Raw genomic sequence first — 447,853 nt, 5'->3', positions numbered from 1 at the left:
GCAAGCAGGGCGAGGCCCGCGACCAGCATGCCCGTGACGGCGCCCGCGCGAAAGGCGAGGGTGAGGCCCTCCTGCAAGCCGGTGCTCGCCGCCTGCGCCGTGCGGACATTCGCGCGCACCGAGATGTTCATGCCGATATAGCCGGCGACGCCCGACAGGACCGCGCCGATGAGAAATCCGATCGCGGGCACTATCCCCAGAAACGCCCCCACCAGCACCGCGACCACCACGCCGACGATGCCGATCGTCGTGTATTGCCGGTTGAGATAGGCCTGCGCGCCCTCCTGGATCGCCCCGGCGATTTCCTGCATTTTCGCATTGCCCGCGCTCGCGCTGAGCACCTGGCGGCTGGTGACGAAGCCGTAGACCACGGCGAGCAATCCCAGCCCTATCGATATGTAGACAAGCTCCACGATCAATCCCCTCTCCTGACGTAGGAAACGCCCCGGTTCTTGCCGGAGTCCATGAGGGAATGGCTGCCCCCGTCCTTCCCTGGTCCTACCACGCGCAGCGGGGGCTGCGAGGGGTCAGTCTATGGCACGCACGAATCGTGGCAAGCCCTTAACCGTCGCCAGCCCCGGCAAGGCGGGGGATTTCATGACGTGGGAACGCGCGCGCCGTCGCCGCAGACGCGTCAGCCGTGCTGGTAACCGAGCGCGTCCGGATCGGTGAAGCTCGACGCGCCGAGCATCAGCGGCGCCTCGCCCGCTTCCTCTATGCAGCCGATGCGAACCGCGTCGACCGGCAGTTCCGCGTCCCAGCTGGCGGTGAAGAGCAATTCGTAATCGTCGCCCCAGCGCATGCAGTCGTCGAGCCTGTCGGATGCGGCTACGGGCACGAGCTGCGGATCGATCACGACGGTGACATCGCTCGCCTCTGCCATGCGATAGGCATCGAGCAGCAGGCCGTCCGAAATGTCCATCATCGCCCCGGCGACGGGCGCGAGCGCAATACCCTCGGCAAGGCGCGGGCGGGGGCGATTGAACGCGTCGAGATGGTTCTTGTCGCCCTCGAAACCAAGCATGGCGCGTCCCAGCGAACCGGTGACGAACAGCGCCTCACCCGCGGTCGCATTGGTGCGCGAAGGGACCGGGCGGCAGGTCGCGCGCCCGATCGCGGTGATGGAAAAGGTGCTCGCCCCCGTGGTCGCGATCGTGTCCCCGCCAAGCAGCGGCACGTCGAATTCGGTCAGCGCATCGGCGAGGCCGGCAAGGAAACGATTGTCCTCGTCGCCGCCCAGCGCATAGCCCAGCAGCACGCCGACCGGTTCGGCTCCCTTGCTCGCAATGTCCGACAGGTTGAGCGCGACGAGCTTCCACGCGACATCCGCAAGGTCGGCGCTGGGCCGCCAATGGGTGTCCTCGGCCATCGAATCCATGTTGATGACCAGCACCTCGTCGCCGATCTCGATCAGGGCGCAATCATCGCGCAGCCCCTGCGCCCCGGGATGCAGCGGAAGGCTGCGAAGCGCGGTGACAAAATCCAGCTCGTTCATGATTGCGACCCCATCCCAATACAATCCTATCGTGACAGGATCATAAACCGTATGGAAAAGGAGGGGAAGGCGTAAGCGTGCAAGTGCCGGATCGTCGCACGCAAGTGCAGGGAAACTAACCGCGCACCTCGCGGGCGAGGGCGTCGAGGATTCCGTTCACGAATTTCGCCTCCCGGTCGTCGAAAAACGCTTTTGCTACATCGACATATTCGTTGATCGCCGCCCCTGCCGGCACGTCCGTGCGGGCGATCAGTTCATAGGCGCCCGCGCGCAGGACCTGGAGCATGGTCTTGTCGAGCCGGGCGAGCGTCCACCCGCTCGCCAGGCGGGCGCTCAGCGCCTCGTCGATCTCGGCCCGGCGCGCATCGACGCCGCGCACGATGTCGTCGAAAAAGGCGACCTCCGCCTCGGCATAGACCGCATCGCCATGCTCGTCGTCGTCGACCGTCCGGCCGAGCCGGTGCTGGTGGAATTCGTCGAGCAGGCGGGGGAGAGGGGTCTTTTCCATCTGCTGCTGGTAAAGCGCCTGCACGGCGGCAAGGCGGGCGCTGGAGCGCGCCTGCGAACGGGGGTTCCGGGTGGTCATTTGCGCCTCAATTCGACCGAGCGGGCATGGGCGGGCAGCCCTTCGGCATGGGCAAGGGTCGCGGCCGCCGGGCCGATTCGAGCGAAGGCGGCTTCGTTCACCTCGAGAAAGCTGGTGCGCTTCATGAAGTCGAGCACCGAAAGCCCGCTCGAGAAACGCGCGCGGCGTCCGGTGGGAAGGACGTGGTTCGGCCCGCCGACATAATCGCCTATCGCCTCGGGCGTCATCCGGCCGAGAAAGACGCTGCCCGCATGGCGGATTTCGCGCAGCATGCTTTCGGGTTCGGCAATGGCGAGTTCGACATGTTCGGCCGCCAGCCGGTCGGCGAGCGGCGGGGCTTCGCGTGCGAGATCCTCGACCACGATGATGACGCCGTTCGTCTCCCAGCTTTCGCGCGCGACCGCCTCGGTTGAAAGCTGGCTGGTCTGCACGGTGACGCAGTCGTCCACCAGCGCGGCGAAACCGGCATCGTCGGTGATCAGGATGGATTGCGAGGTCGGATCGTGTTCGGCCTGTGACAGCAGGTCGGCGGCGATCCAGTCGGGATCGTTGTCCTTGTCGGCGATGACGAGGATTTCGGAAGGCCCCGCGACCATGTCGATCCCGACCACGCCGTAAAGCTGGCGCTTGGCCTCCGCGACATAGGCATTGCCGGGGCCGGTGATGACATCGACCGCGCCGATCCGGTCCGTGCCATAGGCGAACGCGCCGACCGCCTGCGCGCCGCCGACGCGCCAGATTTCGTCTACGCCCGCGACATGGGCGGCGGCAAGGACGAGGTCGTTGGTCTTTCCGCGCGGTGTCGGGGTGCAGATCGCGAGCCGTTCGACCCCTGCGACCTTGGCCGGTATCGCGTTCATCAGCAACGAGGAGGGATAGGCCGCTCGCCCGCCCGGCACATACAGCCCGGCCGCATCAACCGCCCGCCAGATCGCGCCCAGCCGCACGCCCGCATCGTCGGTGTAGTCGCGGTCCTCGGGCAGCTGCGCCGCATGATAGGCCCGGATGCGCGCCGCGGCGAGGTCGAGCGCCTCGCGCAGCTCCGCATCGAGCGCCTTGTAAGCCGCCTCGCAGGCTTCGGGCGCGATCGTCCAGTCGCTGTCCGTCGCGATGTCGTAATGGTCGAAACGCGCGGTGTATTCGATCAGCGCCTCGTCGCCGCGGCTCTTCACGGCGGAAAGGATCGAGGCAACGCTTGCCGCGACGTCATCGGTGGATTCGCGCCGATCTGCGACTATCCGGGCAAAGCGCGCCTCGAAATCGGGGTCGAGTGTCGAAAGCATCTGCATCAGGCTGCGACCTCCGCGTTTCTGCGCGCTTCGGCTTCCTTGCGGAAGGCGGCGACCAGTTCGGCGACGCGCGGGTCGGTCTTCAAAGCGGCGCGATTGACGATGAGACGCGCGGAAATGTCGAGGATCCGGCTCGTTTCGACCAGCCCGTTCTGCTTGAGCGTGCGCCCGGTCGAGACGAGATCGACGATCCGCCGCGCAAGGCCCAGTGACGGCGCAAGCTCCATCGCGCCATTGAGCTTGACGCATTCGGCCTGCACGCCCGCGGCCTCGAAATGGCGGCGGGTGAGGTTCGGGTACTTGGTCGCGACGCGCAGGTGGCTCGCGCCATTATCGACGCCTTCGTCCTCGGCCAGCCTCGCGACCGACAGGCGGCAATGGCCGATATCGAGATCGACGGGCGCGTACAGGTCGTCATAATCGAATTCCTCGACCACGTCCGAGCCGACGATCCCCGCCTGCGCCGCGCCATGGGCGACGAAAGTCGCGACATCGAAGGCGCGCACGCGGATAAGGCCGATATCGGCGCGCTGCGTGGCAAAGGAGAGCGCGCGGTTCGCAGGATCGTGAAAGCCATCCTCGGGCACGATCCCGGCGCGCGCCATCACGGGCAGCGCCTCGTCGAGGATGCGCCCCTTGGGCACGGCGAAAGTCAGTCGGCTTGTCATGGAGCCGCGCATCTAGGCACTCGGCCGGGAAAGGGCAATAACGCTTGGCCGGGTGCGCGGGACCGCGGGCGCGCCCGGCTAGCCGCCGAGGAATTCCTCCATCGCCCGGTTAACCGCGTCCGGCGCTTCCCACGGCACGAAATGCCCGCAATCGGGAACCCGCACGATCGTCAGCGGATCGACGATCTCCTCCAGCCCATCGAGATTCTCCGGGGGCAGGGCAAGGTCATCGAGCGCCCAGATGACGAGCGTCGGGATGGTCAGTTTGGGCAGGTCGGGCGCCGTGTAGCCTTCGGGCAGTTCGTAGGGCGCGTCCATTTCCGGCACGTCGATGGGCGAGGCGCGGTAATAATTGAGCATCCCGAACGCCGCGTCGCGGTTCTGCCAGTCGCGCAGCAGCGCGTCCCGTTCCTCCGCCTCCATCGCGTCGGGGCGGTCCCACTTGACCTCCTTCAGCAGCAGGCCGGTCAGCCCGTGCTCCTTGACCAGCGGATCGTTGGCGGAATCGCGAAAGCCGCGGATATACTGGCTCGCCTCGCGCTGCTGCGGGTTGGTGTAGAGCAGGCGCTGGAAGATCTGCGGGTGCGGGGCGTTGGCGATCACCGCGCGTTCGACCCGCATGTGCTGCCCTCCCAACGCCACGCCCCACGCGATCGCGCCGCCCCAGTCGTGGCCGACGATTGTGAATTTCGCGATGCCGAGCGCGTCCGCGAGCAGGAAGACGTCGCCGATCAGCTTGTCGGGCGTGTAGGCCTCGACCTCCTGCGGCTTGGACGAACCGCGATAGCCGCGCTGGTCGGGCGCGATGCAGCGGAAGCTTTTCGAGAAATGCCGGATCTGGTGGCGCCACGTCCTGTGGCTTTCGGGAAAGCCGTGGAGGAAGATCAGCACGGGCGCATCGGTCGGTCCCTCGTCGACGATGTCGAGGTGAATCCCGTTCGCCAGTTCTACCCGCTTCTGCTCCATTTCAGCCCTCCGCCTCGAGTTTTTCCATGTAGCCGTTCGCCACCATCGCCGCGACCTGGTCGAAGAGTTGATCGGGCGTGCGGCGCATTTCGCCCATGCCCGCTTCCATGCCCTGCGCGACGATGATCTCGCGCGTGCCGGCGGCGATTTCATCGAGCATGGTCTTCGCCGCGTCGGGCGCGGGAATACCCTCGTCGATCGCCCGGTCGCTGCGCCCGCGCTTCGATCCGTCGGCGACGAGCGCGTTCTTCGCGACATCGGTCGCGACCGATCCGGGATAGATCACGTGAACGCTGACGCCGGTCTGCGACAATTCGGCGCGCAGCGCGTCGGCATAGCCCGCGAGGCCGAACTTGACCGCGCAATAAGCGGTGCGCATCGGCACGCCGACTTTGCCTGCGATGGAGGAAACGAAGGCGAGCGCGCCGCTCCCGCGCTCGGTCATGTGGCCGATCAGCCCCTGCGAAAAGGCGATCTGGGCGGTCAAATCGATGTCGATGATGTCGCGATAGACCTGCATCGAGGTCTTGAGCGCACGGCTCCGCTGCGAAACGCCCGCATTGGCAAAGGCGAGGTCGACGCCGCCCTTCCACGCGATGGCCTTCGCGGTCGCATCGGCCAGAGCCGCCTCGTCGCGCACGTCGAAGGGGAGGACGAGCGCTTCGCCGCAATCCTTGGCCACCGCCTCCAGCCGCGCCTCGTCCCGGCCCGACAGCACGACATTCGCGCCGCGTCCCGCAATGTCGTGTGCCAGAGCCGCGCCGATCCCCGAAGACGCGCCCGTGATCCAGGCGGTCCTGCCCGCATAGTCCATGAAATCCCTCCCGAAAGCTCTCGTTTTACGGATAGCTGACGGTCTTGGGCCTGTCAGGCAAGGGGATAAATTCCGCCTCATCGCCCGGAACCTTGGGGAAGCAGCCTTCGCGCCAGTCCTGTTTCGCCTGTTCGATCCGCTCGCGGCTGGAAGAGACGAAATTCCAGAACACGTGGCGCTGGCTCGCGAAAGCCTCGCCGCCCAGCAGCATCGCCCGCGCGCCGGTGTCGCTGGCGAGCCGCATAGCCTTGCCCGGAGCAAGCACGGCGAGTTCATAGGGCGTGAGCGCGATGCCGTCGATGGTGGCCGCGCCCTCGACCAGCATGACCGCGCGCTCGTCCGCCTCTGCGTCGATCGGCAGAGCGCCGCCCGCGCCCAGCACGATCTCGGCGTAGATCGTCGCCGCGTGGGTCGTCGTCGGCGCGCGCGCGCCCCACAATTCGCCCATGATGACGCAGGCACGCGCATTGCCGTCCTCGATCCATGGGAGGTCCGTCTGCGCCTCGAAGGCGGGGTCGATCTCCTCGCGCCCGTCGGGGAGGGCAAGCCATGTCTGCATCCCGAACAATTTCGGATTGGTCGCCAGTTCCGCCTCGGGGCTGCGTTCCGAATGGACGATGCCGCGCCCGGCGGTCATCAGGTTGACCTGTCCTGGGCGGATCGTGGCGAATGTGCCGAGGCTGTCGCGGTGGTCGATCGCGCCCTCGAAGAGCCATGTGACCGTCGCGAGATTGATGTGCGGGTGCGGGCGCACCGCCATGCCTTCGCCGCCGGTGAGGTCGGCGGGGCCGAATTCGTCGACGAAGATGAAGGGGCCGACCATGGTCCGCTCGCGGGCGGGGAGCGCGCGGCGCACCTCGAACTGGCCGAGATCGTGGGTCACGGGGGTGATGGTCTGGGTGATCACGGCAAGTTCTCCTTGATCAGGCTGCGCAGGGTTTCGGGGTAGAGCGCCTCGGGCCAGTCGCCCAGTTCCTCGAGCGCGAACCAGCGATGCTCGTTCATCCATGCCTGTTCGAGCGCGGTGTGACGCGACGTGTCGATTGCGGGTTCGGTCACGTGGACGATGAAATAGCGCTCGTCCGCACGGACCGGTTCGCCCTCGGGGGTGACGAATTCGGGCGTGGTGCGCGCGATCTGTTCGCCGGGGTCCGCCACGATGCCGGTTTCCTCGAACAATTCGCGCCGAGCCGCGTCCTCGAAGCTTTCGCCCGGCTCGCATTCGCCGCCCGCCGTGACCCAGAAGGGTGCGCGGCCCGGGATGTCATAGCGGAACATGAGCACCCTGGGTCCGGGCGCCAGCACAATTAGCCGCGCCGAGCGGCGCAGGCGCTTTTCGGACGCGGCTTCGCTCACGCCGCTGGTCATGCGGTCGGCGCGCTGGCCTGGATCGCGACCGCGTGGACCCGCTCGCCGACGATGTCGCCCAAAGCCGCGATTACCGCGCGCTGGCGGGCGAGGCGGTTCATCTCGGCGAAGGCGGGGGCTTCGATGACAATGGTGAAATGCGATTCGCCCGAGCCATCGTCGCCCGAATGGCCCGAATGCTTGGCGCTGTCATTGACGATTTCGAGCCGGGTGGGCGCGAATTCCCCGCGCAGCTTTGCTTCCATCTCTTCTGCAACCGATCCGGCCATGTGTTTCCCTCTTTGCATCTCTGGTTGGCTTGGAATCTGGCGCGTCCGTCGCCATTCTCAACCCTTATGTCCAGCACAAGAAGCACGCGATTCCATGGCCGCCACGAGGACACGCAGCGCCTGTGCGAAGCCCCCGGCTGCGAGGAGGCGGGCGAATTCCGCGCGCCGGGCCACCGCCCGAGCGGCTTTGACGGGCCGGGCGAATGGCGCTGGTTCTGCCTCGAACACGTGCGCGAATTCAATGCCGGATATGACTGGTTCGAAGGAATGAGCGCGGAGGAAATTTACGCCGCGCAGGCCCCTGCGGCCGGCTGGCGCACCGAAAGCCCCACCTTCGGCCCGCGAGCAGGCGTCGACGGAATGCCGCGCTGGGCCGATTTCGACGATCCGCTCGACGCGATCTCGGCCCGCGCCGGGGGAATCCGCAGCCGCGCCGAACGCAGCGCGCGCATGGCGATGGACGGGCGCTTTTCGAAGGAGGAGGCCGAGGCGCTGGAGACGATGGGCCTCGGTTCGGATACGGACAAGCGGCGGCTGCGGCGGCGCTATTCCGAACTGGTGCGGCGCTATCACCCCGACCGCAATGGCGGGGATCGGACCCATGAAAAGCGGCTGGGGCGCGTGGTGGAGGCGTACCAAGTGCTGCGGAAAAGCTCCGCGATCGGCTAGCGCGTCGCCTCGATCAGCCTTGCATCAATGGCGTTGGCCTGGGCATAGGCGGGCCGCTGGATGACCCGTTCGACATAGGCCCTGAATGAAGGTCTTTCAGGGATCGAGCCAAAGCGCAGGCCCCAGACGAACTGGCTGCCGACATAGGTGTCGGCCATGGTGAAGCGCGAGCCTGCGGCGAAATCATGCGCCGAAAGCCAGCCGTCCAGCGCATCGAGCGTGCGTTCGAGCGTGCCGAAACCCGCCGTCGTGTCCTTCCCCTCGGGCACTTCCCAGCCCATCATCCGCGCCATGATCGCCTGTTCGAGCGGGCCTGACGCGAAGAACAGCCAGCGATAATAGGCCGCGCGTTCATGCGTGTCGGGAAGCAGGCCCGCACCCGGATGCGTTTCGGCGAGGTAATGGTTGATCGCCGCGCACTCCGTCACCGTGTGGTCGTGACCCCCGCTGTCGTCGGCGTGATGGTGGACAAGCGCCGGGACCTTTCCCATCGGGTTGATGTCGGCGTAGTTCGCGGGCTTGCTGTCCCAGTTGAACACGACGTCATCGTAGTCCGCCCCCGCCTCGTGCAGCGCCCAGCGGGATATCTGTCCCCGGCTCATCGCCACGGTGTAGAAGGTGAATTCGGCCATCTGTCTCTCTCCCCGGGGACGGCTTTCAGGTCTGGCGAAAGGCCCAGCGCAGCGTCCGCCCAACGCCCCACGTCGCCGCGCGTGCGGGCAGCGCGGTAAGGACTGGGCGCTGGATCCGCAGCATCGAACGCGCCCAGTCTGGCACCATCGCCACCGCCTCGGCCGCGACCACGGCCTGGAGCGCCTGCGGCGTGCCTTCGGGCCTGGATGTGAGAACGAGCTGGGCGACTTCGCGCGCTTCGGGCGACGTTTTCAAATCGGCCCGCAATTCGCGAAAGATCGCCTCGGCCTCGCGCCGGCTTTCGGGCACGGGATCGGCGCCCAGGGCGCGTGCGATGATCGCGAACTGGCGATAATATTCGTCCTGTTCGGCATAGGGCATTTCGGGCCGGACATGGCGCAGGTACCCGGCAAGAAAGCTCTGCGCCTCGACCACGTGGACCCAGGCGAGCGTGCGCGGATCGGCGGCGGTATAGGGTTCGCCCCCCGGCAGCGTCCCGCCGACCTTCGCGTGGATGCGGTTGACGCGGTCGATCGCCTTCATGGCCTCGTCGCGGTGGCCGAAGGTCGTCACGGCGATGAAGCGCGCGGTGCGGCGCAGGCGGCCGTGCATGTCGGCGCGGAAATTGGAATGGTCGAGCACGCCCTGCAGCGCCGCCGGGTGCAGCATCTGCAACAAAAGCCCCCGGATCCCGCCGGTCATCATGCCCACGATATCGGCATGCACCATGCGGATCGGCGTATCGCGCGCGAACAGCGCCTCGTCGGAGGGCGGAACGGGCTGCTGGCCGGTCTCGTTGAAGAGATCGCGCACCTGCCCGACAAGGCGCAGGCGCAGGGTTTCGAGCGGGTCCGCCATGCGTGTCAAAGTAATGCGTGTCGGCGCGATTTGCGAGCATCTTCGCCGTCGTCCGCGCGCACTTGCAAATTTAGCAGGGCCGAGCGGCTTGCAGCTTTAGCCGAGGCCCTTTAACCGGGCCTTGCGATGAACAGCCATTCCTCAGAAGAATTCGCCGGCAAGGAAGCCATGCCCTCCCAGCCCGACACGACCATCGACGTGAAGGACACGTTCGGCATCGATGTCGACTGGCAGGTCCCTGCCTTCTCCGCCAATGACGAACACGTGCCCGAGCTCGACAGGGATTACGTGTTCGACCCGGACACGACGCTCGCGATCCTCGCAGGCTTCGCGCACAATCGGCGGGTGATGGTGCAGGGCTATCACGGGACGGGCAAATCGACCCATATCGAACAGGTCGCAGCGCGCCTTAACTGGCCGAGCGTGCGCGTGAACCTCGACGCGCATATCAGCCGCATCGACCTTGTCGGGCGCGACGCGATCGTATTGAAGGACGGGCTGCAGGTCACCGAGTTCAAGGAAGGCATTCTTCCGTGGGCGCTGCAGCACCCGGTCGCGCTGACCTTCGACGAATACGACGCGGGGCGTCCGGACGTGATGTTCGTGATCCAGCGCGTGCTCGAATTCGACGGCCGTCTCACCCTGCTCGACCAGAACCGCGTCATCACGCCGAACAAGTGGTTCCGCCTGTTCGCGACGACCAACACGGTCGGCCTCGGCGACACCAGCGGGCTCTATCACGGCACGCAGGCGATCAACCAGGCGCAGATGGACCGCTGGAACATCGTGGTGGCGCTCAATTACCTCCCGGCCGAAACCGAACAGGCAATCGTCAAGTCGAAGACGCCGGACACCGAGGACAAGGCCATCGCCGACATGATCAAGGTCGCCGAACTGACCCGGCAGGGCTTCATGAACGGCGACATCTCGACCGTGATGAGCCCGCGCACCGTCATCACCTGGGCGCAGAACGCGGCGATCTTCAAATCGGTCGGCTTCGCATTCCGCCTCAGCTTCCTCAACAAGTGCGACGAGGCCGAACGGATGCTGGTGAGCGAATATTACCAGCGCGTCTTCAACGAGGACCTGCCCGAAGGCGCGGCGCATGGGACGGTGACAGTAGGCCAGTGATTGGAGGCCAGTGATTGGAGGCCAGTGATTGGAGGCCAGTGATTGGAGGCCAGTGATTGGAGGCCAGTGATTGGAGGCCAGTGATTGGAGGCCAGTGATTGGAGGCCAGTGATTGGAGGCCAGTGATTGGAGGCCAGTGATTGGAGGCCAGTGATTGGAGGCCAGTGATTGGAGGCCAGTGATTGGAGGCCAGTGATTGGAGGCCAGTGATTGGAGGCCAGTGATTGGAGGCCAGTGATTGGAGGCCAGTGATTGGAGGCCAGTGATTGGAGGCCAGTGATTGGAGGCCAGTGATTGGAGGCCAGTGATTGGAGGCCAGTGATTGGAGGCCAGTGATTGGAGGCCGGTGATTGGCGCACACCGATCGGCGGGCGCTGATCGGTTCCTGCGATCCTTCTTGCCGGGCGCCGTATTAGCCTGTTAATACAGTTCGCATGGGCCTCTTCGAGCGATTCCGCAGGAGCGCGCGCGCGCATTCGCGCGGTAGCGCTGATTCCGACGCTCCCGGCTATTTCCCGCTCTACGAATCGCAGCGCCCGGTAGACGACGAGGATGCGCCCTCGCGCGCCGCTCCCGCCCCCGATTACGCCAAGTGGGACGAAAGTCTCGCCCGGCTCGACGATGCGGTCGAAATCGAGGAACGCCGCCGCCTCAGGTGGTGGCAGCGCGAATACTGGCGCTCTCGCGGCAAGCTGTGGTGGACGGTGCGGGGCATTGCCGCCGCGCTGCTCGCCTTCTTCGCGCTGATCGGCTGGCTCGCCGTCACGGCGCCGCTTTCGAAAAGCCTCGAGCCCATCGCCGCCCCGCAGGTTACGCTGCTCGCCAGCGACGGGACGCCGATCGCGCGTTCCGGGGCGATGGTGGCGGAGCCGGTCGAGATCGCCAAGCTTCCGCCGCACGTTCCGCAGGCCTTCATGGCGATCGAGGACCGGCGGTTCTATTCGCATTGGGGGATCGACCCGCGCGGTATCGCGCGCGCCGCATGGACCGGGCGGGGCGGTGGTTCGACCATCACCCAGCAGCTGGCCAAGTTCACCTTCCTCACGCCCGAACAGACCCTGACCCGCAAGGCCCGCGAGGCGATGATCGCGCTGTGGCTGGAGGCGTGGCTGACCAAGGACGAGATCCTCGAACGCTACCTGTCGAACGCCTATTTCGGCGACAACCAGTACGGGCTTCGCGCGGCTTCCTTGCACTATTTCTACCGCCAGCCCGAAAACCTGAAGCCCGAACAGGCCGCGATGCTGGCCGGGTTGCTCCAGGCGCCATCCGCCTATGCGCCGACCCGGCATTACGACCGGGCGAAGGCGCGCATGGATCTCGTCGTCGCGGCGATGGTGGAGGAGGGGTATCTCACGCCCGGAGAGGCCGCGGCGCTGCCCGCGCCCCGGCTCGACGTGCGCACGCGCAACGATCTTCCGACGGGGACCTATTTCGCCGACTGGGCGCTTCCCATCGCGCGCGAGGGGATGGAGGCGAGCTATTCGAGGCAGGTGCTCACGACCACGCTCGATTCGCGCCTGCAGGCGCTGGCGAGCCGGGTGGTGGCGCGCGCGCCGCTGGGAACTGCGCAGGTCGCGCTGGTCGCGATGCGGCCCACCGGAGAGGTGGTCGCGATGGTCGGCGGCAGGGATTACGCGACCTCGCCCTTCAACCGGGCGACGCAGGCCCGCCGCCAGCCGGGATCGACCTTCAAGCTGTTCGTCTATCTCGCCGCGCTCGACGCCGGGTGGGAGCCGGAGGACACGATAGCCAACACGCCGTTCGAAAGCGGGTCCTATCAGCCGAAAAATGCGCGCGAGAACTATTCGGACACGATCACGCTTGAACAGGCGCTCGCTTCGTCGAGCAATGTCGCCGCCGTGCGGCTGATGAACGAGGTCGGTTCAAAGCGGGTGATCCGCATGGCGCGCGATCTGGGCGTCGCCTCCGCAATGCCGGAAGGCGATCCGAGCCTCGCGCTCGGCACCTCGACCATGACGCTGATCGAGCTCACCGCCTCCTATGCGGGCGTCGCGGGCAATGCCTTTCCGGTCACTCCGCGCGCGTTCGAGCGCGAGGAGAAGGGCTGGTTCGACTGGCTGACCACGCGCGAGGACAGCCTTTCGAGCCGCCACCACGAGGCGATCGAGCGGATGCTGCGCGCGGCCGTCAATCGCGGCACGGGGCGCGCGGCGATGCTGCCGGTCGCCAATTACGGCAAGACCGGGACGACGCAGGATTACCGCGACGCGCTGTTCGTGGGCTATGCCGGGGAGGGCGAGAACCGGCTGGTGGTGGGCGTGTGGATCGGTAATGACGACAATTCGCCGCTTGCCGGTGTCACGGGCGGGAGCCTGCCGGCGCGCATCTGGAAGGATTTCATGCGCGGCGCGCTGCGCCTTGGCGGGCCGGCCCCGGCGCCCGTGCCCACCGCCTCGCCCGATCCCGAAGGCCCGGTCCAGCCCTTCGACGTGCCCGAGGGCGCCGAAATCCCGCTCGACGAGAACGGCTCGACGCTCAGGATCGAGGAAGGCGCGGTCACGGTCACGACCGAGATCGACGGCGCCCCGGTCGAATTTCGCCTGCGCGAGGACGGGCTGGAGGTCGTCCCCGCAGGCGCGGACCCGCCGAACTAGGCCATCAGGATGTTCATGACCGCGCTTGCGATCGGGCGGGTGCGGTCGTCCTGCCACGCCTCGACCGTCAGGTTGGCATTGCGCCGGCCGAGCCGCGTGATCCGGGCGAGCGCAAAGGTGCGTTTCTGCCGTCCGGCGGAGAGGTATTGCACGGTGATGTTGATCGGTTTCAATTGCGGCTCGCGCCCTTCGGCCAACAGCCGGGTGCGCAGCGCGGCATAGCCCGCCGTCTCGAGCAGGCCCGCCGTCGCCCCGCCATGGAAATGGCCCGGCCGCCCCTCGACATTGCGGCCGAAATCCACCGCGAGCACCGGGAGGCCGTCCTCCTCGCGCTCGACCTCGATGCCGAGCGAGCGGGCATAGGCGGTGAGTTCGAGCGAAGAGCCCTCAGTCATCGTCGCGGCCTTCCGTTTTCGCGCTCTCGGCCTGCGCTTCGAGGCGTTTCTTCGGATCGTAGGAAACCTGCATGAAGACCCCCGCGACATGCGCCACCGGGTCGGCTTCGTCCCCGTCATGGGCGATGCCGCGCACGAAGGCGGCCGAACGGGTGGTGCGGTAGCATTCGACCCGGCCCCACACCGCGCTCTTCTCGCGCGCGGGGCGCTGGTAATCGACCCTGAGGTCGAGCGTCGCGACCGGGGTGAACACGCCGGTCGTCTGCCAGATCGACATCCCGCTCGCCATGTCCATGAGGCTGACGATCGGGCCGGAGGCGAGGACGTGGCGGTCGGGTTCGCCGATCAGGTCCTCGCGCCAGGGCAGCTTCAATTCGACCCAGTTCTGCCCGTGGGCCACGTATTCGAGGCCGAGCCATCCGGTATGGCCGGCGCGAAAGAAGAATTTCCCCGCCTCGCCGGCGTCGAATTTCGGCTGATTGCTCATCGCCATGTCCCTAGGGCCGACGGCGAGCGCATCCAATCCCCCATGTCACAGCACCCCGCCGGCGAGCCGGTCGATCGCGCCTTGCAGGATGATTGCGGCGGCGTGGCTGTCGATGCTCTGGGCGCGTTTTTTCCGGCTTGTGCCCTGGCCGATCAGTGCCGCCTCGGCGCTTTTGGTGGACCAGCGTTCGTCCCACAGCAGGACGGGCAGCGCGAAGGCTTCGGCGCAATTTTTCGCATAGGCGCGGCTCGCCTGCGCGCGCGGGCCTTCGGAGCCGTCCATGTTGCGCGGCAGGCCGATCACCACGCCCCGGACCTGCCGTTCGGCGATCAGCGCGGCAAGCGTCTCGCGGTCGCGCCCCCATTTGCCGCGCGCGATCGTCCTGCCATTGGTGGCGAAGCGCCAGCCCGCATCGCAGGTCGCGGTGCCGACGGTCTTGGTGCCGAGATCGAGCCCGAGCAGCGCGCCGCCATCGGGCAGGGCCTCGGCGAAATCGAGGGCGTGTTCGGTAATCAGTTCGCCGTGTCCCCGCCCGCGCTTTCACCCGCAAAGGCCTGCACCCGGCGCGCCGCGTCGACCTTGGTGTTCGCCCAGAACAGCGGGATGTCATAGACGTGGTAATTGTTCCCCGGGAGCACCAGCGCGCCCATTTCCGGCGGCGGGCCGATCATCAGCAGGCCGCGATCCTCGCAGGTCGCAGGCACGGCGCCCGGCACCAGTTCGCCGTCGGCAAGGCTTTCGTCGGGCTTGAGCGTGCCGAGATTGCGGTTCGCCGGGGCCGAGCCGCCGATCCGGCCGGTGATGGGATTGGTGCACAGGATCTCGCTCGTCCCGCGCACCTCTCCGTCGAGCCCGGTCGAGGCGGCATAGGTTTCGAGCACGGCGGAAGGATCGGCCGGCGCGGCAAAGCTCGACCATGACAGCACGCAGCCCGTCTGGTTCGCGGTCGCGCAGGCGGGAACTCCCATCGCCGGAAGGTCATGTTCGAGCGAGATCGGCCAGCCGATGACATAGGCCGCGACCAGCCGTCCGGCGGCGGGCGATCCCTGCACCTCTTCCGCCAGAAGGCGCATCAGGTGGAGCGCGCCCTGGCTGTGCCCGGCGAGCACGATCGGCGTTTCCTCTCCCACCGAATCGAGGAAATAGCGGAACGCCTCGCGCACATCGGCATAGGCCGCATCGAGCGCCTGTCCGCCTTCCGGGCCATTGGTCAGAAAGGCGCCCATCGTCGCCTGGCGATAGCGCGGCGCCCAGATTTCGGACGCGGCGTTGAACGGGCTCGCCATGCCGCGCAGGAAGATGCGGGCGAATTTGTCGGCCTCGGCCGCGTCGGGATCGTCGGTCTCGCCCAGCGGTGCATTCCAGTTGGCGGTGCTGCGATAGCTGGTGGGATGGACGAAGAAGACCGCGAAATCGGGCTGGTCCGTGGTCGACACGACGCGCGCCTTCGCGTCCTCGCTCACCCCGCTCGGGACGGCGGTTTCGGGCGCGTAGGCGGGTTGCCAGCGGGCCGGGTCCGAAGTGCCGATGCCCGGGCGCGAATACCACAGCGAGGGGTCTTCATAGGCGTTGCGTTCGAGCGGTTCCTGGGGCGTGAATTCGCTGTCGGGCACCATCACGAAGCGCGTGATCTCGGCCGAGAACAGGGTGAGAGCGAGCGCGCCCGCAAGGATCAGGACGATGATCGTCGCGACGAGATAGAGGAATTTCTTGGCCATGGCCTATCCGCGTCCCTTCATTCGTTCGCCCCGGCACGGGGCGCGGTTCCCTCGGCCAGAGCGGGGCGCAGCGTGGTCCATGCCCGGTCGCCGCGCAGGCTGGAAAACCAGCTCGCCGGGTTCCAGGTGGTCGACCCGTCGAGCGAGAAGGTGATGAATTCCGCGCGCCCGCCGATATTTTCCAGCGGAACCGGGCCGCCAAGGCCGCTTTCGGCGATGCTGGCGCGGCTGTCGGCCGAATGGTCGCGGTTGTCGCCCATCACGAAGACGTGGCCTTCGGGAACGGTGACGGGGCCGTGATCGTCGAAGCGCACGCGTTCGTGATCGATAATGAGATAGGTCGCGCCATTGGGCAGCGTCTCGCGGAAGGTCGGCGGCTCGAAAAAGGTGCCCTCGGGCGTGGTGACGCGGTAATCCTCGAACGCGTCGAGGCAGGGCGTCGCCAGCCCGTCGATGCGGTTGCAGTAGAGTTCGGGTTCGAACGGCAGGCGCACCGATGCGACCTGTTCGCGCGCGACCGGGGTGCCGTTCAGGATCAGGCGCCCGCCCTCGACCTCGACGATGTCGCCGGGCAGGCCGACGACGCGCTTGATGTAATCCTCGTTCCTGATCGGGTGCACGGGGATGACGATGTCGCCATATTCGGGCGTGTCGGGCCAGATGCGCCAGTCGCCTCGCGGGAGCAGGTGGAAGCTCGCCGAGGCCCAGGACCAGCCATAGGGATATTTGCTGACGATCAGCCGGTCGCCCACCCACAGGGTCGGCATCATCGAGGCCGAGGGGATGTAGAACGGCTTGGCGACGAGGCTGTGGAAGGCCAGCACCGCGAGCAGCATCAGCGCAAGGCCGCGCAGTTCGGCCAGCCAGTTGACCTTCTCGCTCTCCTGCCCGCCGTCCTGCGGAAGAGGTGCGGGGCCGGCCGCGCCCGCATTGCCCCCGGCATCGCCGGAAACGGGCGCCGCATTGTTCGGGTTGTCGCTCGCGGAGGGCTTGGATTCGTGATCGGTCACTGGGATTGTTCTCGTAAGGGGTCAGGACGGGTCCGGGGTGGGCGCGGGCAGCGGAAGGGCCTCGATCAGCACGAGCGCATAGGCCCATGGGTGATCGTCGGTGAGGGTCAGATGAATGCGCGCCTCATGCCCGTGGGGCGTCATTTCTTCAAGCCGCTTTGCCGCGCCGCCGGCAAGCGCGAGCGTCGGCGCGCCCGAAGGTGCGTTGACGACGCCGATATCCTTCATGAAGACGCCGCGCCTGAATCCTGTGCCGATCGCCTTGGAAAAGGCTTCCTTGGCGGCGAAACGCTTGGCGTAGGTGCCGGCGATGGTGAAGGGGCGGCGGCGGGCCTTGGCGCGTTCGGTGGGGGTGAAGACGCGGTTCTCGAAGCGCTCGCCGAAGCGTTCGAGCGAGTTTTCGATGCGTTCGATATTGCACAGGTCCGAACCAAGGCCGATGATCATGAAGGAAATGCCTTTCGTGAATCCTACGGGAATTTTCCGGAAAATCTGCCCCGCATGGCTGACGCGAACTAAGCCGGTGGGCCTTTCAGGATAAGGGCGACCAACAGGCCGAGGACCACGAAATGGATCATCACCTGGCTCTTGAACAGGGGGTGGGCGAAATCGCCCTTCGCGCGGGAGAGCGAGCCGACATAGCCGAACGCCTGGAGGATGACCCAGCCGATCGCGAAGGCGAGCATGACGCCTTTCGCCACCGCATAGCCCAGAAAGCCAACGGCGGTCAGGAACAGGGTTGAGCCGAAGAAGGCCCAGCGTTTCTGTTCGGCGGTGAGATCCGGGGCTTGTGCGGCCACTAAAGGTGCTCTCTCATCTGGCCTCATCCATCAATTCGCGCATCCGCCGGATCGCCTCCTCGAGCCCGATGAAGACCGCCTCGCCGATCAGGTAGTGGCCGATATTGAGCTCGGCGATCTGGGGAATGGCCGCGATCGGCGTCACGTTGTCGAAGGTGAGGCCGTGCCCGGCATGCGGCTCGATCCCGTTCTTCGCGGCGAGCGCGGCCATGTCGGAAATGCGCCTCAGTTCCGCCGCCGTCCGCTCGGAATCGCCGTCCTGGACCGCGTGGGCATATTCGCCGGTGTGGAATTCGACCACCGGCGCGCCCAGCCGCAACGCTGCGTCCAATTGCCGCTCGTTCGCCTCGATGAAAAGCGAGACGCGGATGCCCGCCCCCTTCAGTTCCTCGACGATCGGGGCGAGCTGGTTGTGCAGCCCGGCCGCGTCCAATCCGCCTTCGGTGGTGCGCTCCTCGCGCTTTTCGGGGACGATGCAGGCGGCATGCGGTTTGTGACGCAGCGCGATTTCCAGCATTTCGCGGGTCGCCGCCATTTCGAGGTTCAACGGCAGGTCGGTCGCATGCTGGATGCGGCGCAGGTCCTCGTCACGGATATGGCGGCGATCCTCGCGCAGGTGAGCGGTGATGCCGTCCCCGCCGACCTTGGCAACGATTTCCGCCGCGCGAACAGGGTCCGGGTGATCGCCGCCGCGTGCATTGCGGATCGTCGCGACGTGATCGATGTTCACGCCGAGCCGCAGCGGGTTGGGATGGAGTGTCCTCGACATTGCGCTCACGCCTCCTAGGGGAAAGGCCTATTTCCGGCTACCCGGCTTGGTCACAGCTACGGCGGCAAGATCGGGCGGGATGTCGCCGGGCGCATAGGTCGGGAAATCGAACGCGGCGAGCGGGTAGAAGGGAACGCCGAGATCGACCGAACCCATCGACCGATCGATCAGCGCGCATTCGGCGATCACCTCGCCGCCCTCGCGCGCGACCGCTGCAATCGCCTCGCGGCTGGAAAGCCCGGTGGTCACCACATCTTCGACCATCAGCACCTTCGCCCCTTTTTCGAGCGCAAAGCCGCGGCGCAGGTGAAAGGTGCCTTCGGGTCGTTCCAGGAACAGCGCGTCCCTGCCCAGCGCCCGGCCGACCTCATGGCCGATGATGATGCCGCCCATTGCGGGCGAGACGACGGTGTCGACCGCGTCGACCACTTCGGCAGGGATGCCCGCCACCACCGCTTCGGCGAGGCGGGCGGCGCGCGCCGGATTCATCAGAACGCGCGCGCATTGCAGGTAATGGCCGCTATGCTTGCCCGACGACAGCTTGAAATGACCTTCGAGCAGCGCGCCGCAGCTGCGGAATTCGGCGAGCACTTCGTCTTCGGTCATGGCTTTGGGGGAGGGTCGATTCATCTAGGGAAGCCTGTCGAAAATGGCGGGCGGGCGCTCCCAAACCCAAGGATTTGCGCGGGCTTGCGCGCGCGGCATGGAAGCTTGCATAAAAATCTCCCTAGTAGCGCTTGAGGGTGCGGGCAAGCGCGGCTAAGGGACCACCAACGCTGGCAAAGCTGTCGGTTATTGCGTTGCCCCACCTGCCCTTCACACGGGCTTCGGGCGGGGCGACATGGGATCAGATCTGGACAACGATTTAGGCACACTATGATGGGTCATATGAACGCCCGTATCAAAATCGCTACCCTGTCGCTGCTCGCGGCGCTTTCCGTCGTGTTCGCGCCGCAGGTCGCCCTCGCGCAGGATGACGCGCTCACTGCAGCGCCCGGCAGCGGCGAAGTCTTCGGCGAAGCGCCCGCGAGCGCGGCGTCGGGTGAAATCGTGGCGAGCGAGACGACCCCTCCGCAGGCCGTGGGCGCCTACAGCCCGATGGCCCCGACCAAGAACAAGGGCATGCCGACCGACCCGAACAGCGGGGAACCGGGCGCGATGGCCAAGTCGCTGACCTTCCAGGACCAGTATTCCAAGGACGGCGAATACGCGCTGTGGATGCACAACTGGTTCCTGCTGCCGGTGATCACCGCGATCTCGCTGTTCGTGCTGGGCCTGCTGCTCTATGTTGTCGTGCGCTACAGCCGCCGCGCCAATCCCGAGCCTTCGCGCACGACGCACAACACCTGGATCGAGGTGGTCTGGACGATCGTTCCCGCCGCGATCCTCGTCGTGATCGCCGTGCCGTCCCTGACCCTGCTTGCGCGCCAGTATGAAACGCCGCCCGAGGACGCGGTCACGATCAAGGCGACCGGCTATCAGTGGTACTGGGGTTATTCCTATCCCGACCATGGCGAGATCGAGGTGATCTCGAACATGCTGTCCGATGCCGACGCCATCAAGAACGGCGAGCCGCCGCAGCTCGCGGTCGACAACCGCATGGTCGTGCCCGCCGGCGTGCCGCTGCGCATCCAGACGATCGGCGCGGACGTGATCCACTCCTTCGCGATCCCCTCGCTCTGGTTCAAGCAGGATGCGGTCCCGGGCCGCCTCAATGAAAAGCTGCTCACCATCGAGGAGCCGGGCGTCTATTATGGCCAGTGCAGCGAATTGTGCGGCACGCGCCACGCCTACATGCCGATCGCGATCGAAGCGCTTCCACCCGAGCAATTCGCCGCATGGGTCCGCTCGCAGGGCGGCACCATGCCCGGAGGAGGCACCGGCGAAGAAGCCGCTGCCGAGGAAGAGGCGCCGGTCGGGGAAGTGGCCGAAGTGGCGCTCGCCGACTGAGCTCCTTGCGAACCGATTGATTAGTTACGAAACCTGAGAGACCGAAACGATGGCCACCACTGCTGAAGGCTTCGACATCCACCAGGAAGATCACGCGGACCACGCGGATCACAAGCCGGGCTTCTTTTCCCGCTGGTTCATGTCGACCAACCACAAGGATATCGGGACGCTCTACCTGATCTTCGCGATCATCGCCGGGGTCATCGGCGGCGCGATTTCGGGGATCATGCGGCTCGAACTGGCCGAACCGGGCATCCAGTACCTGACCTGGTGGGCCGGTTTCATGGGCGGCAGCTCGGATCTCAACACCGCGCTCCACATGTGGAACGTGTTCATCACCGCGCACGGCCTCATCATGGTCTTCTTCATGGTGATGCCCGCGATGATCGGCGGCTTCGGCAACTGGTTCGTGCCGCTGATGATCGGCGCGCCGGACATGGCGTTCCCGCGCATGAACAACGTCTCTTTCTGGCTGACCGTGGCGGGCTTCTTTTCGCTCCTGTTCTCGATGTTCGTGCCGGGCGGCGCGGGCAATGGCGCAGGCGTGGGCTGGACGGTCTATGCCCCGCTTTCGACCACCGGTTCGCCCGGTCCCGCGGTCGATTTCGCGATCTTCTCGCTCCACCTTGCGGGCGCGGGTTCGATCCTGGGCGCGACGAACTTCATCACCACCATCTTCAATATGCGCGCGCCGGGCATGACCCTGCACAAGATGCCCCTGTTCGTGTGGTCGGTGCTGGTCACCGCCTTCCTGCTGCTGCTTGCGCTGCCGGTCCTGGCCGCTGCGATCACCATGCTGCTGACGGACCGCAATTTCGGCACGACCTTCTTCGATCCGGCGGGCGGCGGCGATCCGGTGCTCTACCAGCACCTGTTCTGGTTCTTCGGCCACCCCGAAGTCTACATCATGATCCTGCCGGGCTTCGGCATGATCTCGCAGATCGTCGCGACCTTCAGCCGCAAGCCCGTGTTCGGCTATCTCGGCATGGCCTATGCCATGGTCGCGATCGGCGTCGTCGGCTTCATCGTGTGGGCGCACCACATGTATACCGTGGGCCTCGACGTGAACACGAAGATGTATTTCACCGCGGCCACCATGGTGATCGCGGTCCCGACCGGCGTGAAGATCTTCAGCTGGGTGGCGACGATGTGGGGCGGGAGCCTCGAATTCAAGTCTCCGCTCGTCTGGGCGCTGGGCTTCATCTTCCTGTTCACCGTGGGCGGAGTGACCGGCGTCGTGCTCGCCAATGGCGGCATCGACGACAACCTTCACGACACCTATTACGTCGTAGCGCACTTCCACTACGTGCTGTCGATGGGTGCGGTGTTCTCGATGTTCGCGGGCTTCTACTACTGGTTCCCGAAGATGAGCGGGCGGATGCACTCCGAACTGCTCAGCCACATTCACTTCTGGCTGTTCTTCATCGGCGTGAACGTGATCTTCTTCCCGCAGCACTTCCTGGGCATGCAGGGGATGCCGCGGCGCTATCCGGACTACACCGAAGCGTTCACGCTGTGGCACCAGGTGAGTACCTACGGCTACTACATCATGGCGATTTCGATGCTCTTCTTCTTCGCCAACCTCGTCTATGCCTTCGTCGCGGGCCGCCGGGCCGAGGCCAATCCGTGGGGCGAAGGTGCGACGACGCTCGAATGGACGCTGTCTTCCCCGCCGCCGTTCCACCAGTTCGAAACGCTGCCGGTGATCGAGGATCATCACAATTACCACGATCACCGTCCGCTCGGCGAAAAGCCGGCCGGCGCCTGACGGGAGGGGCCTTTCGGGGCCCGCCGAAAACAGGGACAACAGGGGGAGGGCGCGCCGGGGCGGTGCGCTCTCCTTCGAATAGAAGATCATGACGATGCAGAACGCAGCCACACCCACCACCACGATGCCGGCCGAATGGCGTGATTTCTTCACGCTGACCAAGCCGCGCGTGATGACGCTGGTGATCTTCACCGGGATCTGCGGCCTGCTCGCCGCGCCTGGCAGCATCCATCCCGTGCTCGGCTTCACCGCGATCCTCGCGATCTCGATGGGTGCGGGCGGTTCGGCGGCGCTCAATCACTGGTGGGAGGCCGATCTCGACAAGGGGATGAAGCGCACCGCCAAGCGTCCGCTGCCCTCGGGCCGGATGCGGCGCGAGGATGCGCGCGATTTCGGCGTGTTCCTGTCCGCGGTATCGGTGGTGCTGATGGGGGTTGCGATCGGCTGGCTCGCCGCCGCAACGCTCGCCATCGCGATCGTCTATTACGCGGTCGTCTACACGATGTGGCTGAAGCCGCGCACGCCGCAGAACATCGTCATCGGCGGCGGCTCGGGCGCGTTTCCGCCGCTGATCGGCTGGGTCGCGGTGACGGGCGAGATCACCGCCATGCCGGTTCTGCTGTTCGCGATCATCTTCTTCTGGACCCCGCCGCATTTCTGGGCGCTAGCGCTGTTCGTGAAGTCGGACTACGCCAAGGTCGGTATCCCGATGCTGCCCGTGGTCGCGGGCGAAAAGACCACGCGCCAGCACATACTCGTCTACACCTTCGTCCTTGCCCCCATCGCGATCGCTCCTTGGGCGATCGGCGGGACCAGCTGGGTCTACGGTTCGGTCGCGGTCGTCCTGTCGGCGCTGTTCGTCCTCCTTGCCATCCCGGTCGGCCTGCGCGAGCGTGCCGAGGAGGATTCGATGCGTGAGGAGAAGGTGCTCTTCAAGTTCTCGATCTACTATCTCTTCGCCCTGTTCGCGGCGCTGGTCGCCGACCGGGTGCTTGCCGCCAACGGCCTGATCGGGCCCGGAATGCTCGAAGGCGTGCTGGCATGACCCCCGAAGAGGAAGAGGAATTCAAGCGCCGCCGCAAAAGCCGCAACCTGGTGCTCGGCGGGACGCTCCTGTTTTTCGTGGTGCTGTTCTACGCGATCACCGTGGTGAGGATGGGGGACTGACATGAGCGCCTCCACGATCGACGCCGACACCTCGCGCAGGAACCTGCGCACCGGGCTTTACGCGATGCTGTTCGCGTTGTTCATGCTCGGGCTCGGCTATGCGGCGGTTCCGCTCTACGACCTGTTCTGCCGCGTTACCGGCTTTGCCGGGACGACGCAGGTCGCCAGCGAGGACGATGCCGCGCGCGCCGCGGCCGCCGGCGTCAACCGCACCATCTCGGTCCGGTTCGACGCCTCCACCGCGAGCGGGATGCCCTGGACGTTCAAGCCCGATCAGGTGACCGAGACGGTCCGCATCGGAGAGCGCGACATCGCGACCTATACCGCGATCAACAATTCGGATGCGCCGATCACCGGCACCGCCACCTTCAATGTCGAACCCGCTCAGGCCGGGCTTTATTTCCAGAAGGTGCAGTGCTTCTGCTTTACCGAGCAGACGCTCCAGCCGGGCGAGGAAGTGCGCATGCCGGTCCTGTTCTACGTCGATCCCGCGATCGAGGAGGACGAGTTCATGGCCGATGTCGAACAGATCACGCTGAGCTACACTTTCCACCGCGCGAAACAGCCCGTATCGAACGGGCGCGCGCGCTAACACCAAACCATCGCAGGATTCCTAAGGGACGGGAACGAGAAACATGGCAGGCAATGTAAACCACGACTATCACATCCTCGAACCGGACATCTGGCCGCTGGTTGGCTCGATGTCGGCGTTGACCTTCACCACGGGGATGGTGCTGAGCTGGTATCCCGACCTGTTCGGCACCATGGCCGCTATCGTCATGTGGGCGGGCCTTGCCGGCCTGATCGCGACCTTCTTCATGTGGTTCAAGAACATCGTCGTCGAAGCGCAGCGCGGCGATCACACCCCGGTTGTGCAGCTGCACATGCGCTACGGCATGATCCTGTTCATCGCGTCCGAAGTCATGTTCTTCGTCGGCTGGTTCTGGGCGTGGTTCGATTTCTCGCTGTTCCCCTCGACCCTGACCGAAGTGGTCGGCGGCGTCTGGCCGCCCAAGGCGATCGAGGAAGTGCTCGACCCGTTCAGCCTGCCGCTGCTCAACACGCTGATCCTGCTGTGTTCGGGCACCACGGTCACCTGGGCGCACCATTCGCTGATCCACGGCGACCGGCAGGGGCTCAAGCAGGGCCTGTGGGCGACCATCGCGCTCGGCGTGCTGTTCAGTTTCATCCAGGCCTATGAATATGCGGTCGCGCCGTTCTCCTTCGGCGGCAACACCTATTCGAGCGCCTTCTACATGGCGACGGGATTTCACGGCTTTCACGTGATCGTCGGCACGATCTTCCTCGCCGTGTGCCTCTACCGCGCCTATCTCGGCCATTTCACCCCTCGCCAGCATTTCGGTTTCGAAGCGGCGGCGTGGTACTGGCACTTCGTTGACGTGGTGTGGCTGTTTCTGTTCATCGCCGTCTATGTCTGGGGCGGTTGGGGCGCCGAATACCACTGATGGGGCAGGGCTTAGGCCCTGATGCGCAGAAGGGGCAGCCGGGCCTTGGCCGGGCTGCCCTTTTCGGTTTGTGTCCCCGCTGCGGCGCGCGCACACTGTTCGAGGCCCCGGCGCGCATCGCGCTTTCCTGCGATGCTTGCGGGCTCGACCTCGGCGCGCTGGAGCGGGGCGGGCGGCTTGCCGGGGTGCTGACGATGGTGCTGGCGGTGTTCCTGATCGGCGCGGCGCTGGGTGTCGATGCGGTGCTGAGGCCGCCGCTGTGGCTGTCGGCGCTGGTCTGGGCGCCGCTGACCGTGGGCGCAGTGGTGTTCGCCCTGCGGTTCTACCGCACGACGCTGCTCTATCGCCAATACGAAGCCGCCCGCGCGAAGGAACCCGCCCAGCCATGAAACGCCTCTCCGTCCTTCCGACGATCCTCGTCCTCGCAGCGGTCGCCACCATGATCGGCCTCGGCATCTGGCAACTGGGCCGGATGGACGAGAAGGCGGCGCTGATCGCGCAATACGAAGCCGCGCTCGCCGAGACAGAGACGGTGCGCTGGCCTTCGCCCGCGCAGTACGAGGAAAGCCTTTTCCGGCTGACACGGATCGACTGCGAAACGGTTCGCGGCATCGATTCGATCGGCGGGAAATCGGCCAATGGTCGGTCGGGCTGGGTCCATGTCGCGCGTTGCGAACATTCCGGGCAGGGTGTGGCCGATGTCACGATCGGCTGGTCGCGCGCGCCGGAGGTGCCGGACTGGCAGGGCGGTCTCGTCACCGGAAGGCTGGCGCCCTATGGCGACAATGTGCGCCTCATCGCGAGCGAACCGCAGGCGGGACTCGAACCGCTCGCCGCGCCCGACCCTGCGGACCTGCCCAACAATCACCTCGCCTATGCCGGGCAGTGGTTCTTCTTCGCGCTGACGGCGCTCGTCATCTATGGTTTTGCCCTGCGCTCCCGCCTGCGCGAACGGAAATGACACGCGCTGCCTCCCGCGCCATTGCCGCACGGCGCATGGGGCGCTAACCGCCATTCCCCATGGAATACGTCTCCACAAGGGGTAGCGCGCCCGCGCTCGATTTCGAAGGGGTGGCCCTGGCCGGCCTTGCCAGCGACGGTGGGCTTTACCTGCCGCGCCAATGGCCGCGCTTTTCGGAGGCGCAGATCCGCGGGCTTCGCGGGCTTGCCTATTGGGAATTCGCGGTAGAGGTGATCCGGCCTTTCGTGGGCGACAGCCTGACGGAGCGGGAACTCGGCGCAATCTGCCACGAGGTCTATGGCAATGCCTTCGCCCATGAGGCGGTGACGCCGCTGGTGCAGCTCGACCCGCGCAACTGGCTGCTCGAGCTGTTCCACGGCCCCACGCTCGCTTTCAAGGACGTGGCGCTGCAATTGCTCGGGCGCTTGTTCGAGACCTTCCTCGAACGCCGCGGCGAACGGCTCACCATCGTCGGCGCGACCAGCGGGGACACGGGTTCGGCCGCGATCAACGCGGTCGCCGGGCTCGACCGGGTCGAGATATTCATGCTCCACCCCCGGGGCCGGGTGAGCGAGGTCCAGCGCCGCCAGATGACGACCGTGCGTGCGCCCAATGTGCACAATCTCGCGATCGAAGGCAGCTTCGACGACGCGCAGGCCCATGTGAAACGGATGTTCGGCGATCCGGCGATCAACGGGCCGCTTTCGCTTGGCGCGGTCAACTCGATCAACTGGGCACGGCTGATGGCGCAGGTCGTCTATTATTTCTATTCCGCCGTCCAGCTCGGCGCGCCCGACCGCAAGGTCGCCTACAGCGTGCCGACCGGAAATTTCGGCGATGTCTTCGCCGGCTATGTCGCAGAGCGCATGGGGCTGCCGATCGAACGGCTGATCGTCGCCACCAATGTCAACGATATCCTCGTGCGGGCGCTCGCCCGGGGCGATTATTCCGCCAGCGGCGTGACGCCGACGATCACGCCTTCGATGGACATCCAGGTCAGTTCCAATTTCGAGCGGCTGCTGTTCGATTGCGGCGGGCGCGACGGTGCGGCGATGGCGGCGCAGATGGCGGGTTTCGCCGAAACGAAGGCGATGCAGCTCACCAATGCGCAGCGCGAGGGGGCAAGCGCGCTGTTCCGCGGTTTCAGCGCCGACCAGGACGCCACCGCACGCGCCATGCAATGGGCGCACCAGGCAGCCGGGCAGGTCATCGATCCGCACACGGCCGTCGGGCTCAGCGCGGCGCGCACCGCCCTGCAGGAGGAAGCGGTCGATCCGTCGGTTCCGCTGGTCACGCTCGCCACCGCGCATCCGGCCAAGTTCCGCGAGGCGGTGGAACGCGCGATCGGCGTGCGCCCGAACCTGCCCGCGCGCGTCGGCGACCTGTTCGCCCGCGAGGAACGCTTCACCGAGCTTCCCGGCGATTACGAGGCGAGCCGCGATTTCGTGCTCACCCACGCGCTTGCCGGGACACGCGGATCTTCGGCGGAGGCCTGATGGCGCAGATCGCGTCCGCCCCGTTGGTGATGGAATGCCAGGGCTGGGATGGCTATCGCCTGATCGACAGCGGGGCGGGGCGCAAGCTCGAGGCATTCGGCCCGCATGCCTTCATCCGGCCGGAGCCGCAGGCGCTGTGGCAGCCGCGACTGGCCGATTGGCACGCAGCGGGCGAATTCGTCCCCGGCTCGGACGAGGATGGCGGCGGGCGCTGGGATTTCGCCGAGGCCCTGCAGGAGGAAGGCTGGGAGCTTGGCTGGAACGAAGTCCGCTTCACCGCCCAACCGACCCCCTTTCGCCACCTGCAATTCTTCCCGGACATGGCGCCGGTGTGGGAATGGATGCGCGCGCAGCTTTCGGGGATGGACGAAGCCGAAACGCTGAACCTGTTCGGCTATACCGGGCTCGGCACGCTCGCCCTGTCGCGCCATGGCCGCGTGACGCACGTCGATGCGAGCAAAAAATCGGTCGCGCAGGCGCGCGACAACGCCGCGCTGTCGGGCATGGAGGACCGCCCGATCCGCTGGCTGGTCGACGATGCCGCGAAATTCGCCGCTCGCGAGGTGCGCCGCGAAAGGCGCTATGACGGGATCATCCTCGATCCGCCGAAATTCGGGCGCGGGCCGAAGAACGAGACATGGCGACTGGAAGAGGGCCTCGCGCCCCTCGTCCACGACTGCGCCAAGCTGCTCGATGCCGACAGCCGGTTCCTCTTTCTCACCGTCTATGCCGTGCGCATGAGCAGCATCGCGATTGCCGGGCTGATGGAGGAAGCGCTCGCGCATCTTCCCGGCACCATCGAGCACGGCGACCTCGCGGTGCTGGAGGAGCCCGCAGGGGACGCGCCGCGCCGCCGCCTTCCGACCGCGATCTTCGCGCGCTGGAGCAATCCGGGCTAAGGGCGCTCATGAACAGAATGACCGATTCGCTCACTCTCGAAGTCGCCGATCTCGAAGTCGATGTCCTCACCGGCATCTATTCCGAGGAAACGGGCAAGCCGCAGCCGCTCAGGATCACCGTGCAGGCGCGCTATGCCGTGGCCGATCGCTACGATCCCGATACGCCGCTCGATGCATCCAAGAATTACATGGATCTGAAGTTCGCTGCGTCCGAGGGGCTGCCCGAGGGCGTCCATTTCAAGCTGATCGAAGCGGTTGCCGACCATATCTGCGAGACGCTGTTCGTCGGCGATGCCCGGGTCGAGGCGGTGACGGTCAAGATCGTCAAGCTCGCCATCGCCGAAGCGGACGAGAAAATCGGCATCACCCTTCACCGCGAACGCCCCCGGGGCGAGGGATAAGGCCTTGCAGGTCGTCCTGACGGTTGAAACGCTTCCCGCAGAGCCGATCGCCGCAAGCGCGGCCTTCCATGCCGATCACCTCGCCGCGGCGGAGCGGATGCTCGCCGGCGATGGGGTCGAAGCGATCGCGATCTGCCTGCCTGCAGCGGACACGGACCACGATGACTGGCGCCTCGCTCTCGCCCGCGACCTTGCCCGCAGGTGGACGCCGCGCCGCGTCAACGTGGTCGGCGGGGCGGTCGGCGACGCGCGCGAGGATGCGCTCGCATATTTGGCAGATGCGCCGGGGATCACGGGCCAGTATATCCCGCTCTCATGAGTGAGGAGCCATCCGCCACCGCCATCGAAAGCCTGACGCGGCGGCGCGACGTGATCGCGGTCAACGACGAACCGCGCCCGCTGGTCGACGGCTTCCGGCGCGCGATCACCTATCTGCGCCTGTCGGTCACCGATCGCTGCGATCTGCGCTGCACCTATTGCATGCCCGAACGCATGACCTTTTTGCCCCGGCGCGAGGTGTTGAGCCTCGAGGAACTCTACGAGCTCGCCTGCGGCTTCATCGAGCGCGGCGTGACCAAGATCCGCATCACCGGGGGCGAGCCGCTGGTGCGGCGCGACATCGTGCACCTGTTCGAGATGCTCGGGCGCAGGCTCGGGCATGGGTTGGAGGAGCTGACGCTGACCACCAACGGGACGCAGCTCGCCCAGCATGCAGAGGCGCTGGCGAAGGCCGGGGTGCGGCGGGTCAATGTCTCGCTCGACACGCTGGAGCGCGCCCGGTTCGAGGCGCTGACCCGGCGCGATGCGCTGCCACAGGTGCTCGAGGGGATTGCAGCGGCGCGCGAAGCGGGGCTGAAGGTCAAGCTCAACGCGGTGGCGCTGAAAGGCGTGAACGAGGACGAACTGCCCGACCTTATCGAATGGGCGCATGGGCAAGGCCATGACGTGACGCTGATCGAGGTCATGCCGCTGGGCGATGTCGAGGAGGAGCGGCTCGACCAGTATCTCCCGCTGTCGGACGTTCGCGCGCGGCTGGAGCAGCGCTGGACGCTTGCCGAAAGCGACCATGCGACCGGCGGCCCGGCGCGCTATGTCGACGTGGCCGAGACGGGCGGCAGGCTCGGTCTCATCACGCCGCATACCGGCAATTTCTGCGCCGGCTGCAACCGCCTGCGGGTGACCGCGACGGGCCAGCTCTACCCCTGCCTCGGCGGGGCGGAGCGGGTCGACCTGCGCGCCGCGCTGCGTTCCGAACGGCCCGAGGAAGAGCTTGCCGCCGCTCTCGAACGGGCCATGGCGATCAAGCCCGAAAAGCACCATTTCCGCATGGACGAACGCGGTGCGAAACCGCACCTTCCCCGTCACATGTCGCTGACGGGCGGCTGAGATGCCACCGCCCGAGACCGACAGCGACGCCGGCAGCGTCACGCTCGTCTTTCTCGGCCCGCTTGCCGAGCTGGCCGGGACGGAGCGGAGGCTCGTCTGCGCTCCGCTCGACTGGTCGGGGCTCCTGTCCGCGCTCGAACCGGCCCTGGCCCAGCAGGTCGCGGGGGCGCGGGTGCATGTGGCGTGTGCAGGCCGGGTGCTCGCCGACAAGACCGCGCTCGATGCGCGGGCCGGGGACGAGGTGGCGCTGCTACCGCCGGTATCGGGGGGCTGACAATGCGCGACATCCGCCTGCTTGCCGAACCGTTCGCGCCTTACGCTCTCGTCGATGATTTCACGCAGGCCCATCCGGGCCTCGGGGGCGCGTGCACGTTCGTCGGAAAGGTGCGCGGCGAAGAGGGCGTCGAGGCTCTCGAACTGACCCATTACGAACCGCTCACCCTGCCGGGCATGGAGAACCTCGCCGACCGGGCCTTTGCGCGCTTCGACCTGATGGGCCTCATCATGGTCCACCGCGTCGGCCTGATGCGCCCGGGCGAGCCGATCGTCTGCGTCAGTGCCGCCGCGCGCCATCGCCGCGCCGCCTTCGAGGCGACCGATTTCTGCATGGATCACCTGAAAAGCGCGGCGTGGTTCTGGAAGCGCGAGAAACGGGCCACGGTCAACGGGGGCGAATGGCGCTGGATCGAACCACGCGACGAGGATCACGCGGATCTCGCCCGATGGAGCGATGAAGGCACGGTCGCGCGAAAAAATTCGCCTGTTTGATCCCGGTCAACGAAGCCCAGCCCGGGCGGGCTAATTTCTCCTCATCGAAGGAGAGACATGATGAGCAAACAGGTCTAGGACATCATTGCACGGGGCGAGGCGCGAATCGTCGATGCACCCGCAATCGCACCCGCGGCAACCCCTGCCGTAAACCCTGCACGCGACCGCAGCTTCGGCCTGCCGGCCGCGCTCTATGGCGGAACGGTGGCGTGCTATCTCGGCTTTATCGGCATCACCGCGATGGCGTTCGGCAATCCCGGCCTTGCGATCCCGATGACGATCTTCGCGCTGTTCATCGTCGCCGGATTCGGTGTTCCTGCGATGTTCACGCGGCTCAAGGGCAATGACAGCAAGCCCCTGACGCTGGGCCAGTTCGAAAGCTTCGGCATCGTCACCCATACCGGCAAGCTCGCGCCCCGCGATGCGGCGGTGCAGGTGCTGCTGCTGCCGGTGCTGGTGCTGTTCTGGGGGCTGACGGCGGCGATCATCGCCGCGCTGGTGTCCTGAGTTTCGGCAGGAGCGACACGCTTTTGCCGGGGGCGCCAGACCTCTCCCCCTAGCGCCCCGAAATGTCGTGCAGCAGCGCGGGGTCGAGCACTTCGATCCCGCGCTTGCCCTTGCGTGCGATCGCGCCGCTATCCTCGAGGTCGCCGAGCTTGCGGCTGACCGTCTCGATCGTGAGGCCGAGCATGTTGGCGATCTCCCCGCGCGTCAGCGGCAGGTCGAATTCGGCGGCGAGATGGCACGAGGACTGGCTCGCCGCGGCGGCGAAATCGTGCAGCAGCGCCGCGAGCCGCGCCTCGGCGCTGGCATGGCCGGTGAGTTCGAGCAGGGCGCGGGTGGCGAGCAGGTCTTCCTGGCTGCGGCGCAGAAGCGCCCGGGTGAGCGCGGGATGGTCGTCGATCGCGCGCTCGAAATCGCCGCGTGCGAAAGTGCAAAGCTTGCTTTCCGTGAGCGCCACCACGTCGTGATGGGCAAAGGGGGCGAACAGTTCGCCAATGAAGCCCGAAGGGTGGACAAGGGCCAGGATCTGCTCGTTCCCATCGGCATCGATCGCAGAGACCTTGAGCGCGCCCGAAACCAGCGTCGCGCAGGCCGCGTCCTCGTCTCCGGCGGCGAACAGCATTTCCCCGCGCCGCAGCGTCCGCGTGCGCCCGGCGGCGGCCATCGCGTCGCGTTCCTCGGGCGTCAGAACGGCGCAGGCCGCACTGTCCCGCACGGGGCAGGTTTCGCATTGCAGGTTCATCGATCCATCTCCGCCCAAAGCTCTGCCAGCACCGCGTCCTGGCGTTCGGCCAGCGCCAGCACGAGCGCGCGCGCGGTGTCGATATCGTCGGTCGGTGCGAAGGTGGTGGCGGCCTCCGCCGCAAGCAAGTCCAGATCGCCCAGCGGGATGGCCGTCGCACTGCGCAGGGCGGACAGGTCCGACAGGGCGGTCAGCGCGGCGGCGCGCGCATCGCTGTCGCTCGCGCTGCCGCGCGCTGCGCCGACTCTCGCGGCGACGCCGTCCTCACGCGTCTCGAACCTTGCGAAAGAGCCCTGCGCTTCGGCGACGAGCGCCGCGATTGTGTCCTGCGTGGCGACCGCCGCAACCGGCTCGGTGGTGGGCGCAGCTTCCGGCGTGTTTCCCTCGGTCGGCAGGAAACGGCCATATTGCCGCTCGACATCGCGGATCGCGAGCGAGGGGTAGTCGCCGCCTGCCCCCGCGCAACCGGCAAGGGAGGCGACAAGACAGGCACCCGCGAAGAGGGCCGGATAGAGACGCGGGGGGGGTGTCATCATGCGCGTGTCGTGTTATCATGACACATTGGCGCCGCAAAGCCACAAGACATGCTTGCGCGCTCGCATTTTATGCAGGCAGCGGCGTTGACTTGGAGAGCCCATTCGCCTAACGGCACGCTTCTTTCCGGCGCTGCATCGTCGCAGCGCCCACTGCCGCTTGGTCGGCGCGAGGCTTTCGTTTGCGGAAACTTCGCCATGGCCAGCACAGCAAGAGATTGAGAGTATAAAGCCATGTTCGCGATAGTGCGCACGGGCGGCAAGCAATATCGGGTTGCCGCCGGAGACAAGATTGCCGTTGAAAAGCTCGCGGGCGAGGCCGGCGACACGATCACGCTGGGCGATGTCCTGCTGGCCGGTGAAGGCGATTCGCTCACCGATGCCTCCAAGGTCACCGTCTCGGCCGAAATCATCGCCCAGGCGAAGAGCGAGAAGGTCGTCGTCTTCAAGAAGCGTCGCCGCCACAATTACCGCCGCAAGAACGGTCATCGCCAGCAGATGACGCTGCTGCGAATCACCGATGTCGGTGCCGGCGGTGCGAAGAAGGCCGCGCCGAAGAAGGAAGCCGCTCCCAAGAAGGAAGCGGCTCCGAAGGCCGAGACCAAGGCCAAGGCGGCCGAATCCAAGAGCGATCTCGACACCGGCAACCTCTCGCTGATTTCGGGCATCGGCCCGACCATCGAGAAGAAGCTGCGCAAGGCGGGCATCAACAGCTGGGAAGACATCGCCGGCTGGGACGAGGAAACCGCGAACAAGTGGAACGACGAGCTCAAGCTCGGCAATCGCCCGATCAAGGACGAATGGGCCGTTCAGGCGCAGGAACTCCTCGACGGCAAGCCGCCGCGCGCCAAGGTCGACCAGGCCGAGGCCGCCTCGGGCAAAGACAAGTAAGGTAAGGGTACAGGCTCATGGCACACAAGAAAGCAGGCGGCTCTTCGCGCAATGGTCGCGATTCGGAAGGCCGGCGCCTTGGCGTGAAGAAGTTCGGCGGTCAGGACGTGATCGGCGGCAACATCATCGTGCGCCAGCGCGGCACCAAGTTCTATCCCGGCTCGAACGTGGGCATGGGTAAGGATCACACGCTCTTCGCGCTCGGCGCGGGCGTGGTGCGATTCCACAAGGGCAAGCTCGGCCGCAAATACGTGTCGGTCGACGTCATGGCCGAAGCTGCCGAATAATCGGACGATTCGCTGAAGGGATCGTCCAGCGGGACGGTCCCAGCCGGTCAGCATCCGGCGACCAGGAGGGAGATGGGGCCGACCCGTCTCCCCCTTGTCGTTCGGGCGTCCTCGTTTTCACGCCCGCACTTCTCCCTCTGCCGCAAAGCCGTTGGAATCATGGAATTTCACGGCCATCAAATTGTCACGCACCCCGCCTAGAGGCGACGGCGCGCGACGAGGAAGGGAGAACTCGTGTTTCATCGCAGCGAAAGACTGCTCCTGCGGCCGATCTGGCCCGAGGACTGGCAAGGCGTTCTGGGCGGCATCGCGGACGAAGGCGTGGTGCGAAACCTAGCATCCGCGCCGTGGCCCTATGACGAGACTGACGCGCGCGAATTCGCCGCGCGGCCATTCGATCCGTTCCAGCCGACATTCCTTGCCACTCGCGCCGCGGACGCGGCCGTGATCGGCTGCGCCGGGCTGGGGCCGGTCGAAGGAAGCGATGTCGCGGCGAAGGGCGCGGCCGAGCTCGGCTATTGGATCGCGCGGCCCTATTGGGGGCAGGGCTACGCCACGGAAGCGGGCCGCGCCGTGCTGGAGATTGCGCGCGTCTTGGGCCGCCGAGAGATCCATTCCGCGCATTTCCTCGACAATCCCGCCTCGGGCCGCGTCCTGCGCAAGCTCGGCTTCGAGCCGACCGGGCAGGTCGCGAAGCACCTCTCCTGCGCGCGCGGTCACGAGGTCGAGGCGGCACAATACCGGCTGTTGCTGGACGGGGTGCAAAGCGAGCGGCAGCGCGCCGCCTGACGGCCGGCGGTCGCCGCCCTTGCAGATCATTCGGCCGGCATCACCGCATCTGCATAGGGGCTCTGCCACTTGGCGATGAGCGCGCGGTCATCGTGCTGCCAGGGGTGAAAGCCGGGCTTCAGGATCGCCGCCCATTCGACAAACATGCGCCGCATCATGCCGGGGCGTCCCCACAGGAACCAGGCGAGCTTGAGCCGGCCCTTCCAGCGCGGGATCCCATCCTGCTCCATCAGGCCGAGCGCGTCGCGCACGCGGTTCTTGAAGTACTTGCGCGTGATGAGGATCGCGAGCAGCGTCTTCACCCGCCAGCGTTTCCAGTCGGACCAGTCCTTCGTCGCGTGCAGCCACACGTCGTAGGTCAGGCCCTTGTGCTCGACCTCCTCGGTCGCGTGCCAGCGCCAGATCTCGGCCGCGACCGGGTCGGCGCCCTCGAGATATTCGGGATGAGTGAGAAGGTGGCGCGAAATGATCGCGGCGAAATGTTCCAGCGCGATGGTGATGGCGAGGTTGAATTCGATCGGCCGCCCCTCGGTCAGGGCGAGCATGACCTGGATGCCCTGGTCGATCGATTCGACGTTGTAGCCATGGTCCGATACGAGCCGGTTGAAGGCCACGTGTTCGCGGGTGTGGTTGATCTCCTGCGCGCAGAATGCCTTGATCTCGGCGGCGAGTTTCGGCGGCACTTGGTCCCTGAATTCGCGCAGCGTGTCGATGAAGAAAGCCTCTCCGCGAGGCAGGCTGGCCGAAACCGAATTGTACCACGCGGTCGCGACCGGATCGCCCGAATGCCAGTGCCGCGGGACGAGCGCCTTTCGGTCGAAACGTTCGTTGCGGACGGTGAGTTCGTGATCCTCCGGCGTTCCGCCCGCTTCGCCCTCAAGGCGGCCGGGCGCATCGAAAGCGTCGCCGTGTGCAAGTGCCGTGTGCTTGTTCATGTGCGCAAACCCCGTTAATCCCCACAGGTCATGGCAACACATACCCCAAACACATGACCGGTCGCAAACGGTTAACGCCCGAAGAATCACGCAGTTCCGCACTGCAGGCGGCGCGTGCCCTGCTGATCGAGGCCGGGCCGCAGGCGGTCACTCTCAAGGCGGTGGCGGGGCGGATCGGGCGGACCCATGCCAATCTGCTGCACCATTTTGGTTCGGCTGCGGGCCTGCAGAAGGCGCTCGCCGAACATCTGGCGCGGACCGTGTGCGAAACGATCATCGAGGCAGTCCGTGCCAGCCGGGCGGGCCTCGGCGATCCGCGCGAGGTGGTGGATCTGGCCTTCGATGCCTTCGATCGCGAAGGGGCGGGCGCGCTGGCAAGCTGGATGCTGCTGACCGGAAACGAGGACGCACTGGACCCGATCATCGGCACGATCCACGAATTGGTCGACGAGATCGCGCCGGAGGAAGCGGGGCATGGCGGTGATCCCATGCAGGTCCATCGCGAAACGCTGAGCCTGGTCCTGCTCGCCATGGGCGATGCGCTGATCGGGGCGGCACTGGCGAAGTCGCTTGGCCTGCCGCGCGATGCTGCGCGGGTCCGGGCGGCCGAACAGCTCGAGGCTTCGCTGGCGCGCTACCAGCGCGGCTAGGTGGAAACGCCCGCCGCCTGCCAGTCGGGCAGGCCTGCCGGATCGAGATCGTCGACGCGAAGGTGATCGACCGCCTTGCCGAGCGCGGGATAGGCCGCCTTGCGCCGCTTTTCCTGCGAATCCGCCAGATCGACGACGACCAGCCGCCGATTGACCTTTTGCCGCCAGTTCATCCGCGCGGTGTTCTCCTGCCCGACATAGCAACCCTTCTCGAAGCTGACGCCGTGCAGTTCGACCGCATTGGTCTCGAGCCAGAGGATGTCGCCAAGCTCGTCACGGCCTTCGGGCACGCCGTGGGCGAGACGGTGGGCTAGCCATGCCTCGTCCGCGCCCGCCTCGCCCTCGACAGCAGGGGCCAGCCAGCGATAACCGAGCGCGGGAAGGCGCGGATCGGCGGCGGCGCCTTCGCGCGGGCCCACGCTCCAATGGACGGCGATCGCATCGTCGCGCGCGATGTCGATCGCGCGGCGCAGGCGGTAAAGGCCGAGGCGTTTGGCAAGTTCGTCGGCCACCGCCGCCTCGCAATCCATCAGCACGTCGCCTTCGCCGGGGGCGCCGTCGCCCCAGACGAGGAAATCGAACATCGCCTTGCCCTGCGCGGTCAGCAGTGCGGCATAGACAGGGCCTTCGGCAAGCCGTGCGGCGCGTACGTCATTGGTGAGGAGGCCCTGGAGAAAGGCGGGAACATCTTCGGTCCCGTCGCGCGGGGAAAGGCGGACGATGGCACGGTCGGCAAGACGGGTGGCAGTCATCTGGGGCTCCCTTAGGCAAGGTGCAGGCGGGCGATGGCGCGGGCGAGATGTTCGCCCACGCGTTCGCCCTGTTCGGGGTAGAGATAGGGTTCGATCAGTTCCGCTTCCATCAGCAGCAGGCCATCGTCCCCTCCTTCGCCCCCGCGCAGCATGTCGATCCGGGCATAGAGCGGCGTGTCGAAGGGCAGGGCCGAAAGCACGGCGCGGGCGGCCTCGATCTCGTCGTCGGCGGGCTCGTGGCGGCTTTCGACGCCGCCATAGAGCGACTGGATGCGATAATCGCCCTTAGCCGCGCGCTTGCGCAGGGCATGGGAAAGCTCGCCCGCGATGAAGACGAAGCCGAGTTCGCCTTCGCGTTCGATCGCGGGCAGGAAGGGCTGGACCATGGCCGCGTGGCCGAAGCGCCAGTCGGGGCCGGGCATTTCGTGCGCGCGCAGCAGGACCTGTCCCAGCGCGCCCGCGCCGATCTGCCGTTTCACGACCAGCCTGTCGCAGCCGAAATGTCCGAACGCCTCGCGCGCATCCTCGGCGGTGACATCGTCCAGCCAGAGCGTGGGGATCGTCGTCGCGCCCGCCGCCCCGAGTTCGCGCAGATAGGTCTTGGTGAGGTTCCAGCGCACCATTGCGGGCGGATTGTGGACGGCGATACCGCTGCGCTCCAGCGCCTCGAGCTTCGCAAGAAAGGCGTTGGGCTTGTCCTGGTAGTTCCAGGCGGTCCCCAGCAGCACCGCATCGAGCCGGTCGAAGTCGGCGAGCGGGGCTTCCCAGTCCAGCACCTTGAGGCCCAGCCCCTCGGCGGCGAAGGCGGGTTCGAGCGCCGCGAGGGTGAGGTCGTGCTCATAGGCATCGCCGCGGCGACGGTCGCCAGCGCCGGGCAGGGTGGTCTCGCAGGCGAGGAAACCGATCAAGGGCGTGGACGTCGTCATGCAACGGGCGCTCTAGGACCGCTTCAAGCCTCTGGAAAGACCCCGCGCACGGGCGTAGAGCGCTCGTCATGACCGACAGCCTCACGATCCGCCGGCCCGACGACTGGCACCTCCATTTCCGCGACGGCGACGTGATGCGAGCCGTCGTGCCCTATACCGCGCGCCAATTCGCCCGGGCGATCGTCATGCCGAACCTCACCCCGCCGATCACCACGACCGCAATGGCCGCCGCCTACAGGGAGCGCATCCTCGCCGCCGTGCCGCAGGGCGTGACCTTCACCCCGCTGATGACCTGCTATCTCACCGACACGACCGACGCCGACGATCTCGCGCGGGGTGCAGCCGAGGGCGTGTTCACGGCGGCGAAGCTCTATCCCGCCAACGCCACCACCAATTCGGCCGCCGGCGTCACCGATGTGAGACGGATCTATCCGGTGCTCGAACGGATGGAGGCCGAGGATATCGTGCTGTGCATTCACGGCGAGGTGACCGATCACGATGTCGACGTGTTCGACCGCGAGGCGGAATTCATCGAGCGGCATCTGAAGGATATCGTCGCGAATTTCCCGCGCCTGCGTGTCGTGTTCGAACATATCACCACCGCCGATGCGGTCGCCTTCGTCACCGGGTGCGGTCCGAATGTCGCCGCGACGATCACCCCTCAGCATCTCCACATCAACAGGAACGCCATGCTGGTGGGCGGCATCCAGCCGCACAATTACTGCCTGCCCGTGGCCAAGCGCGAGGCGCACCGCGTGGCCCTGCGCGCGGCGGCGATTTCGGGCAGTCCGAAATTCTTTCTCGGCACCGACAGCGCCCCGCATTTCCGCCACGACAAGGAGAGCGCCTGCGGCTGCGCGGGGATTTTCGGCGCTCCGCATGCGATCGAGAGCTATCTCAAGGTCTTCGAGGAAGAAAACGCGCTGGGCCGGTTCGAAGGCTTCGCCTCGCTTCACGGCCCCGCCTTTTACAGGCTGCCGGTGAACGAGGAGACGATCACGCTCGAACGCGCGGCCATCGAGGTGCCGGAGGAACTCGCTCTTGCAGGTGCGCAGATCGTCCCGTTCCATGCCGGGCAGACGCTCGGTTGGCGGATCGCGGCCTGACGCCCTTTCCTATCTGGCCGCGACGCTGCGTGCGGCTTTCGTCCGGCGGCTCTTCGTCCAGATGTCCGCGACGAAGATCGCGACCGCGGTCCAGATCAGCAGGAAGCTGAACAGCTGGACCGGCCGCAATTCCTGCCCGAACACGGTAAGGCCCAGAAGAAAGACGATGGTCGGCGCGAGATACTGGATGAAGCCGAGAGTCGAATAATCCATCCGCTTGGCCGCGATCGCGAAAAGCAGCAGGGGCACGGCCGTCACCACGCCCGAAAACGCGATGAGCAGGCTCTGGCCGAGATCGGTCCCGAAGGAGGGGCCTGCCGGCGTTTGCGCGTAATACCATGCGATCCCCGCAGCCGGCAGCAGCAGCAACGCGCTCTCGACCGTGAGGCCGGGAAGCGAGGTGACCGGAACCTGTTTCCTGACAAGGCCATAAAGGCAGAAGCTCAGGGCGAGCGTCACGCTGATCCACAAGGTGGTAAGCGCGCCCGCAGCGAGGATGGCGACCGCGATCGCGGCAACAGCGACCGCGAGCCATTGCAGGCGGGACAATCGTTCGCCCAGCACCAGCGTTCCGAGCAGGACGTTGAGCAGGGGGTTGAGATAATAGCCCAGGCTCGCCGCATAGACCTCGTTCTCGGTGATCGCCCAGATATAGACGAACCAGTTGATCCCGATCAGGGTCGCGCTTGCCAGGAGGGCGAGGAGGATGCGCGGGTTGGTGACCGCCTGCCGCAGGGCCGGGAACTGGTGCCGCGCGGCGACGATGGCAAGGCACAGCGGCAGCGTCCAGATGATCCGCCAGCCGACGAATTCGAAGGGCGGGATATGCCGCACCAGCAGCAGGTAGAGCGGCAGGAAGCCCCAGATCGTATAGGCGCCAAGCGCCGCGGGAAGGCCGGAGGGCTGGCTGCTGGCGGGATCGGAGGAGGGTGCGGTCATGGAGCGGCAGCAGGTAGGCCGGAAGATGCGCGCACGCAAGGCGCAAGGCTTGCCGCCAAACTGAACCTTGCCTGTCGCGCCGGATGCAGTTTCGTTCAGCCAAGTGGCCTTACAGATGAACGAAATGAGGTTGCGGGCGTCTCGAAGCAGGCGCCGCCTCCCTCTTGGGCCATCCCACCAGTGGTCCGGGCGCGGTTCCCACCAACCGCGGAAGGCGCTCTCGTTTCCCCCTGGGAGACGGGGGCGTCTTTGCATTAGCGTGTTCGAACGGGGCGCCTTCACGCGGGCGGCGGCTTGGGACGATCTTAACCGGGGCCGTGCGATGCGCGCCTGCAATGGTCCGCCGCGCTGCCCTTCTTCTTCTAGCTGCCGCTCTTGGCGCCTGCGCCGAGGAGCGCGGCGATGGCCTGCGCGACGATCCTTTCGCTGCCGATCCGCTGCTCGCACGGGCGCTCAACGATCCGCTGATGGCCGATCCCGACCTTGCCTATCGCAACGAGGCCAATGCCGCCGTCACCATCCCCGCAGCCCATGCCCTGCCGCCGTTCGCGCGCACCGACGAGGCCGCGCTCGCTGCGCGCGAGGCGGCGCGGCTCGAATTGCTCGAAGGGGGCCGCGTGCCGGACCTTCCGGATGCCGCGCCGGATGCCGCACCGGAACGCGCATTGGGCGCAGGCCCGGCCGGGCTCGGAGAAGCGCGCACCGCCGCGGACATGCTCGCGGCGGCAGGTGCGCCGGAACGCTGCGCCGAGGGACTGGAAGAAGGCTTTGCCTTTGCCGCCGACCTGCCGGCCGCCGCGCGGCTGATGCCGCATGCGATGGTGCAGCAGGCAGCGGGCGGCGAAAGGGCGGGCAGCGAAGGTGCGGAGGGGCGCGCATCGCCGTGCGCCGCGCGCATCGTGCGCTACCTCACCCCTGCGGCGGGCGAGGACGTGCTGCACTATCATTTCGTTCGCGCAGGTCGCGCGGGATTGTCGCCGCGCCTGCGCGACGCGCCCGAACGCCTGCTGGTCGGGCAAGGCGATCGCGAACGGCTCGTCCTTGCGGTGCGCAAGGGGCCGGGCGGGATGACCGCCGTCGATCTCGTCTGGTGGCGGCCCTGACGCCTTAGGGTTTGAGCCCGATCCCGATATTCGCGCGCGGCTGGTCCATCTCGGTGCTGGCGACCGGATAGGCGCAGTAATCGGCGGCGTAATAGGCCGCCGGGCGGTGATTGCCCGACAGGCCGATCCCGCCGAAGGGCGCTTTCGACGAAGCGCCGTTGGTCGGGCGGTTCCAGTTGATGATGCCGGCCCTGACATTGGCCCAGAATCGCCCGTAATCCTCCGGGGCGCCGCCGATCAGCGATGCGGACAGGCCGAAACGGGTGTTGTTCGCCTCCGCGATCCCCGCATCGAGATCGGGCACGCGGATGACCTGCAGGACGGGGCCGAACAATTCGACGTCGGGCCTCTCGGGAATGTCGGTCGTGTCGATGATCGCGGGCGACAGGAACGGCCGGTCGGGATGGAGCCGCTTCAGGTGGACCAGCGGCCTGCCCCCCGCGGTCATCAGTTCGACGAAGCTTTCCTCCAGCCGATAGGCGGCATCGTTGTCGATCACCGGCCCCATGAAGGGCTGGGGATCGCCCATCGGATCGCCCACGACGAGCCGTTTGGCGAGCGGCACGAGTTCGGCCATGAGATCGTCATAGACGCTGTCCTTGACCACCAGCCGCCGCGCGGCCGTGCAGCGCTGGCCGGCGGTGGTGAAGGCGCTCTGCACGATCAGGGCCGCCGCATCGGCGAGCTTGGGTGTGTCGATCACCACGATCGGGTTGTTGCCGCCCATCTCCAGCGCGACGATCTTGGCCGGATTGGCGGCGAGCCTGCGATTGATCGCGATCCCGGCCTGCGCCGATCCGGTGAAAAGCACGCCGTCGATTCCCGGATGGGCGACCAGCGCCTTGCCTTCATCGGGCCCGCCGACAACCAGTTGCACGACGGTTTCGGGCACGCCGGCCGCGTGAAAGCAGCGCACCAGCATCTCGCCCACCGCGGGCGTTTTTTCCGACGGCTTGAACAGGACCGCATTACCCGCGATCAGGGCGGGAACGATGTGGCCGTTCGGCAGGTGCGCGGGGAAATTGTAGGGGCCCAGCACCGCCATCACGCCATGCGGCTTGTGCCGCAGCGCGGCCGTGCCCTGGATGCCGCTGTCGAATTTCTTCTTGCCGGTGCGCTCGGCATAGGCCTGGACCGAGATGTCGACCTTGCCCATGACCGCGTCGATTTCGGTGCGCGCTTCCCACAGCGGCTTGCCCGCCTCGCGCGCGATCAGTTCGGCGAATTCGTCGGCACGATCGCGCACGGCATGGGCAAAGCGCCGCGCCGCCTCGATCCGGTCGCCGAGCGGGCGCGCGGCCCATTCGGGCCATGCGCGCCGCGCGCGGCTAACCGCGGCGTCCACATCGCCGTGTTCGCCGCGCCATAATTCCTCGCCCGTCGCCGGCGCGGTCGAGATGAGTGTCGCCGGTTCGCTCACTGTATCCTGCCCTCTTTGCGAGTGGTCTTGCCCCCATGCATCGGGTCCGGGCGTACTGCGTGCAGGCCGGGAAAGCTAGGGGTCAGCGGGTTCGTGCATAAGCGCGTGCCCGGCCGGGACAGGGGCCGGCCCGTGCGCCTCGCCCATGCGGCGAAGGGCGGCGACCTTGCCTTCGAGCGGCTGCCAGTCGTCGCGCTCGTCGATCGCGGACCAGATCGCCTCGACCTCTTCGATCAGCATGCTCTGGGGCGCTTCGTCCGACCAGTAGGCGTGGCTGCTGTCCGCCGGTTCGTAGTCCGCCAGCGCATCGGCAAGGTCGGACGCAATGTCGGCGGGCAGGTCGCCGCGCGCAATGCCCCCGCGCATGCGGAAGAAGAACGCATCGGGCCCCTCGCCGCTTTCGCGCATCGCCTTTTCGCACGCCGCGACGAGCGCGCCGTCGGCTTCGGCCCCACGGCTGCTGACCCCCAGCCTCCAGCACCAGCGCCGGGCGACCGCGGCCATGTAGAGATCGGGAAACCGGTTCAGCGCGGCGACCAGCGGGTCGCTTTCGGCAAGCAGGCGCAGCGCGACCGCCAACTGGCCGCAATTCCAGTGGATCGCCTCGGGCTGGCGACCGAAGGCGTAAAGCCCGGCATGGTCGAAATAGGCCGCGGTGAAACCGGGGTCCCAGCTCGGCAGCCAGCGCCACGGGCCATAGTCGAAGCTTTCCCCGGTGACGTTCATGTTGTCGGTATTGAGCACGCCGTGGACGAATCCGGCCACCATGTAGCTCGCGGCGAGGTCGGCCATGCGCTCTGTCACCTGGTGCATCAGCCTGATCGCGGGTTCATCGCGCGCGGGCGCGTCTTCGGGCGGCGGCGGTCCGGGGAAGTGCCTGAGGCAATAGTCGACCAGCTGCTCCATCTCGTCCGCCTGTTCATGCGCGAGCAGGCGCTGGAAGCTGCCGATGCGGATATGCGAATGGGACAGGCGCACCATCACCGCCGAACGGGTTGGCGAAGGCTCGTCATTGCGCCAGAGCTGCTCACCCGTCTCGATCACCGAGAAAGTGCGCGAGGTGTTGACGCCCAGCGCTTCGAGCATTTCGGTGGCGAGTATTTCGCGCACCGCGCCCTTCAGCGTCAGTCGCCCGTCGCCGGCGCGCGAATAGGGCGTGGTCCCCGAACCCTTTGTCCCCAGATCGAGCAGTCGTCCATCGCGGCTGCGCAACTGGGCGAAGAGAAAGCCGCGCCCGTCGCCGATTTCGGGATTGTACACGCGGAACTGGTGGCCGTGATATCTGAGCGCGAGCGGCTGCGGGAGGTTTCCCTCGAGCGGTTCGAAGCGGCCGAAATGCGCCGCCCATCGTTCGTCCGAAAGGCCGGCAAGACCGACCTCGCGCGCCGCGCGGTCGTTGCGGAACCGGATTTGGGCTTTCGGAAAGTCCCCCGGTGCGACCGGATCGGCGATCCAGTCGGCGATTTCGAGGATCGCCGGGTCGCTGCGCGCAGCCGCCTGTTGCCTGTCGTCGTTCATCCGCGCGATAGTGGCGATGCGGCCAGGCTCTTGCAAGCACGGCTGGGCGGCCTATTCGCGACAGCACGCATGCGCGACGCGACGAGAATCGAAGGACAATCCGCCCCCATGGCCGCATCTTACGACGATTGCAGCTGGACCAGCCCGGACGGGTTGACCCTGCATTACCGCGATTACCCGGGACCCGATGGCGGCACGAAGACGCCGGTATTGTGCCTCCACGGCCTGACCCGCAATGCGCGCGACTTTTCCGATCTTGCCGATCACATCGCGGCGGAAAGGCGCGTCATCGTGCCCGACATGCGCGGGCGGGGGATGAGCGATTACGCGCCCGATTCGCAGACCTACAACCCGCTCACCTATGTCGCCGATGTCGACAAGCTGCTGGGCGAGCAGGGGATCGACCGGTTCGTGTCGATCGGCACCTCGATGGGCGGGCTGATGACCATGCTGCTCGCGCAGAAGGATGCGCAGGCGGGAGCGCAGCGGATCGCGGGCGTCGTGCTCAACGATATCGGGCCAGAGATCGAGGCGGCCGGGCTCGAGCGGATTTCGGGCTATGTCGGGCAGGGACGCAGCTATCCCACCTGGATCCATGCCGCGCGCTCGCTGGGCGAGGTGCATGGCGAGGCCTTTCCCGACTACGATCTCGAGGACTGGCTCGACATGGCAAAGCGGATCATGGTGGTGAGCCAGAACGGGCGGATCAGCTACGATTACGACATGGCGATCGCCGAACCCTTCGCAAAGCCCGGCAATGCGGCGCCCGCGGATCTGTGGGGCGCGTTCGAAGCGCTCGGGCGCATGCCGGTGCTGCTGGTGATCGGCGAATTGTCGGACCTCATCTCGCCCGCGACGATCGCGCGGATGAAAGAGAGCAATCCGCAGATGGAAACCGTCACCGTCCCGCGGGTCGGCCATGCCCCGACGCTCGACGAGCCCGAGGCGCGCGCCGCGATCGATGCGCTTCTGGCCGAGATAGAGTGAGCAGGCAGCCCGGCCCCGCGCGCGTCCTCCATTGCCACTCGACCTTCGCGGCGGGGGGCAAGGAATTGCGCAGCGTCAAACTGATGAACGCTCTGGGCGGTGCGCTCGACCATGCGGTGGTGTCGGGCGATCCGGGCGAAACCGGGGCGAGGGCGCATCTGGGGCGCGATGTGAAGGTCCGTTTCCCGCAGGATTTCCCGGCGCTCAGGGGCTTTCCCTCGCCCGGGCGGCTGGTCGCCATCGCCGAGGCGATGAAGGGCTACGACCTCGTTCTCACCTACAATTGGGGGGCGATGGACGCGGTCATGGCGCACACCGTCTTCGCCGCGCATTTCGGCCTGCCGCCGCTGATCCACCACGAAGACGGCTTCAACGAGGACGAGGTCGACGAACTGAAAACGCGGCGCAACTGGTATCGCCGGGTCGCGCTTGGCCGCACCCACCGGCTGGTGGTGCCGAGCGAGCGGCTGGAGCGGATCGCGCGCGAGGTGTGGAAGATGCCGCCTGCCCGCCTCGCCCGCATTCCCAACGGGATCGATACCGCCCGCTTCGCCAAGCCGCCCGAACCGGGCCCGTTCCGCGTCGTCAAGCGCGAAGGCGAGCGCTGGGTCGGCACGCTTGCCGGCCTGCGCCCGGTCAAGCAGCTCGGCCAACTCGTCCGCGCCATGTCCGCGCTGGGCGAACAATGGCATCTCGTCATCATCGGCGAGGGTCCGGAGCGCGACCGCATCCGCGCGGTCGCGGACGAACTCGACATGAGCCACCGCGTCCACCTGCCGGGCCCGCATCCCGATCCGGCGAAGATCATCAGCCTGTTCGACATCTTCGCCCTGTCGAGCCGGTCGGAGCAATTCCCCCTCTCGGTGGTCGAGGCGATGGCCGCCGGGCTTCCCGTCGCGGCGCCCGACGTGGGCGATATCTGCGCCATGGTGGCCGAAGCCAACCGGCCTTTCATCTGCGTGGCCGATGACTGGCAGGCGCTCGCCCAGATGCTGCGCGATCTTGCCGCAGAGCCGGATCTTTGCGCTGAGATCGGGGCGGCCAACCGGGCCCGCGCGCGCGCGCAATATGACGAGGCGGCGATGGTGGCGCGCTACCGCGAACTCTATGGCGAGGCGCTGGGGCGCGAACTCTAGCGCAGATCCGGCTTAATCGCCGGTTCAACCGCGCGGGTTCAGGCGTTTGGGGTCCCCTGCGGCCCCGGCATTGCGGAAGGCGGCGCACCTGCCTAAAGAGCCGCCATTACGCGAAACAAGTGTCGGTGCCGCCTGCCCATCGCGGCAGGGTCGGCGCGAGATGACAAGGAACAGGCAAGCCGTGGCGCTAATTCCGAACAGGACCGACAAATCGAAGACTTCGGGCGATCCCGGCGGGCCTGCCCCCTCGGCCGAGGACGAGGTCCTGATCCGCGAGATCGACGAAGCGGTGCGGCAGGACGATGCGGCCGCCTTCATGAAGAGATACGGCCCCACGCTGGCGGGGGTCATCGTCCTCTTCCTCGCCGCTTTCGGCGGCTGGCTCTATTGGCAGAACCTTGAGGAATCCAAGCTCGAGGCGCAGTCCGAAACGCTCATCACCGCGCTCGACGCGGTCGAGGCGGGCGATTACGAAAGCGCGAGCGAGCAGGTCCAGCCGCTGATCGCACAGGGCATGCCGGGCGCGCGCGCGGCGGCGCTGTTCCTGCAGGCCGGCGCGGCGCTCGAACAGGGCGAAACCGCGCGCGCGGTTGATCTCTACGCGATGATCGCCGCCGACGAGGAAATCCCGGCTGCCCTGCGCGATCTCGCGCGCCTGCGCGAAGTGGCGAGCAATTTCGACGAGCGCGAACCCGCCGATGCGATCGCGAAGCTCGAACCGCTCGCCCAGCCCGGCAGCACTTTTTACGGCAGCGCTGCGGAACTGACCGCGATCGCGCATCTCGAAATGGGCAATCGCGACGAAGCGGGCGCGATCTTCGCGGCCATCGCCAAGGACGATACGCTCCCCGAAACGCTCACTCGCCGCGCCCAGCAGCTTGCGGGCGTGCTCGGGGTCGATGCGATCGAGGATGTCGAGGCGCTGCTGCGCGAAGAGGGCGTGCTCCCGCAGGAGGGCGAAGAGGCAGCGGGCGCGCCGCGATGAGTTGAACGAATCGCCGGAAGCTGCGCGGCAGGGGGATCGACCGCGACACGACCGGCAGGAACGGCGACAGGGCGACAGGCCCTCTTGCCCAGGGAATGAACGGACGGACAATGATAACCAAGACGGCATGGAAAGGCGCGCTCGTCGCCGGGACGCTGGCAGCGGCCCTGGTGGGCTGCAGCGGCGGCCTGTTCGGCGGCGGCGACAAGAAGACCACCCCCACGATCGGCGAACGCACGCCGATCCTTTCGCGCATCGAACGCGGGACGAATGTCGATCCCGACCTCGCCGGGGTCAGTGTCGTTCTGCCGCCCGCGCGCAGCAATGACAGCTGGCCGCAGGTCGGCGGATCGGCAAGCAAGAGCTACGGCCATCTCGCGATTGCGAACAACCCGACCAAGCGGTGGAGTGCCCGGATCGCGGGCGCGAACGAACGCCGCCGGCTCGCCGCCGCGCCCGTGGTGGGCGGCGGGCTTCTCTATGTCGAGGATACCGACGGCGTGATCCATGCCTTCGATCATGCGACCGGCGCGACCGCCTGGACCCGCGAAGAGGAGGAGATGGCCGAAAACCTGCGCAATTCGGCCTTTGGCGGCGGGGTGAGCTACGATAACGGCATCCTCTACGCCACCAACGGCATCGGCGAGGTCAAGGCCAAGGACGCGGAGACCGGCAAGCTCCTTTGGAAGGTCAAGCCGGCCGGGCCGCTGCGCGGATCGCCGACCATCGCCTTCGGGCAGGTCTACGTGATGACGCAGGACAACCAGATCCTCGCCCTCGATGCGACCAACGGTGAATTGCTGTGGGACGAATCCGGTTCGGCGACGCAATCGGGCGTGTTCGGCGTCGCCGCTCCGGCAGCGGGTCAGGGCACGGTCATCGCGGGATATTCGTCCGGCGAACTGTCGGCCTATCGTTACGAGAACGGGCGGCCGCTGTGGGCCGACGCGCTGGCGCGCACCAACATCTCGACGCAGGTGTCCTCGCTCACCGATATCGACGCCGATCCGATCATCGATTCGGGGCGCGTCTACGCGCTGGGCCAGGGCGGGCGCATGGCGGCCTATGAACTCGTCACCGGGCAGCGCATCTGGGAACTGACGCTTGCGGGCATTTCCACCCCGGCGATCGCGGGCGAGTGGATCTTCACCCTCACCGACGATGCGCGCCTGCTCGCCATCGCCCGGTCGAGCGGGCGGGTGCGCTGGATCACGCAGCTCCGGCAATTCCGCGACGAGAAGGACAAGAAGGGCCCGATCTTCTGGACCGGCCCGGTGCCTGCCGGCAACAATCTGTGGGTGGCAAGCTCGCGCGGGGAAATCTGGAAGATTTCGGTCGGCGAGGGTTCGGCCGCGATGTTCGCGGACATCGACCAGCCCGTGAGCCTACCGCCGATCGTGGCCGACGGGTTCCTCTACGTGCTCGACGACAGCGGGACGATCCACGCCTGGAAATAGGCCTGTTTGCAAGGCGCAAGGTCTGAGCGGGTCGTTAACCACTTCGCGCTAAGGCTCAGCGCCTGATGAGCGCCGAATCCCTCCCGAGCGCGCCCGCGCGCCTGCCAGAAGGTCGAAGGCCCGAAAGCGACGTGTCGGCAGGCGTGGGCCTTGCGGGCCTGCTCGGCCTGCTCGTGTGGATTCTCGTCTGCCGCACCTATCCCCTGATCGCCGACACGCTGGGTCTTTCGGGCGCATTGTCGGGCGCGCGCGGGGTCCTTTCGGGGCCGTATGCCGCGCTTGCCGCGATGGTTTTCACCGCAGGGCCGATGGTGGCGTGGTCGGTGCTGGTGGACCGGGTGCATCTGCGTCCCTCGACCGGGATCGACTGGACGCTTCGGCGGCCGTTCGCCGAGACATGGCCCATCAGCCTCGTCAAGCTCGTTGGGCTGTGGGCGACCTTCGCCGGGCTCGCGGCGCTTTACGGCCTTGGCCGGTGGTACTGGGACGGATCGTATGTGTTCGCCATGGAGGTTCTCGCCGCCGCGCTCATCCCGCTCATGGCGCTGTCGGTGCCCTATGTCCTGTGGCTCGACCGGTTCATGGTGGAGCCCAGGGATTCGACCTGGCACTTCGGCGCGATGATCGCGGGCCGCGAAGGCTGGGAGAAGTCGCAGCTCGCAAAGCACTGGCGCGCCTGGCTGATAAAGGGGTTTTTCAGCGCCTTCATGATCTCCATCCTGCCCGGCGGTTTCGCGCAGGTGGTCGAAGCGAGCCCCGCGCAGATGCTGGGCAACCCGGTCGAGCTTGCCATGTTCCTCGTTGCGCTGCTGTTCGTGATCGACGTGCAGATCGGGACCGTTGGATATCTGCTCACCCTGCGCCCGCTCGATGCGCATATCCGTTCGGGCAATCCCTTCCTCGGCGGGTGGATTGCGGCGCTGCTGTGTTACCCGCCATTCGTGTGGGGGATCATCGGCAACGGCAACCAGATCCTGTCCTATGAACGCAATGTCGCGGGCTGGGGCTACTGGCTCGAAGGCCAGCCCGCGCTCTTGTGGCTGTGGGCGGGGATGATCGTGTTCCTGACGCTTGTCTATGCCTGGGCGACGATTGCCTTCGGCATCCGCTTTTCAAACCTCACCTATCGCGGCGTGCTGACGAACGGGCCGTATCGCTTCACCCGCCACCCGGCCTATCTGTCGAAGAACCTGTTCTGGTGGCTTACGGTCATGCCCTTTCTCGTCACCAGCAATTCCGCCGCCGACGCGGTGCGCAACTGTTTCTTCCTGCTGCTCGTCAACGCGATCTATTACTGGCGCGCCAGGACCGAGGAGGCGCATCTCCTTGCCGAGGATGCGAAGTACCGCGAATACCATGCGTGGATGGATCAGCACGGGCTCATCACCGCGCCGCTTGCCCGGCTGGTGCGTGCGATCGGGCGCGGCCCGGGAAGCGCGCGCGGCGCGGTTGCGGAGCCAGCCGAATAGCGGCCGTGCTGGCCGCCCGCCGCATCAGAACGAATATTTGTAGACCCGCGAAATGTCGCCGTTCCATTCGCCGTGATAGGCGTCGAGCAGGCGCTGGGCAGGGACCTTGCCGGTCGCGACGATTTCGTCGAGCGTTTCGAGATAGCCGGTTTCGTTGTCGCCGCTGGAATTGAGCCGGGAGCGCGCGGCAAGGCCGCCATGCGCGATCCCCAGCACTTCGCGCCCCAGGTCCTTCATCGTCCCGGTCCCGCCGGGAAGCCGCGTGTCGAGCGCGAGCCTCGGCACTTCATTGCGCAGCCGCTCGCGCTCTTCCATCGACCAGTCCTTGACCAGTTCCCACGCCGCATCGAGGGCGCCCTGATCGTAGAGCAGGCCGACCCAGAAAGCGGGCAGGGCGCAGATCCGGCTCCACGGCCCGCCATCGGCACCGCGCATTTCGAGAAAGCTCTTGAGCCGCACTTCGGGAAAGGCCGTGGAAAGGTGGTCCCACCAATCGCTCGCCGTGGGCCGCTCGCCCGGGAGGACCGAAAGCCTGCCCTCGAGGAAATCGCGAAATGACAGGCCCGCCGCATCGATGTATTTCCCGTCGCGAAACACGAAATACATCGGCACGTCGAGCATGTACTGCGCCCAGCGTTCATAGCCGAAGCCGTCCTCGAACACGAAGGGCAGCATGCCGGTGCGGTGCGGATCGGTGTCGGACCAGATGTGGCTGCGATAGGAAAGATAGCCGTTGGGCCTGCCTTCGGTGAAGGGCGAATTGGCGAACAGCGCGGTCGCCAGCGGTTGCAGCGCGAGGCCGACGCGGAATTTCTTCACCATGTCGGCTTCGGATGAATAGTCGAGATTGACCTGGATGGTGCAGGTCCGCAGCATCATGTCGAGCCCGAGATTGCCGACCCGGGGCATGTGCCGCATCATGATCTCATAGCGGCCCTTGGGCATGACGGGCAGTTCATCGCGGGTCTTGTCCGGCCACATGCCGAGGCCGAGATAGGACACGCCGCAGGCCTCGCCGACCTTCTTGACCTGTTCAAGATGCCGCCCCGTCTCCGCGCAGGTCTGGTGCAGGTTTTCGAGCGGCGCGCCCGACAGTTCGAGCTGGCCCGCCGGTTCGAGGCTGACCGTGCCGTCTTCGCCGCGCATCGCGATGACCTTTCCGCCTTCCTCGACCGGCTCCCAGCCGAATTCGCGAAGGTTCATGAGCAGGTCGTGGATGCCGCAGGGTTCGTCATAGGACGGCGCGCGGAAGTCCTTGCGCTTGTAGACGAGCTTTTCGTGCTCGGTCCCGATGCGCCAGTCGGATGCGGGTTTTTCGCCGCGCAGCATCGGTGCGACGAGATCCTCCATCCCCTCGATGGCAGGTTCGTCGATGCTGGAGGTCTCGCGTGTGCTCATGGATGTCTCCCGGTGCGTTGCCCTAGAAAACCGACCGCGGCGTGGGAAGCGCAAAGTTGCGGCGGCCGTGCAGGCTCATTCGTCGTCCAGCCAGTCGCCCGCTTCGGCCATCCACACCGCGAGCGCGGCGATCGCCGCCGTCTCGCCGCGCAGGATGCGCGGGCCGAGGCTTACCGGGCGGGCGGCAGGATGGGCGCGGATCGCGGCGCGTTCCGCATCGTCGAAACCGCCTTCGGGGCCGATCAGGATCGCGGCCGGGCCGTCATGGTAGCAGAAGGCGTCGGCGACAGGCTCACCGCCATCCTCGTCGGCGAAGAACAGGGCGCGGGTTTCGGGCCAGTCGCCCAGCAGCGCGTCGAGCTTCACCGGATCGCCGATTTCCGGCAGCGCGGTGCGGGCGCATTGCTCAGCCGCCTCGGTGATGATCGTGCTGGCGCGCCCGACATTGAGCTTGTCGGCGACGCAGCGGCGGGTGAGGACGGGCTGGATGCGCGCGGCGCCCAGTTCGGTCGCCTTTTCGAGCACGAGGTCGAAGCGGTCCTTCTTGAGCAGCGCCGGGCACAGCCAGAGGTCGGGCACCTCTTCGCGTTCGCGCAGGCGTTCCGCCACTTCGAGAGTGACGCTGCGCTTGTCCGCCTCCACCACGCGCGCGGCCCATTCGCCGGTCGCATCGTCGCACAGGATGACGGCATCGCCCGGCGCGACGCGCATGACGCGGGCCAGGTAATGGGCGGGATTGCCCTCGATCACGCGCTGCTGCCCGGCGGCGAGTTCGGGTTCGACGAACAGGCGCGGGGCGCTTTTCGGAGGCCAGTTGGGGGTCGCGGGCATGGCTTCCCACTAGGCGCGGCAAACGGTATCGAGCAAGGCATGATTGCCCGATTCTGCCAGTTCCTCATCGCCGCAATATTCCTGGTCCTGGGGGGCTGGGCGCTGGTCGCGCCTGCCAGCGTGATCGAACTTGCCGTGACCGAGGCCTACCGCGACGATGCCTTCATCACCCGTTTCGCGCTCGCCTGTTTCGGGGCGCAGGCGGTGCTGTTCGGACTGGTCGCGCTGGCGTCGAAATGGACTTCGCGGACTTTCGCGCTCTACGCCGTGCTGCTGATCCCGTTCTTCGTCTTCAACTGGTATTTCCATTACGAGGTGCCTGTGCTCACCTCCATCGGGATGCTCGATTTCGCGGGCAATGTCGTGATGTTCATCGCCGCGATCGTCGGCTGGCGCGCGGCGCTCGCCGAAGAGCGCGCGAAAACCCGGACTTTCGCCTGAACGGATGTGTCGCACCCCGCCGGCCGCGCGGGACCCGATCCTACAGGAAGGGCGCAAAGGCGGCTTGGCAAGGGAGCGCAGGCAGATCCAGCACGCCAAAGCAGGCGCGGAGGATTCGCCGAGGCCGTATCCAACGGGCGAACCTTCCCAGTCTGTCACCCCCGTCTGCATTACGCGAACCAGCGAGGGCACCGCGGCCCATTCCCGCCTTCGCCTCTGCCTCGCGGATGTGTAGGGAGGGGGCATGAGCGAGCACGTCGTTCCCGATTCCGAACATCGCGGGCTGGTCGAGCGCCTGCCGCAGCTTCCGCGCGATCTTGCCCAGCTTGCCCGGTTCGACCGGCCGATCGGGTGGTGGCTGCTGTTCTGGCCCTGCGCCTTCGGCACGCTGCTGGGCGGATACGGCGTGCCGTGGGAGGCGCTCGGGGCTTTGCTCGGCCTCTATCTTGCAGGGGCCATCGCGATGCGCGGGGCGGGCTGCGTCTACAACGATATCGTCGATGCAAAGCTCGATGCCAGCGTCGCGCGCACCGCCGCGAGGCCGGTTGCGAGCGGGCGCGTGTCAAAGCGCACGGCGTGGATCTGGCTCGTCTGTCTCAGCATGGTGGGTCTTGGAGTGCTGCTGCAATTGCGCATCGAGGCGCAAGCCGTCGCGCTCGCCAGCCTTGCTCTTGTTGCCGCCTATCCCTTCATGAAACGGATTACCTGGTGGCCGCAGGCATGGCTTGGAATGGTGTTCAACTGGGGCCTGCTGGTGAGCTGGACGCAATTGAGGCTCGATCACTGGGACGCGATCGGCGCGCTCTATGCCGGGTGCATCTGCTGGGTGATCGGATACGACACGATCTACGCCCTGCAGGACCGCGAGGACGATGCGCTGGTCGGCATCCGCTCTTCCGCGCTTGCCATGGGCGCCCGGGTCCATGCGGGGATAGCGGGATTCTATGCCGCGACGATCGGGCTGTGGGCGCTCGGCTTCTGGCTTTTCAGGCCCGATCCGCTGGCGCTCGCCGCCCTGCTCCCGGTCGCGGGTCACCTCGCATGGCAGGTCGCAACACTCGATGCGGAGGACCCCGCCAATCCGCTCGAGCGCTTCCGTTCGAACCGCTGGGCGGGCGCGCTGATGGCGGCGGCGTGTTTCGTGGTGGGGTTCGCCTGATGTGCAACCTCTACCGCATGACCAAGAACGCGGACGAGGTCGCCGCCTGGTTCGACGCGGTGAACGCGGCTGGCGGGGCGAACCATGGCGAAGAGGTCTATCCCGGCTATCCCGGCCTCGTCGCTGCCGGAGGACAGGTGCGCGCGATGGTATGGGGCTTTCCGCTCGTGATGAAGGGCAGGAGCGGCCAGCCCTTGAAGCCCAAGCCGGTCAACAATTGCCGCACCGACAAGCTGGACAGCTTCTTCTGGCGATATTCCTTCGAGGAGCGGCGCTGCCTCATCCCGCTTACCGGCTGGGCCGAGGCGGAAGGGCCGAAAGGCGCCAAGACCCGGACATGGCTTTCCCTGCCCGATGCACCGATCTTCGCCGCGGCGGGCGTGTGGCGGGAAAGCGAGGAATGGGGCGCATGCTATTCGATGGTGATGACCGAAAGCGCCAGCTCTGCCGCCGAGGACGTGCATACCCGCATGCCCGTCCTCCTCGCGCCGGATGACTATGCGGGCTGGGTGCAGGGCTCGCCCGAGGAGGCGAAGGCGCTCTGCCGGCCGTGGGGCGGCGACATCGCGCTCGATCGCACCGATGAAAGCTGGGTCAAGGGCCGGGGGACGCAGCAGAGCCTGCTGTAACGGGCGAAAGGGCAGGGCGATGACGGACGGGGCGAAGGATTTGCGCGACCTCTTCGCGCCGGGGATCGAGCCGATCGAGGCAAGGCCGGGGATCTGGTCCGCGCTTTCCCGCCCTGTCGAAGGACAGTCCTATGACGGGCGCGCGCGGCTTTACGACGCGCTGATCGGAAATGCGCTCTACAACCGGCTCGCCTGGGGCACCTCACCTGCGTCTTACGAGGAATTCGCGCACGCCGCGTCGGAAAGCGGGACCGGAGCGCTCCTCGATGCGGGCTGCGGGACGCTCGTCTCGACCGCCGGGGTTCATGCGCGTTCCGGGCGGCCGACCATGCTGGTGGACCTGTCGCTCGACATGCTGGCGGCGGCGCGTGAGCGGATCGGACGCGTGGCCGGGGGCGTGCCGGACCATGTGCTGTTCCTCCAGGCCGACCTGTTCGACCTGCCGTTCATCGACGGCGCGTTCGGCGCGGTCCTCGCTCAGGGCGTGCTGCATCTGTTCGAGGACATCGCCGCGCGCGCGCGCGAACTGGCGCGGGTCACCGTCCCCGGCGGGCAGGTTTTCGCGAGCAGTCTCGTCGCGGATCGCGGCCCCGGGCGGCTCTATCTCGGCGCGCTGCACCGCGCTGGCGAGGTCGCCGCACCCCGGCGGCTGGCGGAACTGGTAGCGCGGCTGGAGGATTCGGCATCCAGGCTGGCAAGGCCGATCGCGGCGCGGCGCGAGGGCAACATGGCATTCCTGACCGCGCGCCCGTCCTAGCGCTGCGGACCCAGCTCGGGGTCGAGATCGCGGGGCCGCGCGAAATGGGCGAGCTTCGCCGTGCGCGGGCGCAGGTCCGCCCACGAATCGACAGGGCATTCGAGGATGGCGTAGGCGGCGGTCGGGAACTTGATCGCGGCCTCGCGGAACAGGTCGCTTTCATGGCTCGGTGAAACGAGTTCGAGGATCAGCTCCTGCAGGCCCGGATTGTGTCCCGAGACGAGCATCGCGCCCGGTTCCTTGGGGGTGTCGGCGGCATGATTCTGCACCGCCTCGAGGATGGTTTCGTAACCGGCGAGATAGAGCCGCGTGTCGAAAACCGGCTCGATTTCGGGCAGCGCGACGGCGAGCGTCTCCTTGACCCGCACCGCCGGGCTGGCGAGCAGGATATCCCATTTCGTCCCGTGATCGCGGATATGCGCGCCGATCGCTTTTGCCCCGCGCCGTCCGCGCTCGTTCAGGCCGCGGTCGAAATCGCGTGAGGAGGCATCGCCCCAGTCGGACTTGGCGTGGCGCAGCAATCCGAGCAGCTTCATGAACCCTCTCGCGCTCCCTCGCGAACATTCCGGCGACACGCTCCTCCAACACGAGCATGCCGGTGCTGTAAAGGGAAAGCGCGCAGCCTCAGTCGAGCAGGGCGCGCTCGGGAACGAACAGGGCGAGCGCGAGCAGGATCGCGAGCGTCAGCGTGAGCGCGGCATGGGCCAGTGAGATCGGAGCGGGAAACGCGCCCGGGCCGAGGATGATACCGGCAAGAGGCGCAAGCCCGGCCTGCAGCGCGGCGAGCGGGGCGAGCCAGCTGCGCAGCGCGCGGCGGGCGGGGACCGTGTCGCGTGCGCGGCCCGCCATTGCCGCCCTGACGATGTCGGCGGCGAAGAGAAAGGACAGGACCCGCAGCGCATAGAAGGCGGGTTCGCCCGCAGGTCCGGCATAGCGCACCGCGGCCCAGCTAGCCCCCACCGCCAGCGCCGCGACAAGAGCGGTGCGCGGCTCCGGTCCCTGCCCGATCAGTCGCAGGACGGAAAGCCAGACAGCGAACGGCGCGAGCGCGGCGAGCATCAGGATGACGGACTCGGCCGGGCTCGACGCCAGCAGCAGGCCCCCGCCCGCCAGCATCGCGGCGATGTTCGCGAGCACGATGAGCGCGAGCGGCAGGCGCAGTTCGCCCCGCATCGCAACGCCCGCATATTGCGCGAGCAGGAGCAGCCAGGCGCCGATCGCGACTGCCCTCAGCGCGCTGTCGAGATCGCCTATCATGTCCGCGCCTCCTCGTTTTCGATGCCCGCTTCCGCAGGCTCGTCGGGGCCGATCAGGCCCGCCGAAATGCGCGCCAGCGCCTGGTCGAGAGTCACTCGCCGGATCGCCGTGCCTTCGGGAAAGGCCGAGAGCAGGCGCGAAGGGAAGGCCGGCGAAAGGACGATGAAATGGCCCGCATCCTCCTTGCCCCGGATCAGCCTTCCGAACCCTTGCGCGAGTTTCGCGCGGATGATGCGATCGTCGTACTGGCTGCCCGATCCCCCGGCCTCGGCAGCGGCGGCGCGGCGGGCCTTGTGGAGGATGTCCGGGCGCGGCCAGGGCACCGATTCAAGGGCGACGCAGCGCAGCGACCGTCCCGGCACGTCGACCCCGTCGCGCAGCGCATCGGTGCCGAGCAGGCTCGCGCGGGGATCGTCGCGGAAGATGTCGACCAGCGTGCCGGTGTCGATCGGGTCGACATGCTGGGCGTAGAGCGGGAGCCCTGCGCGGGCGAGCCGGTCGGCGATGCGCCCATGGACCGCGCGCATCCGCCGGATCGCGGTGAACAGGCCGAGCACGCCGCCTTCGGACGCCTCGATGATCCGCGCATAGGCCCCGGCGAGGGCGGGCAGGTCGCCCTTGCGGATATCGGTGACGATCAGGACCTCGGCGCGGCTGGCATAGTCGAACGGGCTGCTCGCACTGGTCAGCATCGGCGCGCAGTCGACATGCGCCGCGCCCGAGCGCGCGATCGCGCTGTCCCATTCCGCGCCCCGGGAATCGCCCGTTGCGCTGCCTATCCGGTCGGTGAGAGTGGCGCTTGTCAGCATCACTCCGTGCGCGGGTTCCAGCACGACGCGGGCAAAGGGCTTCATCGGGTCGAGCCAGCGGCGATGGATCGCCACGTCGAATTCGCGCGCGTCGTTGCGGTCTACCGCGAGCCAGTCGACGAATTCGGGATCGGCCGGCCCGCCGAGCCGATCGAGCAGGGCCTCCCATGCGGCGAGCAGTTCGACCCGCCACGAGAGCGAATGGCGCGCCCCCTCGATCCGGGCGCGGCCCTGACCATCCAGCCAGTCCGGCGGATCGGCGATGATCGCCTCCAGCCTGCCGCCGAGCCGGATCAGCGGCACGCGGATCGCGGCGAGCGCCTCCGCTGCAGCGCCTGCCGCCTCGATCACCTCGCCCGGCAGGACCGAAGCCTCGGTCTCAATGCCGTAGCCCGCTTCCTGCCCGCCGCTTTCATCGCGGGCATAGGTGATGATGCGGACCGCGAAGAGCAGTTTCTCCAGCGGTCCCCAAGGTTCGCCCTCGACCAGTCTTTGCAGCCATCCGTCGGAGGGGAGCAGCTTGCCCGCTTCGCTCGCCGCATCGATCGCCTCGCCGCCGGCCTCGTCATAGCTGGCGACGTCCGCCAGCCGCGCGGAGAGACCGCGCCTGCGCCCGCGTGCCTTCTTTTCCGGCCCGATGATCCAGCGGCGCAGTTCGATCGCCTCCTGCCCCGAAAGCGTCGCGGCGAAGGTGGAATCGGCGGCTTCGAAGACGTGGTGACCTTCGTCGAAGACGATGCGGGTCGGGCGCTGGGCGTGGTCCCTGCCCCGGGCGGCGTTGATCATCACGAGCGCGTGATTGGCAATGACGAGGTCGGCATTCGCGCTTTCGCGCCCGACGCGTTCGATGAAGCATTTGCGGTAATGCGGGCAGCCCGCATAGACGCATTCGCCGCGCTGGTCGGTGAGGGCGGCGATCCCGCGCCTGCGAAACAGCGTGCCCAGCCAGCCGGGCAGATCGCCGCCGATCATGTCGCCGTCGCGGGTGAAGGCGGCCCAGCGCGCGACCAGTTGCGCGAGGATTGCCGGCCGGCCGGCAAAACCGCCTTGCAGCGCGTCCTCTAGATTGAGCAGGCACAGATAGTTCTCACGCCCCTTGCGCACGACAACGGGCGGCGATCCGTCGGGGCGTTTGAGCGGCCATGCGCGGCGGCTTTCGCTGCGCAGCTGGCGTTGCAGGTTCTTGGTATAGGTCGATACCCACACGGTCCCGCCGGATGCCTCCGCCCAGGCCGAGGCGGGGGCAAGATAGCCCAGCGTCTTGCCGATCCCGGTCCCCGCCTGGGCGAGCGCGACATGCGGCACTTCGCGCTTCGTCCTGGGGGCGAAGATGCGCGCCGCGTCCTGCGCATAGGCGCGCTGGCCCTCGCGCCTTTCCGCGCCTTCGCCGGTCAGATGGTCGAGCCGGGCAAGGACCGCTTCGGCGGGAAGGTCGACCTGGCGGGGCGGGGCGCGCTCGGCCGCTTCCTCCCATTCGGGGAGCGCGGAAAAGAGCCATTTTTCCGCCCGTTCCGGCCGCGCGATATGTGGCCGCAGCACCTGTGCCCACGGCCAGCGCAGCCGTTCCAGTGATTGCAGCGCGCTCCACGCCCCGGCGCGTTCGAACCATTCGGGCTCCTCGCATGCCGCGCACAGCGCACCTGCCGCCCGCTGCAGGAATTCCGGCACGTCCGAATCGCCTTCCGGCGGTTCCATGCCGAGCGCCTCGGCGAGGCCGCGCGCGGTGGGTACGCAAAAGCGCGCAGGATGGACGAAGGCGAAGGCTTCGAGCAGGTCGAGACCGGAAAGGTCCGGATAGCCGAGCCGGTTGGCGACCAGCGGCGCGTTGAGAATGAGGACAGGCGTATCGGCGGCGGCCATGATCGCATCGCCCTTGGACACCGCCTCGGTTCCGCCATTCGCTGCGCGCAGCCAATTGCCCCCATGGCTGGCATGGAGCGCGGGCAGAGGCAGCGGGGCGGGGGCGGTGGAGGGAACCGTCACGATCGCCAAGATGGGGCAGCGCCGCGCGAAAGTAAACGCGCGCCCGCGCCGCTTTGCACGAAGCCCTGCGGCCGCTTCGCGCTTGCACAATCGCAGGCGAGGTGCATATGCGGCTCGCCATGAGTGACAGCACCTTCATAGCCGCAGCGCAAAGTTCCAAGGCCTGGCCGTTCCAGGAGGCACAGCGCCTCGCGAAACGGTTGAGGGACGGCAAGCCCGGAGGCGAGCCGGTGCTGTTCGAGACCGGATACGGCCCGTCGGGCCTGCCGCATATCGGCACCTTCCAGGAAGTGCTGAGGACGACGCTGGTGCGCCGCGCCTACGAGGCGCTGACCGGCGGCGCGCCGACGCGGCTGGTGGCGTTCAGCGACGATCTCGACGGGCTGCGCAAGGTGCCCGACAACGTGCCGAACCGCGAGATGCTGGCCGAACATCTCGGCAAGCCCCTGTCGCGCATCCCCGATCCCTTCGGCACGCATGAAAGCTTTGCCCACCACAACAATGCCCGCCTGCGCGAATTTCTCGACCGGTTCGGTTTCGACTACGAATTCGTCAGTTCCTCCGACCGCTACAATGCAGGCGGCTTTGACGAGGGCATCCGCAAGGTGCTGCGCGGCTTCGACGCGATCATGGACATCATGCTGCCGACATTGGGCGAGGAACGGCGCAGGACCTATTCCCCGCTCATGCCGATCAGCCCGACCTCCGGCGCGGTCCTGCAGGTGCCGATCGAGGTGGTCGATGCCGATGCGGGCCTGATCCGCTTCACCGACGAAGACGGCACGCAAGTCGAACAGAGCGCATTGGGCGGCAAGGCCAAGTGCCAGTGGAAGGTCGACTGGGCGATGCGCTGGGTCGAACTCGGCGTCGATTACGAGATGTACGGCAAGGACCTGACCGACAGCGGCGTGCAGTCGGGCAAGATCGCCCGCGTGCTCGGCGGGAACAAGCCGGAAGGGCTGATCTACGAGCTGTTCCTCGATGCGAAGGGCGAGAAGATCTCGAAGTCGAAGGGCAATGGCCTGTCGATCGAGGAATGGCTGCAATATGGCAGCGAGGAGAGCCTCGGCTATTACATCTTCGCCAATCCCAAGAGCGCGAAACAGCTCCACGCGGGCGTTATCCCCAAGGCGATCGACGATTACTGGCAATTCCGCGAGAAGCTGCCCGAACAGGAACTCGACAAGCAGCTTGGCAACCCCGTCTGGCACCTCCTGCGCGCGAACGCGGCGGTGGACGGGCCCGATGCGCCCGGCGCGGGCGACAAGCTGCCTGTGCCATTCAGCCTGCTGCTCAATCTCGTCGGCGTGCTGGGGGCCGAAGGCAGCCGCGAGGCGGTGTGGTCCTATCTTGCGAACTACATCGAGGACGCGGACCCGGCCGCGCACCCGGCGCTCGATCTCCTCGTCGACAAGGCACTTGCCTACAACCGCGATTTCGTCGCGCCCACGCTGGTCAAGCGCGCGCCGACGCCTGCCGAGGCCGAGGCGCTGCGCGCTCTCGATGCGGAACTTGGCGCGGTGCCGGCCGACATGGCGGCGGAGGATCTCCAGACCATCGTCTACGAAATCGGCAAGCGCGAGGAATTCGGCTTCGGCTCGCTGCGCGACTGGTTCCAGGCGCTCTACCAGACGCTGCTGGGCTCCGCGCAGGGGCCGCGGATGGGCAGCTTCATCGCGCTTTACGGGATCGAGCCGACGAGGAAACTGATCGCCGAGGCGCTGTCACGTTAGGTTGGCTAAGCGCAAGCGACAAAACGCCCCGACCTAGCGCCAGCGCCGGGTGCGATACCACTTGGTTATGATGTATTTCACGCCCTTGCCCACCGGGGTGCCGGCATGCTTTGTCAGTTCGTTGGGTGCGCCGTCCCTGTCGGCATTGTTCCAGATCAGGAGCACGCCCGGCTTGGGCTCGATCGAGACGCCGATCTCGGTGAAATGGGTGTGTCCCCCTTCCTCGACCTCGTTGAGGAAGGCCATCGCGGTCCAGCTTCGCTGCCCGCCGCGCTTGCGTTCGAGCGGCCAGTAGCCCTCGGAGGTGTAGAACCAGTCATTGTGCGGCTTGAATTCCTGCCCCGGCAGATAACGCTGGCCCTGGATCGCTTCGCCGGTGGCGGGATTCAGTCCGAGCAAATCGTCGATCCGGCGCGAAATGCCCATCACGAAGCTGTTATGCGGGTCGAGGTCGCCCGAATAGGAAGTGCGAAAGCCGCTTTCATAGCCCTGTTCGTGAAGGCTGGAGGGACGCGCGACCTCGTCGATCATGAGGCACAGCCGTTGGCATTCGGCAGGGGTGAGGAAGTCTCCGACCGCGAACAGGTCGGCCTTGTCGGTGTCGATCCGGTACACGCCGGGATCGTCATCGAGGCGCTTCGTCACCTGACCGCCTATGCGGCGCAGCGCGTCCTGATCGGGAATGGCTGGGGCCTTGGGCATGGGGGCGCCTCTCTAACAGGCGCACGCTCGGGCGCAAGAAGGGATGGGCCGATGCAGGCGATGACGGGGGCAACGGGCGAGGGCGAGAAAAAAGGGCCCCCGGCCGCAGGCGCGGACGGGGGCGGTTCGCCTTGTGAAAGGACCTACCAGAAGAAATCGTAGATCACGTCGACGACCTCACCGGTGTAGACATCGACCAGCAGCACGTCGTCGTAATAGCGAACCCAGCGATAGGGTTCGTAGGCCGGCGGCAGGCGGAAGGCCCAGGGATCGTTGATGAAGAAGCGCGGCTGGAAGAACAGGCTGTCGAGATGCCAGCCGATCCCGATCCGGCTGTAACGGTGCGCGCGGAAAGGGGCGAAATAGCGACCGAGCCGGAAGTGTTGGCGGTGCGCGCGCCGATAGTCGCGCCAGCCAAAGCGGCCATTGTCGCGCCAGCGCCGGTCCCAGCGGCGGAAATTCGCACGCCGCTCGGCCCGGACCCCGTCGCGGAAGCCGTCGCGCCTTTCGCGACGGATTTCACGCCTGAAGTCGCGCCGCCGGTCGCGGCGGATTTCCCGACGACGCTCGGCCCTGCGTTCGGCTCTACGGTCGGCCCGGCGATCGACGGCACGGTCCGCACGGCCGACGCCGCGCGCGATCCGGTCGTCGAAGCCCCGATCCCTGCGCCGATCGGCCCTGCGATCCGCGCGGCGATCTTCCCTGCGATCGGCCCTGCGATCCGCACGGCGATCTTCCCTGCGATCCGCGCGGCGATCGAACCGGTCGGCCCTGCGTTCACCACGCCGGTCAACGCGGTCCGCGCGGCGATCCGCGCGGCTTTCGAGGCGTTCCGCGCGCCGCTCGAGCCGGCGTTCGGCCTGCCGAGCGCTGCGCTCTGCGCGCTGTTCGAGCCGGTCGGGCCGCTCGCGAGCAGTCCTGACCGATCGTTCGCGCGCGGGTCGGGCGGAGCGTTCGAGGCGGGGTTGCGCGCGCTCGCGCCGCTCCACGGCGCGTCCTGAACGGACCACTGCCGGGCGTTCGCGGCGAACCTGCTGGCGAGCTTCGCGGCGCTGGCTGCGTGCTTGCTGACGGGCTGCGCGGCGCTGCGAGCGGGCTTCGCTGCGGGTCGCACGGCGCTCTCCGCGCGGTTGGATTTCGGCCGAGGCTGATGCGTCCGCAACAGCGTTTGCCGCTACGGCCGGATCGGGTGCGGCGATCGCGGCGAGGGCAAGAGCGAGTGCCGAGAGCGCGCTGCCTCGCATCAATCGGGTAATGTCCATGTGTGCCTCCAATGTCGCCGCCCCACCACACACGGCTTGAGTGATGATGCCCGTCTAGCGGCCGCGCCCTGTCCCCGGCCTGAACCGGGGCGGCAGGTCGACGTTCATGTTGCCGGGGTCAAGAATGAACAAACAGAGCGCGCCTTGATCCCGTCCGGTCGAGCGCGCAAGGGAGCGGGCATGTTCGACCAACTCGACGATGTCCTTCAGGACCTCACCAACCGTCTCGTCCGTGCCGCGCGCGATCGCAAGTCGCCAATGCACACCCCCGCTGTCGTCTCCGGCGATGTCGATGCCCGCATCATGGTGCTTCGCGCCTTCGACAGCACGGCCTTCACGCTGCGCTTCCACACCGATACCCGGGCGCCCAAGACCGATGCTTTCGCTGCCGATCCGCGCGCGGCGGTGCTGTTCTATGACAAGGGTTCGAAGATCCAGATCCGCGCCCGCGGCAAGGCGAGCGTCCACACCGATGCCTCGATCGCCGACGAGGCATGGGCGAAAGGAACCAATTTCGCACGGCGCTGCTATCTCGGCGATGGCCCCGGCACGCCCAGCGAGGCGCCGACTTCCGGCCTTCCGAGCGCTTTCGAAGGGGTCGAGCCGACCGACGATCAACTGGTCGCGGGTCGTCCCAATTTCGCGGTCCTGATGGTCGAGCTCGCAAGCCTCGACTGGCTCTACCTCGCCCATACCGGCCATGTTCGCGCCGGATTCGAACGCGATGGGCGCGGAGAGTGGAGGGGACGGTGGCTCTCGCCGTAGAATGCCGGGTCAGGCCCCCTTCGCCGCGATGCCATCCTGCGACGGGGCGGGCGGCGGAAGGCACAGGATTTCCTCGCTCTCGCTGGCCATGACGACGCAGTCCTCACCGCAGTGCATGGCCGCATCGAGCGCGTCTTGCGCCTTTGTCTGCGCCGTGTCGAAACTCTCACCCGCGCGCCTCTCCGCTACGCCGAAACTCGCCGTTACGCGCATCGCATCGACGTGGCCGGAATGGGTCGTGCGGGCGAGCACACGTCGCAGCCGCCCGGCAATGCCGGCGGCTTCGGCCTCTCGCGCGCCCTCGATGACGATCACGAAACCATCGCCGGGTATCGTGTGAAACTTATCGGTCCGGCGCAGTCCGGCTCGCATGATCCGTGCCACCCGCGCGGCAGCCTCGCGCCGCATATCCTCGCCCCGGATGCGTTCGACGCAGTGCAGGTGGTCGATCCGCGCCATGACCACGCTTTCCCCGGAATAGGGACGCTGAGGCCTGCGTGCGGCGCGGCGCAGTTCGCGTTCGAAGCGATCGGTCCCGAACAGGCCCTCCAGCGCTCCTTGCCCGGCTCGCGCTCGCGTCACCGATGCCTTGGTGGGCGGGCGGCGGGTCAGCGCGAAGGCAGTCACGACCATCGCCAGCGCCATTGCGGCGATGAGCCCCGTTGCCGGGTCGAGCGCGAGCGCCACCGCGTCGCCGCCGAAATGGCCCCCTGCCATGTCACTGCCCCTGTATTGCTCCCTGCTGGGGCAGGATGCCGTTTGTTTGGTTAAAGACGCGTAAAGCTTCGGAAGGGGGCGGGAGCGGGTGCGTGCCCGGTTTGCTCAGAACGCATCGCCTGGGGTTACCGCGGCCAGCACGCGGCGCAGCGTGAGGTAGATCATCACCACGGTCGCCGCCATCAGGCCGACCATCGCCACGGCCCCGGCGAATAGCGCATCGTAGAGGATCTCGAACCATTGATCGGGCATGTCCTCGAACTCGCCGACGGGCAGAGTGAAGGCGAGCAGCACGATCAGCGCCAGCAGCAGCGATCCGGTTGCCAGTTTCGCCACCATGTTGACGTTCTCGTAGGCCTCGCGGTTGAATTCGGTTTCGAGCCGGTCGATCATTCCGACCATGGTCAGCATCAGGGCAAGGGTGGTGGCGGACCCGGTGACGATGGCCGATCCGAGATAGAGGCCCGCGCGGCTCAGCGCCTCGAGCAGGTCGCGTGCTTCGGCCCCGGAATAGACCCCGCCGATCGCCGCATGCGCGCCCCAGCCCAGCGCCGCGACTACGAGAAAGGCGGCGAGCGGCCAGAGCCGGTTCTTGCGCAATTGCCGGGGCAGGTCGGGCATGGGCCGCGAACTAGGACTTGCATTTCTCGCATACCAGCTTGCGCGGGGCAGGACGGGGCGTCAGCGGGACGAGGAGCGGGGCAGCGGCGGGAAGGGGGCGCGCCTAGGTCGGCGTGCGCGCGGCGGCGGCCTTTTCGGCGATCCGGCGGAACAGGGTCCGCAGGGCTTCGGGACTGGCGCGGTCGATCGAACCGTCCTCGACCTCGTCCTTGGAAAAGGTCATCGACGGATTGGTGTCGTCGAGCATCGCCCATCCGGGGAACATGCGCTCCTCGATCGCGGTCGACATTTCGAGCTTCACATCGGTGTGGCGGTCATCGGCGAGAATGCGTTCATAGAGCGCGTCGATCGCGTCGTCCGGACCCTCGACCAGCTGAATATACATGTCCTGCCGGCAGATCAGCGCGCCGGTGATGTCGTTTTCGCGGTTGTTGCGCCGCGCGGCCATGAGGATGCCGTCGAGCATGGCGTGGTCGAAGCCGAAAGGCTGCGAGCGATAGATAAGCTGCTTCATGGCGGCGCTCCTGCTGCGTGCCTCGGGCGTGTAGCACCTGCGGGGCGGGGAGCGCCAGCGGCATCGGCGGCGCGAGCCGGGGTCAGCGCCGTCCGAAGGCGGAAAGGTCTTGCGGTTCGGCGGGGCTTTGGTCGATCCGCGTGACTTCAGCCCGCGGCGGGCCGTCACGCATTCTTGCGATCATCGTGCGGGTTGCACCGGCATCACCTTCGAGATGCGCCTCGACCGTGCCGTCGGCGAGATTGCGCACCCAGCCTGCAAGGCCGAGCGCCCGGGCGGTCCGCACCGTCCAGTCGCGGTAGAAGACGCCCTGGACACGCCCGTGGACGATGAGGTTGATTGCCATGTGTGAGGCCTAGCATTGGGCGCCCCCGCTGCGAAGCGAGAACGGCGCGCGCTGGCCGCGCTCGCACCGACCGGAAACGCCGGAGCGCTATCGATTACGGAACAATACGAGAGTGCGCTGATGGCTGCGTGTTCAGCGCTTCAGATGCAGAAGGAAGATCGCGATATCTTCAGGAGAGGCCCCTTGTCCAAGCTCGACCAAGCCAGATCCATCCTCGATGCAGGCCGTCTGGTCGCAGACATCCACTTCACCGACACGATCGACGATGCGCAGAAAGCCGCCATTCGCGACCATCTGCTGGATCAGGCCGAACGCATGAAAAGCGGGCTCGACGACATCAAGGACGATGACGACGCGAGCTATTTCCTTGCGGTGAAGTATGTCGAATGCAAGGCTGGCTGGATCCAGATGAACCTGCAGCTCAATTAGCAGACGGTACTGCGCGGCGAGAAGGATGAATTCCTTTTCAACAAGGCCGCTGCCGTCGCCGGCTTTCTCGGGAGGATCGAGCCGGTGGTCTGCGAAGACGACCTCGATACGATCAACACCATGCTGCTGCGCAAGATGCGCGGCTGACAGGCATGAAAGCCGACGCCCGGTCAGGGCGCCAGCCCATGTCTCACCGCGTCAGCTTCTTGTACGCGAGCCGCGTCGGCCGATCCGCCGCATCGCCCAGACGACGTCGCTTGTCCTCTTCATAGGCCTCGAAATTCCCTTCGAACCATTCGACGTGGCTGTTGCCCTCAAAGGCGAGAATGTGGGTCGCGAGGCGGTCGAGGAAGAAGCGGTCGTGGCTGATCACCACGGCGCAGCCCGCGAAGTTCTCGATAGCCTCTTCGAGCGCGCCCAACGTCTCGACGTCGAGATCGTTGGTCGGCTCGTCCAGCAGCAGCACGTTGCCACCCTGTTTCAGCATCTTGGCCATGTGGACGCGGTTGCGCTCGCCCCCGGACAGCTTGCCGACGTTCTTCTGCTGGTCCTGCCCCTTGAAATTGAACGCGCCCACGTAAGCCCGCGTGGAGACGTCGTGGCCGTTCACCTTCATGTAGTCGAGCCCATCGGAGATCTCCTCCCAGACGTTGTTCTTGGGATTGAGGTCGTCGCGGCTCTGGTCGACATAGCCGAGGCGCACCGTGTCGCCGATCTCGATCGTGCCGCTGTCGGGCTTTTCCTGTCCCGTGATGATGCGGAACAGGGTCGATTTGCCCGCCCCATTGGGCCCGATCACGCCGACGATGCCGCCCGGCGGCAGCATGAAGGACAGGTTTTCGAAGAGCAGCTTGTCGCCATAGGCCTTGGAGATGTTGTGCGCCTCGATCACCTTGCCGCCGAGCCGTTCGGGGACCTGGATGACGATCTGCGCCTTGCCCGGCTTGCGCCCGTCCTGCGAGTTCTGGAGCTCCTCGAACTTGCGGATGCGGGCCTTGGACTTGGTCTGGCGCGCGCTCGGCGTCTGGCGGATCCATTCGAGCTCGCGGCTGAGCTGCTTCTGGCGGCCCGATTCCTCGCGGCTTTCCTGTTCGAGGCGCTTCGCCTTCTTTTCGAGATAGGTCGAATAATTGCCTTCGTAGGGGTAGTAGGACCCGCGGTCGAGTTCGAGGATCCAGCCCACCACATTGTCGAGGAAGTAGCGGTCGTGGGTGATCATCAGCACCGCGCCGGCATATTCTTTCAGATGGTTTTCGAGCCATTCGACGCTTTCGGCATCGAGGTGGTTGGTCGGCTCGTCCAGCAGCAGGATCGAGGGCTTCTGGATCAGCAGGCGGGTGAGCGCAACGCGGCGCTTCTCGCCGCCCGACAGGTTTTCGACGCTGGCATCGGAGGGCGGGCAGCGCAGCGCCTCCATCGCGATCTCGAGCTGGTTGTCAAGCGTCCACCCGTCGACCGCGTCGATCTTCGCCTGAAGCTCGGCCATCTTGTCGCCGAGCACGTCGAAATCGGCGTCGGGTTCGGCCATCTGCGCGGAAACGGCGTTGAATTCCTCGACCAGTTCGGCGGTCTCGCGCGCGCCGTCGCGGACATTTTCGAGCACGGTCTTGGTCGGATCGAGTTCGGGTTCCTGCGGGAGATAGCCGACCGTGATGTTCTCACCCGGCCACGCTTCGCCGCTGAAATCGGTGTCGATCCCGGCCATGATCTTCATAAGGGTCGACTTGCCCGCGCCATTGGGGCCGACAATGCCGATCTTCGCTCCCTGATAGAACTGCAGATTGATGTTCGAGAGCACCGGCTTGGGGGCGCCGGGGAAGGTCTTGGTCATGTTCTTCATGACGAAGGCATATTGCGCGGCCATCGGGTTAGGTCCTTCGGATCTGGTCGGATTGGGAAAGTTGCTCGTGAGATAGGCGGAGCGGCCGGATCGGGCAAGTGGCGCTGGACAGGTCGCGCACCTCCCCGTAGCAGCCTTGCGCCATGAACAAGACATTGCTTCCGCTCTTCGCCGCCCCTTGCATTGCCATTGTTGCAGCAGGCAGTCTCGCCGCACTTCCGCCGCCCCAGCCTAGCGTGGAGGAACAGGCCGACCGCGTGCTCGAAGGCGATCGCTTTGCGTGGGAATTCGTAGAGGGTCTAACGACAGAGGTCGGCCCGCGACAGGCCGGGACCGAAGCCGAGGCGCGAGGGCGCGAGTGGGCCATGAACTGGTTGCGCCAGCACGGCTTCGAGAATGTGCGCACCGAGCCTTTTGCGATGGACACATGGGTGCCCGGCGACATCGCCCGCGCCCGCATCACAGAACCGTTCGCACAGGATCTCGTCGTTCTGCCGCTCGGCAACAGCGCGGCGACGCCCGAAGGCGGTATCGAAGGCGAACTGGTGTTCTTCCGCAATGTCCATGAACTGCGCGCAGCGCCTGTCGGCAGCCTCACCGGCAAGATCGCCTATATCAGCCATGCGATGAAGCCTGCGCAGGACGGCTCTCATTACGGTTTCGCCGGGCCGGCGCGATGGGTCGGGGCGGGGATCGCCGCCCAGAAGGGCGCAATCGCCACCGTGATCAAGTCGGTCGGCACGGATTATCACCGCAACCCCCACACCGGCGGGACGACCTTCCCCGAAGGCGTGGAGCCTATCCCGGCGGCGGCCATGTCGATTCCCGATGCCGAGAATGTCGAGCGGATGTTCGCCCGCGCAGATGGCCGGCAGATCCGCCTCGGGCTGGAACTCAATCCGAAAGCGCTCGGCGAGACGATGAGCGGCAATGTCGTGGCCGAGATCACCGGGCGCAATCCCGAGCTCCCGCCGGTCCTGCTGGCCTGCCATATCGATAGCTGGTGGAATTCGCCTGGCGCATTCGACGATGCAGCGGGCTGCGGGATCATCGCGGCGGCCGCGTTCCATGTCCAGCGCACCGGCACACCCCTGCGCACCATTCGCGTGCTGATGGCAGGGGCCGAGGAGACGGGCCTGTGGGGCTCGAAGGCCTATAGCGACGCGCATATCGACGAACCCATTGCGGTCGGGCTTGAAAGCGATTTCGGCGCCGACCGGATCTGGCGGCTCGAAAGCAATTTTCGTGACAGCAACCCTGAACTGCACGCCCGGTTGGCGAAAGCCGTTGCGCGGTTCGGCGTAGCGGATTCGACCGTGGTCGCGACCGGCGGCGCCGATCTCAACATCGTGCGCGACCAGCAAGGTGCGCTCATCGACCTGCAGCAGGACGGGATGCGCTATTTCGATCTTCACCACACGCCCGATGATACGCTCGACAAGATCGATCCGGTGCAATTGCGTCAGAATGTCGCGGTCTGGACCAGCGTGGTCGGACTTCTCGCCAACGAGCCGCGCGCGATCCTGACCGGCGGCACCGTCCCGTCCGCGCCGCCTATCATGGATCAGTAAACCGGAAACAGAGCCGCCTTCCACCGTTGCGTGGAGGAGGAGACGGCGGATGTTTGTTGACGAACCGGTATTCGACACGGTCCTGCGGGGGATGGTCCTCGCGGCGGCGGCGCTGCTGTGGGTGACGATGCTGATCCGCATGAACGGCCTGCGCTCGCTTTCGAAGATGTCGAATTTCGATTTCGTGATGACGATCGCGCTCGGCAGCCTCGTGGCAAGTGCAGCCGTCTCGACCGAATGGAAGGCTTTCGTGCAGGCGCTCGCCGCGATGGCAAGCCTGTTCGCGGTCCAGTGGACCATGAACCAGCTCAGAATGAAGTGGCCCCGTTTCCGGACTCTCGTCCAGAACCGCCCGGTCGTGCTGGTTCGCGACGGGGTATTCCAGGAGGACGCGATGCACGACACCCGCGTGACCCGGGCGGACCTGTTCGAGAAGCTGCGTGCCTCCAACGTCTCGGACATCTCCAATGTGCGGGCAGTCATCCTCGAGACGACTGGCGATGTGTCGGTGGTCCAGGGCGAAAAGCTCGACCGGGACCTGCTCGAAGGCGTCGACCGACCGGCTCAGGAAAAGCACGAAAGAAGCGACTGACGCTCGCCGTCGACCGGCCTCAGCCGCGCACGATCCCCGCGAGCGGCGCGGCGATGCGGCCCGGGAAGAGGCGCGCCATGGCCGTTTTCGGATCGAGCGCGAAATGCTCCGCCGCAGCGCCGGCCAGCATGCTCTCGAGAGCGGTGGTGGCGGCAAGGTCGCGGCCTTCGTGCAGCGCCCTCTCGCCAAGGCCCGGCCAGTCTGCGATCACCCGCCTGCCCGCCACCGCGCCGCCCATCGCGATGGCCGCGCCAGCCGTGCCATGATCGGTTCCGTTCGTCCCGTTGAACCGAGCCGTCCGCCCGAATTCGGTCGCGACCAGCACCAGCGTGCGATCCCACGCGCTCCCCATCGCCGCCCGGTATGCGCCGAGAAGCGCGTCGAGCTGGCGCGCTGAGCGGGCGAACTGGACAGGCTGGTTCGCATGGCTGTCCCACCCGCCAAGTTCGATCATCGCGATCCGCGCGCCCTCTTCCTCGCGCATCAGCGAAGCGGCAAGTTCGCCCGCGGTCTTTGCGTCGCGCAGGTTCCCGGCGTCGCTTCCCTCCGCCATCGCGCGCGTTTCCATCGCCTGCGCCCACAGCGCGCACAATTGCCCGTCGCCCGCATAGAGCCGGGCGACCCGGTCCATGAAGTCGCCGCTCGCTTGTGGAAGGGCCGAAGGCGCATAGCTCGAAGCGGGCGCGCTCCCGCGCAGGGCAAGCGGCATGGTCGGCGCAATGGCGAGCGCGCGCGGAGGGGCGCCATGCGCCTCTCCCGCTAGCGTGACCAGCCGGTTGAGCCAGCCGTCCTTGAGACCATAGGGTTGCGTCCCTCCCGTCTCGAGCAGGTTCTGACCGTCGAAATGCGAGCGCTCGCGATAGGCGGTCGCGGCGGCATGGACGAACACCGCTTCGCCCCTCTCATAGGCTGCGCCCACCTGGTCGAGCGCCGGGTGGATCGCGAAGAAGCCCTGCGCCCGGCGCGCGGCGGTGTAATCGGGCAGGGTCCGCTCGCGCAGTGCGGCAAAGCCGGGATCGCCGACCGGAGCGAGCATGGCGAGCCCGTCCGCCGCGCCGCGCAGCAGCATGAAGAGGAGGTTGCGCGATCCCGCCGTCCGGGCAAAGACCATGCGCGGCAGCGCAAGGGTCGCACTGCCCAGCACGAGCGATCCGGCGAGCATCGAACGGCGATTGATCGGATTGGCGATCGTGTCTCCCATGCCTGTCATCTCCGCATCATTTCCGGCGCAACCAGCAGCAGGCCGAGCGCCTGCGTCCCACTTTCCGCGCGCGACAGCCAGACCCGTGTGTTCGCGCTGAGAGCGCCGGGAAAGGCAGAATGAGCGCGCGCCAACACGCCGCCTGCAGGCACGCTGCGCGCGACGCGCTCCGCCAATTCGACCCTCCGCACCAGCGCATCCGGCCCGGCCCAGCTGCCGGCAAGATCGTCATAGCCCGCCGGTGAAGGCGCGCGCCACGGCAGCTGCCCCAATTCGCGCAGCGCGCCGGCGATCCGCTTGTCGTCGAGGCCCTCGAGCCCGGTAAGACGCAGGACCGAGATCAGCCATTCGAAGGGGGCGCGGTATTTGACCCGTTCCGTTACCCAGACCTCCGGCGAAGCGATCAGCGTCCGCGCAAGGCTGGCAAGATCGCCCCCCGTGCCGAGAAAATCCCGCTCGAGCCGGGCGACGAGGCTTTCCGGCGGATCGTCGCCCGCGAAATGCCGCGCGAGCTTTGTCGCTACGTGACGCGCAGTCGCCGGGTGAGCCGCAAGATCGTCGAGCACGGCAAGCGCCTGGTCCGGCCCGGCCTGCGCATAGCTTTGCCCCATGATCCGGAGCGTACCCGGCTCGTGGGCGAAGCGCACGAAGGACGCGCCGCCCGCCCGCCTTTCGGCAAAGCGTTCGATCCGTCCGAGCCCGGAAATCGTCCAGCCCGTAAGCGCGCGGGCGAATTCGGTCACGTCGGCCTGGCCGTAGCCGCCACCGACCCCCAGCGTGTGCAATTCCAGAACCTCGCGCGCGAGATTCTCGTTGAGCCCGCGTTCAGGCCCAGTGCGCTCAACACGCCGCTGGAACCGTGAATTGGGCCCGGCCGACTGGAATTGATCGAGGTAGAGCAGCATAGCGGGATGGAGCACGGCAGCTTTCAGGAGATCCGAGAAACGCCCGAGCACGCGGGGGCGGATCGCGCTGAATTCATGATTGCCGACCTGATGCTGGGTTCCCGGCTTGCCGGCCGAAACGCTGAAATGGTTGGACCAGAAATGCACGAGCCGCTCGATGAAGGGTGTGTCGCTCCGCGCTGCGAGATTGACCTTCAGCGCGATATCCCGGCGCAGGATGCGGCCCCCGTCTAGATAGGCCCGGCGGATGTCCGGCGGAAGTTCGGCGAGCGGGCCGCCCATGGCATCCCCCGCCATCGCCGCGGTCCTGCCCTGCGGCCCCATCGTCGCCGGTGCGGACCGTTCGGCGCGCCCGCGCATGTTCCGGTTGCGCCGTATCAATTCGAGGATCTCGCCCGCGCGCGCCGACGTATCCTCGCGTGCGGCGATCGCGGGCGGGCGGGGATCGAAGCGGTCCATTTCGGCGACCAGCGCGGCCTCGGCCGAGCGCACCGGAGCGCCGCTCATCGTTTCGCGCCACCGCAGACCGTAGCCGAAACGGTTGAGAGCGATGCTGTCCCTGCTCATGCCTGTCTTGCCTCCTGCATTGCGAAAGCAAAGCGAGACTGCCGGGCCATGGGCGCCCTGTCACGTCTCGCTCCGTCGCAAAATGTCACAACGCGGCAGAGAGATAACGGCGGGGCGCGCCGAACCCTTCGCGCGGCCTTGCGTGAGTTTCACGAAAGGCCATGCGAAGGGCGACGGGTTCCGGTTCCTAGACCGGGTGGCAGGCCGCGCCGCGCCCCCGCATGGAGGAACGCGCCGCGACAAGGTGATCAGGCGGCGGCGCGCAGGTCGGCGCCGATCTCGCCGGAACCTCGCGCCGGACCGCCGTAATCAAAGCTTGCGATGTGGCTTTTCAAATCGCCCGCGCTCTGCATCAGCTGGGCCGAGGCGGCGCTGGTCTGTTCGGCCATGGCCGCGTTCTGCTGCATCGCGCGTTCGAGCAGTGCCATCGCCTCGTTGATGTGTTCGATCCCCGTGAGCGACTTGTCCGACTTGCCCGCGATCTCGTCGATCCGCTCCATCGCCTCGGCCGCGCCCTTGATCGCTTCGCTGCCCCTGTCGGCATCGGCTTTCGCCTCGAGCGCGGTTGCACGCGTTTCGCCCCAGGCTTCGGAGTTCTCCTTGAATTCGCGCAGCAGTTCGGCGGTGGTGCGCGCGACATTCTTGATCGAGGCGGATTGTTCCTCGGTCTTGGCGGCGAGGTCGTTCGACGCCTCGCGCATCTCACGCGATCCGGTGGCGACCATGTCGGCAGTCCCCGCCCCAGCGCGCGACGAAGATGTCGTCCCCGGCCTCTGCCTGCAAGCGCTGGCCGAGCGCGGCGAGCACGATGTCGCCGACGAGATGGCCGAGCGTGTCGTTGATGTCCTTAAACCCGTCCAGATCGAGCAGCATCACCGTCACCGGCGTGCCGGCGGAATGGCGCACCGCCTCTGCCAGCCTGCGGTCGAAGACGCACCGGTTGAACAGCCCGGTCAGCCGGTCGCGCTCGGCCGCGCGCTTGAGAGCGGCGTTGCGCAGGTGCTCCTCGGTCACGTCAAGGAAGTCCCGGCGATGCTTTCGGGCCTGTCATCGACATCGATCCGCTCGCCGAACGTGCGCCGCGGCGCGTCTCGCCGTCGCCGCGGCGCACGTTCGCCTCGAACTGGAACGGCTCGCCCCGGTCGAGCGCGTCGAGCAGCGCCTGCTGGACGATCCCGCGGTCTTCGGGAGTGTAGAAACCGATCGCGTCCTCGACAGTGACCGGCTGGGCGGGATCGAGGCCGTGAATGGCATAGACCTGATCCGACCAGCGCAGCGTGTCATGGACGAGGTCGACCCGCCACGAGCCGATATTGGCGGCGGTTTCGGCCTGCTTGAACAACCGGTTGAGTTCGCGCAGCGACGCGTTCGCGCGGCTGAGATCGAGCGTGCGGGCATGGGTGGTGATGCATTGTTCGGCTAGTTCGGCGAGCACCCGCAGCGCCGGGATCTGGTCGCGGGAAAAGGCGCGCGGCTGGCGGTCGATCACGCATAACGTGCCGAGCAGCGCCCCGCTCTCGCTTGCGATGGGGATGCCGAGATAGGAACGGATATTTGGCTCGCCGATGACGAGCGGGTTCTGGCTGAACAGGTCGTGCTGGCGCGCATCCTCGACCAGCATCGCCCCGCCGCGCGCGATGCACACCGAACAGAACGACCAGTTGCGCGGGGTTTCCTCGACGTCGAACCCGGTTCTCTCGATGAACCATTGCCGCTCCGCCTCGACGAGGCTCCGCCTCGACGATCGAGACGAGATTGATGGGGCAGTCGAGCATGGTCGCGGCGAGCCGGGCGATCTTGCTGAAGATGGCGACATCGCTGACGCTGCCAAGCGCGAGCTTGCCGAGATTATCGAGGCGAGTCTGTTCGTTCACTCTGCCCCAATGCCGGGATTTTCTTAAGACTTTCTGGTGGGTTGTCCCGATTACCCCGCATCGGCGGTTAGACTTGCGTTAATTCCCCGCGAGCGGCGTTGCCGGCGCGCGCTTCGTGCGGCGTTTGCGGCCTGCGCTCAGGGTGAAGAACACGATCAGCGAGACCCCGATCACGCTCGGCCCGGCCCAGATCATCGGGTTGAACACCTGTTCGGGAAAGCTGCGCACCAGACCGACCGACAGGAACGCGGTATAGGCCGAAATTCCCATCCCGATGAGCGCGCGGAAATGTTCGCCCACATGGGCGCCGCGCGGAACGTCGCGGCGCCAGATGAAGACTTCCTGCAGGATCATGGCGATGATCCCGACCGCCGCGACGAGCACCATCAGCGGCTGGCCGATGGCAAACCCGAAAACGCCGCACCACAGGCCCGAGGCGACCACCGCCGCCATCACCGCCTGGTAGCGCAGGGCGCGCAGCCGCGTCCGGTCGCGCGCGTGCTTCACCACCGCGAGGCCGTAATCGACGAAGCCGATAGTGAGAAAGCCGAGATAGAGCATCATCCATCCGAACAGGCCAGCGAACAGGGTGCGGTCGGTGACGGAGGGGATGCGTTCCTCTGGCCCGAACAGCGACAGCAGCGCCATGAGGATCGCAAGGGCGCCTGCGCCGAGGAAGCCGTAGCACGCTATCCGGCCCCAGCGGCGATGCGGCTGCGCGCCTTTCCTGGTGAGGATCGGGACCCAGAACGCGGCAAGGCCCACCGTGCCGGTGGCGATGTGGAACAAGACGAGCGTGTGGAACAGGTCCATGGCCTCGACCTAACCAAATGTTGGCGGCCTTGCAAAGCGCAGCGCGCGACCTCGCGCCTGTCCCGCGCCATCCCCGCGCATTATCCGACATGCGGACAGGGCGCGCGCATGCTGGTCATAGCGCGGGGCTCCGGCATAGTGTCGCGCTCCGCAAGCAGACGAAAGGCACACCTGCATGGATTTCTCGAACGCCGCCGCCCCCGGACCCGCCGCGCAGGCTTTCCTCGACCGCGCCAGCCATCGCCATTTCATCGGCGGCAAGTGGGTCGAAAGCCGCGGCGGCGAGCGTTTCGAAACGCTCGATCCGGCGACCGGAAAGCCGATCGGGCATCTCGCGCGCGGGACGGCGCAGGATGTCGATGCGGCGGTGGCGGCAGCCCGCGCGGCGTTCGACGACGGGCGCTGGTCGGGCCTCGTCCCGATGGAACGCGCAAAGGTGCTGTGGGCGATCGCGGACGCGATCGAGGCCAATATCGACGAACTCGCCGAGCTGGAAACATTGGACCAGGGCAAGGCGCTTTACGTCGGGCGTTGGGCGGAGATCCCGGGCGCGGTGAACCAGTTCCGCTATTTCAGCGGCTTGGCGACCAAGATCGAGGGCGCGACGATACCGACCTCAATCAACTACCAGCCCGAGGGCAAGGAGGTCTTCGCCTATACCCAGCACCTGCCCGTGGGCGTGGTCGGCGCGATCGTGCCGTGGAATTCGCCGCTGGTGCTGACCGCGATGAAGCTTGCCCCCGCGCTCGCGGCGGGGTGCACATTGGTGCTGAAACCGGCCGAGGACACCTCGCTCACCGCGGTGCGGCTGGTCGAACTGATGATGGAAGCGGGGCTGCCCGAAGGGGTCGTCAACCTCGTCACCGGATACGGCCACGAAGCGGGCGCGGCGCTCGCGGCGCATCGCGGCGTCGACAAGATCGCGTTTACCGGATCGACCGCGACGGGGCGCGCGATCCTCGACGCGGCAAAGGGCAACCTGAAACGCGTGACGCTGGAACTGGGCGGCAAATCGCCGGTGATCGTGATGGGCGATGCCGACCTTGCCGCAGCGATCCCGGGGGCGGCGAACGCGATCTATTTCAACGGCGGGCAGGTCTGCATCGCGGGTTCGCGGCTTTATGCCCATCGCTCGGTGTTCGACCGGGTGGTCGAGGGCGTGAGCGAGGCGGCACGGGGCATCGCGCTCGGCCACGGGCTCGATCCTGCGACGCAGATGGGTCCGCTCGTCTCGTCGAGGCACGCCGCCAAGGTCGCCGAATTCGTCGCCGAGGGGCGCAGGGCGGGCGCAAGCGTGCTGGTGGGCGGAGAGACGACGGGGCCGAATGACAGTTTCGTCACGCCCACGATCCTGACCGACGTATCGCCCGACATGGCGATCATGCGCGAGGAAGTGTTCGGACCCGTCGTGGTCGCGACCCCCTTCGACGATTTCGACGAAGTGGTCGCCGCCGCGAACGACAGCGATTACGGCCTCGCCGCGGGCGTGTGGACCGAAAGCCTTTCGACCGCGACCCGGATCACCCGCAGGCTTCAGGCGGGGACGGTGTGGATCAATTCCCACGCCATGTACGATCCCTCGCTCCCGATCGGCGGGATCAAGCAATCGGGCTGGGGCCGCGACAGCGGGCAGGTGGCGATCGAGAACTATCTCAACCTGCAGACGGTCTGCGCGGTTGTATGAGCAGGGGCGTCTGAGCCTCGTGGCGGATTTCGACTATGTGATCGTGGGCGGCGGTTCGGCGGGGTGCGTCCTTGCCAATCGGCTGACCGAGGACGGCAGGAACCGCGTCCTGCTGCTCGAAGCGGGCGGGAGCGATGCCTCGCTGCTGGTGCGCGTCCCCGCCGCGATCGTGAAGCTGATCGGGAATCCGCGCTACGACTGGGGCTTTTCGGTCGAACCCGATCCGACGCGCAAGGGCCGCAGCGATTACTGGCCGGCGGGCCGGGTGCTTGGGGGGTCATCCTCGATCAACGGGATGCTCTATGTCCGCGGCGCACGCGGCGATTTCGACCAGTGGGCGGCGGCGGGCAATGCGGGCTGGGCCTTTGCCGATATCGAACATTGTTTTCGCAAGCTCGAAGCCTGCGCCTTTACCGCAGGGAAGGAGCGCGGGCGCGATGGTCCGCAGGTGATCGATTCGCTGCGCACCGTCCACCCGCTCGCCGCGACTTTCACCGCCGCCGCGCGGGCTGCGGGCCTGCCCGACAATCCCGATTACAATGGCGAAAGTCAGGAGGGCATCGGCCCGCCGCAGCTGACCCAAAAACGCGGGCGGCGCTGGAGCGCGGCGGACGGCTATCTGCGCCCGGCGAAAAGCCGCGCGAACCTGACCGTGCTGACGCGCGCGCAGGCGACCGGGATCGTGTTCGAGGGGCGGCGCGCGGTCGGCGTGCGCTATGTCCGCAAGGGCCGCGAGGAGGTGGCGCGGGCAGGGCGCGAAGTGGTGCTGTCGGCGGGCGCGCTGCAATCGCCCAAGCTGCTCATGCTGTCCGGCATCGGTCCCGCAGAACACCTCGCCGAGCACGGGATCGCCCCTCTGATCGACCAGGGCCATGTCGGCGCGAACCTGATGGAGCATCCCAGCAGCCAGCTCTCCTTCGCGGTCGACACGAGGACCTTTAACCAGGAGATCAACAGCGCGAGGGTCGCCTTTCACGGCCTCAACTGGCTGGTGCGGCGGCGCGGTCCGGCGACGAGCCCCTATCCGCACGCGGTCGGCTTCTTCCGCTCGGGCGAAGGGGTAAACCGCCCCGACATCCAGCTGATGTTCGGACCTTTCGGCTTCGAGTTGACCAGCCAGGGCGTGACCCCGTCGAAAAAGCCGACCGTGACCATCGTCATCGGGCTGTCCTATGCGCGCAGTTCGGGCAGGCTCTCGCTTCGCAGCGGCGACTGGCGCGAGCCGCCCCGTATCGCGCTCGACATGCTGTCCGACCCGCGCGACGTCGCCGATCTCACCGCCGCATCCCGCTTTGCCCGGGACATCATGCGCCAGGGGGCGATTGCCCCCCATGTGCGGGGAGAGATCGCGCCCGGCAGCGAGGTGAGGAGCGACGACGAATGGGAGGATTACCTGCGTCGCACGACCGACCCGACCTACCACCCGGTCGCCACCTGCCGCATGGCCCCCGGTGCGGATGAAGGCGTGGTCGATCCGCGCCTGCGCGTCCATGGCGCGATGGGGCTCAGGGTGGTCGATGCCAGCGTCTTTCCGGCCCATGTCAGCGGCAACACCAATGGCGCTGTCATGATGGTGGCCGAACGGGCGGCCGAATTCATCCTTGCCGACCGGGGCTGATCCTCCGGCCGACACCTCCCGCACGCACCAAAAGCCAAACGGCCCGGCGCATGGACTGCGCCGGGCCGCTCGCGCCTGACCCGGGGGACACCCGGGTCAGGGAAGGATCAGAATTCGTAGCCGACCGTGATCCGGGCCGTCCGGTCGAGGCCGAAGATCGGGACATAGCTGGTCGAGCCGAGCCCGCCCGTACCGATCAGGAACAGCGAGTTCGACACGTAGCGTTCATCGAGCAGGTTCTGCACCACGGCGCGGACATTGATGTTGCCGAGCGTGACGCCCGCCTGCAGGTTCATCAGGAAGCGGTCAGGCACCCAGGCAAGATTCGCTTCATCGACATATTGCTTGGTCTGGTAGGACCCGTCGACGCGCAGGTAGAAGCTGTTGTCCTCGCCGAATTCGCCCCGATAGCCGAGCCCGGCATAGGCATCGAAAGCGGGCGTGCGCTCGACCTGGTTGCCGCCGATCGGCACCTCGCCGGTCGGACAGACCGTGCCGTCGCAGGTCCCCGCAAGGCCGAAGCGCTGCGAGATCACCCCGTCGTCATAGGTCGCATCGTTGTACGACGCGCCGAAATCGAGAGTGATGTTGTCGTTGACTTCCCAGATGCCCTCGACTTCCGCGCCCTTCACGGTGACGCTGCCGACATTGCCGGTGACGGTCGAAAGGACGAAGAAGGTGGTCGGGATCGACCCGTCGGCAAGGCGCCGCACCTCGGTCGTCTGGAGGTCGTTCCAGTCGGTGTAGAACAGCGCCGCGTTCAGCGTGAGGCCGATTTCGGGGAAGTAGTTCTTCGAACCGATTTCATAGGTCCAGTTGGTTTCGCGCTGATATTGCTGCTGCGGTTCGAACGGCACGCCCAGCCCATTTGAGCCGCCCGCCTTCACCCCGCGCGCGGCCGAGGCGTAGAGCAGGTTGTCGGGCGTCATCTCGTAGGAGGCGGTGAAGCGCGGCGTAAAGAACTTCTCCGTGATGTCGTCACGCGGCGGGTTCAGCGCCTGGATCGTGGGATCGCCCGGTTCGCGGGTGAAGCGGTCGATCGTCGCGCGATCCTCGATCGTATAGCGCCCTTCGAAGGTCAGGTTGAGCCGGTCGGTCGCCTGCACTTCGAGGAAGCCGTAGAACGAGAGGATATCCTCGTCGCGTTCAAGGAAGGTGCGCCGCCCGAGGAAGAAGTTGGGGAAGGGCAGGCCCGCCCCGATCGGGAAGAAGATGTTCTCCTCTCCCGGCGTGTCGAGCGTTCCGATGGGGTAGTTTTCGGTGACGTTCGATTCGATGTCACTCGTGGTCGAATAATTCACCCCGACAAAGCCGTAGATGCCGTCGCTCTCATAAGTCACGCGCATGTCGTGGCTGAAGCTTTCGAATTCGCTCCCGGTGCCCGAACTGTCGAACAGCGCGCCAAGATTGACCGGCCCGAAGACGACCGGCTGAAGCGGATCGCGCGAGGTCGAACCGCGCCCGTCGACGTTACCGAAAGTGTAGCCGAACTGGTAGGTCAGCGTGAGCGGATCGGCGGGCGAGAAATCGACCCGGGCCGAGATCACGTCGGTCGGGCCGCGCAGGCCGAAGGCGCGCGGATCGATCAGGAATCCCTCGGGCCGAGGATCGGGAACGGCGCCGAGGATCGGGCTCGACTGCGCGCCGGTCGCAAAGTTGGGCGTGCTGGGCAGTTCGCCGCAATAGAGCCGGTTCTGTCCGCCCACGGGGCTGCAATTGTTGTAATTGTAGGGATCGAGCCCAGCCGTCCCGAACGACACGTTGGCGACGTGTTCCTGGAATCGTTCGGTGTGGAAATAGCTCGCCTGGAAGCTGAACGCCTCGCTCAGGTCGGCGAGCAGGGTGACCTGGTAGGTCTCGCGCTCGAACCCGCCGAGATTGCCGCAGGTGATGCAGCCTTCGGCATCGGCGAGCGGGTGGCTGTTGGGGATCGTCCCGTCGAATTCCTGGTAGGCCGCATGGGCAAGGACGGCGACCTTGCCGGGGACGATCGGGATGTTGATGGTCCCGCTCGCCTCGTAATATTCGTCCGTCCCGATGCCGGCCCGGACATAGCCGGTGATCTCGTCGAGATCGGGGGTCCGGCTGACGAGGTTGATGACGCCCGCGAACGAATTGCGCCCGTAGAGCGCGGATTGCGGGCCCTTGATGACTTCGACCCGTTCAAGATCGAGCAGGCCCTGGTCGATCAGGTAGTTTCGCTGGATGTAGATGCCGTCGAGATAGGTCGCGACATTGCTGACCGGCGACGTCACGCGCAGGTTCGTCTGGCCGCGGATCGTGGGCTGGGCAAGCAGGCCGGTGAATTCCTCGAACGCGAAGCCGACGATGTTGTCCGCGATATCGCCGAGATCGTCCGCGGCGCGCTGGGTCAGGGCATCGCCGGTCAGCGCGCTGACCGCGATCGGCACGTCCTGCAGGTCTTCCTCGAAGGTACGGGCGGTGACGATGATCTGGTTGCCGCGCGGCAGGTTGGTGGCGGGTTCGCCCCGCTCCTGCGCATCATCCGCCATTTCGGCGTCTTGGGCGTGCGCCGCGACGCCCGACAGTGCGATCATGGAAACCGTGGCCATGCCGAATGCGCGCAGGCCGACCGTCTTGAAGCCATTCCTTAGTGTCATCGCCTATTTCCCCGTTGTGGATGCGTTCCCCGATTTCAGTTTTGTGACGAAGCTCCTTGCGATTCCTGCATGATCGTTTGCTTTAATCACTCTGCGATAAGATGGAGGACGGGGCGGGCGCGGACATGCGAGAACCCGGCCCGTCCCCGAATTCAGCCGCCCTGCTGCTGGCGGGCGGCCTTCATGCGCTGCCACCAATCGGGCAGCTCGGCGCGCGGGGCGGTCGGGATCTCGTCGCCCTCTATCGGGGCGGGCGTCTGTTCGCGCGAATACCATTCGAGCGAGGAGAGCGAGGGCTCCTCCCACTTCTCGGGCGCCTCGAGATATTTGGGGTTGTTCGCGCGGATATATTCGACCGTAGCCGGGTTCGGCAGCTTGTCGATCGAATCCACCGCGCCCATGAAGGTCTGGTAGACGCAGTGCCCCTCGCTCGGCCCCATCAGCATCCACGGCAGCCACGGCGTCACGCGCGACCAGGTGCCGTTGTATTCGACGCTGGTGATCGACGGGTCCTGCATCGCGTTCCAGTCGATGAAATAGAGGAACGTCTCGGTCACCCGGTTGAATTCGCCGCTCGATTCCCGCGGCCACTGGGCCGGCTGGAGCGCGCTGGGATAGAACAGGTTGATGTGGCTGAAGAGGTTCAGCATGTCCCCGCGCCGCCGGAAATCGAGCATCAGCGGAATCTTCGGCGGCTTCTGCGTATTCAGCCCGCCATAGCTGGGCGGGTCGGGGTAGAAATTGGTGATCGTGTGGTTGAAGGGATCGTTCGCGATCGGCACGACCTTGACCGTCTCGCCCATGTAGGGGTTTTCCCATTCCGTCAGGATCTCGCCCGTCTTGATATCGGTGTAGAAACCGATTTCGCGCAGGACCTTGCGGTAGCCGATCCCGTCCTCGTGCGGGAGCAGGCGCGCGGCCGAGACCATGGTGAAGCCGACGAGATCGCGCAGCGCCTCGTTCGGGCGCACGCCCTGGATGATCCCTTCGGCGAACCCGTACTTGGTCGACTGCATGTCGGTATTGCCGAGCAGGCGCGCCCAGGCCTCGCGATTGCCCTCGGGCTTGGTCAGATCGAGGAAATCGCCGGTCAGCGAACGGTCCATCGATCCCCCCATGCCTCCCATCCTGTCCATGGCCTGCGCCATGCCGGGGGTGAGGGTGAGCCCGGCTGCGGTCGCGGCCGCGCCGCCTGCGAGGAAGTCTCTGCGATGCATCTGTGATCTCCTTTCCGCAAGGGAAGGTAACGGCAGCGCGACAGGCGACGCGATTTGTCCGGACTTATGCTCGCCAGTCGGACAGAAGGGGCGGCAAGGCGGGTGAATCGTGCCCGCGCGGGCATCCTCGCACGGAAAACCAGGCTAGGGCCCGGAGGTAGGAAACGCCATGAGGATCGCGGTTTTCGGCAGCACCGGACGGACCGGCCGCCTGCTGTGCGAGCACGCGCTGGAACGCGGACACGAAGTGACGGCGCATCTGCGCAATCCCGAAAAGCTCGCCGATCTGGGCCCAGCGATCGTGCGCGTCGAAGGCGAGCTTTCCGACATGGCGAGCATCGCCCGCGCGATTGATGGCGCCGATGTCGTCGTCAGCGCGCTCGGCACGGTGGATCGCAAGGCGAACACCGTGCTTTCGGATGCGACGACGGCGATCCTTTCGGCGATGGAGCAGGCCGGGGTGCGCCATTTCGCTGCCGTGACCTCGCTCGGCTGCGGGGATTCCTACGGCCGGGTCAACAGCCGCCTGATGAAGCTCGTCATCCGGACGGTCGCGAAGCAGATCTGGGCCGACAAGGACCGGCAGGAACAGGCGATCATGCAGGCCGGCAGCCGGGGCGAGATCGATTTCCTGATCGTGCGCCCGGGCGGCCTTACCGAAGCGGAGCCGCGCGGCAGCTGGACCGAGCTGCGCGGCGGGCAGCGTTCCAAGGGCAGGCAGATGATCGCGCGCGCCGACGTCGCCGACTATATTCTCGGCCGGATCGGGAACCTGCCGTTCGGCAACGACACGGTGATGCTGGTCTGAACCCTATTCGGGGCGCTCTGCCTCGGTGAACATCGTGTCGCGCCTCAAAGAGGCTATCACAGCGTCCTGCAGGGCAGGATCGATCACCGGCCCGCTCGAAATCATCATGCTGGTGCCGGGCACCATTTCATCGGGGCCGGAGATATATTGCCCGATCGTGTCCTCGTTCCACACGAGCCCGTTCTTTCCCGCCTCGGCGAGCGCGGGCGAATAGGGGAAATTGGGCACGGTCCCGGCCCGCTGGCCGAAGATGTTGGCAAGGTTGGGGCCGACCAGATGCGCTTCGCCCGGCTCCATCGTGTGGCAGAACTTGCACCACTTGTATGTTTCGCGGCCGGTGGTGAGCTGAAATTCGGTGGGCGGCGTCCAGTCGACCTGGGCCAGCCGCTCGCGGTGCCAGGTGATCGAGGGGTCGGCCTCGACCACGACGCCGCTCGAAAGCGGCGTCACGCGGAACAGGAGGTAGGGCATGGTGAGGCCGAAGCCGGCCACTGCCGCGATCCCGGCAAGCGCGCCCGTGTTCCAGGCGACGCCGCCGCTCTTGCCTGCGGTGCTGCCGAACCGGCCCCGCCGCACGGCGCGCACCGCCAGCCAGAACGCCGCGACCAGCCCCAGGAAGATGGCGGCCGCGATGTAACCGGCGGTGCGGTCGGCGAAGCTGTTGATCGCGTAGATGAAAAGCGCCGAACGGACGAGGAAGAGGAGGCCGAACCCGGCCGGGAAAGCGGTGATGAAGCCCCGGCCGTAGCGCGCATAGGTATAGCCTGCGCTGATGAGCGCCGCGAGCGCGAGCAGCACGGTCGCATTGGCGCTGGCCGAGTGGAAATAGCCGGTGAATTTCCAGACCGAATGGTCCTTGCCGATGGGGGCGGGGATGGTGAACAGGCCCGCCGGATTGATCGCGCGCCCCTCGGTCCAGCCATAGAGGAAGCCCAATGGCCCGCCGAGCACGACCAGAAGCAGGATAGAAACGCACAGCGCATGGTGCCAGAACCGCGCCGCCGGGGGCAGCGTGCCGGGCGAGAGCGCGCCGCGCTCGCGGATCCACAGCCACAGCCGCCAGATGCCGAAGACGAGCAGCGCGATGCCGATGGCGTAGTGCCAGCTTCTCGCCACGTCGCGGATGGCGGATTCCTTGTCGAGCCGGGGCAGGACGACGATGAGGAACGAATGCGCGATCAGCGACCCGCAGAACAGCCAGCCGATCAGCCGGGCGCGCGCGCTCTCGCCCCCATGGCCTGCTGCCTCAATCATGCGCCCAGCTGGCCGGGGAAATGGGCTTCGTGGGTTTCGGCGTACCAGTCGGCGATTTCCTCGCGGGTCGCCCACCAGATGCCGTCCAGTGATTGGGCGTATTCGATGAATTCGCGCAGCGCCCGGATCGTGTAGGCCCGGCCCGATACGTGCGGGTGAAGGCCGACATTCATGATCCGACCGGTTTTCGCGCCTTCCTGGTGGAGCACTTTGAGCTCCTCTATCAGGATGTCGCGGTATTCGTCCGTCGTGCGGGCATTGCGGGTGAGGATGGTAAAGTCGTTGATGACGTTGGAATAGGGCGTAGCAACGATCGGCCCGGCATCGGTGCGGATCATGTAGGGCTGATCATCGTTCATGATGTCGCAATATGCCTTGAACCCTTCCTCGACGAGGATGGTCGGCGTGTTGAGCGTGCCGCGCAGCGAGCTTGACAGCCACACCTTCGGCTTCTTTCCGGCGTGCTTTTCGTACATCGCGACCGAGCGGCGGATGATGTCGCGTTCGGTGTCGATGTCGTCGTGGAAATCGGTCAGCAGTTCGCCCTGTTCGTAATTGTGGGCGATCAGTTCCCAGCCGCGTTCCAGACAGGCATCGGCCATTGCGCGGCGGCGTTCGAACGTCACGGCGTTGACTGTGCAGCCCGCCTTCGCGCCCATTTCGTCAAACATGTCGAACATGCGCCATACGCCGACGCGCTGGCCGTATTCGCGCCAGGAATAGTTCGGATAGTCCGGGATGCGCCCCGCGAGCGCATTGGGCAGCAGCGCCGGGCCGCCCGCATAATAGGGCTGGTCGGTGTCCTTGACGAGGTCCCAGGTTTCAAGGTTGAAGGTGAACATCAGCGCCACCTTCGCCCCGTTCGGCCATTTTAGCGGCGCGCGCTCGGGCAGCGGGACATAGTCGTATTCGAACATCGCGTTTGGGGCCCCTTCAGAATTCTTCCATCAGCCGGCCGAAGCCCTGCTTTCTATCCATGATGCCGTTCTGGCGCAGCGCGTTCCAGTAGGTCGCGGTGTTGATCGCGATCACCGGCTTGCCGAGCCAGAGTTCCGCTGCGGCGGCGAATTTCACCATCGAGAGGTTCGTGCCGACCTGTACCAGAGCATCGACATCATCCCCGTCGAGTTTCTTCAATTCCTCGCGCAGGGTCGAGGTCGGCACCTGGGCGATCGCGGTCCAGCTGGGGCACTGCAGGCAGGTGTCGCGCACGACCTCGATCCCGTGATCGGCCATGAAATGCGCAACCTGCGCATTGGCGCTGGGGTAATAGGGAGAGATGACGGCGATCCGCTTGATCCCGCCATAGGCATTGAACGCCTCGATCAGCGATTGCGAACCGGTGCAAAGGCTGACCCCCGCTTCCTTCTCGATGTTCTCGCGCCACTTGGCCGCGCCTTCCGCGCCGCCGTAGAAGGTCACCGCGCTCATCCCCATGACGAGGTAGTCGGGATTGCAGGTCAGCACCCCGCGCACCGCCTCCACCGTGTTGCGGCTGATCTCGAGCGTGCCGGCCATGAAGGTCTCGTCCGAGATCGCCTGCGCGTCATCGACCACGATGCGGCTGTAATGGTTGGTGACGCCGGGCACGCGCAGATCGTCGAAATCGGGCTGGACCACGGTGTTGGTCGACGGGCCGAGCACGCCGAACAGCCGCCGGTGGCCAAGCACGTCCGGGTTCGGGCGCGGTTTCAGCGGCATTACGCGGCCATCCTTTCGCGCTCCACGCATTCGATCATCGATTGCCGCAGCAGGAACGCACGGCGCTTGTCCGGATCGGCGCGAATCGCCTCCATCTCGGCCTTGCGGCGGGCGTGGAGCTGGCCTTCGCCTTCCTTCAGGTATTCCATGTTGCGGATCGTCTGGGCCTGGATGAATTCATGCGTCGTCGTGCGGCGCTGGCGTTCGAACGCAGCGAGTTCGGCGTCGGCATCCGCACCTGTCTTGAACACGCGCACCAGCCGCCCTGCAAGGTTGAAGGCGTCGTGGATCCCGCTGTTCATGCCGAACCCGCCGATCGGGTTGTTGAGATGCGCCGCATCCCCGATCAGCGCGACCCGGCCTTCGAGAAAGCTTTTCGCCACCCGCTGATGCACCCGGTAGATCGTGCGGTGGTGCGTCTCGACATCTTCCCCGCGCCCGATCAGCCGTTCGAACACGTCGTTCTTCTTGGCATCCGCGAGCAGCGCCTCGTCCGGCGTATCCATGTCGGCAGGAACCAGCACCCGCCACAGCGACGGCACGCGCAGCAGCACCATCCATTCCTCTGGATCGGAGACATAGTTCACGTGACACAGATTGGAAATGTGCTCTTCCAGCGGCTCTTCGGTGGTGAAGCAGAGGAATTTTTCGGGGTAGGTGAACCCGTGGAATTCGGTGCCGAGCCACTTGCGAACCGTACTGTTGGCGCCGTCCGCGCCGATCAGGTAATCGGCCGTGATCTTCATGATGGAAAGCGGGGTTTCGGCGTGGATGACGACCTCGCCCGGCCCCTGCTCGATTGCGGCGACGCGGTGTCCGAACAGGACTTCGGCGCCCGACTGTTCGCGCACCAGCTCGCTCAGCATGCGCGAGAGGTGGTATTGTTCGCACTGGATGCGGTAGGGATGGCGGGTGACGTCGGCGAGTTCGCTCATGTCGAAATCGATCACGTCCCCCGTGCGCCGTTCGCGGAAGTGATAGACCGGCGCTTTCAGCCCCTTCTCGATCAGGCGCTCGGTGATACCGAAGGCTTCGAGCATTTCGAGCGTCGGCGGGTGGAAGGTCGAGGCGCGCAGGTCGAGCGCGCAATCCGCGCCTTCCTCGAGCAGGACGACATCGACGCCCTGGCTCGCAAGGCAATAGGCCGCGACCGTGCCGACCGGCCCGGCCCCTGCAATCGCGACCTGCGTGCGAATTTCCTTCATCCCCTGCGGCTCCGTAATGTTCCTGCGTGTCGTTTCCGGGCACGGTTCGCCGTGCGCTTTCATCAACCTGTCGACGCTCGGGCGCGCGGTGTGAAACGTCGCCGCCCCCGTTTATCGCCCTGCGGACAACTGGCGCGCCCTCTGGCTTTTGCATGTCGCAGCTATCCGATCAGCGGATAGGGGTGGGCGCGGGCCGGAGCCCTGCGGGCCGAGGCTGGTAATGAGAGGCAACAGGAATTCCCGAAGAGGACGAGGACACATGGCGTTCAACACCAGCCCGCTGCGCGACATCACCGACGAGGACATCGAGACCTACCGCCGCGACGGCGCGGTGTGCCTGCGCAAGGTCCTGTCGCAGGACTGGGTCAAGGCGCTTGAACCGATCGCGCGCGACGTCATAGTGGACAAAAAGGACGTGGGCCTGCTCCCCACCATTCCGGGCCGCTACATGGCGCGCTGCATTCCCGAATATCGCCGGCTGGTGTTCGAAGGCCCGGTGGCCGAGGCCGCAGGCCGCGTCATGCAGTCGAAGGAAATCCGCTTCTTCTTCGACGAATTCTTCGCCAAGCCCCCGCAATCGGACGCGGCGACGCTGTGGCACTGCGACCGCATGGCCTTTCCGGTCGAAGGTTTCATGGTCCCTTCGCTGTGGATTCCGCTGACCCCGATCGTCGAGGAGAACTGCCTCGAAGTGCTTGCCGGCACGCAACATGACGACGTGCCCTACTGGCTGTTCAGCCCCAATGCGCGCAAGATGATAAAGCCCGACGACCGCGTGCCGCATCCCGATATCGAAAGCCGCCGGGGCGAGGAGGGGCTGCGCTTTCTCAAGTGGGAGATGGACCCGGGCGACATGCTGATCGTCCATCCCTGGGCGCTGCATTATTCGGCCGGCAACCCGACCGACGACTGGCGGGTCGCGGTTTCGATCCGGGTGTTCGGCGACGACATCCGCTGGGCCCCGCGGCCCGATTGCCTCAATATCGCAGGCGTCAGCTTCGATGAAATGCTCGACGGGGAAAAGCCCGAAGGCCCGCTCTTCCCGTTGCTGTGGTCCGAAGACGGACGCAGCGAGGATGACAGCGAATATCCGCGCGGCTTCGCGACGCGCTGGTCGGGCCGGGCAATGGGCGATGTCAACGAATACGAGACCTTCAAGCGGATGAAGGAAAAGGAGGACGCGAACCTCCTGTCCGACCGCCGCACCGCGCCTGCGGACTGAGGACGCGGACTAATCGGCGGCGCGCGCCAATAGGTTGGGAATGCGCGCATCGTCATAGGTGAGGTCGACCTCGCCGATCCTCACCACGGTCAGTTCGTGGCTGGGCAGGACATAGACCCGCTGGCCGCCGAACCCGTCGAAATAGACGATGTCCTGCGCCGCGAAGGGTTCGGAATGGGGGACCTTCACCGGATTGCCCGCGCTATAGGCGCGCTCGGGCGTGTATTCGCGCCCCAGCCAGACATGGAGGCCATATTGCGCGTTCGCCTGCGAAGGGGTCGCCATCGCCTCGATCCAGCTTGCGGGCACGACCTGTTCGCCATTCGCGCGGCCCCGATTGCGGATCAGTTCGCCGATCCGCGCCCAGTCGCGCAGGGTCGCCTGCATCCCGGCATAGCCGCGCGCCTTGCCGCCAGGATCGACCCACACCCGCGCCGGGCCATTGCCGATCGGGCACCATAACTCGCTTTCGAGATAGGACAGCACGCCGCCCTTGCCCTTGGCCGCGAGCGCGCGGTCGAGCGCGAAGGTCAGCAGGTTCGTGACCGCGTTGTTGTAGGAAAACTCGCTCCCCGGCTCGCTCACCATTTCAAGCTTCACCGCCTCGGCGCCGATATCGGGAGCGAAGATGATTTTCATGAAATCGGACGGGGCAAGGCCCGATGACATGGTCAGCATCTGGCGCAGCGTGATGGCCCCGCGCGGATCGTCCGCCCATTCAGCGATATAGCCGCCGACAGGATCGTCGAGAGAACCGATCACGCCGTCGTGGATCGCGATGCCGTAAAGCAGGGCGATCACCGATTTCATCATGGAGGCGGACGCGCTGGTGCTGGCCGTGCTCGCGCCTTCGCCATAGCTTTCGTGGACCGGCACGCCGCCGTGCAGGACGAGCAGGCCCAGGCCCTTGTGCTCGTCCGAGAAAGCCTGCGCTTTCGCCAGGGCTTCGGCAAGTTCCGCATTCGGGTCGGCAGGATCGGGAAAGTCCGCAGCGCATCCCTTGATCGCGTAGGTCGGACGGTAGCGTTCGACATCGAGCACGCTCGCGCCCTGCATGTCGGCGGGCGTCATCGGGTTGTCGAGATCGGAATAGCGTTCGTCCGCGGATTGCGCTGCGGCCCCTTCTGCCAGACACAGCGCCAGCGCGGCGGGGGCAAGCCAGCGGGTCATCTTGTGCTTCGTCACGCAGCGTCCTCCTCGTAGCTTTCGCCGGGGATCGCTTCGCCCACCCGGCACGCCGGTGCGTCCTGCACGCCCCCGTCCCTCAAATGGGCCTGCATGAATGAAAGCGTGCGTTCAAGCGCGCGTGCGAACAACTGGGCATCTTCCGGGCCGACCTCGCCGGGCCGCCCGAAGCTGCCGCCGAAATAATGGTCGATCCCCTCGCCCACCCACAGCGCACGCGCGCCCACGGGCGCGCCCTCGTGCGCAGCGACATGCGCGCGCCAGTCGTCGATGAAACCGGGCAGCACGTCCGCCGTCCCGGTGATGGTGAGCGCAGGCGCGGAAAGGCTCGCCCAGCCATCCTTCGCCATCAGCCCCGGCATCGGGCCGGGCGGGGAAAAGGCGACGACCGCATCGACCTCGGCCATGCGTCGGTCCACGCTGGTGCCATCGGGCTCGACCGCCTGCGCCCCGCCGTAAAGCTGCGCGATCAGCGCGCCATAGGAATGGCCGAGCGCGATCACCTTGCCCTTTTCGAGCGCGAGGCCCCTGTCCGCCAGCGCCGCGCGGAGCGCCGGATCGGGTGCGAGCGCGAGTTCCATGTCGGCGGTCCGCCCAGCCCATGTCACCGGGTGGGGGGCGCGCGCTGGTTCGCCTTCGCCGCGCGGATATTCTTCGGAATCGACGTGCATCGGTGCGATCACAACGAAGCCCGCCGCCGCGAGCGGTTCGAGCATGGCGGCATAGCGCGCAGGGCTTGCAAAGGCCCCGTGCGAGAAGGCGAGGAGCGGGTATTCCCCCGGCTTTGCAGGAGCAAAGACGGTGAGCGGGACCAGCCGCCCGTCCTCGGCCCGGTGTTCGAGCGCGAAGTTTCTCGCTTCGCGTTCGAGCAGGTCGGTGCAGGAGGGCGGCGCGCCATCCTCCGCCTGAAGGGCAATCGGCGCGCACGCGGCGAGAAGCAGCGCGCAGGTTCCGGCGATCATGCGTTTCGACATGGGCGCAAGACTGGCATCGGCACACGCCCCCGGTACGGCGCGCGCGCCATGTGTCCGCCAGTCGAACAGTGCGAACCACCGCGCGGGAAGGGGCCTGCGATCTGGTAGCTCTTCGCTTCATGGCGAAACGCTCGGTCTTCATCAGCGGCGGCGGCCCTGCGGGGCTGGCGGCGGCGCTGCTGTTCGACCGGCTGGGCTGGGACGAGATCGTGCTTGCCGAACGCCGCTCGGGCCCTTCCGATTTCGAGAAGAACAAGAGCTTCAACTATCTCGTGGACAAGCGTTCGCAGCGCCTGTTCGACCGGCTCGGCATCCTCGACCGCCTGCCCAAGGTCGGCGTCGCGACCCGCGATTTCGTGGCGACCACGATTCTCCCCGACGGCAAGTCCGAAACCAGGGGCGTGCCGATCATCGATCCCAATCGGCCGGTCTGTTACTGGACCACGCGCCGCGCGCTGCTGACCATGCTTTACGAGGCGATTGGTGAGATCGCGAGCGAGAGCGTGCGGCTGCTCTACGGGCACAGGGTGTCGGCGCTGAGCCGCAGCGAGAAAGGCGGGCTGGCGGTCGAGGTCGAAAGCGGGGAGGGGCGCCGCGAGCGTTTCGAGCCTACACTGGTGCTCGCCTGCGACGGGCTCAATTCCGCGATCCGGTCCGGGCTGTCGGCGATGCCGGACATCGACCCCGCGCGTTTCGAGATGATCGCAACGCCCTCGCTTTCGACGGGCCTGCGCTACAAGGTGCTGAACCTGCCTTCGCGTTTCGCGACCAGAGGGGGGGCACCGGTCGACGATCCGGAGATGAGCTACATCCTGCCGTCGCGCCACAAGGATCGCACGAAGGCCTGCGCCCTGTTCGCCTTTCCGGTGGCCGATCCGGATCACCCGCGCAGCGTCAACATGATCCGCGAGGCGGACCACGAACTCTGGACGCTGAGCACCGCCGACGACCTCCTCGCCTTCCTCGAGGACTCCTTCCCCCAGCTCGCCGTGCGCGATCTCGTGGCGCGCGAGGAGGCGGAGGATTTCGTGTCACTGGAAGCGGGCGCCTTTCCCGCGCCGCAATATGCGAGGGAACTGCTGGCGTCGTTCGGCGAGGGCGGGGCGCGCAGCCATGCATTGCTGGTGGGCGATGCGGCGCACGCCTTTCCGCCCGACCTCGGGCTGGGCGTGAACTCCGCATTGCAGGACGTTGATAAGCTTGCCGATCATCTGGAGGCAGGGGATGATCTGGAAACCGCTCTGTGCGCCTATGCCGCCGAACGCCTGCCCGAAGCGCGCGATCTGTGCTGGCTGGTGACGCACGTCTTTCCCGAACAGTACAACCACCGCCCCTGGGCGATGCGGCGCTGGATAGCGGGGTTCCTGCTACGGCGCGGACTCAATGCGCTCGCCCCGCAGATGTTCGAGCGGCCCGGCTTCTACCTCACGCAGGACCCCGACCTCACCTATGGCGAAATGCGCGCCGCGATCGAGCGGACCGATGGCCGGCTGAAAATGGCGGGGATCGGCTCGCTCGCAATGGGCGCAGCGGCGGCGGCGCTGGCGCTTCGCGGCTAGTCCCGGTCGGCGCCCTGGAGCGCGGTGATCACCCCGGCGGTGATCGTCGCCATCGCCGCGTCGATCCGCTTCTGAAAGGCTGCGTCGGGCTCGAACGTGTCGATCGCCTCGATCGTGACGACGCCCTCGCGTTCGAGCAGGGTTTCGATCACCATCACCCGGTCGGTCAGCACCGCGACCTCGCGCGTCAGCGAAAGCACCGCCCGCGCAAGATTGTCGACATGTTCAGGCCCGAGGATCTGCGTGTCGGGCGTGTTGAAGTCGCGCGGGTCCTTCATGCCTCGGGTTTCCGCCCCTGGATCACGTAAGGGTAGGGGCCCTTGGTCGTCACGTCGACGAAGCCCGCCTCGCGCGCGACCTGTTCGAGATCGAGGCTCGCGCTTTCGCGCCAGTGCGGCTCGCCCCCGAACATCGCGCCACGGTCGGCCTTCCACACGGCGAGCCGGTCCATGTCGGCATAGCGGGTGACATCGCTCATGATCATGTCGCCGCCGGGCTCGAGCAGGCGGAACGCCTCGGCAAAGACCGCGCAGATCGCGTGGGCGGGCATTTCGTGGAGGATGATGTAGCTCGCGACGAGGTCGAAGCTTTCATTCTCGAAATCGGTGGCCTCTGCCGCCTGCTGCGAAAGCTGCCAGTTCCACCCGTTCGCATTCGCGGTGCGCCACGCGTGTTCGAGCATCCGTGCCGACAGGTCCACGCCGACGATCTGCGCGTTCGGGTAGGTCTCGGCGAGCGCGGTGGTGAAATGGCCCGAGGAGCAGCCCATGTCGAGAATGCGGCGGTAGCTTTCCCGCGGGGCCATCGCGGCGACGTCGCGGCGCTGCTGGAAGATGCCGCCGGGGAAGAACCGCCCGACGAGCTTCTTGTGGATGATCTCGCCATGGATGTAGCCCATGTGCGTGTGCCCTTCCCAGCCGCCGGTGGTGCGGTGGAAATGGACGCCGTCCCAGTAATCGGGCGCCTTCAGGTCCGGGTCGAGCCGCAGGGTCGCGGGGCCCTGTTCGGCGGCCTCGAACAGCGGGGCGAGGTCGCCCTCGACTTCCTCGAAGGCTTCCGCGGAGATGCGGCCGTGCATCCGCCCGTGCCAGTCGCCGAGAAGCTGCTGGACCGGGTAGGCCGGGCTGTCGGCAAGCAGCGCGTCCATGTGGGCGAGCCGTTCGTCGAGGTCTTCGGGAAGCGCATCGGGCGAGGCCACCTTTTCGGCGATCGCCGCATCGACGCGTGCGCGGACCGGCCCTGAGGCCGCCGCCATGCCGGCGAGGAAATCGACCGAGGCGCGCCCGCGCTGGCGCAGTTTCGGGTCCTGGAAAGGTGTCGTCATGTCAGTCCCTTATCCTTGTTTCCTGCGAAATCGTCCTCGCTCAGCCGGTATCCCGACAACAGCAGCATCGCGATCACCCCGAACACCGCGGGCAGCCACGATACCGAAACGAGCAGCGCCGTGTCGACATCGCCGCCCTGCGGCACGTCGAAAGGCAGCTTGTTGTCGAACCCTGCAAAGGACAGCGCGAAGCCGACGATCAGCGGGCCGAGCGCGCCGGTCAGCTTTTCGACGAAGCTGTAGAGCGCGGTGAACGCCCCTTCGCGCCGCACGCCGGTGCGCTCCGCATCGGCGTTGATGATGTCGGTCAGCATGCTCATCGCCATCACGACATTGCCGCTGAAGGCGAGGCCGACCAGCGCGCCGCGCAGCACGATCGCCCAGATCGGTTCACCTTCCGATGCGAGCGACCAGCTCAGCGCGTAGAGCACGTTGGTCCCGGCGGCGAGATAGTAGGCGTTCTTCTTGCCGATATGGCGCGACAGCATGACGAGCAGCGGCGCGCAAAGGATCGTCGAGGCAGTCACGGTCACACCGAAGATCGCGAGCGTGTTGAAATCGCGCCCCAGGCTCTGGACGAAGAAATAGGCGAAGGCCGCAGCGGTCGTCTGCACGCCCATCAGCTGCGCGAACTTGACCGAGATCAGCCGCAGGAAATGGCGGTTCTGCTTCACCGCGCCGAATTCCTCGACCAATTGGGTCATGTTGCTCTTGTCGGACTTGCCTTCCCCATGGGTGAAACGCGCGCGCGCGGTCGCGTAATAGGCTGTCATCAGGCTCGCGAAGATCAATGCGGCGCAGATCAGCCCGACGATCGCCCAGCTCTGCGCCTCGGTCTTGCCGAGCCATTCGAGCACGACCTTGACCCCCGCGCCTGCGATCAGCGATCCCAATGACACGAACACCATGCGAAAGGCGTGGATAGAGGAACGCTCGTGGTAATCCTCGGTCATCTCGGCCGGCATCGCCATGTAGGGGATGTTGTAGATCGTGTAGCCGATCGCGTAGAAACTGAGCACGATGAAAAGCCAGGCGGCGGTGAGGTACTGGCTCCCCAGCATCGGCGTGGTGAAAATGAGCGCGAAGCTCGCCGCGGCCATGATCGCGCCCCAGAACAGGAACGGCCGCCGCCGCCCGCGCGGGGATTCGAACCGGTCGGACCAGACGCCGACCATCGGGTCGGTGACGACATCGATGAGCTTGGCAAGGAAGATGACGGTCCCGGCCAGAGCGGGCTCGATCTGCAGGATGCTCGCGGCGAACAGCAGGATGAGGCCCGAAATCCCGTTCATCAGCAGCGAGATGCCGAACGCGCCCGAACCCCAGCCGAGCTTGAGCGAGAAGGGCAGTTTCGCCGAAGCGGCGGGGGCGTCTGCGGCCGGGATCGGGGCGGCGGTGGATGCCATCAGCGGGTCCTTGCGCTCATTGTTGCGACTGCGGTTCAGGTTGTGGGTGCGGCTGCGGTTCGGGCAGCGTCTCGCCCGCCTGCGCCGCGGCGTCGCGGATCAGGAGGTTGGGGATCACGGTGTTGTCCCACGGCGCGTCCCTGGGCGGCGCATCGCCGGTTCGCAGCACGATCATGTCCTGCGAGGGGATCATGTAGACCACCTGGTTGGCATTGCCGTCGAACAGGACGAGGTCCTTGTCGAGATAGGGCTCGCGGTGCGCGACCTTTCCATAGGGAACGCTGGGATGGGCGAAGCCGCGCTCTGCCACATAGGGACCGGCGACCCACACGCCCATGCCGTAATGCGGGTTTTCGGCGGTGGCGGTGCGCATGGCCTGCGCGTAACCTTCGGGAAGCAGGCGCTCGCCCTCCCACACGCCGTCCGCCATCACCAGCATTGCCATGCGCACCCAGCTTTGCGCCGGGAGCAGCAGGCAGCAGCCCGAATGCGCGGTGCCGCCTTCGCGGTTGACCCAGATATCGCCGCCCATCGCCCCGATCGGCTCGAGCAGCGCTTCGGTCAGGTATTTGCCGTAGCGCATGCCGGTCGCGCGTTCGATGACGGGGGCGACGAGTTCGGAATTGGCGTTGGAATATTCGTAGCGCGTGCCCGCCTCGTGGGTGACGGGGTAATCGTTGATGATCACCTCGTCATGGCGCGGGTGGAGATAGGCGCGGTTGAGAATGTCCTCCGGCTCGCGCGAGAAACCCTGCGGCAGTAGGCCGGTACGCATGTCGAGCAGGTGCCGCACGAGGATCTTCTCGCGCGCGGGATCGCCCTGCCATTCGGTCAGGAAATCGGCGACCGGCTGGTCGAGCGATTCGATGTGCCCCTGCCGTATCGCCCGCCCGACAAGCAGCGCGGTCACCGGCTTGGCGAGCGAGCGCGAGACGACCGGCGTCTCGAGGGTCGTTTCGCCGAAATAGCTTTCATGCCGGATCGTGCCGTCCTTGACGATGATGAAGGCATTGGAATTGCGCGCTGCCGCATAGGCTTGCGCTTCGGCGAGCGCTTCCGCCGAAAGACCGGGCGCGTCGGCCACCGGCAGGGGCGCCGCATGATCCGCACCCGCGACGGGCTCGAGCGGGTCATAGGAAGCAAGCCCGGCGCCCGTGCGCGCGGCTTCGAGCAGCTGGTTGAAGCGTGCGAGGTAAACCGCCTCGTCCTCGGCAGGATAGGCCGTGCGGCTGTCCGCGGCTGCGATGGCGGCAGGAGCGGGGGCGGGCGCGGCGAGATCCTGCGCCCCGCTTTCCCCGCCGTCGGTGTCCTGCGCGGCCACACCTGCGGCGGCGGCGAGCGCGATGCCGGCAGCGGTCGCCATCATGCAGATGAGGCGGGATCGTTGGATGGTGCGAAGCGACGCGTGGTTCATGGCGTGGTGCTAATACCCTCGTGCAATCCGCGAAACCTAGACGAGCCTTGGCGTCCTTCAGGTCCATGACCCTCATTTGACCGCCAGTCGGAGAGTTTCAACGCATCGCCGCGACATATTGTTGCGGCAAACCCCATCTCCGGATCCGGTGTCGCTCCAAACTCTACAAGACGGGGGAAATATCCTATGGGCCGCTTCACACAAGGGACAAGCATCGGTGCAATCGCGGCGAGCCTTGCGCTCGCGGCGCCGCCGGCTGTCTTCGCGCAGGACAACGAGGAGGCCGAAGCCGAAACCGCCCGTGCCTCGAACACGATCATCGTCACCGCCCGCAGCCGGGCCGAGGACATCCAGGACGTGCCGATCGCGATCACCGCTTTCGGCGAAGAGGACATCGACCGGCGCGGCCTGCAGGAACTCGACGATGTGGCGCGCTTCACGCCCGGTTTCAGTTTCGAGGATTTCTCCGGCGGTTTCGCCCAGCCGGTCATCCGCGGGCAGGCGACGACCCGCGTGACCGCGCTTGAATCGAACGTCTCGACCTTCTTCGACGGGATCTACATGCCCCGGTCCTGGGCGGTCGATATCGGCACTGTCAATCTGAGCCGGATCGAGATCGTCAAGGGTCCGCAAAGCGCGCGCTACGGGCGAAACGCCTTTTCGGGCGCGATCAACTACATCCCGAAAAAGGCCGAACTGACGGGCGAGATCGAGGGCGAACTGACCGCCACGATCGGTTCGGACGAACGCTATGACGGCGGCATCTTCCTCAATTTCTCGCCGGTCGACAATTTTGCGCTCGCGGCGAGCTACAATTATTCGAGCTTCGACGGGACGTGGAACAACGCCCATCCCTTCGCCGACACCCTCAACGCCGACGGGCCCAGCACCACCGGCAATGTCGGCGGGTGGGAGAACGAGGCGCTTTCGATCAGCGCGGCGGCGGAAATCGCTCCGGGCATCAGGCTCAATGCCTCCTACAATTATTTCGACGTCAGCCAGGAAGCGCGCGCCTCGCGCTATTTCGCGGACTCGACGGGCGGCATTCTCGATCCCGAACAGAGCCTCGACCTGACGCCGATCACCAATGCCGGCGCGCTGCGGTTCGGGAATTTCCCGCTCCTGCGCGGCGAATTTCCCGGACCGGCCGATTCCGTCCTGGTCGACCCGCGCAGCTTCGCCAACCAGTCGCAGACCGGCATTTTCCGGGCCGAGGTGGATGCCGAGATCACGGACAGCCTGACGTTCAACTACATCTTCGGCAACGTGAACGGCGATGTGAACATCGGCACCAGCGGGGAACCCGATCCGATCAATTGCGGCACGGTGGTCAACATCGTCGGCCCGCTCTGCAATTTCCAGCAGACCCCGGTCGGCGGCATCGACTATGACACGCACGAGGCGCGGCTGACTTTCGACAACAGCCAGATCAGGGCCTCGGTCGGCGGGTTCATCTCGGACGGGACGGACACGAACCGCTTTGCGAGCATCAACCTCCAGCCGATCACCGATGCGAACAATTTCCAGCCGCTCAACGGCACGCCCGTGCCAAACCTCAACCCGGCCGGCCCGTTCAACATCCTGCTGGCGGACGAGAACACCCGCACCGAAGTCGTCTCGGTTTTCGGCGAACTCTACTGGACCTCGGCCGACGGACGGCTGACGCTGGGCGCGGAGACGCGTTATTCGGAAACCGAGATCACCGCGATCGACAATCGCCGCGAGGCGACGCTGAACGAGACATTCGACGAGTTCACCCCGCGCTTTACCGTCGAATATGAATTCAATCCCGACGTCATGCTGTTCGCTACCGCCGCGCGCGGTGCCAAGGCGGGCGGCTTCAACGTGACCGCGCGCAACATCGAGGACCGCACCTTCGGCCCGGAAACCAACTGGACCTACGAAGCGGGCATCAAGAGCGCGTTCCTCAATGGCGACCTGATCTTCAACGCCTCGCTCTTCTACACCGACTGGCAGGACATACAGATCAACGCCGCGGACGAGGATCCGGCCGATCCTACCAATCCCAACGTGCCAAACATCACGGTCAATCTGGGCGATGCGGAAGTCTACGGGATCGAGCTCGCGACGCGCTGGCAGGCGAGCGACAATTTCAGCCTCGATGCGACCTTCAGCCACACCGAGGCGACCTATGGCGACGGTACGGTCGACAGCCGTTTCAGCCGCGGCACGCCGGGCGTGAACGTTCCCTGCGACAACGTGGTTTGCAATGCCAACGGCGACATCGGCGGGAACGAAGTCGAACGCACGCCGCCGACCCAGGCCTCTTTCGGGGCGCAGTGGGACGGCGAACTGGGCGGCGGGAACAGCTATTTCCTGCGCGGCGATGCGAGCTGGCAGAGCGAGTTCTTCGGCGACAGCGCGAATGTCTCGATCATCCCCGATCGCTTCCTCGTCAATGCGAGCGCGGGCCTGACCTTCGACGATCGTTATTCGATCCGCGTATGGGCGCGCAACCTGCTCGACGAGACCTACACCTCGAACGCCTTCATCGTGGTACTGCCCTTCGGCAACACGTTCGGCCAGTTCTTCGGCGAACGCCGGACCTTCGGGGCGACGGTGACGGCGGACTTCTGACGCCCGTAAGGGCCCGACGCGAGAAGGGGCGGCATCAGGGGATCGATGCCGCCCCTTTCTTTTGCTGCGCTCTCAAGCGAGCAGGTCGACGATGGTCCCGGCCCCTTCGGCTTCGGCCATGCGCCACACCTCATGGGCGGCGGCGAGATCCTGCGCGGCGACGCCGAGGGATTTGTAGCAGGTGATATCGGCAGGCGATGTCCGGCCGAGTGCGGGGTCCTCGGCCACTTCGCCGATCTCGGCCAGGATGTGGGCCTCGCTGACGGCCCCCGCGCGAATCGCGCCGAGCAATTCGCCCGCCGCCGCCATCGCCGCATCGCGGTAATCGACATAGAAGCGCGTCCGCTTGACCGCGTCCGTGTCGATTTCGGCGGTGGTGGGAATGGCCGAGCCGACGAGGTTGATATGCTGGCCCGGTTCGAGATCGGTTCCGGCAAGAACCGGCTCCTTCGCCGAGGTCGTGGTGCATACGATGTCCGCGCCCGCGACGGCCTGCGCGACGCTGGGCGCGGTTTCGACCGGCAGGGCGAAGCGCTGGCCTGCTTCCTTCGCGAACGCCGCCGCGCGGCCCGCATCGCGCCCCCAGACGCGCACGCTCTCGATTGCGCGCACCGCCTGCATCGCGGCGATGTGGCGCATCGCCTGTTCGCCATTGCCGATGATCGCAAGCACCTTCGCCTCCTTGCGCGCGAGGAGGTCGGTCGCCAGCGCGCTTGCTGCCGAGGTGCGGATCGCGGTGAGCGATGACCCTTCGACCATGGCGAGTGGCACGCCCTTCGCGCTGTCGAACAGCATCACCATGCCGACATGCGTGCCGAGCGGATCGCCGTGAGGGCGTTCGTATTTGCACACGAGCTTGATCCCGAAGCTCGCATCCTCAGCCTCGCCAGCGGTGCCGAGCGAACCGGGCATCAGCGCGAGCTTTCCGGCGACGCCTGGCACGGGCATGAACTGGCGGATGGGGAGCGATACGTCGCGGCGCGAGACGCGGATCATCGCCTCGCGCATCACTTCGACACAGGGGCCGACCGGCAGCAGCCTCTCGACCTCGGATTGCGGGATGATGCGCATGGCCTATCCCTGCGAACGCGGTGGAAGGAAGCGCATCTTCGCCATCACTTCCTCGACGTTGTCGGGCCGGTCGAACGGTTCGGGCATGTCCTCGCCAGGAGTGCGCTCGCGGCCGATGGCATAGAACCAGTCCTCCAGCCCCGGCGGGAAGAACACCCAGAACATCTTCATGTCGGTATCGCCCGTATTCTTGATCCAGTGGGTGCAGTTGCGTGCAAACAGGATCGTCGTGCCGGGGCCGAACTCGGTCACCTCGCCGTCGATATCGACCTCGCCCGTGCCTTCGTAGACGAAGACGAGTTCGTGGTTCTGCCTGTGCCCGTGTTCGCGCACCATGCCGCCCGGAGGCATGACCTGGATGCCCGACGAAAACGTGTCGTAGGGCATGTTGTCAGGGGTGAGATTGACATCGACATAGCCCCGGCTCGGCATCGGCTGCCACAGCGAACGGCCTTCGTCGGGGCCGACGATGACCGAGCGGCCTTTCGTGATGTGGCCGATGGGCGGGTGCGGATCGGGTTCGGTGGCCATGGGGTCCTCCTCCTCAACCTTGCAGGAATGAAAGCACGGCCTCGTTATACACCTCGGTGACGACGCGCGGGCAGAAATGGCCGCCGTGATCCAGCAGGTGTTCCTTTGCGTGCGGGATCAGCCGGGCGAGTTCGCTGGTGAAGCCGGGCGGGGTTATCTGGTCGTCCATCGCCCCGATGCAGAAAGTCGGCACGGCGATGTCGTGCACGCGGCTTCTGAGGTCGTGCGTATAGACCGCGTTGATGCGCGACAGTTCGACCTCCAGCCCGGGGAAAGCGGCGAGGCGTTCCTCCATGAAGGCGCGCGCGCTTTTCATCTGCGGCTGGAGATAGCGGCTCGGCATGGCGAGGTATGTGCCCGTCGTCAGGTAGGCGAGCGGGCCGCAGGAGATGAGGATTTCTCGCCGGGTGCGGAACAGTTCGGTCAGATAGGTGTCCGGCCCCGCCCAGCTGCACGACAGCACCAATTGCTCGAGCCGCTCGGGATGCGAGAGTGCGATATGCTGCCCGATCGCCCCGCCGGTCGAATGGCCGACCAGCCGCACCTTTTCGAGGTCCATCGCGTCCATCAGCGCGAGCACGTCGTTCGCCATGTGCTCGGCGCCGTAGACGACCTTGTCCGGCGTCGATGCGCCGCAGCCGCGATGGTCGAAGGTGATCACCGTGAAGTGATCGGCAAAGGCAGCGACCTGCTCGGACCAGAACGCGCCGCGACCGCCCAGCCCGGCGACAAGCAGGACCGGCGGGCCGCTGCCGGTGATCTCCACGTGGATTTCCGCGTCGCCGATATCGACGCGGCGCGTTTCGGTCGAAGCGGTCACCATGCCGATTTGAGCTGGGCGAAGACCGATTTCGTGTTGAGGTAGAGTTCGAGCCCGTCGCGGCTGTTCTCGCGCCCGATGCCCGATTGCTTGTACCCGCCCAGCGGCACGTCCCAGTCGGCGCCCATCGCGGTGTTCAGCCCGATGATCCCGGCCTTGACCTTCTTCGCCATGGTGTGCGCGGTGGTGATGTCGCGCGTCCACACGCAGCCGGCAAGGCCATAGGCGTTGTCATTGGCGAGCGCGATCGCCTCCTCCTCGCTCTTGAACGTCTGCGTGACCAGGACGGGTCCGAAGATCTCCTCGCGCACCACGGTCATGTCGTTGGTGGTCTTCGCGATCACCGTGGGCTCCAGAAAATAGCCCGTATTGCCATGCCGCCTGCCGCCGCTGACGATCTCGGCGCCCTCGGCCTCGCCCTGCTGGACATAGCTGGTCACCCGGTCGAACTGCTTCTGGCTGACAAGCGGCCCGATCATGCTTTCTTCATCCATGCCGGGTGCGATCTTCATGGTCTTTCCGAATTCGGCGATGCCCTTGATCACGTCGTCCGCGACGTCCTCGTGGACATAGAGGCGCGAAGGCGCGGTGCAGGTCTGCCCGCTGTTGTAGAAGATGCCGAGCGCGCTTGCCGGAATCGCGGCTTCGAGATCGGCGTCGGGCATGATGATATTGGGCGACTTGCCGCCGAGTTCGAGGCTGACCTTCTTCAGCCCCTCGGCCGCGGCGTGGGCGATCACCTTGCCTGTCGCGGTCGATCCGGTGAAGGCGATCTTGTCCACGCCGGGATGGTGGATCAGCGCATTGCCGACCGTGTGGCCATATCCGGTGACGATGTTGAGCACGCCTTCGGGAAGCCCGGCCTCCAGCATGATCTCGCCAAGGCGCAGCGCGGTGAGCGAGGTGTCCTCCGCGGGCTTGAGCACGGCGGTGCAGCCGGCGGCAAGGCAGGGGCCGAGTTTCATCGCGGCCATGACGAGCGGATAGTTCCACGGCACGATCAGCGCGGCGACGCCGACCGGTTCCTTGATCGTGTAGACGTGATGCTCGCCCGGCATGCCGATCGAATGCGTGCTGCCGTGGATCTTGTCCGCCCAGCCCGCGTAATAGCGGATCGCCCCGATCGCCGCCGCCACGTCCATGCGCGCGAAATTGATAGGCTTGCCGTTGTCGAGCGTTTCGAGCTGGGCGAGCTGTTCGGCATGGGCTTCGAGAGCGCTGGCGATGCGGTTCATGAGCAGCGCCCGCTCGCCCGGCTTCATGTCCGGCCATGGTCCCTCGTCGAAGGCGCGGCGGGCGGCTTTCACCGCGCGGTCCACGTCGGCCTCGGCGGCGTCCCCGATCCGCGCGAGGCTTTCGCCGTCGGCCGGGTTGATGACGGGGATCGCGGAATCCTGCGACGGATCGACCCAGTCGCCGCCGATCAGCATTTTCTTGTCGCCGCCGATGAAGGAGCGGGTTTCGGGGGCAAGGTCGATCACGGCCATGAATCAGTTCTCCGGGTTTTCAGCGGCTTCGAGCATGAGGCGATAGGGGCCGAGCGCGGCGGCGATCAGGACGAGACCTGCCGCCATGACGGCGGGCGCGGCGATGGCGAGGCTGAGATTGATCGCGGCAGGGTCCGCGAACACGGCATCGGTCAGCCACGCGACGAGGATCGGCCCGGCCGAATAGCCGAGCAGGTTGGCGACCAGCAGGTAGACCGCGATCACCTGCGCGCGCATGCGGTTGGGGGTGATGAGCGGGAAGGTCGCGACACCCGCGCCGAACGGGACGGTTCCGAAAGCGAGCACCGCGGCGAGCAGAGCGAGCGCAAGCCCGCCGCCCTCGACCAGCGGAAAGGCGGCGGCAAAAGGCAGGGCGACCACGATCGCCGCCATCGACAGTTTTAGCGTCGCATCGCGCACTCCGCGCAGCAACAGCCGTTCGGCCAGGAACCCGCCCGCGATGACCCCGAGCGGCCCGGTCGCCATGACGACGGGGCCGAGCGCCTGGCCGACTTCGAGCTGGGTCCAGCCGTGGCTGCGTATGAAGAAACTCGGCGCCCACGCCCCAACGCCGAACTGCGCCGCGGCAAAGCAGGAAAAACCGAAGAAGAGCGGGAAATAGACCCGGGCGTGGGCGGTGAGAAAGCCGAGGATCTCGAACGGCGAAGGCTCCTCGCCTGCGGCGGGCGCGAGCGCGTCGGGCTGGCGCGCGGGCTCGCGTACGAACAGCACGATGAGGACGAAGAGCGGCACGCTCAGCATGGCGATGCCGAAGAAGGTCATCTGCCACGGCTGGAACGTGCCCAGCGCCGTCGTGACCGGCCCCGCCGCCTCGAGCGCGGCATAGAGCGCCCCGCCGATGACCAGCGCAAGGCCGGAACCGATGAAGCCCGACCCGGTGAATACGCTGAGCGCGGCTGGCAGGCGGGCCTTGCGGAAATAGTCGGTGATCATCGAAAATCCGGCCGGGCTCAAGGTCGCCTCGCCGATGCCGATGAGCATGCGGGCGACGAACAGGATGGCAAAGCCGGAGGCGAACCCGCTCATGAAAGTCGCGCCCGACCAGCACACGAGGCCGCCCAGGATCACCCATTTGCGATTCGACCGATCGGCCACCCATGCGAGTGGGATCGCCAGCACTGCATAGAGCAGCGCAAAGGAGAAGCCCTGCAGCACGCTGATCTCGACATCGCTGAGGCCGAGATCGGCCTTGATCGGCTCCACCAGCAGGTTGAGCACCTGGCGGTCGATATAACTGACGATCGCGGCGAGCGAGAGGATCGCGACGACGCTCCACGCGCGTTGGAGCGAGGGCAGGGGCGGCGTCTTGCCGCCCTGATCGAGCGCATCGGGCGCGCTGGCGCTCGTGGGGAGGGCAGAGGGGCGTGCGGCCGCGTCGGACATGGCGCCGGGCGTAGCGCAGCGCGGGCAGTGCGCACAAAGATGCGCCGACTTATCCGATGGGCGGACAGTGCCCGGCGGCCTGTCGCGGGGCGGCGCGCCTCGGCTAACCATGGTGGGCGATGAACATTTCGGCTCCGGCTCCCCATTCCGAAGACGCGCCCGGCGCGCGCGCCCTCGTCGCAGGCCTCGAAGCGCTTCTCGGCACCAAGGCCGTCGAGACGGGCGAGGAGGAGCGCCGCTTCGCGGTGCAGGACCTGTTCTTCGAAGGCGCGATGCCGATCGCGGTGGTCTCACCCGGCTCGGCGGAGCAGGTGAGCGAACTGGTGCGCTGGTGCGCGAAGGAGGGCGTCGCGATTGCCCCGCGTGGTGGCGGCATGTCCTACACCGATGCCTTCCAGCCGCGCGTGGCGCGTTCGGTGGTGCTCGATTTCTCGCACCTCGCCCGGATCCGCAGCATCGATCCCGAGGACGGCAACGTGACCGTGGAGGCGGGCTGCACCTGGGCGGCGCTCGACGAAGCGCTTGCGAAAGTCGGCATGCGTGCGCGGTTCTGGGGGCCGATGTCGGGCGGCACGGCGACGATAGGCGGTTCGCTCAGCCAGGGATCGGTCACTTTCGGATCGGGCGAGGCGGGCGCTTCAGCCAATGCGGTCAAGAGTTTCGAGATCGTCACCGGCACGGGCGAAGTCCTGCGCACCGGGTCCGACGGCAGCGCGGGAACCGGGCCGTTCAATCGCAATTTCGGCCCCGACCTTACCGGCATCTTCGCCAATGATGCGGGGGCACTGGGCATCAAGACCGCCGCCACGCTCGAGATCGAGCCGCGTCCTGAGCGCGTCGACGGGGTTTCCTTCGCGGTCGACAGCTTCGAAGTCATGGCCGACCTGCTGCGCGAAGTGCGGCTGCGCCGCCTGGCGAGCGAGATCATCGCGATGGATGCCGAGGTTGCACGCCAGAACGCGGGCCCGCCGGACCTCAGGGAGGACCTGAAGGCGCTGCTGCGCATCGGACGTTCGGCAGGAAGCGTGCCGGCGGCGCTGTCGCGGATGGCCCGGATCGCGGCGGCGGGTCGGCGTTTTCTCGATCGCGCGCTCTACACCGTGCATTTCGTGGTCGAGGGGCGGGACGGACCTGAAATACGCAGCCGCCTCGCCGCGATCCGCGCGCTGGCGGGCAAGGCGCGCGAAATCGTCAACACCGTGCCTCTAGCGACCCGCGCCGCGCCCTTTCCCGAACTTCCGGTGACCCATCCTGACGGGCGGCGTCTGCTGCCGATCCACGGCGTCATCGCCGACAGCCGGATTGGTGCGTTCCACCGCGATTATGTCGCGCTGAAACACGAACATGCGGGCCGCATGGAGGCAGCTGGCGTGACGCTGGCCGAATTCTTCGCCGGCGTCGCGGGGGCGGGGACGCTTTACGAGCCGGTGTTCTACTGGCCCGACAGCGCAATGCTCTATCACCGCCGCCGCACGCCTGCTTATCTGGACGGCGTCGCCAGGGATTACCCGGAGAACCCGGTGGGCCGCGCGCTGGTGCGCGAAATGGTCGGCCAGATCGTCCTCCTGATGCGCGCGCATGGCGCGACCCATTTCCAGATCGGCCGGCTTTACCCCTATGCCGAGACGCGCGAGGGCGAGGCAGGGCGGCTGCTGCGCGACCTCAAGCAGCGTCTCGACCCGCACGGCATCCTCAATCCCGGGGCGCTGGGCCTGTGAGAGTGGCGATCATCGGCGGCGGGGTGGGCGGGCTGACCGCGGGAATCGCGCTGCGCGGGGCGGGATACGATCCCGTCATCTACGAACGTGCAGCCGAATTCGGCGAGGTCGGGGCGGGTATCTCGCTCAGCCCCAACGCGGTGAAGGGGCTCGAATCGCTGGGGTTCACGGACTTTCTTGCCCGCAATGCCAACGAACCGATGGACCAGTTCCTGTTCCACTGGGAAAGCGGCGAGGAATTGCTCCGCTACGACCGGCGGGACACGCGCGCGACATATGGCGCGGCCTATTACCAGATGCATCGCGCAGATCTTCTCGCGGGGCTGGTGGACGCCTTCGGGACCGAGCGCTGCGTCATGGGCGCCGCGCTGACGGGGCTGGAGCAGGGCGGTGCGACGGCGCGCATCGCCTTTGCCGACGGGAACGAGGTCGAGGCCGACATCGTGATCGCCGCCGACGGTCTTCGCTCGGCCGTGCGCGAAATGCTTTTCGACCCCGGCCAGCCGCGCTTCAGCGGCCATGTCGCGTGGCGCGCGCTCGTTCCGGGCGACCGGCTCTCGCCCCGCGCGAGCGAAGCTTCGAGCATCAACCATATCGGGCCGGGACAGAACCTCGTCACCTATCCGGTGCGCGGCCGCAGCCTTGTCAACGTCGTCGCCCTGACGCGGGCCGAGGGCTGGACCGAGGAAAGCTGGAACGCGCGCGCTGCGCCTGCCGAACTCGCCGCTCTGTTCGGCGGCTGGGCCGATTACGTCGGCGAGGTGATCGCCGCCATCCCCGGGGATGCGCTCTATCGCTGGGGCCTGTTCGTGCGTGAGCCGCTGGTATCGTGGGTGAAGGGCCGCATCGCGCTGCTTGGCGATGCGGCGCATCCGATGCTGCCCTATATGGGGCAGGGGGCAAGCTCGACGATCGAGGATGCGGTGGTGCTGGGACGATGTTTCGCTGCGGCGGCGGACCCGCTCGAGGCGCTGCGTCTCTACGAAACCGCGCGGATCGAGCGAGCATGCTTCCTCCAGGCCGAAAGCAATGTCGGCGGGGACCGGCTGCAGGCGCTCGATCCCTATGCCCTGCGCGACAACCCGCCCAAGAACGAGGACGCGCTCGGAATCTTCAGCTACGATCCCGCGCGCGTCGAGCTTGCCTAGGCAGGCTTGGTCGCAACCAGCGATTGCAGGAAGGTGTTGCTGAGCGCAGGCCCGTCGGCGACCTCGAAGCCCGCTTCCTCGATGATCCCGCGGAAATCGGCGGCGACGAAATCGGGCGAATAGGGCTCGCAATTGTTGCGGCTGTCATAGTCGACGAGGAAGCGGGTCGAGGCGCTGACCTGGCCCTTGTCGTTGCTCGGGAATTCGTAGATCGTGAACGTCCCGCCCGGGCGCAGCACGCGGTAGGTCTCGGCGATGATTTCGCGCATCTTCTGAACCGGCACCTCGTGAAAGAGGATGTAGCTCAGCACCATGTCGAAGGACGCATCGGCAAAGCCGTTATCCTCGGCCAGCGCCTGTTTGAAATGCACCTCCTTGCCGTGATCGACCGCGCGCGCATGGGCATAGCGCACCAACGGTTCGCCGACATCGAGGCCCCAGATTTCGGCATCGGGATACAGGTCCTTTAGCAGCGTCGTCGCCTGCCCGATCGAACAGCCGATATCGAGCGCGCGCGCGACCTTTCCGTCAGCAGGCGGCGTTGCGCGCTCGGCCAGTTCGCGGTGGAGTTCGTCCTGGTCGTTGAAGCCTTCGTAGAAGACCTTGGTCCCGTAGTGATAGACCACGCCGCCCAGCGGGTCGTCGGTATAGCCGCCCGGCTGGCAGTGGATCTCGCGGCGGGTGTATTCCGGCGGCACGAATTCGGGATCGATATGGAGCCGTTCGGGATGCTCGGCCGCGGCCCGGTCCATCCACGCCATCAGACCGCCCGCATCGCGAAAGAAGCTTTCGCGCGTGCGGCGCCACATCATTTCCTGCTGGGTGCGCACGAAGCGCTGGAAGGTCGGCGTGACCGGGTTCTCCGCGAAGATGCGCTGGATTTCGGTCAGCGGCACATTGCCCCCCTCGGCCTTGACCGCGCCGTTTTCCATGGCCTGCGCGAGCCGGGTCTCGCCGTGTTCGGCGACCTTGGGGAACATCTGCTGGATCGCCAGCCGGCGGAAGGAGGTGATGAATTCGAGATAGCTCTCATCTGCGAGCGTGGTGGGGCGGGGGGTGACCCCGATCGATCCGCGATTCATGTGTCGTCTCCTGTCTGGGGCTGCGCAGCGAGCCCGGCGGGACCGCGCGGGGTGGGGCGGCGCAGGAAGGCGCCGAACACCCGGTTGACGAGCGCCATGCGCTCCTTTTCGCGCCGGGCGATCTCTTCCGGCTCTGGCACATGCGCCTCGATCGCACCGCTCACCTCGATGCCCTTTTCGGCAAGGACCGTTTCCAGCACGGTGACCCGGTCGTGATAGGTCCACACGGCGGCCGACAATTCGAGCAGCGCATCGAGGATGTTGTCGATCACGACATCGTCGAAATAGGCCTTGCCCTGCCCGCCGATTTCCTCGCCGAGAGTTTCGGGAACCTCGATTGCGGGCTTTTCATCCATGGGCGCGGCGGTCTCCTGTTCGTGAGAGCTTTGAAGCTACCAAGAAGCCCGCCTGTCGCGGCAGGCTGCTGCGCATACTATTCGCTCAACGGATAATGGCAGGCGCGCCGCCCTTGTGCAAAGGGGCGCATCCTAAGGAGAGAGCAATGACCCGGACCGAGGCCTATTTGCAGTATCACGACCGTTCGCTGGCCGAACCGGAGGCGTTCTGGGCCGAGCAGGCTGGGCGGCTCGAATGGCATCGGCGCTGGGACAGCGTGCTCGATCGCGAAGCGCGCCCGATCCCGCGCTGGTTCGCCGGTGGCCAGATCAATGCCTGTCACAATTGCGTCGATCGGCATGTCGAGGCGGGGCATGGGGGCGAAGCGGCGCTGCTTTATGAAAGCCCTGTCACCGGCGTTTCTTCGGTCGTCACCTACGCCGAATTGCAGGACCGGGTCGCCCGGCTCGGCGGAGCGATGCGGGCGATGGGGGTCGAAAAGGGCGACCGGGTGCTCGTCTACATGCCCAATTCGCCGCAGGCGGTGATCGCGATGCTCGCCTGCGCACGGATCGGCGCGGTCCATTCGGTCGTCTTCGGCGGCTTCGCGGCGCGCGAACTGGCAAGCCGGATCGACGATGCCGCGCCCAGGGTGGTGCTCGCGGCGAGCTGCGGGATCGAGGGTACGAAGGTGCTGCCCTACCAGCCGATCCTGCGCGAGGCGCTGGACATCGCCGCGCATCGCCCCGACGCCTGCGTGTTCTGGCAGCGCGATCAGCACCGCGCGGATCTCGGGCCGGGGGAGCACGACTGGGACGAAGTGATAGCGGCGGCCGAGCCGGCTGAATGCGTCCCTGTCGCTGCGACCGATCCGCTCTATATCCTCTACACCTCGGGCACGACCGGCGCGCCCAAGGGCATCGTGCGCGACACCGGCGGGCATCTCGTCACCCTGCTGTGGAGCATGGCCGGCATCTACGACTGTCCGCCGGGCGAGGCGTTCTGGGCGGCGAGCGATGTCGGCTGGGTCGTGGGACACAGCTACATCTGTTACGCGCCGCTCCTCAATCGCAACCCCAGCGTCGTGTTCGAGGGCAAGCCTGTCGGCACGCCCGATGCAGGGACATTCTGGCGCATCATCGTAAAGCACCGCGTGCGCAGCTTCTTCACCGCGCCGACCGCGATGCGCGCGATTAAGCAGGTCGACCCGCAGGGCGAATTCGCTCGGGATGCGGACATTTCCAGCCTCCGGCACGTCTATCTAGCGGGCGAGCGGACCGATCCGGCGACGCTCGAATGGACGAGCGATCTGCTCGGCGTGCCGGTGATCGACCATTGGTGGCAGACCGAGACGGGGAGCGCGATCACCGCCAATCCGGCGGGTATCGAGCTCATGCCGATCAAGCCCGGCTCATCGACGCTTCCGATGCCCGGCTGGGACCTTGCCTGTCTCGACGAGGCGGGCGATCCGGTCCCGGCGGGGGAGACCGGCGCGATCGTCGCGCGCCTGCCGCTGCCGCCCGGCTTCACCCCCGGCCTGTGGGGTGCGCCCGAACGTTTTCGCGAGGCCTATTTCGAGCGTTTCCCCGGCTGTTACCTGACCGGCGACAGCGGCTTCGTGGACGAGGACGGATACCTCCACGTCATGGCCCGGATCGACGACGTCATCAACGTCGCGGGCCACCGCCTGTCCTCCTCGGCGATGGAGGAAGTGCTGGTCGCCCACCCGGCGGTCGCCGAATGCGCGGTGATCGGCATGGCGGATGAATTGAAGGGGCAGGTCCCGGTCGGCTTCGTCGTGCTCAAGTCGGGCTCGGACATGCCCGAGGACGCGCTCGCCGCCGAGCTGATCGCCGCCGTGCGCGCTGCCATCGGCCCGGTCGCGGCGTTCAAGCGCGTCCACGTCCTCTCGCGCTTGCCCAAGACGCGTTCGGGCAAGATACTGCGCAAGACCATCCGCGAAATCGCCGATGGCGAGGAACCCAAGGTGCCGCCGACGATCGAGGATGCGGCCGTGCTTGGCGAGATCGAGGAAATCTTCGCATGATCGCCCCTCCCGTCCGGAGCCTCGCCTGATGCCGCGCCCGATCCGCGCCGCGATCAGCCCCGGCGGCGGCGCGCCCCCGGTAATCGAGGATCTGCTGCTCGCAGACCCGCTGCCGGACGAAGTCGTGCTGAGGATCGAGGCGGCGGGCATCTGCCACACCGATCTCGGCGTCGGCGCGTGGAGCGAGGAGCCGCGCGTGCTCGGCCATGAGGGCGCAGGCACCGTCGTCGAGACGGGGAGCGCGGTGACGCGGCTGCGCAAGGGCGACCGGGTGCTCGCGACCTTCGGGTTCTGCGGGACCTGCCCCAATTGCGCGGGCGGTAGGCCGGCCTATTGTTTCGACGGGATCGCGCTCAATCTCGAAGGCGCGCGCGCCGAGCCGCCGCTCACCCGGATGGACGGCAGCGCGGTCAAGGGGGCCTTCTTCCAGCAGAGCTGCTTTGCCACCCATGCGCTTGCGACGGAGCGCAATTGCGTGAAGCTGCCCGGCTGGCTCGACGCTTACGTGGCCGCGCCGTTCGGCTGCGGCATTCAGACCGGGGCGGGGGCGGTGTTCAACCAGCTTGGCGCGCTTACGCACCGTCCGCTGCTGGTGATCGGCGCGGGCGCGGTCGGCTGCGCTGCGATCATGGCGGGGCGGATCATGGGCTGCGATCCCCTGATCGTGGTCGAGCCGGTCGCCGCGCGGCGCGAACTCGCAATTTCGCTCGGTGCCAGCCACGCCTTCGCCGGATCGGAGGCGGACTGGGCCGCCCAGGTGGTCGAACTTACCGCCGGAGGGGTGACTGCCGCGCTCGACACGGCAGGCAGACAGGCGACTTTCGAGGCCGCGCTCGCCGCGCTCCATTCGGGCGGCACGCTGGGCGTGCTGACGCTGCCAGGAGACTTCGCGCAGCCCGTGCCGCATCCGGGCGGGATCGATTTCCTGACCAAGCGGATCGTCGGCGTGATCGAGGGGGATTCGGTGCCCGAAACCTTCCTGCCGCGCCTGTTCGCCTATCACGGCGGCGGCGACCTGCCGGTCGACCGCCTCATCCGGACCTATCCCTTCGCCGACATCGCCAGCGCCTTTGCCGATGCGGCATCGGGCGCGGTGATCAAGCCGGTCCTGACCTTCGAGGAGGAACATTCATGAACGAATGCCGCGTGATCCGTGCCGAGAGCGTCGAGACCATCGCCGAGATCCCGGTCGTGGTGATCGGGGGCGGCGGAACCGGGCTTACCGCCGCGCTCGCCGTGCGCGATGCGGGGGCCGACGTGCTGGTGGTCGAACGCGACGGCCAGCCGATGGGAACGACCGCGATGTCGACCGGCCTCATCCCGGCGGCGGGCAGCCGCATCCAGCGCGACAAGGGCGTGGAGGATTCCCCCGAACGCTTCGCCGCCGACATCGTCGCCAAGACCAAGGGTGCGGTCGATACCGCGCTGGTCGGGCACCTGACGCGCGAATCCGCGCGCACGGTCGACTGGCTGGTGGAAAGCCACAAGATCGGCCTCAGCCTCGTCGAAGGTTTCACCTATCCCGGCCATTCCGCCCTGCGCATGCATGGAATGCCGTCCCGGTCGGGCTCCGAATTGATGGGCGCACTGGCGAGCGCCTGCGAGGATGCGGGGGTGGATATCCTCACCGACAGCCTCGTCGACACGCTTTACGTGAACGGCGAGGACCGGGTCATCGCAATCGCCGCTACCCGCCCGGACGGGGCGCGCGACGTGATCGGCTGCGGCGCGGTGATCCTTGCCTGCTGCGGTTTTGCCGGAAACCAGCAGATGGTGGCGGAACTCATCCCCGAACTCGAGCACGCGACCTTCCACGGCCATCCCGGCAACAAGGGCGACGCCATTGCCTGGGGCCGCGAAATGGGCGCAAGCATGGCCGATCTCAGCGCCTACCAGGGCCATGCGGGCCTCGCCGCGGGATACGGCATCCCGATCCTCTGGCCGCTCATCGCCGAGGGCGGGATCCAGGTGAACCGTTCGGGCGAGCGCTTCGCGAACGAGGCTTCGGGCTATTCCGAACAGGCTGTCGAGGTGCTGCGGCAGGAGGGCCATGTCGCCTGGAGCATCTATGACGAGCGGCGGCACGAGATCATGTGCCAGTTCGACGACTACCAGCAGGCGCGCTCCGCCGGGTGCCTTATCCGCGCCGACAGCCTTGCCGAACTCGCCGAGAAGGCCGGGATCGACGCCGCCGGGCTCGAGCGAAGCGTCGCCGAGACGCACCGCCTCGTCCAAAGCGGGGAGCGCGACCGCTTCGGCCGGAGTTTTGCGGGCAAAGCTCCGCTCGAGCCGCCCTTTTACGCCGTGAGGGTAACGGGCGCCCTGTTTCACACGCAGGGCGGGCTCGAGGTTGACGAACATGCGCGCGTGCTGCGCGCCTCGGGCGAGCCGTTTCCCAACCTTTATGCCGGAGGCGGCGCGGCGCGCGGAATTTCAGGGCCGGGGGCGGACGGTTATCTTGCGGGCAACGGCCTTCTCACCGCGACGACGCTCGGGCGGCTCGCGGGCGAGCACGCTGCGGCGTCCCTGGTGCGCGAACCCGCCTGAGCGAGCCTATTCGGCGGCCTCCGCATCGCCGAGCGGGCTGCGGGCAAGGTCGATCAGGCTCCCCCGGATCGCGCGCGCGGTGTCCTGAAGCGGCGCGAGATATTTCTCCGCCGCCTCGTTCGCGCTCATCGCGCTCACGAAATAGATGAGGCCGAGCGCGCCGATCAGCCGATCGTCGCCATCGAACAGCGGCACCGCGATGCTCGAGGTCTTGCCCGGGTCGGCGTTGTAGACATTGCGCACCTGCAGGGCGAAGCCTTCGCGCCGGATCTTCTGCAGCATGTAATCATCGCTCAGCAGCAGCAGGCCCATGTTCGAGGCCTCTGTCTCGATCGCCTTCCAGCCCTCGACGATGGCGTTCCTCTCCTCCTCGTCGCAGAAGGCGAGATAGACCTTGCCGGTGGCGCATTCGGCGATCGGCAGGGTGTAGCCGGGATAATAATGCGAGAAGGTGAGCGAGGTCATCTTGTGGGTCGAATCGCGCACCATCATGCGCGTGCCCACCCGCGTGACGAGCGAGATCGGCCAGCCCACGTCCTTGCACAGGGTCTCGATATGGTCGCGGCCCGCGGCGACGAGCTGGTCCTCGTTCTGGAAACCGGTCGAGAGCGTCTTGACCAGCGACGTCACGCGGTAGCGTTTCCTTGCCGGTTCCTTTTCGATCAGGCCTTCGTGCTGGAGCGTCTGCACGATCCGGCAGGCGGTGGGGTAGGGGACTTCGGCCGCGCGCGCGATACCCATCATCGATATCGGCCCGTCGCGATTGATTGCGGCCAGCACCGCCAGCCCGCGGCTGATAGCCCTGATCGGTACGCCTCTTTCCATGTCTCGCGCGTTCCCCTGTGAGGGGTCTTCGCCCCCGCACCTGACCTGCGACCCCAACCACTTGGGACCTGTGTAGAACAATTGCTCCGCCGGGGGAAGGACCCCGCACGGTGCCGCGTGTCAGACCCGGTGCGCGGCGATTTCGGCCAGGGCGCGGGCCTGTTCGTTGCCGACGATGGCAAGCCCCTCGTTGACGCCCATTCCGGGCTTGGCCAGCATCATGCTGGCCCTCGCGGCAAGGGCGATGTGGACGCAGGCGCGCGCGGACTGGTCCGTCTCCGCGCTTGTCCCGCCGCAATAGGCCCCGATCCCTGCCGCGCGTGCGGAACGGATCGCGCGGGCGGTGTCCATCAGGTCCCCGACATCGGGCGTCTTGACCTGGATCACGTGGGCCGCGCGCGCGGCGATGAAGGCCTCGATATCCGCGAGCGTGTTGCAGTGTTCGTCCGCGACCACGCGGGCCCTGTCGGTAAGGCTGTCCAGCGCCTCGACGATGGCGGCGTAATTCTCGATCGTCTTCTCGCGCGAGCCGTAATCGACCGGGCATTCGATATGGAGCGTGTAACCGGGCACCTCTTCGGCGAGGCTGGCGATGAAGCGGGCGACTTCGCCCGGATCGGTCGAAAAGCCGAGACCGATCCAGCCATAGACGTCGAAATGGAGAATGGGGCGAAAGCCCGGCTCGCCCAGCGTCTCGATACGGGCGGCCACCCAGCGCACGTAATCGATGAAGGTTGCCCCGTCCGGCCCGAACTTCCCGGCCGAATTGATGAGGCCGTGGGGGAGGACGTCGACCTTCTTCAGGATCATCGTGTCGACCGCGTTGTGCCGGTCGTCCCCGCTCTGGGCGAAGATCGGCACGGGCGCATCCGGCGCGGGCAGGCCGAGCGCTTCGGCAACGACCTCGGCCATGGTCACGCGCCGGGCATGGGCGGCGGCGCGCAGCAGGGCCTGGCTGACCCCGTATTCGATCGCGAGCGGAAGGCGGCCTTCATCGTCATGCCTAAAGGCGAAGGCGCAGTTCTCCGGCCCGGGCGCCGCTTCCATCCCGATCAGTAGGGGCACGACGCGCGCACGGCAGGCGGCTTCAATCGCCGCGGGATCGAACACCGGGTCGCGCCCCGCCGCTCCCGAATACTGGACGCTCACCATGTCGCCCCAGGCAATTGCTCCATCGTCGAGCACCAGCCCGATCCCGAGCGCGCGCGACGGCTCGCGCACCTGTCGGAAGCCCGGCGTCAGCGGCTCGCCGAGATAGGCCACGCCGTCCATCTCCCGACCGGCGCGGATCGCGGCCTGATCGTCGTAGAAGAATGCCCCGCGTGCGGGCGCGAAGATGACCCTGTCGATGCGCATGGCGCCTGTTTCCCCGAAACACGTCTGAAACTTTCGCTTCGCCCCGGACCCGGCCAAAGCCAGCGCGCCTTCGTCGGCTATCCGACTGGCGAGAGCAAATCCGCGCGTCGCTCGCCCGGGAGGCCGGGGCGCGCCATCGCTTTCAGGCATCCGAAAAGGGAGAGAAGCCAGCCATGACCGTCCCGCCCCCCAGTCCCCCGCCAGCGTTCCGCGCCGCGCTCGAGGCGCGCGAATTCTTCGTCGCGCCAGGAATGCACGACATGATGGCGGCAAAGCTTGCGCGTATGGCCGGTTTCGAGATCGGCTTTGCCAGCGGGTTCTGGCTCACCGCCTCGGCGCACGGCCTGCCGGACGTGGGAATTGCGACCTACACCCAGATGCTCGAGCGGGTGACGACGCTGGTGCGCGCCAGCGACGGCATGGCGATCATCGCCGACGCGGATACGGGCTATGGCGGGCTTCTGAACGTGCGCCACACCGTGCGCGGATACGAGGAGGCGGGGGTCGCCGCGATCCAGCTGGAGGACCAGGAATTTCCCAAACGCTGCGGACATTCGCTGGGCAAGAAGGTCGTGCCGGCAGAGGAAATGGTCGCGCGCATCACCGTCGCCTGCGAGGCGCGGCGAGGCGAGACGCCGCCGCTCATCATCGCACGCTCGGATGCAAAGGCGCCCGAGGGGCTGGATCCCATGCTCCGCCGGCTCGATGCCTATGCGAAAGCGGGCGCCGACCTGCTGTTTCCCGAGGCATTGGGGGACGAGGAGGAAATGCGCTTCGTCGCCGAGCGCCTGCCCGCGCCCGCGATCGTCAACATGGCCGATGGCGGCAACACCCGCATCCTGCCCGCCGGAACGCTTGCCGAGATGGGCTTTGCCGGTGCGCTGTTCCCGGCGACGACCGCGCTCGCTTCGGCGGCGGCGAGCATTCACGCGCTCAGGCGGCTGAAGGAGACGGGGACCAGCATCCACGATGACGTGGACCTGTTCTCGTTCGCCGAGATGTGCAGCCTGATCGGCTTCGACGAGGTCTATGAACTCGACCGCAAGTGGGAAGGGCTGGCCGGCTGATCAGCTTGGCCTGGCGAGGCTTTCCATGATCGGGGCAAGGATCGCAGCGACCAGCTTCTCGCGCTCCGCCGCGCGCTTGCCCGCGTCTTCGCCCGCCGGTTCATAGGCATCCGCCGCGCCCTGATCGAGCACGCCGTTCTCGACCAGCAGCGCTTCGAGCGTCGCGACCCGCTCGCGCGTGACCGACAGTTCCATCGCCACCGTGACGAGGCCGCGCAGCAGGTGTTCCTTGACCGGATCGTCGGTGAAGGTGGTGTGCCGGTCGCCCGCACGCGGGCCTTCGGGAAGGGCGGTCTCGCTCATGCCGGCTTGCGCCCGCCGAAGAAGTGATAGGCGGCGGGCCCGACCGCTTCGTAGGTGGCAAAGGCGTGTTCCGGATCGAAGCCCGCCGCGATCGCTTCGGCTTTCATGTCGAGCTCGGCAAAACCGCTCCAGAACGGCTCGCCATTGTGGCGCACCTGCCAGTGGTTCGTGACCTGCTTGATCAGCGGGACGCGATCCGGCTGATACGGCACGTCTAGATGGCAGACGAGCCCGCCCGGCCGCAGCAGCCGCCAGCTTTCGCGCATGATGTCCCTGACCTGCGCCTTGCTGGTTTCATGGAACATGATGATCGAGACGATGAGGTCGAAGCTTTCATCCGGGTAATGCGTCGCGCCTGCATCCATCTCGGCGAAGTGGACCGGCACGCCCGCATTTTCGGCATAGGCATGGGCGAAGCGGATGAAGGGCCGGGCGACGTCGATCCCGTGGACTTCGGCCCCCGGCCATTCGCGCTTGTAGGCCAGCGTCTGCTCGCCCGTGCCGCAGCCCATGTCGAGCACGGCCTTGGGTTCGAGATCGGGGGCGTATTTGCGCGCGACCGCTGCGACGAAGCGGCCGAAACTGTCGGGGGCGGGGCGTTCGCCCGCGGCCATGCCCTTGGCGATGCGATAAAGTTCGACCGTGCCCGAATAATTGAGCGCCGCCTCGAGATCGTCCGCGCGCTTCTCGCGCCAGTAGCCGCCGGGCTGGCGGTGGATTTCGGTCGTGGCGACGGGGGCCTTGACCAGCAGTTCGTCCGACAGCGCGATGCTCCCAAGGCTCTCGCTCTCGATCACCGCGCGATATTGCGCGACGGCACCGTCGATCGTGCGGTCGGTCGTGACCTGCACCGCGTCCCACAAAAGGTTCTGGCTGTGAAAGGTGAGCGTGCCCCACAGTTGATAAAGTGGGTGGTCCTCGACGAGGGCGGCCGCCTCGGCGCGGGTTTCGGGCGGCGTCCCGGCGGCGGGGACGAGATCATTGTCGAACAGCGCGGCGAGCCGGTTTTCGAGGTCGAAATTGACGAATTTCTTGAGCGCGCCGACAAATCCCAGCCGCGCCGCCTCATCATGGTTCGGTGCGAATCCGAAAGGCGCCTCGTCCGCCTCGGGCGTCATGACGTCATGCTTGCCCATCGACCTATCCTTCCCCGGCGCCCATCTTCGGCAGGTCCAGCGGTTCCTGCGGGATCAGCGTCGTCTTTTCCTCTGTGAACAATTCGATCGAGCCGGGAAGGCCGTCGCGCCCGATGCCCGATTGCTTGTACCCGCCAAAGGGTGAGCGCAGGTCGCGCGCCATCGGCGTGTTGACCCACACTGTCCCGGCACGCAGCACCCGCCGTGCGCGCATCACCGAAGGCAGGTCGTCCGACCAGATATAGGAGGCAAGCCCGAATTCGCTTTCATTCGCGATCGCGAGCGCTTCGTCGAGACCCTGCACGCGCTGGATCGTGACGAACGGCCCGAACAATTCGGTCTGGCACAGCGTGGTGGAATTGTCGCAGGCCTCGACCACGGTGGGGGCGAAGAAATAGCCCTTTTCCATGCCCTCGACCCGCTTGCCGCCCGCCAGCACGGTGTAGGCCGGGTCCGAATGGGCGGTCTCGCCGAATGCGAGCAGTTTCTCGAAATGCGCGGCGAAGGCCATGGGGCCGATTTCCGAGGCCGGATCGAACGGGTCCCCGACCTTGAGCGCCTTCGTGCGCGCCGTGAAGCGCGCGGTGAATTCATCCGCCACGCTTTCCTCGACGAGGATGCGCGATCCAGCGAGGCACTGTTCACCGTTCCCGGCGAAAATGCCCATGAGCGATCCGTCGACCGCGCGTTCGAGGTCGGCCGAGGCGAGGATGATGTTCGCCGATTTCCCGCCGAGTTCGAGGCCGACCTTCTTGAGACTGCCTGCGGCCGAAGCCATGATCCGCTTGCCCGTCTCGGTCCCGCCGATGAAGCCGACCACGTCGACGCCCGGATGGCTCACCAGCGCATTGCCGATCCCCGGCCCGGTCCCGCAGGCGACCTGCACGACGCCATCGGGCACGCCTGCCTCGCGCACCAGTTCGGCCAGCCTAAGCACCGCGAGCGGGGCGTATTCGGAAGGCTTCAGGATCACCGAATTGCCGAGCGAAAGCGCCGCGGCAAGCTTCATCGAGGCGAGCACGAGCGGCGCGTTCCACGGCGCGATCAGCACCGCGACGCCAACGGGCTCGCGCGTGACGATCGAAAGATAGCGCCCCGACTGTTCGTAGCTTTCCCCCGAATGGCCGGCGAGAAGGTCCGCGAAGAAGGTGAAGTTTTCCGCCGTGCGCGCGACATGCATACCGCGCGATTGCGAGATGACGATCGAGGTTTCTAGCGTCTGCAGCCGGGCGAGTTCATCGGCATGATCGCGCACCAGCGCGCTGACCCGCCGCAGCGTCGCGGCACGCTCGGTCACGGGCATCGAGCGCCACGGTCCGGTTTCGAAAGCATCGCGCGCGGCGGCGACAAGCGCATCGGCCTCGCCAGGAGCGGTATGCGGCACGAAGGCGAATGGCTCTTCTCTGGCTGCGTAAACCAGCGTCTGACCTTCGCCTGTGCCGGGCGCGTCAAGGGCCGGGGCGGGCAGGGCGAGGTCAGCGGCTTCGGGCGGGCGGGCGAAAGCTGCGCCTCGCGACAGATCCGGCTTGGTCATTTCGTTCATGGTCGTCGCTTCCTGACCGCTCGCATCAGGCGGGGCAGCCATCTACGCGCCGCCTGTTCGCGCAGCGGATAGCACGGCCAAGGCGATTTGGGAAAAGGCGCGGCTCTGCCTCTCTTGCCATGGGCCTTTCGCGCTTTGGCGCGCGGGGGCATAGTCGCACGGCAAAGGGGATGCGCCATGAGTGATGTCGACGGGCTGAAGCAGGATCTGCGCGCGGCGATCGATGCCTGCCAGAGCGACGGGACCTATGACGACGCGACCTTCGATCGGATCCATGCGCTGATCGGGGAGCTTGTCCCGCTGACGCCGGTCCCGCGCCCGCTCGACCGGCAGGATTTCGTCGCTTCGCCCTGGGCTTCGCATTTCGCCCAGTTCGGTCCGCGCCACACGGCGGGCAAGCCCATCCGGCATGTCTCGTCCCTGAAATTGCAGAGCTTCAACACGTTCGGCGACGTGCCCGTCAAGGTCCACGAGATCGACCAGGAAATCCGCGTCGAAGGCCGCCATTACAACAACGTGACCGAGATCACGACGCCAGACGAGGCGCATTCGGCGCGGCTGATCGTGTGGGGCCGCTATGACATCGCGCAGGACCAGCCGCAGCGCTATTCGGTCGAATTCTACGCGGTCGAAATCGTCCCGCCCGAAGGCGTGAGCTCCGAGGACCTTCGCGAACAGTTCGGGCTGGAGCCGGGCAGCGACCTGCGCCGCGAACTGAAGCCGCCGAAACTCCATTCCGACGTCGTCTATTGCGACGAGGACATGCGGATCAATTTCGGCAGCATGGGCGGGGTCTACGTGATGAATCGCAGGGCAGGTCCGGGCAAGTCGGTCAGCTTTTCGTGACCGAGGCGGCCGCCCCGCTCGCGCCCCAAGCTTCCGCTCCGGGGCAAAGGGGCGCCGTTCCGGTCGGCACTCTGGCGCAGATCACCTGGGCTTCCGGCTCCTTTGCAACTGGCGCGCTGTTCAACGCCATGGCGCTGTTCGCGCTGTTCGTGATGACGAGCTTTCTCGGCATCTCGCCGGCGCTTGCGGGAACTATCATTCTCGTCGCGCGGCTTTATGACGGGATCATCGACCCATTGATCGGCGCGCTTTCCGACCGCACGCGCCACCGCTGGGGCCCACGGCGGATCTACCTTCTGGTCGGAGCGCTTGCATTGGGGGCGAGCTTCACGCTGTTCTTCAATCTTTCGGCGCTCGGGCTGGAGGGCACGGCAGCCGCGTTCGCCGCGACGGCGCTGCTGCTGCTCTATTCGACCGCCTATTCGATCTTCACCATCCCCTATCTCGCCATGCCGCCCGACATCGCGCCCGATTACGACGCGCGCACGCGGCTGATGAGTTTCCGGGTGTTCTTCCTGCTGGCGGGCGTTACCGCCGGATCGGCCGGAGCGCCGCTTCTGGTGGGCGCGATGGGTACGCCCGAAGCCGGCTACCGGGTGATGGGCACGGTGCTGGGGATCGCGGCGGCGGGATTGTGCCTCATCGTCTTTTTCGGCGCGGCGCGTCTGCCCGGTCCCGAGCGGCCCGGCCCGCCCGCCCGGCTCGATGCGCGCGAGCTTCTCCTAAGCCCCTTCATCGACACCGCGCGGGTCTTTGCCAATGCGCCCTTCCGCCTGCTGACTCTGGTCAAGCTGTGCCAGCTTGCAGTGCTTTCGACCGTGCTTGCCTGCACCCCCTATTTCTTCGATCTCGTGCTCGGTTTCGGGCCGGGCGAGATCGGGGCCTATTTCGGCCTTTTCAGCGTGGCGGGTATCGTAAGCGTGCCCGCCTGGCGCTGGGTCATCGCAAGGGCAGGCAAGCGCGAGACCTATCTCGTCCTGCTTGTCCTCTACGGTGCGGGCCTTGCGTCCTGGTTCGCATGGGTGCCGGGCGAGGCGGCATGGCTGTTCCACGCGCGTGCCGCGCTGATCGGAGCATTCTCGACCGGCACGCTGCTGTGCGCGCTCGCCATGCTGCCCGACACGATGGAATATGATCGCCTGCAATCGGGCGAGGGGCGCGAAGGCGTGATGAGCGGGGTCTTCACCTTCGTCGAGAATGTCGCGGGCGCACTGGGCCCGTTCATCGTCGGCCTGCTGCTCGAGGCGGGCGGGCTGATCACGGCGCGCGGACCGGACGTGGTCCAGCCGCAGGCCGTGCTCGACTTCGTGCAATGGGGCGTATCGATCGTGCCCGCGCTGTTCTGCCTTGCCGCGCTCCCGCTGCTCTATGCCTACCGGCTCGACGCGGCGATGCTGGAGGAGATGCGCGAAACGCGCGACGCGGCGCCGTAACGGCCGGAATGGCGGGCGAGAGATGTGGTCGGGGAGACTGGATTCGAACCAGCGACCCTCTGCTCCCAAAGCAAAAGACCTAGCTTTTCTCCCCATTTCTTTTTCTTTCAAAGGCAATAAAATACAACAGGTTGTGGTCGCACAGCGTTTCAGGTGTTTGCAGGCCACTTCCCTAAAGTGTAACCCCGGGTTACACCCTTCGGGTCCTCTGCAATCCGCCGGCGAATTTATGGGGCTGGGTTACACCTATGGCAAAAGCGATCCTGACTGACAGCAAGGTAAGGGGGCTGAAAGCCCCGAAAGGCAAGCGGTTAGAGGTTGCCGATACGCTTGTGCCTGGGCTTCGAATCCGGGTTACACCTTCGAGCAAGACTTGGGTTTTGCGCCAGCGAGCGGGCGGCAAGGTCCGCACCATGACAATCGGCCCTTTCGGCAATGACGCTGGCGAATTTACGCTGGCGGCGGCGCGGGCAAAAGCGGTCGATATGCAAGCCACGATTGCGGCGGGCGCTGTCATCGCACCTGCCAATGTTCGGCGAGCAAATGAGGGCGGCGAGCGGATGGCGGATGTGATCGACACCTATATGACGCGCGGCACCGGGCGGGTGAAAAACCCCGACAGCTATCGCTGGATGTTCGACAAGTATGTGATCCCGCACTTTGGCGATTGGCAGCTTGAGGCGATCAAGCGGCGCGATCTGGCGGACTATCTCGACACCATTGCGGACAGGCACGGCATGACGACCTCGCGGCGGGTTGGCGGGCTGCTCAAGCGGCTTTTCAAGTTTGCAGTCTCGCGCGACATAATCGAGGCCGATCCGGCGGCGGCGCTTATCCTGCCGGGGGCCGAGGTGCAGCGCGAGCGGACTTTGACCGAGGCCGAATTGCGGGCGCTTTGGGTTGCGACCGATCCGGCGAGCCGAGGCAATGAGCGCAACAAGGCGGGCAGGTTGGCGGCGCATCCGTCAATGTTCCCTTGGGGTGCATACTTCCGGTTGCTACTGCTCACGGGGCAGCGCCGTGGGGAGGTCGCTGGGATGCGTTGGGCTGACATTGATCTGAAGGCCCGCACTTGGTCGCTCGCATCGACTGCGACTAAATCGGCAAGGGCACACCTAGTCCCCCTTCCCCCCGCTGCTGTGGCGCTGCTGGAGGCCTTGCCGCGCCTGTCCGCTACCGTGGACGGGAAAGACGTTCCTTCGCCTTATGTGCTCACGACAAACGGCGCTGCGCCGATCTCGATGTTCAGCAAGCCGAAGGGCTGGCTAGACGCCGCGATGCGCAAGGCGCTGGGCGACGATCTGGACCACTGGCGGATTCACGATCTACGGCGCACTGTTAGCACTGGGCTGGCGCGGCTAGGCGTTGAGCCGTTTGTGCGGCGGCGCGTCTTGAACCATGCCTTGCAGGGCGTGGACGCGATTTATGACCAATTCGACTATCTCGAACCCAAGCGGGCCGCGCTCGACCTTTGGGCGGCGGAGGTTGACCGGATCGTGAACGGCGAACCAAAGGCCGCGAATGTCATAAAGCTGGAGCGCGAAGCATGATTAGGTCAGGCTTTTCCCTCGTCGATCTAGACGAGAAAACCGTTGCCGCGCTGCGAGTACGCGCTCCACAGATGCCTACTGAGGGCTTTCACTATGCTGTCTCTCGTTTCATTGCGCCTGCCGAAAACGTCACGCCAAAACAGGTAAGGGACGAACTCGGCGGCAAGGACTCGACCTCGAAGCTGGAGGGAATTCCTGAACTAGCAGCGCAATTGCAGTCGGCGCTTAATAAGCGAGGTTTGGCCGCAAGCGAATTGCTGACCATGAACGAGCATAAGCATGGCGTGGCGGGGCTGACTAAGCGCCTAGAGCGCGACCTGCGCGAATTCTTGGATCTTTGCGAGATGGCGAGGAGAGAGGCCGCTGCGGCAGTCCGCCCGGGCCGGAAAGTTGATGCCAATACCGAGCTTGTGCGCGATCTGGCGCGCGCATTGCGGCTTGAGGGCGCGGAGCCTGATGCGTCACAGGCTGGACCGTTAGTGCAGGCCTTCGACCTTGCCCATCGCGTCGCGCGTCAAAAGGGCTTGGATTGTGTAGCGCCAGCTGATTGCGCCGACACCGTCGCGAAGGCTTTGAGGGTGCTGGGGAAGGAATAGGCCAGAAAATAGAGCTATTCATTCCGGCGCATCTTGATGCGCGCCGCCTGAATGTGTGTATTTCAGTTGCCACCTGAAATTTCACGAGGTGGCAAATGATCCTTCCCCCTAAACAAGTTGAGGCCGAAACCGGGCTTTCCAACACCACGATCTGGCGGATGCAGCGCCGGGGCGACTTTCCCGCATATGTTCGCCTGTCCCCGCGCCGCGTGGGTCTCCCCGTCGAACGCTTGGCCGAATGGCTGGCGGAGCGGGAGAACGCGTGATGCAGAAACGCCGCCCCGTGAACGGGAGCGGCGCTGTTCTGCTGGCAGGCTTTGAACACGTCTCTCCTACCAAAACCCGCGAAAAACTCAAGGCCAATCAGGCCATGCGCGACCGTCTCGAAGCCTTGACTTGGGGCTGGAAACTGGGGGTGCGCTGATGGCTGACGTTTTACCTTTTCCCGCTCCTTCCGGCCCGCGTCTCCACGTTCGCCGCGCTGAATACGACCGCGATTGCTGGAGCGTCGTTTACGAAACCGCCTGCGGCTATTGCTCGGGGATGCTTGAGGGCTTTGAAAGCCGCGAGGAAGCCACTCGTTGGGCACTCGGCGCGCTTGAAGCTTACCCCGGCTCTAAGCTGGGCGAGGTGGAACTATGAACGCGCGGACGACGACCCTCGCCGCTATGTGGGCTGAACCCATAAGGCAGAACTGGAGCTGCTTTCCGATCCCGCGCGGCGAGAAGGCCGCGAGGGCGAAATGGGAGCGCTGGCAGACCGAGCGCCCAGACGCCGCTACGGTTGAGGGCTGGGCACGCCGCGATAGCAATATCGCAATCGTCACCGGCGCAATCTCTGGCCTGCTGGTGCTCGACTTGGACAGCGCCGAAGCGGTGGCCGAGGCCGAAAAACTTGGCTTGCCTGACACGATCCGTGCCAGCACCGCGAAGGGGCAGCACGTCTATTTCCGGCACCCTGGCGGCACCGTCAAAAACCGCGCTGGGTTTAAGCCGGGTTGGGATATCCGCTGCGACGGCGGTTACGTGGTGGGACCGGGGAGCCTCCACCCGAGCGGCACTGAATACACCTGGCACAACCCGCCGGGCCTGTTTGACCTCGCACCCCCGCCCCAATGGCTGCTCGACCTGATCGCCAAGCCTGCCGAGGGGAACGGCGCGGGCAGCGGTGGCGGCAGTCACCCCTACGCTCTGGCCGCGCTTGACGACGAGTGCGAGGCTATCCGCAAAGCACCGAACGGCGCGCAGGAAAGCACGCTGAACGCGGCTGCGCTGAAGGTCGGCCATTACGTCGGCGGGCGTTGTCTTGACCACCAGACGGCCCGCAATCGCCTGCTGAGTGCTGCGCTGGCGATGCCTTCGCACGATCCGCGCGACCCTTGGACGGTCGAAGGCCTTAGCGAGAAGATCGACCGCGCTTTGCGCGATGGCATGGCCGAGCCGAAAACCCCGCCCGAGCGGATGCGGTTCGCTGATACGCCGCGCCATGATTCCGAGACGGGCGAGGTTCACGATGGCGCCGGTGGTGTCTCCCTCGACAGCTTCCGCGCTTTCATGCCGATGCATAGCTACATCTTCGCCCCGACCGGCGAAATGTGGCCCGCCACAAGTGTCAATTCGCGCATTCAGCCGATCCCGCTGGCAAATCGCAACGGCGAGCCAATCCTCGACAAGGACGGGAAACCGCGCACGCAAAAGGCGAATGCGTGGCTCGACGAGAACCGCCCGGTCGAGCAAATGACGTGGGCACCGGGCTTGCCGCAGGTGATCGAAAATCGCCTTGTTTCGGATGGCGGCTGGATCGAGCGGGGCGGGTGCAACGTCTTCAATCTCTATCGCCCGCCGCTGCCGATCGCGGGAGACGAGACTAAAGCGCAACCCTGGCTCGAACACGTGGCCCGCGTCTATCCCGGCGACGCTGGCCATATCATCCGCTGGCTCGCTCACCGCGTGCAGCGCCCGCAAGAGAAGATCAATCACGCGCTGGTCCTGGGCGGTTCGCAGGGTATCGGTAAAGACACGATCCTTGAGGGAGTGAAGGCGGCAATCGGGCCTTGGAACTTTGCCGAGGTTTCGCCGCAGCCCATGCTTGGCCGGTTCAACGGCTTTGTGAAGTCCGTGATTTTGCGGGTGAGCGAGGCGCGCGACCTGGGGGACGTGGATCGCTTCGCCTTTTACGACCACATGAAGACCTATACCGCTGCGCCGCCTGACGTGCTGCGCGTAGATGAGAAGCACCTGCGCGAATATTCCGTCTTCAACGTCTGCGGCGTGATCGTCACGACCAACCACAAGACGGACGGAATTTACCTGCCCGCCGATGACCGTAGGCATTATGTCGCTTGGTCGCCCGCCAGCCGCGAGGAATTCAGCGAGGACTACTGGTCCGAACTGTGGGGCTGGTATCAGTCGGGCGGGCTGGGGCACGTCGCCGCCTACCTGCGCGACCTCGACCTTTCGGATTTCAACGCGAAGGCCCCGCCGGCCAAGACCGCCGCGTTCTGGGATATCGTCAGCGCCAACGCGACCCCCGAGGATGCTGAACTCGCCGACGCGCTCGACCATCTTGGCTCGCCCGATGCCGTGACCATAGCGGCAATCGCCGATGCCGCCGAACCCGCTTTCCGCGAATACCTGATCGACCGCCGCAATAGCCGCAAGATTCCCCATCGCCTGGAGGAATGCGGTTACGTCGCCGTCCGAAACCCTCACGCAAAAGACGGGCTGTGGAAGGTCAGCGGCAAACGCTGCGCGATCTATGCCCGCCACGACCTCGCAGTGAGGGACCAGCACCTCGCCGCAAAGGCGCTCGCAGGGGAGCGTTACCGATGATTCCGGTCAGTCTGGTCAGTGCAGTCAGTGATCCGCCATTGCACTCCTTTTACCCATACAAAGGAAAAACAATGACTTACATTTTTCGCAAAATACGCGTGCGCGAGGAAATGGAGTGCAGTGCAAAATCACTGACTGCACTGACCACGCTGACCGGGTGGCCCTGCGAACTCGACCACGACTGGACCGCCCAACACCCGCGCAGGCCGCGCAAGGGGGAGGGGCGGGTCAGATCGCCGCAGCAAAGGCGTGAAGGACCGGGGTGGGGCCAATGTGCGCCTATCCGCAATTGGAAACATGGGGGCGGCAATGACTAAGCGCCCTTGGGATCATGGCGGCAGGACCCGCCAACAACGCGGCTACGGCGCAGCGCACGACCGAATGCGAAGACACCTGATGGAGACCGTCGTTCTCTGCGAGCATTGCTTAGCCAAAGGCAGGACGACCGTTGGCACGCACGCCGATCATATCATCCCGCTGGCGAAGGGCGGGACAAGCGACCGCGACAATTATCAGCTCTTATGCCGACCATGCCACGGGCTCAAATCCCTCAAAGATCGGGGCGGCACCGCAAGACCGAAACTCAAATTTGCTGCCGATGGGTGGCCTATTGAAGAAGGAAACGAAGACCATGACTGAAGAAGAAATCCGCGCAATCGTTCGGGACGAATTGGAAGCCGAATGCTTGAAGGTTGGCGGGCTGTATGACTCGACCCGCAACACCGCCTTCAAGGTCGTGCAGGGCGCGACGGACCTGATCGCAAAACAGATGCTCGCAATGTTCGAGGGATCGAAGCGCGGCCCGAATTAGGGGCAAGGGGCGGGTCGGATTTCCATGCCTTCGCGCTTTTCGGACCGCCGCCCCCCCGTTCTCAATCGCTAAACCAGTTTTTCGCCCGCGCGCACGCGCAAGCGCGCGAGGCAACATAAGGACAATTACAATGAGGCCTGAGACCGATGAACAATTCGCTATAGCCGCAAAGGCCCTAGCTGGAACTCACATCGACCGCTTCGCCCGCATGGGCATGTCGCCCGACGAAATCGCTAATCTTTTCGGAGCGGCGGCGGCTGAAGTCCTGGCGCAGCAACTAGGCCCGTTCGGCGCGGTCGAGCGACTGCGCGACATTGCCGACCGCTGTGAACAACAAACCTTTGGCGACATGGGGCTTGATTGACTTATGGCCCGCGATCTGCTAGCGCCACCCTCATCCGGCGTAAATGCCGAGGCCCGCAGGAGCTCCCTTCCTGCTTCCCACGACAACGGGACGGCCTTGGCTACGCTTTTGCTCCGTCCCGCAACACAGGACTTGAGCAAATGAAAACTGCAAAACTGATCGAACTGGAGCGCAAGAGCGCCGACCTTCGCGCCGCTTGCCGCGATGCCCTGCACGCCATTGGCGAAGGCATTGAAAGCAACACGGTTGATGAGCAGCGCAAGCTGGAGCGCGAGCACGACAAGCTGATGAACGAATGGGAGCTTGTGCAACTCGACATTGCAGACGAGCGAGCCAATGCGACCGATGCCGAGGCGCGCGAAGCTCGTCGCCCTGGCGCAAGCGGAACCGCGTTCGGCACCGACGACGGCAGCGCCAGTTACGGCGACAGCTACGACTGGACCGACAAGCGCGGCAATCCCGTGCGCGTGGTTGGTCGCGGCGGCTCGATTAGCGAGCGCAGGCACACCGGGCCGAGCGTTGGCGACCTGATCCGCGCCAAGATTGCAGGACCGCGAAACGAAGCCGAGGAGCGCGCACTTAGCGAGGGTACTGACAGCGCGGGCGGCTATACCGTTCCGACACCGTTGGCTTCCGACTTCATCGACCTGATGCGGGCGCGCTCCGTTGCGATCCGTGCGGGCGCGATGACCGTTCCCATGGATAGCGCAAGCCTCTCCATGGCCCGCCTTGCAAGCGATCCGACCGTGGCATGGCGCGCCGAGAATGCCGCGATTGCCGAGGGCGATCCGACCTTTGAGCGCGTGCTGTTCGAGGCAAAGACCATCGCGGGCAAGGTTACGCTCTCGCGCGAACTTGCCGACGATAGCATCAACATCGGGCGAATGATCCAGACCGCGCTGGCGGGCGCTATGGCGGTCGAACTCGACAAGGCCGCGATCTACGGCGACGGGACGAGCGACGCTCCGACCGGCGTTTGGCATACGAGCGGGATCAATGCCGTGAGCATGGGCACGAACGGCGCTGCCTTCACGGCGGGCTATGACGAGATTCTAGACGCTATTCTGGAACTCAAGAACGATAACGCAGCAGACCCAACTGCGATGATTGCCAACCCGCGAACGGAGATTGCTCTAGCCAAGCTCAAGGATGCCGACAGCAACCCGCTTACGGTTCCGGGGCTTGTGTCGCGCATTCCGCTGCTTTCGACGACCAGCGCGCCTGTGGACGAAACCGAGGGCACGGCAACCAACGCTTCGAGCATTGTCCTGGGCGACTTCACGCAACTCATGATCGGGATGCGGCAGCAACTCGAAATCCGCGTTTTCGATCACACCATGACGAGCAACGGGCAACTGACCGTGCTGGCTTGGATGCGCGCCGATACGCAGCTCGCACAGCCCAAATCGTTCGCGAAACTGACCGGGATCATCCCGGCGTAAGGGCTTCTGGGGGCGTGTCGTTTGACCGCGCTGCGCCCCCAGCATGGGCGGGAGAGGGGGAGCGGTCCCCCCTTCGAGGGTGCCCCTCTCCCGTTTTTCGTAATTGAGTAGAAGGAGGTTTTTGTGACTGAATTTTTTGTTTTGATAGTGGCGGTTGCGTCGCTGATCGCATCAGTAATTGTTCACGTAGACGTAAGAACTGAGCTTTTGCGCCGGAAAGTTGAGTTGCTTGATGAGAAAGTCAGCCTCAGCCACCGAGGCGATGATGCGCCTTCAATATAGATAGAGAAGTGCTTTTCCTCCCCTGCCAACACTCTCCAATCGGGGCGAATATCGTCAGAAAACTGAAAGGCCTCCGTAGGCTCTAATTCATCCCAGGGAGTAGTGGGAAGGATCTTCTCGCAGATCCTCGCTTTTCCTTCAACCTTCTCGACTCTTAAGTCTTCGGTGAAGCGGTTAACAACGGTGAGTTGGCAACACAGCCCTCCATCCCCTTGGCTCCAGCTTGTGCGAAGTATTGGCATGGCATTTCGCAGCTTATCGCGACGGATCGACCATCGGGTCCAAACGCTGACGCCAAGCGCACCCAATGAGATAGCGAGAGATGCATACTGGAAAAGTGTTTCTGACGGGGGAAGAAGCATAATTTAGCCAATCACTCGATTGAATTAACAATCATGCGTAATGCGACCCCCATCATCTTACCGCTCGGTATAAGCGGCACAGCCCGCTTGGATCGTCGAGCACGATACATTCACGCCATCGGCATAGACAATACTAAGGTTCGGTTATAGCGATCTTTGCTTACTCGCGGCGCTATCGAGCGGCTGACAGTCACGGCGGCATGAGGGTGGACACACTCCCCACATGGCCGGATGAGGTTGGCGCGGCGATTGCGCTGCGAGCGATGCGGGAAGAAGCCTTCTCGGGTGGGTCCGGGGTTTGGATGATTCGGGTGCAGTGCGGTAACTTCGCGGATAAACTTAGAAGGAGCCCCGGGCTGTGTGGCCGTTCAAGACAGGAAGAAAAGGGATGGGCGGGTTCATCGGCCAGGCCGGGCTTGCTGACTGGTGGCTTGGTGAATTCGACGATGCCGAGCGGGCGCATATCTTGGCGACGTTTCAGCCCATGGGCGCGAGCGATGGCGCGGCGATACTTGTTAAAGGAGAAAGCGGCGGCGCGGATAACGACCCGAGCAACTTGCTTTCCAGTTTGGCGGGTTGGTTCAAGCGTGAGTCTGATCGCTCGATTGGATATAGAATCATCGACAAGGCCGAGGAATTGCTCGCGACTTCGCCTAGCATCCTGACAAAGCACTTTACCTATCAGGCCAAGGCTCAAGTCTATTACAGATGGCGCGATGTTGACAGTTTCGCGCTCGACCGCGCCGAGAAGGCTTGCCGGGATCAAATTGCCCTTGCTCCGATGGCCGCCAAAGAATTCTTGGGGGAGGGGCCGCGCCCGATCATCGAAATTGATTGGCTGAACGATGGTGAGGATGAAATTGAGCGAAAGGTCGAACTCATTAAGAAAGACGAGGCCACGGCCAGCGGGGACGTTCTAGGATTTTTGCCCTCTCACCACGGCTATAGGCAGCTTGCGATAATTCTCGAAAAGCGCGGCGACTATCGGGACGCGCTCGCCCTTAGCGAGCAAGCCAAAGGGCAGGGCTGGAAGGGCGATTGGGATTCGCGGATAACGCGACTGACAAAGAAACTCGCAAAGGGATCGCCATAGAGCGACCCGCTAGGCCGATCCGGGAGGGCGCGTCATGCAGGTGGCGCGCCTTTTCTTTAGCGGCGGGTGTAACCCAAGGTGTAACCCAAGCCCCTGTTTCTGTCTCGCTTGTTCGCCTAAACCCTTGTTTTTATGGTCGGGGAGACTGGATTCGAACCAGCGACCCTCTGCTCCCAAAGCAGATGCGCTACCAGGCTGCGCTACTCCCCGATCATCTTGCGTCCCGCCGCCGCGCCCGGTGGGCCCGGCAGGATTCGAACCCGCGACCTAGCCGTTATGAGCGGCCAGCTCTAACCGCTGAGCTACAGGCCCGTCCCGATGGCGGCGGCAGGACCGCATCGCCCTAGCTTGGCGGGCCTCGCGAAACAAGCGGATTGGAGCGCGATCTGAAGTGCCCGCGCTCACCCCCGCGCGGCGGCGAGGATGTCGGCCACGCACGCCGAGCGTACGCCCAGCGCGTCGAGCCGCGCATAGACCGTGCGCAGCCAGTCATGGAGCGCGGCGACGTCCTCCGTGCTGCGCACGTAAGGTGTATGGCCGGGCGCGAGGCTGGGGCTGTGGAAGGAGAGCACAAGCAGCGGCAGGTCCGCCTTCACCGCCGCATCGATCCCGCGCAGCGCCTCTGCCTTGTCGACGCCTTCGGGCGTCAGGGCTATCCGCTCGAGCAGGCGCGCCCGCGCGAGCAGGCCGGGCAGGCGAGGCACCCTTTCGGCGAAGAGCGAAAGGCGCGGCGCGAAGCGCGAGAGCGCTCCCGCATGGACGGTGGTGACGGGCAATTCGAGCAGGCCGCGCCCGGCGTCCATCCACCACGGATGGGCCGGGTGGTGGCGGTAATCAGGGCCCCCATCCGCGCGGTAATCGAACAGCGGGCGCATCGAGCTGTCGATCGCGATCCCGTGTTCGGCCAGCATCGCGGCGCTGTTCGGTCCGAAGCCATAACGGCCCGCGCGGTAGATCGCAGGGGCGACCCCGAATGCCTCCTCGATCCGCGCCTTGAGCCGGCCGAACTTCTCCGCCTCGAGCGCGCGGGGCAGGTTGCCGGCATAGGAATTGCGTGCGCTGACCGCTTCCTCGAAGGGCGGGTTGACCCAGGGATGGAGGTGGATGCCGATATCCGCGCGGCCCGCCCGCGCGGCCTCGCCCAGCACTTCTATCGCGACCGGGTCGTGCGCGATCGGCCAGTCGATCAGCCACACCGGATGCGCGCCGATGCCCTCGCACAGCGCCTGAAAGCCGGAGAAGGTGTGGGTGTGGCTCGTCCCGGTCGCTTCCCGCGAAAATGGGGCGGACCAGTCGAATTCCTCCTCGGTATCGATCGTCAGAAGCACGCGACGGCCGAATTCCGGCGCGAACCGGGCGCGCTCGCCCGGAGGGACAATGTCGCCGAGCGGGCCGGATGCGGCAGAGCCGGAACGAGGGGGCGGGGCGTGATACATGGCGCGCGGCACTGGCGGATAAGCCCTAGGAGAGCTTTCCGCCCGCCTCCTCGCGCGGTTCGTGCGGCGTGTCCTGCGCCTTCGTCTCGTCCCTGTCTTCGGCCGCCTCCTCGGCGAGCAGCGGCAGCGTCAGTACCACTTCCTCGTCGCTCCGGACGAGGTCGCCATCGGCCGCACGTGCCTCCGCCCGCGCGAGGCGCAGCGAAAAGCCAGCACCGAACAGTCCGGTGTTGATTGCGCTGCCGATCGGCCGCGCTTCGGCGGCGAAGATGTCCTCCTCGGCCAGCAGCTGTGCCGGAAGCTCGCAGGTCAGCCGGGCGATGCCGAGCGGTTTTCCGCTTCCCCCGCGCGCATCCTCGGCGAAGACCGGCGTGAGCGAGGCGGTCAGCATCTCGCCGGCCGCGCAGCCCCCGCCGAGCGTCGCGAGCAGCCGCCATAGCAGCGCATCTGTCTCATCGGGGTCGAGCGTGACGAGGATCGGGCGATCGGCCGGCGGATCGAACTCGATCCCCGACAGGCGCGGCCCCAGAACCTGCGCGAGCTGCGCAACCGTCCGGGTAGCGGCGCCGGCGAGGTCGGTCTGGCCGCGCGCGATCTCGCTCGTCCCGCCTTCGAGCCGGGCCAGCCGGTCGAGTTCGGCAAACCCTGCAAGGATGCGCGCCGCATCGGCGGCAATAGCGGCAGCGAGCGCGCGATATTCGTGCGGGGCAGGGCCGAAAAGCTGCTGCTGGATGACTTCGGCATAGCCTTGAACGGCGGTGATGGGCGTGCGCAATTCGTGGAGCAGCTGGCGGATGCGGTCGGCTTCGCGCGCTGCGGGAGAGGGGCTCTGCGGGGTATCGACCGGGCGGCGGAAACGCCCGACATAGCCTGCGAAAACCCCGTCATCGGTAAACCGGGGCCGCGCATCCACCACCCATGCCCCGCTGATCGCGGGCGCGCCCGACAATTCGGCGGCGGCGTGGCTTATCGGCTGCCTGCGGGCGAAGGCGCGTTCGAGCGGACCTGCCTCGCCCCCGTTGCCTCCGGCCGCGCCGAGCAGTGTCTTGCGCCGCACCAGCCGCGCACCGACCACCATCGGGGCGATGTCGGGTTCGGCCCATTCGATCCGCCCCGCGCTGTCTGCGGCAAAGCCGAATGCGGCGACCGGCCGCTGCGAGGGCCGGTCCTCGTCGGGCAGGTCGAGCGGCAGGCCGGGCGAAGGATCGTGTTCCTGCGGCGCAGCCTCGCGCTCGCGCTTGAAACGGGCGATGCGTTCGACCAGCGCGGAGATCTCGCTGCGGCCGGGATCGGTGTCGTTGGACGCCGGTTCGTACGAGGTCCGGGGCGGGGGTTCGACGCGCTCCCCTCCCGGTGCGACAGGCTGCGATTCGGTTTCGCGCCGGGCCGCACTACCCCCGGGGCTCGGCAGGCCGCGATCGTGGATTCCCAACAGTTCGAGCAGAGCCTCGACATCGAGCGGCAGATCGCGGCGCAGGCGCAGGAAACCGCGCGCGCGGATCGGCAGACGCGGGATGAGCGCGTTCCAGTCCTCCGCTGCAAGCTCCGCCTTGGTGAGCGCGGCGGAGGCGACTTCGGGTTCGAAATCGGCGAGGTGCGCTGCCAGTTCGGCGCTGCGCAGCCGCCAGCCCGGCTCGCGCACGATCCGGGCACGTTCCTGTGCGGGGATGACATCGGCGAGCGCGTCCATCCGCAGCCATGCCGCCGCAAGCAGGCTGTGATCGCGCCCGTCGTCCTCGAATCGGCGCCGATTGCCGAGGATGTCGAGCAATTGCCTGAACTGCGTGCGCTGGCTCGTCTCGCTGGAGACGCGCTGACGCAGCACCGTTGCAAGGCGATCGTCGAAGAACATGGCACTCCCAAGGGTTGCGGCCGGGCCGCGGACGAAGACTGGCAAGTTTCCCCGCCCGGCACGCAGCGCGGCCGGCCGAGTCCTACCAGCATTGCGCCCTTGTCACAGGAGACCCTGAACAGCGCGTTGCAAAGCGGGACAATTGCTGCCAAGGATAATAATATTAGCCGTGCGTGCCTCTGTGCCGCATGTTCTTACTCACCTTTGTTAATGCGTAAGCGGCCGAGGGGAGCGGCCTTCCAGCGCACCGGGAGCACCATCCACATGGCCAATCTGGACGAAATCGACAAACGCCTGCTTGCCGAACTGCAGGCCGAGGGGCGGGTCACGAATGTCGAACTCGCGCAGCGCGTCGGGCTGACCGCGCCGCCATGCCTGCGTCGTGTGCGCGGGCTCGAGGAAGAAGGCGTGATTCGCGGCTACCATGCCGATCTCGATCCGTCGAAGCTTGGCTTTGCCATCACCGTTTTCGCCATGGTCAGCCTCAAGAGCCAGGCCGAAGCCAGCTTGCGCGAATTCGAGGACCACATGCGCGAACTGCCCGAGGTTCGCGAATGCCACATGCTCAACGGCGAAATCGACTTCATCCTCAAGATCGTTTCGCAGGACCTGCAGAGCTTCCAGGAATTCCTCACGGGCAAGCTCACGCCTGCGCCGAATGTCGAAAGCGTGAAGACCTCGCTGACGATCCGCACTTCGAAGCACGAGCCGGGCGTCCCGCTCTGAGCAATTGCGTCGGGCGGGCGGCGCGACTTTGCGCGCCGCGCGTGCTATGCATCGCGAAATCGCCGCTCGAGGTGTTCGCGAATGCAGGACATGCCCCCGCCCAAAGCTCCGGTCGAAATCACGGTGCGTGCCCCGTCCGACTCGATCGCCGACAATCCGCGTGTCGCCTTGCGCCCGCCGGACGATCCGGTGGAGCAGCATGCCCCGATGACCGAGCGAGAGGACGGCAGCCTCGTGATCGACCTGACCGCCCTCGCACCGCCGCCCCCTGACGAGTGCATCGAGCAGGAAATCGACCCGTTTGATCCCGAGATCATCGTCTGCCGCCAGACCGCGCCTTCGCCGCGCATCGGCCAGGATGCCCTGCCCGAGATCGACGATTTCGGAAACGCGATCCCGCGCGCACGCCTCAGGCTTTCCGACACGGCCACACTCGAGGCGAACACGATCAGCAAGGGCGTCGGCGGGGTAAACGCCAATGGCGGGGAAGTGCGGCTCAAGATCGACTTCTGAAAGCTAGTGCAGCTTGAGCTTGGGTCGCACGATCCGGTTCACCCGCCCGATCAGCATCAGGAACGTGCCCTTCATCCAGCCGTGGATGCCGAGCAGGTGGAGCCGGTAGAGCGAGGTGTAGATCAGCCGCGCCAGGCGGCCCTCGACCGCGAGGCTCCCGCCGACGAGATTGCCCATCAGGCTCCCCACGGTCGAGAAGCGCGAAAGCGAGATGAGCGAGCCCTTGTCCTGGTAGACGAACGACTTCAGGCGCTTGCCCTTCAGCATCCGCACGATGTTGTCGAACACGACATTCGCCATCTGGTGCGCTGCCTGCGCGCGCGGGGGGATCGGAATGGTCGTGCCCTCGGGCGTGAAGGAGGCGCAGTCGCCGAGCGCGAAGATGCTGTCGTCGGTCACGGTCTGGAGCGTGTCCTTGACGAGGATCTGGTTGCGCGGCGTTGTATCCAGTCCCAGCCCTGAAAGGAAAGGCGCGCCTTTCACTCCGGCGGCCCAGACCATGAGATCGGCCTCGATCACGTTGCCGTCCCCGGTTTCGAGGACGCGCGGGCGGGCTTCGACCACCTGCGTGTTCTCGCGCACCTCCACGCCGAGCCGCCCTAGCTCGTGCTTCGCGGCCTTGGACAGACGTTCGGGAAGGGCGGGCAGGATACGCGGTCCCGCCTCCAGCAAGGTCACGTCGAGCCTGCTCTCGTCGAACACTTCGAGCCCGTAATGACGCAGCGCCGCAGCCGCGTTGTACAGCTCTGCGGCCAGTTCCACGCCTGTCGCGCCCGCGCCGACGATCGCGACCTTCACCGTTTCGTCCGCATCCGGGTTCGTCATCATCGCCCGGCTGACGCGCAGGCAGTGATTGAGCAGCTTGGTGCGGAAACGGTCGGCCTGTTCGCGCGAATCGAGGTAGATGCAGTGTTCCTTCACCCCCGGCACGCCGAAATCGTTCGAGATCGAACCGACCGCGATGGCGAGAATATCGTAGCGGATCGAATGGCCCGCGATCAGCTCGCTCCCGTCCTCGTCCTGAACAGGGGCGAGATGGATGCGCTTGTTCTCGCGGTCGATCCCTTCAAGGCTGCCCTGGAAGAAGCGGTAGCCCCAGCGATAGCAATGGCCGCGATAGCCGACCTCGTCGAGATTGGCGTCGAGCGACCCGGCCGCGACTTCGTGCAGCAGTGGCTTCCATATATGGGTGCGATTCTGGTCGACGAGGATGATGTCGTGATGCTTGCGCCCGAATTTCGCGCCCAGCCGGCGCACCAGTTCGAGCCCGCCCGCGCCGCCGCCGACGACCACGATCTGGGTCTTCCTGCTTGCAGCGTTGACGATCCCGCCACGCGGTGCCGCGGCGCGCGCGGGCGGGGCGAGGTCGTCACCTTCCGCCGTATCGCCCGGCGGAGCCTGCCTTGCGGCATCGTCCAGAATGTCGTGTGTCACCATCGGCCTAACGCCCCGTGCATCGAAATGTGCCCAAAAATGATAGGGCCATGCTGCAATACAGCAAAAGCGACGCGCGCGAAACGGCGGGGAGTTACCGATCGCAGCCCGAACGCAGCGTGGGCGCGATCAGCCCTCGCGCCGCTTGAGCCAGTCCTCGAGCCATTTGATCGAATAATCCCCGTTCAGCACGTCGTCCTGGCGCAGCAGTTCCTGGTGCAGCGGGATATTGGTCGTCACCCCTTCGACCACCATTTCCTCAAGCGCGCGGCGCAGGCGCATGATGCAGCCTTCGCGGGTGCGGCCATAGACGATCAGCTTGGCGATCATCGAATCGTAGTAGGGCGGGATGCGGTATCCGGCGTAAAGCCCTGAATCGACGCGCACATGCATGCCGCCAGCGGCGTGGTAATAGGTCACCAGGCCGGGCGAGGGCGCAAAGGTGAAAGGATCCTCGGCATTGATCCGGCATTCGATTGCGTGGCCCTTGAATTCGATCTCGTCCTGCTCGACCGAAAGCGGCTTTCCGGCTGCGATGCGGATCTGTTCGCGGACCAGATCGACCCCGGTGATCGCCTCTGTCACGGGGTGTTCGACCTGCAGGCGGGTATTCATCTCGATGAAGTAGAACTCGCCGTCTTCCCACAGGAATTCGATCGTCCCCGCGCCGCGATAGCCCATGTCGCGCATGGCCTTGGCGCAGACCTCGCCCATGCGCATGCGATCTTCGTGGCTGATGACGGGCGAAGGCGCTTCCTCGAGCACCTTCTGGTGGCGCCGCTGGAGCGAACAGTCGCGCTCGCCCAGGTGGATCGCATTGCCCTTGCCGTCCCCGAACACCTGAAATTCGATGTGGCGGGGGTTTCCGAGATATTTCTCGATATAGACCGTGGCATCGCCGAAAGCCGACTTCGCCTCGTTGCCGGCCTGCTGCATCAGCGTTTCGAGCTTGTCCTCGCTCTCGCACACCTTCATGCCGCGCCCGCCGCCGCCGGATGCGGCCTTGATGATGACGGGATAGCCGATTTCGGCGGCGATTTTCCGCGCGTCCTCGGGGTCTGAGACCGCACCGTCCGATCCGGGCACGAGCGGCAGGCCAAGATCGCCTGCGGTCTTCTTGGCCTGAACCTTGTCGCCCATGGTGCGAATGTGCTCGGGCTTTGGTCCGATCCAGGCGATGTCGTGCGCCTCGACGATCTCGGCGAACTTGGCGTTTTCCGAAAGGAAGCCGTAGCCCGGATGGATCGCGTCGCAGCCGGCGACTTCGGCGGCCGAGATTATGTTGGCGTGATTGAGATAGCTGTCGGTCGCAGCCGGCGGGCCGATGCACACGGCATGATCGGCGAGCCGGACATGCATCGCGTCGGCATCGGCGGTCGAATGGACCGCGACCGTCTCGATCCCCATTTCGTGCGCGGCGCGGTGGATGCGCAGCGCGATTTCGCCGCGATTGGCGATCAGTATGCGTGAAATGCCCATTGCGCGCTTACGAGATCACGACCAGCGGCTGGCCGAATTCGACCGGCTGGGCGTTGTCGACAAGCACCGCCTTGACCGTGCCCGAACGGTCGGCGTGGATCGGATTCATCACCTTCATCGCTTCGACGATCAGCAGCGTGTCGCCTTCGGAGACCTTGTCGCCGGGCTTGACGAAGTTCGCCGCACCCGGTTCGGGCGCGAGATAGGCAGTGCCGACCATCGGGCTGGTCACGGCATCGGCGGTGTCGGCGGGTGCATCCCCCTGCGAGCCGGGTGCCGCAGAGGCGGGCGCTGCCGGAGCCACTGGCGTGGCGGGTGCGGCCGAAACCGCTGCCGCGACGGGCGCGGCGGTGCGCGCAACGCGGATCTTGCGGTCGTCGTCCTCGACCTCGATCTCGGTCAGGCCGGTCTCGCTCAGCAGTTCGGCAAGTTCGCGCACGAGAGCGGTGTCGATGTTCATTCCGGATTTCGCTCCGGAACGCGGCTTGTCGTTAGCCATTTTTGCCCCTTGAATGATTTCGGTCGTGACTATTGCCGCGAATTGCGGCTGGCAAGTGGCAAAGGTGCGCATCTTGCAAGCTTGGCCATGCCGGCCTGCCCGGAAAGCGCCGCCTCAGACCTTGCCTTCGGCGACCGCTTCCAATGCGATCCGGTAGCTGTCCGCGCCGTGCCCTTCCACCGTCAGGGCGGCGGCCATGCCGACATAGGAAAGGTGGCGAAAGGGCTCGCGCGACTTGGGATCGGACAGGTGGACTTCGACCACCGGCGTCCGGATCGCCTTTATCGCATCGAGCAGCGCGATGGAGGTGTGGGTGTAGGCGCCCGCATTGAGCAGGACCGCCCGCATGCCCTCGGCCTGTGCCTCGTGCAGCCAGTCGACCAGCATGCCTTCGTGATTGGTCTGGCGCATGTCGATTTCGAGCGAGAGCGCGCTTGCCCGGTCCTCGAGCATGCCTGCGATCTCGTCGAGCGTGACCGAACCGTAGATTTCAGGCTCGCGCAGGCCGAGCAGGTTGAGATTGGGGCCGTTCAGGACGAGGACGCGATTGTTCATGCACGGCTGATACCGTGCCCAGCGGCCGGGGAAAAGGGGCGCGGGAGAGGCCGCCGGGAAAGGCCCGTTCGAATGCGCGCGCGGAACCCGGCATGGGTCTCGGCGATTGCGACAGGAGAGATCATGGCAAACGCAACCACACTCGAACCTGTCGGCCCTCCCCGGGGTGACGGACGCTCGCCGGACGATGTGGCGCCGGTGACGGGGGGCGGGCGCTTTCTCGTCGAAGGCGAGACCTGCTGGCGCAAGGTTCGCGCCGACCGGGTCGCCTTCATCGTCGATGCAGCGGGCTATTTCGAGGCCGCCAAGCAGGCGATCCTGGAAGCGGAGCGCTGCGTCTACCTGATCGGCTGGGAATTCGATCTCGATATCCGGCTGCGGCCCGATCTCGACGATCCCCGGATTCCGGACCAGCTTCGCCAATTCCTCGAATTCGCGGTCAAGCAGCGGCCCGATCTCGAAATCTTCATCCTGCAATGGGGCGGGGCGATGCTGTTCAACATCGCGCGCCAGCTGGGCTCGTATCTCTCGCTCAAGGCAAGCGCGGATTCGCGAGTCCATTTCCGGCTCGACACCAAGCATCCGACCGGCGCCTGCCACCACCAGAAGATCGTCGTGATCGACGACCGGCTCGCCTTTTGCGGCGGGATCGACATGACTTCGGGACGCTGGGATACGCCGGACCATGCCGGATACGATTGTCGACGCTCGGACGACGGCGAGACGCCGATGCCGTGGCACGACATGACCCTCGCCATCGACGGAGAGGCGGCGCGCGCTCTGGGCGATCTGGCGCGCTGGCGCTGGAAGGTCGCGACGGGCCATGATCTGCCGGTGCCCGACCGCGCCTCAGGCATCTGGCCCAGCGCGCTCGAGGTCGACCTCACCGACGCGGTGGCGGGGATCGCGCTCAGCAGCCCGGAATATGGCGGCGAACCGGCCATCGACCAGGTCGAGAAGCTCTGGTGCCGCGCGATCGCGGAGGCAAAGAGCAGGATCTACATCGAAAACCAGTTCCTTTCATCGGGCCGGATCGCCGATGCGCTGAAGGCGAAGCTCGAGGAGCGGGACGGACCGGAAATCGTGATCGTTCTCCCGCACTCGGCCGAAACCTGGCTCGAAAGCGAGGCGATGGACACCCGCCGCACGCTGATCGTCGAGGATCTGCGCCGCGCGGACCGGGACGGGCGGCTCGGCGTGTACTACCCGGTCAACCGCGAGGGCAAGCCGATCTATGTCCACGCCAAGCTGCTGGTCGTGGACGACGAATTCGTCCGCGTCGGCTCGTCGAACATGGCCAGTCGTTCCTTCGTGTGCGACAGCGAATGCGACCTCGCCTTCGAGGCGGCGGACCAACCGGGCCTGAGGAGCTTTCTTGCTGCGCTGAGGACCCGGCTGCTGGCCGAACATCTCGGGGTGGAGCAGGACGCGCTCGCCAGCGAGATCGAAAGCTGCGGCGGGCGGATCGTCCCGGCGATCGATCGGCTCCGCTCGGACGAGGGGCGATCCCTGCGCATGCTGACGACCCGGCGGCTGGACGAAGCCGAGATGGCGCTGGCGCGGAGCCGCCTGTTCGATCCGGAAGACGCGCTCGGCCCGGCAGACCGCCTGGCCGATTTCGCGAAGCGGTTGGTGAAGCGCAAGCGGGTGACCGTCACTGCCGGATTGCTCGCGGCCGCGGGGCTCGCGATCCTCCTCCGACGAAAGTGAGGACGGGTAGTTCGGGCCTAGCGGTCTACGCCCTTGATCTTGCCCCATTGCCGGGCCGCCGTGTAACCGAGATAGCCGGTCCCGAAGAGCGCATAGAGCGGTTCGGGAAGCCCGGCGAGATAATCGTTCATCCCCGCCGCGATGTCGCGCGCGGCCGCCGGATTGAATGCCGACAGCACGCCCATCGGGATCGCGGTGAGCAGCAGGACATACATCACGTAGAGAAAGCTCGGCCGCGCGCGGCTGGTCCAGGGATCGGCCGAATTGGCCTCCGCCACGATCGCCTGCAGCCGCGCTTCGATCAGGTTCATTTCCTGCGTGCCCTCGAGCTTCATCAGTTCGAGCTTGGCGCGGGCGCGCGCCTCCTTGTCGGGGATGATCTTGTCGATGATCGAGCTGATCGGTCCGATGAGAGTTTCGAGAATACCCATGCGACGCGCTCCTGGCTGGTTGCCGAATCGCGCGCCAATTAACCTATCTGGGTAAAGTAGGAAATCCGAACAAGCCGCTCAACTCGCGCCTGCCTCCGCCAGCAGCCGCTGCGCCAGCGCGAGATGGGGCCTGTCGAGCATCGCGCCGTCGAGGGCGAGAGTGCCCGCGCCCGGATTGTCGGCAAAGGCCTGCACCACCAGGCGGGCGTGGGCGATTTCCTCGGCGCTGGGGGTGAAGGCGGCGTTGATCGGACCGACCTGTGCCGGGTGGATCGCGAGCATCCCGCGAAAGCCCTGCGCGCGCACGCCGCGGGCACGCTTTTCCAGCGCTTCGAGATCGCGGAATTCGGGCTGCACCGTCTCGATCGGGGCGACACCGGCCGCGACCGCGCCCAGCAGGCACAGGCTGCGCGCCATTTCATAGGTATGCGCATAGGCACCGTCATCGCCGCGCTGTTCGCGCGCGCCGAGTTCGCTCGAGAGGTCCTCCGCACCCCAGCTCATCGCGGCAAGCCGTTCGCGTCCGGGATAGTCGCTCGCATAATCGCCCGTGCGGAACATCGCTGCCGCGGTCTCGGTGACGAGCGCGGCGATGCGGGTCGATCCCGGCTCGATTCCGTGCGCGGCCTCAAGCGCGGTGAGGTAATGGTGGAGTTCGGTCACGTGATGCGCGCCTTCGGCCTTTGGCAGGAACACGCCCCCTGGCCGCGCCGGAAGGATCGCGGCAAGGTCCTGCACCGCATCAGGCCCCGTGAGCGGGTTGATCCGCACCCAGACCCGCGTGCGGCTGTCCGCTTCGCCGATAGCTTCGGCGACCGACTTGCGCGCTGCGGGCCTGTTGTCCGGCGTCACCGAATCTTCCAGATCGAGCAGCGCGATGTCGGCCTCGCTCGCGATCGCCTTCGCCATCTTTTTCGTGCTGTCGCCCGGGGAGAAAAGCCAGCTGCGCATCCGGGGAAGGGGCAGGGGAATATCGGTCATGGGGTGTCGTCCTCTCCTTGCCCGTCCGGTTAGGACGCCGGCCGCACCCGCGCAAGCACGCGTCAGAAAGAGCCCTCGACCTCGAAGGTGAAGATCATGCCGAAGCGGCGCTCGCGCGTTTCTGAGAACTGCGCGAGGCCTGCCGTGCGGTCGATGAAGACGGTGCGCTCGAAACGGTTCTTTCGATTTATCAGATTAGCCACATTGGCACGCAAGGTCAGGCCGCTCACGTCCTTGTTCTCGACGAAGGCCGAGACGAAACCGAAGCTCTGCGTCCTCAGCGCCACTTCGTCGAGCCGGACGACGGGTGCGTTGTCCTCCCAATTGGCCGAACCGCCCAGCGCCCATATCCCGCCTGCGAAATCGTGACGGATGTCCGTGCTGAGATCGACGATGTCGTTCCCGCTCAGCTCGCGCGGGGTGCCGAGCAGCGGATCGCTCACCGAGGAGCCGAGGAAGGAAAAGCCCACGTCGAGCCGCGTGCCGCGCCAGCCGAGCGGGTCGGACAGCAATGTAAGGTCCCCGTCCACGCCGTAGCGCTCGGCAGAGGGCAGGTTGCCCGGCGCCTGACCGCCATTTGCAATCGGGATCTGGTCGACGATATCGGAGATGTCCTCGTAGAAGGGGCGCAGATTGAGCGAGCCCAATGCGCCGAGACCGAGATTGGCCTCGAGTTCGAACACCCAGCTCTGCGGCGGGACGAGATCGGCATTGCTCGCATTCTCGCGGTCCTGATCGAGATCGACCGTGGCGATGAAATCGAAGAAGCTAAGCTGCCCGACCGACCGTTCGATCCGCCCCGACAGGTTGAGCCGCGGCAGCGCCTTCCAGTCGAGCGCGACGAAACCCTTGGGCCGGTAGAAACCGCGGGTGAGGCCGAACGGCCCGCTCTGGCGAAGCTGCGAATATTCCGCGCCGCCCGAGGCCTGGAGCCGCAACCCGCTGGCGAGCGCGCGGCTGTAGGTGAGGCCGAGATCGGCGCGGTCCTCCTCGACTCTCGCATTCGCGCCGGGCAGCGGCACGGGCACGAGCGTGCCGTCCTCCTCGCGCAGTTCGAGCGCGGAAGCGATCTCGAGGAAATTGCGCACGCCTTCGGCCGCCAGCAGCAGATCCCCGCCGAGCGCGCCGAAGGCGTATTCGGCCCGCGCGATCGTCTCCCCCTCGTCGGCATCGCGGGTGAAAACGCTCTCTTCAGCCGGCGCACCGTCGGCGAATTCGGTGCGCTGGATGGAAAAGGTCGGGCTGTCCTCGTAGCGATGATAGCCGATCAGCTTCAGGCGTCCCGGGCCGAAGCGGAACTGGTAATCCGCGCCGATCTCGAAATTGAATTCGTCCTCGCCGCTTTCGAAAATTCGTGTCCGATCGACTGGCGAAATCGACCCCGACCGCTCGGAAATCTCGGTTTCACGGCGGATGAAACCGTTCACCTCGCCGGTCAGGTTGAGGACATTGCCGTTGTCGGCGACGCGCGACCAGGACCCTGACAGGCCGAACGCGTCGAGATTCTCGTTACGGACCTCCGCGCGCCGGTCGATCAGGTCTAATGCACCATCGAAGACGAGTTCCGGGCCTTCATCGCCGAGCCGGTTCGAATCGTTCGAGATGGAGAGCGTCCAGTCGTCCTTCGTCCCGCCGCCCGCGATGGCCACCGAACCGTCGAGCAGCCGCGCGGGGGTCCCGAAATCGCGGAATTGCGGAGCGTAGCGGAACTGGCCTGAAATCCCGCCCGTACTCCTGGTGACGACATTGAGCACCTGCCCGGTGAGCCCGCCGATATCCAGGCTTGCTCCGTCGACCAGTTCGACCCTGAGCACTTCGTCGGTCGGGATGCGGGAAAGCGCATCGACCGGCCCGTTCGACTTGCCCGAAATGCGCCTTCCGTTGACGAGAACATTGGTATCGGCCGCGCCCAGTCCGCGCGCCCCGCCGCCTTCGCGGATCGAGAACCCCGGGACCTGCCGCGCCATGTCGAGCGCGCTGCGTGGGGCGAAACGGGCGAAGTCATCGGGGGTGAAGGTCCGCCGCGCGCGCGGGCCGGAGGGCTCCGCGGCGCTTGCGGCTCCTGCGGCGACGGGGTCGACCGGCGCCTTGTCCTCGTCCGGATCCTGCGCGGCCAGCCCCGCCGGGGCCAGCAGCAGGGCGAGTGTCAGGAGCGAGGAAGTCGAAACGGTGCGCTGGGGAATTGCCAAACTCTTGAACAAGGTCATGAATTGTCTTGTGCGGTGAGGTGACCGACAAAAAGGAGCAATCGACGAATGCTCCACTGGCCGGGACGACCGGACTTGCAGATTGTGTCCCGACTCGCGTCGCGAGCGTCGCCGCCGGGTCTCCCCCGGGCCATTCCCGCGAGAGGGACGGCGTAAAGCTGAACCCATCGCGGGTTAGCCCATGTGGTTGTTTTGAAAGCCGCCGTCCGCCACAATGCATGAATTATCGCAGGGGCTGAAGGAGCGGAGTCGCTCGCTTGCGAAAGGAAACGCGAAACCGGCGGGAGAATATTGGCCGAGCGCAACGAAATCATGAGACGCCAGCGCGCGCTGGCGAGGTTCGGCGACTTCGTTCTCGATCATGACGACCCTTGCGAGCTCGCCTCGATCCTGACCGAGGGCTGCCGGCTCATCGCCGAGGAGCTCGAAACCGATCTCGCCAAGGTCATCGAGATCGAGCCAAAGCGTGAGACCGGCTTCGTGCGGGCCGGGATCGGCTGGAACAAGGGTATCGTCGGACACGAACGGATCAGCCTGACGGAACGCTCTTCCGAAGCCTATGCGATAGCGCGCGCCGAACCGGTCATAACCAACGACATCGCCGCCGAAACCCGCTTTCATTTCCCCGAATTTCTGCGCGACCATGGCGTCGTCGCGCTGGTCAATGTGCCGATCTTCCTGCCCGGTCGCCGTCCTTGGGGCGTGCTGCAGGTCGATACGCGCGAGGTCCGCGAATTCGGACGCGAGGACATCGAATTCCTGACGACCTACGCAATGGCGCTCGGGCCGGTCATCGACCGGCTGCTCGTGGTCGTCGAGCGAGAGGAGGCCGAGCGCCGGTTGGCCAGACGCGACCGTCCGCGTCGCGTGGTCGAAGGGATGAATGAGGGTTTTGGCCTGCTTGCGCCCGATTTCACCATCCTTGAAGACAATGAGAAGCTTCTCGGCCGCCCGGTATCAGACCCGGTCGGGCGGTCCTATTGGGACGTCTACCCGCAGGCAAAGGGGTCCGATCTCGGCAACATGCTGGAACGGGCGATGAGCGAGCGCATCCCGCTGTCGCTGGAGCACCAGCCCGAAGGGTCCGAACTCTGGATCGAGACGCGCGTCTATCCGATCGTGGACGGGTCGCTTGCGGTATTCTGGCGCGATGCGACCGCCCGGCGCGAGGCGCGCGAGAACCTGAGCAAGAACGAGGAATGGCTGCGCAGCGCGGTCGAGGTGGGCCGGGTGGGGCTGTGGGACTGGGACCCGGTCACCGGTCGGGTCGCGTGGTCGAAGGAACACTGGGCGATGTATGGCTATGAGGTGGGCGAAATCGAGCCCAGCTACGATGCCTGGCTCGACAGCATCCACGAGGACGATCGCGCCCGTGCCGATGCCGAGCTTCGCCGTTCGATGGAGACGGGTTCGGATTATTCCTGCGAATTCAGGGTTGTCCATCGCGACGGGGCGATCCGCTGGCTGAGCGGGACGGGGCGATTCTTCTACGACGAGGAAGGCAGGCCTGTGCGCATGACCGGGGCGATGGTGGATTTCACCGAACAGCGCGAGATGCGCGACCGGCTAAGCGCGATGGTGACCGAATTGCAGCACCGGACCCGCAATCTCATCGGCGTGGTGCGGGCAATGGCCGACCGGACCATGCGCAGCTCGGCCGATCTTGAGGAATTCGATGCGAAGTTCCGCTCCCGGCTCGATGCCATGGCACGGGTCCAGGGGCTCCTGTCGCGGCTCGGCTCGGGGGACCGCATCGCCTTCGACGAGCTGATCGAGACCGAACTTGCAGCCCTCGACGGCGAGGATGCGGGCGGCAAGATCCGGCTGGAAGGCCCGCGCGGGATCCGCCTGAGGTCCTCGACCGTGCAGACCCTCGCGCTTGCGCTGCACGAACTGGGGGCGAACGCTCTCAAACACGGCGCTCTCGCCCAAGAGGGCGCTCGGCTGGAGGTGGTCTGGTCGTTCGAGAAGGACGGCGAAGGCGGCAGGCCGTGGCTGCATATCGACTGGCGCGAAAGCGGGGTGACGATGCCGCAGGCGCCTGGGCCTGGGCCACGCTCCGGCGATGGACGGGAACTGATCGAACATGCCTTGCCCTATCAGCTAGGAGCGCGCACGAACTTCAGTCTGAAAGCGGACGGGGCGCACTGCACGCTCGCGCTGCCGGTTTCGCAGCGCGGACACGAGGCAGTCTAGAGGGGGGCTTTTCCACTGGTCGGGACGACTGGATTCGAACCAGCGACCCCCACACCCCCAGTGTGATGCGCTACCAGACTGCGCTACGTCCCGGATCCAGTGGAGGCGCGCGCTATAGGGCGGGCGGTTGCCGCTGGCAAGACGCTTTCCCGGCTCATGATCGGCCCCCTGTGCGAGGACTGTGCGAGGACACGCGGCCATAAGGCAGGGAAGGCCGATTGCCGGGCGCTTGCATTGCTGCTAACCGCGCCCACCTATGACGGCGGCGAGCCGTGGCCGAAGCCCGACCGGGGGTGATGGCCGGTTCGTCCAGCCGGGATCGATAGACACATTCTGACGGGTTCAAAGACCATGATTGACATTCTCGCCGCAGGCGCGGGCGCTGCCGAAGCGCCGCCGGCATGGATCAACCTCCTGCCGATCGTCGGCATGGTCCTGATTTTCTGGTTCCTTATCATCCGTCCGCAGATGAAGCGGCAGAAGGAACACCAGCAGAAGATCAGCGAGCTGAAGAAGGGCGACCAGGTCGTGACCGCTGGCGGGCTCGTCGGCAAGATCGTCAAGGTCGACGACACCTATGTCGAACTCGACCTTGCCCAGGGCGTGAGGGTGAAGGCGGTCAAGGCGACGATCGGCGACATCATCCCGCCCGGCGGCAGCGCCGCGAACGACTGATCCGCACGGGGAATCCTCCCCGACCGGCTTACACGAACAGCAGCAAGGCAAGACCAGGCGGCAATGCTCGATTTCCCTTTCTGGAAGAAACTCATGCTGTGGGGGATCACCCTTGCAGCCGTGATCGCGGCGCTGCCGTCGCTCGCCAATTCGGCCGGGATCGACTGGCCCGACGAACTGCCCGACCCGATGGTCAATCTCGGTCTCGATCTCGCGGGCGGCTCGCACCTCCTGCTCGAGGCGGAGGTCGAGGAAGTGCGCTCGCAGCAGCTCGAAAACATGGAAGAGACCGTCCGGCGCGAAATGCGGAACGCCGAGCCGCGCATCCGGATCGGCGATATCTCGACGTCGGGCGGCCAGCTGTCCTTCATCCTGTCCGAGCCGGGCGACATCGACCGCGCGCGGGGACTGCTCGAACCGTATATCATGGGCGACGGTCTCAACCGCGAATGGGACCTTGAAGTGGTCGACACCCAGCGCATGGTGCTGACGCCCACCGAGACCGGGATCGAAGCACGCGTCGACGATGCGATGGAAAGCGCGACCGAGGTCGTGCGCCGCCGCATCGACGATCTCGGCACGCGCGAGCCGACCATCATCCGCCAGGGCGACACCCGCATCGTGGTGCAGGTCCCGGGCCTCGAAGACCCCGATGCGCTCAAGGAACTGCTCGGCCAGACCGCACAGCTCGAATTCAAGCTGGTCGACAAGGATGCCCTTCCGAGCAATGTTCAGGCGGGCATCGCGCCCCCCGGCAGCCAGGTCGTCCCCTATGCGCCCGGGACCGGTTTCGAAGGCCAGTTCGAGGCGGTCGAGCGTCTCGGCGGAATTCGCGGCGACAGCCTCACCAATGCGCAGGCCGGGGTCGATCCGCAGACCAACGAAAATGTCGTCGACATCACCTTCGACGCGCAGGGCGGGGCGCGCTTCGCCAAGCTTTCGACCGAGAATGTCGGAGAACGGTTCGCCATCATCCTCGATGGCGAGGTCATCTCCGCGCCCTATTTCCGCGAACGCATCCTTGGCGGGCGGGCGCAGATCTCGGGCAATTTCACTGCCGAGAGCGCCAACAGCCTCGCGATCTCGCTGCGCTCGGGCGCCCTGCCGGTGCCGTTGACGGTGATCGAGGAGCGCACGGTCGGCCCCGATCTCGGGGCGGATTCGATCCGGCGCGGCATGATCGCGATGCTGATCGGCAGCATCGCCGTCATTGCCCTGATGATAGCGACCTATGGCCGGTTCGGCGTCTATGCGACGATCGCACTCGTCTTCAACGTCGCGATGCTGCTCGGCATCATGGCGATCCTGAACACCACCCTGACCCTGCCCGGCATCGCCGGTTTCGTGCTGACGATCGGCGCGGCGGTGGACGCCAACGTGCTCATCAACGAGCGTATCCGCGAGGAGCGCAAGCGCGGACGCAAGGTCGTGACCGCGGTCGAGACCGGGTACAAGGAAGCCAGCCGCGCGATCTATGACGCGAACATCACCAATTTCATCTCGGCGGTGCTGCTCGGCCTGTTCGGGTCCGGGCCGATCCGCGGCTTTGCGGTCGTGCTGATCCTCGGCCTGTTCACCTCGGTCTTCACTGCCCTCCCGCTGACCCGCATGTGGGTCGCCGGATGGCTGCGCAAGGCCCGGCCGGCCGACATCAACATCTGAGGAAGGGACGGAAAGCTCATGAAACTCCTGAAACTCGTCCCCGCCGACACGAACATCAAGTTCCTGCGCCTGCGCGTGCCGTTCTTCGTCGTCAGCCTGCTGCTGATCGCGGCGAGCTGGGCGCTGGTGTTCGTCAACGGGCTCAATCTCGGCGTCGATTTCGCCGGCGGGCAGGAAATCCAGGCGACTTTCACCCAGAGCGATGAGGCCCCGGTCCCCGAGCTGCGCGAAAGCATCGCCGCGGTCGAGGGCGTGGGAGACCCTGTCGTCCAGCGTTTCGGCGAGGCGAACCAGGTTTCGATCCGCGTCAAGCTTCCGCCGGAGGCCGAGGGCAATCCCGCCTTTGCCGACGAGCTGACGAAGCGCATCACCACCGCGCTCGAAGCGGGTTATGACGATATCCAGATCGACGCGGTGAATTCGGTTTCGGGCAAGGTTTCGGGCGAATTCCGGCAGGACGCCATCCTTGCCCTGCTCGCCGCTATGGTGGCGGTCGCGCTCTACATCTGGATCCGGTTCGAATGGCAGTTCGGCGCCGGCGCGCTGTTCGCGCTGTTCCACGACGTGTCGCTGACGCTCGGCCTGTTCGCGCTGTTCCAGCTCGAATTTTCGCTGCAGATCATCGCCGCGATCCTCGCCATCATCGGCTATTCGCTGAATGACACGATCGTCGTGTTTGACCGCATCCGCGAAAATCTCAAGAAATACCGCAAGATGGGGATCGTCGAAGTGCTCGACCTTTCGATGAACGAGACGCTGGCGCGCACCGTTATGACCTCGCTCACCCTGCTCGTCGCGCTGCTGCCGCTGTTGCTGTTCGGTCCCGCGAGCCTGTTCGGCCTCGTGGCGGCGATCACTTTCGGCCTGTTCGTCGGGACCTATTCAAGCGTCTATCTCGCCTCGCCGGTGCTGATCTGGCTGGGGGTGGATTCGAACAGCTTCGTGCCGCGCGAAAGCGAGGCCGACCGCCAGGAAAAGATCGCGCGCGGCGAAGCCTGAGCCCGAATCAATCCTTCGCGGCCAGAAGGCTTTCGTAATAGTCGGCGAGCCGCGCCGCGTTTTCCTCCCAGCTGAAGCGTTCGACGAGATCGGCAACGGCCTGCCTTGGCGGAGGATCGTTGAGCACCGCGTTGATCCCCGCCGCCACCGCCTTGGGGTCGCGTGGAACCAGCCTTCCGGCAAGCTCGCTCGTGATGACTTCGCGCGCGCCGCCCACATCGCAGGTGACGACCGGAGTCCCGCAGGCGAGCGCTTCGACCCAGGCATTGGCGAGCCCCTCATTGGCGCTCGGAAGCACCATCGCGTCTGCTGCCGAGAGCATGAGCGGCAGCACGTCATGATCGAGCAGGCCGACGAAATGAACCCGGTCCGCCAGCCCCAGCGCGCGTGCCTGGCCCTTGAGCTGCCCCTCCTGCTCGCCTTGCCCGACCAGCACGAGATGCGCGCCCGGCACCTCGGTCAGCGCGTCCAGTGCGATGTGCTGGCCCTTGCGCTCGATAAGCGCGCCGACACAGATAAGCAGCGGGGCATTGTCGGGCATGACGATGCCGAGCTCGCCGCCCAGCTGCGCGCGCAATTGCGTGTGCGCAAGCGGGCGGAAGCGATCCCTGTCGAGCCCGGTGTAATGGACGGTGATCTTGTCGCCTTCCATGCCGAGCGCCTCCATCTCGCGTTTGAGAGCGGCGCTCACCGCCAGCAGCCCGTCCGCCCGTTTCGCCGCGCGGAGCATTTGTTCGCGCGCATAGTCGAGCGTGCCCCAATAGGTGATGTCGCTCCCGCGGGCCTTGATCGAAAACGGACGGTCCAGCGCACGCGCGATCCGCGCGGCCGCCGGGCCATCGGGGAAAAAGAACTGCGCATCGACGAGGTCGATCGGCTGCTCGTCATGGATTTCGCGCGCCAGCGGCAAGGCGGCTCTCGCGATCGCAGCTCCGTTGCGGCGACCGCCGATTCTGGGGATCAACGTGAATCGCGGCCGGTGAACGGTCAGCCCGCCTTCCTCGGCACGATCTTCGACTTCAGCAAGGTCGCGATACCGGCCGAGAGTGATCGGTGGCAGGCCGATCGGATTGATCACGGTGACGCGCCAGTCGCCGCGCTTCGCCAGCGCCTCGAGCGAACGCGCGACGAATGTGCCAAAGCGCGGCGCGACCGGGTTGGGCCATAGCGTGCTGAGGACGAGGACATGCCTCATGCCAGCGCACCTGCGAGGGGATCGGCGGCGCTCACAATGCGCGCACCAGCATGACAGCAAGGCCGATCCAGGGCGGATTGTCGACCACCAGCTGTTTCTGCCCGCTCCCCGGGGGAAGAAGGCCGATCATGGTCCCCTGCCGGTCGATCAGGCGGCCGAAGGCGAACCGCCCCCCGGGGCGCGGGACGAGGCAGTCGCGGTTGATCGCGCGGCCCGCTTCCTCGGGTGCGATCCGCCGCAGCCATAGCCGGTCGCCGGGGCGGTACTCGCCGGTGCTTGCGGTGACCTCGATCACGGCCAGCGCTTCTCCGCGCGCTTCGGCAAGATCGGTCGGAAGCAACGCCTCGCGCGGGGATCGCAGCGCTTCGGCTCCGTTCGCGCCGAGTTCTGCGACGACGCTGGGGGCGGGGCTTTCGTCCGAACGCACGAGGGTTTCCGGGTCGACGCCCAGAGCGCGGCCAATCCGGTCCATCCATTTGAGCGACAGGTTTCGCATTCCGGTCTCGAGCCGACCGATCGTCTGCGCGGTCGTGGGCGGATCGCAGGCCTCGGCGAGTTCCGCCAGCGTGAGGCCCTTGGCCTTGCGGATGTCGCGGATGCGGTTGATCATGCGAAGCGCCTTTCAGCCGGTCTTGCATTTTACCAGATTGGTTTGTTCTTTCCTACATGACTTCCGGTTTGGCAAGCCCCTGGCTCCGCTCGAAGCAAGGGAGAAGGCGACATGAAACGCGAACTGGTCGAACGCGAATTGACCACCGAAGGCCCGCGGAGGGCGGGCAGCGCGCAGGGCAAACGCCGCACGGTCACGGTCAATGTCGGCGAATCCCCACTCGCATGGTTGCATGCGCGCGGCCATCTCGATGACCGGCTGTTCGATGCCGGCGAGGCGTTGCGGGGCGATTACGAGCGCGCCCAGCTGTCCGCGAACGTCACCATGCGCTGGGATCCTGTCCGGGTGAAGTCGACCGGCGAGCGTGCGCTTACGCCGACCGAGCGACAGGTCGCCGCCAAGCGCCGCTTCGACGAGGCGATCGCGCATGCGGGTAGGGGGCTCGACGACATTCTCTGGCGCGTGGTGTGCGCGAACGAGGGGCTTCCGGATGCCGAAAAGGCGCTCGGCTGGCCGGTGCGCAGCGGCAAGCTGGTGCTGCGGATCGCGCTCGAACGGGTGGCGGAGTATTACCGGATAAGGTGAGCGCTCAGGCGAGCGCGTCGGCGACTGCGCGGCGCAGCAGGGGCAGGGTTTCGGCCTCGAACCAGGGATGCTTCGCCATCCACAGGCGCGCGCGCCAGGCGGGGTGGGGAAGGGGGAAGAAGGCGCCGACCTCGCCCGCGCGCCGGACTCTCTCGGTCATGGTGAGACGGCGCGTTTCGGGCAGGTAACGGCCCTGCGCATAGGTGCCGACCAGCAGGGTGAGGCGCGTCTGCGGCATCTGGGCAAGCATGCGGTCATGCCATTTCGGCGCGCATTCGGGCCGCGGGGGGGGCATCGCCGCCCTTGCGCCTGCCGGGATAGCAGAAGCCCATCGGCATCAGCGCGACGCGGGCGGGATCGTAGAATTCCTCGCGCTCCATGCCGAGCCAGCCGCGCAGCCGGTCGCCGCTGTCATCGTCCCATGGCACCCCGCTTTCGTGGACCTTCGTTCCCGGCGCCTGACCGATGATGAGCACGCGCGAGGCCGGCGAAAACTGCACGACTGGCCGCGGTCCGAGCGGGAGATGTTCGGCGCAAAGCGTGCAGGCGGCGATCTCCTCGTGGAGTGCCTCCGCGCTCACCCCTCGACCCGCTCGGCGAGATCTAGCCAGCGCTCCTCGGCGGCGTCCTTTTCGGCGCGGGCGTTCTCGATGCCCTTGGAAATGGTCGCGAAACGCTGCGGGTCCTTGGCGAAGAGATCGGGGTCGGACAGGATCGCCTCGCCTTTCGCGATCGCGGCTTCGAGCTCCTCGATCCGCTGCGGCAGCGTCTCGTAATCGCGCTGGTCCTTGTAGGACAGCTTGTCCGCCTTGGGCGGAGGCGGGGAAGGCGCGGGCGCTTCAGCGGTCCCGCTTTTCGTCCTGGTGCTTCCGGCAACCGGCTTCTTCCGCTTCGCCTCCCAGTCCTCGTAGCCGCCAGCGACGATATCGACCTTGCCCGACCCGTCGAGGCCCAGCGTGACCGTCACCGTGCGATCGAGGAAGTCGCGGTCGTGGCTGACGATCAGCACGGTCCCCTCGAAATCGGCGATCACTTCCTGCAAAAGGTCGAGCGTCTCGAGGTCGAGATCGTTGGTCGGTTCGTCCAGCACGATGAGGTTCGCCGTGCGTGCGAATTCGCGGGCGAGCAGCAGGCGCGAACGCTCTCCGCCCGACAATATGCCGACCTTGGTATCGACAATGCCGGGATCGAACAGGAATTCCTTGAGATAGGCCTGGACGTGTTTGCGGTGGCCGCGCACGTCGATCCAGTCCCCGCCCTCGGCAAGGATCTGGCGCACACTCGCATCGGGTTCGAGCAGTTTCCTCTGCTGGTCGATCATGACGCCCGACAGGGTCCTGGCATGGGTGATCGTGCCGCTGTCGGGCTCCATCTCGCCCGTCAGCATCTTGAGCAGCGTCGTCTTGCCCGCCCCGTTCGCGCCGACGATCCCGATCCGGTCGCCGCGCTGGATGCGTAAGGAGAAGGGCTTGATGACGGTGCGGTTCCCGAAACTCTTGGTGATGCCTTCCGCGACGATCACCGATTTGGACTTGAAGTCCTCGTCGCTCGACAGCTTGAGCTTGGCCGTCCCGCTGGTCGAGATCATCGCCGCCCGCGTCGCGCGCATCTGGTGGAGCTTTTCCAGTCGCCCCTGGTTGCGCTTGCGCCGCGCGGTGACCCCGCGTTCGAGCCAGTGCGCCTCGATCTTGAGCCTGGCATCGAGCTTCTCGGCGGCGCGCGCTTCTTCGGCATAGACCTGTTCTTCCCACGCCTCGTAGCCGCCGAAGCCGACTTCCTTGCGCCGCAGCGTTCCCCGGTCGAGCCACAGGGTCGCTCGGGTCAGCCGCTTGAGGAAGGTGCGGTCGTGGCTGATCGTGATGAAGGCGCCGCGATAGCGCGACAGCCAGTCCTCCAGCCAGTCGATCGCCGACAGGTCGAGATGGTTGGTCGGCTCGTCGAGCAGCAGCAGGTCAGGGTCCTGAGCCAGTGCGCGGGCGATCGCGGCGCGGCGCCGCTCGCCGCCGCTGGCGGTCGCCGCCTCGCGGTTCATTTCGATGCCGAGCTGGCCGGCAATGGCTTCCACTTCGTGCGGCGCGGGCGCGTCCTCGCCCGCCAGTGCGAAGTCCATCAGGGTCGCCGCCTCGCTGAAATCCGGGTCCTGTTCGAGGAACACGATCCGTGTGCCGGGCTTGACCCGGCGAAGCCCTCGATCGGCCTCGATCCGACCGGTGATGAGCCGCAGCAGCGTCGTCTTGCCCGCGCCGTTGCGCCCGATGAGCGCGATCCGGTCCCCGGGCAGCACATGCAGATCGATCGGTTCCGGGCCATCGCTATTGGGGCCCCGGCCGAACAGCCAGCGCCCGCCCTGCTGGAGCGAGATGTCTTCGAGCGAGAGGATCGGGGGCTGGGCCATGAGGCGGCTCAGGTAATCGCTTGCATCGCGGCCCACAAGGCGGTTGATTGCAACCGGTTCAGGGGGAGGAAAGCCGGTCTGCGCAAAGGCGGGCGAAAAGGAGGACAATGTCCATGAAGACTGCCATATCCGCCGCACTTGCTGCGGGCGCACTCGCGATCCCTGCTGCGCCGCTCCACGCCGCCAGCGTCGAGATCGAGGCCGAGGGCCCAGTGATCGAGCTCAATGTCTATGAAAGCATCACCGCCGAGCCCGACATCGTCACGGTCGGCGCGGGCGTCACCACCGATGCGCCGACTGCGGTCGAGGCGATGCGGCAGAATGCGCAGGCGATGACCCGGGTGATCGACCGGATCAAGGCGCTGGGCGTGGACGAGAAGGATATCCAGACCACCGGTATCAACCTTTCGGCCCGCTACGATTACGACCGCGAGAACCGCGAGCAGGTCTTTCGCGGCTACACCGTCTCCAACCGGGTGAGCGTCAAGCTGCGCGACATCGAGGGCACGGGCGTAGTGCTCGATGCGCTGGTGGCGGCAGGGGCGACGGATATTTCGGGGCCGAATTTCCGGCTCGAGGACGATGCCGCAGCCAAGGACGAGGCGCGCAAGCGGGCTATCGAACGCGCCGGGGCGCGGGCGCGGGCCTATGCTGCAATGCTCGACTACGACGATGTCGAGGTGCTTCAGATCAACGAGACGATAGAGGGGCGGGGGCCATCACCTGCAAACGCTATGCGCGCGATGGACGCCGAAAGCGTCAAGGTCAGCGCCACCCCGGTCCAGCCCGGAATGGTCGAAACCGGCGTCAGCATCTCGATCACCTACGAACTGGTCGATGACGAAGAGGAAAGCTGAGGGCGCGCGCGGCCCATTCACAGCCCGTTCAAGGCCTTGCTGCTATTCGAACACCTGCCATGAAACGCATCCGCTCCCTTATCGCCGGTATCCTTGCAGCGCTTGCGCTCGGCGCGCTTGTCGCGCCGGCAAGCGCCGCAGGTGCGCCCGCCGACTTCGCGCAGGACCAGTCGCGCTCCGACCAGGGCGAGGCGCGCAAGGAAATGAAGGCGGGCAACATCAAGACGATCAGCGAGATCGAACGGCTGGTGCTGCCCCGGATGCGCGGCGCGGAATATCTCGGCTTCGCCTATGATGCGACCGCGCGCGCCTATCGGCTCAAGTTCATCAAGGACGGGCGCGTCATCAATGTCGATGTCGACGGGGCGACGGGCCGCATCATCAGTCGCTCGCGCTGAGGTCCTGTTTCGGGAAGATCAGTGGACACGGGAGCCTTGCGATCCCACGTAAGTTGACGAAACGGAGCCAAGCGCGCAACGAAACGCGCAATGCACAACAGGCAGATGGTGGACAATGCGCATCCTGATCGTCGAAGATGAACCCACGCTCGGCCAGCAGTTGAAGACGACGCTGGAACAGAACGGCTATGCGGTGGACCTGTCCACCGATGGCGAAGACGGGCATTTCCTCGGCAGCACCGAAGATTACGACGCGGTCATCCTCGACCTCGGCCTGCCCGAGATCGACGGGCTGACCGTGCTCGGCATGTGGCGGCGCGAGGGGCGCGATTTTCCCGTGCTCGTCCTTACCGCGCGCGACAGCTGGTCGGACAAGGTCGCAGGGCTGGATGCGGGCGCGGACGACTATCTCGCAAAGCCGTTCCAGACCGAGGAGCTGATTGCCCGCCTGCGCGCGCTGATCCGCCGGGCGAGCGGGAACACCTCCTCCGAGCTGACCGCGGGCGATGTCCGGCTGGACACGCGTTCGGGCCGGGTGACGCTGGCGGGCGAGCCGGTGAAGCTCACGGCGCAGGAATACAAGCTTCTGTCCTACCTGATGCATCACAAGGGCAAGGTCGTCAGCCGCACCGAACTTATAGAGCATATCTACGACCAGGATTTCGACCGCGATTCCAACACGATCGAGGTTTTCGTCACCCGCATCCGCAAGAAACTCGGCGCAGAAGTGATCACGACGATCCGTGGCCTCGGTTACAGCCTCGACGACCCGGCAGACGCACCGCGGGCCTGATCCCACGGGCAGCGCCGCGAACTCGCCTGAGGGCGGGGCCGGGAGTGCTGCCTCCGCCGGGGATGCCGGCGTGACCCCTGCGCCCGGCCGACCACTCGCCATGCGTCGCCGCGGGAGCCTCGCGAGGCGCATGGGGCTTATCGCGACGGTCTGGATCCTCGTGCTCCTGCTGGGCGGCGGGCTTGCTCTCGAACGCACACTGACGGGCCAGGTCGAGGAGAATTTCGACGAACAGCTCGAATACATCCTCACCGCGATGATCGCCTCGGCCGAAGTGCAGCCCGGCGGCGAGGTGTCCTTCTACCGCGTGCTTGGCGACCAGCGTTTTCTCGAGCCCGGGAGCGGCCTCTATTGGCAGATCGACGGAGACGGACAGGATCCCTGGCCATCGCGCAGCCTGTGGGACCGCACGCTCGAACTGCGCGGCGTGGTCGAACGAGACGGCGGAGGCGGTTTCGACAGCGAACCGCGTTTCTACAATTCGCGCCAGTTCGAAGGCGAGCCGCTGCGCATCGCCGAGCGCACCGTGATCCTGCCCGGGAGCGACACGCGCTGGACCTTCGCGGTCGCGAGCGCGACGGAGGAAATCGACGCGCAGGTGCAGCGCGTGCGGCTGATCCTGATCTGGAGTTTCGCCGTGCTTGGTCTTGGCCTCATCGGCATGGCGCTGCTTCAGATCCGCTATGGCCTCTCCCCCCTGCGGCGGGTGCGCGCGGCGATCCAGAAACTGCGCACGACAGGTGAGAACCGCATCACCGAACCGCTGCCCGAAGAGGTCCAGCCGCTGGTCGAGGAATTGAACGCGTTGCTCGCCCATTCGGAGAAACAGGCCGAGGAAGCGCGCCGCCATGCGGGCAATCTCGCCCATGCACTCAAGACGCCGCTCACCGTGCTTACGAATGCCGCGACCGCGCGCGCACCGGACCTTTCGGACGCGGTGTTCCGGGAGACACGGGTGATGCAGCGCCATGTCGACCACCATCTCGCCCGGGCCCGCGCGGTCGGGCGGCGCGCGGTCGGTCATGCCCGCACCAATGTCCGCGAAAGCGCGGAAGCGGTGCGCCGCGCGGTCGAGCGGCTCCACCCCGAAGGCCGGCTCGATATCGCGGGAAGCGGCTCCGCCGAAGTCGCGGTCGAGCGGCAGGACCTCGACGAGATACTCGGCAATCTCATCGAGAATGCGGCGAAATATGGCGGCGGCAGCGTGTTCGTGACGATCGACCAGGAACCGCAGGCCGACCAATGCCTGATCTGGATCGAGGATGACGGTTCCGGAATTCCCGAGGCCGAGCGCACTCGCATTTTCGGTCGCGGCGCGCGGCTCGACACCGACAAGCCGGGCACCGGGCTCGGCCTCGCCATCGTGCGCGACGTGGTGGAGATCTATGGCGGCTCGGTAAGGCTGGGCGAGAGCGAGGACCTTGGCGGCCTGCTCGTCGAACTCAGCCTGCCGCGCGCCTGATCCGTTTTTCGGCAACCTGCGAAGGGTTTCAACAGACTTGCGCGTTAAGGGGACGACGCCATCACTCGCAACCCACACGAACGGGGCCAATCGCGCGAAACGGTATGAAGGGGAGCCTCGCTCCGAAGCCGCCGGGCTCAACGCCCGCCGAGGACAGGTACGACGCGGCGCTCGTCGCGCGCATCGCCGCGCGCGAGGAAGCCGCTCTCGCGGAGGCGATCACGGCGCATGCCTCGCTTCTTCACCGGATCGCCTACCGGATGCTGGGTGACGCGCACGAAGCCGAGGATGTCGCGCAGGAAGCCCTGCTGAGGCTCTGGGACAAGGCACCCGGCCTTGCCGGGCGGACGATCCGGCTGGGGCCATGGCTCAAGCGGGTGACGGTCAATCTGGCGATTGACCGCCTGCGCGCTGGCCGCCGCAACGCCCAAGAAGAGGTGCCCGAGCGCGCCGACGAGGCCCCGCTTGCCGACGATGTGATCGCCGGCGAGCAGCGCGATGCCATGGCCCGCGCACTGATCGCCGCGCTGCCCGAGCGCCAGCGGGCCGCGATCGTGCTGACCTATTACGAAGACCTCGCCAATGCCGAGGCGGCCGAGATCTTGGAGATGAGCATAAAGGCCTTCGAATCCCTCCTCCACCGCGCCCGCGCCGCTCTGCGCAAGGCGTTCGAGGCGCAGGCGGCGGCCGCAGGAGATCCGTCATGACCGATCCCGCCAAGAACGAGGGCGCGCCGATCCGGCCCGGCGAACCGTTGGACGAGGTGCTGCGTGCCGCGCGCGTGCCGCCGCTGTCGGACGATTTCGCCCAGCGCGTTCTTTCCCGCACCGCCGATCGTTCCGACGATCGTCCCGGCGAGCTTCCGCCTTTGCGCGCACCACGCACCGGAGCCCCGCGCTGGCGCAGTGGGCGGCGGATAGTTCTGGGAGTGGGCGTTTTCGGCGCACTTGCCGGCGCGGCTGCTGCGGCGGGCCTGTTCGGCGCGTTTCCCGACCGGGTGCCCGCGCCCGGCGAATTGTGGGCGCGAATGGCGGGACCCGAAATCGTCGTTCCGCCTGCCTCCGCGCCCAATATCGCTCCGCCGCGCCCCGATGAGACCGCAGCGCCAGTCGCGATCGAGGGCGCCATCGACACGCCGGAAGAGCTTGAAGAGGTCTTTCGCCGTTTCGACGATTTTCGCACTCGCCGGCTCGAACTGCGCCGCTATGCGGCCGACCGTCGGCTTGAACGGGCACTCGAACGGCGCCGCGAGCAGGGCCTGCCGGTACCGAGTGCCGAACAGCAAGCACACCTGCGCGAACGGCTCGGCACAATTCGCGAGCGGCGCGAGGATCGGTTCGGCGAGCGGCTGGAATCCCGCCGCGAGGAATTGCGCGGCGCCATCGAGTCGGGCGAGGCGATCGAGCGCGATGACTTCCTGCGCCGCGACCGTGGGACGGGCGCCGGTATGCCGATCCTGGACCGGTTCGAGCGGCTTCGCCAGCTCCCGCCTGAGGAACGCCGCGAGCGGCTGAGGCTGTGGCGCGAGCGCCGCGAACAGCGGATCGAACGCCTGATCGAGGGCGCTGCCGAAGGCGATCCGGATGGGCTCACCGAAGAGGCTCAGGCGCCGCCGGAAACGTTGCCCGCAGGCGATGCCGCACCGGGCGACACCTGAACGCTGCAAAAAATCATTCGCCGGGCAAAGGATCGGCCGGGCCTTTCGCGTTGAACCAATGACCCTGCCCGAACGGTGAAAGCCGGGCCGGGGCCATTCACGACCCCTTGCTCCGAAAGGATGAGACGATGCGACCCACGACCTGCTTTCCGGCCCTTACAGCGCTTGCCGCGCTCGGAATCGCCGCGAGCCCTGCGCTCGCACAGGAAACCCGCACGAGAACTCATGACGGGCCCAATGCGGTGGTCACCCAGACCACCACGGTCGATCCACAGGCCGGCACGCTCGACCGTGACCGCAGCGCGACCCACAAGGAAAGCGGCAAGACGGTCTCGACCACGATCGACCGCCGGCGCACCGAGACCGGCTCTACCGTGAGCCGCAGCCGGACCGGGCCCGAAGGCAGGACGCGTTCTTTCGAAGGCGAACGGGTGCGGGGCGAAATGGGCTCTACATTCGCCGGCACGGCAACGGCGCGCGGCGGCGAACAATACGGCGTTTTCGGTGAGCGCAGCCGCGATGGTGCGGGCACTTCGAAGCCAGCCAGCGCCTGACGGGTCCCGAGGGCCAGACGCTTTTCGCGCGCGAGCGCAGCACCACCCGTTCACGCAACGAAAGCGGGCAGCTCCAGACCGACCGCAGTGTGAGCCGCACCCGCGATCCGGACTTCCGCCCCAGGCGTTCGGGGCAGGGCCAACGCGCCCGCCGATCGCCGCGCTGATCGGGTTCGAGCCGCGCGCTTCTTGGCCAGGCCCCGGCCAGGGACGCACATGACCCGGCGGCTCGGCAGGCCGGTCCGCAGCCGATACCCGTGATCGGGGTGGGCCGGGCTGGGCACACGGGGCGGGTTCCGTTTCGTGTGCCCCCTTTCATCGCCGGCTTCATTAAGCGCCTATTCAAGCTCTCGCGCGCAGCCTGCGCGTCCCTTTCGTCAGAGGTACGCGATGACCAGGATGGCCTTGATGGTCCTTGCAGCGACGTTCGCCCTGGGGGCCTGCACTTCGGCCGGTTCGCGCGGAGACCTCGCGGGTGCGCGCACCGTCTTTCACAACCCTTTCGCGACGATGGAACGCTTCGAGGACGAAATGCGCGATGGCGCCTTCCTCCCGGGCTCGGGCCGTTTCGCGTTCGACCGCGAAGGCAATCCGATCCGCCTGAGGCGCGAGGAGCGCCGCGCAATGCGGGATCGGGCGGCAGCGGTTCGCTCGACGATCATCCTGCGCGATGCGCTGGAGCGGGGACAACGGGTGCCGATCCCGCTCGATGCACCCTCGCGGCGGGAGGACGCAGGCGGCACGCCCGCGATCGAACCGTCTCCGGGCGCTCCACCGATCGCAGTCCCGGTTTCGCTGCCCGCACCCCTACCGCCGGCCCCGATAGCCCGGGAGCGACGCTGAGGGTTCAGCCCGAACGCGCTTTTTCGTGGTGTCGGATCACTTCGTCGATGATGAAGCGCAGGAATTTCTCGGAGAATTCGGGGTCGAGATCGGCCTCTTCCGACAATTTGCGCAGCCGTGCGATCTGGCGCTGTTCGCGCGCGGGATCGGCGGGAGGCAGGGTCACGCGCGCCTTGTATTCGCCTACCGCCTGGGTGATCCGGAACCGCTCGGCGAGCATGTGAATGATCGCCGCGTCGATATTGTCGATGCTTTTGCGATAGGCCGCGAGCACGGGGTCGAGCGCGGGCGCGGATGCGCCCTGCGAGGGATCCTGCTGCGGGTCGGCAGTGTGCGTGTCGTTGGACATGGCTTGCAAAGCTAACAGCAATTTGCGGCTTGCCAAGCGTCCAAGGCTCGCGCAAATGCGTCGCTCATGACAGCCGACGTCGTTCCACTGCCGCGCAAGCGGCCGACGCTCGATCCGATGCTCTCGCTCACGGCGAGCGGCATGAATGCGGTGAACACCGTCATTCTCGAACGGATGCAGAGCGAAATCCCCCTGATCCCGCGGCTTGCGGGGCATCTGATTTCGGGCGGAGGCAAGCGGCTGAGACCCATGCTCACGCTCGCTGGGGCGGAGCTGGTCGGTTACAACGGCACGCGGCATCACAAGCTCGCAGCGGCGGTCGAATTCATCCACACCGCGACGCTGCTTCACGACGATGTCGTCGACGGCAGCGAACTGCGTCGGGGGAAAGCGGCGGCGAACATCGTGTTCGGCAATCCCGCGACCGTGCTGGTCGGCGACTTCCTGTTCAGCCGCGCCTTCGAACTGATGACCGAGGACGGCAGCCTTCGGGTGCTCAAGATACTCAGCCATGCAAGCGCGGTGATCGCCGAGGGCGAGGTCTCGCAATTGACCGCCCAGCGCCAGATCGAGACGAGCGAGGAACGCTACCTCCACATCATCGGGGCCAAGACCGCCGCGCTCTTTGCCGCTGCGAGCCAGATCGCCGCAGTGGTCGCCGAATGCTCGGAAGAGCAGGAGCGCGCGCTCGAGGATTACGGGCGCAATCTCGGCGTGGCCTTCCAGCTCGTCGACGATGCGATCGACTATGATTCCGACGCGGCCCAGATGGGGAAGGACCGGGGTGACGATTTCCGCGAGGGCAAGATGACGCTCCCCGTCATCCTCGCCCATGCCCGCGGCGACGAGGCCGAGCGCAAGTTCTGGAAGGACGCGATCCTTGGCCACAAATCGGGCGACGAGGATTTCGCGCGGGCCGTTTCCCTGATCGAAAAGCACGATGCGCTCGAAGATACGCGCGAGCGGGCGCGTCACTTCGCACACCGGGCAATCGACGCGATCTCGATCTTTCCCGACGGCAAGGCGCGCGCTGCGATGACCGAAGCGGCGCAATTCGCGGTCGCGCGCGGATACTAGACAAGAAAAACCCCGCGGCCTGCATTGCAGGGGCGGGGCCTTTCCTTCACTTGAGCCTTAAGACTGGCGCGTCGCCGTCCAGCGGAAAACGCTGTCATCGCGCGGGTCGGTGCTGACGCCCTTGAGCGTATCGCCTTCGACGGTAAGATCGAGAACGTTGATGACTTCACCGTCGCGCATGTAGGTTTCGCGATAGGTATTCTCACCGGTCTTCTCGACCTTCACCACGCCGCCGGTCTCGTCATCCTCTGGCGTGACGGCATCGCCGCCGAGCACGGCGGTATACCCGCCGCTATTGCCCTTGCTGATGATCGTGTCGCCATCGATTTCATAGCTGAAGGTAAGCGCGGCGTCGCTCATCGGGCCGATTTCCTTCAGCTCCCAGTCACCGGAGGCGGCGTGGGAGCCGTCGGGGCCTGCCGCCGTGCGCTGCAGCACGGTCGTCCCCTCGGTCGTCTCTTCGCCGTCCATGTTGGTCCAGGCAATGGTCATGGTCTGACCGTCCTCGCTGACGGTCCATGTGGATTCGCCGAGCTGCTTGTCGCCGCGGCGGCTGGCGGAACTAATGGTCATGTCGTCGACCATCGCGACCTTCAGCGCATCGACGCCCGGTCGGTCGACTTCCTGCCATTCCCCATTCGCGGTGATCGAGAACGCAGGCTTGCAGCTGTTGCAGGTGTAAGTGCCGTCGGCAAACACGTAGCTGTCCACGTCGTTCTCGGCCTGCGCCGATGCGACGTCCGCCTTCCACGTCCCCGCGAGCGATCCGCTTTCGCTTGCCGTCGCGGTGGTTTCGGCATTCTCTTCCGCGCATGCGGCGAGGCCCATGGCCAGCGTCATCGCGGCCATGGCCGTCATCATCTTGTTCATCGATTTTCCCCTCAGTGCAAATCGCCCGCGCCATCCGATTGTGTGGACACGGACGCATTTCGACTGCGCCCTGAGCTGAGATGTATCAAACAAACGATGTTTCACCAAATGTCGGCAGGCCGATTGACCGCCCGAGGGGGCTTGCGAGCCCGCGCAAATCTGCCACAGCCGCGCGCATGTCCGACGACCTGCCGATACGCGAAGTGCTGCCGCAGGTGCTCGCCGCCCTGCGCGAAGGCGGGGTGGGGGTGCTCGTCGCGCCGCCGGGGGCGGGCAAGACGACGGCGGTGGCGCCGGCCCTGCTGGAGGAGGAATGGTGCTCGGGGCAGGTCATCCTCACCTCGCCGCGAAGGGTCGCCGCGCGCGCTGCGGCAGAGCGCATGGCCGCCATGCTGGGGGAGGAGCCCGGCGGGACCATCGGCTATGCGACACGGCTCGAAAGCCGGGTCTCGGCAAGGACCCGCGTGCTCGTCGTGACCGAGGCCATCCTCGTCAATCGGCTGGTCGAAGACCCGGAAATGCCCGGCGTCGCCGCTCTCCTGTTCGACGAAGCGCATGAACGGCATCTCGACAGCGATCTCGGCCTTGCCCTCGCGCTCGAGAGCCGAACCGTGCTGCGCGAGGACCTGCGCGTGCTGGTCATGTCGGCGACGATCGAAGGCGCGCGCTTCGCCCGGCTGCTGGGTGAAGGTGCGCCCGTCATCGCAAGCCAGGGGCGCAGCTTTCCGCTCGAAATCAAGTGGCTTGGCGGGGATGCTTCGCTCGGAATCGAGGATCGCGTGGCAGGCGCCGTGATGCAGGCCTGGCGCGAGGAGGCGGGCGACGTGCTCGCCTTCCTGCCGGGACTGCGCGAGATCGAACGGGTGCGCGAACGGCTCGAGCCGCGTCTGCCCGAAACGCCGATCCTGCCGCTCCACGGCGCGGTCGAACCCGCCGCGCAGCGCGCCGCCATTGCCCGCGATCCGCAGGGGCGCCGCCGGATCGTGCTGGCAAGCGCGATCGCGGAGACATCGCTCACCCTCGACGGGGTTGCGGTCGTGGTCGACAGCGGCCTTGCGCGCCACGCCAAGTTCGACCCTGCGGCCGGCACCACCCATCTCGTCACCCGCAGGGCGAGCCGCGCCGCTGCCGATCAGCGCGCGGGCCGCGCCGCGCGGCAGGGGCCGGGCGTCGCCTACCGGTTGTGGGAGGAGGGCGGGCATTTCGGCCGGCCCGAATTCGCAGCGCCGGAAATCGAGACCGCCGACCTCGCACCGCTCGTGCTGACGCTGGCGCGTTGGGGGATGGGCGATCCGGGCGCGCTGCCATGGCTCGACCCGCCGCCCGAAGCTGCCATCACGAGCGCAAGGGGGCGGTTGGAAGCGATGGGTGCGCTCGATGGGGATGGCCGGATCACGCCCTGGGGCGAGAAGGTCGCCGCGCTGCCGATGGCGCCCGATCAAGCCGCCGCGCTGCTCCTTGCCGCCGAGGCGGGCTGCGAGGAGGACACGGCCCGTCTCGTCATGCTTCTTCAGGAACGCGGGCTTGGCGGGCGGGGAGAGGACCTCGCGCAGCGCCTTGGCGGCTGGGCGCGCGAGCGGGGCAAGCGGGCCGAGGCGGCGCGCGGAACGGCGCGGGGCTGGGCGAAGCGGGCGCGGGGATTGGCCGCGCGCGGCGGCCGCGCGCTCGACCCGTTCGAATGCCTCGCCCTTGCGCGGCCCGATTTCGTCGCGCGCCGGCGCGATGCGAGCGGGGAGAATTGGCTCGCGGCGGGCGGGCGCGGGTTCCGGCTCGATCCGGCCTCGCCGCTGGCGCGCGCGGAGTGGATCGTGATCGGCGACGCGCAGGGGCAGGCGGCAGGCGCTCGGATCACCGCCGGGGCGGAGCTTTTGGCCGACAGGGTCGCCGCGATCTTTGCAGACCGGATCGAGGAAGCGCTTGCAACGGATTGGGACGGCGAAAAGAAGCGTGTTCGCGCGATGCGTCGGCGGCGGTTCGGCGCGATCACGCTGGCGAGCGTGCCAGAGCCTTCGCCGGACCCGCAGGCGGTTGTGGACATACTTGTGGATAAGGCTCTGGAAAGCCTGGGGGAGAAAGAGGGGGCCAACAGCACCCTGCTCCCGGCAGGTTTCCTTGCCCGCGCGCGATTTGCCGGTGTCGATGCGCTGTCCCTCGATGCTCTGCGGGACAATGCGGCGCTGTGGCTCGCTCCGCTGCTCTTCGGGCGGCGCGATCTCGACATTGCGCCGGGACGGGTGGCTGAGGCCGCGCTCGGCCTTGTCGACTGGGACAGCCGCCAGAGGCTCGATCGCGATGCGCCGACCCATTTCACCTCGCCCGCCGGGACCCGGCACGAAATCGATTATGCGGGCGAGGACGCGCCGAGCGTGGAGGTTCGGGTACAGGCGCTGTTCGGTCTCGATGCGCATCCGATGATCGGCAAGACGCCGCTATTGCTCAAGCTGACGAGTCCGGCGGGCCGCCCGGTTCAGGCGACGCGCGACCTTCCCGGTTTCTGGCGCGGCAGCTGGACGGACGTGGCGAAGGACATGAAGGGCCGTTACCCGAAGCACCGCTGGCCTGAACGGCCATGGGAGGAAAAGCCGAGCCTCAAGACAAAGAATGCCTTCAACCGCGGGTGATTCTGGATTATCGCCAAAGCATAATTCATGGCGGGATCAACGGCGCGCGCAGCGCGCCGCAAGGCCGACCGGCCGCCCGCAGTGACGCGAGCGCAGCTCGCATGAGCGAGGAAACGAAACAGAAATGCCTGCAGTGATCTACCAGCAGCCCAAGAGCGCGATGCAATCGGGCAAGGCCAAGACCGATACCTGGGTGCTCGAATTCGAGCGATCCGAGGCGCTGCGTCCCGATCCGCTGATGGGCTGGGCCGGAAGCGGCGACACGCAGGCGCAGGTGCGGCTGAACTTCCCGACGAAGGACGCGGCGAAGGCCTATGCCGAGAAATACGGCATCCCCGCGCGGGTCCATTCGACGCCGCCCAAGCGGCTCAAGCTCCAGGCCTACGCGGATAATTTCAAGTGAGACACTCACCGCACAAGCGGTGTTGAATTCGCGTTCTTTTCGCGCCATATGCACGTCCGGGAGTCGGGTGGACGTTTGCGTTCGCTCACCGGGTCAGGTCCGGAAGGAAGCAGCCCAGGTGAATTGCGGCGGGTCGCTCGGCTCCTTAAACCCTCTCGCATGACCGATGAGACCCGCATTGCGGCAAGCCGATGGGCCACGCCTTTCGAGCATTCCGATCCCGACCGACTTCACTTGCTCCGGGTCGATTATCCCTCTTGCGCATGGGTTCAGTACAGGGACGGGCGGCATTTCGACTTTTCCGAATTCACGCGCGAAGGCGAATGCGCAATCCTCGTCTTCTGCGAGGACGATCTGACAGTCTATCGTGTTTCGGCTCAGGTCGATGCCATCTGTATTCATGACGAACGCGACTTTCCCCAGATCGACGAATGGTCGACCAATTCGGGCAAGGCGGCGATCCGCCTGACGGGCACTCGCCTTCACGCGAGCCTTTCCGCTTTCATCAACGGCGAGGAGCCGACCTATTGCATCGTCACCGGCGATGACTGCGCGGAATTCATCTGCCTTGGCGAACCGCTGATCGAAGCTGTCGGCAAGGTGGAGGATAGCCGTCCTTCTTTCCATTAGCGGCGCATGACAAACCGCTTTCGAGCGCCTAGCTTGGGCACGTGAACGATTCCGACCCAGACCTGCCCGAGACCGAGGACGAGGACCGCCCGAGCGCGGCCGAACTCGAAGCTGCGGGCCAGAATTCCATGTTCGGCGAGGCGCCGCCAGCACCCGCTGTGTCCGAACCCGATCCTGCGCCCGTCGCCGCTTCCGCTGCCGCCAGTCCGGCCGCTCTCCCGCCCGACCCGGCGCAGCCCTACCGCGTGCTTGCGCGCAAGTACCGCCCGCAGACCTTCAGCCAGCTGATCGGGCAGGAGCCGATGGTCCGCACGCTCGCCAATGCGATCGAGCGCGACCGGCTGGCCCATGCCTTCCTGATGACCGGGGTGAGGGGGGTCGGCAAGACCTCGACCGCGCGGCTCATCGCCAAGGCGCTGAACTGCGTCGGCACGGACGGAACCGGCGGCCCGACGATCGACCCCTGCGGCGTGTGCGAACCCTGCCGCGCCATCGCCGAGGGGCGGCATATCGACGTGATCGAGATGGATGCGGCCTCGAACACCGGGGTCGACGACGTGCGCGAGATCATCGACGCGGTGCAGTACTCCGCCGTTTCCGCGCGATACAAGATCTACATCATCGACGAAGTCCACATGCTCACGCGCAATGCGTTCAACGCATTGCTCAAGACGCTTGAGGAACCGCCCGCGCACGTGAAGTTCCTTTTCGCCACGACCGAGGTGGAAAAGCTGCCAGTCACGGTGCTGAGCCGCACTCAGCGCTTCGACCTCAGGCGGATTTCGGCGGACATGCTGGCGCGGCATTTCGCCTGGGTGTGCTCCGAAGAAGGGGTCGAGGCGGAGGACGAGGCCCTCAATATCGTCGCGGCGGCGGCCGAAGGATCGGTGCGCGACGGGCTTTCGATCCTCGACCAGGCGATCGCCCACGCCGATCTCGATGCACAAGGCGAAGGCGGCGGCAAGGTGACGGCGGCAAGGGTGCGCGACATGCTCGGTCTTGCCGACAAGAGCGCCCAGCGCCGCCTGCTGGGCCATGTGCTCGAAGGCGATGCGAAGGCACTGCTGGCGGGCGTGGACGAACAATATGCGCTCGGCGTCGAACCGATCGCGCTCATGCGCGCGCTGATGGACCTCGTCCACCGGATCACCGTCGCGCAGGTTGCGGGGGCCGAACCTGACGCTCCGAGCGAGGACGAGCGCACCGCACTCGCCGATTTCGCCGCGCGGCTGGGGGCGGGCGAGCTGCACCGGCTGTGGCAATTGCTGCTCAAGGGGCATGAAGAGGTACGCACCGCGCCCGACCCGCTGGTTGCCCTTCAGATGGCGCTGCTGCGCGTGCTCCATGCGAACGAGATGCCGGATCCCGGCAAGCTTGCGCGGCGGATCGAGGACCTTGCAAAGAACGGTCCTGCATCGCACGCGCAATCGGTCGAAGCGGGCGGTGAAGCACGAGCCGAAACGCGCGGCCCTGCCGCTGGATCAGTGGGTGACGCCTGGGCGGCCTTGATCGAACGGGTCGACAATGCCGGGCACCTGCGTGTCGCTCAGATCATGCGCGACCGCGTGCGGGTGATCGAACTTGGCGAGGAGCGCCTCGTCTTCGAACAGGCGGACAGCTTCCCCGATGACCCCGTGCCCGAGATCCGCGACGTGCTGTTCAAGCTGACCGGGCGGCGCTGGCAGGTGGAGAAGGGCGAGGGGGCTGCGCAGCCTAGCCTGCGCGAAGCGGCCGCAAGCGAGGCGCGCGCCGCGCGCGAGCGGATCGAGGCCGACCCGCTGGTGCGCGCCGCATTGGAGAATTTCCCCGAGGCCGAATTGCTCGTCGACGAACAGGGGCAGGGGGCCAAGGTCGCGCGCATGGGCCGCGCGACGTGAACGATATGGAGTGAACGACATGAAATCGATGGAAGAGATGATGCAGGCCGCCCAGCAGGCGGCCGAGACGATCCAGAAACAGATGAACGAGATGCAGGTCAAGCTCGACAACATGGAGGTCGAGGGCCAGTCGGGCGGCGGCCTCGTCAAGGTCCGCGCATCCGCCAAGGGCCGCATCATGGGCGTCGCGATCGACGACAGCCTGATGAAGCTCGGGGAAAAGCAGGTGCTCGAGGACCTCGTCACCGCTGCATTCAACGATGCGCGCGACAAGGCCGACCGTGTTTCGGCCGAACAGATGAAGGAAATGCAGGGCTCGATGGGCCTGCCGCCCGGGTTCAACCTGCCGGGGATGGGCTGAGCGCTGGCCGCACTGCCTTAGGAACTGAGGCCCTTGCGGCCGAAACCCCCTGGCTTTCGCTGGGTGCGGGCGGGGGCCGGAGCCGAAGCCTGAGCCGGAGCATCGGCAATTGGCGGGCGCTTCGCCAGGTAGCGTGAGAGCGCCGCATCGGGATCGAAATCCGACACGGGTTCGGGCTCCGCTTCCAGCGGATTGATCCTCGTCGCGGGACGCGCGGCGAGCTTGTCTGAGGCGGTTTTGGGAGCCTTCCGCCCGAACACCGTGCCGAAAGCGTTGCGGATGCCAAGGACGAAGCACGCCCCCGCCCCGATCAGCATGGCGAGGGCTGCGAAATAGAGCGGCAGCCGCTCGCCCGGGGTGGCGCCGGTATCCCCGACCGCTTCGACCAGGCCCGAGAGCACGAGCAGGACGAAGCCGCCGATCAGCCACGCAATCACTTTCATCAGGCCGCTCCTTCCCGCGAGCACACGGGCACCGAATAGCCGCGCGAAAGTTAAGGCTTCGCAAGCCGCGTCCACAGCCTAATCGAACCCGCCATTGCGAGCGGGCGCGGTGCTTCCCATATTCTCGGGCAAAGGCAGGCCCGAGCGCCCGCTGCCACACGTTCCTTACGGACCCAAGAATATGACCCAGACCTTTCCCCTTCTCCCCCTTCGCGACATCGTCGTCTTTCCCGGCATGGTCGTCCCCCTCTTCGTCGGGCGCGACAAGTCTGTCGCGGCGCTCGAGGCGGCGATGGAAGCGTCCAAGGACATCTTCCTGCTCGCCCAGCTCGATCCCGGCACGGACGATCCGGCGGCCGATGACCTTTACGATGTCGGCGTCGTCGCGCAGGTGCTTCAGCTGCTGAAGCTCCCCGACGGCACGGTGCGCGTGCTCGTCGAAGGCACGCATCGCGCTCAACTGACGGCGCTTTCGGATCTCGACGACCACGTTCTCGCCGAAGTCGAGCTGCTCGAACCCGAAACCGTCGCGGGCAGCGAAGTCACCGCGCTGATGCGGCAGGTGACCGAACAGTTCGGCGAATACGCCAAGCTCAACAAGAAGCTCGGCGAGGAAACCAATATCGAACTCGGCGAAGTCGACGATGCCGGCCAGCTTGCCGACATGATCGCCGCCGCGATCAGCGCCAAGGTTTCCGACAAGCAATCTCTCCTTGCCGAGGGCAATCCCTTGAAGCGGCTCGAACTCGTCATGGCCTTCATGGAAGGCGAGCTCTCGGTGCTCCAGGTCGAGCGCAAGATCCGCGGGCGCGTGAAGCGCCAGATGGAGAAGACGCAGCGCGAATACTACCTCAACGAACAGCTCAAGGCGATCCAGAGCGAACTGGGCGGCGGCGACGGCGAGGACGGCGACGAGATCGCCGAACTGACCGAGAAGATCGAGAAGACCAAGCTTTCCAAGGAAGCCAAGGCCAAGGCGCAGGCGGAGTTGAAGAAGCTCAAGGGCATGCAGCCGATGAGCGCCGAGGCGACCGTCATCCGCAATTATCTCGACGTGCTGCTGGGCCTGCCCTGGGGCAAGAAGTCGAAGATCAAGAAGGACATCGCCAAGGCGCAGGACGTGCTCGATGCGGACCATTACGGCCTCGAAAAGGTCAAGGACCGGATCATCGAATATCTCGCCGTGCAGGCGCGCACCAACAAGCTGAAGGGGCCGATCCTGTGCCTCGTCGGCCCGCCCGGCGTCGGCAAGACCTCGCTCGGCAAGTCCATTGCTAAGGCGACGGGCCGCGAATTCGTGCGCCAGTCATTGGGCGGCGTGCGCGACGAGGCGGAAATCCGCGGCCATAGGCGGACCTATATCGGCTCGATGCCGGGCAAGATCGTCAGCAACCTCAAGAAGGCGGGCACGATCAATCCGCTGTTCCTGCTCGACGAGATCGACAAGCTCGGCCAGGATTTCCGGGGCGACCCCGCCTCGGCCCTGCTCGAAGTGCTGGACCCGGAACAGAACAACAAGTTCCAGGACCACTATCTGGAACTCGACCTCGACCTGTCGGGGATCATGTTCGTGACCACCGCGAACAGCCTCGACCTGCCGCAGCCGCTGCTCGACCGGATGGAGATCATCCGGCTCGAAGGCTATACCGAGGACGAGAAGGTCGAGATCGCCAAGCGCCACCTGCTGCCCAAGCAGATCGAGGAGCATGGCCTCAAGGACGGCGAATTCGAGCTGACCGACGAGGGTCTGCGCGACCTCATCCGCTATTACACCCGCGAGGCGGGCGTGCGCACGCTGGAGCGCGAAATTGCGCGGCTGGCGAGGAAGTCCCTGCGCAAGATCCTCGAAGGCGAAGTCGAGAGCGTTACCGTGACGCCCGAGAATCTCGGCGACTTCGCGGGCGTGCGCAAGTTCAAGCACGGCATGAGCGAGGAAGAGGCGCAGGTCGGCGCGGTGACGGGGCTCGCCTGGACGCAGGTCGGCGGCGAACTCCTGACCATCGAAAGCGTCACCACACCGGGCAAGGGCGAAGTCAAGACGACCGGCAAGCTCGGCGAAGTGATGAACGAGAGCGTCGCGGCGGCCTTCAGTTTCGTCAAGGCGCGCGCGCCCGCCTACGGCATCAAGCCCTCGATCTTCCAGCGCAAGAATGTCCACATCCACCTGCCCGAAGGCGCGGTGCCCAAGGACGGGCCGAGCGCGGGTGTCGGGATGGTCACCTCGATCGTATCGACCCTGACCGGCGCGCACGTGCGTCCCGACATCGCCATGACCGGCGAAGTGACCCTGCGCGGCCGGGTGCTGGCGATCGGCGGGCTCAAGGAGAAACTGCTCGCGGCCATTCGCGGCGGCATCAAGACCGTTCTCATCCCGGAGGAAAACGTCAAGGATCTCGCGGAGATTCCGGACAATGTGAAGGAAGGCCTGGAGATCATCGCCGTGAGCCATGTCGACGAGGTGCTCGAACGCGCGATCATCGACATGCCCGCCCCGATCGAATGGACCGAGGCCGACGATCTCGCGTCGCAGCCACGCGGGCCGGCTGCGGGGGAAAATCCCTCGGTTTCGGACGTGCCAACCGCGCATTGAGCCGCTAGGAGATCCGGGCTTGCCGCGAATCGCGGTAAGGGTCGCAAACTACTCGGGAAACGCGCTGGATGAGCGGATCATGAGGCGAACCACGGTTCGTCGCAAAAGCGATACACTCGTCCTCAAAGCGCGCTTTCGCGGGCGATTTGCCTTTGACAGCCTCTCGCAAAAAGTCTCAACTTGTGAGCTTTCGGGGGAGGCGATTCACCGAATGAACGAATTGATCTCAACACTGAGGGGGTTCCCAAGATGAACAAGAACGATCTGATCAGCGCCGTTGCCGAAACCAGTGGCCTGTCCAAGAATGACGCGTCGAACGCCGTGGAAGGCGTGTTCGAAGCGATCACCAAGGCGCTGTCGAGTGGCGACGAAGTGCGTCTGGTCGGGTTCGGCACGTTCTCGGTCGCGAAGCGCAAGGCCTCGACTGGCCGTAACCCGCGCACCGGCGAGGAAATGAAGATTCCGGCTTCGAACCAGCCCAAGTTCAAGGCCGGCAAGGGGCTCAAGGACGCCGTCAACTGACACCCTTGGGCTCCGGGCCGAAGCCCGGGCAAAGAAAGACCCCGCCGACCGCAAGGCCGGCGGGGTTTTTCGTGCGCGAATTCGGCCGCGCTGAGCGCGAAAAGGGGGCCTCAGGGCGTGAGGTCGATCAGCGCAGTCGGCGCCGACTTCGTTCGCGGCGAAATTTCCCACATCAGCATTTCGCCCGTCGGGGTGCGGCTCGCGCCTTCGTCGGTGTTGTTGGCGAGGATGCGCGTCGATCCCTTCATCACGATCGAGAAGGTGCCTTCGATCTGCGGGATTTCCGGCATCTTCGGCGCGTCGCCGCCGTCGGCGTCCTCGTCCAGCGCGGCTAGTCCGGCCATCGCCCCCATGCCGCCCATCATGGCCGCCATCGGATTGTCGTCGTTCTGGGCCGCGAAAGCCGGTGCGGTAATGCGCACCACGTCATCGTCGCGCAGGATGAACTGAACGAAGGGGCTGGTGGAGGGAAACCCCTCGATCATCGGGAACAGGAAATCGTGATCCATCGTGCCCGTGATCGAGTAGCTCACATCGAATACGCCATCGCCTTTAGGCACGACCCGTTCCCAGCCTTTCTGGCGCATCAGCATCTCGGCGAGCTCCTGCGCGGCCTGGGGATCGGACGGGTCGATCCCGCCCATCATCGCCGACATCTGCTCCGCCTTGCGCTTTGCCTCGGCGGCCCGCTGGTCGGCATTGGCGTCCCATTCGGCCCGCTGTTCGGCCACCTCGGCAGGGGTGCACTCGCGCTCCTCGAAGCTGTCCTCCTCGGTGCAGTTCGGCTCGAAGCTCTCGGCCGCCGCGCCCATTTGCGAAAGGCCCGACAGGCCAAGGAAGACGATCTCCCCGTCATAAGCGAAGGTGAAGCTGTTGTCCTCGCCGAGAACCAGCGAACTGTCGAACTTGCCCGGCGCGATGAAGCAGCCTGACAGGACCAGCGAGAGCCCCGCCAGGACGGCGGCGGCGGCGAAACGGATCGGCGAATGGCGTGTCATGTCGTCATGCTCCCCTCAAAGCATCGATCACCGAGGACTTATGCCCCGAAGCGTTAGAAATGCGTTAGGCCGCTTTCCTGTCAAGTTCGCGTCGCCGCCGCATAGAGTGCGATCGCGGCGGCATTCGATACGTTCAGGCTTTCGATCGACGAGGATATCGGGAGCCGGGCAAGCGCGTCGCAGTGGCCCGCGACATTGGCACGCAGCCCTTCGCCTTCGGCGCCCAGCACGATGGCGAGCGCGCCCTTCGGCATGGCCTCGGCCAGCGTCGCTTCGGCCTCGCCGGTCATGCCGATGCGCCAGTACCCGGCCTCTGCCAGTTCATCGAGCGCCCGCGCGAGATTGACGACCCGCACCCACGGCACCGTCTCGAGCGCGCCGGAGGCCGACTTCGCGACCACGCCGCTTTCAGGCGGGGCGTGGCGATCCTGCGTCAGGATCGCTGCCGCGCCAAAGGCGGCTGCCGAGCGCAGGATCGCGCCGACATTGTGCGGATCGGTCACCTGGTCGAGCACCACCACGGGGCGCGCCGGATCGCCTGTCGCCACATCGGCAAGGAAGACATCGTCGAGCGGCAGGCATTCGAGCACGAGCCCCTGATGCGGCGCATCCTTGGCGACGAGGCGGGCAAGGTCGGCCGCATCGGCGTATTCGACCGGGAATTCGGGCGGCAATTCGCCGTCGAGGCTGTCGATCCCCTCGCGCGTTGCCCACAGCTTGCGATGATCGCGCGCCGGGTTCTTGAGCGCCGCCTCGACCGGGTGGCGACCCCACAGCCGGACATGGCCTGCGCTTGCCCGGCCCGAGCCTCGACCGCCCTTCATGCGACCGGCACGGCCTCTCAGCGCGCGCTTGCGTTCCTGTTTCGCCATTCGCTGTCCCGTTGATGCGAGCGTGAAGTGTCCCCCTGCCAGCAGGGCCATTGACAGGCAAGGCTCGCTTCGCCATTGGGGCGCCTCTCGGCAGGACGGGGCCATTCGCCCCGCGCCTCGCCCCTGCAGGATGCGCGCCTTCGGGCCGGGTCAGGCGGGCGGCAATCCGACCGGTGTGGACAGGTGGCCGAGTGGTTAAAGGCAGCAGACTGTAAATCTGCCCGCGCAAGCGTACGCTGGTTCGAATCCAGCCCTGTCCACCACCTTCCCCTTCGCTGACGATCCCCCTGCATCGCCGGGAAGCGCGGTTTCGCAAGGAAAATGCGCCCGTCCCTGTCCGCGCGCGTTCATTGCCAGCCGCGCCAATTCGCGGTAAAGTGTGGGTGGAAAATGTGGGGGAGGGTGAGCGCCCGGTCCATTTTCGGCCCGTTTCCCCCACACCGCGAGCGGCTGGAGGTACGCACATGGGGAAGCTGACTGCCAAGCAAGTGAAGGACGCATTGAAAGCGCCCGGTTCCTATCAGGACGGCGACGGCCTTTTCCTAAAGGTGGATAAGCGAGGCGGAGCCTCGTGGTATGTCCGGGTGCAGCACGAGAAAAAGCGCCGGGACATTGCCCTTGGGAGCGCCAAGCTTGTTTCGCTGTCAGAGGCGAGGGGCATGGCCGTGCTCGCCCGGAAGGCAATCAAGATCGAAGGCCGCGATATCATCGCGGAGCGCCGGAGAGATCGGGCGGAGGCCGTCACATTTCGCCAAGCGGCGGAACGGTATCACGCGGAGAACAAGGGCGGCTGGAAAAGCGAGGGTTACGCGAACCAATGGCTCGCCAGCCTAGAGCGCCATGCCTTTCCGCGCTTTGGCGATCGACCAGCGAATGACATTGCCGCGAGCGATATCATCGCCGCGCTCTTGCCAATCTGGCAGGACAAGCCCGAAACAGGGCGAAGGGTCCGCCATCGGATTTGCACCGTGCTCAACTTTGCCCATTCGCGCGGGTGGCGGACGCATGAAGCGCCTTCGAGCAGCGGTTCCCTGAAAGCAGGGAATGGCCTGCCCAAGCAAACGGGCGAGCGCCAGCACCGCAAGGCGATGCCTTACAAAGCCGTGCCGGAATTTCTGGAGCATTTGCGCACAAAGCCGTCATTCGGGCGGCTGGCGCTTGAGTTCACCGTGCTGACGGCGGCGCGGAGCCAAGAAACGCGGCTCGCAACTTGGGACGAGATCGACCTGGAGGCGATGCTTTGGACGTGTCCCGGCGAGCACATGAAGCGCGGCAAGGCGCACATTGTCCCGCTTAGCGAGGCGGCGCTTGCGGTGCTGCGAAAGGCGGCGGCGCTCAAGCTGGCAGGCACAAACCTGATTTTCCCCGGCATGAGCGGCGAACCTATGTCGGACATGACATTGCTGAAAGTGCTCCGCGATGCGGGCGAGCCGTTCCACGTGCACGGCTTTCGATCGACCTTCACCGATTGGGCGGCGGACAAGACGACCTTTGCCAACGCCGTTGTGGACGCGGCGAAGGCGCATAAGACACCGGACGCAACGGAAGCGGCCTATCGGCGAACAACGCACCTAGAGAAGCGCGCGAAGCTTATGGAGGCTTGGGGCGCTTATGCCAGCAGCGGTGGTAGGGGAGAGGTAATCCGGTTTCCGTCTACGCGTAAAAGGCAAGCGAAAGCATGAAAGCAGATTGCGCTCCTCACAATCTGTAAAAGTCGCCTGACAACAGTGTCTTAGAGGCCTTGCATACGTTGGTTATACCCGAGAGAAGCATCAACATTCCAACTTGAAAAATCTTTAAAAACAGGTGCTTGCGCCGAGCCTTACTGAATCTGTGAACAAAATTAGAACGCGAAGCCTTAGCGTAACGTCCAATTCGGGATATCCTTTCGCCAGCGCACACGAAATCTCGTCCGTATACAGGCGCGATTCCCAATGCCGGGACGTGGCGCGAACACGAAAGGAAATTGAGTAATGACATCTCCCCCTAACGATTACTCGGGCAATCTCTCGCCCGTTCTTTGCAGCGTTGCCGATGCGGCGCGGGCATTGGGTATCGGCAAGACGAAAACCTACGCGCTGATCTCCGAGCAAATGCTCGATACTGTGACAATCGGCTCCCGACGGCTGGTTACGGTCGAAAGCATCGGGCGACTGGTGGAACGTGCGCGCATGGATGTGGCCGCTTGATATGGAGGCGGCCAAAACAATGCGAGCCGGGACGGCTGCCACCGTTCCCGACTCGATTAGTGTCTTAGCTTGCGGCCAGACACCTTCGCCTAACGCTAAAAGCGTAACGGGGCAATTTATTCCGGTCCCCGAGCCAGCCGGACGGGAAGGGGGTGCGCCATGAGCGGCCACTCACTTCGCGCGGCGATCGACGGCAAGTGCCGGGATTGCGGAGCCTGTGACGCGGGAGCCAATTGGCGCGAGCACGTGTCATGCTGTTCCGTGACGGATTGCTCACTTTGGCGCGTCCGGCCCTTGTCTAAGTCCGTGCCGGAATGGCTAGCCAGCCGGGATGAGGGCGCGCTCCCGGCAGGGTGGAGCAGGCTTCCCTTAGAGGCTGCGCTCGCCTTGCTCCGAAAAGGCGCTTCGAGCGGCCTACAGGATAGCGTGAAGCCATCATGTGGCGATCGGGCGGAACCCGGACAGGCAACCGCCCATCGTGCCAGCGAGGCGCTTTCAAGCGGCCCTGTGGCCGTCCTGAAAGGCGGTGCGCCGTGACGATCTTCGAGCAGGAGCACGGAAGGCACGTCTGGCGGCTGGAGGCGACTGTCTGGAATGGCGAGGCGCGGCTCCAAGTGTGGCCGTGGTATCAGCCCAAGGACGGCGGCGATCTCCGCCCCTGTGCGGCGCGCTTTGGCGGAGGCTTCGCCATTCCGCTTGAGCGGCTGGACGAACTGAAAGCGGCGCTGGAAACGATCGACCAGCGCGGCGGCTCTGCCTGATAATGCAGGCCATAACAGGCGAGACGGGGCGGGGGCGGATATTGGTAGCCGCCCCCGCTTCCCCTTCGCCAGCGTTCACTTGAAAAACAAGACGGGGTTTGCAGATGCCGCGCCGCGAGGACGGGCAACGTCCCGTAAATACGCGCATTTTACGCGAAGCGGCTTCCCGCGAAGGCGAGCGGCGCGCTGAATTTTCGGAAGCCGTAAAAAAGGACGACTTGCCAGCGGTTTGCGAGGCTGACTTGGGCGCTGGCACGGACCTTGCGAATATAGCTATACCGCTAGGGTGCGGACCATCGCCCACCGTGCCGTCCCTCTTTCCTCATGGCGGCGCTCGCAACCGCGCTGACAGGACAAGCGAGGGATTGCCGCTCGATAAGGCGCAATGCCTGATAGCGGCGGCGAAGCGGGCAGGGGCGATCGGGAGGCCGTTCAACCGTTTCATAACGGTGCATTGGGAAGCGGCTGGCCTGACAGATGCAGAGGCGATGAGGGCGACCACCGCTTTTCTGAAATACTGGCGGGAATGGCTGGGGGGCGAAACGGCCTATATCTGGACAAGGGAAAACGGCGACGGGAAAGGCTCGCATCTGCACATCCTGGCCCACTTGCCGGAAGGCCGCGAGATAAGCGGACGGCGGTCTATTCACTGGATTGAGAGAATTACCGGGCGGACCTATCAGCGCAGGGTTATTTTAACCGAAAAAATCGGGGGCGCGGGCCAGCCGGACGGGGCGCACTATGCCGAGAATTTGGGCGCGGTGCTGGCCTACATCCTGAAAGGCGCGGAGCCGGAAGCGGCGGCTGCGATCGGTATTGAGCACGAACACGGCGGGCGCATTATCGGCAAGCGGTGCGGGATGAGCCGGAACTTGGCGCGGCCCGTTTCTAAGCGGTGAAAAGCGGGTTTGCGGAGCGATAGGCGCGGGCGCGCGAGGCAAGGAATTTTGGCTGAGCGATTGGGTCCGCTTTCGATGTGAGATGGGCAAAAGCCGTCAGTCTGCTAACGACCCATCTCAGCCACAAACGCCAAGCACTTTGATTGCCAAAAGCGGAAATGGTTTGCGCTGGGACGGAATGGCTTGAAATGGGGGCCGGAACGACCAGACTGATTCGAGGAGGTCGAGCGGCCCGTGCGCTCGTGTTCCTTTTCCTTCGATCATAGAGATGATCGCTTGAGCTGACCCCCAGTCAAGTCCGCACCCGGGACCTAGATCCCGCAGACCTCGGGTTGTTTGAGATCGACGGGCTGAAAGTGAAACCACTTGTTCACCCATTCGGGCAGCAGGATCATCTCAATATCCTCGGCGAGCGTTTGTGCGTTAGCGTTTTCATAGAGGACGCCATTGCGCGTGAAGCTGATTGACTGGTCGGGATTACGCTGCAGCCACGCAAGCACGTCGTAATAGACACGATGGGTGCCGCTCTTCTTGAGCGTCACCACATCCTGAAGATAATCGAACGGGCGCTGCGCTGAGGAAATGACAAGGTGATTGCTGACCCCTGCCTCAAGCCGAAGGTTGGCAAACATGTTGACGCTTTGAGCCGTCTTGAGCCCGAGATAGGGCATGGCGCAATTCGCAAAGAACAACGCGCCCACCAAAACGCCGATCACCGGGACAGACCTTTGTCCTTCATCCACTTCACCGGCATGAAAAAGCAGCGCCCAGCAGAACGGCAAGACCAGCGGTAGCACTGCAAAAGTGGCTAGCGAGTAATGGCCACCAAATGCAAAGATTGCGAGCCACACGCAAAGGCCAATCACCGCCACTCGGTAGATGGGCTGCACAAGCTTTGCACGAACCGCGCGAACGATCGGCGATGCCAGCGTCTTTCTCGCGGCGCTCTCATTGAGCCACAAAGTGTGAAGCGCGATGGATAGCGTCGTGAAGGATATGTACATCGCATAGGAACTCAGGCTCAGTAGCAGGTGAAAACCTATCCCTGCAGCAATGCCCCAGTGCCGAAAGCGCTTGATGACAAGCGCGCAAGCGATGAGCCCTTCGACGATGAACGTGCCATAGATCGCGGCGTAATCAATCACCGGCCCCTGAAAGGCCGAGAGCGGCCAGGGCATCAGCGCCCAGAGAGTTGGTGCACAACTCGTCTCAGGGTTCAGGAAGTCGGTGTTGATCTTGTGAAAGATACCGAAGAAATACATCACCAGCAGGGCTGCACAGCCCGCCGGCGCAAACCGTTCGAAGATTCTCTCGAACGGATCGTTGCGAAACATCGCCGTGGCAAAGGCGAGCCAGTAGCCAAGCAAGGCCGCCGCGCGCACGATTGTGTGGTTTGAGGCAACGGGGGCCTGCACCACGGTGCTGATTGTGCTGACCAGCATCAGAACAAACAAGAGCCGGGACGAAGGTGGTTTGAACAAAAGCGCAAGCGCAGCGCCCAGAAGGGCGACAAGATCCAGCGATAGCGGCAGACGGTACTCGATCACGTAGTTGAAGAAGTGAAACACCGAGAAAAGCGCAAAGAACGTCGCGAAGATTTCTCGGCGCGCGTCGTTTGATCGGTCAGCCTGTGAAATGAAGCTGCGCCCCATCAGGAAGAGCGCGAGCCACCGCCCTGCGCGCAACACTGGATAGAGCAGCGACGCTAGAGCGGGCTTTGAAAACAGCCAGCGGTTCAAGCGGTTGAATCCATCGGATGGAGTGGTCAGTGAGGCGATATAGGCAACCGCCTTATCCCCGCCATATCGCGCCGTGCCGTCCTCGACCACCATACCGCCATCAAGATCGAAGCCTGCCTCGTTCAATTCGCGACGCCTAGTGTCGTTTTCGCGCAGGTTTACGAGCTCGACACTGTCCGCGCGTTGCAGGCGCACCATTTGCACGTAGCGCGTGCAAAAAGGGCACTCGCCATCGTAGAAGATGCTGATCAAAACACTTGGCTCCGTCCGCCTGCCTTTTTTGCGCCGTATCTTCCGCGACACGTGCCCTCAGCGCTCAAAAACCATATTTGCACTTAGATTTCGTTAATCACGTTTTTCCCATCAACGGCGGACGAACAGCTTTTCAGCTGCTTACTAAAGGTGGGTTGACCAAGGTGTGTCCGCCTAAATCGTAAGGGCTTCAGCAGGCAGTTAATGCCGAAGGTTGGGCATGTTTGGCTCTGAGTGCTGTCACCTAGGTCTTCCGGGAAAAGGTCGTGTCCATTCCGGTTTGCAAGCGACTGTGAATGAATGACCAGGAGCGTACCAGCCTCGATGCTAGCCTAAATGGCCGCAATTCGGTCGTTAGAAGTCAAAAGGGCCTCAGCGCGAAAGCGTCCGCTTTCTCGGTCTTCGTTTCCAAAGCCAGACCTTCCGCAATCCACCCACTTTCAGCCTTAGTGGGCATGGACACTTCGGCCCAAGAGCCGACATGCAAAGCCATTCATTTTTTGACCATTCCGCGCGGGCGCGAAGCTTTTAGCTATAGGTACACGGGGCGGCGGGACTGGGGGGCGAGGCAAATCATTGGCGCGATCTTGGGGGACACCGAGGCCGCTAGCCGAATATATCGCAAAGCCAGTTTTCTCTCGCGCGCGCGAGGGCTTCTATAGTAGAGGCAATTAGCCGTAAGAAACGGCATGCCTCGCCCAAACGTGGGGGAGGGTGTGGGGGAAGTTTGATAACTTGAAAAACAATCAAAGGATATCAAACGCCTAGCGGCTGGGTTCTATTCAAGCCCTGCCACCACCTTCTCCTCTCTGTTCTTACCTTTTTCGATCTGGGCAATTCATGCGCGCGCTTCGCTCGCGATGATCGGGGATCCTGGCTGCCGCGCAGTTCGGGGCGATTGCGACCCTCCGCCTGAACGCCAAGGTCCGGGCTGGAAACCTGCGCCAAGAGAGCGCAGGATTGCCCGCGGGGAAGGACGAGGGAGTGGGCATCGATGGGACAGGACGTCGCAGCGGGGGGGTTCACGCGCGCGGACTTCGCGCATTTCGAAGCCCGGCTGGCCGAGGAGACGCAGGCTCTGCGCGATGCCTTTGCCGCCGGGCAGTTGGCCGATGACGGGCCGACCATCGGCCTCGAGCTCGAAGCCTGGCTGATCGACCGCAATTTCTTTCCTGCTCCCTTCAACCAGAGCTTCCTCGAACGCCTCGGCGATCCGAACGTCGTCGCCGAGCTTTCGCAGTTCAATATCGAGGTCAATGCGCCGGTCCTCGGTCTTGCCGGGCGCGACCTTGCCGCGATGCACGAGCATTTGAGCGCGACCATGAGGCGCTGCGCCGCCAATGCGCATGAGGACGTGGCGACCGTCGTCGCGATCGGCACCTTGCCCACCTTGCGCGAAGGCGATCTCTCGATCGAGGCGATGACGCCGATGAACCGGTATGCCGCGCTCAATCGGGAGGTCCAGCGGGCGCGCGGGAATGCACCAGTCGAAATCGACATCGCGTCGCCCGAGCCGGGCGGCGAGCGTTTCGCCGCGTCCTATCGCGACGTCATGCTAGAAGCGGCGACGACCTCGCTGCAACTGCACCTTCAGGTTCCGTGCGATCGGACCTCGCTCTATTACAACGCCTCTGTCATCCTGTCCGCGCCGCTGGTCGCGATTTCGGCCAATGCCCCTTTTCTGTTCGGACGCAGGCTGTGGCAGGAAACCCGCATCCCGGTTTTCGAACAGGCGCTCGGTGGGGTCGAAGGCCCGCCGCGCGTGTCGATGGGGCATGGCTGGATGGAGCCCGACCCGACCGCGATCTTCGCCGAGAACATGGCGCTTTATCCCGTGATACTGCCCGATTGCAGTGACGAAAGTTCGGAGCGTTTCCCCTGCCTCAGGCTCCACAACGGGACGATCTGGCGCTGGGTTCGGCCGATCGTTGGCTTCGGCGAGGGCGGGCGGCCGCACGTGCGGATCGAACAGCGCGTGATGGCGGCGGGCCCGAGCGTCTATGACATGATGGCGAATGCGGCGCTCTATTTCGGCGCGGTCCACGCCATCGCTCCGCAGGTCGAGCGGATGATGCGCGAGATGCCCTTCGAGGCGGCTACGTGCAATTTCTACGCGGCTGCGCAGCGGGGCCTCGATGCTTCCTTGGTGTGGCCGGGTGAGACAGCCGAATTGTCGGCGCGCGCACTGGTCGAGCGGCTTCTGCCGCTCGCTGAGAAAGGGCTCGGCGATCTCGGCATGGATGCGGACCTCATCGACAAGTATCTCGGCGCCATTGCCGCCCGGCTCGCCTCGGGCCGGACAGGCGCTTCGTGGCAGCTGGCGAGCTACGAGAAGCACGGCGATTTCCACCGCATGCTCGCGACCTATCTCGAAAACCAGCGGCTTGGTCTGCCGGTGCACGAATGGCCGCTGTGAGCCTTTGCCGGTGATGCTGAACCATCGCACCGACCTTCCCGCCGGCTTTCTCGATGCGCGAGCGGGCGAGCTTGCCGGCCTACTCGGCGGGCCGACCCTGATCGAATTGCCGGGCGAGCGTCAGCCGCCGCTTTTCGTCTCGATCCTGATGCACGGTAATGAGGATGTGGGGCTGGGCGCGATCCAGCGCGTGCTGCGGGGCTATTGCGATCGGCCCCTGCCGCGCGCGCTGATGCTGCTCGTCGGCAATGTCGCGGCAGCTGCCGGGGGAGTGCGCAGGCGCGAGGGCCAGCCCGATTACAACCGGGTCTGGCCCGGCACGCTCGACCATGTCGGGACCGCAGAAGCGCGAACGATGGCCGAAGTGCACGAGCGGGTGATCGCGCGCGGGGCCTTCGCCGCGATCGACCTGCACAACAACAGCGGGCGCAACCCGTTCTATTCGGTGATCTGCGAGCGCACGCCCGAAGTCATCGCCCTTGCAACCCGCTTTGCGCGGCGTGCGGTTCTTTTCAGAGGGGTTCCGGGCACGCAGACCGCCTCCTTCGCCGGGCGGATACCGGCCATGACCGCCGAATGCGGCAAGCCCGGCAGTTCCGCGCATGAGGACGCGGCGGCCCGCTTCGTTGCGGACGTGCTGGCGAGCGGGACACTCTCGCCCGGCCCGCCGGACGGCGCGCTCGACCTTTATCACACGCTCGGCGTGGTGCGGGTCCGGCCCGAGGTTTCGCTGTCCTTCGCAGGCGAAGCGGCCGATCTCGTTCTCGAATCCGATATCGATCGGCTGAATTTCTTGCCCATCCGCGCGGGACAAGTGCTGGGGCGGGCGCGCCAGCCGATGCCGCTGACCATGATCGACGAGGCGGGCCGCGACGTGGCGGATGAGTTCTTCGCGGTCGAGGACGGCGAATTGCGGCTGGCGAGGGCGGTCACACCCGCCATGCTGACCGGCGATCCGCGCATAGTGCGGCAGGATTGCCTGGGATACCTGATGGAGCGGCTGGAAACCGCCTGATACCCGGCGGCGCATCCGGGCTGCGCCGGATGCGCCGGCAAGGGCCGTGTCAGGCCGCGATGGCTGCGTCTGCCTGCTCTTCCCAGGCGAGGCCCGGGAGGTAGCGGGCATCGACCCTTCCATCCTTCAGCGTGAAGAGGTGGAGCCAGCCATTGTCGAACAGGGCGGCGACATCAGGGTGGCGTTCGAGAATGTCGATGATCGCCTCGCGCGGGGCCTCGATCATCACCGACAGGCGCAGCGGTTCGTGAGCGAGCCTTTCGCCGTCATGCACGCCCTGCCAAGGCAGGCCCGGGCGCAGGCGGCCGCTGTTCCCTTCGATCACGCCGATCCCGCCGACGACGTTGTGGATCAGCTTGTTACCGCCGCCGAAGGTTTCCGGCGCGACGGAAGAGCCGTAATATTGCAGGCTGATCCAGCTCGCGACGACAACGGGCGCGGTGATGATGAGTTCAAGCGTCGCGAAGCCAACGTCGGCCTGCCAATCGTAGGAATGCAGGAAGGCCCGCCCGCCGAGATCGCGTCCCGCAGTCGCTTCACGAGGGGCGGCGATGAAGGCTGCGCACCCGGCAAGGCCCCATTCGGGACGGATCTCGGCCCAATTGGTCGCCCGTGCCAGCACGGTGGAGGCCTTCGCCCCCGGCATGCGCAGGGCGCGTTCGGCGCGAGTGATCTCTCCCGCCGCGCTGAGCCATTTACGGACCTGCGCAAGGTCGCTCTCGCGCCCGGCGGTCTGGCCGTCCTCGTAGATCGTGATCGCGTCGGTCGTGGTGTCGTGGAGCCCGGCGACGAACAGCGTGTCGTCGGCGACCTCGATGCCGCGCTCCTTGAGGCCCGCGCGGGTTTCGGGATCGTTGAGCAGCACCGCGAGCAGGCGGGCGGAAACCTCGCCCGTGTAGCCGCCGCAGGCGCCGCAATGATAGGCGCTCTCATGCGGGTTGTTGGTCACGTTGCCGCCATGGCCGAGCAGGAGGACGATCCTGCCGTGGCCCTTGGTGAGGCTCATCGCCTTCAGCAACGCAGCGCCCGTTTCGCCCTTTGTCGCGGCATCGAGGCCGCCGATCACCTGCGGCGTCGGTTCGGCCTTGTCGCCCTTGCCCGCAAGGCCGAGCGCCGAGCGGATGAGTTTAACCGAATAGAGCGGGCCCATCGCCTCGACAAACGCGAAGGAGGAAACCGCCGCCTGCCGGAACCGGCCCCAGGCGCGGCTGGCGCGCAGAGAAATGCGGTCGGCGCGGTCCTTTTCCGGATCGCCCTGGCTCGTGGTTTCGATCGCCGGGTTCAGCAGGACCGGCAGGCGCGCCTCTATCGTATCGGAAGCATGGGAGCGGTGAGCGAGCGGCAGGCCGAAAAAGCCCGCGAACCCGATCGTCTCGATTCCTGCGTCGACGCTTTCGAGCGCGCGGCGGAAGACTTCGGAACGCACGTCGATGCAGAATGCGGCCTGCAGTTCGGGCCGCTCGGGCGTTTCGCCAGCGCCGTCGAGCGCGGCGGCGAGGCCGCGCTGGTGCGCGCGGTCGGCGGCGTCCTGCAGGATCGCGAGCACGACCTGTTCGGCCGACGGCTCTACCGGCTGTTCATGGGCGGCGACCGTCTCGGCCCAGCGTTCGGCGATCGCGGGGACGTGGGCGAGCAGCGCTTCTTCAAATATCAGCCGGATCGCCAGCAGATCGGCCATGGTGCGGTCGGTGTCCTCCTTGAGTTCGGCCTGCCACAGCATCCAACGGGCATGCTGCGACCAACCGCCGAGGCTCATGAAGAGACGGTGGAAGGCGGTCTCGGCGGCCTCGTCGGTGATGCCGAGCGCTTCGGAAGCGAACAAGATCGCGCGTTCCGCGGTGTCGGGTGCTTCAGCGACATGAGCGCAGAAACCCTTGAGCCCGGCGATCTCCGGCGTGAGGTCGTGGATCGCCCATTCCCGCCAGGCTGAGAAGGCATCGGCCCCTGGCGTCGGCGTCCACAGCGCCTGACCGCGATCGAAATGCCCGGCCGCCCAAAGGCCGAAGGTCTTTTCGATGACGGAGGGCCAGTCTGTTCCAGTGGCTTCGGCGGCAAGGTCGGCGACGGTCGGCAGGGCGCGCGGGGGCGGGGAGGTCTCGGCATTGCCGGCGGCGACCTTCAGCGCGGAGACGGTCCTGGGCTTGAGCGGCGAGTTCGACGCTTCGAGCGCGGCTTCGAGATCGACCTCGGTGATGCGCCCTGCCCGGATCGCGGCGGTGTAATCGGTCGCGGCCTGTGTCGCGCGGCTCCCGCTAACCCGTGCAAGCCGAGCGGCGGCGGTGGCGAGGTCTTCCTTGGTCTGGCCGAGAAAGGGATTGACCGCGACCGTTGCGTCGAGCGGGAAGGCCGGGGGGATCGCGCGCGCGGCGGCTTCGGCAGCTTCGAGCACCTTGGAGAGGCGGACCGGTGTGATCTGGGACTGCTTGAGGAACATGGCGTGTCTCCGGAGAAATCAGGATGCGTGCGGGCGATCAGTTCGAGCGGGTCGTGCGAAAGCCGCCGATAGCCCGGTCGAGCAGCGCGTTCATGTAAAGGCCGTTGGCGAGATGGACCCGCAGCCCTGCAGTCGAGGGATGGTGCGACCACTGCGGGAACAGCGCCTGTGCAAAGGCGACAACGCCGAAGCTGGCGACCGCGATAACGATCAGCGCCCATTCGAGATCGCCCGGGACCGGCGCTGCCGGCAGCAGCGGGCCCCATGCCGCCTCGGCCAGCGCCTGGAAGGAGAAATAGCCGATCGCGGCCGCGAGCGAGGCCATGGCCGTACGCTTCGACAGGGCCATCGGCGCCTGGTCGGCAAGGCCCTGCGCGACGAGATAGGCGACACCGAAGATCAGGATGCCGCCGAGAGCCAGCGCCTGCGGGGTCTTGGGCCCGAACAGCGCCGTGAACGCGAAGGCGATGCCGGCATAGAGCAGGATGGCGAGGCCGAAGCTCTTGAGCACCGCTCCGAAATCGGCCGGGGCGACCGGGCCGGGGCGGCGGATGCTCGCGACATCCTCTACCGCGCCGCCCGAGGAGAGGAAGGCATGCGCCTTGTAGAGCGAGTGGGCAACGATGTGCAGGAGCGCCAGCGTCCACAGGCCGAGGCCGCATTGCAGCAGCATGAAGCCCATCTGCGACACGGTCGACCAGGCCAGCGCCGTCTTGACCGCGCTCTGGGTCAGCATGACCGCTGCGCCGAACAGGGCGGTGAACCCGCCGAGCATGACGAGCGCGGCCATTGCGCCCGAACTCGACTGGACGAGATCGGCATTGGCGATCAGCAGCACGCCCCCCGAATTGATGATGCCCGCATGGAGCAGGGCGGAGACCGGGGTGGGCGCTTCCATCACTTCGGTCAGCCAGCCGTGCAGCGGGAAGGCGGCGGTCTTGAGACCGGCGGCGACGACGATGCAGGCGATCGCAACTGTGACGGCGAGGTCGATCCCCTGCGACTGTGCCAGCGCTGAGAGGGCGGCAAGCTCGGTCGTGCCGAAAGTGACTGCAAGAATCGCGGCGGCCGCAAACAGCATCAGATCGCCGCAATGCCATACGATCGCGAACTTGGTCGCAGCCCGGTGCGCCTCGCGCCGCTCCGGATAGAACAGCAGCAGGCGGCGCAGGGTGATGCCGACAAGGAAGGTGGCGATGGCAAGCGTGGTCAGGCTGGCGGCCTGCGCGAAGACGAGAACCGCCGCGAGGGTCGCGAGCATGAGGCCGTGAAAGGCGCCTTCGCGGCTCTCGCCGTCGAGATAGGTGCGGCTGTAGCGCATCACGATCCAGCCGATGAAGCCGACCAGCATCGCCATTGTCGCGGCCACGAGGTCCGCGCGCATGCCGATCGCGTAGATGCCGCTGCCGGCCATGATGTCCGCAGGATCGGCCAGAATGACCTGTGCCAGTCCCCCGATCGTCAGCAGGAAGGTCACGAGCGCAGCCCCTTCCGACAGGCGCGGCAGGGCGCCCGGGCGCATTCCGCCATTGGCAAGCGCGGGCAGTGCGGCCAGCAGCAGGATCAGCGGGGCAAGGAAGGACAGCGAGAGGTCGAAGGGCATGATCGGTCTCCGTTGGAGCGGTTCAGGGCGGGATACCGGGTGCACTCCATCGATAAAATTTCATATTTTCACGGCAACCGTTCTGTTTTATAGAACAATTGCATGCTGAATCTCCATCACCTGCGGCTATTCCGCGCGGTCGCGCGAGAAGGCACGCTGACCGGCGCTGCGAACGCGCTCAACATTTCGCAATCGGCGGTCTCGACCCAGATCAAGGCGCTCGAGGCTTCGTTCGGCCATGACCTGTTCGAACGGCGCGGACGCAATCTCGTCCTGACCGAGGCCGGGCGCATCGCGCTCGATCATGCCGACGAGATATTCCGGGCCGCCGACCACCTTTCGGCGACGCTGAAGAGTGCTGGGGGCCAGCGCCGGGTGTTGCGGATCGGCGCGCTCGCAACCCTCTCGCGCAATTTCCAGATGCAGTTCATGGCTCCCCTGATCGGACGCGAAGATGTCGAGGTCGTGCTCCGTTCGGGCACGCAGGGCAGCCTGCTGCGCGCGCTCGAGGCGCTTTCGCTCGACGTGGTGCTCACCAATCTCCAGCCCGCGCGCGATGCCGCGAGCCCCTATCTCGTCACGCGCCTCGCCGAACAGGGGGTGAGCCTTGTAGGCCCCGCCGACACGCAGGCGCGCGGCAACCTCGCCGAACTGATCGCGCATGAACCGCTGATCCTGCCGACGCCGGAAACCGCCCTGAGGGCGGGCTTCGATGCGCTGCTCGACCGGATGCAGGTGGTCCCGCGGATCGCGGCGGAAGCCGACGACATGGCAATGCTGCGCCTGCTTGCGCGAAGCGGGGCGGGGCTGGCTGTGATCCCGCCGATCGTTGTGCAGGACGAGTTGGCGAGCGGGGCACTCGTGGAGATATCGCGCCTGCCGGACATCACCGAAATATTCTACGCCGTGACGATCCGCAGGCGCTTTCCCAATCCACTGCTCGGCGAAGTGCTAGAGCGGGCCGAAGAGGATCTCGCCGGCTGAGCGCCTGCCGCCGGCGCCCGCGCTATCTCATGGCGCGTGTGTGACGCCTCGGCCGGATTTTCCCTGCAGACGCCCGCGCGCCCTTGCGGCGCTTCACCCCGGGCAGTAAGGCCGCGCGCTCCATTCGAGAGGCTTTCATGAACGACCCCAAACCCGCGCTTACCGCGCGTCCCGTCATCTCTTCGACCGGCCTGTTCACGCCGGCCGAATCGATCACCAACGAAGAATTGGTCGAGAGCTTCAACCGTTTCGTCGACCGCCACAATGCGGCCAATGCCGAGCAGATCGAGGCAGGCAAGGTCGAGCCGCTCGCTCATTCCTCGGTCGAATTCATCGAGAAGGCGAGCGGGATCCGGGCGCGCCACGTCATGGCCAAGGGCCCGATACTCGACCCCGAGATCATGGCCCCGCGCTGGGATGAACGCGGCGATGACGAGCTTTCGATAATGGCCGAAATCGGCGTCGCCGCCGCGCGCGAGGCGCTGGAACGGGCGGGCCGCGATCCGAAGGATGTCGACGCGGTGCTGTGCGCGGCCTCCAACATGCAGCGGCCCTATCCGGCGATGGCGATCGAGATTCAGCAGGCGCTCGGCATTGACGGTTTCGGTTTCGACATGAACGTCGCCTGCTCGTCGGCGACATTCGGTATCCAGACGGCGGCCGACTACGTTCGCGCGGGCAATGCGAAGAGCGTGCTGGTGGTGAGCCCCGAGATCACTTCGGGCCATCTCAACTGGCGCGACCGGGACAGCCATTTCATCTTTGGCGATGTCGCGACCGCAGTGCTGGTCGAGGATGAAGCGATCGCCCCGGCGGCGCACTGGGACATCCTCGGGACCAGCCTGAAGACGGTCTTCTCGAACAATATCCGCAACAATTTCGGCTTCCTGAACCGCGCCCATCCCGAAACGGCCGATACGCCCGACAAGCTGTTCGTCCAGGAGGGGCGCAAGGTCTTCAAGGAAGTCGTGCCGATGGTGGCGGCGATGATCCTCGAAGAGGCAGAACGGCTGGGCGTCGATCCGCAGGCGCTGCGGCGGCTCTGGCTTCACCAGGCCAATGCCGGGATGAACCGCCTGATCGCGCACAAGGTGCTCGGCCACGAAGCCAGCGAGGACGAGAGCCCGACCGTGCTCGATACCTACGGCAACACGTCGAGCGCAGGTTCGATCATCGCCTTCCACCTTCACAGCGAGGACATGGTGCCGGGCGACACCGGGCTCATCTGCAGCTTCGGTGCGGGCTATTCGGCGGGGACCGTGTTCGTGCGCAAGGCCGCCTGATCGCTTGCGGGTCTGCGTGGCAGACCCTAGATGCCCTTCATGGCAGGCGAAATCTACGACAATCAGGGCCGCGGCGATGCCGCCTGGTCCTGGCCCCCGATCCATCCCGAGGGGCGCAAATTCGGTCTGATCGCGGTGGCGGTCAGCCTCTTTTTCCTATCCCCCTGGATCGATATCGAGATCATCGGCTGGCCGCTTCTGCTGCTGTCGCTGGGCGTCTTCGCGTTCTTCCGCGATCCCGAACGCGTCGTGCCTCAGGCGGAGAACGCGATCGTCGCGCCGGCTGACGGGCTCGTCTCGCTCATCACCGAGGTCGAACCGCCCGAGGAAATGGTCGCCGATGACGGATCGGGCAATCCGGGCCTTTCGCCCGGGCCGGTGACGCGCATCTCGATTTTCATGAGCGTGTTCGACGTCCACATCAATCGGGCGCCCGTCGCGGGGACGATCCGGCGGCTGGTCTACATTCCCGGCAAGTTCATGAACGCCGACCTCGACAAGGCGAGCGAGGAGAACGAGCGCCAGCACATCCTGATCGAACGCGGCGATGGTGTGGCGATCGCCTTTACCCAGATCGCGGGTCTGGTCGCGCGGCGGATCGTGCCTTTCGTCAAGCCCGGCGACACCGTCGCCAAGGGCCAGCGGGTCGGACTGATCCGTTTCGGCAGCCGGGTCGACGTCTATCTTCCGGCCGGGACCGATCCCAAGGTGCTGATCGGCCAGAGCGTCATTGCGGGCGAGACCGTCCTGGCCGAGCTCGGAACGCAGGGCCTGATCGAAGGCATCTCCCAGTGACGGCCGCAGTGATCGCCTGCACTGCCTTGCCCGGGGCCGCTCTGGCGAGGCTCGGGTGAGCCGGCCGCCGCGCCGCAAGACCGGTCCGGTGGTGCCCGCGCGCATCGGCCCCAAGGCGGCCGAGGACGAGGACGGCAAGGCCGCCCCTGATGCCACCGGCCTGACGCTGCGGGCGATGCTGCCCAACGCGATCACTGCCGCGGCATTGTGTTCGGGCCTCACGGGCATCCGTTTCGCGATCGAGGGCCAGTGGTCCTACGCCGTGCTCGCGGTGATCCTGGCGGGTGTGCTCGACGGCATCGATGGGCGCATCGCGCGGCTTCTGAACGCCCAGTCGCGTTTCGGGGCAGAGCTCGACAGCCTTGCCGATTCGCTGTCTTTCGGCATGGCCCCGGCGATCATCATCTATCTCTGGTCGCTCAATGAATTCGAACGTTTCGGCTGGTTCGCCGCGCTCGCCTTTGCGATCTGCTGCGCACTCCGGCTAGCGCGGTTCAATGCGCGGATCGACGTCGACGACCAGCCGCACAGGTCCGCCGGTTTTCTGACGGGTGTCCCCGCGCCGGTCGGTGCGGGGCTCGCCTTCGCGCCGTTCTACCTATGGCAGGAGACAGGTTTCGCGCTGCTGCGCGACCCTGTCGCGCTGTCCGCCTGGCTCGCGCTGATCGCCGTGCTCATGATCTCGAACATGGCGACGCTGAGCTGGGCCGTGGTCCGCCCGCGTCGCAATATCCGCCTGTTCCTAATCGCACTCGCGGCGCTGTTCTTCGCCGTGCTTCTGTTGGAGCCGTGGTGGTCGCTCGCCGCGATGAGCACGGGCTATCTCGCGATGATGCCCTACGGGCTTTATCGTTATGGCCGGATCAAGCGGCGCCGCGCAGCCGAAGCGCGCGACAGGGACGCTGCTGCTGCAGAAGGCTAGGGCGCTGCGCGCGCATGCCGGCGCGGCGCAGGCGAATTTCGCGATGTGCGATTTCGGGCACGAAGCCCGCCGACAGCAGAGCGCGCTCCCGCCGCAACGCGACGAGCGCATGGCGAGCGCGCAGCCAGCTGTCGACCAGGGTGAGCCCGGTTGCGAGCGTCGTGACGATAACGAGAGCGGCGATGACAAGAGCGATCATGGCGGTTTTCCTGCTTGCGTATCCGAGCGTTCAATCTTTGTTCCGCAAGCTTGTTCTATAAGTGTTCTCCGGGGTCAAGCGTTTTGTTCTCCAAATGTTTCTCGTGGAACATTTCGGTGGCTTTTCCCGGCGCGAACGTCTATTGGCGCAGCCCTCGCGAGGGAAAGCGGGCGAATCGCGCCCGGACCTCCCGCGAAATTCACATGGAAGGCGCCCATACCGGTGCCGCAGGCGGGCGATCCGCGGCGGTTCCAGCCTTCCAGAGGAACAACCGGAAAGGAAATACCTATGGCGGGCACCACCGTCACGATGCAGCAATTGATCGAGGCCGGCGCGCATTTCGGCCATCAGACCCACCGCTGGAACCCGCGGATGAAGCCGTACATCTTCGGCGCCCGCAACGGTGTTCACATCATCGACCTGTCGCAGACCGTGCCGCTCTTCGCGCGCGCTCTCGATTTCGTGGAGCAGACTGTCCGCGCGGGCGGCAAGGTGCTGTTCGTCGGTACCAAGCGCCAGGCGCAGGAGCCGATCGCGGAAGCCGCGCGCCAGTCCGGTCAGCACTTCGTCAACCACCGCTGGCTGGGCGGCATGCTCACCAACTGGAAGACGATCAGCCAGTCGATCCGTCGCCTCAAGAACCTCGAGGAGCAGCTTTCGGGTGAGACGCACGGCCTCACCAAGAAGGAAATCCTTCAGCTCACGCGTGAACGCGACAAGCTCGAGCTCTCGCTCGGCGGCATCCGCGACATGGGCGGCATCCCGGACGTCATGTTCGTGATCGACGCCAACAAGGAAGACCTTGCGATCAAGGAAGCGGCCGTTCTCGGCATTCCGGTGATCGCGGTGCTCGACACCAATGTCGATCCGACCGGCATCGCCTTTCCCGTCCCCGGCAATGACGATGCGAGCCGCGCGGTTCGTCTCTATTGCCAGGCGATCGGCGATGCGGCGCGTGCGGGCAAGGGCGGCGCGGCGCACGATTCGGGCGAGGATGTCGGCGCCATGGCCGAACCCCCGGCCGAACCCGCTGCCGAGGAAGCCCCGGCCGAAAACGCCTGAGCGGCAAATCCCCCGCGTCAATCGCGCGTCACAAACAACGATTAGCGCGCCGGGCATCATCAAGCGGTCGACCCGCGATGCCCGGGCGCCGAACCTAGACAAAGGAACACCGAACATGGCCGATTTCACCGTCGCCGATGTGAAGAAGCTGCGCGAGAAGACCGGCGCAGGCATGATGGACGCCAAGAAGGCGCTGACCGAAGCGAACGGCGACATCGAGGCCGCCGTCGACGCGCTGCGCGCCAAGGGCCTCGCCACCGCCCAGAAGAAGTCGAGCCGCACCGCAGCCGAAGGCCTTGTCGGCGTCGCCGTCGAAGGGACCAGGGGCGTGGCGGTCGAGGTCAACTCGGAAACCGACTTCGTCGCAAAGAACGACCAGTTCCAGGATTTCGTACGCAAGACCACGGCGGTCGCGCTCGAACTCGGCAATGACGATGTCGAAGCGCTCAAGGCCGCGGGCTATCCCGGTGGCGGCACGGTCGGCGATAAGCTCACCGACAATGTCGCGACGATCGGCGAGAACCAGCAGATCCGCCGGATCAAGACGATCTCGGTCACCCAGGGCGCGGTCGTTCCCTATGTCCACAACGCCGTCTCGCCCGAGGCGCAGGATCTCGGCAAGATCGGCGTGCTCGTTGCTCTCGAAGGCGATGCGAGCGCCGACGTGCTCGCCACGCTCGGCCGCGATATCGCCCAGCACGCCGCCGCCATGTTCCCGCAGGCGCTCGACGCTGACGGACTTGATGCCGAAGTGATCGAGCGCGAGCGCGCGATCGCCCGCGAGAAGGCTGCCGAAAGCGGCAAGCCTGAAAACGTGCAGGAAAAGATGGTCGAGGGCGCGGTCAAGAAATACGCCAAGGAAAACGCCCTGCTGAGCCAGGTCTTCGTCAAGGACGGCAAGGCCACGGTGGAGGAATATGTCGCGCGCACCGCCAAGGAGGCGGGCGCCACGATCAAGCTCGTCGATTTCGTGCGCTACCAGCTCGGCGAAGGCATCGAGAAGGAAGAAAGCGATTTCGCGGCGGAAGTTGCGGCTGCCGTCGGCGGCTGATCCAGCTTTCCGCTCTGATCGGGAAAGGCCGCTGCATCCACCGAGATGCAGCGGCCTTCTTCATGTTGGCGGGGGCGGGCCATTCCAGCAGTCCAATGTCTCACCCGAGTGATCCGCAAGGGCGGGCCAAAACCGGCGCGCGCCCCTTGGCAGCGGGCGTCTGCGCGGATAAAGCCCGCGCCAACGATAACTCTTGCCGGAAGAGCCCGCCCCCCATGCCCATGCCCGAAATCAAGCGCGTCCTCCTGAAACTTTCGGGCGAGGTGCTGATGGGCGAGCAGGAATACGGCATCGATCCAGGATATGTCGCCCGTCTTGCCGAAGAGGTGAAGACGGCGAAGGACAGCGGGCTCGAGGTCTGCCTCGTCATCGGCGGGGGCAACATCTTTCGCGGTATCGCGGGGGCGGCCAAGGGGCTCGACCGGACAACCGGCGATTACATGGGGATGCTCGCGACGGTGATGAACGCGCTGGCGATGCAGAACGCGCTTGAGAAGCTTGGCGTGCAGACGCGTGTGCAATCCGCTATCCCGATGTCCTCGGTATGCGAGCCCTACATTCGCAGGCGTGCCGAGCGGCATCTAGAAAAGGGCCGGATCGTGATTTTCGCTGCGGGAACGGGCAATCCCTTCTTCACCACCGATACCGGCGCTGCCCTGCGTGCAGCCGAGATGAATTGCGACGCGCTGATGAAGGGGACGAGCGTCGACGGGGTCTATGACAGCGATCCCAAGCACAATCCCGATGCGACCCGCTTCGAGACGGTGAGCTATGACCACGTCCTGTCGCAGAATCTCAAGGTGATGGACGCGACTGCGGTGGCGCTTTGCCGGGAGAACGATATCCCGATAGTGGTGTTTTCGATCCGAGAAAAAGGCAATGTCGCGCGCGTGCTTTCGGGCGACGGCGTGCAGACGATAGTACAGAAGGACAGCTGATCCATGCCGCAATATGACAAGGCCGATATCGAGCGCCGGATGAAAGGTGCCGTGGATTCATTGAGAAGCGACCTTGCGGGCCTGCGCACGGGCCGCGCCAATACCACGCTGCTCGATCCGGTGCAGGTCGAGGTCTATGGCGCGATGATGCCGCTCAATCAGGTCGCGACCGTCTCCGCGCCCGAACCACGTATGCTCAGCGTGCAGGTGTGGGACAAGTCGAACCTCACTGCGGTCGAAAAGGGCATCGCGCGCGCCAATCTCGGCCTCAACCCGATGATCGACGGGCAGACCATCCGGCTGCCGCTTCCTGACCTTACCGAAGAGCGGCGCAAGGAACTCGCCAAGCTCGCCGGGCAGTATTCCGAGAAGGCGAAGATCGCGATCCGCAATGTGCGCCGCGACGCGATGGAAGCGCTCAAGACCGACGAGAAGAAGAAGGAAATCTCCGAGGACGATCGCAAGCGGATGGAAGAGGAAGTCCAGAAGCTGACCGACAAGCATGTCGCCGAGGCCGACGAGGCGGCGGCGAAGAAGGAAAAGGAAATCCTCACGCAATAGTCTGCGTGCGGGGCATTCCGTCTGGAGGGCATATGGGCGCCACGCCCGCAACCGACCAAGCTGCGGCCCGTATCCTCGGCGCGGGGGAGCCGCGTGCCCGGCATGTCGCCATCATAATGGACGGAAACGGGCGCTGGGCGAAGAAGCGCGGCCTGCCCCGCGCAGTCGGCCACCAGCGCGGGGTCGAGGCGGTGCGGCGGCTGGTGCGCGGGCTCGAGCCGATGAAGCTCGAATGCCTGACGCTCTACGCCTTTTCCTCGGAGAACTGGAAGCGCTCGCACGACGAGGTCGACGACCTGATGAACCTGATGCGAAGGTTCATCAAATCCGACCTCGAGGAATTCGTCGCGAACGGAGTGAAGCTGAAGATCATCGGCGACTGGCGCAGCCTCGCGCCCGACATCGTCGCGATGCTAGAAGATGCGCTGGCGCGGACCGCGAATGGCAGGCAGATCCTCGCCGTCGCGCTCAATTACGGCGGGAAGCACGAGATCGCCCGCGCCGCGGCCAAGGCGGCGGCAAAGGGCGCGATCACGCCGGAGGCGATAGAAGCGCAGCTCGACACGCACGACCTGCCGCCGCTCGATCTCCTCATCCGCACCAGCGGCGAGATTCGCCTTTCCAATTTCCTGCTGTGGCAGGCCGCTTATGCGGAAATGCTCTTCGTCGACACGCTATGGCCCGATTTCAAGCCCGAGCATCTCCAGCAGGCGCTGGACGATTTCGCGCGCCGGGAACGCCGCTATGGCGGGCGCTGAGCCACGCCTGAGGCGATTGCGCTCGGTCGGTACGGATCTTTCGGTTCGGCTGGCCTCTGCGGTCGTGATGGTGCTGGTCGCGGGGGGTGCGCTGTGGCTTGGCGGCTGGGTCTGGCTGGGCTTGTGCGGGCTCGCAGCGCTTGGCGTGCTGTGGGAATGGAACCGCATCGTGCGCGCTTTCGCCGCCGGCCCGCTCGCGGAGATCGCGTGGCTGTTCGGCGGGGCCTGTTATGTCGGCGGGGCGGCGCTCGCGATGGCAATGGTCCGCAACGGTGCGCTGGGGCCTGATGCCGGGGCAGGCGGCTACGGCCCGCTCGAAGTGCTGGTGAGCTTTCTTCTTCCGGTCATCGCGGTCGATGTCGGGGCCTATTTCGCGGGCCGCATGATCGGCGGGCCCAAGATCGCGCCAGCGATCAGCCCGTCCAAGACCTGGGCGGGCCTGGGCGGCGGGGCGGTGGCGGCAAGCCTGGTTGCGATCGCCAATGAAGCGCTCGATATCGGGCCGGGCGGGGCGATGCCCGGCGTTTCGGGGAGCGGGATCGCCCTTGCCGTGTTCGCCGGGATGCTCATCGCGGTGATCGCGCAGAGCGGTGATTTCTTCGAAAGCTGGATGAAACGGCGCGCGGGGGTGAAGGATTCCAGCGGTCTCATACCGGGTCATGGTGGGCTGTTCGACCGGCTCGACGGCTTCATTGCGGTGTTCTTCGTGCTGTTTCTGGTTGCCCTCCTGCCCGCTTATCTGGGATGACGGGTCCATGACGAGAACGCTTACGCTGCTTGGCGCGACCGGATCGATCGGAGCATCGACTCTCGATCTCGTGCGCCGCAATCCCGATGACTGGCGCGTCGAAGCGCTGACGGCCAATTGCTCCTCGCGGGAGCTTGCCGCGCTCGCGGTCGAATTCGATGCGAAGCTCGCTGTCGTCGGAGACGAAAGCTGCCTTCCCGATCTCAGGGAAGCGCTCTGCGGCACGGGGATCGAGGCCGCGGGCGGGCCGCGCGCCCTGTGCGAAGCGGCGGCCCGGCCGGTCGATCTCACCGTCGCCGCCATCGTTGGCTGCGCGGGGCTCGGCCCGGTCATGGCCGCGATCGAACGCGGCGGAACGGTGGCGCTCGCCAACAAGGAAGCGCTGGTCTCGGCAGGCGAGGTGATGACCGCCGCGGTGACGAAGCACGGCGCGACCCTGCTTCCTACCGACAGCGAGCATAACGCGATATTCCAGTGCCTTGCGGGCAACAGCTTGGACGATGTCGCACGCATCACGCTGACTGCGAGCGGCGGACCCTTGCGCACCTGGTCGAAGGACCAGCTCGCCAAGGCCACGCCGGCCCAGGCCGTCGCGCATCCCAACTGGTCGATGGGCGCCAAGATCAGCGTCGATTCGGCGACGATGATGAACAAGGGCCTCGAATTCATCGAGGCGCATCACCTTTTCCCGGTCGGGCTCGACCGGCTGCGCATCGTCGTCCACCCGCAGAGCGTCATTCATTCCATGGTCGAATATCGCGACCGTTCGACGCTTGCCCAGCTTGGGCCTTCCGACATGCGCGTTCCGATCGCCTCCTGCCTTGCCTGGCCCGCGCGGATGGACACGCCATTGGAACCGCTCGACCTTGCCGCGATCGGCGAGCTTACCTTTTTCGCACCCGACGAGGTGCGTTTTCCCGCCACCCGCCTCGCCCGAGAGGCGATTGAGGGCGGGGCCGGGGCGCCTGCCGTGCTCAACGCGGCGAACGAGGTCGCGGTCGCGGCGTTCCTCGCCGGTCAGATAGGGTTCAGCCGGATTACGGCAGTGGTGGAAGATACGATGAGCCGTCACCATGCGGCCGCCCCCGGCAATCTCGACGACGTGCTGGCCCTCGATGCCGAGGCGCGCGCCCATGCAGGGGAAATCCTGGAGAATTTCGCCCTTGTTTGAATCGCCCCCCTTTTGGATGTACCTCATCGGCTTCGTACTGCTGCTCGGTCCGCTGGTAACCGTGCACGAGCTTGGCCATTATCTCGTCGGGCGGTTGTTCGGCGTCCATTCCGAGGCCTTCTCGGTCGGTTTCGGCAAGGAGCTTGCCGGTTTCACCGACAGTCGGGGAACGCGCTGGAAGCTCTCCGCGCTGCCGCTGGGCGGTTATGTCCAGTTCAAGGGCGACATGAACCCGGCGAGCGTGCCCGACACCGGGCCCGCGAGCGCTGCCACGCAAGAGGAACTGCGCGGCAGTTTCCAGCACGCCGCGCTGTGGAAACGCGCGCTGATCGTGGCGGCGGGGCCTGTCACGAATCTCGTCGTCACCATCGCCATCTTCGCCTCGCTTTTCTCCATCTTCGGCAAGCCGGTGATCGAGGGGGTGGAGGATTCGCGACAGGTTGCGGTCTTCACCGAGGAATCGGTCGCGCGCGAGGCCGGATTGGAAATCGGCGACACGATCCTTGCGGTCGACGGTGAGCCGATGGCTGATTTCGACGACATCAAGGCGGCCGTGGCGATCCATCCCGGCGAGCGCATGATCTTCACCGTGGAGCGCGAAGGCGAGCGTGTGGACATCCCTCTCACGACCGCCCGCGAGGATCGGACCGACCAGTTCGGCAATACCAGCAGTATCGGTTTCATCGGCGTTGGACCGGGCGGGGGGCGCTATACCTTCGAACCGGTGGGTGCCTTGCAGTCGATTCCGATGGCTTTCGAGCACACCTGGGACGTGCTCGGCATGATGGTGACCGGGATCAAGCAGGTCCTGACGGGGGAACGCTCGATCAAGGAACTGGGCGGGCCGGTCAAGATCGCGAAATATTCGGGCGAGCAGATGAGTTTGGGCGTCGTCGCCTTCATCCAGTTCGCCGCGCTGATCTCGCTTAATTTGGCATTCATCAACTTCTTGCCAATCCCCGCGCTCGATGGCGGGCACCTTGCCTTCTATGCCGCCGAAGCGATCCGCCGCAAACCGGTTGGGCCGCAGGCGACCGAATGGGCTTATCGCACGGGGATCTTCCTCGTTCTGGCCTTCATGGCCGTGGTGACGGTTAACGATGTCGTCTCGCTGCCTGTATTCGGTCCGCTGTTCGGAAGCTGACGCAAAGGAAAGGTGTCTACATGACCGAGCGGCCTGGCCCTCTCGGCTTGATTGCGCGCGACGCTTGGGGCACAGGCGGGGCGCTTGAATTCGACCGGGTGGGGAGACCCGGACTTGCTTGCGACGCACCCGCATTCCGGGCGCGTGCGATAAAGACGGGTTAGACGGGACAACAAAGCTTGACGGATCGATCCACCCAGACGGGCCTGCAGCCTGTTGCAAAGCGCGCTGCCGCTGCCAAAGCGGGCCGACCGGCCGCGCTTGGCGCCACCGGCCGCCTGATGCTCGCGCTGACCTGCGGCTCCATGCTTGCCGGTGTGCCCTACGAGGTGCATGCGCAGGACGAAGCCGCGCCGCAACCGGCCCCCGCGCCGACTCCGGCCCCGAACCCGACGCCTGCGCCCGAACCCGCGCCCAGCGCCAACATCATCCGCACGATCAGCGTCGCGGGTGCCGAGCGGCTCGAGCCGACCACGATCCTGTCCTATATCCGCCTGCGCGTGGGTCAGGAATACACCTCGGTCGCCGCCGACCAAGCATTGAAGGACCTTGGCGCAACCGAATTGTTCTCGAACTTCTCGATCCGCAACGACAATGGCAATGTCGTCATCACGGTCGAGGAGAATCCGGTCATCAACCGCATCGTGCTGGAAGGAAACGACCGGCTCGACGCGGAGAAGATCCTGCCCGAGATCAAGCTCGCTCCGCGCCAGATCTTCACCCGCTCCAAGGTCCGCGCCGACGTCGCCCGGATCATCGAGCTCTACAAGCGCCAAGGCCGCTTCGCCGCGACGGTCGAGCCGAAAATGGTGCAGTTGCCGCAGAACCGCGTCGATGTCGTGTTCGAGATCAGCGAGGGCCCGAAATCCAAGGTCCGGCAGATCAACATCATCGGGAACGAGCAGTTCAAGGACAGCGAGCTGCGCGGTGAGATGGTGACCAAGCAGTCGCGCTGGTTCCGATTCTTCAGTTCCAACACCAGCTACGACCCCGACCGGCTCGCCTTCGACCAGCAGAAGCTGCGCCAATTCTACCTCACTGAAGGCTATGCCGATTTCCGTGTCGTCTCCGCCGTCGCCGAGCTGACGCCGGACCAGGAAGACTTCATCATCACCTACGTCGTCGAGGAAGGCGAACGCTACAAGTTCGGCGACGTTGAGGTGGAAAGCCAGCTGCGCGACTTCGACAGCGATGCGATGAGCCAGCGCCTGCCGATGCAGGAAGGCGATTGGTACGATGCGAAATCGGTCGAGGACACGGTCGAGCAGTTGACCGAGCTTGCCGGGCGGTTCGGCTATGCCTTCGCTGATGTCCAGCCGCGCTTCCAGCGCGACAAGGACGATCTCGAGATGAACGTCACGTTCATCCTGCGCGAGGCGCCGCGCGTCTATGTCGAGCGGGTCGACGTCAACGGCAACACGCTCACCCAGGACAAGGTCATCCGCCGCGAATTCCGCCTGTCGGAAGGCGATGCGTTCAACTCGCTCGGCGTGCAGCGCACCACCGCGCGCATCAATTCGCTGGCCTATTTCCAGGAGAATTTCGAGGTCAATCAGGTCGAAGGCAGCGCGCCCGACCGCATCATCCTCGAAGCGAACGTCGAGGAGCAGCCGACCGGCGAACTGCAGTTCTCGGCGGGCTTCTCCTCGATCGAGCAGTTCATCCTCGCCGCCTCGATCCGCCAGCGCAATTTCCGCGGGCGCGGACAAACGATCGGGCTGTCGGTCAATTATTCGCAGTTTTCGCGTTCGGCGCAGATCAGCTTTCAGGAGCCCTACGTCTTCGACCGCAACATCTCGGCCGGGGTCGATATCTACCGCCGCGATTTCAACAGCTTCAACTTCCGCGGGCGCGACCGGAACACGACTTTCGAACAGGCCACGACCGGCTTCTCCGCGCGGCTTGGCGTACCGTTGACCGAATACATGTCGCTCGTGGGCAGCTACACGCTGAATTACGAAGAGGTGAGCCTCGCCGAGAACCTGTTCTTCTCCGATCTCGACGGCGACGGGACGCGCGAATGCGATCCGCTGCTCGCCGGCCGGTTCCTGTGCGATGCGCTGGGCGAGCGGCTGAGCTCGATCCTCGGCGTGAGCCTCAATTACAACTCGCTCAATTCGCGCATCCGCCCATCGCGCGGGCGTCTCATCACGCTGACATCCGAATTCGCGGGGCTGGGCGGGGATGTGCGCTATGTCCGTTTCCGCGGACGCGCGCAGCAATTCTGGAACGTTGCCAATAGCGGCTTCATCTTCTCGCTGCTGGCCGAAGGCGGAACGATCATTCCGCTGCAGGATCGCGGCGGGCCGAATGTCGACGACGTGCTGCTGACCGACCGCTTCTTCCTCGGCGAGCCGCAGATCCGCGGCTTCGACATTCGCGGCGTCGGCCCGCGCATCCTGACGCAGCCCTACATCACCGACGAGGACGGCAATCGCGTCCCCATCACCAATCGCCGGCAGATCCGCGACGACGCCCTGGGCGGGCGCAACTATTATCTTGCCCGAGCGGAACTCGAAGTTCCGCTCGGCACCGGTGCGCGCGAACTTGGTCTCAGGCCGTCGATCTGGGTCGATGTCGGCGCGCTATGGGGTGTCGATCCGCCGGTGCTGCAGGACAATCCCAACGGCATCCAGTCGGTCGATGGTGACGGCAATCCGATCTTCATCGATCCCGACGGCAATCTCACCCTTGCACCCAGCCAGCCGGACGGGACGCTCAACGATCCCGCCATCCGGCCCAACTCCGCGATCCGCGAGGTATTCCTCGGGGATTCCCCAAGTCCGCGCATCACCGCCGGGATCGGGGTCAACTGGAACTCGCCATTCGGGCCGTTCCGCATCGACTTCGCCCAGACGATCCGCAAGGTCGAGGGCGACGATGACAAGACTTTCACGTTCAACGTAGGAACCCAGTTCTGATGAAACCGATTGTTACCTTTCTCGCCTCCGCCGGCCTTGCCTTCGGTGCGCTTGCCGCCACGCCGGCTTTCGCCCAGGTCGAAGGCAAGATCGCTACCGCCGACCGCACCCGTTCGCTGATCGGCACCACGGCGCTGCAGAACGCCTTTCAGCAGATCGAGACGACCTATTCGGCCCAGATCGAGCAGCTCCGGACCAAGCAGCAGCAGCGCCAGGCCCTGCTCAAGCAGTTCGACACCAATGGCGACAACGAAATCGACGATGCCGAATACCAGGCGGTCGAATCTTCGCCGCAGTTCGGCACGCTTCAGACGCTCGACCAGGAACTCACTCAGCTTTCGAACCAGATCGAGCTGGCGCGCGTCTTCGTGGTCGAACAGATCGCGCAGCAATACGCTCCGGCCCTGCGCGAGGTCGTGGAGCAGCAGCAGATCCAGCTGGTGCTCAATCCCGGCGCGCTCGCCGTGCCTTCGCAGGAGGCCGACATCACGCAGGCGATCGTGACGTCGCTCAACGCCAAGGTGCCTTCGGTCGGCGTGGTCCCCCCGCAGGGCTATCAGCCGAGCCGTCAGGGCGTGCAGCTGACCCAGGACATCGAACAGACGCTCCAGGTCATCTCGCTCCTGCGCCAGCAGCAACAGCAGCAGCAGCAGGGGCAGCAGCCGGCAAATCCGCAGGTCCCGCAGGGCCGCTGAGGCCGCTCGGCAAGGCAGGCAGGCGACAGGCGAAAGGCAGGCCATGAGCGAGACCAGCGAACAGCAGGGCGGTGCGTCGGCGCCGATCACCGATTACGATATCCACCGCATCCTAAAGGCCCTGCCGCATCGCTATCCGCTGCTGCTGGTCGACCGGGTGAAGGCGCTCCACCTTGGCGAGCGCATTCACGCGGTGAAGGCGGTGAGCATGAACGAGGAGTTCTTCCAGGGCCATTTCCCGGGCGCTCCCATCATGCCCGGCGTGCTGCAGATCGAGGCGCTCGCCCAGGCTGCGGCTATTCTGGGGATCGAGACGCTCGAACTGGCCGGCACGGGCAAGCTCGTCATCTTCATGGGGATCGACGGCGCCAAGTTCCGCAGCCCCGTGACGCCCGGCTGCCTGCTCGATCTCGAGGTCGAATTCCTCCAGCAGCGCCGCACGATCTACAAGTTCAAGGGGCGTGCCAGCGTCGAGGGCAAGACCACCTGCGAGACCGAATTCACCGCGATGATCGCCGACCCGCCCGAGGCCTGAGCCTGCGCTCTTGCCATTGGCGGTGTTTGCGACTATCGGGCGCGCTTTCCCCGCCACAGCGTTCCCGGTCGGAACCGGGGCAGTGCTAGCAAGGATACGAGACATGAAAGCCGAAGGGCATCCCGACTATCACATGATCACGGTCAAGATGACCGATGGTACCGAATTCCAGACCCGCTCGACCTGGGGCAGCGAGGGCGACGTGCTCGCGCTCGAAATCGACCCTAAGACCCACCCGGCATGGACCGGCGGGCGCCAGCAGGTTCAGGAAGGCGGCCGCGTCGCTGCCTTCAACAAGCGTTTCGGCGGGCTCAGCCTCAAAAAGTAAGCGCTTCGGCGAATTCGCGGCCCCGGGCTGCGATGAAAGGGCGGTCCGGTCGGGCCGCCCTTTACGCATGGGTCAACCGCGACCGGTCACGCGGCGCATTTGATGCAGCGAGTCGCGATCGGCCGGGCCTCGAGCCGCTTGCGGTCGATTTCGGCCCCGCAATTCGAACAGGTTCCGTAGGTCCCGTTCTCGATCCTGAGCAGCGCAAGCCGGATCTGCGCGATTTCCGCGCGCAGGACCTCGTCCACCCCTTCGAGCGCCTCGTCATCGGCGAGGTCGATCGCCTGTTCCTCCCAGTCGTCGTCGAGCGGGTGGCGCAAGTCGTCCTCGATCACTTCCGCCCGTTCGAGCAATGCGCCCAGCCGCTCACGCAGCTGTTCGGCGATGTCGGCATATTGGCTCATTTCCATCCCCACTCCTTCTCCCGATACCATTTGGTTATGACGTATTTCACGCCCTTGCGCACCTTCATTCCGTGATGGAGCGTATTGGGATTGACCCGCCCGTCGGGTCGGGCGTTGTTCCAGCACAAAAGTTTGCCCGGTTCCGGGTGAAAGGTCTTGCCGATCGTCTTGAACCGGGTCGCGCCGCCCGCCTCGACCGCGTTGAGGTAGATCATGAATGTCCAGGTGCGCTGGCCCGCGACCGAGCAGAACTTTTCATAATCGGGACCGCCCGGGGTAAAATAGTCGGTGTGGGCCTTGAATTCCTGGCCTTCCGCATAACGCTGGCCCTGGCATGGCTCACCGAATTTCGGGTCGATGCCATTGAGCGCTAGGAACAGCTCCTCTAGCTTTTCCACCGCCGGTTCGGCCGGGTCGAGGTCGCAGGTCTCGCTGGTGCGGAAATAGGCGTCGCCATTGTCGTCGGCGATGGTCGAGGCACGGCGGTCCTTGTCGATCAGAGCGATCAGCGACTCGCGCAGGTCGGGCGCGAGAAAGTCGCGATGCTGGAACAGGTCGGCCTTGGCTGTCGGCAGGCGCTGGACGCGCGGATTGGCGGCTAGGCGCGCGGCCACCGACGCGAAAGTGGCAGAATCGGCGATCGTATCCATGTCATGCACGAGGATAAGTCGCAGATGGGCCGAAACAAGGGCGTAATAATCTTGCGTGAGAGCGCTGCTGCGGCAGTTTTCGCTTCCCATGGATGCGGCTTTGTGCAACAGGCTCGACCCCGTCCAACGCGCTCTTGACCGGGCGTGTGCGCGGCTTAAAGCGCGCGCCTTGCGCGGACTTGACGGCGACCGGATCGGCGACGTTGGGGCGGGGCATGTGGCGATCGTAGCTCAGTTGGTTAGAGCGCCGGTTTGTGGTACCGGAGGTCGCGGGTTCGAACCCCGTCGATCGCCCCATCATCCTCCCAGCCAATCGCATGAACGGGTCGGCCCGCACCCTTCCTTCCGCGCGCACTTGAAGGCATTTGCGTATGACCGCGTTCTGGACCCAGCCCGATTTCGATGCGCACGAAATGGTGCATTTCGTCCACGACCGGGAATCTGGCCTCACCGCGATCATCGCCGTCCATTCCTCGCATCTCGGCCCCGGCGCGGGCGGCACGCGTTTCTGGCATTATGCCGATCCCGAAGCGGCGGTGCGCGATGCACTGCGCCTGTCGCGCGGGATGAGCTACAAGAACGCCATGGCCGGCCTTCCGCTGGGCGGCGGCAAGGCGGTGATACTGGCCGACGAAAACCGCACCAAGACGCCGGAAATGCTCGCTGCCTTCGGCGCGGCGATCGAAGGGCTGGGCGGACAATATGTCACGGCCGAGGATGTCGGCATTTCCGAAGCGGACATGGTCGCGGTTTCCGAGAAGACCCAGCACGTCACCGGGCTTCCGGTGCGGGGGGATGGGCTTGCAGGCGGCGATCCCGGCCCGTTCACCGCGATCGGCATCGCCAAGGGGATCGAGGCGGCCGTGCGCTATCGGCTCGGCAAGGACAGCATGGAGGGCGTGCATGTTGCGCTGCAGGGCACTGGCAGCGTCGGCGGCGGGGTCGCCCGGCTGCTTGCGAAGGCCGGCGCGCGGCTGACGCTTGCCGATATCGATGCGGCAGGGGCCAAGGCGCTTGCGGACGAACTCGGCGCGGAGACGGTGACGGCCGATGAGATCATGACCACGCCGTGCGACGTGTTCAGCCCCAATGCGCTGGGTGCGATCCTGGACGCGCAGAGCATCGCCAAGCTCGACACCCGGATCGTCGCCGGCGGCGCGAACAACCAGCTCGCCCGCGCCGAGCACGGGCGCGCGCTGTTCGAGCGCGGCATCCTCTACGCGCCCGATTACGTCATCAATGCCGGCGGCATCATGTCGGTCGGCACCGAATACCTCGCCCGGCGCGACGGGCGCGTGGGCAAGGTCGAAGAGGTCCATGCGCTGCTCGACCAGATTCCGGGTCGCCTCGAGGCGATCTGGCGCGCGAGCGAGGACATTGGCGAATCGCCCGATGTCGTTGCCGATCGCATGGCGCAGGGCCTGATCGGACGCGAGTGATCGCGCGCATGGGCTGCGTCCGCTCGCGGCTTGTGCTATCGGCGCCTTTGCTGCAGGGGGTCTTGCGAGTTTTGCAGCCTTGCGAGGGGGCAGGGCGTCACTACAAACATGCGAGGGATCATCTGACCGCATGCACACCTACGCCAACCCCAAACGATTTCTCGGCATTGCCAAGTGGCTGATGCCGCTCCTGTTCTGGAGCGGGCTCGCGCTTTCGGCAGGGGCTGTCGCGTGGGGCCTCGCCGTGGTTCCGCCGGACCGGCTGATGGGCGAAAGCGTGCGCATTCTCTTCATCCATGTTCCCGCCGCCTGGCTGGGCATGGGCGGATGGGCAGGGATCGCCATATCAAGCGCCATGCTGCTGATCTGGAAGCACCCCCTTGCCGGCATTTCGGCGCGCGCGATCGCGGTGCCGGGCATGGTCTTCACAGCTGTCTGCCTTGCGACCGGGTCGATCTGGGGGCGCCCGACCTGGGGCACGTGGTGGGTTTGGGACGGCCGCCTGACGAGCATGCTGGTGCTGCTGTTCCTCTATGCGGGCTATATCGCGCTCGTCCAGGCGACGACCCGCGAAGGCGGTTCGGCGAAGATCGCGGCGATCTTCGGCCTTGTCGGCGCGGTCAATATCCCGATCATCAACCGCAGCGTCGTGTGGTGGAATTCACTCCACCAGCCGCCCAGCATCACCATGGGCAACAGCGCGATCGACGGCGTGTTCCTGATGCCGCTGCTGGCTGCGGTGGTCGGCTTTTCGCTCCTGTTCGGCGCCATCGTGCTGATGCGGATGCGCGCGATCATCGCCGAAGCGCAGGTCGAAGCGAGGCTGAAGCGCCGTGCGCTCGACGACGATGCGCCGCGTGGAGGCGGCGCTGGCGAACCGGCCATGGGAGGCGCATGATGCGCGAGGCACTCGAACACTGGGATTTCGTTATCGCGGCCTATGCGATCGGGCTTGGCGCCCTTGCGGTGCTGACCGCTTGGAGCTGGCGCACCATGCGCCGGGCCGAGGCGCGCCGCGAGGAGGTCAAGAGGCGATGAACACCACCACCGGCCTCAAGGCAAAGCACCAGCGCATGGTGCTGGTCGTGATCGCGCTGGTTGCGATCATCGGCGCGGGGCTGCTCGCGGTATGGGGCCTGAGGAACCAGGCGAACTATTTCTACCTTCCCGAACAGATGGCCGAAGCGCCCCCTTCGGTCGGGCAGGCGGTGCGGCTCGGCGGGATGGTGCAGCCCGGATCGATCGAGACGATGGCCGACGGCGTCACCGTGCGCTTCATCGTCACCGGCAACGAGGCGAGCACGATCCCGGTGCGCTATTCGGGCATATTGCCCGATCTGTTCGTCGAAGGTTCAGGAGTCGTCGCCGAAGGGAGCCTGCAGGCGGACGGGACCTTTCTCGCCACCAATCTGCTCGCCAAGCATGACGAGAATTACGTGCCGCGCGAGCTCGAGGGGCTTGAGCCGCATCAGAAGGCCGAGACCGTCGCCGAGACGACCGTCGGCATCGAACCGAGACCTTGAGGACTGACCCCGCGCGATGATCGCTGAAATCGGCCTTGCCGCCCTGTGGCTCGCCGCCGCGCTCGCGGTGCTCCAGATGATATCGGGAGCGCTCGCGCTGCGCACGCGCGCTAGAGAAGGCGGGGGCGATGCAAACCCGATGGCGTTTTATGCTCGGCCCGCCGCGATGGTGCAGGCAGCCCTTGCCGTGCTCGCCTTCGTCATGCTGCTCTACGCCTTTGCGATCACCGACCTGTCGATCAAGCTGGTCGCGACCAATTCGCATTCGGCAAAGCCCTTCATCTACAAGCTGACGGGCACGTGGGGGAACCACGAAGGCTCGATGCTGCTGTGGGTCGCGGTGCTGGCGCTGTCGGGCGGTCTGCTCGCCGGGGCGGAGCGGCGGCTGCCCGAACGCACGATGTCGGCGACGCTTTCGGTGCAGGGCTTCGTCGCGCTCGGCTTCTATGCTTTCCTGCTGCTCTCATCGAACCCGTTCGAGCGTCTCCCGGTCCCGGCTCTCGAAGGTTCGGGGCTGAACCCGCTGCTGCAGGATATCGGCCTCGCGATCCATCCGCCGACGCTCTATATCGGCTATGTCGGCCTTTCGGTCGCCTTCAGCCTCGCCATGGGCGCGCTGATCACCCGGCAGGTCACGCCCGATTTCGCCAAGGTTATGCGGCCGTGGGTGCTGGGCGCGTGGGTGTTCCTGACCTTCGGGATCACGGCGGGGTCGTACTGGGCCTATTACGAGCTGGGCTGGGGCGGCTGGTGGTTCTGGGACCCGGTCGAGAATGCTTCGCTCATGCCGTGGCTTGCCGCGACTGCCTTGCTCCATTCGGTAAGCGTTCTGGCCGCGCGCGATGCGCTGCGGACATGGACGATCATGCTCGGCGTGCTCGCCTTCTCCATGAGCATGCTCGGCACTTTCCTCGTGCGTTCGGGCGTGCTCACCAGCGTCCATGCCTTCGCGGTCGATCCGGAGCGCGGGACCTTCATTCTCGTCCTGCTGGGTCTTTACATCGGCGGCGCGCTTGCTCTCTTCGCGGTAAGGGCGGGCTCCATCTCCGAGGGCAAGCGCTTCACCGCGACCAGCCGCGAGGGCGCGCTGGTGTTCAACAACGTGATGCTGTCGGCGATCCTCGCGATTGTCCTGCTCGGCACGCTCTATCCGCTCCTGACCGAGGCGTTCAATGTGCGCGTCAGCGTCGGTCCGCCCTATTTCAACCCGGCCAGTGCGATCTTCGCGATCCCGATGTTCCTGGTCATGGCGGTCGGCCCGCTGCTGCGCTGGAAGGACGACACCCCGCGGCGCATCCAGTTCGAATTGTCGCTGATCGCCGCGCTCCTCATTTCGGTGGTTTCGCTGGTCGCGATCCTGGGCGACTACGCCATCCTCCCCGTCCTCGGCCTCGCGCTTGCCGTGGGTCTCGGCGTTGCTGCATTCCTGCCGCTGCGCGGACGCAAGCTGGCGCGGGTACCGGTCGCGGTATGGGGTATGGTGCTCGCCCATTTCGGAGTGGCGGTCGCGCTGTTCGGCATGGCGAGCGAAAGCGCCTTCACCCAGGAACGCCTCGCCGCGGTATCCGCCGGCCAGACGGAAAGCATCGGGGGCTTCGACGTCATGCTCGAAAGCGTCGATCCGGTCGCCGGGCCCAACTGGACCGCGATCGAGGCGCGGCTCGCCGTCAGCCGCGATGGGGGGGATCCGGTGATGCTGGCCCCTCAGGCGCGCAATTTCTGGTCGCCGCCGCAGGCTACCAGCGAAAGCGCGCTCATCACCCGCTGGAACGGGCAGCTTTATGCGGTGATCGGCGATGCGGCTGGCGTGGATGCGGCAGGCAATGCGCGCTGGCAGCTGCGCCTATGGTGGAAACCCTTCGTCACCTTCATCTGGTATGGCGGCCTGCTGATCGCACTGGGCGGTGTCCTGGCGATCGCGGGCCGCGTGCAGGTCGACCTGCGCCGCCGCACGGCGACCCGCCTCGGCGAGGAGCGGCGCGAGGGACTGCGCGCGCTGGGCAAGGGCCCGAAAGCACCGGAGCCCGCCGAATGAAGCGCCTCGCCTATATCGTTCCGCTGGCGCTGTTCCTGTTCCTTGCCGGGCTGTTCGCGTTCCAGCTGACCCAGCCCAAGGACGAATTCGTCAAGAGCACCATGATCGGGAAGCCTCTGCCGGATTTCGCGCTCGACCCGGCGGCGCCCGGCCTTGCGGGGGCCTCGCGCGCGGATTTCACGAATGGAGAGCCCAAGCTGCTCAATATCTGGGCAAGCTGGTGCGTGCCCTGCATAGCCGAGGCGCCGCAACTCGAGGCGCTGGCCGAAGAGGGGGTCGACATCGTCGGCGTCGCAATCCGCGACCGGCCCGAGGATGTCGCCCGCTTCCTCGAACGCTACGGCAATCCTTACAGCCGCGTCGGCGCCGACGAGATTTCCGAAGTGCAGCTTGAAATCGGGTCCTCGGGCGTGCCCGAAACCTTCGTGATCGATGGCAAGGGCGTGATCCGTTACCAGCATATCGGCGATATTCGCGCGGACGACGTGCCGACCTTGCTCGAAGAACTGGCCAAGGCGTCGTGATGCGCGTTCTCGCGATGCTTCTCGCCGCTCTTGCGGTGTTTGCCGCGCCCGCAATGGCGCAGCAGGCCATGCCGCCGGCGCCCTATGCCTATACCCAGATAGAGGATCCCGCGCTCGAGGCCGAGGCGCGCGACCTGATGCTGACCCTGCGCTGTCTCAAATGCCAGTCGCAGTCGATCGCCGATTCGGACGCGCCGATGGCGGGCGACATGCGCCACCAGGTCCGCACCCGCCTGCTTGCCGGGCAGGAACCCGAGGAAATCCGCGCCTGGCTGGTCGATCGCTATGGCGATTACGTCAGCTATTCGCCCAAGGTGAGCGAGACCACCTGGCCGCTCTTCGCCATTCCCGTGCTGCTGCTGCTCTTCGTCGGCGGCGTGTTGCTGCGGCGGCTGGGCCGGCGGCGTTCGGATGAAGGGGAGGCGGCATGATCGGCGGTTGGCTCGGCGTGCTCGCATTGGCGCTTGCGGCCTTTGCGCTCGCGGCCTTCCTGCTGCGCCTCCCGCGTGAGGGCTTTGCGGTGTTCGGGGCGGCGCTGCTGTTCGGACTTGCGGGTTACGCGATGCAGGGCTCGCCCGGCCAGCCGGCCGCGCCCAAGGAACGGGTGATCGCCGAATCCGAGGGCGGCGAGGCGATGGTCGAAGCGCGCCGCGCCCTGTTCGATCCGGTCCGGCCCAAGCCCGATTACCTTACCATTTCCGACGGCTTCGCCCGCAACGGCAAATTCGAGGAGGCCGCGGGCCTCCTGCGCCGGGGGCTTGCCGAAAATCCAAGCCATCTCGAAGGCTGGCTCGCGCTCGGCATGGCGCTGGTCGGCCATGCCGACGGGCAGGTCACCCCGGCGGCGGCCTATGCCTATGGCAAGGCGCGCGAGATCGACCCCGACAGCCCGGCGCCCGACTATTTCCTCGGCTTTTCCTATCTCCAGTCGGGCCAGATCCGCGCTGCGCGCGAGACCTGGGCGCGGCTGGTCGAAAGCTCGCCCGAGGACGCGCCCTGGGTACCCGAACTGACCGCGCGGATCGCGGAACTCGACCGGATGATCGCCAATGCACCGATGCTGCGCTAGGCGCATCCGGGCGCGTGCGCGCCGTCCAATGTTGCAGGCGCGAAGAGGCGGTGCTAATCGCCGCTCCGCCGTCACCGTGAAGAGACACGCTGCGGCGATGGAGTCGAGCCAGATGCGCGGCTTCAGGGCAGTACCGAAGACACGGGAAATCCGGGAAGCATGAGCGACACAGCAGCGCCCGCCCATCAGCCGCCAGCAGGCGGCCATTCGCACGGCGCATCCAAGGCGGCGCTGGCGGTCGGGGCGATCGGCATCGTTTTCGGCGATATCGGGACGAGCCCGCTTTACGCCTTCCGTGAGACCTTCGTCGGGCGCTCGACCGTGCAGCTCGACACGGCGCATGTCCTCGGTGTAATCAGCCTCATCTTCTGGTCGATGACGCTGGTCGTCGCGATCCAGTATGTCACCATCCTGATGCGCGCCGACAACAAGGGGCAGGGCGGTAGCCTCGCTCTTGTCGCGCTGATTTCGCGCAGCTTGTCCAAATCGCGCTATGGCTGGATCGCGGTGCTGCTCGGCGTTTTCGCGACCAGCCTGTTCTACGGCGATTCGATGATTACACCCGCGATCTCGGTCCTCTCCGCGGTCGAAGGCCTGACCGTGGTGGACGAAGGGCTGGAACGCTTCGTCATACCCATCGCACTGGCCCTGCTGGTGTTCCTGTTCGTCCTCCAGAAACGCGGCACGGCCAAGGTCGGCGCGCTTTTCGCGCCCGTCATGATCGTCTATTTCACGGTGATCGCGGGGCTGGGGACCTGGCAGATCATCCAGACGCCCGAGATCCTGTGGGCCCTGAACCCCTATCACGCAGTCAATTTCTTCGTCCTCGACGGCTGGTTCGCCTTCCTTGCCCTGGGCAGCGTGGTGCTGGCGGTGACGGGGTCGGAGGCGCTCTATTCCGACATGGGCCATTTCGGGCGTGGGCCGATGCGCCTGTCGTGGTTCGGTTTCGTCATGCCGTGCCTGCTGCTCAACTATTTCGGGCAGGGCGCGATGGTGATCGGCCTGCCCGCGGACGAGGCTTCGCGCGCGATCCAGAACCCGTTCTTCTTCCTCGCATCGGAGGAATGGCGCCTGCCGCTCGTTTTCCTGGCGACGGTGGCGACCTTCATCGCCAGCCAGGCGGTGATCTCCGGCGCGTTCTCGATCACCCACCAGGCGATCCAGATGGGCTACATCCCGCGGCTCAACATCCGCCACACCTCCGAAACCGAAGGCGGGCAGATCTACATCCCGGCGGTCAACTGGGCGCTGATGGTGGCAGTGGTCATCCTTGTCCTCACCTTCCAGAATTCGTCCAACCTCGCCAATGCCTATGGCATCGCGGTGACCGGCGCGGTGACGATCGACACGCTGTTGATGGCGGTGCTGCTGGTGAGCGTGTGGAAGTGGAAGTGGTGGTATGCCGCGCCCGTCGTCATCCTCTTCCTGATCGTCGACGGAGCCTACTTTGCCGCCAACCTGACGAAGGTGGCGGATGGAGGCTGGTTCCCGCTCCTCATCGGCTTCGTCGCCTTCACGCTGCTCACGACCTGGGCGCGCGGGCGCAAGCTGATGCGCGACCGGATGAGTGAGGTTGCCCTGCCGATGGAGATCTTCGCCAAATCGGCCAAGAATTCCGCCCTGCGCGTGCCGGGCACGGCGATCTTCATGGCGTCGAGCACGGCGGGCGTGCCGAGCGCGCTGCTCCACAACATCAAGCACAACAAGGTGCTGCACGAACGCGTTGTCATCCTGACCGTCAACATCGCCGACGTGCCCTATGTCGATCCCGATGCGCGCTGCGAATACACCGACATGGGCGACGGTTTCTACCGCGCGATCCTGCATTACGGCTTCATGGAGGAGACGGACGTGCCGGTCGGACTGACCCGGATGGAGCGTTGCGGCGGCCAGTTCGACATGATGCAGACGAGCTTCTTCCTCTCGCGCCAGACCCTGCTCCCTTCGGAGAAACCCGCAATGCCGATCTGGCGCGAAAAGATATTCGCCTGGATGCTGCGCAATTCGGCGAGCGCGATGGATTTCTTCAAGCTGCCGACGAACCGCGTGGTGGAACTGGGCAGCCAGGTCGAGATCTGACGCGGAACGCCGCGTTTGCGCGCTCCCTTGTGTCCGACTGCCTGGGTGCGCTATCGCATGTCCAAGGGAGGCAAGGTCGTGCTCAAACAATCGCTGATATTCGCCGCTGCTCTGTTCGTCGGAGCATGCGCAACCGATCGCGAAGCGAACACCCTGTCGGGCAAGGCGGCCGAGGGCAGGGCTTTCGCCGAGGCCAATTGCGGTGGCTGCCACGCGCTCGATGACGGCACCTCGCCCAACCCGGAGGCTCCGAGCCTGCGCCGGGTCGCCAACCGCCTGCCGGAATGGGTGGTCGAAGGATCGCTCGAGCGGGGGGTCAAGCTGGGCCATACCTCCGAAATGCCGGTATTCGTGTTCGAGGAGGGCGATGTGGAGCGACTGAGCGCCTATCTCGAGGTCCTGAGGGACCGCGACTGACGGGACCTCGCCCGGCACTTTCGCGAAACCCGTCCGCCGGTTGCGGCGTTGAATGGGCATGGAACCGGGCACATTCTCTCCCGAACACATCACCTGGACCGAGGCCGGGCTGCGGATGGCCTGCGCCATCGTGCTCCCTTTCGTCATCGGGATGGAGCGGTTCCTGAGGAAGAAACCGATCGATTTCCGCCCCTTCGTCATCATCTCGGTCGCGGCCTGCGGACTGTCGATCGCTTCGCTCGAACTGGTGCACAAGACATTCGACAGCCAGCTCGTCGTCGATCCCACCCGCACGTTCGAAGGCGTCGTCACCGGGATCGGTTTTCTCGGCGCGGGCGCGATGTTCCGCGAGGACAATTTCGTGCAAGGGGCGGGATCGGCCGCCGCGATCTGGGGGCGGAGGCGATCGGGATCGTGTGCGGGATCGGATCGCTCTGGCTCGCCGCGCTGATCGCGCTGCCCATCTTCGCTGTGCTGGTGCTGAGCGCGCCTTTTATCGGGCGCTACGATCCCTCGGGCGAGGAAAGGAAGGACTGACCGTTCATCCGCCCGTCGGCGGTTCGTCCTTGATGACTTCGTCGGCGTCATCGATCGACAGGCCGTGCTTCATCAGCATCGGGATATTGGCGAAGGTGAACAGAAAGGTGAGCGGCAGGAACACCCACAGCTTCGCCCACAGCCAGCCTTCGAAATCCATCGTCGCCACCAGCAATTCGTTGAGGCCTGCAAGCAGCAGGAAGAACACGCCCCAATTGCGCGACAGCTTGAGCCAGCCTTCGTCGGAAAGCCCTTCGAACGCGGCCTCGAGCAGGATCTTGAGCAGCGCGCGTCCGCCCAGCCAGCCGCCGATCAGCGCCACGCCGAAGACCGCGTAGATGATGGTGGGTTTGAGCTGGATGAACTTCTCGTCCTGGAAATAGATCGTCAGGGTTCCGAAGCCGACGATCAGCGCAGTCGAGAACCACAGCATGGGCGACACCTTGCCGAGCAGGAATTTCGACACGGCAAGAGCGATGACGGCGGCGACCATGAAGGCGCCGGTGCCGTAGATGATCGCGATGATGTCGCCGAGGCCCGGGTCCTCGGGCGCCGACAGCCGATAGACGGCGAGGAACACGATCAGCGGCCCGTAATCGACCGCGACGTTGAGCCAGCCCGAACCCTTGGCCTTGGTGTCGTCGGCCATCACGCGACTCCCGCGATGACGCGCGCGACAAGGTCGGGGTCGAAGGGGCGCAGGTCCTCCATCGTTTCCCCCACCCCGATCGCGTGGATCGGAAGGCCGTATTGCTCCGCCGCCGCAACCAGCACGCCGCCGCGCGCGGTGCCGTCGAGTTTGGTCATGATGAGGCCGGTCACGCCCGCCACCTCCTTGAACACGTCGATCTGGGAAAGCGCATTCTGCCCGTTGGTCGCGTCGAGCACCAGCACGACGTCGTGCGGCGCGTCGGGATTGAGACGACCGAGAACGCGGCGGATCTTGGCGAGTTCGTCCATCAGTTCGCGCTTGTTCTGGAGCCGCCCGGCAGTGTCGACGATCAGCGCGTCGATCCCGGTATCGGTCGCCTGCTTGACCGCGTCGTAGACGATGCTCGCCGGATCGCCGCCTTCGGGTCCGCGCACGATGTCGACCCCTGCGCGCTCAGCCCAGGTGGCGAGCTGGCCGATTGCGGCGGCGCGGAACGTGTCGCCTGCGGCCAGCAGCACGCCGTAATCGTCCTCCATGAACAGATGCGCGAGTTTGGCGATGGTGGTGGTCTTGCCCGATCCGTTGACCCCGATCACCAGGATCACCTGCGGGCGCGGGAAGGCGGTTATCTCGAGCGGCTTGGCCACGGGCCGCAGGATCTCGGCGATTTCCTCGGCCACCGCCTCCTTCAGCTCGGTCTGGGTGATCGTCGCCCCGAACCTCTTGTCGGCGAGCTTGCTTCGGATGCGCGCGGCGGCCGACGGGCCGAGGTCGGAGACGATCAGCGCGTCCTCGATATCGTCGAGCGTCGCCTCGTCCAGCCTGCCTCCGGCGGTGATCCCGGTGAGGTTGGTGGCGAGCCGGTCGGAGGTCTTGCGAAAACCGCCGAGCAGTCGCTCGCTCCAGCTTCCGGCCTGTTCCGCTTCGCTCATCGCAGCATTCCCTCCTCGACTGCCTGCACCCTCACCGGCACGATCTCGCCCGCTCGCGTCCCGTCGGGCAGCTTCACGCGGGCGTAATTGGGGCCATAGCCCGTGCCGTCCCGCTCGGCGAGGACGGGGAGGGTTTCGCCCACAAGGCTTGTCAGCCAGTCCGCGCGGCGTTCGGCCACGGCGGCCCTGAGTTCGGCGGCGCGGGCCTTGACGGTCGCACGGTCATGCTGCGGCATGCGCGCGGCGGGCGTTCCTTCGCGCGGGGAAAAGGGAAAGACGTGGCCGTGCACGATGTCGCATTGTGCGATGATCGAAAGGTTGTCGGCGTGGTGCCCCTCGCTTTCGGTCGGGAAGCCCGCAATGAGGTCCGCCCCGACCGCGATATCGGGTCGGCGTGCCTTCAGCCGGGCGACGAGATCCACCGCATCGGCCCGCGAATGGCGCCTTTTCATGCGCTTTAGGATCAGATCCGCGCCGTGCTGGAGCGACAGGTGGACATGCGGCATCACCCGTTTTTCGCCGGCCAGCAGGTCGAACAGGGCCGCGTCGATTTCCACCCCGTCGACCGAGGAAAGCCTAAGGCGGCTTAGTTCGCGAAATTCATTCAGGGTGGCTTCGATCAGGGAACCCAATCGGGGCGTGTTGGAAATATCCTGTCCCCAGCTTGTCAGATCGACACCGGTGAAGACAATTTCCTTTGCCCCCGCAATCAAATGTCCTTCAACCTCGCGCAGCACCTCGGCCACGGTCAGCGAACGGCTTTTCCCGCGTCCCTGCGGGATGATGCAGAAGGTGCAGGCATGGTCGCAGCCGTTCTGCACGCCGATGAAGGCACGGGTTCGTTGCGGCGGGGGAGGGGTGTCGGCGGCGGGCACGTTCCAGCGGCGCGCATCGAGCTTCGCCGCATTCGCCATGATCGCGTCGACCTCGGGCATGGCGGCGATCGCCTCGCGCTCGATCTCAGCCGCGCAGCCGGTGACGATCAGCCGCGCATCGGGCCTTGCGCGCCGGGCGCGGCGGATCGCCTGGCGGGTCTGGCGCACCGCCTCGTTGGTGACCGCGCAGGAATTGACCACGACGATGTCGCCCGCATCCTCGCCCAGCATCGCGCGCATCGCCTCGCTTTCGGCGATGTTGAGCCGGCAGCCCAGGGAAATCACTAGCGGCGAGACGGTCTGCGGCGCGTTCACGCGAAATCGTCCCATTCGAAGCTACCGCGAAAGGCCTCGCTCGCCGGGCCGGTCATCCGGATCGGGCCCGCTCCATCGCCGGACCCGCCGCCATCCCATTCGATCACGAGATCGCCGCCGGGAAGCGAAATCGTCACCGGGCTCGTCACCAGCCGCTTGCGGATCGCCGCGACCGCCGTCGCGCAGGCCCCGGTCCCGCAGGCGCGGGTAAGACCCGCCCCGCGCTCCCACACGCGCAGCGCAAGATGGTCCGGCCCTGCAAGGCTCGCGACATTGACGTTGATCCGTTCGGGAAAAAGCGGGTCGTTTTCGATCCCCGACCCGAGCGCGGCAAGATCCACTGCATTCGCGTCCTCGACGAAGAACACGACATGCGGATTGCCCACATTGACCGCCATCGGGTTTTCAAGCTCGCCCCAGCCGACCGGCATCGCGCCCGTATCCATCGCATAGGCGAGCGGGATCGCCTCCCAGCCGAAACGCGGCAGCCCCATGTCGACCGCAGCGCAGCCGTCCCGCGGCTCGACCGCGATCGCGCCGCCCGCGGTCTCGACCCGCGCGGCCTCGCCATGCAGGATCGCGACCGCCCGGCTGGCATTGCCGCAGGCCCCGACCTCGCTCCCGTCGGAATTGAAGATACGCATGCGGAAATCCGCGCTTTCGCTCGGCTCAAGCACGATCACCTGGTCGCAGCCGATCCCGGTGCGCCGGTCGGCGAGCGCGCGCGCCATCGCCCCGGTCATGTCCGGCAGGCTGGCCTCGCGGGCGTCGAGCACGACGAAATCGTTGCCGAGCCCGTGCATCTTGGTGAAGGAAACGCGCATTGTACGGCCACGCATCTATGCATGGCGGGCGCGCTCGTCCAGTGGCGCGAGACGGTCCGGCGACGCGTTCAGTGGCGCGCGCGGCGCGGCAGGATCGGCCCGCCGTCGAGCGCGGTGCCGCCCGGATGCGGCGCGGCCCCGCCGTGATCGGGGTCGCCCGATTCGCCCGGTCCGCCCATTTCCCCGCCTCTATTGTCACCGGCATTGTCACCCCGGGCCGCGCGGGCGACGCTGCGCGCCAGCGCGCCGAGATCGGGCAGTTCGATCCCTTCCGCGCCCGCGTTCGGCGCATCGGCCATCGCGCTGCCCGCCAGCCGCCCTGCAATGCTGAGCCGCTCGTGCACCTGTTCGGCGGTTTCGGGGCGGCCATAAAGATAGCCCTGGCCCTTGAATTCGCCCATCTTGCGAAGCGCGGTGAGGATGTCCTCGTGCTCGATCCCCTCGGCGGTGATCGGCATTTCGAGCCCGCGCCCCAGGGAAACGATCGCATCGACGATGCGGCTCTTGCCGCCGTTCTCGGTCAGGTCCTTGATGAAGCTGCGGTCGATCTTCAAACGGTCGAACGGCAGCGAGCGGAGCTGTTCGAGGCTCGAATAGCCGGTCCCGAAATCGTCGAGGCTGACCTTGACCCCCTGATTGCGCAGGCTCGTGATCATCGATCGCACGAGGCCGATATTCTCGTGCAGGCAGGATTCGGTGATCTCGATCTCGAGCCGCTGGGCCGGAAAACTGTGTTCGACCAGCAGTTTCAGAAGCTTCTGGGCGAACCACGGATCGCGCAGCTGCACCGGCGAGATGTTGATCGAAAGCGTCAGCGCCTCGTCCCAGCCGCGCGCATCGGCGAAGGCCTGGCGCATCAGTTGTTCGGACAGTTCGGCGATAAGGCCGATTTCCTCGGCCACGGGGATGAAGATTTCCGGGCTGACGAGGCCGAATTGCGGCGAACGCCAGCGCGCCAGCATCTCGAAGCCGACCAGTTCGCCCGTATCGAGATCGATCTGCTGTTCGTAGAAGGGCACGAATTCGCCCCTGGTGATGCCGTGCCGGATGCCCGTTTCGAGTTCGTTCCTGAACCGCAATTCGTTTTCCATGCTCGGCTCGAACCAGAAGAAGCGGTTCTTGCCCTGCTTTTTCGCCTGGTACATCGCGATGTCGGCGCGGTGGAGCAGCGTGTCGCCCGAAGCGCTCAACGGTTCGAGCCCGTCGGGGCAATGATCGCTGGTGACGCCCACCGACATGGTGATTTCGAGCGTGACGCTGTCGAGCTGGAAGGGCAGGGCGAGCCCTTCGTAAAGCCTGATCACGAGGTCGTCGATGCGCTCGCGCCGGGCCGGATCAAAGGGGGTGACGAAAGCGAATTCGTCCCCGCCCAGCCGGGCGAGCCGGGCGCTTTTCGGCAGCACCTCGCGAACCCGATCGGCGAACTGGCAAAGCACCTGGTCGCCCGCATGGTGGCCGTGCATGTCGTTGACCTGCTTGAAATTGTCGAGGTCGATCATGGCATAGGCGATCGCCTGGCCGCGTTCGGCAGTGCGGATCCGCAGCGCTTCGGTGACTTCGGCCATCGAACGGCGGTTGAGACACCCGGTCAGCGGGTCGCGTTCGGCCAGCTCGCGCGCCTGCGCCTCGGCGCGGCGGCGTTCCTCGATTTCGCGGATCAATTCACGATAGCGGCGCCAGGCGAAGATGATCAGCGCGATGTTGAGCAGCAGCGCGGTGGTGAGCAGCGGATCGGCGCCACTGCCCGTGCCCATCAGCGCCATCAGCGTGTCCGGCACGACCACGCCGCCGGTGGCGACGAAAAGCAGTATCGCCGCCGTCGTGATCCCGAGGGCGACGATGTCGCGCTGCGCCTGCCCTTCGCCCGCCCGTTCCTCGGCCGTGCCCTTGTGGAGAGTCTGGATCGTTCCGTGTGTCGCCGTCATGCCCGGTTACTCGTAAGCGCCCCTCTTTCACCCGGCCCGCCCTGAGTCAGCCCGGGAGATTTGCGCAAACATGCGGTGACGAGGCTAAAGATCGCGTTAATCGGCGCACGCTTGCCTTGGCGCGCGCGGCTCTGGCAGAGGGGCCGACGATCAGAAACGTCCATTCATGAGGGGGCAGAGTGTCATGGCGCAGGCTTCGCGCAATTACTGGCTGATGAAATCCGAGCCGTTCAAATACAGCTGGGACGATCTCGTCGCCGAGGGCGATGGGGTGTGGGACGGCGTGCGCAACCACCGGGCGAAGAACAATCTCGCGGCGATGGAGGTCGGCGACGAGGCGTTCTTCTACCACTCGCGCGAGGGGCTGGAGATCGTCGGCATCTGCGAGGTGACGGTGGCGGGCATAACCGATCCGACCGACGAGACCGGCAAGTGGGCGGCGGTCAAGGTGCGCGCGAAGGAAAAGTTCGACCACCCGGTGACGCTCAAGCAGATCAAGGCCGATCCGCGGCTTGCCGAGTGCGAACTGGTGCGCCTCTCGCGGCTCTCGGTCGCGGCGATCACGCCGCGGGAGTGGGAGGTCATCTGCGAGATGGCGAAGGGCTGAGTGCCGAAGGCCGGGGCGTCGTCGCGGGCGCGCCACGGCTCAGCGCGCTGTGGGACAGGGGGCGGAACGATCCCGTCGCTTCATCCATTGATTGCGTGGAAAGCCAGTAAATTCATTGGCTTGACCAAGACAATGGAGGATGTTCCATGGGTGAACTCACCGACAAGATCAAAGGCAATGTCAACGAAGCGACCGGCAAGGCCAAGCAGAAGTCCGATGACCCCGAAACCCGCGCCGAAGGGCGCAAGGACGAGGCCAAGGGCAAGGCCCAGCAGGTCAAGGGCGAAGTCAAGGGCGAGATGGGCAACGACATCTGACCCCCAATCCGCATGACATGAAAAGGGGCCGCTCCCGTATTTCGGAGGCGGCCCCTTTCGCGTGCGCTAGCGGTTCCTGAGCGAGCTTACCGTAGCCCCGCTTGCGGCGAGCTGTTCGATTTCGGTCACCGCGTGGATGAGCCGCACGCCTTCGCGCTTTCCGGATTCGGCGAAGGCAGCGGCGAATTCCTCCGTCGTCTCGGCCCGCGCGGCCCATGCGCCGAACGCTTCGGCGAGCGCTGCGAAATCGGGATTGGCAAGCTCTGTCGCCGATACGCGGCCGGGATATTCGCGTTCCTGGTGCATCCTGATCGTCCCGTAGGCGCCGTTGTCGACGACCACGACGAGGAGGTTAGCACCCGCCTGCGCGGCGCTTGCGAGTTCCTGCCCGTTCATCAGGAAATCCCCGTCGCCGGCCACCGCGACCACCGGGCGTTCGGGGTGGCGCAGCGCGGCGGCGATGCCGGCGGGGACGCCATAGCCCATCGCTCCGCAAGTCGGTGCGAGCTGCGCGGGATAGCCCTCGTAACGCCAGTAGCGATGGAACCACCCGGCGAAATTGCCCGCCCCGTTGGCGAGTATCGTTTCATGCGGGAGCGATTCGCGCATCAGCGTGACGCAGGCCGCAAGGTCCAGCGCGGGCGCCTTGTCGTTCGGTTCATGCGTCGCCCATTCACGCCATTCGCGATTTGCCGCAGCGCCCGCATCGAAGGGGATGATCGCACCGTCTTCCCAAAGGGCGGCGGCTTCGGCGAATTCGTCCATCGCGCAGCACAGCGCAAGATCGGTGCGATAGACCCGGCCCAGCTCCTCAGGGTCGGGATGGACGTGGATCAGCACCTGCCCGGGATGATCGGGCGTGGGCACGCTGTAGCCCTCGGTGGTCGCCTCGCCCAGTCGCGCTCCCACGGCGAGGATGAGGTCGGCATTGCGCACCCGTTCGACCAGCTTGGGATTGGGGCCATAGCCCAGCGACCCGGCATAGACCGGCGAGCTTGCGGGAATCGCGTCCTGCCGTCTGAAAGCGGTCGCGACCGGCAGGCCGATGCGTTCGGCAAAGGCCTGGAAATGATGGCGCGCCTTGCGGTTCCAGCCCGCCCCGCCGACGATCGCCACCGGGGACGCGGCATCCGCCAGCAGCGCGAGCAGCGCCTGCATCGCGTCGGGACAGGCGGCCTGCGTCGGGCGCTCGACGCGGGGGCGGGGCGAATGCCGGGCGGAAACATCCTCGCACAGCATGTCCTCGGGCAGGGCCAGGACGGCCGGGCCGGGCCGCCCGCTGATCGCGACCGAAAAGGCGCGCGCGACATATTCGGGAATGCGCGAAGGATCGTCGATCCGCGCGGCCCATTTGGAAATCGGCGCGAAGAAGGCGGGAAAATCGACCTCCTGAAAGCCTTCGCGCCCCTGCATGGGTCGTGCGACATCGCCGACGAACAGCACCATGGGCTGCGAATCCTGGTGCGCGACATGAACGCCGATGCTGGCATTGGTCGCGCCGGGTCCGCGGGTGACGAAGGCGACGCCCGGCCGCCCGGTAAGCGCCCCGTCGGCGCAGGCCATGAAGGCAGCGCCGCCTTCCTGCCGGCAGGTGACGGTATCGATCTGCGTCCCCCCGTGGAGCGCGTCGAGCACCGCGAGAAAGCTTTCCCCGGGCACGGTGAAGATCCGGTCGGTGCCCTGTTCGGCAAGGCATTCGACCAGCAGGTTCGCTGCACGCTTCGTCGTCTCGGCCATGGCCTTTCCCTCTCCTCTCGCCCCTCTGGTTGAGGCCCCCTGTCTACCGGATGCGCGCTTACCCCGCGCGCGGCCACCCTGCAATTGTGCCGATCGTCCCGCTGCCCCGGGCAAGTGTCCCACTGTGCAACAACCGGGGCGAAGGGTGTGACAGGGCGTTAAGAAAGTCTTAACACCATTGCCATGCCCTATGCGCGCCTAACCGCCGACCTCGTCTGTGTCCCGCAGCACCGGGACGACGAGGAAGTGCGGTCGCGGCATCGGGTAACGGGGCGCGGGGCAAAGGGTCGCCGCGCGCTCGTCCTCACCGACGAAAGCGCCCGCCATCCCTACCGCGCGAGCCTTCCGCCGCATGTCTGCGCCGATCTGATCGACATTCCGGCCGAGAGCCTGTGGGCGCTGACCCGCGACGACGTTCGCGGGTTTGCGAGCACCTATCTGACGGTGACCGCGGCGGTGCTCGCTTTCATCCTGTAGCGATCCGTCACCCGGCCAGCCCTGCCGCGCCGGTCATTTCCTCGCGCTCGACCTTGTAGAGCACCCTGCCGAGCCAGGCCGATATCAGGCTCATCCCGGCGGCCAGCAGGACCTGTTCGACCGCTTGAACGCCCAGGGCCGTCAGCCCCACCGACAGCAGCGACCCGCCGACCATGGCGGCCGAATTGACGATGTTGTTGGCCGCGATCACCCGCGCCGCCTTTTCGCCCGCGACCCGCGTGGTGAGAAATGCGTAGAGCGGGACGACGAACATGCCGCCCATCACCGCGATACCGAGCAGGGCGAGCAGGAGCGCCGCCGCCATCGGCTGGGCGAGGAAGGCGGTTATTCCGAGAAGCCCGGCATCGCCCGTGCCGTTCCAGTTCTTCACCAGCAAGTAGAAGGCGATCACGCAGCCGCCCATCAGCACGACGCTGACCGGTGCGAAACGGGCCGAGACCGCGCCTTTCAGCAGCGCGTTGATGCTGACCGATCCCAGCGCGATGCCGATCGAGAACATGACGAGGAACAGGCTCGCGACTTCGGGACTGGCGGCCAGCGTGTTCTTGGCAAGCGGCGGAAACTGGATGAACAGCACCGCGCCGATGGTCCAGAAGAAGCTGATCGCGACGATCGCGTACCAGATCGGGCGGTCTTCCATCGATTCGCGAATGATGCGGGTGGAGGAACGCCAGAGGTTCCAGTCGATCGGCTCGATCATTCCCTGCGCGGGCGCATCGGGGACCTGCCGGCTGACCGTGTAGCCGACGATCGCCGTCAGCACGATGCCGCCCGCCGCCCATTCGGTGTGGTCCACCGCGAGCGGGCCGGCGAGAATCGTGCCGAGCAGGATCGCGACATAGGTCCCCGCCTCGACGAGGCCGGTCCCGGCGAGCACTTCCTCGCGGCGCAGGTGCTGCGGCAGGATCGCGTATTTGATCGGCGCAAGGAAGGTCGACTGACACCCGGCAAGCAGCAGGACGAACAGCAGGACGATGATCGACAGCGTCGTGTCGATCGTCAGGATCCCGAGCGGCGCGACGATTGCCAGGTCCCACCCGCTCCACGCCATGTAGAGCCCGAGCGCGCCGAGGCTCATGATGCCGATCTCGCACAGTTTGACCGTGCGGATGATCCGCGCCTTGCACCGCATGTCGGCAAGCTGGCCGGAAATGCCGGAGATGACGACGAAGGGCAGGATGAACACCGCCGATGCGATCGCGCTGAACAGCGTTTCGGTTTCGGGGTCGTTGTAGACCGCATAGACGACGAAAAGCAGCATCGTTGTCTTGTAGAGATTGTCGTTGAACGCATTGAGGAACTGCGTCGCGAACATCGGGAAAAAGCGCCTGGTGCGCAGGAGATGCGTGGCTGTCGTCATGCGTATGGCGCGGGAGATGTCCTTCCCTCGACGCCCCCCATAGCGAAACGGCATCGGTTCACAAGAGCGCCCTTTCGCCTTTTGCCTGGCCGCGCGCCGCGCTAAGGCCCTGGGTAGCCATGCTGACACTGCCCAATATCCTCACGCTTTCGCGGATCTTCGCGGTCCCGCTCCTGGGCTTCTTCCTGTGGTGGCCGGACTGGGCGCTGGGATATCTGATCGGCTTCTTCCTCTACTGCCTGATCGCGCTGACCGATTACCTCGACGGCTATCTTGCCCGCGCGCAGGGGACGGTGTCGAAACTGGGCACGTTTCTCGATCCGATCGCGGACAAGATCATGGTCGCCGCAGTCGTCCTGATCCTGACCGCGCAGGGATTCCTCAGGGGGCCCTATGTGGGCGATTTCCACGTCATCGCCGGGCTCATCATCCTCGTGCGGGAGATCGCCGTGTCGGGCCTGAGGGAATTTCTCGGTGGATTGCAGGTCTCGGTCCCCGTCTCGCGGCTCGCCAAGTGGAAGACCGCGTTCCAGCTCGTCAGCCTCGCCGCGCTGATCCTTGGCGGAGCGCTGCACGGCCAGCCGTGCCAGGCGATGGGCGAGGGCTGCAAGACCTTCGCGGAAAGCTGGCTCCACGTGGTTGGCCTCACGACCCTGTGGCTGGCCGCGGTGCTGACGCTGGTGACGGGGTGGGATTACCTGCGCGTCGGGCTGCGGCACATGGACTGACCGGTCGGTCCTATCGCGGTTGCAGCGATGACCATGGCGCTCGGCGGAACGGCGCCGCATTGGGCTGCGCGCCCTATCGCACCGGCGGATCGACCCGCGGGACCTGCCGCACCGGCGCGACCGGGTCGCCCGGGTCGCGCGGCGGGGTCGCGTCCTCGGGCACATCGTCGATCTGCATGTCGCGCGTGCGCACTTCTTCGAGATTGCGCGCGCGCACCGACAGGTTCTCCCCGTCCCATTGGATCTCGTTGAAGGAGGGCGGGGTCGACCGGGTGCGTTTCGACAGCGTGCCCGCGCCGATCATGCGCACCGGTCCTTCGGTGGTTTCCTCCATGATGTCGAAGGGGTCGTGGACATGGCCGCTGATGACCGCCTCGACCGGGCGGCGGGCGAGTTCGGCCAGGGCCTTGCCGCCATGCTTGGTAAGCGCGGTGCCTTCGGTTCCGACCTCGCGCAGGGGATGATGCACCGAGACCAGCGCGCGGCAGCCTTCGGGCAGGGCATCGAGTGTTTTCAGGCATTTGTCGAGCGCGCGGTCCGTCACCCAGCCTTTCGACCAGTTGAACCGCGGCTGGGCGCGCACCGCGGTCTTCAACGGCACGATGACGAGCTCGCCGAGATCGATTTCCTTCTCGATCAGCGCGGCCATGCCCTTGAAGCGCTTGTAGGGATTGAGGAACCGTTCGAGCGGGTTGAAATAGGGCATGTCGTGATTGCCGACTTCGACCGTCACCGGCACGTCGAGCTTGGTGATCCAGTGGATCGCGGCGTTGAATTCGCGGTGCCGCGCGCGCATCGTCAGGTCGCCGGTGATCGCCACCGCATCGGGGCGGCGTTCGGCGATTTCCTGTTTCACCCAGTCGAGCGCAATGTTGTCCTCGAGCCCGAAATGGATGTCGGAGAGGTGGAAGAGAAGGCGGTTTTTCTCGCTCATGCGGGAAGTCCCATGAAGGTGAGGTCGAAAGGTTCGCGCGCGATATCGATCCGCGCGCCTGCGCGTGCGGTCTCGCCGTCGATCATCAGGTCGATCTCGCCGCCTTCGACCGCCATGATGCGGGCATGGTCCGCAGTGCCCAGTTCGTCGAAAGGCCCTTCGCGAAAGTCGCGCGTCGCCATCGCCCAGCCCTGCCGCACCCAGTCGCCGAGATTTTCCATCCGGTAGCCACGGGTCGTCATCGCCCCGTCGCAACCGCCTTCGGATAGGGCGAAATGGAGGCCGGGATAGCCTTCCTCGCGGCCCGCCGGCGGATCGACGAGGCGCACCAGCGCCCCGCTCGCCGCTTCGCGCGTGATGTCGATCGATTTCGCTGCCGCCTCGCCCATTTCACGTGCGCGCATGTCCTCGCGCACGTCGGCCCAGCGCGCACCGGGGCCACACAGGATTTCGGCGAGCGCGGTGTGACCGGCGCAGCGCATACAGTGGCGGCGCGTCTCGACCAATTGCCCGTCCGCGCTCTTCGCCGCGATTTCGGTCGCACCAAGCGCGCCGAACATGGCGGTCGCCAGAAGGTTCTGCGTGCCGCCCGGAAGCGGCAGGACCGCGCCCTGCCAGCCTTCGGCTTCGAGTCGGACGAGATGGCGCGAGATCGTCCCGTCGCCCGCGAAGACCGCGAGCAGGGCGGTGCCCGCCCGTTCCAGCCCGGCGCGGCCGGGCAGTTCGTCCGAACGACAATCGAGGGTCCGCACGCTCGCCCCGTCGCCCCGGCCCAGCGCCGCGCGCACCTCGGCGACTGCTTCCTCGCTGTAGCTGCCGCTCGCGCTGTTGACGAGGAGGAGGGGAGGAATGCGCTGGTCCATGCCTTAAGGACGCACCGCGCGCCGCCGCGTTCCGGGCGGGGGCAACTGGAGGCCGTCTTGCAATTTCCGGCAATCCCCTGTTCAAGTCGCGCCGGTTACAAGGTGCATCACATCCGTGGGCCGAGGCTTTGCCGAGCGCCCGCAAGACCCGCAAAAGAGAGAGAATTTTATGAAGGCCCGCATTCTGGCCCCGGTTCTGACGACTGTTTCCTTCGCCGCGCTGGCTGCCGGCAGCGCGCTTGCAACATCCGGAGAGACGATGAGCGAGAGCATGACCGAGACCGCTGCCAGCCCCGCCGCTTCCTCCGCCGCCGCCGCGACCTCCGCAAGCGCGATTCCCGAGGGCACCGGCTATTTCGCGAGCGACAGCACGCTGCCTTTCCTCGCACCGGATTTCACGAAGATATCCGAGGACGACTATCTCCCCGCGTTCGAGCAGGGCATGGCGATCCAGCAGGCCGAAGTCCGCGCGATCATCGACAATCCCGCTCCGCCGACCTTCGAGAACACCATCGTCGCGCTCGAGAAATCGGGCCGGATGCTCGGCCGCGTCTCGGCGGTCTTCTTTGCGCTGACGGGTTCGAACACGACCGACCGGCTGGATGAGATCAACACCGAGATCAGCCCCAAGCTTTCGGCGCATTACGATTCGATCAATCTCGATCCCGACCTCTTCGCCCGGGTGAAGGCGGTCTACGATGCCCGCGCCAGCATGACGATGACGCCGGAAGACGCCAAGCTTCTGGAAGAAACCTATGACAGCATGGTCCATGCCGGCGCACTGCTGACCGATGCCGAGCGCGAGCGGGTGAAGGCGGTCAACACCGAATTGTCGACGCTGACGACCGAATTCGGCCAGACCCTGCGCAATGCGACCAACGATCAGCCGCTGATCGTCGACACGCCGGAAGAGCTCGCCGGGCTGTCGGATGCCGATATCCGCGCCGCCGCCGAACTCGCCGCCGAAAAAGGGATGGAGGGCAAATACGCCATCGCGCTCCAGAACACGACGCAGCAGCCGCTGCTGCCCACGCTCGAGAACCGGGCGACGCGCGAGGCGCTGTTCATGCGCAGCTACCACCGCGCCGACGGGACGAACCCGGAATACGACACGCGCATGCTGCTTGCGAAGATCGCCACGCTGCGCGCTGAAAAGGCGGCGCTTTTCGGCGAGCAGGACTGGGCCAGCTACACCATGTACGACCGCATGGCGAAGGCCCCCGCGACCGCGCTCGGCTTCATGGAGCAGATGGTCCCCGCACTCGCCGCGACCCAGCGGCGCGAGGCGGCTATGCTGAACGATGCGATTGCGGCCGAAGGCGGCAATTTCGAGGTCCAGCCGTGGGACTGGTATCGCTATGCCAACAAGGTGAAGGCCGATCGTTACGACCTCGATGAGGACGCGGTCGCGGAATATTTCCAGATCGACAAGGTCCTGGTAGACGGCGTGTTCTACATGGCGAACAGGCTTTACGGCCTGTCCTTCGAACGCCGCAACGACATCCCGGTCTACCACCCCGACGTGTGGGTCTACACCGTCTTCGAGAAGGACGGGTCCGAACTCGGCCTGTTCTATTTCGACCCTTATCAGCGCCCCTCCAAGCGTGGCGGCGCGTGGATGAGCAATTTCGTTTCCCAGAGCCATCTGTGGGGGACGAAGCCGGTCATATACAACGTGCTCAACATCCCCAAGGCGAGCGCGGGCGAGGTACAACTGGTCAGCTTTGACGACGTCAACACCATGTTCCACGAATTCGGCCACGCGCTGCACGGCCTGTTCGCTGACCAGAAATACGAAAGCCTCTCGGGCACGGCGACCGCGCGCGATTTCGTCGAATATCCGAGCCAGGTCCATGAAATGTGGGCGACCGACCCCGAAGTGCTGCGCAACTACGCCAAGCATTACGAAACCGGCGAGACGATCCCGATGGCCATGGTCGAGAAGATCGAGGAAGCCTCGAAATTCAACCAGGGCTACGATTTCGGCGAAGTGGTCGAGGCAGCGCTGCTCGACATGAAATGGGCCGCGCTCTCGCCCGGGGAAGCCGCCGCGATCGACACGCCGGAAAAGGTCACGGCCTTCGAACGCAGGTCGCTGGAGGAACTCGGGCTTGAAATCGACCTCGTGCCGCCGCGATATCGGTCGACCTATTTCAACCACATCTTCTCCAGCCCCGCAGGCTATTCGGCAGGCTATTACAGCTATCTGTGGACCGAGATGCTCGACCGCGACAGCCGTCAATGGTTCCGCGGGAATGGGGGGCTGACCCGCGCAAACGGCGAGCATTATCGCGACACCGTGCTCAGCCGGGGCGGGACGATGGACTATTTCGAGATGTACGAGAACTTCGCCGGGCGGCAGCCGGACGTGCAGCCAATGCTGGAGGCGCGCGGGCTGGTTTCGGGCGACGAAGCTGCGGACAGCGAGGCTTCAGACGGCAGGCTCCCGCCGCGCAGCGTCGAAGGCTCGTAAGGGCCGCGCGAGCGCTCCCGCGCGGCGCCCGGTGCGCCCGGGGGAGGCCGCTTGTTCAGAACGGTCAGTGCGAGCGGATCTGTGCGACCTGAGCGGGGCCGTGCGCCTCGGCCGATGATCCGATGCGCGCCGCGCTCTCGCGGCGATGGGCGTCGAGCACGATCGGCGCGTCGGCGCCGTGCCCTCCTGCGGCGCGGCGGTGGTCGAGGCTGTCCTGCAGGCCCCTGATCTTGTCGTGCAATTCGTCGTTCTCGCGCTCGGCCCGGGTCAGGCGTTCGACCTTGCGGGCGAGCGCGCGGCTTTCCTTGCGCGCTTCGGCTAGCGCGCTTTCGAGGCGTGAGCATTCGTCCTGCGTCGCGGCAAAGCGCCGGTTCACCTCGCCCAGCCGGTCGCCATAGTCGCGTATCATGGTGCGGGTGGAGCCGAGTTCGTGCTTCATCTGCTCGGCATCGCGCGCCATCGCGACCGACTGGTCCTTGAGATTGCGGTTCTCTTCCGAAAGCGCGCGATTGGTCTGGCGCATTTCATCGAGCAGCCGGCGCGAGATCGCGTGTCCGCTGCGCTCCTGCTCCAGCGCGTTCGTCAACGCATAGGCTTTCGTCTCGAACGCGATTTCGAGATCGGCGCGGGCGGTCTCGAGGATGCGGTGTTCCTAGCGTAGGGCGTCATGCGCCTCCTCCAGTTCGTCATGGCGGCGATTCGCGGCGGCGAGCCGGGCGGTGAGGTCGCAAATGCGGGCTTGCTGCCTCGAATGGCTTTCTTCGATCTCGGCGATCCGCTGGGCATCGCGCTTGGCGGCAACGCGCAGTTCGTTCATCGCATCGCGCGCCTCGTCGAGCGCGCGGTCGCGTTCGGCCAGCGCGCCGCGCAGGGTCGCGATCTCGCGCTCGGATTTCTCGCGCGCGTCGGCAGTGCGTTCGGCTTCGCGTTCGAGCTGCCCGATCGTTTCGGCCGAAGCGCGCAGGCGTTCCTTGCCCTCCTCGTTCGCGCGGTGGAGGTCGGCGGGTTCGCGCATTGCCGAGTCGAGCTGACGCTGGACCTGCGCCGATTCCTCGCGCGCGCGGGCAAGGTCGCGGGCGAGTTCCTCCGCGCGCGCATCGAGCGCGGCGATCTCTCCGGCGCGTTCGTCGAGCTTGCGGCCAAGTTCGCGGCGGTCCTCGATGAGGCCGGGAACCCGGCCCGCTTCGGCTTCCAGCTCGGCGATGATCCGGGCGAGCGCTTCGGCATCGGCGCGGGCATGGCTGAGGCTGCCGAGCACCTCGTCGAGATTGCCGCGCAGCGCCTCGGCCTGTTCGGCCCGGGGCGGGGTGTAGGGGCCGTGCGCTTCGGTTCCTGATCGTGCGGGCTCAGGACTGGTCCTGCCGGTATCGGCCATTTTGCGGTCGGCGGGAACGGGCCGCGATCGGTCGACGAAGGAGGAAAGCCTGAAATTGCGCATGTTCGTTCCCTTGTTGCCGTGCCCATGTCCCATGGGGTCGCGGGCGGTGGGCTCGACATGGCTAATGCGCGATTCATCATTTCCGCGCGGTTTGGATGGGGCAGGGGGTTTTGCGTAGGCGGGCGCGATTCGGCGTCGACTTTGCTCGCTCATGGCGAATTTCCCGGCTCCGCGGGCGCGGATTCGTAAATTGTTTATTTCTTCTGTGCAGGACGCGTCCCTGAAAACAGGGAAAGCCAATGGTAAAGAGTGTCAGCAAATTCCTTCGAGATTCCTCCGGCGCGACCGCGATGGAATACGGCTTGTTCATCTCGCTGATCGCGGCGAGTTCGATGGGCGCGTTGATTGCGCTTGGCGACGAGACTTCGGCAACCTTCAGCGATGTCGGAGCGAACATGGAGCCCGGCGGAAGCGCGAATGGCGGTGAATCGGGGAATTCGGATTTCGGAGACGGCGGCAGTTCGGACGACGGCGGCAGTGTAGGCGGTGGTTCGGGCGGCGGCGGTTCGGGCGGTGGGGGCTCTGGCGGCGCCGGTTCGGGCGGCGGCGACAGCGGCGCGGACAATTCAGGCGATGACGATGATCGTGGCGGCGGCGGCAGCAGCGGCGATTCCGGCGGCGATTCCAGCGATTCGGAGGGCGACGGCTCGGACGACGGCTCGGACGACGGCTCCGGCAGCGGTTCGGGCGGTGGCTCGCAGGGCGGTTCGGGCGGCAGCGGTTCCGGCGACAGCGGCCGGGGCGGCGGCGGCGGCAATAGCGGTCCGGATGATGACGATGATGACGACGACGATCGCGACGACGACGATGATCGCGATGATGACGACGATGATCGCGACGACGACGATGATGATGACGATTGCAAGGGCAACGGCAAGGGCAAGGGTAAGGGCAGGGGCAAGTGCAAGTAAGCCCGTCCCGGGGCGCCTAGCCTGACCCACCTTCCCGGGCGCGGCGCCCGGAGGCCAGTTTCCGGTTTCAGCCGGCGCGCAATTCCTCGGCCAGCAGCCTGAAATCCGCCTCGCGCGGGGAATTCTTGCGCCACACCAGCGCGATCTCGCGTTTTGCGCTGTTGCCCTCGATCGGGCGCGCGACGACCTCGGTCCCGGCGAGAATCCCCGCCTCGATCGCCATTTCGGGCAGCAATGTAAGTCCGAGATCGTTGTCGACCATCTGGACGAGCGTGTGCAGGCTGGTGCCGATCATGCTCGCGCTGGCGCGCAGTTCGGACCGGTTGCAGGCGGCCAGCGCGTGTTCGCGCAGGCAGTGACCGTCCTCGAGCAGCAGCAGCCTTCCTCCCTGGATCGCGGGCTCGATCATTTCGGGCGAGACTTCGCGCGGGGGATCACGCGGGTCGTCCTTGGGAAAGGCGACATAGAGCCGGTCGTCGGCGATATGTTCGATTTCGACATCGCCGGTGTCGAAGGGAAGCGCGAGCAGGACGCAGTCCGACCGTCCGTGCTGGAGGCTCTCGATCGCGTCCTGGCTCGTCTCTTCGCGCAGCATCAGCTGGAGTTCGGGCCGTTCCTTCCTGAGGCGCGGCAGCAGGCGCGGAAGGATGAAGGGCGCGATCGTCGGAATGACGCTCATGCGAAGCTGGCCCGAAAGCGGCTTGCCCGCGGCCTGGACGAGATCGGACAGTTCCTCCGCCTCGCGCAGCAGCCGGTTCGCCTTCGCCACCACCTGTTCGCCCAGCGCCGTGAACCGCACCACCCGCCGCGAACGTTCGACCAGCGTCACCCCCAGCAGCGATTCCAATTCGCGCACGCCCGCCGACAGGGTCGATTGCGAGACGAAAACGCTCTCGGCCGCGCGCCCGAAATGGCCGTGTTCGTGGAGCGCAACCAGATATTGCAGCTGCTTGATCGTCGGCAGATAGGTGCTCATGTGCCCATCCTCCGGGCGGGGCGGAGCCCGCTCATTCCGCCGCCAGCCGGTCTTCCATGGCGGAGCGCATCTCGTCGATATGGGTCATCTTGAGCTTGCCCTTCTCGACCGCGAAGGCGAGCTTGCCCTCGACGAGGTCGAGCGCGTCCTTGCCGAACACCTCGTAGCGCCAGCCCTTGAGCACATTGAGATCGCGCACTCCGGCGGCGAGCGCTTCCATCTCCTCCGCGCGGGTCAGGAGGCGCGCCGCGACGTCGATCTCGCGGGCGCGGATCTTCAGCAGCAGCTTGAGCAGGTCCGCCACCAGCGCGCCTTCGCGGCCCAGCGGCGCGCCGCGCTTCATCTTCTCGGGCATCTCTTCCTTGGGCAGCGGTTCGGCATCGGCGATGACCTTGAGCATGCGTTTGCCTATATCGTTGTCCTTCCAGGCGGCCGAAAGCCCGCGCACCTTGGCAAGGTCGGCCTGTTTCTTCGGGGGATGCGAGGCGATGTCGGCGAGCGTTTCGTCGCGCATGATCCGGCCGCGGGGAATGTTCTTGTGCTGCGCCTCGCCCTCGCGCCAGGCGGCAAGCGCCTTCAGCCGCCCGAGTACCTGCGGATTGCGCCCAGGCGAACGGATGCGCTTCCACGCGGCATCGGGATCGATCAGGTAGTTCGACGGGTCGGCGAGCTTTTCCATCTCGGCATCGAGCCACGCGCCGCGCTGCGTCTTGATCAGTTTTTTCAGGATCTTGGGAAAGATCTTCGACAGGTGCGTGACGTCGCCGATCGCGTATTCGATCTGCCGGTCGGTCAGCGGTCGGCGCGACCAGTCGGTGAAGCGCGCGCCCTTGTCGATCGTGAGATTGAGCCAGGTTTCGACCAGATTGGCATAGCCGATCTGTTCGGACTGGCTGATTGCCATCATCGCGATCTGCGTGTCGAAGATCGGGAAGGGAGTCTTGCCGGTGAGGTTGACGATGATTTCGACGTCCTGCCCGCCGGCATGGAAGATCTTGAGCACCTCGTCATTGTCGCACATCAGGTCGAGCAGCGGGGTGAGGTCGATGCCCGAGGCGAGCGGGTCGATCGCGGCGGCTTCTTCGGTGTTCGCGATCTGCACCAGGCACAGTTCGGGCCAATAGGTGTTCTCGCGCATGAATTCGGTGTCGACCGCGACGAATTCGGATTTCGCGAGCCGCTCGCACAATTCGGCGAGGGCTTCGGTGGTGGTGATGAGGTCGTGTATCTTCATGTCGCTCATTATGTTGGTGGGCGGAGTGCCGCCCTCGGGCCGTTGCCGGTCCCCTTGTGGAGAGGTCGCGCGACTTGACAAAGAGCCGGGCTTCGCCTGTTAGCGCGCGCATATCCGCTTGGGGCCGTAACCGACCCTGCGCCAGATGCTGGCGCGCCCTTAGCGCCATACTCTCGAACAGGACAAGAGTTTAGATGCACGTCTATCGTTCCCACACTTGCGCACAGCTTTCGGCCGAGAATGTCGGCGAGACGGTCCGTCTGTCGGGCTGGGTCCACCGAAAGCGCGACCATGGCGGGGTGCTGTTCGTCGACCTGCGCGACCATTACGGCATCACCCAGATCGTCGCGGACGAGGATTCGCCGGCCCTTCCGGTGCTCGAACGTCTGCGCACCGAATCGGTCGTCACCATCGACGGCGAGGTGAAGAGCCGCACACCCGAAACGGTGAACCGGAACATCCCGACCGGCGAGATCGAGGTTTTCGCGCGATCCATCACCGTGCAGAGCGCGGCCGAGGAACTGCCCATGCCGGTTGCGGGCGAGCAGGACTACCCGGAGGAAATCAGGCTCAAATACCGCTTTCTCGACCTGCGGCGCGAGACCATGCACGCGAATATCATGCTGCGGTCCAAGGTCATCGCCAGCATCCGGCGGCGCATGGTCGAGCAGGGCTTCACCGAATTCCAGACCCCGATCCTCACCGCTTCCAGCCCCGAAGGCGCGCGCGACTTCCTCGTGCCCAGCCGCATGCATCCGGGCAGGTTCTACGCGCTTCCCCAGGCGCCGCAGATGTTCAAGCAGATGATGATGGTCGCAGGCTTCGACCGCTATTTCCAGATCGCACCGTGTTTCCGCGACGAGGACCTTCGCGCCGATCGCAGCCTCGAATTCTACCAGCTTGATTTCGAAATGAGCTTCGTGACGCAGGAGGACGTGTTCCAGGCGCTGGAGCCGGTGCTGGCAGGCACGTTCGAGGAATTCGCGGAAGGCAAGACGGTGACGAAGTCGGGCGAATTCCCGCGCATCCCCTATGCCGAGGCGATGCTCAAATACGGCAGCGACAAGCCGGATCTCAGGAACCCTCTGGTCATCAGCGACGTGACGAGCCATTTCGAACAATCGGGCTTCGGCCTGTTCGAGAAGATCGTCGGCGGCGGCGGCGTGGTGCGCGTCGTGCCTGCGCCGAACACGGCGGAAAAGAGCCGCAAGTTCTTCGACGACATGAACAACTGGGCGCGTTCCGAAGGCTATGCCGGATTGGGCTATGTCACCCGCAAGGGCGGCGAATTCGGCGGGCCGATCGCCAAGAACCACGGGGCCGACCGGATGGAGGCGCTCTATGACGAACTCGGCCTCGGCCCCGATGACGGCCTGTTCTTCGCCGCGGGCAAGGAGGCGGAGGCCGCCAAGCTTGCCGGCGCCGCGCGCACGCAGGTCGGCGAGCAGCTCGACCTGATCGAACAGGACTGCTTCAAGTTCTGCTGGATCGTCGATTTTCCGATGTACGAATGGGACGAGGACGCGAAAAAGATCGACTTCAGCCACAACCCCTTCTCGATGCCGCAGGGCGAGATGGAAGCGCTGGAAAACGAGGACCCGCTGTCGATCAAGGCGTGGCAGTACGATATCGTGTGCAACGGCTATGAGCTTTCCTCGGGCGCGATCCGGAACCATCGGCCGGAAATCATGTACAAGGCGTTCGAGATCGCGGGCTATTCGCGCGAGGACGTGGACGCGAATTTCGGCGGCATGATCGAGGCGTTCAAGCTGGGCGCACCGCCGCATGGCGGCTCTGCGCCCGGGATCGACCGGATCGTGATGCTGCTGGCTGGCGAAGAGGCAATCCGGGAGGTCATCGCCTTCCCGATGAACCAGAAGGGCGAGGACCTGATGATGGGCGCCCCCGGCCTTGCCGAGCCGAAACAGCTGCGCGAACTCGCGATCCGGGTGGTCGAGCCTCCGCAGAAGCCGGGAACGCCGAAGGAGGGCTGAGCGCGAGAAAAAGGGCACCCGGCGGTTCTGCCGGATGCCCTTTGAACAGGTGTTTCGCTTTATCTTTCTGATTGTTCCGGGACGGTCGGCTGTGCCTCGTCAAGGCCTTGGCCCCGCTGCATTGTGTCACCTTGATTCAGCCATATTGCCGTTCGAGCACGTGGCTGAAGCTTTCGCCCTCGCGCACTTCGCGCGCGGCGCGTTCGATCGTCGTGCGGGTCGACGTGTCGAGCGTCTGGTCCGCAAGAGCCTTGTCATAACGTTCGCAAAGCTCGGTCTCGGCATTCTCGATCCGGTGCGCGGCGGCTTCGTCGCCGTCCTGGAACGCATCGGTGATCGCGTGGATCAGCCCCTCCGCCTGGGCCGTGGCGCTGGCATCGTCGATGCGCGTCCCGCCGCGTTTCTCGAGCGCGTCGTTGAGCAGGTTGACCGTGCGCGTGCGTTCCGAAATGCGCCTCTCGAGCGTCTGTTCGAGCGCGCCGGTATGCGCCGCCTCATGCGCGCTGCGATAGGCCGCGAGCGTGTCGTAGGTCGCCTGTGTCAGCCCCTGCAATGTCCGTGTGTCCGCCATGGGCGTCCTCCCAAAATCGCTTGACGGAAAGATTTTTTCTCCGCCTTTTCGGGTGTTTAACGGTGCGGGGCCGAACCCTATCCGCGCAGCGGGACAGGCTGGGCGCGATGCGCGGCGAACCGAGCGGGGCAGGGCGCGGCCGGGCTCTCCCGCCGTATGGCCGATCACCACTTGCGCTCTCTCGCGGCGTTGACTAGGGCCAAGCCTGAATTTTTTGCAAAACCCCAGACAAGAGGGACACACATGAGCGATACTGCCGACCGCGTGCAGAAGATTGTCGTCGAGCATCTCGGTGTCGAGGCCGACAAGGTCACCCAGGATGCGAGCTTCATCGACGATCTGGGCGCCGACAGCCTCGACATCGTCGAACTAGTCATGGCTTTCGAAGAAGAATTCGGCGTCGAAATCCCTGATGACGCGGCGGAGAAGATTTCGACCGTGGGCGATGCGACCAAGTATATCGAGGAACACAAGGGATAACCTTGGGGGGCTGATCTATGCCCCCGGCATGGCGCGCCCTTCGCATCGTTACGGAGGCGCGCGCGGCTGATCGACAGGCCCGGGCCCCGCACGCGGGCTGCGGGCCTTTAGCTTTTATGCCCGGGAAGGTCGGGCGGCGCGCGGGGTGTGAAACTTCGCGCGGGAGACGAAAGGGATTGCAATGCGCCGTGTGGTTGTAACCGGGCTCGGTCTCGTCACCCCGCTTGGGGCGGACGTGGAGACGTGCTGGCGGAACCTGATCGCGGGTAAAAGCGGGGCGGGCCAGATCACCCGATTCGACGCCTCGAACCAGAAATGCACCATCGCCTGCGAGGTGAAGCCCAAGGACCATGAATGGGGCTTTGACCCCGACAAGCGGGTCGATCCGAAGATCCAGCGCCAGGTCGATCCCTTCATCGTCTACGGGATCGATGCTGCCGGACAGGCTCTGGAAGATGCCGGTCTCACCGACATGACCGAAGAAGAGAAACTGCGCACCGGCTGTTCGATCGGGGCGGGGATCGGCGGCCTTCCGGGGATCGAACTCGAAAGCGTCAACCTGCACGAACGCGGCCCTGGCCGGGTTTCCCCGCATTTCGTCCATGGCCGCCTGATCAATCTCGTCACCGGGCAGGTGCAGATCAAATACGGCTTCATGGGGCCCAACCACGCGGTCGTCACCGCCTGTTCGACCGGCGCGCATTCGATCGGCGATGCCGCGCGCATGATCGCGATGGACGATGCCGACGTGATGCTGGCGGGCGGCGCGGAAGGCACGATCAATCCGCTCGGCATTGCCGGTTTCGCGCAGGCGCGCGCGCTCAACACCAGCTTCAACGATCGCCCGACCGAGGCGAGCCGCCCCTATGACAAGGCCCGCGAAGGTTTTGTCATGGGCGAGGGCGCAGGCATCGTCGTGCTCGAGGAATACGAACGCGCCAAGGCGCGCGGCGCGCATATCTATGCCGAGGTCACGGGCTATGGCCTGTCGGGTGATGCCTATCACGTCACCGCCCCGCACCCCGAAGGCAAGGGCGCCGAACTCGCCATGCGCATGGCCTTGAAAAAGGCGGGACTGGGCCCGGGCGACATCGATTATGTCAACGCCCATGGCACCAGCACCATGGCCGACACGATCGAACTCGCCGCGGTAAAGCGCGTGCTGGGCGACGATCTGGGCGGCGCATCGATGAGCTCGACCAAGAGCGCGATCGGCCACCTGCTGGGCGGCGCGGGCGCGGTCGAGGCGGTGTTCTGCATCCTCGCCATGCGCGACGGGGTGGTGCCCCCAACGCTCAACCTCACCGACCCGGACGAAGGGACCGAGGGCATCGACCTAGTGCCGCTGAAGGCGCGGGAACGTGAAGTGCGCGCGGTGCTCAACAACAGCTTCGGTTTCGGCGGGACCAATGCCTCGCTGATCATGCAGAAGGTGGACTGACGCGGTGGGCCGCAAGGGCCTTCTCGTCCTGCTTTTGATCCTCGCCCTCATCGGCGCAGGCACGTGGTTCGCGTTCGCCCAGCTCGGCGAGGCGACGATCGAGGAGGACACCGCCTTCATCATCCCCTCGGGCGCTTCGGTCAGCGCGGTGGCGGACAAGCTCGAGGCGGAAGGGCTCGTTTCCTCGGCCGACGGCTTTATCCTTACCGCCCGCCTGTTCGGTTCGTCCGAGCCGATCCAGGCGGGCGAATTCCGCCTCGCTGCGGGCATGAGCCAGTCGCAGATCCTCGAAAAATTCCAGTCCGGCGACGTTATCCGCCGCTTTGTCACCGTGCCAGAGGGCATGCCTTCGATCATGGTGTGGGAACGGCTGATGGCCGAAGAACTCCTCACCGGCGAGATCGACGTGCCGAGCGAAGGTTCGATTCTGCCCGACACCTATTTCTTCGAACGCGGGCAGTCGCGGGCCGAACTGGTGGAGCGGATGCAGGCTGCGATGGACCGCTACCTCGCCGAAGCCTGGGCGAAACGCGCCCCCGACATCGCGGTCGATACCATGCGTGAGGCGCTGATCCTCGCCTCGATCGTGGAAAAGGAAACCGGCAAGCCGTCCGAACGCCGCATGGTCGCCGGGCTCTATTCGAACCGGGTCCGGCAGGGCATGCTGCTCCAGGCCGACCCGACGATCATCTATCCGATCACCAAGGGCAAGCCGTTGGGCCGCCGCATCCGCCAGTCCGAGATCGCGGCTGTGAACGGCTACAACACCTATACCCGCGTCGGCCTGCCCGAAGGCCCGATCACCAATCCGGGGCGCGAGAGCATCGCGGCGGTGCTGGACCCGGCCGATACCAGCGCGCTGTTCATGGTGGCGGACGGGACCGGCGGCCACGTCTTTGCCGACACGCTGGAAGAGCACAATGCGAACGTCGCGGAATGGTATGCGCTGCGGCGTGAGCGCGGCGAGATGTAGGCCGGATCGCGGGCGGCTGGAACGCGCCCGTCATGTCGTGCTAGCTGTCCGCGCATGTCCCGCCCTTTCATCGTCACCGCCGTCCTGCCGCCCGACATACAGGGCTGGGCAGAGGGCCTGCGCCGCGCCCACTTTCCCCCGGAGCGCAATCACCTTCACGCCCATGTCACGCTGTTCCATGCCTTTGCCCCTTCGCTGCTCGATGAACTGAAGGATTTCCTGCCCGGCATCGTGCGCGAATTCGCGGCTCCGACCGCGCGGATCACCGGCCTCATGGACCTTGGCAAGGGAACCGCGATCGCGCTCGAAAGTGAGGAATTGCTGCGTCTTCGCTCGCTTATCGCCGAGCATTTCCACGGCACCCTGACCGACCAGGACCTTCACGAACCGCGCCTGCACATCACGATCCAGAACAAGGTGACGAAGGAGGAGGCCCGCGCCCTTCAGGCGGCTCTCGCGCCGCAGGTCGACCCGCGCGGCTTTGCCTTCCCCGCCCTCGACCTGCACCGCTACGAAGGCGGTCCGTGGAGCCACGAGAAGCGCATGCCGTTCCGCGGAAAGGAGCGCGCCTGAGGGGGTGTGCACAAGTGCTTGACCGGGGGCGAGGGGGGGCCTAAACGCGCCGCTCGCCCGGCCCGGCTGCCGGCGCGAATCCCGAACGGGGCGGAGTAGCTCAGGTGGTTAGAGCAGCGGAATCATAATCCGCGTGTCGGGGGTTCGAGTCCCTCCTCCGCTACCAACGTCGGTCGGGCGACGGCTTGCCAAGCTGACAGCCACCGAACGCTCCTGCCTTTCCCGCTGTAAACCGGCGCAAAGGGTCTCCATTCCTCTCAATTGGCGGCGAAATCGGTGTAAACGCTTGAGCGTTCATATCCGCGCGTGAGGCGGCGTTGTGGGCCTCCGGCAGCGAAACGCGAACGTCGCGCTGCGGCTTCCGGATCGCTTGCTGAAACCCCGTTGCGGGTTTCCAACGGGGCGCAGTCGCTATTTGCTTCACCCAACATGACAGGAGGGCGAGCCTCGGGCCGAATTGGGCGAAGTGGAAGTCATAGCCGCCGAACAATTCCATTGAGGGCGCGGGGAAACCCTCGCTATTCTCCTGCGCATGGAACCGATCCACGACGCACGAGGCGCGCCTGGTGATGGCCATTTCGCCGGCCTATTCGCCGGCGCGTGGCTCTCACGTCAGCCCGCCGCCTTCAGGCAGCATTTGATCGCTGTCGGCAGGCGCGCGTTCTACGGGCGCAGGTATCCGATCGGCTTCGAAGGCGACGATGACCGCCGGATCCTCGGCATCGTGAGCGGCAGTATTGGCTGCCTGACCAGTCACCGCCAGCACATGCCGGTACTCGGCACCATCATCGGCCCCGGCCAATGGTTCGGCATGGGACCGCAGCTCATCGGGAGCGAACGGATCCTTTCCTTCGTGGCCCGCGAGCCGAGCGAACTCATCAGTCTCGGCGATACCGAGCTCTGGCGGCTTCGCGAAGCGTTCCCGGACCTGCCGCAGCGGCTCGCCGGACTGGCCCAGCTCCAGTCGAACCATATCGCTGGCCTTGTCGCCGAACTGCTTGTCCCCGAGGCGGATCGGCGGATCGCCGCGGTGCTGTTGCGGCTGTGCGAGCCGGGGTCGGGCAAGGACTCCTTGCCGTTGTCCCAAAGCGAGCTGGGAGAGATGGCAAATGCATCGCGCGCCTCGGTCAGCAGGACGCTCCGCGTGCTTGCGCAGCGCGGCCTTGTCGAGGTCGGATATGGCCGGATTGCGGTTGAGGATCGAGCAGGTCTGGAAGCCTGGTTCGAGACCAGCAGAACCGTTGCCTGACTCCATCGGCGCCCGAATAATCCACGCACCGGCTCGATTGTAGAAAATTCGACATTGCTGTCGTTCCATTAGCGCTATCTTCAATTTCGAGGTCGCAGGGAGCGACCCGACATGAAGGGAACCACGATGCGTGCATTCCGGACAGGCGCTGCAGCCCTGATGCTGTCGATCGGCACCATCGCTTCGGCACAGACTGCCGACCGCATATGGACCGGGGGCCCGATCATCACCATGGAAGACGATGCCATGCGGGCCGAGGCGATCGCCGAGGAGGACGGCAGGATCGTCGCCGTCGGCACAAGCGCCGAGGTGATGAAGTTCAAGGGACCGCAGACCGAGATCACCGACCTCGACGGCAGGACGCTGCTGCCCGGTTTCGTCGATGCCCATGGCCATGTCACCGGCGGCGGCGTGCAGGCGCTTGGCGCCAATCTGCTGGCGCCGCCCGATGGTACGGTGAAGGATATTCCATCGCTGCTCGAGGTGCTGCGCCAGTGGATGCGCGACAACAAGGCGATCGTCGATCGCTACGGCATCATCATCGGCTTCGGCTACGACAATGCCACCCTAGCAGAGGCGCGCCATCCGACGCGCGACGAGCTGGACACGGTGTCCTCGACTGTTCCCATCTATCTCATCCACCAGTCCGGGCATTTCGGCGCGACGAACTCAGCGGGCCTCGCCAAGATGGACATTACCCGCGAAACGCCCGATCCGGCGGGCGGTATCATCCGCAAGCGCGCCGACGGCGAGCCCGACGGCGTGCTCGAGGAGGCGGCGCATTTCAGCAATATGGGCAAGCTGTTCACGGCCCTCGACGCCGCGGCGGCGGTGGCGATCGTCAAGGCGGGAACCGACCTTTGGGCGCGTTTCGGCTACACCACCGCGCAGGACGGGCGCGCCACCGGCAGCACGATCGCCTTGCTCGAAGGGGCCGCCGCAGCAGGCCGCCTGCCGATCGACGTGGTCGCTTATATCGACGTCCTGGTCGATCGCGACATGGCCAAGGCGAAGTCCGCGCCGGACTATGTCGGCCGCTTTCGCGTGGGCGGCGGCAAGCTTACCATCGATGGATCGCCGCAAGGCTTCACTGGCTGGCGCGACAAGCCCTATTACGATCCGGTCGGCGATTATCCGCCCGACTATGCGGGCTATGCGGCCGTCACCCGCGAACAGGTGTTCGCAGCGACCGAGTGGGCCTATGCCAACGACGTCCAGCTGCTCACCCATTCGAACGGAGAGGCCGCGCACGACCTGCTGATCGGGGCGCTGGGCCAGGCCGAGGACCGCCACGGTAAGGGCGACCGGCGTCCGGTGCTGATCCACGGCCAGTTCCTGCGCAAGGAGCAGATCGCCGCGTTCGACCGGCTGGGTGTCATCCCCTCGCTGTTCCCGATGCACACCTTCTATTGGGGCGACTGGCACCGCGATCATACGGTCGGGCCGGTCGATGCCGAAAACATCTCGCCCACCGGCTGGGTGCGCGAGCGCAAGATGATCTTCACCTCGCACCACGATGCGCCCGTCGCCTTTCCGGATTCTATGCGCGTGCTCGATGCGACGGTCACGCGCCGCTCGCGCAGCGGCGACATCCTCGGCCCGCAACACCGCATGGACGTGATCACGGCCTTGAAGGCGATGACGATCTGGCCCGCCTTTCAGCACTTCGAGGAAGACCGCAAAGGCTCGCTGGCGGTCGGCAAGCTTGCCGATTTCGTAATTCTTTCCGCCGATCCGACTGCGGTGGACCCCGAGACCATCGACCGGATCACGGTCGAGGAGACGATCAAGGAAGGGACCACGATCTACAAGCGGCGGTGATGGCATCGGGCGACGGCGGGACAAAGGGAGGGTAGATCAATGAAGAAGACTGGCTTCTTAGCGCCAGCACTGGCCGCCATCGCGCTCGCCGCCTGCGGCCCGCAGGACGCTTCGGTCAGTGCCGGAGAGGACGGGCTCGAACGGCCCGATCAGGCCCCTGTCATAGCTGCTTCGGACGATCTCATGCGGCTCACCTGCGCCGATTTCCTCGCCACGGTCGCGATCGCACGGACGCAGCCGACCGATGGCGCGTCGCTCGCCGCGCAGGACGAAATCGCCAACGGCCTGACCTGGCTGCACGGTTACCTGTACGGCGTGCGGGGCGGCGAGATCGCCGCGCTCAGCCAGGATTGGATGGCCGAGACGGCGGGCAGCGTCTTTCGCGCCTGTTCGAAAGCCGAAGCCCCTGAAGCCGTGAGCCTGTTCGAGGCGGCTACCTTATGAGCGCGGCACGCAGCATCGCTCTTGCCGCTGCGGCGGCTATCGCCCTTGTCGGCATCGCGTCGAGCGCGCATGCTGATCGCTGGGACCGCGAACGGGACCGGCGACATCACCATCACGATCGCTGGGAAGACTGGGACAATCGCCGCGACGCGCGCCGCGCGGGCGTCATCGCGGGGACTGCCGCTGCCGGGATCGCGGGCGCGGTCGCGCGCGACAACGCCCGCGACGACTACCGCGAATGCATGGACCATTACCGCAACGACAGGCGCTATGAACGCTATTGCCGCGAGGAATATTATTACGACCAGCGTCGAGCCAGCCGCACGGCGCGGCGCACCGGTGTGGTCGTGGGCATAGGGGTCGAGGAATTCGTGCGGGATTAAGAGGAAACATGCCTCGACTTGGCGGGGCGGTATAGTGATAGGAACGATGACATGGAAATGGACTGGGCAACTGTTTCCGCGATGATCACCGCGGCCGCCTTGCAGATCGCGGCGGGTTTCGTGCTCTACATGATTGGGCGCTGGCTGATCGGTTTCGCGATCGGAGTGCTGGGCAAGGTGCTGACCGCCCGCAATTTCGACTCGACCCTGCAACGCTACATCGCCTCGATCCTGTCGGTCGTGCTCAACATCATTCTGGTAGTGGCGATTCTGGGCTATTTCGGGATCGAGACGACCAGCTTTGCGGCCCTCCTCGCCGGTGTCGGCCTCGCCGTGGGCGCGGCATGGTCGGGCCTGCTCAGCAATTTCGCGGCCGGCGCGTTTCTTATCATCTTCCGCCCCTACAAGGTCGGCGACTATGTCGTGGGCGGCGGGATCGAGGGGACCGTGACCGAAGTCGGGCTCTTCAACACGGTCATCACCAGCCCGGACAACGTGCAGACCATCATCGGCAATTCCGCGATCCTGGGCGACGTGGTGAAAAACTTTTCCGCCCACGACTATCGCCGCGTCGACCGCACCGCGCAGCTTGCCTTTGGGGTGGATCCGCTCGAAGCGATCGAACGGCTCAAGCCCGCGCTGGCTTCGATACCGAACGTCCTCGACCTGCCGCCGCCCGACGTCGAGATTCTCGATTTCAACGAACGCGGCACGGTGCTTGCGGTGCGGCCCTATTGTCACACCGACCACTACTGGCAGGTCTATTTCGACACCAACAAGCTGATCGCCCGGACCTTCGGCGAAGCGGGATACGAGCCGCCGTACGTCGTCGAGCAGCAGAAGGGGGCGATGGCGCAGCCCCTGCAAGCCGGGGCCGCGTGAAAGGCCCAGGGGAATGACGGAGGGTCAGCCCGAACGGTCGGTGATCCTTTCCCGGGACCGGGACCGGCATCGTCACGGTGCTTGACGCCATCGACTGCAGCCTTGCCGACAAGGTGCTCGTCTATTCTTACGTTCCCGCTGGAATCATAATCAGCGGGCCGTAGGTTCGAGGCCTTCCTGCGCTACCAGTCCGTTGCAAGAAAACCGGCTCTAGGGCCGTTTCTTCTTGGGTGAAGCCACGGGCGGTTTGCCCGGTTTCCCGCCCTTCTTGCCTTTCGGCTTGTCGAACTTCTTGAATGCGGGCTTTGCCTTTGCTCGTGGCCGGTCCGCGGTGCTGTTTGCATGGTGTCGTTTGCGACTGGCCTTGGCCGCTTCGCGGGGGCCTGTTTCAGACATCTCTATGGTGACGGGATCTTCGTCGCCGTCGCTGTGCGCCGATCGAGCAGCGGCACCGGCAAACCTGTCTGCAATCTGGCGCGGGATCTGAAAGTAGGTCTCATCCTGGCCGATGCGGATCGCTCCGACTTCGTTGCGGGTGATATGGCCGCGGCGGCACAGCAAGGGGAGGATCCAGCGCGGATCGGCATTCTGGCGGCGTCCCAGGTCAAGTCGGAACCAGACCGTATCTTCGAAGCCCGGACGTTTCCTGTCCTTTTGCGCTTCATGGCGTGCTTCCGGCGTGTTGGCGATCAGGTCTTCGGGTTCGGGCATGCTTGCGCGGTGAGCCTGCACCAGCATGGCAGCGATCTGCGCCGGGGTGCGTTCGGCCAGCAGGCGCTCGACCAGTTCAGAATCGCCGTCATCCACTTCGACCGGCTGGAGAAGCTTTTCGAGCAGACGTTCTCGGTCCTTTGACTTGATGGCTTCGCGATCGGGCGCCTCGACCCATTGCGCCGATATCTTCGCATGGCGCAGCATCGCGTCGACGCGCTTGCGCCGCGAGAAAGGCACGATCAGGACCGCCGTGCCTTTCTTTCCGGCACGTCCGGTTCGGCCTGAGCGATGTTGCAGGCTTTCCGCATCGCGCGGAATCTCGACATGGATGACGAGGCTGAGGGTAGGCAGGTCAATGCCGCGTGCAGCGACGTCGGTGGCGACGCAGACGCGCGCCCTGCGGTCCCGCATCGCCTGAAGCGCCTGATTGCGTTCGGATTGCGAATGCTCGCCCGACAGGGCGACGACGGCAAATCCGCGTTCCTGCAGGATCGCGTGCAAGTGACGGACCCTCTCGCGGGTCGCGCAGAACAGGATGGCCGTTTCGGCTTCGTGGTAACGCAACAGGTTGACGATTGCGTTTTCGATTTCGGTCGGGGACACCGCCACCGCTTGATAGGAAATGTCGCCATGGCCGCGGCCCTCGCCCGTCGTCGCGATCCGGAGCGCATCGCGCTGGTAGCGGCGAGCGAGCGCTTCGATCGGACGCGGCATGGTGGCAGAGAACAACAAGGTCCGCCGATCTTCCGGCGTGGCATCGAGAATTTCCTCGAGCTCTTCGCGAAAGCCCATGTCGAGCATTTCGTCCGCCTCATCGAGCACCACGACCTTGAGCGCGGACAGGTCCAGCGCGCCTCGTTCGAGATGGTCACGAAGCCTCCCGGGCGTTCCGACGACGATGGAGGGGCCGGACCGCAGGGCGTTGCGTTCCTGTTGCGGGTTCATGCCGCCGACGCAGGTGGCAATACGCGCGCCGGCCTTGCCATAGAGCCATGCCAGTTCGCGACTGACCTGCAGGGCAAGCTCGCGCGTCGGGGCAATGATCAGGGCAAGCGGCTTTCCGGCGACGGGGGTCCTGCCATCGTCGTCCAGCAATTGCTCCGCCATCGCGAGGCCGAAGGCAATCGTCTTGCCCGACCCGGTCTGGGCGGACACGACCAGATCGCGACCGGCGGCTTCGGGCTGCATGACCTGCGCCTGCACGGCAGTAGCGGTCGCGTAACCGCGCTCGGAAATGGCAGCCTGAAGGCTGGAGGGAAGGGGGGGGAAGTTCATGGCATGGGCCTGTAATCGGAGGGAGGCGTAATCGGAGGGAGGCGTAATCGGAAGGGAGGCGAGCTTTCGCTGCGAACGGCGAAATCGCTCTTCGCAAGTCAGGTGCCGGGGCAATCGACGTCTGGTGCTCCCGGCCCCCTTAGGCCGAGATTTCGGTCTTGGCTTGCGAAAAATGGGGTCGGGTCGATCTGATCGGGTACCGTGTTTTCGCCATCACATTCCGCGTGCGGGGGGCCGGGGCCCCTCCTGCGTCAGCCGGATCCATCGACATGCGGGTTCCCTCGACAAGGGATGCCGGTGGGCTGGGGAGCACGCTCTCGCCTTCCTTCAGCCCCGCGGGAACTTCGGCATGTTCGGCATTGACCTGTCCGATCCGCACCATTCGCGGCCGCGCGCGGCGGCCCTCAGGGTGTTTACGGATCGCCGGAGGCCGCGCCGAGCGCACACTGCGCCCTTGGGCAGGAGGCGCGCAATGTCGAGGGGCAGGCCCGGCATGGCCAAGGCAAAGGCTGGTTCGCCTGCCCGCGCGAAGCAGGCGGGCGAGCCTTGCTGGCACGCGATCGAAGCTGCGCAGGCGCTCGCAGCGCTCGATACGCAACTCGCCGGGCTTTCCGAGGAGGAGGCGGCTGCCCGGCTCGAACGATACGGGCACAACCGCCTTCCGGAAAGGACACGGCAAGGGCCGCTGCGCATCTTCGCGAGGCAGTTCCTCAGTCCGCTCATCTATCTCCTGCTGGTCGCAGGCGCGCTTTCGCTCGTGATCGGCGATCGCTTCGATGCCTTGTTCATCTTCGGCGTCCTGCTGCTCAACGCCGCGATCGGCGCGTTCCAGGAGATCAAGGCCGATGCCAGCGCCCGGGCGCTGCGCTCACTCGTGCCGCACAGCGCGCGATTGCGGCGCGCCGGGGCCGCGCGGGAAATCGCGGCCGAGCAGATCGTCCCGGGCGACATCGTCGAACTGGAAAGCGGCATGGCGGTGACCGCAGACCTGCGACTGGTCGAGGCGAGCGGGCTCGAAGTGGACGAATCCACCTTCACCGGAGAGGCCCTGCCCGTGGCCAAGCGTGCCGGGGACGTGCTCGATCCGGCAAGCGCCGTCGCCGAGCGGGTCAACATGGTTCATGCCGGCACCTATGTCCTGCGCGGCCGGGGAACGGGGCTGGCCGTGCGGACCGGGGGGCGGACCGAACTGGGCCGGATCGATCTGTCGCTCGCCGAGGCCCGCGCGAGCGGCGGAGCGGTCCCGCTGGTCGAGCGCATGCGCGTGCTCGCTCGCCAGATCGCGATTGCCACGCTTGCTCTCATTCTCGTGATCTCGGGGCTGCTCGCTATCGAGGGGCAGGGCTGGCGCGAGATCGTGCTTCTGGCGATCGCGCTTGCCGTGGCCGCGATCCCGGAAGGAATGCCGGTCGCGGTCACGGTGGCACTCGCCGCGGCAGCGCGGCGGATGGCGAGGCGCAATGTCATCATCCGGGCTCTGCCCGCGGTCGAGGGGCTGGGCGCGTGCACCCTGATCGCGAGCGACAAGACCGGCACGCTTACCGCCAACCGTTTGACGGTCGAGCGGGCCGTGCTTGCCGATGGCGCGGAAATCGCGCGCGGCGAATGGCTCGACGATCAGCCGCTCTTGCGGGCGGGGCAGCGCGAAGCGCTCGCCGCGCTCGCGGAAGCGGCGGCCTTGTGTAACGAGGCGCAGTTTCAGGACGAGCAGCAGGGGGCGGCGGGCGATGCGGTCGATCTGGCGCTCATCGATTTCGCGCGCGAAAGCGGCTGCGATGTCGCGGCCCTGCTGGCCGGGGAAAGGCTGTTTCGCGTCCCTTACGAGCCTGCTCTCAGATATGCCGCGGTCGAGGCCGAGCGCGCGCAGCAGCGATGGTTGTTCGTCAAGGGAGCTCCCGAAGCCGTGCTGCCCATGTGCCGCGATGAGCGCAGCGAGGGGCCGGCCCCCGAGGCGCTCGCCGAAACGATGGCCGGGGGCGGCTACCGGGTCCTCGCGCTTGCCCGAGTCAGGATCGGACCCGGCGAAAAGCGCCTGCGCGAACGGTTTTCGGGCATGGAATTCCTGGGCTTCGTCGGTCTCGCCGATCCGCTGCGCCATGGTGTCGTCGAGGCGGTGGCCGAATGCCGCGCGGCAGGTGTCGCGGTCGCCATGGTTACGGGCGACCATCCGGCGACCGCTCTCGCCATCGCGCGGCGATTGGGCATGGATGTGGGTTCTGACCGGGTCGTCACCGGCCGTGAACTCGCCGACATGGCCGATCGCGGCGCGGCGATTGCGGACAAGCGGATCTTCGCGCGGATCGATCCGGCGCAGAAGCTCGAAGTGGTGCAGGTCTTTCGCAGTCAGGGGCATGTGGTGGCGGTCACCGGGGACGGGGTGAATGACGGCCCGGCGCTCCATGCGGCCAATATCGGCATCGCCATGGGGCGCGGCGGCACCGATGTTGCGCGCGGCGCTGCCGATCTCGTGCTTGCCGATGACAATTTCGCCACGATCGTCGCGGGTATCGAGGAAGGACGCGTGGTGCTCGCCAATATCCGCAAGATCGTGATGTTCATGCTTTCGACCGGCGCTGCCGAGATCCTGATGTTCCTCGTCGCGCTCGCGCTTGCCCTGCCGATGCCGCTCACCGCGGTGCAATTGCTATGGCTCAACCTGGTGACCAATGGCGTTCTCGACGTGACTCTCGGTTTCGGCACGGGGGATGGCAATGAACTGCGCCGCCCGCCCGTGCGCGGGCTCGCACGGCTGATCGACCGGGCGACGCTGATCCTCATGCTGCCGGGTGCAGTGCTGATGACCGGGATAGCGGTGTGGGTGCTGCACGATCGCCTCGCGAGCGGCATGGCAATCGCCGAAGCACGCAATCACGTACTGGTGCTGGTCGTGACCTTCCAGGTCGCCTTCCTTCTCAGCATCCGCAATCTCGAGGTCCCGTTCTGGCGCTGGCATCCGCCCGAGAACAATTGGATGTTCCTCGGCATGGCAGCCGCGATCGCCCTGCAGGCGGCGGCGATGAGTGTTCCGTTGCTGCGCGACCTGCTCGGCACCGGGCCCGTCGAGCCGGGTTTCGCGTGGCTGTGCGGGGCAAGCGCGCTTGCCGTCCTGCTGGCCACCGAAGCGGCCAAGACCTATCGTGTGCACCAACAACGCTCGAGCGATGCGCGGCGAAAGGGGTAGGGGATGCAGCTTGCGGAGACAGGCCTTGCGCCAATCCAGCTCGACTGGCTTGAACCGCCGCGCGTGGTGCTGGTGGGTGCTTCGCGGCGACCGGGATCGGTCGGCAGAAGCGTTTACGACAATCTCTCCTGCCCGGGGCGCCCCTTCGAGCTGCACACCGTCAATCCGCATCCGCTGGGCGAGCCGGGCGAGGGTCATTTCGCGGGCGTGAGCGACATACCCCAAGGGCCGGGCCTCGCGGTTGTCGCCATCCCGGCGGCCCATGTCGCGGCTGCTCTGCGCGAACTGGGCGCGAAGGGCATCCGGCTAGCCGTGGTGATCTCCGCCGGCCTGGGACGCCAGAGCGAGGCGGGACGCGCGATGCTGGAGGCCGCGCGCCAGGCAGGGATCCGGCTGATCGGGCCGAACTGCCTCGGTCTCATACTGCCGCGTCACGCACTCAATGCGAGCTTCGCGCGCGCCATGCCGAAAGCCGGCGATCTCGTCCTCCTGTCGCAGAGCGGCGCGATCGCCACCGCAATGCTTGAATGGGCGGCCCCGCGCGGAATCGGGTTTTCGGCCGTGGTCTCGGTCGGCGACATGGCGCAGACCGATATAGGCGAGCTTGTTGCCCTGTTCGCGCGCGATCCCGGGACCCGCGCGATCCTGCTCTACATCGAAGGTCTGGCCGACGGGTCGGGGTTCCTCGAAGCGGCTCGTGCAGCGAGCGGATCGAAGCCCGTCATCGCGCTCAAGGCCGGGCGCAGCCGCGAGGCGGGCCGGGCGGCGTTGTCGCACACCGGCGCGCTTGCCGGGTCGTGGGATGTCTATCGCGCCGCCTTTCGCAAGGCAGGCGTGGTCGCGGTCGACACGCTGGACGATATGCTCGGCGCTGCAAGCCTGCTGCATCTCCATCCCGAAGGTTCGGGCGATCGGCTCGCGATCCTCACCAATGGCGGGGGTGCGGGAATACTCGCGGTCGATGCCCTGGCACGCACCGGCGGGCATCTCGCGCAGCTTTCCCCGGGCACGATCGAGGCACTCGATCGCGCCTGCCCCGCCGGCTGGTCGCGCGGCAATCCGATCGACATCATCGGCGATGCCGACGCCGTGCGCTACGAATCGGCGATCCGTGCCGTGCTTGAGGATGAGGGCGTCGATGCGCTGCTGGTGATGAATTGCCCCACCGGCCTGATCGAGCCGGGCGAAGCGGCCCGCGCGAGCGCTGCCGCGACTGCGCGGGCACGCAGGACCGGCCGCGAGATCCCCGTGCTCGCGTGCTGGCTCGGCGATGCCAATCTCGCGGCGTCCGCGCCGGTGCTGCAGGATGCGGGGCTGCCGGTATTTGCAACGCCATCGCAGGCCGTCGCCGGTTTTGCCGCGCTGGTCGAGACGCGCCGGGCAAAGGGCAGGCGCGCGCGCCGGGATCCCGCACCCGCGCTGCCCGACGAGACGGCCGACGCACGCGAGGTTCTCGCCGGGATACGCGCCGATGGTCGCGCGATCCTGAGCGAGATCGAGGCCAAGCGCTTGCTGCAATCCTTCGGCATCCCGGTCGTGCCGACGCATTTCATCGCTTCGCTGGATGAAGCCGAAGCGGCCTGCCGCGCGATCAATGCGCCTTACGCTCTCAAGATCGTCTCGCCCGACATCACCCACAAGTCCGATTTCGGCGGCGTCGTGCTCGGCCTGTCGGACGCGGCGGCGGTGGAGCGCGCAGGCAAGGCGATGCGCGCGCATCTCGCCCGTGCCTTCCCCGAGGCGCGGATCGAGGGTTTTGCGCTGCAGCCGATGATCGCGCGCAAATCCGCCCACGAGCTGTTCATCGGAATCGCGCGCGATCCCGCCTTTGGCCCGGTCGTGATGTTCGGTGCAGGCGGCACCGCGATCGAGGTGGTCGCGGACAAGGCTGCCGGCCTGCCGCCGATCGGGCCGGAGGATGCGCGCGACATGATCGGTGCGACCCGCATAGCGCGCCTGCTCTCGGGCTATCGCCACGTGCCCGCAGCCGATCTTGGGGCGATCGCAGGCGTGATCGAGGGAGTCTCGCGCCTGGCGGTCGCGCTGCCGGAAATTTCCGAGCTCGACATCAATCCGCTGCTTGCCGATGCCGGCGGCGCAATCGCGCTCGATGCGCGGGTCGTGCTCGGCTGAAGGTCCTTGCTGCCCGGTCATCGCGCGAGGGAAAGGAGCAGGGCAAGGCCCCCGCCATAGGCGAGGATCACCGCGATCGAATCCGGCCCCATGCGCAACACCGTGCGGTCGCGCCGCTCGACAAGGCCGATGACGAAGATGCCGGTCAGCATCAGCGGCAGCATTGCGGCGGCTATCTCGGCCTCGCCTGCGCGTTCGATCACCGGATCGCCGCGCGCGACGAGGTCGATCACGATGATGATGGCGAGATTGAATATGTTCGAGCCGAAGATCTCGCCGATCGCCAGTTCGCCATGTCCACGCCTCATCGCCCCCGTCACGGCACTCGCTTCGGGCAGCGAGGTGGCGATGGCGACCAGCAGGAAACCGACGATCCCCGTCGTGAGACCCGTCTCGCGCGCGATCGCCTCACCGCTCCATGCCAGCACGCCGCCTGCAAAGACCACGATCGCAGACAGCATGACAAGCATTGCCAGCGGCGCTCGGGGCGGTTTGACGTCCGGTTCTTTTGCCTCTGCGTGCTTGGCTCCGGGCAAATCGAGAGCCAGCCACATCGGACGGCGCTCGGCTCTTAGCGAGACGAGCAATGCGGCGATCACCGCGATGAAGATCGCCGCCGACCACGCCCCGACAGGCCCGCCCCAGCCGTCGTCGCCCCAGCCGCCATCGCCGATACCGATCGCCGCGCCCACCAGCGCGAACAGGATCATGCCGAGCACGCCCTGGATGACCACGCCGGGCCGCGCGACGAGCGATGTCAGGGGTCTTGCGCCAAGCACCATGTCCGACAGGGCGAGCAGCAGGAGATTGAAGCTCGCACTGCCCAGTATGTTGTTGAAGGCGAGAAGCGGTGCGCCGATCGCGCTCGCGGAAATGCCGGTCGCAAGCTCGGGCAGCGAGGTGATGCCTCCCAGCACCAGCATGCCGGCAAATCCCGGTGCGAGCCCCAGCCGCTCGGCAAGCGCAGCGACATGATGCGGCAGGCGGCTGCCCGCCCACCACACCGCCGCGCCTGCGAGCACGAACAGGACCGGGATCGCCCACTCCGCCATCGCCGCGCAGTGTCGGACGGCGAAGCGCGCCGGCCCATCCGGATATGTCCCGATCCTTACTGCGGCCGGGATGTGCCGCGGCGGTCCGCATCGTCATCTCCCGCCACCACTTGGCGGCAGCGCCGAAAGCCGATACGCAGCCGCATGCGCGCACTGGTATTCGGTTCGATCACTGCCATCCTGCTGGCGGCCTGTTCGCCGGAAAGCGAAGGAACGATGGAAGCACGCGACCTTCCCCTGCCGCGGCCGGACAGCCAGACGGATCGGTTCGCCGTGCTGGCGCTGGAATGCGTTCACCGCGAATATCCGAACAAGATCTCTCACGTGCTCGAGAGCGATGCCGATGCGCGTCCGCCCAGCGCGCTTACGCCCGCATTCTACGGGTGTTTCGACTGGCACAGTTCGGTGCATGGACACTGGCTGCTAACGCGGATCGCCCGCACCGACCCCGAAACGCCCATGCGCGACGCGATCCTCGCAGCGCTCGCCCGCAGCCTGACGGCGGAGAATATCGCCGGTGAGGTCGACTATTACACCAGCGGCAATCGCGCTTCCTTCGAGCGGCCCTATGGTGTTGCCTGGTTCCTCCAACTGGTCGCGGAACTGGACGAGAGCGAGGATCCGCAGATGCGCGAATGGCGCGAAAACCTGCGGCCGCTCGAAGACGGAATCGTGGCCAACATGATGAGCTGGCTTCCCAAGCTTGCCTATCCCATCCGCATCGGGACCCACAATCAGAGCGCGTTCGCGTTTGGCCTCATGCTCGATTACGGCCGGCAGGTCGGCAACGAAGAACTGGAGCAAATGCTCGTAGAAAAGACGCTGGAATTCCACGAAGGCGACCGCGATTGCCCGATCGGCTATGAGCCGTCCGGCGAGGATTTCCTCTCCCCCTGCCTGATGGAGGCGGATCTGATGCGCCGGGTCATGCGGCCCGACCGTTTCGGCGAATGGCTGGGCGGGTTCCTGCCCGGCATCCCGCTGGATGGATCGGCCGACTGGCTTGAGCCGGGCATCGTGCGCGATCCGACCGATGGCAAGCTCGTCCATCTCGACGGCGTCAACCTGTCGCGCGCCTGGGCGATGGAGGGGATCGCATCCGCGCTTCCCCCCGCGGATCCGCGGCGCGCTTCATTGCAGGCTTCGGCCGATCGCCACCGCGAGACGGGCATCGCCTCGATCAGCTCGGAAACCTACGAAGGAAGCCACTGGCTGGGGAGCTTCGCGACCTATCTCGTCACGAAGCGCGGGATTGTCGCCGGGACAGCCAACTGACGAGGTGTCCGGGCCAGCCGGGGGCGCGCGCCTAACCCGCGCTTTCCATCAGGAACACCCTGCCTTCAAGTTCGGGCCCGGTGGCCGCGCGGGCGAGCACGGCGGCGACATCGCCGCGAGCCGCCTTGCCTTGCGGATCGACCTCGTCGCCGAGCCTCACATTGCGGCTTCCGTCATCGTCGGTGAGAGCGACGGGGCGCACGATCGTATAGGCAAGGCCCGAGGCGATCAGGTGTTCGTCGGCATCGTGCTTGGCCTCGAGATAATGGCCGAGTTCGGAATCGGGATCGGGATCGCCGGCACCGATCGAACTGAGCATGACGAAGCGTTTCACGCCCGCCTCCCCGGCGATGTCGACGAGCCGCCGCGCACCGTCGCGATCGACCTTGTCGGTCATCTCGGCGCCGGTATCGCCGCCCGATCCGGCGGCGAAGACGACGACATCCACACCGTCGCATTCATCGCCCTTGAGCGCGGTCAGGTCCGCTTCGCGCCTCGCAACGCCTTCGGGCAGCCCCGAAATGTCGGACGATGCGCGGTGCATCGCGATCGGTTCGTGTTCGGTCTTCGAAAGCTGGCGGGTAAGGCGCAGCCCGGTATCTCCGGTGGCGCCTGCGATAAGGATTTTCATGGTGTCGTGCCTCCTGCTTGATGAAAGTGCCGCGTGTGAAAACGGCTGGTTCACTTGACCAATCGAGGCCGGGCACGATCGTTTCGCCAGCGCGGGGAAGCGTTGCCGGCGCGCGGTGGCTGCCATGCGAGCGTATGGGGCGCAGGCGTCCATGCTGGACTGCGCGTGCGGGTTGGGTCACTCTCCTGTCCTTGAAAGGGGGGGAATCATGGATCTGGAACTTTCAGGCAAGGTCGCGCTGGTGACCGGGGCGAGCCGCGGGATCGGTCTTGCGATCGCGCAAGCGCTCGCGGCGGAGGGCGCGAAGCTGTGCATCGCCGCACGCGGGCAGGACGCGCTCGAAAAGGCGGCCGAAACCGTGGGCGCGGCGGGCGGCGAAGTGCTGGCGGTGCCCGCCGACGTGTCGGATGACGGATCGGTCGCCCGGCTTGTGGAGGCCGCTCGCGAACGCTTCGGACGCATCGACATTCTCGTCAGCAATGCCTCCGCGCTTTCCGTCGGCGGCGGGCGCGAGGATTGGGACAGGAGCCTTTCGGTCGACCTGATGGGCGCGGTCCGGCTGGTCGAGGCGGTTCTGCCGGCCATGCGCGAACGGGGCGAAGGCTCGATCCTCCTGGTATCTTCCGTCTCGGCGATCGAGGCGTCGCCGATGGAGGATTACGGCTACACCTCGGCCAAGGCCGCGCTCAACGCCTATGCCAAGAAGCTCGCCGTGAACGAGGCGAGGAACGGCATCAGGGCGAACGCGCTGCTTCCCGGCTCGGTCGAATTTCCCGGTGGCGGGTGGGAGGCGATGCGCACTCAGAACCCCCCGGTATACGAAATGGTCCGCTCGAGCATCCCCTTCGGCCGCCTCGGAAAGCCCGAAGAGATCGCCGACGCCGCTGCATGGCTGGTCTCCCGGCGCGCCGGCTGGGTCACGGGCGCGGCTCTCGGCGTGGACGGCGGGCAGGGCAAGGGCATCCGCTAGCCGGCCGGCAACGCCCGCTCTTGCTTGGCGAAGGCGGCTTGACTCGAGTTAGTTTAGGCCTAAGGTATTATCCATGAACGCAGCGGGCGAAACAGCGGTGGTGACCGGCGGCGGCTCGGGTATCGGGCTTGCGATTGCCCGCGCGCTCGCCGACGGGGGCTATCGTGTGACGGTGACCGGCCGCGATGAGGAAAAGCTCCGCCGAACGGGCTTTGCGCATGCCGTCATGGATGTCGGCGATCGCGCCTCGGTCGAACGGGCCGCGGCGCAGATCGGGCCTTGCGACATATTCGTGGCCAATGCCGGCGCCGCTCTCACCGCGCCTGCGCTGAAGACCTCGGACGAAGCGTGGAACGCCATGCTGTCGGTCAATCTCACCGGCGTGTTCCTGTGCGCGCGGGCCGTCATTCCGGCCATGGTCGAACGGGGTCGGGGGCGCTTCATAGCGGTCGCCTCGACCGCCTCGGTCAAGGGCTATGCCTACAGCGCGGCCTATTGCGCGGCGAAACACGGGGTGCTCGGTCTGATCCGCTCTCTCGCGATCGAACTGGCCGGGACCGGGGTGACCGCGAATGCGATCTGCCCCGGCTTTACCGATACGCCGCTGGTTGAAGGCGCGATCGACGGGCTCAAGGAGAGGACGGGCCGGGACGAAGCCGAGCTCGTCGCGCAATTCGTGAAAGGCAATCCGATGAAGCGGCTGATCGACCCCGACGAAGTGGCCGATGCGGCGCTCTGGCTGGCGGGCGCGAAGGCGGCTTCGGTCAACGGGCAATCCATCATCGTGGACGGGGGGGAGACGATAGCGTGAGTGGGGATCAGAAACAGGTGCTGCGGCTCTGGATCGAGCTGCTCGGCCGATCGAATGCGATCAAGAAGGATCTCGATGCGCGGCTGCGTTCGGAATTCGGGCAGTCGCTGTCGCGCTTCGACCTTCTTTCGGCTTTGCACCGGGTAGGGCCCGACGGGCTGCGGGCGAGCGAGCTGTCGCAATTCCTGCTGGTCACCGACGGGGCGACTTCGCAGCTCACGCCGCCGCTCATCCGCGAGGGGCTGGTCGAGCGCGAGCCGTGCCCGAATGACAGGCGCTCGGTCCTGTTCCGGCTGACGCCGCAGGGTTCGGCCCTGTTCGAACGCATGGCCGATCGCCACCGCGAATGGGTGTGCGAACGCTTCGAGGGTTTTTCCGAGGACGAGGTGGGCGTGCTGCTGGCGCTCGCCCGCCGAATAGAGGCGCCGCTGTCGCGCCAGGCAAGGGAAAGGGCCGCCGCATGACCACTCGCACCTTCGACCCTGCCACCTATGCGCCCGAACATTTCCTGTGGGAATTCAGCGAGGGCGTCGCGACGATCCGGCTGAACCGGCCCGAGCGCAAGAACCCGCTGACCTTCGAATCCTATGCCGAACTGCGCGACCTCTTTCGCGCTCTCGTTTACGCGGGCGATGTCCACGTCGTCGTCTTCGCCAGCAATGGCGGCAATTTCTGCTCGGGCGGCGACGTGCACGAAATCATCGGACCGCTGGTCGCGATGGAGATGCCGGGCCTGCTCGAATTCACGCGGATGACGGGCGATCTAGTCAAGGCGATGCGCGCCTGCCCGCAGACGATCGTGTCGGCGGTGCAGGGGGTCAGCGCCGGCGCGGGCGCGATCATCACCATGGCTTCCGACCTGCGCTATGCCTCGCCCGAGGCCAAGACCGCGTTCCTGTTCAACCGCGTCGGCCTCGCCGGCTGCGACATGGGCGCCTGCGCGATCCTGCCGCGAATCATCGGGCAGGGCCGGGCGAGCGAATTACTCTTCTTCGGCCGCAGCCTCGGCGCGGAAGAGGGGCTGGCCTGGGGGTATTTCAACGGCGTCTTCCCGGCCGAGGAACTGGACGAGCGGGTGCTGGAACTCGCCCGCAAGCTTGCCTCCGGCCCGACCTTCGCCAACGCGATGACCAAGAACCAGCTCAACCACGAATGGGACATGAGCCTCGAGGCGGCGATCGAGGCCGAAGCGCAGGCGCAGGCGATCTGCATGAAGACCCGCGATTTCGAGCGCGCCTACCGCGCCTTCGTCGACAAGCGCAAGCCGGAGTTCGAGGGGGACTGACATGGCCGACCGGACCTATCTCGACTGGCCCTTTTTCGAGGCCCATCACGCAAGTCTCGCCCGCGAACTCGATGAATGGGCCGCCTGCATTCTGCCTCCCATCGTCGAGGCGGAGGGTGCCGAGGACCGGCTTGACGACACCTGCCGCGCGCTCGTGCGGGCCTTGGGCGAAGGCGGCTGGCTGCGTTATTGCGTCCCGGCATCGCATGGCGGGATGCACGAGGCGCTCGACGTGCGCTCGCTTTCGATCATCCGTGAGACGCTGGCGCGCCATTCCGGCCTCGCCGATTTCGCCTTCGCGATGCAGGGGCTGGGGTCGGGCGCGATCAGCGTGTTCGGCAGCGAGGCGCTGCGCGCCGAATATCTCCCCGCCGTCGCGCGGGGACAGAAGATCGCGGCCTTCGCCCTGTCCGAGGAAGAGGCCGGGTCCGATGCTGCCGCGATGCGTTCGACGCTGCGCGAAGAAGGGGGCGAATTCATTCTCAACGGTGAGAAGCTGTGGATCTCGAATGGCGGGATCGCCGATTTCTACTGTGTCTTCGCGCGCGGAGAGGCGGGCGTCAGCGCGGTCGTGGTCGATGCCGATGCGCCCGGGTTCAGCGTGCCCGAACGGATCGACGTGATCGCCCCGCACCCGCTCGCCCGGATCAGGTTCGACAATGTCCGGCTCTCCCGCGAAAGGCGGATCGGCGAAGAGGGCAAGGGCTTCAAGGTCGCGCTTTCGGTACTCGACATCTTCCGCACCACAGTCGGCGCGGCGGCGCTCGGGCTCGCTCGCCGCGCGCTCGAGGAAGCGGGGACGCGCGTGCTCACCCGCGAGATGTTCGGCGCGACGCTTGCCGACCTGCCGATCGCGCAGGCGAGCCTCGCCGAGATGGCGCTCGACGTCGATGCCGCCGCGCTCCTCGTCTACCGCTCGGCCTGGGTCAAGGACACCCAGGGCCGCCGCGTCACGCGAGAGGCGGCGATGGCGAAGCTCCACGCGACCGAGGCCGCGCAGCAGGTGATCGACAAGGCGGTCCAGCTGTTCGGCGGGCTCGGCGTCACGAAGGGCGTCAAGGTCGAGGAACTCTATCGCGAGATCCGCGCGCTGCGCATCTATGAAGGCGCCTCCGAGGTCCAGAAGATCGTGATCGCCCGACAATTGCTCGAAGGGCTGAAGCGCGAACTGGCCGAGAGGGATGCAGAGGCGGCGAGCGGACCTGCGCCCCTCGTCGCAGCGGGGGGTGTGGCATGACGATGCATCGCGCGCTCCTGCCCGCCGGCTGGCCGCGTCCGAAGGGCTATGCCAACGGCATCGCGGCGGAAGGCCGGATGGTCTTCACCGCCGGAGTGATCGGCTGGACCAAGGACGAGGTCTTCGAAGCCGACGATTTCGCGGGCCAGTTCGATCAGGCGCTCACCAATATCGTCGCGATCCTCGCCGAGGCCGGCGCGGGCCCCGAGCATATCGTGCGCATGACCTGCTACGTCACCGACATCGACGCTTACCGCACGGGCCTCAAGGAGATCGGCGCGGCGTGGCGCGCGCGCTTAGGCAAGGTCTTCCCGACCATGGCCGTGATCGGTGTCAGCGCGCTCGTGGAGGAAAGGGCCAAGGTCGAGATCGAGGTGACCGCGGTCGTCCCGCAGGCCGGAACGGGGTAAGGCGGCAATGATCGAGAATATCGCGCGGCATGATCCCTTAGCCCTAAACTATCTTGCGCCTGCGGGCGGAACCGGGCCGGTTCGCTGCCCTTGGGCCGATTTGCAACGAGGAAGGAAGCCATGAAGATTACCGTGATCGGAGGCGGGCCGGGCGGCCTCTATTTCTCCCTCCTGACCAAGAAGCGCATGCCCGAATGCGAGATCGAGGTGTTCGAGCAGAACCGGGCCGACGACACGTTCGGCTTCGGCGTGGTGTTCTCTGATGAGACGATGGATGAATTCCTCAACGCCGATCCCGAGAGCTACGACCTGCTTCAGGGCCACCTTGCCTACTGGACCGATATCGTGGTCGACCGCGAGGGCGAACGCTCGACCATCGGCGGGAACGGCTTTGCGGGCTGTTCCCGGCAATTGCTGCTCACCTTGCTGCAGGACCGCTGCCGCGCGGTCGGGGTGAAGCTGCACTTCGAAACCACGATCGATCCCGACACGTTCGAAGAGCGTTTCGCGGACAGCGACCTCATCGTCATCGGCAACGGCATCGGATCGCCGATGCGCGACCGCTTTGCCGAGGAATTCGGCGTCACCCGGCAGGACCGACCGAACTATTTCACCTGGATGGGATCGACCAAGCCGCTCGACGCCTTCACCTTCTTCTTCCGCGAGACCGAGCACGGCCATTTCTGCGCCCACTCCTACCAGTACAATGAAGAGCGTTCGACCTGGGTGATCGAAACGACGCCCGAAACCTGGGAAGCGACCGGATTTGCCGAGATGAGCGAGGAGGATAGCGCCCGCTATCTCGAGCGCGTGTTCGCCGACTGTCTCGACAATCACGGGCTCATCACGAACCGTTCGATCTGGCGCAATTTCCCGGTCATCGCCTGCGAGAAATGGTCGCACGGCAAGATGGTGCTGCTGGGCGATGCCAAGGCGACCGCGCACTGGTCGATCGGGTCGGGCACGAAGCTCGCTATGGAATGCGCGATCGCCCTGTCGGACCAGGTCGTCGCCCATCCGGGCGATGTCCCGGCGATCCAGGAAGCCTATGAGAAAGAGCGCCGCACGCCGGTCGAGATTACGCAGCACAGCGCCGCGGTGTCGCTGCGCTGGTTCGAAGACATGGCGATGCACTGGCAAAAGCCGCGCTTCCAGTTCGCCTTTTCGCTGATGAGCCGCGCGAAGTCGGTGACGTGGGACAATGTGGGCCTGCGCGATGCGAAGTTCCTCGAGGATGTCGAACACGAGTTCTACGAGGTCTATGCCGCGCAAACCGGCCGCGATCTCGGCCCGGATCGGCCGACGCCGATGTTCTCGCCGCTCGACCTGCGCGGTCTGACCCTGCCCAACCGCGTCGCGATGGCGCCGATGGCGCAATATTCGTCGGAGGACGGAAGGCTCAACGACTGGCATCACACCCATTACATGGCGCGGGCGCTGGGCGGGACGGGCCTGATCTTCACCGAGATGACCTGCACCTCTCCCAATGCGCGGATCACGCCGGGCTGCACGGGCCTGTGGAATGACGAGCAGGAGGCCGATTTCACTCGTCTCGTCTCGAACATCCACCGCACCCCGGCCAGAATCGCGCTGCAACTGGGCCATGCCGGGCGCAAGGGTTCGACCAACGTGCCTGACAAGGGCATGGACATGCCGCTCGAACACGGGAACTGGCCGATCGTCTCGGCTTCGCCCATCCCTTATATCGAGGGCGTGTCCTCGGTTCCGGGCGAACTCTCGCGCGAACAGATGGACCAGGTGAAGGCCGATTTCGTCGCCGCGACCGAACGCGGCGCGCGGGCCGGTTTCGACATGCTCGAATTGCACTGCGCGCATGGATACCTGCTGGCGAGCTTCCTATCGCCGCTGACGAACGAACGTTCGGACGAATATGGCGGCGATGCACGGGCGCGGGCGCGCTATCCGCTCGAAGTGTTCCGGGCGATGCGCGAAGTCTGGCCCGAGGACCGGCCGATGTCGGTGCGCCTGTCGGCAAGCGACTGGGCGCCGGGTGGCCTCACGCTCGACGATCTCGCGATCATCGCGGGGCTGTTCAAGGATGCGGGCGTCGACATCATCCATTGCTCCAGCGGCGAGACGGTGCGCTGGCAGAAGCCGGTCTTCGGCCGGATGTGGCAGACGCCGTTCGCCGAATTCGTCCGCAACGAGGTCGGCATCCCGACGATCGCGGTGGGCGACATTTCGCTGCCCGAACAGGTCAACACGATCATCGCGGCGGGCCGCGCTGATCTGTGCGCGCTCGCCCGGCCGCATCTCAACGACCCGTTCTGGACCCGCCATGCCGCCGGACATTACGGCGTGCGCAAGGTCGCAGGGCAGCCGCTCGGCTGGCCGGAACAGCTGCGCTCGGGCGAATACCAGCTCTACCGGGAGGCGGAAAAGGCGAACGAGAAGGCGCGCGAACTTGCCCTGAAGGCCCGGCCTGAACGCCGCCACTATCAGCAAAGTGCCGGTTGAAGGCGATGTGGAAGCCGCCCGAGAAGATCGCCTATTCGCCGCGCGGCGGACACTGGCCGAGCGAGCGGGAAGTGCGGCGATCGCGCCTTTTCCAGCCGCTCGAACATGGTCGCCTCTCGCTCGCCCAGCGGACCTGGATCCCCGCGATGGTCCCCTGGCGCGCGACCGAGGAGGGCGAGGTCACGCGCGACGTGATCGACTGGTATCGCCGCTTTGCCCAGGGCCGTCCCGGCGCGATCGTGGTCGAGGCGACCGGGATCCGCGACATACCTTCGGGTCCGCTGCTGCGCGCCAGCCATGACCGCTATATCGAGGGATTGCAGGACATCGTGCGGGCCGTGCGCGAGGCGAGCGGGGGAGAGACGAAGCTTTTCATCCAGCTGATCGACTTTCTGGCGATCAAGCGGCGTCAGCCTGCCGAAAAGTTCATCCGGCGTTTCCTTGCCATCGGAGACCATCACCGCGAGGCGCTCGGCATGACCGAGGCGAGCGAGGATGAGGTTCGCGAAACGCTCGCCGCGATGTCGGAGGAGGAACTCGAGGCGGTCCTCACCACGCGCGAATTCGAAAGCCTGTCGATGGGCTCGCGCGAGCGTGTGACCGATATCCACCTGCCCCATGTCGCCGACCTGCCCGAAACCCTGCCGGGCCTGTTCGCCGATGCCGCGCGCCGGGCGGAGGCGGCGGGCTTCGACGGGGTCGAACTGCACTATGCCCATGCCTACACGATGGCCTCCTTTCTCTCTGCACTCAACACGCGCGACGACGGCTATGGCGGCGATCCCGACGGACGCGTGCGGCTGCCGCTCGAGGTCTTCGACGCGGTGCGCGGCGCGGTCGGCGACAGTTTCACGGTCGGCTGCCGGATGCTGGCCGAGGAATGCATCGAGAGCGGCTCGGGCCTTGGCGACGCGCTGTTCTTTGCCGAGAAGTTCGCGCTTGCCGGCATGGACTTCATCTCGCTGTCGCGCGGGGGCAAGTTCGAGGATGCGAAGCGCCCGAAAGTGGGCGAGGCGGCCTATCCCTATACCGGGCGCAGCGGCTATGAATGCATGCCGCAATATCTATCCGACGCGCGCGGTCCGTTCGGCCGCAATCTCGCGCCCGCACGGGCGATCCGCGAACGCCTGCGCGCCGGCGGGCTCGACACCCCGATCGTCGTCGCGGGCGGGATCCACAATTTCGATCAGGCCGAAAGCGCCCTGTCGGCGGGCGAAGGCGACATCGTCGGGCTGGCGCGGCAGGCGATGGCCGATCCCGACTGGTTCGAAAAGGTGCGCAGCGGCAATGGCTCGAAGGTGCGTCTGTGCGAATACACCAATTACTGCGAAGGGCTCGACCAGAAGCACAAGATGGTCACCTGCAAGCTGTGGGACCGCGAGGCCCTGGACGAGGAGACGCCGCGCACTCCCGACGGCAAGCGGCGCACCGTGGCTCCGCAATGGGGCCGTGATCGCGATTAGGCTCGCGCTTCGGCCGTCCCCATCTCCTGCTCGATCGTCGCGCCGGCTTCGACCAGGCGGTTGATGAAGCGCCGCACCGGCCGCAGCATGATGCCGCGGCGGCGATAGATCACTCCGACATCCACCGGATCCCAGATCGGCCGCTCGATCGCGATGCGTTTGAGATGGGCGTAATTGCCTTCGCCATTCAGCAGCGCCTCGGGCAGGTAGCTGAGATAGTCGCTGCCCTGCAGCATGGTCGACATGAAGTTGGACGATGGCGTCGTGATGACGCAATCGGGCTGTTCGAACCCTTCGGAGCGGAGCACGCGGGCGAGCCGGTCGCGCTCGTTCTCGGTCCCCTCGGGCAGGACCCAGCGATAGCCGGCGATGTCGGCGATGCTCACGCTTTGCGCGTGGGCAAGTGGGTGGGTTTCGCTGGCGACGACCACGATCGTGTCGCGAAGCACCCGTTCGCGGCGGAATTCGTCGTCCTCCTCGGCGCCAGACGGGGCGATCGCGCCGACGATGATATCGACCTCGCCGCGCCTGAGGCAGGCGATGAGTTCGTCGCGCAGGCCCTGGCGGAACGTGACCGCAGAATCCGTGCCCTGCGCCATGAAGGCACGCACCGCCTGCGGGATGAGATATTGCAGGATCGTCGCCCCTGCGCCGACCCGCACGACGCCGCGCCCGGTCCCCTTCATCTGTTCGATCTCGGCCTTGGCGCGGTCGATCTCGGCAGCGATGAGCGATGCGTATTCGAGGAACAATTCGCCGTAATCGGTCGGGACGACGCCATTGGGATGGCGTTCGAGCAGCTTCACCCCGAGCGAATGTTCGAGATTGCGGATGCTCTTGGACAGGGCCGGCTGGGTGACGTGCAGGCGTTCGGCCGCCTGGCCGAAACTCGAACAGCGCACGATTTCGAGGAAATGGCGTATCTGGCGCAGTTCCATGCCGTTCTGACTAGCAGACCCCCCGAAACTGGCAATACGCGCGGTCAGCCGCCGTTTTCGGGCGCCTGCGAGCGGAGGAAGGCCCCGCCCTGCTCGATCGCCCAGCCGCCTTCGTCGACCTGGTGCGCGAAGAGCGGCCAGACATGGACCATGCCGGCCCATTCCTGGAAGACGCATGTCCCGCCCGTCGCCTCGATTGCGCCGCGCGCGCGCGCGGCGTCTTCGAACAGGACCTCGTCCGACCCGACCTGGATCAGTGTCGGGGGGAAGCCTTCAAAGCTGCCGAACAACGGCGATGCCGCGGGATCTGCCGGATCGTGTTCGCCGAGATAGCGCTGCGCGGTCTCGGGCATTCCGGCGGGATCGACGAAGGGATCGCGGGCCGCGCGCGCCGCGATCGATGCGCCCGAATGGGTGAGGTCGAGATAGGGCGAGACCAGCCATGCCGCATGCACCGGGCTGGCTCCCCGCTCCGCCATGCGCCGCTGGATCGCACCAAGCGCGAGATTGGCTCCCGCGCTGTCGCCGCCGATCGCGGTGGTCTCAACCGTGTGACCCTGCGCTTCGAGCCAGTCGAGCGCGGCCAGAGTATCCTCGCCCGGCGCTGGAAAACGATGTTCGGGCGCGAGGCGATAATCGGGCACCAGCACCTGCGCCCCGGCGGCGCGCGACAGGCGGGCGGCCATCGGCTGGTAGCTTTCGGACGAACCGAGGATGAACGCCCCGCCATGCAGCCAGAGCAGCACCCGCTCCTTGCTCGCGTCTTCGACGCCGCACAACAGCGCGCTGCAATGCTCGCTCAGCTGGACCCGCGTGGCGGTGAAATCAGGCGGCAGCGGGACATCGGCCATCTGCGCCTCGAACCCGGCCCGGCGGGCATCGACCGGCGGGGCAGGCGCAGCACGCCGCGCCATCAGCGCCGCGCGGATCGGTGCAACCTGATCAAGCGACATGGCGTGCCTCCCCGTCGGCTGCGGCAGGCGTCTCGAGCGCGGCGCGTTTCAGCGCCTGCTTGTCGATCTTGCCCGCCGCGGTGAGCGGCAGGGACCGAAGCACGCGGTATTCGGAAGGCCGCTTGTAGCGTACGAGGCGTTCGGCAAGCCAGTCGGCGAGGCCCTCTGCGTCCACTTCGCCGTCGTCCGCCGGGGTGACGAAAGCGACGAGGCGTTCGCCGCGATAGCTGTCGGGCACGCCGACACAGGCGGCAGCCGCAACGGCCGGGTGGGCGAGCAGCGCCTCGTCAACCTCACGCGGGAAGACATTGTAGCCCGAAATCAGCACCATGTCCTTCTTGCGATCCGCGATGGTGAGGTGCCCGTCCTCGTCGAGCATGCCGATATCGCCGGTGTGCAGCCAGCCGCCGTGCAGCGTCGCGCGCGTCTCGCTGGCGAGCGAACGGTAGCCGCGCATCACCTGTGGGCCGCGCGCGGCGATCTCTCCCGCTTCGCCCGTCGGTAGGTCGCGCGCGGGATTTTCAGGATCGACGATCCGCACCTCGGTGCCGGGAAGGGCCGGGCCGACGCTGCCGGGTTTCACGTTCATCCCAGGGCCGAAATAGGTCAGGATCGGGCCCGCCTCGCTCTGGCCGTAGCCTTCGTAGATCGGCACGCCCGTCAGCGCGTCCCATTGCGCGAGCGTCTCGATACCGAGCGGCGCCGAGCCCGAATAGGCGCATCTGAGGCTGGCCACCCCTTCGCGGGTGAGCCCGCCAAAACGGATCAGCCCGTTGAATACGGTTGGGCCCGCGGGCAGCCGCGTGATCGCGTGGCCACCGATCGCCTCGACCACCCAGTCCGGGCGATAGCGCGGCAGGATGACGAGCTTGCCCGCGCAATAGGCGGCAAGGTTGACGCACATCGCCGCCGCGAAGCTGTGGAACATCGGCATGAAGCAAAGAATGCGCTCGTCGCCGAAATGCGTCGGCAGGACCGCTTCGCGCTGGGCGACATTCGTGGCGACCGCGCGGTGAGTGAGTTCCACCCCCTTGGGCCGGCCGGTGCTGCCGCCGGTGAACTGGAGCACGGCAAGATCGTCGGGCGAGGGCGAAGGGAGAGGACCGGCCGGCGCCTCCTCCCCGCCGATACCGAGATCCTCGAGGATCGCGGCATCGCCGTCGACCAGCAGGATTTCGGTCGCCTGCGCGAAGAGATGGGCGATGCGCGGATGGATGTCGCAGGCGACGATCGCGCAGGCGGGCGCGGAGTCCTCGATCATGGGGGCGAGTTCGGCGGCGGTGTAATCGGGATTGAGCGTGGCTGCGACCATCCCGGCGCTCTGCGCAGCGAAGATCGCGATGGCGGTGGCGGCCATGTTGGGCAGGATGATCGCGACGGTGTCGCCCGGGCTGCCATGCCGTGACAGGCGCCGCGCGAGCCGGGCGACCGCATCGCCGTACTGCGCATAGGTCAGTTCGCATTCGTCCGAGACGAGCGCGATGTCCCGCGGGCGCTCGCGCACCGCCCGTTCGAGGATTGCGGGAACAGTTTCGGGGACCCAAACCGCCTTGCCGTTTCCATGCGAAAGGATCGTCGTCATCGCTCCGTCACCTCCAGCACAACCGCCATCGCGCTGTCGCCCGCCGCGCAGCCCTGGAACAGCCCGCGCCCGCCGCCGCGCGCGGCAAGCTCCTCGATCAGTTCGATCATCGCGCGAAGACCCGTCGGGCCCTGCGGGTGGCCCCAGACCAGCGAACAGCCGTAATTGTTCATGCGTTCCAGCGGGAAACCGGTCTCGCGCGCGAAGACTATGTCGTTGACGGCAAAGGGATTGTGCGACTTGACCGCGTCGATGTCCCCGATGGAGAGGCCGGCGGCATCGAGCGCGGCGCGGCTTGCGGGGACGGGGGCCTCGGGCATGTAGGCGGGTTCGACCCGGGCCTGGCCGAAGCCGAGGAGCGCGATGTCGTATCGCGCGTCCGGGGCGAGTTCGCGCGCCCGTTCGCGGTCGGCGACGACAAGCCCGGCATTCCCGTCCGCCGGATGGGTCTGGCCGCCATAGGTCACGGTTCCGCCCTCGATCACGGGCCTGAGCGAGCGCAGCTTGTCCTCGTTCGCCGGCTGCACGCCCGCATCGCCCTCGATCTCGCCCATGACCTTGCGAAAGCGCGGATCGGGCGCTTCGAACGGCAGGTCCATGAAGCGGCGGTGAAAGGCGCGGTCTTCGGCGATGGCATCGGCATATTGGTGATAGCGCATCAGCGTAACGTCGTCCTGCTCCTCGCGGGTGACGCCGTGCTTCCTTGCGACATTCTCCGCCGTTTCCACCATCGCCACCCGCGCGAAGGGGTCTCCGGCGAAATTGTCGAGCACCCAGTCCTCCGCGCGTCCCGTGCCGCCGGGTCCGCCGGGGCTGGGATAATAGATATGCGGCCCGTTCGAGACCCGGTCGGCTGCAAGGACCAGCGCTGCGCCCGCCCGCCCGCTCGCGACTTCTTCGGCGGCAAGGGCGAGGCAGCGGGCCGAAGTCGCGCAGGCCTGCATCACGCTCGGCCCGGCGATGTGCGCCGCGCCCATCGTGCCGGTGACGAAGGGCAGGCCGTAAAACGAACCCTTCTGGGGGACGGTAAAGCCCAGCACTCCGAAATCGAGCGCATCGAGCGGGATTTCCCTCCTTGCGAGAGCGCGCTGCGCCGTCCAGGCGGCGAATTCGAGACTGTGCAGTTCGGCAAAGGCGCCCTGCCAGCGCACGAAGGGGGTCGACCAGCCGCTCCCCGGTACGATGTGGGCGATGGGCTCGTTCTTGCCGGCCATCACAGCGGCGCCAGCATCGCGTTGAAGGCGCCCTCGGCATTGACGAGGTCGATCCGCTTGCGGGCGATGCGAAGCTCTCCGCCTTCGCGGCGCAGGCGATGGGTCACCTGCCCGCCGAACAGGCGCAGGTCATCGTCGAAATTGCCGCGATTGCGGTATTCGAGCATGATCTGCGAAGAGGTCGCGAGGATATCCTCCCCGTCCTCTTCCCAGGTCACGCCCGAGACGATGTGCACAGTGCGCGGGGAAGGTTCGGCCCCGAAGGCGCGCGGATTGGCTAGCCGGTGGGTGCGCACCATCAGAACCTGGATGTCGTCGTGAAAATGGCTCGGCCCGGCCTCCGGGCTCGGCTGGTCGAGGCTGACCGGCACCCAGTAACGCGCATCGGGCAGGAACAGGGCGACCCATTCCTCGTAGCGCATCTGGTCAAGGAGGCGCGCCTCGCGCTCGACGAAGAGGCGGATCTCGTCGGTCATGCCTGCCCCATGTAATCGGCCCAGGCGCGGAACTGGTTGCGGATGAAGCCTTCGGAAGTCGCGGGCATCCGGTCGTGGCTGTTGGTCCGCTCACGGTCCTCGTCCATTCCGCGGCTCGTCGGGATCCACTCACGCTCGCCAAAGCCATTGCCGAGCAGGCACCGCTCGTAGATTTCCAGATCGTCCGAGATCACGGGAGAGGCCGCGCTGTTCGCCCCGGTGCAATATTCGATCGCGTTGCGATAGGTCTCCTCCGGCGCGCCGTTCAGGCGGAAGACGAAGCCGATCATCTCGGTCAGGTCGTGCCGCACGGGACGCATGATGCGCAGCGTCTGGTAGCGCGCGTGCCAGAAGCTCGACGGGTAGAGCAGCATGAGGTGGCGATCGACCGAGAGCACCTCCTTCGCCTTTTCCGCGCCGTGATAGTCGATCAGCGATGCCGTGTAGGCGTCCGAGGTGTCAGGCGTGTAGTCCGCCCCCATGTGGCCGCCGATATAGCTGTGCCCGCCTGGCGCCGTCACCATGTCGATATCCTGGAAGAACTGGATCGGCTTGCCGTTAGCCATCATCATGCCGATGGTCGGCACAATGTTTTCCGGCCCGCCGACCTCGTTCGCGACCGCCTTGGCCGATACGACCGAGGCGGCGTGGGCGAAGCCGGGATGGACCGTGTCGTTCAGGTTCTCGAAGGTCATCTTCCAGTTGGCGCGGTAATAGTGGCGCAGCACGTAGGGTCCGCATTCGAGCTCGCCCGTGGGCGAACGATCGACGAGATCGTCGATCGAGGTCTTCATGTGGCCGAGGAAATGCTCGAGCGGAGGCGCGGCATCGCCCATGAGGTTGCCGAACAGGAAGCCGCGATATTCCTCGATCCGGACCTGCTCGATGCCCATTTCCCCCTTGTCGAGCCGCTCGCCATAGCCCTTGTCGTAGGGGACGAAGCGCACCGATCCGTCGGCGTTGAACATCCAGCCGTGATAGGGGCACTGGTGTCCGTGCGGGGCGGACCCCTTGTCGAAGGCGCACAGGGTCGCGCCGCGATGGGTGCAGCGATTGAAGATCGCGCGGACGTCGCCATCCTTGCCCAGCGTCAGGATCACCGCCTGCTTGCCCATGTGCCGCACGACGTAGTCGCCGGCCTCCTTGAACTCGCTGCGATGGCCGAGATAGAGCCAGGCGCGGCCGAAGATGCGCTCCATCTCGAGGTCGAAGATCGCCGGGTCGGTGTAGACCGAACGGTGCACCGCATCCTCGCGCACGAGGTCGGCGGGCGAAAGCCGGTCGGGTTCACGCAGCTGAGTTGCCATCGTTTTCTCCAGTTTGATGCAGTCAAACACGAAGCGGGCCGGCGCGATAATCGCCCAGAGGCAAGAGTTCATGAAAGTTGGTTATGAGAACCGGACCGAAACGCCCTGTGCTTCGCGCGGTGGAACTGTAGGTTCCGGGCGAACTTGCAGACCAAGGGGAGAACACCGCCCATGCCAGCCACTCTAGAGGGCCTCGAGCTGATCCCGGACGACGTGTTCGTGATCGACGCAGTGGTCCACGCGCTCAACCTGTCGCCCGACAATGTCGCGTCGAAATACGGCGAGCAGCTGCACCTCATGTCATACGGGCTCCACACCGCGATGAGCCCGCCCGACCGGATCTGCCGGCAGGACGTCTACATGGTCGACATGGACCCGCACGTCCTTGCCCGCACCATGCTGGAGGAAAGCCGCACCGACCTGTTCGGGACGCATACCCTGCGGCTCGACACCTGGTTCAAGGACGGTTTCGCAGCGGAATGGAAGACGCTGGAGCTGTGCCGCTCCTATCCCGAACGCTGCCTCGGCTATATCGGGCTCGACCCGACGCAGGATAAGGCGCAGGTGCTCGATGATCTCGACCGCCAGCACGAGGACCTGCCGAGCGCAATCGGGGTCAAGCTCTACCCGCACCAGATGGACCCCTATCGCCGCTGGCTCGCCAATGACGATACGGTCCTTGCCCTCATCGAACGCGCGCAGGAGCGCGGGCTCAGGACAATCGCGATCCACAAGGCCCTGCCCAATGGCTCGGTCCCGCTCGCGCCCTACCGGATCGGCGAGGATTTCGAGCAGGCCGCCGACAGTTTCCCGGGCATGAACTTCGAGATCATCCATTCGGGCATGGCCTTCGTCGAGGAGACGGCGATGGCGATCGGGCGGTTTCCCAATGTCTACGCCAATCTGGAAACGACGACCGCGCTGCTATGGCAGGCGCCCGGCCGGTTCGAGGCGGCGCTGGCGCTGATGATGCAATGGGGCGGGATCGAGAAACTGCTGTGGTCGACGGGCTGCACCGTGATCCATCCTCAGCACGTGCTGGAGCTGTTCTGGAATTTCCGTTTCAGCGAGGAGGTCATGAGCCGCCATGGCATCCCGCAATTGGACGACACGATGAAGCGCATGATCCTGGGTGGCAATTACGCGCGCGCCATGGGGCTCGACATCGCCGCCTATCGTGCGGCCCAAGCGAAAGACGCCTTCGCAGGCAAACGCGCGGAGGGCATCAAGCCCGCCTGGTCGATCTGGCAGGGAGAAGCTCAAGGAGTGGCAGCGTGACGCTCGACGACAGGATCAGGATCGAACTCGACCGGGTAAAGGACCCGTGCAGCGTCGCCTCGGGCCGCCCGACGGGGTTGGTCGAGATGGGGCTGGTGCTGGGCTGGGAAATCGAGGACCGCACGCTCCGCGTCACGTTCTGCGTGACCTTCCCCGGATGCACCATGGCGCCGCACTTCATCGAGGCGGCGCGGGAGGCGCTCGAGCAATTCGACGAATTCGACCGGGTGGAAACGCGGGTCGACACCGATCACATCTGGCGCCGACCCGCCGGGCTCAGGACGGTCGAAATGGAGGGCGAGCCCCAGGCGTGGCGCAAGCGCGCGGCAGGCGTCAGTCAGCGCTGAAGAAGGCGTCCCACTTTTCGGGTTCGAGGCACAGGTGCCAGCATTCCTTGAGCTGGCCGTCCTCGACCCGCCACGTCATCGCCTCCTTCGTATGGAGTTCCCGGTCGCCCTTGCGCGCATGGACCTCGGCGATCAGCGTGACGTGATCATCGCTGCCGTAATAGTCGAGCGGATGCGCCCAATAGGCATCGACCGCCTCCTGCAGCATCCCGAAATTGCGCATGATCTCGGCATGACCCTTGTATGACCCGGCGAGCGCGTTATCGCCCGGCATGTGCCACACCGCGTCCTCGGCGATATGCGCGAAAAGACCGTCGAGATCGCCGTTCTGGAACGCCTTGTGCGCGGCGTAGAGCATGTGGGCGTTGGGGTGGTCCTTGTCGGTCAGCGGCCGCATCGGCGGCGCGTCGTGTTCCGCGGCAAGCGCGGATGCGTAACCAGTGCTCATGCCTTTCCTCCCGTGACGTTGAGTTCGACTTCGATATTGCCCCTGGTCGCGTTCGAATAGGGACAGACCTGGTGCGTCTTTTCGGCGAGCGCCTCGGCCTCGGCCTGCGAGAGCGCGGGAACGTCGATGTCGAGCACCACGCCGAGCTTGAAGCCGGGCCCTGCATCGTTCTCGCCGATCGAGACATGGCCGGTCACGCTCGACCCCGAAACGTCGGTCTTGTCCTGCCCCGCAACGAATTGCAGCGCCCCGTGAAAGCAGGCGGAATAGCCGGCGGCGAAGAGCTGTTCGGGGTTCGCCCCGCCGCCGGGACCGCCCATTTCGGGCGGCATGGCAAGGTCGAAGCTGACGATGCCGTCGTTCGTCTCGACATGGCCGGCGCGCCCGCCGGTGGCGGTGGCATGGGCGGTGTACATTGCTTTCATGGGGTGGTCTCCTCGAGTGTGCGGTGAACGAATGCGCGGTGGGTCGTGAGCGGCGCGCCGACGACGTTCTCGCTCGCGGCGAGATCGTCGGGGGTGGCGGGGCAGCCCATTTCCTGCGTGACCTTCATCATGATCGCCATGTCCTCAGCCATCCAGTCGGTCATGCCGGGTATCACGCCGCGCATCTGCCCGACGAAGGGTTCGACATCATCGCCGCCATAGGCGACCTCGCGGCCGAGCGCGGCGCCCCAGTCGGCGGCGATCGCGGGGCCGGTGAGGCGTTCGGGCCCGCACACTGGCACGGCGCGGCCCGCCCAGTCGGGCAGGGTCAGCGCGCGCGCCGCCGCGCGGGCGATGTCGGCGGCATCGACGCTCCACACGCCCGTCGTCCCGACCGGCAGCGGGTAGATTCCGGCCCCGGTCATCGCCGGCAGCGCCATGAGGTCGTTCTGGAAGAAGAAATTGGCCTCGAGCACGCAATCGCTCGCCCGGTCGAACACGGCCTGCTTGATCGGCACCTTGGTCTCGAAATGGGGGATCGCGCGCATCGCCTCGAGATTGTGGATGCCGAGATAGACGATCCGGCCAACGCCCGCATCGCGCAGCGCCTTGACCGCGGCAAGGCCGATCTCGGTTTCCTCCGGCCCGAGCGGGGTGATCAGGAAAGCGGCGTCGAACCCTTCGAAATCGTGCGTCCGATCCCCGATCGTGCCGAGATCGAGCGCAAGCCCGCCCGGGCCCGGGCCCGGGTTACGGGCGGCGGGCACTGCCTCGTGCCCGCTCTCACGCAGCCGCGCCACGGTCCGCCCGCCGACATTCCCGGTTCCGCCGATGACGAGGATCCGCATGGTGTCCAACCTCTCCAGAAGCGCTCTAGAAGCGAATTCCCGCGCTCACGCCGAATTCGCGCGGCCGCCCAAGGTAATTATAGGCAACGCCCTGCGACGCGAGCGCGTTCTGGCCGAAAGTGAAATATTCGACATCGAACAGGTTGAGCCCGAAGGCTGCGAGCGTGAAGGTCTCAGACGGATCGACCCAGGTGATCCGCCCGTTGAGCAGACCATAGCCCTCCTGCTCCTCGAACGGCAGGTTGAAGGCAGTGAAGAAGACCTCCGACTGGTAACGGAAATCGACTCTCGGCGTGAGCGTGCCCCCGGCAAGATAGATGTCGTACTGCGCCGCCGCCGAGATGGTCCATTCCGGGCTGAAGGGCAGGCGGTTGCCGTTGATCGGACCGACCGTGACGGGCACGTCCTCGAATTCGCTGTCGGTGTAGCCGACCGCGAAATCGAACCTGAGGCCGGTGGTCGGAACGATCGCGATTTCGGTCTCGAAACCCTTGAGCGTCGCATCGCCCGCATTCGCGACCCGGAATTGCACCGCCGGATCGGCGATGGTCTGCTGGATGTCGCGGTACTGCGAATGGAACAGCGTGAGGTTGAAGCGCAGTGCCCTATCGAGCAGGTCCGATTTCAGGCCCACCTCGAAGGTTTCGTTGGTGTCGGGTTCATAGGTCGGGATGGTCGCCTGCGGGGCGATCAGGCGTCCGTTGAAGCCACCGGCGCGGAAGCCTTCGGAATAGGACGCGTAGAACAAAAGATCGGGGTTGGGTTCATATTCGACGCCGATCTTGGGCGTGAACTTCTCGAAGCTCGCGCTGCCCGGCAGGTCGGTGACGATCGGCAGCACGATCGCCTCGCCGATCAGCTCGGGCGGGAGGCCGAAGCCGAACACGGCGCCCGGCCCGACCAGCTGCGGGCGGAAATCGAAGAACTGGTTCGAAATAATGTCCTTTTCATCCCAGGTGTAACGCCCGCCCAGCGTGACCGAGAGGCTGTCGGTCAGCGAAAGCCGCCCCTGTCCGAACACGGCGAAGCTTTCGGTCTGCTGGTCGTTGCCCTGCGTCCAGGTGTTGCACGCCTGGAACGGCTGGGCGGCCGGGCTGCTGATCGGCGCGAAGCACAGGTCGAGCACCTGGGCTGCGTCCTCGCTGAAGTAATAGCCGCCGACAAGGTATTCGAGCGCATCGCCGAAGGCGGTGCCGGTCAGTTGCAGCTCCTGGCTGAACTGGTCCTGCTCGGTCGACACCAGCTGATCGTAAAGCTGGAAGCGCGTGCTGTCGGGGTCGGAGGTCGAGAACCCGTCGAGTACGCGGTAGGAGGTGATCGACTTCAGCTCGGCTGCGCCAAGGTCAACCGTGACGGTGCCGGAGAAGCCATAGACCTCGTTCCTCGCCTCGGGACTGTTCGAGGCGAAGATGTCGTAGAAATTGTCCGGGTCCTGCACGTCGTTCAGCGCCGCCGGCGGGAAGAACGGCAGGGGCAGGATCGAGCGCAGGACCGAAGGCGCCGGGTTCGACTTGTCGAGCGAATAATCGGCCGACAAATCGACGGTCACGTCGGGTCCGAATTCGAACCGCAGCTGCGCGCGCGCGCCATAGCGGTCGATCCGGCCGAAATCCTCGCCGGTGACGACATTGTCGGCGAACCCGTCCTGCTGCCGGTAGAAGCCGTAGACGCGCGCTGCGGCGGTGTCGCCGATCGGCAGGTTGAGGCTCGCATCGAGATCGATACGGTCGCGGCTGCCATAGGTCGCCTGCGCATCGCCCGAAACGACGCCGAGTTCGGGTCGCTTGGTCACCACGCTCACCGCGCCGCCCAGCGTGTTGCGCCCGAACAGCGTGCCCTGCGGCCCGCGCAGCACCTCTACCCGTTCGACGTCGCCCGCATCGAGCATCGCGCCGACCGTCCGGCCGAGATAGACGCCGTCGACATACAGCCCGACACCGGGGTCATTGGTGACGATGAAATCGAACTGGCCGACGCCGCGGATAAAGAAATTTGCGTCCGCCGAACCCTGTGGCCCGGTGGTGGAGGTGAGGTTCGGGACCGTCGCGGCCAGATCGTTGATAACGACCGCGCCCGTCGCCTTGAGCGTTTCGCCGCTCACCGCCGTGACCGAGATCGGAGTGTCCTGGATCGAACGGCTGGTGCGTTCGGCGGTGACCATGATCGTGCCCACGCCCCCGGATTCGGGGTTTTCCTGCGGCATCTCCTGTGCATCTCCCGAAGCCCGGTCGGGGTCCTGCGCGAAGGCCGGCATCGCGGTCGATGCCAGCAATATGGATGCCGCGAACTGCACGGGCCCTGGCTTGGTCATGTTCATTACTCCCCTTTGCGTCGCAGGCGAGGCTGGGTGCGGGCTTGGCTGATGCCGGCCGTGCCGCCGCCTTTCGAGTTACGGAAGGTTTCCAGCGCCGGGGGCCAGCGAACAATGACTTCTGGTACTCGAACGATAACCTTGGGTATTGGGCTGCGGCCTTCGACGGATCGTTATGGCGCGCAAACGTTTATTCATGAAGCGCGCAGGCCATCGGCGGGCATTCTCGTGGCATGGTTACGCTGCTTACCGAAGAACATCGCCGGCGACTGGCCCCGGGCGAGAGCCTTGCGCGGCTTCCGGTTCCCTCCATGATCGTGTCCAACGGGGAATTCACGCCGCCCGGGCAGAGCCTGCAATTGCGACGCTACGAGGCGCTCATGATGAACCGGTCGCAGGCCGCCTGCCGGGACGGCGACAGCGAGAGCAACGGCGCGCGCGCTTCGTGGCTCGCCTCGCCGATCGGCATGGCGAATGCCTTCGCGGCATTGAACGAGGTGTTCGACCCGCATTTCGACGTGGGCGAGGGCGAGACGGAGGATGCGGACGAAGCGGAGGCCCTGCGTGCGTCTCTCCAGGACCAGTTCGTCTTTGACGACCAGGTGCATTTCCTGCGCGACGATGCCGATCCCGACATGTTCGAGCCGCTCACTGGCCTGATCGAGCTGTCCGCCGAAATCCTTGGCCTGCCCCATGCCGGGGCGTTCGAGATCGAGCAGATCAAGTTCGCCCATTTCATCAAGGCGATCTATCTCGACAGCGACACCAAGGTCGCGCTCCTTTCGGGGGCCCCTTCTGAGGGCGTGCCGATGCTCACCAACGACCAGATGGCCGCCGCCCGCGAGGCGGTGAATTCGGTGGTCGGGGAAAGGCGGCTGCTGACCCATGCGGTGCTGGGGCCGGGGAAGGACGGCTGGCTCGACGAGGTCGACCGTGCGCACGAGGAACTGAAGCCCGACGGCTGGAAGGGCTATACCGTGGGCGAGCCTTTCTCGCCTTCGCACAAGCGTTACCGGCTCGATGACGAGGCGCTGATGTACCCCGCCTACGAACGCATGGCGAAGGCGGGCGTGCGCAATGTCTGCATCCACAAGGGTCTGCTGCCCGCAGACGCGGACGAAGTCATGCCGGGCGCGGAGCCTTTCGCCAGGGTCGACGACGTGGGCCGCGCCGCGCGCGATTGGCCGCAGCTCAATTTCGTGATCTACCACGCGGGTTATCGCACCATTCCCCAGCCGACCATCGCCGAGCTCGAACGGTTCGAGGAGACCGGGCGGATCGACTGGGTGAGCGACCTTGTCGCCATCCCCGAGCAATGGGGCGTCAGCAACGTCTATGCCGATATCGGGGCGAGCTTCGCCTTCACCGTGCTCACCCATCCGCGCCTCGCGGCGGCGATGATCGGGATGCTGGTGAAGGGGCTGGGGCCGGACAAGGTGCTGTGGGGCACCGACAGCGTCTGGTACGGCTCGCCCCAATGGCAGATCGAGGCGCTGCGCCGCCTGCGGATGCCCGAGGACCTGGTCGAGCGTTTCGGCTACCAGCCCCTCGGTTCTGCGGACAGCGATCTCAAGCGGGCGATCCTGGGCGAGAATGCCGCGCCGCTCTACGGCGTCGATCCGGCGGATTACCGCAAGGCAGCGGTTGAGGGCCGCCATCTCGACCGCATCGTCGCCGCCTATCGCGAAGCGGGCGGGGCGCCCGACAACAGCGTGCACGGGTATGCCGAACGGGGCGGAGGATCGGGCGATGCTTGAAGGCAAGACGATCCTTGTCACCGGCGCTGCGAGCGGAATCGGCCGCGCAGCGGCCCGCCTGTTCCGCGAATATGGCGCGGCCCCCGTCCTGTTCGACCGCGACGAGGCGGTGATGGATGTGGCCCGCGACCTGCCCGGCAGCGCGGCTTTGGTCGGCGACATCACCGATTGCGCGGCGCTGGCCGACGCGCTCGAGAGGCACGGGCCGTTCGATGCCGCGTTCAACAATGCGGGGACCGAAGGGATGGGCGGGCGCATGGTGCCCATCGCGGATTATCCCGAAGAGGAATTCCGCAAGGTGCAGCAGGTCAATGTCGAGGGTCTGTGGAACTGCCTGAAAGCGCTCCTGCCCGGCTTCATCGCGCGCGGGAGCGGGGCGATCGTCAACACGTCGAGCGTGACGGGCTGGCTCGGCGCGCCGGGGCTTGCCGCCTACAGCGCCTCCAAACACGCGGTGATCGGGCTCACCCGCTCCGCTGCGCTCGAGGCTGCGCCTGCGGGCGTGCGGGTCAATGCCGTACTTCCCGGCGCGGTCGAGACGCCGATGCTGACCGAGCGGGGTTTCGCGGCCAATCCCGGCTTTGCCGAAGGCGCGGCGGCATCGCATCCGATGGGCCGGATCGCCACGGCGCGCGAAGTCGCGGAAGCCGCCGCCTGGCTGCTCAGCGACCGGGCCGGTTTCGTGACCGGCCATTGCCTCGCGGTCGATGGCGGGCTTTCCGCCCGATGAGCGGGGACAGACCGGAATCGCGCGCGATAAGGCGCCTTCTGACCGATCAGATCGAGGAAATCTGGGGCAAGGGGCGCACCGGCCTGGTCGATGCGAATTACGCCGTTTCGATCGCCGATCACATGCCGGTGCCGGGGCAACCTTCGGGGCGCGAGGCGCTCAAGGACGTGGTCGACCAGTTCCGCGCTGGGATCGAGGACATGGCGATGGACCTCCATGCAACGCTCGTCGCCGGGGATTTCGGTGTCGATGTCTGGACCTTGAGCGGGACGCATTCAGGCGACCTTATCGGTGTGCCGGCGACGGGAAACCGCCTTTCGATTTCGGGCATCGACATGGTCCGCGTGGAGCAGGGCCGGATAAGCGATCTGTGGCATGTCGAGGAGATGGCGCAGCTGATGGACCAGATGGGCGCGGGCACGCTCGATATCGGGAAACCGAAAGGACTGCCTGCCGAACTGGCTGCACATGCGGGACCCGGCCCAGATGCCGGCCCCGGTGGGGATGCGATCGTTCCCGGGGAAGCTCGCTTCACACCGCGCGAGCGGCGCAATCTTGCGATCGCGCGCCGACACATCGAGGAATTGTGGGCCGGCGGAAAGGTCGAACTTGCCCATGAAATCTATCACCCGCAGGTGGTGGATCACAACATGGCGCCCGGCCAGAAACCCGGGATCGAGGGCATTCTCGACGTGTTGCGCTGGCTGAGGGAAGCGGTCCCCGACCTTGCCATGCGGATCGAATGCTATGTCATAGACGGCGACATGGTGTGCGATCGCTGGACCATGTCAGGCACCCATACGGGCGCGCTTCTCATGGGTGTCGCACCTTCGGGAAAGCGGTTTTCCATCAACGGGATGGATGTCATCCGCATCGATGAGGACGGCCTCGTCACCGATGTCTGGCACGCCGAGGAATTCGCCCGCCTTCTGGCGCAGCTGTCCGGCTAGGCCCGCTGCCGGGCGTGCCCGGCCTCGCCAGGGGCAGGCACGATCACTCGACCATGCCCGCTTCGTCCTCGTCGGTGAGTTCGTTCTCTACGGAACCGGCAGTCTCGTCGGCGATCGCCTCGTCCGGAGTGTTCGGCTCGGCGATCCCTCCGATCGCGGTTTCCTGCGAACCGGCCGACTCGGGTTCCTCGATCTCCGGATAAGCCTTGCTCTCCTGCTGCGATCCGCAGGAGGCGAGGCCAAGTGCGGCGAGGGCCAGGGGGAGGGCGAGGGGAAAGGCGGGGGGGATCGAACTGGCGGTCTTCTTCATGTGCTGCTCCGGTGTCGTGTCCGCCTTCAACGAAGCGCGGGCCGCGAATATCCGGCAGGGTGAGGGCACGCAGCGCATGTCTCGCACGGCTCGGCCCTGATCGCACCACGAGGATCGGCGCAGATGCGCGGGATGAAAGGTAGCCCGCCCGGCAGGGTGCGGACATGACAGGAGCGCGCTACAACCTTCACGGGGCCATCGGCTATTTCGGCGCGGGCGGCGCGCGCACGGGGAGCGAATTGTTCAGCGTCTCGCGCGAGGCGGACGGTTCGGGCGTGCTGCGCGCGCAATGCGTGATGGATTACGATGCGCTGGTGCGCGACTGCCTGCTCTGCCTCGACCCCGACGAAGCGCCGCGCGAAGCCTTCGTGCGCACGGTCGAGTGCGGGCGAATACTCGGCAGCGGTCATTACCGGTTCGGCGCCGGGCGCATCCTAGCCGACATCGTCCCCGCTGATGGCAATCCCGAACGGATCGAGCAGGCGGAGGATTGCCGCTTCTTCGGCACCCATTCGCTGGTCAATGACGGCTGGATCGTGCGCGCGCTGGCCGGCGATCGTATCGCCGCGATCACCGTCCATGCCAATTCGCTGGCCGCCAATGGCGGAGGTGTCCCGGGGCTTTACGCGACGCAGGCGCGGATCGAGCAACACGGCAAGGAGCGCCGCGAGGTCGCGGCGGGCACGTTCGATTGCCGTTTCGTCACCGTCACCTATGGCGATTATCCGCCGATCGAGATGTGGCTTTGCGAAAGTCTCGACGTGCTCGCCTTCATGCGCTGGGACTATCTCGACGGCCATTACGAGCTGCTGTCGCTGAAACAGAGCTAGCGGGCGACTATCCGAGGGGCGGAGAGAGGATCTTGCGGAGCGGTCCCCGGGCCTGCCCCGGCGTATCGTGGGCACATGGCTACTGCAATCAGGGACGGGCAGGACGCGCTGGCGGGCCTTGCCACGATCGTCGGGTCGGACAATGTCCTGACCGATCCCGAAACCCTCGAATTCTATGCGACCGATGTGTTCCGGCGGCACGAATTGCCGCTTGCGGTGGTGCGGCCCGGCAGCGCCGAGGGGATCGCCCGGATCGTGCGTCACGCGCGCGGACATTCCATGCCGATCGTCATGCGCGGCGGTGGGGCGAGCTATACCGATGCCTATGCCCATCAGCGGCAGGGCGGCGTGACGCTCGATTTCTCGCGCATGAAGGCGATCCATATCGATGAGGACAATGCCCTTGTCAGCGTCGAGCCCGGTGTGACCTGGGCCGAACTGCGCGAGGCGCTTGGCCCGCGCGGGCTCAAGACGCGTTTCTGGGGGAGCTATTCGGGCCTCAATGCAACCGTTGCGGGCGGGGTCTCGATGAACGCGATCAGCCACGGTCAGGGCACGGCGGCCGACAGCGTGGTATCACTGGCCGTCGTCACCGGCACGGGCGAGATGCTTTGCACCGGCAGTGCGCTGTCCGGCCCGGCGCTTCCGTTCTCGCGTCATTACGGACCCGACCTTGCGGGCCTGTTCACGGGCGATTGCGGCGCGCTCGGCATCAAGGTGCGCATCACCCTCGCGCTTGAAAGGGCGGGGGCGGCGCATGGTGCCGCCTCGTTCGATTTCGCGCGTTTCGAGGACTTGCACCGGGCGCTCCGCCAGGTCGCGGCAAGCGGCCTTGCCGAGGAAAATTTCGGGCTCGACGAAGCGCTCCAGCAGGGCCAGATCGGCGAGGCGGACCTGTCCGACAAGCTCGACATGGCGGGCGCGGTGATGAAAAACAGCGCCTCGCTCGCCAAGGGGGCGAAGACGGTCGCCAAGATGGCGCTGGCCGGCTCGAAGGGGATCGCCAGGGCCAAGTTCGCCGGGCACTTCATCGCGGAAGGCTTTGACGACAGGGACGCTGCGCACAAGATCGCCGAGATCAGGCGCATCGCCCGCGAATACGGAAAGGAAATTTCCGCGAGCGTGCCCGAAGTCGTGCGCGCCATGCCCTTTGCCCCGCTCAACAATGTCGTCGGGCCCAAGGGCGAACGCTGGCTTCCGATGCACGCCCAGCTGCCGCATTGCGCCGCGCGCCCCTTTCATGAGGCGCTGCAGGCCTATTGGCAATCGCGCCGCGCCGACATGGACTCGCACGGCATCTATACCGGCGGGATGTTCATGGCCATCGGCACCAGCGTCTTCATCTACGAGCCGACGTTCTACTGGCCCGATGCGCGCAATGCCTATCACGAACGCACCGTCGAACCCGTGCATCTCGAGGGCCTTCCCGTCTATGAAGCCGCGCCCGAGGCCGAGGCGCTGGTGAAGGAAATGAAGCGCGAGGTCGTCGCGCTCATGCACGATCATGGCGGGGTGCATTACCAGATCGGGCGGTCCTATCCCTATCTAAAGGACCACGATCCCGTGCATCTTGCGCTGGTGCGCACGCTCAAGCGGGAACTCGACCCCGATGCGATCATCAATCCCGGCGCGCTGGGGCTTTAGGCGTCAGCCGCTGTTGCGAAGTGCGGTCGCGATGGCGTTGATCGAGAGCTGGATGCCTTCGGCGATGCGCGGATCGTCCTCGCCGCTGCGGTGGCGGCGCAGCAATTCGACCTGCAGCAGGTTCAGCGGTTCGATATAGGGCAGCCGCAGCCGGATCGAGGCGTCGAGCTGGGGCGAATGTTCGAGCAGATAGCTCTGTCCCGTCGCTTCCAGCAGCCCATCATGGGTCAGGCTCCAGCCTTTCTCGATGCGCGGGAAGATGCGCTGCGCCAGGGCGCTGTCCTCGGCCAGCAGGGCGTATTGTCGTGCAATCCCCATGTCGGATTTCGCCAGCACCATTTCCATGTTGGCGAGCGCGTTCCTGAAGAATGGCCATTCCCGGGCCATGGCACGCAGCAGGCCCTTGTCGTCGAAGGCATCGAGCGCGTGGCCGACCCCGTACCAGCCCGGCAGCATCACACGCGCCTGGCTCCAGGAAAACACCCACGGAATCGCGCGCAGGTCCTCGATGCGGTCGGTGCCCTTGCGGCTCGCCGGGCGGCTGCCGATCTTCAGCCCCGCTATCTCGGCGATCGGGGTCATCTGGCGGAAGAGATCGACAAAGCCTTCGGTCTCGTAAACGAGTGCGCGATAGGCCCCGAAAGCGGTGCGGGAGATCTCCCCCATCGCCGATGCGAAACGCTGCGCGTCGGAGGGCGCGATCCGTTCCGGTTCGAGCGTTGCGAGCACGGTCGCGCTTGCGATGGCTTCAAGGTTGCGCGCGGCATTGTCGCGGCTGCCGTATTTGGCCGCGATCACCTCGCCCTGTTCGGTAATCCGGATGCGCGCGTTCACGGTGCCGCGCGGCTGGCCGCGGATCGCATCGAAGGCCGAGCCTCCGCCGCGCCCGACCGACCCGCCGCGCCCGTGAAAGAGCTGCATGGTGACGCCCGCCTCGGCAAAGACCTTGCCCAAGGCCTCGCTCGCGCTGGCGAGATGCCAGGAGGAGGTGAGATAGCCCCCGTCCTTGTTCGAATCCGAATAGCCCAGCATCACTTCCTGGAACCCCCGCGTGCCCGCGAGGTCGGCAAGTTCGGGGAGGGCCAGCGCCTCTCGCATGATCGCGGGCGCAGCTTCGAGGTCGCCGATCGTCTCGAACAGGGGGACCGGCATGACGGGGCATTCCGCCCGCTCGCCCGGGCGGTAGAGTCCCGCTTCGCGCAGCAGGACGAGAACTTCGAGAAGGTCCGAAACGCTCGTCGCCATCGAAACGATATATTGCGTGACCGCCGCCGCGCCGAAGCGGCGATGCGCGCGCGCGACCGCGTCGATGATCTCGAGCTCGCCGGTCGTCTCCTCGGAATAATCGTGCCACGAAATGCGCAGCGGGCGCGCTTCGGCAAGTTCGCCGCGCAGGACCGCGATGCGCTCCTCCTCGTCCAGGGCAGCGTAATCCTCCTCGACCCCGGCAGCGGCGAGCATTTCGGCGACGACGCGTTCGTGCACCGCGCTGTTCTGCCTGAGGTCGAGCGTGGCGAGGTGAAACCCGAACAGCCGAACGGTACGGATCAGCCGGGCGAGCCCGTCGCCGCTGGCAAGTCCCGCACCCCCCAGCCTTTCAAGCGCGGCGGCTATGGTCTCCAGTTCGCCGAGAAGCTCCTCGGGAGAGGCATAGGCCGGCCGCTCCGCCACCGGGGCGCGCGGCGGGTCGGTTGCGGTGAGTTCGCGGTAGGTTGCCGCAAGCCGGGCATAGATCCCGGCGAGCGCGCGGCGATAGGGCTCGTCCCGGCGATGGGCGGACGTATCGCCGCTTGCCTCCGCAAGCGCTTCGAGTGCGGGGTCGACCGGGGCAAGCTCGCTCGAGATCGAAAGCTCCGCGCCGAGATCATGGACCGCGTCGAGATAGGCCCCGATCACCAGCCGCGCGGCGCGCGAGAGCGCGTAATCGAGCGACCCGGCGGTGACATGGGGGTTACCGTCGCGGTCTCCGCCGATCCAGCTGCCGAGCCGGATGAACCCCGGAAGCTCGCGCCCGAGCGCGCTTTCCCAGCGTTCGAAGAGGGTGGGCAGAACGGGAAGGAATACTTCGCGCATTACGTCGATCGCGTTGTCGACTTCGTCGGTGACGTAGAGCCGGTCGCGGCGCAGCGTGCGGGTGTGCCACAAAAGCGCGATCTGGCGGGCGATCGCCGTCTCGACCGCGTCCGCCGGCTCGGCTGCCCCGTTTGCCGCGTCACGCTCCTGCATCAGCCGGGCAATGGCGGCGCGGTGATCGAGCACGCTCTTGCGCCGCACCTCGGTCGGATGAGCGGTCAGCACCGGGGCGATCAGCGCGTTTTCGAGCAGCCGCGCGACATCCTCGCGCGAGATGCCGTCCTCTTCAAGCATCCGCAGCGCCGAGGCGAGATCACTTGCCCCTTCGGCGACGGGCGCCGCGCGATCCTCGGCGAGATTGGCGAGCATCGAGAACAGCCCGAAACCGCGCACGAACGCGAGCGTCTCATCGAGATCGAGCTTTTCGAGCCCGAGGTCCGCGATGTCCTCGCCCCGATGGCGGTCGATGCTGGCGCGGCGAATTTCCTCGGTCCGCTCGAACAGGCGCTCGCCGCCATGCTCGCGGATCACGTCGCCCAGCAGCTTGCCGAGAAAGCGGATGTCCGGATTCTGCTGGACCGGGGAACGACTCGCCAATGCTATGTCCTCGTGAAAAAGGGGGAGGGGCCGTGGCCCCGGTCTGTACGCCGTACTAGCGCCTAGTCCCCGCCGGGGGCAAAGGGTTCGGGTGCGGGCGCGGGTGTCGCATCGTCGGTGGCTTCGCCGTCACCGTTCATCTGTTCGATCTCGACCGGCGTATCGACATCGCCGTCGCGATCGCCCGAAGGGTTGAAGAAGACGATCACGGCGAGAATGCCGAGCCCGGCTATGACGAGCGGCCAGAGCCATTTGGAGCGGCTGGATTCGGGCTTCTTTGGGTCGACCATGGTGGTCCTCCTCGTTCTATTGTCCATTCGCGCGCCTTTCCGGCGGCGCGCTTTCAGGGAATCCAACGGGAGGGGCAGGCCGCCGTTCCGCGAAAAGGGCTCAGGCCGGGTCCGCGATGCCTGCAAGGCCGAGCGGCGCGTAGGGCCCGATCGCGAGCTGCTCGAACACGCCCATGCCGTTCGCTTCGCCGCTTACGCGGCAGAGCATCTGGACGTGGAGATTGTCCATCGCGGCTGGGTCGAGTTCGGCCAGCATGAGGTCTTCGCGCTCCACCCGCAGCGGGCCGTGATGGAGGCCATGGCCCCATTCGGGATGGGTGTAGCCGATGCCCTTCATCTGGAAACGCGCTATCGGCGCAAGCTCGAGAGCGCGCGGCGCCCCCGGCACGTCGATTTCGAGCGATGCGCCCGCCGGCCAACGCGAACCCCGTTCGAGCCTTGCCGTGAGCGAGCCTTCGCCCTCGGCCACCGCGTCCTGTCCGCAGCCGTCCGGCGCGAAGGCCGCGCGCGTGTTCCATGCGCGCCCGTCCGGGTCGGCATTGACGTGGAAGAACAACGAGCCGCCTTCGATGTTCAGCGGGGTCCATTGCCAGAAGAAGGAGGGCAGCGGCGCGCTCGGGTTCGGCTGTTCGTCGCGCGCGCCCACCGGCCGCACGCCCCAACTGCGGTCGCGCGTTCCCATCGTGCCCGCGTTCATGTCCTCGCACACGCCGTCGGCCTCGATCCAGCCTTCGTAATGGCCGTTCTGGGTCATGCGGGTATAATCCATGAAGGCGCGCGGGCCGATCCGATGGATGAAGCGCGGTTCCTCGATCGGCGCGCCGCGGGCGGTGAAGATGAATTCGCCCGCCAGTCCCTCGGTCTCCTCGATCGTGACCTTCAGCCGCTTCAGGGGCTCGATCACCTCGATCGCAATCGGCCCGACCTTCAATCCCATCCGCTCCATGCCGAGCTCGCAGCTTGCGTGGAGGCAATGCTGCACGCCGCCCCGGATGAAGCTGAAATGCGCATCCGCCACGTCGAGATGGGGATAGACCCCGAAGGCGGCGGCGAAAAAGCCGCTCCCGTCAGGCGCGTAGCCGTTGAAGAAGTACCGGTCGTAGAAATTGCGGTCGGTCCCGGCATAGGCGACCGGTTCGGGTGTCTGGTGGATCGGGTATTCGTCACCGCGCGTCAGGACCATCAGGCGCTCTCCTTCAGGGCTGCTAGGCTGTTTCGTTCGAGCACGAGAGAGCAGGCCCCGCGCGCCATGGACAGGAAATTGGCATCGCCGCGCTTTGTGCGCTCGACGAAGGCGGCGCTGAAGACCGCGGTCGAAACACCGTGCAGGGCGCCGACGCGATAATCCTGATCGATATCCGCGCGTGCCAGGGCGACGCCGCGCGCGCCCATCTCGCAAAGCCACAGGTCGAGCAATTCGCCCTCGGCCTCGCGGCGCAGGTCGGTGCCGATCCCGCAGCCGAGGAAGTAGCCGATATCGGTCATGGCCTTGCCGGTGGTGACGGTCTGCCAGTCGAGGATCGCGATCGGCTCCGCTGCGCCCTTGATATCGAACAGCATGTTGTCGAGCCGGAAATCGCCATGGACGAGGCATTGCGGGCGAGCGTTGTCGCGCTCGAAGAAGGCGGGGGTGGCGGCGAGTTCCTCGCACAGCGCCATGTATTCGGGTTCCAGCGTTTCGGCATAGCGTTCGCGGAAGACAGCCTGCGCCTGCGGATACATAGCGGCGATGCGCGCCGAGAGTTCAGGGGCGGGCGCGATCCACCCGGCTTCGAGCAGTTCCGTGCGCTGCCAGCTTCCGGCATGGATCGCGGCGGCCTGCCGGATCGCGGCGCGCGCGTCCTCGATCCCGCAGCCCGCGATCTGGTCTCCGCCGCGCGCGGGGCCGAGATCCTCGAACAGGATGACCTGCCCGGTCCCGTCCTCACTCACATGGGCGGCAAGAACGCGCGGCACGCGGACATCGAGAAGGGGGGCGGCCTCGCGGTAGAAGCACACTTCCTTGGCATAGAGGCCCATCATCGCCGCCGTGCCGCGGCTGGTAGCGTCTTCGGCGCTGAACTTGGCGGCGAGCGTCGGCGGGCCGGCGCGGTCAGGGGCGTAGCGAAGGTGGAAACGGACCGAATCGCCGACCTGTCCGGTGCCGATCGCCTCCCATGTGAATTCCGTCACCCGGCCCTCTGCAAGAAGGCCATTCTCGCGCAGGGCCAGCGTCAGCCAATCAGCCGTCACGGCATCCGCATGCACCGGAAAATCGTTCAATTTCCAAGTCCTCTCCCGCCCCGATGCTTAAGGCCCATGGCAAGGCGCGGCAATGACCATTGTGAGAGGGGCGCAACCACGGGCGCCCTGTCGGCCGGATGATGCGGCCCGTCGCGGGATGAGATTTTTATTACCCAGTTGTCTGAATTTGAGGTATATTCTTGCCCCAGAGCCGCCCAAGCGGCCGAAAATGGGGGAGAAAATCATGAAGGCCAGAACCATTCTGCTTGCCGGAATCTGTCTTGCGTCCATGGCGACGCCGGCGTTTTCGCAAAGTTCCAACCAGATCGATCCGGATGACCTGCCCGAAGTCCCGCGCGATGCCAATGTCATCATCGTCACCGCGCAGCGTCAGGCGCAGAGCCTCCAGGAAGTTCCGCTCGCCGTGACCGCCTTCGATGCCGAAGCGCTGCAGGCGCAGCAGATCGAGAATGCGAGCGATCTCCAGCTGACCTTGCCCAACGTGTCCTTCACCAAGGGCAATTTCACCGGCTCGAGCTTCACCATCCGCGGCATCGGCGACCTGTGCGTGGGGGTAAGCTGCGACAGCGCGACGGGCATAGCGCTCAATTCGGCGCCGCTGTTCAACACCCGCCTGTTCGAGACCGAATATTTCGATCTCGAACGGATCGAGGTGCTGCGCGGGCCGCAGGGAACGCTTTTCGGGCGCAACGCGACCTCGGGCGTGGTCAACATCATCACCGCCAAGCCCGACCTCAACGCCTTTTCCGGCAGCGCGCAGTTCGAATACGGCAATTTCGACAGCATCCGCGCGCAGGCCATGCTCAACCTGCCGATCGGCGATACGCTGGGCGCGCGGGTCGCGGGCATCTTCCTGAAGCGCGACGGCTTTACAGAAAACCTGTTCAACGGCGAGGACATCGACGGACGCGAACAATTCGCGATCCGCGGCTCGCTGCGCTGGGAGCCGGGGCCGGACACCACGCTCGACATCATGGGCTATTATTTCGAGGAGGACGACGACCGGCTGCGCATCCAGAAGCAGCTGTGCCAGCGCGACCCGACCGGCGTACTGGGCTGCCTCAACAACCGCCGCGATTTCGACCAGCTCAACGGCAATTCGACCTTTACCGGCACGCTGGGTTCGGAAGAATTCCTTCAGTTGAACGGCCTGCCGCCCGGCTTCGGCCTCAACAGCCTGTATGGCCCGGATGGCTATGCGAATTTCGACGAGCCGAACGACGTGCGCCAGGTCCGCACCCAGTTCACCCCCGAATATTTCGCCGATGAATTGCAGCTACAGGCCCATCTCGAGCACAATTTCGGTGCCGTCGCGCTGAGCGTGACCGGCACCTATCAGGAAAGCTCGGTCGATTCGCGCCAGGACTACAATCTCGGGATCAACGATCCGGCGTTCTATGCACCCGCGCTCGCCCAGTTGTCCGCCTTCGCCAATCCGGCCATCGTGGGTCCTGATACGGCGGCCTATTTCCAGCCCATCGTCGATGCGATCATCCCGAACGGGCCGGGCGGCGAGCTGTGCACATCGGACACGCGGCTCGACAATCGCGGGGCTTTCGAGGGCTTTTCGATCGGTTCGCCCGCTGGCCAGCAGTTCGACCGCTCCAATCAGGAGGACCGCGCGTGGTCGGTCGAGGCGATCGTCTCATCCGATTTCGACGGGCCGTTCAATTTCCTGCTGGGCGGCATCTATGCCGATCTCAACACGAGCGAGAACAGCTATTTCGTGAATGCCTTCCCGATCGATTACATCACCGGCGTCCTGGGCTCGTTCAATGCGCTCGCGGCCGGGCTGCCGCCGTCCTATCTCGCGACCTCGTTCTTTCGCAACAACACGCAGGACTACAATCTCGAAAGCTGGGGCATTTTCGGCGAGGTCTATTTCGACATCACCGATCGGCTGAAATTCACCGGCGGCCTGCGCTACAACGACGATTCCAAATCGATCACCGCGCGTTCGACGCTGGCGAGTTTCCTCAATCCCTATTCGAATGACGGCGATCCGTTCACCTCGCCCTTCGTCGGCCTGTTCGATGCCGATCCCGGGATACCCGACAACCAGCTGTCGCAGGAACGTTCGGTCAGCTTCAACGAGATCACGGGCCGCGCGGTGCTCGATTTCCAGATCACGCCCGACAACCTGCTCTATGCGTCCTATTCGCGCGGCTACAAGTCGGGCGGGATCAATCCGCCGCTGCAGCCCATCTTCAACGTGCCCGAAAGCTTCGGTCCGGAAACGATCGACGCTTTCGAGATCGGCACCAAGAACACCTTCGCGAACGGGGCACTGCAGCTCAATGCGACCGCGTTCTTCTACAAGTATCAGGACCTGCAGCTCAGCCGGATCATCGCGCGCACATCGGTCAACGATACGATCGATGCCGATATCTACGGGCTGGAGCTCGAAAGCATCATCCGTCCGTCGCCCGATTGGCTCATCAACGTGAATTTCAGCTATCTCAAGGCCGAGGTGGCGGGCGACCAGTTCTTCTCCAATCCGCGCGATCCGGGCGGAGGGGACGAGAACGCGGTGATTGTCAAGGACATCACCAATGGCGCTCTGTGCGCCGTGACCGGGGCGTCCGAGGGCGGTCCGGATGCCTTCGTCAATTTCGTCAATTCCGAGCTCAATGCAGGCAATGTGCCGGGCCTTTCCGCACCGGTAACGGCGCCGCTTCAGGGGACGAGCGAATTCCCGGCCGATGGCGGCATCGCCTCCTCGGGCGCGTTCAGCATCTGCGAGGTGCTGGCGGGCTATGCCTCCTCGCCCGCAGGGGCGGCCTTTGGCGGGGTCGAGGTGCTCAGCCCCGGGGTCGAGGTGAACCTGCGCGGCAACACTCTGCCCCAGGCGCCGACGATCAAGGCATCGGCGGGCGTCCAGTACACCGCCGATTTCGGCAATGGCTACAGCCTGGTCCCCCGTTTCGACGTAGCGCTGACGGGCGAGCAGTTCGGCAATGTCTTCAACGGCAGGGTGAACCGCATCGCGCCGTTCGTGCAGGCGAATGCGCAGGTTCAGCTCAATTCGGACGATGGCTGGTTCGTGCGCGGCTTCATCCAGAACATCTTCGACAGCAATTCGACCACCGGCCTTTACGTGACCGATGCGAGTTCGGGGCTGTTCACCAACATCTTCACGCTCGATCCGAGGCGCTACGGCGTCGCGGTCGGCGCAAGCTTCTAGCGGCCAGGCGGCCCTGAAAGCGGAGGGGGTCGGCGGGTCGGCTCCCTCCGTTCATTTTGGGATTTACGCCGCCTTGTGCGTGTGGTTGATGCGGGTCCCGCTCGCTTCCCGACAGACCCGAGGACCCGACCATGACCGACATGAAGCTCGAATCGCTCGCCATACACGGCGGCTGCGCGCCCGATCCGACGACCAATGCGCGGATCACGCCGATCTACCAGACTGCGAGCTATGTCTTCGACGATGCCGAACACGCCGCCGACCTGTTCGCGCTGAAGCAGTTCGGAAACATCTATTCGCGCATCATGAACCCGACCAACGACGTGCTGGAAAAGAAGATCGCCGCGATGGAAGGCGGTGTCGGCGCGCTCGGCCTTGCCAGCGGCCACGCGGCGCAATTGGTTGCGTTCCACACGCTGATGGAGCCGGGCTGCAACATCGTCGCGGCGAAGAAGCTCTATGGCGGCTCGCTCAACCAGATGGGCGAGGCGTTCCGCAAGTTCGGTTGGGAAACGCGCTTCGTCGATGCCGACGATCCCGAGAATGTGCGCAAGGCGATGGACGAGAAGACCCGCTGCGTTTTCGTCGAGAGCCTCGCCAATCCGGGCGGGGTGGTGACCGACATCCGCGCCATCGCCGACATCGCCCATGAAGGCGGCGTCCCGCTGATCGTCGACAACACGATGGCGACGCCGATGCTGTGCCGCCCGTTCGAACACGGCGCGGACATCGTCACGCATTCGACGACCAAGTTCCTGAATGGTCACGGAAACGCGGTCGGCGGGGTGATCGTCGATTCAGGAAAATTCGACTGGAAGGCGCAAGGGTCAAAATTCCCGAGCCTGACCGAGCCCAACGGCTCCTATCACGGCGCGGTACTGGTCGATGCGCTGGAACCCATCGGCCCGATCGCCTTCATCACCGCCTGCCGCGTGCTCGGCCTGCGCGACCTTGGCCCTGCCATGGCGCCGCAGAACGCCTGGCTCGCGATCACGGGCATGGAGACGCTCGCGCTGCGCATGGAGCGGCATTGCGACAACGCGTTGGCGGTGGCGAAGTGGCTCAAGGACCACGACAAGATCGAATGGGTGTCCTATGCCGGGCTTGACGACAATCCATACAAGCCGCTCGCCGACAAGTATCTCGGCGGCAAGGGCGGGGCGGTCTTCACCTTCGGGGTGAAGGGCGGCTACGAGGCGGGCGTGAAGCTCGTCTCGAATGTCGAGATGTTCAGCCACCTTGCCAATATCGGCGACACGCGCTCGCTCATCATCCACCCGGCCTCGACCACGCACAGCCAGCTGGGAGAAGCGGAACTGGTCGCGGCGGGCGCGGGGCCTGACGTGGTGCGGATCTCGGTCGGGATCGAGCATGTAGACGATATCATCGCCGACCTCGAACGGGGGCTGGCCAAACTCTAGGCGAAGGCGAAATCGGCCCAGACCGGCAGGTGGTCCGAAGCGCGCGAGGCGAGCGCGCTGCGGTGCACGCCGCAGTCCTTTGCCATGAGCCTTTCGCAATGCATGATCCGGTCGAGCCGCCCGACGGGACGCGCCGCGTGAAAGCTCGGTCCGCAATCGAGGATCTCGAAATGCCGGCCGAATTCGCGGAAGGTGCCCGCGCTGCCGCGCCATTCGTTGAGATCGCCCATCAGTACGGTCGGATGGTCGATCCGGGCCTCGGCCGCGAGATCGGCGATCGCGCGCGCCTGCCGGGTTCGCCAAAGGCCCGAAAGGTCGAGATGCATGCCGAACACGGCAAGGCTTCGCCCGCGCACCGAAAGCGTTGCAGTGACCACGCCGCGCGGTTCGAGACAGGGAATGTGGATGATGTCGTGGGCCTCGATTGCGATCCCCTTCTTCACGAGGATCGCATTGCCATGCCAGCCCATCGAATCGGTCTGCACGTCGAGAGGAACCGCTTCGTAATCGGTGTGGTTCTCGATCAGGACCTGCGGCAGCACGCTTTCGCGCAGGCCGAACCGGCGATCGGCCTCCTGCAGGGCGACGATATCGGCGTCGATTTCACCCAGTACGCGCAGGATGCGCAGCGGGTCGCGGCGGCGGTCGAGGCCGACACCCTTGCGGATATTGTAGCTCGCGACCCTGACCCTGTGCGGACCGGGGCGGGTGGTCTCGCCGGCCATGCGTTCCTCTCGCTCATGTCCTGCCGATCGCGCTAGCACATCCCGCGCGAAGCTGCATCCGCGTTGGCCGGGGCGCTCGCCGGAGCGCTGGCCGGAGCGCCGCTAAGAGTCTACGAGCGTGAACGGCGGCGGCATGGGGCCCCGCGCGAAAGGAGCAGGCGGCGTGCTGGGCAAGCTCGCGATAATCGCAGGGGCCGTCGTGGTTGGGGTGGTCGTGCTGCGCCTTGCCTACGGGCTGCCGCCCAAGCCCGCCGAAACGCCCGAACCCGCCCCGTCGGGCGATCCCGATGGCGCGCTTCACCGGCTAGTCGGGATGCGCGACGACGAGCATGGCTCGGCGATCCAGCCGCTGCGCGAGGGTAAGATAGCGTTTGCCGCGCGGCTCATGCTGATCGACCGCGCGGAGCGCTCGATCGACGTCCAGTATTACATCTGGCACGACGATCTCACCGGCCTTCTCACCCTTGAACGGCTGCGCGCGGCGGCCGATCGCGGAGTTGCGGTGCGGCTGCTGCTCGACGATCTCGGCGTGTCCCGGCTCGACGCGGTGCTTGCCGAACTGAACGCCCATCCGAACATCGAGGTGCGGCTCTACAACCCGTTCGGCCTGCGCTGGCCGGTTCCGGTCAATTACCTGTTCGATTTCGTCCGCCTCAACCGCCGTATGCACAACAAGGCGATGACTTTCGACCGGGTGCTCACGATCACCGGCGGACGGAATATCGGGGACGAATATTTCGACACCGGGGACGAGCCCGCTTTCGTCGATCTCGACGCAATCGCCGCCGGCGATGCGGCGGAGGCGGTGGCGGACGATTTCGCGGATTACTGGGCCTCGCGCTCGGCCTATCGGCTGGAGCGGGTCATCCCCGGCGAGCGCCACCAGCGCGGCGCGCTCGACCGTGCGCTTCAGGTCGTGTGCGACAGCGAGGAATACCGCGATTACGCCCGCGCGTTCGAAACCGATCCCGCGATCCGGGCGATCAGCGGAGGCGAGCTCGATCTCGAGCCTGCGCGCGCGAAACTCGTCAGCGACATTCCCGACAAGACGCTCGGCAGTGTGCTGTCGGGCCACCTGCTGGTGGGAAAGCTCGCCGGGCTGCTTGACGAGGTGGAGGAGAGTTTCGACCTCGTTTCGCCCTATTTCGTCCCGGGCAAGAGGGGCACCGACGAATTCCTGCGCCTCGCCCGGCGCGGTGTGCGGGTGCGGGTGCTGACCAATTCGCTTGCCGCCTACGACGTGCCGCTCGTCCATGCGGGCTATCGCAAGTATCGCCGCCGCCTGCTCGAAGGGGGGATCGAACTCTACGAACTCAAGGCGCGTTCCTCTCCGCCTGCGCGGCGATCGGATGCGGGCGCGATCGGGTCGAGCGGATCGAGCCTCCATGCCAAGACCTTCGCCGCCGATAGTCGCACGGTCTTCATCGGGTCGTTCAACTTCGATCCCCGCTCTATCTGGCTCAACACCGAGATGGGCCTCGTCATCGCAAGCGAGCCGATCGCGCGCAAGATCGAGCAGGTGCTGGCGCAGGAATATACCCGGATCGCCTATCGCGTATCGCTCGACGAGCGCGGGCGGATGCGCTGGGAAGACCCGGAAACGGGCGCGATCCTCTACCGGGATCCGGACAGCAGCCTTGCCCAGCGCACGCTGATGCGCGCGCTCGGCCTGCTGCCGATTGAATGGCTCCTCTAGCTTGCGGCTTCGTGCTAGGCCGGATGCACTATGACCGATACCAGTTCGCATCCCGACGATCCGCATTTCGTCAACCGCACCGGCTGGTTGCGTGCCGCGGTGCTGGGAGCGAATGACGGGATCGTTTCGGTCGCCTCGCTGATCGTCGGGGTCGCCTCCGCCTCGCCGTCTCGTGATGCGGTGCTGGTCGCTGGCGTTGCAGGGCTTGTCGCGGGCGCGCTGTCGATGGCGGCTGGCGAATATATCTCGGTTTCCTCGCAGGCCGATCTCGAACAGGCCGATATCCGCCGCGAGAAAGTCGCTCTTAAACGCATGCCCGAGGAGGAATTTGCCGAGCTCAGGGCGATCTACGAGGGGCGCGGCCTGACGAACGAGACCGCCGACCTCGTCGCGCGCGAACTGACCGAGCACGATGCGCTCGATGCGCATCTGCGCGATGAGCTTGGGCTGAGCGATGCGATGAGCGCTAATCCGTTGCAGGCGGCGCTGGCGTCGGGGCTCACTTTCAGCAGCGCCGCTGCCATCCCATTACTCGCGGGCTGGCTTTCGCCGGTGGGCGTGATCATCCCGGTCGTCCTCGGCGTGTCGGTGTTCGCGCTGGCGCTGCTCGGCGCGCTCGGCGCGCGGGCCGGGGGGGCGCCGGTCTTGCCCGCAGTGGTGCGGGTCGTGGTGTGGGGCGTGATCGCCATGGCCGTGACCGCCGCGATCGGCTCGCTTTTCGGGGTGAGCGTCTAGTTCAGCACAGCGCCCGCTCGCGCGCGAGCATTGCGGCATGGGTCCGGTTGCGCGCGCCAAGCTTGCGGCAGATCGTCTTGACGTGGAGCTTGATCGTCGGCTCGCGCAGGCCCAGGTCGCGCGCGATTTCCTTGTTCGCAAGGCCCTCGCACAGGCGCGAGAGTACTTCGCGCTCGCGCGGGGAAAGGCCGATATCGGGGCTGCCCTGGTCGGGCTGCTGCCGGATCATGTCGAGCGGCATGTAGGTCTCGCCCGCCGCCATGAAACGGATCGCATTGACGACCGAGCGCGCGGGGAGGGTCTTGGGCAGGAATCCCGCGGCCCCGCAGGCGAGCACCTTTTCCGCGACGCCCACCGGGGCCATGCCGCTCATCAGCGCGACCGGAGTGCCGGGTACTGCCGCGATCGCCTTTGCCAGCCCGTCAAAGCCGTTCATGCCAGGCATCGCATAGTCGAGCAGCAGCAGGTCGAAGCCCTCCTCCCCCGCGACCAATTCCAGCGCGGAGGGAAGGTCGGCGGCGGTAACGACCGAAAAGCCGCCCTCCGCTTCCAGGTAAGAGCGCAGAACATCGCGCAGCAAATCGTGATCGTCTGCGATCAGCACGCGGGTCATGGCGTCCTCCTGCGAGCATTGGCGATGGCAAGCCGCGCCGAGGCGACAAGCGAATCCATGTTGGCGGGCTTGCCCAGAACCACATCGAACGGTTCCGCCTCGCCCGCGCGCCTGCCATAGGCAAGCGGTATCGCGGTGAGCAGGAGCAGCGGAAGATCCTCGCGGATAGCGCGCAGCGCGCGGGCGAGGTCGGGCCCGTTCATGCCCGGCATGTCGTAATCGGTCACGACGAGGTCGAAGGCCTGCGGGTCTTCCTCGATTGCGGCGATCGCGTCATCGGGATCGAGGCACGGGGCGGGCTCGGCGCCCGCGCGTTCGAGCATCGCGACGATGGTGTCGACCACGGCCGGGTTGTCGTCGACCACCAGCACGGCCTTGCCCGCGAGCATGTGCCCGTCGAGCGGGCCGGGGGCGGCGAGCGTGTTGGGTTCCTCGGCTCGCGGCTTGGGCGGCCAGAAGACTTCGAACAGAGTGCCTTCGCCCGGCGTGCTCTCGACCGTGATCGCGCCGCCTGCACCTGCAACGATCCCTGCGACCACCGCGAGGCCGAGCCCGGTCCCGGCTTCTCCCTTGCGGGTATAGAACGGTTCGAACACCTGCGCGAAATCGTTCGAGGCGATGCCGCAGCCCGTGTCCCGGACCCGGATGAGCGCGGCCTCTTCGGGCATTTCACCGACCATGAGCTTTCCTTCCGGCCCGATCGCACCAACCGGCGCGATGGTGAGCGCGATGTTTCCTTCTTGGCCCGGCACAAGCGCGTCGCGGGCATTGAGCGCCAGGTTCAACGCGACCTGCATGACTTCGGTCGCGTCGGCATGGACGAGGACCGGCTCCTCGGGCGCCTCGAAGGCGATGCGGTGGAGCGGATCGGCCATGCTGGGCGCGACGAGATCGCGCACGCTTGCAAGAATCACCCGCAGGTCCACCAGCTTGGGTTCGGATTCGCGCCGCCCGAGCGAGAGCATCTTGCCGACGAGCCCGGCGGCGGGCCAGTCGGCACAGGGTCTCGCCCTCTCGCGCGACGAGCCCGATGCGGCAACGACGCTCCTCATCCCGACTGAGCCTGCTTGAATGCGGCGCGCGTCGGCGGCATCCTCGCGGCTGCGCCCATCCGGCGCGGGAGGCTTGCCCGGTGATCATCGAGACGAAGCTTAACGACGGCACGCCGATCTGCATCCGCACCGTCACCCGAGAGGACGAGGCGCGGCTGCGGTCGGGCATTGCGCGCCTGTCCGCTCATTCGCGCTACCTGCGCTTCTTTTCGGGGATGCGTGAGCCGCCTCAGCCGGTGATCGATGCGCTGCTGGAGGTCGACGGGCACCGCCATATCGCCTGGGGCGCGATCCGGACCGACCTTGCCGATCGCCCCGCGCTCGGCGTGGTCCATGCCTTTCGCGATGCGGACCGGCCCGATCGGGCGGAGTTTTCAGTCGCGGTGATCGACGAGTATCACGGGCTCGGCCTCGCGCGCCTTCTGACCGCAACGCTGCTTCATGCCTGCAAGGCCGAGGGGCTGGAGACGCTTTCGGTCAGCATCCTGCCCGAGAACGCCGGAGCGATCCGGCTCACCCGCCTGCTTGGCGGGCACCGGACCGATCCGCGGGGCGAAGTCGCCGAATTCGACATCGATATCGACGAAGCGCTCGAAAGCCTGCGCCGCGACGGGGCGCCGCAGGGCCTCGGCGCGGTATTCGATGCGTTCGCGCGGGAGGGTTAGGGCCGGGTCTGACCGTCGCCCTTCACGACATATTTGAAGCTGCACAATTGCTCGAGCCCGACAGGGCCGCGCGCGTGCATTTTGCCCGTCGCGATGCCGATTTCCGCGCCCATGCCGAATTCGCCGCCGTCGGAAAACTGGGTCGAGGCGTTGTGCATAACCACCGCGCTGTCGATCGCGGTGAGGAAAGCGCGTGCAGCGCCCTCGTCTTCGGTCAGGATCGCATCGGTGTGGCCAGATGTGTGCGAGGCAACCCATTCGATCCCCTGCTCAAGGCCGGGCACGACCTTGATCGAGGCGATCTTGTCAAGGAATTCGGTGTCGAAATCTTCTTCGGTGGCCGGCTTGACGCGGGCATCGATGCCGACCGCAGTCGCATCGCCGCGGAATTCGCAATCGGGCATGGCGTCGAGCAGCATCGGGATCGCCTTTTCGGCCACTGCCTCGTCCACCACCACGCTTTCCGTCGCACCGCAGATGCCGGTGCGGCGCAGCTTGGCGTTCTTCGTAACCGCGACCGCCTTTTCGAGGTCGGCGGCTTCGTGAATGTAGCTGTGGCAATTGCCGTCAAGGTGGAGGAGCGTCGGAACCTTGGCCTGGTCACGCACCAGTTCGACGAGACCGCGCCCGCCGCGCGGTATGACGAGATCGACGAGGCCGACGGCGCGAAGGAGTTCGGCCACCGCCTCGCGCGAAGTGGTCTGGACGGTCTGGACCGCCTCGACCGGAAGGTTCGCCGCTTCGAGTCCGGCCTGCATGCAGGCGACGATTTTTCGCGTCGAATGGCGGCTTTCCGAACCGCCGCGCAGGATCACCGCATTGCCCGATTTGAGGCACAGCGCGCTCGCATCGGCGCCGACATTGGGGCGCGATTCGTAAATCATGCCGATGACCCCGATGGGAACGGCGATCCGCTCGATGTGGAGGCCGTTGGGACGCTCGAACGTGGCGAGCACGCGGCCGACCGGATCGGACAGCTCGGCGATTTCCTCGAGCGCCTTGGCCATGCCCTCGATCCGGCCTTCGTCAAGCATCAGGCGATCGATGAAGCTGTCGGGCTTTTTCCCACGCACGCTCTCGACGTCTTTCGCATTCGCGTCGATCAGTTCGGAGGTCGCCTCGCGCAAAGCCTTCGCCGCCTCGCGCAGCGCGGTGTTCTTCGCCTCGGTCGAGGCGGCGCGCAGCTGTCGCGAGGCGGTTTGTGCGTTGTTGCCGAGCTGGGTGATGTGGATGCGGGGATCGAGATCCTGGCCGGTCATGTCGTCTATCCTTGTGTCTTTATGGGGGTGGGGCGGCCTTCGTTCTCAGCGCAGTTCGACCGCGCGATCATAGGCCGCTTCGAGAGTTGCGGAAAGGAGGGCGGATAATTCGCCCTTGCCGTTGAGAGCATTGAGCCCGGCGGCGGTCGTGCCGCCCTTGCTTGTCACCGAATTCCGCAGGGTTTCGAGTTTTTCCCCGCTGCCTGCAGCCATCGCGACGGTGCCCTGCAGCGTGCCGAGCACCATTGCGCGGGCCTGATCCTCGTCGAAGCCCAGGGCCATCGCCGCCTCGGTATAGGCGCGGGCAAGTTCGAAGACATAGCCCGGCCCCGAGCCTGCGACCGCCGTGAAACGGTCGATCGCATCCTCGTCCTCCACCGTTATGACGGTGCCGGTGCGCTCCATCATGGCGCGTGCATGGGCGAGCTGGGCTTCGGTCGCGTCCTCGCTGGCGCACAGCGCGCTGACGCCTGCGCCGATCGCGGCGGGCAGATTGGGCATGATGCGGATGACGGGCTTGCCGCCCGACACTTTCTTGAGCCGGGCGATCGAACAGCCGGCGGCAATCGACAGGAGATAGCCTTTGCTTGTGAACATGTCGGAATAGTCGGGCATGACCTCGTCGATCATCTGCGGCTTGATCGCGGCGACGATGACGTCGAACTGGCGATCAGCGACCTCTTCGCGCTTTTCGTGGAGCGCAACGCCTTCGGGCGCGCTGTCGAGGAAGGGGTCGACGATTGCGAATGCCTCGTCCCCGCGTTTCCAGTTTTCGAGCAGCGCCCCGCCCATCTTTCCACATCCGACAAGTAAAATGTTCACAGCGTTTATTAGCCCTCAAGTATTAGATTTTAAATTTTATATCAGATGACGAACAGGTTAACCTTCACGGAACCGTAAGAAAATCATCCTAGATGCATCGCGCGAGCCTGCTGTTGCAAAATTGTTTTGCGCATCCGGTTGTGCGTTGCACAATTTGTAACTAGATGGAGCGCACGGAATTTCAAGCAGAAATGAGGGCATGCGTGTCAGGAAGAAAGAGAGTTGTCGTCAAGGTCGGATCGAGCCTGCTCGCGAATGAGGATCGGCTCACGCCGCGTTTCGGGTTCATGCAGCGCCTGCTCGAAGACATCGCGCGGCTGCGCGACGAAGGCTATGATGTGATCCTGACCTCTTCGGGCGCGGTCGCGCTCGGGCTCAACACGGTCGGGGTGACCCGGGAAAAGGCAGGCGTCAGCGACAAGCAGGCCGCAGCCGCCTGCGGGATGCCGCTCCTGCTTAACGCCTACAAGCAGGTCGGTCACGAATACGGCCTCGAGATCGCGCAGATCCTGCTGACGTTGGGCGATTTCGAGGATCATCGCCGTTTTCTCAACACCCGCAATACGGTCAACCGGCTGCTCAAGTCGCGGATCATGCCGATCGTGAACGAGAACGACACGATCACGACCGAGGAAATCCGTGTCGGCGACAATGACCGGCTCGCGGCCAAGATCGCGCAGATGGTCGAGGCGGATCATTTCATCATGCTCACCAGCGTCGACGGCCTGTATGACCGCGATCCTTCCGAGGAAGGATCGCAGCTGGTCGAGGAACTGACCGACGTGAACGACTACCTCGAGGCCGCCTCGGGCATTTCCGCACTCGGTTCGGGCGGGATGCTGACCAAGCTGCAGGCCGCCAACATGGCGCAGAATGCGGGTTGTACGACCTACATCGCTAATGGCGAGGCCGATTACCCGATTACCTCGGTGATGCATGGGGAGCGGCGCTGCACGGTCTGCATCGCCAATGCCGCCCCGGATTCGCTGTGGGAGACGTGGCTCGCCGACCGGCTTCAGCGGGCGGGCCTGCTCGTCATCACCGACGAGGCGACTGCGCGGATCGATCAGAACGAACCGATCAAGCGCGAGGACGTGGTCGAGATGGACGGCGATTTCTCCCGCGGTGACGTGCTCCATATTTACGACAGGGAAGGCAACGAACTTGCTCGCGGCCTGTCGGATTTCACTTCGGACGAGACGCGGGTGATGATCAACAACCAGGACATGCCCGCCGACAAGCTGCTAGGCTACCAGACGAGCGGCGAGATCATCAGGCCGGAAAACCTCGTCGTGCTGGAAAACCGCCATCTGCCCTGGGAAACGCCGAGCAGCGTTGCAACCAGCTAGGTTTCGCGCAAATCCCCGGGACGCCGAAAGCTACCCTGCCATTCAAGGGATGCTCCGCAAGGCCTGTCGTCTTGCGGGGCATTTTTCATGAGCGAAACGCAAAATAAGCAGGCGGTGCAACCCCTTAACCAATCCCCTAGAGGCTGAGTCAGGCATCGGAAATCCAGGTTTCCCGCCATTTGAGCGGCATTGGCTAACGGGTTACTAACCAATTCTCGGTAGCCGTGCTTAGGTATGAATACCAAGCACGGCTACCGCCGGATCTTCGCCGCCATGCTTGCGGTGCCGATCGTGCTCGCGCTTGTTCCAACTTCTGCCGCACGCGCACAATCGGTCAGCGCCGGGACCCTGATCGAGAACACCGCGCAGGCCACGTACGAAGATGCGGGCGGTCCGCGCACGATCAGCTCGAACACCGTATCGCTGCGCGTCGACGAACTGCTCGAGGTCACCCTTACTTCGCTCGATTCTGGCGCTCTCGACGTAGGGCCGGGCGAAGCGGTGCTCGCTTTTGAACTGACCAATACGGGAAATGGCCCGGAAAGCTTCGAACTGATCGCCAATCCGGCGGTGGCCGGCAATGATTTCGACGTCAGGATCGACGGGCTTGCCGTGGATACCAACGGCAACGGCACCTACGATCCGGGTGTCGACGAGATCCTCACCGCTCCCGAGACCACGCGCGAGCTGGCACCGGGCGAAGCCATCACCGTTTTCGTGCTCGCGACCGTGCCGGACGGCATCCCCGACACGGCCGAGAGTGAAGTCGAACTCACCGCCAATGCCGCGACGGGTAGCGGTGCTGCGGGCACCGTATTCGCGGGTGCGGGCGACGGGGGCGGGGATGCCGTCGTCGGCACGACCGGCGCCTCGGCCCCGGCGCTCGGCCGGATGCAGGCGGGAGTGGCGAGCGTCGAGCTGACCAAGGCGGTGAGTGTGTCGGACCCATTCGGCGGGACCAGCGCCGTCGCGGGCTCGATCGCGACATTCACCATCACCGCGAATGTTTCGGGAAGCGGTTCGGTCGACGAACTCGTCGTCAGCGACGCGATTCCCGCAGGCACGACCTACGCGGCCGGAACCCTCACGCTCGACGGGGCCCCGCTGACCGATGCGAGCGACGCCGACGCCGGCAGCGCCTCCGACGCGGACGGCGTGCGGGTCGATCTCGGCACGGTCGCCGCCGGGACCGGCCACACCATCGCGTTCGATGTCGCAATCAATTGATAATGCTTGGAAAGATAAAGGCTCAGGACCATGAAATTGCTTGGAAACATTATGATGTCGCTGGCCGTCATCGCGGCTCTGTCGGCACCTGTCGCAGCGCAGGATGACCAGGGCACAGCCGCAGCGCAGGCGGCCCCGGCCAAGGCCAATCCGGTCACGCTTACCGGTGACGTGAAAGCGGTGAAGACGGTCACCGATGCGAACGGCATCGAAACCGTGCAGCTCGTACAACCCGAGGTCATCGTGCCCGGGGACCGGGTGATCTTCGGGACCGGCTACGCCAATGACGGTGCCGAGCCGGTGACCGATTTCGTCGTCACCAACGCCGTTCCGGGCGCCGTGCGCCTTGCCCCCGATGCCGATCCGGCGCTGGTCGTCTCGGTCGACGGGGGCAAGAGCTGGGGCGTGCTCGCCGACCTGACCAGTCGGGGCGAGGACGGAACGGCGCGGGCCGCCACCCATGCCGACGTCACCCATGTCCGCTGGACGCTCGAACGCATCGCGCCGGGCGAGACCGGGCGGCTGGAATATCCGGCGATCATTCGCTGACGAGGCAGGCACGAGATCTTCCGCCCGCAAGGGCGGATGCCAGCCGCCAAGCCTTGCGGGCGGCGTAATCGACGCGGGGCACACGCAGAGGACCAGTAGAAATGAGACCAACCGCCCAATTGCTGGGTGCGGTGAGCGCGTTTGCGCTTGTCGCAATGTCCAGCGCTCCGGCAATCGCCGCCGGCACATCCGCCGGCGTCGACATCACCAACACCGTCACCGTCCAGTACCAGGTCGGCGGCGTCCAGCAGAACGACGAAACGGATTCCGACACCTTCACGGTCGACCGCCGGGTCAATGTCACGGTCGCCTTTACCGGCGCGGGCAACACATCGGTCACGCCGGGCGAAGAGAACGCCGTGCTGGCTTTCGACGTCACCAACCTGTCGAACGATGAGGTCGACCTCGATCTCACGACCGCGCTGACCGGCGGGACGGGAGCCAATATCGGCAGTTTCGAGATCTATCTCGACAGCAATGACAACGGCGTGCTCGATGCGGCAGAACTGACCGCCGGTGCGATCACGACGCTCGATGACGTCGCCGAGGATGAAACCGTCGCGGTTCTCGTGGTGGCCGATATCGGTCTCGACGCGGTCAATGGCGACCTGTTCGATGTCGTGCTGACCGCCGATGCGACCGACGATTCGGGCAATCCGCTCGTCGATACCGCCGGGGCCAACACTTCGGGCATCGATACCGTCCTGTTCGACGGCGCGGGCGAAACCGACGCTGCCAATGACGGTGCCTTCTCGGCGCTCGGAACCTATGAAGTCGCCGGTGCGCTGGTGACGGTGGCCAAGTCGAGCTCGGTCGTGTCCGATCCGGTCAACGGGACCACCAATCCCAAGGCAATCCCCGGTGCGACGATCGAATACTGCATCACCGTCGCCAATGCGGCCGGCGGTGCGACAGCGACCGATGTCGACGTGATCGACGATCTGCCCGCGGATGTGAGCTATGTCACCGGTTCGACCTTCGTCGATGGTGATGCGAACTGCGAGAACGGCACGTCGGGCGGCGCGTTCAGCGCCGGCACGGGTCCGGGCGGTCTCGATCAGGTAACCGGCTCGCTCAGCGACATCGCGGCGGGCGGCACACGCTCGCTCTATTTCCGGGTCACGATCAACTGATCCCGATCCGGACCTAGACTTTGCGTGGTGTCCCCTCTCTGAGGCGTCTGGCAGCAGCACTCGCATTGGTGCTGCTGCCATTCGTCGTGCCCGGAGAGGGGACACGCGCGCAGGATCGCGCTGGCGGCGAAACCGCCGAGACGATCCGGACCGTAACCAATATCGCTGAAGCCAACTGGCGCATTCGCGGCGTTACGGCAGGCACGCAAAGCAATGAGGTGACCGTCGAAGTCACCCTGTCGCCTCCTGAAATCCGCGCCTTTCGCGACTCCTCGGGAAGCGCCGTGGAACTCACGTTCCGAACGCCGGTCTGCAATGTCGCGGGAGAGGGCGCACAGGACGCCTCGAGCGTCGGCTCGGGCGTGGCGAGCGGGAATGCCGCTCCGCTCAGCGTTCAGGTCGAACAGACACAAGTGCTGCGAGCCGGGCAGGACCTGTTCTTCGAAGTGCGCGCCAGCGCTGCCAACACCGACTCCGGCGCCGTCGAACAGATCGATGTCACCATAACCACCTCAAGCGGCGATACCGAGCGCGTGGTCGTCTTCGAAACCGGGCCCGACACGGGTGTCTTCGTGGGGCAGATCGAAACGCGGCGGATGCCGCCCGCACCGATCGCGGGCGATTGCCGTCTTTCGATCGAGGATGGTACCGAAATCGAGATCGCGGCCCTGCTTTCCGGGTCGGAAACGGTCTTCGTTAGCACGGCTCTGACGGTTCTGGCCGATCCGTTCGGCGTGGTCTTCGACAGCGAGACGGGCGAGCCGGTGGATGGCGCCCGCGTCACGCTGATCGATGATGCGACCGGGCAGCCCGCGACCGTCTTCGCGTCTGATGGCGTCACGCCCTGGCCCTCGAGCGTCGTTTCCGGCGCCCCGCTTGCCGATGGGGCGGGACGGGTGACGCAAATGGGGCCGGGGGAATTCTGGTTTCCGCTTACCGAGCCGGGACGATACCGCATCGAGGTCGAGCCGCCCGCACCCTATGCCGCGCCCTCGGCGGTGCCGCCGGACCTGATCGCCCGGCTCACGCGGCCCGGCGGAGGCAGTTTCGCGGTGAGCGAAGCTTCCTACGGAGCAGCTTTCGCGCTCGGCAATGAAAGCGCTCTCGAGGTCGACATTCCGCTCGACGCGCCGAGCCTCGAACTCGCTCTCACGAAGACCGCTTCGCGCCAGCGGGCGATGCCGGGCGACGTCGTGTTCTACACGCTCAATGTGCGCAATGCGGACCCCTCTCGGATCAAGCGTGATGTCGTCGTCACGGACACGCCCTCGCGCTGGCTGAGACTGCGGGCAGGCAGCGTGCGGATCAACGGCGAAGCGCGAGAGGACGCGGTCGGTTTCGCGCCCGATGGAAGCGCTCTCACCATCGCGCTCGGCGATCTTGCCGGGGGTGAGACGGCGCGGATCGTCTACGCGGTCAGTGTCAGGCCCGATGCGCCTCCGGGCCGGGCGGTCAACGCAGCGAAGGTCGAAGACGCGCTCGGCCGCATCGCGCGAGCCAGCGCCGCGGTGGATATCGAGCGCGAGACGATCGCCGATCGCATGACCATCATCGGCCGGGTCACCGCAGGCGAGTGCACTCTCACCGATCGGGAAAGGCGCGGAATGCCAGGGGTTCGCGTGATGCTCGAGGACGGCAGCTTCGCCGTGACCGATGCCGACGGGCGCTACCATTTCGAAGGCGTCGTGCCCGGCACGCACGTCGTCGCCGTCTCGCGCATGACACTGCCCGAGGGCGCGAAGCTGGTCGATTGCATCGGCTCGACGCGTAACGCCGGCAGCGCCTCCTCGCGCTTTGCCATCGGGCAGGGCGGCAGCCTTGTCGTGGCCGATTTCCACGCGGTTCTGCCCGCTGGATCGATCGAGGAAACCGCTCCCCCGGTCGAGCTGGTCGCGCGTGTGCGCGGCGAGGGCGCGGAAAGCGGCGAACCTGTCCCGACCGGGCCCGAGATCGCTGCAGCCGCCGCCTCCGATCCGGGCGACAAATGGCTCGCTCTGGGCGACGGGGAGGACGGCTTTCTTGCCCCCGCCGTCGACGCCAATCCGCGCGCGCCCGCGATCCGCGTCGCCGTGCGTCACCGGCGCGGTCAGAAGGTCGTCCTCAAGATCGACGGCAAGGACGTCGACCCGCTCTCCTTCGACGGGACCGAGACGCCCGAAAGCGGGAAGTATGCGGTCAGCCTGTGGCGCGGCGTGCCGCTGGTCAACGAGCGCACCGTGCTCGAGGCGCAGATCATCAATTCCTTCGGGATGCCGTCCAAGAGCTTCACCCGCGAAGTCTTCTTCACCACGCGGCCCGCGCGGGTCGAACTGGTGCCCGGGCAAAGCAGCCTTGTCGCCGACGGCCGCACGCGTCCGGTCGTCGCGGTGCGGGTGCTCGACCGCAACAACCGCCCCTTGCGCGAAGGCGTATCGGGCAATTTCACTCTCAATGCGCCCTATGAAAGCGCCGATCAGCTCGACCGCCAGCAATTGAACCAGCTCACCGGCATCGCGCCGGGCCAGGCGCGCTGGGTGGTCGAAGGCGATGACGGGATCGCGCGAATCGAACTCGCGCCCACGATGGTGAGCGGGTCGCTGCAGCTCGATTTCACCTTCGACGATGGCGAGATCGCGCGCCGGCAGGAGCTCGAGGCCTGGATCGAACCGGGCGACATCGAATGGACCATCGTCGGCCTTGCCGAAGGCACGGCCGGTGCGCGCTCGGTGGCGGACAACATGGAGCGCAGCGGGCGTTTCGACAGCGACCTTGGCGACAACGCCCGTGTGGCGCTTTATGCTAAGGGCAGGGTGCTTGGGAAATATCTGCTGACGCTCGCCTATGACAGCGCCAAGCAGCGCGAGGACCAGCGCCTGCTCGGCACGCTCGACCCGCAGGCCTATTACACCGTTTTCGCCGATGCCTCCGCGCGCCGGTTCGATGCGGCGAGCCGCGAGAAGCTCTATGTTCGTATCGAGACCTTGACCTTCTATGCCCTCTACGGAGATTTCCAGACCGCGTTCAACCAGACTCGGCTCGCCCGCTACAACCGCACCGCGACCGGCGTGAAGGGTGAGGCGCGGCTAGGTCAGGTGAAGGCGCAGGGCTTTGCCGCCGAAATCGCGAGCCTCCTGCGCCGCGAGGAAATCCAGGGCCAGGGCATCACCGGCCCCTATGAAATCGGCAGCCGCCGGATACTTCCCAATTCGGAGCGCGTCGTGCTGCAGGTCCGTGACAGGTTCCGTTCTGAACTGATTGTTTCGGAGACCGAACTGTCGCGCTTCATCGATTACGACATCGACCTCCTTTCGGGCACGATCACTTTTCGCGAACCGATCCTGAGCCGCGACGAAAATCTCAATCCGCAGTTCATCGTGATCGAATACGAGACCGCCGGGCAGGGCGAGGCGAGGCTCAATGCGGGGCTTCGCGCCGATTGGACGAGCGCGGACGGGAGCGTGCGGATCGGTGCGAGCGCGATCAGCGATGCGGGGTCGGGCGCGACGGGCGAAGCGCGGACCGATATCGGCGCGCTCGATGTGCTCGCCCGGATCGGGACCGGCACGGAAGTGCGCGCCGAACTCGGCGTCAGCCGCCGCGAGGGCGACAATGCCACGGGCTGGCTGATCGAAGCCCAGCACCAGACCGGCAGCCTCGACCTGCTCGCCTACGCCCGCGAGGTCGAGGCCGATTACGGCGTCGGCCAGCAGAACGGGGCCGAGGTCGGTCGCCGCAAGGTCGGTCTCGACGGGCGCGTGCGGCTGGCCGAGGATCTTACCCTGCTCTCAAGCATGTGGCAGGATGACAGCCTGATCGATGCCAGCCGGCGCCGCGCCGCCCAGGGGCAGATCAACCTGACGCGGCGTTCGACCGATCTGCGCATCGGCATCACCCATTTCGACGACCGGCTTGCCGACGGGACGAACAACACGTCGACTGTGCTCGAAGCCGGCGCGACGCAGCGCCTGATGGATAACCGGCTCGAACTGTCGGCCGCGACCGCCATTGCGCTGGACGACGCGGAAAGCATCGATCTGCCCGCCCGCCACCGGGTGGGCGTGCGCTATGCCATCACCCAGGATGTCAGGATCGTGGGAACTTACGAAATCGCCGACGGAGCGAATATCGATTCGCGCCAGCTACTCGGCGGGATCGAGACGACCCCGTGGCGCGGCGGCCAGGTCGTTACGTCCATCGGACAACAGACCATCGGCGAGCTCGGCGTGCGCTCCTTTGCCGCCTTCGGCCTTTCGCAGACGCTGCAGGTGACGCCCGAACTGACGCTGGATGCGACTCTCGACGGCAACCGGACGCTGAACGGCGCGCCGGATACGAGCGATCTGGTCAATCCGCTCCAGCCCGCGGCAAGCGGGGGGCAGCTTACCGGGGGGCAGCAATTCGAGGATTTCACCGCCGTCACTTTTGGCGGGGCATGGCGCAAGGATCGCTGGAGCCTCGTCGCGCGCGGCGAATACCGCGACGGCGAACAGGCCGACCGGATGGGCGTGACCTTCGGCGCGATCCGCCAGCTGGGCGCGGGCAGCATCGTCGGTTCGGGCGCAACCTGGACCATGGCTGAAACCCGCAATGGCGCGTCGAGCGAGATCTTCGATGCCAGCATCGCCTTCGCCCATCGTCCCGATGCGTCCGAAGTTGCCATGCTCGGCAAGCTCGAATTCCGCAGCGACGCGATCGAGGATGCGGTGGCCGGGCAGGCGGGGGCGGCCGGGCGCACCGCCCTTGTGGTGGACGGGAACTCGGTGACGCGCAGGCTTGTCGGGAGCGTTTCGACCAACTGGTCGCCGCGCGGCTGGGAAGCGGATGAAAGCGGCCTGCGTCAACAGGTCCGCCGCGACGAATACACGCTGTTCCTGGGCGCGCGCTACAATTTCGACCGCTTCGAGGAGACCGAATTTTCAGGCACGACGCTGATCGCGGGGCTCGATGCGCGGATCGGACTCGGTGAAAGTTTCGAGCTCGGCGCGAGCGCGAGCGTGCGGACCAACATCGAAGACGAAGTGACCGATTTCGCCTATGGTCCGACGATCGGTTTCTCGCCGGTGGAAGGCATGCTGCTCACCGTGGGCTACAATGTCGACGGCTTTCGCGACGGCGATTTCGCCGCCGCTCGCAACACCGACAAGGGCGTGTTCGCGGCGGTGCGAATGAAGTTCGACAACGATCTCTTCGCCTCGCTCGGCAACGCTCTCGGCATCGGGGGGCGGCGATGAAGCGGGGGAGCGGCGCCAACGAGGTAAACCGGGCGTTTACCATGTCCTCCTATGCCGGGCGAATGGACCGGGAGGGCTGGCAACGCCGTATCGAAATGCTCGTCAGGGGCGCGCTGCGTATCCTGGTGGTGGCCCTTTGCATGGCGTTCGCGCAGCCCGTAATGGCGCAGGCCGTGTTCACCTATTCAGTGAACGACAACGCCGCGCTCAACGAGGACACGCCCTGCAGTTCGCCGCTCGTGCGGACTTTCTCCGTCACCGACAGCTTCATCGTCGGCGATGTCGATTTCGGCTTTTTCGCCCGCCATTCCTGGCGCGGGGACATCCGCGTCACTCTCGAGGCGCCCGATGGCACCCGGGTTCAACTGGTCGACGGGGATGCCACTTCCACGAGCGGCAACAATCTCAATGCCCTGCTCGACGATGACGCTGTGGTGGAGGTCAATTCGACCGATCCGACCGGAAACCAGTCGACCACCAACCCGCCGCCCTTTGCCAACACGTTCAGCCCGAATTCGCCGCTCGCCGCTTTCATCGGCGTGTCCAGCGCGGGGACGTGGCGGATGGAGGTGTGCGACGTCTTCCCGGGCGCGGATGACGGACGCTTTCGTTACGCCGAACTGCGGCTGACCTCGCTGCCGGACGATTTCGCCGACCTTTCACTGACCAAGTCGCTTCTTGGTGCGCCGCCGGTCTCGGGCGGGACCGCGACGTGGCGGCTGACCGTGACCAACGCGGCCGGCTCGCCCGTATCGGCGAGCGGGATCGTCGTGCGCGACACCCTGCCGGGCGGCTTCGCCTTCGCCAGCGCGAGCGGGGATGGCAGTTTCAATGCGGTGACGGGCGACTGGACGGTGGGAACGCTTGCCCCGGGGCAGAGCGCGCTCCTGACCCTTTCGGGCACGATTGCCGCGGGAGCGGGAAGCCTTGTCACGAACACCGCGGAAATCACGGCAAGTTCGGTGATCGACATCGATTCCACGCCCGGCAACGCGCTCACTTCGGAGGACGACTACGCTGTCTCGAGCTTCACCGTGCAGAGCGGGCGCGCGCCCGGGGTCCCGCCGATGCTGTCCTGCCCGGCCGGATCGGCCATTTTCGACTGGGACACGATCGCCGGCTGGACGCCGGGCAGCCTGAGCAATTCATACGCCTTCGGATCGTTCGGCACGATCGCCTTTGCACTGAGCAATGACGGCGTGTTTCTAAACAACCCGACTTTCGGAGGTCAGTCGCCGACCGTCGACGATGCCTTTACCGGCGGGCTTTCAGTGCCCGAGGGGAGCCTCGTCATGCTTGCCGACCAGGCGAACCTTGCGGGCGAGGTGGAGCTTGTGATCACGCTGCCGCGCGCCTTTACCGGAATCCAGTTCAACATCTTCGACATCGACTTCTTCGGCGGCCAGTTCGCCGACAATGTCACCGTCATCGGGCAGCTCGCAGGAAGCTCGGTTCTGCCCACGCTTACAAACGGCAACGCCAATTTCGTCAGTGGCAATGTCATAACCGGCGACGGCGGCTCCGACACCGACGAGGCGCTGGGCAATGCCGTCGTCACCTTCAACCAGGCGGTCGACACGATCGTGATCCGCTACGGCAATACGAACACCGCGCCGGGCGACCCCGGCCAGCAGGCGATCGCGATCCATGACATTGCCGTGTGCAATCCCTTTGCCCGGCTTTCGGTCAGCAAGGTGAGTTCGGTGCTGTCCGATCCGGTCAACGGCACCACCAATCCCAAGGCGATCCCCGGTGCGATGGTCGAATATCTCATCACTGTCGCCAATACCGGGACCGATCCGGCCGATGCGGACAGTGTCGTGGTGATCGACAACGGCCCGGCCGATGCCAAGATGTGCCTGATGGCGCGTTCGGCAGGTCCGGTCATCTTCGCCGACAGCGGCGGGGCATCGGGACTTTCCTACAGCTTCTCAGGCCTTGCGCAGACGGGCGACGATCTCGAATTCTCGAGCGATGACGGGTCGTCCTGGTCCTATGCGCCAAGCGCCGACGGGGATGGCTGCGATACCGGGATTACCGATTTCAGGGTCCGCCCCGGGGGAGCCTTCGCCGGCGGGCAGTCGTTCACGCTGACCGTTCGATTCATGGTGGAATAGTTCGCGCAAAAGGGAGTGCCAACCGCCCGCCGGCTCTGCTAGCTGATGAACTCATGAGCGACTGGATCGAATGTGCGAACGATGCCGCTGCGGCGGCGCGGGATTTTGCGGAAACCGTGCGATTGCGGGTCCACGAACGGGTGGCGCCGGGGGGGCATGTTGATGCGGACCTTGTCACCCTCGAGCAGCACGCAGTCCATGGCTTCGCCTGGATCGCCGCGACCACGGCCGCTCTCGAGGCGACGGTGGACTGGGCGAAGCGGGCCCGCTCGCAGGGGCATTTCGGACGCGTGGAAGAGCTCACGCTGCGCATCGGTTTCGGCGAATATTGCGTTCAGCTCGTCTCCGGGGTGCCGATGAGCGCGGGCGAGATCGTGCGCCAGCAGGCGTTGGGCGTCTCGGTCGAGGCGGCTGCCATGGCGAGCGATCCGGCGGTCGCGCGTTTTCTGAAAGACGGCAACACCCCTGAAACCCGTGCCGAATTCGCCGCCCTGCTGGCCGAAGGCGCGCGCCCCGATGAGGGCCTGGGCGACGAAACGCTCGACCTCGTGCGGGCGCAGTTCCGCGCCTTTACCGCCGACCGCATCGCGCCCCATGCCCATGGCTGGCATCTCGCCGATGCGCTGATCCCGGCCGAGGTGATCGCTGAAATGGCGCAGCTTGGGGTGTTCGGCGTGTGCATCGACGAAAAGTACGGCGGGCTCGGTCTCGGCAAGCTCGCCATGTCGGTGGTTTCGGAAGAGCTTTCGCGCGGGTGGATCTGCGCGGGGTCGCTGGGTACGCGCTCGGAAATCGCGGGCGAGCTGATCGGCGAGAACGGGACCGAGGCGCAGAAGGCGCACTGGCTGCCGCGCATCGCCGACGGTTCGGTTCTGCCGACCGCGGTCTTTACCGAGCCCGACACCGGCTCCGACCTTGCGAGCGTGCGTACCCGCGCGCGGCGGCAGGCGGACGGGACCTGGCGGGTCGACGGGGCGAAGACATGGATCACCCACGCCGCGCGCGCTGATCTCATGACGCTGATTGCCCGAACCGATCCCGACGCCCCGGGGTACAAGGGGCTCTCGATGTTCCTCGCCGCAAAGACGCGTGGGAGTGACGCCGATCCGTTCCCCGACCCCGGCATCGACGGGAGCGAGATCGAAGTGCTCGGCTATCGCGGGATGAAGGAATATGCGCTCGGCTTCGACGGTTTCGCGGTCGCCGGGGACGGCCTGCTAGGCGGTGCCGAGGGGCAGGGCTTCAAACAGCTCATGCGCACGTTCGAGGGGGCGCGCATCCAGACCGCCGCGCGCGCCGTCGGCGTTGCGTGGAACGCTTTCGACCTGGCGCTCGATTACGCGATGGGTCGCAGGCAGTTCAGCGAACCGCTGACCGCCTTCCCGCGCGTGGCAGACAAGCTCGCTATGATGGCGACGGAAACCGTGATGAGCCGCGAGCTTACCTATTACGCCGCGCGGGCCAAGGACCGGGGTGCGCGCTGCGACATCGAGGCGGGCATGGCGAAACTTCTCGCCGCGCGCACCGCCTGGAGCGCCGCCGATAATGCGGTGCAGATCCATGGCGGGAATGGCTACGCGCTCGAATATCCAATCAGCCGGGTGCTGTGCGATGCGCGCATTCTCAACATCTTCGAGGGTGCGGCCGAAATCCAGGCGCAGGTTATCGCGCGCGGCCTGCTCGCGGCGCAGGCGCCGCCGCGCGAGGCCGAACCTGTCCGGCAAAGCGCCTGAGGCGGCATTGTGACGGCCCCGCGCTTTTGTTGACGCTCGGGGCGAAGCCTTTATGCACGAGGCCCATGAATTCCGGTCTCGCACAGCGCTCTCCACCCCGGCTCGCCGACCTGCTGGACGACGGCCCGACCGCGATTTTCCTCGATTTCGACGGCACGCTGGTCGAGATCGCGCCCGGACCTGACGCGATCGAACCCCGTGCGGGGCTGGCTGCAGCGCTCGGCGCGCTCGCCGGGCGGCTCGACGGGCGGCTCGCGGTGATCAGCGGGCGCGCGATTGCCGATATCGAGCGGCATATCGGCGCGCTCGATGTTGCCGCCGCCGGATCGCATGGCACCGATATCCGTACCGCATCGGGCGATGCGCTGGGAGAAGGGCCGGCGGGACTGCCCGAAGAAATCTCCACCGCGCTGAGGGGTTATGCCGAACGCGAGGGCCTTTCCTACGAAGCCAAGCCCCATGGCGGCGCACTGCATTACCGGTCCGTGCCCGAACGCGGCGAGAATGCGCACGCCTTTGCGAGCGACCTCGCCGACAGGCATGGCTGGAAGGTGCAGGGCGGCAAGGACGTGGTCGAGCTGGTCGCGCGCGGGGCGAGCAAGGGCGGCGCGGTCGAGGCGTTCATGCAGGCCGATCCCTTCGCGGGCGCGCGACCGTTCTTCATCGGCGACGATCTCACCGACGAAGCGGGTTTCGAGGCCTGCGAGGCGCTCGGCGGGGCCGGTATAATCGTCGGCGAGCGCGAACCGACCGCGGCGACCTATCGCCTCGCCGGCGTTCCCGCGGTTCACGCCTGGCTCGGACTTTGAGAGGGGGACAGTGAGCATGGCGGAACCGAATCTCGAACTGTGGCCGATCGGCAATTGCCAGGTCTCCGGCCTGATCGACGAGACCGGCGCGCTCGTGTGGGGATGCGTGCCGCGGGTCGACGGCGATCCGATCTTCTGTTCGCTGCTTGACGGCAAGGAGCGCAGCGAGGGCATCTGGCGCTTCGAACTCGAGGGGCAATGCTCGGCGCGGCAGGAATATATCCGCAACACGCCGCATCTCGTCACCACGCTCGAATCGAAGAACGGCGACGCGATCGAGATCCTCGATTTCTGTCCCCGCTACGAACGTTCGGGCCGGATGTATCGCCCGGTCGCCTGGGTCCGCATCGTGCGCCCGGTCAGGGGCAATCCGCGGGTGCGCGTGGTGCTCAAACCCATGCGCGATTACGGCGCTCGGCCCGCCGAAACGACCAACGGGACGAACCACATCCGCTATCTCGTCGGCGATCAGGCGCTGCGCCTGTCGACCGATGCGCCGGTCGGCTACATCCTCGAAGGGCGCAGCTTCCGGATCGAGGAGGACACCCATTTCTTCCTTGGCCCAGACGAGCCTTTCGGCGGAAACCTGCGCGAGGACGTGCGGGCGATGGAACAGCGCAGCCGCAAGTACTGGCAGCGCTGGACCCGGATGCTGGCGATCCCGCTCGAATGGCAGCAGGAAGTGATCCGCTGCGCGATCACGCTCAAGCTGTGCCAGCACGAGGAAACCGGCGCGATCGTCGCCGCGCTCACCACGTCGATTCCCGAAGCGCCGCATTCGGAGCGCAACTGGGACTACCGCTACTGCTGGATCCGCGATTCCTATTACACCGTGCAGGCGCTGAACCGGCTGGGCGCCCTGGACGTGATGGAGAAATACCTGCGCTATCTGCGCAACATCGTCGATTCCTCGCGTGGGGGGCAGATACAGCCACTCTATTCGGTGATGGGCGAAAGCGAACTCGACGAGGGCACGGCCCAAGCGCTCGAGGGGTATCGCAGCATGGGGCCCGTCAGGCGCGGGAACGCAGCCTACACCCAGATCCAGCACGATTGCTATGGCCAGATCGTGCTGCCGATCGCGCAGGGTTTTTTCGATCACCGCCTGCTGCGTCCGGCGACAGAGCATGATTTCGAAAATCTCGAACAGGTCGGCAAGATGGCCTGGGCGATGCACGATCAGCCCGATGCGGGGCTGTGGGAATTCCGCACCCGGACAGAGGTCCACACCTATTCCGCAGTGATGTGCTGGGCGGCCTGCGACCGGCTCGCCAATGTCGCGGCGCATCTCGGCAAGGCCGACCGCGCGAAAGTGTGGCGCGAGCGGGCCGAGAGCATCCGCGCCGCGATCGAGGAACGCGCGTGGAAGGACAATGGAAAGAGCCAGTTCGGGGCCAGCCATTACGGCGCGAGCTTCGAGAGCGACTATCTCGATGCGAGCCTGCTGCAGATGGTCGAACTGCGCTTCCTTTCGCCCGATAACGAACGTTTCCAGCAGACCTTTGCCGCGATCGAACAGCACCTGCGGCGCGGCGATCACATGCTGCGCTATGACGCCGAGGACGATTTCGGCGCGCCCGAGACCGCCTTCAACGTCTGCACCTTCTGGCTGATCGAGGCGCTCCATCTCGCCGGCCGCGACGAGGAGGCGCGCACCCTGTTCTGCACCATGCTCAGCCATACGACGAAATCGGGCCTTTTGAGCGAGGATCTCGATTACGAAACGGGCGAATTGTGGGGGAACTTCCCGCAGACCTACTCGCTGGTAGGGGTGATCAATTGTGCAGGGCTTCTTTCGAAACCCTGGAGCGAGGTGAGGTGAACGCGGAAGGCCAGAGGCTAGTCGTCATATCGAACCGCGTCGCGGTGCCCAAGGCGCGCGGGGCCGCCGGGGCGCAGGGCGGCCTTGCCGGAGCGCTCAATTCCGCTCTCGGCGAGCGGGGCGGGGTGTGGTTCGGATGGTCGGGCGAAGTCGACGACGATCCGGCTGACAATGTCCATCTCCACCGCGCCGAGGACGTCACGACCGCGACGATCGACCTCACGACCCGCGAACTGGGCGAATATTACAACGGCTATGCCAATGAGACGCTGTGGCCGCTGTTCCATTACCGCATTGATCTTGCCCGCTTCGAGCAGCGTACGGGCGAGGGCTATGAACGCGTGAACGAGCGTTTCGCGACCAGCGTCATGCCGCTGATCGATGCGGACGATCTCGTCTGGGTGCACGATTACCACCTCATCCCGCTGGGCGACCGGCTGCGCGAGCGCGGGGCCAAGAACCGGATCGGGTTTTTCCTTCACACGCCCTGGCCGCCGACGCGCCTTTTGACCTCGCTGCCCTATCATGAGCGGCTGGTGCGCACGATGCTGGCCTATGACCTGATCGGATTTCAGACCCGCGAATGGCTGTCGAGCTTCGTCCACTACTGCGAGACCGAGCTTGGCGCGAGCGTCGACAAGTGCACGGGAACGATCCGCTTCGAGGGGCGCGAAGTGATCGCCCGGGCCTATCCGATCGGGATCGACTGGGACCATTTCCAGGCCCAGGGCGAAACCGGCGAGGCGCGACAGGCCGAACAGCGCCTGCTCGCATCGACCCGCCACCGCACCGGGATGATCGGGGTCGACCGGCTCGATTATTCCAAGGGCCTGCCCGAAAGGATCGACGGGATCGGCCGCTTCTTCGACCAGCACCCTGACCGCACGCGCGACCTCGTCTTCATCCAGATCGCCCCGCCCAGCCGCGAGGACGTGAAGAGCTACCAGCAGATCCGCCAGGTGCTCGAACAGAAGACCGGGCAAATCAACGGAGCGCGCAGCGAAGTCGACATCGTGCCGATCCGCTACGTCAATCGCGGCTACAGCCATGCCGAGCTCTACGGTTTCTTCCGTGCGGCCAAGATCGGCCTTGTCACCCCCTTGCGCGACGGGATGAACCTGGTGGCCAAGGAATATGTCGCGGCGCAGGACCCGGAGAATCCAGGGGTACTGATCCTGTCCGAATTTGCCGGCTCCGCCCTGCAACTGGGGTGTGAGGACGATGACGGAACGGCTCGCGGCGCGGTCCTCGTCAATCCGCACAGCCCCGACGCCGTCGCGAGCGCGATCGCGAGGGCGCTCGACATGCCGCTCGAGGAGCGCAAAAGCCGCTACGAGGCGATGATCGGAACCGTGCGCGACGACAATGTGCAGGCCTGGACCGCACGTTTCTGCGACGATCTCGCCGCGGATTGATCGCGACGGGCAGAACCGGCCATGGGTCAGGCGCGGCGCGTGGCAGGTAGGTATCGCTGCCAGTACGACGCGCTTTCGAGAATATCCTCCGGGCAGGCGATCTCCTCGTAAACCGCCGCAACCGAGACCGGCGCCACGCCGCGTTGGAGCGCGGCTTCGATCCGGGTGACGAGCGCTTCGGGCACGAAGGGCTTGCGGATGAAATCCTGCGCGCCCGCCTCCATCGCGGAGTCTTCGTCGACACCCCTTTCGCAATCGGCCCGCATCGCGGTCAGCATGACCACCGGCAGATCGTAGAACAGCGGCGAGGCGCGAAGCTTGGCGAGGAACGCAAGTCCCGGCATCCCCGGCATGTCCTGGTCGAGCACGACGATATCCGGGCGCCACATATGGACGCTTTCCCAGGCCGCCTCGGCGCTGGCGACGACATGGCTCGGATGACCGGCGGCGGCGAAGGCATCCGTCAGGATCTCGGCGATCAGTTCGTCGTCATCGGCAATAAGAATATGGGCCAATTTCAAGCCTTTGGAATTGGAGCGATGCCCGCGGGCGAATGATCTATCAACGACGCGATCAAGCGGGGATTGGCCGGTGCATGGGGATCAATACCTAAGGGCCCTGCGCGAGGCTGCGCGGTGGCGTGCCATGCACGCCTGTGTAAGGGCGCGCGCCGCGCGCTCCGGGCGGCTTGCCGCGCCCGCGCTCGCCTGTCACCCTGTTCGGGCAATGATTCGCGACCTCCTGCACAATCCGCCGGACGACCCCTTTCTCCCGACTGAGGGTATCCACAACCTGCGCGACTATGGCGGCTATCGCTGCGCCGACGGGGCTCGGGTGAAAAGCGGCGTGCTGTTCCGCTCGGGGCAGCACATGGAGGCATCGGACAGCGATCTCGAGACCATCCAGCGGCTCGGCATCCGGACCGTGATCGACCTTCGAGGAACGTCGGAGCGGACCCGCTTTCCCTGCCGCCGCCACGCCCAGTTCGATGCGCACGTGATCGCCTATGACGGGGAGACGAGCAATTCCCCCCCTCACGAAGGAGGCGGGGGCGCGATCGACATGACCGCCGAAACCGCGCGCGAGCGGATGATGGCGGTCTATACCCGCATGCCGGTCAACCCGGCGATGATCGACATCTTCTCGCGCTATTTCGATGCCCTCGCGACCCGTGAAGGGGCGAGCCTCGTCCATTGTTTCGCGGGCAAGGACCGCACCGGGATCGCGGCGAGCCTGCTTCTCCACGTCCTGGGCGCACACCGCGACGACGTGGTCGGCGAATATCTGCGCACCAATGATGCGCCTACCCGCGAAGTCCTCGAGCGGCAGTCGCTCCCGCGCATGGAGAAGCACTATGCCAGCATCGATCCCGGGGCCATGACCAATCTGATGGGCGTGCTGCCCGATTATATCGAAACCTATTTCCGCGAGGTGGAGCGCATCTCCGGCTCGCTCGACACATACCTCTCCCTGACGCTGGGCGTGGACCCGAAAAAGAAGGCCCAGCTGCGAGAGCGCCTGCTGGCGTGACAAAAGGGCCCTTGGCTCCCATATGCCGCGCGACTGACACCGAAAGAGACGATCCATGGCTACCCACCGCACCAAGATGCTCATCATCGGCTCCGGCCCGGCCGGCTATTCCTGCGCAATCTATGCCGCGCGGGCCATGCTGGAACCGATCGTGGTGCAGGGCCTTCAGCCCGGCGGGCAGCTGACCATCACCACCGATGTCGAGAATTATCCCGGCTTTCGCGAGGTCGTGCAGGGCCCGTGGCTGATGGAGGAAATGCAGGCGCAGGCCGAACATGTCGGCACGCGCATGATGTGGGACACGATCGTTTCGGTCGATCTCGAAAACGGCCCGCCCTTCCGCGCGATCGACGATTCGGGCGATGAATATATCGGCGACACGCTCGTCATCTGCACCGGCGCGCAGGCGAAATGGCTCGGCGTTCCGGGCGAACAGGAGCTGGGCGGCAAGGGCGTGTCGGCCTGCGCGACCTGCGACGGCTTCTTCTATCGCGGCAAGAAGGTCGCGGTGATCGGTGGCGGCAACACCGCGGTCGAGGAAGCGCTCTACCTCACCAACCATTCCGACGATGTGACCCTGATCCACCGCCGCGAGGACCTGCGCGCGGAGAAGATCCTCCAGGACCGCTTCTTCAAGAGCCCGAAGACGAGGGCGCTGTGGAACAAGGTGGTCAAGAGCTTCGAGGCGGGGGAAAACGGCGCGCTGCACCACCTCGTTCTCGAGGACACGGTGACGGGCGAGACTTCGACGCTGGAGGTCGACGGCGCCTTCGTCGCGATCGGCCATGCGCCCGCGACCGAGCTGTTCAAGGGCAAGCTGCCGATGGACGCGAGCGGCTATCTCGAAGTCGAGCCGGGCACGCCCAAGACCGCGATCCCCGGCGTCTTCGCGGCCGGTGACGTGTGCGACCACGTCTATCGCCAGGCCGTGACGGCGGCGGGGATGGGCTGCATGGCGGCGCTCGATGGGGAACGGTTCCTCGCCACGCTCGAAGCTGCGCGCAACGAAGAGGCAGCGGCCGAAGCTGCCGAGTAGGGCCGGCTCGCTCCGATTCAGCCGCCCGCCTGATCCGCGAGGCCGAACACGACCACCGCCGCCTGCGCGATCAGCGCGGCAAGGACGAGGCTCGACAGGGCGAACAGTGCGAAACGCACCGCGACCCGGTTAACCGTCGCCTGCACCAGGCTGTGGACGACACGCAGCGCGACATAGGCCCAGGCAAGCGTCACGTTGATACCTTCGCCGTGCCCGACATAGGCGAGCACGATCGCGACCGCATAGAACAGCGTCGGCGCTTCGTGGAGGTGATTGTAATTATGCGCCTTCCACTGGACCTCGCGCGGCAGCAGCCGGTCGAGCGAGGCGTCGGGATCGCTGGCGAGGCTGTCGGGATCGACCTTCGCCTTTTGCATCGCGGGCAGGCGGGTGGCGTACATCCACGCCCACATCACCATGGTCCACACCATCAGCGCGACCGCCGGTTGCAGGATCGCCATGCCCGAAAGGATGATCTGGTCGCGCATTTTCCCGCTCCTCAGATCGCGGTCGGATCGGCGAAGGCGGTCGCCATGACCGCTCGCACCGCAAGCACGATGAGCGCGATGCTCGAAGCGAGGAACAGGCCGAACCGCACGGGGATCGTGTTTACGAGAATCTGCCAGAGCGAATGGATGACCCGCAGGCCCAAATAGATCCACGCCAGCGTCACATCGAGCGCCGCTGGTCCCATGACTGCGAGGATCAGGACGGTTGCATAGAAAAGCGTCGGCTGTTCGTGGAGATGCGTGTGGTTGTGCGCCGGCCAGTTCGCCCTGTCGGGAATCACCCCTTCGAGATCGGCCCCGCGCACGCCCTGTTTTCGCGGCAGGGTGGACTTGTCTTCCACCCTGGCGATCGCGCCGAAACGCGACGGAATGATCCACAGCATGACGATGAGTGTCCACACCATCAGCATGGCGGCGGGCGCGAGAATCTGGGCCTGCATCAACTGATCCCCTGTTGATCCGTATTGGTCCGACACCTGCTGAAGCGGCCGGGGATTGTCAATTCAACCGATCGGACCGCCCTATCGCGCGGCAAGGACATGCAACTGGAAATAGCCGAGCCTGCCGCGGGTCTGCCGGTGCGTCAGGCCGCGCGCTGCCGCGACCTGCCGGGCGGCCTCGGGCAGGGTGTGGCGGGTCTCGACGTGGAACTTCGCGAGCCAGGCGTGGAGTCCCTTTTCGAGCGGGCCGGGCAGGCCCGACAGGTCGCCGAAATCGACCACGTGAAGCTCGCCCCCGGGCGCCAGATGCGAAGCGGCATGGTCCAACGCGCCTTCCCAGTCCGGGATCATGGAAAGCGAATAGGACAGGACAATGCGGTCGAAACCCTGCGCCGCCTCGCCGAACAATGAGGCCGGATCGAAGGCGCAAGCATCGCCCTGTCCCAGGCGCGCCTCGGGGCCGAGAGCCTTGCGCGCGTTCTTGAGCATCTCTTCCGAAATATCGAGCCCGTAGAGGCGCACGCCCGGCCATTTCGCCTTGACCTTTGCAAGGTTGCGCCCGGTTCCACAGGCGATTTCGAGCACACGCATGCCGGGGCGGGCTGCCAGCCCGTCGATCAGGGTGTCGCGCCCGAAAAGGTAGTACTTGCGCGTCAGGTCATAGATGTGGCGCTGGCCGCGATAGACGCTGTCCATCAGCGCCGCATGGCCGGTACCTTGTGCCTGCGCCATCAGGCGAGCTCGTAAAGGTGCACGCCGCCATAGATCGAGGACCGGTCGCGCCGGGTGAGGTCGGCCGATTGCTCCTCGAGGTACCGCCACTTCGACAGGATCGCATCGTCGAGGCAGCCGGGCAGCAGGCTCGGCTCGGCGGCGGTGCGGAACAGGACCCGCGCACCGGGACGGCTGGCGCGGGTGATGCGGCCCCACAGGTCATCGAGCTGGGCGTTGTTCATCCAGTCCTGCGCATCGAGCAGCACGAAGCGGTCGAGGCTCGCCTCCGCCTGATCACCGATCCAGTGGACCATGTTGGCGTTGACGACGTCGATCCGGTCGACCCGCTCGCGCATGGTCTCCCAGTTGGCACGCTGGAGATAGGGCGGCAGCGGCGCGCTTTCGGAACGGTCATAGCCACGTGCGAAGGCCTGCCAGGCGAAGTAATTGTCTTTGATCTCGAAATCGCAGGCGAGCTTTTCGAGCCGGCGCCGCAGGACCTCGGCCATGCGTTCGTCGCCTGCGAGATGTTCGAACTGGGCGGGCGGGATGCCGAGGCCGAACAGCGAGGCGGGCTGGCTGGTGAGCCAGCGCACGAATTTCTTGTCGAAGACCGGCGCCAGTTCACGCTCGAAAACCTCGCGCTGTTCCTCCAGCGTCTCGGCCTCGAGCACTTTCGACAGATCGATCTTGTAAAGCTTGGCGAATAGGTGGGCAAGGCCGATGAAATTGCCGAGCAGTCCCTTGCGGTAGAGCCCGCGGGTGAAATAGCTGATCCGCCGCCGCCCGCGAATGTCGCGCTTTTCCCAGTACTTGCGCGATTCCGCATCGAGATGCGGGGCGATCATCGTGCGATAGACCTGCGCGTTTTCCTTGTGGTCGGCATGGGCGAAGAAGCGGTGGAAACGCTCGTAATTGGGCAGGTGCCGGATCGCCGTGATCTTGAGCTGGCCCAAGGCCACGTGCGCCCGGTTGAGATCGACCGCGGTGACCTGCGCAGGGCCAGCGGTGAGATAGGACAGCGCGTTGCAGCTTCCGCTCGCAATGCACATCAGGCGAGTGTCGGGGCCTATCTCCAGCCCCTCCATGTCGACCACCGGGTCTTCCCAGATCTGGGCATAGACCAGCCCCTTGAACGCCAGCGCGAAGGCCTTGTCGAGGAGTTTGTCCCCGACCTTCGCGTCCTTGCGCACCACCGCGTCTTCGATGATCCGCTTTGCCTGAGCTGCCATGTTCGTGCCCGTCCTTTGGGTTGCGTCAGAGCGCGGTCATATTGCCGCTGCGTGTCGCCAATGTGACTGTATCCACAGCCTCTTGCCAGAAGCGTGCGATCGTTTCGTCCTAGCTTGCGAGCATCCGGGCGAAGCGATCGGGATCAGCATTGCCGCCGGTGAGCATTATCACGGTCTCTTCGTCCAGCGGAACCTTGCCCGCGAGCGCCGCCGCAAGCGCCGCCGCGCCGCCCGGTTCGACGACGAGGCGCAGGTTGGAGAAGGCCCAGCGCTGCGCTGCTCGCACCTCGTCGTCGGTGACGGTGACGCCCGGCTCGGCGCGGCCATGCAAGACCGCCAGGTTCACCGGCTTGGTCGCGGTCGGCTGGAGCGCGTCGCAGATCGTCGCGGGTGCATCCGGAGAGGCATGGACGATCTCTCCGCGTGCGATGGCCTGCCCGACCATGTCCCAGCCTTCCGGTTCGACCACGTGGATGGCCGTATTGGGGCAGGCGAGGGCGAGCCCCGCAGCCAGCCCTCCGCCACCGCAGCACACGATGAACCGCGAAGGCCTGCGTCCGGTCCGGCTCCGAAGCTGTGCCTGTGCTTCCAGCCCTGCCGTGCCCTGTCCCTCGATCACGCGGGGATCGCCGAACGCATGGACGAGTGTGCCGCCGCGCTGCTCGATTACCCGTGCGGCGACCTCGTCGCGGTCCTCGCCGGGCCGGTCGTAGAGAACGATCTCCGCCCCCAGCGCGCGCGTGTTGTCGAGTTTCACCCGCGGCGCATCGCGCGGCATCACGATGGTTGCGCGCTTGCCCATCTCGCGCGCCGCCCATGCGACGCCCTGCGCGTGATTCCCGGACGAGACCGCGACGACGTTTTCGCCATCGACATGGCTCAGCGCCCACCACGCGCCCCTGTTCTTGAACGCGCCGATCGGTTGCAGATTCTCGCACTTCAGATGGACGCGCACGCCCGCGATCTCGGCCGGAAGCAGGGGCGTCGCGGAAAGGCCCAGTTCCTGCCATTCCTGAAAGGCGAGCATGACGCCTTCGCCGCTCGGTTCGGGATCATTGCGGATCATTTGTCCCCCCTAGCGCATTCGACTAAGGCACGCGCAAGATTCGAATTCGAAAGGGCACCAACATGTCGACAGTCTTGGTAATCGGAGCGGGCGGGGTCAGCTCGGTCTGCGTCCACAAGATGGCGATGAACAAGCACATCTTCACCGATATCCACCTTGCCAGCCGCACCCGTTCCAAATGCGACGCGATCGCCGCCAGCGTGAAGCAGCGCACTGGGGTGGATGTCGCGACCTACGAGATCGACGCCGAGGAAGTCCCGGCGATGGTCAATCTCATCCGCAAGGTTAAGCCGTCGCTCGTCGTCAATCTCGCGCTGCCGTACCAGGACCTGCCGATCATGGATGCCTGCCTCGAAGCGGGCGTCGACTATCTCGACACGGCCAATTACGAACCCAAGGACGAGGCCAAGTTCGAATACAAGTGGCAATGGGCCTATCACGACCGATTCAAGGAGGCGGGGCTGATGGCGCTGCTCGGTTCCGGTTTCGATCCGGGCGTGACCAGCGTGTTCACCATGTGGCTGAAGAAGCATCGCCTCAAATCGATCCGCCAGCTCGACATTCTCGACTGCAATGGCGGCGATCACGGCCAGGCCTTCGCGACCAATTTCAATCCGGAAATCAACATCCGCGAAGTCACCGCGCCTGCGCGCCATTGGGAAAACGGCGAATGGGTCGAAACCCCGGCGATGACCACCCGGACTCAGTTCGACTTCGAGGCGGTGGGGACGAAAGCCGCCTACATGATGTATCACGAGGAGCTCGAGAGCATCACGAAATTCAATCCGGAAATCGAGCGCGCGCGCTTCTGGATGACCTTTGGCGATGAATACATCAAGCACCTGACCGTGCTGCAGAATGTCGGCATGACTCGGATCGATCCCGTCAAGTATCAGGGCAAGGAGATCATCCCGCTGCAATTCCTCGCCGCTGTCCTTCCCAAGCCCGAAACATTGGGCGAGACGACCAAGGGCAACACGAACATCGGCGTGATCGCGACCGGTGAGGCGATCGACGGATCGGGCGAGAAGACGTTCTACATCAACAACATCTGCAGCCACGAAGCCGCCTATGAGGAAACCGGCAACCAGGCGGTCTCCTACACGACCGGCGTGCCTGCGATGATCGGCGCGGCGATGATGGTGAGCGGTCAGTGGCGCGGGGAGGGCGTGTTCAACATGGAGGAGATGGACCCCGATCCCTTCATGGAAATGCTCAACGCGCATGGCCTGCCGTGGCAGGTGAAGGAGCTTTCCGGGCCGGTGGATTTCTGAGGAACCCAAGATGGAAACCAAGGCCGGCGATCCGGGCGCCTTCGCCCATTTCGACCTTTCGCGCGTCGACAGCCCCGCCTTCGTCGTCGACGCGGCGAAGCTGCGCGCCAATTGCCAGGTCCTCGCCGACATTCGCGATGCGGCAAGCGCGGACGGGGCGTGCATCAAGGTGTTCGCCGCGTTGAAGGCGTTCTCGATGTGGTCGACCGCGCCTATCATCGGCGAATATCTCGACGGCGTATCCACTTCAGGCCTCTGGGAAGCGCGGCTCGCGAGCGAATTCTATGACGGCGAAATCGCGACCTATTCCGCCGCCTTCAAGCCCGACGAGCTTGAGGAGGTCTGTCGCCTCTCAGACCATGTCATCTTCAATTCGCCCGGCCAGATGCGCCGCGCCGCTCTGATCCTCGACCAGGCGGCGGCGACCGGGGGCGATGTGTCGGTCGGCCTGCGCATCAATCCGCAGGTCGCGACGGGGGAGGTGCCGCGCTACGACCCGTCTTCGCCCGGCTCGCGGCTCGGCTTCCCGCTCGACCAGCTGACCGAAGAGCACATGGAGGGCGTCGAGGGCATTCATTTCCACAATCTGTGCGAGCAGAGCTTTGAGCCGCTCGCGCGGACATGGGACCGGGTGTTCGACGCGATCGAGCCTTGGTTTGGCCAGCTCAAATGGATCAACATGGGCGGCGGCCACCACATCACGCGCGCCGATTACGAGCGCGAGGAACTGGTCGAATTCCTCAAGGACGCCGCCGCGGATACGGGCGCTGAAATCATCATAGAGCCGGGCGAGGCGGTCGCGCTCGATGCGGGAATCCTCGTCGGAACCCTGCTCGATACCGGCTTCAACGAGGTGCCGATCGGCGTCGCCGACGTGTCGGCCACCTGCCACATGCCCGACGTGATCGAGGCGCCCTATCGCCCCGCCATGCTGAACGAACTCACTGACGACAGCATCCCGATCCGGCTCGGCGGGCCGTCCTGCCTCGCCGGCGATGTCATCGGCGACTACCGCCTACCGGTCCCCGCAGAGCCCGGCGCGCGCTTCGCGTTTCTCGACCAGGCGCATTATTCGATGGTCAAGACCAACACCTTCAACGGGGTCGCCCTGCCGAGCATCTGGCTGTGGGACAGCGAGACCGACGCGCTCGAATGCGTCAGGCGCTTCGAATACGAGGATTTCCGGAATCGCCTGAGCTGAAGGGTCAGAGCCCCTTGCGACCGAAGCCGCCGCCGGCGCGGCGCTTGGCGAATTGGGCTGCATCCTCGCGGGGCAATGGGGTGGGTCGCGTCTCGTTCGCGATTACACGGCCGCGCTCGTTCTGATTGATCGACAGGGCAAGCCGGGCCAGCGCCGCGAACTGGTCGGCAGTCTCCTCGGCCAGAAGCCGGTCCTTTTCCGGGTCCATCGATCCGCTTTCGAACAGGTTCTCGCGCTGCTCGACCGCCACGATCACCTCGCCTTTAGCGAACAGGGCGCGCACGGCCTTGCCGTGGAACGCCTTCTCCAGCGCGACGAGGTGTTCGACATAGGCCGGGTGGACCAGCACGCGCGCTTCGACCGCGTCGTCGGAATAGAGGTCGAACACGTCCTCGAAGGCGGGATGGACCTGATCGACATAGGCAAGGGCATGGCCGCCGAAATCGACGCTGTTCTTCTTCCCGCCAAGCCCGAACCAGGTCTTGTGCCTCCCGGCGCGCTGGAGCAGCGTGGACGAGCCGAAATCGCGCCCGAAACGCATGCGCACGATCACGCCGCGGAACACTGTCTCCCAGCGACGGTTCTTGCCCGATCCGCGCCGCACTTCAAGATGCGCTTCGTAGAGCCCGAATTCGTGGCCTTCGAGCGATCCGTGCCAGTGATCCTCGAAGCTGTCCCTGTCATGGCGCGGCACCAGGCCGTAGCGTTTGGCCGCCGCGAATTCGGCCCCCGGCTCGACATCGTGTTCGTAGGTAATGCCGAGGCTTTTCGCGATGCCCGAATTGATTCCGATCTTGATCGACCTCTTCGCCTTCGCGATCGGGAGATAGCCCCACCACGACATGCCCATCATCCCGGCGGCGAACAGCATGAAGCGCCAGCCGTCGAACCACGGGGCGAACCAGACGAAGGCCATGGTCGGCATCATGAGAGCGACCCCCCATGTCCAGCGGTCGATCGCCTGCTTTTTCGCAGCGAAGCGCACCTCGGCCTGGCCGGCGAGCCAGTCCCCGAGTTCGCCCTGCATCAGGCCGTTCACGTCCGCGCGCATTGTCCGCTTTCCTGCCGCTTTCCCTTAACCAATTGCGGCTAACATAACGGCGGCCCGGTAAAGGAGGGGTGAGCAAATGGTCGATATTCTTGGCTGGTTCTGGACTTCGGCGATTCTCGTGATCGCGGTTGCGGCATTGCTGCTGGTCATCGGCATCTACAACAATCTCGTCTCGCTGCGGCAGAATGTCCGGCAGGGCGTCGCCGATATCGACGCGCAATTGCGCCAGCGCCACGATCTCATCCCCAATCTCGTCGAGACGGTGAAGGGTTATGCGGGGCACGAATCCTCCACCCTCGAGGCGGTGGTCGACGCGCGCAACCGTGCCGCCCGGAGCGGCCCGAACACCGCGAGCGAACAGGGATTGCGCATTGCGCTCGACAACCTGCTTGCGCTGGGCGAGGCCTATCCCGACCTCAAGGCGAGCGCCAATTTCCAGGAATTGCAGCGCGAACTCGCCGACGTGGAGGACAAGCTCGCCGCTGCCCGCCGGGCGCTGAACGCGGCGGTCGCGCGGTTCAATTCGGCGCGCGAATCCTTCCCCGCAGTGCTGTTTGCGGGCGCTCTCGGTTTCAACGAGGCCGATTTCAACCGCCTCGACGACAGCGAGAAGGGTACGGTCGACCAGGTCCCCGCGATCTCGTTCTGACGAACAGGCGGCACGGTCCGCCGACAGCGCGCATCCATACGGAACTTCGCTGCGCATTTGCGTTGATTTACAACGCCGAACGCGGCGAGCCGCCGTGCCCGCACGATGCGCGAGAGATTTATCATTGCGCGCCGGCGCAAAGTCTCTATATGCGCGCTTCCTCTGCCCCAAGGGACATGACCGCAAGGCAGGCTCAAACCGTTTGGTTCAACGCTAAACCTCTGGGGGTCCCTTGAATTGCGCACATTTCCTGACGCCAAGGCTGTAGCCCGGACGCTTCGTCCGGACGAACCTGTCATCCTCAACCGCCCGCATGCTGCGCGGCGGGCCGCGGAATTCTTTGTCGGCAAGTTCCCCGGCAAGGTGCTCTACGCGGTCAAGGCCAATCCCGCGCCCGACCTGATCGAGGTGCTGTGGGATGCGGGGGTGACCCATTACGATGTCGCCTCGATCGCCGAGGTGCGGCTGGTGCGCGCTGCGCTGCCGGATGCGGTGCTGTGCTTCATGCACCCGATCAAGACGCCGAGCGCGATCCGCGAGGCCTATCACCAGCATGGCGTGAAGACCTTCAGCCTCGACACGATCGAGGAGCTGGAGAAGATCGTCGAGGCGTGCCGCGACCCCGAGACGGGGGAGCCGGCGCATGACCTGCGCCTGTGCGTGCGCCTGCGCGTTTCCTCCGAATACTCCGAGCTCAGCCTAGCCAGCAAGTTCGGCTGCGATCTCACCGACGCGCCCGCGCTGCTGCAGCAGGTTCGCCAGCATTGCGACTGGCTCGGCGTGTGCTTCCATGTCGGCAGCCAGGCGATGACGCCGTTCGCTTTCGTCCAGGCGCTGGACCGCACCCGCGCTGCCATCGCCGAAGCCTCGGTCGTCATCGACATGATCGACGTGGGCGGCGGTTTCCCGAGCATCTATCCCGGGATGGAGCCGCCCCCGCTCGAAGATTACTTCGCGATCATCCACCACCATTTCTACGCGCTCCCCATCGCCTACAATGCGGAGCTGTGGTGCGAGCCTGGCCGCGCGCTGTGCGCGGAATACAGCTCGATGATCGTCAAGGTCGAAAAGCGCCGCGGCAACGAGCTGTTCATCAACGACGGAGCCTATGGCGCGCTCTACGACGCGGCCCATGTCGCGTGGCGCTTTCCCGTTGCCGCGCTCGAGGACGATCTGCGCGACGCGGCCGAGGATTTCGCCTTTTACGGGCCGACCTGCGACGATGCCGATTACATGGCCGGCCCGTTCTCGCTTCCCGGCGACATCCAGGCGGGCGATTATATCGAAATCGGCATGCTGGGCGCCTATGGTGCGGCGATGAAGACCGGTTTCAACGGTTTCGGCAACGCGGAAAAGGTCGTGGTCACCGACGAACCGATGATGAGCTGCTTCACCGGCGAGCGCGATCGGCCGGCGAGCGACAACGTCGTGAACCTGCGCTAGGGACGATCGGAACGGGGCGATCTGGGTGGCGGCGCTGGTCGCCGGCTTGGACGCGTCGACCGGTTCGAGGCTGCCCTTGTCCGGCAGCGTTCCGATGCGGCTGCGGCATCCAATCACCGGCTCGCCGCATTGCCGGATCCAAAGGGTTGTGTTCACTGCCCGCTGTATTACAGCGCTGATACACCCTTGGGAGAATGTCCGGATGCCGCGCACCCTTCTGCTGTTCATCGTCGCCTTGTTCGCAGCAAGCCCGCTTGGGGCCGAGGACGCCGTCGATACGGCCTCCGCGGCACCTGCGGAGCCGGTGCGCGTGATGATCCTGGGCAGTTATCACTTCGCCAATCCCGGACGCGGCATGGCCAACATGCAGGTCGACGACGTCCTTGCCGAGCGTCGCCAGCGCGAGATCGCCGTTCTGGTCGAAAGCCTTGCCCGCTGGCAGCCGACCAAGATCGCGGTCGAAACCGTCGCGAGCACGCCCGATCTTACGCTTGCAGGCTATGCCCGGGCCGAGGAATTGCTCGGACGGAGCGCGAATGAAAGCGTGCAGATCGGCTACCGTCTCGCCCGGATGCTCGATCATGGCGCGGTCTACGGCTTCGATGAGCAGGCGGAAAGCGGCGAGCCAGGCTATTTCCCGATGGGCGCGGTCGTCGCCCACGCCGAGAAGACCGGGCGGATTGAGGTGATCGAGCGCTTGAAGCGCGAAATCGATGCGCGCATCGCGGACGAACAGGCCCGGCTTGCCGAGCAGTCGATTGCCGAATCCCTTATCGTCCACAACGATCCCGACCGTCTCGATGCGGATCACGACCGTTTCTATTACGCTTTGCTCGCGATTGGCGATGCCGACGAACAGCCCGGCGCAGTGCTCAACGCGATGTGGTACATGCGCAATGCCAAGATGTTCACCAAGCTCATGCAGGTGGCCGAGCCCGGCGATCGGGTGCTCGCCGTGGTGGGCAGCGGGCACGCCGCCTGGCTGCGCGACCTCACCCGCCGCATGCCGGGCTACGAGCTGGTCGAATCGCTCCCCTATGTCCGCGCGGCGGCGATCGCTTCGCAGGCCGGGGCGGAGGATTAGGCCGCGAGCGGGGCGAGTTCGTCTGCGATCAGGCGCAGCACCGATGGCTTGAAGCCGATTTCGAAATGGCCGGCGCGCACCTCGATATTGGTGGTCCGGGGAAGCTCTGTTTCGACGCAGCAATCCGAGGCGACGATCCCGTCGCTGCGCGAATGGATCGCGAGCGAGCGCACCGGTGTCGGCTCCTTGCTGCGGGCGATCTGGCGGCTGGCGACCGGGTCGTCGAGCCGATGCCGGGCCACCTTCTCGTAAAGCGGCCAGGCGCGATTGGCGTATGGGTTGCCGGTGAATGGCGCGCTCAGCGAGACGACGCGGGTGACCAGTTCGGGCCGGGCGCGGGCAACCATGCGGGCGACGATGCCCCCCATGCTCCAGCCGATCAGCGCCACCGGCCGCCCCGCTTCCCGCACGCGCCGTTCGACCGCTTCGATCGCGCATTCGTTGTGAAGCCCGATCGTGCGCCGGCCCATATTGCGTCCGAGGCCCCAGCCTTGCGCGTCGAACCCGCAGCGCCTCAGATACCGGCGCATGAAAAGGGTCGATCGGTCGGTGAACCCGAAACCCGGCACGACGATGACGGGAATGCGCCGACGCGCGGTCCGGCGTTTCGGCCAGTGCCGTGCGAGGCGCAGGGGCAGCGTCACCACGGTCTTGAGGAAACGCGGGATCTCGAGCCAGTAGAGAATGCGCGAACCCAGACCGCCGGGCATGCTTCTTTCGTGGGTTTCCTGCGGCCTTTGCATCATGGCTTTTTCGTCACGCTTCATGCCGGGAAAACGCCGCACGCGGCGCTTTGTGCCGGAAATCGGCTATCGCTTGCCGCGCTTTCAATGGCTTGCTCGCGCGTGCTTGCCGGGGGCGCGTTTTTCTGGCCTATCGCGCCTGTCGGTGGGAGCGGAAGGCCCGATGTTTCACAAGAGATGGAAGGAAGGCGATCCGCTGCCGCGCATTATGAGGAGCGCGCGATGGCGCTCCATCCTGGTCGTGCTGCTGTGCGCGGGATTCTTCGCGTTCTCGTATTATTCCATCGATGCGCGCTTCGTGCCCGAAAACTCGCCCGAAAAGGATTTCTGGAACGGCGTGTTCTGGATGACGGTATCGGGGATCTGCTTCGCCGCCTTTCTCCCCTCGGTCTTTGTCCCGACCCGCGTGACGATGGATTCCGAAGGCTTCACCGTGCGCAATTTCTGGCGGGGCGAAAAGATCTACCGCTGGAAGGACATCGCGCATTTCGACATCACCCCCGGCAGCTACCCCATGGTCTACTGGCTGGACAAGGTCAGGAAGGAGAGGCGGTGGCGCCATATCTACGATCATGACCACAGGCTGCCGAGCGCCCTTTGGCAGCACCGGCCTATGGACCGTTTCCTGATCCTGTCGGGCTGGCTCGATGAATACAACGAACGTCAGGCGAAGCGCCGGTGAAACTCACTCGAAGCCGACGAAACGCGCCGCTTCGGCGACGCTCTTGCGCTTCGATACCACCGCATTCGCCGGAAAGTCGGGGTCCGGCCAGCCCATCGCGACCGCCTTCATGATGACCTGGTCATCGGGGATGTTCGCATGTTCGCGCACGACCGGGCTCTGCATGATCCCCTGCGAGTTGATGACGCAGCCCAGGCCGCGCGACCACGCCGCATTGACCAGGGCTGTCGTCACCGCGCCGCAATCGAAGGCGGTGTCGTCGCTGTCGCCAAGCTCCCTGTCATAGGTGACGATCACGCAGACCGGCGCGTCGAACTGGCGAAATCCGCGCAGTACCCAGTCCTGCCGGCCCTCCTTGTCGTCGCGCTCGATGCCCATTGCGCCGAACAGCTGCTTGGCGACCTCGACCTGGCGTTCGCGGTGGACGCCTTCGAAAGCGTGCCCGCGGCGAAATTCGCGGCTGTCTGGAACGCCGGCGAGGATGTTCTCCGTGTTGCCCTTGCGGATCCGGTCCAGCGGTTCGCCTGTGATGACATGGAAATGCCATGGCTGGGTGTTCATGCTGGTGGGCGAACGCATCGCCATCGCCAGCACTTCCTCGATCAGCGCACGCGGCACGGCACGATCGAGATAGCCCCGGATCGAGCGGCGAGTGAGCACGATTTGCGAATATGTCTGGTCAGGCGATCCGCCCACGTATCTCTCTCCCGGATCTCTTTCGGCGAGAGAGCTAGCGCAGCGCGCGCGCCCCGCAAAGGACGCTACGGCCCGGCTGGCCGCTCAGGCCGCCTTGCGCAGCTTGATCTCGAGCCGGTCCCAGATCTCGACCAGCGCGTCCGTCAGCTCGTCCATCATCGGCTCGGTGTGCATCGGGCCGGGGGTGAAGCGCAGGCGTTCGGTCCCGCGCGGGACGGTGGGGAAGTTGATCGGCTGGACGTAAACCCCGTATTCGGCGAGCAGGATGTCGCTGATCTGCTTCGCGCGCAACGGATCGCCCACCATCAGCGGCACGATGTGGGTCGTCGAATCCATCACCGGAAGGCCCGCTTCGGCGAATTTCAGCTTGAGCATGGCGGCATTGGCCTGCTGCGCCTCGCGCTCGACGCTTGATTGCTTGAGGTGCCTGACCGAGGCGAGCACGCCCGCGACGAGCACCGGTGAAAGCGAGGTCGTGAAGATGAAGCCCGGCGCGTAGCTTCGGATGCAGTCGATCACCCGCTTGTCGGCCGCGATATAGCCGCCCATCACCCCGAACGCCTTGCCGAGCGTGCCTTCGATGATGTCGATCCGGTTCGCAGCCCTGTCGCGTTCGGAGATGCCGCCGCCGCGCTCGCCATACATGCCGACTGCATGGACCTCGTCGATATAGGTCAGCGCGTTGTATTCTTCCGCCAGATCACAGATCGCATGGATCGGGGCGACGTCGCCTTCCATCGAATAGACGCTTTCGAACGCGATCAGCTTGGGCGTCTCGGGATCTTCTGCGGCGAGCAGTTCCTTGAGGTGCGCAAGATCGTTGTGGCGGAATACGCGCTTCTCGCAGCCCGAATTGCGGATGCCTGCGATCATGCTCGCATGGTTGAGTTCATCGGAGAAAATCACGCAACCCGGCAGCAGCTTCGCCAGCGTGGAAAGCGTCGCGTCGTTCGAGACATAGCCGCTAGTGAACAGCAGCGCGCCTTCCTTGCCGTGGAGATCGGCAAGCTCGGCCTCAAGTTCGACGTGGAAGTGCGTGTTGCCGCCGATATTGCGTGTGCCGCCCGACCCTGCGCCGACATCGTGCAGCGCCGATTCCATCGCGCCGATCACCTTGTCGTGCTGACCCATCGCGAGATAGTCGTTGGAACACCACACCGTGATCGGTTTCGGCCCGTTATGGCCGTGAAAGCAGCGCGCATTGGGATAGGCACCCTTGTTGCGCATGATGTCGATGAAGACGCGGTAGCGGCCTTCCTCGTGGAGGCGATCGATCGCCTGGTCGAAGATCTGGTCGTAGTTCACGTCGCGCCGGCTCTTGTCTGCTGCTTGTCCGAAGGATCCCTTGGGGACGCACTATCTAGGATTTGCGTTGGCGTTTGACCACCCGCGATCTTTGCAAGTGGTTTGCAGCCTTTCAGAACGCTTCGGGAGGGGAAAAGCCACGCGCTGCAAGGCACGGCCCGAGCCCCGTTGCCGCTTCAACGGGGCCGGTGACGACGAAGCGCGCGGGGCCGGAGGCGGCGATGTCCTGCCCTTCAAGCAGATGCGCTATGCGCCGCGCGATCCCGTCCGCCCCGTCGACGAGCGTCACGTCCGGCCCGAAGGCCGCGCCCAGCTCCTCGCGGAGCAGCGAGAAATGCGTGCAGGCGAGCACCAGCGTGTCGATCGCCTCCCCGCGCTCCATGGCGGCAAGGCCCGCTCTCGCCTCTTCCACCGCCGCAAGATCGAGCGGTTTGCCGCGCAGCTTGTCCTCGGCCAGCGCGACGAGCCCGGGTGCGGCAATTCGGTGAAGCAGCTTGCCATTCGCGAATTGCGCCTCGAGATCATCGACATAGGCCTGGCGGATCGTGGCGCCCGTGCCGACCAGACCCATGACGCCCGTTCGGGTCATCGCGGCGGCGGGCTTGATCGCGGGGACCGTGCCGACGATCGGCACCTCGAGCACGTCGCGCACCATGCCCAATGCGATGGTGGAGGCGGTGTTGCAGGCGATGCAGACGAGGCGGGGGGCGAAACGTTCGCTCATCCGTCCGAGGAGGCCGGCGACGCGCGCTGCGACCTGCGGCTCTGTCTTGGTGCCATAGGGCAGGCCGGCAAGGTCGGCGGCGTAGATCACCGGTGCATCGGGAAGGGTCCGCCGCAGCGCGTCGTATACGGACAGCCCACCGACGCCGGAATCGAACAGCAGGATCGGGGAGCAAGCGTCGGTCATCGGAGCGAGGCGATGGCCGAGGGCGGCGCACCGGTCAACTCTCCGGCGCAGACCTGGTCTCGATGACGCCCGTGCTCTTTATGCCCATCGAGGCAAGCCGGGCGCCATGCCACGCATGAAACTCGCGAAAAGATATGCGACCGTCCGCGTTGATGTCGGCGGTAGAGTAGAAATCGGCCAGCGCCGCGGCATCATGGCCTTTGTCCGAAACTTCTTCATCCCGGCCATTTTCGGCGGTGTCCAGGGCAATGACCGCTGTCATGAAAGGCGATTCCGGATCTTCCAGAAACCCGCTCGCGTCGTGGTCGAGCAGGTTGAAGATCGGCTCGGGATTGGTGTCTATCTCGATGGCGCTGGCCGCGGCAGACGGGTCGATATTCGCTGCGGGCGGATCGGCGGGCGCAAGCGCAAGGGATAGAAGAGTGGCGAAACACATGGCAATTCCTCCAATGACCAAAGGTTGGGGCTGCCTTGATCGCCGTTTCTGCTGATCTGATTGAAGGTCCGCCGAACCGTTTACTGCCTGACCGTAAGCTTCCGCCTCCGCCAGCATCCGCGCCGCTTCGCGCGAGGAAAGCACGTTAAGCTTCGTGCGAGCAGACTTCAGCCGCTTTTCAACCGCATGATGCGAGATGCCGAGTTCCCGCGCGATTTCCTTCGCCGTCTTGTGGTCCAGCCAGAGGCGCAGGCAGTCCTTTTCGCGATCGGTGAGGCGGCCTGTGGAGTTCCTATCATGCATGCCCACCACATTAGCGTTTCTCGGTCCGATGCCAAACTACGGTCGGACCGTAAATGGCTCAGCACGTGCGCTGAAAACGCTAAAGTTTCGACGAATCGCCAAGTAACGGTAAGGGGACGCCATGGAACCGTTTATCGCCGCATTGCTGGGCTACCTTTCGGGCTCGATTCCCTTCGGCCTGCTGCTTACGCTCGCCGCGGGCAAGGGCGACGTGCGCAAGCAGGGGAGCGGCAATATCGGTGCGACCAACGTGTTGCGCACCGGGTCCAAGTGGTTGGCGGCGGCCACTTTGCTGCTCGACCTGTTGAAGGGACTGGCTCCTGTCATCGCGGCGGGGATGCTGTGGCCGGGCGAGACGGGGGAGGTCGCCAAGGCGTTCGCGGCGGCTGGCGCGGTGCTGGGGCACTGCTTCCCGGTCTGGCTCGGCTTCAAGGGCGGGAAGGGCGTTGCCACCAACGCGGGCGTTTCCTTCGGTCTCGGCTGGCCGATCGGGCTCGCCTACGCGCTGGTCTGGCTATCGGTGCTCGGCATTTTCCGCATTTCCTCGCTCGCCGGGATGAGCGCGGTCGTTGCCGCCGCCGCCGCCGCTCCGCTGTTCGGCTATCCGGAATATTTTCCCGTCCTTGCCGCGATCGCCGCGGTGATATTCTGGCTCCATCGGGAAAACATCGCGCGCCTGATGAAGGGCGAGGAGCCGAAAGTGGGGGGCAGCAAGGCGTGAGCCTGTCGCAGGCCGAAGCGTTCGCGCGCATCAGCCTGCTGCGCTCGCCCGATATCGGGCCCGTAAGCTATACGCAGCTGCTCGCCCGCTTCGGCACGGCGGCAGAGGCCCTGGACGCGCTGCCCGATCTCGCGCGGCGCGGCAGGGACGCCTACCGCCCCGCGCCCGCCGACCGGATCGAGCGCGAGGTCGAGGCGGTGCGAAGGGCGGGCGCCCGCTATCTCCTCCACGACCAGCCCGATTATCCCGCGCTGCTCGGCGAACTCGAGAGCGCGCCGCCGATCCTTACCTGTCGCGGCGACCTTTCGCTGGCCGCCAGGCCCTGCGTGGCGATGGTCGGCGCGCGCAACGCCTCGGCGGCAGCTGTGAAGCTCGCGCGCACTTTCGGCCAGGGGCTGGCGGAGGCGGGCTTCACCGTCGTCTCCGGCCTTGCGCGCGGAATCGACGAGGCGGCGCATGAAGGTGCGATGCCCGCAACCATCGGCGTCATCGCGAGCGGGATCGACATCGCTTATCCGCCCCAGCACTCGGACCTTCAGGAGCGGATCGCGAGCGAGGGCCTGCTGATCGCGGAACAGCCCCCGGGGACGGAGCCGCGAGGCCGCCATTTCCCGTCCCGCAACCGCATCATCGCCGGGCTTGCCGCCGGCACGCTGGTGGTTGAGGCCGCGCCCAAATCCGGCTCGCTCATCACCGCAAGGCTCGCAGGAGAGGCGGGACGCGAGGTCATGGCGATTCCCGGCTCGCCGCTCGACACCCGTTCGCAGGGATGCAACCAGCTGATCCGGGACGGCGCGGTGCTGGTCCAGTCGGTTGATGAGGTGGTCGAACTGCTCGAAGGCTTCACCGGAAGCCCGCGCTCGACCTTTCGGGTGGCGGAAGGCGCTTCGGCCTTCGATTACGAGGAATTGCGAAAGCTCGAATGGGGCGAAGCGCGCGAGGAGCATGGCGGCGATGTGATCGCCGGGCTGTTGACGAAGGCGCCGATCGCACTCGACGAACTGGTCCGCCAGTCGGGCGCTAGCCCTGCGGCGGTCCACATGGCGCTGCTCTAGCTGGAACTGGCGGGCGAGATCGAACGCCACGATGGCGGGCTGGTGAGCCTGCCCGGGGCTTAATCCCGCTCGGCGAAGATTACCCCGCAGGCGATCCGCTGGCCGGTCGATCCGGGGGGCTCCGCCTTGTAATCGTCGCCCTTTGCATGGACCATAACCGCCGATCCGTCCGCATCGTCTAGCGTGAAGGGATAGCGGTTGTCCTCCTGCGGTGAAAGGGTCAGCTGCGGCGCGAAGAAATCGGCATTCGCCGTGCCGTCCGCCTCGACCACGATGTTGGGCAGGTCGCCGACGTGATAGCCGCCCTCGCTGTCGAATCCGTGCTTGGCGCGCAGCGGATCGTAATGGCCTCCGGCGGCCGTGAAATCGGGCTTGCAGGCACCGGTTTCGTGGATGTGGAAACCGTGCTCTCCGGGCGACAGGTTGATGAGACGCGCCTTCACGACGACGCCGTGATCGGTCTGTTCGAAGATGACGCGTCCCGCGTTCTGTCCCTCGGCGGTCATCACGTCGGCGCGCAGGGTCATCGGCGCATCGCCCTTCACGTGGTGATCGGCAAGCGCGGGTGCAGCGGCAAGGGCGCCGGCACCGAGCGCGGCGGCGGCGAGATGTCGCAAATCGGGGGTGGTCATGGCTCTCTCCTTTGGATTGTCCCTTGCCATGAGAACCGCGCGTGCGGCCGCGCCGTTCCGCCGACAGGGCAGGGCGAGGCCTGGGCGCGGCATGGCGTGCGGTGACAAGCCCCTTGACCTTGCGCTCCATGCTGGCAGCAAGGGCCCGCTCAGGCAGGGGACCGCACCAAGATCATGAACCGCACCGTCGCTTTCGGCGAACTCGTCAACGCGACCTTCGAGGAGGTCAGCACCAATCGCGCCATCGTGCTCATCTACCTTGCGATAGCCGTTCCCGTGGATGTGCTCGCCAGCCTCTTTGACGACACGAAAGGGGTCGATGTCTTCGGCGTCGCTGTAGATGTCGCGCTGCCGATCGCCGATCTCGGAGTGGGGCTGTTGACGGGGTTCGGCGCGTTCGTGATCGCGGTGGTACTGAACTACTGGCTCTACGCCGCCCTGCTCGCGCGGCAGCCCGCCCCGGCCTTTCGCCGCTTCTGGGCCTACGTTCTCGTCTCCGTGCTTTCGATCATCGTCATCGTTCTCGCCAGCCTCGCGCTCGTCATACCGGGGATCATCGTCGCCGTGCGCTGGGCCCCGCTGATCCCGGCACTTCTCGCCCGGGACGAGCCGGCGATGGATTCGTTCGGCGAGAGCTGGCAGATGACCTCCGGATCGTCCTGGGCGATCTTCGGGGTCGCGGTGGTGGTGATCGCCGTCGGCCTTTTCCTCTCGTTACTGTTCGATCTCGCCACTGCCGTGGCGGGCGGGCCGGACTCGCTTGGAGCGGTTTTCTTCGACGCTGCGGGCGGGAATGTCATGGCGGTCCTCCTGACCGCCCTTGCCGTGGCGACCTTCCGCAGCCTCGCCGACAGGAACGAGGAAGTGGCGGCCGTATTCGAATAGCCGCTTGACGCAGCGCGCGCCGCGACCCCACCTTCGCGCGTACGCACACGTAAGGAACGCTTTCCAGACCCATGCAACTCGTCATCGTCGAATCGCCCGCCAAGGCGAAAACCATCGAGAAATATCTCGGCAAGGACTTCAAGGTCCTCGCTTCCTACGGCCATGTCCGCGATCTTCCGCCCAAGGACGGCAGCGTCCGCCCGGACGAGGATTTCGCGATGGACTGGGAGGTCTATGCCGACAAGCGCAACCGGGAACAGGTCAAGGCGATCGCGGATGCGGCCAAGAAGGCGGACCGGCTGGTGCTCGCCACCGACCCCGACCGCGAAGGCGAGGCGATCAGCTGGCACGTGATGGACGTGCTCAAGAAACGCCGTGCTCTGCCGGCGAAGGTCGAGCGGGTGACGTTCAATTCGATCACCAAGCAGGCGGTGACCGACGCGATGAAAGCGCCCCGCGAGCTCGACCAGCCGCTGATCGACGCCTATCTCGGGCGCCGCGCGCTCGATTACCTGTTCGGCTTCACCCTGTCGCCGGTCCTGTGGCGCAAGCTTCCCGGCGCGAAAAGCGCAGGCCGCGTGCAATCGGTCGCGCTGCGCCTTATCGTCAGCCGCGAGCGCGAGATCGAGGCCTTCCGCGCCGACGAATACTGGTCGGTGATAGCCAGGCTCGAATACGATTCGACCCAGTTCGACGCGCGTCTGGTCAAGTACAAGGGCGAAAAGCTGGAGAAGCTGAGCCTTGGGGCTGAAGCGGTCGCGATGGAAGCGAAGGCCGCGGTCGAGAACGGGCGTTTCACGGTCGAGGATGTCGAGACCAAGCCGCTCAAGCGCAATCCGGCGCCGCCTTTCACCACTTCGACCTTGCAGCAGGAGGCCGCGCGCAAACTGGGCTTTTCCGCGAGCCACACCATGCGGCTCGCGCAGAACCTCTACGAGGCGGGGGCGATCACCTACATGCGAACGGACGGCGTGCAGATGGACGGCAGCGCCATCGCCGCCTGCCGACAGGCGATCGGCGAGCGTTACGAGAGCGCCTACCTCCCCGAAAAGCCGCGCCATTACAGCACCAAGGCGAAGAATGCTCAGGAAGCCCACGAAGCGATCCGGCCGACCGATTTCGCCCGCGACCGGGCGGGTTCGGGCGACGAGGCGAAGCTCTACTCGCTCATCTGGAAGCGTGCCATGGCGAGCCAGATGGCGACCGCACAGCTGGAGCGCACCACCGTCACCCTGCGCGAGCCGACCGGGCAACACGAACTGCGCGCGACAGGCCAGGTGGTGGTCTTCCCCGGCTATTTCGCGGTCTACCAGGAAGGTTTCGACGACAAGGACGATGACGAGGACGGCCTGCTCCCGCTACTGCGAAAGGGCGATGCTCCGGCCAGGCGCTCCGTGGAGGCGAACCAGCATTTCACCCAGCCGCCGCCGCGCTTTTCCGAGGCCAGCCTGGTCAAACGGCTCGAGGAACTCGGCATCGGGCGGCCTTCCACCTATGCTTCGACCATCCAGACCCTGCGCGACCGCGACTATGTCCGGATGGAGAAGAACCGGTTCTTCGCCGAGGAATCGGGCCGCCTTCTGACGGCGTTCCTCGAACGCTTCTTCCCGACCTATGTCGCCTACGATTTCACGGCCGGCATGGAGGACGAGCTCGACGTCGTCTCCGACGGGCGCGAGGATTACAAGGCGCTGCTCGCCAAGTTCTGGGCCGACTTCAAGCCCAAGGCCGACGAGGTCATGGAAAAGCTGCCGAGCGAGGTGACCGAGGTTCTCGACGAATATCTCTCCGACTTCCTCTTCCCCCCGCGCGAGGACGGCAAGGACCCTCGCGCCTGCCCGCTGTGCGAGCAGGAAGGGCGCGACGGGGGCCGGCTGTCCCTGCGCGGAGGACGCTTCGGCGCATTCGTCGCCTGCCGGAACTATCCCGAATGCAAATACACCCATCGCTTCGCCCAGCCGGGCGCGGACGGGGCAGACCCGGCCGAGGACGGGCTCATGGGCACGCATCCGGAAACCGGCGAGGAAATCCACCGCAAGTCCGGGCGTTTCGGCCCCTACGTCCAGATGGGCGAGGGCAAGGAAGCGAAGCGCGCCTCGATCCCCAGGGATCTCGACGATTTCGATCTCGAATGGGCGGTGAAGCTTCTGGACCTGCCGCGCATCATCGGGGCGCATCCGGAGACCGGCAAGGAGATCGAGGCCGCGATCGGGCGCTATGGTCCCTATCTTCGCCATGACGGCAAATATGCCAAGCTTTCCTCGACCCGCGACGTGTTCGAAACCGGCATGAACGCCGCCGTCGCGCTGCTGGCCGAGGCGGCGAACCGCAAGGGCGGATCGCGTGGCAAGGCAGAGCCGATCAAGGTGCTGGGCGAACACCCGACGAGCGGCGGCGAGATCAAGGTCATGCCGGGCCGATATGGCCCTTATGTCACCGACGGGACGACCAATGCGACCATCCCCAAGGATGTGAAGCCCGAGGATGTCGAGCTTGCCCAGGCGATCGAACTGATCGATGCGCGCGCGGCGAAGGCCCCTGCAAAGAAGGGCCGCAAGAAAGCGCCCGCGAAGAAAAAGGCCCCTGCCAAGAAGGCGGCTGCGAAGAAAGCACCGGCAAGGAAACCTTCGAAGAAGTCCGCGCAGGAAGCTGCGGAATAGCACCCCCGCGCGCGAAGGGTTGAAGGGGAAGCATCCGGCATCCTTTCGCGCGTTGGTAAATCGTCAAGCATTGTTCCCTATCACCCGAGGCCATGTTTCAGGGGCCGCGAACGTGATCGAGATCGAAGTCCAGAACGAGACTCACCAGACCCAGACGCGCATCCGCTTTGCAGCGGTACCGCGGATCGGCGAGGGCATTCGCCTGCGCGAACCCGACGGCATGTGGGCGAGTTACGACGTGCTCGACGTATGGTATCAGAAGGCCGAATTCGGCGATGTCTGGATGCCCTACCTCCATGTCCGCATGACGCCCGGCGAAGGCGGGGGCGAGGGCGGTTCGTACGAACCCGGCCTTGAGGAATACGAAACCGGCTTTGGTCAAGGCGGGGCCCAACACGGGGGCCAACACGGGGGCCAACACGGGGGCCAGCACGGGGGCCAGCGCGGGGTCGCGCATGCAGGGGAGCTCGAGCCATTCAAAATCTGATCAAGCGCAACACCGGGCCGCACCGCAATCGCCAGGGCGGCAAGACCTTGGCCGAAAAGCTTGCCGAGGCGGAGGATACGCACCCGGTCGAAACTCCTGATGATGTGGCCGCGCAAGGTGCCGACGTGGTCGACGCGTCTGCATCGCACGGGGCGGCGGGCCGTGCCGATACGAGCGACACCGACGCGATCGTGCGGGCGGCGAAGGCGATGCGCGACGGCTCCCCGACCGAAGGCGCGCAGGCCCAGGCGAAGGCCTGCCTGATCGTCGATGACAGCCGCGTGATCCGCAAGGTCGCGACCAAGATCGCAAAGAGCCTCGGCTACGTACCGCTTGAGGCGCAGGACGGGATAGAGGCGCTCGCCCGCTGCAAGAAGGCGATGCCCGCTCTGGTGCTGACCGACTGGAACATGCCGGAAATGGACGGGCTAGAATTCGTCCGCCAGCTGCGGGCGATCCCGACGCCGAAACCCCCGGTGATCGTCTTCTGCACCTCCAAGGGCGATGCGACCGACATCCACGAAGGCATCAAGGCGGGCGCGGACGACTACATCGTCAAGCCCTTCGACGAAGCCGCGCTGAAGGCCAAGCTGGAGCAGCTCGGGCGGGGGTGAGGCTCGCGGGTCAGGCGTATGTCGGCTTTCGGGCGATAACCGCTAGCCGCGTTATGACCGGGAATGGGTGGAAAGCGGACGTTTGCTAGTATCCGCCTGGAGGGTCACTCGCAGGAAAGCTCTCATCCCCATCTTCATCGGTCTCTGTCCAGTCACGCGGAGATGGGTCTCGCATCGCCTCTGGACCTGCATCACGTATGTCAGAATAGCTGTCATGCGGTTGCTTCTCCGCATACGCAGCATTTCGCCTTGGCGCCTTTGAAGCGAAAGTCCGACGGATAAGACTAGCGGCACCCAGCAGCCCGACTACCCGGGAGACTATCGTGAGAGTCCTTCGCACCACTCAATCCTTCGAGCCATGCAGGTGGACATCATGACCGGAATGCTTGCTAAGAATTGCTGCGGCACGCTCCTCATCAGAACTGTCCCACGTCCGGACCCAAAGCAGTAGACCACCATGATCGAGCTGATCTTGGAGATGTTTGGCGTGATGTTCTCCGACGAGCTTCGCCAACGCGGTGCCGAGCGCACCACCGGCGCCGCTCGCAGCCACTGCTCCCACGATTATTGCGAGCAGGGAACCACCCGACGCCACGATGCCGCCAATCGCTGATAGAGCCGCGAGATAGAGTGGTGTCGCGATTAGTGCTCCTTCTGCTCCACCGATAGACTCGGTCGGAACGTAGAAAGTTCTCGGAACTGCGGGGTCGTCCTCAAGTTCTGACACTTTGTGGTATTTGTGGCCCAAGTGGTCGGTAACTGCCTTATCTGATGCTAGCAGGCTGATTTCTGCTCGATTGAAGCCGGAGCGCAATAGCTCGTCGATTGCAGCTTCGAGATCTTCCCCGCTGTCGAAATAGGCGACCGCTTCCCTGATCAGGGTTGAATTGCTGGCACTCGTCATTTGCCTCTCTCCATTCGCTGCTTCTTCGGATTACGTGCGGTCCGGCTAAGGCGGAGTAGCTTACTCGGTTGCCTGGCCGTCCCATTCCTCGTCTCGATGACGCGCTTCCGCTTCCTCCTTGGTTGCGTGGACGATTCCGTCCAGGTGCTCGGGAGGTCCGTAGATGGTGTATAGCCGCAGTGGCTCCGAGCTGTTGTTGATCACGTTGTGGCGGGCGCCGGCAGGGACAATGACTGCGAAGTCATCTTCGACCGGATTGGCAACGCCGTCGATCTCGATGACACCGTCACCTTCCTCAATCCGGAAGAACTGGTCGCGGTCAGGGTGAACCTCCGCGCCGATGTCACACCCTGGGGGTAAGGTCATCAAGACAAGTTGGAGGTTTTTGCCGGTATAGAGAACACGGCGAAAATCGTCGTTCTCAAGCGTCTGCTTCTCGATATTGTTGCAGTAGCCCTTCAATGTTTCCCCCTATTTCTGTCCAGTTAAGACTACCACAATCGCTTGCGGTGCACGAGACGACAAATGTCGGCCTTGGGTCGTTAGCGGAATGACCGCTTTTTTCCCGGCATCGCCCTTAGCAGACGCTCGCAGAAGCGGTTTGCCCGAAAGGTCTACTTCACCCAGTCGAGCCCCATTTCCTCGAACAGCTCCTTGTCCTCGCTCCAGTTCTCCAGCACCTTCACGTGCAGGAACAGGTGGACCTTGATACCCAGCAGTTCCGCCAGTTCCGTCCGCGCCGCCTCGCCGATCGCCTTGATCCGCTGGCCGCCCTTGCCCAGCACGATCGGGCGCTGGCTTTCGCGGGCGACCACGATCTGCTGGTGGATCTCGAGACTGCCGTCGGGGCGGTGCTGGTAGAGTTCAGGCCGCACCGCGCTGTCATAGGGCAGTTCCTCGTGCAGCTGGCGGTAGAGCTGTTCGCGCGTGATTTCCGCCGCGAGTAGGCGTTCGGACGCATCGGAGACCTGGTCCTCCGGATACATCCACGGGCCGTCCGGCATCAGCGCCGCGAGCGCGTCCTTCATCTCGCCAACGCCTTCGCCGTTGAGCGCGGAGATGAAGAAAATTTCGGCGAAATCGACCTTTTGCGAAAGCTCCTGCGCCAGCGCGAGCAGCGGCTCCTTCTTCGAGATATCGACTTTGTTGAGCACGAGGATTTTACGTTCGGGCCGTCCGGCCAGCGCCTCGAGCAGGGGCTCAAGTTCATGCCGCCGCTGCTTGAACGGATCGACCAGCAGCACGATCGCATCGGCGCTTTCCGCGCCCTCCCACGCCGCGCTAACCATTGCCCGGTCGAGGCGACGGCGCGGCGCGAAGATGCCGGGCGTGTCGACGAGGATCATCTGCGTCGTCGGTTTCTGGGGCCCATGCAGCGCGATGCCGAGCATCCGCGCGCGCGTCGTCTGCGCCTTGGCGCTGGTGATTGCGACCTTCTGGCCGACCAATTGGTTGACGAGGGTCGACTTGCCCGCGTTCGGCGCGCCGATCACGGCCACGACGCCGCATCTTTGTTCGGTCATTGCATGACCTCCTCGCCGCTGTTTCCTCCGCTGCGCTGCGGACCGGCTGCGGGCGGCCGCTTGGCCTTTTGAAACCTTACGGTTTCGGGGGGTGGTGGCGCTTTGCTCATCCGTATTGCTCCAGGAATTTCTGCGCGGCGAGCCGTTCGGCCTCGCCCTTGCTCGATGCTGTCGCCTCGGCGCTGCCGACGCTGGGGATGGTGACTTCGACGGTGAAACGTGCCGCGTGGTCGGGGCCGCTGCGGTCGGTCACCTGATAGCTCGGCATGGCCCGACGATTGCCCGCGGCCCATTCCTGCAGCGCGCTCTTGGGATGCTTGGCCTTGCCCGCATCGCCCGCGAGTTCGCCGTCCCACAGGCGGTAGATGATGGCCTTCGTATGGTCGAAGCCGTTTTCGACGAAATTCGCCCCGATCAGCGCTTCCATCGCATCGCCGAGGATCTTGTCGCTGTCCGCCCCGCCATCCTCACGCGCCTGCTTGCCGAGCCGGATATGTTCGGGAACGCCGAGAGCGCGGGCGATCCGGGCGCAGGTCCGCCCGCTCACCAGCGCGTTGAGACGCTGCGAAAGTCTCCCCTCGGGCGCGTCATGGGCATGGTAGAGCCAGCTCGCCACCGCAAGGCCAAGTACGCGGTCGCCCAGGAACTCGAGCCGCTGGTAATCCAGCTCGCGCCCACCGGACCCCGCGCCGGGATTGCTGCCGTTGAAGCTGCCATGGGTGAGCGCTTCGAGCCAGACGCGCTCCTCCTTGATGTCGAAGCCCGCTTCGACCAGCCAGTCGCGCGTGCCGGCGGCAAGGTCGCCCGGGCCGCTCACAGGCGTTTTCCGATCCGGTCCCAGCGCGCCGCCGTGAACCAGGTCCAGGGCTTCAACCATTCGGCGCTGCCATCGGTCGACCACATGATGACGCTCGCCTCGCCGACGAGGTTTTCGAGCGGCACGAGCCCGACCGCGTCGCCGACACTGGCGGGAAAGCGGCTGTCGCGCGAATTGTCGCGGTTGTCGCCCATCACGAACATGTGCCCCCCCGGTACAGTGACGGGGAGCATGCTGTCGGCCCCGGTGAGCCCGAAATCGAGCACTTCGTACTGCCGCCCGCCCGGCAGCGTCTCGCGAAAGCGGGTATAGGCGCACACCGCGCTGCCGTCCGCGCGGATGATCCGGTTGCCGCCCCAGGCGCAGGTCGTGTTGGGCGAGACCGCGATTTCGAAATCAGCCAGTGCCGCGCGCGGGACCAGTTCGCCGTTCAGCACGATCTGCCCGCCGATCACCCCGACCGTATCGCCAGGCAGGCCGATGACGCGCTTGATATAGTCCGAACTGTCGAGCGGATGCTTGAAGATCACGATGTCGCCGCGCTCGGGCATGCTTGCCAGCACGCGGCCTTCCATCAGCGGGGCGTCAAAGGGCAGCGAGTGGCGCGACCAGCCATAGGGCCATTTCGCCGCCAGCAGGTAATCGCCGTTGACGAGGCGGGGCAGCATGCTTTCCGACGGGATCGAGAAGGGCGAGAAGACCAGCGTGCGAAAGGCCACCACGGCCAGCAGCACCAGCACCAGGAACCGGGCAAAGCCGAACCAGCTTTCGTCCTTTTCCCGGCTCTCCTCGGCTTGCGCCGGGGCCTCGGGCACGGTTTGGGTCTTAACATCCATCGCCAGTCCCCTTACTCGCACCCCGTCCAAAGCGCCAAGGGGTTTGCCGTATGAGTGATCCGATATCCGCCGCATGGGAGCGTCTCGACGCGCTCCAGCCCGCCACGCTCGAAACGCTGTTCGCGAACGATCCGGAGCGGGCGGCGAAGCTGTCGCGGCGGCTCGAATTCCGGCTGGGCGAACTCGGCGATGTCGGCATGCTGCTCGACTGGTCGAAGACGCATCTCGACGACGAAGCGCTCGGCGCATTCGAGGATCTCGCCGAAGCGTGCGATTTCCCTCGCATGCGCGAGGCGCTGTTTTCGGGCGGGATCGTCAACCCGACCGAGGGGCGCGCCGCCAATCACGGCGCGATGCGCGGGAGCGGGCCGGAACCCGAAGTCGAGGAAGCCGGAGCGCTGCTCGCGCGGATGGGCATGCTGGCAGGGGCGATCCATGACGACGCGCTGGGCGAGGTCAAACACCTCATCCATATCGGCATTGGCGGGTCGGCCCTCGGCCCGGCGATGGCGGTCGATGCGCTGACCCGCGACGGGGCCCGGGTCGATGTCCATGTCGTCTCGAACATAGACGGGCTCGCGCTCGAACAGGCCTTTGCCGCCTGCGATCCGGCGACGACGCTTGTCGCCATCGCTTCAAAGACATTTACCACGACCGAGACGATGACCAATGCTGCGAGCGCGCTCAAATGGCTGGGGGAAAGGGGCGTCTCCGATCCCTATGGCCGGGTCATCGCACTCACCGCGAACCCGGAAGTGGCGGTCGAATGGGGCGTGGATGAAACCCGCATCCTGCCTTTCCCTGAAAGCGTGGGCGGTCGCTATTCGATCTGGTCCTCGATCGGCTTTCCGGTCGCGCTCGCCTGCGGGATGGACGATTTCCGCGCGCTGCTGGCCGGGGCGAAGGCAATGGACGACCATTTCCGGACAAGCGATGGGCGCGCCAACGCCCCGCTGCTCGCCGCCTTTGCCGACCAGTATTATGCGCGCCTGAGGGGGTGTCAGACGCGCGCCGTCTTCGCCTATGACGAACGCCTCGCGCTCCTGCCCGATTATCTCCAGCAGCTCGAAATGGAATCGAACGGCAAACGGGTCACTGTCGATGGCGAACCCGTGGAGCGCCCGACCGCGGCAGTGACATGGGGCGGGGTGGGGACAGATGCGCAGCATGCCGTGTTCCAGCTGCTCCACCAGGGCACGCATCTCGTGCCGGTCGATTTCATCGCCTCGATCGCGCCGGGCGACCTGCTCGATCCTGCGCATCACCGCTCACTGCTGATGAACTGCCTCGCGCAGGGAGCGGCGCTGATGGCCGGAAGCGAGGCGGACGATCCGGCGCGCTGTTATCCCGGCGACCGGCCGAGCGCGATGATCCTTGTGGACGATATCGACGCTGCCACGCTCGGCGCACTGATCGCCTTTCACGAACACCGGACCTTCGCCAATGCCGTGCTGATGCGGATCAATCCTTTCGACCAGTTCGGTGTCGAACTCGGCAAGGCGCTCGCCAAGCGGATCGACGCGGGGGAGGGCGATTTCGACCCGTCGACGACCGCGCTGATGAAGGCGGCGGGACTGGCCTGATAGGTTTTCCGACGCGTAATATATTCCACGCGCCCGATGCATAAATGCATGCTACCGGCGGGAAGTTATTCGAAGAGATACGATGATTGCCGAATCTTGCGAATTCGGCGCCTCGGTCAATTCGGATTGCGCGGCGGGAATCTGCCTTTAGGCTTGGCGCAACATGTCGCACACTTTCAGACGGACTTCTCCCATGACCCTGCGCCCCCTTTTCGCGGCTGCTGCCGCTGCCATCCTGCTTTCGCCCCCCGCCTTCGCACAGGACGCCGGGGTCGAGCATGCCGATGGAGCGACGCCGGTACGCCTCGTCGCATTCGACGGCGAGCAGGAGTTCCTCAAGACATCCAAGCGCCTGCGCATCTGGCGGGCTGCGGTCGGATACACGCTTTCGGTCGACGAGGCGGGCAAGGTCACGGGGTGCAAGCTCGTGAACGAGTTTCGCAAGAACTACGTCAACCAGATGCTGTGCGAGGTACTGGTCGAGCATCACACGTTCGAACCCGCCCACGACGCGAGCGGTGCGGCCGTGCCGGGAACCTATACTGCGCGCCTGGTCTACGAGGACCTGCGCGCGAAAACATGAACGCTGACGAAGTGCCTTGCGGGAACTGAGGGTTGTTTGGCAAGAAAACAAAGGAACGATTGTTCTTGAGTGAAGGTTGCCATGGTTGCTGTGCCGAATTCTCTCCGACAGTTCGCTTCTTGTCTCGCCGGAACTGGTCTCGCCTTTTTCGCCGCGCCTGCACTTGCCGATGGCGATACACCCCGAGGGCGCGGCCCCGCGCTCGTTTCGTTCGACGGACTTGACGAGCTTGCGGCCGAAGCGTCGCGGAACCGGATGCTTACCCAGGTCATGACCTATACGCTTACGGTCGGTCCGGACGGCAAAGTGGCGGATTGCCGTCTCGACCGCGAATTTCGCCGCAGATATGTTGCCACCGCATTGTGCCGTCGCCGGATCGAGCACCACGTTTTCGAACCTGCGCGCGACGCCAACGGCAATGCGGTCGAAGGCGCCTACACCGCTACAGTTGATTTCAGGATGTTCCTCGACCGGAAGGGCGGATCCGAACCTATTTGGTAGGCTGCGACCGTCAGACGCGATATCTTTTGACTTTCGGGCCCGGGAGGCCCATCTGTCAGCCCATAGAGGCAGGCAAGCCAGCGTGAAGCGGCGGTCGTGACACGACCGCCCCGGTGCCGGCCTCTTTCGTTCCCAGACTTCCCAATTCACGCGGGCGGTTTCAAACCCCGCGCTTCGCACGCCCATTTCGCGCGTGCGCTTCGCACATCATGCGAGTTTTCATGACACGATTTTCAGACCTCGGGCTTTCCCAGCCCGTTCTTCAGGCGCTCGAGCTCAAGGGCTACGACGTGCCGACCCCGATCCAGGCGCAGGCGATCCCGCCAGTGCTCGCGGGGCGCGACCTGCTCGGCATCGCACAGACCGGCACCGGCAAGACGGCGGCCTTCATGCTGCCCTCGATCGACCGGTTGCGCGCCAGCGACAACCGCATTCCCTTCAAGAGCTGCCGCATGCTGGTGCTCGCCCCGACCCGCGAACTCGCGGTGCAGATCTCCGCGAGCGCCAAGGATTACGGCGCGCTCGCCGGGCTCAAGGTGCAGGTCATCGTCGGCGGAACCAGCGTCAACAAGGACCGCAACAAGCTCCACCGCGGCACCGATATCCTCGTCGCGACGCCGGGCCGCCTGCTCGATCTCATCGACCAGAACGCCTTCAACCTTTCGGGCGTCGAAGTGCTCGTTCTCGACGAAGCGGACCAGATGCTCGACCTCGGCTTCATCCATGCGCTTCGCAAGATCCGCGATCTGGTGCCCAAGGAGCGCCAGACGCTGTTCTTCAGCGCGACCATGCCCAAGGCGATCAAGGAGCTGGTGAACGGCTATTGCACCAATCCGGTGCAGGTGTCGGTAACGCCCGAAAGCTCGACCGCCGAGCGGATCGACCAGTATCTCTTCATGGTCCAGCAGGACGAAAAGCAGTCGCTGCTCGAGATGATCCTGTCGGGCCGTCACGAGGTTCCGGGCAAGACCGAACGCGTGCTGATCTTCGCCCGTACCAAGCACGGGGCCGACCGCGTCGTGAAGCGGCTGTCGCAGCGCGGCATCGCGGCGAACGCGATCCACGGCAACAAGTCGCAGGGCCAGCGTCAGCGCGCGCTTGACGAATTCCGCTCTGGGCGCACCCAGATCCTGGTCGCGACCGATGTGGCTGCGCGCGGGATCGACATTCCGGGCGTCTCGCACGTCATCAATTACGAACTCCCGAACGTACCCGAACAATATGTCCACCGCATCGGCCGCACCGCACGGGCCGGGCGTGACGGGATCGCGATCGCGTTCTGCGCCGAGGACGAGCGCGCCTATTTGAAGGACATAACCCGCACGACCGATGCGGAATTCGAGCGCCTACCTCTGCCGGACAATTTCCGCGCCGTGGTCGAGGGTGTCGGCCCGGTGAAGCCGCCCGTGCGCGGCGCTACGCGGGTCTCGCAGAAAAAGGTCAAGCCGCGTCCTGCGGGCGCATCGAAGCGTCCCGAAAGGCAGGGCGGCGAGGAAACCCGTTCCAAGCCGAAGCATCCCGCCCGCAAGGGGCGGCCCAATCGCTCCGGCGGTGAACGTTCCGGCGGTCAGTCGGGCCAGCGTTCCGGCGGTCAGGGCGGTCAGGGCGGTCAGGGCGCGGGCGGCCAGCGCCGTCGTCGCGGTCCGCGCCGGGCCGGTGCTGGCGGGGGCGGCGGCCCGCGCGGCTAGACGCTTCCCTTGGCAAGCGGGCCTCTCGCCTGCATAGCGCCCCGGCAAATCCAACGGAGGCGAGATGTCCGCTAGCGAATACGATTACGACCTCTTCACCATCGGCATCGGCTCGGGCGGGACCCGCGCGAGCCGCATTGCCGCGGGCCACGGCGCGCGGGTCGCTGCGGCCGAGGAATACCGCGTGGGCGGGACCTGCGTCATCCGCGGCTGCGTTCCCAAGAAGATGCTCGTTTACGGCGCCCATTTCGCCGAGGATCTCGAAGATGCGCTGAGCTTTGGCTGGAGCGTCGAGGGCAAGAGCTTTGACTGGGTCAAGCTGCGCGACCATGTCCAGAGCGACATCACGCGGCTCGAAGGGCTCTACACCCAGACGCTCGAGAATCATGACGTCACCGTGTTCAAGGAGCGCGCCCGGATCACCGGCGAGCATGAGATCACGCTCGAAAGCGGCAGGACCGTCACCGCCGCGCATATCCTCATCGCCACCGGCGCGCGCCCGCACGTTCCCATGTGCGAAGGCAGCGAGCACATCATAACCTCCAACGAGGCGTTTCATCTGGACGAGGTGCCGCGCCGCGTCCTGATCCTTGGCGGCGGCTATATCGCCAATGAATTCGCCGGCATCTTCAACCAGTTCGGCGGCAAGGTGACGCTCGCCAACCGCTCGGACACGATCCTGCGGTCCTATGACGAGGCGCTGCGCGACCGGCTGCTCCAGATCTCGCTCACCAAGGGGATCGAGTTCCTGTTCAACACCAGGTTCGAATACATCCGCAGGCGTGATGACGGCGCGCTCGACGTGAAGCTTGACGGCCATGACGAACGGGTGTTCGACGTCGTCATGGCCGCCACCGGCCGGATCGCCAACACCGAGGGGCTCGGGCTGGAAGAGGTCGGCGTCGAACTGGGCGAGCGCGGTGAGGTAAAGGTCGACGAATACAGCAAGACGAACGTGGACCACATCTACGCCGTCGGCGACGTGACCGACCGGGTGCAGTTGACGCCGGTCGCGATCCGCGAAGGCCATGCCTTCGCCGACACCGTCTTCGGCAAGAACGGGCCGGTAAAGGTCGATCATTCCTGCATCCCGAGCGCTGTCTTCAGCCACCCGCCCATCGCCGCGGTCGGCATGACCGAGGGCGAGGCGCGCAACACGCTCGGCAACGTCAAGGTCTACCAGGCCGATTTCCGCCCGATGAAGCATGTCGTCGCGGGCCGAAGCGAGCGCGGGCTTTACAAGATGGTGGTCGATGCAGCGAACGACCGGGTGGTCGGCCTCCACATGATCGGTCCTGAATCGCCCGAAATCATGCAGATGGCCGCGGTCGCGGTGAAGGCTGGGCTGACAAAGGCGGATTTCGATGCGACCATGGCGATCCATCCGACCATGGCCGAGGAGCTGGTGCTCTTCAAATAGGCCGCGAACTGCATCGGGGGCAGGCGAGGGAGAGACGCATGGCTGAAACGGTGCTGGTGACCGGCGGGACCGGCTATATCGCGGGTGAGATCATCGATCTGCTGCTGCGATCGGGCAAGACGGTCCATACCACGGTCCGAAACCGCTCGAAGAGCGAGCCGCGCCTGCGCGATCGCTGGCGCGATGCGGGCGAGGCCCTGCGGGTTTTCGAGGCCGATCTCGAAAACGATTCCGGCTGGGCCGAGGCGATGGAGGATTGCGACGCGGTCGCCCATGTCGCCTCGCCCTTTCCGCTCAAGACTCCGAAACATCCCGACGAACTGGTCAAACCGGCGCGTGCGGGCGCCTTGCGGGCGCTGGAATGCGCGAAGAAGGCGGGAGTTACGCGTTTCGTCCTTACCAGCTCCGCCGCCGCGATTGCCTATGGCCACCCCCCGGGCAGGGACCATTTCACCGAAGAGGACTGGACGGTTCTCGAAAATCCCGACGTGCCACCCTATCACCGCTCCAAGACGGTCGCGGAAAAGGCCTCGCGCGAATGGGTCGCCCAGAATGCGCCCGACATGGCGTTCTGCTCGATCAATCCGGTCGCGGTGCTCGGCCCGGTCCATGACGATGACCTGTCGACCTCGATCGAACTGGTTCGCAAGCTGCTCACCGGCGAGATTCCAGCGCTGCCCGATGCGGGTTTCGGCATCGTCGACGTTCGCGACGTCGCGCTCGCCCATGTCCGCGCGCTTGACGCGCCGCCAGAGGCAGTGCGGGGCGAGCGTTTCGCGGTGTCGGACAGGTTCCTGTGGATGCGCGACATTGCCGAGGTGCTGCGCGAGCGCGTCCCCGATCTCGCGCGCAAGGTGCCGGAGCGCCGCCTACCGTCCTTCGTGGTCAGGATGCTCGCGCCCTTCATGGCCGATATTAGGCAGGTGAAGACCGAACTCGGTCGCCACCGCGACGTTTCGGGCGATCATGCGCGCGAAGTGCTCGGCATCGACTACATCACCGCTGTGGACAGCATCGAGGCGACCGCGCGCAGCCTTGTCGAAAAGGGCATCGTGGACCCGCGCTGAGGCCATCCCGAGCGATTTTGATACGTTGACGCTCGGGCAAGGCTACGGCAACGACCCGCCAGACATTCGAACAATCGAGGGGCCCCGTGCAATGTCCGCCAATATCGCCGAAATGGAACGCCGCCGCGAAGCATCCCGGATTGGCGGCGGGCAGAAGCGCATCGACGCGCAGCACGCCAAGGGCAAGCTGACCGCGCGCGAACGGCTCGACGTTCTGCTCGATGAAGGCAGCTTCGAGGAGCTCGACACCTATGTCGAGCATGACTGCACCGATTTCGGGATGGAGGCGCAGAAGATCCCCGGCGACGGCGTCGTCACCGGATCGGGCACGATCAACGGCCGCCTCGTCTATGTCTTCTCGCAGGATTTCACCGTCTTCGGCGGCTCGCTGTCGAAACGGCACGCGGAAAAGATCTGCAAGGTGATGGACACCGCGATGAAGGTCGGCGCGCCGGTCATCGGCCTCAACGATTCGGGCGGCGCGCGCATCCAGGAAGGCGTCGACAGCCTTGGCGGGTATGCCGAGGTGTTCCAGCGCAACGTGCTGGCGAGCGGCGTGGTTCCGCAGATCAGCCTCATCATGGGGCCGTGTGCTGGCGGGGCGGTCTATTCGCCGGCCATGACCGACTTCATCTTCATGGTGAAGGATTCATCCTACATGTTCGTCACCGGCCCGGACGTCGTGAAGACCGTGACGGGCGAGGTCGTCACGCAGGAGGAACTGGGCGGCGCGATCACGCACACGACCAAGACCTCGGTTGCCGACTGCGCCTTCGAGAACGACATCGAGACGCTGCTCGCGACGCGGGAATTCTTCAATTACCTGCCGCTCTCCAACCGCGAGGACGTGCCCGAATTTCCGGTGAACGATCCGTGGGACCGCGAGGAGCCAAGCCTCGACACGATCATCCCCGACAACGCCAACCAGCCCTATGACATGCACGAGGTGATCGCGAAGACCCTCGATGAGGGCACCTTCTTCGAGATCCAGCCGGCCCACGCCGCCAACATCATCTGCGGGTTCGGCCGGGTAGAAGGGCGCACGGTCGGCGTGGTGGCGAACCAGCCGATGGTCCTCGCGGGCGTGCTCGACATCGCGAGCGCCAAGAAGGCCGCGCGCTTCGTGCGGTTCTGCGACGCGTTCGAGATTCCGATCGTCACCTTCGTCGACGTGCCCGGCTTCCTCCCCGGCACCGCGCAGGAACTGGGCGGCATCATCAAGCACGGGGCGAAGCTGCTTTTCGCCTATGCCGAGGCGACCGTTCCCAAGATCACGATCATCACGAGGAAGGCATACGGCGGGGCCTATGACGTGATGGCGTCGAAGCACCTGAGGGGCGATCTCAACTACGCCTGGCCCACCGCCGAAATCGCGGTGATGGGCGCGAAGGGCGCTGTGGAGATCATCTTTCGCCAGGACCGCGACCACCCCGAAAAGATCGCCGAGAAAACCAAGGAATACGAGGACCGCTTCGCCAACCCCTTCGTCGCGGCTTCACGCGGCTATATCGACGAGGTGATCCACCCGCACGCGACGCGGCGCAGGGTGGCGCTGGGGCTGAGGCGGCTGCGGACGAAGCAGCTCGAGAACCCGTGGAAGAAGCATGACAATATTCCGCTGTGAGGTGACCAGTGCGCGCCGTTCAGCCTCTAGGGACCAAAGGTAGCCTCAAATGGATGCAGCTTGCGGCCAGCCGCAAGGCGCGCTCGCTTGAACAGTCAATTCTGTCTCGTGTTGAAAATGCGTCGCGGATCGACTGGGTGAGCCCGCTCGAAGGCGATGATTTCGCCGAGTATCGCGACTCTGCGTTTCTGCAAGTGCTGGGGTTGCCTCATCTTGATGGGGACTTGGCGCGCTTCTGGCCGAAAGGCGGCCCGCAGTGGGACGCGCTTGGGAAGACCGACAATGGCTGCGCCCTGCTGGTCGAGGCAAAAGCGCATATCGACGAGTTTTGCTCGCCGCCTTCACAAGCATCCGAGGCATCTTTGGAGAGAATCAAGGCATCTCTGGTCTGGGCTGCCATGCAATTGGGCGTGGCGCGAATGGATGCTGAGAGGTGGCACAGGCAGTTTTATCAATACGCCAACCGTCTCGCGCATCTGGTCTGGCTCCGAAGCCTCGGAGTTGACGCCTACCTCGTAACGGTGGATTTCTGTTGCGATGACGAGATGAACGGACCCAGCTCGTCCGAGGCGTGGGAAGCGGCCTATGTGGCGGCCGAATACGCGCTCGGCATACCTAAGCGCCATTCCCACAGCCGGTATATCCTCCACGTCTATCCCGACGTGCGCTCCATATGAGGTGAAAAATGAAACTCGGCCGTCTCAACCACATCGGGGTCGCGACCCCCTCCATCGCGGATTCTATAAAGCATTACCGCGACACAATGGGCGCGACGCATATCCATGAGCCGTTCGACCTCGAGGAGCAGGGCGTGAAGGTCTGCTTCGTCGACACGCCCACCGACAGTGGCATGAACGGCACCCAGATCGAGCTGATCGAGCCGCTCGGCGAAAAATCGACCATTCGCGGCTTTCTCGAAAAGAACCCGCTGGGCGGGCAGCACCATGTCTGCTTCGAGGTCCCCGACATCGCCGAAGCGCGCGCCGAATTCGAGGAAATGGGCAAGCGCATCCTCGGCCCCACCCGCATCGGTGCCCACGGCACGCCTATCTTTTTCGTCCATCCCAAGGACATGCAGGGCATGCTTACGGAAATCATGGAGACGCCCCGCGAAGGTGCGCACTGGTCCAACTGACGGCTAGACAACCGGAGAAAACCCTTGTCCGACTACGAAACCATCCGCGTCGAGCGCGACGGCCCGCTCACCATCATCACCCTCAACCGCCCAGAGCGGCTCAATGCCATGCCGCCGCAGATGGCGGACGAGCTGGGTCAGGCCTTCTACGATCTCGGCGATACGCGCGCGGTGCTGATCACGGGCGAGGGCAAGGGCTTCTGTTCGGGTGCCGACCTGTCCGCGCGCGGCAGCGGCAGCGCATTGGGCGGCAAGGGCGGCAGCCACGAGGCGCTTATCCAGCATTACAATCCGGCGGTGAGCCAGCTGATCCGCGCCGATGTGCCGGTGATCTGCGCGGTCAACGGACCGGCCGCGGGTGTCGGGTGCAGCCTCGCGCTGGCGGCGGATTTCACCATCGCGGCCAAAAGCGCCTATTTCCTGCAGGCTTTCGTCAATATCGGCCTCGTGCCCGATGGCGGATCCACCTGGCTGCTCACCCGCGCGATCGGCCGGGCGCGCGCCACGCGCATGATGATGCTGGGCGAGAAGATCTCCGGCGAACAGGCCGAGGAATGGGGCCTCGTCTACAAGTGCGTCGATGACGATGCGCTGATGGACGAGGCGAGGGCGCTGGCGACCAAGCTCGCCAATGGCCCGACGCTCGCTTACGCCCACATCAAGCGCAACATCGCCACCGCGATCGACCAGAACCTGCAGATGGTGCTGCTCGCCGAAGCCGAAGCGCAGCGCATCGCGGGTGGCAGCGAGGATGCGATGGAGGGCGGCATGGCCTTCCTTCAGAAGCGCAAACCCGAATTCAAGGGGCGTTAGGCAACCGCCGGCCCCTTTCACGCGTTAATCGCAACCGGCCCCCGGCGCATCTTTCGCCGGGGGCGTCCTTTCGTCTATGAGCGCTCGCATGACCGACAAACCGACTCCCGCCGACTGGAAAGCCCTCGCCGACAAGGAGGTGAAGGGCCGCGATCTTACGTGGAACACGCCCGAGGGCTTCGAGATCAAGCCGCTCTACACGGCCGACGATCACGCGGACTGGGACCCTGGCCTGCCCGGCTTTGCCCCGTTCACGCGCGGGGTGAAGGCGAGCATGTATGCCGGGCGCCCTTGGACGATCCGGCAATATGCGGGCTTTTCCACTGCCGAGGAATCGAACGCCTTCTACCGCCGCAATCTCGCCGCGGGACAAAAGGGGCTGTCGGTCGCCTTCGACCTCGCCACCCATCGCGGCTATGACAGCGACCATCCGCGCGTCGTCGGCGATGTCGGCAAGGCGGGGGTCGCGATCGACACCGTGCGCGATATGGAGATCCTGTTCGACCAGATTCCGCTCGATGAAATGAGCGTGTCGATGACCATGAACGGCGCGGTCATCCCGGTCATGGCGTTCTACATCGTCGCCGCCGAACGATCGGGCGTCAGTCAGGAGAAGCTTTCGGGGACCATCCAGAACGACATCCTGAAAGAGTTCATGGTCCGCAACACCTATATCTACCCGCCCGAACCCAGCATGCGGATCGTCTCGGACATCATCGCCTACACCTCGGCCAACATGCCGCGTTTCAACAGCATTTCGATCTCGGGCTATCACATGCACGAGGCCGGGGCGACGGCGGTGCAGGAGCTCGCCTTCACCATCGCCGACGGCAAGGCGTACGTGGAGCGCGCGATGGATGCGGGGCTCGATATCGACGCCTTTGCGCCGCGCCTGTCGTTCTTCTTCGGCATCGGCATGAACTTCTTCATGGAAATCGCCAAGCTGCGCGCCGCGCGCACGCTGTGGTACCGGGTGATGGACGATCTGGGCGCCAAGTCCGACAAGTCGAAGATGCTGCGCACCCACTGCCAGACCTCCGGCGTCAGCTTGCAGGAGCAGGACCCCTACAACAACGTCATCCGCACCACGATCGAGGCGATGGCGGCGACTTTGGGCGGGACGCAGTCGCTCCACACCAACGCGCTCGATGAGGCGATCGCTCTACCCACCGATTTCTCCGCCCGCATCGCGCGCAACACGCAGCTCGTGCTTCAGGAGGAAAGCGGCATCACCAATGTCGTCGACCCGCTCGGCGGTTCGCACTACATCGAAGCACTGACGGCGACGCTGGTGGACGAGGCGGAAAAGCTGATCGCCGAGGTCGATGCTTCGGGCGGAATGACGGCCTATGTCGATGCAGGCGCGCCGAAGGCCGCGATCGAGCGCGCGGCGGCGGAAAAGCAGACCCGGGTCGACCGGGGCGAGACGGTTATCGTCGGGGTCAACAAGTATAGGAAGGACAAGGAAGACCCGATCGAGACGCTCGACATCGACAATGCCAAGGTCCGCAAGGGCCAGATCGAGCGAATCGAATGGGTCCGGTCGAACCGCGACGAGGACGCCTGCCGAAGGGCGCTCGCGGCGCTGACCGAGGGCTGCAAGGCGGGCGGCAACGTGCTCGAACTCGCGGTCGAGGCGGCGCGCCACGATGCGACGCTGGGTGAAATCTCCGCCGCGATGGAAGAGGTGTTCGGCCGCCACGATGCGACGCCCAAGCCGGTGAGCGGCGTCTACAAGACCGCGTATGAATTCGACAAACGTTGGGAACAGGTGACGAGCGGCATCGAGGCGGTCGAGCGGCGCATGGGGCGTAAGCCCAAGATCATGGTCGCCAAGATGGGCCAGGACGGCCACGATCGCGGCGCCAACGTGATCGCATCCGCCTTCTCCGACATGGGCTTCGAAGTCGTCTCCGGCCCGCTGTTCCAGACGCCAGAGGAAGCGCGCGACATGGCGCTTGAAAACGGCGTCGACGTGGTCGGCTGCTCGAGCCTTGCCGCCGGGCACAAGACGCTCATCCCCGAACTGATCCGGCTTTTGAAGGAAGCGGGCCGCGCCGATATCAAGGTGACGGCCGGCGGCGTGATCCCGGCAAGCGACTACGACTTCCTGCGCGAGGCGGGCGTGCAGGGGATCTACGGCCCCGGCTCGAACGTGGTCGAATGCGCGGCGGATATCCTGACGCTGCTCGGGCACAATATGCCGCCGCTGGGAGAAGGGCTGGACGAGGCGGCGGAGTGAGTATGAAGTTCAGGCTACCCCCTCACGTCCAAGAGTTGGTTGCGGCTCGGAATAAGCTGAAAGATCATTTCGCGGCCTATGACCTTCGTTTTACGTTCGATGGAAATCTCGTTGGAGACCTAGGCGAAGCGGTAGCCGCTGATCTTTTCGGGCTCAGATTGACTGGGCGCAGTAATGAAGGAATCGACGGCTACGCGCCGGATGATCGATCGGTTCAGGTTAAGGCGAGCGGGACGCGTCGCGGCCCAGCATTTCGTCCTGTCGAGACGAAGGCCGACCATCTCATTGTTCTGCATCTCGACTACGAGGCGTGCGAGGGCGAGGTGATCTATAACGGTCCAGAGGGAAGGGTTGTTTCTGAGCTTTTACCGGAAAGCTGGACAGGGCAGCATACAGTAAATCTTCGTGGCCTGCTGAAATTGAATGACGGCGTCGCTGATGAAGATCGGTTGCCAATGATCGGAAGTAACCAATGACCCACCTCCGCACCGACTGGACCCGCGAAGAGATCGCGACCCTCTTCGACCTCCCCTTCACCGAACTGGTCTTCCGCGCCGCCAGCGTCCACCGCGAGAACCACCCGCCGGAGCAGGTCCAGCTCTGCACCCTGCTCAGCATCAAGACCGGCGGATGCCCGGAGGATTGCGGCTATTGCTCGCAGTCGGTCCACGCGGACAGCGGTGTCGAGGCGACCAAGCTGATGGACGTGCAGGCCGTGCTCCAGCGCGCGGCTCAGGCGAAGGATGCCGGCAGCCAGCGGTTCTGCATGGGCGCGGCGTGGCGCAATCCCAAGGACCGCGACATGCCCAAGATCGTCGAGATCGTGAAGGGCGTGCGCGACATGGGGATGGAGACCTGCATGACGCTGGGGATGCTCGAGCCGCACCAGGCGGACATGCTCGCGGAAGCAGGGCTCGACTACTACAACCACAACATCGACAGCTCGCCCGAGTATTACGAGCGGGTGATCTCGACGCGCGATTTCCAGTGCCGGCTCGATACGCTCGATCACGTCCGAAGCGCGGGCATCAACGTATGCAGCGGCGGGATCGTCGGCATGGGCGAGACGCGCGAGGACCGGGTGGGCTTCATCCACACGCTTGCGACCCTGCCCGAACATCCCGAAAGCGTGCCGGTCAACGCGCTCGTCCCGGTGAAGGGCACGGTGCTTGGCTACATGCTCGAAGGCACGCCAATGGCGAAGATCGACGACATCGAATTCGTCCGCACCGTTGCGGTCGCGCGCATCACAATGCCGATGTCGATGGTCCGCCTTTCCGCAGGTCGCGAAAGCATGTCCGAGGCGACGCAGGCGCTGTGCTTCCTCACGGGTGCGAATTCGATCTTCACCGGCGACAAGCTCCTGACCGCGCCCAATGCGGGCGACGACAGCGATGGCGCGCTGCTGGCGAAGCTGGGCATGACCGCGCTCAAGGGCGAGGAACCGGCGCGCGCGGCGAAGGCCACCGAACCCGCCGAGTGAGGTCGGCGTGACCCTCGGCTTTTGCGTCGATGCGTTGCTGCCCAAGGCGCGCGGGGGCGGACAGCTTCGCATGGGGCTCAGCCGATTGAGCGAGGGGGAATGGCTGCAGCCTGATCCCGATCTCGCAGCGCGAGCCGATGCTTTCGACGAATGGCCCGAAGCCGTTCAGCTCACTCCTGAGGCCGAGGCGCCGGGCCGCGAACTCGCTGCCATGCTGGGGGTGAACGGCGCTCTGCCGGAAGCCGCCCGCGCCGCGCACGAGGACATGTGCCTCCTCACCCGCGCCAAAAACGAAGAAATCTACCGCCTGATCGGAGCCGCCGTCGCCTGGCCGACCGACTGGCGCCCCGCCGACAAGCTGGGGCTGCCGCTGCGCGCGCTCCATGCGCCGATCGCAGGTTACGACGAGCAGCTTGCGACCGGGGTCGACCGCTTCATGGCGACCCTGCGGCCCGGCATTATCTATGGCCGCTGCAACTGGTTCATCGCCCCGACGGGCGCGCGCCGTTGGCTGGCCGAGGGCGAGCCCCACGAACAATTCGCCCATGTCACGCCGGACAATGCAGGCGAGGCGCTGTTCGTGCGCTCCGAACGCCAGACCCTGCGCCGCCTGCCCGAAACGAACGCGATCCTTTTCACCATCGGCGTCCACGTCGAACCGCTCGGCACGCTGGCGGCGCAAAACGTCGCCATGCTCGCCCGCGCTGTCGAAACGCTCGTCTCAGGCGAAGGCGACAGGCGCGGCGCCCCGGCCTATGCTGACGCGCTGACCGCCTTCGCTGCCGAAAGGACGCCGCCTTGCTGACCCTTCTCGCCCCGCTTGCCATGATGCAGGCAGCGCCGCCCAACGCGGACTGGAACTGCGAGGAACCCACGCGCCAGCAGGAAATGAACTGGTGCGCCGCGCAGGAATACGAGAAGGCCGATCTCGCGCTCAATCGTCAATGGAAGGAAACCGCCGCCGCGATGAAGGCGCGCGACGTGGCATGGCAGGACAATTCCATGCGCCCCGACGCCCGCCCCGGCTTCTTCGCCAGCCTGCTCGAAGCGCAGCGCGCATGGCTGAAATTCCGCGACGCGCATTGTCGGCTCGATGGTTATTATGCCCGGGGCGGGAGCCTTGAACCGCTGCTCGTCTCCACCTGCCGCACCGCGCTCACCGAGATGCGCACCCGCGAATTGCGCGAGCTTGCCCAAGCGAACCCATGAGCGCGCAAATCCGATAGGTTGCGGGCCGCGCGAGGAGGCGGCATAGGCCTTGGCCACGAATTGCGCATTTGCTCGGAGGGGTTCGCTTGTTCTCGAAAATCCTGATTGCCAATCGCGGCGAGATCGCCTGCCGTGTGATCACCACGGCGCGCAAGATGGGGATCGCTACCGTCGCGGTCTATTCGGATGCCGACCGCCACGCGCCCTTCGTCAAGATGGCGGACGAGGCGGTCCATATCGGCCCTTCGCCCGCGGCCGAAAGCTATCTCCTCCCGGAAAAGATCATCGCCGCGGCGAAGCAGACCGGGGCCGAGGCGGTGCATCCGGGCTATGGCTTCCTGTCCGAGCGCGCGAGCTTCGTCGAGGCGCTTGACAAGGAGGGCATCGCCTTCATCGGTCCGCCCGCGAATGCGATCGCTGCGATGGGCGACAAGATCGAGAGCAAGAAGCTCGCCCGCGAGGCGGGTGTCAATGTCGTCCCCGGCTTCGTCGGCGAGATCCGCGATACCGACCATGCGGTCGAGATATCGAACGACATCGGATACCCGGTGATGATGAAGGCCAGCGCCGGGGGCGGGGGCAAGGGAATGCGGCTCGCCTGGTCCGAAAAGGACGTCCGCGAGGGCTTCGAGGCGACCAAGCGCGAGGGACTGAATTCCTTCGGCGATGACCGTGTCTTCATCGAGAAGTTCATCGAGAACCCGCGCCACATCGAGATCCAGATCCTCGGCGACAAGCACGGCGACGTGCTTTACCTGAACGAGCGCGAATGTTCGATCCAGCGCCGCCACCAGAAGGTGGTGGAGGAAGCGCCTTCGCCCTTCGTGACGCCCAAGATGCGAAAGGCGATGGGCGAGCAGTGCGTCGCTCTGGCGCAGGCGGTGGGCTATCATTCGGCGGGTACGGTCGAACTGATCGTAAGCGGCGCGGACCCGACCGGCGAAAGCTTCTACTTCCTCGAAATGAACACCCGCCTGCAGGTCGAACACCCCGTTACCGAGGCGATCACCGGCATCGACCTCGTCGAGCAGATGATCCGCGTGGCCGCGGGCGAAAAGCTTTCGATGAGCCAGGACGACATCGGCATTCACGGCTGGTCGATCGAGAACCGCGTCTATGCCGAGGACCCCTATCGCGGCTTCCTCCCCTCGACAGGGCGCCTCACGCACTATTCGCCCCCGATCCCCGGCTGGAGCGAGGAGGACGAGGTTCAGGGCAAGGCCCGGCGCGGCGTAGCGCACGGGCCAGGCTCGATCCGGGTCGATGACGGCGTGTTCGAAGGCGGCGAGGTGTCGATGTTCTACGACCCGATGATCGCCAAGCTGATCACCTGGGCCCCGACCCGTGACGAGGCAGCGGACCTCCAGGTCGAGGCGCTCGACCGCTTTCGCATCAAGGGGCTTGGCCACAATGTCGATTTCCTCAGCGCGATCATGCAGCACCCGCGTTTCCGTTCGGGTGCGCTGACCACGGGTTTCATCGCGGAGGAATATCCCGACGGTTTCGAAGGCGCGCCGGTCAGCGAAGATTTCGAACGGCGGCTCGCGGCGATCTGCGCGGGCAATGAATTCACCCTGCAAAGCCGCGCGCGGCGCATTTCGGGCCAGCTCGACGGCGATGACGGGCGCGAGGGCGTCCAGCGCGTCACCAGCGAATGGCTCGTCAAGCTGGGCGACAAACGCTTCGAAGTGTTGCTGGGCGATGGCCATGCGGTGGTGGACGGCCACCGCGTCGAAGGGACCTGCGACTGGATGCCCGGCATGACGCAGGCGACCGCAACCGATGCAGACGGCAACGCGTTCGGCCTCATCGTCGAACGCGCGGGCAATCGCTGGGTCGTGACGACCCGCGGCGCGGCGCATCATGCGCTGGTCCTGCCGCTGAGGCTTTCCGCCCATGAAAGCCTGATGATCGAAAAGGAACCGCCGGACCTTTCCAAGATGCTCATCTGCCCGATGCCCGGCGTTCTCGTTAAGCTGCATGTCGCCGAAGGCGAGGCGGTCCAGCCGGGCCAGCCGCTCGCCACTGTCGAGGCGATGAAGATGGAAAACATCCTGCGCGCCGAGAAGGAAGGGACGATCGCAAAGATCAACGCCGGCGAGGGAGAGAGCCTTGCCGTCGATGCGGTGATCCTCGAGCTCGAATAGGGCCCTGTCGCCGCGCTGCCCTTGCGGACAAGGGCTTTTGCGAATGAAAGAAAGTGATTCCAGCCGGAAATTTGCGTGAAGCCTGCGCTCACGATCGACAGTTTCACTTGTAAATCTGCGGCAATCTTCGCTCACCGCCTGCCAATTCACGTAAATGTGATGGTCGCCGCGCCCGCTGGACGGGACAATCCACAATGCGATTCGCACCAATCGGGGTGTGTTTCGCGAGGGGATCGGACATGGCACGCAAAGGAACAGGGTATTTCGACCGCAAGGGTCACTTCTTCAAGAACGCCAAGGACGCGACGGCGAGCGACATCGCCGCGCTGCTGGGTCAGATCGGCGATGGCGAAAGCCTTGCGCCCGGTATCGCGCACCTGCTGATTGAAAGGCGCGCGGATATCGAACGCCTCTTCGCGGAACACGATGCGATGATGGCCGAAGAGGGTGTCGGCGCACAGGGCGGCAAGGTAACCGACATTTCGGACAAGCTCGCCAAGACCCCCGCGCGGCCGGTCGGCTGAACGACGCGCCGGGCAGGATCAACCCCAGGCGGTATCAGTCCCCGACCAGCGCGACAGCCCGGATCCATCCCGCGCTTGCCCGCTCGATCTTGACCGGAAAGCAGGACAGGGTGAAGCCGCTCGCGGGGAGCGTTTCCAGATTGGTCAGCTTCTCGATCTGGTAATAGGGCCGGATGCGCCCGGCCTTGTGGCCTTCCCAGATGATCGAGGGGTCGCGCGTGTCGGCCCAGCGCCGGGCCGTGTGACTGAAGGGCGCGTCCCAGCTCCACGCATCGGTCCCGACCACCTCGACGCCCCTTTCGGTCAGCCAAAGCGTCGCCTCGGCGCCCAGCCCGACGCCCTGATCGGTGAAATTTTCGGTCCCGTAGACGGCGCCTGACTGCACCAGCACGATGTCAAGAGGCCTGAGCTCATGCCCGACCCGCGAAAGCTCTGCCTCGACCTCGGCGGCGCTGACGACATGACCGTGGGGAAGCGCAGAGAAATCGAGTTTCACTCCGGGGCGAAAGAAGCGGTCGAGCGGGGCCTCGTCGATGCTGGGGGCAGGGCGCGCACCCCCGGAATCGCCGACGCCGGTGGTCGAATGGTAATGCCACGGCGCGTCCATGTGGGTGCCGTTGTGAGTCGAAAGTTTCACCTGCTCGACCGCCCAGCCTTCACCGTCCGGGAGGTCTTCCTTGCGAAGGCCCGGGAAGAACATCGCGATCTGCTCCCACGTGCTCTCATGCGTCATGTAGGTCACGCGCGGGCGCATGACTTCGGGGTCGGAGACCACATCGTTGGTGATCGGAATCGACAGGTCGATGAAGCGGGTCATCTCAGTGCGCCTGCAATTGTTCATCGAGGAACGCCGCGACATTGGCGAGGTCGACGTCGCGCGCCATATGGGCTTCGCCGATGCCGCGCAGCAGGAGGAAGGGGAGCGTGCCCGAACCTTCCATCTTCTTGTCGTGGCGCATGTGATCGACCAGCGTCTCGCCGGTGCAATCCATCCCGAGCGCCGCGATTTCCGATGGTAGCCCGGCGGAAGCGATGACCCGCGATGTTCGCGCTGCATCCTCCTGCGCCAGTTCGCCCCGCCGCGCCGAATAGCGCGCGGCGAGCACCATGCCGAGCGCGACCGCTTCGCCGTGGAGGAGCCTGTCCGAAAAGCCCGTTTCCGCCTCCAGCGCATGGCCGAAAGTGTGGCCGAGATTGAGCAGGGCGCGGCGTCCACTCGTCTCGCGTTCGTCTTCGGCGACGATCCGGGCCTTGGCGGCGATGCTGGTCGCGATGGCATGGGCGAGCGGCTCCGCCTCGCGGGCGAGCACTGCCGTGCCGTTCGCCTCGAGCCATGCGAAGAAATCGGCATCGCCGAGCAGGCCGTATTTGAGCACTTCGGCATAGCCTGCGCGCATCTCGCGGTCGGGCAGGGTGTCGAGCACAAGCGCGTCGATGAGAACGATCGAAGGCTGGTGGAAGGCGCCTATCAGGTTCTTGCCCGCAGCGGTGTTGATCGCGGTCTTGCCCCCGACCGAAGAGTCGACCTGCGCCAGCAAGGTGGTGGGGATCTGGACGAAGCCGCAGCCGCGTTTCAGCACCGCGGCGGCGAAGCCGGTCAGGTCGCCCACGACACCGCCGCCAAGCGCGAAGACATGGTCCGAACGCGTGAGGCCGAGCGCCAGCAGCCAGTCGGTCAGCCTTTCGAGCACCGCCCAGCTTTTCGCGCCTTCGCCCGGTTCCGCGATGAACCATTCGGCCGCAAGGCCCGCTTCGGTGAGGCTGTCTTCGATCCGCCCGGCAAACAGGCGGTGCGTGTTGGCATCGGTCACGAAAGCCGCCTTGCGCCCCGTATCCTGCGGAAGGAAGGGCGCGGCATTGCGGGTGAAATCTTGGAGCACGCAGCCCCGCTCGATCACCACGTCATAGGAGCGCCCGGCGAGTTCGACCGGGACGGTCTGGCGGTTCGTTGTCATGCAAGATGGTCCTCGATCGCCTCGATGATCGCCCGGGCGGTGTCGGCATGCGGGCCGTTGACGCTCTCGACCCTGATCGGCGCCTCGGAGTAGAAGCCGCGGCGCTCCTCGGCGAGGCGGGCCAGGATCGCCTTCGGGTCGCCGCCGCGCAGCAGCGGGCGGGTGTTGCGACGCGCCGTGCGCTCGACCAGAGTGTCGACGTCGCAGTCGATCCACACCGCGATCGCCCGGTCGAGGATCAGAGCGCGCGTTTCCGGATCGACGAAGGCTCCGCCGCCGGTCGCGATCACGCCCGCTTGATCATCCATCAGTCGCGCGATGACGCGCCTTTCGCCGTCGCGAAAATAGGCCTCGCCGAATTCCTCGAAGATTTCGGGGATGGTGCGCCGGGCGGCTTCCTCGATCTCGTCATCGGCATCGGTGAAGCCGCGCGACAGCATTGCGGCAAGGCGCCTGCCGACGGTCGACTTGCCCACGCCCATTAGCCCGACCAGCACGACCGGACGGTCGATCCGCGCGGCGAGGCGGGCGATGCGCATATCGTCGAAGGCGGTGTCAGCGGACATTGCCGCATGGCCTATAGATGGGCTAGAGCCCGCGCAACATGTCTCGCTTTTCGCTCTCGCGTCAGGTTTCGCAAGGCCGCGTCGGCGCCCGTGTAGGCGGGCCGCGGCGCGCTGCCCGTGGGGGCAGGCCGCCGGCTGTGCGCGCCGTTATGCTGGGAGGGCTTGCGCTGGTGGCTCTGCTGACATTTGCCTGGATCGATGGCGGGGAAGAGCCGATCCATCCGATCGTCGAACCGGTCGAACTCGTGCCGGCCGCGCGCGGGGAGACCGCGCGATGAGGATCACGCGCGGAGCCGCCGGGGCGGCGGCATTCGCCCTTGCCGGAGCGCTTGGCGGCGCGCTGCTGGGCGGCGGGCTGGCAGGCTCCCTGGGGGCGCAGGACCGGCCCGAATCGCTCCTCCCGCCGGGCTTCGATGATCCCGCGCCGTCCCCTTCGCCCGCGCCTGCGCCGACCGGCCCTTCGACAGCCGCGCCGCGCCCCGCGCCCGCGCCTCCGGCAGCGCCGCAGACCGCGCCGAGGCTCGCCGAACCGGACGGGGATGCAGAGCCGGTGCGCCTGCCCGACGAATTGCCGCCAGTGCCCTCAATGTCGCCCGATCAGCTCGCGGGGCTCCCCACGCTCGCGGAGCTGGAGGAGTTGTCGCCGGACGAACTCGACGAGCTGCTCGGTCTCAAGCCTAAGTTCGACATCCCGCCCGCGGCGCGCCGTTCGCTGGCCGAGGTGGGCGTAATCGCTCCGTCCGAAGGCGGGTTCCGGACCGCTTCGATGGCCCGCCAGCCGGCCGCGCTGGTGCGCGCGATGCTGGCGGGAACGAGAACGCCGCTCGTCTCGCGCTGGGGGCATATCCTGATGCGCCGAGCGCTTGCCAGCCGTCTTGCCGCGCCCGAAGGCATGGACCCGGTCGAATTCGCGGCCCTGCGCGCAGGCGTGCTCAACCGGATGGGCGAACACATGGCAGCGCGCGCGATCGCCCAGGATGTCGATACGACGAACTGGGACGCAAGCCTCACCAACGAAGCGCTCGCCGCCTATGTCGCGCTGACCGATTTCACCGGCGCTTGCCCAGCGATCCGCCTGCAGGGATCGGCGCGCGAGGATGCGCAATGGGTGCTGTGGCAGGCGATCTGCAATGCCTATGCGGGCGAAGCCGCGCTTGCCGCCTCGCAGCTCGACCGGGCGCTCAACCAGGGCATCGCCCCGCGCATCGATGTGCTGCTCGCGCGGCGCTATGCGGGCGCAGCGGGACGCGGGCGGCGCGCGGTCGAGATCGAGTGGGACGAGGTCGAGGACCTCAATCCGTGGCGCTTCGGCCTTGCGACCGCGCTGGGTGAGCCGGTACCCGAACGCCTCCTCGCCGAGGCGAGCCCCTTCTACGCGCTCGCCGGAGCGCCCGCGCCGCAGCTCTCCCCTGCCGAGCGGCTCGGCTATGCGAGCCAGGCGGCGGCCGCAGGGGTGTTTTCCGCCGATGCGATGGTGAACCTTTTGAGCCAGGTCTATGCCGACACGGCGATCGGGGGCGAGCCTGCCGCCCGCGCGGGGGCGCTGCGCGAAGCCTATGTAGCGCCTGCGCCCGAAGACCGGATCGCGGCGATGCGGCGGCTGTGGGGCGACGGCGATGTGCCCGATTACGGCGCGCTGGTCGCAACCGCCTATGCCGCCGCCCGCGTTCCGGCGAGCGGGGCGCTGGCCGATGCGGCGGGCGATCTCATTGCCTCGATGCTCACTGCCGGGCTCGACCGCGATGCGGCGGCTTGGCGCGATGCGGTGGCCGAGGGAAGCGTGGGCTGGGCGCTCGTCGCGCTCGCCGATCCCGATGGCGGTGCAGCGAGCGAGAGCGCGGTGGACGCCTTCGTCGACGAATATGAAAGCGCGGCGCCGCGCAAGGCCGCGTTCCTCGTCGCCGGGCTGGCCGGGCTGGGCCGGATCGACGAGGGCGAGCGCGATTCCTTCGCCGCGCGGCTCGACGTCGATCTTTCGCGACAGTCCCGCTGGACCCGCACGATCGCGCGGGCGGCCGATTTCGATAACGCGGCGCTCGTCGCGATGCTGGCGGGGCTGGGGATGCAGGGCGCCGACTGGTCGCAGATGACCCCGCTCCACCTCTACCACATCGTCGCCAGCCTCAACCGGGTCGGGCTTGAAGCCGAAGCGCGGATGATCGCGGCGGAAGCGGTCGCGCGGGGATAGGGGCGGGGCCTTGTCCGCCGCTACCGAGGCCTTTCTCGACATGCTGGCGAGCGAGCGCGGCGCGGCGGCGAACACGCTTGCCGCCTATGCCCGCGACCTTGCCGGGGCCGAAGAAGCGATCGGCGACCTCGCCAGCGCACCGCGCGCGAAGGTCGCGCGGCTTTCCAGCGAATGGAGCGCGCTCGCGCCATCGACGGTTGCCCGCAAGGCATCGGCGCTGCGGCAATTCTTCGGGTTCGCATTGGACGAAGGCTGGCGCAGCGACGATCCGTCGGGCGCGCTTCCCGCCCCGCGCACGCGCCGCCCGCTGCCCAGGGTGCTGGGGCATGATGCGGTCGAGGCGTTGTTCGAAACCGCGGAGTGCGAGGCCGAAAGCGGCAAGGCCGAGGCGGTGCGTCTGCTCGCGCTCATCGAACTGCTCTATGGATCGGGCCTGCGCGCGAGCGAGCTGGTTAGCCTGCCGGCGAACGCGGTGCCGCGCGATGCGCCGCTCATCACGGTCACGGGCAAGGGCGGGCAGGCGCGCATGGTCCCGGTGAGCGAGCGCGCCGCCGAGGCGCTTGCGCGATGGCGGGCGGTGTGTGGGGACGGCACTTCGCGCTTTCTCTTTCCCTCGCGCGGGCGTTCGGGCCACCTTACGCGGGTGCGCCTGTTCCAGCTTCTGAAAGGCCTTGCCGTGCGCGCCGGGCTCGATCCCGCGGGCGTTTCCCCGCATGTCCTGCGCCATGCCTTTGCCACCCACCTGCTCGAAGGCGGGGCGGACCTGCGCGTGCTGCAGACCCTGCTGGGCCATGCCGATATCGCGACCACGCAGATCTACACCCATGTCGATGCCGCCCGGCTCGTCGAACTGGTGAATATGCGTCACCCGCTCGGGCGCGGGCGGGGAGGCACCGGCTCATGAGGCTTGCCCCCCGCGCAACATCCCGATAGCGCCTTGCAGCATATGTCCAAGGTTTCCTATCTCGAGTTCGAAAAGCCGGTGCAGACCATCGACGAACGCATCGCCGCGCTGCGCACGGTCGATGCCGAACACGATGTCGATGTCGCCGAGGAAATTGCTAGGCTCGAAGCCAAGAGCGCGGACCTTCTTGCCAGCACCTATGCCTCGCTTACCCCGTGGCAGAAGACGCAGGTCGCGCGTCATCCACAGCGCCCGCATTTCCGCGATTACGTGGCGCACGCCTTCGAGGAATTCGTACCGCTGGGCGGCGACCGGCTCTATGGCGACGACCAGGCGATCATGGGCGGCTTTGCCCGGCTCGACGGGCGGCGGATCATGCTGATCGGCCACGAAAAGGGCAACGACACGCAAAGCCGGATCAAGCACAATTTCGGCATGGGCAAGCCCGAGGGCTATCGCAAGGCGATCCGCCTGATGGAACTGGCTGGGCGATTCGGCCTGCCGGTCGTGACGCTGGTCGACACGTCGGGTGCGTTTCCCGGGATCGAGGCGGAGGAGCGCGGCCAGGCCGAAGCGATCGCACGTTCGACCGAAGCCTGCCTGGCGCTGCGCGTCCCCATGGTCGCCGCGATCGTGGGCGAGGGCGGATCGGGCGGCGCGGTGGCGCTTGCCAGCGCGGAGCGGGTGCTGATGCTGGAACACGCGGTCTATTCGGTGATCTCGCCCGAAGGCTGCGCCTCGATCCTGTGGCGCACTGCCGAAAAGGCGCCCGACGCGGCTGAGGCTATGAAGGTGACCGCGCAGCATCTCAAGCGGCTCAAGGTGATCGACCGCATCGTCAAGGAGCCTGCCGGCGGCGCACATCGCGGACCGGCGGCAGCGGCGAGCGCTCTGGGCAAGGCAATCGGCGAGGAACTGGATGGGCTTTCCGGCCTGTCGATCGATGCGCTGATCGCCCGGCGCGAGGACCGCTTTCTACAGCTCGGCGGCTGATACGGTCCGGAGAGCACTGGCAAGACGTGCTTCTCGAAACTTCCGGCGGCGCGATGTATTGGTTAAGCAGACCATAACAGCCCGACCGGAGAGGAGACCGGAATGCCCAATATATTCGGATCGAGGAAAACCGCCCCGCTTGCCGCCGTATCGGCGGCCGCCCTCGCGCTGACGGGTTGCGTCGGCGGCGCGCCGATCCCCTCGTCCTCCGCTCCGATCACCCAGGCCGAAGCGAAGCAGGGTGCGGAATATCATCCGCAATTCCTCGAGCAATTCGGCGGTGCGATGAGCGGGCCGCAGGCCGCCTATGTCGAACAGGTGGGCAAGGGGATTGCGGTCCATTCCGGCCTCGGCAATGCGCGCGAGAGTTTCACGGTGAGCCTTCTCAACAGCCCCGCGCACAACGCCTTCGCGATCCCGGGCGGCTATGTCTACACGACCCGACAGCTGGTGACGCTGATGGACAACGAGGCGGAGCTTGCCGCCGTGCTCGGCCACGAAGTCGGGCACGTCGCCGCGCGCCATTCGCAGCGCCGCCAGCAGGCCGCGCAGAGGAACTCGATTCTCGGCATTCTCGGCGCGATCGGCAGTTCGATCCTGCTTGGCAATAGCGGTCTCGGCGACACGCTCTCGCGCACTTTCCTGCAGGGCTCGCAGCTCCTGACCCTGAGCTATTCGCGCAGCCAGGAGACCGAGGCGGACAATCTTGGCATCCTTTACCTAACCCGCGCCGGGTACGATCCGCGCGCCATGGGGACGGTGCTGGCGAGCCTTGCCGAGCAGAACAATCTCGAGGCGAGGGTGCAGGGGCGCAATGCCTCGATCCCCGAATGGGCCTCGACCCACCCGAACCCGGCGAGCCGGGTGCGCGAAGCGCTCGCCAAGGCGAGCCCGCTCGCGCCCGGTGTCACCAATGGCGACACGTTTCTCTCGCGGATCGACGGGCTGCTTTACGGCGATGATCCCGAACAGGGTATCATCGAGGGGCTGCGCTTCATCCATCCGGACCTGCGGCTGACCTTCACCGTGCCGCAGGGCTATTACATGGTGAACGGAACGCGGGCGGTCAGCATCAACGGACAGGTCGGGCAGGCGCAGATGAGCCTCGGGCCCTATACCGGCGATCTCGACCGCTATGTGCGCGGCGTCTTTGCAGGCGTCGGCGGTGAGAACCAGCGTCTTGCGCCGCAGGAAGTGCGCCTCACGAGCGTCAACGGGCTGCGCGCAGGCGTCGGCACGGCGCGGGTCAATGCGCAGAACGGCGCCATCGACGTGGTCGTCTATGCCTATGAATTCGCTCCCGACAGGGCCTATCACTTTGCCGCCGTGACGCCTGCCGGCCGGGCCAATGTCTTTGCACCGATGTTCCAGTCGATGCGCCGGATCACGTCGCAGGAAGCTGCGAATGTCGTGCCCAAGCGGCTGCAGGTGGTGACGGTGGGGCGCGGCGACACGATCGCTGGTCTTGCGCGGCGGATGGCCTATCCCACGGCCCAGGAAGAACGCTTTCGCGTGCTCAATTCGCTCGGGTCCGGCGACCGTCTGACGCCGGGGCAGAAGGTCAAGCTCGTGGTGCGCGCGCGCTGAGGGCAAGACTGGCGGTTTTCAGTCTGGCCTGTATCGGCCTTGCTGCTGTCAGATACGCAAAAGAAAAGCGGCGGGGATGGACCCCGCCGCTTCCCTAGTCTTGTGACTTTTCGTCGAAAGATTACGTCGACGGCTGTGCCATTTCGGTCGAAACAGCTTCGAACGTGGCGGTCAGGTTGTTGCCCAGCGTGCTCATCGCGGCGATCGCGGCGACCGCGATCAGGGCGGCGATAAGGCCGTATTCGATGGCGGTGGCGCCCTGCTCGTCGCGAGCCAGCTTGTTGAAGAAGGTCATGTCAAGTCTCCTGGTTTCGGTCTTCGGTACCCGTGCCCATTCAGAACGAATGGACTATTCGTGAGTTAGTGCGCAGATGTTGAAAAATTCCTAATCCGGTATCTTTCGAACAGTCTAATTACCCACCGCCTCATTCGATGCATCCTGAACGCGCTGCCACATGTTGTCGTTCTCATCGGCCACGGCCTGAAACGAACCCACTGCAGCAATCACGATCAAGCTGACGATCAGGCCATATTCAACGGCGGTGGCACCTGACTTGTCGTTCCCGATGTGCTTAAGGAATTTCGCCAAAATCATGGGGACACCTATCGTTGTCTTCCTGACACCATCAAAAATCTGCCCAGAGTTTTAAGAAAAGGTTATTGGCGCGGCTGTGGCTGAAAAAAATTCCGACAATGCGCGCGGATTCCTTGCCGTGAGCGCGGGGGCCCTGCAGCGCTCCGATGGCCTTTGGCTGATGCACCAAAGACCCTTGCACAAGGATCATGGCGGGCTCTGGGAATTTCCCGGAGGCAAGGTTGAAGATTATGAAAAACCTGCGGAATCTCTCGTAAGGGAATTGCGCGAGGAGCTGGGGATCACGCTGCGGGCCGCCGATCTCGGACCGGCCGCTTTCGCCGAAGAGAGCGAGGTCACGGGGGGCGTGCCGATTGTCATTTTACTTTACATCGTTCGCGTGTGGAAAGGCGAACCGCGTGCGCTCGAAGGGGGCAGAATCGACTGGTTCGACCCCGAGGGAATCGCCCGCCTGGCCAAGCCGCCGCTCGATTCCGAGCTCGCGGGCCGCCTTTTTGTCGACCGGGCCGCGGCGACTTTGCCATGATATTATCGTCGCGAGGGGATTGCCAAGCCGCGCCGGGACCCCTATGTGCCGCCCCCTAGCGCGCACCCGTAGCTCAGCTGGATAGAGCACCAGACTACGAATCTGGGGGTCAGAGGTTCGAATCCTTTCGGGTGCGCCAACACAGCCCGCTCCTCGCCAAGAGGGGCGGGCTGTGTTGGTTCTGCCCGGGAAGATACCGGCCTTGTTCGGGCCGAAGGTGACGCAGCCGCCGGAGACGACGAGCGAGCGGGGCGAACCTTGCTTCAGGCAGCTCTCGACGCGGCAGGCGGGGTGCCGGCGGGCGCTTCGCGGAAGAATTCCAGCAGATTTGCCACCACCCGCGTTCCTTCGGGAAAGGGATTCGCCCCGGCTCCGGCCCCGGCCCGGCCAAGGAAAGCCAGCCCGCATTCGCTAGCGCAGGCGTGGTCGCTCATCGCGTTGCCCACGAACGGGCAGTCCGCGGGGGCGTGACCTTCGGCAGCGAGGATTTCGCGCACGATGTCGCGCAGCCGCGCGGACCATTCGGCGATTTGGGGTTCTGACAGTCCGATCTCGAGCAGTTCTCCATTCGACAAGGCTCGCTCGGCCTCCGAAGGGCAGGGGGCATTTTTCGCGGATGCGCGAAGAGCCGCGGCGGACCGGTACAACCACGCCGAGATCGCAAGGGCAGGCGGGGGCGGCAACAATCGCGCGCGGCGGCAGGGATCGTCTGGGCGGGCGGAAATCGCCTGCCGGGTCGGCAGGCCCATCAGTCCTCGGCAGCATCCTCTAGCGCGTGCATGTCCTCGTCGGAAAAGCCGAAATGGTGGCCGGCCTCGTGGATCACGACATGGCGCACCAGCGCCTCGAACGCGACGCCGGTTTCCTCCATCTCGCGCAGCAGGGGCTGGCGGAAGAGGCTGATCGCGGGCGGCATGTGCGGCACGTCCCACAACGATTGTTCGGGCAGCGGCACGCCTTCGTAGAGCCCGGTCAGCTCCCAGCGACTTGCGATCCCGACCGAGGCGAGCTGTTCGGCGCTGGCGAATTCCTCGATTCGCAGCACCACCTCGGCAAGATGCGTGCGGAATTCGTCCGGCAGGCGCGCGATGGTTCTGATCGCGGCGCGCTCGAATTCGGCGGGTGAGGGAACTGTCGGGGCCAAAGGGTGTTCTTACCAACCTGTGTCAATATTGGGCGGTGCATTCCGTCCTATCCTGCCTATATATGGACCCGGGATGGGGATTAAGCCGCAGCGCCGGAAATTTTTTCGAGCCCCGCCGGGCTCCCTCGGCCCCTCGCGGGGGCTCGCCCGTCCTGTTACCGCACAGGCCCAGCCAGCCGGCCGAACTGCATCCGCATCGAGCCGGCAACCGTAATCACCTTGGTTTCTTGCACTGGAAAGACGTCCACCCATGAACTGTCTCGATCACGACTCCGACGATTTCGATCCCGACAACCCGCTGAACAAGCCCGACGTGCCCGAAGACGTTCAGGACGCGATCCGCACGCTGATCCGCTGGGCTGGCGACGATCCGGAACGAGAGGGCCTGCTCGACACGCCCAAGCGCGTGGGCCGGGCCTGGCTTGAATATTGCCGCGGCTATGGCGAGGACCCGGCGATCCACCTTTCCCGCGTGTTCGAAGAAGTGGGCGGTTATGACGAAATCGTGCTGCTCAAGGATATTCCTTTTCAGTCGGCCTGCGAACATCATATGGCCCCTATCACCGGCAAGGCGCATATCGCCTACCTGCCGGACAGGCGGGTGGTGGGCATTTCCAAGCTCGCCCGCGTGCTGCACGGCTTTGCGAGCCGCCTGCAGGTCCAGGAACGCCTCACTGCAGAGGTTGCGCAGTGCATCTGGGACAATCTCGAACCGCAGGGCGTTGCCGTGGTGATCGAGGCGCAGCACGGCTGCATGACAGGGCGCGGGGTAAAGACCCACGGGGTCGAGATGGTGACGAGCCGGATGCTCGGATGCTTCCTCGAAGACCCGCGCAGCCGCAAGGAAGTGATGAGCCTGATGGGCTACTGACCGGGCGCAGGTCCAAACGAAATCGGGGCGGGCCGCCACTGGCGGTCCGCCCCGTTCCGTTTCTTGCGATTCCGAAGGTCGGATTACATCCCGTCGACGCTCTTCGAGACGAGGATGTTGACCGCAACGCGGCGGTTCTGCGCGCGGCCTTCTTCGGTGCTGTTGTCGGCGGCCGGATCGGCGGTCGCCATCCCGGTCGGGGTCAGCATCCGCCACGGTTCCCACTTGCACTGCTGCTGAAGGAAGTTGGTCACGCGGCCCGCCCGCTTCTCGCTCAGCTCCTGGTTGATCTCATAGGAGCCGGTCGTATCGGTGTAGCCGACGACGAGCAGCAGGGCGTTGTCCATTTCCTGCGCCTGCTGTGCGAACTGGCACAGATCGTTGCGGGCGGTTCCGGACAGGTTGTACTTGCCGGTGTCGAAATAGACGTTGGTCGTGCCCTTGACGTTGTACTGGTCGATGTTCGCGACCCGCCCGCGCAAAGCCTCGGCGACGGCAGCGTTCTCCTCGATCGCGGCGCCCTGTTCGGCGAATTGCTGGCGCGTGCCGGCATCGATCATGGAGGCCGTGCGCAGGTCGCGCGATTTCAGGTCGATGTCGCTGGCAAGCAGGCGCTGGCCCCACTGGACCGTGTCGACCTTGACCGGCAGGCCGCGCAGCAGCGCGTCCGGCCCGAGCCGGTCCTTGTCGAGTCCGAGAAACCCGCCCGAGGACTTGATCGTCGTGCCCGCGCCGACCGAAATGATCGTCTCGCTGCCGTTGGTGCTCGTCACCTGGATCGCGGAACCGTTGCGGGCAGTGATGACGCCTTCGATCTGCGGTCCTTCGGGCAGGCCCTCGAGATCGCTCGGCGGCGAGCCGTATACGGTGGCGAGCGTGCCCTCTTCGTTTCGCTGGGGCATTTCCTCCTGGGCGAATGCACCCGATGCGGGCACCAGCGCGGCCGCCCCTGCAAAGAGCGCGAGCCTGGCCCGCTTCGAAATGACACTCATGAATTTCCTCCTTCGTTCGGCGCGCCTTTCCCCTGCCACTTTCCCCGCGAAAGGAAAAGGGGGCGGGGTTTCTCGCGCCTTTCAAGACATGCGGCCTCTTGCGCCGCGTTCGACAATGGCTCGCCCCGTTGGTCGCAGCAAGCTTGCTGGCAGATGAATCCCCTGCCTTCCCGCCCCTCGGCGTGGGGCGATGCGGGCCGCACTTGCGGCAAGACGATGCAGGCGGTGCATTAACAAGAGGATTTGCGATGGACTCAAAACCGTCCTAGCAAGGTGTCGGGTTCGATCCGCAATTGCACTGAGGGAGTTTGCCATATGGTTCGAGACGTGACTTTCCGCGGCATCGCCGTCGCCGCCTTTGCCGTTGCTCTTGCAGGGTGCGGTGGCGAAGCGCCCGGAGCCGAAGCCGGCCTGACCAACCCGGTGATCGAAGAGCGGCACGACAATTTCGAGGGGATCGGCGATGCCTTCAAGGCAATCCGCGGTCAGCTCGAACAGGAAAGTCCCGATTTCTCGGTGATCCAGGCGAATGCCGAGGACATCAACCAGCGCGCCGGCAACATCGAGCAGCATTTCGTCGAGGAAACCGCGCGCGAGGCCGGCTACGACACCGAGGCGCTTGCCGCGATCTGGCAGAAGCCGGAGGAATTCGCATCGGCTACGCAGAAGCTGATCGATACCAGCGCCGCTCTCGTCGAGGCGGCGGGCGGCGGCGATCCGGCCGCTGTCGGAGCTGCGGTCAAGGAAATGGGCGGGTCGTGCAAAAACTGCCACGACCAGTTCCGCTACGACGACGAAGCCTGATCCGATGAGCGAGCCCGCTGACGCGGGAGCGGGAGGCACGCACCGGGCGAAGGTGTGGGATCCGGTCGTGCGCCTGTCGCACTGGAGCTTCGTCGTGCTGATCCCGGCGATGTGGTGGACGGCGGAGAATTCCGAATGGGGCTGGCACAGGCGGCTCGGCCTCGTCCTGCTCGGCATCCTCACGCTGCGTCTCTTGTGGGGCTTTGTCGGCCCGCGCACCGCACGTTTCGGGGATTTCCTGCGCGCGCCCGGCACGGTGCTCGCCTATTTTCGCGGAAAGCTGGGCGGCGAGGGGCAGTGGGTCGGGCACAATCCGGCCGGCGGATACAGCACGCTCGCGCTGCTGCTGGCGATGCTGGCGCAGGTTTCGATGGGGCTGTTCGCGGGCGATCCCTTCGACGGGATGACCGGGCCGCTGCGCCCGCTGGTAGGCGTGATGACCGCCGATACGATCACAGAGACGCACGAGACGTTTTTTTACGTCGTCCTTGCCTTCGTCGTGCTCCATATCGCCGCGATCGTCTTTTACGAGGCGGTGAAGAAGGACCGCCTTGTCGGTGCGATGGTCACGGGTCGGCGCGCCGTTCCCGCCGGGGCCGAGGGGATCGGGGCATTGCCGTGGGGAAGGGCGCTTGCAGCCTTACTGTTCGCGGGAGGATTCGCCTACTGGATCGCGCAGGGCGCGCCCCCGCTGACGTGACATGCGAAAAGGTGCGCTTTCCCGGCCGGGAAGCGCCCCTTTCGTATTCCTGGAGCCGCGATCAGAGCTGGCCGAGCATGTATTCCGCGCTCGAGACCTTGAAATCGCCCGGAGCCTCGATGTTGAGCTGTTCGACGACGCCGTCATTGATGACCATCGAGAAGCGCTGCCCGCGCTTGCCCATGCCGTAGCCCGAACCGTCCATGGTGAGGCCCAGCGCCTCGACGAAATCGGCATTGCCGTCGGCGAGCATAGTGATGTCGTCCGAACCGCCCGACTTGTTCCAGGCTTCCATGACGAAGGCATCGTTGACCGCGGTGCCGACGATTTCTTCGATGCCCTTGGCCTTGAGGTCGCCGGCCTTGTCGACGAAGCCAGGCAGGTGCTTGGCCGAACAGGTCGGGGTGAAGGCGCCGGGGACGGAGAACAGCGCGACCTTCTTGCCCGCGAAATATTCGCCAGCCTGGACCTGCTGCGGGCCGTCGGCGGTCGCCTTGACCAGCGTCACGTCGGGAACCTTGTCGCCTACCGAAATCGTCATGGAAGTACTCCCTTTCCTCATGGATGGATTGCGCGAGTGGTATAGCGGCTTGGGCAACGCTGCCAACCACCGCAATCGCGCGAAAGGCTGTTGGCGGGCGGTCGGTCCGTCATCGCCCATTCGCGCATTTTCACATATAAAGATAACTTTATATTGCCCCCGCGCGCGTCGGTCGCTATGGGCGCAGGCAAGACAGCGGGGTGCATGCACTTCGTCAACTTACGTCTGTCCCAAGGAGACCGCTTCATGGCCACCGCCACCGCAACGCCGACCACCGAATACAAGATCAAGGATATCGCCCTCGCCCAGTATGGCCGCGACGAGATCGCGATTGCCGAAACCGAAATGCCCGGCCTCATGGCCCTGCGCGAGGAATATGGCAGCGCCAAGCCGCTCAAGGGTGCGCGCATCACCGGCAGCCTGCACATGACGATCCAGACCGCGGTGCTGATCGAGACCCTGATCGAACTCGGTGCCGAAGTGCGCTGGGCGACCTGCAACATCTTTTCGACCCAGGACCACGCCGCTGCCGCCATGGCCGATCGCGGCATTCCGGTCTTCGCCATCAAGGGCGAGAGCCTGGCCGATTACTGGGACTATGTCGGCCGGATCTTCGACTGGGCGAGCGAAGGCGATCCCGACCTTACCGCCAACATGATCCTCGACGATGGCGGCGATGCCACCATGTTCGCGCTTTGGGGCGCGCGGCTCGAAGCGGGCGAGGAGATGCCGTCGCCCGCCAATGCCGAGGAAATCGAGATGCAGCGTGCGCTCAAGGCCTTCGTCAAGGCGAAGCCGGGCTATCTCACCAAGACCGTCAAGACCGTGAAGGGCGTCTCCGAAGAGACGACGACGGGCGTTATGCGGCTCTACCAGATCGCCAAGCAGGGCAAGCTTCCCTTCCCGGCGATCAACGTGAATGACAGCGTCACCAAGTCGAAGTTCGACAACCTTTATGGCTGCAAGGAATCGCTGGTCGACGCGATCCGCCGCGCGACCGATGTCATGCTTGCGGGCAAGGTCGCCTGCGTCGCTGGCTACGGCGATGTCGGCAAGGGTTCGGCAGCGTCGCTGCGCGACGGCGGCGCGCGCGTGATGGTGACCGAGATTGACCCGATCTGCGCCCTGCAGGCGGCGATGGACGGTTTCGAAGTGGTCTCGATGGAAGAGGCGACCAAGCGGGCCGACATCTTCGTCACCGCCACCGGCAATGAAGACGTCATCACCGGCGAGCACATGAAGGCGATGAAGCACATGGCGATCGTGTGCAATATTGGCCACTTCGACAGCGAGATCCAGATTTCCGCGCTCGACAATTACGAGTGGAAGGAGATCAAGGAAGGCACCGACATGGTGACCAAGCCCGACGGCAAGAGCCTGCTTGTCCTCGCCAAGGGCCGCCTCGTCAATCTCGGCTGCGCCACCGGCCACCCGAGCTTCGTGATGAGCGCGAGCTTCACCAACCAGACGCTCGCCCAGATCGAGCTGTTCACGAAGTCCGACGAATACGAGAACGACGTCTACGTCCTGCCCAAGCATCTCGACGAGAAGGTCGCCGCGCTGCATCTCGAAAAGCTGGGCGTCGAACTGACCAAGCTTTCGCAGAAGCAAGCCGACTATATCGGCGTGCCGGCCGAAGGCCCGTTCAAGCCGGACCACTACCGCTACTGATCGCGCTATTGCGAATCCGATACGAAAAGCCTCCGAGCAGCGATGCCCGGGGGCTTTTTCGTGCCTGCTGCGTGCCGTGCCAGTTGCATCGTGCGCTGCCCCCGCATAGCTGGCAGCAATGGAACTCACTCCGCTTGCCCTGGTGCTGATCGGATTGCTGCTCGCCGCATGGACGGTGGGCGCGGCGGTCGTGGTACTCCGCGCGAGCGCGAAGACGAAGCGCACTGCGGCGCTCCAGAAATCGCTCAGGCGGATGCAGCACCTGCTCGACGTGGCGCCGGCGATGCCGCTCCTGGTGCGGGTCGATGGGCGGATCGAGGCGCCCGAACGGCTAGCGCGATGGCTGGGTCTCGAAAAGATGCCGGGCTATCTGAGCGAACTGGCAGCGATCACCGATGCGGGCGAAACGCGCGGCCTTGCGTCCAGACAGCTCGATGCGCTGACGGAGAAGATCCGCATCACCCAGAAGAGCGCGACGCCGTTCCAGCTTGCGCTGAACCCCCCGGGATCGGGTCGCAGCCTCGCATTTCAGGGTGCGCTAGCCGATCCGCAGGTATCGCCGGGCGGAGCGGCGCTGGTGTGGGTATTCGATTTCACCGAGAGCGATGCCGAACTCGCCCGCCTGCGCGCGGCGGCGAACCGAGCCGAGGCCGATTTTGCCGCGCTGGTCGGCCTGATCGAGGCCGCGCCCATGCCGATGTGGTTCCGCGCGAGCGACATGAAGCTGCGGCTCGTAAACCACGCCTATGTCGAGGCGGTCGGCGCGCAAGGCGCGGAACAGGTGGTCTCCGGCCAGGCCGAACTGCTCGAGCCGGACGACAGCGGACGCAGCCCGGCCGACCTCGCCCGCTTCGCGCTCGAAAAGCAGGAAAAGAACGAACGCATCGTCACCGCTACGATCCATGGCGAGCGCCGCTCGCTGAAAGTGAGCGACCTGCCGCTCGGCCAGGAAGGCGTCGCGGGCTATGCCATCGACATCGAGGAACAGCAGCAGGTCGAGCGCGGTTTCCGGGCCTATCGCGAGGCCCAGCGCGCGATGCTCGACCAGCTTTCGGTCGGGGTCGCGCAGTTCGACGGCGAAGAACGGCTCGTTTCAGCCAACCTTCCGTTTGCACGGTTGTTCGGGCTCGGCGCGGAGGCGATTTCGGAACGGATCGCCTTCGAGCGCTTCCTCGCCGATGCGCGCGAACGCGGGCGCACGCCCGAAGTGCGCGACTTTCCCGAATGGCGACGCGAACACGTCGCCTGGTTCGGCCTGTCCGAAGCGCAGGAGGAGGCATGGCCGCTTCCCGGCGGGACCCATCTTCGCATCGTCGGCCAGCCCATGCCCGATGGCGGGCTCGTCTTCATCGCCGAGGACCGCACCGAACAGCTCGCCCTGTCGGCCACGCGCGATACGCTGCTGCGCACCCGCACCGCGACGCTCGACAGCCTGTTCGAGGCGCTGGCGATCTTCGCCCCCGATGGTTCGGTGCAGCTGTGGAACCGCAGCTTTGCAGGAACATGGGGCCTGACGAGCGAATTTCTCGACACCCATCCCGGCGCGCAGGAACTGCTCGATGCGATCGCCGAGAATCTCGTGCGTCCTTCCGAGGCGAAGCAGATCGGCGCGGTGGTGCGCGCGGCCACGCTCGACCGGCGTGGGCAGGGTGGACGAACCGAGCTGAAGGACGGACGCACGCTGCGCTTTGCCGGGGTTCCGCTGCCCGACGGGAACGGGCTTCTGACCGTGCTCGACATCACCGATTCGCAGAAGGCCGAACAGGCGCTGCGCGAACGCGCGAGCGCGCTCGAGGAAGCGGATGCGGTCAAGGCCCGCTTCCTCGCCAATATGAGCTACGAATTCCGCACTCCTCTGACGACGATCGGCGGCTATGCCGAAATGCTGAAGAGCGGTGCGGCGGGCGAGGAGCTGAGCGGGACGGCGGGCGAATATGTCGATGCCATCCTCGCCGCGGTCGAACGCCTGACCGAGCAGGTCGAGAACGTGCTCGACCTGTCGCAATCGGAAGCCGGTCTGTTGCCGATCACGAAGGAAGAGGTCGACCTGCTGGCGCTCCTGACGGAAGTCGTGCGCGAGCGCGAGCAGGCGATCATCGGCGCCGGGCTGAGCCTCGATCTAAAGGGACGGCGCGGACGCGAGGTTATGGCGGACCGCCGCCAGCTCGCGCGGGCAGTGGGCAACCTGCTCGACAATTCCATCGCCGCCACGCCCGCAGGCGGGCGGATCCTGATCGAGATACCAAAGCCAGGCGAAGGCGATGACTGGACCGCAGCGATCGTGCTCAAGGACACCGGCAGCGGCATGAGCAAGGCCGATCTGGACCGCGCCATGGAAGGCCTAAAGAAAGGCGGGGACGGCGCGATCGAGAAGCGCAGCGGACTGGGTCTGCCGCTCGCCCGGCAATTGGTCGAGGCGCATGGCGGCACGCTCGTGATCGAGAGCAGGGAGGGCGCGGGAACGACCGCGACGATCCGCCTGCCATGAGCGCCGAGGAGCAGCGCATCGACCTGCCCGACCTTGCCGCGATGGAGGCGTTCGGGCAACGCATCGCGCGAAGGCTGCGGCCGGGCGACGTGGTCGCGCTGTCGGGGGGGCTCGGTGCGGGCAAGACGACGCTGGCGCGCGCGATCCTGGCGGCGCTCGGCCACCAGGGCGAGGTGCCTTCGCCGACCTTCACCATCGTCGAAACCTATGACGCACCGCCGCTGTCGGTGCCGGTCGCGCACGCCGATTTCTACCGGCTCGACGACCCCTGCGAGCTCGCCGAGATCGGCCTCGACGACTATCGCGACGGCGCCGCGCTGATCGCCGAATGGCCCGATCACGCCGGCGGCTTCGGACATGAGCCGGCCTGCATCGAGATAAGGCTCGCCGCGCGCACGAAAGATGCGGAAGAGGGGCGGATCGCGATTGTGAAAGCTGGGCCTGATTGGCTAGGACGCATGCCATGACGACGCTTCCCGACGGGCTGCACGACTTCCTGCGCGAGGCAGGCTGGAGCGATGCGGCGATCGACCCTCTTCCCGGCGATGCGTCATTCCGGCGCTATTTCCGCCTGCGCGCGGGAGATCGTGGGGCGATGCTGATGCACGCGCCGCCCCCGCACGAGGATCCGGTGCCGTTCCTCGATGTCGCGGGCTGGCTCACTGCGAACGGGCTTCGCGCGCCCGCGATCCACCATGCCGACGCGCAGGCGGGCTGGGTCCTGCTCGAGGATTTCGGCGATGACCGGATGCGTGACTGGCTCGACGTCCGACCCGACGATGAACGTGCGGCCTATGAGAGTGCGGTCGATGCGCTGGTGGAACTCCATCGCCTGCCGCCGGGTCCTTTTGCGCCCTATGACATGGAAGCCTATCTGCGTGAGGTGCGGCTTTTCACCGAATGGTATGCGCCGGCCGTCGGTCTCGATGTGGACTTTGCCGGGCACGACGCTGCCTGGCGCGAGGCGCTCGCACCGTTGCTTGAGCGGCAGGAGCCTGGCGTGACGGTGCTGCGCGATTACCACGCGGAGAACATCATGCTGCTCGGCCATCCGGCGGAGCGTGCACCGCAGGGGCTGATCGATTTCCAGGACGCCCTTGTCGGCCACCCGGCCTACGATCTCGTGTCGCTGCTGCAGGATGCGCGCCGCGAAGTCCCGACCGCGCTCGAGGCCGCAATGCTCGACCGTTACGCCGAGGCCACCGGGGCCGGCGACGATTTCCGCGCCGATTACGCCCGTCTCGGGGCGCAGCGCAATGCCAAGATCGTCGGCATCTTCACCCGGCTTCACAAGCGCGATGGCAAGCCGCGCTACCTCTCCATGATCCCGCGCGTCTGGGAAGCGATGGAGCGCGATCTCGCCCATCCGGCGCTCGCCCCGGTTGCGAGCTGGTTCGATGCCAATGTACCCGAGCCGCTACGCCGCGCGCATGGGGGAGAGATCGCTTGAGCCTTTCGGGAGGCCCGCTCGCCAGCGACACCGCGATGGTCCTTGCCGCCGGGCTGGGCAAGAGGATGCGCCCGCTCACCGCCTCGCAGCCCAAACCGCTGGTGCGGGTCGCGGGCAAGGCACTGATCGACCACGCGCTCGACCGGCTTGACGATGCGGGCATCGCGCGCGCGGTGGTCAATGTCCATTACCTTGCCGATGCGCTCGAGGCGCATGTTCTCGAACGCGGGTCACCCAAAGTGACGATCTCGGACGAGCGCGACCTGCTTCTGGAAACGGGCGGCGGGCTGGTGCGGGCGCAGGGTAACCTGCCGGACCCGTTCTTTTGCCTCAACGCGGACAATATCTGGCTCGACGGGCCGAAGAACGCCTTTGCCGACCTGTCGGCGCGCTGGGACCCGGATGCGATGGATGCGGTGCTCCTTCTCGTCCCGCATGTCCGGGCGGCCAATTTCAGCGGGCCGGGTGATTTCTACATGGACGCGGGCGGCCTCCTCTCGCGCCGCCGGACGGGCCGCATCGCACCCTTCATCTATACCGGCATCCAGCTCGTCTCCCACCGCCTGCTTCGCGAGGCGCCGGAGGGGCCGTTCTCGACCAATATCCTCTGGAACCGCGCGATTGAGGAGGGGCGGCTGTTCGGCATCTCCTTTACCGGCCAGTGGTTCGAGGTCGGCACGCCGCAGGCGATCGCGCCGACCGAAGCCGCGCTTTCGGGGGTCTGAGCGCGGGATGGGAGAGAGACCCGGTCCTGCGGTCTATTCGATCGCCGCGCATCGCGGTTTCGCGGACGCGCTCGTCGCGGGACTGGTGCCGCGTTATCGCGAGCCGGATGTCGGCCTGGCCCGACTGACCCTGCTAGTCCCTTCGAGCCGCGCTGCACGCACCATTTCCGAGGCCTTCATCCGCCATGCCGGCCAATCCGGCGAAGCGGGCCTGCTGATGCCGCGCATGGTGACCGTGGGCGATCTCGACCTCGACGAGGCGCTCGGCGCGCTGCTCGACCCGCTTGGGGCGGCCGACATACCTCCCGCGGTCGAGCCGGGCCGCCGTTGGCTCGAACTCGCCGCGCTGATCGATGAGGAGCGCGCCGCCATGAGCGAGTCGCCGCTCCCCGGAGTGGCGCGGCTCCGGCTGGCGCAGGACATGGCGCGGACGATGGACCGCTTGCTGGTCGAGGCGAAGGAGCCGGAGGATCTGCTGGGCGAACCGGTAAGAGACCTCCTCGGCGACCTCGCGGTGCACTGGCAGGCTTCGCTGCGGCTCTTCGCGCGGGTTCAGGCGCGCTGGCGCATCCGGCTTGACGAACTGGGGGCGGTCGATGCGGCGACGCGGCGCAATCTCCTGTTCGAACGCGCTGCGCGGCGGTGGCGCGACGAGCCGCCCGCGACGCCGATCGTCGCCGCCGGTGTCACCAGCGCGTCGCCGGCGCTCGCGCGGATGCTGCGGACAATTGCGGACCTGCCCAATGGGGCGGTTGTCCTGCCCGATCTCGACCTCGCCATGGATGAGGCAGCATGGGAAGAACTCGGCCGTGCCGGGGCCGCGCCAGAGCCCGGCGGCGAGGTCTTCGCGCATGGCGATGCGCTGACCCATCCGCAATATCACCTCAAGCTGCTGCTTGAACGGATGGGCATAGCCAGGGCCGAGGTTCGACCGTGGCACCGGCGCGGAATGGCTGCTGCCGAGCCCGAGCGCAGCCGCGCGATCAGCTCGCTTTTCCTTCCGCCCAGGGCGAGCAGGGCGTGGATCGGGCTTGCGCCCGAGCAACGGCGCCTGTCCGGCGTGCGGCTGATGACACTCGCCACGAGCGAGGAGGAGGCACAGGCGGTCGCGCTGCTGGTGCGCGAGGCGCTGGAGGAGCCGGAGCGGCGGATCGCCGTGGTCGCCGCCGACCGGGCGCTTGCAAGGCGCGTCGTTCAGCATCTCGCACGCTGGAAAATCGCCGCCGATGACAGCGCGGGCCGCCCACTTGCGCTGACCGCTGCGGGACGCATGTTCGGCCTTCTCGCGGTGCTGATGAGTGAGGGACCCGCCCCGCTCGCGCTGATCGCGGCGTTCGCCCATCCGCTCGTGCGTGCCGATACCCCTGAAATGCGCGCGGCATGGCTCGGCTCGCTGCGCCGTTTCGACCACCGCCTGCGGGGAAAATCGCCGTCGCCGAAACTTGCCGCGCTGGGGAGCCTGGCGCACAGGGCGGACGAGGGCGAATGGTGGGACGAGGCCGCACGCCTTGTCGCGCCGCTGTTCGAACCGCTCGAAAGCGGTGATGAGGCGCGCCCCCTCGCCGACATGCTCGATCGTCTTGCCGAGGTTGCCGAGAGCCTGTGCGGGCTCAGGGTATGGGCGAACGAGGACGGGCGGGCGCTTGCCGACATGGTCGAGCAATTGCGGCTCGATGCGCGCGCCTGCGGCACGTTCCTGCCTCCGCGCGACATGGCAAAGGTCGTGCGCGACTGCATGGACGAAATCGCCGTGCGCCCGCCCTATGGAGGCCATCCGCGCATTTCCATCTACGGCCTGCTCGAAGCGCGCATGGCCCGCGCCGATCTGGTCATCTGCGCGGGCCTCAACGAAGGCACGTGGCCGCAGCCGCCTGCGCCCGATCCGCTGCTTGCCCCCGGTGTGCTGCGTGCGCTGGGTGTGCCTGGGGCCGAGTTTCGCATCGGCCTTGCCGCGCATGACCTGGCAGGCGCCATGGGAGCGCCGCAGGTCGTGCTGAGCCGGGCGCAGCGCGATTCCGAAGGGCCGACGCTGCCCTCCCGTTTCTGGCTGAGAGCTGAGGCGCTGCTGGGCGAGAAACTGGCCGAGCGCCACCGCGAGACGCGCATCCCTGCGCTGCTCAGCCGGTTCGACCGCGCGCCGGAGCCTGTTCCGCCTGCGGCAAGGCCCGAACCGCGTCCGACGCCCGAACAGCGCAAGGTGGCGATCAGCGCGACCTCGCTCGACCGGCTGCTGGGCGACCCGTACCAGTTCTATGCCAAGGAGATCCTGCGCCTGTCGCGGCTCGATGCGCTCAGCGCCGATCCGTTCGACGACCCGGCGCTGCGCGGCACGCTGGTCCACGCCATTCTCGAGGCGTGGCATGGCGAGCACGCGGCGCGCCCGGACCTCCCGCTCGTGCCCTTCGCCAAGGCGCGGCTTGAGAGGGAAGCGGTCCACCCGCTTTTCCGGGGGCTTTGGCAACCGCGCATCCTTGAAGCTCTCGCCTGGTTCGAGCAACGCATCGCGCAGGACTCGGCCGAGGGGCGCGAGATCGTCGCCTGGGAGGCGAAGGGCAGCATGAACTTGAGCGGCGTCGAGGTGCGCGGGCGGGTCGACCGCATCGACCGGATGCCGGACGGGACTTTGGCCATCATCGACTACAAGACCGGAACGCCGCCCAGCGCCAAGCAGGTCGAGAAGGGGTTCGCGCTGCAGATGGGCGTCCTCGGCCTGATCGCGCGCGATGGCGAATTCACGATCGGCGACCGGCTCATCCACGGTGAGGCTAGCCGGTTCGAATACTGGTCGCTCGGCCGGGATTCGGGCCGTGGCAAGGACGGAACTCCCGCCTTCGGCTATGTCGTCCAGCCGATGAAGACCGAAGGCAAGCGCAGCGGCCTATTGCCAGAGAACTTCCTGCCGCATCATGAGGACAGGCTCGCCGAAGCGATCGGCAGCTATATCCGGGGAAACGAGCCCTTCCGGGCGCGCGAGAACCCCGATTATCCCGGCTATGACGAATTCGACCAGCTGATGCGACTGCAGGAATGGATCGTGACGCTCGGGCCCGGCAAGACGGGAGACGCTGCATGAGCGGCAAGGTCTTTGCGCTCAGGGGAAACCAGCGCGAGGCGGTCGATCCCGAGGACAATGTCTGGCTTTCCGCATCGGCGGGGACAGGCAAGACCCAGGTCCTGTCCGCGCGCGTGCTGCGCCTGCTGCTGCGCGAGGAGGTCGATCCGGGACAGATCCTGTGTCTCACCTTCACCAAGGCGGGTGCGGCGGAAATGGCGAACCGGATCAATTCCGTGCTCGCGCGCTGGGTGCGCCTCGAACCGACCGCTCTCGGGAAGGAACTCGGGCATCTCGGCGCGGACATCGACCCGGAGACGCAGGCCCGTGCGCGGACCCTGTTCGCGAGCGTGCTCGATTGCCCGGGCGGGGGGCTGAGGATCGACACGATTCACGCCTTCTCGCAATGGCTGATCGCGAATTTCCCTCAGGAAGCCGGCCTCCAGCCGGGCGCACAGCCGATGGACGATCGCACCCGCGAACTGCTCGCCCGCGACGTGCTGACCGACATGATCGAGGAAGCGCGAAGCAGCCGGGATGATCGCCTGACCGGCGCGATCGCAGATTTCGTCACCCGCAAGGACCCCACTGCGCTGCGGGGATGGCTGCTGCGCTGCGCCGGAGCGGCCGAATTGTGGGAAGGGCCGGGAAGCTGGCAGCCTCCCTTTGCCGAACGGATCCGCAGCCTGCTCGAGATCCCGGCCGATGCGGATGAGGCATGGGCGAGCGAGGTGCTGCATCCCGATACCTTCCCGGACCATCATCTATCGGCGATGCTGCCGGTCATGCAGCAATGGAATGCGAAGAACGGGCGCGATTGCGCCGAGTTCATCCAACGCTGGCTGTCCTGTCCGCCCGCCGCGCGCGCGGAGCTGGTTTCCTGCTTCTACGACACGGTCCTTAAGAAGGACGGTGAGCCGCGCCTGATGAAAGTGCCCACCAAGCAGGACCCGCTGATCCCCGAGCGCCAGCAGGAGATCGCCGCAGCTCTCTCGCTCTACACCGAACGGTGCGCGCTGCTCGGTCTTGCCGCGCTGCTTGAGGATGCGCTGACAATCGGGCGGGCCTTCGCGCTTAAATGGAGCAAAGCCAAGGAACGCGAGGGCCTGCTCGAATTCGACGACCTCATCCGCAAGGCCGCCGCGCTGCTGTCGGGTTCGCTTTCGGCCGACTGGATCCGCTACAAGCTCGACCGGCGCTTCGACCACATCCTGATCGACGAGGCGCAGGACACGAACAAGGCGCAATGGGACATCATCGATGCGCTGATCGACGATTTCTTCTCGGGCGAAGGCGCGCATGGCGACCGGCTGCGCACGATCTTCACGGTGGGCGATTACAAGCAGGCGATCTTCGGGTTCCAGGGCACGAGCCCGGAGAATTTCGCGCGCGCCAAGGAACGGGTTCGCGCGAGGATCGAGGCGGCGAGAACGAATATCGAGGGCATGCGGACCAATCGCCGCGCGCCGCGCTTTCGCGATCTCGATCTCGGCCAGTCCTATCGCACGTCACGCCCGGTGCTCGATTTCGTCAATTCCGCGATCCTCACGCTTGGGCATGGAGCCTTCGGGCTCGACACCGCGCCGGGGGATCATGTGGGCGCGGATCGGCCGGGGCTCGTGACACTGTGGCATCCGGTGCGTGCGGTCGATGCGGCGGACGAGACGCCGGAGGATGCGAGCGAGGATGAAGGGGCCGAGGACAAGAACTGGCTCCCGCGCCACGACACGCTGCTGGCCGAGAAGATCGCGCTCCAGGTCGAACGCTGGGTCAAGGGTGGGGAGCCCTTTGTGCTCGCGAAGGGGGACGCGCCGCGCCATGCGGGGCCGGGCGATGTCATGGTGCTGGTGCGCAAGCGCAAGGATCTCGCCGCGCAGATCGTCGCCAAGCTTTATGCCTGCGGCGTGCCGGTGGCTGGCGTCGACCGGTTGCGTCTGGGCGAGCCGCTGGCGGTGCGAGACCTCCTCGCTGCGCTGCGTTTTGCCGCGCAGCCGCGCGACGACCTGTCGCTCGCCTGCATGCTCGTCTCGCCGCTGATCGGGTGGAGCCAGGACGACCTTCTCGCTTTCGCGGTGCGTGAACGGGGCGTGCGGCTGTGGGACCATCTGCGCAGACATGGCGACCCGTTCGTCGCGGAGAGCGCCGAGCGGCTGCGCGATCTCCTTGCGCTGGCCGATTACCAGACTCCGCAGGCGCTCATGTCCTGGCTGCTGACCGGCCCGTGGCGGGGGCGCGAAAAGCTGGTTGCGCGGCTAGGGCGTGAGGCGAATGATCCGATTGACGAACTGCTCAACGCCGCCTTCGCCTATGAGAGCGCGCATGTGCCGAGCCTTGCAGGCTTTCTCGAATGGTTCGACGCGGGAGCGACCGATCTTAAAAGGGATTCAGGCGAAGGGACCGGCCAGGTGCGAGTGATGACGGTCCATGGCTCCAAGGGCCTGCAGGCGCCGATCGTGATCCTGGCCGATGCGACCGGCGAGCCCGGTAAGGGCGGCGAGATCGAACTGGAGGACATGCCGCTCGGCGAGCCGACCGGGCGAATGGTGCCGGTGCCCGGTCTGAGCAAGGACCAGCTGTGCGGACGTGTTGCCGAGGCGGCCGAGAACAGCCGGAGCGCCGAGATGCAGGAGCACTGGCGGCTGCTTTACGTGGCAATGACGCGAGCGGAAGAGGCGCTTTTCATCGGCGGGTCGCTGGGGCCGAAACAGATCGAGAAGGGACCGCCCGAGGACAGCTGGTATTTCCGGCTCGCCCCGCTTTTCACCCGCGACGATCAGCCGGACGATATCTGGGGCGCCCGGCGCGAGATCGGCTACCGGGCCGAACCGCTGGTGCCGGACGGCGACGTCGCTTTCGGCGGGACATCGGAGCCGCTGCCTGAATGGGCGACGACACCGGTCGGTCCCGAACCACGCCCGCCGCGCCCGCTCGCGCCCAGCGGTGCGGGCGAGGAACGGGGCGCCGACCCGCCGCTTTCGGCCGGATCGGGCGACGGGGCCGCGCACGCTGCGCGGCGCGGCATCCTGATCCATCGACTGCTCGAACGCCTGCCCGATGTCGCGCCCGACGCCCGCGAGGCGGTGGCCGCACGCTGGCTCGAGAGGCAGGCGCACGACCTGCACGGAGCCGCGCGTGAGGAAATGGCGGCGCAGGCGCTCGCGGTTCTCGCCGAACCCGAATTCGCCGCGATCTTCGCGCCCGGCGCGCTTGCCGAGGTCCCGCTTGCAGCGACGATCGGAGGGATCGTCGTCGCCGGGACCGCCGACCGGCTACTGGTCGAGCAGGACTGCGTGACCGTGGTCGATTTCAAGACGACCCGCCGCCCGCCCGCGCGGTTTGAAGAAGTGCCTGCCGCCGCCCTGCACCAGATGGCCGCCTATGCGGCCGCGCTCGAGGCGATCTATCCGGGCCGCGAGGTGCGCGCCGCGTTGCTCTACACTCACGCCCCGGTCCTGATCAAAGTGCCAGGCGAAACGCTCCCCATCCACAAGCGGGGATTGGGCGAGGCGCAGGAAAGCTATCCGCGCGAAGGCCCGATGCATATTGAGTGAGCGCCGATTGACCCTAGTTTGGTTGAGAAGATACAGCCCCCCTCGAAGGAGACGAATTATGGCCACCGTCAATGTGACCGATGAAAGCTGGAAATCCGACGTGCTCGAAAGCGACAAGCCCGTTCTGGTCGATTTCTGGGCCGATTGGTGCGGTCCGTGCAAGATGATCGCCCCGGCGCTCGAGGAAATCAGCGATGAACTCGGCGAAAAGGTGACGATCGCCAAGATGGACATCATGGCCAATACCGGCGTGCCAACCGAGATGGGCGTGCAGGGCATTCCCTTCCTCGTCCTGTTCAAGGACGGCAAGCCCGCCGCGCATCTTCAGGGCGCGCGTCCGAAAAGCCAGCTCAAGCAGTGGCTTGAGGGCGAACTCTGATATCCCGCGCGAGCTTTCCGCATAGGCGGAAGCTCGCGCGTCCTCAGCCCGTGACGTGGGCGATGAATTCGTTCCAGATCGTAGGGCTCGACGCGCCGACAAGGCCGGGCTTTCCAGCGCCGTCGTCGACCCGGTATTCGCTTCCGTCGAGCCGAGCAGCCCTTCCACCAGCTTCGTTCAGCCAGAGCACGCCCGCGGCATGGTCCCACGGATAGGTGCGCTTGAAGGTCGAAACGTCGTTTTGCCCCAGCACGAGGCGCGGATATTGCTCGGCCGCGCAGCGCGGGATGTCGACAAGGGTATAATGGGCGACGAGCTTCGCATCGAGAACCGCGGCCTCTTCGGGGGTCAGGAACATGCGGCTGACCGCGGTCACCGGCGGGTTCTCCCCGGTTGTTCGCGCGCTCACTGTCTCTCCGTTGATCTTCGCGCCTTCCCCGGCACGGACATGGCACAGGCGGTCGAGATTGGGGTCGTAGATCCACCCCGCGACCGCGCGCCCGGCATCAGCCAGCGCGACGATGATGCCGAAGGGTTCCTTGCCTTCGGTGAAGTTCGCTGTCCCATCGAGCGGATCGATGATCCAGCACTGGTCCGAAAGGTTGTCTAGCACGCCCGCATCCGCGTGGACCGCCTCCTCTCCCACCACCGCGACCCCGGGGGCGAGACGGGTGAGCGCTTCGGTAAGGAAGTCCTCCACTTCGCGGTCGACCACGGTGACGGGATCGTCCTCGCCCTTCATCTCGACGTCGCCCTCCGCCAATGCGCGGAAGCGGGGCAGCATTGACCGTTCCGCAGCAAAGCGCAGCAGGTCGCGGATCTCGGCGTCGAGAGCGGTCAATTCACTCATGAACGGTAATCCGCATTGATCGAGATGTAGCCGTGGGTGAGGTCGCAGGTCCAAACCGTGGCGCGGCCTTCGCCGATGCCGAGGTCGACGGCGAGATCGATGTCGCGTCCCTTGAGATGTTCGGCCACCGGGGCCTCGTCGTAATCCTCGGCCGGATTGCCCTCGCGCGCGGTCCAGATGCCACCGAACGCGATCGAGAGCCGGTCGCGGTCCGCCGGTTCGCCCGCCTTGCCGACCGCCATCACCACCCGGCCCCAGTTCGCGTCCTCGCCTGCGATCGCGGTCTTGACCAGCGGCGAATTGGCGATGGCGAGCCCGATGCGGCGCGCGCTTTCGTTGCTGGCAGCGCCCGCCACGCGCACGGTGATGAATTTCGACGCGCCTTCCCCGTCCCGCACGACGAGATGGGCGAGGCGGCGGCAGACATCTGCCAGTGCCGCGGCGAAGGCATCTGCGCCGGGGCTGTTCCAGTCCTCGATCCGGCGGTTGCCGGCCTTGCCCGTTGCGAAGACCAGGACCGTGTCGCTGGTCGAGGTGTCGCCGTCGACGGTGATGCAGGAAAACGTCTCGGCATTGGCGCGTTCCAGCGCCTCCTGCAGGAAACCGGGCGCAACGTCCGCATCAGTGAAGACATAGCCGAGCATGGTCGCCATGTCGGGCGCGATCATCCCCGACCCCTTGACGATGCCGCATAGATCGACACGGGTTTCGCCGAGCATAGCACTTGCATGTGCACCCTTGAGAAAAGTGTCGGTGGTGGAGATCGCCTGCGCCGCGTCCTCCCAACCGCATTCCTTCGCCTCCAGCGCCGCTTCGATCCCGGCACGCGCCTTCTCCTTGGGCAGCGGCACGCCGATCACACCGGTGGATGAGACAAGCACCTGCGATGGCGTGCAGCCCAGCGCCTCTGCGACCTGGGACTGGATCGCCTCGACCGCCTCGCGCCCTCGATATCCGGTGAAGGCATTGGAATTGCCTGCATTGACGATCAACGCCCGTGCCGCGCCCGCCTTGACCTGCGTCCGGCCGAGTTCCACCTCGCTCGAGGCGCAGGCGCTTTTCGTGAAGACACCCGCGAGGCTGGTTCCCGGGGCGAATTCGGCAAAGGTGAGATCGGCCCGGTCCCAGTCCTTGTATCGCGCTTGTACGGCGCGCAGACGCACCCCGGAAATCGCGGGCATGTCGGGGAAGGGAAGGGCGAGGGGCGAGGAATCGAGGTCCATGAGAGGCGCGCTTAACCCCCGCCAGCACGCGAGTAAACGGCGCAATATTGCGCTGCGATTGAGCTTGCGAGGTGGACGTATGCGGCAAAAGTGCCTATTTGCGCGGGCGATGACGCGTCATATTCTCGCCCTCCTGGCCCTGCTTTCGGGCCTTGCCGCGCTCAGCGGCACGGCGCATGCGTCGTCGGCCGGCCCGCTTGCGGCCTGCAATATCGGCGCTTCCGCCGAGGCGGCAGAAAGCCGCGCCCATCTTCCGGCGAAGCGCCTCGATGCGCCCGACAAGGCCGCACGGCGCTGCCGTGAGACCCGGCGGACCTCGCCCGTGCCGCGCCCGCGCGTGCTGCGCATGCCGGTCCTGATGGGGGTCGAGCGCGCGCTCGAATAGGCTTCCGGCCACAGTTACGCCTGCCCGCGCGGCAGGCACCCGCGCGTCCGTAGATGGCGCGAACCCTTCCCCGATATTCTCCGGTCCCGCGCCATGGGACCGATGCCAAACGCAGGTTTCGATCCATGTTGAACACCCTCATGAAGTCCGTCTTCGGTTCGTCGAACGACCGCTACGTCAAATCGCTCGGCAAGATCGTGAATGAAATCAACGCGCTCGAAGGGCGGATCAATTCGCTCTCCGACGAAGAGCTGAAGGCCCAGACGCCCAAGCTGCGCGAGATGCTGGATAACGGCGCGAGCCTCGACGACATCCTGCCCGAAGCTTTCGCCACCGTGCGCGAAGCTTCGTTCCGTGTCCTCGGCATGCGCCATTTCGACGTGCAGATGATCGGCGGCATCGTTCTCCACCGCGGGGAGATCGCCGAGATGCGAACCGGCGAGGGCAAGACGCTGGTCGCCACGCTGGCCGTTTATCTCAACGCGCTAGAGGGCAAGGGCGTCCATGTCGTAACGGTCAACGATTACCTTGCCCGGCGCGACGCGGAATGGATGGGGCAGCTCTATGGCTGGCTCGGCCTCAGCGTCGGCGTGATCGTTCCCAACATGGACGAATATTCGAAGCGAGAAGCCTATAACGCCGACATCACCTACGGGACGAACAACGAGTTCGGCTTCGACTACCTGCGCGACAACATGAAGCACGATCGCGGATCGATGGTGCAGCGCCCGTTCAATTACGCGATCGTCGATGAGGTGGATTCGATCCTGATCGACGAGGCTCGCACGCCGCTCATCATCTCCGGCCCGACCGAGGACAAGTCCGATCTTTATGTCGCTCTCGACGAGGTGGCGAAGCAGATCCCGAAGGACTGGCTCGACATCGACGAGAAGACCAAGCGCGTCCAGCTGACCGAAGACGGGATCGACGAGGTCGAGAAGATTCTCGTCGAAAAGGAACTGCTCGAAACCGAAAACCTCTACGATGTCGAGAACACGCAGGTCGTCCACCATCTCGATCAGGCGCTGGTCGCGAATTTCGCCCGCCAGCGCGACACCGACTACATCGTCAAGGACGACAAGGTCGTCATCATCGATGAATTCACCGGCCGCATGATGGAAGGCCGACGCTGGTCGAACGGCCTGCACCAGGCGGTCGAGGCCAAGGAAGGCGTCAAGATCGAGCCGGAAAACCAGACGATGGCCTCGATCACCTTCCAGAACTATTTCCGGATGTATCCCAAGCTGTCCGGCATGACCGGGACCGCGGCCACCGAGGCGGCGGAATTCTGGGACATCTACAAGGTCAACGTCGTCGAGATCCCGACCAACAAGCCGGTCCAGCGGATCGACGAGGAGGACGAGTTCTACAAGAACACGATCGACAAGTTCCAGGCCATCGCCAAGGCGATCCAGGAAAAGAACGCCATCGGCCAGCCGATCCTGGTCGGCACGGTCTCGATCGAGAAGTCCGAACTCCTCTCGCAGTTCCTCGACAAGGAAGGCGTGAAGCACGAGGTGCTGAACGCCCGCCAGCACGAGCGCGAGGCGGGGATCGTCGCGCAGGCCGGGCGGCTCGGTGCGGTGACCATCGCGACCAACATGGCCGGCCGCGGGACCGACATCCAGCTTGGCGGCAATCTCGAATTCCGGATCAATGACGAACTCGGCGACATGCCCGAGGGGCCCGAACGCGACGAGGCGATCGAGCGGATCAAGCGCGAGCTCGAGGAGGAAAAGCAGAAGGTGCTCGAAGCCGGCGGCCTGTTCGTGCTCGGCACCGAACGGCATGAATCGCGCCGGATCGACAACCAGCTGCGCGGCCGCTCTGGCCGTCAGGGCGACCCGGGCCTGTCGCGCTTCTACCTCTGCCTCGAAGACGACCTCCTGCGCATCTTCGGCCCCGACACCCTGTTCGCCAAGATGATGAATTCGAACCTCCAGGACGGCGAGGCGATCGGCTCCAAATGGCTGTCGAAGGCGATCGAGACCGCGCAGAAGAAGGTCGAGGCGCGCAATTACGACGCGCGCAAGAACGTCGTCCAGTACGACGACGTGATGAACGACCAGCGCAAGGTCATCTATGAACAGCGCGCCGAGATCATGGATGCCGAAGCGGTCGACGATGTTGTCGTCGACATGCGCCACGACACGATCAACGCGGTCGTCTCGGGTGCCTGCCCGCCCGGTTCCTATCCCGAACAATGGGACATTGCCGGGCTCAGGGAGCGCATCGACGAGGTCTTCGGGGTCGAGGTCCCGCTCGATGAATGGCTCGAGGAAGACCAGGTCGAACCCGAACTGATAGAGGAACGGCTGCGCGAGCGGACCGATGCGATCATGGACGAGAAGATCGCCCGTTTCGAGGAAGCCGACTGGCGCCGCGCGGAAAAGGAAATCCTGCTGCGCCAGCTCGACCACCACTGGAAGGACCACCTCGCGACGCTCGACGCGCTCAGGCAGGTCATCTGGATGCGCGGCATCGCGCAGAAGCAGCCGATCAACGAATACAAGCAGGAAGCTTTCGGCCTGTTCGAGACCATGCTCGACAAGCTGCGCGAGGATGTGACCAAGTTCCTGTTCAAGAACGAATTCCGCCCTGCACAGCCTGCGCCGGTGAGCCTGCCTGACCTGCCCGATTTCCTAACCGGCCATATCGACCCGCTGACCGGGCTCGACAATTCGGACGATGATGACGGGTCGGAGGAGCGTCCGGAACTGTTCGGCTCGCTCGCCGGAAGCCCGCGCGCCGCGGCCGGCCCGGGCGGCGCGAACCGCGAAAACCCCTATGCCAACCTCAATATCAGCCGCAATGCGCCGTGCCCCTGCGGCAGCGGCAACAAGTACAAGCATTGCCACGGCGCGGCCGGGGCCCGGCAGATCGCCTGAGGCGGCGGAAGCGTAACCGGTAGCGGGCGGGGGATGTGATCGGCGCGGTTCCGATCCTGCTCGTCCTCGCCTTCGCCGCGACCGCGCTGCTTTATGCGAGCGTCGGGTTCGGCGGCGGATCGACCTATGCGGCGCTGCTTGCGCTGTCGGGGCTCGATTACCGCCTGCTTCCGCTGCTTGTGCTTGCCTGCAACATCCTGGTCGTGGCGGGATCGACCCTGCGCTTTGCCCGGGCGGGCGTGTTGCCATGGCGCGGGGCGGCGCTCGTCACCGCTCTGGCGGCCCCCGCGGCGTTTTTCGGCGGCTTGACCCCGATCGACCGGACGACGTTCCTTGCCTTGCTTGGGGGGAGCCTCGTCCTCACCGGTATCACTATGCTGCTTCCGCTGAGCGAGGTGCGCGCCGAGGAACCTTCTCGCGGGGCCCGGGCAATGCCGGTCCTTGCCGCGCCGCTAGGCTATCTTGCCGGGCTGGTCGGGATCGGTGGCGGTATCTTCCTCGCCCCGCTGCTGCACCTGACCCGCTGGCGCGAGGCGCGGGCGATTGCCGCGACTGCGAGCTTTTTCATCCTTGTCAATTCGCTCTTCGGCCTCGCCGGCCAGCTGGTCAAGCGCGGTCCCGAAGCGTTCGGCACTGCCATCGGTGCGGGACTTCCCCTGCTGCTCGCGGTGGTGATCGGGGGGCAGGCGGGAAGCCTGCTCGCGCTGCGATTCCTGCCGGGCCGCTGGATCAGGTGGCTCACCGCACTGCTCGTCATGATCGTTGGCCTGCGGCTTCTCGCCGGGCTTTAGCGCGATCCCTTCGCGCTAGATGTCCTCGAAATCTCCCGCCCGGCCGCGCCCGGCGGAAAATCGCCCGGCGCCCGCACGGCCTTCCTCGAGGTTGCCGATGCCGAGTTCGAGCTCGATCGCCATCGCCGCCTCGACCTCCAGAGCTTCGCCGAGATAAAGCGACTGCCGGTCGGATCGCATCGTCGCCTGGGGAAAGCGGGCGATTTCCCGGGCCAGCGCGACTGCCTCCTCAAGCGCGCTCCCCTTCGCGACAACGCGGGTGGCGAGCCCGATGTCTCGAGCCTCTTCGGCGCCAACCGGTCGTCCGGTGAGGATCATGTCGAGCGCTCGCCCGCGTCCGACGATGCGCGGCAGCCGGACAGTGCCCCCGTCGATCAGCGGCACGCCCCATCGGCGACAGAACACGCCGAACACGGCGTCTTCTTCGACCACCCGCAGATCGCACCAGCAGGCGAGTTCAAGCCCGCCTGCGACCGCATGGCCGGATACCGCAGCGATGACGGGTTTCGACAGCGCAAGGCGCGTCGGTCCCATGGGCCCGTCGCCATCAGGGCTGACCCGGTTGCCGGCGCCCTCGGCGAAGCTTTTCAGATCGGCGCCGGCGCAGAACGTGCCTCCGGCACCTTGAAGGACCGCGACGAGAGCCGCCGGATCCTTGTCGAAGGTGCGAAATGCCTCTGCGAGCGCTGCGGCCGTGTCGCGATCGACAGGATTGCGCCGCTCAGGGCGATTGATGGTCACGATGCGGACCGGGCCTTCGTCCTCGACCAGAACGGGATGCGTCATGGCTGCGATACCTCGCTGGCTGTTTGGCGTATGATCGCCCGGTAGCATCGGCCTCGCGTGGTGCGCCATGGCTTGCGGCGCGGTTGGCGGCGGGGCTGCTGGAAAAGATCGCAGACCTGTCCTAGTTCAGGCTTGATCGGGGAGTATGTTCGGGAGGGAAAATATGCCGTTCAGAATGACGGAAATGGTGGGATGCGAATTCCCGCTCTTCGCGTTTTCGCATTGCCGCGACGTGGTCGCCGCGGTCAGCCGCGCGGGCGGTTTCGGAGTGCTCGGCGCGGTCAGCTACACGCCCGAGCAGCTCGAGACGGAACTGCGCTGGATCGACGACCATGTCGAGGGCAAGCCCTATGGCGTCGATGTCCTCATTCCCGAAGTGCAGGCCGTCGACCAGTCGATAACCACGCAGGAGATCCTTGCGGCCATCCCGTCGGAATATCGCGACATGACCGCAAGGCTGCTGGCCGATGCCGGGGTCGAACTGGAGGAGGCCGGTCCCGTGCCTGGCTCGGCGCGGCCCAACACCTCGCTCGGGCAGGAATTGCTCGAGGTCAGCTTCAACCACCCGGTAAGGCTCATCGCCAATGCGCTCGGCACCGCGCCCCCGGAAATGATCGAGGCGGGCCGCAGGCACGGCATCCCGGTGGCGGCGCTGGTGGGGGCCAAGGAGCACGCTATCAAGCAGATCGAGGCCGGGGTCGACATCCTTATCGCGCAGGGCGGGGAAGGCGGAGGACATTGCGGCGAGGTAAGCACGATTGTACTCGTCCCCGAAGTGCTGGACGCGGTCGAACGCGCGCGCGCCGACATACCGGTGCTCGCGGCGGGGGGCATCATGAACGGGCGGCAGATGGCCGGCATGATGGCGATGGGCGCGGCCGGCGCGTGGTGCGGCAGCGTCTGGCTCGCCACCACCGAGGCCGAGACTCACGAAGTCTTTCGCGAGAAGATGATCGCCGCATCGAGCCGCGACACGATCCGTTCCAAATACCGGACCGGAAAATATTCCCGCCAGCTGCGCTCGGGCTGGCATGCACGTTGGGAGGAAGCAGGGCTGCCAGCCCTGCCGATGCCGCTGATGATGCTGCTGAGCGAACCGGTCCTGCGGGCGATCGACAAGGCCGCGGTGAACGGCAATCCCAAAGCAAGGGAGCTGTGCTCCTATTTCGTTGGACAGGGCGTGGGTCTCGTCACCGAAATCAGGAGCGCGGGCGGCGTGGTGCAGGACTTCAAGAGCGAATTCGCGGAGGGCTTCGAGCACCTTGCCGCGGCGATCGGATAGGAATTCCGGCATGCGACCGGATCGATGCGGACGGATTGCATGCGCAAGCGGCGGAAACTGGTCGGGGAGAGAGGATTCGAACCTCCGGCCCCTGCCTCCCGAAGACAGTGCTCTACCAGGCTGAGCTACTCCCCGACCGTGTCGGCCCCGCGGATTCGCTCACCCGCGGGTCGAGGCAAGGCGCGCGCTATAGGTGGGACAGGGCGGGGTGGCAAGCGGGCAATTGGCCGCTATGGCTTTTTGTCATGGAAAGCGTCCCGCATCCCGATTCTTCGCCCCATTACGAACGACAATATCTCGATCTGATGCGCCGCATCTGGGACGGCGGCAGCGAACGGGCCGATCGCACGGGCGTGGGCACGCGCTCGATCTGCGGGGCGCAACTGCGCTTCGACCTCGAGGGCGGGGCGATGCCGCTGCTCACCACCAAGCGGGTCTATTGGAAGACTGCCACGCGCGAGATGCTGTGGTTCCTCACCGGCGACACCAATATCCGCCCGCTCGTCCTGCAGGGCGTGAAGATCTGGAACGAATGGCCTCACGCGCGCTATGTCCGCGAAACGGGCGATGACATCGCGCTCGACGCGTTTGTCGAGAGGATCGCCGAAGACGAAGCTTTCGCTAAGCGCTGGGGCGACCTCGGGCCCGTCTATGGCAAGCAATGGGTCGACTGGCCCACCTTCCGCTATCGAAAGGACGGGCTGTATGAACAGGGGCCGGGGATCAACCAGGTCGCCGACGTGGTGGAAAGCCTGCGCACGAACCCTGCCAGTCGCCGCCACATCATCGAAGGCTGGAACGTCGCCGAACTCGATCGGATGGCACTCCCGCCCTGCCACAAGACCTATCAGTTCCATGTCGCCGAAGATCGCGGGGGCGAGGGGAAAGCTGCGCGGCTCAACTGCGTTCTCTACCAGCGCAGCTGCGACGTCGCGCTCGGCCTGCCGTTCAACCTGTGGTCGGCGGCTCTGCTCACCCGGATGATCGCACAACAGGTCGACATGGACCCGGGCGAGCTTGTGTGGATGGGCGGGGACGTCCATCTCTATCTGAACCACGCGCATCTGATCACCGAACAGCTCTCGCGCGAGCCGAACGGGCATCCGAGGCTGGAGATCGTGCGACGGCCTCCGACAATTTTCGACTATGGAATCGAGGATTTCGTGGTCCATGATTACGCCCCGCAGCCGCCGATCAAGGCACCTGTTGCGGTGTGAGCCGCTGGCTCGTCCCGAGCTTGACCGCCTTCCGACGCTGAAATAAACTTTCACGCGCAAGCAATGATCGCTGCGTGCGTGCGGCGACCCGCTTCACTCTTTTGGGAGAGCGCCTCTATGGCCGATCCGGCCGACAAACCGCCCCGGGGCGGGGACAACCGCCCCGCGCTCGCACTGCACGTGCCCGAGCCGAAATCCCGCCCGGGCGATCCGGTCGATTTCTCCGATCTCGATATCGGCGAGGCGGGCTCGCAGCCCCGGCCGGACGAGGGCGCGCATCCGTCCGAAATGACCGGACTCGCCTACGACCTGATCCGCGTGCTGGGCGATGACGACAGGGCGCATGGCCCCTGGGATCCGAAGCTCGATCCCGAAACCCTGCGCACCATGCTGCGCCACATGGCGATGACCCGGGCATTCGATGAACGCATGTTTCGCGGGCAGAGGCAGGGCAAGACCAGTTTCTACATGAAGTGCACCGGCGAGGAGGCGACCAGCATCGCGACCTCGATGGCGCTCGCCTCTGACGACATGGTTTTCCCCAGTTACCGCCAGCAGGGCATCCTGATCGCGCGCGGTTATCCCCTGATCGAGATGATCAACCAGATCTATTCGAACAAGGGCGACAAGCTGAAGGGCCGCCAGCTGCCGATCATGTATTCGAGCCGCGAACACAGCTTCTTCAGCATCTCCGGCAATCTCGCGACCCAGACCCCGCAGGCGGTCGGCTGGGCGATGGCGAGCGCGATCAAGGGCGACAGCCGGATCGCTGCGACCTGGGTGGGCGAGGGATCCACCGCAGAAGGCGATTTCCACAGCGCCTGCACATTCGCGACGGTCTACAATGCACCGGTTATCCTCAATGTCATCAACAACCAGTGGGCGATTTCGAGCTTCTCGGGCTTTGCCGGGGCGGAGCGGACGACCTTCGCCGCGCGCGCGCTCGGCTATGGACTTGCGGGGCTGAGGGTGGACGGGAACGACCCGCTCGCCTGCTATGCCAGCCAGTTGTGGGCGGCGAACCGGGCGCGGGCGAACAAGGGGCCGACCCTGATCGAATATTTCACCTACCGTGCCGAGGGCCATTCGACCTCGGACGATCCGTCGGGCTACCGCTCCGCGCAGGAGCGGGAGGACTGGCCTTTGGGCGATCCCGTGAAGCGGCTCAGGGACCATCTCATCGCGATCGGCGAATGGGACGAAGATCGCCAGGCAGCGATGGACAAGGAATGCGCCGAACAGGTCAAGGAAGTGACCAAGGAGGCCGAGAAAAACGGCATTCTCGGCCACGGCCTCCACCAGCCGTTCCGCACCATGTTCGAGGACGTGTTCGAGGAACTGCCCTGGCATCTCAAGGAACAGGCCGAGCAGGCCACGCGCGAGCGGATCAAGAAGTTCGGCGAGAAGGGGCCCAATCGATGAGCGCCGAAGCGAAGCAGGACGTGGCCGCAGAGACAACCGAACGCCGCATCAACATGATCGAGGCGATCAACGAGGCGCTCGACATCATGCTCGAACGCGATCCGGACGTGATCGTGATGGGCGAGGATGTCGGCTATTTCGGCGGCGTCTTCCGCTGCACTGCGGGCCTCCAGGAAAAGCACGGGCGAACCCGGGTGTTCGACACGCCGATCTCCGAATGCGGGATCATCGGCGTCGCGGTGGGGATGGGCGCATATGGCCTGCGCCCCGTGCCGGAAATCCAGTTCGCCGATTACATCTATCCCGGCCTCGACCAGCTCATTTCGGAGGCAGCGCGGCTGCGTTATCGATCGGCGGCGGAATTCATTGCCCCAATGACGGTGCGATCGCCCTTTGGCGGGGGGATCTTCGGCGGGCAGACCCATTCGCAGTCGCCTGAAAGCCTGTTCACCCATGTCTCCGGGTTGAAGACGGTGATCCCGTCCACGCCCTATGACGCAAAGGGCCTCCTGATCGCGGCGATCGAGGATAACGACCCGGTGATCTTCTTCGAGCCCAAGCGGATCTACAACGGGCCGTTCTCGGGCTTCTACGATCGCCCGGTCGAACCCTGGAAGAAGCACCCGCAAAGCGTCGTTCCCGAAGGGTATTACCGCATCCCGCTGGGTAAGGCGCGTCTTGTGGCCGAGGGCGAGGAGCTCACCATCCTTGCCTACGGTACGATGGTCCATGTTGCGGAAGCCGTGGCGAAGGAGAAGGGTGTTGATGCCGACATCCTTGACCTCAGGACGCTCGTTCCGCTCGACATCGAGGCTGTGGAAAAGTCTGTGGAGAAGACGGGAAAATGCCTGATCGTCCACGAGGCGACCCGCACCTCCGGCTTCGGCGCGGAATTGTCGGCGCTCGTTACCGAACGCTGCTTCTATCACCTCGAAGCACCCGTCACGCGGGTCACCGGGTTCGACACGCCCTATCCCCACAGCCTCGAATGGGCCTATTTCCCCGGTCCCGTCCGCATCGGCGAGGCCATCGACAAGATCCTGAAGGACTGACGCGACCATGGCGAAGTTCACTTTCAACATGCCCGACGTGGGCGAAGGCGTGGCCGAGGCGGAAATCGTCGAATGGCACGTGAAGGTCGGCGACCGCGTCGAGGAGGACCAGCACCTAGTCGACGTGATGACCGACAAGGCGACGATCGACATCGAAAGCCCAGTCGCGGGCAAGGTGATCGAGGTCGCGGGCGAGCTTGGCGACACGATCGCGGTCGGCGCGATGCTGCTGGTGATCGAGGTGGAGGGCGAAGTGCCCGACGACGCGCAGGATGAGAGCGCGAGCGAACCGGCTCATCAGCCCGAACCCGAGCCCGAGCCTGAAACCGCACCCGAACCTGAACCTGAGCCTGAGCCTGAGCCTGAGCCCAAGCCTTCAGCTGCCCCGGCGCCTGCTCCGGCTCGGGAACCCGAGCCTGACCGCAAGGTGCTCGCGAGCCCCGCCGTGCGCAAGCGTGCGAGGGATCTCGGCATCGACCTCGCCGAGGTGAAGCCTGCAGAGGACGGGCGCGTGCGACACGGCGATCTCGACCAGTTCATCGCGTACAATTCGGGCGGTGGCTTTTCGCCCGCGGGCGCGACGCGCGCGGACGAGGAGATCAAGGTCATCGGCCTCAGGAAGCGGATTGCGCAGAACATGGCCGCTGCCAAGCGCAACATCCCCCATTTCACCTATGTCGAGGAATGCGACGTGACCGCGCTCGAGGCCATGCGCAGCGATCTCAACGCCAATCGCGGCAGCCGGTCCAAGCTCACGCTGCTGCCCCTGCTCATCACGGCCTTTTGCAAGCTGATCCCGCAATTTCCCATGATAAACGCCCGCTATGATGACGAGGCGGGCGTGGTGACGCGGCACGGATCGGTCCACATGGGCATGGCGACCCAGACCGATAATGGCCTGATGGTCCCGGTCATTCGCGATGCGCAGGCGCGAAACCTGTGGCAGCTCGCAAGTGAAATTGCCCGCCTCGCCGAAGCGGCGCGCAGCGGATCGGCCAAATCGGAGGAACTGTCGGGCTCGACGATCACCGTGACCTCGCTCGGCCCGTTGGGCGGCGTTGCGACCACTCCGGTCATCAATCGGCCGGAAGTCGCTATCATCGGTCCGAACCGCATCGTCGAGCGTCCCATGTTCGTCTCCGACGGGCCCAATGGAGCAGGGAGCGGCGAAAGAATCGAGAAGCGCAAGCTCATGAACATTTCGATTTCCTGCGATCACCGCGTCGTCGATGGCTATGATGCAGCGCGCTTCATTCAGGAGGTCAAGACGCTGATCGAGACGCCTGTCCTGCTGCTTCAGGACTGAAACGAAAAAAAGCGCTTAGGTGCGGCGGGAGAGCGTTGACAGCCTTCCGCGCCGGGCCTAATGGCGCTGCTCCCCCACCGGCAGGGACCCTGCCCGGGGACGGAAAACCCACCCATGCGCGGGTGTAGCTCAGTTGGTTAGAGCGCCGGCCTGTCACGCCGGAGGTCGCGGGTTCGAGTCCCGTCACTCGCGCCACTTTCCCCATGATCGGTAAAGTCGGCGCGGTCCCCTTGCGAGGGATCAGCGCGCTTCGTCGTCGGGACCGGGCAGCAGCGAGGGCGTGCTCCAGCGGCCGGTTTCCATCCAGATCAGGAAACGCTTGAGCGGCAAGAGCCAGATCACGCCCAGCACGAGGTACACGATCGTCTGCGCCCAGCCGGGCCAGCGTCCGATCAGGTCGGGGGCATAGCGGGCAATGGCAATGGCATAGGCCATGAGAACGACGAACAGGGTGATGATCCCGATCGGGATCCGCCAGGTCGGTGTCTCGCGCATCGGGTTTGTCATCGGGGATTGCTCATTGGCGGCCTGTTACTCGTTTGAAGGGCGATAGATCCGGGTCGGAGTGACCACTGCAGCGAGCCGCTGGTCGTGCGGTTCCAGTGGCAAAGCCGAGGCCGGTTCGATCAGCTGCGCGTCCCATGCGAGCCCAATCGCCAGGCGCCCCGGATGTTCCGCGAGCCAGCGATCATAATGCCCGCCGCCCTGGCCGAGCCGCTCGCAATCCTCGGTGAAGCCCACGAGCGGCACGAACAGCACTTCGGGGACCAGCTCATCGGGTTCGCCTGCGGGCTGGAGCAATCCGAAAGGGCCGGGCGCAAGGTCGCTGGCGCCGAAAGGGTCGCTGTGCGCGCGAAAAGTCATCGACGCGTCGCGCGCGGTGAAATGGGGAAGCGCGATGGTATGCCCGCGCTCGGCGAAGAAACCCGCATAGGCGCTCGCCGGGGCTTCGTAGCGGCTGGCATGGTAAAGGCCGATCACCGCGTCTTCGGCGATCATCTCGAGCGTCGTGGCGGGAGGGCGATGAAACAGCAGCGCGCGGATGCGATCCGGCTGCGCCTCCACATGCACCCTGCGCAGCGCCCGAAGCTGCTCGCGAAGTTCGGACTTGGTGGACATGGGACCCTCTTGCGCTCCGCTCGTGACACAAAGGCATAACCGGCCCGAAGGGCCGCGGGGCGATCGCCCGCCTGCAGCGGCACGGCCGCAAGGCCGCATGAGCGAGAAAACCCGGACAATCCGCCCTCAAGCAGCGAAGCGGTAGGGCAGAAAACAACGTGACGGAACCACCATGGGTCGTTGCCGGGAAATCCTCTGACGCCTCAACGTCAGGTGGGCGCCGTTTACCCGGGACCCCGGGACGAACCCGTGAACCCAGGCAGGGACAGCTCCCTTGGATTGCTTATAGCCTCAGGGATATTCGATCGGCTCGTGCCGGGCAGTCCCGCCAAGCAATTATCTAGGCTTCCGCAGGGTCCGCTTCAAGAGCGTCTGCAGCAGGACCCGCAAGCGCATGGACAGCGTGTTCCAGGCGGCCGGCAAGTCCTTCGAGCGCGGCGGCCACGCGCTCGGCTTCGCCTTTATCCTGCGAACCGAACAGGTCGTGCTGGTGATTGGCGGCTTCGCGCAGTGTCGCGAGTTCTGCCTTGAGGTTGCGGATTTCGGTGCGCGCCCGGGCTTCGGCCTTGCGCAGGGTTTCGATTTCGGCCTCGAGCGCCTCTCGCGTGCCGCCGACGCGTTCGCTCTGGTGTTCGGCCTTCGCCGCGGTCGCGCGCGCTTCGGCCAGTTCGTCGGCCATGAAGAGCGCGGCGAAAAGCATGTTCTGCGCTTCGAGAGGTCCGCGTGCCGCGCCGAGCTGTGCGTATTTCTCGGCTACGATCGCGCCGAGCTTCTCGACCGCCGATTCCTCTCCGGGGGCGCAGGCGACCTGATAGCTGCGCGGGCCTATGGTGAGAGTGACTGTGCTCATTGCTCGAGATCCGCGATCAGCGCATCGAGATCGCGCAGCGTGTCGGCCACTTCCTCGCGCAGCTTCTCGTGGCTGTCGACAAGAGCGGTGACGCGCGCGGAATTTTCATGGCCCTGGGAGGTTTCTTCGCCCGGGTCGGCGGAAGGAGGAGCAAGCGGGCGTACGCTCTCGAGCCGAGACAACGCGGCCTCGATGCGCGTGATCGCCTGATCGATCCGGCCTGTCGCCATACACTCGAATTATCAACAAAGGCGAAGCTGTGCAAAGCCTTGGCCGCGCCTGTTGATAAGTGTTCGGGGGAAAGGTGCGCAGGACCAGGCGGATGGAAGCCTGAGGCCGCGTGCGGGTCCCGTCCGGGCCCTGTCCGACTGGTGTGCGCGTGGGGTGTCGCCAGACCCGCGCTTGACCTTCCCCGAAGGCTCGGCAATGGCAGCGCGCAATCGCCAGGAGGGATCGAATCGCCCGGCTCGATACGGGGCAGGGGCGGGCGAGTAGGGTGGAGGCTCACCCGCGATTCACCCGATCCAGCGGCGCCAGCAGGAGGCACACCCCGCGATGACGAAAGACACTGCCCGGCTTCAGAGAATGGCCAACGCCATTCGGGCTCTTTCCATGGATGCCGTCCAGGCCGCCAATTCGGGCCATCCGGGCATGCCGATGGGTATGGCGGATGTCGCGACCGTGCTGTTCGATGGGCACGTCAAGTTCGATCCCGCACGCCCCGACTGGCCCGACCGCGACCGCTTCGTGCTGTCGGCGGGGCACGGCTCGATGCTGATCTATTCGCTGCTCCATCTCACCGGCTATGCCCGGCCCACGATCGAGGACATCCGCAATTTTCGCCAGCTCGGAAGCCCCTGTGCGGGGCATCCCGAGAACTTCCTGCTCGAAGGCGTCGAATGCACCACCGGACCATTGGGTCAGGGGCTTGCGATGGCTGTCGGCATGGCAATCGCGGAACGGCATCTCAATGCGGTCTTCGGCGACGACCTGGTCGATCACCGGACCTGGGTGATCGCGGGCGACGGCTGCCTGATGGAAGGCATCAACCACGAGGCGATCGGCCTTGCCGGGCACCTCCATCTTGGCAAGCTGGTCGTGCTGTGGGACGATAACCGCATCACGATCGACGGCGCGACCGACCTGTCGACCTCAGAGGACATCAAGGCCCGCTACGAAGCGACCGGGTGGCACGTGGTCGAATGCGACGGACACGATTTCGGCGATATCGAGCGCGCAATCACAGAGGCGAAGGAGACGAACCGCCCCTCGCTCGTCGCCTGCCGGACCGTGATCGGCAAGGGTTCGCCGGGCAAGCAGGGCACGGCGGCGACGCATGGCGCTCCGCTCGGTGCCGAGGAAATTGCTGCGACCCGCGAGATGCTGGGCTGGGATCACGAGCCTTTCGTCATTCCCGATGACGTGCTTGAAGATTGGCGCAGCACTGCCGATGCGGGGCGCAACGCGCTCGGTGACTGGGAAGTGCGCCTCAATGACAGCGCGCAGAAGACCGAGTTCGAGCGCCGCATGGCCGGCGAACTGCCCGATAGCAACGTTCTCGGCCAGCACATCGCCAAGCTTGTCGCCGATCCGCAAGGCGTTGCGACCCGCAAGGCGAGCGAGATGGCGCTCGCAGTGCTCAACCCGGCCGTGCCCGAAATGATGGGCGGCAGCGCCGACCTCACCGGATCGAACAACACCAAGGCGGGCGACATCAAGGCCTTCACCGCCGACGATTATTCGGGGCGCTACATTTATTACGGCATCCGCGAATTCGGCATGGCCGCTGCGATGAACGGCATGGCGCTGCATGGCGGCGTCATCCCCTATGGCGGGACCTTTCTCGTCTTTACCGATTACGCGCGCGGTGCGATCCGCCTGTCCGCGCTCCAGCAGGCCCGCGTGATCTATGTCATGACCCATGACAGCATCGGGCTTGGCGAAGACGGGCCGACGCACCAGCCGATCGAACATCTCGCGAGCCTGCGCGCGATCCCGAACCTGCTTGTCCTGCGACCGGCCGATGCGGTCGAAACCGCCGAATGCTGGCAGGTCGCGCTTGAACAGGAGAGCCGCCCCAGCGTGCTGGCGCTCTCGCGCCAGGGGCTGCGGCAATTGCGGCTCGAGGAGCGCGAGGACAATCCTTGCGCGCGCGGAGGATACCGTGTGCGCGAGGCGACGAACGCGCGCAAGGTCGTGATCCTCGCTAGCGGCTCCGAAGTCGCGCTCGCCGTGGACGCGGCCGATGCGCTCGAGGCCGAGGGGGTCGGCGTCGACGTCGTCTCGATGGTCTCGACCGACCTGTTCGATGAACAGCCGGACGATTACCGCGCCGATCTCCTTCCCGATGACGGCCTGATCGTCAGCCTCGAGGCGGCGAGCACTTACGGCTGGGAACGCTACACCTCGAACCGCGCCTTTCCGCGAGGCCTGACGATCGGCCTCGACCGCTTCGGCGCTTCGGCGCCGGCGCGCGACCTGTTCGAGCGTTTCGGTTTCACCCCCGACAAGGTCGTTTCGCAGATAAAAGAAAAACTGAACGGATAAGCAGGAGTTTCACATCATGGCGACGAAAGTTGCGATCAACGGTTTTGGCCGCATCGGGCGGCTTGTGGCGCGTGCGATCCTTGAGCGGGGCGATCACGATCTCGAACTCGTCTCGATCAACGATCTTGCCGATGCCAAGTCCAACGCGCTGCTTTTCGCCTATGATAGCGTCCATGGCCGCTTCGACGGCGAAGTCTCGTCGGACGAGGGTTCGATCACGGTCAATGGCAAGCGGATCGCCGTCACCGCCGAGCGTGATCCGGGCAAGCTGCCGCATGGCGAGATGGGCGTCGACATCGCCCTCGAATGCACCGGCTTCTTCCAGTCCGACGAAGCCGCGCGGCCGCATATCGCTGCCGGCGCCAAGCGCGTGCTGATCTCCGCGCCCGCCTCGGGCGTCTCCAAGACGATCGTCTACGGCGTCAACCACGATAGCCTGACGGCCGAGGACGACATCGTCTCCAATGCGAGCTGCACCACCAATTGCCTCGCCCCGGTCGCCAAGGTGCTGAACGACACGGTCGGCATCACGCGCGGCTTCATGACCACGATCCATTCCTACACCAACGACCAGCGCATGCTCGACCAGATCCACAAGGATCTGCGCCGGGCGCGCGCCGGTGCTGCGAACATGATCCCGACGACCACCGGCGCCGCGCGCGCGGTTGGGCTCGTCCTGCCGGAACTCAACGGAAAGCTGGATGGCTCCTCCGTGCGGGTGCCGACGCCCAATGTGAGCCTTGTCGACCTGGTCTTCGTGCCGGGCCGCGAAACGAGCGCCGAGGAACTCAACGCTGCGCTGAAAGCCGCGGCCGAAGGCGCGATGAAGGGTGTCCTCGATTACACCGACGACCCGCTCGTATCCTCGGACTTCAACCATTACCCTGCGAGTTCGACCGTCGACAGTCTCGAAACCTCGGTCATGGAAGGCCAGCTCGCCCGCGTCGTCAGCTGGTACGACAACGAATGGGGCTTCTCGAACCGCATGATCGACACCGCCGGAGTGATGGCGAAGTTCCTCTGACCGTAGCCCGGGAGGGATGAGCATGAGCACTTTCAGGACACTGGACGACCTCACCGATGACCTCACCGGCCAGGTCGCGCTGGTGCGGGTCGATCTGAACCTGCCGATGAAGGAAGGTTCGGCGAGCGACGTGACCCGGGTAGAGGCGGTGAAGCCGACGATCCTCGAACTCGCCGGACGCGGGGCGAAGGTCCTGCTGCTGGCCCATTTCGGTCGTCCCAAGGGCCAGCGCTCCTCGACCCTGTCGACGAGCTATGTCGTGGGTGATGTCGAGAAGGTGCTGGACCGGGAAATCATGTTCATCCCCGAGGTCATGGGGCCGGTCGTCGAACAATCCGTCGGCATTCTGCGCGCCGGAGACATCGGCCTGCTCGAAAACACCCGCTTCTGGCCGGGCGAGGCGGCGAACGACCCGAATTTCGCGCAGGGCATGGCGGCGGCAGGCGATTTCTTCGTCAACGACGCTTTCTCCGTCTCGCACCGCGCGCATGCCTCGACCGAGGGGATCGCGCACCACCTTCCGGCCTATGCGGGCCGCTCGATGGAGGCGGAGCTAAAGGCACTGGATGCAGCACTCGGCAATCCCGAAACGCCGGTCGCGGCGATCGTCGGCGGGGCGAAGGTCTCAACCAAGCTCGCCGTGCTCGAGCATCTCGTGACCCGTGTCCAGCATCTCATCATCGGCGGCGGCATGGCGAACACGTTCCTCGCTGCGCGCGGGGTCGATGTTGGCAAGTCACTGTGCGAGCACGATCTCGCCGATACCGCTTCGCGCATCATGGACGAGGCCGATCATGCCGGCTGCACCGTGCACCTTCCCTATGACGTGGTCGTGGCCGAGGAATTCGCCCCCAACCCTGCGAGCATGCGCACCTGCAACGTCCACGAGGTGGGCGAGAACGAGATGATCCTCGATCTCGGCCCGCAGGCGACCGAAGCGCTTGCCGACGTGCTCAAGACCTGCCGCACTGTCGTCTGGAACGGGCCGCTTGGCGCGTTCGAGACCGAGCCTTTCGATGCCGCCACCATGACCCTTGCCCGGACGGCGGCGGCGCTGACCAAGGAAGGCTCGCTCATCAGCGTGGCGGGGGGAGGCGATACGGTCGCGGCTCTCGCCCAGGCGGGCGTTGTCGAAGATTTCAGCTATATTTCAACCGCCGGCGGCGCTTTCCTCGAATGGATGGAAGGCAAACAGCTGCCCGGGGTCGCGGCGCTTTCGGCCTGAAATGGCAGACATTACGCCCGTTCTCGATGCTGCCGAGACGCGCCTGATGCAGGCCTGGCTGGAGCGCGACCGGGCGGCGGTGAAGGGCCTAGTCGCATCCGATTGCGTGATGATGTTCGGCACCGCTCCGCCGGTTCTACTCGACCGGGCGAGCTTCCTCGCCGCGATGGATGGGGGGCTGGTGCTCACGGGTTTCCGCTTCCGCGAAGTCACGGCCCGCCGCCATGGTGGGGGCGCGTGGTTTACCGGCCATGTGGAGCTCGAACTCGAACTGGGCCGTCACCGCTGGAATGGCGGCTTTCTCCTCACCGACCTGTTTGTGCGGGGGAAGGTCCGCCGCCGCTGGAAACTCGTCGAGCGCAGCCTCGCGCCGGTCGAGGCGAACGAGGCGCTGTCGGACGGGATCCGCCGCCTGCAATTGTGGCGCTGATCCCGTGGCCCAGACCCGGTTCCTCTTCGCTACCCCCTTCCTTATCGATCGCCTGCAGAGCCCGGAAGGCATTGCCGCCCTGCGCGAATCGATCATCGCTCGCAGGGCGCACGATCCAGACGGCGTGCAGATCTCCAATATCGGCGGATGGCATTCCGACACGCGCATGATCGAGTGGGGCGGTGAAGCGGCGCGCGCGCTCGCGTTCAAGGCCTTCACCATGGCCGAGGAAGGCGCGGTCAACATCGCCCGCGATCAGGGTCGCGATTATGGCTGGGTCCCGGAAATGTGGGCCAATGTCTCGGAAAAGCGGCATGCCAACCAGTATCACACCCACCCGGGGAGCCTGTGGTTGGCGGTCGCCTATATCGATGATGGCTATGATGGTTCGGACGATCCCGCGCTCGGTGGGGAATTGCAGCTGCTCGACCCGCGCATGCCCATGGTGCGGATGGGATCGCTCGACCTGAGGTTCAAGGACACTGACGGGCGCGTGCAGAACAACGAGCCGATGATCCGCCCCCAGACCGGCCTGATCGTGATGTTCCCGAGCTGGCTGCAGCATTCCGTGCGCGGCTTTTACGGACCCGGAACCCGCATCTCGGTCGCGATAAACCTCGTGCCCGCCCTGAAACCCCCAACGGCAGCGAAGCGATGAACGACATATCGAGCGACGGTTACGCGCACAGCGAGATCGAGACCGAAGGCGAGTTCGCGGGCTGGGCCTACTGGCCGGGCGATCCTTACGAACGGCGTTCCGGCCCGTTCTACCGCAAGCGCGAGAAGAACGGCGAGCAGGTCTGCGCCTTCCGGGCAGAGCCGCGCCACATGAACGGGGCTGGCTTCATGCATGGCGGGTGCCTTCTGACTTTCGCCGATTTCGCGCTCTTCGCGATAGCCTCGGACGAGTTGGGCGAGGACAATGCGGTGACGATGAACCTGTCGGGCGATTTTCTCGGGGCGGTACCGCCGGGCGCGCTGGTCGAGGCGCGCGGCGAGGTGACACGCGGTGGCGGCAAGACGATTTTCGTACGCGGCCTCGTCACCGGAAACGGCAAGCCGGCCCTTTCCTTCACCGGAATCATCCGGCGCCTCGCCGCGCGCTGATATGCGCGGCATTGCAGCATTGCGGGGCGCTGGCTAAGGCACGACATTCGATTAAGAGACGGCCAAAGAGGGGCTTTCGATCACATCATGAACACCGAGGAAATGACCGCCCGTATCGCCAATGGCGAAGGCTTCATCGCAGCGCTCGACCAATCGGGCGGCTCCACGCCCAAGGCACTGCGCGGCTATGGAGTCGAGGACAGCGAATGGTCGGGCGAGGACGAGATGTTCGCCGCGATCCACGCGATGCGCGCGCGCGTCATCACCGCCCCCTGCTTCGGCGAGGGCAAGGTGCTGGGCGCGATCCTGTTCGAAAAGACGATGGATGGAGAAGTCGAGGGCAAGCCGACCGGCGATGCGCTCAAGGCGCGCGGGATCGTCCCGTTCATCAAGGTCGATCAGGGCCTCGCCGACGAGGCGGACGGGGTCCAGCTGATGAAGCCGCTCGACAAGCTCCCCGGCCTGCTGGAAAAGTCAGTCGCCAAGGGCATGTTCGGAACCAAGATGCGCTCGGTCATCAAATCGGCAAGCCCGACCGGCATCGCCGCCGTGGTCGCGCAGCAATTCGAAGTCGCAGGGCAGATCCTCGATGCCGGGCTGATGCCGATCATCGAACCTGAATACGACATCCACGCCGCCGACCGCGAGGCGGGCGAGGACATCCTTCTGGCCGACATCACCAAGCAGCTGGATGCGCTGCCAGAAGGCAGGCAGGTCATGCTCAAGCTCTCGATCCCTGCGAAAGCCGGGCTTTACTCGGCCTTGATCGACCATCCCAAGGTGCTGCGCGTGGTCGCGCTGTCGGGTGGCTATTCGACCGACGAGGCGTGCGAGCACCTGGCGAAGAATCCCGGCATGATCGCCAGCTTCAGCCGCGGCCTGCTGCAGGACCTGCGCAAGGACCAGTCGGACGCCGATTTCAACAAGGCGCTTTCGGACGCGATCGAAAAGATCGCCGCGGCGAGCGCCTAGCCGGCGGCCGCGCACTCTGGCGTTCCGGGCACGCGGCGTTATGAGACGGGCCATGAGCGAAATCGTGCCCGAAACCCAGCTTTACCTCATCTCCCCGCTCGAAGTCGGCGGCGCATTTCCGCAGCGGCTCGAACGCGCGCTTGACGCGGGGCAGGGGCTGGTGGCCGCTTTCCAGTTCCGGGTGAAGGGGATCGACCAGCACGAGGCCGCCCGGCTCGCCGTGCCCCTGCAGGAGATATGCGCCGCGCGCGAGGTCGCCTTCATCGTCAATGACAGCATCGCGCTTGCCAAACGGCTCAAGGCGGACGGCGTGCATCTTGGGCAGGAAGACGGTTCGCCCAAGGAGGCACGCGATGAGCTGGGGCGCGAAGCGCAGATCGGGGTGACCTGCCATGCCTCCCGGCATTTCGCGATGGAAGCGGGTGAGGCGGGGGCGGATTACGTCGCCTTCGGGGCATTCCATCCCTCCACGACCAAGGACAAAGGGCCCGATGCCGAACGGCCCGAGCCCGAACTGCTGGAATGGTGGTCGCGCCTGTTCGAAATCCCCTGCGTCGCGATCGGCGGCATTACCCCCGCGAATTGCCGGCCTCTCGCCCAAGCGGGGGCGGATTTTCTCGCCGTTTCGGGCGCGGTCTGGTCCGGGGACGAGGTGAAGGCGATCAAGGCCTTCCGCGAGGCGCTCGGGCTGCGAAGCTCCTAGGCGGAGAGGTGATCGATCAGTATGTGCGCGCCAATCCCGATCAGCGCGCAGCCTCCTGCGATTTCCGCAGCCTTGCCAAAGCGCGCGGACAGCTTCGTGCCGAGCCAGTAGGCAGGAATGCACAGCGCCGCCGTCACTCCGGCGATCACTAGACATGAAACGAAGACCGGCGGGCCGAACAGCGGCAGGGTAAGCCCCGCCGCGCCTGCATCGAGGCTGGTGGCGAGGGCAGCCAGTGCCAGCCCTGCATAATGCGAGCGGGCGCGCGGCAGCGCTTCGGGCCCGTCCTGGGAGAACGCCTCGCGAATCATGCGCAGGCCCAGAAAGCCGAGCAGTGCGAAGGCAATCCAGTGGTCGAACGGCGCGATCCAGTCGGCAAAGGCGAGGCCAAGCGCCCATCCGGCGATCGGCAGGATTCCCTGCGCGATGCCGAAGGCCGCGCCGACCTCCAGTGCGCGCGTAATCCGGTGCTCACCCGCCGCGCCGCGCACGAGGGCGACGGCGACAGCATCCATGGCGAGCCCGAGAGCGAGGATGATGACGGCAAACATGCGCCGCTCCTATCCTCTCATGCAGCGTCAGGGGAGGGCTGATCTGCTTCAGACGCAGCCGAAAGTGAGGACCGTGCGGTTTTCCCCGGTCGGCGTCACGCTGCGCAGGCGTGCGTCGCGGTTGCGGTCGCCGCAATAGCTGCGCGCTTCCTTGCGAGCAGCGCTCTGGTTGTCCTCCTTCACTCTCAGAGCAATGCTGTAATCGTCGGCGGAAAGGACGCGCGGGTTCGCCGTGGTGCAGCCCGCGATCAGCGGAAGGGCAAGCGAGGCAGCGATCAGGTTTCGTGCAAGAATGAGAAATTCTCCTGTTTCTCCGGTTATTTACATAGGTCAACAAAGCCCTGCGGAGGCTTGTTCCGAGACTGTCCGGGCCGGGCCTTGCCGCAAGGTCGACAGGGACGTCCGCAGAGGCGCTCAGCGTTCGGGGCGGAGGATTCCGGCTCCCTACCGAACGGGCTGATCCTTGCGGCGCGATCAGGCGACAAGGCACGCCGGCCGTGACGAGCCGAGCGCTTCGCGCTAGGCTATGCCCGTGATGAACCTGCTCGACCGCCTCACCACCATTCTCGTCACCGCCACTCTGACTTCGGTCGTCTGGATCGTTTTTGGCGGTACCCTGATCGAACTCGCTGAGAGCCGGCAGGGCGCGCAATCGGTACGCCCGGCCGAGGCTGCGCCCAGCCCGACGAACGAGGAAACGGGAGCCGGAGGCGATCTCGCCCCAGCGGCGCAAAGCGCAGGCGATCCTGCCGAGACCACCATGGTCCCGCGCGCCGATACGCCTCCACCCGCGAGTGCGACGCCGGATAATGAGCCCGGCCCCGCCACGCTGCGCATCCCGGTGATGAATGTCGCCGCGAGCGAGCTCACCGACACCTTTTCCGACCGGCGCGGCGAGGCGGATGTGCGCCTCCACGAGGCGATCGACATCATGGCGCCCGAAGGCACCAGCGTTCTCGCCGCCGCACCGGGCACGGTCGCGAAGCTGCATCGTTCGAAAGCGGGCGGCAATGCGATCTATGTGCGATCGACCGACCTGGAGAGGATCTACTACTACGCCCATCTCGCCGATTACGCCGACGGTCTGCGCGAGGGTCAGCGCATTCGCGCGGGCCAGCGGCTCGGCACGGTGGGATCGAGCGGGAACGCCTCGCCTGAGGCGCCGCATCTCCATTTCGCAATTCTCGAGACCACCGCCGATGCCGCTTGGTGGGAGCCGGCCAATGCGATCAATCCCTACCCGCTGCTGATTGCCGGCCGGGAGGAGTAAGCCCTAGCCCGGTGCGCCGATGCGGGTGCAGGTTAGCCGCCCGGTGGTCCCGTCCGCCTCGAGCACCTGCACCGTGTTGCGCCCGACCTGTTCGTAGCGCTCGCCCTTCTTAGGACCGCGCGTGAAGGTGAGGATGCGCCCGCGCAGGATATAGGTCCCGCGTCCCGCCTCGCTTTCATAGCTGGAAGACGGCCCGATGGTGAAATCGGCCTCCGGGACCGGCTGCCATGCCGCACCCGCGGCATCGCCGGGCAGGGCGCAGCTCCAATCGCCGTGTTCGAGGGTGCGCAGCATGCCGCCGGTATCGGGGTGCGCATCCGGCCCGGCACCCTGTTGTTGACGCGCCGACATGGGGCTCGCGGCGGCTATGGCGGCAGCGAGCATGGTCAGGAGAAGGATGGTGCGGGTTCGCATGATTGTTTTCCGTGGTGCGACAGGGCGATTAGCACCGGTGATGGGTGGTTGCTACGCGGTTAACCATGAATGCGCGCTGCATGAGGGGGCGTGGCGGGACGCGCAACCTGCGCTGCGCTTGCCCCGGCGGGCGGGCTCGGCTATTGGCGCTCGCGCAATGCCCGGGCCGAGCGCGGCGATCGGGGCCCCTACGGCTTCTCGCGCACGCCCTTTCGTATCCTGTCGTTTCATCCACCCCTTGAGTAAGGCAAGCAGCCCCCATGAAGATCAGCGGCGTCGATATTCGCCCCGGCAATATCCTCGAATATGAAGGCGGCATCTGGAAGGTCGCCAAGATCCAGCACACCCAGCCGGGCAAAGGCGGGGCGTACATGCAGGTCGAGATGAAGAATCTGCAGGACGGGCGCAAGACGAATGTCCGCTTCCGCAGCGCCGATACGGTGGAACGGGTTCGGCTCGACACGCGTGAATACCAGTTCCTCTACGAAGACGGTGACATGCTGGTTTTCATGGACCAGGGAACCTACGAACAGATTTCGCTACCTTCGGACCTGCTCGGCGATGCTCGCCCGTTCCTGCAGGACGGGATGCAGGTGAGCCTCGAGCTGTGGGAGGAAAAGCCCATCAGCGTCGAATTGCCGAGCCAGATCGAAGCCGAGATCGTCGAAGCCGACGCGGTGGTGAAGGGGCAGACCGCCTCTTCGAGCTACAAGCCCGCCGTGCTCGACAACGGCGTCAGGATCATGGTCCCCCCGCATATCGAGGCGGGCACGCGGATCGTGGTCGATGTCTACGAACAGAGCTATGTTGGAAAGGCCAGTTAATCCTTTGAAACAAAGACTTACCAAGAAATTCGCCCCGCTGCTCGCGATCGCTGCCTGCGCCGGTGCCCCGGCGTTCGCACAGGACGCCGCCGCGCCCGCCGATACCGAGCAGACCCGCCAGCATGCGGTCCAGAACATGAGCCTGCTGATCTCCGCGCTGAGTTCCGAGCAGGTCGACGAGCAGGTCAAGAACGTGCTGATGGGCTGCATCTACAACAATTCCATGCGCCAGATTACGGTCGCGATGGACAAGGCGATCGCCGCCGACCCGGCGCGCTTCGACCGCGCAGACAACGGCGTGATGCTTGGCGTGATGGCGGGCGTCTGCGGTCTCCAGGCGCAGCCTCAGGGCGCCCCGGGCGAACAGCCCGCCCAGCCGCGCTGAGGCTTCGGCCTCCCGGCCCCTTACGGAAGAGAACATGGCGACATTTTCAGGCCTCATTCGCGTGATGGAACGCGCCGCGCGCAAGGCGGGCGGGCGATTGCGCCGCGATTTCGGCGAGGTCGAGCACCTCCAGGTCAGCCGCAAGGGGCCGGCCGATTTCGTCTCCAAGGCCGACATGCGCTCCGAGCGCACGCTCTATGACGAACTCAGCCAGGCGCGTCCGGGCTGGGGCTTCGTCATGGAGGAAGCGGGAACCATCGAAGGCGATGAAGGCAAGCCGCGCTGGATCGTCGACCCGCTCGACGGGACCAGCAATTTCCTCCACGGAATCCCGCACTTCGCGATCTCGATTGCTGTGCAGGAGCCGCGGCTCGACGGGAAGGGCTGGGGCGATGTCACCGCCGCGCTCGTCTATCACCCGGTCGAGGATGCGACCTACTGGGCCGAAAAGAGCCGCGGCGCGTGGCTCCATGACGGACGGCTACGCGTCTCGGCGCGTTCGCGCCTGTCGGATGCGCTGATTGCGACCGGCATTCCTTTCCAGGGGCACGGCAACTTTTCCGAATGGAGCCGCATTTTCGGCGCGATCGGTCCGGAAGTGGCGGGGATCCGCCGCTTCGGCGTGGCCTCGCTCGACATGGCCTATGTCGCCCAGGGGCGCTTCGACGGGTTCTGGGAAAGCGACCTTCAGGACTGGGACACGGCCGCCGGGTGCCTGCTGGTGCGCGAGGCCGGGGGCTTCGTTACCGATTATCGCGGGCGTTCGGCTCCGATCCATTCCAGCCAGGTGCTCGCCGCGAATGACAGCCTTCATTCAAAGCTGCACAAGCTGCTGGCGAATTCCTTGAAGTAAGGGCGCCTAGGCGGTAACAGCCTGCGCCTTGTCCGCGCCTTGTTCAGGCGATGGCAGGCCCCTGTGGCGGAATGGTAGACGCGAGCGACTCAAAATCGCTTTTCTTCGGAAGTGCCCGTTCGAGTCGGGCCAGGGGCACCAAAACCCCCGGATGGGGGTTCTGGTTTTTTGTTTTTCGCAGCCCATCCGGGCTGCGGTTTCCTCGCTCACGCGACCTGACGGTCGCATCGCTGCGGGCGCCCGGTCGGGCATGCGGAGCTTCGCCCCGGTCCAGTCCTTTTTCCTCGACTTCTTCCCTCAGCCCACGAAGATCGACTTGGGGTTGGCGAATTCCTTGACGCCGAAGCCGCCGTGTTCGCGGCCGTAACCGGAAGATTTGACCCCGCCAAAGGGCATGGAGGGATCTGCCACGCCGAAGGTGTTCACGAACACCATGCCAGTGTCGAAATGCTGCTCGGCAAGCTTGATCGCCCGTTCCTCGTCCTTCGAGAAAATCCCTCCGCCAAGGCCATAGCGGCTGTCATTGGCGAGCCTCATCGCGTCCTCGTCGTCCTTTGCGCGGATGACCGAGGCGACGGGGCCGAACAATTCATCGTCATAGGCGGGCTGGCCGGGTTCCACATCGGCAAGGATGCTGGGCGGATAATACCAGCCCTTGCCGTCCGGGATTTCGCATCCCGTCACGACCCGCGCGCCTTTCTCGATGCTTTCCTCGACCTGTCCGTGAAGCTTTTCGCGCAGGTCCTCGCGCGCCATGGGACCGATGCCGGTGTCCTCGTCGAACGGATCGCCGGGCGTCGCCTGCTCCATTGCCGCGACGAATTTCTCCATGAATTCCTCGTGCACCGCATCCGTCACGATGAAGCGCTTGGCGTTGATGCAGGTCTCGCCGTTGTTATAGAGCCGACCGCTCGCGCAGGTCTTCGCAGCAAGGTCGACGTCCGCATCCTCGAGCACGAGATAGGCATCGTTCGATCCAAGCTCTAGGACTGTCTTCTTGTTCAGCTTGCCCGCCTGTTCGGCAATGATGCTGCCGGCCTTGTCGCTCCCGGTCAGCGTCACGCCGCGCACCTTGTCGTGCGCGATGATCGCGTCCGACACGTCGTGGTCGATGACGAGCACGGTGAAAAGATCGTTCGGCAGGCCCGCTTCCTCGAAGATTTCCTTCAGCTTGAGCCCCGACCCCGTGCAGTTTTCGGCATGTTTCAGCAGCACGCCATTGCCCGTCATCAGGTTCGCGATGGCGTAACGCGCGACCTGGTAGGCGGGAAAGTTCCAGGGTTGGATACCGTAGATGACGCCGATCGGCGCATAGGTGATGATCCCGCGCGAGGCATTGGCGGGGTCGCGCTCCTCGCTCGCAAGTTCCTGCGGTCCGGTTTCGGCGGTGTAGTCGCAGATCGCGGCGCACAATTCGACCTCGTCGCGGCTGTCGCCGATCAGTTTGCCGACCTCTCGGCTCATGAGTTCGGCCAGCTCGTCCTTGCGTTCGCGCAGGCGTCTTCCGATCGCCCGCAGAACTCCCGCGCGGTGTTCGAGCGTGGTATGCCGCCACTGGTCGAAGGCCTCGTGGCAGCGCTCTACCGCGGCCTTCGCCTGCGCTTCGTCGAGGCGGGGATAGCGTTCGAGTTCCTCGCCGGTGGCGGGATCGATGGTGATGGCGGGGTCTGTCATGGCGGGACTCCGGATGGTGTTTGCTGAGGGTTTGCCCCTTTAACGGATGGGAAAGCCGCGCCGTTCCACTTCCTGCCGCGCTGCAATTTCGCTTGATCTTCTCTGCCCCGTTTGAAACATCGCGAGGCTTGAGAGGGGTCCGATGCTTTCGCTTCCATCATATCACGCCATGGCGGCGATGGCGGTCACGGTCGCAATGTTCGTCGCATTCGCGCGCGGAAGACTGTCGGTCGAGATCGTCAGTCTGATGACCATAGCGGTCATCGCGGTGGGCCTCTATTTCTTCCCGCTCGAGGGGACACGGCCGACCGACGGCTTCGAACTCGCTTTCGGCGGCTTTGGCCATTACGCGCTGATCACGATCTGTTCGCTGATGATCATGGGGCGCGGGCTTGTCGTGACCGGCGCCCTCGATCCTGCCGCGCGCCTGCTCGAAGAGGTGTTCCGGTTCAACCTGCAGATTGGCCTTCTGGTTTCGCTGCTGATCGCTCTCTTCCTGTCGATGGCGGTCAACGACACTCCCGTTCTGGTTCTTCTGCTGCCGATCTTCGTCTCCCTCGCCGCCAAGGGGGCGATGCCGGCTTCCAAGACTCTCATCCCGCTCAACGCGGCGGTGCTGATCGGCGGAATGGCGACGACCATCGGCACTTCGACCAACATTCTCGTGACCTCGATCGCGATGGATCTCGGCATGCGCGAGATGGGCGTGTTCCACTTCACACCGATCGTGCTCATCGCAGCGCTCGTCGCCGTGCCCTATCTCTGGCTCGTCATGCCGCGCCTGCTCGGCGACAACAGCGTCGAAGTGGATGCCACCCGCCGGATGTTTCACACCCGTTTGCGTGTCGGTGTGGACAGCGTGCTGTCGGGCACCGACATGGAGACGGTAAGAGAAAAACTGCCGGACGGCATCTCCTTCCACAATCCGCCTACGGGGACGCTGCAGCCACAACAGCGTCTGCACATTTCCGGGACGCACGAAGCGCTTGAGGACGCGACCCGCGTGCTCAAGGGGGAACTTGCGCCGTCCTGGGTGCTCGATCGCATCCGCCGCACCAGCCGGGCCGAAGGCAAGGACATCATCGCAGTCGAGATGACGGTCACGGCGGATTCGCGGCTCATCACCCGTACCCTTCCTTCATCAGGGATCGCCGATCTCTATTCGGTCGCGGTGCTCGGCATTCACCGCCCCCAACGCCTCGGCGTGGGCGAGAAGGACAAGTATTCCGAAGGCGGTGATCTGCGCATGCGCGAAGGCGACGTGCTGCTCGTCATGGGGCTTGAAGACGATCTTCAGAATTTCGCCCGCAATGACAGCCTGCTCCTGCTCGAAGGCGCACGCGAAATGCCGCGCCGATCGAAGGCGGTCCTCTCGGGCGTGATAATGGGCGCCGCGATCGCGACCGCGTCGATCGGAATACCGTGGATCGGGGCCGGTGGCTTCACCATGCTCAAGCTGCCGATCGCGATTTCGGCGCTGATGGGGGCGATCGCGATGTTCGTCACCGGATGCGTCAAGTTCGACCGCGTGGGCCGGGCGCTGTCGGCCAAGGTCATCGTGCTGGTTGCGGCCAGCATCGCGATCGGGCGGATCATCCTTGAAAGCGGCGCTGCGGCATGGCTTGGCGAGACGCTTTCGCTCGGACTTGCCTTCCTGCCTCCCGCGCTGGTGCTGGCCGCGATCATGGTGTTCGTCACTTTGCTCACCAATTTCGCCTCGAACGCGACCGCGGCGACCGTCGGGACGCCTATCGCCTTTTCCATCGCGACGCAGCTTGGCCTGCCGCCCGAGCCGCTGATCCTTGCCGTGCTGTTCGGCTGCAATCTGTGCTACGCAACGCCGATCGCCTACCAGACCAACATGCTAATCATGGCGGAAGGCTCCTACGAGTTTTCGGACTATATCCGCACGGGCGTTCCGCTGGTTGCGTTGATGGTGACGACGCTCTCGATCCTGCTGGTGATCTTCTACGGGCTCGGATGAGAGGGCGGCTTTCCTCAGGCAGTGGCCTGTGTAAGATCGCGGCTCAGACGATCCGGCGCCAGGCCGGTGAAACGAACGGGGAGAGACGACGATGATGAAGCACCTGATGGCCGGCGCCGCGCTGGCCGTTGCGATGGCGGGACCTGCCAAGGCCGACGAACTGCGCGATGCGGTTAACGAGGACATGCCGGGCCTCGTCGAGCTGTACCGCGACCTCCACGAAAATCCGGAGCTTTCCTTCCAGGAATTCGAGACCGCTAAGAAGCTCGCCGCGCGTGCCCGCGAACTCGGCTTCGAGGTGACCGAGGGCGTCGGGAAGACCGGCGTCGTCGCAGTCATGAAGAACGGGGAGGGGCCGGTCGTCATGCTGCGCGCCGACATGGACGCGCTGCCCGTGACCGAACAGACCGGATTGCCCTTTGCCTCCAAGGCGCGGGGCACGCCGGCGAGCGGGGTGGAAAGCGGGATCATGCATGCCTGCGGCCACGATACGCACATGGCCGCCTGGATAGGCACGGCGCAGCTGATGGCGGAGAGGCGCGACGAATGGTCGGGCACGCTCGTCATGATCCTTCAGCCCGCCGAAGAACTGGGCCTCGGCGCGCTCGCCATGCTGGAAGACGGGCTGTTCGAACGGTTTCCCAAGCCCGATTATATTCTCGGCTTCCACGATGCGGCGCAGGCGCCTGCCGGAATGATCGGCTATTCCAAGGGCTATGCGCTGGCGAACGTGGACAGCGTCGACATCACGGTGAAGGGCGTGGGCGGGCACGGGGCCTATCCGCACACGACCAAGGATCCGATCGTCATCGCGGCGAACATCGTCACGCGGCTCCAGACGTTGGTGAGCCGCGAGACGAACCCGCTCGATTCTGCGGTGGTGACGGTGGGAAGCTTCCTTGCCGGGACCAAGCATAACATCATCCCCGACAGCGCCAAGCTGCAGCTGACGGTGCGCTCCTATGGCGACGAGACGCGCGCCGCGCTGCTTGCCGGCATCCGCCGCATCGCCCGGGCCGAAGCGCTCGCGGCGGGCCTGCCAGAGGAACTGCTACCGGTGGTCGAGGTGGAGGAGCCCTATACGCCTTCGACCTACAACACGCCCGAATTCACCGAGGAGGTGATGGCGGTGCTGAAGGAACGCTTTCCCGAACGCGTGTTCGAGGTGCCGAGCGTCATGGGCGGCGAGGATTTCGGCCAGTTCTACAGGGCCGATCCGGACAACATCGAATCGCTCATCTTCTGGGTCGGAGGCGTGCCGCAGGAGCGGTTCGAGGCCGCCCAGCGCGGTGAGGTCGAACTTGTCAGCCTCCATTCTCCTTTCTGGGCACCCGACGCTCCGGTGGTCATAGCGACCGCGACCGAGGCGATGACCGCGGCGACGCTCGATCTGCTGGGGAAGAAGGGCGGGTAAGAACCGCCCTAAGGCAGCGAAGCGGTCGGGCAGCACGCCCTCAGGCAGCGAAGCGGTCGGGCAGCACGCCCTCAGGCAGCGAAGCGGTAGGGCAGCACGCCCTCAAGCAGCGAAGCGGTAGGGCAAAAAAACGTAACGGCCGCCGGACTTGGGGCGAGCCCCGCATCCGACGGCCGTCTTCTCCTCCCCAGGAGAACTGGTGAAGGGGGCCGCGCCTACTGCGTGGAGGGCACGTAGGTACCCAGCCGGTGGTGCAGCGCGTTGATCTTGGCGAGTTCCTCGCGGTCCTCGGTCGTGCGGGCGTGGCTTTCGAGCGCGCGGCGAAGCAGCTTCATGTCGGCGGTCGAAAGGAGCGCGCGGGCACGGCCCGGTTCGCTTTTCGGGGCGTCGGTGTTGGTGGTTTCGGTATCGCTCATCGAATCTCTCCCTGTCCGGCATGGGACGCACTGGCGGATGCGTCGTTCATGCAGACACACATGCAACCTGAGGCCGCATCCCGCAAGGGCAGTTGCAACCGCCTCACGGGATGCGGGGACCGGTTCATGCAGCCTCGAACTGGTTCATGGTGTTGTCCTTGCCGCCCGCCTTGAGGGCCGCTTCGCCGGCGAAATATTCCTTGTGATCGTCGCCGATGTCGGAACCCGCCATGTTCTGGTGCTTCACGCAGGCGATGCCTTCGCGAATTTCCTTGCGCTGCACGTTCTTGACGTAGCCGAGCATGGCTTCCTCGCCGAAATATTCGCGCGCGAGGTTGTCGGTCGAAAGCGCCGCGGTGTGATAGGTCGGAAGCGTGATGAGGTGGTGGAAGATGCCCGCCCGCTTGGCCGCATCGGCCTGGAAGCTGCGGATCTTCGCATCGGCCTCGGCGGCGAGATCGGTGCCGTCATAGTCGACGCTCATCAGGCGCGTGCGGTCATAAGCGGACACGTCCTTGCCGGCTTCGACCCATGCATCAAAGACTTGCTGGCGGAAGTTCAGCGTCCAGTTGAAGCTGGGCGAATTGTTGTAGACCAGCTTTGCGTTCGGAACAGTCTCGCGGATCTTGTCGACCATGCTCGCGATCTGTTCGACGTGCGGCTTTTCGGTTTCGATCCACAGCAGGTCCGCGCCGTTCTGGAGCGAGGTGATGCAGTCGAGCACGACGCGGTCGACGCCGGTCCCGGAACGGAACTGGTAAAGGTTCGACGGAAGGCGCTTGGGAGCCATGAGCTTGCCGTCGCGGCTGATGAAGACCTGCCCGTTGGTGATGTTGGCCGGATCGACTTCCTCGGCGTCGAGGAAGCTGTTGTACTGGTCGCCGAGATCGCCCGGCTCCTTCGAATAGGCGATCTGCTTCGTCAGGCCTGCGCCGAGCGAATCGGTGCGCGCGACGATGATGCCGTCATCGATGCCGAGTTCGAGGAAGGCGTGGCGGCAGGCGCGGATCTTGGCGATGAAGTCCTCGTGCGGGACCGTCACCTTGCCGTCCTGGTGGCCGCACTGCTTTTCGTCGGACACCTGGTTCTCGATCTGGAGCGCGCAGGCGCCCGCCTCGATCATCTTCTTGGCGAGGAGATAGGTCGCCTCGGCATTGCCGAACCCCGCATCGATGTCGGCGATGATAGGCACGACGTGGGTTTCGTAATTGTCGACGCTCTTCTGGATCTCGCGGGCCTTGACCTCGTCACCCGCCTCGCGGGCCTCGTCGAGAGCGCGGAACATCATGCCGAGTTCGCGCGCATCGGCCTGCTTGAGGAAGGTGTAGAGTTCGCCGATGAGGCTGGGGACCGAGGTCTTTTCGTGCATCGACTGGTCGGGCAGCGGGCCGAATTCGCTGCGCAGTGCGGCGACCATCCACCCGGAAAGGTAGAGATAGCGGCGCTTGGTCGAACCGAAATGCTTCTTGATGGAGATCATCTTCTGCTGGCCGATGAAACCGTGCCAGCAGCCGAGCGACTGGGTGTACTGCGAAGGATCGGCGTCATACGCTTCCATGTCCTCGCGCATGATCTTCGCGGTGTATTTCGCGATGTCGAGGCCGGTGCGGAAGCGGTTCTGGATGACCATGCGCGCGGCGCTTTCGGGGTCGATCCCGGTCCAGCTGCCGTTCGCGCTGACCACGTTCCGCATGTGGGCGATGGTATCCTGATAGGTCATGGCTCTTGATCTCCTTCGTGTCCTGGGGAGTGGATGAGCTGCATGTGGCGCGCTGCGATGCAGCATGACAGGAAAAATTACAGAATTTCTTGTCTGTATGGGGTGATTTGCGGAAAAATCGGTGTAATAGTGTAAAGAGATTTACAAAATTAACCGATCTGGAAACTCCTCATGGCAGACAGTGCCCTCCTCGCCGGACCCTCCCTGCGTCGTTTGCGAAAACGCGAAGGCCTGACGCAAGCGGCAATGGCCGCCGCGCTCGGTATCTCGCCCTCCTATCTCAACCTCATCGAGCGCAACCAGCGCCCTCTTTCCGCGCGCGTGCTGGTGCAGGTGATCGAACGTTTCGATTTCGACCCCCGTTCCCTGCGTGAAGACGAGGCGATCGGCGGGGTCGACGGACTGGTGCGCCGCCTTTCCGACAAGCGTTTCGCCGATCTCGGCATCGACCGCGAGGAGGTGCAGGAATTCCTCGCCGCCGCGCCGCAGGCCGCCGCGGCCTTCGCGCGGCTGTACGACAATGCGGGCGAGGCGGGCGCGCGGATCGAGGACCCGGAAGGGGACGCTCGCGAGGCGGTCGAGCGCTGGCAGAACCATTTTTCCGATCTTGATCACGCGGCAGAGGATCTCGCCGACGCTCTGCGCCTCTCGCGGGGGGACATGGCGGCGGGCCTGACGGAGCGCCTGCGCGAACTGCACCGCCTGTCGGTCCGCATCCTGCCCGCCGAGGTGATGCCGGGCATGGTCCACCGGCTCGATCTGCACGCGCGACAATTGCAGCTTTCCGAGATGCTTCCCGGCGCAGCGCGGCGGTTCCAGATCGCGCGGCAGGTCGGCGCGCTCGAACTGCGCGACGGGATCGAGGAACTGGTCGCGGGTGCGAAGCTGTCGAGCGACGAGGCGCGCAATGCCTTCCGCAATCACGTGCTCGATTACCTCGCCGCCGCACTCCTGATGCCCTATCGCCGTTTCCTGCGCGCCTGCGAGCAGACCGGCTACGACCTCGCCGTGCTCCAGCGCCGCTTTGCCGTCAGTTTCGACCAGCTCGCCCAGCGCCTCACCACGCTCCAGCGGGTGAGCGAGCGCGGACTGCCCTTCTTCAGCGCGCGTTTCGGGCGCACCGGACGGATGCTCGGCTTCACCGCGGGGGCGAGCGGGGCGGTCTACCCGCTTTCCGGTGCGCGCTGGCCGGCCTGGGTCCCTTATGCCGCATTCGAGAGCCGGGGGCAGATGCTCACCCAGACCGTCACCTTCGGCGAGGGTGAGGCGGCGCCGCGCCACTGGTTCACCATCGCCCGCACGGTCGAGGTCGACGGCGCGGCCTGTTCGGCCCGGCGCGCGATCGTGCTGGGGGTCGAGGCGCGCTTCGCCGGCGAACTCGCGCAGGCACGCGGCATCTCGCTCGCACCTGAAGACGCGGTGCCGCTGGGCGGAGGCTGCCCACGGTGCGGCAGGGCCGATTGCCTGACCCCCGCGACCGCACGGCTGGCAAGCGCGCAGCAATTGTGAACGGCCCGGGGCGGTGACGGCTCGTTAACCGCCACAGCCAAGGCGTCCTGCGGGCTTGCGCGGGCAGTGTAAGGTTTACCGACACTTAAGCTCTGAGGCCTAGAAGGGGAGGGGCGCACAACCCCGCCACCCGAGATCGCTCCTTCAACCGAAACTGGCCAAGCCCATGATCCGCCTGTTCAAGCACTATATCCCGCATGCCGTGATCCTGCTCGGCCTGCTGGATCTTGCGCTGCTGGTGGTGGCGAGCGAAATGGCTTGGCAGCTGCGGGCGGCGCAGATCGCGATGGAGCCGGGACCGCTCGCCGAACGCTGGCTGCCGCTGGTCGCCACTGCGAGCGTGGTGTGGGTGGCGATGATCTCGGTCGGGGTGTACGGGCCCAATGCGCTGCGTTCGCTGCGGTTCGCAGGTGCGCGGCTGCTGGTCGCGATCAGCCTTGGCATCATTGCGCTGGCGACGATCGACTTCATCCTGCCGGGAAGCACTTTCTGGCGTTCGACCTTGCTCTACGCGATGGGTTTCGCGATCCTGGTGCTGGTTGCGGATCGGCTGCTGCTGAACAGCTTCCTCGGCTCCTCGGCCTTTCGCAGGCGTGTGATGGTGCTGGGCGCGGGCGACCGCGCGCAGCGCCTGCGCGCCCTCGGTGAGCGGCCCGAAAGCGGCTTTGCGATCGTTTCCTACATCGCCATGGGCGAGCCCGAGCGCGTCGTCGAAGAGGCCATCGCGCGCGAGGCGATTCACGATCTGGGGCGCTTCGTCGAGAATCTCGGCGTGTCCGAAGTCGTCCTCGCGCTGCAGGAACGACGCAACGCGCTGCCGCTTGGCGACCTGCTGCGGATCAAGACGAAGGGCGTCCACGTCAACGATTTCTCCAGCTTCCTCGAGCGCGAGACGGGCAGGGTCGATCTCGACACGGTGAACCCGTCCTGGTTGATCTTCTCCGACGGGTTTTCGAGCGGTCGCCTGCTCTCGAGCGCGGTCAAGCGCCTGTTCGACATCGTGGCGAGCCTGATCCTGCTCCTTGCCACTTTCCCCCTCATCGCCCTGTTTGCCGTGCTGGTGAAACTCGACAGCAAGGGCCCGGCCTTCTTCCGGCAGGAACGGGTCGGGCTTTACGGCCAGACGTTCCGCATCGTGAAGCTGCGCAGCATGCGCACCGATGCGGAAAAGGACGGCGCGAAATGGGCCGAGGAGAACGATCCGCGTATCACTCGCCTGGGGCGCTTCATCCGCAAGGTGAGGATCGATGAACTGCCGCAGGCATGGAGTGTGCTGACCGGCCAGATGAGCTTTGTCGGCCCGCGTCCCGAAGTCCCGCAATTCGTCGACGACCTGCAGGAGCAGATCCCCTTCTACGGCGAACGCCACATGGTGAAGCCGGGCATCACCGGGTGGGCGCAGATCAATTATCCCTACGGCGCCTCGACCGAGGACAGCCGCAAGAAGCTCGAATACGATCTCTATTACGCCAAGAACTACACACCCTTTCTCGATCTCGTGATCCTGCTGCAGACGGTGCGGGTGATCCTCTGGCCGGAGGGCGCGCGGTGATCGGCTCGGCCAGTCTTGCGCCTTATCTCGGGCTTGCCGGCATGATCGCGGGTGCGGCTTTTGCATCCGGCGCGCTGGTGTGGATCGCGCGCTTCGGCGACCGCGCGCGTCCCGACCGCGAGGCGGCAATGGCGGCGAGCGCGCTCACGGCGCTGTGGTGCGTGCTTGGTGCAGCACTCGGTCCGGACGCGCCGGCCACCGCGATGATCGCGACCGCCCGCAACCTCGCCTTCATCGCGGTGATCTTCCGGCTCTTCTCGGCCGACGGGCGCGATGAGAGCCTGCGACCGATCCGTCCCGTGATCCTTGCGCTGGTGCTGGTCGAACTGCTCCAGCCGCTGATCCTCGCGATCGAAATGCGGGTCGATCCCGCGCGGCAGTTCGAAGCTGTCATCTTCGAGGTTTCGGCCGTCCTTGCCATGCTGGTGGCGATCGGCGTGCTCATGCTGCTTCACAACCTTTATGCGGGCGCTGCCGCTGCTTCGCGCCAGGTGCTGCGCTGGAGCGGCATCGCCTTCGCCGGGATCTTCGCTTACGATCTCAACCTCCACACCATCGCCTATCTCGGTGGGGAAAGCCCGCAGGTGCTGGTCGCGCTGCGCGGCCTGTTTGCAGGCGCGATGATCGGCCTGCTCGCGATCGGTGCGAATGCGCGCGGAGCGAGCCTGCAATTGCGGCCCTCGCGGGCGGTGACGTTCCAGACGCTCTCGCTGCTGGTGATCGCGAGCTACCTGCTCGTCATGGTCCTGGTCACCCGCTCGCTCGCGCTGATCGGCGGCGATGTCGCGCGCACGGGCCAGGTCGCGTTTCTCGTGCTCGCCATCGTCAGCGCGGTGATCTGGCTGCCGTCCCAGCGGGTGCGTTCGTGGATCCGGGTGATGGCGGCAAAGCACCTGTTCCAGCATCGTTACGATTACCGCGTCGAATGGCTCCGCTTCACCCGCACGATCGGGCGCGGCTCGGGCGGGTCGGCCAGCTTCCATGAACGCGCGGTCAAGGCCATCGCCGACATCAGCGACAGCCCGGCGGGCCTGCTGCTCGTTCCCAACGAGGAAGCGCAGCTCGAACTCACCGCGCGCTGGAACTGGCCCACCATCGAAGTCCCCGCGATCGCAGGAGGATACACCCTGTCGGGCCTGCTCGAACAGCACCACCACATCCTCGATCTCGATGAGGTCCGTGCCGGGACCGACTATCACGGCGAACTTGCCGAAGTGCCCGCCTGGCTTCGCGAGGCGGAAGATGCCTGGGCACTCGTCCCGCTCATTCATTTCGAACGCCTCGTCGGCGCGATCATCCTTGCCCGCCCCCGCATTGAGCGGCAGCTCGATTGGGAAGATTTCGACCTGCTGCGCGTCGCGGGACAGCAATTGGCGAGCTACCTTGCGGAACAGGCCGGGCAGCAGGCCCTGATGGATGCGAGCCGGTTCGACGAATTCAATCGCCGGATGGCGTTCGTGATGCACGACATCAAGAATCTCGCCAGCCAGATGTCGCTGCTGGCCGCCAATGCCGAAAAGCACGCCGACAATCCGGCGTTCCGCGCCGACATGCTGGTGACCCTGCGCAAATCCTCGGAGAAGCTGGCAGCTCTTCTCGCCCGGCTTGGGCGGTACGGGGCAGGGCAGGTGCAGGAGCTTGGCCTGGTGGATCTTGCCGGGCTTGCAAGGACTGTCGCGAAACGTTTCGAAGGCGTCCATCCGGTCGCGCTTACGCGGGCCGATCCGATCGAGGTCGTCGCCGACCGCGAATCCCTCGAACAGGCGCTCATCCATCTCGTCCAGAACGCTCTCGATGCGAGCGATGCGAAAACCCCGGTCCATCTCGACGTCGTGCGCGATGGGCTCGCCGGGCGCATCGACGTTGTCGATTCCGGCCACGGCATGTCGCCCGAATTCGTCCGCAATTCGCTGTTCAAGCCGTTCGTCTCTTCCAAGCGGGGGGGATTCGGCATCGGCGCCTTCGAGGCGCGCGAGATGGTCCGCGCAATGGGCGGGCGTCTTGCGGTCGAATCCCGCGAGGGCGTCGGCAGCCGCTTCTCGATCACCCTGCCCCTGCCGGAGGCCGCGCGTCTTGGCGGGACGGCGGGAGATTCCCCTTCAGCCCAGCAAAACGAGGTCGCATGATGGCCGACAAGAAACCCAACCTGCTCGTCATCGAGGACGACGAGGGCCTGCAGGCCCAGCTCAAATGGGCCTATGACGATTTCAACGTCGTCATCGCCGGGGACCGCGACAGCGCGATCGCCGCGCTGAGGAGCGAGGCGCCCGCCGTCGTCACGCTTGACCTCGGCCTGCCGCCCGATCCTGACGGGACCAGCGAAGGCTTTGCCGTGCTCGATGCGATCATGGCGCTGAAACCCGACACCAAGGTGATCGTCGCGAGCGGGCATGGCGCGCGCGAAAGCGCCTTGCAGGCGATCGATCGGGGCGCCTATGATTTCTACCAGAAGCCCGTTGATATCGAACAATTGGGCCTGATCGTCAGGCGCGCCTTCAACCTCCACCAGATCGAGGCGGAGAATCGCCGCCTCGTCGCGAGTTCGGGCGAGGAGAAGACCGTGCTCGGCCGGCTCATCACCGGCGCCCCTGAAATGGTTAAAGTCGCCCGCACGATAGAACGCGTCGCGCGCACCAGCGTTTCGGTCATGCTGCTTGGCGCGAGCGGGACGGGCAAGGAATTGCTGGCGAAGGGCCTCCACGATGCGAGCGACCGCGCCGCCGGGCCGTTCATCGCGATCAATTGCGCGGCCATCCCCGAAAACCTTCTCGAAAGCGAGCTTTTCGGCCACGAAAAGGGCGCCTTCACCGGAGCGGTCAAGACCACCGAGGGCAAGATCGAAAGCGCCAATGGCGGCACGCTCTTCCTCGATGAGGTCGGCGATATCCCGTTGCCGCTCCAGGTGAAACTGCTGCGTTTCCTGCAGGAGCGCACGATCGAGCGGATCGGCGGGCGCAAGGCGATTTCGGTCGATACGCGGATCGTGTGCGCGACCCACCAGGACCTCGAGGCGATGATCGGCGCGGGCACATTCCGCGAGGACCTGTTCTACCGCCTTGCCGAAATCGTGGTGCGGATCCCCGGACTTGCCGAACGCCACGGCGACGCGGTGCTGCTCGCCAAGGCTTTCCTCAAACGCTTCGCCAAGGAGATGAACCCTGCCGTGACCGGCTTCGCGCCGGACGCGCTCGCCGCGATCGACCGCCACGAATGGCCGGGCAATGTGCGCGAGCTCGAAAACCGGGTGAAGCGGGCGGTCATCATGGCAGACGGCAAGCTGGTGAACGCGGAGGATCTCGATTTCGCGGACGAGGACGAGGAGGACGCCGAAGCGCTCAACCTCAAGGCCGCGCGCGAACAGTCGGACCGGCGGGTGATCCGCCATGCGCTTGCGCGCAGCGAGGGCAACATTTCGAACACGGCAAAGCTGCTCGGGATCAGCCGGCCCACGCTCTACGACTTGCTCAAGCAATATGACCTTTCGGCCTGATCGGCCGCTCGGCGCGGCATTCTGGGCTGTGGGCGCGGCAGCTACGGCTCTCGCGGGATGTGCCGAAGCCCCGCCCGAGGCAAGCCCTGTCGCATCGGTGCGGAGCGGCGCCTCCTTCGCTCTGCTTGCCGAAGCCGGCCAGATGATGCGTGCGGGCGACCTCGCCGAGGCCGGGCGGAAGCTCGACGAAGCGCGCGCGCTGGAGCCGGACAACCCCGCTGTTTGGGTCGCCATCGCCAGGCTTCGCTTTCGCGGCGGAGAACAGATCGCGGCTCTCGAGGCGGTAGAACGGGCGCTCGAATTCGATCCCGCCGATGGCCCCGCGCTGTTGATGCGTGCGCAGCTGGTGCGCGATGCACACGGGTTTCGCGCCGCACGCAGCTGGTACGAGGCCGCGCTCGCGGCCGATCCGGGCAATCCGGAAATCCGCATCGACTATGCGGCGACGCTGGGCGAGAACGGTGACTATCGCGCCATGCTCGCCGCGCTCGACGGGATTGGCGAGCGGCAACCCGAAGCCGCCCGGGCGCATTTCCTGCGCGCCGTGCTTGCCGCGCGGGCGCGTGAGAACGTGCTTGCGCGCAGCCTGCTTGCGCGCAGCGGGCTTGCTGAACGGGATGTGCCCGCAGCGGTGTTGCTCGATGCATTGATCGATCTCGCACAGGGCAATCACGACAGCGCGGCGGCAAAGCTTGCCGACCTCGGGCGTCGCCAGCCGGGCAATGTCCGCGTCGCTGAATTGCACGCGCGCGCGCTCTGGCTCGGGCGCAGGGACCGTGAACTGGTCGATCTCTACGCTGGGCGGGCGCGCCGACCCGATGCATCCCCCTATCTCTCCATGCTGGCTGGACGCGCGCTCGAGCGGCTCGGCGAGCGCGGTGAGGCGGCGCCATTCCTCGAGCGCGCAGCGTCCGGCCCGACCCGCGAGATCGCGCTGCTGGGGTCTGAAGAGGCCCTGCCGGAGCCTACGGCGCGGGTGCGCGCATTGCTCGCTTCGGGCGACCGGCAAGGCGCACGGCGGGCGGCCGAAACCTTGCGCGCTCGCCTCGCCTCGTCCTCGGACATCGCCGCATTGGCGGGCGATGTCGCGCTTGCCGCAGGCGATGCAAAAGGCGCGCTCGAAACCTATCGCGATGCGGTCGGCGTGCGCCGCCCCTGGCCCCTAGCGAAGAAGGCGATCCATGCCTATCGCATGCTCGGCGATGAGGCGGCAGCGGACCGCCTGCTGGCCCGCCATGCCGCGGGTGAGCCGAACAATGCCGAAGCACTCGTCATGCTCGCCGCTCGTAGCGCGCAAAGCGAGGACTGGCTGCGCGCGAAGCTCCTTCTCGACCGGGCGATAGCGCTGGGCGCTGGAAACGACCCGGCGCTGCTCCGCCTCGCCGCCGAGGCCGCGGGCGCGCTGGGCCAGCAGGACAAAGCCGGGCGTTTGGCCGCGCGCGCCGATACGCTTGCCCCGCGCGGTTTCGCAGCGCGGTAAAGCGAAGCGCTCGACATTCTGCACCGGCGCGGGCAGGGGCGCGTCCCATGCCTGCGCGCCTCGCCATCCTTGCCGACCCGATGATCGCGGTTCTCGTGGTCGCGACCGCGCTCGCAGTGCTCCTTCCCGCAACCGGAGACGCCCGCAGCGCGGCGCAGATTGTCTCGAACGCGGCGATCTTCGTGCTGTTTCTCGTCAACGGGATGCGCATAGCGCGCGGCGAGATCGCGCGCGGGCTTGTCAATCTGCGCTATTTCGTGCCGCTATTGGCGTGGATCTTCGGGGTCATGGCAATGATCGGGCTCGGTTTCATGCAGCTCGCCGAGCTGGCCCTGCCGCCGCTGGTCGCGCTCGGCTTTCTCTATTTCGGCTGCCTTCCCTCGACCGTCCAATCGGCGACGAGCTATACCAGCCTTGCCGGCGGCAATGTCGCGCTGTCGGTGGTAGGGGCGGCGCTGGTCAACATCGCCGGAGTCTTCATCACCGCGCCGCTGTTCGCTCTGCTCGGGGGCGGGGAAGCGGTCGAGATCGGATACGAGACCATTGCACGGATCGGCGTGATCCTGGTCCTGCCATTCGTGATCGGGCAGGCGGTGCAGGGCTGGACGCGCGATTGGATCGTGGAACGCAAGGCCCGGATCGCATGGCTCGACCGGGGAGTGATCGGGATTGCGGTCTATGTCGCCTTTTCGGGTGCGGTCGAACAGGGCCTTGCAGGCATGTTCGGGGCGGTGCAGTGGGCCGTGCTGATCGGGCTCGTCAGCGCCTTTCTCGCAATCGCGATCGCGGGGGCGTGGCTTGCGGGCGGAGCGCTAGGCCTGGCGCGGGCTGACCGGATCGCGTTCCTGTTCGCCGGTTCGCAGAAAAGCGTCGCCATCGGCGCGCCCATGGCAGCGATCCTGTTCGCTCCCGAAATGGCCGGCTTCGTGATTGCCCCTCTGCTGCTTTACCACCTGTTGCAACTGGTGGTCGCCGCCCCGCTCGCTAGCCGGCTTGCGCGGACGCCTCTCTAGCCGCTTCGGCGCGGTTGTGGCGGATCGACCAGAGCAGCGACAGCCCGATCAGGACCGCGCCGATCAGCCCGGTGATCGTTTCCGGAATATGCCAGCGGGCCGACAGCAGCATGATCGCGCCCAGCACGATGATCGCCCAGAACGCGCCGTGTTCGAGATAGCGGTACTGCGCCAGCGTGCCTGCGCGCACGAGATGGACCGTCATCGAACGCACGAACATGGCGCCCACCGACAGGCCGATGGCGATCACGATCATGTTGTTCGACAACGCAAACGCCCCGATCACCCCGTCGAAGCTGAAGCTCGCATCGAGCACTTCGAGATAGAGGAACCCGCCAAGCCCCGAGCGCACCATCTGGCCGCTCGCTTTTTTGGCCTCCTCGCGCTGCTCGATCCATTCGCCGAGGGCGTTGACCGCGATATAGGTGAGCAGGCCGAGCAGGCCGGCAGTGAGGAAAGTCAGCGATTCCTCGGGCGACAGCATCATCGAGACGCCGTAGAGCAGTGCAAGAACAAGCCCTATCTCGACCGCGGGCAAGGTCGAGAAGCGGTTGATCCCCCGTTCGAGCGCGCCGATCCAGTGGACCTCCTTGTCCGCGTCGAAGAAGAAGCTCAGGCCCACCATCGCCAGAAAAGCGCCGCCGAAGCCCGCGATCCCGATATGCGCAGCGGAGACGATGCGCTCGTATTCCTGCGGGTTACCGAGCGACAGTTCGACCGCCGCCCACGGCCCGATATTCGCCGCGATGGAGACGATGGCGATGGGAAAGACGATCCGCATCCCGAACACCGCGATGAGGATGCCGATGGTGAGAAAGCGCTGCTGCCAGACGGGGTCCATCTCGCGCAGGACGGTCGCGTTGACGACTGCATTGTCGAAACTGAGCGAGACCTCGAGGATGGACAGCACGACCACGATCCAAAGCACTGACAGCATGCCCGCCACGGTGCCGCTGCTGACCCAGCCGTAATATGCCGCTCCGGCAAGGCAGGCCGCGGTGAAGAACAGCGAGAAGGTGTAGTAGCGAAGCAGGGTCTGCATGGCAGCTTGGGTTCCGGCAGGCGGGAGGGGAAGGCGGCGGCTTGCCCGGTCTCAACCCTTGGGCTGGTAGGTCTGTTCCTCGCCCGGGAAGCTGCGCGCGCGCACTTCCGAGGCGTAGGTTGCGACGGTCTTTTCGATGATCTCGGCGATGTTCTCGTAGCGCTTCACGAAACGCGGGACGCGTTCGAACATGCCGAGCATGTCATCGGTGACGAGCACCTGCCCGTCGCATTTCGCCGAGGCGCCGATGCCGATCGTGGGACAGGAGACCGCTTCGGTGACGGCGATGGCGATGGGTTCGACCACGCCTTCGACGACGATCGCGAAGGCGCCCGCCTCGTCCAGCGCTTTCGCGTCCGAGACGATCTTGTCGGCTTCCGCGTCCGAGCGTCCGCGCGCGGCATAGCCGCCCAGCACGTTGACCGCTTGCGGGGTCAGGCCGACATGACCCATCACAGGAATGCCGCGCGTGTTCAGGAATTCGACCGTCGGCGCCATCGCCGCGCCGCCCTCGAGCTTGACCGCGGCGGCGCCGGTTTCCTTGAGCAGGCGCGCGGCGCTGTCGAAAGCCTGCTCGCGCGAGGCTTCGTAGGAGCCGAACGGCATGTCGATCACGACGACCGAGTGATAGCTTCCCCGTACCACTGCAGCGCCGTGGTTCGCCATCATCTCCATCGTGACGGGGATGGTGGAAGGAAGGCCGTAGATCACCTGACCGAGCGAATCGCCCACCAGCAGCAGGTCGCAATGCGCGTCGAGCAATTGCGCCTGCCGGGCGGTGTAGGCGGTGAGCATGACCAGCGGGTCTTCGGTCACTCCGTCGGTCTTTCGCGCCCGGATGCGCGGGACGGTCAGCCGCTTCATCGGCTGCGGCGTGGGATTGGCCCTGCTGGTGCTCGTGTCGAGCTGAAAGGTGGTGGACATGGCCTGCGCACTTAGCGCCGCTCCCGGGCAAAGGCAAAGACTGCCCCTTGGCGGCCAGCGCTTTTCGTTGCAGTAGGGTTGCAACGGGACATTCCATCGGGACATTCCATCAGGGAAAAGGGGCGCGCGCCGTCACGGCCGCGCGATCAGAGGGTTTTCTTCACGCCATGGTAGCATCCACCGGTTCGACCGAACGCGAGGGCTGGTCCTCGCGCAGCGCATTCATTCTCGCCGCGATCGGCGCGGCCGTCGGGCTGGGCAATGTCTGGCGCTTTCCCACCCTTGCGGGCGAGAACGGGGGCGGCGCTTTCGTCCTGTTCTATGTCGGCTGCGTCTTCCTTCTCGGCCTGCCGCTGGTGCTGGCCGAGATATTCATCGGGCGCACCGGTCAGGACGATGCGGTCGGCTCGATCCGCAAGGTGGCGCAGCGTTCCGGCGCTTCCGGCAGTTGGTCGGGCTTCGGCGTGATCGGCGTGCTCGCAGCTTTCCTGATCCTGTCCTTCTATTCGGTCGTCGCGGGCTGGGTGCTGTATTACGTCGGCGTGATGGGCGGGGATTTCCTCGGCGCGGTGTTTTCTGGCGAGCCGTTTCGCGGCGCGCTTGCCGGGGAGAGCCGGGAGATGATCCAGGGCCGAATGGGCAATCTGTTCGCCGATCCGATGCTGCTTCTCACCATGCATCTCGTCTTCATGGGCGCCACGTTGTTCATCGTCGCGCGCGGGATCGGCTCGGGGATCGAGGCGGCCGCCACCATCCTCATGCCGATGTTCTTCGTGCTGCTGGTCGGGATCACGGTCTACGGCGCCTTCGTCGGCGAGATGGGCGGGGCGATCGCGTTCCTGTTCACGCCCGATTTCGGCAAGCTCACCCCGCAGGCGATGAACGAGGCGCTTGGGCAGGCGCTGTTCTCGCTCTCGCTGGGCGTCGCGGGCCTCATCACCTATGGCTCCTACATCAAGGGGCCAGCGCCGCTCGGCCCGACCGCCGTCACCATCGCGATCGCCGATACCAGCGTCGCGCTGATCGCGGGGCTGATGATCTTCCCGATCGTGCTGGCTGTCGGGCTCGATCCGGCGGCGGGGCCGACGCTGGTGTTCCAGACGCTCCCCTTCGCCTTCCAGACGATGCCGGGCGGCGCGTTGATCGGGCTTCTTTTCTTCATCCTGATTCTCGTCGCGGCGATCACGAGCTCGATCTCGCTGCTCGAAGTGCCGGTCGCATGGGGCATCGGCGAGATGGGGTGGAGCCGGCGGACCTCGTCGCTCGTCTTTGGCGGCGGGGCGTTCGTGATCGGGGTGGCGTGCCTGCTCGGTTACAATGTCTGGTCCGATGTGCGCCCGCTCGGCTTCTGGCCGCTGTTCGCGGACACCGACATCCTCGACACGGTCGACGGGTTCACCGGCAAGGTCATGCTGCCGCTCGTCGCCTTCTTCACCGCGGTTTTCGTCGGCTGGAAGGCGGACCGGCGGCTGGTCGAGGAAATGACCGGGCTGTCCGGTTTCTGGCTGTCGGTCTGGCGCGCACTGATCGCGTGGCTGTGCCCGCTGGCGGTGGGCGTGATTCTCGTCACCGGGCTGTTTCCGCAGGTGCTCGGCAGCTGAATTCCCGGGGAGGCGACAAGCAGCATTGCAATCGCGCTCTACGTGGAACATAATGGGAACAAAGGGCCTCTTCGCGAGTCCCCTTCGAAGAGCAGTTCCCATGACGAAACACGCATCCTCCCTCGGCGCGAGCGCGCTCCAGACCTTTCCCGTCCCCTCCCGCCCGCGCGGGGGAGGGGCGGCCTTGCGCCTTTCGGCGAGCGATCTTGTGACGCTCGCTCCCGGGCGCGACGGGCGCTGGCGGCCGGGCCTTGCCGAGCAGCCGCTCCATAGCGAGATTTTCGCGAGCGCCGGTGATGCGAGCGGGGCGGGGCTGGCCCTCGCGCTCGCCCGCGATGCGCTGGCCTCGGCGGCTGCCACGCCCGATCCGCTCGCAGAGCCGCATGATCTGCGCCACGTCCTGTGGGTGCAGGACGCGCGCGCGATCGAGCGGGGCGGGCGGCCCTACCTTCACGGCCTGCCGCGTGACATGCGGGAAAGGCTTGTTCACGTCGCCGCGCGCGCGCCCGAAGATGCGCTGTTTGCGCTGGAAGAGGGATTGCGCTGCCGCGATTTCGCCTGCGTGATCGGAGAAATCGCGGGCAATCCGCGCGCGCTCGATTTCACCGCCTCGCGCCGGCTAAGCCTGACCGCGGAAAAGCATGGCGTGGCGCTGTGGCTCGTCCGGCTCGATGCGCAGGCGGACCTGTCTTCGGCCCGGATGCGCTGGCGGGTCGCGGCTGCCCCTTCGGCGCGTCCGCGCTGGAACGCCGATGCGCCCGGCGCGCCTGCCTGGGCCGCCGAGCTGTTCCGCGCGCGCTCCCACATTCCCGGACAATGGACACTTCGCGATGACGACGGACGCCTCCGCGCCGACCGGCCCGCCCGCCCCGAAACCGCCGCCAACCAGAACGCCCGGGACGCCGGGTCACGCGCCGCCCCGCCGGATCCTCGCCCTTTGGTGCGCGCGACTTTCGGTCGATCGCTGGCGGCTCGGGCTCGGGCCTGAACACGCCTGCGCCCCGGGCGAGGGTGCTGATGCCGAACCCACCGCGCTGATCACCGAGACCGCGCATGGCCCGCGCATCGCCGCGGTCAACCATGCGGGCCGCGCGGCCGGAGTGGCGGTGGGCACGATGCTTGCCGATGCGCGGACCGTCTGCCCCGAGGTGCGCACCGCCCCGGCGGACCCGGCGGGCGACCTCGCCTTCCTCGAAAAGCTCGCCCTGTGGGCGCGGCGCTGGGGGCCGTGGAGCGCGCTTGATGCGCCCGACGGCGTGCTGGTCGACGTGACCGCGGTCGCGCACCTGTTCGGCGGGGAGGCAAGGCTGCTCGCCGATGTCGAGACGGCCTGCACCACGCGCGGCCTTGCAGTGCGCAGCGCCATCGCGCCGACAGCGGGGGCGGCCTGGGCGCTCGCCCATTACGGGCCTGTGCGCAGCATCGCCCGCCCCGAGGACGACCTCCTCGCCCGGCTCGCCGAGCTGCCGGTGGCGGCATTGCGGCTCGACGACGACGTGCTGACCGTGCTGCGCCGGCTCGGCCTCAAGCGCCTCGGCGAGCTTGCGGGGGTGGCGGGCAGCGGTGCCGATGGTGAGAGCGAAGCCGCCTCGCGCGATGCGATCCAGCGCCGTTTCCGCAATCGCAAATCGCCCGCCGCCAATCCGCTCATCCGGCTCGACCAGCTGCTCGGCCGCGTGCCCGAACCGCTCCTGCCGGTCGCGGCGCGCGCCATGCCGCTCGTCCAGCGCCGCCTTGTCGAGCCGATCCGCCACCGCGACCTGCTCGACCGGGTGCTTGCCGATCTGGCGCAGGACATGGCGCGTGAGCTCGAAGGGCGGGGCGAGGGTGCGCGGCGGCTCGAGATCGGGCTGTGGCGGGTCGATGGCGAGGTGATCGTGCGCCGGCTCGAACTCGCCGCCGCGACGCGCGATCCCGATCATGTCATCCGCCTGTTCGGCCGGAAACTCGACGATGTCGATGCGGGCTTCGGGGTCGAGACCGTGCGCCTCACCGCCAGCTGGACCGAACCGCTCGCGCTCGAACAGGGCGATATCGAACAATCGGCGCAGCAGCGCGGCACCTCGCTCGCGGCCTGCATCGACCGGCTGACCGTGCGGCTCGGGGCGGAGGCGGTGCGTCGCCCGGTCCCCCGCGCGAGCCACCTGCCCGAACGCGCGACAGGCTGGCAGGGACCGCTTGAACCCGTCCCTCCCGCTCAGGGTCTGCTCGAATTCCACCAGCGGCCTTTGAAGCTGCTCGATCGTCCTGAGCGGATCGCGGTGCTCTATGCCTCGCCCGACGGCTTTCCCCAGCGATTTCGCTGGCGTGGGCAAGTGCGCGAGGTCGCCCGGGTCGAGGGGCCGGAGCGGATCGCTCCCGAATGGTGGCGCGAACGTTCGAGCGCGCGGCTGCGCGATTATTACCGGATCGAGGACGATGCCGGGCGGCGATACTGGATCTACCGCCACGGCATCGCCGGGGACGGGCGCGGCAAGGACCGCGAAGGACACGCGCCCGACTGGTTTTTGCAGGGCCTGTGCACCTGAGCCCGAGGGGACTGCGTAGCCATTCATTAAAGTTTATGGATTAACCGAAAGGGGCGATGAACATGCATTCGATCCCTCGCTCCACCGAGCGCCGACCGCTCAGCCTCGTCGTTCGCGGCCGCGTGCGTTCGCGCCCGGTCTATGTCGACCTGCTCGACATTTCCGAAGGCGGCTGCAAGATTCGCGGCGGTCTCGGCTTTGCCAGCATCGGTGACCGGGTGGTGATGAAGGTCGGCGGGATCAACGCCCCGCTCGGCGTCGTCGCCTGGGTCGAGGGCAAGGAAGCGGGCGTCGCCTTCGAAGGCGAAATGCACAGCGCGGTGCTCGATTACCTGTGCAAGATGCAGGGCGCATCGGACGCGCATGAGGATGACGACGCCCGGCGCCGTCTCTGATCCGGTTCGCCGGGGCCAGCCGGCCCGACTTGCAAAGAAAGCACTGGAGCCGCATCGCGCAGGAACATATAAGGAACATTCAGGTGTTCCTCCAGGTTCCTATGGCCCAGCAGCTTTCGCTCAGACAGAAACTCGAAATCCTCGCCGACGCGGCCAAGTACGATGCGTCCTGCGCCTCGTCCGGCACGGCGAAGAAGAATTCGGTCGGCGGGAAAGGCGTCGGCTCGACCGAGGGAATGGGGATATGCCACGCCTATGCCCCCGATGGCCGCTGCATCTCGCTATTGAAGATCCTGCTGACCAATCACTGCATCTTCGACTGTCATTACTGCATCAACCGCAAGAGCTCGAACGTAGCCCGCGCGCGCTTCACCCCGCAGGAGGTCGCCGACCTCACGCTGTCGTTCTACAGGCGCAATTACATCGAGGGGCTGTTCCTCTCCTCCGGCATCGTGAAAAGCGCGAACCACACGATGGACCAGCTGATCGAGGCCGCGCGCATCCTGCGTGAGGAGCACGATTTTCGCGGCTACATCCATCTCAAGACCATTCCCGAAGCCGATGCCGAACTGATCCATGAGGCAGGGCTTTACGCCGACCGTGTCTCGATCAATGTCGAACTGCCCACCGACAGCGGCCTCACCCGGCTCGCGCCGGACAAGAACGCCCGCCAGATCGAAGGCGCGATGGACCGCACGAAGTCGCGCATCCTCCAGGCGAAGGACGAGCGGAAACGCTTTCGCCACGCGCCGCGTTTTGCGCCGGCGGGGCAATCGACCCAGATGATCGTCGGCGCGGACGGGGCGAGCGATGTCGACATCATGGGCCGGGCGAGCGCGCTTTACGGCAATTTCGGCCTGCGCCGGGTCTATTACAGCGCCTTCTCGCCGATCCCCGATGCCTCCGCCGTGCTGCCGTTGAAGCGCCCGCCGCTGATCCGCGAACACCGGCTCTACCAGTCGGACTGGCTGATGCGCTTTTACGGCTATGCACCCGGCGAGGTCGCGCAGGCGGCGGAGGCGGATGGGAACCTCCCGCTCGACATCGACCCCAAGCTCGCCTGGGCATTGAAATTCCGCGAGCGTTTCCCGGTCGATGTCAACCGCGCCAGCCGCGAGGAATTGCTGCGCGTGCCGGGGCTGGGGACGAAGGCGGTGGCGAAGATCCTCGCCGCGCGGCGACATCGCACCTTGCGCCTGGACGATCTTGCGCGACTGACCCAGTCCATCGCCAAGGTGCGGCCGTTCCTCGTCGCGGCCGACTGGCGGCCGACGCGGCTCACCGACCGGGCGGACCTGCGCAGCCTGCTCGCGCCCCGGCAGGAACAGCTGGAGCTGTTCTGATGGTGGCCCCGAAACCTTCGATGCAAAATGTGTCTTTGGGAGCGCATTACGTCGTCAACCTGCCCGAGCCCGACGATTTCGCCTTCTGGCGCGAACGGGCGCGGGGGCTGATCCAGTGCGACGTGCCGCCCGACCGGGTCAGCTGGGTGGAGCCGGGCGGAACGGGCGACCTGTTCGCCGCCGAAGGCCCCTCCCGTGGCGAGCGCCGCCTGCCCGTCTCGCCAGAGTACGCGCGCGAGGTGCGCGCCAGCAAGCGTTTCCTCCAGCTCGCGCGCAAGGCCGCGCTCCATTCCGATCCGGCGCGTTTCGGCCTCCTCTACCGGATGCTCTGGCGGCTCCAGTCCAACCCCCGCGCGATGGAGGACAAGGCCGACGCGGACGTGCGCCGGATCGAGGAACTCGACAAGGCGGTGCGGCGCGACGCGCACAAGATGCACGCCTTCGTCCGTTTCCGCGTCGTGGAGGCCGAAGGCGGCGCCGAACACTACGTCGCCTGGTTCGAGCCCGATCACCACATCGTGCGCGCCGAGGCGGGCTTCTTCATGCGCCGCTTCGCCAACATGAACTGGTCGATCCTGACGCCGAGGGGCTGCATCCACTGGGACGGCGAAACCATGCGCGAAAGCGGCCCGGCGCGGCGCGGCGATGCGCCGGGCGGCGACCCGGTCGAGGAACTGTGGCGCTCCTATTACGCTTCCATATTCAATCCCGCGCGATTGAAGGTCGGGGCGATGCTCTCCGAAATGCCGCGCAAGTACTGGAAGAACCTGCCAGAGGCGGCGCTGATCCCCGATCTCATCGCCGGCGCGCAGGCGAGGGAAGCGCAGATGGTCGAGACCGGCGGCAAGGACATGGGCGACAAGCCCGGAACGCTGGACGCCGTGGGCGAGGCGATCGCCCGCTGCCGCGCCTGCCCCATCGGCGAACTCGAAAACCGCGCCGTGATGGGCGAAGGCCCGCGCACCGCTCCGCTGATGATCGTCGGCGAACAGCCGGGCGACCAGGAGGATGTGAAGGGCCGGCCTTTCGTCGGGCCGGCGGGGCAATTGCTCGACGAATATCTGGAGCGTGCCGGGATCGACCGGGGCGAGGCCTACGTGACCAATGCGGTCAAGCATTTCAAATATGTCCCCCGGGGCAAGCGCCGCCTGCATCAGTCTCCGGCGGCCAAGGAGATCGACACCTGCCGCTGGTGGCTTGAGGCGGAGCGCGATCTCGTCAAGCCGCGCGTGATCCTCGCGCTGGGGGCGAGCGCGGCGCGCGGGCTGCTCGGCAGGACGGTGAGCATCTCGAAAGTTCGCGGCGAACCAATGCCGCTCGAGGGCGGGGCGGAGCTGTGGGTGACGGCGCATCCCTCCTACCTGCTGCGCCTCGACGGGGACGCGCGCGAGAAACAGGCGGCGCTGTTCGCCGCCGACCTTGCCGCGGTGAAGGAGCGGCTCGCGGAACTCGGGGCCTAGCCTCGTGCCCGAGGCCCCGCTCACGCCCGAAAAACGCCGGCTCGAGGTCGATCCCGACCTTATCGAGACCCCGCCGCGCGCACCCTTCGTCGAACTGGGGCTGGTCTCCTGCTTCAGCTTCCTGCGCGGCGCGTCGGACGCGGTCGACCTCGTCCTGACCGCGCGCTCCCTCGGTTACGATGCCATCGGGATCGCCGATGCCAACAGCTTTGCGGGCATCGTGCGCATCCACACCGAGGCGAAGACGCTGAAACTGCGCCCGGTCATCGGCACGCGGATCGAGACAGTCGAGGGCCTCGCCTTCCTTGCCTACCCCCGGGACCGCGCCGCCTATGGCCGGCTGTGCCGCCTCATCAGCGCGGGCCGCATGAGCACGCTCGAAGGCGAATGGCAGGACAAGGGCGTGTGCGAGATCGACTGCGCGATGCTCGCCGACCATGCCGAGGGCAGCGAGCTCATCCTGATCCCGCCCCATGACCTTGGCGAACACTTCACCGTTCCCGCCTGGGCGAGCAATGTCGTCGCGCTCGACGGGAGCGAGTTCTCTGGCACGGTCCGGGGCGCGCTGCCCGATCTCCTGCCGCATCTCGCGCGCGGCCTGCCCACGATGCGCCACATCGCGGCGAGCTATCTCCATCGCGGCGACGACATCGCCCGGATCGACCGGCTCGACGCGCTCGCGCGGGCGAACGGGCTTGGCCTGCTCGCGACGAACGAAGTGCATTACCACGCGCCCGAACGCCGCCCGCTGCAGGACGTGATGACTGCCCTGCGCCACAAGACCACCGTCGCCGAGGCCGGGCACCTGCTCCACGCCAATGCCGAGCGCCACCTGAAATCCCCGCAGGAGATGGCCCGCCTGTTCGAGCGCTGGCCGCACGCCATATCTGCCGCGCGCGAGGTGGCGGATAAATGCACCTTCAGCCTCGAGGAACTGCGCTACGAATACCCGGAAGAGATCTATCCTGATGGTATGGCCCCGCAGGAATATCTCGAGATCGAGACCTGGGCGGGGGCGGAGCGGCGATATCCGGAGGGCGTGCCCGACAGTGTCACCGACACGCTCGAACGCGAACTGGCGCTGATCGCCAAGCTCGATCTTGCGCGCTATTTCCTCACGATCAAGGACATCGTGGATTTCGCGCGCGGCGTCGATCCGCCGATCCTGTGCCAGGGGCGCGGCTCTGCGGCGAACTCTGCCGTTTGCTACTGTCTCGGCATCACCAGCGTCGATCCGGCGAAGCACCAGCTCCTGTTCGACCGCTTCATTTCCGAGGAACGCAAGGAGCCGCCCGACATCGACGTCGATTTCGAGCACGAGCGGCGCGAGGAGGTGATCCAGTACATCTACCAGCGCTATGGCCGCCACCGCGCGGGGCTGTGCGCCACGGTCATCCACTACCGCCCGC

The 447,853-nt window shown here is 65.9% G+C and carries 427 protein-coding genes, 11 tRNA genes, 2 other RNA genes and 2 pseudogenes (2 of these 442 only partly in view); 262 read left to right on the top strand and 180 right to left on the bottom strand.

Annotated elements, in window-relative coordinates:
* The 10 genes from Ga0102493_RS10715 to Ga0102493_RS10670 all read right to left on the bottom strand — a co-directional run.
* Positions 1–413, bottom strand: the 5' portion of a protein-coding gene (locus tag Ga0102493_RS10715) for a sodium-translocating pyrophosphatase (protein ID WP_034900632.1). It extends 1,741 nt beyond the left edge of the window; the window shows 413 of its 2,154 coding nt (coding positions 1–413); it begins with the start codon at positions 411–413; its stop codon lies off the left edge, out of view.
* 221 nt (positions 414–634) lie between these two features.
* Entirely contained in the window at positions 635–1,495 is an 861-nt protein-coding gene (gene thiL / locus Ga0102493_RS10710; RefSeq protein ID WP_034900605.1) for a thiamine-phosphate kinase, read from the bottom strand.
* A 115-nt stretch (positions 1,496–1,610) separates the two neighbouring features.
* A complete protein-coding gene (nusB, locus tag Ga0102493_RS10705; protein ID WP_034900606.1) occupies positions 1,611–2,081 on the bottom strand; it encodes a transcription antitermination factor NusB in 471 nt (156 codons plus the stop codon).
* A complete protein-coding gene (gene hisD, locus Ga0102493_RS10700) occupies positions 2,078–3,370 on the bottom strand; it encodes a histidinol dehydrogenase (RefSeq protein ID WP_034900607.1) in 1,293 nt (430 codons plus the stop codon). The genes nusB and hisD overlap by 4 nt, the downstream gene beginning before the upstream one ends.
* Positions 3,370–4,038, bottom strand: a complete 669-nt coding sequence (gene hisG, locus Ga0102493_RS10695; protein ID WP_034900633.1) for an ATP phosphoribosyltransferase — start codon at positions 4,036–4,038, stop codon at positions 3,370–3,372. Before hisG ends, hisD begins: the two co-directional genes overlap by 1 nt.
* Positions 4,039–4,116: 78 nt before the next feature.
* Positions 4,117–5,004 (bottom strand): alpha/beta fold hydrolase, encoded by an 888-nt coding sequence (locus Ga0102493_RS10690; RefSeq protein ID WP_034900608.1) that lies wholly within the window; start codon positions 5,002–5,004, stop codon positions 4,117–4,119.
* A 1-nt stretch (position 5,005) separates the two neighbouring features.
* The gene (locus Ga0102493_RS10685) at positions 5,006–5,818 is read right to left on the bottom strand and encodes an SDR family NAD(P)-dependent oxidoreductase (RefSeq protein ID WP_034900610.1); all 813 of its coding nucleotides are present in this window, start codon (positions 5,816–5,818) and stop codon (positions 5,006–5,008) included.
* A 25-nt stretch (positions 5,819–5,843) separates the two neighbouring features.
* A complete protein-coding gene (locus tag Ga0102493_RS10680) occupies positions 5,844–6,725 on the bottom strand; it encodes a pirin family protein (protein ID WP_034900612.1) in 882 nt (293 codons plus the stop codon).
* Positions 6,722–7,186 (bottom strand): NUDIX hydrolase, encoded by a 465-nt coding sequence (locus Ga0102493_RS10675; protein WP_034900614.1) that lies wholly within the window; start codon positions 7,184–7,186, stop codon positions 6,722–6,724. Before Ga0102493_RS10675 ends, Ga0102493_RS10680 begins: the two co-directional genes overlap by 4 nt.
* Positions 7,183–7,455 carry a BolA family protein gene (locus Ga0102493_RS10670; protein ID WP_034900616.1) on the bottom strand — a complete coding sequence of 91 codons (273 nt, stop codon included), beginning with the start codon at positions 7,453–7,455 and terminating at the stop codon, positions 7,183–7,185. The genes Ga0102493_RS10675 and Ga0102493_RS10670 overlap by 4 nt, the downstream gene beginning before the upstream one ends.
* A 66-nt stretch (positions 7,456–7,521) precedes the next feature.
* Here Ga0102493_RS10670 and Ga0102493_RS10665 point away from each other — a divergent pair, with 66 nt between their 5' ends.
* Positions 7,522–8,124 (top strand): J domain-containing protein, encoded by a 603-nt coding sequence (locus Ga0102493_RS10665; protein WP_034900617.1) that lies wholly within the window; start codon positions 7,522–7,524, stop codon positions 8,122–8,124.
* Here the strand turns inward: Ga0102493_RS10665 and Ga0102493_RS10660 are convergent.
* Both Ga0102493_RS10660 and Ga0102493_RS10655 read right to left on the bottom strand, forming a co-directional pair.
* Positions 8,121–8,756, bottom strand: coding sequence for a glutathione S-transferase family protein (locus Ga0102493_RS10660; protein ID WP_034900618.1), 636 nt, complete (start codon positions 8,754–8,756; stop codon positions 8,121–8,123). The genes Ga0102493_RS10665 and Ga0102493_RS10660 overlap by 4 nt on opposite strands.
* 25 nt (positions 8,757–8,781) lie before the next feature.
* A complete protein-coding gene (locus Ga0102493_RS10655; protein WP_034900619.1) occupies positions 8,782–9,615 on the bottom strand; it encodes an oxygenase MpaB family protein in 834 nt (277 codons plus the stop codon).
* A gap of 168 nt (positions 9,616–9,783) precedes the next feature.
* Here Ga0102493_RS10655 and cobS point away from each other — a divergent pair, with 168 nt between their 5' ends.
* Both cobS and Ga0102493_RS10645 read left to right on the top strand, forming a co-directional pair.
* Positions 9,784–10,746 carry a cobaltochelatase subunit CobS gene (gene cobS / locus Ga0102493_RS10650; protein WP_034900635.1) on the top strand — a complete coding sequence of 321 codons (963 nt, stop codon included), beginning with the start codon at positions 9,784–9,786 and terminating at the stop codon, positions 10,744–10,746.
* A 434-nt stretch (positions 10,747–11,180) separates the two neighbouring features.
* A complete protein-coding gene (locus Ga0102493_RS10645) occupies positions 11,181–13,364 on the top strand; it encodes a transglycosylase domain-containing protein (protein ID WP_034900639.1) in 2,184 nt (727 codons plus the stop codon).
* On the opposite strand, the gene Ga0102493_RS10640 is transcribed toward Ga0102493_RS10645, so the two are convergent.
* The 9 genes from Ga0102493_RS10640 to pyrE form a co-directional block, all read right to left on the bottom strand.
* A complete protein-coding gene (locus tag Ga0102493_RS10640) occupies positions 13,361–13,759 on the bottom strand; it encodes a PaaI family thioesterase (protein ID WP_034900641.1) in 399 nt (132 codons plus the stop codon). The genes Ga0102493_RS10645 and Ga0102493_RS10640 overlap by 4 nt on opposite strands.
* Complete coding sequence (locus Ga0102493_RS10635; protein WP_051697675.1) at positions 13,752–14,246, bottom strand: PaaI family thioesterase; 495 nt, start codon at positions 14,244–14,246, stop codon at positions 13,752–13,754. Before Ga0102493_RS10635 ends, Ga0102493_RS10640 begins: the two co-directional genes overlap by 8 nt.
* A gap of 45 nt (positions 14,247–14,291) precedes the next feature.
* Positions 14,292–14,762 (bottom strand): Holliday junction resolvase RuvX, encoded by a 471-nt coding sequence (gene ruvX / locus Ga0102493_RS10630; protein WP_034900645.1) that lies wholly within the window; start codon positions 14,760–14,762, stop codon positions 14,292–14,294.
* Entirely contained in the window at positions 14,759–15,964 is a 1,206-nt protein-coding gene (locus Ga0102493_RS10625) for a DUF3089 domain-containing protein (RefSeq protein ID WP_034900646.1), read from the bottom strand. Before Ga0102493_RS10625 ends, ruvX begins: the two co-directional genes overlap by 4 nt.
* 17 nt (positions 15,965–15,981) lie before the next feature.
* The gene (gene lepB / locus Ga0102493_RS10620) at positions 15,982–16,827 is read right to left on the bottom strand and encodes a signal peptidase I (RefSeq protein WP_051697676.1); all 846 of its coding nucleotides are present in this window, start codon (positions 16,825–16,827) and stop codon (positions 15,982–15,984) included.
* 168 nt (positions 16,828–16,995) lie between these two features.
* Positions 16,996–17,421, bottom strand: a complete 426-nt coding sequence (acpS, locus tag Ga0102493_RS10615; RefSeq protein ID WP_034900647.1) for a holo-ACP synthase — start codon at positions 17,419–17,421, stop codon at positions 16,996–16,998.
* Positions 17,422–17,489: 68 nt separating this feature from the next.
* Complete coding sequence (locus tag Ga0102493_RS10610; RefSeq protein ID WP_034900648.1) at positions 17,490–17,774, bottom strand: hypothetical protein; 285 nt, start codon at positions 17,772–17,774, stop codon at positions 17,490–17,492.
* Positions 17,775–17,787: 13 nt separating this feature from the next.
* Positions 17,788–18,543 (bottom strand): pyridoxine 5'-phosphate synthase, encoded by a 756-nt coding sequence (locus Ga0102493_RS10605; RefSeq protein WP_034900650.1) that lies wholly within the window; start codon positions 18,541–18,543, stop codon positions 17,788–17,790.
* Between the two features lie 27 nt (positions 18,544–18,570).
* Positions 18,571–19,149: an orotate phosphoribosyltransferase gene (pyrE, locus tag Ga0102493_RS10600; protein WP_034900652.1), complete on the bottom strand. Its 579-nt coding sequence runs from the start codon at positions 19,147–19,149 to the stop codon at positions 18,571–18,573.
* 282 nt (positions 19,150–19,431) lie between these two features.
* Here pyrE and coxB point away from each other — a divergent pair, with 282 nt between their 5' ends.
* From coxB to Ga0102493_RS10525, 16 genes are all read left to right on the top strand, one after another.
* The gene (gene coxB, locus Ga0102493_RS10595) at positions 19,432–20,493 is read left to right on the top strand and encodes a cytochrome c oxidase subunit II (protein WP_034900653.1); all 1,062 of its coding nucleotides are present in this window, start codon (positions 19,432–19,434) and stop codon (positions 20,491–20,493) included.
* 49 nt (positions 20,494–20,542) lie between these two features.
* Positions 20,543–22,261, top strand: a complete 1,719-nt coding sequence (ctaD, locus tag Ga0102493_RS10590; protein WP_034900654.1) for a cytochrome c oxidase subunit I — start codon at positions 20,543–20,545, stop codon at positions 22,259–22,261.
* Between the two features lie 94 nt (positions 22,262–22,355).
* Positions 22,356–23,306 carry a heme o synthase gene (locus Ga0102493_RS10585; RefSeq protein WP_034901670.1) on the top strand — a complete coding sequence of 317 codons (951 nt, stop codon included), beginning with the start codon at positions 22,356–22,358 and terminating at the stop codon, positions 23,304–23,306.
* Positions 23,303–23,428 (top strand): hypothetical protein, encoded by a 126-nt coding sequence (locus Ga0102493_RS16470; protein ID WP_034900655.1) that lies wholly within the window; start codon positions 23,303–23,305, stop codon positions 23,426–23,428. The genes Ga0102493_RS10585 and Ga0102493_RS16470 overlap by 4 nt, the downstream gene beginning before the upstream one ends.
* A gap of 1 nt (position 23,429) precedes the next feature.
* A complete protein-coding gene (locus Ga0102493_RS10580; protein WP_034900657.1) occupies positions 23,430–24,020 on the top strand; it encodes a cytochrome c oxidase assembly protein in 591 nt (196 codons plus the stop codon).
* A 43-nt stretch (positions 24,021–24,063) separates the two neighbouring features.
* Entirely contained in the window at positions 24,064–24,894 is an 831-nt protein-coding gene (locus Ga0102493_RS10575) for a cytochrome c oxidase subunit 3 (protein WP_034900659.1), read from the top strand.
* The gene (locus Ga0102493_RS10570; protein WP_034900660.1) at positions 24,894–25,283 is read left to right on the top strand and encodes a DUF983 domain-containing protein; all 390 of its coding nucleotides are present in this window, start codon (positions 24,894–24,896) and stop codon (positions 25,281–25,283) included. The genes Ga0102493_RS10575 and Ga0102493_RS10570 overlap by 1 nt, the downstream gene beginning before the upstream one ends.
* Positions 25,280–25,855: an SURF1 family cytochrome oxidase biogenesis protein gene (locus Ga0102493_RS10565; protein ID WP_034900662.1), complete on the top strand. Its 576-nt coding sequence runs from the start codon at positions 25,280–25,282 to the stop codon at positions 25,853–25,855. The genes Ga0102493_RS10570 and Ga0102493_RS10565 overlap by 4 nt, the downstream gene beginning before the upstream one ends.
* A gap of 59 nt (positions 25,856–25,914) precedes the next feature.
* A complete protein-coding gene (gene thrC, locus Ga0102493_RS10560; protein ID WP_034900663.1) occupies positions 25,915–27,351 on the top strand; it encodes a threonine synthase in 1,437 nt (478 codons plus the stop codon).
* A complete protein-coding gene (locus tag Ga0102493_RS10555) occupies positions 27,351–28,250 on the top strand; it encodes an RsmD family RNA methyltransferase (RefSeq protein WP_034900664.1) in 900 nt (299 codons plus the stop codon). Before thrC ends, Ga0102493_RS10555 begins: the two co-directional genes overlap by 1 nt.
* A 17-nt stretch (positions 28,251–28,267) precedes the next feature.
* Complete coding sequence (locus Ga0102493_RS10550) at positions 28,268–28,651, top strand: dihydroneopterin aldolase (protein WP_034901672.1); 384 nt, start codon at positions 28,268–28,270, stop codon at positions 28,649–28,651.
* 4 nt (positions 28,652–28,655) lie between these two features.
* Positions 28,656–28,970 (top strand): Rossmann fold domain-containing protein, encoded by a 315-nt coding sequence (locus Ga0102493_RS10545; RefSeq protein ID WP_034900665.1) that lies wholly within the window; start codon positions 28,656–28,658, stop codon positions 28,968–28,970.
* A complete protein-coding gene (gene moaA, locus Ga0102493_RS10540) occupies positions 28,967–30,037 on the top strand; it encodes a GTP 3',8-cyclase MoaA (protein WP_081845499.1) in 1,071 nt (356 codons plus the stop codon). Before Ga0102493_RS10545 ends, moaA begins: the two co-directional genes overlap by 4 nt.
* 1 nt (position 30,038) lies before the next feature.
* Positions 30,039–30,311, top strand: coding sequence for a MoaD/ThiS family protein (locus tag Ga0102493_RS10535; RefSeq protein ID WP_034900667.1), 273 nt, complete (start codon positions 30,039–30,041; stop codon positions 30,309–30,311).
* Positions 30,312–30,313: 2 nt separating this feature from the next.
* On the top strand, positions 30,314–30,805 hold the full coding sequence (locus tag Ga0102493_RS10530) for a molybdenum cofactor biosynthesis protein MoaE (protein ID WP_051697482.1): 492 nt from the start codon (positions 30,314–30,316) through the stop codon (positions 30,803–30,805).
* A gap of 204 nt (positions 30,806–31,009) precedes the next feature.
* Positions 31,010–31,312, top strand: a complete 303-nt coding sequence (locus tag Ga0102493_RS10525) for a hypothetical protein (RefSeq protein WP_236922201.1) — start codon at positions 31,010–31,012, stop codon at positions 31,310–31,312.
* 49 nt (positions 31,313–31,361) lie between these two features.
* Here Ga0102493_RS10525 and Ga0102493_RS10520 read toward each other — a convergent pair whose 3' ends face one another.
* Together Ga0102493_RS10520 and Ga0102493_RS10515 are read right to left on the bottom strand one after the other, a co-directional pair.
* Positions 31,362–32,051, bottom strand: coding sequence for a Crp/Fnr family transcriptional regulator (locus Ga0102493_RS10520; protein ID WP_034900669.1), 690 nt, complete (start codon positions 32,049–32,051; stop codon positions 31,362–31,364).
* On the bottom strand, positions 32,048–32,587 hold the full coding sequence (locus tag Ga0102493_RS10515) for a hypothetical protein (protein ID WP_051697484.1): 540 nt from the start codon (positions 32,585–32,587) through the stop codon (positions 32,048–32,050). Before Ga0102493_RS10515 ends, Ga0102493_RS10520 begins: the two co-directional genes overlap by 4 nt.
* A gap of 231 nt (positions 32,588–32,818) precedes the next feature.
* Here Ga0102493_RS10515 and rplU point away from each other — a divergent pair.
* From rplU to Ga0102493_RS10500, 3 genes and pseudogenes are all read left to right on the top strand, one after another.
* Positions 32,819–33,211, top strand: a pseudogene (gene rplU, locus Ga0102493_RS16625) (50S ribosomal protein L21); the annotation flags it as partial.
* A 281-nt stretch (positions 33,212–33,492) separates the two neighbouring features.
* Positions 33,493–33,762 carry a 50S ribosomal protein L27 gene (rpmA, locus tag Ga0102493_RS10505; RefSeq protein ID WP_034900671.1) on the top strand — a complete coding sequence of 90 codons (270 nt, stop codon included), beginning with the start codon at positions 33,493–33,495 and terminating at the stop codon, positions 33,760–33,762.
* A gap of 234 nt (positions 33,763–33,996) precedes the next feature.
* Positions 33,997–34,551 carry a GNAT family N-acetyltransferase gene (locus Ga0102493_RS10500; protein WP_034900672.1) on the top strand — a complete coding sequence of 185 codons (555 nt, stop codon included), beginning with the start codon at positions 33,997–33,999 and terminating at the stop codon, positions 34,549–34,551.
* 26 nt (positions 34,552–34,577) lie between these two features.
* Here the strand turns inward: Ga0102493_RS10500 and Ga0102493_RS10495 are convergent, their stop codons facing one another.
* On the bottom strand, positions 34,578–35,486 hold the full coding sequence (locus Ga0102493_RS10495) for a metal-dependent hydrolase (RefSeq protein ID WP_034900674.1): 909 nt from the start codon (positions 35,484–35,486) through the stop codon (positions 34,578–34,580).
* Positions 35,487–35,539: 53 nt separating this feature from the next.
* Between Ga0102493_RS10495 and Ga0102493_RS10490 the strand changes: the two genes are divergently transcribed.
* Positions 35,540–36,136 (top strand): TetR/AcrR family transcriptional regulator, encoded by a 597-nt coding sequence (locus Ga0102493_RS10490; RefSeq protein ID WP_034900676.1) that lies wholly within the window; start codon positions 35,540–35,542, stop codon positions 36,134–36,136.
* On the opposite strand, the gene ygfZ is transcribed toward Ga0102493_RS10490, so the two are convergent.
* Both ygfZ and Ga0102493_RS10480 read right to left on the bottom strand, forming a co-directional pair.
* Positions 36,133–36,888: a CAF17-like 4Fe-4S cluster assembly/insertion protein YgfZ gene (gene ygfZ, locus Ga0102493_RS10485; RefSeq protein WP_034900678.1), complete on the bottom strand. Its 756-nt coding sequence runs from the start codon at positions 36,886–36,888 to the stop codon at positions 36,133–36,135. The two genes, Ga0102493_RS10490 and ygfZ, sit on opposite strands and share 4 nt — an antisense overlap.
* Positions 36,889–36,899: 11 nt before the next feature.
* The gene (locus Ga0102493_RS10480; protein WP_034900679.1) at positions 36,900–37,814 is read right to left on the bottom strand and encodes an ATP-grasp domain-containing protein; all 915 of its coding nucleotides are present in this window, start codon (positions 37,812–37,814) and stop codon (positions 36,900–36,902) included.
* 68 nt (positions 37,815–37,882) lie between these two features.
* Here Ga0102493_RS10480 and pyrC point away from each other — a divergent pair, with 68 nt between their 5' ends.
* Entirely contained in the window at positions 37,883–38,920 is a 1,038-nt protein-coding gene (pyrC, locus tag Ga0102493_RS10475; protein ID WP_034900680.1) for a dihydroorotase, read from the top strand.
* Between the two features lie 9 nt (positions 38,921–38,929).
* Here pyrC and rarD read toward each other — a convergent pair whose 3' ends face one another.
* Positions 38,930–39,859 carry an EamA family transporter RarD gene (rarD, locus tag Ga0102493_RS10470; protein ID WP_034900681.1) on the bottom strand — a complete coding sequence of 310 codons (930 nt, stop codon included), beginning with the start codon at positions 39,857–39,859 and terminating at the stop codon, positions 38,930–38,932.
* A gap of 335 nt (positions 39,860–40,194) precedes the next feature.
* Between rarD and Ga0102493_RS10465 the strand changes: the two genes are divergently transcribed.
* On the top strand, positions 40,195–40,962 hold the full coding sequence (locus Ga0102493_RS10465) for a hypothetical protein (protein WP_034900683.1): 768 nt from the start codon (positions 40,195–40,197) through the stop codon (positions 40,960–40,962).
* Between the two features lie 4 nt (positions 40,963–40,966).
* On the opposite strand, the gene astD is transcribed toward Ga0102493_RS10465, so the two are convergent.
* Entirely contained in the window at positions 40,967–42,382 is a 1,416-nt protein-coding gene (gene astD / locus Ga0102493_RS10460) for a succinylglutamate-semialdehyde dehydrogenase (protein ID WP_034900685.1), read from the bottom strand.
* 75 nt (positions 42,383–42,457) lie between these two features.
* Complete coding sequence (locus tag Ga0102493_RS10455; protein ID WP_034900686.1) at positions 42,458–43,900, bottom strand: protein adenylyltransferase SelO; 1,443 nt, start codon at positions 43,898–43,900, stop codon at positions 42,458–42,460.
* Positions 43,901–44,008: 108 nt separating this feature from the next.
* Between Ga0102493_RS10455 and Ga0102493_RS10450 the strand changes: the two genes are divergently transcribed.
* From Ga0102493_RS10450 to Ga0102493_RS10430, 5 genes are all read left to right on the top strand, one after another.
* Positions 44,009–44,887, top strand: coding sequence for an alpha/beta fold hydrolase (locus Ga0102493_RS10450; RefSeq protein WP_034901680.1), 879 nt, complete (start codon positions 44,009–44,011; stop codon positions 44,885–44,887).
* A complete protein-coding gene (locus Ga0102493_RS10445) occupies positions 44,884–46,023 on the top strand; it encodes a glycosyltransferase (RefSeq protein ID WP_034900687.1) in 1,140 nt (379 codons plus the stop codon). The genes Ga0102493_RS10450 and Ga0102493_RS10445 overlap by 4 nt, the downstream gene beginning before the upstream one ends.
* A gap of 181 nt (positions 46,024–46,204) precedes the next feature.
* Positions 46,205–47,008, top strand: coding sequence for a tetratricopeptide repeat protein (locus Ga0102493_RS10440; RefSeq protein ID WP_069297511.1), 804 nt, complete (start codon positions 46,205–46,207; stop codon positions 47,006–47,008).
* A gap of 110 nt (positions 47,009–47,118) precedes the next feature.
* Entirely contained in the window at positions 47,119–48,465 is a 1,347-nt protein-coding gene (locus tag Ga0102493_RS10435) for a PQQ-binding-like beta-propeller repeat protein (RefSeq protein ID WP_034900688.1), read from the top strand.
* A 65-nt stretch (positions 48,466–48,530) separates the two neighbouring features.
* A complete protein-coding gene (locus tag Ga0102493_RS10430) occupies positions 48,531–49,934 on the top strand; it encodes a methyltransferase family protein (RefSeq protein ID WP_051697488.1) in 1,404 nt (467 codons plus the stop codon).
* A gap of 24 nt (positions 49,935–49,958) precedes the next feature.
* On the opposite strand, the gene Ga0102493_RS10425 is transcribed toward Ga0102493_RS10430, so the two are convergent.
* Together Ga0102493_RS10425 and Ga0102493_RS10420 are read right to left on the bottom strand one after the other, a co-directional pair.
* The gene (locus tag Ga0102493_RS10425; protein WP_034900690.1) at positions 49,959–51,332 is read right to left on the bottom strand and encodes a glutamate--cysteine ligase; all 1,374 of its coding nucleotides are present in this window, start codon (positions 51,330–51,332) and stop codon (positions 49,959–49,961) included.
* A gap of 75 nt (positions 51,333–51,407) precedes the next feature.
* On the bottom strand, positions 51,408–52,163 hold the full coding sequence (locus tag Ga0102493_RS10420; RefSeq protein WP_034900691.1) for a 16S rRNA (uracil(1498)-N(3))-methyltransferase: 756 nt from the start codon (positions 52,161–52,163) through the stop codon (positions 51,408–51,410).
* A 39-nt stretch (positions 52,164–52,202) separates the two neighbouring features.
* Between Ga0102493_RS10420 and Ga0102493_RS10415 the strand changes: the two genes are divergently transcribed.
* From Ga0102493_RS10415 to Ga0102493_RS10400, 4 genes are all read left to right on the top strand, one after another.
* Entirely contained in the window at positions 52,203–52,604 is a 402-nt protein-coding gene (locus Ga0102493_RS10415; RefSeq protein WP_034900692.1) for a hypothetical protein, read from the top strand.
* 244 nt (positions 52,605–52,848) lie between these two features.
* Entirely contained in the window at positions 52,849–53,763 is a 915-nt protein-coding gene (gene ubiA, locus Ga0102493_RS10410; RefSeq protein ID WP_034900694.1) for a 4-hydroxybenzoate octaprenyltransferase, read from the top strand.
* Positions 53,763–54,392 carry an SOS response-associated peptidase gene (locus Ga0102493_RS10405; protein ID WP_034900696.1) on the top strand — a complete coding sequence of 210 codons (630 nt, stop codon included), beginning with the start codon at positions 53,763–53,765 and terminating at the stop codon, positions 54,390–54,392. Before ubiA ends, Ga0102493_RS10405 begins: the two co-directional genes overlap by 1 nt.
* 19 nt (positions 54,393–54,411) lie before the next feature.
* Entirely contained in the window at positions 54,412–55,149 is a 738-nt protein-coding gene (locus Ga0102493_RS10400; RefSeq protein ID WP_051697490.1) for a class I SAM-dependent DNA methyltransferase, read from the top strand.
* On the opposite strand, the gene Ga0102493_RS10395 is transcribed toward Ga0102493_RS10400, so the two are convergent.
* The 3 genes from Ga0102493_RS10395 to Ga0102493_RS10385 all read right to left on the bottom strand — a co-directional run bounded on the left by Ga0102493_RS10395 (position 55,146) and on the right by Ga0102493_RS10385 (position 59,075).
* Entirely contained in the window at positions 55,146–55,685 is a 540-nt protein-coding gene (locus tag Ga0102493_RS10395) for a SixA phosphatase family protein (RefSeq protein WP_034900698.1), read from the bottom strand. The genes Ga0102493_RS10400 and Ga0102493_RS10395 overlap by 4 nt on opposite strands.
* A gap of 88 nt (positions 55,686–55,773) precedes the next feature.
* Complete coding sequence (locus tag Ga0102493_RS10390) at positions 55,774–56,406, bottom strand: hypothetical protein (protein WP_034900699.1); 633 nt, start codon at positions 56,404–56,406, stop codon at positions 55,774–55,776.
* Positions 56,403–59,075, bottom strand: a complete 2,673-nt coding sequence (locus Ga0102493_RS10385) for an ATP-dependent DNA helicase (RefSeq protein ID WP_236922340.1) — start codon at positions 59,073–59,075, stop codon at positions 56,403–56,405. The genes Ga0102493_RS10390 and Ga0102493_RS10385 overlap by 4 nt, the downstream gene beginning before the upstream one ends.
* A 242-nt stretch (positions 59,076–59,317) precedes the next feature.
* Between Ga0102493_RS10385 and Ga0102493_RS10380 the strand changes: the two genes are divergently transcribed.
* On the top strand, positions 59,318–60,931 hold the full coding sequence (locus tag Ga0102493_RS10380; RefSeq protein ID WP_069297607.1) for a lysine--tRNA ligase: 1,614 nt from the start codon (positions 59,318–59,320) through the stop codon (positions 60,929–60,931).
* Positions 60,932–60,964: 33 nt separating this feature from the next.
* On the opposite strand, the gene Ga0102493_RS10375 is transcribed toward Ga0102493_RS10380, so the two are convergent.
* Both Ga0102493_RS10375 and Ga0102493_RS15755 read right to left on the bottom strand, forming a co-directional pair.
* A complete protein-coding gene (locus Ga0102493_RS10375; protein WP_034900700.1) occupies positions 60,965–61,633 on the bottom strand; it encodes a prolyl hydroxylase family protein in 669 nt (222 codons plus the stop codon).
* Positions 61,634–61,776: 143 nt separating this feature from the next.
* Complete coding sequence (locus Ga0102493_RS15755) at positions 61,777–62,895, bottom strand: RcnB family protein (protein ID WP_081845502.1); 1,119 nt, start codon at positions 62,893–62,895, stop codon at positions 61,777–61,779.
* A 180-nt stretch (positions 62,896–63,075) separates the two neighbouring features.
* On the opposite strand from Ga0102493_RS15755, the gene Ga0102493_RS10365 reads away from it, so the two are divergent.
* Entirely contained in the window at positions 63,076–63,660 is a 585-nt protein-coding gene (locus Ga0102493_RS10365; RefSeq protein WP_034900702.1) for a pyridoxamine 5'-phosphate oxidase family protein, read from the top strand.
* A gap of 9 nt (positions 63,661–63,669) precedes the next feature.
* Here the strand turns inward: Ga0102493_RS10365 and Ga0102493_RS10360 are convergent, their stop codons facing one another.
* From Ga0102493_RS10360 to Ga0102493_RS10345, 4 genes are all read right to left on the bottom strand, one after another.
* Positions 63,670–64,377: a diguanylate cyclase gene (locus Ga0102493_RS10360; protein WP_034900704.1), complete on the bottom strand. Its 708-nt coding sequence runs from the start codon at positions 64,375–64,377 to the stop codon at positions 63,670–63,672.
* A gap of 105 nt (positions 64,378–64,482) precedes the next feature.
* Positions 64,483–64,998, bottom strand: coding sequence for a hypothetical protein (locus Ga0102493_RS10355; protein ID WP_034900706.1), 516 nt, complete (start codon positions 64,996–64,998; stop codon positions 64,483–64,485).
* 103 nt (positions 64,999–65,101) lie between these two features.
* Positions 65,102–65,512 (bottom strand): BLUF domain-containing protein, encoded by a 411-nt coding sequence (locus Ga0102493_RS10350; protein WP_034900707.1) that lies wholly within the window; start codon positions 65,510–65,512, stop codon positions 65,102–65,104.
* An 82-nt stretch (positions 65,513–65,594) separates the two neighbouring features.
* Positions 65,595–65,858: an acylphosphatase gene (locus Ga0102493_RS10345; protein WP_034900708.1), complete on the bottom strand. Its 264-nt coding sequence runs from the start codon at positions 65,856–65,858 to the stop codon at positions 65,595–65,597.
* A gap of 183 nt (positions 65,859–66,041) precedes the next feature.
* Here Ga0102493_RS10345 and Ga0102493_RS10340 point away from each other — a divergent pair, with 183 nt between their 5' ends.
* Complete coding sequence (locus tag Ga0102493_RS10340; RefSeq protein WP_150132454.1) at positions 66,042–66,287, top strand: hypothetical protein; 246 nt, start codon at positions 66,042–66,044, stop codon at positions 66,285–66,287.
* A 190-nt stretch (positions 66,288–66,477) separates the two neighbouring features.
* On the opposite strand, the gene ettA is transcribed toward Ga0102493_RS10340, so the two are convergent.
* Complete coding sequence (gene ettA, locus Ga0102493_RS10335) at positions 66,478–68,151, bottom strand: energy-dependent translational throttle protein EttA (protein ID WP_034900710.1); 1,674 nt, start codon at positions 68,149–68,151, stop codon at positions 66,478–66,480.
* A gap of 119 nt (positions 68,152–68,270) precedes the next feature.
* Here ettA and Ga0102493_RS10330 point away from each other — a divergent pair, with 119 nt between their 5' ends.
* Entirely contained in the window at positions 68,271–69,698 is a 1,428-nt protein-coding gene (locus Ga0102493_RS10330) for a M28 family peptidase (protein ID WP_081845503.1), read from the top strand.
* 49 nt (positions 69,699–69,747) lie between these two features.
* Positions 69,748–70,290 (top strand): DUF421 domain-containing protein, encoded by a 543-nt coding sequence (locus tag Ga0102493_RS10325; protein ID WP_034900712.1) that lies wholly within the window; start codon positions 69,748–69,750, stop codon positions 70,288–70,290.
* A 19-nt stretch (positions 70,291–70,309) separates the two neighbouring features.
* Here the strand turns inward: Ga0102493_RS10325 and Ga0102493_RS10320 are convergent, their stop codons facing one another.
* From Ga0102493_RS10320 to Ga0102493_RS10300, 5 genes are all read right to left on the bottom strand, one after another.
* Entirely contained in the window at positions 70,310–71,500 is a 1,191-nt protein-coding gene (locus Ga0102493_RS10320) for a DUF1501 domain-containing protein (protein ID WP_236922200.1), read from the bottom strand.
* On the bottom strand, positions 71,497–72,963 hold the full coding sequence (locus tag Ga0102493_RS10315; protein WP_034900715.1) for a DUF1800 domain-containing protein: 1,467 nt from the start codon (positions 72,961–72,963) through the stop codon (positions 71,497–71,499). The genes Ga0102493_RS10320 and Ga0102493_RS10315 overlap by 4 nt, the downstream gene beginning before the upstream one ends.
* Positions 72,964–73,211: 248 nt before the next feature.
* Positions 73,212–73,688: a methyl-accepting chemotaxis protein gene (locus Ga0102493_RS10310; RefSeq protein ID WP_034900716.1), complete on the bottom strand. Its 477-nt coding sequence runs from the start codon at positions 73,686–73,688 to the stop codon at positions 73,212–73,214.
* On the bottom strand, positions 73,666–73,977 hold the full coding sequence (locus Ga0102493_RS10305) for a diguanylate cyclase domain-containing protein (RefSeq protein ID WP_034900717.1): 312 nt from the start codon (positions 73,975–73,977) through the stop codon (positions 73,666–73,668). The genes Ga0102493_RS10310 and Ga0102493_RS10305 overlap by 23 nt, the downstream gene beginning before the upstream one ends.
* Before the next feature lies 1 nt (position 73,978).
* Positions 73,979–74,665 carry a GAF domain-containing protein gene (locus Ga0102493_RS10300; RefSeq protein WP_236922339.1) on the bottom strand — a complete coding sequence of 229 codons (687 nt, stop codon included), beginning with the start codon at positions 74,663–74,665 and terminating at the stop codon, positions 73,979–73,981.
* Here Ga0102493_RS10300 and Ga0102493_RS16395 point away from each other — a divergent pair.
* Positions 74,601–74,864, top strand: a complete 264-nt coding sequence (locus Ga0102493_RS16395) for a hypothetical protein (RefSeq protein ID WP_034900719.1) — start codon at positions 74,601–74,603, stop codon at positions 74,862–74,864. The genes Ga0102493_RS10300 and Ga0102493_RS16395 overlap by 65 nt on opposite strands.
* A gap of 51 nt (positions 74,865–74,915) precedes the next feature.
* On the opposite strand, the gene Ga0102493_RS10290 is transcribed toward Ga0102493_RS16395, so the two are convergent.
* Complete coding sequence (locus Ga0102493_RS10290; protein WP_034900720.1) at positions 74,916–75,650, bottom strand: hypothetical protein; 735 nt, start codon at positions 75,648–75,650, stop codon at positions 74,916–74,918.
* 175 nt (positions 75,651–75,825) lie between these two features.
* Between Ga0102493_RS10290 and Ga0102493_RS10285 the strand changes: the two genes are divergently transcribed.
* Positions 75,826–77,334 carry an aldehyde dehydrogenase family protein gene (locus tag Ga0102493_RS10285; RefSeq protein WP_034900721.1) on the top strand — a complete coding sequence of 503 codons (1,509 nt, stop codon included), beginning with the start codon at positions 75,826–75,828 and terminating at the stop codon, positions 77,332–77,334.
* Between the two features lie 19 nt (positions 77,335–77,353).
* A complete protein-coding gene (locus Ga0102493_RS10280; RefSeq protein WP_034900722.1) occupies positions 77,354–78,952 on the top strand; it encodes a GMC family oxidoreductase in 1,599 nt (532 codons plus the stop codon).
* Positions 78,953–79,059: 107 nt separating this feature from the next.
* Here Ga0102493_RS10280 and Ga0102493_RS10275 read toward each other — a convergent pair whose 3' ends face one another.
* Together Ga0102493_RS10275 and Ga0102493_RS10270 are read right to left on the bottom strand one after the other, a co-directional pair.
* Positions 79,060–81,573 carry a TonB-dependent receptor gene (locus tag Ga0102493_RS10275; RefSeq protein ID WP_069297507.1) on the bottom strand — a complete coding sequence of 838 codons (2,514 nt, stop codon included), beginning with the start codon at positions 81,571–81,573 and terminating at the stop codon, positions 79,060–79,062.
* Positions 81,574–81,725: 152 nt separating this feature from the next.
* On the bottom strand, positions 81,726–82,790 hold the full coding sequence (locus Ga0102493_RS10270; protein WP_051697491.1) for a DUF1838 family protein: 1,065 nt from the start codon (positions 82,788–82,790) through the stop codon (positions 81,726–81,728).
* Between the two features lie 169 nt (positions 82,791–82,959).
* On the opposite strand from Ga0102493_RS10270, the gene Ga0102493_RS10265 reads away from it, so the two are divergent.
* On the top strand, positions 82,960–83,598 hold the full coding sequence (locus tag Ga0102493_RS10265; protein WP_034900724.1) for an NAD(P)-dependent oxidoreductase: 639 nt from the start codon (positions 82,960–82,962) through the stop codon (positions 83,596–83,598).
* Positions 83,599–83,601: 3 nt separating this feature from the next.
* Here Ga0102493_RS10265 and Ga0102493_RS15750 read toward each other — a convergent pair whose 3' ends face one another.
* The 4 genes from Ga0102493_RS15750 to Ga0102493_RS10245 are packed head-to-tail and all read right to left on the bottom strand — an operon-like array spanning position 83,602 to position 87,758.
* Complete coding sequence (locus tag Ga0102493_RS15750) at positions 83,602–84,852, bottom strand: hypothetical protein (protein WP_051697493.1); 1,251 nt, start codon at positions 84,850–84,852, stop codon at positions 83,602–83,604.
* Positions 84,849–85,769, bottom strand: a complete 921-nt coding sequence (locus Ga0102493_RS10255; protein WP_034900725.1) for a polysaccharide deacetylase family protein — start codon at positions 85,767–85,769, stop codon at positions 84,849–84,851. The genes Ga0102493_RS15750 and Ga0102493_RS10255 overlap by 4 nt, the downstream gene beginning before the upstream one ends.
* A 16-nt stretch (positions 85,770–85,785) precedes the next feature.
* Entirely contained in the window at positions 85,786–86,553 is a 768-nt protein-coding gene (locus Ga0102493_RS10250) for a maleate cis-trans isomerase family protein (protein ID WP_034900726.1), read from the bottom strand.
* Positions 86,553–87,758, bottom strand: a complete 1,206-nt coding sequence (locus Ga0102493_RS10245) for an FAD-dependent oxidoreductase (RefSeq protein ID WP_034901702.1) — start codon at positions 87,756–87,758, stop codon at positions 86,553–86,555. The genes Ga0102493_RS10250 and Ga0102493_RS10245 overlap by 1 nt, the downstream gene beginning before the upstream one ends.
* A gap of 259 nt (positions 87,759–88,017) precedes the next feature.
* Between Ga0102493_RS10245 and Ga0102493_RS10240 the strand changes: the two genes are divergently transcribed.
* Positions 88,018–88,980 carry a phytanoyl-CoA dioxygenase family protein gene (locus tag Ga0102493_RS10240; protein WP_034900727.1) on the top strand — a complete coding sequence of 321 codons (963 nt, stop codon included), beginning with the start codon at positions 88,018–88,020 and terminating at the stop codon, positions 88,978–88,980.
* 9 nt (positions 88,981–88,989) lie between these two features.
* On the opposite strand, the gene Ga0102493_RS10235 is transcribed toward Ga0102493_RS10240, so the two are convergent.
* Together Ga0102493_RS10235 and Ga0102493_RS10230 are read right to left on the bottom strand one after the other, a co-directional pair.
* Positions 88,990–90,165, bottom strand: coding sequence for a serine hydrolase domain-containing protein (locus tag Ga0102493_RS10235; protein ID WP_051697495.1), 1,176 nt, complete (start codon positions 90,163–90,165; stop codon positions 88,990–88,992).
* A complete protein-coding gene (locus Ga0102493_RS10230) occupies positions 90,162–91,139 on the bottom strand; it encodes an alpha/beta hydrolase family protein (RefSeq protein WP_034900728.1) in 978 nt (325 codons plus the stop codon). Before Ga0102493_RS10230 ends, Ga0102493_RS10235 begins: the two co-directional genes overlap by 4 nt.
* 119 nt (positions 91,140–91,258) lie before the next feature.
* Between Ga0102493_RS10230 and Ga0102493_RS10225 the strand changes: the two genes are divergently transcribed.
* A complete protein-coding gene (locus tag Ga0102493_RS10225; protein ID WP_034900729.1) occupies positions 91,259–92,698 on the top strand; it encodes an FAD-dependent oxidoreductase in 1,440 nt (479 codons plus the stop codon).
* Here Ga0102493_RS10225 and Ga0102493_RS10220 read toward each other — a convergent pair.
* From Ga0102493_RS10220 to Ga0102493_RS10205, 4 genes are read right to left on the bottom strand one after another with little or no spacing between them, the layout of a single operon-like run.
* Positions 92,695–92,976 (bottom strand): hypothetical protein, encoded by a 282-nt coding sequence (locus Ga0102493_RS10220; protein WP_034900730.1) that lies wholly within the window; start codon positions 92,974–92,976, stop codon positions 92,695–92,697. The genes Ga0102493_RS10225 and Ga0102493_RS10220 overlap by 4 nt on opposite strands.
* Entirely contained in the window at positions 92,973–94,022 is a 1,050-nt protein-coding gene (locus Ga0102493_RS10215; protein ID WP_051697497.1) for a class I SAM-dependent methyltransferase, read from the bottom strand. The genes Ga0102493_RS10220 and Ga0102493_RS10215 overlap by 4 nt, the downstream gene beginning before the upstream one ends.
* Positions 94,019–95,428 (bottom strand): MFS transporter, encoded by a 1,410-nt coding sequence (locus Ga0102493_RS10210; protein ID WP_034900731.1) that lies wholly within the window; start codon positions 95,426–95,428, stop codon positions 94,019–94,021. The genes Ga0102493_RS10215 and Ga0102493_RS10210 overlap by 4 nt, the downstream gene beginning before the upstream one ends.
* Before the next feature lie 16 nt (positions 95,429–95,444).
* Positions 95,445–96,842 carry a serine hydrolase domain-containing protein gene (locus Ga0102493_RS10205; RefSeq protein WP_034900732.1) on the bottom strand — a complete coding sequence of 466 codons (1,398 nt, stop codon included), beginning with the start codon at positions 96,840–96,842 and terminating at the stop codon, positions 95,445–95,447.
* A gap of 186 nt (positions 96,843–97,028) precedes the next feature.
* Here Ga0102493_RS10205 and Ga0102493_RS10200 point away from each other — a divergent pair, with 186 nt between their 5' ends.
* Positions 97,029–99,440 (top strand): TonB-dependent receptor, encoded by a 2,412-nt coding sequence (locus tag Ga0102493_RS10200; RefSeq protein ID WP_034900733.1) that lies wholly within the window; start codon positions 97,029–97,031, stop codon positions 99,438–99,440.
* Between the two features lie 72 nt (positions 99,441–99,512).
* On the opposite strand, the gene Ga0102493_RS10195 is transcribed toward Ga0102493_RS10200, so the two are convergent.
* Genes Ga0102493_RS10195 through Ga0102493_RS10175 form a run of 5 tightly spaced genes read right to left on the bottom strand, consistent with a single transcriptional unit; the run spans position 99,513 to position 104,753 of the window.
* Positions 99,513–100,511: an ornithine cyclodeaminase family protein gene (locus tag Ga0102493_RS10195; protein ID WP_034900734.1), complete on the bottom strand. Its 999-nt coding sequence runs from the start codon at positions 100,509–100,511 to the stop codon at positions 99,513–99,515.
* 3 nt (positions 100,512–100,514) lie between these two features.
* Positions 100,515–101,042 carry a cupin domain-containing protein gene (locus tag Ga0102493_RS10190; RefSeq protein ID WP_051697499.1) on the bottom strand — a complete coding sequence of 176 codons (528 nt, stop codon included), beginning with the start codon at positions 101,040–101,042 and terminating at the stop codon, positions 100,515–100,517.
* A gap of 13 nt (positions 101,043–101,055) precedes the next feature.
* Positions 101,056–101,865 (bottom strand): alpha/beta fold hydrolase, encoded by an 810-nt coding sequence (locus tag Ga0102493_RS10185; protein WP_034900735.1) that lies wholly within the window; start codon positions 101,863–101,865, stop codon positions 101,056–101,058.
* A complete protein-coding gene (locus Ga0102493_RS10180; RefSeq protein ID WP_034900736.1) occupies positions 101,859–103,349 on the bottom strand; it encodes an aldehyde dehydrogenase family protein in 1,491 nt (496 codons plus the stop codon). Before Ga0102493_RS10180 ends, Ga0102493_RS10185 begins: the two co-directional genes overlap by 7 nt.
* A gap of 3 nt (positions 103,350–103,352) precedes the next feature.
* The gene (locus tag Ga0102493_RS10175) at positions 103,353–104,753 is read right to left on the bottom strand and encodes an MFS transporter (RefSeq protein ID WP_051697501.1); all 1,401 of its coding nucleotides are present in this window, start codon (positions 104,751–104,753) and stop codon (positions 103,353–103,355) included.
* Between the two features lie 119 nt (positions 104,754–104,872).
* On the opposite strand from Ga0102493_RS10175, the gene Ga0102493_RS10170 reads away from it, so the two are divergent.
* Complete coding sequence (locus Ga0102493_RS10170) at positions 104,873–106,471, top strand: FAD-binding oxidoreductase (protein WP_034900737.1); 1,599 nt, start codon at positions 104,873–104,875, stop codon at positions 106,469–106,471.
* A gap of 2 nt (positions 106,472–106,473) precedes the next feature.
* A complete protein-coding gene (locus tag Ga0102493_RS10165) occupies positions 106,474–107,619 on the top strand; it encodes an FAD-dependent monooxygenase (RefSeq protein WP_051697503.1) in 1,146 nt (381 codons plus the stop codon).
* Here the strand turns inward: Ga0102493_RS10165 and Ga0102493_RS10160 are convergent.
* Together Ga0102493_RS10160 and Ga0102493_RS10155 are read right to left on the bottom strand one after the other, a co-directional pair.
* A complete protein-coding gene (locus Ga0102493_RS10160; protein ID WP_051697504.1) occupies positions 107,616–108,701 on the bottom strand; it encodes a class I SAM-dependent methyltransferase in 1,086 nt (361 codons plus the stop codon). The two genes, Ga0102493_RS10165 and Ga0102493_RS10160, sit on opposite strands and share 4 nt — an antisense overlap.
* Positions 108,698–109,057, bottom strand: a complete 360-nt coding sequence (locus Ga0102493_RS10155; protein WP_034900739.1) for a hypothetical protein — start codon at positions 109,055–109,057, stop codon at positions 108,698–108,700. The genes Ga0102493_RS10160 and Ga0102493_RS10155 overlap by 4 nt, the downstream gene beginning before the upstream one ends.
* Before the next feature lie 146 nt (positions 109,058–109,203).
* On the opposite strand from Ga0102493_RS10155, the gene Ga0102493_RS10150 reads away from it, so the two are divergent.
* The 3 genes from Ga0102493_RS10150 to Ga0102493_RS10140 are packed head-to-tail and all read left to right on the top strand — an operon-like array spanning position 109,204 to position 113,631.
* Complete coding sequence (locus tag Ga0102493_RS10150) at positions 109,204–111,084, top strand: AMP-binding protein (protein ID WP_034900741.1); 1,881 nt, start codon at positions 109,204–109,206, stop codon at positions 111,082–111,084.
* 28 nt (positions 111,085–111,112) lie between these two features.
* Positions 111,113–112,219 carry an NAD(P)-dependent alcohol dehydrogenase gene (locus Ga0102493_RS10145; protein ID WP_034900743.1) on the top strand — a complete coding sequence of 369 codons (1,107 nt, stop codon included), beginning with the start codon at positions 111,113–111,115 and terminating at the stop codon, positions 112,217–112,219.
* Positions 112,216–113,631, top strand: a complete 1,416-nt coding sequence (locus Ga0102493_RS10140; protein WP_034900745.1) for an FAD-dependent oxidoreductase — start codon at positions 112,216–112,218, stop codon at positions 113,629–113,631. Before Ga0102493_RS10145 ends, Ga0102493_RS10140 begins: the two co-directional genes overlap by 4 nt.
* Positions 113,632–113,637: 6 nt before the next feature.
* On the opposite strand, the gene Ga0102493_RS10135 is transcribed toward Ga0102493_RS10140, so the two are convergent.
* Positions 113,638–114,456 (bottom strand): IclR family transcriptional regulator domain-containing protein, encoded by an 819-nt coding sequence (locus Ga0102493_RS10135; protein WP_034900748.1) that lies wholly within the window; start codon positions 114,454–114,456, stop codon positions 113,638–113,640.
* 120 nt (positions 114,457–114,576) lie between these two features.
* Positions 114,577–115,812: a methylaspartate ammonia-lyase gene (locus tag Ga0102493_RS10130; RefSeq protein ID WP_034900750.1), complete on the bottom strand. Its 1,236-nt coding sequence runs from the start codon at positions 115,810–115,812 to the stop codon at positions 114,577–114,579.
* A 173-nt stretch (positions 115,813–115,985) separates the two neighbouring features.
* Here Ga0102493_RS10130 and Ga0102493_RS10125 point away from each other — a divergent pair, with 173 nt between their 5' ends.
* A complete protein-coding gene (locus Ga0102493_RS10125) occupies positions 115,986–116,879 on the top strand; it encodes an isocitrate lyase/PEP mutase family protein (RefSeq protein WP_034900752.1) in 894 nt (297 codons plus the stop codon).
* On the opposite strand, the gene Ga0102493_RS10120 is transcribed toward Ga0102493_RS10125, so the two are convergent.
* From Ga0102493_RS10120 to Ga0102493_RS10110, 3 genes are read right to left on the bottom strand one after another with little or no spacing between them, the layout of a single operon-like run.
* Complete coding sequence (locus Ga0102493_RS10120) at positions 116,880–117,182, bottom strand: hypothetical protein (RefSeq protein ID WP_034900754.1); 303 nt, start codon at positions 117,180–117,182, stop codon at positions 116,880–116,882.
* Positions 117,179–118,318, bottom strand: a complete 1,140-nt coding sequence (locus Ga0102493_RS10115; RefSeq protein WP_051697506.1) for a class I SAM-dependent methyltransferase — start codon at positions 118,316–118,318, stop codon at positions 117,179–117,181. The genes Ga0102493_RS10120 and Ga0102493_RS10115 overlap by 4 nt, the downstream gene beginning before the upstream one ends.
* Positions 118,319–118,322: 4 nt before the next feature.
* The gene (locus tag Ga0102493_RS10110; RefSeq protein ID WP_051697508.1) at positions 118,323–119,903 is read right to left on the bottom strand and encodes an aldehyde dehydrogenase family protein; all 1,581 of its coding nucleotides are present in this window, start codon (positions 119,901–119,903) and stop codon (positions 118,323–118,325) included.
* Positions 119,904–120,038: 135 nt separating this feature from the next.
* On the opposite strand from Ga0102493_RS10110, the gene Ga0102493_RS10105 reads away from it, so the two are divergent.
* Positions 120,039–120,707 carry a PAP/fibrillin family protein gene (locus tag Ga0102493_RS10105; protein WP_034900755.1) on the top strand — a complete coding sequence of 223 codons (669 nt, stop codon included), beginning with the start codon at positions 120,039–120,041 and terminating at the stop codon, positions 120,705–120,707.
* Positions 120,704–122,140 (top strand): MFS transporter, encoded by a 1,437-nt coding sequence (locus Ga0102493_RS10100; RefSeq protein WP_034900757.1) that lies wholly within the window; start codon positions 120,704–120,706, stop codon positions 122,138–122,140. The genes Ga0102493_RS10105 and Ga0102493_RS10100 overlap by 4 nt, the downstream gene beginning before the upstream one ends.
* A gap of 25 nt (positions 122,141–122,165) precedes the next feature.
* Here the strand turns inward: Ga0102493_RS10100 and Ga0102493_RS10095 are convergent.
* A tRNA-OTHER gene (locus Ga0102493_RS10095) sits at positions 122,166–122,235 on the bottom strand.
* 153 nt (positions 122,236–122,388) lie between these two features.
* On the opposite strand from Ga0102493_RS10095, the gene Ga0102493_RS10090 reads away from it, so the two are divergent.
* From Ga0102493_RS10090 to Ga0102493_RS10060, 12 genes are all read left to right on the top strand, one after another.
* Complete coding sequence (locus tag Ga0102493_RS10090) at positions 122,389–123,690, top strand: tyrosine-type recombinase/integrase (RefSeq protein ID WP_034900759.1); 1,302 nt, start codon at positions 122,389–122,391, stop codon at positions 123,688–123,690.
* On the top strand, positions 123,687–124,286 hold the full coding sequence (locus Ga0102493_RS10085) for a hypothetical protein (protein WP_034900761.1): 600 nt from the start codon (positions 123,687–123,689) through the stop codon (positions 124,284–124,286). Before Ga0102493_RS10090 ends, Ga0102493_RS10085 begins: the two co-directional genes overlap by 4 nt.
* A gap of 95 nt (positions 124,287–124,381) precedes the next feature.
* Positions 124,382–124,552, top strand: coding sequence for a helix-turn-helix transcriptional regulator (locus Ga0102493_RS15745; RefSeq protein ID WP_081845510.1), 171 nt, complete (start codon positions 124,382–124,384; stop codon positions 124,550–124,552).
* A complete protein-coding gene (locus tag Ga0102493_RS16145; protein WP_161490057.1) occupies positions 124,552–124,710 on the top strand; it encodes a hypothetical protein in 159 nt (52 codons plus the stop codon). The genes Ga0102493_RS15745 and Ga0102493_RS16145 overlap by 1 nt, the downstream gene beginning before the upstream one ends.
* Positions 124,710–124,928, top strand: coding sequence for a hypothetical protein (locus Ga0102493_RS15940; protein ID WP_150132453.1), 219 nt, complete (start codon positions 124,710–124,712; stop codon positions 124,926–124,928). Before Ga0102493_RS16145 ends, Ga0102493_RS15940 begins: the two co-directional genes overlap by 1 nt.
* Positions 124,925–127,117, top strand: coding sequence for a bifunctional DNA primase/polymerase (locus Ga0102493_RS10080; RefSeq protein ID WP_069297504.1), 2,193 nt, complete (start codon positions 124,925–124,927; stop codon positions 127,115–127,117). The genes Ga0102493_RS15940 and Ga0102493_RS10080 overlap by 4 nt, the downstream gene beginning before the upstream one ends.
* Positions 127,118–127,414: 297 nt before the next feature.
* A complete protein-coding gene (locus tag Ga0102493_RS16620) occupies positions 127,415–127,756 on the top strand; it encodes an HNH endonuclease (protein WP_081845511.1) in 342 nt (113 codons plus the stop codon).
* Positions 127,749–127,928 carry a hypothetical protein gene (locus Ga0102493_RS16615; RefSeq protein ID WP_034900763.1) on the top strand — a complete coding sequence of 60 codons (180 nt, stop codon included), beginning with the start codon at positions 127,749–127,751 and terminating at the stop codon, positions 127,926–127,928. Before Ga0102493_RS16620 ends, Ga0102493_RS16615 begins: the two co-directional genes overlap by 8 nt.
* Before the next feature lie 130 nt (positions 127,929–128,058).
* Positions 128,059–128,292: a hypothetical protein gene (locus Ga0102493_RS10070; protein ID WP_034900766.1), complete on the top strand. Its 234-nt coding sequence runs from the start codon at positions 128,059–128,061 to the stop codon at positions 128,290–128,292.
* The gene (locus tag Ga0102493_RS10065) at positions 128,289–129,734 is read left to right on the top strand and encodes a phage major capsid protein (protein WP_150132452.1); all 1,446 of its coding nucleotides are present in this window, start codon (positions 128,289–128,291) and stop codon (positions 129,732–129,734) included. The genes Ga0102493_RS10070 and Ga0102493_RS10065 overlap by 4 nt, the downstream gene beginning before the upstream one ends.
* A 123-nt stretch (positions 129,735–129,857) precedes the next feature.
* Positions 129,858–130,016, top strand: a complete 159-nt coding sequence (locus tag Ga0102493_RS16140) for a hypothetical protein (protein ID WP_161490055.1) — start codon at positions 129,858–129,860, stop codon at positions 130,014–130,016.
* 750 nt (positions 130,017–130,766) lie between these two features.
* Positions 130,767–131,471, top strand: a complete 705-nt coding sequence (locus tag Ga0102493_RS10060) for a hypothetical protein (RefSeq protein WP_034900768.1) — start codon at positions 130,767–130,769, stop codon at positions 131,469–131,471.
* Between the two features lie 133 nt (positions 131,472–131,604).
* On the opposite strand, the gene Ga0102493_RS10055 is transcribed toward Ga0102493_RS10060, so the two are convergent.
* The 4 genes from Ga0102493_RS10055 to Ga0102493_RS10040 form a co-directional block, all read right to left on the bottom strand.
* Positions 131,605–131,681 (bottom strand) — tRNA-Pro (locus Ga0102493_RS10055).
* A 29-nt stretch (positions 131,682–131,710) separates the two neighbouring features.
* A tRNA-Ile gene (locus Ga0102493_RS10050) sits at positions 131,711–131,783 on the bottom strand.
* Between the two features lie 89 nt (positions 131,784–131,872).
* Positions 131,873–132,919, bottom strand: a complete 1,047-nt coding sequence (locus Ga0102493_RS10045) for a polysaccharide deacetylase family protein (protein WP_236922198.1) — start codon at positions 132,917–132,919, stop codon at positions 131,873–131,875.
* Between the two features lie 13 nt (positions 132,920–132,932).
* The gene (locus Ga0102493_RS10040) at positions 132,933–134,759 is read right to left on the bottom strand and encodes a histidine kinase dimerization/phospho-acceptor domain-containing protein (RefSeq protein ID WP_051697516.1); all 1,827 of its coding nucleotides are present in this window, start codon (positions 134,757–134,759) and stop codon (positions 132,933–132,935) included.
* Positions 134,760–135,023: 264 nt separating this feature from the next.
* On the opposite strand from Ga0102493_RS10040, the gene Ga0102493_RS10035 reads away from it, so the two are divergent.
* Positions 135,024–135,485, top strand: a complete 462-nt coding sequence (locus tag Ga0102493_RS10035) for an Lrp/AsnC family transcriptional regulator (RefSeq protein WP_034900770.1) — start codon at positions 135,024–135,026, stop codon at positions 135,483–135,485.
* An 81-nt stretch (positions 135,486–135,566) separates the two neighbouring features.
* Positions 135,567–135,998, top strand: a complete 432-nt coding sequence (locus tag Ga0102493_RS10030; protein WP_034900772.1) for a hypothetical protein — start codon at positions 135,567–135,569, stop codon at positions 135,996–135,998.
* A gap of 3 nt (positions 135,999–136,001) precedes the next feature.
* Here Ga0102493_RS10030 and Ga0102493_RS10025 read toward each other — a convergent pair whose 3' ends face one another.
* The 4 genes from Ga0102493_RS10025 to Ga0102493_RS10010 all read right to left on the bottom strand — a co-directional run bounded on the left by Ga0102493_RS10025 (position 136,002) and on the right by Ga0102493_RS10010 (position 139,965).
* A complete protein-coding gene (locus tag Ga0102493_RS10025) occupies positions 136,002–137,435 on the bottom strand; it encodes an NAD(P)/FAD-dependent oxidoreductase (RefSeq protein WP_081845512.1) in 1,434 nt (477 codons plus the stop codon).
* A gap of 126 nt (positions 137,436–137,561) precedes the next feature.
* Positions 137,562–138,911 carry an acetyl-CoA carboxylase biotin carboxylase subunit gene (gene accC, locus Ga0102493_RS10020; RefSeq protein ID WP_034900774.1) on the bottom strand — a complete coding sequence of 450 codons (1,350 nt, stop codon included), beginning with the start codon at positions 138,909–138,911 and terminating at the stop codon, positions 137,562–137,564.
* Positions 138,912–138,918: 7 nt separating this feature from the next.
* Positions 138,919–139,410: an acetyl-CoA carboxylase biotin carboxyl carrier protein gene (accB, locus tag Ga0102493_RS10015; RefSeq protein ID WP_051697517.1), complete on the bottom strand. Its 492-nt coding sequence runs from the start codon at positions 139,408–139,410 to the stop codon at positions 138,919–138,921.
* A 114-nt stretch (positions 139,411–139,524) separates the two neighbouring features.
* Entirely contained in the window at positions 139,525–139,965 is a 441-nt protein-coding gene (locus tag Ga0102493_RS10010) for a type II 3-dehydroquinate dehydratase (protein WP_034900778.1), read from the bottom strand.
* 123 nt (positions 139,966–140,088) lie between these two features.
* Between Ga0102493_RS10010 and Ga0102493_RS10005 the strand changes: the two genes are divergently transcribed.
* Positions 140,089–141,675 carry a phospholipase D-like domain-containing protein gene (locus Ga0102493_RS10005; RefSeq protein ID WP_161490054.1) on the top strand — a complete coding sequence of 529 codons (1,587 nt, stop codon included), beginning with the start codon at positions 140,089–140,091 and terminating at the stop codon, positions 141,673–141,675.
* A 17-nt stretch (positions 141,676–141,692) separates the two neighbouring features.
* On the opposite strand, the gene Ga0102493_RS10000 is transcribed toward Ga0102493_RS10005, so the two are convergent.
* The 3 genes from Ga0102493_RS10000 to Ga0102493_RS09990 all read right to left on the bottom strand — a co-directional run bounded on the left by Ga0102493_RS10000 (position 141,693) and on the right by Ga0102493_RS09990 (position 145,294).
* Positions 141,693–142,106, bottom strand: coding sequence for a holin family protein (locus Ga0102493_RS10000; RefSeq protein ID WP_034900780.1), 414 nt, complete (start codon positions 142,104–142,106; stop codon positions 141,693–141,695).
* Positions 142,107–142,184: 78 nt separating this feature from the next.
* Positions 142,185–143,087 (bottom strand): HpcH/HpaI aldolase/citrate lyase family protein, encoded by a 903-nt coding sequence (locus Ga0102493_RS09995; protein ID WP_236922197.1) that lies wholly within the window; start codon positions 143,085–143,087, stop codon positions 142,185–142,187.
* A gap of 62 nt (positions 143,088–143,149) precedes the next feature.
* Positions 143,150–145,294: a TonB-dependent receptor plug domain-containing protein gene (locus Ga0102493_RS09990; RefSeq protein WP_051697519.1), complete on the bottom strand. Its 2,145-nt coding sequence runs from the start codon at positions 145,292–145,294 to the stop codon at positions 143,150–143,152.
* A gap of 312 nt (positions 145,295–145,606) precedes the next feature.
* Here Ga0102493_RS09990 and Ga0102493_RS09985 point away from each other — a divergent pair, with 312 nt between their 5' ends.
* Positions 145,607–147,490, top strand: a complete 1,884-nt coding sequence (locus tag Ga0102493_RS09985; RefSeq protein WP_150132451.1) for a PAS domain-containing protein — start codon at positions 145,607–145,609, stop codon at positions 147,488–147,490.
* 16 nt (positions 147,491–147,506) lie between these two features.
* On the opposite strand, the gene Ga0102493_RS09980 is transcribed toward Ga0102493_RS09985, so the two are convergent.
* A tRNA-Pro gene (locus Ga0102493_RS09980) sits at positions 147,507–147,583 on the bottom strand.
* Positions 147,584–147,841: 258 nt separating this feature from the next.
* On the opposite strand from Ga0102493_RS09980, the gene yajC reads away from it, so the two are divergent.
* From yajC to secF, 3 genes are all read left to right on the top strand, one after another.
* Positions 147,842–148,165 (top strand): preprotein translocase subunit YajC, encoded by a 324-nt coding sequence (gene yajC / locus Ga0102493_RS09975; RefSeq protein ID WP_034900784.1) that lies wholly within the window; start codon positions 147,842–147,844, stop codon positions 148,163–148,165.
* A 63-nt stretch (positions 148,166–148,228) separates the two neighbouring features.
* Entirely contained in the window at positions 148,229–149,827 is a 1,599-nt protein-coding gene (secD, locus tag Ga0102493_RS09970) for a protein translocase subunit SecD (protein WP_034900785.1), read from the top strand.
* An 18-nt stretch (positions 149,828–149,845) separates the two neighbouring features.
* Entirely contained in the window at positions 149,846–150,826 is a 981-nt protein-coding gene (gene secF, locus Ga0102493_RS09965) for a protein translocase subunit SecF (RefSeq protein WP_034900787.1), read from the top strand.
* Between the two features lie 7 nt (positions 150,827–150,833).
* Here the strand turns inward: secF and Ga0102493_RS09960 are convergent, their stop codons facing one another.
* Both Ga0102493_RS09960 and Ga0102493_RS09955 read right to left on the bottom strand, forming a co-directional pair.
* A complete protein-coding gene (locus Ga0102493_RS09960) occupies positions 150,834–152,021 on the bottom strand; it encodes a glycosyltransferase (protein WP_034900789.1) in 1,188 nt (395 codons plus the stop codon).
* 31 nt (positions 152,022–152,052) lie between these two features.
* Complete coding sequence (locus Ga0102493_RS09955; protein ID WP_034900791.1) at positions 152,053–152,631, bottom strand: helix-turn-helix domain-containing protein; 579 nt, start codon at positions 152,629–152,631, stop codon at positions 152,053–152,055.
* A 111-nt stretch (positions 152,632–152,742) separates the two neighbouring features.
* On the opposite strand from Ga0102493_RS09955, the gene Ga0102493_RS09950 reads away from it, so the two are divergent.
* A complete protein-coding gene (locus tag Ga0102493_RS09950; RefSeq protein WP_034900793.1) occupies positions 152,743–153,216 on the top strand; it encodes a DUF6456 domain-containing protein in 474 nt (157 codons plus the stop codon).
* A 4-nt stretch (positions 153,217–153,220) separates the two neighbouring features.
* On the opposite strand, the pseudogene Ga0102493_RS09945 reads toward Ga0102493_RS09950, so the two are convergent.
* Together Ga0102493_RS09945 and Ga0102493_RS09940 are read right to left on the bottom strand one after the other, a co-directional pair.
* Positions 153,221–153,797: pseudogene (locus tag Ga0102493_RS09945) on the bottom strand (uracil-DNA glycosylase family protein).
* Positions 153,794–155,611 (bottom strand): ABC-F family ATP-binding cassette domain-containing protein, encoded by a 1,818-nt coding sequence (locus Ga0102493_RS09940; protein ID WP_034901739.1) that lies wholly within the window; start codon positions 155,609–155,611, stop codon positions 153,794–153,796. Before Ga0102493_RS09940 ends, Ga0102493_RS09945 begins: the two are co-directional and overlap by 4 nt.
* Positions 155,612–155,724: 113 nt before the next feature.
* Here Ga0102493_RS09940 and Ga0102493_RS09935 point away from each other — a divergent pair, with 113 nt between their 5' ends.
* The 8 genes from Ga0102493_RS09935 (at position 155,725) to Ga0102493_RS09900 (ending at position 162,175) form a co-directional block, all read left to right on the top strand.
* The gene (locus tag Ga0102493_RS09935) at positions 155,725–156,468 is read left to right on the top strand and encodes an SIMPL domain-containing protein (RefSeq protein WP_034900795.1); all 744 of its coding nucleotides are present in this window, start codon (positions 155,725–155,727) and stop codon (positions 156,466–156,468) included.
* Positions 156,469–156,527: 59 nt separating this feature from the next.
* Complete coding sequence (locus Ga0102493_RS09930; RefSeq protein WP_034900797.1) at positions 156,528–156,866, top strand: hypothetical protein; 339 nt, start codon at positions 156,528–156,530, stop codon at positions 156,864–156,866.
* Between the two features lie 115 nt (positions 156,867–156,981).
* A complete protein-coding gene (locus tag Ga0102493_RS09925; protein ID WP_034900799.1) occupies positions 156,982–157,659 on the top strand; it encodes a response regulator transcription factor in 678 nt (225 codons plus the stop codon).
* A gap of 100 nt (positions 157,660–157,759) precedes the next feature.
* Positions 157,760–159,121: a sensor histidine kinase gene (locus Ga0102493_RS09920; RefSeq protein WP_051697522.1), complete on the top strand. Its 1,362-nt coding sequence runs from the start codon at positions 157,760–157,762 to the stop codon at positions 159,119–159,121.
* Between the two features lie 104 nt (positions 159,122–159,225).
* Positions 159,226–159,828 carry a sigma-70 family RNA polymerase sigma factor gene (locus Ga0102493_RS09915; protein ID WP_034900805.1) on the top strand — a complete coding sequence of 201 codons (603 nt, stop codon included), beginning with the start codon at positions 159,226–159,228 and terminating at the stop codon, positions 159,826–159,828.
* On the top strand, positions 159,825–160,778 hold the full coding sequence (locus Ga0102493_RS09910) for a hypothetical protein (protein WP_034900806.1): 954 nt from the start codon (positions 159,825–159,827) through the stop codon (positions 160,776–160,778). The genes Ga0102493_RS09915 and Ga0102493_RS09910 overlap by 4 nt, the downstream gene beginning before the upstream one ends.
* A 128-nt stretch (positions 160,779–160,906) precedes the next feature.
* On the top strand, positions 160,907–161,332 hold the full coding sequence (locus Ga0102493_RS09905) for a hypothetical protein (RefSeq protein WP_034900807.1): 426 nt from the start codon (positions 160,907–160,909) through the stop codon (positions 161,330–161,332).
* 390 nt (positions 161,333–161,722) lie between these two features.
* Positions 161,723–162,175 (top strand): hypothetical protein, encoded by a 453-nt coding sequence (locus Ga0102493_RS09900; RefSeq protein ID WP_150132450.1) that lies wholly within the window; start codon positions 161,723–161,725, stop codon positions 162,173–162,175.
* A 4-nt stretch (positions 162,176–162,179) separates the two neighbouring features.
* Here Ga0102493_RS09900 and Ga0102493_RS09895 read toward each other — a convergent pair whose 3' ends face one another.
* On the bottom strand, positions 162,180–162,524 hold the full coding sequence (locus Ga0102493_RS09895) for a chorismate mutase (protein ID WP_051697525.1): 345 nt from the start codon (positions 162,522–162,524) through the stop codon (positions 162,180–162,182).
* Positions 162,525–162,590: 66 nt separating this feature from the next.
* Between Ga0102493_RS09895 and Ga0102493_RS09890 the strand changes: the two genes are divergently transcribed.
* Positions 162,591–163,601, top strand: coding sequence for a polyprenyl synthetase family protein (locus tag Ga0102493_RS09890; protein WP_034900810.1), 1,011 nt, complete (start codon positions 162,591–162,593; stop codon positions 163,599–163,601).
* 57 nt (positions 163,602–163,658) lie between these two features.
* Here the strand turns inward: Ga0102493_RS09890 and Ga0102493_RS09885 are convergent, their stop codons facing one another.
* On the bottom strand, positions 163,659–164,471 hold the full coding sequence (locus Ga0102493_RS09885) for a hypothetical protein (protein WP_034900812.1): 813 nt from the start codon (positions 164,469–164,471) through the stop codon (positions 163,659–163,661).
* Positions 164,472–164,647: 176 nt separating this feature from the next.
* On the opposite strand from Ga0102493_RS09885, the gene hrpB reads away from it, so the two are divergent.
* From hrpB to Ga0102493_RS09855, 6 genes are all read left to right on the top strand, one after another.
* Positions 164,648–167,092, top strand: coding sequence for an ATP-dependent helicase HrpB (gene hrpB / locus Ga0102493_RS09880; RefSeq protein WP_034900813.1), 2,445 nt, complete (start codon positions 164,648–164,650; stop codon positions 167,090–167,092).
* Positions 167,093–167,216: 124 nt separating this feature from the next.
* Positions 167,217–167,495, top strand: a complete 279-nt coding sequence (locus tag Ga0102493_RS09875; protein ID WP_034900814.1) for an ETC complex I subunit — start codon at positions 167,217–167,219, stop codon at positions 167,493–167,495.
* Between the two features lie 56 nt (positions 167,496–167,551).
* Positions 167,552–167,646, top strand: an RNA gene (ffs, locus tag Ga0102493_RS09870) — signal recognition particle sRNA small type.
* 8 nt (positions 167,647–167,654) lie between these two features.
* Positions 167,655–168,125 carry a hypothetical protein gene (locus tag Ga0102493_RS09865; RefSeq protein WP_034900815.1) on the top strand — a complete coding sequence of 157 codons (471 nt, stop codon included), beginning with the start codon at positions 167,655–167,657 and terminating at the stop codon, positions 168,123–168,125.
* 41 nt (positions 168,126–168,166) lie between these two features.
* The gene (locus Ga0102493_RS09860) at positions 168,167–170,002 is read left to right on the top strand and encodes a DNA polymerase III subunit gamma/tau (RefSeq protein WP_034900817.1); all 1,836 of its coding nucleotides are present in this window, start codon (positions 168,167–168,169) and stop codon (positions 170,000–170,002) included.
* A gap of 19 nt (positions 170,003–170,021) precedes the next feature.
* Positions 170,022–170,363 carry a YbaB/EbfC family nucleoid-associated protein gene (locus Ga0102493_RS09855; RefSeq protein ID WP_034900818.1) on the top strand — a complete coding sequence of 114 codons (342 nt, stop codon included), beginning with the start codon at positions 170,022–170,024 and terminating at the stop codon, positions 170,361–170,363.
* Positions 170,364–170,380: 17 nt separating this feature from the next.
* Here the strand turns inward: Ga0102493_RS09855 and Ga0102493_RS09850 are convergent, their stop codons facing one another.
* On the bottom strand, positions 170,381–170,806 hold the full coding sequence (locus tag Ga0102493_RS09850; RefSeq protein WP_034900819.1) for a hypothetical protein: 426 nt from the start codon (positions 170,804–170,806) through the stop codon (positions 170,381–170,383).
* Between the two features lie 181 nt (positions 170,807–170,987).
* Between Ga0102493_RS09850 and lon the strand changes: the two genes are divergently transcribed.
* Positions 170,988–173,396 carry an endopeptidase La gene (lon, locus tag Ga0102493_RS09845; RefSeq protein ID WP_034900820.1) on the top strand — a complete coding sequence of 803 codons (2,409 nt, stop codon included), beginning with the start codon at positions 170,988–170,990 and terminating at the stop codon, positions 173,394–173,396.
* 249 nt (positions 173,397–173,645) lie between these two features.
* Positions 173,646–173,918: an HU family DNA-binding protein gene (locus tag Ga0102493_RS09840; RefSeq protein WP_034900822.1), complete on the top strand. Its 273-nt coding sequence runs from the start codon at positions 173,646–173,648 to the stop codon at positions 173,916–173,918.
* A 110-nt stretch (positions 173,919–174,028) separates the two neighbouring features.
* Here the strand turns inward: Ga0102493_RS09840 and Ga0102493_RS09835 are convergent, their stop codons facing one another.
* Both Ga0102493_RS09835 and Ga0102493_RS09830 read right to left on the bottom strand, forming a co-directional pair.
* Positions 174,029–174,916 carry a hypothetical protein gene (locus Ga0102493_RS09835; protein ID WP_051697527.1) on the bottom strand — a complete coding sequence of 296 codons (888 nt, stop codon included), beginning with the start codon at positions 174,914–174,916 and terminating at the stop codon, positions 174,029–174,031.
* Between the two features lie 80 nt (positions 174,917–174,996).
* On the bottom strand, positions 174,997–175,788 hold the full coding sequence (locus tag Ga0102493_RS09830; protein ID WP_034900824.1) for a TrmH family RNA methyltransferase: 792 nt from the start codon (positions 175,786–175,788) through the stop codon (positions 174,997–174,999).
* 177 nt (positions 175,789–175,965) lie between these two features.
* Here Ga0102493_RS09830 and Ga0102493_RS09825 point away from each other — a divergent pair.
* From Ga0102493_RS09825 to Ga0102493_RS09805, 5 genes are all read left to right on the top strand, one after another.
* Positions 175,966–176,051: transfer RNA gene (locus Ga0102493_RS09825), tRNA-Tyr, on the top strand.
* A gap of 201 nt (positions 176,052–176,252) precedes the next feature.
* Positions 176,253–177,470 carry a tyrosine-type recombinase/integrase gene (locus Ga0102493_RS09820; RefSeq protein WP_034900826.1) on the top strand — a complete coding sequence of 406 codons (1,218 nt, stop codon included), beginning with the start codon at positions 176,253–176,255 and terminating at the stop codon, positions 177,468–177,470.
* A gap of 291 nt (positions 177,471–177,761) precedes the next feature.
* Complete coding sequence (locus Ga0102493_RS09815; protein ID WP_034900827.1) at positions 177,762–177,977, top strand: helix-turn-helix domain-containing protein; 216 nt, start codon at positions 177,762–177,764, stop codon at positions 177,975–177,977.
* A gap of 533 nt (positions 177,978–178,510) precedes the next feature.
* Positions 178,511–178,738 (top strand): hypothetical protein, encoded by a 228-nt coding sequence (locus Ga0102493_RS09810; RefSeq protein WP_034900828.1) that lies wholly within the window; start codon positions 178,511–178,513, stop codon positions 178,736–178,738.
* A 365-nt stretch (positions 178,739–179,103) separates the two neighbouring features.
* Positions 179,104–179,637 carry a hypothetical protein gene (locus tag Ga0102493_RS09805; protein WP_069297503.1) on the top strand — a complete coding sequence of 178 codons (534 nt, stop codon included), beginning with the start codon at positions 179,104–179,106 and terminating at the stop codon, positions 179,635–179,637.
* A gap of 311 nt (positions 179,638–179,948) precedes the next feature.
* Here the strand turns inward: Ga0102493_RS09805 and Ga0102493_RS09800 are convergent, their stop codons facing one another.
* Positions 179,949–181,628 carry a DCC1-like thiol-disulfide oxidoreductase family protein gene (locus tag Ga0102493_RS09800; protein ID WP_069297502.1) on the bottom strand — a complete coding sequence of 560 codons (1,680 nt, stop codon included), beginning with the start codon at positions 181,626–181,628 and terminating at the stop codon, positions 179,949–179,951.
* A 994-nt stretch (positions 181,629–182,622) separates the two neighbouring features.
* Between Ga0102493_RS09800 and Ga0102493_RS09795 the strand changes: the two genes are divergently transcribed.
* Both Ga0102493_RS09795 and Ga0102493_RS09790 read left to right on the top strand, forming a co-directional pair.
* Positions 182,623–184,044 (top strand): glutamate-cysteine ligase family protein, encoded by a 1,422-nt coding sequence (locus Ga0102493_RS09795; RefSeq protein WP_034900831.1) that lies wholly within the window; start codon positions 182,623–182,625, stop codon positions 184,042–184,044.
* 13 nt (positions 184,045–184,057) lie between these two features.
* Positions 184,058–185,059: a M14 family metallopeptidase gene (locus Ga0102493_RS09790; RefSeq protein WP_034900832.1), complete on the top strand. Its 1,002-nt coding sequence runs from the start codon at positions 184,058–184,060 to the stop codon at positions 185,057–185,059.
* 49 nt (positions 185,060–185,108) lie between these two features.
* Here the strand turns inward: Ga0102493_RS09790 and Ga0102493_RS09785 are convergent, their stop codons facing one another.
* A complete protein-coding gene (locus tag Ga0102493_RS09785) occupies positions 185,109–187,493 on the bottom strand; it encodes a YbcC family protein (RefSeq protein ID WP_051697531.1) in 2,385 nt (794 codons plus the stop codon).
* A gap of 37 nt (positions 187,494–187,530) precedes the next feature.
* A complete protein-coding gene (locus Ga0102493_RS09780) occupies positions 187,531–189,096 on the bottom strand; it encodes a proton-conducting transporter transmembrane domain-containing protein (protein ID WP_034900833.1) in 1,566 nt (521 codons plus the stop codon).
* Positions 189,097–189,198: 102 nt separating this feature from the next.
* On the opposite strand from Ga0102493_RS09780, the gene Ga0102493_RS09775 reads away from it, so the two are divergent.
* From Ga0102493_RS09775 to pssA, 4 genes are all read left to right on the top strand, one after another.
* Positions 189,199–190,080, top strand: a complete 882-nt coding sequence (locus Ga0102493_RS09775; RefSeq protein WP_034900834.1) for a LysR family transcriptional regulator — start codon at positions 189,199–189,201, stop codon at positions 190,078–190,080.
* Between the two features lie 137 nt (positions 190,081–190,217).
* The gene (locus Ga0102493_RS09770) at positions 190,218–191,363 is read left to right on the top strand and encodes a beta-ketoacyl-ACP synthase III (RefSeq protein WP_034900835.1); all 1,146 of its coding nucleotides are present in this window, start codon (positions 190,218–190,220) and stop codon (positions 191,361–191,363) included.
* Positions 191,364–191,402: 39 nt separating this feature from the next.
* Positions 191,403–192,158, top strand: coding sequence for a phosphatidylserine decarboxylase (locus Ga0102493_RS09765; RefSeq protein ID WP_034901748.1), 756 nt, complete (start codon positions 191,403–191,405; stop codon positions 192,156–192,158).
* Positions 192,159–192,261: 103 nt separating this feature from the next.
* Positions 192,262–193,080, top strand: a complete 819-nt coding sequence (gene pssA / locus Ga0102493_RS09760) for a CDP-diacylglycerol--serine O-phosphatidyltransferase (protein ID WP_051697688.1) — start codon at positions 192,262–192,264, stop codon at positions 193,078–193,080.
* On the opposite strand, the gene Ga0102493_RS09755 is transcribed toward pssA, so the two are convergent.
* Positions 193,022–193,279, bottom strand: coding sequence for a hypothetical protein (locus Ga0102493_RS09755; RefSeq protein WP_034900837.1), 258 nt, complete (start codon positions 193,277–193,279; stop codon positions 193,022–193,024). The genes pssA and Ga0102493_RS09755 overlap by 59 nt on opposite strands.
* Positions 193,280–193,567: 288 nt before the next feature.
* On the opposite strand from Ga0102493_RS09755, the gene rpsB reads away from it, so the two are divergent.
* The 12 genes from rpsB (at position 193,568) to rpmE (ending at position 205,191) form a co-directional block, all read left to right on the top strand.
* Positions 193,568–194,341 carry a 30S ribosomal protein S2 gene (rpsB, locus tag Ga0102493_RS09750; RefSeq protein WP_034900838.1) on the top strand — a complete coding sequence of 258 codons (774 nt, stop codon included), beginning with the start codon at positions 193,568–193,570 and terminating at the stop codon, positions 194,339–194,341.
* A gap of 115 nt (positions 194,342–194,456) precedes the next feature.
* A complete protein-coding gene (gene tsf, locus Ga0102493_RS09745; RefSeq protein ID WP_034900839.1) occupies positions 194,457–195,392 on the top strand; it encodes a translation elongation factor Ts in 936 nt (311 codons plus the stop codon).
* A 215-nt stretch (positions 195,393–195,607) separates the two neighbouring features.
* The gene (gene pyrH / locus Ga0102493_RS09740; RefSeq protein WP_034900841.1) at positions 195,608–196,330 is read left to right on the top strand and encodes a UMP kinase; all 723 of its coding nucleotides are present in this window, start codon (positions 195,608–195,610) and stop codon (positions 196,328–196,330) included.
* 3 nt (positions 196,331–196,333) lie between these two features.
* Positions 196,334–196,891 (top strand): ribosome recycling factor, encoded by a 558-nt coding sequence (gene frr, locus Ga0102493_RS09735; protein ID WP_034900843.1) that lies wholly within the window; start codon positions 196,334–196,336, stop codon positions 196,889–196,891.
* Between the two features lie 32 nt (positions 196,892–196,923).
* Positions 196,924–197,649, top strand: coding sequence for a polyprenyl diphosphate synthase (gene uppS, locus Ga0102493_RS09730; protein WP_051697533.1), 726 nt, complete (start codon positions 196,924–196,926; stop codon positions 197,647–197,649).
* Complete coding sequence (locus Ga0102493_RS09725) at positions 197,636–198,397, top strand: phosphatidate cytidylyltransferase (RefSeq protein ID WP_034900845.1); 762 nt, start codon at positions 197,636–197,638, stop codon at positions 198,395–198,397. The genes uppS and Ga0102493_RS09725 overlap by 14 nt, the downstream gene beginning before the upstream one ends.
* A gap of 7 nt (positions 198,398–198,404) precedes the next feature.
* Entirely contained in the window at positions 198,405–199,568 is a 1,164-nt protein-coding gene (dxr, locus tag Ga0102493_RS09720; protein WP_034900848.1) for a 1-deoxy-D-xylulose-5-phosphate reductoisomerase, read from the top strand.
* Positions 199,561–200,712, top strand: coding sequence for an RIP metalloprotease RseP (gene rseP, locus Ga0102493_RS09715; protein ID WP_335659922.1), 1,152 nt, complete (start codon positions 199,561–199,563; stop codon positions 200,710–200,712). Before dxr ends, rseP begins: the two co-directional genes overlap by 8 nt.
* Before the next feature lie 281 nt (positions 200,713–200,993).
* Entirely contained in the window at positions 200,994–203,633 is a 2,640-nt protein-coding gene (gene bamA, locus Ga0102493_RS09710; protein WP_051697535.1) for an outer membrane protein assembly factor BamA, read from the top strand.
* Positions 203,633–204,328, top strand: coding sequence for an OmpH family outer membrane protein (locus Ga0102493_RS09705; protein ID WP_034900854.1), 696 nt, complete (start codon positions 203,633–203,635; stop codon positions 204,326–204,328). Before bamA ends, Ga0102493_RS09705 begins: the two co-directional genes overlap by 1 nt.
* 43 nt (positions 204,329–204,371) lie before the next feature.
* Positions 204,372–204,863: a 3-hydroxyacyl-ACP dehydratase FabZ gene (gene fabZ / locus Ga0102493_RS09700; protein ID WP_051697537.1), complete on the top strand. Its 492-nt coding sequence runs from the start codon at positions 204,372–204,374 to the stop codon at positions 204,861–204,863.
* Positions 204,864–204,966: 103 nt separating this feature from the next.
* Positions 204,967–205,191, top strand: coding sequence for a 50S ribosomal protein L31 (rpmE, locus tag Ga0102493_RS09695; RefSeq protein ID WP_034900856.1), 225 nt, complete (start codon positions 204,967–204,969; stop codon positions 205,189–205,191).
* Positions 205,192–205,277: 86 nt separating this feature from the next.
* Here rpmE and Ga0102493_RS09690 read toward each other — a convergent pair whose 3' ends face one another.
* Both Ga0102493_RS09690 and Ga0102493_RS09685 read right to left on the bottom strand, forming a co-directional pair.
* A complete protein-coding gene (locus Ga0102493_RS09690; protein ID WP_034901755.1) occupies positions 205,278–205,595 on the bottom strand; it encodes a TraR/DksA family transcriptional regulator in 318 nt (105 codons plus the stop codon).
* Positions 205,592–206,245, bottom strand: coding sequence for a prolyl hydroxylase family protein (locus Ga0102493_RS09685; protein ID WP_034901758.1), 654 nt, complete (start codon positions 206,243–206,245; stop codon positions 205,592–205,594). The genes Ga0102493_RS09690 and Ga0102493_RS09685 overlap by 4 nt, the downstream gene beginning before the upstream one ends.
* Positions 206,246–206,465: 220 nt before the next feature.
* Between Ga0102493_RS09685 and Ga0102493_RS09680 the strand changes: the two genes are divergently transcribed.
* From Ga0102493_RS09680 to Ga0102493_RS16465, 13 genes are all read left to right on the top strand, one after another.
* Positions 206,466–206,542: transfer RNA gene (locus Ga0102493_RS09680), tRNA-His, on the top strand.
* A gap of 74 nt (positions 206,543–206,616) precedes the next feature.
* Positions 206,617–207,684 carry a Glu/Leu/Phe/Val family dehydrogenase gene (locus Ga0102493_RS09675; protein ID WP_034900857.1) on the top strand — a complete coding sequence of 356 codons (1,068 nt, stop codon included), beginning with the start codon at positions 206,617–206,619 and terminating at the stop codon, positions 207,682–207,684.
* Between the two features lie 130 nt (positions 207,685–207,814).
* The gene (gene ccmC, locus Ga0102493_RS09670) at positions 207,815–208,582 is read left to right on the top strand and encodes a heme ABC transporter permease CcmC (protein ID WP_034900859.1); all 768 of its coding nucleotides are present in this window, start codon (positions 207,815–207,817) and stop codon (positions 208,580–208,582) included.
* Positions 208,579–208,722, top strand: coding sequence for a heme exporter protein CcmD (ccmD, locus tag Ga0102493_RS15935; protein ID WP_330657723.1), 144 nt, complete (start codon positions 208,579–208,581; stop codon positions 208,720–208,722). Before ccmC ends, ccmD begins: the two co-directional genes overlap by 4 nt.
* Complete coding sequence (gene ccmE, locus Ga0102493_RS09665) at positions 208,719–209,207, top strand: cytochrome c maturation protein CcmE (RefSeq protein WP_034900863.1); 489 nt, start codon at positions 208,719–208,721, stop codon at positions 209,205–209,207. Before ccmD ends, ccmE begins: the two co-directional genes overlap by 4 nt.
* Positions 209,208–209,223: 16 nt before the next feature.
* A complete protein-coding gene (locus tag Ga0102493_RS09660) occupies positions 209,224–211,242 on the top strand; it encodes a heme lyase CcmF/NrfE family subunit (RefSeq protein WP_034900865.1) in 2,019 nt (672 codons plus the stop codon).
* Positions 211,239–211,766 carry a DsbE family thiol:disulfide interchange protein gene (locus tag Ga0102493_RS09655; RefSeq protein WP_034900867.1) on the top strand — a complete coding sequence of 176 codons (528 nt, stop codon included), beginning with the start codon at positions 211,239–211,241 and terminating at the stop codon, positions 211,764–211,766. Before Ga0102493_RS09660 ends, Ga0102493_RS09655 begins: the two co-directional genes overlap by 4 nt.
* Positions 211,766–212,197 (top strand): cytochrome c-type biogenesis protein, encoded by a 432-nt coding sequence (locus tag Ga0102493_RS09650; RefSeq protein WP_034900869.1) that lies wholly within the window; start codon positions 211,766–211,768, stop codon positions 212,195–212,197. Before Ga0102493_RS09655 ends, Ga0102493_RS09650 begins: the two co-directional genes overlap by 1 nt.
* The gene (locus tag Ga0102493_RS09645) at positions 212,194–212,835 is read left to right on the top strand and encodes a tetratricopeptide repeat protein (protein WP_034900871.1); all 642 of its coding nucleotides are present in this window, start codon (positions 212,194–212,196) and stop codon (positions 212,833–212,835) included. Before Ga0102493_RS09650 ends, Ga0102493_RS09645 begins: the two co-directional genes overlap by 4 nt.
* Before the next feature lie 159 nt (positions 212,836–212,994).
* Entirely contained in the window at positions 212,995–214,917 is a 1,923-nt protein-coding gene (locus tag Ga0102493_RS09640; protein ID WP_034900873.1) for a potassium transporter Kup, read from the top strand.
* 57 nt (positions 214,918–214,974) lie between these two features.
* Positions 214,975–215,334: a c-type cytochrome gene (locus tag Ga0102493_RS09635; protein WP_051697539.1), complete on the top strand. Its 360-nt coding sequence runs from the start codon at positions 214,975–214,977 to the stop codon at positions 215,332–215,334.
* A 58-nt stretch (positions 215,335–215,392) separates the two neighbouring features.
* Positions 215,393–215,785 (top strand): MgtC/SapB family protein, encoded by a 393-nt coding sequence (locus Ga0102493_RS09630; protein ID WP_236922196.1) that lies wholly within the window; start codon positions 215,393–215,395, stop codon positions 215,783–215,785.
* Positions 215,749–215,871, top strand: coding sequence for a hypothetical protein (locus Ga0102493_RS16465; RefSeq protein WP_257784815.1), 123 nt, complete (start codon positions 215,749–215,751; stop codon positions 215,869–215,871). The genes Ga0102493_RS09630 and Ga0102493_RS16465 overlap by 37 nt, the downstream gene beginning before the upstream one ends.
* Before the next feature lie 4 nt (positions 215,872–215,875).
* Here Ga0102493_RS16465 and Ga0102493_RS09625 read toward each other — a convergent pair whose 3' ends face one another.
* The 5 genes from Ga0102493_RS09625 to Ga0102493_RS09605 form a co-directional block, all read right to left on the bottom strand.
* Positions 215,876–216,520 (bottom strand): inner membrane-spanning protein YciB, encoded by a 645-nt coding sequence (locus Ga0102493_RS09625; protein WP_034900875.1) that lies wholly within the window; start codon positions 216,518–216,520, stop codon positions 215,876–215,878.
* Positions 216,520–217,455: a signal recognition particle-docking protein FtsY gene (ftsY, locus tag Ga0102493_RS09620; RefSeq protein ID WP_034900877.1), complete on the bottom strand. Its 936-nt coding sequence runs from the start codon at positions 217,453–217,455 to the stop codon at positions 216,520–216,522. Before ftsY ends, Ga0102493_RS09625 begins: the two co-directional genes overlap by 1 nt.
* Positions 217,452–218,660: a MiaB/RimO family radical SAM methylthiotransferase gene (locus tag Ga0102493_RS09615; protein WP_051697541.1), complete on the bottom strand. Its 1,209-nt coding sequence runs from the start codon at positions 218,658–218,660 to the stop codon at positions 217,452–217,454. Before Ga0102493_RS09615 ends, ftsY begins: the two co-directional genes overlap by 4 nt.
* Entirely contained in the window at positions 218,642–219,469 is an 828-nt protein-coding gene (gene dapF, locus Ga0102493_RS09610; protein WP_034900881.1) for a diaminopimelate epimerase, read from the bottom strand. Before dapF ends, Ga0102493_RS09615 begins: the two co-directional genes overlap by 19 nt.
* Before the next feature lie 68 nt (positions 219,470–219,537).
* On the bottom strand, positions 219,538–221,394 hold the full coding sequence (locus tag Ga0102493_RS09605; RefSeq protein ID WP_081845514.1) for an EAL domain-containing protein: 1,857 nt from the start codon (positions 221,392–221,394) through the stop codon (positions 219,538–219,540).
* Positions 221,395–221,578: 184 nt separating this feature from the next.
* On the opposite strand from Ga0102493_RS09605, the gene Ga0102493_RS09600 reads away from it, so the two are divergent.
* Both Ga0102493_RS09600 and Ga0102493_RS09595 read left to right on the top strand, forming a co-directional pair.
* Positions 221,579–222,001 carry an EVE domain-containing protein gene (locus Ga0102493_RS09600; protein WP_034900883.1) on the top strand — a complete coding sequence of 141 codons (423 nt, stop codon included), beginning with the start codon at positions 221,579–221,581 and terminating at the stop codon, positions 221,999–222,001.
* 146 nt (positions 222,002–222,147) lie between these two features.
* Positions 222,148–222,318, top strand: coding sequence for a CsbD family protein (locus tag Ga0102493_RS09595; protein WP_034900885.1), 171 nt, complete (start codon positions 222,148–222,150; stop codon positions 222,316–222,318).
* Positions 222,319–222,384: 66 nt separating this feature from the next.
* Here the strand turns inward: Ga0102493_RS09595 and Ga0102493_RS09590 are convergent, their stop codons facing one another.
* A complete protein-coding gene (locus tag Ga0102493_RS09590; protein ID WP_034900887.1) occupies positions 222,385–224,055 on the bottom strand; it encodes a thiamine pyrophosphate-dependent enzyme in 1,671 nt (556 codons plus the stop codon).
* A gap of 183 nt (positions 224,056–224,238) precedes the next feature.
* Here Ga0102493_RS09590 and Ga0102493_RS09585 point away from each other — a divergent pair, with 183 nt between their 5' ends.
* Positions 224,239–224,532 carry a hypothetical protein gene (locus Ga0102493_RS09585; protein WP_034900888.1) on the top strand — a complete coding sequence of 98 codons (294 nt, stop codon included), beginning with the start codon at positions 224,239–224,241 and terminating at the stop codon, positions 224,530–224,532.
* 7 nt (positions 224,533–224,539) lie between these two features.
* On the opposite strand, the gene Ga0102493_RS09580 is transcribed toward Ga0102493_RS09585, so the two are convergent.
* A complete protein-coding gene (locus tag Ga0102493_RS09580; RefSeq protein WP_034900891.1) occupies positions 224,540–225,913 on the bottom strand; it encodes an MFS transporter in 1,374 nt (457 codons plus the stop codon).
* 119 nt (positions 225,914–226,032) lie between these two features.
* Between Ga0102493_RS09580 and pgsA the strand changes: the two genes are divergently transcribed.
* Positions 226,033–226,641: a CDP-diacylglycerol--glycerol-3-phosphate 3-phosphatidyltransferase gene (pgsA, locus tag Ga0102493_RS09575; RefSeq protein WP_034900892.1), complete on the top strand. Its 609-nt coding sequence runs from the start codon at positions 226,033–226,035 to the stop codon at positions 226,639–226,641.
* A 73-nt stretch (positions 226,642–226,714) separates the two neighbouring features.
* Here the strand turns inward: pgsA and Ga0102493_RS09570 are convergent, their stop codons facing one another.
* On the bottom strand, positions 226,715–227,575 hold the full coding sequence (locus Ga0102493_RS09570; RefSeq protein WP_034900894.1) for a metallophosphoesterase family protein: 861 nt from the start codon (positions 227,573–227,575) through the stop codon (positions 226,715–226,717).
* Positions 227,572–228,438 (bottom strand): diacylglycerol kinase family protein, encoded by an 867-nt coding sequence (locus Ga0102493_RS09565; RefSeq protein WP_051697544.1) that lies wholly within the window; start codon positions 228,436–228,438, stop codon positions 227,572–227,574. Before Ga0102493_RS09565 ends, Ga0102493_RS09570 begins: the two co-directional genes overlap by 4 nt.
* 169 nt (positions 228,439–228,607) lie before the next feature.
* On the opposite strand from Ga0102493_RS09565, the gene Ga0102493_RS09560 reads away from it, so the two are divergent.
* The gene (locus Ga0102493_RS09560; protein WP_069297500.1) at positions 228,608–230,911 is read left to right on the top strand and encodes a M3 family metallopeptidase; all 2,304 of its coding nucleotides are present in this window, start codon (positions 228,608–228,610) and stop codon (positions 230,909–230,911) included.
* Between the two features lie 64 nt (positions 230,912–230,975).
* Here the strand turns inward: Ga0102493_RS09560 and Ga0102493_RS09555 are convergent, their stop codons facing one another.
* Positions 230,976–231,497, bottom strand: coding sequence for a hypothetical protein (locus Ga0102493_RS09555; protein WP_034900901.1), 522 nt, complete (start codon positions 231,495–231,497; stop codon positions 230,976–230,978).
* Between the two features lie 66 nt (positions 231,498–231,563).
* Complete coding sequence (locus Ga0102493_RS09550) at positions 231,564–232,349, bottom strand: coiled-coil domain-containing protein (protein ID WP_150132449.1); 786 nt, start codon at positions 232,347–232,349, stop codon at positions 231,564–231,566.
* Positions 232,350–232,588: 239 nt separating this feature from the next.
* Here Ga0102493_RS09550 and Ga0102493_RS09545 point away from each other — a divergent pair, with 239 nt between their 5' ends.
* Positions 232,589–233,260 (top strand): Flp family type IVb pilin, encoded by a 672-nt coding sequence (locus Ga0102493_RS09545; RefSeq protein ID WP_069297499.1) that lies wholly within the window; start codon positions 232,589–232,591, stop codon positions 233,258–233,260.
* A gap of 67 nt (positions 233,261–233,327) precedes the next feature.
* On the opposite strand, the gene Ga0102493_RS09540 is transcribed toward Ga0102493_RS09545, so the two are convergent.
* Together Ga0102493_RS09540 and rnd are read right to left on the bottom strand one after the other, a co-directional pair.
* Positions 233,328–234,236 (bottom strand): hydrogen peroxide-inducible genes activator, encoded by a 909-nt coding sequence (locus Ga0102493_RS09540; protein WP_034900905.1) that lies wholly within the window; start codon positions 234,234–234,236, stop codon positions 233,328–233,330.
* A gap of 31 nt (positions 234,237–234,267) precedes the next feature.
* Positions 234,268–235,470, bottom strand: a complete 1,203-nt coding sequence (rnd, locus tag Ga0102493_RS09535) for a ribonuclease D (protein WP_034901767.1) — start codon at positions 235,468–235,470, stop codon at positions 234,268–234,270.
* Positions 235,471–235,664: 194 nt separating this feature from the next.
* Here rnd and aspS point away from each other — a divergent pair, with 194 nt between their 5' ends.
* On the top strand, positions 235,665–237,464 hold the full coding sequence (aspS, locus tag Ga0102493_RS09530) for an aspartate--tRNA ligase (RefSeq protein ID WP_034900909.1): 1,800 nt from the start codon (positions 235,665–235,667) through the stop codon (positions 237,462–237,464).
* Between the two features lie 136 nt (positions 237,465–237,600).
* Here aspS and Ga0102493_RS16135 read toward each other — a convergent pair whose 3' ends face one another.
* Positions 237,601–238,035 (bottom strand): DUF2383 domain-containing protein, encoded by a 435-nt coding sequence (locus tag Ga0102493_RS16135; RefSeq protein ID WP_034900910.1) that lies wholly within the window; start codon positions 238,033–238,035, stop codon positions 237,601–237,603.
* 243 nt (positions 238,036–238,278) lie between these two features.
* On the opposite strand from Ga0102493_RS16135, the gene Ga0102493_RS09520 reads away from it, so the two are divergent.
* From Ga0102493_RS09520 to Ga0102493_RS09475, 10 genes are all read left to right on the top strand, one after another.
* A complete protein-coding gene (locus Ga0102493_RS09520; RefSeq protein ID WP_010412439.1) occupies positions 238,279–238,515 on the top strand; it encodes an acyl carrier protein in 237 nt (78 codons plus the stop codon).
* A 181-nt stretch (positions 238,516–238,696) separates the two neighbouring features.
* Positions 238,697–239,956 (top strand): beta-ketoacyl-ACP synthase II, encoded by a 1,260-nt coding sequence (gene fabF / locus Ga0102493_RS09515; RefSeq protein WP_034900914.1) that lies wholly within the window; start codon positions 238,697–238,699, stop codon positions 239,954–239,956.
* 4 nt (positions 239,957–239,960) lie between these two features.
* Complete coding sequence (gene mltG, locus Ga0102493_RS09510; protein WP_034900916.1) at positions 239,961–240,929, top strand: endolytic transglycosylase MltG; 969 nt, start codon at positions 239,961–239,963, stop codon at positions 240,927–240,929.
* A 54-nt stretch (positions 240,930–240,983) separates the two neighbouring features.
* Positions 240,984–241,502: a 2'-5' RNA ligase family protein gene (locus Ga0102493_RS09505; RefSeq protein ID WP_034900918.1), complete on the top strand. Its 519-nt coding sequence runs from the start codon at positions 240,984–240,986 to the stop codon at positions 241,500–241,502.
* Positions 241,503–241,591: 89 nt separating this feature from the next.
* A tRNA-Met gene (locus Ga0102493_RS09500) sits at positions 241,592–241,668 on the top strand.
* Positions 241,669–242,034: 366 nt separating this feature from the next.
* Positions 242,035–242,751: a Crp/Fnr family transcriptional regulator gene (locus Ga0102493_RS09495; protein WP_034900920.1), complete on the top strand. Its 717-nt coding sequence runs from the start codon at positions 242,035–242,037 to the stop codon at positions 242,749–242,751.
* Between the two features lie 111 nt (positions 242,752–242,862).
* Entirely contained in the window at positions 242,863–244,572 is a 1,710-nt protein-coding gene (locus tag Ga0102493_RS09490; RefSeq protein WP_199796930.1) for an amidohydrolase, read from the top strand.
* A 39-nt stretch (positions 244,573–244,611) separates the two neighbouring features.
* Complete coding sequence (locus Ga0102493_RS09485; protein WP_034900921.1) at positions 244,612–245,016, top strand: hypothetical protein; 405 nt, start codon at positions 244,612–244,614, stop codon at positions 245,014–245,016.
* Positions 245,013–245,399, top strand: a complete 387-nt coding sequence (locus tag Ga0102493_RS09480; protein ID WP_034900922.1) for a hypothetical protein — start codon at positions 245,013–245,015, stop codon at positions 245,397–245,399. Before Ga0102493_RS09485 ends, Ga0102493_RS09480 begins: the two co-directional genes overlap by 4 nt.
* Before the next feature lie 51 nt (positions 245,400–245,450).
* Positions 245,451–246,281, top strand: a complete 831-nt coding sequence (locus Ga0102493_RS09475) for a mechanosensitive ion channel family protein (protein WP_069297498.1) — start codon at positions 245,451–245,453, stop codon at positions 246,279–246,281.
* Between the two features lie 210 nt (positions 246,282–246,491).
* On the opposite strand, the gene Ga0102493_RS09470 is transcribed toward Ga0102493_RS09475, so the two are convergent.
* Positions 246,492–248,270, bottom strand: a complete 1,779-nt coding sequence (locus tag Ga0102493_RS09470) for a DEAD/DEAH box helicase (RefSeq protein WP_034900923.1) — start codon at positions 248,268–248,270, stop codon at positions 246,492–246,494.
* Between the two features lie 493 nt (positions 248,271–248,763).
* Here Ga0102493_RS09470 and Ga0102493_RS09460 point away from each other — a divergent pair, with 493 nt between their 5' ends.
* On the top strand, positions 248,764–251,451 hold the full coding sequence (locus Ga0102493_RS09460; protein WP_034900924.1) for a cation-translocating P-type ATPase: 2,688 nt from the start codon (positions 248,764–248,766) through the stop codon (positions 251,449–251,451).
* Between the two features lie 3 nt (positions 251,452–251,454).
* Positions 251,455–253,584 (top strand): acetate--CoA ligase family protein, encoded by a 2,130-nt coding sequence (locus tag Ga0102493_RS09455; protein ID WP_051697547.1) that lies wholly within the window; start codon positions 251,455–251,457, stop codon positions 253,582–253,584.
* Positions 253,585–253,601: 17 nt separating this feature from the next.
* Here the strand turns inward: Ga0102493_RS09455 and Ga0102493_RS09450 are convergent, their stop codons facing one another.
* The gene (locus Ga0102493_RS09450) at positions 253,602–254,636 is read right to left on the bottom strand and encodes a sodium:calcium antiporter (protein ID WP_034900925.1); all 1,035 of its coding nucleotides are present in this window, start codon (positions 254,634–254,636) and stop codon (positions 253,602–253,604) included.
* A gap of 144 nt (positions 254,637–254,780) precedes the next feature.
* Between Ga0102493_RS09450 and Ga0102493_RS09445 the strand changes: the two genes are divergently transcribed.
* Positions 254,781–255,911 carry a DUF2891 domain-containing protein gene (locus tag Ga0102493_RS09445; protein WP_034900927.1) on the top strand — a complete coding sequence of 377 codons (1,131 nt, stop codon included), beginning with the start codon at positions 254,781–254,783 and terminating at the stop codon, positions 255,909–255,911.
* Positions 255,912–255,942: 31 nt separating this feature from the next.
* On the opposite strand, the gene Ga0102493_RS09440 is transcribed toward Ga0102493_RS09445, so the two are convergent.
* Entirely contained in the window at positions 255,943–256,542 is a 600-nt protein-coding gene (locus Ga0102493_RS09440; RefSeq protein ID WP_034900929.1) for an SDR family oxidoreductase, read from the bottom strand.
* Positions 256,543–256,750: 208 nt separating this feature from the next.
* Between Ga0102493_RS09440 and Ga0102493_RS09435 the strand changes: the two genes are divergently transcribed.
* The 8 genes from Ga0102493_RS09435 to Ga0102493_RS09400 all read left to right on the top strand — a co-directional run bounded on the left by Ga0102493_RS09435 (position 256,751) and on the right by Ga0102493_RS09400 (position 265,196).
* Positions 256,751–257,512, top strand: a complete 762-nt coding sequence (locus tag Ga0102493_RS09435) for an SDR family NAD(P)-dependent oxidoreductase (RefSeq protein WP_034900931.1) — start codon at positions 256,751–256,753, stop codon at positions 257,510–257,512.
* A 73-nt stretch (positions 257,513–257,585) separates the two neighbouring features.
* Complete coding sequence (locus Ga0102493_RS09430; RefSeq protein WP_034900932.1) at positions 257,586–258,323, top strand: SDR family NAD(P)-dependent oxidoreductase; 738 nt, start codon at positions 257,586–257,588, stop codon at positions 258,321–258,323.
* The gene (locus Ga0102493_RS09425; RefSeq protein WP_051697548.1) at positions 258,320–258,787 is read left to right on the top strand and encodes a MarR family winged helix-turn-helix transcriptional regulator; all 468 of its coding nucleotides are present in this window, start codon (positions 258,320–258,322) and stop codon (positions 258,785–258,787) included. The genes Ga0102493_RS09430 and Ga0102493_RS09425 overlap by 4 nt, the downstream gene beginning before the upstream one ends.
* Positions 258,784–259,608 carry an enoyl-CoA hydratase family protein gene (locus tag Ga0102493_RS09420; protein ID WP_034900938.1) on the top strand — a complete coding sequence of 275 codons (825 nt, stop codon included), beginning with the start codon at positions 258,784–258,786 and terminating at the stop codon, positions 259,606–259,608. The genes Ga0102493_RS09425 and Ga0102493_RS09420 overlap by 4 nt, the downstream gene beginning before the upstream one ends.
* A gap of 1 nt (position 259,609) precedes the next feature.
* Complete coding sequence (locus Ga0102493_RS09415; protein ID WP_081845519.1) at positions 259,610–260,845, top strand: acyl-CoA dehydrogenase family protein; 1,236 nt, start codon at positions 259,610–259,612, stop codon at positions 260,843–260,845.
* Positions 260,842–261,255, top strand: coding sequence for a RidA family protein (locus Ga0102493_RS09410; RefSeq protein WP_236922195.1), 414 nt, complete (start codon positions 260,842–260,844; stop codon positions 261,253–261,255). The genes Ga0102493_RS09415 and Ga0102493_RS09410 overlap by 4 nt, the downstream gene beginning before the upstream one ends.
* Positions 261,256–261,375: 120 nt before the next feature.
* Complete coding sequence (locus Ga0102493_RS09405) at positions 261,376–263,733, top strand: oxidoreductase (protein WP_034900940.1); 2,358 nt, start codon at positions 261,376–261,378, stop codon at positions 263,731–263,733.
* 5 nt (positions 263,734–263,738) lie between these two features.
* Complete coding sequence (locus Ga0102493_RS09400; protein WP_034901782.1) at positions 263,739–265,196, top strand: oxidoreductase; 1,458 nt, start codon at positions 263,739–263,741, stop codon at positions 265,194–265,196.
* On the opposite strand, the gene Ga0102493_RS09395 is transcribed toward Ga0102493_RS09400, so the two are convergent.
* From Ga0102493_RS09395 to Ga0102493_RS09370, 6 genes are read right to left on the bottom strand one after another with little or no spacing between them, the layout of a single operon-like run.
* Positions 265,193–266,134: a LysR family transcriptional regulator gene (locus tag Ga0102493_RS09395; RefSeq protein ID WP_051697549.1), complete on the bottom strand. Its 942-nt coding sequence runs from the start codon at positions 266,132–266,134 to the stop codon at positions 265,193–265,195. The genes Ga0102493_RS09400 and Ga0102493_RS09395 overlap by 4 nt on opposite strands.
* 44 nt (positions 266,135–266,178) lie before the next feature.
* On the bottom strand, positions 266,179–267,087 hold the full coding sequence (locus tag Ga0102493_RS09390; protein WP_051697551.1) for an alpha/beta hydrolase: 909 nt from the start codon (positions 267,085–267,087) through the stop codon (positions 266,179–266,181).
* The gene (locus Ga0102493_RS09385; RefSeq protein ID WP_051697553.1) at positions 267,077–268,669 is read right to left on the bottom strand and encodes a class I adenylate-forming enzyme family protein; all 1,593 of its coding nucleotides are present in this window, start codon (positions 268,667–268,669) and stop codon (positions 267,077–267,079) included. The genes Ga0102493_RS09390 and Ga0102493_RS09385 overlap by 11 nt, the downstream gene beginning before the upstream one ends.
* Complete coding sequence (locus Ga0102493_RS09380; RefSeq protein WP_034900942.1) at positions 268,666–269,883, bottom strand: thiolase family protein; 1,218 nt, start codon at positions 269,881–269,883, stop codon at positions 268,666–268,668. The genes Ga0102493_RS09385 and Ga0102493_RS09380 overlap by 4 nt, the downstream gene beginning before the upstream one ends.
* A complete protein-coding gene (locus Ga0102493_RS09375; protein ID WP_034900945.1) occupies positions 269,883–270,359 on the bottom strand; it encodes an aromatic-ring-hydroxylating dioxygenase subunit beta in 477 nt (158 codons plus the stop codon). Before Ga0102493_RS09375 ends, Ga0102493_RS09380 begins: the two co-directional genes overlap by 1 nt.
* A complete protein-coding gene (locus tag Ga0102493_RS09370) occupies positions 270,356–271,666 on the bottom strand; it encodes an aromatic ring-hydroxylating oxygenase subunit alpha (RefSeq protein WP_034901793.1) in 1,311 nt (436 codons plus the stop codon). The genes Ga0102493_RS09375 and Ga0102493_RS09370 overlap by 4 nt, the downstream gene beginning before the upstream one ends.
* 171 nt (positions 271,667–271,837) lie before the next feature.
* Here Ga0102493_RS09370 and Ga0102493_RS09365 point away from each other — a divergent pair, with 171 nt between their 5' ends.
* Complete coding sequence (locus Ga0102493_RS09365; protein ID WP_051697556.1) at positions 271,838–272,944, top strand: amidohydrolase family protein; 1,107 nt, start codon at positions 271,838–271,840, stop codon at positions 272,942–272,944.
* On the top strand, positions 272,941–273,291 hold the full coding sequence (locus Ga0102493_RS09360) for an iron-sulfur cluster assembly protein (protein WP_051697558.1): 351 nt from the start codon (positions 272,941–272,943) through the stop codon (positions 273,289–273,291). Before Ga0102493_RS09365 ends, Ga0102493_RS09360 begins: the two co-directional genes overlap by 4 nt.
* Here the strand turns inward: Ga0102493_RS09360 and Ga0102493_RS09355 are convergent.
* From Ga0102493_RS09355 to Ga0102493_RS09340, 4 genes are read right to left on the bottom strand one after another with little or no spacing between them, the layout of a single operon-like run.
* Positions 273,278–273,739, bottom strand: coding sequence for a nuclear transport factor 2 family protein (locus Ga0102493_RS09355; RefSeq protein WP_051697560.1), 462 nt, complete (start codon positions 273,737–273,739; stop codon positions 273,278–273,280). The two genes, Ga0102493_RS09360 and Ga0102493_RS09355, sit on opposite strands and share 14 nt — an antisense overlap.
* A complete protein-coding gene (locus tag Ga0102493_RS09350; RefSeq protein ID WP_034900947.1) occupies positions 273,736–274,164 on the bottom strand; it encodes an organic hydroperoxide resistance protein in 429 nt (142 codons plus the stop codon). The genes Ga0102493_RS09355 and Ga0102493_RS09350 overlap by 4 nt, the downstream gene beginning before the upstream one ends.
* Positions 274,161–275,012, bottom strand: a complete 852-nt coding sequence (locus Ga0102493_RS09345; protein ID WP_034900951.1) for an SDR family oxidoreductase — start codon at positions 275,010–275,012, stop codon at positions 274,161–274,163. The genes Ga0102493_RS09350 and Ga0102493_RS09345 overlap by 4 nt, the downstream gene beginning before the upstream one ends.
* A gap of 25 nt (positions 275,013–275,037) precedes the next feature.
* Positions 275,038–277,323 (bottom strand): TonB-dependent receptor, encoded by a 2,286-nt coding sequence (locus Ga0102493_RS09340; RefSeq protein WP_161490052.1) that lies wholly within the window; start codon positions 277,321–277,323, stop codon positions 275,038–275,040.
* Between the two features lie 233 nt (positions 277,324–277,556).
* On the opposite strand from Ga0102493_RS09340, the gene Ga0102493_RS09335 reads away from it, so the two are divergent.
* Genes Ga0102493_RS09335 through Ga0102493_RS09325 form a run of 3 tightly spaced genes read left to right on the top strand, consistent with a single transcriptional unit; the run spans position 277,557 to position 280,760 of the window.
* On the top strand, positions 277,557–279,080 hold the full coding sequence (locus tag Ga0102493_RS09335) for an amidohydrolase family protein (protein ID WP_034900955.1): 1,524 nt from the start codon (positions 277,557–277,559) through the stop codon (positions 279,078–279,080).
* The gene (locus Ga0102493_RS09330) at positions 279,073–279,810 is read left to right on the top strand and encodes an SDR family NAD(P)-dependent oxidoreductase (protein ID WP_034901805.1); all 738 of its coding nucleotides are present in this window, start codon (positions 279,073–279,075) and stop codon (positions 279,808–279,810) included. The genes Ga0102493_RS09335 and Ga0102493_RS09330 overlap by 8 nt, the downstream gene beginning before the upstream one ends.
* Positions 279,807–280,760: an ester cyclase gene (locus tag Ga0102493_RS09325; RefSeq protein ID WP_051697562.1), complete on the top strand. Its 954-nt coding sequence runs from the start codon at positions 279,807–279,809 to the stop codon at positions 280,758–280,760. Before Ga0102493_RS09330 ends, Ga0102493_RS09325 begins: the two co-directional genes overlap by 4 nt.
* Positions 280,761–280,803: 43 nt before the next feature.
* On the opposite strand, the gene Ga0102493_RS09320 is transcribed toward Ga0102493_RS09325, so the two are convergent.
* On the bottom strand, positions 280,804–281,070 hold the full coding sequence (locus Ga0102493_RS09320; RefSeq protein ID WP_034900956.1) for a hypothetical protein: 267 nt from the start codon (positions 281,068–281,070) through the stop codon (positions 280,804–280,806).
* Positions 281,071–281,234: 164 nt separating this feature from the next.
* On the opposite strand from Ga0102493_RS09320, the gene Ga0102493_RS09315 reads away from it, so the two are divergent.
* Positions 281,235–281,900: a hypothetical protein gene (locus tag Ga0102493_RS09315; protein WP_034900959.1), complete on the top strand. Its 666-nt coding sequence runs from the start codon at positions 281,235–281,237 to the stop codon at positions 281,898–281,900.
* 75 nt (positions 281,901–281,975) lie between these two features.
* Positions 281,976–283,544: an FAD-binding oxidoreductase gene (locus Ga0102493_RS09310; protein WP_034900960.1), complete on the top strand. Its 1,569-nt coding sequence runs from the start codon at positions 281,976–281,978 to the stop codon at positions 283,542–283,544.
* A 3-nt stretch (positions 283,545–283,547) separates the two neighbouring features.
* Here the strand turns inward: Ga0102493_RS09310 and ppc are convergent, their stop codons facing one another.
* From ppc to Ga0102493_RS09290, 4 genes are all read right to left on the bottom strand, one after another.
* Positions 283,548–286,214, bottom strand: a complete 2,667-nt coding sequence (gene ppc, locus Ga0102493_RS09305) for a phosphoenolpyruvate carboxylase (protein ID WP_034900961.1) — start codon at positions 286,212–286,214, stop codon at positions 283,548–283,550.
* Positions 286,215–286,276: 62 nt separating this feature from the next.
* Positions 286,277–286,504, bottom strand: coding sequence for a hypothetical protein (locus tag Ga0102493_RS09300; RefSeq protein WP_034900962.1), 228 nt, complete (start codon positions 286,502–286,504; stop codon positions 286,277–286,279).
* Positions 286,505–286,604: 100 nt separating this feature from the next.
* Entirely contained in the window at positions 286,605–287,687 is a 1,083-nt protein-coding gene (locus Ga0102493_RS09295; RefSeq protein WP_034900963.1) for an Rv3169 family protein, read from the bottom strand.
* The gene (locus Ga0102493_RS09290) at positions 287,687–288,766 is read right to left on the bottom strand and encodes a phosphotransferase family protein (protein ID WP_034900964.1); all 1,080 of its coding nucleotides are present in this window, start codon (positions 288,764–288,766) and stop codon (positions 287,687–287,689) included. Before Ga0102493_RS09290 ends, Ga0102493_RS09295 begins: the two co-directional genes overlap by 1 nt.
* A 205-nt stretch (positions 288,767–288,971) precedes the next feature.
* Between Ga0102493_RS09290 and Ga0102493_RS09285 the strand changes: the two genes are divergently transcribed.
* Positions 288,972–291,932, top strand: a complete 2,961-nt coding sequence (locus Ga0102493_RS09285) for a TonB-dependent receptor (RefSeq protein WP_150132448.1) — start codon at positions 288,972–288,974, stop codon at positions 291,930–291,932.
* Positions 291,933–292,063: 131 nt separating this feature from the next.
* On the top strand, positions 292,064–293,353 hold the full coding sequence (locus Ga0102493_RS09280) for an O-acetylhomoserine aminocarboxypropyltransferase (RefSeq protein WP_034900968.1): 1,290 nt from the start codon (positions 292,064–292,066) through the stop codon (positions 293,351–293,353).
* On the opposite strand, the gene Ga0102493_RS09275 is transcribed toward Ga0102493_RS09280, so the two are convergent.
* Positions 293,350–294,078 carry an endonuclease/exonuclease/phosphatase family protein gene (locus tag Ga0102493_RS09275; protein ID WP_051697564.1) on the bottom strand — a complete coding sequence of 243 codons (729 nt, stop codon included), beginning with the start codon at positions 294,076–294,078 and terminating at the stop codon, positions 293,350–293,352. The two genes, Ga0102493_RS09280 and Ga0102493_RS09275, sit on opposite strands and share 4 nt — an antisense overlap.
* A 163-nt stretch (positions 294,079–294,241) precedes the next feature.
* On the opposite strand from Ga0102493_RS09275, the gene Ga0102493_RS09270 reads away from it, so the two are divergent.
* Together Ga0102493_RS09270 and Ga0102493_RS09265 are read left to right on the top strand one after the other, a co-directional pair.
* A complete protein-coding gene (locus Ga0102493_RS09270) occupies positions 294,242–295,774 on the top strand; it encodes a phospholipase D family protein (RefSeq protein ID WP_161490051.1) in 1,533 nt (510 codons plus the stop codon).
* Between the two features lie 30 nt (positions 295,775–295,804).
* Positions 295,805–296,509, top strand: a complete 705-nt coding sequence (locus Ga0102493_RS09265) for a VIT1/CCC1 transporter family protein (RefSeq protein ID WP_034900969.1) — start codon at positions 295,805–295,807, stop codon at positions 296,507–296,509.
* A 1-nt stretch (position 296,510) separates the two neighbouring features.
* On the opposite strand, the gene Ga0102493_RS09260 is transcribed toward Ga0102493_RS09265, so the two are convergent.
* Both Ga0102493_RS09260 and Ga0102493_RS09255 read right to left on the bottom strand, forming a co-directional pair.
* Complete coding sequence (locus Ga0102493_RS09260) at positions 296,511–297,122, bottom strand: response regulator transcription factor (protein WP_034900973.1); 612 nt, start codon at positions 297,120–297,122, stop codon at positions 296,511–296,513.
* Positions 297,119–298,174, bottom strand: coding sequence for an ATP-binding protein (locus Ga0102493_RS09255; RefSeq protein ID WP_051697568.1), 1,056 nt, complete (start codon positions 298,172–298,174; stop codon positions 297,119–297,121). The genes Ga0102493_RS09260 and Ga0102493_RS09255 overlap by 4 nt, the downstream gene beginning before the upstream one ends.
* A gap of 80 nt (positions 298,175–298,254) precedes the next feature.
* On the opposite strand from Ga0102493_RS09255, the gene Ga0102493_RS09250 reads away from it, so the two are divergent.
* A complete protein-coding gene (locus tag Ga0102493_RS09250) occupies positions 298,255–298,839 on the top strand; it encodes a GNAT family N-acetyltransferase (protein WP_236922194.1) in 585 nt (194 codons plus the stop codon).
* On the opposite strand, the gene Ga0102493_RS09245 is transcribed toward Ga0102493_RS09250, so the two are convergent.
* Both Ga0102493_RS09245 and Ga0102493_RS09240 read right to left on the bottom strand, forming a co-directional pair.
* Positions 298,836–300,098 (bottom strand): glutamate-5-semialdehyde dehydrogenase, encoded by a 1,263-nt coding sequence (locus Ga0102493_RS09245; RefSeq protein WP_034900976.1) that lies wholly within the window; start codon positions 300,096–300,098, stop codon positions 298,836–298,838. The two genes, Ga0102493_RS09250 and Ga0102493_RS09245, sit on opposite strands and share 4 nt — an antisense overlap.
* A gap of 45 nt (positions 300,099–300,143) precedes the next feature.
* Positions 300,144–300,890, bottom strand: coding sequence for a pyrroline-5-carboxylate reductase family protein (locus tag Ga0102493_RS09240; RefSeq protein WP_051697570.1), 747 nt, complete (start codon positions 300,888–300,890; stop codon positions 300,144–300,146).
* Between the two features lie 233 nt (positions 300,891–301,123).
* Between Ga0102493_RS09240 and proB the strand changes: the two genes are divergently transcribed.
* From proB to Ga0102493_RS09190, 10 genes are all read left to right on the top strand, one after another.
* The gene (gene proB / locus Ga0102493_RS09235) at positions 301,124–302,269 is read left to right on the top strand and encodes a glutamate 5-kinase (protein WP_034901818.1); all 1,146 of its coding nucleotides are present in this window, start codon (positions 301,124–301,126) and stop codon (positions 302,267–302,269) included.
* 234 nt (positions 302,270–302,503) lie between these two features.
* Complete coding sequence (locus Ga0102493_RS09230; protein ID WP_034900981.1) at positions 302,504–303,496, top strand: DUF11 domain-containing protein; 993 nt, start codon at positions 302,504–302,506, stop codon at positions 303,494–303,496.
* A 30-nt stretch (positions 303,497–303,526) separates the two neighbouring features.
* Positions 303,527–304,045, top strand: a complete 519-nt coding sequence (locus tag Ga0102493_RS09225; RefSeq protein WP_051697572.1) for a hypothetical protein — start codon at positions 303,527–303,529, stop codon at positions 304,043–304,045.
* Positions 304,046–304,146: 101 nt separating this feature from the next.
* Positions 304,147–305,178: a DUF11 domain-containing protein gene (locus Ga0102493_RS09220; RefSeq protein ID WP_034900985.1), complete on the top strand. Its 1,032-nt coding sequence runs from the start codon at positions 304,147–304,149 to the stop codon at positions 305,176–305,178.
* 68 nt (positions 305,179–305,246) lie between these two features.
* Complete coding sequence (locus Ga0102493_RS09215) at positions 305,247–310,388, top strand: hypothetical protein (RefSeq protein WP_236922336.1); 5,142 nt, start codon at positions 305,247–305,249, stop codon at positions 310,386–310,388.
* Positions 310,385–312,505, top strand: coding sequence for a proprotein convertase P-domain-containing protein (locus Ga0102493_RS09210; protein WP_081845522.1), 2,121 nt, complete (start codon positions 310,385–310,387; stop codon positions 312,503–312,505). Before Ga0102493_RS09215 ends, Ga0102493_RS09210 begins: the two co-directional genes overlap by 4 nt.
* 53 nt (positions 312,506–312,558) lie before the next feature.
* Positions 312,559–314,238: an acyl-CoA dehydrogenase family protein gene (locus Ga0102493_RS09205; protein WP_051697577.1), complete on the top strand. Its 1,680-nt coding sequence runs from the start codon at positions 312,559–312,561 to the stop codon at positions 314,236–314,238.
* Between the two features lie 65 nt (positions 314,239–314,303).
* Positions 314,304–315,047, top strand: coding sequence for a trehalose-phosphatase (gene otsB / locus Ga0102493_RS09200; RefSeq protein ID WP_034900990.1), 744 nt, complete (start codon positions 314,304–314,306; stop codon positions 315,045–315,047).
* Between the two features lie 16 nt (positions 315,048–315,063).
* Positions 315,064–316,869, top strand: coding sequence for a glycoside hydrolase family 15 protein (locus Ga0102493_RS09195; RefSeq protein WP_034900992.1), 1,806 nt, complete (start codon positions 315,064–315,066; stop codon positions 316,867–316,869).
* On the top strand, positions 316,866–318,284 hold the full coding sequence (locus tag Ga0102493_RS09190) for an alpha,alpha-trehalose-phosphate synthase (UDP-forming) (RefSeq protein ID WP_034900994.1): 1,419 nt from the start codon (positions 316,866–316,868) through the stop codon (positions 318,282–318,284). Before Ga0102493_RS09195 ends, Ga0102493_RS09190 begins: the two co-directional genes overlap by 4 nt.
* A 26-nt stretch (positions 318,285–318,310) precedes the next feature.
* Here Ga0102493_RS09190 and Ga0102493_RS09185 read toward each other — a convergent pair whose 3' ends face one another.
* Positions 318,311–318,799: a response regulator transcription factor gene (locus Ga0102493_RS09185; protein WP_051697579.1), complete on the bottom strand. Its 489-nt coding sequence runs from the start codon at positions 318,797–318,799 to the stop codon at positions 318,311–318,313.
* 211 nt (positions 318,800–319,010) lie between these two features.
* Here Ga0102493_RS09185 and Ga0102493_RS09180 point away from each other — a divergent pair, with 211 nt between their 5' ends.
* Entirely contained in the window at positions 319,011–319,814 is an 804-nt protein-coding gene (locus Ga0102493_RS09180; protein WP_051697581.1) for a tyrosine-protein phosphatase, read from the top strand.
* Between the two features lie 55 nt (positions 319,815–319,869).
* On the top strand, positions 319,870–320,850 hold the full coding sequence (gene trxB / locus Ga0102493_RS09175) for a thioredoxin-disulfide reductase (protein ID WP_034900997.1): 981 nt from the start codon (positions 319,870–319,872) through the stop codon (positions 320,848–320,850).
* Positions 320,851–320,867: 17 nt separating this feature from the next.
* Here trxB and Ga0102493_RS09170 read toward each other — a convergent pair whose 3' ends face one another.
* The 5 genes from Ga0102493_RS09170 to Ga0102493_RS09150 form a co-directional block, all read right to left on the bottom strand.
* Positions 320,868–321,338, bottom strand: a complete 471-nt coding sequence (locus Ga0102493_RS09170) for an MAPEG family protein (protein ID WP_236922193.1) — start codon at positions 321,336–321,338, stop codon at positions 320,868–320,870.
* Positions 321,339–321,349: 11 nt separating this feature from the next.
* Complete coding sequence (locus Ga0102493_RS09165) at positions 321,350–321,799, bottom strand: MAPEG family protein (protein WP_034900999.1); 450 nt, start codon at positions 321,797–321,799, stop codon at positions 321,350–321,352.
* Positions 321,800–321,880: 81 nt separating this feature from the next.
* Positions 321,881–322,531 carry a class I SAM-dependent methyltransferase gene (locus tag Ga0102493_RS09160; RefSeq protein ID WP_034901001.1) on the bottom strand — a complete coding sequence of 217 codons (651 nt, stop codon included), beginning with the start codon at positions 322,529–322,531 and terminating at the stop codon, positions 321,881–321,883.
* Positions 322,531–323,745 carry a BtaA family protein gene (locus Ga0102493_RS09155; protein ID WP_034901003.1) on the bottom strand — a complete coding sequence of 405 codons (1,215 nt, stop codon included), beginning with the start codon at positions 323,743–323,745 and terminating at the stop codon, positions 322,531–322,533. The genes Ga0102493_RS09160 and Ga0102493_RS09155 overlap by 1 nt, the downstream gene beginning before the upstream one ends.
* Positions 323,746–323,854: 109 nt before the next feature.
* Positions 323,855–324,811 (bottom strand): threonine ammonia-lyase, encoded by a 957-nt coding sequence (locus tag Ga0102493_RS09150; protein ID WP_034901008.1) that lies wholly within the window; start codon positions 324,809–324,811, stop codon positions 323,855–323,857.
* A gap of 62 nt (positions 324,812–324,873) precedes the next feature.
* Here Ga0102493_RS09150 and Ga0102493_RS09145 point away from each other — a divergent pair, with 62 nt between their 5' ends.
* Together Ga0102493_RS09145 and Ga0102493_RS09140 are read left to right on the top strand one after the other, a co-directional pair.
* Positions 324,874–326,085 (top strand): saccharopine dehydrogenase family protein, encoded by a 1,212-nt coding sequence (locus Ga0102493_RS09145; protein ID WP_034901011.1) that lies wholly within the window; start codon positions 324,874–324,876, stop codon positions 326,083–326,085.
* A 10-nt stretch (positions 326,086–326,095) separates the two neighbouring features.
* Positions 326,096–327,286 carry a carboxynorspermidine decarboxylase gene (locus Ga0102493_RS09140; protein ID WP_034901013.1) on the top strand — a complete coding sequence of 397 codons (1,191 nt, stop codon included), beginning with the start codon at positions 326,096–326,098 and terminating at the stop codon, positions 327,284–327,286.
* A 4-nt stretch (positions 327,287–327,290) separates the two neighbouring features.
* On the opposite strand, the gene Ga0102493_RS09135 is transcribed toward Ga0102493_RS09140, so the two are convergent.
* Complete coding sequence (locus Ga0102493_RS09135; protein WP_051697583.1) at positions 327,291–328,337, bottom strand: DUF3137 domain-containing protein; 1,047 nt, start codon at positions 328,335–328,337, stop codon at positions 327,291–327,293.
* 76 nt (positions 328,338–328,413) lie between these two features.
* On the opposite strand from Ga0102493_RS09135, the gene Ga0102493_RS09130 reads away from it, so the two are divergent.
* The 3 genes from Ga0102493_RS09130 to Ga0102493_RS09120 all read left to right on the top strand — a co-directional run bounded on the left by Ga0102493_RS09130 (position 328,414) and on the right by Ga0102493_RS09120 (position 331,513).
* Complete coding sequence (locus tag Ga0102493_RS09130) at positions 328,414–328,986, top strand: LemA family protein (protein WP_051697585.1); 573 nt, start codon at positions 328,414–328,416, stop codon at positions 328,984–328,986.
* Positions 328,987–329,223: 237 nt separating this feature from the next.
* Positions 329,224–330,429: a type III PLP-dependent enzyme gene (locus Ga0102493_RS09125; RefSeq protein WP_034901016.1), complete on the top strand. Its 1,206-nt coding sequence runs from the start codon at positions 329,224–329,226 to the stop codon at positions 330,427–330,429.
* Between the two features lie 202 nt (positions 330,430–330,631).
* Positions 330,632–331,513: a DUF5694 domain-containing protein gene (locus tag Ga0102493_RS09120; RefSeq protein WP_034901019.1), complete on the top strand. Its 882-nt coding sequence runs from the start codon at positions 330,632–330,634 to the stop codon at positions 331,511–331,513.
* On the opposite strand, the gene Ga0102493_RS09115 is transcribed toward Ga0102493_RS09120, so the two are convergent.
* On the bottom strand, positions 331,510–332,259 hold the full coding sequence (locus tag Ga0102493_RS09115; protein WP_161490050.1) for an esterase/lipase family protein: 750 nt from the start codon (positions 332,257–332,259) through the stop codon (positions 331,510–331,512). The two genes, Ga0102493_RS09120 and Ga0102493_RS09115, sit on opposite strands and share 4 nt — an antisense overlap.
* A 160-nt stretch (positions 332,260–332,419) precedes the next feature.
* On the opposite strand from Ga0102493_RS09115, the gene Ga0102493_RS09110 reads away from it, so the two are divergent.
* Positions 332,420–332,938 (top strand): hypothetical protein, encoded by a 519-nt coding sequence (locus tag Ga0102493_RS09110; protein WP_083228519.1) that lies wholly within the window; start codon positions 332,420–332,422, stop codon positions 332,936–332,938.
* A 3-nt stretch (positions 332,939–332,941) separates the two neighbouring features.
* Here the strand turns inward: Ga0102493_RS09110 and Ga0102493_RS09105 are convergent, their stop codons facing one another.
* The 4 genes from Ga0102493_RS09105 to Ga0102493_RS09090 form a co-directional block, all read right to left on the bottom strand.
* Entirely contained in the window at positions 332,942–333,634 is a 693-nt protein-coding gene (locus Ga0102493_RS09105; RefSeq protein ID WP_034901023.1) for a nitroreductase, read from the bottom strand.
* Between the two features lie 84 nt (positions 333,635–333,718).
* On the bottom strand, positions 333,719–334,939 hold the full coding sequence (gene hemA, locus Ga0102493_RS09100; protein ID WP_034901025.1) for a 5-aminolevulinate synthase: 1,221 nt from the start codon (positions 334,937–334,939) through the stop codon (positions 333,719–333,721).
* A 112-nt stretch (positions 334,940–335,051) separates the two neighbouring features.
* Positions 335,052–335,849 (bottom strand): glutamate racemase, encoded by a 798-nt coding sequence (murI, locus tag Ga0102493_RS09095; RefSeq protein WP_034901027.1) that lies wholly within the window; start codon positions 335,847–335,849, stop codon positions 335,052–335,054.
* Between the two features lie 34 nt (positions 335,850–335,883).
* Entirely contained in the window at positions 335,884–336,588 is a 705-nt protein-coding gene (locus Ga0102493_RS09090; RefSeq protein WP_034901031.1) for a LuxR C-terminal-related transcriptional regulator, read from the bottom strand.
* Between the two features lie 121 nt (positions 336,589–336,709).
* On the opposite strand from Ga0102493_RS09090, the gene plsY reads away from it, so the two are divergent.
* Entirely contained in the window at positions 336,710–337,309 is a 600-nt protein-coding gene (plsY, locus tag Ga0102493_RS15930; RefSeq protein ID WP_034901034.1) for a glycerol-3-phosphate 1-O-acyltransferase PlsY, read from the top strand.
* A complete protein-coding gene (gene dprA / locus Ga0102493_RS15925; RefSeq protein ID WP_051697588.1) occupies positions 337,306–338,364 on the top strand; it encodes a DNA-processing protein DprA in 1,059 nt (352 codons plus the stop codon). The genes plsY and dprA overlap by 4 nt, the downstream gene beginning before the upstream one ends.
* A gap of 59 nt (positions 338,365–338,423) precedes the next feature.
* Here dprA and Ga0102493_RS09075 read toward each other — a convergent pair whose 3' ends face one another.
* Positions 338,424–338,996, bottom strand: coding sequence for a superoxide dismutase family protein (locus Ga0102493_RS09075; RefSeq protein WP_034901036.1), 573 nt, complete (start codon positions 338,994–338,996; stop codon positions 338,424–338,426).
* 174 nt (positions 338,997–339,170) lie between these two features.
* On the opposite strand from Ga0102493_RS09075, the gene Ga0102493_RS09070 reads away from it, so the two are divergent.
* The 4 genes from Ga0102493_RS09070 to Ga0102493_RS09055 all read left to right on the top strand — a co-directional run bounded on the left by Ga0102493_RS09070 (position 339,171) and on the right by Ga0102493_RS09055 (position 343,642).
* Positions 339,171–339,881, top strand: coding sequence for a hypothetical protein (locus Ga0102493_RS09070; RefSeq protein WP_034901039.1), 711 nt, complete (start codon positions 339,171–339,173; stop codon positions 339,879–339,881).
* Positions 339,882–339,952: 71 nt separating this feature from the next.
* Positions 339,953–342,541: a type I DNA topoisomerase gene (gene topA, locus Ga0102493_RS09065; RefSeq protein ID WP_034901041.1), complete on the top strand. Its 2,589-nt coding sequence runs from the start codon at positions 339,953–339,955 to the stop codon at positions 342,539–342,541.
* Positions 342,542–342,653: 112 nt separating this feature from the next.
* Positions 342,654–343,028, top strand: coding sequence for a hypothetical protein (locus Ga0102493_RS16385; protein ID WP_236922192.1), 375 nt, complete (start codon positions 342,654–342,656; stop codon positions 343,026–343,028).
* 47 nt (positions 343,029–343,075) lie between these two features.
* A complete protein-coding gene (locus Ga0102493_RS09055) occupies positions 343,076–343,642 on the top strand; it encodes a response regulator (protein WP_335659817.1) in 567 nt (188 codons plus the stop codon).
* Positions 343,643–343,985: 343 nt separating this feature from the next.
* Here Ga0102493_RS09055 and Ga0102493_RS09050 read toward each other — a convergent pair whose 3' ends face one another.
* The 5 genes from Ga0102493_RS09050 to lepB (Ga0102493_RS09030) form a co-directional block, all read right to left on the bottom strand.
* Entirely contained in the window at positions 343,986–344,546 is a 561-nt protein-coding gene (locus tag Ga0102493_RS09050; RefSeq protein WP_034901043.1) for a hypothetical protein, read from the bottom strand.
* Between the two features lie 60 nt (positions 344,547–344,606).
* On the bottom strand, positions 344,607–345,008 hold the full coding sequence (locus tag Ga0102493_RS09045; RefSeq protein WP_034901045.1) for a cupin domain-containing protein: 402 nt from the start codon (positions 345,006–345,008) through the stop codon (positions 344,607–344,609).
* Positions 345,009–345,160: 152 nt separating this feature from the next.
* Positions 345,161–346,069: a GTPase Era gene (era, locus tag Ga0102493_RS09040; RefSeq protein ID WP_034901048.1), complete on the bottom strand. Its 909-nt coding sequence runs from the start codon at positions 346,067–346,069 to the stop codon at positions 345,161–345,163.
* Between the two features lie 106 nt (positions 346,070–346,175).
* The gene (gene rnc / locus Ga0102493_RS09035; protein WP_034901050.1) at positions 346,176–346,886 is read right to left on the bottom strand and encodes a ribonuclease III; all 711 of its coding nucleotides are present in this window, start codon (positions 346,884–346,886) and stop codon (positions 346,176–346,178) included.
* Positions 346,883–347,722, bottom strand: coding sequence for a signal peptidase I (gene lepB, locus Ga0102493_RS09030; RefSeq protein WP_034901052.1), 840 nt, complete (start codon positions 347,720–347,722; stop codon positions 346,883–346,885). Before lepB (Ga0102493_RS09030) ends, rnc begins: the two co-directional genes overlap by 4 nt.
* A 50-nt stretch (positions 347,723–347,772) precedes the next feature.
* Here lepB (Ga0102493_RS09030) and pgi point away from each other — a divergent pair, with 50 nt between their 5' ends.
* From pgi to Ga0102493_RS08945, 17 genes are all read left to right on the top strand, one after another.
* Positions 347,773–349,305 (top strand): glucose-6-phosphate isomerase, encoded by a 1,533-nt coding sequence (gene pgi / locus Ga0102493_RS09025; protein WP_034901054.1) that lies wholly within the window; start codon positions 347,773–347,775, stop codon positions 349,303–349,305.
* Between the two features lie 193 nt (positions 349,306–349,498).
* Positions 349,499–349,888 (top strand): hypothetical protein, encoded by a 390-nt coding sequence (locus tag Ga0102493_RS09020; RefSeq protein ID WP_034901056.1) that lies wholly within the window; start codon positions 349,499–349,501, stop codon positions 349,886–349,888.
* Positions 349,889–349,957: 69 nt separating this feature from the next.
* Entirely contained in the window at positions 349,958–350,389 is a 432-nt protein-coding gene (locus Ga0102493_RS09015; RefSeq protein WP_150132446.1) for an energy transducer TonB, read from the top strand.
* A 221-nt stretch (positions 350,390–350,610) separates the two neighbouring features.
* On the top strand, positions 350,611–352,077 hold the full coding sequence (locus Ga0102493_RS09010; RefSeq protein WP_034901060.1) for a DEAD/DEAH box helicase: 1,467 nt from the start codon (positions 350,611–350,613) through the stop codon (positions 352,075–352,077).
* Positions 352,078–352,141: 64 nt separating this feature from the next.
* Entirely contained in the window at positions 352,142–353,497 is a 1,356-nt protein-coding gene (gene gorA, locus Ga0102493_RS09005) for a glutathione-disulfide reductase (protein WP_069297492.1), read from the top strand.
* A gap of 38 nt (positions 353,498–353,535) precedes the next feature.
* On the top strand, positions 353,536–354,564 hold the full coding sequence (locus tag Ga0102493_RS09000; protein ID WP_034901064.1) for an NAD-dependent epimerase/dehydratase family protein: 1,029 nt from the start codon (positions 353,536–353,538) through the stop codon (positions 354,562–354,564).
* Between the two features lie 91 nt (positions 354,565–354,655).
* Positions 354,656–356,188, top strand: a complete 1,533-nt coding sequence (locus Ga0102493_RS08995) for an acyl-CoA carboxylase subunit beta (protein WP_034901066.1) — start codon at positions 354,656–354,658, stop codon at positions 356,186–356,188.
* Between the two features lie 53 nt (positions 356,189–356,241).
* A complete protein-coding gene (locus Ga0102493_RS08990; RefSeq protein ID WP_150132445.1) occupies positions 356,242–356,865 on the top strand; it encodes a hypothetical protein in 624 nt (207 codons plus the stop codon).
* A gap of 8 nt (positions 356,866–356,873) precedes the next feature.
* Positions 356,874–357,323, top strand: a complete 450-nt coding sequence (gene mce, locus Ga0102493_RS08985; protein WP_034901069.1) for a methylmalonyl-CoA epimerase — start codon at positions 356,874–356,876, stop codon at positions 357,321–357,323.
* Between the two features lie 24 nt (positions 357,324–357,347).
* Positions 357,348–358,136, top strand: coding sequence for an enoyl-CoA hydratase-related protein (locus tag Ga0102493_RS08980; RefSeq protein WP_034901071.1), 789 nt, complete (start codon positions 357,348–357,350; stop codon positions 358,134–358,136).
* 88 nt (positions 358,137–358,224) lie between these two features.
* Positions 358,225–360,378, top strand: a complete 2,154-nt coding sequence (gene scpA, locus Ga0102493_RS08975) for a methylmalonyl-CoA mutase (RefSeq protein WP_034901074.1) — start codon at positions 358,225–358,227, stop codon at positions 360,376–360,378.
* Between the two features lie 2 nt (positions 360,379–360,380).
* Complete coding sequence (locus Ga0102493_RS08970) at positions 360,381–360,854, top strand: DUF6998 domain-containing protein (protein ID WP_034901076.1); 474 nt, start codon at positions 360,381–360,383, stop codon at positions 360,852–360,854.
* Positions 360,851–361,861, top strand: a complete 1,011-nt coding sequence (gene bioB, locus Ga0102493_RS08965; protein WP_034901078.1) for a biotin synthase BioB — start codon at positions 360,851–360,853, stop codon at positions 361,859–361,861. Before Ga0102493_RS08970 ends, bioB begins: the two co-directional genes overlap by 4 nt.
* A 7-nt stretch (positions 361,862–361,868) precedes the next feature.
* Positions 361,869–362,666: a heme-dependent oxidative N-demethylase family protein gene (locus Ga0102493_RS08960; protein ID WP_034901079.1), complete on the top strand. Its 798-nt coding sequence runs from the start codon at positions 361,869–361,871 to the stop codon at positions 362,664–362,666.
* Positions 362,660–363,070 (top strand): lysozyme inhibitor LprI family protein, encoded by a 411-nt coding sequence (locus Ga0102493_RS08955; RefSeq protein WP_034901081.1) that lies wholly within the window; start codon positions 362,660–362,662, stop codon positions 363,068–363,070. The genes Ga0102493_RS08960 and Ga0102493_RS08955 overlap by 7 nt, the downstream gene beginning before the upstream one ends.
* 86 nt (positions 363,071–363,156) lie before the next feature.
* Positions 363,157–365,217: an acetyl-CoA carboxylase biotin carboxylase subunit gene (locus Ga0102493_RS08950; RefSeq protein WP_034901083.1), complete on the top strand. Its 2,061-nt coding sequence runs from the start codon at positions 363,157–363,159 to the stop codon at positions 365,215–365,217.
* Positions 365,218–365,456: 239 nt separating this feature from the next.
* Positions 365,457–365,741: a hypothetical protein gene (locus Ga0102493_RS08945; protein ID WP_034901085.1), complete on the top strand. Its 285-nt coding sequence runs from the start codon at positions 365,457–365,459 to the stop codon at positions 365,739–365,741.
* 34 nt (positions 365,742–365,775) lie between these two features.
* On the opposite strand, the gene Ga0102493_RS08940 is transcribed toward Ga0102493_RS08945, so the two are convergent.
* From Ga0102493_RS08940 to Ga0102493_RS08930, 3 genes are read right to left on the bottom strand one after another with little or no spacing between them, the layout of a single operon-like run.
* Entirely contained in the window at positions 365,776–366,558 is a 783-nt protein-coding gene (locus Ga0102493_RS08940; RefSeq protein WP_051697591.1) for a cyclase family protein, read from the bottom strand.
* Position 366,559: 1 nt separating this feature from the next.
* Positions 366,560–367,696: a 3-dehydroquinate synthase gene (gene aroB, locus Ga0102493_RS08935; protein ID WP_034901086.1), complete on the bottom strand. Its 1,137-nt coding sequence runs from the start codon at positions 367,694–367,696 to the stop codon at positions 366,560–366,562.
* Positions 367,693–368,262: a shikimate kinase gene (locus Ga0102493_RS08930; RefSeq protein ID WP_034901088.1), complete on the bottom strand. Its 570-nt coding sequence runs from the start codon at positions 368,260–368,262 to the stop codon at positions 367,693–367,695. Before Ga0102493_RS08930 ends, aroB begins: the two co-directional genes overlap by 4 nt.
* Positions 368,263–368,536: 274 nt before the next feature.
* Between Ga0102493_RS08930 and Ga0102493_RS08925 the strand changes: the two genes are divergently transcribed.
* From Ga0102493_RS08925 to Ga0102493_RS08910, 4 genes are all read left to right on the top strand, one after another.
* On the top strand, positions 368,537–370,450 hold the full coding sequence (locus Ga0102493_RS08925; protein WP_051697592.1) for a hypothetical protein: 1,914 nt from the start codon (positions 368,537–368,539) through the stop codon (positions 370,448–370,450).
* 40 nt (positions 370,451–370,490) lie between these two features.
* Complete coding sequence (locus Ga0102493_RS08920; RefSeq protein WP_051697593.1) at positions 370,491–371,354, top strand: tyrosine recombinase; 864 nt, start codon at positions 370,491–370,493, stop codon at positions 371,352–371,354.
* Between the two features lie 42 nt (positions 371,355–371,396).
* Entirely contained in the window at positions 371,397–372,347 is a 951-nt protein-coding gene (locus Ga0102493_RS08915; protein ID WP_034901092.1) for an acetyl-CoA carboxylase carboxyltransferase subunit alpha, read from the top strand.
* A 102-nt stretch (positions 372,348–372,449) separates the two neighbouring features.
* Positions 372,450–373,934 (top strand): M48 family metalloprotease, encoded by a 1,485-nt coding sequence (locus Ga0102493_RS08910; protein ID WP_034901093.1) that lies wholly within the window; start codon positions 372,450–372,452, stop codon positions 373,932–373,934.
* A 121-nt stretch (positions 373,935–374,055) separates the two neighbouring features.
* Here the strand turns inward: Ga0102493_RS08910 and Ga0102493_RS08905 are convergent, their stop codons facing one another.
* Entirely contained in the window at positions 374,056–374,229 is a 174-nt protein-coding gene (locus tag Ga0102493_RS08905) for a Flp family type IVb pilin (protein ID WP_034901094.1), read from the bottom strand.
* A 114-nt stretch (positions 374,230–374,343) separates the two neighbouring features.
* Positions 374,344–374,529 carry a Flp family type IVb pilin gene (locus Ga0102493_RS08900; RefSeq protein WP_034901095.1) on the bottom strand — a complete coding sequence of 62 codons (186 nt, stop codon included), beginning with the start codon at positions 374,527–374,529 and terminating at the stop codon, positions 374,344–374,346.
* 160 nt (positions 374,530–374,689) lie between these two features.
* Between Ga0102493_RS08900 and Ga0102493_RS08895 the strand changes: the two genes are divergently transcribed.
* Together Ga0102493_RS08895 and Ga0102493_RS08890 are read left to right on the top strand one after the other, a co-directional pair.
* On the top strand, positions 374,690–375,055 hold the full coding sequence (locus tag Ga0102493_RS08895) for an NUDIX domain-containing protein (RefSeq protein ID WP_051697700.1): 366 nt from the start codon (positions 374,690–374,692) through the stop codon (positions 375,053–375,055).
* A gap of 62 nt (positions 375,056–375,117) precedes the next feature.
* Positions 375,118–375,194: transfer RNA gene (locus tag Ga0102493_RS08890), tRNA-Arg, on the top strand.
* Positions 375,195–375,318: 124 nt separating this feature from the next.
* Here Ga0102493_RS08890 and Ga0102493_RS08885 read toward each other — a convergent pair.
* Positions 375,319–375,630: a hypothetical protein gene (locus Ga0102493_RS08885; RefSeq protein WP_034901098.1), complete on the bottom strand. Its 312-nt coding sequence runs from the start codon at positions 375,628–375,630 to the stop codon at positions 375,319–375,321.
* 173 nt (positions 375,631–375,803) lie between these two features.
* Complete coding sequence (locus Ga0102493_RS08880; protein WP_034901100.1) at positions 375,804–376,199, bottom strand: metallopeptidase family protein; 396 nt, start codon at positions 376,197–376,199, stop codon at positions 375,804–375,806.
* A 250-nt stretch (positions 376,200–376,449) separates the two neighbouring features.
* On the opposite strand from Ga0102493_RS08880, the gene folE reads away from it, so the two are divergent.
* Positions 376,450–377,070: a GTP cyclohydrolase I FolE gene (folE, locus tag Ga0102493_RS08875; protein WP_034901103.1), complete on the top strand. Its 621-nt coding sequence runs from the start codon at positions 376,450–376,452 to the stop codon at positions 377,068–377,070.
* 83 nt (positions 377,071–377,153) lie between these two features.
* On the opposite strand, the gene Ga0102493_RS08870 is transcribed toward folE, so the two are convergent.
* Positions 377,154–378,062, bottom strand: a complete 909-nt coding sequence (locus tag Ga0102493_RS08870; protein ID WP_034901844.1) for an OmpA family protein — start codon at positions 378,060–378,062, stop codon at positions 377,154–377,156.
* Between the two features lie 315 nt (positions 378,063–378,377).
* Here Ga0102493_RS08870 and Ga0102493_RS08865 point away from each other — a divergent pair, with 315 nt between their 5' ends.
* Together Ga0102493_RS08865 and Ga0102493_RS08860 are read left to right on the top strand one after the other, a co-directional pair.
* Complete coding sequence (locus tag Ga0102493_RS08865) at positions 378,378–378,866, top strand: c-type cytochrome (protein WP_081845526.1); 489 nt, start codon at positions 378,378–378,380, stop codon at positions 378,864–378,866.
* A gap of 4 nt (positions 378,867–378,870) precedes the next feature.
* A complete protein-coding gene (locus Ga0102493_RS08860) occupies positions 378,871–379,566 on the top strand; it encodes a cytochrome b/b6 domain-containing protein (protein WP_034901105.1) in 696 nt (231 codons plus the stop codon).
* 61 nt (positions 379,567–379,627) lie between these two features.
* Here Ga0102493_RS08860 and Ga0102493_RS08855 read toward each other — a convergent pair whose 3' ends face one another.
* Positions 379,628–380,107 (bottom strand): peroxiredoxin, encoded by a 480-nt coding sequence (locus Ga0102493_RS08855; RefSeq protein WP_034901107.1) that lies wholly within the window; start codon positions 380,105–380,107, stop codon positions 379,628–379,630.
* 246 nt (positions 380,108–380,353) lie between these two features.
* On the opposite strand from Ga0102493_RS08855, the gene ahcY reads away from it, so the two are divergent.
* The 8 genes from ahcY (at position 380,354) to trxA (ending at position 393,423) form a co-directional block, all read left to right on the top strand.
* Positions 380,354–381,778: an adenosylhomocysteinase gene (ahcY, locus tag Ga0102493_RS08850; protein WP_034901110.1), complete on the top strand. Its 1,425-nt coding sequence runs from the start codon at positions 380,354–380,356 to the stop codon at positions 381,776–381,778.
* A gap of 118 nt (positions 381,779–381,896) precedes the next feature.
* Positions 381,897–384,266, top strand: coding sequence for a PAS domain-containing sensor histidine kinase (locus tag Ga0102493_RS08845; protein WP_034901112.1), 2,370 nt, complete (start codon positions 381,897–381,899; stop codon positions 384,264–384,266).
* Positions 384,263–384,733, top strand: a complete 471-nt coding sequence (gene tsaE / locus Ga0102493_RS08840; protein ID WP_034901115.1) for a tRNA (adenosine(37)-N6)-threonylcarbamoyltransferase complex ATPase subunit type 1 TsaE — start codon at positions 384,263–384,265, stop codon at positions 384,731–384,733. The genes Ga0102493_RS08845 and tsaE overlap by 4 nt, the downstream gene beginning before the upstream one ends.
* Complete coding sequence (locus Ga0102493_RS08835) at positions 384,730–385,716, top strand: aminoglycoside phosphotransferase family protein (protein WP_034901117.1); 987 nt, start codon at positions 384,730–384,732, stop codon at positions 385,714–385,716. The genes tsaE and Ga0102493_RS08835 overlap by 4 nt, the downstream gene beginning before the upstream one ends.
* A 35-nt stretch (positions 385,717–385,751) precedes the next feature.
* The gene (locus Ga0102493_RS08830; RefSeq protein WP_034901119.1) at positions 385,752–386,441 is read left to right on the top strand and encodes a nucleotidyltransferase family protein; all 690 of its coding nucleotides are present in this window, start codon (positions 385,752–385,754) and stop codon (positions 386,439–386,441) included.
* Positions 386,442–386,448: 7 nt separating this feature from the next.
* A complete protein-coding gene (locus Ga0102493_RS08825) occupies positions 386,449–389,514 on the top strand; it encodes a PD-(D/E)XK nuclease family protein (protein ID WP_034901122.1) in 3,066 nt (1,021 codons plus the stop codon).
* Positions 389,511–393,044, top strand: coding sequence for a double-strand break repair helicase AddA (addA, locus tag Ga0102493_RS08820; protein WP_034901125.1), 3,534 nt, complete (start codon positions 389,511–389,513; stop codon positions 393,042–393,044). Before Ga0102493_RS08825 ends, addA begins: the two co-directional genes overlap by 4 nt.
* Positions 393,045–393,102: 58 nt before the next feature.
* A complete protein-coding gene (trxA, locus tag Ga0102493_RS08815) occupies positions 393,103–393,423 on the top strand; it encodes a thioredoxin (RefSeq protein ID WP_034901129.1) in 321 nt (106 codons plus the stop codon).
* Between the two features lie 43 nt (positions 393,424–393,466).
* Here the strand turns inward: trxA and Ga0102493_RS08810 are convergent, their stop codons facing one another.
* Positions 393,467–394,273 (bottom strand): inositol monophosphatase family protein, encoded by an 807-nt coding sequence (locus Ga0102493_RS08810; RefSeq protein WP_034901132.1) that lies wholly within the window; start codon positions 394,271–394,273, stop codon positions 393,467–393,469.
* The gene (gene argJ / locus Ga0102493_RS08805; RefSeq protein WP_034901134.1) at positions 394,270–395,496 is read right to left on the bottom strand and encodes a bifunctional glutamate N-acetyltransferase/amino-acid acetyltransferase ArgJ; all 1,227 of its coding nucleotides are present in this window, start codon (positions 395,494–395,496) and stop codon (positions 394,270–394,272) included. The genes Ga0102493_RS08810 and argJ overlap by 4 nt, the downstream gene beginning before the upstream one ends.
* A 109-nt stretch (positions 395,497–395,605) precedes the next feature.
* On the opposite strand from argJ, the gene Ga0102493_RS08800 reads away from it, so the two are divergent.
* The 3 genes from Ga0102493_RS08800 (at position 395,606) to Ga0102493_RS08790 (ending at position 399,560) form a co-directional block, all read left to right on the top strand.
* Positions 395,606–395,881: a hypothetical protein gene (locus Ga0102493_RS08800; protein WP_034901136.1), complete on the top strand. Its 276-nt coding sequence runs from the start codon at positions 395,606–395,608 to the stop codon at positions 395,879–395,881.
* A gap of 125 nt (positions 395,882–396,006) precedes the next feature.
* A complete protein-coding gene (secA, locus tag Ga0102493_RS08795) occupies positions 396,007–398,769 on the top strand; it encodes a preprotein translocase subunit SecA (protein WP_034901139.1) in 2,763 nt (920 codons plus the stop codon).
* 35 nt (positions 398,770–398,804) lie between these two features.
* Complete coding sequence (locus tag Ga0102493_RS08790) at positions 398,805–399,560, top strand: sulfite exporter TauE/SafE family protein (RefSeq protein WP_051697596.1); 756 nt, start codon at positions 398,805–398,807, stop codon at positions 399,558–399,560.
* Positions 399,561–399,575: 15 nt separating this feature from the next.
* Here the strand turns inward: Ga0102493_RS08790 and Ga0102493_RS08785 are convergent, their stop codons facing one another.
* Complete coding sequence (locus Ga0102493_RS08785) at positions 399,576–400,346, bottom strand: crotonase/enoyl-CoA hydratase family protein (RefSeq protein WP_034901141.1); 771 nt, start codon at positions 400,344–400,346, stop codon at positions 399,576–399,578.
* 175 nt (positions 400,347–400,521) lie between these two features.
* Between Ga0102493_RS08785 and Ga0102493_RS08780 the strand changes: the two genes are divergently transcribed.
* Entirely contained in the window at positions 400,522–401,628 is a 1,107-nt protein-coding gene (locus Ga0102493_RS08780; protein WP_236922191.1) for an NAD(P)H-dependent flavin oxidoreductase, read from the top strand.
* A gap of 58 nt (positions 401,629–401,686) precedes the next feature.
* Here the strand turns inward: Ga0102493_RS08780 and Ga0102493_RS08775 are convergent.
* A tRNA-Pro gene (locus tag Ga0102493_RS08775) sits at positions 401,687–401,763 on the bottom strand.
* A 110-nt stretch (positions 401,764–401,873) separates the two neighbouring features.
* On the opposite strand from Ga0102493_RS08775, the gene thyA reads away from it, so the two are divergent.
* The 5 genes from thyA to Ga0102493_RS08750 all read left to right on the top strand — a co-directional run bounded on the left by thyA (position 401,874) and on the right by Ga0102493_RS08750 (position 406,820).
* On the top strand, positions 401,874–402,845 hold the full coding sequence (gene thyA, locus Ga0102493_RS08770) for a thymidylate synthase (protein ID WP_034901145.1): 972 nt from the start codon (positions 401,874–401,876) through the stop codon (positions 402,843–402,845).
* A 117-nt stretch (positions 402,846–402,962) separates the two neighbouring features.
* Positions 402,963–404,267: a 3-methyl-2-oxobutanoate dehydrogenase (2-methylpropanoyl-transferring) subunit alpha gene (locus Ga0102493_RS08765; protein WP_034901147.1), complete on the top strand. Its 1,305-nt coding sequence runs from the start codon at positions 402,963–402,965 to the stop codon at positions 404,265–404,267.
* The gene (locus Ga0102493_RS08760) at positions 404,264–405,319 is read left to right on the top strand and encodes an alpha-ketoacid dehydrogenase subunit beta (RefSeq protein ID WP_051697598.1); all 1,056 of its coding nucleotides are present in this window, start codon (positions 404,264–404,266) and stop codon (positions 405,317–405,319) included. The genes Ga0102493_RS08765 and Ga0102493_RS08760 overlap by 4 nt, the downstream gene beginning before the upstream one ends.
* A gap of 7 nt (positions 405,320–405,326) precedes the next feature.
* Positions 405,327–406,625, top strand: a complete 1,299-nt coding sequence (locus Ga0102493_RS08755) for a dihydrolipoamide acetyltransferase family protein (protein WP_034901150.1) — start codon at positions 405,327–405,329, stop codon at positions 406,623–406,625.
* A 118-nt stretch (positions 406,626–406,743) separates the two neighbouring features.
* Positions 406,744–406,820: transfer RNA gene (locus tag Ga0102493_RS08750), tRNA-Asp, on the top strand.
* A 45-nt stretch (positions 406,821–406,865) separates the two neighbouring features.
* On the opposite strand, the gene Ga0102493_RS08745 is transcribed toward Ga0102493_RS08750, so the two are convergent.
* The 5 genes from Ga0102493_RS08745 to Ga0102493_RS08730 all read right to left on the bottom strand — a co-directional run bounded on the left by Ga0102493_RS08745 (position 406,866) and on the right by Ga0102493_RS08730 (position 408,824).
* Complete coding sequence (locus Ga0102493_RS08745) at positions 406,866–407,132, bottom strand: DUF2842 domain-containing protein (RefSeq protein WP_418251639.1); 267 nt, start codon at positions 407,130–407,132, stop codon at positions 406,866–406,868.
* 24 nt (positions 407,133–407,156) lie between these two features.
* Entirely contained in the window at positions 407,157–407,744 is a 588-nt protein-coding gene (locus tag Ga0102493_RS08740) for a 5-formyltetrahydrofolate cyclo-ligase (RefSeq protein ID WP_034901152.1), read from the bottom strand.
* A gap of 160 nt (positions 407,745–407,904) precedes the next feature.
* Positions 407,905–408,073: non-coding RNA, 6S RNA (ssrS, locus tag Ga0102493_RS16650), on the bottom strand.
* A gap of 11 nt (positions 408,074–408,084) precedes the next feature.
* Positions 408,085–408,594 carry a cell division protein ZapA gene (locus tag Ga0102493_RS08735; protein ID WP_051697600.1) on the bottom strand — a complete coding sequence of 170 codons (510 nt, stop codon included), beginning with the start codon at positions 408,592–408,594 and terminating at the stop codon, positions 408,085–408,087.
* Positions 408,591–408,824 (bottom strand): hypothetical protein, encoded by a 234-nt coding sequence (locus Ga0102493_RS08730; protein ID WP_034901155.1) that lies wholly within the window; start codon positions 408,822–408,824, stop codon positions 408,591–408,593. The genes Ga0102493_RS08735 and Ga0102493_RS08730 overlap by 4 nt, the downstream gene beginning before the upstream one ends.
* 325 nt (positions 408,825–409,149) lie before the next feature.
* Here Ga0102493_RS08730 and tkt point away from each other — a divergent pair, with 325 nt between their 5' ends.
* The 8 genes from tkt to thiE all read left to right on the top strand — a co-directional run bounded on the left by tkt (position 409,150) and on the right by thiE (position 416,602).
* Positions 409,150–411,141: a transketolase gene (tkt, locus tag Ga0102493_RS08725; RefSeq protein ID WP_034901158.1), complete on the top strand. Its 1,992-nt coding sequence runs from the start codon at positions 409,150–409,152 to the stop codon at positions 411,139–411,141.
* A gap of 16 nt (positions 411,142–411,157) precedes the next feature.
* Complete coding sequence (gap, locus tag Ga0102493_RS08720; protein ID WP_034901161.1) at positions 411,158–412,165, top strand: type I glyceraldehyde-3-phosphate dehydrogenase; 1,008 nt, start codon at positions 411,158–411,160, stop codon at positions 412,163–412,165.
* Positions 412,166–412,187: 22 nt separating this feature from the next.
* Positions 412,188–413,390 carry a phosphoglycerate kinase gene (locus Ga0102493_RS08715; RefSeq protein WP_034901851.1) on the top strand — a complete coding sequence of 401 codons (1,203 nt, stop codon included), beginning with the start codon at positions 412,188–412,190 and terminating at the stop codon, positions 413,388–413,390.
* A gap of 1 nt (position 413,391) precedes the next feature.
* A complete protein-coding gene (locus Ga0102493_RS08710; protein ID WP_034901164.1) occupies positions 413,392–413,820 on the top strand; it encodes a nuclear transport factor 2 family protein in 429 nt (142 codons plus the stop codon).
* 4 nt (positions 413,821–413,824) lie between these two features.
* Positions 413,825–414,478, top strand: a complete 654-nt coding sequence (locus Ga0102493_RS08705) for a putative 2OG-Fe(II) oxygenase (protein WP_034901167.1) — start codon at positions 413,825–413,827, stop codon at positions 414,476–414,478.
* Positions 414,475–414,927, top strand: a complete 453-nt coding sequence (locus tag Ga0102493_RS08700) for a PaaI family thioesterase (RefSeq protein ID WP_034901170.1) — start codon at positions 414,475–414,477, stop codon at positions 414,925–414,927. Before Ga0102493_RS08705 ends, Ga0102493_RS08700 begins: the two co-directional genes overlap by 4 nt.
* An 87-nt stretch (positions 414,928–415,014) precedes the next feature.
* Positions 415,015–415,899, top strand: coding sequence for a fructose bisphosphate aldolase (locus tag Ga0102493_RS08695; protein WP_034901173.1), 885 nt, complete (start codon positions 415,015–415,017; stop codon positions 415,897–415,899).
* 52 nt (positions 415,900–415,951) lie between these two features.
* Positions 415,952–416,602: a thiamine phosphate synthase gene (gene thiE, locus Ga0102493_RS08690; protein WP_034901175.1), complete on the top strand. Its 651-nt coding sequence runs from the start codon at positions 415,952–415,954 to the stop codon at positions 416,600–416,602.
* Here the strand turns inward: thiE and Ga0102493_RS08685 are convergent.
* Positions 416,599–417,153 (bottom strand): manganese efflux pump MntP, encoded by a 555-nt coding sequence (locus Ga0102493_RS08685; protein ID WP_034901178.1) that lies wholly within the window; start codon positions 417,151–417,153, stop codon positions 416,599–416,601. The two genes, thiE and Ga0102493_RS08685, sit on opposite strands and share 4 nt — an antisense overlap.
* A gap of 48 nt (positions 417,154–417,201) precedes the next feature.
* Positions 417,202–417,336, bottom strand: a complete 135-nt coding sequence (locus Ga0102493_RS16460; RefSeq protein ID WP_257784814.1) for a hypothetical protein — start codon at positions 417,334–417,336, stop codon at positions 417,202–417,204.
* A 352-nt stretch (positions 417,337–417,688) separates the two neighbouring features.
* On the opposite strand from Ga0102493_RS16460, the gene Ga0102493_RS08680 reads away from it, so the two are divergent.
* On the top strand, positions 417,689–418,423 hold the full coding sequence (locus Ga0102493_RS08680) for a M23 family metallopeptidase (RefSeq protein ID WP_034901852.1): 735 nt from the start codon (positions 417,689–417,691) through the stop codon (positions 418,421–418,423).
* A gap of 3 nt (positions 418,424–418,426) precedes the next feature.
* Here the strand turns inward: Ga0102493_RS08680 and Ga0102493_RS08675 are convergent, their stop codons facing one another.
* Positions 418,427–418,837: a hypothetical protein gene (locus Ga0102493_RS08675; protein WP_034901180.1), complete on the bottom strand. Its 411-nt coding sequence runs from the start codon at positions 418,835–418,837 to the stop codon at positions 418,427–418,429.
* A 260-nt stretch (positions 418,838–419,097) separates the two neighbouring features.
* On the opposite strand from Ga0102493_RS08675, the gene efp reads away from it, so the two are divergent.
* The 4 genes from efp to Ga0102493_RS08655 all read left to right on the top strand — a co-directional run bounded on the left by efp (position 419,098) and on the right by Ga0102493_RS08655 (position 421,040).
* On the top strand, positions 419,098–419,661 hold the full coding sequence (gene efp, locus Ga0102493_RS08670; protein WP_034901183.1) for an elongation factor P: 564 nt from the start codon (positions 419,098–419,100) through the stop codon (positions 419,659–419,661).
* A 4-nt stretch (positions 419,662–419,665) separates the two neighbouring features.
* Positions 419,666–420,046: a hypothetical protein gene (locus tag Ga0102493_RS08665; protein WP_051697602.1), complete on the top strand. Its 381-nt coding sequence runs from the start codon at positions 419,666–419,668 to the stop codon at positions 420,044–420,046.
* Between the two features lie 34 nt (positions 420,047–420,080).
* Positions 420,081–420,899 carry an inositol monophosphatase family protein gene (locus Ga0102493_RS08660; protein WP_034901188.1) on the top strand — a complete coding sequence of 273 codons (819 nt, stop codon included), beginning with the start codon at positions 420,081–420,083 and terminating at the stop codon, positions 420,897–420,899.
* Between the two features lie 57 nt (positions 420,900–420,956).
* Positions 420,957–421,040, top strand: a tRNA-Leu gene (locus tag Ga0102493_RS08655).
* Between the two features lie 156 nt (positions 421,041–421,196).
* Here the strand turns inward: Ga0102493_RS08655 and Ga0102493_RS08650 are convergent.
* On the bottom strand, positions 421,197–422,573 hold the full coding sequence (locus tag Ga0102493_RS08650) for an NAD-dependent succinate-semialdehyde dehydrogenase (protein WP_034901191.1): 1,377 nt from the start codon (positions 422,571–422,573) through the stop codon (positions 421,197–421,199).
* 142 nt (positions 422,574–422,715) lie between these two features.
* Between Ga0102493_RS08650 and Ga0102493_RS08645 the strand changes: the two genes are divergently transcribed.
* Positions 422,716–424,557: an SLC13 family permease gene (locus tag Ga0102493_RS08645; RefSeq protein ID WP_034901195.1), complete on the top strand. Its 1,842-nt coding sequence runs from the start codon at positions 422,716–422,718 to the stop codon at positions 424,555–424,557.
* 94 nt (positions 424,558–424,651) lie between these two features.
* Positions 424,652–425,971, top strand: a complete 1,320-nt coding sequence (locus Ga0102493_RS08640; protein WP_418251667.1) for an amidohydrolase — start codon at positions 424,652–424,654, stop codon at positions 425,969–425,971.
* 215 nt (positions 425,972–426,186) lie between these two features.
* Here Ga0102493_RS08640 and Ga0102493_RS08635 read toward each other — a convergent pair whose 3' ends face one another.
* Both Ga0102493_RS08635 and Ga0102493_RS08630 read right to left on the bottom strand, forming a co-directional pair.
* Positions 426,187–426,387: a hypothetical protein gene (locus Ga0102493_RS08635; protein ID WP_034901200.1), complete on the bottom strand. Its 201-nt coding sequence runs from the start codon at positions 426,385–426,387 to the stop codon at positions 426,187–426,189.
* A gap of 124 nt (positions 426,388–426,511) precedes the next feature.
* Positions 426,512–428,107 (bottom strand): isocitrate lyase, encoded by a 1,596-nt coding sequence (locus Ga0102493_RS08630; protein WP_034901202.1) that lies wholly within the window; start codon positions 428,105–428,107, stop codon positions 426,512–426,514.
* A 246-nt stretch (positions 428,108–428,353) separates the two neighbouring features.
* Between Ga0102493_RS08630 and Ga0102493_RS08625 the strand changes: the two genes are divergently transcribed.
* The 6 genes from Ga0102493_RS08625 to Ga0102493_RS08600 all read left to right on the top strand — a co-directional run bounded on the left by Ga0102493_RS08625 (position 428,354) and on the right by Ga0102493_RS08600 (position 437,151).
* Positions 428,354–429,616, top strand: a complete 1,263-nt coding sequence (locus Ga0102493_RS08625; RefSeq protein WP_236922190.1) for a helix-turn-helix domain-containing protein — start codon at positions 428,354–428,356, stop codon at positions 429,614–429,616.
* Positions 429,617–429,782: 166 nt separating this feature from the next.
* On the top strand, positions 429,783–431,168 hold the full coding sequence (locus Ga0102493_RS08620) for a TIGR03013 family XrtA/PEP-CTERM system glycosyltransferase (protein WP_034901209.1): 1,386 nt from the start codon (positions 429,783–429,785) through the stop codon (positions 431,166–431,168).
* Positions 431,165–433,294, top strand: coding sequence for an XrtA/PEP-CTERM system histidine kinase PrsK (gene prsK, locus Ga0102493_RS08615; RefSeq protein ID WP_034901212.1), 2,130 nt, complete (start codon positions 431,165–431,167; stop codon positions 433,292–433,294). The genes Ga0102493_RS08620 and prsK overlap by 4 nt, the downstream gene beginning before the upstream one ends.
* A complete protein-coding gene (gene prsR, locus Ga0102493_RS08610; RefSeq protein WP_034901213.1) occupies positions 433,294–434,658 on the top strand; it encodes a PEP-CTERM-box response regulator transcription factor in 1,365 nt (454 codons plus the stop codon). The genes prsK and prsR overlap by 1 nt, the downstream gene beginning before the upstream one ends.
* Positions 434,659–434,755: 97 nt before the next feature.
* Positions 434,756–436,138: a tetratricopeptide repeat protein gene (locus Ga0102493_RS08605; RefSeq protein WP_069297490.1), complete on the top strand. Its 1,383-nt coding sequence runs from the start codon at positions 434,756–434,758 to the stop codon at positions 436,136–436,138.
* Positions 436,139–436,185: 47 nt separating this feature from the next.
* The gene (locus Ga0102493_RS08600; RefSeq protein WP_034901217.1) at positions 436,186–437,151 is read left to right on the top strand and encodes a bile acid:sodium symporter family protein; all 966 of its coding nucleotides are present in this window, start codon (positions 436,186–436,188) and stop codon (positions 437,149–437,151) included.
* Here the strand turns inward: Ga0102493_RS08600 and Ga0102493_RS08595 are convergent.
* A complete protein-coding gene (locus Ga0102493_RS08595; RefSeq protein WP_174544538.1) occupies positions 437,123–438,193 on the bottom strand; it encodes a DUF475 domain-containing protein in 1,071 nt (356 codons plus the stop codon). The genes Ga0102493_RS08600 and Ga0102493_RS08595 overlap by 29 nt on opposite strands.
* A gap of 51 nt (positions 438,194–438,244) precedes the next feature.
* The gene (panB, locus tag Ga0102493_RS08590) at positions 438,245–439,117 is read right to left on the bottom strand and encodes a 3-methyl-2-oxobutanoate hydroxymethyltransferase (protein WP_034901220.1); all 873 of its coding nucleotides are present in this window, start codon (positions 439,115–439,117) and stop codon (positions 438,245–438,247) included.
* Positions 439,118–439,284: 167 nt separating this feature from the next.
* On the opposite strand from panB, the gene Ga0102493_RS08585 reads away from it, so the two are divergent.
* The 7 genes from Ga0102493_RS08585 to Ga0102493_RS08555 form a co-directional block, all read left to right on the top strand.
* Positions 439,285–440,718, top strand: a complete 1,434-nt coding sequence (locus tag Ga0102493_RS08585; protein WP_034901223.1) for a sodium-dependent transporter — start codon at positions 439,285–439,287, stop codon at positions 440,716–440,718.
* A 100-nt stretch (positions 440,719–440,818) separates the two neighbouring features.
* Positions 440,819–441,706, top strand: coding sequence for a recA-like protein (locus tag Ga0102493_RS15920; protein WP_236922189.1), 888 nt, complete (start codon positions 440,819–440,821; stop codon positions 441,704–441,706).
* Complete coding sequence (locus Ga0102493_RS08575) at positions 441,645–443,246, top strand: DUF6504 family protein (protein WP_034901856.1); 1,602 nt, start codon at positions 441,645–441,647, stop codon at positions 443,244–443,246. The genes Ga0102493_RS15920 and Ga0102493_RS08575 overlap by 62 nt, the downstream gene beginning before the upstream one ends.
* A gap of 62 nt (positions 443,247–443,308) precedes the next feature.
* The gene (locus Ga0102493_RS08570; protein ID WP_051697703.1) at positions 443,309–443,641 is read left to right on the top strand and encodes a PilZ domain-containing protein; all 333 of its coding nucleotides are present in this window, start codon (positions 443,309–443,311) and stop codon (positions 443,639–443,641) included.
* Between the two features lie 101 nt (positions 443,642–443,742).
* On the top strand, positions 443,743–444,984 hold the full coding sequence (locus tag Ga0102493_RS08565) for a putative DNA modification/repair radical SAM protein (RefSeq protein ID WP_034901226.1): 1,242 nt from the start codon (positions 443,743–443,745) through the stop codon (positions 444,982–444,984).
* A 20-nt stretch (positions 444,985–445,004) separates the two neighbouring features.
* Entirely contained in the window at positions 445,005–446,444 is a 1,440-nt protein-coding gene (locus tag Ga0102493_RS08560) for a UdgX family uracil-DNA binding protein (protein ID WP_034901858.1), read from the top strand.
* A 4-nt stretch (positions 446,445–446,448) separates the two neighbouring features.
* On the top strand, positions 446,449–447,853 hold the beginning of the coding sequence (locus tag Ga0102493_RS08555) for an error-prone DNA polymerase (protein ID WP_034901229.1). Its footprint extends 2,102 nt past the window's final position; 1,405 of the gene's 3,507 nt are visible here — the first part of the coding sequence; the start codon lies at positions 446,449–446,451; its stop codon lies beyond the right edge, outside the window.

The organism is Erythrobacter litoralis, assembly GCF_001719165.1.
Lineage (GTDB): Bacteria > Pseudomonadota > Alphaproteobacteria > Sphingomonadales > Sphingomonadaceae > Erythrobacter > Erythrobacter litoralis.
This window is presented reverse-complemented; position numbering and strand designations above follow the sequence as displayed.

What these genes read in the sequence shown, in the direction of transcription:
- thiL (WP_034900605.1), bottom strand. Translation starts at nt 1,495, where the DNA reads ATGAACGAGCTGGATTTTGTCACCGCGCTTCGCAGCCTTCCGCTGCAT.
- nusB (WP_034900606.1), bottom strand. Translation starts at nt 2,081, where the DNA reads ATGACCACCCGGAACCCCCGTTCGCAGGCGCGCTCCAGCGCCCGCCTT.
- hisD (WP_034900607.1), bottom strand. Translation starts at nt 3,370, where the DNA reads ATGCAGATGCTTTCGACACTCGACCCCGATTTCGAGGCGCGCTTTGCC.
- hisG (WP_034900633.1), bottom strand. Translation starts at nt 4,038, where the DNA reads ATGACAAGCCGACTGACTTTCGCCGTGCCCAAGGGGCGCATCCTCGAC.
- Ga0102493_RS10690 (WP_034900608.1), bottom strand. Translation starts at nt 5,004, where the DNA reads ATGGAGCAGAAGCGGGTAGAACTGGCGAACGGGATTCACCTCGACATC.
- Ga0102493_RS10685 (WP_034900610.1), bottom strand. Translation starts at nt 5,818, where the DNA reads ATGGACTATGCGGGCAGGACCGCCTGGATCACGGGCGCGTCTTCGGGG.
- Ga0102493_RS10675 (WP_034900614.1), bottom strand. Translation starts at nt 7,186, where the DNA reads ATGACCAGCGGCGTGAGCGAAGCCGCGTCCGAAAAGCGCCTGCGCCGC.
- Ga0102493_RS10670 (WP_034900616.1), bottom strand. Translation starts at nt 7,455, where the DNA reads ATGGCCGGATCGGTTGCAGAAGAGATGGAAGCAAAGCTGCGCGGGGAA.
- Ga0102493_RS10665 (WP_034900617.1), top strand. Translation starts at nt 7,522, where the DNA reads ATGTCCAGCACAAGAAGCACGCGATTCCATGGCCGCCACGAGGACACG.
- Ga0102493_RS10660 (WP_034900618.1), bottom strand. Translation starts at nt 8,756, where the DNA reads ATGGCCGAATTCACCTTCTACACCGTGGCGATGAGCCGGGGACAGATA.
- Ga0102493_RS10655 (WP_034900619.1), bottom strand. Translation starts at nt 9,615, where the DNA reads ATGGCGGACCCGCTCGAAACCCTGCGCCTGCGCCTTGTCGGGCAGGTG.
- cobS (WP_034900635.1), top strand. Translation starts at nt 9,784, where the DNA reads ATGCCCTCCCAGCCCGACACGACCATCGACGTGAAGGACACGTTCGGC.
- Ga0102493_RS10645 (WP_034900639.1), top strand. Translation starts at nt 11,181, where the DNA reads ATGGGCCTCTTCGAGCGATTCCGCAGGAGCGCGCGCGCGCATTCGCGC.
- Ga0102493_RS10640 (WP_034900641.1), bottom strand. Translation starts at nt 13,759, where the DNA reads ATGACTGAGGGCTCTTCGCTCGAACTCACCGCCTATGCCCGCTCGCTC.
- Ga0102493_RS10635 (WP_051697675.1), bottom strand. Translation starts at nt 14,246, where the DNA reads ATGAGCAATCAGCCGAAATTCGACGCCGGCGAGGCGGGGAAATTCTTC.
- Ga0102493_RS10625 (WP_034900646.1), bottom strand. Translation starts at nt 15,964, where the DNA reads ATGGCCAAGAAATTCCTCTATCTCGTCGCGACGATCATCGTCCTGATC.
- acpS (WP_034900647.1), bottom strand. Translation starts at nt 17,421, where the DNA reads ATGATCATCGGCCTTGGTTCGGACCTGTGCAATATCGAACGCATCGAA.
- Ga0102493_RS10605 (WP_034900650.1), bottom strand. Translation starts at nt 18,543, where the DNA reads ATGTCGAGGACACTCCATCCCAACCCGCTGCGGCTCGGCGTGAACATC.
- pyrE (WP_034900652.1), bottom strand. Translation starts at nt 19,149, where the DNA reads ATGACCGAAGACGAAGTGCTCGCCGAATTCCGCAGCTGCGGCGCGCTG.
- coxB (WP_034900653.1), top strand. Translation starts at nt 19,432, where the DNA reads ATGAACGCCCGTATCAAAATCGCTACCCTGTCGCTGCTCGCGGCGCTT.
- ctaD (WP_034900654.1), top strand. Translation starts at nt 20,543, where the DNA reads ATGGCCACCACTGCTGAAGGCTTCGACATCCACCAGGAAGATCACGCG.
- Ga0102493_RS10585 (WP_034901670.1), top strand. Translation starts at nt 22,356, where the DNA reads ATGCAGAACGCAGCCACACCCACCACCACGATGCCGGCCGAATGGCGT.
- Ga0102493_RS16470 (WP_034900655.1), top strand. Translation starts at nt 23,303, where the DNA reads ATGACCCCCGAAGAGGAAGAGGAATTCAAGCGCCGCCGCAAAAGCCGC.
- Ga0102493_RS10580 (WP_034900657.1), top strand. Translation starts at nt 23,430, where the DNA reads ATGAGCGCCTCCACGATCGACGCCGACACCTCGCGCAGGAACCTGCGC.
- Ga0102493_RS10575 (WP_034900659.1), top strand. Translation starts at nt 24,064, where the DNA reads ATGGCAGGCAATGTAAACCACGACTATCACATCCTCGAACCGGACATC.
- Ga0102493_RS10570 (WP_034900660.1), top strand. Translation starts at nt 24,894, where the DNA reads ATGGGGCAGGGCTTAGGCCCTGATGCGCAGAAGGGGCAGCCGGGCCTT.
- Ga0102493_RS10565 (WP_034900662.1), top strand. Translation starts at nt 25,280, where the DNA reads ATGAAACGCCTCTCCGTCCTTCCGACGATCCTCGTCCTCGCAGCGGTC.
- thrC (WP_034900663.1), top strand. Translation starts at nt 25,915, where the DNA reads ATGGAATACGTCTCCACAAGGGGTAGCGCGCCCGCGCTCGATTTCGAA.
- Ga0102493_RS10555 (WP_034900664.1), top strand. Translation starts at nt 27,351, where the DNA reads ATGGCGCAGATCGCGTCCGCCCCGTTGGTGATGGAATGCCAGGGCTGG.
- Ga0102493_RS10550 (WP_034901672.1), top strand. Translation starts at nt 28,268, where the DNA reads ATGACCGATTCGCTCACTCTCGAAGTCGCCGATCTCGAAGTCGATGTC.
- moaA (WP_081845499.1), top strand. Translation starts at nt 28,967, where the DNA reads ATGAGTGAGGAGCCATCCGCCACCGCCATCGAAAGCCTGACGCGGCGG.
- Ga0102493_RS10535 (WP_034900667.1), top strand. Translation starts at nt 30,039, where the DNA reads ATGCCACCGCCCGAGACCGACAGCGACGCCGGCAGCGTCACGCTCGTC.
- Ga0102493_RS10530 (WP_051697482.1), top strand. Translation starts at nt 30,314, where the DNA reads ATGCGCGACATCCGCCTGCTTGCCGAACCGTTCGCGCCTTACGCTCTC.
- Ga0102493_RS10520 (WP_034900669.1), bottom strand. Translation starts at nt 32,051, where the DNA reads ATGAACCTGCAATGCGAAACCTGCCCCGTGCGGGACAGTGCGGCCTGC.
- Ga0102493_RS10515 (WP_051697484.1), bottom strand. Translation starts at nt 32,587, where the DNA reads ATGATGACACCCCCCCCGCGTCTCTATCCGGCCCTCTTCGCGGGTGCC.
- rpmA (WP_034900671.1), top strand. Translation starts at nt 33,493, where the DNA reads ATGGCACACAAGAAAGCAGGCGGCTCTTCGCGCAATGGTCGCGATTCG.
- Ga0102493_RS10495 (WP_034900674.1), bottom strand. Translation starts at nt 35,486, where the DNA reads ATGAACAAGCACACGGCACTTGCACACGGCGACGCTTTCGATGCGCCC.
- Ga0102493_RS10490 (WP_034900676.1), top strand. Translation starts at nt 35,540, where the DNA reads ATGACCGGTCGCAAACGGTTAACGCCCGAAGAATCACGCAGTTCCGCA.
- ygfZ (WP_034900678.1), bottom strand. Translation starts at nt 36,888, where the DNA reads ATGACTGCCACCCGTCTTGCCGACCGTGCCATCGTCCGCCTTTCCCCG.
- Ga0102493_RS10480 (WP_034900679.1), bottom strand. Translation starts at nt 37,814, where the DNA reads ATGACGACGTCCACGCCCTTGATCGGTTTCCTCGCCTGCGAGACCACC.
- pyrC (WP_034900680.1), top strand. Translation starts at nt 37,883, where the DNA reads ATGACCGACAGCCTCACGATCCGCCGGCCCGACGACTGGCACCTCCAT.
- rarD (WP_034900681.1), bottom strand. Translation starts at nt 39,859, where the DNA reads ATGACCGCACCCTCCTCCGATCCCGCCAGCAGCCAGCCCTCCGGCCTT.
- Ga0102493_RS10465 (WP_034900683.1), top strand. Translation starts at nt 40,195, where the DNA reads ATGGTCCGCCGCGCTGCCCTTCTTCTTCTAGCTGCCGCTCTTGGCGCC.
- Ga0102493_RS10455 (WP_034900686.1), bottom strand. Translation starts at nt 43,900, where the DNA reads ATGAACGACGACAGGCAACAGGCGGCTGCGCGCAGCGACCCGGCGATC.
- Ga0102493_RS10450 (WP_034901680.1), top strand. Translation starts at nt 44,009, where the DNA reads ATGGCCGCATCTTACGACGATTGCAGCTGGACCAGCCCGGACGGGTTG.
- Ga0102493_RS10435 (WP_034900688.1), top strand. Translation starts at nt 47,119, where the DNA reads ATGATAACCAAGACGGCATGGAAAGGCGCGCTCGTCGCCGGGACGCTG.
- Ga0102493_RS10430 (WP_051697488.1), top strand. Translation starts at nt 48,531, where the DNA reads ATGAGCGCCGAATCCCTCCCGAGCGCGCCCGCGCGCCTGCCAGAAGGT.
- Ga0102493_RS10425 (WP_034900690.1), bottom strand. Translation starts at nt 51,332, where the DNA reads ATGAGCACACGCGAGACCTCCAGCATCGACGAACCTGCCATCGAGGGG.
- Ga0102493_RS10420 (WP_034900691.1), bottom strand. Translation starts at nt 52,163, where the DNA reads ATGCCCGCGACCCCCAACTGGCCTCCGAAAAGCGCCCCGCGCCTGTTC.
- Ga0102493_RS10415 (WP_034900692.1), top strand. Translation starts at nt 52,203, where the DNA reads ATGATTGCCCGATTCTGCCAGTTCCTCATCGCCGCAATATTCCTGGTC.
- ubiA (WP_034900694.1), top strand. Translation starts at nt 52,849, where the DNA reads ATGAGCGAGCACGTCGTTCCCGATTCCGAACATCGCGGGCTGGTCGAG.
- Ga0102493_RS10405 (WP_034900696.1), top strand. Translation starts at nt 53,763, where the DNA reads ATGTGCAACCTCTACCGCATGACCAAGAACGCGGACGAGGTCGCCGCC.
- Ga0102493_RS10400 (WP_051697490.1), top strand. Translation starts at nt 54,412, where the DNA reads ATGACGGACGGGGCGAAGGATTTGCGCGACCTCTTCGCGCCGGGGATC.
- Ga0102493_RS10395 (WP_034900698.1), bottom strand. Translation starts at nt 55,685, where the DNA reads ATGAAGCTGCTCGGATTGCTGCGCCACGCCAAGTCCGACTGGGGCGAT.
- Ga0102493_RS10390 (WP_034900699.1), bottom strand. Translation starts at nt 56,406, where the DNA reads ATGATAGGCGATCTCGACAGCGCGCTGAGGGCAGTCGCGATCGGCGCC.
- Ga0102493_RS10385 (WP_236922340.1), bottom strand. Translation starts at nt 59,075, where the DNA reads ATGGCCGCCGCCGATACGCCTGTCCTCATTCTCAACGCGCCGCTGGTC.
- Ga0102493_RS10380 (WP_069297607.1), top strand. Translation starts at nt 59,318, where the DNA reads ATGAGTGACAGCACCTTCATAGCCGCAGCGCAAAGTTCCAAGGCCTGG.
- Ga0102493_RS10375 (WP_034900700.1), bottom strand. Translation starts at nt 61,633, where the DNA reads ATGCCCAAGGCCCCAGCCATTCCCGATCAGGACGCGCTGCGCCGCATA.
- Ga0102493_RS15755 (WP_081845502.1), bottom strand. Translation starts at nt 62,895, where the DNA reads ATGGACATTACCCGATTGATGCGAGGCAGCGCGCTCTCGGCACTCGCT.
- Ga0102493_RS10365 (WP_034900702.1), top strand. Translation starts at nt 63,076, where the DNA reads ATGTTCGACCAACTCGACGATGTCCTTCAGGACCTCACCAACCGTCTC.
- Ga0102493_RS10360 (WP_034900704.1), bottom strand. Translation starts at nt 64,377, where the DNA reads ATGGCAGGGGGCCATTTCGGCGGCGACGCGGTGGCGCTCGCGCTCGAC.
- Ga0102493_RS10355 (WP_034900706.1), bottom strand. Translation starts at nt 64,998, where the DNA reads ATGCCCGACCTGCCCCGGCAATTGCGCAAGAACCGGCTCTGGCCGCTC.
- Ga0102493_RS10350 (WP_034900707.1), bottom strand. Translation starts at nt 65,512, where the DNA reads ATGAAGCAGCTTATCTATCGCTCGCAGCCTTTCGGCTTCGACCACGCC.
- Ga0102493_RS10345 (WP_034900708.1), bottom strand. Translation starts at nt 65,858, where the DNA reads ATGGCAATCAACCTCATCGTCCACGGGCGTGTCCAGGGCGTCTTCTAC.
- ettA (WP_034900710.1), bottom strand. Translation starts at nt 68,151, where the DNA reads ATGGCCGCGCAATATGCCTTCGTCATGAAGAACATGACCAAGACCTTC.
- Ga0102493_RS10330 (WP_081845503.1), top strand. Translation starts at nt 68,271, where the DNA reads ATGAACAAGACATTGCTTCCGCTCTTCGCCGCCCCTTGCATTGCCATT.
- Ga0102493_RS10325 (WP_034900712.1), top strand. Translation starts at nt 69,748, where the DNA reads ATGTTTGTTGACGAACCGGTATTCGACACGGTCCTGCGGGGGATGGTC.
- Ga0102493_RS10320 (WP_236922200.1), bottom strand. Translation starts at nt 71,500, where the DNA reads ATGACAGGCATGGGAGACACGATCGCCAATCCGATCAATCGCCGTTCG.
- Ga0102493_RS10315 (WP_034900715.1), bottom strand. Translation starts at nt 72,963, where the DNA reads ATGAGCAGGGACAGCATCGCTCTCAACCGTTTCGGCTACGGTCTGCGG.
- Ga0102493_RS10310 (WP_034900716.1), bottom strand. Translation starts at nt 73,688, where the DNA reads ATGGTCGCCACCGGATCGCGTGAGATGCGCGAGGCGTCGAACGACCTC.
- Ga0102493_RS16395 (WP_034900719.1), top strand. Translation starts at nt 74,601, where the DNA reads ATGCACACCGAACAGAACGACCAGTTGCGCGGGGTTTCCTCGACGTCG.
- Ga0102493_RS10290 (WP_034900720.1), bottom strand. Translation starts at nt 75,650, where the DNA reads ATGGACCTGTTCCACACGCTCGTCTTGTTCCACATCGCCACCGGCACG.
- Ga0102493_RS10285 (WP_034900721.1), top strand. Translation starts at nt 75,826, where the DNA reads ATGGATTTCTCGAACGCCGCCGCCCCCGGACCCGCCGCGCAGGCTTTC.
- Ga0102493_RS10275 (WP_069297507.1), bottom strand. Translation starts at nt 81,573, where the DNA reads ATGACACTAAGGAATGGCTTCAAGACGGTCGGCCTGCGCGCATTCGGC.
- Ga0102493_RS10270 (WP_051697491.1), bottom strand. Translation starts at nt 82,790, where the DNA reads ATGCATCGCAGAGACTTCCTCGCAGGCGGCGCGGCCGCGACCGCAGCC.
- Ga0102493_RS10265 (WP_034900724.1), top strand. Translation starts at nt 82,960, where the DNA reads ATGAGGATCGCGGTTTTCGGCAGCACCGGACGGACCGGCCGCCTGCTG.
- Ga0102493_RS15750 (WP_051697493.1), bottom strand. Translation starts at nt 84,852, where the DNA reads ATGATTGAGGCAGCAGGCCATGGGGGCGAGAGCGCGCGCGCCCGGCTG.
- Ga0102493_RS10255 (WP_034900725.1), bottom strand. Translation starts at nt 85,769, where the DNA reads ATGTTCGAATACGACTATGTCCCGCTGCCCGAGCGCGCGCCGCTAAAA.
- Ga0102493_RS10250 (WP_034900726.1), bottom strand. Translation starts at nt 86,553, where the DNA reads ATGCCGCTGAAACCGCGCCCGAACCCGGACGTGCTTGGCCACCGGCGG.
- Ga0102493_RS10245 (WP_034901702.1), bottom strand. Translation starts at nt 87,758, where the DNA reads ATGAAGGAAATTCGCACGCAGGTCGCGATTGCAGGGGCCGGGCCGGTC.
- Ga0102493_RS10240 (WP_034900727.1), top strand. Translation starts at nt 88,018, where the DNA reads ATGGCGTTCAACACCAGCCCGCTGCGCGACATCACCGACGAGGACATC.
- Ga0102493_RS10230 (WP_034900728.1), bottom strand. Translation starts at nt 91,139, where the DNA reads ATGTCGAAACGCATGATCGCCGGAACCTGCGCGCTGCTTCTCGCCGCG.
- Ga0102493_RS10225 (WP_034900729.1), top strand. Translation starts at nt 91,259, where the DNA reads ATGGCGAAACGCTCGGTCTTCATCAGCGGCGGCGGCCCTGCGGGGCTG.
- Ga0102493_RS10220 (WP_034900730.1), bottom strand. Translation starts at nt 92,976, where the DNA reads ATGAAGGACCCGCGCGACTTCAACACGCCCGACACGCAGATCCTCGGG.
- Ga0102493_RS10215 (WP_051697497.1), bottom strand. Translation starts at nt 94,022, where the DNA reads ATGACGACACCTTTCCAGGACCCGAAACTGCGCCAGCGCGGGCGCGCC.
- Ga0102493_RS10210 (WP_034900731.1), bottom strand. Translation starts at nt 95,428, where the DNA reads ATGGCATCCACCGCCGCCCCGATCCCGGCCGCAGACGCCCCCGCCGCT.
- Ga0102493_RS10205 (WP_034900732.1), bottom strand. Translation starts at nt 96,842, where the DNA reads ATGAACCACGCGTCGCTTCGCACCATCCAACGATCCCGCCTCATCTGC.
- Ga0102493_RS10200 (WP_034900733.1), top strand. Translation starts at nt 97,029, where the DNA reads ATGGGCCGCTTCACACAAGGGACAAGCATCGGTGCAATCGCGGCGAGC.
- Ga0102493_RS10195 (WP_034900734.1), bottom strand. Translation starts at nt 100,511, where the DNA reads ATGCGCATCATCCCGCAATCCGAGGTCGAGAGGCTGCTGCCGGTCGGC.
- Ga0102493_RS10190 (WP_051697499.1), bottom strand. Translation starts at nt 101,042, where the DNA reads ATGGCCACCGAACCCGATCCGCACCCGCCCATCGGCCACATCACGAAA.
- Ga0102493_RS10185 (WP_034900735.1), bottom strand. Translation starts at nt 101,865, where the DNA reads ATGGTGACCGCTTCGACCGAAACGCGCCGCGTCGATATCGGCGACGCG.
- Ga0102493_RS10180 (WP_034900736.1), bottom strand. Translation starts at nt 103,349, where the DNA reads ATGGCCGTGATCGACCTTGCCCCCGAAACCCGCTCCTTCATCGGCGGC.
- Ga0102493_RS10175 (WP_051697501.1), bottom strand. Translation starts at nt 104,753, where the DNA reads ATGTCCGACGCGGCCGCACGCCCCTCTGCCCTCCCCACGAGCGCCAGC.
- Ga0102493_RS10170 (WP_034900737.1), top strand. Translation starts at nt 104,873, where the DNA reads ATGAACATTTCGGCTCCGGCTCCCCATTCCGAAGACGCGCCCGGCGCG.
- Ga0102493_RS10160 (WP_051697504.1), bottom strand. Translation starts at nt 108,701, where the DNA reads ATGAATCGCGGATCGATCGGGGTCACCCCCCGCCCCACCACGCTCGCA.
- Ga0102493_RS10155 (WP_034900739.1), bottom strand. Translation starts at nt 109,057, where the DNA reads ATGGATGAAAAGCCCGCAATCGAGGTTCCCGAAACTCTCGGCGAGGAA.
- Ga0102493_RS10150 (WP_034900741.1), top strand. Translation starts at nt 109,204, where the DNA reads ATGACCCGGACCGAGGCCTATTTGCAGTATCACGACCGTTCGCTGGCC.
- Ga0102493_RS10145 (WP_034900743.1), top strand. Translation starts at nt 111,113, where the DNA reads ATGCCGCGCCCGATCCGCGCCGCGATCAGCCCCGGCGGCGGCGCGCCC.
- Ga0102493_RS10140 (WP_034900745.1), top strand. Translation starts at nt 112,216, where the DNA reads ATGAACGAATGCCGCGTGATCCGTGCCGAGAGCGTCGAGACCATCGCC.
- Ga0102493_RS10135 (WP_034900748.1), bottom strand. Translation starts at nt 114,456, where the DNA reads ATGGAAAGAGGCGTACCGATCAGGGCTATCAGCCGCGGGCTGGCGGTG.
- Ga0102493_RS10130 (WP_034900750.1), bottom strand. Translation starts at nt 115,812, where the DNA reads ATGCGCATCGACAGGGTCATCTTCGCGCCCGCACGCGGGGCATTCTTC.
- Ga0102493_RS10125 (WP_034900752.1), top strand. Translation starts at nt 115,986, where the DNA reads ATGACCGTCCCGCCCCCCAGTCCCCCGCCAGCGTTCCGCGCCGCGCTC.
- Ga0102493_RS10120 (WP_034900754.1), bottom strand. Translation starts at nt 117,182, where the DNA reads ATGAGCGAGACCGCCCTTCCCGAAGGCCCGCGTGCGGGCGACCGGCAC.
- Ga0102493_RS10115 (WP_051697506.1), bottom strand. Translation starts at nt 118,318, where the DNA reads ATGGGCAAGCATGACGTCATGACGCCCGAGGCGGACGAGGCGCCTTTC.
- Ga0102493_RS10110 (WP_051697508.1), bottom strand. Translation starts at nt 119,903, where the DNA reads ATGGCTGCCCCGCCTGATGCGAGCGGTCAGGAAGCGACGACCATGAAC.
- Ga0102493_RS10105 (WP_034900755.1), top strand. Translation starts at nt 120,039, where the DNA reads ATGAGTGATGTCGACGGGCTGAAGCAGGATCTGCGCGCGGCGATCGAT.
- Ga0102493_RS10090 (WP_034900759.1), top strand. Translation starts at nt 122,389, where the DNA reads ATGGCAAAAGCGATCCTGACTGACAGCAAGGTAAGGGGGCTGAAAGCC.
- Ga0102493_RS10085 (WP_034900761.1), top strand. Translation starts at nt 123,687, where the DNA reads ATGATTAGGTCAGGCTTTTCCCTCGTCGATCTAGACGAGAAAACCGTT.
- Ga0102493_RS15745 (WP_081845510.1), top strand. Translation starts at nt 124,382, where the DNA reads ATGATCCTTCCCCCTAAACAAGTTGAGGCCGAAACCGGGCTTTCCAAC.
- Ga0102493_RS16145 (WP_161490057.1), top strand. Translation starts at nt 124,552, where the DNA reads ATGCAGAAACGCCGCCCCGTGAACGGGAGCGGCGCTGTTCTGCTGGCA.
- Ga0102493_RS15940 (WP_150132453.1), top strand. Translation starts at nt 124,710, where the DNA reads ATGGCTGACGTTTTACCTTTTCCCGCTCCTTCCGGCCCGCGTCTCCAC.
- Ga0102493_RS10080 (WP_069297504.1), top strand. Translation starts at nt 124,925, where the DNA reads ATGAACGCGCGGACGACGACCCTCGCCGCTATGTGGGCTGAACCCATA.
- Ga0102493_RS16620 (WP_081845511.1), top strand. Translation starts at nt 127,415, where the DNA reads ATGGGGGCGGCAATGACTAAGCGCCCTTGGGATCATGGCGGCAGGACC.
- Ga0102493_RS16615 (WP_034900763.1), top strand. Translation starts at nt 127,749, where the DNA reads ATGACTGAAGAAGAAATCCGCGCAATCGTTCGGGACGAATTGGAAGCC.
- Ga0102493_RS10070 (WP_034900766.1), top strand. Translation starts at nt 128,059, where the DNA reads ATGAGGCCTGAGACCGATGAACAATTCGCTATAGCCGCAAAGGCCCTA.
- Ga0102493_RS10060 (WP_034900768.1), top strand. Translation starts at nt 130,767, where the DNA reads ATGGGCGGGTTCATCGGCCAGGCCGGGCTTGCTGACTGGTGGCTTGGT.
- Ga0102493_RS10040 (WP_051697516.1), bottom strand. Translation starts at nt 134,759, where the DNA reads ATGTTCTTCGACGATCGCCTTGCAACGGTGCTGCGTCAGCGCGTCTCC.
- Ga0102493_RS10035 (WP_034900770.1), top strand. Translation starts at nt 135,024, where the DNA reads ATGGCCAATCTGGACGAAATCGACAAACGCCTGCTTGCCGAACTGCAG.
- Ga0102493_RS10030 (WP_034900772.1), top strand. Translation starts at nt 135,567, where the DNA reads ATGCAGGACATGCCCCCGCCCAAAGCTCCGGTCGAAATCACGGTGCGT.
- Ga0102493_RS10025 (WP_081845512.1), bottom strand. Translation starts at nt 137,435, where the DNA reads ATGGTGACACACGACATTCTGGACGATGCCGCAAGGCAGGCTCCGCCG.
- accC (WP_034900774.1), bottom strand. Translation starts at nt 138,911, where the DNA reads ATGGGCATTTCACGCATACTGATCGCCAATCGCGGCGAAATCGCGCTG.
- accB (WP_051697517.1), bottom strand. Translation starts at nt 139,410, where the DNA reads ATGGCTAACGACAAGCCGCGTTCCGGAGCGAAATCCGGAATGAACATC.
- Ga0102493_RS10010 (WP_034900778.1), bottom strand. Translation starts at nt 139,965, where the DNA reads ATGAACAATCGCGTCCTCGTCCTGAACGGCCCCAATCTCAACCTGCTC.
- Ga0102493_RS10005 (WP_161490054.1), top strand. Translation starts at nt 140,089, where the DNA reads ATGGCAAACGCAACCACACTCGAACCTGTCGGCCCTCCCCGGGGTGAC.
- Ga0102493_RS10000 (WP_034900780.1), bottom strand. Translation starts at nt 142,106, where the DNA reads ATGGGTATTCTCGAAACTCTCATCGGACCGATCAGCTCGATCATCGAC.
- Ga0102493_RS09995 (WP_236922197.1), bottom strand. Translation starts at nt 143,087, where the DNA reads ATGACCGATATTCCCCTGCCCCTTCCCCGGATGCGCAGCTGGCTTTTC.
- Ga0102493_RS09990 (WP_051697519.1), bottom strand. Translation starts at nt 145,294, where the DNA reads ATGACCTTGTTCAAGAGTTTGGCAATTCCCCAGCGCACCGTTTCGACT.
- Ga0102493_RS09985 (WP_150132451.1), top strand. Translation starts at nt 145,607, where the DNA reads ATGAGACGCCAGCGCGCGCTGGCGAGGTTCGGCGACTTCGTTCTCGAT.
- yajC (WP_034900784.1), top strand. Translation starts at nt 147,842, where the DNA reads ATGATTGACATTCTCGCCGCAGGCGCGGGCGCTGCCGAAGCGCCGCCG.
- secD (WP_034900785.1), top strand. Translation starts at nt 148,229, where the DNA reads ATGCTCGATTTCCCTTTCTGGAAGAAACTCATGCTGTGGGGGATCACC.
- secF (WP_034900787.1), top strand. Translation starts at nt 149,846, where the DNA reads ATGAAACTCCTGAAACTCGTCCCCGCCGACACGAACATCAAGTTCCTG.
- Ga0102493_RS09960 (WP_034900789.1), bottom strand. Translation starts at nt 152,021, where the DNA reads ATGAGGCATGTCCTCGTCCTCAGCACGCTATGGCCCAACCCGGTCGCG.
- Ga0102493_RS09955 (WP_034900791.1), bottom strand. Translation starts at nt 152,631, where the DNA reads ATGATCAACCGCATCCGCGACATCCGCAAGGCCAAGGGCCTCACGCTG.
- Ga0102493_RS09950 (WP_034900793.1), top strand. Translation starts at nt 152,743, where the DNA reads ATGAAACGCGAACTGGTCGAACGCGAATTGACCACCGAAGGCCCGCGG.
- Ga0102493_RS09940 (WP_034901739.1), bottom strand. Translation starts at nt 155,611, where the DNA reads ATGGCCCAGCCCCCGATCCTCTCGCTCGAAGACATCTCGCTCCAGCAG.
- Ga0102493_RS09935 (WP_034900795.1), top strand. Translation starts at nt 155,725, where the DNA reads ATGAAGACTGCCATATCCGCCGCACTTGCTGCGGGCGCACTCGCGATC.
- Ga0102493_RS09930 (WP_034900797.1), top strand. Translation starts at nt 156,528, where the DNA reads ATGAAACGCATCCGCTCCCTTATCGCCGGTATCCTTGCAGCGCTTGCG.
- Ga0102493_RS09925 (WP_034900799.1), top strand. Translation starts at nt 156,982, where the DNA reads ATGCGCATCCTGATCGTCGAAGATGAACCCACGCTCGGCCAGCAGTTG.
- Ga0102493_RS09920 (WP_051697522.1), top strand. Translation starts at nt 157,760, where the DNA reads ATGCGTCGCCGCGGGAGCCTCGCGAGGCGCATGGGGCTTATCGCGACG.
- Ga0102493_RS09915 (WP_034900805.1), top strand. Translation starts at nt 159,226, where the DNA reads ATGAAGGGGAGCCTCGCTCCGAAGCCGCCGGGCTCAACGCCCGCCGAG.
- Ga0102493_RS09910 (WP_034900806.1), top strand. Translation starts at nt 159,825, where the DNA reads ATGACCGATCCCGCCAAGAACGAGGGCGCGCCGATCCGGCCCGGCGAA.
- Ga0102493_RS09905 (WP_034900807.1), top strand. Translation starts at nt 160,907, where the DNA reads ATGCGACCCACGACCTGCTTTCCGGCCCTTACAGCGCTTGCCGCGCTC.
- Ga0102493_RS09900 (WP_150132450.1), top strand. Translation starts at nt 161,723, where the DNA reads ATGACCAGGATGGCCTTGATGGTCCTTGCAGCGACGTTCGCCCTGGGG.
- Ga0102493_RS09895 (WP_051697525.1), bottom strand. Translation starts at nt 162,524, where the DNA reads ATGTCCAACGACACGCACACTGCCGACCCGCAGCAGGATCCCTCGCAG.
- Ga0102493_RS09890 (WP_034900810.1), top strand. Translation starts at nt 162,591, where the DNA reads ATGACAGCCGACGTCGTTCCACTGCCGCGCAAGCGGCCGACGCTCGAT.
- Ga0102493_RS09885 (WP_034900812.1), bottom strand. Translation starts at nt 164,471, where the DNA reads ATGAACAAGATGATGACGGCCATGGCCGCGATGACGCTGGCCATGGGC.
- hrpB (WP_034900813.1), top strand. Translation starts at nt 164,648, where the DNA reads ATGTCCGACGACCTGCCGATACGCGAAGTGCTGCCGCAGGTGCTCGCC.
- Ga0102493_RS09875 (WP_034900814.1), top strand. Translation starts at nt 167,217, where the DNA reads ATGCCTGCAGTGATCTACCAGCAGCCCAAGAGCGCGATGCAATCGGGC.
- Ga0102493_RS09865 (WP_034900815.1), top strand. Translation starts at nt 167,655, where the DNA reads ATGACCGATGAGACCCGCATTGCGGCAAGCCGATGGGCCACGCCTTTC.
- Ga0102493_RS09855 (WP_034900818.1), top strand. Translation starts at nt 170,022, where the DNA reads ATGAAATCGATGGAAGAGATGATGCAGGCCGCCCAGCAGGCGGCCGAG.
- Ga0102493_RS09850 (WP_034900819.1), bottom strand. Translation starts at nt 170,806, where the DNA reads ATGAAAGTGATTGCGTGGCTGATCGGCGGCTTCGTCCTGCTCGTGCTC.
- lon (WP_034900820.1), top strand. Translation starts at nt 170,988, where the DNA reads ATGACCCAGACCTTTCCCCTTCTCCCCCTTCGCGACATCGTCGTCTTT.
- Ga0102493_RS09840 (WP_034900822.1), top strand. Translation starts at nt 173,646, where the DNA reads ATGAACAAGAACGATCTGATCAGCGCCGTTGCCGAAACCAGTGGCCTG.
- Ga0102493_RS09835 (WP_051697527.1), bottom strand. Translation starts at nt 174,916, where the DNA reads ATGACACGCCATTCGCCGATCCGTTTCGCCGCCGCCGCCGTCCTGGCG.
- Ga0102493_RS09830 (WP_034900824.1), bottom strand. Translation starts at nt 175,788, where the DNA reads ATGGCGAAACAGGAACGCAAGCGCGCGCTGAGAGGCCGTGCCGGTCGC.
- Ga0102493_RS09820 (WP_034900826.1), top strand. Translation starts at nt 176,253, where the DNA reads ATGGGGAAGCTGACTGCCAAGCAAGTGAAGGACGCATTGAAAGCGCCC.
- Ga0102493_RS09815 (WP_034900827.1), top strand. Translation starts at nt 177,762, where the DNA reads ATGACATCTCCCCCTAACGATTACTCGGGCAATCTCTCGCCCGTTCTT.
- Ga0102493_RS09795 (WP_034900831.1), top strand. Translation starts at nt 182,623, where the DNA reads ATGGGACAGGACGTCGCAGCGGGGGGGTTCACGCGCGCGGACTTCGCG.
- Ga0102493_RS09790 (WP_034900832.1), top strand. Translation starts at nt 184,058, where the DNA reads ATGCTGAACCATCGCACCGACCTTCCCGCCGGCTTTCTCGATGCGCGA.
- Ga0102493_RS09785 (WP_051697531.1), bottom strand. Translation starts at nt 187,493, where the DNA reads ATGTTCCTCAAGCAGTCCCAGATCACACCGGTCCGCCTCTCCAAGGTG.
- Ga0102493_RS09780 (WP_034900833.1), bottom strand. Translation starts at nt 189,096, where the DNA reads ATGCCCTTCGACCTCTCGCTGTCCTTCCTTGCCCCGCTGATCCTGCTG.
- Ga0102493_RS09775 (WP_034900834.1), top strand. Translation starts at nt 189,199, where the DNA reads ATGCTGAATCTCCATCACCTGCGGCTATTCCGCGCGGTCGCGCGAGAA.
- Ga0102493_RS09770 (WP_034900835.1), top strand. Translation starts at nt 190,218, where the DNA reads ATGAACGACCCCAAACCCGCGCTTACCGCGCGTCCCGTCATCTCTTCG.
- Ga0102493_RS09765 (WP_034901748.1), top strand. Translation starts at nt 191,403, where the DNA reads ATGGCAGGCGAAATCTACGACAATCAGGGCCGCGGCGATGCCGCCTGG.
- Ga0102493_RS09755 (WP_034900837.1), bottom strand. Translation starts at nt 193,279, where the DNA reads ATGATCGCTCTTGTCATCGCCGCTCTCGTTATCGTCACGACGCTCGCA.
- rpsB (WP_034900838.1), top strand. Translation starts at nt 193,568, where the DNA reads ATGGCGGGCACCACCGTCACGATGCAGCAATTGATCGAGGCCGGCGCG.
- tsf (WP_034900839.1), top strand. Translation starts at nt 194,457, where the DNA reads ATGGCCGATTTCACCGTCGCCGATGTGAAGAAGCTGCGCGAGAAGACC.
- pyrH (WP_034900841.1), top strand. Translation starts at nt 195,608, where the DNA reads ATGCCCATGCCCGAAATCAAGCGCGTCCTCCTGAAACTTTCGGGCGAG.
- frr (WP_034900843.1), top strand. Translation starts at nt 196,334, where the DNA reads ATGCCGCAATATGACAAGGCCGATATCGAGCGCCGGATGAAAGGTGCC.
- uppS (WP_051697533.1), top strand. Translation starts at nt 196,924, where the DNA reads ATGGGCGCCACGCCCGCAACCGACCAAGCTGCGGCCCGTATCCTCGGC.
- Ga0102493_RS09725 (WP_034900845.1), top strand. Translation starts at nt 197,636, where the DNA reads ATGGCGGGCGCTGAGCCACGCCTGAGGCGATTGCGCTCGGTCGGTACG.
- dxr (WP_034900848.1), top strand. Translation starts at nt 198,405, where the DNA reads ATGACGAGAACGCTTACGCTGCTTGGCGCGACCGGATCGATCGGAGCA.
- bamA (WP_051697535.1), top strand. Translation starts at nt 200,994, where the DNA reads ATGCTCGCGCTGACCTGCGGCTCCATGCTTGCCGGTGTGCCCTACGAG.
- Ga0102493_RS09705 (WP_034900854.1), top strand. Translation starts at nt 203,633, where the DNA reads ATGAAACCGATTGTTACCTTTCTCGCCTCCGCCGGCCTTGCCTTCGGT.
- fabZ (WP_051697537.1), top strand. Translation starts at nt 204,372, where the DNA reads ATGAGCGAGACCAGCGAACAGCAGGGCGGTGCGTCGGCGCCGATCACC.
- rpmE (WP_034900856.1), top strand. Translation starts at nt 204,967, where the DNA reads ATGAAAGCCGAAGGGCATCCCGACTATCACATGATCACGGTCAAGATG.
- Ga0102493_RS09690 (WP_034901755.1), bottom strand. Translation starts at nt 205,595, where the DNA reads ATGAGCCAATATGCCGACATCGCCGAACAGCTGCGTGAGCGGCTGGGC.
- Ga0102493_RS09685 (WP_034901758.1), bottom strand. Translation starts at nt 206,245, where the DNA reads ATGGATACGATCGCCGATTCTGCCACTTTCGCGTCGGTGGCCGCGCGC.
- Ga0102493_RS09675 (WP_034900857.1), top strand. Translation starts at nt 206,617, where the DNA reads ATGACCGCGTTCTGGACCCAGCCCGATTTCGATGCGCACGAAATGGTG.
- ccmC (WP_034900859.1), top strand. Translation starts at nt 207,815, where the DNA reads ATGCACACCTACGCCAACCCCAAACGATTTCTCGGCATTGCCAAGTGG.
- ccmD (WP_330657723.1), top strand. Translation starts at nt 208,579, where the DNA reads ATGATGCGCGAGGCACTCGAACACTGGGATTTCGTTATCGCGGCCTAT.
- ccmE (WP_034900863.1), top strand. Translation starts at nt 208,719, where the DNA reads ATGAACACCACCACCGGCCTCAAGGCAAAGCACCAGCGCATGGTGCTG.
- Ga0102493_RS09660 (WP_034900865.1), top strand. Translation starts at nt 209,224, where the DNA reads ATGATCGCTGAAATCGGCCTTGCCGCCCTGTGGCTCGCCGCCGCGCTC.
- Ga0102493_RS09655 (WP_034900867.1), top strand. Translation starts at nt 211,239, where the DNA reads ATGAAGCGCCTCGCCTATATCGTTCCGCTGGCGCTGTTCCTGTTCCTT.
- Ga0102493_RS09650 (WP_034900869.1), top strand. Translation starts at nt 211,766, where the DNA reads ATGCGCGTTCTCGCGATGCTTCTCGCCGCTCTTGCGGTGTTTGCCGCG.
- Ga0102493_RS09645 (WP_034900871.1), top strand. Translation starts at nt 212,194, where the DNA reads ATGATCGGCGGTTGGCTCGGCGTGCTCGCATTGGCGCTTGCGGCCTTT.
- Ga0102493_RS09640 (WP_034900873.1), top strand. Translation starts at nt 212,995, where the DNA reads ATGAGCGACACAGCAGCGCCCGCCCATCAGCCGCCAGCAGGCGGCCAT.
- Ga0102493_RS09635 (WP_051697539.1), top strand. Translation starts at nt 214,975, where the DNA reads ATGTCCAAGGGAGGCAAGGTCGTGCTCAAACAATCGCTGATATTCGCC.
- Ga0102493_RS09630 (WP_236922196.1), top strand. Translation starts at nt 215,393, where the DNA reads ATGGAACCGGGCACATTCTCTCCCGAACACATCACCTGGACCGAGGCC.
- Ga0102493_RS09625 (WP_034900875.1), bottom strand. Translation starts at nt 216,520, where the DNA reads ATGGCCGACGACACCAAGGCCAAGGGTTCGGGCTGGCTCAACGTCGCG.
- ftsY (WP_034900877.1), bottom strand. Translation starts at nt 217,455, where the DNA reads ATGAGCGAAGCGGAACAGGCCGGAAGCTGGAGCGAGCGACTGCTCGGC.
- Ga0102493_RS09615 (WP_051697541.1), bottom strand. Translation starts at nt 218,660, where the DNA reads ATGGGACGATTTCGCGTGAACGCGCCGCAGACCGTCTCGCCGCTAGTG.
- dapF (WP_034900881.1), bottom strand. Translation starts at nt 219,469, where the DNA reads ATGCGCGTTTCCTTCACCAAGATGCACGGGCTCGGCAACGATTTCGTC.
- Ga0102493_RS09605 (WP_081845514.1), bottom strand. Translation starts at nt 221,394, where the DNA reads ATGACGGCGACACACGGAACGATCCAGACTCTCCACAAGGGCACGGCC.
- Ga0102493_RS09600 (WP_034900883.1), top strand. Translation starts at nt 221,579, where the DNA reads ATGGCGCAGGCTTCGCGCAATTACTGGCTGATGAAATCCGAGCCGTTC.
- Ga0102493_RS09595 (WP_034900885.1), top strand. Translation starts at nt 222,148, where the DNA reads ATGGGTGAACTCACCGACAAGATCAAAGGCAATGTCAACGAAGCGACC.
- Ga0102493_RS09590 (WP_034900887.1), bottom strand. Translation starts at nt 224,055, where the DNA reads ATGGCCGAGACGACGAAGCGTGCAGCGAACCTGCTGGTCGAATGCCTT.
- Ga0102493_RS09585 (WP_034900888.1), top strand. Translation starts at nt 224,239, where the DNA reads ATGCCCTATGCGCGCCTAACCGCCGACCTCGTCTGTGTCCCGCAGCAC.
- Ga0102493_RS09580 (WP_034900891.1), bottom strand. Translation starts at nt 225,913, where the DNA reads ATGACGACAGCCACGCATCTCCTGCGCACCAGGCGCTTTTTCCCGATG.
- pgsA (WP_034900892.1), top strand. Translation starts at nt 226,033, where the DNA reads ATGCTGACACTGCCCAATATCCTCACGCTTTCGCGGATCTTCGCGGTC.
- Ga0102493_RS09570 (WP_034900894.1), bottom strand. Translation starts at nt 227,575, where the DNA reads ATGAGCGAGAAAAACCGCCTTCTCTTCCACCTCTCCGACATCCATTTC.
- Ga0102493_RS09565 (WP_051697544.1), bottom strand. Translation starts at nt 228,438, where the DNA reads ATGGACCAGCGCATTCCTCCCCTCCTCCTCGTCAACAGCGCGAGCGGC.
- Ga0102493_RS09560 (WP_069297500.1), top strand. Translation starts at nt 228,608, where the DNA reads ATGAAGGCCCGCATTCTGGCCCCGGTTCTGACGACTGTTTCCTTCGCC.
- Ga0102493_RS09550 (WP_150132449.1), bottom strand. Translation starts at nt 232,349, where the DNA reads ATGCGCAATTTCAGGCTTTCCTCCTTCGTCGACCGATCGCGGCCCGTT.
- Ga0102493_RS09545 (WP_069297499.1), top strand. Translation starts at nt 232,589, where the DNA reads ATGGTAAAGAGTGTCAGCAAATTCCTTCGAGATTCCTCCGGCGCGACC.
- Ga0102493_RS09540 (WP_034900905.1), bottom strand. Translation starts at nt 234,236, where the DNA reads ATGAGCACCTATCTGCCGACGATCAAGCAGCTGCAATATCTGGTTGCG.
- rnd (WP_034901767.1), bottom strand. Translation starts at nt 235,470, where the DNA reads ATGAAGATACACGACCTCATCACCACCACCGAAGCCCTCGCCGAATTG.
- aspS (WP_034900909.1), top strand. Translation starts at nt 235,665, where the DNA reads ATGCACGTCTATCGTTCCCACACTTGCGCACAGCTTTCGGCCGAGAAT.
- Ga0102493_RS16135 (WP_034900910.1), bottom strand. Translation starts at nt 238,035, where the DNA reads ATGGCGGACACACGGACATTGCAGGGGCTGACACAGGCGACCTACGAC.
- Ga0102493_RS09520 (WP_010412439.1), top strand. Translation starts at nt 238,279, where the DNA reads ATGAGCGATACTGCCGACCGCGTGCAGAAGATTGTCGTCGAGCATCTC.
- fabF (WP_034900914.1), top strand. Translation starts at nt 238,697, where the DNA reads ATGCGCCGTGTGGTTGTAACCGGGCTCGGTCTCGTCACCCCGCTTGGG.
- Ga0102493_RS09505 (WP_034900918.1), top strand. Translation starts at nt 240,984, where the DNA reads ATGTCCCGCCCTTTCATCGTCACCGCCGTCCTGCCGCCCGACATACAG.
- Ga0102493_RS09495 (WP_034900920.1), top strand. Translation starts at nt 242,035, where the DNA reads ATGGAACCGATCCACGACGCACGAGGCGCGCCTGGTGATGGCCATTTC.
- Ga0102493_RS09490 (WP_199796930.1), top strand. Translation starts at nt 242,863, where the DNA reads ATGAAGGGAACCACGATGCGTGCATTCCGGACAGGCGCTGCAGCCCTG.
- Ga0102493_RS09485 (WP_034900921.1), top strand. Translation starts at nt 244,612, where the DNA reads ATGAAGAAGACTGGCTTCTTAGCGCCAGCACTGGCCGCCATCGCGCTC.
- Ga0102493_RS09480 (WP_034900922.1), top strand. Translation starts at nt 245,013, where the DNA reads ATGAGCGCGGCACGCAGCATCGCTCTTGCCGCTGCGGCGGCTATCGCC.
- Ga0102493_RS09475 (WP_069297498.1), top strand. Translation starts at nt 245,451, where the DNA reads ATGGAAATGGACTGGGCAACTGTTTCCGCGATGATCACCGCGGCCGCC.
- Ga0102493_RS09470 (WP_034900923.1), bottom strand. Translation starts at nt 248,270, where the DNA reads ATGAACTTCCCCCCCCTTCCCTCCAGCCTTCAGGCTGCCATTTCCGAG.
- Ga0102493_RS09460 (WP_034900924.1), top strand. Translation starts at nt 248,764, where the DNA reads ATGGCCAAGGCAAAGGCTGGTTCGCCTGCCCGCGCGAAGCAGGCGGGC.
- Ga0102493_RS09455 (WP_051697547.1), top strand. Translation starts at nt 251,455, where the DNA reads ATGCAGCTTGCGGAGACAGGCCTTGCGCCAATCCAGCTCGACTGGCTT.
- Ga0102493_RS09450 (WP_034900925.1), bottom strand. Translation starts at nt 254,636, where the DNA reads ATGGCGGAGTGGGCGATCCCGGTCCTGTTCGTGCTCGCAGGCGCGGCG.
- Ga0102493_RS09445 (WP_034900927.1), top strand. Translation starts at nt 254,781, where the DNA reads ATGCGCGCACTGGTATTCGGTTCGATCACTGCCATCCTGCTGGCGGCC.
- Ga0102493_RS09440 (WP_034900929.1), bottom strand. Translation starts at nt 256,542, where the DNA reads ATGAAAATCCTTATCGCAGGCGCCACCGGAGATACCGGGCTGCGCCTT.
- Ga0102493_RS09435 (WP_034900931.1), top strand. Translation starts at nt 256,751, where the DNA reads ATGGATCTGGAACTTTCAGGCAAGGTCGCGCTGGTGACCGGGGCGAGC.
- Ga0102493_RS09430 (WP_034900932.1), top strand. Translation starts at nt 257,586, where the DNA reads ATGAACGCAGCGGGCGAAACAGCGGTGGTGACCGGCGGCGGCTCGGGT.
- Ga0102493_RS09420 (WP_034900938.1), top strand. Translation starts at nt 258,784, where the DNA reads ATGACCACTCGCACCTTCGACCCTGCCACCTATGCGCCCGAACATTTC.
- Ga0102493_RS09415 (WP_081845519.1), top strand. Translation starts at nt 259,610, where the DNA reads ATGGCCGACCGGACCTATCTCGACTGGCCCTTTTTCGAGGCCCATCAC.
- Ga0102493_RS09410 (WP_236922195.1), top strand. Translation starts at nt 260,842, where the DNA reads ATGACGATGCATCGCGCGCTCCTGCCCGCCGGCTGGCCGCGTCCGAAG.
- Ga0102493_RS09405 (WP_034900940.1), top strand. Translation starts at nt 261,376, where the DNA reads ATGAAGATTACCGTGATCGGAGGCGGGCCGGGCGGCCTCTATTTCTCC.
- Ga0102493_RS09400 (WP_034901782.1), top strand. Translation starts at nt 263,739, where the DNA reads ATGTGGAAGCCGCCCGAGAAGATCGCCTATTCGCCGCGCGGCGGACAC.
- Ga0102493_RS09395 (WP_051697549.1), bottom strand. Translation starts at nt 266,134, where the DNA reads ATGGAACTGCGCCAGATACGCCATTTCCTCGAAATCGTGCGCTGTTCG.
- Ga0102493_RS09390 (WP_051697551.1), bottom strand. Translation starts at nt 267,087, where the DNA reads ATGTCGCTTGATCAGGTTGCACCGATCCGCGCGGCGCTGATGGCGCGG.
- Ga0102493_RS09385 (WP_051697553.1), bottom strand. Translation starts at nt 268,669, where the DNA reads ATGACGACGATCCTTTCGCATGGAAACGGCAAGGCGGTTTGGGTCCCC.
- Ga0102493_RS09380 (WP_034900942.1), bottom strand. Translation starts at nt 269,883, where the DNA reads ATGGCCGGCAAGAACGAGCCCATCGCCCACATCGTACCGGGGAGCGGC.
- Ga0102493_RS09375 (WP_034900945.1), bottom strand. Translation starts at nt 270,359, where the DNA reads ATGACCGACGAGATCCGCCTCTTCGTCGAGCGCGAGGCGCGCCTCCTT.
- Ga0102493_RS09370 (WP_034901793.1), bottom strand. Translation starts at nt 271,666, where the DNA reads ATGGCAACTCAGCTGCGTGAACCCGACCGGCTTTCGCCCGCCGACCTC.
- Ga0102493_RS09365 (WP_051697556.1), top strand. Translation starts at nt 271,838, where the DNA reads ATGCCAGCCACTCTAGAGGGCCTCGAGCTGATCCCGGACGACGTGTTC.
- Ga0102493_RS09355 (WP_051697560.1), bottom strand. Translation starts at nt 273,739, where the DNA reads ATGAGCACTGGTTACGCATCCGCGCTTGCCGCGGAACACGACGCGCCG.
- Ga0102493_RS09350 (WP_034900947.1), bottom strand. Translation starts at nt 274,164, where the DNA reads ATGAAAGCAATGTACACCGCCCATGCCACCGCCACCGGCGGGCGCGCC.
- Ga0102493_RS09345 (WP_034900951.1), bottom strand. Translation starts at nt 275,012, where the DNA reads ATGCGGATCCTCGTCATCGGCGGAACCGGGAATGTCGGCGGGCGGACC.
- Ga0102493_RS09340 (WP_161490052.1), bottom strand. Translation starts at nt 277,323, where the DNA reads ATGACCAAGCCAGGGCCCGTGCAGTTCGCGGCATCCATATTGCTGGCA.
- Ga0102493_RS09335 (WP_034900955.1), top strand. Translation starts at nt 277,557, where the DNA reads ATGGTTACGCTGCTTACCGAAGAACATCGCCGGCGACTGGCCCCGGGC.
- Ga0102493_RS09330 (WP_034901805.1), top strand. Translation starts at nt 279,073, where the DNA reads ATGCTTGAAGGCAAGACGATCCTTGTCACCGGCGCTGCGAGCGGAATC.
- Ga0102493_RS09325 (WP_051697562.1), top strand. Translation starts at nt 279,807, where the DNA reads ATGAGCGGGGACAGACCGGAATCGCGCGCGATAAGGCGCCTTCTGACC.
- Ga0102493_RS09320 (WP_034900956.1), bottom strand. Translation starts at nt 281,070, where the DNA reads ATGAAGAAGACCGCCAGTTCGATCCCCCCCGCCTTTCCCCTCGCCCTC.
- Ga0102493_RS09315 (WP_034900959.1), top strand. Translation starts at nt 281,235, where the DNA reads ATGACAGGAGCGCGCTACAACCTTCACGGGGCCATCGGCTATTTCGGC.
- Ga0102493_RS09310 (WP_034900960.1), top strand. Translation starts at nt 281,976, where the DNA reads ATGGCTACTGCAATCAGGGACGGGCAGGACGCGCTGGCGGGCCTTGCC.
- Ga0102493_RS09300 (WP_034900962.1), bottom strand. Translation starts at nt 286,504, where the DNA reads ATGGTCGACCCAAAGAAGCCCGAATCCAGCCGCTCCAAATGGCTCTGG.
- Ga0102493_RS09295 (WP_034900963.1), bottom strand. Translation starts at nt 287,687, where the DNA reads ATGGTCCTGACGCGCGGTGACGAATACCCGATCCACCAGACACCCGAA.
- Ga0102493_RS09285 (WP_150132448.1), top strand. Translation starts at nt 288,972, where the DNA reads ATGAAGGCCAGAACCATTCTGCTTGCCGGAATCTGTCTTGCGTCCATG.
- Ga0102493_RS09280 (WP_034900968.1), top strand. Translation starts at nt 292,064, where the DNA reads ATGACCGACATGAAGCTCGAATCGCTCGCCATACACGGCGGCTGCGCG.
- Ga0102493_RS09275 (WP_051697564.1), bottom strand. Translation starts at nt 294,078, where the DNA reads ATGGCCGGCGAGACCACCCGCCCCGGTCCGCACAGGGTCAGGGTCGCG.
- Ga0102493_RS09265 (WP_034900969.1), top strand. Translation starts at nt 295,805, where the DNA reads ATGACCGATACCAGTTCGCATCCCGACGATCCGCATTTCGTCAACCGC.
- Ga0102493_RS09260 (WP_034900973.1), bottom strand. Translation starts at nt 297,122, where the DNA reads ATGACCCGCGTGCTGATCGCAGACGATCACGATTTGCTGCGCGATGTT.
- Ga0102493_RS09255 (WP_051697568.1), bottom strand. Translation starts at nt 298,174, where the DNA reads ATGAGGAGCGTCGTTGCCGCATCGGGCTCGTCGCGCGAGAGGGCGAGA.
- Ga0102493_RS09245 (WP_034900976.1), bottom strand. Translation starts at nt 300,098, where the DNA reads ATGACCGGCCAGGATCTCGATCCCCGCATCCACATCACCCAGCTCGGC.
- Ga0102493_RS09240 (WP_051697570.1), bottom strand. Translation starts at nt 300,890, where the DNA reads ATGGGCGGGGCGCTGCTCGAAAACTGGAAACGCGGGGACGAGGCATTC.
- Ga0102493_RS09230 (WP_034900981.1), top strand. Translation starts at nt 302,504, where the DNA reads ATGAATACCAAGCACGGCTACCGCCGGATCTTCGCCGCCATGCTTGCG.
- Ga0102493_RS09225 (WP_051697572.1), top strand. Translation starts at nt 303,527, where the DNA reads ATGAAATTGCTTGGAAACATTATGATGTCGCTGGCCGTCATCGCGGCT.
- Ga0102493_RS09220 (WP_034900985.1), top strand. Translation starts at nt 304,147, where the DNA reads ATGAGACCAACCGCCCAATTGCTGGGTGCGGTGAGCGCGTTTGCGCTT.
- Ga0102493_RS09210 (WP_081845522.1), top strand. Translation starts at nt 310,385, where the DNA reads ATGAAGCGGGGGAGCGGCGCCAACGAGGTAAACCGGGCGTTTACCATG.
- Ga0102493_RS09205 (WP_051697577.1), top strand. Translation starts at nt 312,559, where the DNA reads ATGAGCGACTGGATCGAATGTGCGAACGATGCCGCTGCGGCGGCGCGG.
- otsB (WP_034900990.1), top strand. Translation starts at nt 314,304, where the DNA reads ATGAATTCCGGTCTCGCACAGCGCTCTCCACCCCGGCTCGCCGACCTG.
- Ga0102493_RS09195 (WP_034900992.1), top strand. Translation starts at nt 315,064, where the DNA reads ATGGCGGAACCGAATCTCGAACTGTGGCCGATCGGCAATTGCCAGGTC.
- Ga0102493_RS09180 (WP_051697581.1), top strand. Translation starts at nt 319,011, where the DNA reads ATGATTCGCGACCTCCTGCACAATCCGCCGGACGACCCCTTTCTCCCG.
- trxB (WP_034900997.1), top strand. Translation starts at nt 319,870, where the DNA reads ATGGCTACCCACCGCACCAAGATGCTCATCATCGGCTCCGGCCCGGCC.
- Ga0102493_RS09170 (WP_236922193.1), bottom strand. Translation starts at nt 321,338, where the DNA reads ATGCGCGACCAGATCATCCTTTCGGGCATGGCGATCCTGCAACCGGCG.
- Ga0102493_RS09165 (WP_034900999.1), bottom strand. Translation starts at nt 321,799, where the DNA reads ATGCAGGCCCAGATTCTCGCGCCCGCCGCCATGCTGATGGTGTGGACA.
- Ga0102493_RS09160 (WP_034901001.1), bottom strand. Translation starts at nt 322,531, where the DNA reads ATGGCGCAGGCACAAGGTACCGGCCATGCGGCGCTGATGGACAGCGTC.
- Ga0102493_RS09155 (WP_034901003.1), bottom strand. Translation starts at nt 323,745, where the DNA reads ATGGCAGCTCAGGCAAAGCGGATCATCGAAGACGCGGTGGTGCGCAAG.
- Ga0102493_RS09150 (WP_034901008.1), bottom strand. Translation starts at nt 324,811, where the DNA reads ATGATCCGCAATGATCCCGAACCGAGCGGCGAAGGCGTCATGCTCGCC.
- Ga0102493_RS09145 (WP_034901011.1), top strand. Translation starts at nt 324,874, where the DNA reads ATGTCGACAGTCTTGGTAATCGGAGCGGGCGGGGTCAGCTCGGTCTGC.
- Ga0102493_RS09140 (WP_034901013.1), top strand. Translation starts at nt 326,096, where the DNA reads ATGGAAACCAAGGCCGGCGATCCGGGCGCCTTCGCCCATTTCGACCTT.
- Ga0102493_RS09135 (WP_051697583.1), bottom strand. Translation starts at nt 328,337, where the DNA reads ATGCGCGCGGACGTGAACGGCCTGATGCAGGGCGAACTCGGGGACTGG.
- Ga0102493_RS09130 (WP_051697585.1), top strand. Translation starts at nt 328,414, where the DNA reads ATGGTCGATATTCTTGGCTGGTTCTGGACTTCGGCGATTCTCGTGATC.
- Ga0102493_RS09120 (WP_034901019.1), top strand. Translation starts at nt 330,632, where the DNA reads ATGCCGCGCACCCTTCTGCTGTTCATCGTCGCCTTGTTCGCAGCAAGC.
- Ga0102493_RS09115 (WP_161490050.1), bottom strand. Translation starts at nt 332,259, where the DNA reads ATGATGCAAAGGCCGCAGGAAACCCACGAAAGAAGCATGCCCGGCGGT.
- Ga0102493_RS09110 (WP_083228519.1), top strand. Translation starts at nt 332,420, where the DNA reads ATGTTTCACAAGAGATGGAAGGAAGGCGATCCGCTGCCGCGCATTATG.
- murI (WP_034901027.1), bottom strand. Translation starts at nt 335,849, where the DNA reads ATGACCGACGCTTGCTCCCCGATCCTGCTGTTCGATTCCGGCGTCGGT.
- Ga0102493_RS09090 (WP_034901031.1), bottom strand. Translation starts at nt 336,588, where the DNA reads ATGCATGATAGGAACTCCACAGGCCGCCTCACCGATCGCGAAAAGGAC.
- plsY (WP_034901034.1), top strand. Translation starts at nt 336,710, where the DNA reads ATGGAACCGTTTATCGCCGCATTGCTGGGCTACCTTTCGGGCTCGATT.
- Ga0102493_RS09075 (WP_034901036.1), bottom strand. Translation starts at nt 338,996, where the DNA reads ATGACCACCCCCGATTTGCGACATCTCGCCGCCGCCGCGCTCGGTGCC.
- Ga0102493_RS09070 (WP_034901039.1), top strand. Translation starts at nt 339,171, where the DNA reads ATGAACCGCACCGTCGCTTTCGGCGAACTCGTCAACGCGACCTTCGAG.
- topA (WP_034901041.1), top strand. Translation starts at nt 339,953, where the DNA reads ATGCAACTCGTCATCGTCGAATCGCCCGCCAAGGCGAAAACCATCGAG.
- Ga0102493_RS09050 (WP_034901043.1), bottom strand. Translation starts at nt 344,546, where the DNA reads ATGACGAGTGCCAGCAATTCAACCCTGATCAGGGAAGCGGTCGCCTAT.
- era (WP_034901048.1), bottom strand. Translation starts at nt 346,069, where the DNA reads ATGACCGAACAAAGATGCGGCGTCGTGGCCGTGATCGGCGCGCCGAAC.
- lepB (WP_034901052.1), bottom strand. Translation starts at nt 347,722, where the DNA reads ATGGATGTTAAGACCCAAACCGTGCCCGAGGCCCCGGCGCAAGCCGAG.
- pgi (WP_034901054.1), top strand. Translation starts at nt 347,773, where the DNA reads ATGAGTGATCCGATATCCGCCGCATGGGAGCGTCTCGACGCGCTCCAG.
- Ga0102493_RS09020 (WP_034901056.1), top strand. Translation starts at nt 349,499, where the DNA reads ATGACCCTGCGCCCCCTTTTCGCGGCTGCTGCCGCTGCCATCCTGCTT.
- Ga0102493_RS09010 (WP_034901060.1), top strand. Translation starts at nt 350,611, where the DNA reads ATGACACGATTTTCAGACCTCGGGCTTTCCCAGCCCGTTCTTCAGGCG.
- gorA (WP_069297492.1), top strand. Translation starts at nt 352,142, where the DNA reads ATGTCCGCTAGCGAATACGATTACGACCTCTTCACCATCGGCATCGGC.
- Ga0102493_RS09000 (WP_034901064.1), top strand. Translation starts at nt 353,536, where the DNA reads ATGGCTGAAACGGTGCTGGTGACCGGCGGGACCGGCTATATCGCGGGT.
- Ga0102493_RS08995 (WP_034901066.1), top strand. Translation starts at nt 354,656, where the DNA reads ATGTCCGCCAATATCGCCGAAATGGAACGCCGCCGCGAAGCATCCCGG.
- Ga0102493_RS08990 (WP_150132445.1), top strand. Translation starts at nt 356,242, where the DNA reads ATGCAGCTTGCGGCCAGCCGCAAGGCGCGCTCGCTTGAACAGTCAATT.
- mce (WP_034901069.1), top strand. Translation starts at nt 356,874, where the DNA reads ATGAAACTCGGCCGTCTCAACCACATCGGGGTCGCGACCCCCTCCATC.
- scpA (WP_034901074.1), top strand. Translation starts at nt 358,225, where the DNA reads ATGACCGACAAACCGACTCCCGCCGACTGGAAAGCCCTCGCCGACAAG.
- Ga0102493_RS08970 (WP_034901076.1), top strand. Translation starts at nt 360,381, where the DNA reads ATGAAGTTCAGGCTACCCCCTCACGTCCAAGAGTTGGTTGCGGCTCGG.
- bioB (WP_034901078.1), top strand. Translation starts at nt 360,851, where the DNA reads ATGACCCACCTCCGCACCGACTGGACCCGCGAAGAGATCGCGACCCTC.
- Ga0102493_RS08945 (WP_034901085.1), top strand. Translation starts at nt 365,457, where the DNA reads ATGGCACGCAAAGGAACAGGGTATTTCGACCGCAAGGGTCACTTCTTC.
- Ga0102493_RS08940 (WP_051697591.1), bottom strand. Translation starts at nt 366,558, where the DNA reads ATGACCCGCTTCATCGACCTGTCGATTCCGATCACCAACGATGTGGTC.
- aroB (WP_034901086.1), bottom strand. Translation starts at nt 367,696, where the DNA reads ATGACAACGAACCGCCAGACCGTCCCGGTCGAACTCGCCGGGCGCTCC.
- Ga0102493_RS08930 (WP_034901088.1), bottom strand. Translation starts at nt 368,262, where the DNA reads ATGTCCGCTGACACCGCCTTCGACGATATGCGCATCGCCCGCCTCGCC.
- Ga0102493_RS08925 (WP_051697592.1), top strand. Translation starts at nt 368,537, where the DNA reads ATGAGGATCACGCGCGGAGCCGCCGGGGCGGCGGCATTCGCCCTTGCC.
- Ga0102493_RS08920 (WP_051697593.1), top strand. Translation starts at nt 370,491, where the DNA reads ATGCTGGCGAGCGAGCGCGGCGCGGCGGCGAACACGCTTGCCGCCTAT.
- Ga0102493_RS08915 (WP_034901092.1), top strand. Translation starts at nt 371,397, where the DNA reads ATGTCCAAGGTTTCCTATCTCGAGTTCGAAAAGCCGGTGCAGACCATC.
- Ga0102493_RS08910 (WP_034901093.1), top strand. Translation starts at nt 372,450, where the DNA reads ATGCCCAATATATTCGGATCGAGGAAAACCGCCCCGCTTGCCGCCGTA.
- Ga0102493_RS08905 (WP_034901094.1), bottom strand. Translation starts at nt 374,229, where the DNA reads ATGACCTTCTTCAACAAGCTGGCTCGCGACGAGCAGGGCGCCACCGCC.
- Ga0102493_RS08900 (WP_034901095.1), bottom strand. Translation starts at nt 374,529, where the DNA reads ATGATTTTGGCGAAATTCCTTAAGCACATCGGGAACGACAAGTCAGGT.
- Ga0102493_RS08895 (WP_051697700.1), top strand. Translation starts at nt 374,690, where the DNA reads ATGCACCAAAGACCCTTGCACAAGGATCATGGCGGGCTCTGGGAATTT.
- folE (WP_034901103.1), top strand. Translation starts at nt 376,450, where the DNA reads ATGAACTGTCTCGATCACGACTCCGACGATTTCGATCCCGACAACCCG.
- Ga0102493_RS08870 (WP_034901844.1), bottom strand. Translation starts at nt 378,062, where the DNA reads ATGAGTGTCATTTCGAAGCGGGCCAGGCTCGCGCTCTTTGCAGGGGCG.
- Ga0102493_RS08865 (WP_081845526.1), top strand. Translation starts at nt 378,378, where the DNA reads ATGGTTCGAGACGTGACTTTCCGCGGCATCGCCGTCGCCGCCTTTGCC.
- Ga0102493_RS08860 (WP_034901105.1), top strand. Translation starts at nt 378,871, where the DNA reads ATGAGCGAGCCCGCTGACGCGGGAGCGGGAGGCACGCACCGGGCGAAG.
- Ga0102493_RS08855 (WP_034901107.1), bottom strand. Translation starts at nt 380,107, where the DNA reads ATGACGATTTCGGTAGGCGACAAGGTTCCCGACGTGACGCTGGTCAAG.
- ahcY (WP_034901110.1), top strand. Translation starts at nt 380,354, where the DNA reads ATGGCCACCGCCACCGCAACGCCGACCACCGAATACAAGATCAAGGAT.
- Ga0102493_RS08845 (WP_034901112.1), top strand. Translation starts at nt 381,897, where the DNA reads ATGGAACTCACTCCGCTTGCCCTGGTGCTGATCGGATTGCTGCTCGCC.
- tsaE (WP_034901115.1), top strand. Translation starts at nt 384,263, where the DNA reads ATGAGCGCCGAGGAGCAGCGCATCGACCTGCCCGACCTTGCCGCGATG.
- Ga0102493_RS08835 (WP_034901117.1), top strand. Translation starts at nt 384,730, where the DNA reads ATGACGACGCTTCCCGACGGGCTGCACGACTTCCTGCGCGAGGCAGGC.
- Ga0102493_RS08830 (WP_034901119.1), top strand. Translation starts at nt 385,752, where the DNA reads ATGGTCCTTGCCGCCGGGCTGGGCAAGAGGATGCGCCCGCTCACCGCC.
- Ga0102493_RS08825 (WP_034901122.1), top strand. Translation starts at nt 386,449, where the DNA reads ATGGGAGAGAGACCCGGTCCTGCGGTCTATTCGATCGCCGCGCATCGC.
- addA (WP_034901125.1), top strand. Translation starts at nt 389,511, where the DNA reads ATGAGCGGCAAGGTCTTTGCGCTCAGGGGAAACCAGCGCGAGGCGGTC.
- trxA (WP_034901129.1), top strand. Translation starts at nt 393,103, where the DNA reads ATGGCCACCGTCAATGTGACCGATGAAAGCTGGAAATCCGACGTGCTC.
- Ga0102493_RS08810 (WP_034901132.1), bottom strand. Translation starts at nt 394,273, where the DNA reads ATGAGTGAATTGACCGCTCTCGACGCCGAGATCCGCGACCTGCTGCGC.
- argJ (WP_034901134.1), bottom strand. Translation starts at nt 395,496, where the DNA reads ATGGACCTCGATTCCTCGCCCCTCGCCCTTCCCTTCCCCGACATGCCC.
- Ga0102493_RS08800 (WP_034901136.1), top strand. Translation starts at nt 395,606, where the DNA reads ATGACGCGTCATATTCTCGCCCTCCTGGCCCTGCTTTCGGGCCTTGCC.
- secA (WP_034901139.1), top strand. Translation starts at nt 396,007, where the DNA reads ATGTTGAACACCCTCATGAAGTCCGTCTTCGGTTCGTCGAACGACCGC.
- Ga0102493_RS08785 (WP_034901141.1), bottom strand. Translation starts at nt 400,346, where the DNA reads ATGACGCATCCCGTTCTGGTCGAGGACGAAGGCCCGGTCCGCATCGTG.
- Ga0102493_RS08780 (WP_236922191.1), top strand. Translation starts at nt 400,522, where the DNA reads ATGACGGAAATGGTGGGATGCGAATTCCCGCTCTTCGCGTTTTCGCAT.
- thyA (WP_034901145.1), top strand. Translation starts at nt 401,874, where the DNA reads ATGGAAAGCGTCCCGCATCCCGATTCTTCGCCCCATTACGAACGACAA.
- Ga0102493_RS08765 (WP_034901147.1), top strand. Translation starts at nt 402,963, where the DNA reads ATGGCCGATCCGGCCGACAAACCGCCCCGGGGCGGGGACAACCGCCCC.
- Ga0102493_RS08760 (WP_051697598.1), top strand. Translation starts at nt 404,264, where the DNA reads ATGAGCGCCGAAGCGAAGCAGGACGTGGCCGCAGAGACAACCGAACGC.
- Ga0102493_RS08755 (WP_034901150.1), top strand. Translation starts at nt 405,327, where the DNA reads ATGGCGAAGTTCACTTTCAACATGCCCGACGTGGGCGAAGGCGTGGCC.
- Ga0102493_RS08745 (WP_418251639.1), bottom strand. Translation starts at nt 407,132, where the DNA reads ATGACAAACCCGATGCGCGAGACACCGACCTGGCGGATCCCGATCGGG.
- Ga0102493_RS08740 (WP_034901152.1), bottom strand. Translation starts at nt 407,744, where the DNA reads ATGTCCACCAAGTCCGAACTTCGCGAGCAGCTTCGGGCGCTGCGCAGG.
- Ga0102493_RS08735 (WP_051697600.1), bottom strand. Translation starts at nt 408,594, where the DNA reads ATGAGCACAGTCACTCTCACCATAGGCCCGCGCAGCTATCAGGTCGCC.
- Ga0102493_RS08730 (WP_034901155.1), bottom strand. Translation starts at nt 408,824, where the DNA reads ATGGCGACAGGCCGGATCGATCAGGCGATCACGCGCATCGAGGCCGCG.
- tkt (WP_034901158.1), top strand. Translation starts at nt 409,150, where the DNA reads ATGACGAAAGACACTGCCCGGCTTCAGAGAATGGCCAACGCCATTCGG.
- gap (WP_034901161.1), top strand. Translation starts at nt 411,158, where the DNA reads ATGGCGACGAAAGTTGCGATCAACGGTTTTGGCCGCATCGGGCGGCTT.
- Ga0102493_RS08715 (WP_034901851.1), top strand. Translation starts at nt 412,188, where the DNA reads ATGAGCACTTTCAGGACACTGGACGACCTCACCGATGACCTCACCGGC.
- Ga0102493_RS08710 (WP_034901164.1), top strand. Translation starts at nt 413,392, where the DNA reads ATGGCAGACATTACGCCCGTTCTCGATGCTGCCGAGACGCGCCTGATG.
- Ga0102493_RS08700 (WP_034901170.1), top strand. Translation starts at nt 414,475, where the DNA reads ATGAACGACATATCGAGCGACGGTTACGCGCACAGCGAGATCGAGACC.
- Ga0102493_RS08695 (WP_034901173.1), top strand. Translation starts at nt 415,015, where the DNA reads ATGAACACCGAGGAAATGACCGCCCGTATCGCCAATGGCGAAGGCTTC.
- thiE (WP_034901175.1), top strand. Translation starts at nt 415,952, where the DNA reads ATGAGCGAAATCGTGCCCGAAACCCAGCTTTACCTCATCTCCCCGCTC.
- Ga0102493_RS08685 (WP_034901178.1), bottom strand. Translation starts at nt 417,153, where the DNA reads ATGTTTGCCGTCATCATCCTCGCTCTCGGGCTCGCCATGGATGCTGTC.
- Ga0102493_RS08680 (WP_034901852.1), top strand. Translation starts at nt 417,689, where the DNA reads ATGAACCTGCTCGACCGCCTCACCACCATTCTCGTCACCGCCACTCTG.
- Ga0102493_RS08675 (WP_034901180.1), bottom strand. Translation starts at nt 418,837, where the DNA reads ATGCGAACCCGCACCATCCTTCTCCTGACCATGCTCGCTGCCGCCATA.
- efp (WP_034901183.1), top strand. Translation starts at nt 419,098, where the DNA reads ATGAAGATCAGCGGCGTCGATATTCGCCCCGGCAATATCCTCGAATAT.
- Ga0102493_RS08660 (WP_034901188.1), top strand. Translation starts at nt 420,081, where the DNA reads ATGGCGACATTTTCAGGCCTCATTCGCGTGATGGAACGCGCCGCGCGC.
- Ga0102493_RS08650 (WP_034901191.1), bottom strand. Translation starts at nt 422,573, where the DNA reads ATGACAGACCCCGCCATCACCATCGATCCCGCCACCGGCGAGGAACTC.
- Ga0102493_RS08645 (WP_034901195.1), top strand. Translation starts at nt 422,716, where the DNA reads ATGCTTTCGCTTCCATCATATCACGCCATGGCGGCGATGGCGGTCACG.
- Ga0102493_RS08640 (WP_418251667.1), top strand. Translation starts at nt 424,652, where the DNA reads ATGAAGCACCTGATGGCCGGCGCCGCGCTGGCCGTTGCGATGGCGGGA.
- Ga0102493_RS08635 (WP_034901200.1), bottom strand. Translation starts at nt 426,387, where the DNA reads ATGAGCGATACCGAAACCACCAACACCGACGCCCCGAAAAGCGAACCG.
- Ga0102493_RS08630 (WP_034901202.1), bottom strand. Translation starts at nt 428,107, where the DNA reads ATGACCTATCAGGATACCATCGCCCACATGCGGAACGTGGTCAGCGCG.
- Ga0102493_RS08625 (WP_236922190.1), top strand. Translation starts at nt 428,354, where the DNA reads ATGGCCGCCGCGCTCGGTATCTCGCCCTCCTATCTCAACCTCATCGAG.
- Ga0102493_RS08620 (WP_034901209.1), top strand. Translation starts at nt 429,783, where the DNA reads ATGATCCGCCTGTTCAAGCACTATATCCCGCATGCCGTGATCCTGCTC.
- prsR (WP_034901213.1), top strand. Translation starts at nt 433,294, where the DNA reads ATGGCCGACAAGAAACCCAACCTGCTCGTCATCGAGGACGACGAGGGC.
- Ga0102493_RS08600 (WP_034901217.1), top strand. Translation starts at nt 436,186, where the DNA reads ATGCCTGCGCGCCTCGCCATCCTTGCCGACCCGATGATCGCGGTTCTC.
- Ga0102493_RS08595 (WP_174544538.1), bottom strand. Translation starts at nt 438,193, where the DNA reads ATGCAGACCCTGCTTCGCTACTACACCTTCTCGCTGTTCTTCACCGCG.
- panB (WP_034901220.1), bottom strand. Translation starts at nt 439,117, where the DNA reads ATGTCCACCACCTTTCAGCTCGACACGAGCACCAGCAGGGCCAATCCC.
- Ga0102493_RS08585 (WP_034901223.1), top strand. Translation starts at nt 439,285, where the DNA reads ATGGTAGCATCCACCGGTTCGACCGAACGCGAGGGCTGGTCCTCGCGC.
- Ga0102493_RS15920 (WP_236922189.1), top strand. Translation starts at nt 440,819, where the DNA reads ATGACGAAACACGCATCCTCCCTCGGCGCGAGCGCGCTCCAGACCTTT.
- Ga0102493_RS08570 (WP_051697703.1), top strand. Translation starts at nt 443,309, where the DNA reads ATGCATTCGATCCCTCGCTCCACCGAGCGCCGACCGCTCAGCCTCGTC.
- Ga0102493_RS08565 (WP_034901226.1), top strand. Translation starts at nt 443,743, where the DNA reads ATGGCCCAGCAGCTTTCGCTCAGACAGAAACTCGAAATCCTCGCCGAC.
- Ga0102493_RS08560 (WP_034901858.1), top strand. Translation starts at nt 445,005, where the DNA reads ATGCAAAATGTGTCTTTGGGAGCGCATTACGTCGTCAACCTGCCCGAG.